General features: G+C 70.1%; 413 protein-coding genes, 15 tRNA genes, 1 other RNA gene and 6 pseudogenes (2 of these 435 only partly in view). 137 read left to right on the forward strand and 298 right to left on the reverse strand.

Features of this window, described 5'->3' with window-relative positions; genetic code table 11:
- Positions 1-564, forward strand: the 3' portion of a protein-coding gene (lnt, locus tag QNO26_RS06910) for an apolipoprotein N-acyltransferase (RefSeq protein WP_257638372.1). 1,014 nt of this gene lie to the left of the window's left edge; only the last 564 of its 1,578 coding nucleotides appear in the window; the start codon falls outside the window, past its left edge; its stop codon occupies positions 562-564.
- A 4-nt stretch (positions 565-568) separates the two neighbouring features.
- On the opposite strand, the gene QNO26_RS06915 is transcribed toward lnt, so the two are convergent.
- The 4 genes from QNO26_RS06915 to QNO26_RS06930 form a co-directional block, all read right to left on the reverse strand.
- Positions 569-949, reverse strand: a complete 381-nt coding sequence (locus tag QNO26_RS06915) for an RNA polymerase-binding protein RbpA (RefSeq protein WP_257531102.1) — start codon at positions 947-949, stop codon at positions 569-571.
- A gap of 138 nt (positions 950-1,087) precedes the next feature.
- Positions 1,088-1,867 (reverse strand): glycerophosphodiester phosphodiesterase family protein, encoded by a 780-nt coding sequence (locus QNO26_RS06920; protein WP_257531101.1) that lies wholly within the window; start codon positions 1,865-1,867, stop codon positions 1,088-1,090.
- The gene (locus QNO26_RS06925) at positions 1,864-2,823 is read right to left on the reverse strand and encodes an SPFH domain-containing protein (protein WP_257531099.1); all 960 of its coding nucleotides are present in this window, start codon (positions 2,821-2,823) and stop codon (positions 1,864-1,866) included. The genes QNO26_RS06920 and QNO26_RS06925 overlap by 4 nt, the downstream gene beginning before the upstream one ends.
- Positions 2,816-3,301: an NfeD family protein gene (locus QNO26_RS06930; RefSeq protein ID WP_257531097.1), complete on the reverse strand. Its 486-nt coding sequence runs from the start codon at positions 3,299-3,301 to the stop codon at positions 2,816-2,818. Before QNO26_RS06930 ends, QNO26_RS06925 begins: the two co-directional genes overlap by 8 nt.
- Positions 3,302-3,420: 119 nt before the next feature.
- On the opposite strand from QNO26_RS06930, the gene QNO26_RS06935 reads away from it, so the two are divergent.
- Positions 3,421-4,185, forward strand: coding sequence for an SDR family oxidoreductase (locus QNO26_RS06935; protein ID WP_257531095.1), 765 nt, complete (start codon positions 3,421-3,423; stop codon positions 4,183-4,185).
- Positions 4,186-4,189: 4 nt separating this feature from the next.
- Entirely contained in the window at positions 4,190-4,339 is a 150-nt protein-coding gene (locus QNO26_RS06940) for a hypothetical protein (RefSeq protein ID WP_257638349.1), read from the forward strand.
- A gap of 50 nt (positions 4,340-4,389) precedes the next feature.
- Here the strand turns inward: QNO26_RS06940 and QNO26_RS06945 are convergent, their stop codons facing one another.
- Together QNO26_RS06945 and QNO26_RS06950 are read right to left on the reverse strand one after the other, a co-directional pair.
- Positions 4,390-4,941 (reverse strand): HdeD family acid-resistance protein, encoded by a 552-nt coding sequence (locus QNO26_RS06945; protein ID WP_257638350.1) that lies wholly within the window; start codon positions 4,939-4,941, stop codon positions 4,390-4,392.
- A 90-nt stretch (positions 4,942-5,031) separates the two neighbouring features.
- Positions 5,032-5,952 (reverse strand): AEC family transporter, encoded by a 921-nt coding sequence (locus QNO26_RS06950; RefSeq protein ID WP_257531089.1) that lies wholly within the window; start codon positions 5,950-5,952, stop codon positions 5,032-5,034.
- A gap of 83 nt (positions 5,953-6,035) precedes the next feature.
- Here QNO26_RS06950 and QNO26_RS06955 point away from each other — a divergent pair, with 83 nt between their 5' ends.
- Positions 6,036-6,194: a hypothetical protein gene (locus tag QNO26_RS06955; RefSeq protein WP_257531086.1), complete on the forward strand. Its 159-nt coding sequence runs from the start codon at positions 6,036-6,038 to the stop codon at positions 6,192-6,194.
- Between the two features lie 26 nt (positions 6,195-6,220).
- Here the strand turns inward: QNO26_RS06955 and QNO26_RS06960 are convergent, their stop codons facing one another.
- Complete coding sequence (locus tag QNO26_RS06960) at positions 6,221-6,808, reverse strand: GNAT family N-acetyltransferase (RefSeq protein ID WP_257531085.1); 588 nt, start codon at positions 6,806-6,808, stop codon at positions 6,221-6,223.
- A gap of 219 nt (positions 6,809-7,027) precedes the next feature.
- Between QNO26_RS06960 and QNO26_RS06965 the strand changes: the two genes are divergently transcribed.
- Positions 7,028-7,498, forward strand: a complete 471-nt coding sequence (locus QNO26_RS06965) for a DUF1294 domain-containing protein (protein ID WP_257531083.1) — start codon at positions 7,028-7,030, stop codon at positions 7,496-7,498.
- A gap of 196 nt (positions 7,499-7,694) precedes the next feature.
- Here the strand turns inward: QNO26_RS06965 and QNO26_RS06970 are convergent, their stop codons facing one another.
- Entirely contained in the window at positions 7,695-8,057 is a 363-nt protein-coding gene (locus QNO26_RS06970; RefSeq protein ID WP_257531081.1) for a hypothetical protein, read from the reverse strand.
- Complete coding sequence (locus tag QNO26_RS06975) at positions 8,054-8,350, reverse strand: hypothetical protein (protein ID WP_257638351.1); 297 nt, start codon at positions 8,348-8,350, stop codon at positions 8,054-8,056. The genes QNO26_RS06970 and QNO26_RS06975 overlap by 4 nt, the downstream gene beginning before the upstream one ends.
- 258 nt (positions 8,351-8,608) lie before the next feature.
- On the opposite strand from QNO26_RS06975, the gene QNO26_RS06980 reads away from it, so the two are divergent.
- Entirely contained in the window at positions 8,609-9,115 is a 507-nt protein-coding gene (locus QNO26_RS06980; protein ID WP_374679367.1) for a DoxX family protein, read from the forward strand.
- Between the two features lie 13 nt (positions 9,116-9,128).
- Here QNO26_RS06980 and QNO26_RS06985 read toward each other — a convergent pair whose 3' ends face one another.
- The 6 genes from QNO26_RS06985 to QNO26_RS07010 all read right to left on the reverse strand — a co-directional run bounded on the left by QNO26_RS06985 (position 9,129) and on the right by QNO26_RS07010 (position 15,176).
- A complete protein-coding gene (locus QNO26_RS06985; protein ID WP_257531077.1) occupies positions 9,129-9,440 on the reverse strand; it encodes a hypothetical protein in 312 nt (103 codons plus the stop codon).
- A gap of 43 nt (positions 9,441-9,483) precedes the next feature.
- Positions 9,484-9,732 carry a hypothetical protein gene (locus QNO26_RS06990; protein WP_257531075.1) on the reverse strand — a complete coding sequence of 83 codons (249 nt, stop codon included), beginning with the start codon at positions 9,730-9,732 and terminating at the stop codon, positions 9,484-9,486.
- Between the two features lie 131 nt (positions 9,733-9,863).
- Positions 9,864-10,667: an alpha/beta fold hydrolase gene (locus QNO26_RS06995; RefSeq protein WP_257531073.1), complete on the reverse strand. Its 804-nt coding sequence runs from the start codon at positions 10,665-10,667 to the stop codon at positions 9,864-9,866.
- 73 nt (positions 10,668-10,740) lie between these two features.
- Positions 10,741-12,141, reverse strand: a complete 1,401-nt coding sequence (locus QNO26_RS07000) for an HNH endonuclease signature motif containing protein (RefSeq protein ID WP_257531071.1) — start codon at positions 12,139-12,141, stop codon at positions 10,741-10,743.
- Between the two features lie 186 nt (positions 12,142-12,327).
- Entirely contained in the window at positions 12,328-13,038 is a 711-nt protein-coding gene (gene deoD, locus QNO26_RS07005; protein WP_257531069.1) for a purine-nucleoside phosphorylase, read from the reverse strand.
- A complete protein-coding gene (locus QNO26_RS07010; RefSeq protein WP_257531067.1) occupies positions 13,035-15,176 on the reverse strand; it encodes a heavy metal translocating P-type ATPase in 2,142 nt (713 codons plus the stop codon). The genes deoD and QNO26_RS07010 overlap by 4 nt, the downstream gene beginning before the upstream one ends.
- Before the next feature lie 243 nt (positions 15,177-15,419).
- Here QNO26_RS07010 and QNO26_RS07015 point away from each other — a divergent pair, with 243 nt between their 5' ends.
- The gene (locus tag QNO26_RS07015) at positions 15,420-16,523 is read left to right on the forward strand and encodes a saccharopine dehydrogenase family protein (protein WP_257638352.1); all 1,104 of its coding nucleotides are present in this window, start codon (positions 15,420-15,422) and stop codon (positions 16,521-16,523) included.
- Positions 16,524-16,604: 81 nt separating this feature from the next.
- On the opposite strand, the gene QNO26_RS07020 is transcribed toward QNO26_RS07015, so the two are convergent.
- Positions 16,605-17,348, reverse strand: a complete 744-nt coding sequence (locus tag QNO26_RS07020; protein ID WP_257531062.1) for a formylglycine-generating enzyme family protein — start codon at positions 17,346-17,348, stop codon at positions 16,605-16,607.
- A gap of 50 nt (positions 17,349-17,398) precedes the next feature.
- Entirely contained in the window at positions 17,399-17,659 is a 261-nt protein-coding gene (locus QNO26_RS07025; protein ID WP_257531060.1) for a DUF6458 family protein, read from the reverse strand.
- Between the two features lie 121 nt (positions 17,660-17,780).
- Here QNO26_RS07025 and QNO26_RS07030 point away from each other — a divergent pair, with 121 nt between their 5' ends.
- Positions 17,781-18,341 (forward strand): dihydrofolate reductase family protein, encoded by a 561-nt coding sequence (locus QNO26_RS07030; protein ID WP_257531058.1) that lies wholly within the window; start codon positions 17,781-17,783, stop codon positions 18,339-18,341.
- Here the strand turns inward: QNO26_RS07030 and QNO26_RS07035 are convergent.
- The 4 genes from QNO26_RS07035 to polA form a co-directional block, all read right to left on the reverse strand.
- The gene (locus tag QNO26_RS07035) at positions 18,323-19,093 is read right to left on the reverse strand and encodes an SGNH/GDSL hydrolase family protein (RefSeq protein ID WP_257531056.1); all 771 of its coding nucleotides are present in this window, start codon (positions 19,091-19,093) and stop codon (positions 18,323-18,325) included. The genes QNO26_RS07030 and QNO26_RS07035 overlap by 19 nt on opposite strands.
- A 33-nt stretch (positions 19,094-19,126) precedes the next feature.
- Positions 19,127-20,488: an MFS transporter gene (locus tag QNO26_RS07040; protein ID WP_257638353.1), complete on the reverse strand. Its 1,362-nt coding sequence runs from the start codon at positions 20,486-20,488 to the stop codon at positions 19,127-19,129.
- 279 nt (positions 20,489-20,767) lie between these two features.
- Complete coding sequence (locus QNO26_RS07045) at positions 20,768-22,441, reverse strand: DUF885 domain-containing protein (RefSeq protein WP_257531052.1); 1,674 nt, start codon at positions 22,439-22,441, stop codon at positions 20,768-20,770.
- Positions 22,442-22,488: 47 nt separating this feature from the next.
- Complete coding sequence (gene polA / locus QNO26_RS07050; protein WP_257531051.1) at positions 22,489-25,128, reverse strand: DNA polymerase I; 2,640 nt, start codon at positions 25,126-25,128, stop codon at positions 22,489-22,491.
- Between the two features lie 48 nt (positions 25,129-25,176).
- Between polA and QNO26_RS07055 the strand changes: the two genes are divergently transcribed.
- Positions 25,177-25,599: a hotdog fold thioesterase gene (locus QNO26_RS07055; RefSeq protein ID WP_257531050.1), complete on the forward strand. Its 423-nt coding sequence runs from the start codon at positions 25,177-25,179 to the stop codon at positions 25,597-25,599.
- Between the two features lie 123 nt (positions 25,600-25,722).
- On the opposite strand, the gene QNO26_RS07060 is transcribed toward QNO26_RS07055, so the two are convergent.
- Entirely contained in the window at positions 25,723-26,310 is a 588-nt protein-coding gene (locus QNO26_RS07060; RefSeq protein WP_257493765.1) for an ANTAR domain-containing response regulator, read from the reverse strand.
- Positions 26,311-26,398: 88 nt separating this feature from the next.
- On the opposite strand from QNO26_RS07060, the gene QNO26_RS07065 reads away from it, so the two are divergent.
- Positions 26,399-26,479, forward strand: a tRNA-Leu gene (locus QNO26_RS07065).
- 59 nt (positions 26,480-26,538) lie between these two features.
- Here the strand turns inward: QNO26_RS07065 and pyk are convergent.
- The 43 genes from pyk to QNO26_RS07280 form a co-directional block, all read right to left on the reverse strand.
- A complete protein-coding gene (gene pyk, locus QNO26_RS07070) occupies positions 26,539-27,987 on the reverse strand; it encodes a pyruvate kinase (protein WP_257531048.1) in 1,449 nt (482 codons plus the stop codon).
- A gap of 54 nt (positions 27,988-28,041) precedes the next feature.
- Positions 28,042-29,508: a glutamate synthase subunit beta gene (locus QNO26_RS07075; RefSeq protein ID WP_257531046.1), complete on the reverse strand. Its 1,467-nt coding sequence runs from the start codon at positions 29,506-29,508 to the stop codon at positions 28,042-28,044.
- Positions 29,501-34,078 (reverse strand): glutamate synthase large subunit, encoded by a 4,578-nt coding sequence (gene gltB, locus QNO26_RS07080; protein WP_257638354.1) that lies wholly within the window; start codon positions 34,076-34,078, stop codon positions 29,501-29,503. Before gltB ends, QNO26_RS07075 begins: the two co-directional genes overlap by 8 nt.
- Before the next feature lie 52 nt (positions 34,079-34,130).
- Positions 34,131-35,120, reverse strand: coding sequence for a prolipoprotein diacylglyceryl transferase (gene lgt, locus QNO26_RS07085; protein ID WP_257531043.1), 990 nt, complete (start codon positions 35,118-35,120; stop codon positions 34,131-34,133).
- A 54-nt stretch (positions 35,121-35,174) separates the two neighbouring features.
- Complete coding sequence (gene trpA, locus QNO26_RS07090; protein WP_257531041.1) at positions 35,175-35,969, reverse strand: tryptophan synthase subunit alpha; 795 nt, start codon at positions 35,967-35,969, stop codon at positions 35,175-35,177.
- Entirely contained in the window at positions 35,966-37,228 is a 1,263-nt protein-coding gene (trpB, locus tag QNO26_RS07095; protein ID WP_257638355.1) for a tryptophan synthase subunit beta, read from the reverse strand. The genes trpA and trpB overlap by 4 nt, the downstream gene beginning before the upstream one ends.
- Complete coding sequence (trpC, locus tag QNO26_RS07100) at positions 37,225-38,001, reverse strand: indole-3-glycerol phosphate synthase TrpC (RefSeq protein WP_257638356.1); 777 nt, start codon at positions 37,999-38,001, stop codon at positions 37,225-37,227. Before trpC ends, trpB begins: the two co-directional genes overlap by 4 nt.
- A gap of 2 nt (positions 38,002-38,003) precedes the next feature.
- On the reverse strand, positions 38,004-38,234 hold the full coding sequence (locus tag QNO26_RS07105; RefSeq protein WP_257531035.1) for a DUF6704 family protein: 231 nt from the start codon (positions 38,232-38,234) through the stop codon (positions 38,004-38,006).
- 54 nt (positions 38,235-38,288) lie between these two features.
- The gene (locus tag QNO26_RS07110; RefSeq protein ID WP_257531033.1) at positions 38,289-38,876 is read right to left on the reverse strand and encodes a Trp biosynthesis-associated membrane protein; all 588 of its coding nucleotides are present in this window, start codon (positions 38,874-38,876) and stop codon (positions 38,289-38,291) included.
- Positions 38,876-39,232: a phosphoribosyl-AMP cyclohydrolase gene (hisI, locus tag QNO26_RS07115; protein WP_257531031.1), complete on the reverse strand. Its 357-nt coding sequence runs from the start codon at positions 39,230-39,232 to the stop codon at positions 38,876-38,878. The genes QNO26_RS07110 and hisI overlap by 1 nt, the downstream gene beginning before the upstream one ends.
- Positions 39,229-40,008 (reverse strand): imidazole glycerol phosphate synthase subunit HisF, encoded by a 780-nt coding sequence (gene hisF / locus QNO26_RS07120; protein ID WP_257638357.1) that lies wholly within the window; start codon positions 40,006-40,008, stop codon positions 39,229-39,231. The genes hisI and hisF overlap by 4 nt, the downstream gene beginning before the upstream one ends.
- Entirely contained in the window at positions 40,008-40,850 is an 843-nt protein-coding gene (gene hisG, locus QNO26_RS07125) for an ATP phosphoribosyltransferase (RefSeq protein WP_257638358.1), read from the reverse strand. Before hisG ends, hisF begins: the two co-directional genes overlap by 1 nt.
- A 41-nt stretch (positions 40,851-40,891) precedes the next feature.
- Positions 40,892-41,155 carry a phosphoribosyl-ATP diphosphatase gene (locus tag QNO26_RS07130; protein WP_257531025.1) on the reverse strand — a complete coding sequence of 88 codons (264 nt, stop codon included), beginning with the start codon at positions 41,153-41,155 and terminating at the stop codon, positions 40,892-40,894.
- Between the two features lie 16 nt (positions 41,156-41,171).
- The gene (gene rpe, locus QNO26_RS07135) at positions 41,172-41,849 is read right to left on the reverse strand and encodes a ribulose-phosphate 3-epimerase (protein WP_257531023.1); all 678 of its coding nucleotides are present in this window, start codon (positions 41,847-41,849) and stop codon (positions 41,172-41,174) included.
- Between the two features lie 532 nt (positions 41,850-42,381).
- Positions 42,382-43,752, reverse strand: a complete 1,371-nt coding sequence (locus QNO26_RS07140; RefSeq protein ID WP_257531021.1) for an RsmB/NOP family class I SAM-dependent RNA methyltransferase — start codon at positions 43,750-43,752, stop codon at positions 42,382-42,384.
- Positions 43,749-44,678, reverse strand: coding sequence for a methionyl-tRNA formyltransferase (gene fmt / locus QNO26_RS07145; protein ID WP_257531019.1), 930 nt, complete (start codon positions 44,676-44,678; stop codon positions 43,749-43,751). The genes QNO26_RS07140 and fmt overlap by 4 nt, the downstream gene beginning before the upstream one ends.
- 8 nt (positions 44,679-44,686) lie before the next feature.
- On the reverse strand, positions 44,687-46,663 hold the full coding sequence (locus QNO26_RS07150; protein WP_257638359.1) for a primosomal protein N' family DNA-binding protein: 1,977 nt from the start codon (positions 46,661-46,663) through the stop codon (positions 44,687-44,689).
- A gap of 17 nt (positions 46,664-46,680) precedes the next feature.
- Positions 46,681-47,877, reverse strand: coding sequence for a methionine adenosyltransferase (gene metK / locus QNO26_RS07155; RefSeq protein ID WP_257531015.1), 1,197 nt, complete (start codon positions 47,875-47,877; stop codon positions 46,681-46,683).
- 102 nt (positions 47,878-47,979) lie between these two features.
- The gene (gene rpoZ / locus QNO26_RS07160) at positions 47,980-48,234 is read right to left on the reverse strand and encodes a DNA-directed RNA polymerase subunit omega (protein ID WP_257493587.1); all 255 of its coding nucleotides are present in this window, start codon (positions 48,232-48,234) and stop codon (positions 47,980-47,982) included.
- Positions 48,235-48,352: 118 nt separating this feature from the next.
- On the reverse strand, positions 48,353-49,249 hold the full coding sequence (gene gmk / locus QNO26_RS07165; RefSeq protein ID WP_257531729.1) for a guanylate kinase: 897 nt from the start codon (positions 49,247-49,249) through the stop codon (positions 48,353-48,355).
- On the reverse strand, positions 49,242-50,081 hold the full coding sequence (pyrF, locus tag QNO26_RS07170; RefSeq protein WP_257531013.1) for an orotidine-5'-phosphate decarboxylase: 840 nt from the start codon (positions 50,079-50,081) through the stop codon (positions 49,242-49,244). Before pyrF ends, gmk begins: the two co-directional genes overlap by 8 nt.
- Positions 50,078-53,386 carry a carbamoyl-phosphate synthase large subunit gene (carB, locus tag QNO26_RS07175; protein ID WP_257531011.1) on the reverse strand — a complete coding sequence of 1,103 codons (3,309 nt, stop codon included), beginning with the start codon at positions 53,384-53,386 and terminating at the stop codon, positions 50,078-50,080. Before carB ends, pyrF begins: the two co-directional genes overlap by 4 nt.
- Complete coding sequence (gene carA, locus QNO26_RS07180) at positions 53,379-54,533, reverse strand: glutamine-hydrolyzing carbamoyl-phosphate synthase small subunit (RefSeq protein ID WP_257531009.1); 1,155 nt, start codon at positions 54,531-54,533, stop codon at positions 53,379-53,381. Before carA ends, carB begins: the two co-directional genes overlap by 8 nt.
- Positions 54,530-55,051: a PH-like domain-containing protein gene (locus tag QNO26_RS07185; RefSeq protein WP_257531007.1), complete on the reverse strand. Its 522-nt coding sequence runs from the start codon at positions 55,049-55,051 to the stop codon at positions 54,530-54,532. The genes carA and QNO26_RS07185 overlap by 4 nt, the downstream gene beginning before the upstream one ends.
- Entirely contained in the window at positions 55,048-56,370 is a 1,323-nt protein-coding gene (locus QNO26_RS07190; RefSeq protein ID WP_257531005.1) for a dihydroorotase, read from the reverse strand. Before QNO26_RS07190 ends, QNO26_RS07185 begins: the two co-directional genes overlap by 4 nt.
- Positions 56,367-57,332: an aspartate carbamoyltransferase catalytic subunit gene (locus QNO26_RS07195; RefSeq protein ID WP_257531003.1), complete on the reverse strand. Its 966-nt coding sequence runs from the start codon at positions 57,330-57,332 to the stop codon at positions 56,367-56,369. The genes QNO26_RS07190 and QNO26_RS07195 overlap by 4 nt, the downstream gene beginning before the upstream one ends.
- Positions 57,329-57,859 (reverse strand): bifunctional pyr operon transcriptional regulator/uracil phosphoribosyltransferase PyrR, encoded by a 531-nt coding sequence (pyrR, locus tag QNO26_RS07200; protein WP_257531001.1) that lies wholly within the window; start codon positions 57,857-57,859, stop codon positions 57,329-57,331. The genes QNO26_RS07195 and pyrR overlap by 4 nt, the downstream gene beginning before the upstream one ends.
- Positions 57,860-57,989: 130 nt before the next feature.
- Complete coding sequence (locus tag QNO26_RS07205; RefSeq protein WP_257530999.1) at positions 57,990-59,546, reverse strand: Rieske 2Fe-2S domain-containing protein; 1,557 nt, start codon at positions 59,544-59,546, stop codon at positions 57,990-57,992.
- Between the two features lie 78 nt (positions 59,547-59,624).
- Positions 59,625-62,576: a DEAD/DEAH box helicase gene (locus tag QNO26_RS07210; RefSeq protein ID WP_257530997.1), complete on the reverse strand. Its 2,952-nt coding sequence runs from the start codon at positions 62,574-62,576 to the stop codon at positions 59,625-59,627.
- Positions 62,577-62,616: 40 nt separating this feature from the next.
- A complete protein-coding gene (gene nusB / locus QNO26_RS07215; RefSeq protein WP_257530995.1) occupies positions 62,617-63,027 on the reverse strand; it encodes a transcription antitermination factor NusB in 411 nt (136 codons plus the stop codon).
- Positions 63,028-63,039: 12 nt separating this feature from the next.
- Positions 63,040-63,600 carry an elongation factor P gene (gene efp, locus QNO26_RS07220; RefSeq protein ID WP_257530993.1) on the reverse strand — a complete coding sequence of 187 codons (561 nt, stop codon included), beginning with the start codon at positions 63,598-63,600 and terminating at the stop codon, positions 63,040-63,042.
- 88 nt (positions 63,601-63,688) lie between these two features.
- Positions 63,689-64,147: a type II 3-dehydroquinate dehydratase gene (aroQ, locus tag QNO26_RS07225; protein ID WP_257530991.1), complete on the reverse strand. Its 459-nt coding sequence runs from the start codon at positions 64,145-64,147 to the stop codon at positions 63,689-63,691.
- A 9-nt stretch (positions 64,148-64,156) separates the two neighbouring features.
- The gene (locus QNO26_RS07230; RefSeq protein ID WP_257530989.1) at positions 64,157-64,729 is read right to left on the reverse strand and encodes a GNAT family N-acetyltransferase; all 573 of its coding nucleotides are present in this window, start codon (positions 64,727-64,729) and stop codon (positions 64,157-64,159) included.
- On the reverse strand, positions 64,726-65,817 hold the full coding sequence (gene aroB, locus QNO26_RS07235; RefSeq protein WP_257530987.1) for a 3-dehydroquinate synthase: 1,092 nt from the start codon (positions 65,815-65,817) through the stop codon (positions 64,726-64,728). The genes QNO26_RS07230 and aroB overlap by 4 nt, the downstream gene beginning before the upstream one ends.
- Entirely contained in the window at positions 65,814-66,332 is a 519-nt protein-coding gene (locus tag QNO26_RS07240) for a shikimate kinase (protein WP_257530985.1), read from the reverse strand. Before QNO26_RS07240 ends, aroB begins: the two co-directional genes overlap by 4 nt.
- Complete coding sequence (gene aroC, locus QNO26_RS07245; protein ID WP_257638360.1) at positions 66,329-67,540, reverse strand: chorismate synthase; 1,212 nt, start codon at positions 67,538-67,540, stop codon at positions 66,329-66,331. Before aroC ends, QNO26_RS07240 begins: the two co-directional genes overlap by 4 nt.
- Before the next feature lie 4 nt (positions 67,541-67,544).
- The gene (locus QNO26_RS07250; protein WP_257530981.1) at positions 67,545-68,384 is read right to left on the reverse strand and encodes a shikimate dehydrogenase family protein; all 840 of its coding nucleotides are present in this window, start codon (positions 68,382-68,384) and stop codon (positions 67,545-67,547) included.
- A gap of 2 nt (positions 68,385-68,386) precedes the next feature.
- A complete protein-coding gene (gene mltG / locus QNO26_RS07255) occupies positions 68,387-70,102 on the reverse strand; it encodes an endolytic transglycosylase MltG (RefSeq protein WP_257638361.1) in 1,716 nt (571 codons plus the stop codon).
- Complete coding sequence (gene ruvX / locus QNO26_RS07260; protein WP_257530976.1) at positions 70,102-70,575, reverse strand: Holliday junction resolvase RuvX; 474 nt, start codon at positions 70,573-70,575, stop codon at positions 70,102-70,104. The genes mltG and ruvX overlap by 1 nt, the downstream gene beginning before the upstream one ends.
- Entirely contained in the window at positions 70,572-73,241 is a 2,670-nt protein-coding gene (gene alaS / locus QNO26_RS07265) for an alanine--tRNA ligase (RefSeq protein WP_257530974.1), read from the reverse strand. Before alaS ends, ruvX begins: the two co-directional genes overlap by 4 nt.
- 59 nt (positions 73,242-73,300) lie before the next feature.
- On the reverse strand, positions 73,301-73,507 hold the full coding sequence (locus QNO26_RS07270; RefSeq protein WP_257530972.1) for a hypothetical protein: 207 nt from the start codon (positions 73,505-73,507) through the stop codon (positions 73,301-73,303).
- A gap of 123 nt (positions 73,508-73,630) precedes the next feature.
- Positions 73,631-74,260, reverse strand: a complete 630-nt coding sequence (rpsD, locus tag QNO26_RS07275; RefSeq protein ID WP_257530970.1) for a 30S ribosomal protein S4 — start codon at positions 74,258-74,260, stop codon at positions 73,631-73,633.
- A gap of 612 nt (positions 74,261-74,872) precedes the next feature.
- Positions 74,873-76,195: a replication-associated recombination protein A gene (locus tag QNO26_RS07280; protein WP_257530968.1), complete on the reverse strand. Its 1,323-nt coding sequence runs from the start codon at positions 76,193-76,195 to the stop codon at positions 74,873-74,875.
- A 276-nt stretch (positions 76,196-76,471) separates the two neighbouring features.
- On the opposite strand from QNO26_RS07280, the gene QNO26_RS07285 reads away from it, so the two are divergent.
- From QNO26_RS07285 to QNO26_RS07295, 3 genes are all read left to right on the forward strand, one after another.
- A complete protein-coding gene (locus QNO26_RS07285; RefSeq protein WP_257530966.1) occupies positions 76,472-76,765 on the forward strand; it encodes a dioxygenase in 294 nt (97 codons plus the stop codon).
- A gap of 693 nt (positions 76,766-77,458) precedes the next feature.
- Entirely contained in the window at positions 77,459-78,736 is a 1,278-nt protein-coding gene (locus QNO26_RS07290; RefSeq protein WP_257531727.1) for a DUF349 domain-containing protein, read from the forward strand.
- A 93-nt stretch (positions 78,737-78,829) separates the two neighbouring features.
- Positions 78,830-79,393, forward strand: a complete 564-nt coding sequence (locus QNO26_RS07295; RefSeq protein WP_257530964.1) for a type IV toxin-antitoxin system AbiEi family antitoxin — start codon at positions 78,830-78,832, stop codon at positions 79,391-79,393.
- Here the strand turns inward: QNO26_RS07295 and QNO26_RS07300 are convergent.
- The 8 genes from QNO26_RS07300 to QNO26_RS07335 form a co-directional block, all read right to left on the reverse strand.
- The gene (locus tag QNO26_RS07300; protein WP_257530962.1) at positions 79,375-81,621 is read right to left on the reverse strand and encodes a RelA/SpoT family protein; all 2,247 of its coding nucleotides are present in this window, start codon (positions 81,619-81,621) and stop codon (positions 79,375-79,377) included. The two genes, QNO26_RS07295 and QNO26_RS07300, sit on opposite strands and share 19 nt — an antisense overlap.
- A 61-nt stretch (positions 81,622-81,682) precedes the next feature.
- The gene (gene secF, locus QNO26_RS07305) at positions 81,683-82,672 is read right to left on the reverse strand and encodes a protein translocase subunit SecF (RefSeq protein ID WP_257530960.1); all 990 of its coding nucleotides are present in this window, start codon (positions 82,670-82,672) and stop codon (positions 81,683-81,685) included.
- Complete coding sequence (gene secD / locus QNO26_RS07310; RefSeq protein ID WP_257530958.1) at positions 82,672-84,399, reverse strand: protein translocase subunit SecD; 1,728 nt, start codon at positions 84,397-84,399, stop codon at positions 82,672-82,674. The genes secF and secD overlap by 1 nt, the downstream gene beginning before the upstream one ends.
- Positions 84,400-84,442: 43 nt before the next feature.
- The gene (locus QNO26_RS07315; protein WP_257530956.1) at positions 84,443-84,889 is read right to left on the reverse strand and encodes a preprotein translocase subunit YajC; all 447 of its coding nucleotides are present in this window, start codon (positions 84,887-84,889) and stop codon (positions 84,443-84,445) included.
- An 81-nt stretch (positions 84,890-84,970) separates the two neighbouring features.
- Positions 84,971-86,032 carry a Holliday junction branch migration DNA helicase RuvB gene (gene ruvB, locus QNO26_RS07320; protein ID WP_257530954.1) on the reverse strand — a complete coding sequence of 354 codons (1,062 nt, stop codon included), beginning with the start codon at positions 86,030-86,032 and terminating at the stop codon, positions 84,971-84,973.
- Positions 86,025-86,651 carry a Holliday junction branch migration protein RuvA gene (gene ruvA, locus QNO26_RS07325; RefSeq protein ID WP_257638362.1) on the reverse strand — a complete coding sequence of 209 codons (627 nt, stop codon included), beginning with the start codon at positions 86,649-86,651 and terminating at the stop codon, positions 86,025-86,027. Before ruvA ends, ruvB begins: the two co-directional genes overlap by 8 nt.
- A gap of 56 nt (positions 86,652-86,707) precedes the next feature.
- A complete protein-coding gene (gene ruvC, locus QNO26_RS07330; protein WP_257530950.1) occupies positions 86,708-87,277 on the reverse strand; it encodes a crossover junction endodeoxyribonuclease RuvC in 570 nt (189 codons plus the stop codon).
- Positions 87,278-87,347: 70 nt separating this feature from the next.
- Positions 87,348-88,112 (reverse strand): YebC/PmpR family DNA-binding transcriptional regulator, encoded by a 765-nt coding sequence (locus QNO26_RS07335; RefSeq protein ID WP_257530948.1) that lies wholly within the window; start codon positions 88,110-88,112, stop codon positions 87,348-87,350.
- An 83-nt stretch (positions 88,113-88,195) separates the two neighbouring features.
- Between QNO26_RS07335 and QNO26_RS07340 the strand changes: the two genes are divergently transcribed.
- The gene (locus QNO26_RS07340; RefSeq protein WP_257530945.1) at positions 88,196-89,575 is read left to right on the forward strand and encodes a pyridoxal phosphate-dependent decarboxylase family protein; all 1,380 of its coding nucleotides are present in this window, start codon (positions 88,196-88,198) and stop codon (positions 89,573-89,575) included.
- Positions 89,576-89,588: 13 nt separating this feature from the next.
- On the opposite strand, the gene pdxT is transcribed toward QNO26_RS07340, so the two are convergent.
- Entirely contained in the window at positions 89,589-90,179 is a 591-nt protein-coding gene (gene pdxT, locus QNO26_RS07345) for a pyridoxal 5'-phosphate synthase glutaminase subunit PdxT (RefSeq protein WP_257530943.1), read from the reverse strand.
- Between the two features lie 2 nt (positions 90,180-90,181).
- Positions 90,182-91,114, reverse strand: coding sequence for a pyridoxal 5'-phosphate synthase lyase subunit PdxS (gene pdxS / locus QNO26_RS07350; RefSeq protein ID WP_257530941.1), 933 nt, complete (start codon positions 91,112-91,114; stop codon positions 90,182-90,184).
- Positions 91,115-91,155: 41 nt separating this feature from the next.
- On the opposite strand from pdxS, the gene QNO26_RS07355 reads away from it, so the two are divergent.
- Both QNO26_RS07355 and pdxY read left to right on the forward strand, forming a co-directional pair.
- Positions 91,156-92,493, forward strand: coding sequence for an aminotransferase class I/II-fold pyridoxal phosphate-dependent enzyme (locus QNO26_RS07355; protein WP_257530939.1), 1,338 nt, complete (start codon positions 91,156-91,158; stop codon positions 92,491-92,493).
- 16 nt (positions 92,494-92,509) lie between these two features.
- Positions 92,510-93,361 carry a pyridoxal kinase PdxY gene (gene pdxY, locus QNO26_RS07360; RefSeq protein ID WP_257530937.1) on the forward strand — a complete coding sequence of 284 codons (852 nt, stop codon included), beginning with the start codon at positions 92,510-92,512 and terminating at the stop codon, positions 93,359-93,361.
- Between the two features lie 24 nt (positions 93,362-93,385).
- Here pdxY and QNO26_RS07365 read toward each other — a convergent pair whose 3' ends face one another.
- The 3 genes from QNO26_RS07365 to thrS are packed head-to-tail and all read right to left on the reverse strand — an operon-like array spanning position 93,386 to position 96,566.
- Positions 93,386-93,994 carry a hypothetical protein gene (locus tag QNO26_RS07365; protein WP_257638363.1) on the reverse strand — a complete coding sequence of 203 codons (609 nt, stop codon included), beginning with the start codon at positions 93,992-93,994 and terminating at the stop codon, positions 93,386-93,388.
- A 23-nt stretch (positions 93,995-94,017) separates the two neighbouring features.
- Positions 94,018-94,560: an HIT family protein gene (locus QNO26_RS07370; RefSeq protein ID WP_257638364.1), complete on the reverse strand. Its 543-nt coding sequence runs from the start codon at positions 94,558-94,560 to the stop codon at positions 94,018-94,020.
- Positions 94,557-96,566, reverse strand: a complete 2,010-nt coding sequence (thrS, locus tag QNO26_RS07375) for a threonine--tRNA ligase (protein ID WP_257530931.1) — start codon at positions 96,564-96,566, stop codon at positions 94,557-94,559. Before thrS ends, QNO26_RS07370 begins: the two co-directional genes overlap by 4 nt.
- A 172-nt stretch (positions 96,567-96,738) precedes the next feature.
- Between thrS and QNO26_RS07380 the strand changes: the two genes are divergently transcribed.
- Positions 96,739-97,896 (forward strand): SLC13 family permease, encoded by a 1,158-nt coding sequence (locus tag QNO26_RS07380; RefSeq protein ID WP_257638373.1) that lies wholly within the window; start codon positions 96,739-96,741, stop codon positions 97,894-97,896.
- 22 nt (positions 97,897-97,918) lie between these two features.
- Here QNO26_RS07380 and QNO26_RS07385 read toward each other — a convergent pair whose 3' ends face one another.
- From QNO26_RS07385 to QNO26_RS07410, 6 genes are all read right to left on the reverse strand, one after another.
- The gene (locus QNO26_RS07385; RefSeq protein ID WP_257530929.1) at positions 97,919-98,098 is read right to left on the reverse strand and encodes a hypothetical protein; all 180 of its coding nucleotides are present in this window, start codon (positions 98,096-98,098) and stop codon (positions 97,919-97,921) included.
- A gap of 55 nt (positions 98,099-98,153) precedes the next feature.
- Positions 98,154-98,660: a glycine cleavage system transcriptional repressor gene (locus tag QNO26_RS07390; protein ID WP_257638365.1), complete on the reverse strand. Its 507-nt coding sequence runs from the start codon at positions 98,658-98,660 to the stop codon at positions 98,154-98,156.
- Positions 98,661-98,731: 71 nt separating this feature from the next.
- Positions 98,732-100,060: a hypothetical protein gene (locus tag QNO26_RS07395; RefSeq protein WP_257530925.1), complete on the reverse strand. Its 1,329-nt coding sequence runs from the start codon at positions 100,058-100,060 to the stop codon at positions 98,732-98,734.
- A 161-nt stretch (positions 100,061-100,221) separates the two neighbouring features.
- Positions 100,222-100,296, reverse strand: a tRNA-Val gene (locus tag QNO26_RS07400).
- A gap of 24 nt (positions 100,297-100,320) precedes the next feature.
- A tRNA-Cys gene (locus QNO26_RS07405) sits at positions 100,321-100,394 on the reverse strand.
- Between the two features lie 53 nt (positions 100,395-100,447).
- A tRNA-Gly gene (locus QNO26_RS07410) sits at positions 100,448-100,520 on the reverse strand.
- A gap of 148 nt (positions 100,521-100,668) precedes the next feature.
- On the opposite strand from QNO26_RS07410, the gene QNO26_RS07415 reads away from it, so the two are divergent.
- Positions 100,669-100,744: transfer RNA gene (locus QNO26_RS07415), tRNA-Val, on the forward strand.
- A gap of 82 nt (positions 100,745-100,826) precedes the next feature.
- On the opposite strand, the gene QNO26_RS07420 is transcribed toward QNO26_RS07415, so the two are convergent.
- From QNO26_RS07420 to QNO26_RS07435, 4 genes are all read right to left on the reverse strand, one after another.
- Positions 100,827-101,318 (reverse strand): type II toxin-antitoxin system PemK/MazF family toxin, encoded by a 492-nt coding sequence (locus QNO26_RS07420; RefSeq protein WP_257530923.1) that lies wholly within the window; start codon positions 101,316-101,318, stop codon positions 100,827-100,829.
- Positions 101,319-101,467: 149 nt separating this feature from the next.
- Positions 101,468-102,694 (reverse strand): ammonium transporter, encoded by a 1,227-nt coding sequence (locus QNO26_RS07425; protein ID WP_257530921.1) that lies wholly within the window; start codon positions 102,692-102,694, stop codon positions 101,468-101,470.
- Between the two features lie 189 nt (positions 102,695-102,883).
- Entirely contained in the window at positions 102,884-103,912 is a 1,029-nt protein-coding gene (gene zapE / locus QNO26_RS07430) for a cell division protein ZapE (protein ID WP_257530919.1), read from the reverse strand.
- Positions 103,913-103,954: 42 nt separating this feature from the next.
- Positions 103,955-105,178: an alpha/beta hydrolase family protein gene (locus QNO26_RS07435; protein ID WP_257638374.1), complete on the reverse strand. Its 1,224-nt coding sequence runs from the start codon at positions 105,176-105,178 to the stop codon at positions 103,955-103,957.
- 25 nt (positions 105,179-105,203) lie between these two features.
- On the opposite strand from QNO26_RS07435, the gene QNO26_RS07440 reads away from it, so the two are divergent.
- From QNO26_RS07440 to QNO26_RS07455, 4 genes are all read left to right on the forward strand, one after another.
- Entirely contained in the window at positions 105,204-105,794 is a 591-nt protein-coding gene (locus QNO26_RS07440; protein WP_257530915.1) for a DUF3000 domain-containing protein, read from the forward strand.
- The gene (locus QNO26_RS07445; RefSeq protein WP_257638375.1) at positions 105,787-106,983 is read left to right on the forward strand and encodes a ribonuclease D; all 1,197 of its coding nucleotides are present in this window, start codon (positions 105,787-105,789) and stop codon (positions 106,981-106,983) included. Before QNO26_RS07440 ends, QNO26_RS07445 begins: the two co-directional genes overlap by 8 nt.
- Positions 106,984-107,056: 73 nt before the next feature.
- Positions 107,057-108,262, forward strand: coding sequence for a thiolase family protein (locus QNO26_RS07450; protein WP_257530911.1), 1,206 nt, complete (start codon positions 107,057-107,059; stop codon positions 108,260-108,262).
- An 8-nt stretch (positions 108,263-108,270) separates the two neighbouring features.
- Positions 108,271-110,424, forward strand: coding sequence for a 3-hydroxyacyl-CoA dehydrogenase NAD-binding domain-containing protein (locus QNO26_RS07455; RefSeq protein ID WP_257638376.1), 2,154 nt, complete (start codon positions 108,271-108,273; stop codon positions 110,422-110,424).
- Positions 110,425-110,700: 276 nt separating this feature from the next.
- Here QNO26_RS07455 and pepN (QNO26_RS07460) read toward each other — a convergent pair whose 3' ends face one another.
- From pepN (QNO26_RS07460) to dut, 6 genes are all read right to left on the reverse strand, one after another.
- Positions 110,701-113,199, reverse strand: coding sequence for an aminopeptidase N (gene pepN, locus QNO26_RS07460; RefSeq protein ID WP_257638377.1), 2,499 nt, complete (start codon positions 113,197-113,199; stop codon positions 110,701-110,703).
- 66 nt (positions 113,200-113,265) lie between these two features.
- Positions 113,266-115,245: a 1-deoxy-D-xylulose-5-phosphate synthase gene (dxs, locus tag QNO26_RS07465; RefSeq protein ID WP_257530905.1), complete on the reverse strand. Its 1,980-nt coding sequence runs from the start codon at positions 115,243-115,245 to the stop codon at positions 113,266-113,268.
- A 107-nt stretch (positions 115,246-115,352) separates the two neighbouring features.
- Positions 115,353-118,220 carry an aconitate hydratase gene (locus QNO26_RS07470; protein WP_257530903.1) on the reverse strand — a complete coding sequence of 956 codons (2,868 nt, stop codon included), beginning with the start codon at positions 118,218-118,220 and terminating at the stop codon, positions 115,353-115,355.
- Positions 118,221-118,358: 138 nt separating this feature from the next.
- Positions 118,359-119,108: a DUF3159 domain-containing protein gene (locus QNO26_RS07475; protein ID WP_257530901.1), complete on the reverse strand. Its 750-nt coding sequence runs from the start codon at positions 119,106-119,108 to the stop codon at positions 118,359-118,361.
- Entirely contained in the window at positions 119,105-119,707 is a 603-nt protein-coding gene (locus QNO26_RS07480) for a DUF3710 domain-containing protein (RefSeq protein ID WP_257530899.1), read from the reverse strand. The genes QNO26_RS07475 and QNO26_RS07480 overlap by 4 nt, the downstream gene beginning before the upstream one ends.
- A complete protein-coding gene (gene dut / locus QNO26_RS07485; RefSeq protein ID WP_257530897.1) occupies positions 119,704-120,156 on the reverse strand; it encodes a dUTP diphosphatase in 453 nt (150 codons plus the stop codon). Before dut ends, QNO26_RS07480 begins: the two co-directional genes overlap by 4 nt.
- 12 nt (positions 120,157-120,168) lie before the next feature.
- On the opposite strand from dut, the gene QNO26_RS07490 reads away from it, so the two are divergent.
- A complete protein-coding gene (locus QNO26_RS07490) occupies positions 120,169-120,645 on the forward strand; it encodes a DUF3093 domain-containing protein (RefSeq protein WP_257530895.1) in 477 nt (158 codons plus the stop codon).
- Between the two features lie 9 nt (positions 120,646-120,654).
- Here QNO26_RS07490 and QNO26_RS07495 read toward each other — a convergent pair whose 3' ends face one another.
- Positions 120,655-120,948, reverse strand: a complete 294-nt coding sequence (locus QNO26_RS07495; RefSeq protein ID WP_257530894.1) for a DUF4193 domain-containing protein — start codon at positions 120,946-120,948, stop codon at positions 120,655-120,657.
- Positions 120,949-121,169: 221 nt separating this feature from the next.
- On the opposite strand from QNO26_RS07495, the gene sepH reads away from it, so the two are divergent.
- A complete protein-coding gene (sepH, locus tag QNO26_RS07500; RefSeq protein WP_257530891.1) occupies positions 121,170-122,210 on the forward strand; it encodes a septation protein SepH in 1,041 nt (346 codons plus the stop codon).
- Here the strand turns inward: sepH and QNO26_RS07505 are convergent.
- Positions 122,207-123,337 (reverse strand): alkaline phosphatase family protein, encoded by a 1,131-nt coding sequence (locus QNO26_RS07505; RefSeq protein WP_257530889.1) that lies wholly within the window; start codon positions 123,335-123,337, stop codon positions 122,207-122,209. The two genes, sepH and QNO26_RS07505, sit on opposite strands and share 4 nt — an antisense overlap.
- Positions 123,338-123,407: 70 nt before the next feature.
- On the opposite strand from QNO26_RS07505, the gene QNO26_RS07510 reads away from it, so the two are divergent.
- A complete protein-coding gene (locus QNO26_RS07510) occupies positions 123,408-125,876 on the forward strand; it encodes a DNA gyrase/topoisomerase IV subunit A (protein WP_257530887.1) in 2,469 nt (822 codons plus the stop codon).
- A gap of 281 nt (positions 125,877-126,157) precedes the next feature.
- Positions 126,158-126,451, forward strand: coding sequence for a GIY-YIG nuclease family protein (locus tag QNO26_RS07515; protein WP_257638378.1), 294 nt, complete (start codon positions 126,158-126,160; stop codon positions 126,449-126,451).
- 104 nt (positions 126,452-126,555) lie between these two features.
- Here the strand turns inward: QNO26_RS07515 and QNO26_RS07520 are convergent, their stop codons facing one another.
- Positions 126,556-126,942, reverse strand: a complete 387-nt coding sequence (locus QNO26_RS07520; RefSeq protein ID WP_257638379.1) for a hypothetical protein — start codon at positions 126,940-126,942, stop codon at positions 126,556-126,558.
- 302 nt (positions 126,943-127,244) lie between these two features.
- Complete coding sequence (locus QNO26_RS07525; protein WP_374679371.1) at positions 127,245-129,326, reverse strand: DNA gyrase/topoisomerase IV subunit B; 2,082 nt, start codon at positions 129,324-129,326, stop codon at positions 127,245-127,247.
- A gap of 196 nt (positions 129,327-129,522) precedes the next feature.
- On the opposite strand from QNO26_RS07525, the gene QNO26_RS07530 reads away from it, so the two are divergent.
- Positions 129,523-129,747, forward strand: a complete 225-nt coding sequence (locus tag QNO26_RS07530; protein WP_257530880.1) for a DUF7455 domain-containing protein — start codon at positions 129,523-129,525, stop codon at positions 129,745-129,747.
- A 79-nt stretch (positions 129,748-129,826) separates the two neighbouring features.
- On the forward strand, positions 129,827-130,852 hold the full coding sequence (locus QNO26_RS07535) for a sugar-transfer associated ATP-grasp domain-containing protein (RefSeq protein ID WP_257638380.1): 1,026 nt from the start codon (positions 129,827-129,829) through the stop codon (positions 130,850-130,852).
- Positions 130,853-130,915: 63 nt separating this feature from the next.
- On the opposite strand, the gene QNO26_RS07540 is transcribed toward QNO26_RS07535, so the two are convergent.
- The 3 genes from QNO26_RS07540 to QNO26_RS07550 form a co-directional block, all read right to left on the reverse strand.
- A complete protein-coding gene (locus QNO26_RS07540; RefSeq protein ID WP_257531720.1) occupies positions 130,916-131,614 on the reverse strand; it encodes a coenzyme F420-0:L-glutamate ligase in 699 nt (232 codons plus the stop codon).
- Positions 131,615-131,628: 14 nt separating this feature from the next.
- Positions 131,629-133,041, reverse strand: a complete 1,413-nt coding sequence (locus QNO26_RS07545; protein ID WP_257530876.1) for an RNA polymerase sigma factor — start codon at positions 133,039-133,041, stop codon at positions 131,629-131,631.
- Positions 133,042-133,254: 213 nt separating this feature from the next.
- Positions 133,255-134,196 (reverse strand): proteasome assembly chaperone family protein, encoded by a 942-nt coding sequence (locus QNO26_RS07550; RefSeq protein WP_257530874.1) that lies wholly within the window; start codon positions 134,194-134,196, stop codon positions 133,255-133,257.
- 83 nt (positions 134,197-134,279) lie between these two features.
- On the opposite strand from QNO26_RS07550, the gene QNO26_RS07555 reads away from it, so the two are divergent.
- The 3 genes from QNO26_RS07555 to sucB all read left to right on the forward strand — a co-directional run bounded on the left by QNO26_RS07555 (position 134,280) and on the right by sucB (position 138,911).
- A complete protein-coding gene (locus QNO26_RS07555) occupies positions 134,280-135,755 on the forward strand; it encodes a leucyl aminopeptidase (protein WP_257530871.1) in 1,476 nt (491 codons plus the stop codon).
- Positions 135,755-137,125 (forward strand): dihydrolipoyl dehydrogenase, encoded by a 1,371-nt coding sequence (gene lpdA, locus QNO26_RS07560; protein WP_257530869.1) that lies wholly within the window; start codon positions 135,755-135,757, stop codon positions 137,123-137,125. Before QNO26_RS07555 ends, lpdA begins: the two co-directional genes overlap by 1 nt.
- Positions 137,126-137,189: 64 nt before the next feature.
- Positions 137,190-138,911, forward strand: coding sequence for a 2-oxoglutarate dehydrogenase, E2 component, dihydrolipoamide succinyltransferase (gene sucB, locus QNO26_RS07565; protein WP_257530867.1), 1,722 nt, complete (start codon positions 137,190-137,192; stop codon positions 138,909-138,911).
- A 6-nt stretch (positions 138,912-138,917) separates the two neighbouring features.
- Here sucB and QNO26_RS07570 read toward each other — a convergent pair whose 3' ends face one another.
- The gene (locus QNO26_RS07570) at positions 138,918-140,384 is read right to left on the reverse strand and encodes a hypothetical protein (RefSeq protein WP_257638381.1); all 1,467 of its coding nucleotides are present in this window, start codon (positions 140,382-140,384) and stop codon (positions 138,918-138,920) included.
- A 119-nt stretch (positions 140,385-140,503) separates the two neighbouring features.
- On the opposite strand from QNO26_RS07570, the gene QNO26_RS07575 reads away from it, so the two are divergent.
- Positions 140,504-141,214, forward strand: coding sequence for a DUF4191 domain-containing protein (locus QNO26_RS07575; protein WP_257530863.1), 711 nt, complete (start codon positions 140,504-140,506; stop codon positions 141,212-141,214).
- A 15-nt stretch (positions 141,215-141,229) separates the two neighbouring features.
- Here QNO26_RS07575 and QNO26_RS07580 read toward each other — a convergent pair whose 3' ends face one another.
- Positions 141,230-141,652, reverse strand: a complete 423-nt coding sequence (locus QNO26_RS07580; protein ID WP_257530861.1) for an RDD family protein — start codon at positions 141,650-141,652, stop codon at positions 141,230-141,232.
- Between the two features lie 129 nt (positions 141,653-141,781).
- On the opposite strand from QNO26_RS07580, the gene glnA (QNO26_RS07585) reads away from it, so the two are divergent.
- Positions 141,782-143,206, forward strand: coding sequence for a type I glutamate--ammonia ligase (gene glnA / locus QNO26_RS07585; RefSeq protein ID WP_257530859.1), 1,425 nt, complete (start codon positions 141,782-141,784; stop codon positions 143,204-143,206).
- Positions 143,207-143,438: 232 nt separating this feature from the next.
- A complete protein-coding gene (locus tag QNO26_RS07590; protein ID WP_257530857.1) occupies positions 143,439-144,080 on the forward strand; it encodes a hypothetical protein in 642 nt (213 codons plus the stop codon).
- A gap of 25 nt (positions 144,081-144,105) precedes the next feature.
- On the opposite strand, the pseudogene QNO26_RS07595 reads toward QNO26_RS07590, so the two are convergent.
- Positions 144,106-145,143 (reverse strand): annotated as a pseudogene (locus QNO26_RS07595) (IS3 family transposase).
- 1,067 nt (positions 145,144-146,210) lie between these two features.
- A complete protein-coding gene (locus tag QNO26_RS07605) occupies positions 146,211-149,231 on the reverse strand; it encodes an RHS repeat domain-containing protein (protein WP_257638382.1) in 3,021 nt (1,006 codons plus the stop codon).
- A gap of 846 nt (positions 149,232-150,077) precedes the next feature.
- On the opposite strand from QNO26_RS07605, the gene QNO26_RS07610 reads away from it, so the two are divergent.
- Positions 150,078-151,315, forward strand: a protein-coding gene (locus QNO26_RS07610) for an IS3 family transposase (RefSeq protein WP_257638774.1) whose coding sequence is annotated in 2 segments (ribosomal slippage) — positions 150,078-150,363 and positions 150,363-151,315 — 1,239 coding nt in all. Because the reading frame shifts where the segments join, the coding sequence is not laid out codon by codon here.
- Positions 151,316-152,121: 806 nt separating this feature from the next.
- Here QNO26_RS07610 and QNO26_RS07615 read toward each other — a convergent pair.
- Positions 152,122-152,799, reverse strand: a complete 678-nt coding sequence (locus tag QNO26_RS07615) for a Pr6Pr family membrane protein (RefSeq protein WP_257530853.1) — start codon at positions 152,797-152,799, stop codon at positions 152,122-152,124.
- A gap of 402 nt (positions 152,800-153,201) precedes the next feature.
- Positions 153,202-153,426 (reverse strand): helix-turn-helix transcriptional regulator, encoded by a 225-nt coding sequence (locus QNO26_RS07620; protein WP_257530851.1) that lies wholly within the window; start codon positions 153,424-153,426, stop codon positions 153,202-153,204.
- Positions 153,427-153,881: 455 nt separating this feature from the next.
- On the opposite strand from QNO26_RS07620, the gene QNO26_RS07625 reads away from it, so the two are divergent.
- From QNO26_RS07625 to QNO26_RS07640, 4 genes are all read left to right on the forward strand, one after another.
- Positions 153,882-154,625 carry an alpha/beta fold hydrolase gene (locus QNO26_RS07625; protein WP_257638385.1) on the forward strand — a complete coding sequence of 248 codons (744 nt, stop codon included), beginning with the start codon at positions 153,882-153,884 and terminating at the stop codon, positions 154,623-154,625.
- 83 nt (positions 154,626-154,708) lie between these two features.
- Positions 154,709-155,194 carry an alpha/beta hydrolase gene (locus tag QNO26_RS07630; protein WP_257530847.1) on the forward strand — a complete coding sequence of 162 codons (486 nt, stop codon included), beginning with the start codon at positions 154,709-154,711 and terminating at the stop codon, positions 155,192-155,194.
- Positions 155,191-155,619, forward strand: coding sequence for an alpha/beta fold hydrolase (locus QNO26_RS07635; RefSeq protein WP_257530845.1), 429 nt, complete (start codon positions 155,191-155,193; stop codon positions 155,617-155,619). The genes QNO26_RS07630 and QNO26_RS07635 overlap by 4 nt, the downstream gene beginning before the upstream one ends.
- Before the next feature lie 71 nt (positions 155,620-155,690).
- On the forward strand, positions 155,691-156,566 hold the full coding sequence (locus tag QNO26_RS07640) for a LysR family transcriptional regulator (protein WP_257530843.1): 876 nt from the start codon (positions 155,691-155,693) through the stop codon (positions 156,564-156,566).
- A gap of 183 nt (positions 156,567-156,749) precedes the next feature.
- Here the strand turns inward: QNO26_RS07640 and QNO26_RS07645 are convergent, their stop codons facing one another.
- The 7 genes and pseudogenes from QNO26_RS07645 to QNO26_RS07675 all read right to left on the reverse strand — a co-directional run bounded on the left by QNO26_RS07645 (position 156,750) and on the right by QNO26_RS07675 (position 163,752).
- On the reverse strand, positions 156,750-157,514 hold the full coding sequence (locus QNO26_RS07645; protein WP_257638386.1) for an ABC transporter permease: 765 nt from the start codon (positions 157,512-157,514) through the stop codon (positions 156,750-156,752).
- A pseudogene (locus QNO26_RS14490) lies at positions 157,511-158,325 on the reverse strand (ABC transporter ATP-binding protein). Before QNO26_RS14490 ends, QNO26_RS07645 begins: the two are co-directional and overlap by 4 nt.
- Entirely contained in the window at positions 158,322-158,696 is a 375-nt protein-coding gene (locus QNO26_RS07655) for a DUF1048 domain-containing protein (RefSeq protein ID WP_257530839.1), read from the reverse strand. Before QNO26_RS07655 ends, QNO26_RS14490 begins: the two are co-directional and overlap by 4 nt.
- A 5-nt stretch (positions 158,697-158,701) precedes the next feature.
- Positions 158,702-159,040: a PadR family transcriptional regulator gene (locus QNO26_RS07660; protein ID WP_257530837.1), complete on the reverse strand. Its 339-nt coding sequence runs from the start codon at positions 159,038-159,040 to the stop codon at positions 158,702-158,704.
- Between the two features lie 77 nt (positions 159,041-159,117).
- Positions 159,118-162,117, reverse strand: coding sequence for a bifunctional [glutamine synthetase] adenylyltransferase/[glutamine synthetase]-adenylyl-L-tyrosine phosphorylase (locus QNO26_RS07665; protein WP_257530835.1), 3,000 nt, complete (start codon positions 162,115-162,117; stop codon positions 159,118-159,120).
- A 10-nt stretch (positions 162,118-162,127) separates the two neighbouring features.
- A complete protein-coding gene (glnA, locus tag QNO26_RS07670) occupies positions 162,128-163,465 on the reverse strand; it encodes a type I glutamate--ammonia ligase (RefSeq protein ID WP_257530833.1) in 1,338 nt (445 codons plus the stop codon).
- Positions 163,466-163,500: 35 nt separating this feature from the next.
- Complete coding sequence (locus tag QNO26_RS07675) at positions 163,501-163,752, reverse strand: SPOR domain-containing protein (RefSeq protein ID WP_257530831.1); 252 nt, start codon at positions 163,750-163,752, stop codon at positions 163,501-163,503.
- Positions 163,753-163,798: 46 nt separating this feature from the next.
- On the opposite strand from QNO26_RS07675, the gene ppgK reads away from it, so the two are divergent.
- Entirely contained in the window at positions 163,799-164,620 is an 822-nt protein-coding gene (gene ppgK, locus QNO26_RS07680; protein WP_257530829.1) for a polyphosphate--glucose phosphotransferase, read from the forward strand.
- Between the two features lie 26 nt (positions 164,621-164,646).
- Here the strand turns inward: ppgK and rnpB are convergent.
- Positions 164,647-165,007: RNase P RNA component class A (gene rnpB / locus QNO26_RS07685), an RNA gene on the reverse strand.
- Positions 165,008-165,150: 143 nt separating this feature from the next.
- Here rnpB and QNO26_RS07690 point away from each other — a divergent pair.
- Positions 165,151-165,861 carry a cell wall protein gene (locus QNO26_RS07690; protein ID WP_257530827.1) on the forward strand — a complete coding sequence of 237 codons (711 nt, stop codon included), beginning with the start codon at positions 165,151-165,153 and terminating at the stop codon, positions 165,859-165,861.
- Positions 165,858-167,627, forward strand: coding sequence for a DUF4012 domain-containing protein (locus QNO26_RS07695; protein WP_257530825.1), 1,770 nt, complete (start codon positions 165,858-165,860; stop codon positions 167,625-167,627). Before QNO26_RS07690 ends, QNO26_RS07695 begins: the two co-directional genes overlap by 4 nt.
- Before the next feature lies 1 nt (position 167,628).
- Here the strand turns inward: QNO26_RS07695 and QNO26_RS07700 are convergent, their stop codons facing one another.
- Together QNO26_RS07700 and QNO26_RS07705 are read right to left on the reverse strand one after the other, a co-directional pair.
- On the reverse strand, positions 167,629-169,293 hold the full coding sequence (locus tag QNO26_RS07700; protein WP_257531719.1) for a bifunctional 3'-5' exonuclease/DNA polymerase: 1,665 nt from the start codon (positions 169,291-169,293) through the stop codon (positions 167,629-167,631).
- Positions 169,294-169,362: 69 nt separating this feature from the next.
- Positions 169,363-170,097: a zinc ribbon domain-containing protein gene (locus QNO26_RS07705; RefSeq protein ID WP_257638387.1), complete on the reverse strand. Its 735-nt coding sequence runs from the start codon at positions 170,095-170,097 to the stop codon at positions 169,363-169,365.
- Between the two features lie 53 nt (positions 170,098-170,150).
- On the opposite strand from QNO26_RS07705, the gene QNO26_RS07710 reads away from it, so the two are divergent.
- The 7 genes from QNO26_RS07710 (at position 170,151) to QNO26_RS07740 (ending at position 177,963) form a co-directional block, all read left to right on the forward strand.
- Positions 170,151-170,222, forward strand: a tRNA-Val gene (locus tag QNO26_RS07710).
- A 156-nt stretch (positions 170,223-170,378) separates the two neighbouring features.
- The gene (gene aceE, locus QNO26_RS07715; RefSeq protein ID WP_257638388.1) at positions 170,379-173,108 is read left to right on the forward strand and encodes a pyruvate dehydrogenase (acetyl-transferring), homodimeric type; all 2,730 of its coding nucleotides are present in this window, start codon (positions 170,379-170,381) and stop codon (positions 173,106-173,108) included.
- Between the two features lie 8 nt (positions 173,109-173,116).
- Complete coding sequence (locus QNO26_RS07720; RefSeq protein WP_257530818.1) at positions 173,117-174,337, forward strand: PucR family transcriptional regulator; 1,221 nt, start codon at positions 173,117-173,119, stop codon at positions 174,335-174,337.
- An 85-nt stretch (positions 174,338-174,422) separates the two neighbouring features.
- Positions 174,423-175,334 carry an ACP S-malonyltransferase gene (locus QNO26_RS07725; protein ID WP_257530816.1) on the forward strand — a complete coding sequence of 304 codons (912 nt, stop codon included), beginning with the start codon at positions 174,423-174,425 and terminating at the stop codon, positions 175,332-175,334.
- A 2-nt stretch (positions 175,335-175,336) separates the two neighbouring features.
- Positions 175,337-176,338 (forward strand): beta-ketoacyl-ACP synthase III, encoded by a 1,002-nt coding sequence (locus tag QNO26_RS07730; RefSeq protein ID WP_257530814.1) that lies wholly within the window; start codon positions 175,337-175,339, stop codon positions 176,336-176,338.
- Between the two features lie 82 nt (positions 176,339-176,420).
- Positions 176,421-176,669, forward strand: coding sequence for an acyl carrier protein (locus QNO26_RS07735; RefSeq protein WP_257530812.1), 249 nt, complete (start codon positions 176,421-176,423; stop codon positions 176,667-176,669).
- A 55-nt stretch (positions 176,670-176,724) separates the two neighbouring features.
- Positions 176,725-177,963 carry a beta-ketoacyl-[acyl-carrier-protein] synthase family protein gene (locus QNO26_RS07740; RefSeq protein ID WP_257638389.1) on the forward strand — a complete coding sequence of 413 codons (1,239 nt, stop codon included), beginning with the start codon at positions 176,725-176,727 and terminating at the stop codon, positions 177,961-177,963.
- Between the two features lie 156 nt (positions 177,964-178,119).
- Here QNO26_RS07740 and QNO26_RS07745 read toward each other — a convergent pair whose 3' ends face one another.
- From QNO26_RS07745 to QNO26_RS07755, 3 genes are all read right to left on the reverse strand, one after another.
- The gene (locus tag QNO26_RS07745; protein ID WP_257530808.1) at positions 178,120-178,623 is read right to left on the reverse strand and encodes a DUF3145 domain-containing protein; all 504 of its coding nucleotides are present in this window, start codon (positions 178,621-178,623) and stop codon (positions 178,120-178,122) included.
- Positions 178,624-178,816: 193 nt separating this feature from the next.
- Positions 178,817-178,890 (reverse strand) — tRNA-Ile (locus tag QNO26_RS07750).
- 28 nt (positions 178,891-178,918) lie between these two features.
- Entirely contained in the window at positions 178,919-179,929 is a 1,011-nt protein-coding gene (locus QNO26_RS07755) for a DMT family transporter (protein WP_257531718.1), read from the reverse strand.
- A gap of 45 nt (positions 179,930-179,974) precedes the next feature.
- Here QNO26_RS07755 and def point away from each other — a divergent pair, with 45 nt between their 5' ends.
- The 4 genes from def (at position 179,975) to QNO26_RS07775 (ending at position 182,414) form a co-directional block, all read left to right on the forward strand.
- Positions 179,975-180,541 (forward strand): peptide deformylase, encoded by a 567-nt coding sequence (def, locus tag QNO26_RS07760; RefSeq protein WP_257530806.1) that lies wholly within the window; start codon positions 179,975-179,977, stop codon positions 180,539-180,541.
- A gap of 70 nt (positions 180,542-180,611) precedes the next feature.
- A complete protein-coding gene (locus QNO26_RS07765) occupies positions 180,612-181,097 on the forward strand; it encodes a DUF2975 domain-containing protein (protein ID WP_257530804.1) in 486 nt (161 codons plus the stop codon).
- Positions 181,097-181,360 (forward strand): helix-turn-helix domain-containing protein, encoded by a 264-nt coding sequence (locus tag QNO26_RS07770; protein ID WP_257530802.1) that lies wholly within the window; start codon positions 181,097-181,099, stop codon positions 181,358-181,360. Before QNO26_RS07765 ends, QNO26_RS07770 begins: the two co-directional genes overlap by 1 nt.
- An 88-nt stretch (positions 181,361-181,448) precedes the next feature.
- Positions 181,449-182,414, forward strand: coding sequence for an LLM class F420-dependent oxidoreductase (locus tag QNO26_RS07775; RefSeq protein WP_257530800.1), 966 nt, complete (start codon positions 181,449-181,451; stop codon positions 182,412-182,414).
- A 233-nt stretch (positions 182,415-182,647) separates the two neighbouring features.
- Here the strand turns inward: QNO26_RS07775 and QNO26_RS07780 are convergent, their stop codons facing one another.
- From QNO26_RS07780 to dusB, 6 genes are all read right to left on the reverse strand, one after another.
- A complete protein-coding gene (locus QNO26_RS07780; protein WP_257530798.1) occupies positions 182,648-183,124 on the reverse strand; it encodes a cupin domain-containing protein in 477 nt (158 codons plus the stop codon).
- 196 nt (positions 183,125-183,320) lie between these two features.
- Positions 183,321-183,396: transfer RNA gene (locus QNO26_RS07785), tRNA-Asn, on the reverse strand.
- A gap of 63 nt (positions 183,397-183,459) precedes the next feature.
- Complete coding sequence (locus tag QNO26_RS07790) at positions 183,460-184,239, reverse strand: ATP-binding cassette domain-containing protein (RefSeq protein WP_257530796.1); 780 nt, start codon at positions 184,237-184,239, stop codon at positions 183,460-183,462.
- 33 nt (positions 184,240-184,272) lie between these two features.
- On the reverse strand, positions 184,273-186,129 hold the full coding sequence (gene dnaG, locus QNO26_RS07795) for a DNA primase (protein ID WP_257530794.1): 1,857 nt from the start codon (positions 186,127-186,129) through the stop codon (positions 184,273-184,275).
- A complete protein-coding gene (locus QNO26_RS07800) occupies positions 186,129-187,502 on the reverse strand; it encodes a deoxyguanosinetriphosphate triphosphohydrolase (protein ID WP_257530792.1) in 1,374 nt (457 codons plus the stop codon). The genes dnaG and QNO26_RS07800 overlap by 1 nt, the downstream gene beginning before the upstream one ends.
- Positions 187,492-188,655 carry a tRNA dihydrouridine synthase DusB gene (gene dusB, locus QNO26_RS07805; RefSeq protein WP_257530790.1) on the reverse strand — a complete coding sequence of 388 codons (1,164 nt, stop codon included), beginning with the start codon at positions 188,653-188,655 and terminating at the stop codon, positions 187,492-187,494. The genes QNO26_RS07800 and dusB overlap by 11 nt, the downstream gene beginning before the upstream one ends.
- A gap of 62 nt (positions 188,656-188,717) precedes the next feature.
- Here dusB and QNO26_RS07810 point away from each other — a divergent pair, with 62 nt between their 5' ends.
- A complete protein-coding gene (locus tag QNO26_RS07810; protein ID WP_257530788.1) occupies positions 188,718-189,221 on the forward strand; it encodes a glutathione peroxidase in 504 nt (167 codons plus the stop codon).
- A gap of 76 nt (positions 189,222-189,297) precedes the next feature.
- Here QNO26_RS07810 and QNO26_RS07815 read toward each other — a convergent pair whose 3' ends face one another.
- Genes QNO26_RS07815 through recO form a run of 3 tightly spaced genes read right to left on the reverse strand, consistent with a single transcriptional unit; the run spans position 189,298 to position 191,586 of the window.
- Positions 189,298-189,975: a DsbA family oxidoreductase gene (locus QNO26_RS07815; protein WP_257530786.1), complete on the reverse strand. Its 678-nt coding sequence runs from the start codon at positions 189,973-189,975 to the stop codon at positions 189,298-189,300.
- A gap of 43 nt (positions 189,976-190,018) precedes the next feature.
- A complete protein-coding gene (locus tag QNO26_RS07820; RefSeq protein ID WP_257530784.1) occupies positions 190,019-190,822 on the reverse strand; it encodes an isoprenyl transferase in 804 nt (267 codons plus the stop codon).
- Entirely contained in the window at positions 190,819-191,586 is a 768-nt protein-coding gene (recO, locus tag QNO26_RS07825) for a DNA repair protein RecO (RefSeq protein WP_257530782.1), read from the reverse strand. Before recO ends, QNO26_RS07820 begins: the two co-directional genes overlap by 4 nt.
- Before the next feature lie 65 nt (positions 191,587-191,651).
- On the opposite strand from recO, the gene QNO26_RS07830 reads away from it, so the two are divergent.
- On the forward strand, positions 191,652-192,392 hold the full coding sequence (locus QNO26_RS07830) for a trimeric intracellular cation channel family protein (RefSeq protein WP_257530780.1): 741 nt from the start codon (positions 191,652-191,654) through the stop codon (positions 192,390-192,392).
- Positions 192,393-192,496: 104 nt separating this feature from the next.
- Here the strand turns inward: QNO26_RS07830 and leuA are convergent, their stop codons facing one another.
- Positions 192,497-194,257: a 2-isopropylmalate synthase gene (leuA, locus tag QNO26_RS07835; protein ID WP_257530778.1), complete on the reverse strand. Its 1,761-nt coding sequence runs from the start codon at positions 194,255-194,257 to the stop codon at positions 192,497-192,499.
- A gap of 194 nt (positions 194,258-194,451) precedes the next feature.
- Between leuA and QNO26_RS07840 the strand changes: the two genes are divergently transcribed.
- Positions 194,452-195,087, forward strand: coding sequence for a hypothetical protein (locus tag QNO26_RS07840; protein ID WP_257530776.1), 636 nt, complete (start codon positions 194,452-194,454; stop codon positions 195,085-195,087).
- Positions 195,088-195,129: 42 nt separating this feature from the next.
- Here the strand turns inward: QNO26_RS07840 and QNO26_RS07845 are convergent, their stop codons facing one another.
- The 13 genes from QNO26_RS07845 to lepA all read right to left on the reverse strand — a co-directional run bounded on the left by QNO26_RS07845 (position 195,130) and on the right by lepA (position 208,128).
- Positions 195,130-196,068 carry an NADP-dependent oxidoreductase gene (locus QNO26_RS07845; RefSeq protein ID WP_257530774.1) on the reverse strand — a complete coding sequence of 313 codons (939 nt, stop codon included), beginning with the start codon at positions 196,066-196,068 and terminating at the stop codon, positions 195,130-195,132.
- A complete protein-coding gene (gene era, locus QNO26_RS07850; RefSeq protein WP_257531715.1) occupies positions 196,068-196,967 on the reverse strand; it encodes a GTPase Era in 900 nt (299 codons plus the stop codon). The genes QNO26_RS07845 and era overlap by 1 nt, the downstream gene beginning before the upstream one ends.
- A 9-nt stretch (positions 196,968-196,976) precedes the next feature.
- Positions 196,977-197,951 (reverse strand): choloylglycine hydrolase, encoded by a 975-nt coding sequence (gene bsh / locus QNO26_RS07855; protein ID WP_257530772.1) that lies wholly within the window; start codon positions 197,949-197,951, stop codon positions 196,977-196,979.
- Positions 197,952-198,042: 91 nt separating this feature from the next.
- Positions 198,043-199,416 (reverse strand): hemolysin family protein, encoded by a 1,374-nt coding sequence (locus QNO26_RS07860; protein ID WP_257530769.1) that lies wholly within the window; start codon positions 199,414-199,416, stop codon positions 198,043-198,045.
- Complete coding sequence (ybeY, locus tag QNO26_RS07865; protein WP_257530766.1) at positions 199,413-199,883, reverse strand: rRNA maturation RNase YbeY; 471 nt, start codon at positions 199,881-199,883, stop codon at positions 199,413-199,415. The genes QNO26_RS07860 and ybeY overlap by 4 nt, the downstream gene beginning before the upstream one ends.
- Complete coding sequence (locus tag QNO26_RS07870) at positions 199,880-200,905, reverse strand: PhoH family protein (RefSeq protein ID WP_257531712.1); 1,026 nt, start codon at positions 200,903-200,905, stop codon at positions 199,880-199,882. Before QNO26_RS07870 ends, ybeY begins: the two co-directional genes overlap by 4 nt.
- Positions 200,906-200,963: 58 nt before the next feature.
- The gene (locus QNO26_RS07875; protein ID WP_257530764.1) at positions 200,964-201,311 is read right to left on the reverse strand and encodes a histidine triad nucleotide-binding protein; all 348 of its coding nucleotides are present in this window, start codon (positions 201,309-201,311) and stop codon (positions 200,964-200,966) included.
- Between the two features lie 62 nt (positions 201,312-201,373).
- Positions 201,374-202,108, reverse strand: coding sequence for a 16S rRNA (uracil(1498)-N(3))-methyltransferase (locus QNO26_RS07880; protein WP_257530762.1), 735 nt, complete (start codon positions 202,106-202,108; stop codon positions 201,374-201,376).
- 1 nt (position 202,109) lies between these two features.
- Positions 202,110-203,225: a molecular chaperone DnaJ gene (dnaJ, locus tag QNO26_RS07885; RefSeq protein WP_257530760.1), complete on the reverse strand. Its 1,116-nt coding sequence runs from the start codon at positions 203,223-203,225 to the stop codon at positions 202,110-202,112.
- 39 nt (positions 203,226-203,264) lie between these two features.
- A complete protein-coding gene (gene hrcA / locus QNO26_RS07890; RefSeq protein ID WP_257530758.1) occupies positions 203,265-204,302 on the reverse strand; it encodes a heat-inducible transcriptional repressor HrcA in 1,038 nt (345 codons plus the stop codon).
- 70 nt (positions 204,303-204,372) lie between these two features.
- On the reverse strand, positions 204,373-205,590 hold the full coding sequence (gene hemW / locus QNO26_RS07895) for a radical SAM family heme chaperone HemW (protein ID WP_257530756.1): 1,218 nt from the start codon (positions 205,588-205,590) through the stop codon (positions 204,373-204,375).
- A complete protein-coding gene (locus QNO26_RS07900; RefSeq protein ID WP_257530754.1) occupies positions 205,590-206,240 on the reverse strand; it encodes a DUF1990 domain-containing protein in 651 nt (216 codons plus the stop codon). Before QNO26_RS07900 ends, hemW begins: the two co-directional genes overlap by 1 nt.
- 43 nt (positions 206,241-206,283) lie before the next feature.
- Positions 206,284-208,128 carry a translation elongation factor 4 gene (gene lepA, locus QNO26_RS07905; RefSeq protein ID WP_257530752.1) on the reverse strand — a complete coding sequence of 615 codons (1,845 nt, stop codon included), beginning with the start codon at positions 208,126-208,128 and terminating at the stop codon, positions 206,284-206,286.
- 250 nt (positions 208,129-208,378) lie between these two features.
- On the opposite strand from lepA, the gene QNO26_RS07910 reads away from it, so the two are divergent.
- The 3 genes from QNO26_RS07910 to rpsT all read left to right on the forward strand — a co-directional run bounded on the left by QNO26_RS07910 (position 208,379) and on the right by rpsT (position 214,313).
- Entirely contained in the window at positions 208,379-213,115 is a 4,737-nt protein-coding gene (locus QNO26_RS07910) for an ExeM/NucH family extracellular endonuclease (RefSeq protein WP_257638390.1), read from the forward strand.
- A 77-nt stretch (positions 213,116-213,192) separates the two neighbouring features.
- Positions 213,193-213,936, forward strand: coding sequence for an alpha/beta fold hydrolase (locus QNO26_RS07915; protein ID WP_257530749.1), 744 nt, complete (start codon positions 213,193-213,195; stop codon positions 213,934-213,936).
- Positions 213,937-214,052: 116 nt separating this feature from the next.
- Positions 214,053-214,313: a 30S ribosomal protein S20 gene (rpsT, locus tag QNO26_RS07920; protein WP_257530747.1), complete on the forward strand. Its 261-nt coding sequence runs from the start codon at positions 214,053-214,055 to the stop codon at positions 214,311-214,313.
- Between the two features lie 296 nt (positions 214,314-214,609).
- On the opposite strand, the gene holA is transcribed toward rpsT, so the two are convergent.
- The 3 genes from holA to QNO26_RS07935 are packed head-to-tail and all read right to left on the reverse strand — an operon-like array spanning position 214,610 to position 218,646.
- Positions 214,610-215,662, reverse strand: coding sequence for a DNA polymerase III subunit delta (holA, locus tag QNO26_RS07925; protein ID WP_257530745.1), 1,053 nt, complete (start codon positions 215,660-215,662; stop codon positions 214,610-214,612).
- A gap of 9 nt (positions 215,663-215,671) precedes the next feature.
- Positions 215,672-217,987 carry a ComEC/Rec2 family competence protein gene (locus tag QNO26_RS07930; RefSeq protein ID WP_257638391.1) on the reverse strand — a complete coding sequence of 772 codons (2,316 nt, stop codon included), beginning with the start codon at positions 217,985-217,987 and terminating at the stop codon, positions 215,672-215,674.
- A gap of 35 nt (positions 217,988-218,022) precedes the next feature.
- On the reverse strand, positions 218,023-218,646 hold the full coding sequence (locus tag QNO26_RS07935) for a ComEA family DNA-binding protein (RefSeq protein ID WP_257531710.1): 624 nt from the start codon (positions 218,644-218,646) through the stop codon (positions 218,023-218,025).
- A 278-nt stretch (positions 218,647-218,924) separates the two neighbouring features.
- On the opposite strand from QNO26_RS07935, the gene QNO26_RS07940 reads away from it, so the two are divergent.
- Positions 218,925-219,638: a gamma-glutamyl-gamma-aminobutyrate hydrolase family protein gene (locus QNO26_RS07940; protein ID WP_257530740.1), complete on the forward strand. Its 714-nt coding sequence runs from the start codon at positions 218,925-218,927 to the stop codon at positions 219,636-219,638.
- A 12-nt stretch (positions 219,639-219,650) separates the two neighbouring features.
- Here QNO26_RS07940 and leuS read toward each other — a convergent pair whose 3' ends face one another.
- Both leuS and QNO26_RS07950 read right to left on the reverse strand, forming a co-directional pair.
- Complete coding sequence (gene leuS / locus QNO26_RS07945; RefSeq protein WP_257530738.1) at positions 219,651-222,227, reverse strand: leucine--tRNA ligase; 2,577 nt, start codon at positions 222,225-222,227, stop codon at positions 219,651-219,653.
- A 66-nt stretch (positions 222,228-222,293) separates the two neighbouring features.
- Positions 222,294-223,649: an anthranilate synthase component I family protein gene (locus QNO26_RS07950; protein WP_257638392.1), complete on the reverse strand. Its 1,356-nt coding sequence runs from the start codon at positions 223,647-223,649 to the stop codon at positions 222,294-222,296.
- Positions 223,650-223,691: 42 nt separating this feature from the next.
- On the opposite strand from QNO26_RS07950, the gene QNO26_RS07955 reads away from it, so the two are divergent.
- Positions 223,692-224,375, forward strand: a complete 684-nt coding sequence (locus QNO26_RS07955; protein WP_257530734.1) for a DedA family protein — start codon at positions 223,692-223,694, stop codon at positions 224,373-224,375.
- A gap of 8 nt (positions 224,376-224,383) precedes the next feature.
- Entirely contained in the window at positions 224,384-225,433 is a 1,050-nt protein-coding gene (locus QNO26_RS07960) for an App1 family protein phosphatidate phosphatase (RefSeq protein ID WP_257530732.1), read from the forward strand.
- 23 nt (positions 225,434-225,456) lie between these two features.
- Here the strand turns inward: QNO26_RS07960 and QNO26_RS07965 are convergent, their stop codons facing one another.
- A complete protein-coding gene (locus tag QNO26_RS07965) occupies positions 225,457-226,731 on the reverse strand; it encodes an alkaline phosphatase family protein (RefSeq protein ID WP_257638393.1) in 1,275 nt (424 codons plus the stop codon).
- A gap of 473 nt (positions 226,732-227,204) precedes the next feature.
- Here QNO26_RS07965 and QNO26_RS07970 point away from each other — a divergent pair, with 473 nt between their 5' ends.
- The gene (locus QNO26_RS07970; RefSeq protein ID WP_257638394.1) at positions 227,205-229,241 is read left to right on the forward strand and encodes an outer membrane protein assembly factor BamB family protein; all 2,037 of its coding nucleotides are present in this window, start codon (positions 227,205-227,207) and stop codon (positions 229,239-229,241) included.
- On the opposite strand, the gene QNO26_RS07975 is transcribed toward QNO26_RS07970, so the two are convergent.
- Positions 229,231-230,229, reverse strand: coding sequence for an Lrp/AsnC family transcriptional regulator (locus QNO26_RS07975; RefSeq protein ID WP_257638395.1), 999 nt, complete (start codon positions 230,227-230,229; stop codon positions 229,231-229,233). The genes QNO26_RS07970 and QNO26_RS07975 overlap by 11 nt on opposite strands.
- Before the next feature lie 170 nt (positions 230,230-230,399).
- Here QNO26_RS07975 and QNO26_RS07980 point away from each other — a divergent pair, with 170 nt between their 5' ends.
- The 7 genes from QNO26_RS07980 to QNO26_RS08010 all read left to right on the forward strand — a co-directional run bounded on the left by QNO26_RS07980 (position 230,400) and on the right by QNO26_RS08010 (position 239,220).
- Positions 230,400-231,779 carry an ABC transporter substrate-binding protein gene (locus QNO26_RS07980; RefSeq protein WP_257638396.1) on the forward strand — a complete coding sequence of 460 codons (1,380 nt, stop codon included), beginning with the start codon at positions 230,400-230,402 and terminating at the stop codon, positions 231,777-231,779.
- 74 nt (positions 231,780-231,853) lie between these two features.
- Complete coding sequence (locus QNO26_RS07985; protein ID WP_257530724.1) at positions 231,854-232,741, forward strand: carbohydrate ABC transporter permease; 888 nt, start codon at positions 231,854-231,856, stop codon at positions 232,739-232,741.
- A complete protein-coding gene (locus tag QNO26_RS07990; protein ID WP_257530722.1) occupies positions 232,738-233,607 on the forward strand; it encodes a carbohydrate ABC transporter permease in 870 nt (289 codons plus the stop codon). Before QNO26_RS07985 ends, QNO26_RS07990 begins: the two co-directional genes overlap by 4 nt.
- Positions 233,604-234,986 carry a Gfo/Idh/MocA family protein gene (locus QNO26_RS07995; RefSeq protein ID WP_257638397.1) on the forward strand — a complete coding sequence of 461 codons (1,383 nt, stop codon included), beginning with the start codon at positions 233,604-233,606 and terminating at the stop codon, positions 234,984-234,986. Before QNO26_RS07990 ends, QNO26_RS07995 begins: the two co-directional genes overlap by 4 nt.
- Complete coding sequence (locus QNO26_RS08000) at positions 234,983-237,166, forward strand: alpha-N-acetylglucosaminidase (protein ID WP_257638398.1); 2,184 nt, start codon at positions 234,983-234,985, stop codon at positions 237,164-237,166. The genes QNO26_RS07995 and QNO26_RS08000 overlap by 4 nt, the downstream gene beginning before the upstream one ends.
- A gap of 33 nt (positions 237,167-237,199) precedes the next feature.
- Positions 237,200-237,916, forward strand: coding sequence for an SOS response-associated peptidase (locus QNO26_RS08005; protein ID WP_257638399.1), 717 nt, complete (start codon positions 237,200-237,202; stop codon positions 237,914-237,916).
- Between the two features lie 413 nt (positions 237,917-238,329).
- The gene (locus QNO26_RS08010; RefSeq protein ID WP_257530714.1) at positions 238,330-239,220 is read left to right on the forward strand and encodes a 3-methyladenine DNA glycosylase; all 891 of its coding nucleotides are present in this window, start codon (positions 238,330-238,332) and stop codon (positions 239,218-239,220) included.
- Here the strand turns inward: QNO26_RS08010 and QNO26_RS08015 are convergent.
- From QNO26_RS08015 to QNO26_RS08030, 4 genes are all read right to left on the reverse strand, one after another.
- Entirely contained in the window at positions 239,205-240,395 is a 1,191-nt protein-coding gene (locus QNO26_RS08015; protein ID WP_257530712.1) for a glycoside hydrolase family 3 N-terminal domain-containing protein, read from the reverse strand. The two genes, QNO26_RS08010 and QNO26_RS08015, sit on opposite strands and share 16 nt — an antisense overlap.
- 47 nt (positions 240,396-240,442) lie before the next feature.
- Positions 240,443-241,060: a GyrI-like domain-containing protein gene (locus QNO26_RS08020; RefSeq protein ID WP_257530710.1), complete on the reverse strand. Its 618-nt coding sequence runs from the start codon at positions 241,058-241,060 to the stop codon at positions 240,443-240,445.
- A 67-nt stretch (positions 241,061-241,127) separates the two neighbouring features.
- Positions 241,128-241,895: a MerR family transcriptional regulator gene (locus QNO26_RS08025; RefSeq protein ID WP_257638400.1), complete on the reverse strand. Its 768-nt coding sequence runs from the start codon at positions 241,893-241,895 to the stop codon at positions 241,128-241,130.
- A gap of 183 nt (positions 241,896-242,078) precedes the next feature.
- Complete coding sequence (locus QNO26_RS08030) at positions 242,079-242,429, reverse strand: ArsR/SmtB family transcription factor (RefSeq protein ID WP_257530706.1); 351 nt, start codon at positions 242,427-242,429, stop codon at positions 242,079-242,081.
- Positions 242,430-242,517: 88 nt separating this feature from the next.
- Here QNO26_RS08030 and QNO26_RS08035 point away from each other — a divergent pair, with 88 nt between their 5' ends.
- From QNO26_RS08035 to QNO26_RS08070, 8 genes and pseudogenes are all read left to right on the forward strand, one after another.
- Positions 242,518-243,834 carry an NAD(P)-binding domain-containing protein gene (locus QNO26_RS08035; protein WP_257530704.1) on the forward strand — a complete coding sequence of 439 codons (1,317 nt, stop codon included), beginning with the start codon at positions 242,518-242,520 and terminating at the stop codon, positions 243,832-243,834.
- Between the two features lie 14 nt (positions 243,835-243,848).
- A pseudogene (locus QNO26_RS08040) lies at positions 243,849-244,343 on the forward strand (GNAT family N-acetyltransferase).
- 3 nt (positions 244,344-244,346) lie between these two features.
- Positions 244,347-244,625 (forward strand): hypothetical protein, encoded by a 279-nt coding sequence (locus QNO26_RS08045; protein ID WP_257530702.1) that lies wholly within the window; start codon positions 244,347-244,349, stop codon positions 244,623-244,625.
- Positions 244,626-244,811: 186 nt separating this feature from the next.
- Positions 244,812-244,967: pseudogene (locus tag QNO26_RS08050) on the forward strand (thioredoxin-disulfide reductase); the annotation flags it as partial.
- Between the two features lie 41 nt (positions 244,968-245,008).
- Complete coding sequence (trxA, locus tag QNO26_RS08055) at positions 245,009-245,332, forward strand: thioredoxin (protein ID WP_257638401.1); 324 nt, start codon at positions 245,009-245,011, stop codon at positions 245,330-245,332.
- Positions 245,329-246,420, forward strand: coding sequence for an ACR3 family arsenite efflux transporter (gene arsB / locus QNO26_RS08060; protein WP_257530698.1), 1,092 nt, complete (start codon positions 245,329-245,331; stop codon positions 246,418-246,420). The genes trxA and arsB overlap by 4 nt, the downstream gene beginning before the upstream one ends.
- Positions 246,417-247,409 (forward strand): metalloregulator ArsR/SmtB family transcription factor, encoded by a 993-nt coding sequence (locus QNO26_RS08065; RefSeq protein WP_257530696.1) that lies wholly within the window; start codon positions 246,417-246,419, stop codon positions 247,407-247,409. The genes arsB and QNO26_RS08065 overlap by 4 nt, the downstream gene beginning before the upstream one ends.
- Positions 247,410-247,425: 16 nt before the next feature.
- Positions 247,426-247,827 carry an arsenate reductase ArsC gene (locus QNO26_RS08070; protein ID WP_257530694.1) on the forward strand — a complete coding sequence of 134 codons (402 nt, stop codon included), beginning with the start codon at positions 247,426-247,428 and terminating at the stop codon, positions 247,825-247,827.
- Between the two features lie 40 nt (positions 247,828-247,867).
- Here the strand turns inward: QNO26_RS08070 and QNO26_RS08075 are convergent, their stop codons facing one another.
- On the reverse strand, positions 247,868-249,385 hold the full coding sequence (locus QNO26_RS08075) for a SulP family inorganic anion transporter (protein WP_257530692.1): 1,518 nt from the start codon (positions 249,383-249,385) through the stop codon (positions 247,868-247,870).
- Between the two features lie 195 nt (positions 249,386-249,580).
- Between QNO26_RS08075 and QNO26_RS08080 the strand changes: the two genes are divergently transcribed.
- From QNO26_RS08080 to QNO26_RS08095, 4 genes and pseudogenes are all read left to right on the forward strand, one after another.
- Positions 249,581-249,934, forward strand: a complete 354-nt coding sequence (locus tag QNO26_RS08080; protein WP_257531708.1) for a MerR family transcriptional regulator — start codon at positions 249,581-249,583, stop codon at positions 249,932-249,934.
- A gap of 168 nt (positions 249,935-250,102) precedes the next feature.
- Positions 250,103-250,348 (forward strand): annotated as a pseudogene (locus QNO26_RS08085) (TraM recognition domain-containing protein); the annotation flags it as partial.
- A gap of 268 nt (positions 250,349-250,616) precedes the next feature.
- Complete coding sequence (locus tag QNO26_RS08090) at positions 250,617-250,961, forward strand: PadR family transcriptional regulator (protein WP_257530690.1); 345 nt, start codon at positions 250,617-250,619, stop codon at positions 250,959-250,961.
- Entirely contained in the window at positions 250,958-251,542 is a 585-nt protein-coding gene (locus tag QNO26_RS08095; protein ID WP_257530688.1) for a hypothetical protein, read from the forward strand. The genes QNO26_RS08090 and QNO26_RS08095 overlap by 4 nt, the downstream gene beginning before the upstream one ends.
- A gap of 96 nt (positions 251,543-251,638) precedes the next feature.
- Here the strand turns inward: QNO26_RS08095 and QNO26_RS08100 are convergent, their stop codons facing one another.
- Positions 251,639-251,824, reverse strand: coding sequence for a hypothetical protein (locus QNO26_RS08100; protein ID WP_257638402.1), 186 nt, complete (start codon positions 251,822-251,824; stop codon positions 251,639-251,641).
- Between the two features lie 25 nt (positions 251,825-251,849).
- Between QNO26_RS08100 and QNO26_RS08105 the strand changes: the two genes are divergently transcribed.
- Entirely contained in the window at positions 251,850-252,404 is a 555-nt protein-coding gene (locus QNO26_RS08105; RefSeq protein WP_257638403.1) for a hypothetical protein, read from the forward strand.
- Between the two features lie 82 nt (positions 252,405-252,486).
- A complete protein-coding gene (locus QNO26_RS08110) occupies positions 252,487-252,780 on the forward strand; it encodes a helix-turn-helix domain-containing protein (protein ID WP_257530682.1) in 294 nt (97 codons plus the stop codon).
- A 626-nt stretch (positions 252,781-253,406) separates the two neighbouring features.
- Here the strand turns inward: QNO26_RS08110 and QNO26_RS08115 are convergent.
- Both QNO26_RS08115 and QNO26_RS08120 read right to left on the reverse strand, forming a co-directional pair.
- On the reverse strand, positions 253,407-253,601 hold the full coding sequence (locus QNO26_RS08115; protein WP_257530680.1) for a helix-turn-helix transcriptional regulator: 195 nt from the start codon (positions 253,599-253,601) through the stop codon (positions 253,407-253,409).
- Between the two features lie 207 nt (positions 253,602-253,808).
- Positions 253,809-253,884 (reverse strand) — tRNA-Ala (locus QNO26_RS08120).
- 218 nt (positions 253,885-254,102) lie between these two features.
- Between QNO26_RS08120 and QNO26_RS08125 the strand changes: the two genes are divergently transcribed.
- The gene (locus QNO26_RS08125; protein ID WP_257638404.1) at positions 254,103-254,435 is read left to right on the forward strand and encodes a VOC family protein; all 333 of its coding nucleotides are present in this window, start codon (positions 254,103-254,105) and stop codon (positions 254,433-254,435) included.
- A gap of 3 nt (positions 254,436-254,438) precedes the next feature.
- Here QNO26_RS08125 and rsfS read toward each other — a convergent pair whose 3' ends face one another.
- The 9 genes from rsfS to rplU form a co-directional block, all read right to left on the reverse strand.
- Positions 254,439-254,816 carry a ribosome silencing factor gene (gene rsfS / locus QNO26_RS08130; RefSeq protein WP_257638405.1) on the reverse strand — a complete coding sequence of 126 codons (378 nt, stop codon included), beginning with the start codon at positions 254,814-254,816 and terminating at the stop codon, positions 254,439-254,441.
- Positions 254,813-255,832: a hypothetical protein gene (locus QNO26_RS08135; RefSeq protein WP_257530674.1), complete on the reverse strand. Its 1,020-nt coding sequence runs from the start codon at positions 255,830-255,832 to the stop codon at positions 254,813-254,815. The genes rsfS and QNO26_RS08135 overlap by 4 nt, the downstream gene beginning before the upstream one ends.
- Positions 255,829-256,425, reverse strand: a complete 597-nt coding sequence (nadD, locus tag QNO26_RS08140; RefSeq protein WP_257530672.1) for a nicotinate-nucleotide adenylyltransferase — start codon at positions 256,423-256,425, stop codon at positions 255,829-255,831. The genes QNO26_RS08135 and nadD overlap by 4 nt, the downstream gene beginning before the upstream one ends.
- A gap of 9 nt (positions 256,426-256,434) precedes the next feature.
- Positions 256,435-256,659: a hypothetical protein gene (locus QNO26_RS08145; RefSeq protein ID WP_257530670.1), complete on the reverse strand. Its 225-nt coding sequence runs from the start codon at positions 256,657-256,659 to the stop codon at positions 256,435-256,437.
- A 50-nt stretch (positions 256,660-256,709) separates the two neighbouring features.
- A complete protein-coding gene (locus QNO26_RS08150) occupies positions 256,710-257,975 on the reverse strand; it encodes a glutamate-5-semialdehyde dehydrogenase (protein WP_257530668.1) in 1,266 nt (421 codons plus the stop codon).
- A 9-nt stretch (positions 257,976-257,984) separates the two neighbouring features.
- Positions 257,985-258,818, reverse strand: coding sequence for a glutamate 5-kinase (proB, locus tag QNO26_RS08155; protein ID WP_257530666.1), 834 nt, complete (start codon positions 258,816-258,818; stop codon positions 257,985-257,987).
- Positions 258,815-260,317, reverse strand: coding sequence for a GTPase ObgE (gene obgE / locus QNO26_RS08160; protein WP_257530664.1), 1,503 nt, complete (start codon positions 260,315-260,317; stop codon positions 258,815-258,817). Before obgE ends, proB begins: the two co-directional genes overlap by 4 nt.
- 82 nt (positions 260,318-260,399) lie before the next feature.
- Positions 260,400-260,657: a 50S ribosomal protein L27 gene (gene rpmA, locus QNO26_RS08165; protein ID WP_191717567.1), complete on the reverse strand. Its 258-nt coding sequence runs from the start codon at positions 260,655-260,657 to the stop codon at positions 260,400-260,402.
- A 19-nt stretch (positions 260,658-260,676) separates the two neighbouring features.
- Positions 260,677-260,985, reverse strand: a complete 309-nt coding sequence (gene rplU / locus QNO26_RS08170; RefSeq protein ID WP_257530660.1) for a 50S ribosomal protein L21 — start codon at positions 260,983-260,985, stop codon at positions 260,677-260,679.
- Positions 260,986-261,211: 226 nt separating this feature from the next.
- Between rplU and QNO26_RS08175 the strand changes: the two genes are divergently transcribed.
- Entirely contained in the window at positions 261,212-261,490 is a 279-nt protein-coding gene (locus QNO26_RS08175) for a DUF4031 domain-containing protein (RefSeq protein WP_257530658.1), read from the forward strand.
- Between the two features lie 14 nt (positions 261,491-261,504).
- Here the strand turns inward: QNO26_RS08175 and QNO26_RS08180 are convergent, their stop codons facing one another.
- A complete protein-coding gene (locus QNO26_RS08180; protein ID WP_257638406.1) occupies positions 261,505-263,880 on the reverse strand; it encodes an Rne/Rng family ribonuclease in 2,376 nt (791 codons plus the stop codon).
- A 293-nt stretch (positions 263,881-264,173) separates the two neighbouring features.
- Between QNO26_RS08180 and QNO26_RS08185 the strand changes: the two genes are divergently transcribed.
- Positions 264,174-264,749 (forward strand): vitamin K epoxide reductase family protein, encoded by a 576-nt coding sequence (locus QNO26_RS08185; protein ID WP_257530654.1) that lies wholly within the window; start codon positions 264,174-264,176, stop codon positions 264,747-264,749.
- A gap of 156 nt (positions 264,750-264,905) precedes the next feature.
- On the opposite strand, the gene ndk is transcribed toward QNO26_RS08185, so the two are convergent.
- From ndk to ileS, 4 genes are read right to left on the reverse strand one after another with little or no spacing between them, the layout of a single operon-like run.
- On the reverse strand, positions 264,906-265,319 hold the full coding sequence (gene ndk, locus QNO26_RS08190) for a nucleoside-diphosphate kinase (RefSeq protein WP_257530652.1): 414 nt from the start codon (positions 265,317-265,319) through the stop codon (positions 264,906-264,908).
- Positions 265,320-265,323: 4 nt separating this feature from the next.
- On the reverse strand, positions 265,324-265,734 hold the full coding sequence (locus QNO26_RS08195) for a DUF4233 domain-containing protein (RefSeq protein WP_257530650.1): 411 nt from the start codon (positions 265,732-265,734) through the stop codon (positions 265,324-265,326).
- Positions 265,731-267,083, reverse strand: coding sequence for a bifunctional folylpolyglutamate synthase/dihydrofolate synthase (locus tag QNO26_RS08200; protein ID WP_257638407.1), 1,353 nt, complete (start codon positions 267,081-267,083; stop codon positions 265,731-265,733). The genes QNO26_RS08195 and QNO26_RS08200 overlap by 4 nt, the downstream gene beginning before the upstream one ends.
- A complete protein-coding gene (ileS, locus tag QNO26_RS08205; RefSeq protein WP_257638408.1) occupies positions 267,080-270,505 on the reverse strand; it encodes an isoleucine--tRNA ligase in 3,426 nt (1,141 codons plus the stop codon). The genes QNO26_RS08200 and ileS overlap by 4 nt, the downstream gene beginning before the upstream one ends.
- A 223-nt stretch (positions 270,506-270,728) precedes the next feature.
- Between ileS and QNO26_RS08210 the strand changes: the two genes are divergently transcribed.
- Positions 270,729-271,388: a pentapeptide repeat-containing protein gene (locus tag QNO26_RS08210; RefSeq protein WP_257530644.1), complete on the forward strand. Its 660-nt coding sequence runs from the start codon at positions 270,729-270,731 to the stop codon at positions 271,386-271,388.
- Between the two features lie 21 nt (positions 271,389-271,409).
- On the opposite strand, the gene QNO26_RS08215 is transcribed toward QNO26_RS08210, so the two are convergent.
- The 5 genes from QNO26_RS08215 to QNO26_RS08235 all read right to left on the reverse strand — a co-directional run bounded on the left by QNO26_RS08215 (position 271,410) and on the right by QNO26_RS08235 (position 277,634).
- Positions 271,410-272,939, reverse strand: coding sequence for a dipeptide ABC transporter ATP-binding protein (locus QNO26_RS08215; RefSeq protein WP_257530642.1), 1,530 nt, complete (start codon positions 272,937-272,939; stop codon positions 271,410-271,412).
- Complete coding sequence (locus QNO26_RS08220) at positions 272,936-273,748, reverse strand: ABC transporter permease (RefSeq protein ID WP_257530640.1); 813 nt, start codon at positions 273,746-273,748, stop codon at positions 272,936-272,938. Before QNO26_RS08220 ends, QNO26_RS08215 begins: the two co-directional genes overlap by 4 nt.
- Positions 273,745-274,728 carry an ABC transporter permease gene (locus tag QNO26_RS08225; protein WP_257530638.1) on the reverse strand — a complete coding sequence of 328 codons (984 nt, stop codon included), beginning with the start codon at positions 274,726-274,728 and terminating at the stop codon, positions 273,745-273,747. The genes QNO26_RS08220 and QNO26_RS08225 overlap by 4 nt, the downstream gene beginning before the upstream one ends.
- 29 nt (positions 274,729-274,757) lie before the next feature.
- Positions 274,758-276,365 carry an ABC transporter substrate-binding protein gene (locus QNO26_RS08230; RefSeq protein ID WP_257638409.1) on the reverse strand — a complete coding sequence of 536 codons (1,608 nt, stop codon included), beginning with the start codon at positions 276,363-276,365 and terminating at the stop codon, positions 274,758-274,760.
- Between the two features lie 444 nt (positions 276,366-276,809).
- Positions 276,810-277,634, reverse strand: coding sequence for an endonuclease domain-containing protein (locus tag QNO26_RS08235; protein WP_257530634.1), 825 nt, complete (start codon positions 277,632-277,634; stop codon positions 276,810-276,812).
- Positions 277,635-277,989: 355 nt separating this feature from the next.
- On the opposite strand from QNO26_RS08235, the gene valS reads away from it, so the two are divergent.
- Entirely contained in the window at positions 277,990-280,563 is a 2,574-nt protein-coding gene (gene valS / locus QNO26_RS08240) for a valine--tRNA ligase (RefSeq protein WP_257530632.1), read from the forward strand.
- Between the two features lies 1 nt (position 280,564).
- Complete coding sequence (locus QNO26_RS08245) at positions 280,565-280,813, forward strand: hypothetical protein (RefSeq protein ID WP_257530631.1); 249 nt, start codon at positions 280,565-280,567, stop codon at positions 280,811-280,813.
- Positions 280,814-280,825: 12 nt separating this feature from the next.
- On the opposite strand, the gene QNO26_RS08250 is transcribed toward QNO26_RS08245, so the two are convergent.
- Together QNO26_RS08250 and QNO26_RS08255 are read right to left on the reverse strand one after the other, a co-directional pair.
- Complete coding sequence (locus QNO26_RS08250; RefSeq protein WP_257530629.1) at positions 280,826-281,077, reverse strand: hypothetical protein; 252 nt, start codon at positions 281,075-281,077, stop codon at positions 280,826-280,828.
- A gap of 143 nt (positions 281,078-281,220) precedes the next feature.
- Positions 281,221-281,937: an NADPH-dependent F420 reductase gene (locus QNO26_RS08255; protein WP_257638410.1), complete on the reverse strand. Its 717-nt coding sequence runs from the start codon at positions 281,935-281,937 to the stop codon at positions 281,221-281,223.
- A 185-nt stretch (positions 281,938-282,122) separates the two neighbouring features.
- Here QNO26_RS08255 and QNO26_RS08260 point away from each other — a divergent pair, with 185 nt between their 5' ends.
- Complete coding sequence (locus QNO26_RS08260; protein WP_257638411.1) at positions 282,123-284,177, forward strand: M3 family metallopeptidase; 2,055 nt, start codon at positions 282,123-282,125, stop codon at positions 284,175-284,177.
- A 58-nt stretch (positions 284,178-284,235) separates the two neighbouring features.
- Here the strand turns inward: QNO26_RS08260 and QNO26_RS08265 are convergent, their stop codons facing one another.
- The 6 genes from QNO26_RS08265 to QNO26_RS08290 all read right to left on the reverse strand — a co-directional run bounded on the left by QNO26_RS08265 (position 284,236) and on the right by QNO26_RS08290 (position 289,650).
- Positions 284,236-284,442, reverse strand: coding sequence for a P-loop nucleotide/nucleoside kinase family protein (locus tag QNO26_RS08265; RefSeq protein WP_257638412.1), 207 nt, complete (start codon positions 284,440-284,442; stop codon positions 284,236-284,238).
- A gap of 117 nt (positions 284,443-284,559) precedes the next feature.
- Positions 284,560-285,825: an ATP-dependent Clp protease ATP-binding subunit ClpX gene (gene clpX, locus QNO26_RS08270; protein WP_257638413.1), complete on the reverse strand. Its 1,266-nt coding sequence runs from the start codon at positions 285,823-285,825 to the stop codon at positions 284,560-284,562.
- A gap of 211 nt (positions 285,826-286,036) precedes the next feature.
- On the reverse strand, positions 286,037-286,705 hold the full coding sequence (locus tag QNO26_RS08275; protein ID WP_257530619.1) for an ATP-dependent Clp protease proteolytic subunit: 669 nt from the start codon (positions 286,703-286,705) through the stop codon (positions 286,037-286,039).
- A 23-nt stretch (positions 286,706-286,728) separates the two neighbouring features.
- Complete coding sequence (locus tag QNO26_RS08280) at positions 286,729-287,343, reverse strand: ATP-dependent Clp protease proteolytic subunit (RefSeq protein WP_257530617.1); 615 nt, start codon at positions 287,341-287,343, stop codon at positions 286,729-286,731.
- Between the two features lie 631 nt (positions 287,344-287,974).
- Positions 287,975-289,501, reverse strand: coding sequence for a trigger factor (tig, locus tag QNO26_RS08285; protein ID WP_257530615.1), 1,527 nt, complete (start codon positions 289,499-289,501; stop codon positions 287,975-287,977).
- A gap of 75 nt (positions 289,502-289,576) precedes the next feature.
- A tRNA-Pro gene (locus QNO26_RS08290) sits at positions 289,577-289,650 on the reverse strand.
- A 118-nt stretch (positions 289,651-289,768) separates the two neighbouring features.
- On the opposite strand from QNO26_RS08290, the gene QNO26_RS08295 reads away from it, so the two are divergent.
- Positions 289,769-289,842, forward strand: a tRNA-Gly gene (locus QNO26_RS08295).
- A 492-nt stretch (positions 289,843-290,334) separates the two neighbouring features.
- Here the strand turns inward: QNO26_RS08295 and QNO26_RS08300 are convergent.
- A complete protein-coding gene (locus QNO26_RS08300; protein WP_257638414.1) occupies positions 290,335-291,738 on the reverse strand; it encodes a GmrSD restriction endonuclease domain-containing protein in 1,404 nt (467 codons plus the stop codon).
- A gap of 228 nt (positions 291,739-291,966) precedes the next feature.
- Positions 291,967-292,506 (reverse strand): gamma carbonic anhydrase family protein, encoded by a 540-nt coding sequence (locus tag QNO26_RS08305; RefSeq protein ID WP_257638415.1) that lies wholly within the window; start codon positions 292,504-292,506, stop codon positions 291,967-291,969.
- A 121-nt stretch (positions 292,507-292,627) separates the two neighbouring features.
- Here QNO26_RS08305 and QNO26_RS08310 point away from each other — a divergent pair, with 121 nt between their 5' ends.
- On the forward strand, positions 292,628-293,113 hold the full coding sequence (locus tag QNO26_RS08310) for a Dps family protein (protein WP_257530609.1): 486 nt from the start codon (positions 292,628-292,630) through the stop codon (positions 293,111-293,113).
- A gap of 67 nt (positions 293,114-293,180) precedes the next feature.
- Here the strand turns inward: QNO26_RS08310 and QNO26_RS08315 are convergent, their stop codons facing one another.
- From QNO26_RS08315 to QNO26_RS08335, 5 genes are all read right to left on the reverse strand, one after another.
- Positions 293,181-294,680 (reverse strand): amidohydrolase, encoded by a 1,500-nt coding sequence (locus QNO26_RS08315; protein WP_257638416.1) that lies wholly within the window; start codon positions 294,678-294,680, stop codon positions 293,181-293,183.
- Positions 294,677-295,318 carry an FMN-binding negative transcriptional regulator gene (locus QNO26_RS08320; RefSeq protein WP_257530605.1) on the reverse strand — a complete coding sequence of 214 codons (642 nt, stop codon included), beginning with the start codon at positions 295,316-295,318 and terminating at the stop codon, positions 294,677-294,679. Before QNO26_RS08320 ends, QNO26_RS08315 begins: the two co-directional genes overlap by 4 nt.
- Before the next feature lie 61 nt (positions 295,319-295,379).
- The gene (locus QNO26_RS08325) at positions 295,380-296,372 is read right to left on the reverse strand and encodes an Fpg/Nei family DNA glycosylase (RefSeq protein ID WP_257530603.1); all 993 of its coding nucleotides are present in this window, start codon (positions 296,370-296,372) and stop codon (positions 295,380-295,382) included.
- Positions 296,372-296,917 (reverse strand): ribose-5-phosphate isomerase, encoded by a 546-nt coding sequence (locus QNO26_RS08330; protein ID WP_257638417.1) that lies wholly within the window; start codon positions 296,915-296,917, stop codon positions 296,372-296,374. Before QNO26_RS08330 ends, QNO26_RS08325 begins: the two co-directional genes overlap by 1 nt.
- A gap of 42 nt (positions 296,918-296,959) precedes the next feature.
- Positions 296,960-298,171 carry a ferrochelatase gene (locus tag QNO26_RS08335; protein WP_257530599.1) on the reverse strand — a complete coding sequence of 404 codons (1,212 nt, stop codon included), beginning with the start codon at positions 298,169-298,171 and terminating at the stop codon, positions 296,960-296,962.
- 142 nt (positions 298,172-298,313) lie between these two features.
- Between QNO26_RS08335 and pepN (QNO26_RS08340) the strand changes: the two genes are divergently transcribed.
- The 4 genes from pepN (QNO26_RS08340) (at position 298,314) to QNO26_RS08355 (ending at position 304,211) form a co-directional block, all read left to right on the forward strand.
- Entirely contained in the window at positions 298,314-300,869 is a 2,556-nt protein-coding gene (gene pepN, locus QNO26_RS08340) for an aminopeptidase N (protein ID WP_257530596.1), read from the forward strand.
- 105 nt (positions 300,870-300,974) lie between these two features.
- Positions 300,975-302,042 carry a mechanosensitive ion channel family protein gene (locus tag QNO26_RS08345; RefSeq protein WP_257530594.1) on the forward strand — a complete coding sequence of 356 codons (1,068 nt, stop codon included), beginning with the start codon at positions 300,975-300,977 and terminating at the stop codon, positions 302,040-302,042.
- Positions 302,039-302,515, forward strand: a complete 477-nt coding sequence (locus QNO26_RS08350) for a globin (protein WP_257530591.1) — start codon at positions 302,039-302,041, stop codon at positions 302,513-302,515. Before QNO26_RS08345 ends, QNO26_RS08350 begins: the two co-directional genes overlap by 4 nt.
- A 31-nt stretch (positions 302,516-302,546) precedes the next feature.
- On the forward strand, positions 302,547-304,211 hold the full coding sequence (locus tag QNO26_RS08355; protein ID WP_257530589.1) for an FAD-binding dehydrogenase: 1,665 nt from the start codon (positions 302,547-302,549) through the stop codon (positions 304,209-304,211).
- A gap of 11 nt (positions 304,212-304,222) precedes the next feature.
- On the opposite strand, the gene QNO26_RS08360 is transcribed toward QNO26_RS08355, so the two are convergent.
- On the reverse strand, positions 304,223-304,891 hold the full coding sequence (locus QNO26_RS08360; protein WP_257530587.1) for a DUF8185 domain-containing protein: 669 nt from the start codon (positions 304,889-304,891) through the stop codon (positions 304,223-304,225).
- A gap of 81 nt (positions 304,892-304,972) precedes the next feature.
- Between QNO26_RS08360 and QNO26_RS08365 the strand changes: the two genes are divergently transcribed.
- Positions 304,973-305,824 carry an acyl-CoA thioesterase gene (locus tag QNO26_RS08365; protein WP_257638434.1) on the forward strand — a complete coding sequence of 284 codons (852 nt, stop codon included), beginning with the start codon at positions 304,973-304,975 and terminating at the stop codon, positions 305,822-305,824.
- A gap of 48 nt (positions 305,825-305,872) precedes the next feature.
- Here the strand turns inward: QNO26_RS08365 and QNO26_RS08370 are convergent, their stop codons facing one another.
- From QNO26_RS08370 to ssb, 4 genes are all read right to left on the reverse strand, one after another.
- Positions 305,873-306,367 (reverse strand): acyl-CoA thioesterase, encoded by a 495-nt coding sequence (locus QNO26_RS08370; protein WP_257638418.1) that lies wholly within the window; start codon positions 306,365-306,367, stop codon positions 305,873-305,875.
- Entirely contained in the window at positions 306,360-308,039 is a 1,680-nt protein-coding gene (gene ettA / locus QNO26_RS08375; RefSeq protein WP_257530583.1) for an energy-dependent translational throttle protein EttA, read from the reverse strand. The genes QNO26_RS08370 and ettA overlap by 8 nt, the downstream gene beginning before the upstream one ends.
- A 209-nt stretch (positions 308,040-308,248) precedes the next feature.
- Positions 308,249-308,761, reverse strand: coding sequence for a DUF6993 domain-containing protein (locus QNO26_RS08380; protein ID WP_257638419.1), 513 nt, complete (start codon positions 308,759-308,761; stop codon positions 308,249-308,251).
- A gap of 32 nt (positions 308,762-308,793) precedes the next feature.
- The gene (ssb, locus tag QNO26_RS08385) at positions 308,794-309,369 is read right to left on the reverse strand and encodes a single-stranded DNA-binding protein (RefSeq protein WP_257638420.1); all 576 of its coding nucleotides are present in this window, start codon (positions 309,367-309,369) and stop codon (positions 308,794-308,796) included.
- Positions 309,370-309,596: 227 nt separating this feature from the next.
- Here ssb and QNO26_RS08390 point away from each other — a divergent pair, with 227 nt between their 5' ends.
- Positions 309,597-309,845: a hypothetical protein gene (locus QNO26_RS08390; protein WP_257638421.1), complete on the forward strand. Its 249-nt coding sequence runs from the start codon at positions 309,597-309,599 to the stop codon at positions 309,843-309,845.
- Between the two features lie 94 nt (positions 309,846-309,939).
- A complete protein-coding gene (yczE, locus tag QNO26_RS08395; protein ID WP_257638422.1) occupies positions 309,940-310,557 on the forward strand; it encodes a membrane protein YczE in 618 nt (205 codons plus the stop codon).
- A gap of 65 nt (positions 310,558-310,622) precedes the next feature.
- Here yczE and QNO26_RS08400 read toward each other — a convergent pair whose 3' ends face one another.
- Positions 310,623-310,835 carry a methyltransferase gene (locus QNO26_RS08400; protein ID WP_257530572.1) on the reverse strand — a complete coding sequence of 71 codons (213 nt, stop codon included), beginning with the start codon at positions 310,833-310,835 and terminating at the stop codon, positions 310,623-310,625.
- A 93-nt stretch (positions 310,836-310,928) separates the two neighbouring features.
- On the opposite strand from QNO26_RS08400, the gene QNO26_RS08405 reads away from it, so the two are divergent.
- From QNO26_RS08405 to QNO26_RS08430, 6 genes are all read left to right on the forward strand, one after another.
- Positions 310,929-311,001: transfer RNA gene (locus QNO26_RS08405), tRNA-Arg, on the forward strand.
- Between the two features lie 39 nt (positions 311,002-311,040).
- Complete coding sequence (gene orn, locus QNO26_RS08410) at positions 311,041-311,667, forward strand: oligoribonuclease (RefSeq protein WP_257530570.1); 627 nt, start codon at positions 311,041-311,043, stop codon at positions 311,665-311,667.
- A gap of 37 nt (positions 311,668-311,704) precedes the next feature.
- Positions 311,705-311,780, forward strand: a tRNA-His gene (locus QNO26_RS08415).
- Between the two features lie 4 nt (positions 311,781-311,784).
- Positions 311,785-312,150: a metallopeptidase family protein gene (locus QNO26_RS08420; RefSeq protein WP_257530568.1), complete on the forward strand. Its 366-nt coding sequence runs from the start codon at positions 311,785-311,787 to the stop codon at positions 312,148-312,150.
- Entirely contained in the window at positions 312,150-312,446 is a 297-nt protein-coding gene (clpS, locus tag QNO26_RS08425) for an ATP-dependent Clp protease adapter ClpS (RefSeq protein ID WP_257638423.1), read from the forward strand. The genes QNO26_RS08420 and clpS overlap by 1 nt, the downstream gene beginning before the upstream one ends.
- Positions 312,443-312,949 carry a DUF2017 domain-containing protein gene (locus QNO26_RS08430; RefSeq protein WP_257638424.1) on the forward strand — a complete coding sequence of 169 codons (507 nt, stop codon included), beginning with the start codon at positions 312,443-312,445 and terminating at the stop codon, positions 312,947-312,949. Before clpS ends, QNO26_RS08430 begins: the two co-directional genes overlap by 4 nt.
- A 28-nt stretch (positions 312,950-312,977) precedes the next feature.
- On the opposite strand, the gene QNO26_RS08435 is transcribed toward QNO26_RS08430, so the two are convergent.
- The 6 genes from QNO26_RS08435 to gatC form a co-directional block, all read right to left on the reverse strand.
- Positions 312,978-313,502 (reverse strand): nucleoside/nucleotide kinase family protein, encoded by a 525-nt coding sequence (locus tag QNO26_RS08435; RefSeq protein ID WP_257531704.1) that lies wholly within the window; start codon positions 313,500-313,502, stop codon positions 312,978-312,980.
- Between the two features lie 43 nt (positions 313,503-313,545).
- Positions 313,546-313,866: a hypothetical protein gene (locus QNO26_RS08440; protein WP_257530562.1), complete on the reverse strand. Its 321-nt coding sequence runs from the start codon at positions 313,864-313,866 to the stop codon at positions 313,546-313,548.
- Positions 313,867-313,916: 50 nt separating this feature from the next.
- Positions 313,917-315,182 carry a DNA polymerase IV gene (locus QNO26_RS08445; protein WP_257638425.1) on the reverse strand — a complete coding sequence of 422 codons (1,266 nt, stop codon included), beginning with the start codon at positions 315,180-315,182 and terminating at the stop codon, positions 313,917-313,919.
- Between the two features lie 80 nt (positions 315,183-315,262).
- Complete coding sequence (gene gatB / locus QNO26_RS08450; RefSeq protein WP_257638426.1) at positions 315,263-316,792, reverse strand: Asp-tRNA(Asn)/Glu-tRNA(Gln) amidotransferase subunit GatB; 1,530 nt, start codon at positions 316,790-316,792, stop codon at positions 315,263-315,265.
- Positions 316,792-318,303, reverse strand: a complete 1,512-nt coding sequence (gene gatA / locus QNO26_RS08455) for an Asp-tRNA(Asn)/Glu-tRNA(Gln) amidotransferase subunit GatA (RefSeq protein ID WP_257638427.1) — start codon at positions 318,301-318,303, stop codon at positions 316,792-316,794. Before gatA ends, gatB begins: the two co-directional genes overlap by 1 nt.
- Entirely contained in the window at positions 318,300-318,599 is a 300-nt protein-coding gene (gene gatC, locus QNO26_RS08460) for an Asp-tRNA(Asn)/Glu-tRNA(Gln) amidotransferase subunit GatC (RefSeq protein WP_257493326.1), read from the reverse strand. Before gatC ends, gatA begins: the two co-directional genes overlap by 4 nt.
- A gap of 78 nt (positions 318,600-318,677) precedes the next feature.
- Here gatC and QNO26_RS08465 point away from each other — a divergent pair, with 78 nt between their 5' ends.
- A complete protein-coding gene (locus QNO26_RS08465; RefSeq protein ID WP_257530554.1) occupies positions 318,678-320,378 on the forward strand; it encodes a long-chain-fatty-acid--CoA ligase in 1,701 nt (566 codons plus the stop codon).
- A 54-nt stretch (positions 320,379-320,432) separates the two neighbouring features.
- Here QNO26_RS08465 and ligA read toward each other — a convergent pair whose 3' ends face one another.
- From ligA to QNO26_RS08480, 3 genes are read right to left on the reverse strand one after another with little or no spacing between them, the layout of a single operon-like run.
- Positions 320,433-322,757, reverse strand: coding sequence for an NAD-dependent DNA ligase LigA (gene ligA / locus QNO26_RS08470; protein ID WP_257638428.1), 2,325 nt, complete (start codon positions 322,755-322,757; stop codon positions 320,433-320,435).
- Between the two features lie 28 nt (positions 322,758-322,785).
- Positions 322,786-323,883, reverse strand: a complete 1,098-nt coding sequence (gene mnmA, locus QNO26_RS08475; RefSeq protein WP_257638429.1) for a tRNA 2-thiouridine(34) synthase MnmA — start codon at positions 323,881-323,883, stop codon at positions 322,786-322,788.
- A gap of 9 nt (positions 323,884-323,892) precedes the next feature.
- Entirely contained in the window at positions 323,893-325,077 is a 1,185-nt protein-coding gene (locus tag QNO26_RS08480) for a cysteine desulfurase family protein (protein WP_257638430.1), read from the reverse strand.
- Between the two features lie 60 nt (positions 325,078-325,137).
- Here QNO26_RS08480 and glgX point away from each other — a divergent pair, with 60 nt between their 5' ends.
- The 3 genes from glgX (at position 325,138) to glgB (ending at position 331,526) form a co-directional block, all read left to right on the forward strand.
- Positions 325,138-327,225: a glycogen debranching protein GlgX gene (gene glgX, locus QNO26_RS08485; RefSeq protein WP_257638435.1), complete on the forward strand. Its 2,088-nt coding sequence runs from the start codon at positions 325,138-325,140 to the stop codon at positions 327,223-327,225.
- Between the two features lie 75 nt (positions 327,226-327,300).
- Positions 327,301-329,385, forward strand: a complete 2,085-nt coding sequence (locus QNO26_RS08490) for an alpha-1,4-glucan--maltose-1-phosphate maltosyltransferase (protein ID WP_374679373.1) — start codon at positions 327,301-327,303, stop codon at positions 329,383-329,385.
- Entirely contained in the window at positions 329,382-331,526 is a 2,145-nt protein-coding gene (gene glgB, locus QNO26_RS08495; protein WP_257638431.1) for a 1,4-alpha-glucan branching protein GlgB, read from the forward strand. The genes QNO26_RS08490 and glgB overlap by 4 nt, the downstream gene beginning before the upstream one ends.
- Before the next feature lie 52 nt (positions 331,527-331,578).
- Here glgB and QNO26_RS08500 read toward each other — a convergent pair whose 3' ends face one another.
- Positions 331,579-332,520 carry a tetratricopeptide repeat protein gene (locus QNO26_RS08500; RefSeq protein WP_257530542.1) on the reverse strand — a complete coding sequence of 314 codons (942 nt, stop codon included), beginning with the start codon at positions 332,518-332,520 and terminating at the stop codon, positions 331,579-331,581.
- On the reverse strand, positions 332,517-334,346 hold the full coding sequence (locus QNO26_RS08505; protein WP_257638432.1) for a DUF8094 domain-containing protein: 1,830 nt from the start codon (positions 334,344-334,346) through the stop codon (positions 332,517-332,519). Before QNO26_RS08505 ends, QNO26_RS08500 begins: the two co-directional genes overlap by 4 nt.
- Before the next feature lie 159 nt (positions 334,347-334,505).
- On the opposite strand from QNO26_RS08505, the gene QNO26_RS08510 reads away from it, so the two are divergent.
- On the forward strand, positions 334,506-335,579 hold the full coding sequence (locus QNO26_RS08510) for an AI-2E family transporter (protein WP_257530538.1): 1,074 nt from the start codon (positions 334,506-334,508) through the stop codon (positions 335,577-335,579).
- 10 nt (positions 335,580-335,589) lie between these two features.
- Here the strand turns inward: QNO26_RS08510 and QNO26_RS08515 are convergent, their stop codons facing one another.
- From QNO26_RS08515 to rpsB, 9 genes are all read right to left on the reverse strand, one after another.
- Complete coding sequence (locus tag QNO26_RS08515; protein ID WP_257530537.1) at positions 335,590-336,309, reverse strand: alpha/beta hydrolase; 720 nt, start codon at positions 336,307-336,309, stop codon at positions 335,590-335,592.
- A gap of 1 nt (position 336,310) precedes the next feature.
- Complete coding sequence (locus QNO26_RS08520) at positions 336,311-336,595, reverse strand: Rv1322 family protein (protein ID WP_257531699.1); 285 nt, start codon at positions 336,593-336,595, stop codon at positions 336,311-336,313.
- An 11-nt stretch (positions 336,596-336,606) separates the two neighbouring features.
- Entirely contained in the window at positions 336,607-337,317 is a 711-nt protein-coding gene (locus QNO26_RS08525; RefSeq protein WP_257530535.1) for an aggregation-promoting factor C-terminal-like domain-containing protein, read from the reverse strand.
- Positions 337,318-337,376: 59 nt separating this feature from the next.
- The gene (locus QNO26_RS08530; RefSeq protein WP_257638433.1) at positions 337,377-338,030 is read right to left on the reverse strand and encodes a DivIVA domain-containing protein; all 654 of its coding nucleotides are present in this window, start codon (positions 338,028-338,030) and stop codon (positions 337,377-337,379) included.
- Positions 338,027-339,052 carry a phosphatidate cytidylyltransferase gene (locus QNO26_RS08535; RefSeq protein ID WP_257530531.1) on the reverse strand — a complete coding sequence of 342 codons (1,026 nt, stop codon included), beginning with the start codon at positions 339,050-339,052 and terminating at the stop codon, positions 338,027-338,029. Before QNO26_RS08535 ends, QNO26_RS08530 begins: the two co-directional genes overlap by 4 nt.
- Positions 339,053-339,058: 6 nt before the next feature.
- Positions 339,059-339,613: a ribosome recycling factor gene (gene frr / locus QNO26_RS08540; protein ID WP_257531697.1), complete on the reverse strand. Its 555-nt coding sequence runs from the start codon at positions 339,611-339,613 to the stop codon at positions 339,059-339,061.
- 80 nt (positions 339,614-339,693) lie between these two features.
- Positions 339,694-340,413 (reverse strand): UMP kinase, encoded by a 720-nt coding sequence (pyrH, locus tag QNO26_RS08545; protein ID WP_257530529.1) that lies wholly within the window; start codon positions 340,411-340,413, stop codon positions 339,694-339,696.
- 81 nt (positions 340,414-340,494) lie between these two features.
- Entirely contained in the window at positions 340,495-341,322 is an 828-nt protein-coding gene (gene tsf / locus QNO26_RS08550; protein WP_257530527.1) for a translation elongation factor Ts, read from the reverse strand.
- Between the two features lie 83 nt (positions 341,323-341,405).
- Positions 341,406-342,335, reverse strand: a complete 930-nt coding sequence (rpsB, locus tag QNO26_RS08555) for a 30S ribosomal protein S2 (RefSeq protein ID WP_257638437.1) — start codon at positions 342,333-342,335, stop codon at positions 341,406-341,408.
- Positions 342,336-342,889: 554 nt separating this feature from the next.
- On the opposite strand from rpsB, the pseudogene QNO26_RS08560 reads away from it, so the two are divergent.
- A pseudogene (locus QNO26_RS08560) lies at positions 342,890-343,096 on the forward strand (peptidoglycan DD-metalloendopeptidase family protein); the annotation flags it as partial.
- Positions 343,097-343,203: 107 nt separating this feature from the next.
- On the opposite strand, the gene QNO26_RS08565 reads toward QNO26_RS08560, so the two are convergent.
- From QNO26_RS08565 to QNO26_RS08580, 4 genes are read right to left on the reverse strand one after another with little or no spacing between them, the layout of a single operon-like run.
- A complete protein-coding gene (locus QNO26_RS08565) occupies positions 343,204-343,791 on the reverse strand; it encodes a DUF3060 domain-containing protein (protein WP_257530495.1) in 588 nt (195 codons plus the stop codon).
- A 49-nt stretch (positions 343,792-343,840) separates the two neighbouring features.
- Positions 343,841-344,743, reverse strand: a complete 903-nt coding sequence (locus QNO26_RS08570) for a tyrosine-type recombinase/integrase (RefSeq protein WP_257638438.1) — start codon at positions 344,741-344,743, stop codon at positions 343,841-343,843.
- 48 nt (positions 344,744-344,791) lie between these two features.
- Positions 344,792-345,985 carry a DNA-processing protein DprA gene (gene dprA, locus QNO26_RS08575; RefSeq protein ID WP_257530491.1) on the reverse strand — a complete coding sequence of 398 codons (1,194 nt, stop codon included), beginning with the start codon at positions 345,983-345,985 and terminating at the stop codon, positions 344,792-344,794.
- Positions 345,982-346,542: a magnesium chelatase subunit ChlI family protein gene (locus QNO26_RS08580; RefSeq protein ID WP_257638439.1), complete on the reverse strand. Its 561-nt coding sequence runs from the start codon at positions 346,540-346,542 to the stop codon at positions 345,982-345,984. Before QNO26_RS08580 ends, dprA begins: the two co-directional genes overlap by 4 nt.
- Between QNO26_RS08580 and QNO26_RS08585 the strand changes: the two genes are divergently transcribed.
- The 4 genes from QNO26_RS08585 (at position 346,541) to QNO26_RS08600 (ending at position 352,167) form a co-directional block, all read left to right on the forward strand.
- On the forward strand, positions 346,541-348,022 hold the full coding sequence (locus QNO26_RS08585; RefSeq protein ID WP_257638440.1) for a tyrosine-type recombinase/integrase: 1,482 nt from the start codon (positions 346,541-346,543) through the stop codon (positions 348,020-348,022). The two genes, QNO26_RS08580 and QNO26_RS08585, sit on opposite strands and share 2 nt — an antisense overlap.
- A gap of 380 nt (positions 348,023-348,402) precedes the next feature.
- Positions 348,403-349,713: a hypothetical protein gene (locus QNO26_RS08590; protein WP_257638441.1), complete on the forward strand. Its 1,311-nt coding sequence runs from the start codon at positions 348,403-348,405 to the stop codon at positions 349,711-349,713.
- Entirely contained in the window at positions 349,710-351,821 is a 2,112-nt protein-coding gene (locus QNO26_RS08595) for a hypothetical protein (RefSeq protein WP_257638442.1), read from the forward strand. Before QNO26_RS08590 ends, QNO26_RS08595 begins: the two co-directional genes overlap by 4 nt.
- Positions 351,793-352,167 carry a hypothetical protein gene (locus tag QNO26_RS08600; protein ID WP_257638443.1) on the forward strand — a complete coding sequence of 125 codons (375 nt, stop codon included), beginning with the start codon at positions 351,793-351,795 and terminating at the stop codon, positions 352,165-352,167. Before QNO26_RS08595 ends, QNO26_RS08600 begins: the two co-directional genes overlap by 29 nt.
- A gap of 69 nt (positions 352,168-352,236) precedes the next feature.
- On the opposite strand, the gene QNO26_RS08605 is transcribed toward QNO26_RS08600, so the two are convergent.
- Complete coding sequence (locus tag QNO26_RS08605; protein WP_257638444.1) at positions 352,237-352,554, reverse strand: hypothetical protein; 318 nt, start codon at positions 352,552-352,554, stop codon at positions 352,237-352,239.
- Between the two features lie 585 nt (positions 352,555-353,139).
- Between QNO26_RS08605 and QNO26_RS08610 the strand changes: the two genes are divergently transcribed.
- Positions 353,140-353,376: a hypothetical protein gene (locus QNO26_RS08610; RefSeq protein ID WP_257638445.1), complete on the forward strand. Its 237-nt coding sequence runs from the start codon at positions 353,140-353,142 to the stop codon at positions 353,374-353,376.
- Here the strand turns inward: QNO26_RS08610 and QNO26_RS08615 are convergent.
- The 4 genes from QNO26_RS08615 to QNO26_RS08630 all read right to left on the reverse strand — a co-directional run bounded on the left by QNO26_RS08615 (position 353,354) and on the right by QNO26_RS08630 (position 356,031).
- Positions 353,354-354,247, reverse strand: coding sequence for a hypothetical protein (locus QNO26_RS08615; protein WP_257638446.1), 894 nt, complete (start codon positions 354,245-354,247; stop codon positions 353,354-353,356). The genes QNO26_RS08610 and QNO26_RS08615 overlap by 23 nt on opposite strands.
- A gap of 194 nt (positions 354,248-354,441) precedes the next feature.
- A complete protein-coding gene (locus QNO26_RS08620; RefSeq protein ID WP_257638447.1) occupies positions 354,442-355,095 on the reverse strand; it encodes a hypothetical protein in 654 nt (217 codons plus the stop codon).
- Positions 355,096-355,148: 53 nt separating this feature from the next.
- Complete coding sequence (locus tag QNO26_RS08625) at positions 355,149-355,412, reverse strand: hypothetical protein (protein ID WP_257638448.1); 264 nt, start codon at positions 355,410-355,412, stop codon at positions 355,149-355,151.
- Between the two features lie 232 nt (positions 355,413-355,644).
- Positions 355,645-356,031, reverse strand: coding sequence for a hypothetical protein (locus QNO26_RS08630; RefSeq protein WP_257638449.1), 387 nt, complete (start codon positions 356,029-356,031; stop codon positions 355,645-355,647).
- A 645-nt stretch (positions 356,032-356,676) separates the two neighbouring features.
- Here QNO26_RS08630 and QNO26_RS08635 point away from each other — a divergent pair.
- Complete coding sequence (locus QNO26_RS08635; RefSeq protein ID WP_257638450.1) at positions 356,677-356,961, forward strand: helix-turn-helix transcriptional regulator; 285 nt, start codon at positions 356,677-356,679, stop codon at positions 356,959-356,961.
- A 449-nt stretch (positions 356,962-357,410) separates the two neighbouring features.
- On the opposite strand, the gene QNO26_RS08640 is transcribed toward QNO26_RS08635, so the two are convergent.
- From QNO26_RS08640 to QNO26_RS08690, 11 genes are all read right to left on the reverse strand, one after another.
- The gene (locus QNO26_RS08640; RefSeq protein ID WP_257638451.1) at positions 357,411-361,214 is read right to left on the reverse strand and encodes an ATP-binding cassette domain-containing protein; all 3,804 of its coding nucleotides are present in this window, start codon (positions 361,212-361,214) and stop codon (positions 357,411-357,413) included.
- Complete coding sequence (locus QNO26_RS08645; RefSeq protein WP_257638452.1) at positions 361,204-364,368, reverse strand: type I restriction endonuclease subunit R; 3,165 nt, start codon at positions 364,366-364,368, stop codon at positions 361,204-361,206. The genes QNO26_RS08640 and QNO26_RS08645 overlap by 11 nt, the downstream gene beginning before the upstream one ends.
- Before the next feature lie 8 nt (positions 364,369-364,376).
- Positions 364,377-365,489, reverse strand: coding sequence for a restriction endonuclease subunit S (locus tag QNO26_RS08650; RefSeq protein ID WP_257638453.1), 1,113 nt, complete (start codon positions 365,487-365,489; stop codon positions 364,377-364,379).
- Between the two features lie 55 nt (positions 365,490-365,544).
- On the reverse strand, positions 365,545-367,146 hold the full coding sequence (locus QNO26_RS08655; protein WP_257638454.1) for a class I SAM-dependent DNA methyltransferase: 1,602 nt from the start codon (positions 367,144-367,146) through the stop codon (positions 365,545-365,547).
- A gap of 140 nt (positions 367,147-367,286) precedes the next feature.
- Positions 367,287-368,765, reverse strand: coding sequence for a YifB family Mg chelatase-like AAA ATPase (locus tag QNO26_RS08660; RefSeq protein WP_257638455.1), 1,479 nt, complete (start codon positions 368,763-368,765; stop codon positions 367,287-367,289).
- Positions 368,762-369,124, reverse strand: coding sequence for a YraN family protein (locus tag QNO26_RS08665; RefSeq protein ID WP_257530488.1), 363 nt, complete (start codon positions 369,122-369,124; stop codon positions 368,762-368,764). Before QNO26_RS08665 ends, QNO26_RS08660 begins: the two co-directional genes overlap by 4 nt.
- Positions 369,125-369,221: 97 nt before the next feature.
- On the reverse strand, positions 369,222-369,545 hold the full coding sequence (locus QNO26_RS08670) for a DUF2469 family protein (RefSeq protein ID WP_257493299.1): 324 nt from the start codon (positions 369,543-369,545) through the stop codon (positions 369,222-369,224).
- A gap of 23 nt (positions 369,546-369,568) precedes the next feature.
- Positions 369,569-370,228, reverse strand: a complete 660-nt coding sequence (rnhB, locus tag QNO26_RS08675) for a ribonuclease HII (protein WP_257530486.1) — start codon at positions 370,226-370,228, stop codon at positions 369,569-369,571.
- On the reverse strand, positions 370,225-370,983 hold the full coding sequence (gene lepB, locus QNO26_RS08680) for a signal peptidase I (RefSeq protein WP_374679374.1): 759 nt from the start codon (positions 370,981-370,983) through the stop codon (positions 370,225-370,227). Before lepB ends, rnhB begins: the two co-directional genes overlap by 4 nt.
- A gap of 140 nt (positions 370,984-371,123) precedes the next feature.
- Positions 371,124-371,471 (reverse strand): 50S ribosomal protein L19, encoded by a 348-nt coding sequence (rplS, locus tag QNO26_RS08685; protein WP_257530519.1) that lies wholly within the window; start codon positions 371,469-371,471, stop codon positions 371,124-371,126.
- Between the two features lie 158 nt (positions 371,472-371,629).
- Positions 371,630-372,121: an MFS transporter permease gene (locus QNO26_RS08690; protein ID WP_257530482.1), complete on the reverse strand. Its 492-nt coding sequence runs from the start codon at positions 372,119-372,121 to the stop codon at positions 371,630-371,632.
- Positions 372,122-372,216: 95 nt separating this feature from the next.
- On the opposite strand from QNO26_RS08690, the gene map reads away from it, so the two are divergent.
- On the forward strand, positions 372,217-372,999 hold the full coding sequence (map, locus tag QNO26_RS08695; protein ID WP_257530480.1) for a type I methionyl aminopeptidase: 783 nt from the start codon (positions 372,217-372,219) through the stop codon (positions 372,997-372,999).
- Positions 373,000-373,017: 18 nt separating this feature from the next.
- On the opposite strand, the gene QNO26_RS08700 is transcribed toward map, so the two are convergent.
- From QNO26_RS08700 to rpsP, 5 genes are read right to left on the reverse strand one after another with little or no spacing between them, the layout of a single operon-like run.
- Positions 373,018-373,413, reverse strand: coding sequence for a hypothetical protein (locus QNO26_RS08700; RefSeq protein WP_257530478.1), 396 nt, complete (start codon positions 373,411-373,413; stop codon positions 373,018-373,020).
- A gap of 35 nt (positions 373,414-373,448) precedes the next feature.
- The gene (gene trmD, locus QNO26_RS08705) at positions 373,449-374,144 is read right to left on the reverse strand and encodes a tRNA (guanosine(37)-N1)-methyltransferase TrmD (protein WP_257530476.1); all 696 of its coding nucleotides are present in this window, start codon (positions 374,142-374,144) and stop codon (positions 373,449-373,451) included.
- A 1-nt stretch (position 374,145) separates the two neighbouring features.
- The gene (gene rimM, locus QNO26_RS08710; RefSeq protein ID WP_257530474.1) at positions 374,146-374,871 is read right to left on the reverse strand and encodes a ribosome maturation factor RimM; all 726 of its coding nucleotides are present in this window, start codon (positions 374,869-374,871) and stop codon (positions 374,146-374,148) included.
- Positions 374,864-375,094: an RNA-binding protein gene (locus tag QNO26_RS08715; RefSeq protein ID WP_257530472.1), complete on the reverse strand. Its 231-nt coding sequence runs from the start codon at positions 375,092-375,094 to the stop codon at positions 374,864-374,866. The genes rimM and QNO26_RS08715 overlap by 8 nt, the downstream gene beginning before the upstream one ends.
- Positions 375,095-375,098: 4 nt before the next feature.
- Positions 375,099-375,524 carry a 30S ribosomal protein S16 gene (gene rpsP / locus QNO26_RS08720; RefSeq protein ID WP_257530470.1) on the reverse strand — a complete coding sequence of 142 codons (426 nt, stop codon included), beginning with the start codon at positions 375,522-375,524 and terminating at the stop codon, positions 375,099-375,101.
- A 180-nt stretch (positions 375,525-375,704) separates the two neighbouring features.
- Between rpsP and QNO26_RS08725 the strand changes: the two genes are divergently transcribed.
- On the forward strand, positions 375,705-376,868 hold the full coding sequence (locus QNO26_RS08725) for a glutamate--cysteine ligase (RefSeq protein WP_257530468.1): 1,164 nt from the start codon (positions 375,705-375,707) through the stop codon (positions 376,866-376,868).
- Positions 376,869-376,959: 91 nt separating this feature from the next.
- Here QNO26_RS08725 and ffh read toward each other — a convergent pair whose 3' ends face one another.
- Genes ffh through smc form a run of 5 tightly spaced genes read right to left on the reverse strand, consistent with a single transcriptional unit; the run spans position 376,960 to position 384,505 of the window.
- Positions 376,960-378,516, reverse strand: coding sequence for a signal recognition particle protein (gene ffh / locus QNO26_RS08730; protein ID WP_257530467.1), 1,557 nt, complete (start codon positions 378,514-378,516; stop codon positions 376,960-376,962).
- 45 nt (positions 378,517-378,561) lie between these two features.
- The gene (locus QNO26_RS08735; RefSeq protein WP_257638456.1) at positions 378,562-379,509 is read right to left on the reverse strand and encodes a TetR family transcriptional regulator; all 948 of its coding nucleotides are present in this window, start codon (positions 379,507-379,509) and stop codon (positions 378,562-378,564) included.
- 52 nt (positions 379,510-379,561) lie between these two features.
- Positions 379,562-380,062: a DUF2004 domain-containing protein gene (locus QNO26_RS08740; RefSeq protein ID WP_257530462.1), complete on the reverse strand. Its 501-nt coding sequence runs from the start codon at positions 380,060-380,062 to the stop codon at positions 379,562-379,564.
- Positions 380,063-380,116: 54 nt separating this feature from the next.
- Positions 380,117-380,989: a signal recognition particle-docking protein FtsY gene (ftsY, locus tag QNO26_RS08745; RefSeq protein ID WP_257638457.1), complete on the reverse strand. Its 873-nt coding sequence runs from the start codon at positions 380,987-380,989 to the stop codon at positions 380,117-380,119.
- Positions 380,990-380,998: 9 nt separating this feature from the next.
- Positions 380,999-384,505: a chromosome segregation protein SMC gene (smc, locus tag QNO26_RS08750; protein ID WP_257530457.1), complete on the reverse strand. Its 3,507-nt coding sequence runs from the start codon at positions 384,503-384,505 to the stop codon at positions 380,999-381,001.
- A 378-nt stretch (positions 384,506-384,883) separates the two neighbouring features.
- Between smc and QNO26_RS08755 the strand changes: the two genes are divergently transcribed.
- Positions 384,884-385,132, forward strand: a complete 249-nt coding sequence (locus tag QNO26_RS08755; RefSeq protein ID WP_257530455.1) for a hypothetical protein — start codon at positions 384,884-384,886, stop codon at positions 385,130-385,132.
- Positions 385,133-385,178: 46 nt separating this feature from the next.
- Entirely contained in the window at positions 385,179-386,267 is a 1,089-nt protein-coding gene (locus QNO26_RS08760) for a GNAT family N-acetyltransferase (RefSeq protein WP_257530453.1), read from the forward strand.
- 21 nt (positions 386,268-386,288) lie between these two features.
- On the opposite strand, the gene mutM is transcribed toward QNO26_RS08760, so the two are convergent.
- The 6 genes from mutM to QNO26_RS08790 are packed head-to-tail and all read right to left on the reverse strand — an operon-like array spanning position 386,289 to position 391,420.
- Positions 386,289-387,194 (reverse strand): bifunctional DNA-formamidopyrimidine glycosylase/DNA-(apurinic or apyrimidinic site) lyase, encoded by a 906-nt coding sequence (gene mutM / locus QNO26_RS08765; RefSeq protein WP_257638458.1) that lies wholly within the window; start codon positions 387,192-387,194, stop codon positions 386,289-386,291.
- Entirely contained in the window at positions 387,187-387,879 is a 693-nt protein-coding gene (gene rnc, locus QNO26_RS08770) for a ribonuclease III (RefSeq protein ID WP_257530449.1), read from the reverse strand. The genes mutM and rnc overlap by 8 nt, the downstream gene beginning before the upstream one ends.
- Before the next feature lie 19 nt (positions 387,880-387,898).
- The gene (gene rpmF / locus QNO26_RS08775; protein ID WP_013586329.1) at positions 387,899-388,108 is read right to left on the reverse strand and encodes a 50S ribosomal protein L32; all 210 of its coding nucleotides are present in this window, start codon (positions 388,106-388,108) and stop codon (positions 387,899-387,901) included.
- A 2-nt stretch (positions 388,109-388,110) separates the two neighbouring features.
- Positions 388,111-388,659 (reverse strand): YceD family protein, encoded by a 549-nt coding sequence (locus tag QNO26_RS08780; RefSeq protein ID WP_257638511.1) that lies wholly within the window; start codon positions 388,657-388,659, stop codon positions 388,111-388,113.
- A gap of 58 nt (positions 388,660-388,717) precedes the next feature.
- Complete coding sequence (coaD, locus tag QNO26_RS08785; RefSeq protein ID WP_257530447.1) at positions 388,718-389,215, reverse strand: pantetheine-phosphate adenylyltransferase; 498 nt, start codon at positions 389,213-389,215, stop codon at positions 388,718-388,720.
- 42 nt (positions 389,216-389,257) lie between these two features.
- On the reverse strand, positions 389,258-391,420 hold the full coding sequence (locus QNO26_RS08790) for an ATP-dependent DNA helicase RecG (protein WP_257530445.1): 2,163 nt from the start codon (positions 391,418-391,420) through the stop codon (positions 389,258-389,260).
- Between the two features lie 71 nt (positions 391,421-391,491).
- Here QNO26_RS08790 and QNO26_RS08795 point away from each other — a divergent pair, with 71 nt between their 5' ends.
- Both QNO26_RS08795 and rsmD read left to right on the forward strand, forming a co-directional pair.
- Positions 391,492-392,073: a 1-acyl-sn-glycerol-3-phosphate acyltransferase gene (locus tag QNO26_RS08795; RefSeq protein WP_257530443.1), complete on the forward strand. Its 582-nt coding sequence runs from the start codon at positions 391,492-391,494 to the stop codon at positions 392,071-392,073.
- Positions 392,074-392,077: 4 nt separating this feature from the next.
- The gene (gene rsmD, locus QNO26_RS08800) at positions 392,078-392,641 is read left to right on the forward strand and encodes a 16S rRNA (guanine(966)-N(2))-methyltransferase RsmD (RefSeq protein WP_257530441.1); all 564 of its coding nucleotides are present in this window, start codon (positions 392,078-392,080) and stop codon (positions 392,639-392,641) included.
- A 1-nt stretch (position 392,642) separates the two neighbouring features.
- Here the strand turns inward: rsmD and thiL are convergent, their stop codons facing one another.
- A complete protein-coding gene (gene thiL / locus QNO26_RS08805) occupies positions 392,643-393,638 on the reverse strand; it encodes a thiamine-phosphate kinase (protein WP_257638459.1) in 996 nt (331 codons plus the stop codon).
- A gap of 75 nt (positions 393,639-393,713) precedes the next feature.
- Here thiL and QNO26_RS08810 point away from each other — a divergent pair, with 75 nt between their 5' ends.
- Positions 393,714-394,190 (forward strand): DUF3515 family protein, encoded by a 477-nt coding sequence (locus QNO26_RS08810; RefSeq protein WP_257530437.1) that lies wholly within the window; start codon positions 393,714-393,716, stop codon positions 394,188-394,190.
- Here the strand turns inward: QNO26_RS08810 and QNO26_RS08815 are convergent.
- The 7 genes from QNO26_RS08815 to QNO26_RS08845 form a co-directional block, all read right to left on the reverse strand.
- Positions 394,183-395,274 carry a D-alanine--D-alanine ligase family protein gene (locus QNO26_RS08815; protein WP_257530435.1) on the reverse strand — a complete coding sequence of 364 codons (1,092 nt, stop codon included), beginning with the start codon at positions 395,272-395,274 and terminating at the stop codon, positions 394,183-394,185. The two genes, QNO26_RS08810 and QNO26_RS08815, sit on opposite strands and share 8 nt — an antisense overlap.
- Positions 395,180-396,307: an NAD(P)H-dependent glycerol-3-phosphate dehydrogenase gene (locus tag QNO26_RS08820; protein ID WP_257530433.1), complete on the reverse strand. Its 1,128-nt coding sequence runs from the start codon at positions 396,305-396,307 to the stop codon at positions 395,180-395,182. The genes QNO26_RS08815 and QNO26_RS08820 overlap by 95 nt, the downstream gene beginning before the upstream one ends.
- Positions 396,297-397,064, reverse strand: coding sequence for a lysophospholipid acyltransferase family protein (locus tag QNO26_RS08825; protein WP_257530431.1), 768 nt, complete (start codon positions 397,062-397,064; stop codon positions 396,297-396,299). The genes QNO26_RS08820 and QNO26_RS08825 overlap by 11 nt, the downstream gene beginning before the upstream one ends.
- Positions 397,061-398,443, reverse strand: coding sequence for a UDP-N-acetylglucosamine 1-carboxyvinyltransferase (gene murA / locus QNO26_RS08830; protein WP_257530429.1), 1,383 nt, complete (start codon positions 398,441-398,443; stop codon positions 397,061-397,063). The genes QNO26_RS08825 and murA overlap by 4 nt, the downstream gene beginning before the upstream one ends.
- A gap of 21 nt (positions 398,444-398,464) precedes the next feature.
- The gene (leuD, locus tag QNO26_RS08835; protein WP_257530427.1) at positions 398,465-399,061 is read right to left on the reverse strand and encodes a 3-isopropylmalate dehydratase small subunit; all 597 of its coding nucleotides are present in this window, start codon (positions 399,059-399,061) and stop codon (positions 398,465-398,467) included.
- Position 399,062: 1 nt separating this feature from the next.
- Positions 399,063-400,517, reverse strand: a complete 1,455-nt coding sequence (leuC, locus tag QNO26_RS08840) for a 3-isopropylmalate dehydratase large subunit (protein WP_257530425.1) — start codon at positions 400,515-400,517, stop codon at positions 399,063-399,065.
- A 157-nt stretch (positions 400,518-400,674) separates the two neighbouring features.
- Positions 400,675-401,784, reverse strand: coding sequence for a TerC family protein (locus QNO26_RS08845; protein WP_257530423.1), 1,110 nt, complete (start codon positions 401,782-401,784; stop codon positions 400,675-400,677).
- A 318-nt stretch (positions 401,785-402,102) separates the two neighbouring features.
- Here QNO26_RS08845 and QNO26_RS08850 point away from each other — a divergent pair, with 318 nt between their 5' ends.
- Entirely contained in the window at positions 402,103-402,561 is a 459-nt protein-coding gene (locus QNO26_RS08850) for an RNA polymerase sigma factor (RefSeq protein ID WP_257638460.1), read from the forward strand.
- Entirely contained in the window at positions 402,558-403,736 is a 1,179-nt protein-coding gene (locus tag QNO26_RS08855; RefSeq protein WP_257530419.1) for a DUF4349 domain-containing protein, read from the forward strand. Before QNO26_RS08850 ends, QNO26_RS08855 begins: the two co-directional genes overlap by 4 nt.
- 138 nt (positions 403,737-403,874) lie before the next feature.
- On the opposite strand, the gene QNO26_RS08860 is transcribed toward QNO26_RS08855, so the two are convergent.
- Positions 403,875-405,773, reverse strand: coding sequence for a heavy metal translocating P-type ATPase (locus tag QNO26_RS08860; RefSeq protein WP_257530417.1), 1,899 nt, complete (start codon positions 405,771-405,773; stop codon positions 403,875-403,877).
- Between the two features lie 130 nt (positions 405,774-405,903).
- Positions 405,904-405,976, reverse strand: a tRNA-Glu gene (locus tag QNO26_RS08865).
- Between the two features lie 98 nt (positions 405,977-406,074).
- Between QNO26_RS08865 and QNO26_RS08870 the strand changes: the two genes are divergently transcribed.
- Positions 406,075-406,713, forward strand: coding sequence for an MBL fold metallo-hydrolase (locus tag QNO26_RS08870; RefSeq protein ID WP_257530415.1), 639 nt, complete (start codon positions 406,075-406,077; stop codon positions 406,711-406,713).
- A 99-nt stretch (positions 406,714-406,812) separates the two neighbouring features.
- On the opposite strand, the gene QNO26_RS08875 is transcribed toward QNO26_RS08870, so the two are convergent.
- The 5 genes from QNO26_RS08875 to QNO26_RS14470 are packed head-to-tail and all read right to left on the reverse strand — an operon-like array spanning position 406,813 to position 411,377.
- A complete protein-coding gene (locus QNO26_RS08875; protein WP_191717675.1) occupies positions 406,813-407,082 on the reverse strand; it encodes an HPr family phosphocarrier protein in 270 nt (89 codons plus the stop codon).
- A gap of 19 nt (positions 407,083-407,101) precedes the next feature.
- Complete coding sequence (locus QNO26_RS08880) at positions 407,102-409,213, reverse strand: PTS fructose transporter subunit IIABC (RefSeq protein ID WP_257530411.1); 2,112 nt, start codon at positions 409,211-409,213, stop codon at positions 407,102-407,104.
- Positions 409,214-409,240: 27 nt separating this feature from the next.
- Entirely contained in the window at positions 409,241-410,191 is a 951-nt protein-coding gene (locus QNO26_RS08885; protein ID WP_257530409.1) for a 1-phosphofructokinase family hexose kinase, read from the reverse strand.
- Entirely contained in the window at positions 410,188-410,973 is a 786-nt protein-coding gene (locus QNO26_RS08890) for a DeoR/GlpR family DNA-binding transcription regulator (protein WP_257530408.1), read from the reverse strand. Before QNO26_RS08890 ends, QNO26_RS08885 begins: the two co-directional genes overlap by 4 nt.
- 29 nt (positions 410,974-411,002) lie before the next feature.
- A complete protein-coding gene (locus QNO26_RS14470; RefSeq protein ID WP_350310490.1) occupies positions 411,003-411,377 on the reverse strand; it encodes an OapA N-terminal domain-containing protein in 375 nt (124 codons plus the stop codon).
- Here QNO26_RS14470 and QNO26_RS08895 point away from each other — a divergent pair.
- On the forward strand, positions 411,298-412,839 hold the full coding sequence (locus tag QNO26_RS08895; protein ID WP_257530406.1) for a YhgE/Pip domain-containing protein: 1,542 nt from the start codon (positions 411,298-411,300) through the stop codon (positions 412,837-412,839). The two genes, QNO26_RS14470 and QNO26_RS08895, sit on opposite strands and share 80 nt — an antisense overlap.
- A 119-nt stretch (positions 412,840-412,958) precedes the next feature.
- Here QNO26_RS08895 and QNO26_RS08900 read toward each other — a convergent pair whose 3' ends face one another.
- The gene (locus QNO26_RS08900; RefSeq protein ID WP_257530404.1) at positions 412,959-413,648 is read right to left on the reverse strand and encodes a hypothetical protein; all 690 of its coding nucleotides are present in this window, start codon (positions 413,646-413,648) and stop codon (positions 412,959-412,961) included.
- An 86-nt stretch (positions 413,649-413,734) separates the two neighbouring features.
- On the opposite strand from QNO26_RS08900, the gene QNO26_RS08905 reads away from it, so the two are divergent.
- Complete coding sequence (locus tag QNO26_RS08905; protein WP_257530402.1) at positions 413,735-414,277, forward strand: helix-turn-helix domain-containing protein; 543 nt, start codon at positions 413,735-413,737, stop codon at positions 414,275-414,277.
- The gene (locus QNO26_RS08910; RefSeq protein WP_257530400.1) at positions 414,274-415,125 is read left to right on the forward strand and encodes a M23 family metallopeptidase; all 852 of its coding nucleotides are present in this window, start codon (positions 414,274-414,276) and stop codon (positions 415,123-415,125) included. The genes QNO26_RS08905 and QNO26_RS08910 overlap by 4 nt, the downstream gene beginning before the upstream one ends.
- 56 nt (positions 415,126-415,181) lie before the next feature.
- Here the strand turns inward: QNO26_RS08910 and QNO26_RS08915 are convergent, their stop codons facing one another.
- From QNO26_RS08915 to QNO26_RS08955, 9 genes are all read right to left on the reverse strand, one after another.
- On the reverse strand, positions 415,182-418,118 hold the full coding sequence (locus QNO26_RS08915; RefSeq protein WP_257638461.1) for a hypothetical protein: 2,937 nt from the start codon (positions 418,116-418,118) through the stop codon (positions 415,182-415,184).
- Positions 418,115-418,735, reverse strand: coding sequence for a hypothetical protein (locus QNO26_RS08920; RefSeq protein WP_257530396.1), 621 nt, complete (start codon positions 418,733-418,735; stop codon positions 418,115-418,117). Before QNO26_RS08920 ends, QNO26_RS08915 begins: the two co-directional genes overlap by 4 nt.
- Before the next feature lie 303 nt (positions 418,736-419,038).
- Positions 419,039-419,110: transfer RNA gene (locus QNO26_RS08925), tRNA-Gln, on the reverse strand.
- Positions 419,111-419,208: 98 nt separating this feature from the next.
- The gene (gene gltX / locus QNO26_RS08930) at positions 419,209-420,723 is read right to left on the reverse strand and encodes a glutamate--tRNA ligase (RefSeq protein ID WP_257638462.1); all 1,515 of its coding nucleotides are present in this window, start codon (positions 420,721-420,723) and stop codon (positions 419,209-419,211) included.
- A gap of 58 nt (positions 420,724-420,781) precedes the next feature.
- Positions 420,782-422,005 carry an MFS transporter gene (locus QNO26_RS08935; RefSeq protein WP_257638463.1) on the reverse strand — a complete coding sequence of 408 codons (1,224 nt, stop codon included), beginning with the start codon at positions 422,003-422,005 and terminating at the stop codon, positions 420,782-420,784.
- Positions 421,998-422,765: a fumarylacetoacetate hydrolase family protein gene (locus tag QNO26_RS08940; RefSeq protein WP_257530390.1), complete on the reverse strand. Its 768-nt coding sequence runs from the start codon at positions 422,763-422,765 to the stop codon at positions 421,998-422,000. Before QNO26_RS08940 ends, QNO26_RS08935 begins: the two co-directional genes overlap by 8 nt.
- Before the next feature lie 26 nt (positions 422,766-422,791).
- On the reverse strand, positions 422,792-423,892 hold the full coding sequence (locus QNO26_RS08945; protein WP_257530387.1) for a branched-chain amino acid aminotransferase: 1,101 nt from the start codon (positions 423,890-423,892) through the stop codon (positions 422,792-422,794).
- 55 nt (positions 423,893-423,947) lie between these two features.
- Positions 423,948-424,997: a 3-isopropylmalate dehydrogenase gene (locus tag QNO26_RS08950; protein ID WP_257530385.1), complete on the reverse strand. Its 1,050-nt coding sequence runs from the start codon at positions 424,995-424,997 to the stop codon at positions 423,948-423,950.
- Positions 424,998-425,030: 33 nt separating this feature from the next.
- Positions 425,031-426,584 carry an MFS transporter gene (locus tag QNO26_RS08955; protein WP_374679375.1) on the reverse strand — a complete coding sequence of 518 codons (1,554 nt, stop codon included), beginning with the start codon at positions 426,582-426,584 and terminating at the stop codon, positions 425,031-425,033.
- Positions 426,585-426,644: 60 nt separating this feature from the next.
- Here QNO26_RS08955 and QNO26_RS08960 point away from each other — a divergent pair, with 60 nt between their 5' ends.
- Positions 426,645-427,190 (forward strand): TetR/AcrR family transcriptional regulator, encoded by a 546-nt coding sequence (locus QNO26_RS08960; RefSeq protein WP_257530381.1) that lies wholly within the window; start codon positions 426,645-426,647, stop codon positions 427,188-427,190.
- Positions 427,191-427,193: 3 nt separating this feature from the next.
- Here the strand turns inward: QNO26_RS08960 and serA are convergent, their stop codons facing one another.
- The 4 genes from serA to QNO26_RS08980 form a co-directional block, all read right to left on the reverse strand.
- Positions 427,194-428,798 carry a phosphoglycerate dehydrogenase gene (serA, locus tag QNO26_RS08965; RefSeq protein ID WP_257530379.1) on the reverse strand — a complete coding sequence of 535 codons (1,605 nt, stop codon included), beginning with the start codon at positions 428,796-428,798 and terminating at the stop codon, positions 427,194-427,196.
- 157 nt (positions 428,799-428,955) lie between these two features.
- Positions 428,956-429,303, reverse strand: coding sequence for a bacitracin resistance protein (locus tag QNO26_RS08970; protein ID WP_257530377.1), 348 nt, complete (start codon positions 429,301-429,303; stop codon positions 428,956-428,958).
- Positions 429,300-429,782 (reverse strand): DNA polymerase III subunit gamma/tau, encoded by a 483-nt coding sequence (locus QNO26_RS08975; RefSeq protein WP_257530375.1) that lies wholly within the window; start codon positions 429,780-429,782, stop codon positions 429,300-429,302. The genes QNO26_RS08970 and QNO26_RS08975 overlap by 4 nt, the downstream gene beginning before the upstream one ends.
- A gap of 85 nt (positions 429,783-429,867) precedes the next feature.
- Positions 429,868-430,548: a FadR/GntR family transcriptional regulator gene (locus tag QNO26_RS08980; protein ID WP_257530373.1), complete on the reverse strand. Its 681-nt coding sequence runs from the start codon at positions 430,546-430,548 to the stop codon at positions 429,868-429,870.
- A gap of 66 nt (positions 430,549-430,614) precedes the next feature.
- Here QNO26_RS08980 and QNO26_RS08985 point away from each other — a divergent pair, with 66 nt between their 5' ends.
- Positions 430,615-431,442 carry an amidohydrolase family protein gene (locus tag QNO26_RS08985; protein WP_257530371.1) on the forward strand — a complete coding sequence of 276 codons (828 nt, stop codon included), beginning with the start codon at positions 430,615-430,617 and terminating at the stop codon, positions 431,440-431,442.
- Positions 431,443-431,446: 4 nt separating this feature from the next.
- Here the strand turns inward: QNO26_RS08985 and QNO26_RS08990 are convergent, their stop codons facing one another.
- Both QNO26_RS08990 and QNO26_RS08995 read right to left on the reverse strand, forming a co-directional pair.
- Complete coding sequence (locus QNO26_RS08990) at positions 431,447-432,199, reverse strand: SDR family NAD(P)-dependent oxidoreductase (RefSeq protein ID WP_257530369.1); 753 nt, start codon at positions 432,197-432,199, stop codon at positions 431,447-431,449.
- A complete protein-coding gene (locus QNO26_RS08995) occupies positions 432,196-433,056 on the reverse strand; it encodes a fumarylacetoacetate hydrolase family protein (RefSeq protein ID WP_257530367.1) in 861 nt (286 codons plus the stop codon). The genes QNO26_RS08990 and QNO26_RS08995 overlap by 4 nt, the downstream gene beginning before the upstream one ends.
- 129 nt (positions 433,057-433,185) lie before the next feature.
- Here QNO26_RS08995 and QNO26_RS09000 point away from each other — a divergent pair, with 129 nt between their 5' ends.
- The 3 genes from QNO26_RS09000 to QNO26_RS09010 are packed head-to-tail and all read left to right on the forward strand — an operon-like array spanning position 433,186 to position 435,881.
- Complete coding sequence (locus QNO26_RS09000; protein WP_257530365.1) at positions 433,186-434,481, forward strand: enolase C-terminal domain-like protein; 1,296 nt, start codon at positions 433,186-433,188, stop codon at positions 434,479-434,481.
- Positions 434,474-435,448: an aldo/keto reductase gene (locus tag QNO26_RS09005; protein WP_257530363.1), complete on the forward strand. Its 975-nt coding sequence runs from the start codon at positions 434,474-434,476 to the stop codon at positions 435,446-435,448. Before QNO26_RS09000 ends, QNO26_RS09005 begins: the two co-directional genes overlap by 8 nt.
- Positions 435,449-435,467: 19 nt before the next feature.
- Positions 435,468-435,881, forward strand: a complete 414-nt coding sequence (locus QNO26_RS09010) for an RbsD/FucU family protein (RefSeq protein WP_257530361.1) — start codon at positions 435,468-435,470, stop codon at positions 435,879-435,881.
- 15 nt (positions 435,882-435,896) lie between these two features.
- Here the strand turns inward: QNO26_RS09010 and QNO26_RS09015 are convergent, their stop codons facing one another.
- From QNO26_RS09015 to QNO26_RS09045, 7 genes are read right to left on the reverse strand one after another with little or no spacing between them, the layout of a single operon-like run.
- Positions 435,897-436,622 (reverse strand): copper homeostasis protein CutC, encoded by a 726-nt coding sequence (locus QNO26_RS09015; protein ID WP_257530359.1) that lies wholly within the window; start codon positions 436,620-436,622, stop codon positions 435,897-435,899.
- Positions 436,619-437,968, reverse strand: a complete 1,350-nt coding sequence (locus QNO26_RS09020) for an alpha-L-fucosidase (RefSeq protein WP_257638465.1) — start codon at positions 437,966-437,968, stop codon at positions 436,619-436,621. Before QNO26_RS09020 ends, QNO26_RS09015 begins: the two co-directional genes overlap by 4 nt.
- Positions 437,965-439,476: a M81 family metallopeptidase gene (locus QNO26_RS09025; RefSeq protein ID WP_374679380.1), complete on the reverse strand. Its 1,512-nt coding sequence runs from the start codon at positions 439,474-439,476 to the stop codon at positions 437,965-437,967. The genes QNO26_RS09020 and QNO26_RS09025 overlap by 4 nt, the downstream gene beginning before the upstream one ends.
- A gap of 49 nt (positions 439,477-439,525) precedes the next feature.
- Positions 439,526-440,491: an ROK family protein gene (locus QNO26_RS09030; protein ID WP_257638466.1), complete on the reverse strand. Its 966-nt coding sequence runs from the start codon at positions 440,489-440,491 to the stop codon at positions 439,526-439,528.
- On the reverse strand, positions 440,488-441,414 hold the full coding sequence (locus QNO26_RS09035) for a carbohydrate ABC transporter permease (protein ID WP_257530351.1): 927 nt from the start codon (positions 441,412-441,414) through the stop codon (positions 440,488-440,490). Before QNO26_RS09035 ends, QNO26_RS09030 begins: the two co-directional genes overlap by 4 nt.
- Positions 441,404-442,309: a carbohydrate ABC transporter permease gene (locus QNO26_RS09040; protein ID WP_257530349.1), complete on the reverse strand. Its 906-nt coding sequence runs from the start codon at positions 442,307-442,309 to the stop codon at positions 441,404-441,406. Before QNO26_RS09040 ends, QNO26_RS09035 begins: the two co-directional genes overlap by 11 nt.
- 45 nt (positions 442,310-442,354) lie before the next feature.
- Complete coding sequence (locus QNO26_RS09045; protein WP_257530348.1) at positions 442,355-443,617, reverse strand: ABC transporter substrate-binding protein; 1,263 nt, start codon at positions 443,615-443,617, stop codon at positions 442,355-442,357.
- A gap of 184 nt (positions 443,618-443,801) precedes the next feature.
- Between QNO26_RS09045 and QNO26_RS09050 the strand changes: the two genes are divergently transcribed.
- Positions 443,802-444,959 (forward strand): ROK family transcriptional regulator, encoded by a 1,158-nt coding sequence (locus QNO26_RS09050; protein ID WP_257530347.1) that lies wholly within the window; start codon positions 443,802-443,804, stop codon positions 444,957-444,959.
- Between the two features lie 3 nt (positions 444,960-444,962).
- Here QNO26_RS09050 and QNO26_RS09055 read toward each other — a convergent pair whose 3' ends face one another.
- The 6 genes from QNO26_RS09055 to ilvD all read right to left on the reverse strand — a co-directional run.
- Positions 444,963-446,234: an alpha-L-fucosidase gene (locus QNO26_RS09055; RefSeq protein ID WP_257530346.1), complete on the reverse strand. Its 1,272-nt coding sequence runs from the start codon at positions 446,232-446,234 to the stop codon at positions 444,963-444,965.
- Positions 446,235-446,339: 105 nt separating this feature from the next.
- The gene (gene adhE / locus QNO26_RS09060) at positions 446,340-449,072 is read right to left on the reverse strand and encodes a bifunctional acetaldehyde-CoA/alcohol dehydrogenase (RefSeq protein ID WP_257638467.1); all 2,733 of its coding nucleotides are present in this window, start codon (positions 449,070-449,072) and stop codon (positions 446,340-446,342) included.
- Positions 449,073-449,224: 152 nt separating this feature from the next.
- Positions 449,225-450,250 (reverse strand): ketol-acid reductoisomerase, encoded by a 1,026-nt coding sequence (gene ilvC / locus QNO26_RS09065; RefSeq protein WP_257638468.1) that lies wholly within the window; start codon positions 450,248-450,250, stop codon positions 449,225-449,227.
- 36 nt (positions 450,251-450,286) lie between these two features.
- Complete coding sequence (gene ilvN / locus QNO26_RS09070) at positions 450,287-450,796, reverse strand: acetolactate synthase small subunit (protein WP_257530341.1); 510 nt, start codon at positions 450,794-450,796, stop codon at positions 450,287-450,289.
- 1 nt (position 450,797) lies between these two features.
- Positions 450,798-452,594 (reverse strand): acetolactate synthase large subunit, encoded by a 1,797-nt coding sequence (locus QNO26_RS09075; RefSeq protein ID WP_257530339.1) that lies wholly within the window; start codon positions 452,592-452,594, stop codon positions 450,798-450,800.
- 36 nt (positions 452,595-452,630) lie between these two features.
- A protein-coding gene (gene ilvD, locus QNO26_RS09080) for a dihydroxy-acid dehydratase (protein WP_257530337.1) crosses the window boundary here: on the reverse strand, positions 452,631-453,889 show its 3' portion. 448 nt of this gene lie beyond the right edge of the window; only the last 1,259 of its 1,707 coding nucleotides appear in the window; the start codon falls outside the window, past its right edge — the gene reads right to left on this strand; the stop codon is at positions 452,631-452,633.

The following is a 453,889-nucleotide window of genomic DNA, read 5'->3' on the forward strand; positions in this document are numbered from 1 at the left end:
CGCTGGTTCTTCGAGGCGATCGTCCCCGATCTGATCGGTCTCATCCAGCGGGAGTACACCCCCGGCACGAACCCGCCGGTGTTCGACGTCGACGGCGTGGGCGTGGGCCTGGCCATCTGCTTCGACGTCATCTACGACGACGTCATCTGGGAGGGCGCGCGGGACGGTGCGGAGGTCTACATGCTGCAGACCAACAACGCCGACTTCCGCGACACCGACGAGAACGTGCAGCAGCTCGCCTTCGCCCGGATGCGGGCGATCGAAACCGGCCGCTCGGTCGTCAACCTCTCCACGGTGGGCACGAGCCAGGTGATCGCACCCGACGGTTCCATGATCGACGCGCTGCCTGCCGGCGAAGCGGGTGCGATGGTCACCGAGGTGCCGCTGCGGACGGGCCTCACTCCGGCGGTGGTGATCGGTGCCGCGGTGAAGCTGGTCCTCGGCTGGGGAAGCGTGCTGGCGTTCATGCTGCTGGGCGGGGCGCACCTCGCACGGCGTTGTCGTGCGGACCGCGAAACAACGACGCCGGCCCCCGCAGGGACCGGCGTCGCAGAATCAGTCTGAGTCGTCAGGCGCTCTTCTTGGCCGTTGCATCGTGGCCGTTGCCGCGGCGTTCGCGGATGAAGGCCAGCCGCTCCTCGAGCAGTTCCTCGAGCTCGGGGATCGTGCGACGCTCCAGGAGCATGTCCCAGTGCGTACGCGGCACCTTGTCGCCGCTGTGGTCGACCTCCACGGTCTTGTCGCCGACCCGCAGCACGGCCTCGGCGCCGCAGTAGCGGCACTCCCAGGTCTCAGGGGCCTCGGCGTCGACCGCAAAGGGAAGGGTGGTCTCACGGCCGCACGTGTTGCACACGTAGGTGTGAGTGGTCCGCTCATGAAAAACGACGCCGTCCTCGCTCTGTAGGCTGGACGCGCCGAGCCGGATGCCGCGCAAACTGCGGTCTGCCATTGTGTGGTCCTCTCGTCGCCTGTTCAGGTATAACGCTGCGACCTGTGCGCATACTCCGAACCACGGCGGAGCGATGGGCATTCACAGCCGATCCCCAGGCCTCGACGTCGAGGCCACGAAGCGGTGGTCGTCGACCCTTCAGCGGCGCCGCGGGGCGGTGACGCGCAGGGCGAGATCCGCCCGGTCGGTCACGATGCCGTCGACGCCCATGTCGAGCAGGCGCGTCATGTCGTCGGGGTTGTTCACGGTCCACACGTGCACTTCCGTGCCCGCGCGATGGGCGGCGTCGATCAGGCGGGGCGAGACGATCCGCACCCCGCGGTGGCGCTCCGGGACCTGCAGGGCGTCCACACCCTCGAGCGCCCGGCGCACCGCCCACGGCGACCGCGCGGCCACGGCCGCCACCACGCGACGCATCGTCGCTGTGCCTGCAGAGGTGGCAGGGCGCGTGCCGTGCGCGAAGCGATCAGCGGCTTCCAGCGCGGCGCGTCGACGGGTGTCGGAGAAGCTTGTGAGCAGCACGCGGTCGGCGTGGGATGCCACGATCCGCCCCACCGGCAACGCGGCGGCATCCGCTTTCACGTCGAGGTTGAACCGCACGTCGGGGAAGGTCTCGAGCGCCTGACGCAGCGTGATCAGCCCGCCGCGCGACGTCATGAGTCTGTCGAGCTCCCGGTGGGTGACCGCGGCGACCGCGCGGGGATCCCCGGTCACACGGCTGAGGTCCTCGTCGTGGAACAGCACCACCTCGCCGTCGGCGGTGAGGTGACAGTCCGACTCGACGTACGCCGCGCCGGCGGCATGGGCTGCGGCCACGGCGGCGAAGCTGTTCTCGGCGATGTCTTCGGCGTCAGGCGGCACGAACCCGCGGTGGGCGAGCACCCGCGGCGCGCGGGGTGCGAACCAGGGGTGGGTCACGGCGCAGTGGGACGGGTGGCGCGCGTGCGGAGCGTCTCAGCCGCAGCGGCGGCGTCCTTCGCCTGCGCGCCGAACGCGCCGCTCACGCCCTTGAGCGCCTCGGTGAATTCGCTCGGGATGATCCACATCTTGTTGGAGGTGCCGTCGGCGATCTTCGGCAGCGTCTGCAGGTACTGGTAGGCCAGCAGCTTCTCGTCGGGGTTGCCGTTGTGGATCGCCTGGAACACCGTCTCGATCGCCTCCGCCTCGCCCTGTGCGCGCAGCACGGCGGCCTGCTTGTCGCCTTCGGCGCGCAGGATCTCGCCCTGGCGGCGTCCCTCGGCTTCGAGGATCTGCGCCTGCTTGGAGCCCTCGGCGGTGAGGATCGTCGCGCGACGCTCGCGCTCGGCGCGCATCTGCTTCTCCATGGAGTCCTGGATGGACACGGGCGGGTCGATGGCCTTCAGCTCCACGCGGGAGACGCGCAGCCCCCACTTGCCCGTCGCCTCATCGAGCACGACGCGCAGCTGGCCGTTGATGTTGTCGCGGCTGGTGAGCGCCTGTTCGAGGTTGAGACCGCCGACGACGTTGCGCAGGGTGGTGGTCGTCAGCTGCTCGACGGCGCTGAGGTAGTTGGCGATCTCGTACGTGGCGGCGCGGGCGTCGGTGACCTGGAAGTAGACGACGGTGTCGATGGAGACGACGAGGTTGTCCTCGGTGATCACCGGCTGCGGCGGGAATGAGACCACCTGCTCCCGCATGTCCACCAACGGCCGCACGCGGTCGATGAAGGGGACGAGCAGGTTGAGGCCCGGGCTGAGCGTGCGCTGGTAGCGGCCCAGCCGCTCCACGACGCCGGTGTAGGCCTGCGGGATGATGCGGATCGACCGGAAGATGACCACGATCACGAAGATCGCGAGCACCACCAGCAGGACGATCACGAAGATCTGACCGATGAACGCGCCGGCATCAACCATCGTCCGACGTCCTTTCTCGTGTGGGAGCGGGGGCGACTTCTACGAGCGAACCGCGCACGGCGACCACCTGCACGCGGTCGCCGACCGCGACGTCGGGCGTTTCCGGGAGCAGCCGGGCCGTCCAGGTCTCCCCGTTGTCGAGCCGGACCGAGCCGCGATCGTCGACGAACGGCGCGACCACGCGGGCGCTCATGCCGTAAAGCGCATCGACGTTGGTGCGGGCGGGCTCCTGCCCGCGGTGCAGCGTGCGCAGCAGCAGCGGGCGGATCGTGAAGAGGAGGAGCCCGGCCACCGCGGCGGCGACGACGATCTGCAGCCACCACGGTCCGCCGAAGAGATACACGCCCAATCCGCCGATGGTCGCGCCGGCGGCGAGCATGAGGAACGTGAACTCGAGGGTGAGCAGCTCGATGATGACGAAGAGGAGGGCGAGCACCAGCCAGGCGATCCAGATGTACTGGGTCAGATCGGGCAGCATGGCGGTTCCTCCGTCGGTCCTTCAGGGAACACTAACACCGGGGGAGTGCCCCGGCGCTTGATAGGCTCGCCTTCCCGGCGACGCCCGTTCCGGGACCCCGAGAAGGAGTGCCCGCACCCATGTCCCAGACCCTGCCTTCCGGCTCGCTCAGCGGCAAGACGGCCCTCGTCACCGGCTCGTCCCGCGGCATCGGCGCCGACACCGTGCGCTACCTCGCCGAAGCCGGCGCGAACGTCGTCATCAACTTCCGCAACAAGGCCCCCCGGGCCGAGAAGCTCGCCGCCCAGCTGCGCGAGCTCGGCGTGGAGGTGCTGGTCGTCGGTGCGGACCTCACCGACCGCGACGCCGTCGCGGCGATGTTCGCGGAGGTCGAGCGCGTCTTCGGCGGACTCGACATCCTCGTGCTCAATGCCTCGGGAGGCATGGAATCGGGAATGGCCGAGGATTACGCGCTCACGCTCAACCGCGACGCCCAGGTCGGCGTTCTGGAGGCCGCGCTGCCGCTGCTGCACGCCGGTTCCCGGGTCGTCTTCGTGACCAGCCACCAGGCCCACTTCATCCGCACCACCCCGACCATGCCGGAATACGAGGTCGTGGCGCTGTCCAAGCGCGCCGGCGAGGATGCCCTGCGCGAGCGTATCGGCGAGCTCGAGGCGAAGGGCATCGAGTTCGTCGTGGTGTCCGGCGACATGATCGAAGGCACGATCACCGCAACGCTCCTCGAGCGGGCGAACCCGGGCGCCATCGCGTCGCGGCGGGAGTCGGCCGGCAAGCTCTACAACGTGTCGGAGTTCGCCGCTGAGGTGGCCCGCGCCGCCGTCGACGCGGTGCCCGCCGATCACACCCGCCTGGTGGGCGACACCAGCTCGTTCGCGGGGGAGTGACCCCGTGCGGGCGCAGGACATCGACACGCTCGTCTCGGTGGGCCGGCCCGCTCTCGCGCCGGACGGTGGGTTCGCCGTCTTCGCGACCTCGCGTTCGGATCTCGATGCCAATCGCGACGTCGCACAGCTGTGGCGCACCGACTTCGCCGGCTGATGCCGATGTGACGAGGGGCCCCGGAGACGATCCGGGACCCCTCGTGGCGGCTACTTGCCGAAGGTGAAAGCGCGGACGATCTGCACGATGCCCAGCACGACGGCCGAGATCCCCAGGAGCAGCCACAGCGTGGCCGCGCCCCAGAGCGGGGCGAACAGCAGCACGATGCCGGCGATGATCGACAGGATCGCGTAGGCGATGGTCCAGCCCCGCGAGGGCGACAGGTCCAGCAGTGAGAGGGAGACGATGCCCTCGACGATCCACATCACGCCCACGAGCACTCCGACGAACACGCCGAACCAGGCGGTGGCGGCGGGCAGGTTGATGAAGGCGACGATGCCGGCGACGATGAACAGCACACCGAGCACCATGTGACCGACGCGGGCCCATCCGCCCTTCTGAGCGCTGAAGATGCCGAGGCCGGCGTAGACGAGTCCGGCTGCGATCGCGTAGATCGCGACGATCGCCACCACGACCATCGCCGTGCGACCCGGCCACACCAGGATCAGGATGCCGACAAGGAGAGCCAGCACTCCGCTGATGCCGAGCGCTGTGCGGATGCCGTTGAGCACCGGCCGGTCGATGGGTGAGGAGAGGGTCATGGTGCGTCCTTTCTGAGAAGTTTCTGTGAGGACGCGGTCATTCTAGACCCGTGACCGGCCATTCTTCACGGGAGGCGCGCGGGGGAGCGGTCACCCGAGAACAGCCATGACGACCAGCAGCACCGGGACGCACCCCACCGTGGTGAGCAGGATGGTGTCGCGGGAGACCGCCTCGGCGACGCCGTAGTGCTGGGAGTACGTGAAGATGTTCTGCGCCGTGGGAAGTGCCGCCAGCACCGTCACGACGAGCAGATCGCCGGGGGAGAGGTGGAAGAGGAACGCCCCCACCGCCCACGCGATCATCGGCATGGCGACGAGCTTCAGCATGGTGGCCGAGGCGACCTCGGCACGCCGCAGTGGGTCATCGAGCACGCGCTGGCCGTGCAGTGACATGCCGTAGCCGATGAGCAGCACGGGCACGCACGCGTTGGCGATCAGCTGGAGGGGGTCGAGCACGATCGTCGGCAGCGGCAGTCCGGTGAGCGAGACGACGGCTCCGAGGACCGATCCGACGACGATCGGGTTGGTCGCTGTGCGCTTGAAGATGCGGCGGATGGAGCGCTGGCCCGAGGTCGCGGCATCCAGGATCGCCAGGGAGATCGGGGTGAAGACGATGAGCTGCAGCAGGATAACGGGAGCGGGGAAGGCGGCGCTGCCGAGCAGATACAGCGACAGCGGGATGCCCATGTTGTTGGAGTTGACCTGGCCCGCCGACAGGCCTGAGATCGTCGCCTCGGCCGTCGACCGCCGCCAGACGAACCGCGCCAAGAGCCACTGCACCCCGATCACGACGACCGCCGCGATGGCGGACACCGGCAGCAGCGCCGAGAACAGCGTCTGCACGTCGGCCTGCGAGAGCACCACGAACAGCAGGAATGGGGAGAGCACGAAGAACGTGAGCCGGTTGAGCACGTGCCGACCGTGCGGGCCGAGCAGGTCGATGCGGCCGATGATGTAGCCGACGAGGATCGCCACTCCGATGACGACGAATCCGGTGGCGACATCCAGCACCCTCTGAGCCTAGGGGTCCGGGCGATCATGGCGGGCCTTGCGCGCCTGGTAGCGTGCAGTCACGCAGCGATGGAGGAGCGGTCATGCCGAAGAAGACCTCTGGCGACTCGAGCTGGTGGGGCCGGTTCGTCGCACTCTTTCTCGGCGTGCCACCGATCGCGGTGCAGGCCGCCGATCAGGATGACGCTGCCGACGACGAACCGGAACTCTTCGCCCGGCGTTCGCGGAGTGCGAAGGACTGACCGCGTCCAGCGCGGGCGTCGGCGCGTCAGGCCGACGCGGCAGGGATCGTCTTGCGCATCACCGTCTTGCTCTTGCCGATGTGGCGCTCGAAGGTGAAGCCGGCCTTCTCGAACATCGCGCGCGTTCCATTGTGAAGAAACGATGACGACGTGCGCTTGCCCGGCGGAAGCTCGTTGGGGAAGGAGACGACCTCGCCGCCGCCCGCCTGGGCGATCAGGCCCAGCGCGCCGTCGAGCGCCTCGCGCGCGACGCCTCCGCGGCGATGGTCGCGGTCGACGAAGAAGCACGTGATGCGCCACGGGGCGGGGCGCGTCTCGCCGGCGTCGTACTGCTTGCGGTGGTAGATGCCCGGCAGCTCGTCCGGGCTGCCGTACTGACACCACGCGATCGCGTCGTCGCCGTCGAACACCAGCGCCGCGTGTGCGACGCCTTCTTCGATCAGCCGGCGTTTGAACGTGGGGCCGTCGTAGTCGTTCTTGACCGTCGCGTCGGTGTCGCCGTGGAAGTACGAGCACCAGCAGCCGCCCCAGACGCCGTTGTGTTTCTCGGCCAGCGCCAGCCACGCCGGGTAGGTCTCGAGGGTGAGCGGCTTGATCTCGTGCGTCGTCGCCATGGCCAGCCTCCTCGCGTGGATGGGAACATCGTGCGGCGGACGGCGTGCGCGGACAAGAGAGACATCCACGCCGCCGACACACGGCACGCCAGGCGCTGGTACCTTCGCGCCCTCCGCCCACCAGCAGAGCTCTGAAGGGCGCTCACGGATCGCTTCTGAGGTGTCACGAGGCATGCAGCGGGTGAATCACGAGTGGCTCGTCTGCCTAGACTCGAGCACGTGACCACCGGCTCAACCCGAACGAGACGACCCGACGTCGCCGGTCCGCGTGCCCGCGACATGTCCAAGCCGCTTCCTTCCTCGCTGAGCTGGACAGTCCTCTGCGTTTTCGCGACCGCGTTCACGGTTGCGTATTTTGCGGCCGACCTCCCGCTGTGGATCCCTGCGCTCTACCTCGTGATGAGCGCCTGGAGCTTCGCCGCCTACGGAGTCGATAAGTCGGCGGCGAAGGCAGGCCGTCGGCGCGTTTCGGAGCAGGCACTTCTCACGGTCGGTCTCGTCGGCGGCTGGCCGGGATCTCTGATTGCGCAGCAGGTCTTCCGGCACAAGACGCGCAAGCGTTCCTTCAGGCGTGTGTTCTGGTTCACGGTACTGATCAACGTCGCCGTACTCGCCGGCCTCGTCTACGTCGCGGTGACGGAACCCGGGACGCTTGACCTGCCGTTCCTCACGTCCGTCGCAGCGATCTGACGGATGCCGACGAGCGAAGCCCAGCGGGAGATGCCGCTCCTTCCGTAGATCACGCGGGCACCGATAATGCACATTATGTCAATTCAAGCGTGCAGGACCGCAGTGGCTCCCCTTCCGCCTCTGCCCCGCCGAGTGATGACCCCCGAGCGAATCCGAAAGCTGACAGCTGCGCTGTGCGGAAGCTTGGCTCCGCCTCTCACGCGAGTGTGGGGATCCAGGCGGCAGCAACGAACCCCGCAGCACCCACCAGCAGCATAAGAACGATCCCTGCGCCGACGAACCACAACCGCCGGTGAGGCGACAGCACGGTCGCGACGATCGCGGCGAGATACGCGAGTGCGATCACGACAGTCCACACCGTGGCAGCGACCAGCCGATCATGGGTGAAGCAGTTTCGTGGGCCGGGCAAGACCAGAGAACACACCTCCGGCCCCACCGGCACGGCGATCCACCAGATCATACCGACCGCGACAAGCGCGAGCGGCGTCATGATCAGCACTCCCGCCGTCGTGGCTACCATCGGCTGGGCCGAGGAATGCCGCTGGTCGAAACGCGTCATCCGGTGGCCGCTTCCCTATCGCTCGACGGATCGACGTTGATGGAGGAATCTGCGTCGGGATGCAGCGGGCTGGCGCTCCTCTCCCCCGGCGGCTGACTCTTCCGGCGATCGCTGCGATGGGCCAGCCAGCTCCCCGCAGTGATCAAGACGAAGAACCCCAGCATTGCGAACAGACCGGGGGCGATCTCAACGCCCTGTGCGAGGAGAACCACCCCCCACACGCCGACCCCCAACTGCCCGAGGAGCACGACCAGCGAGAACGTCTCCCAACCCGACCTCGACGACGTGCTCATGGCCAGACTCTGGACCACCTGAAACTTGCTCGTCAAGGCAGCGGCGCGCGTCCGCCGCAGCGGGCGACAAGAGAGCAGCGAGGACACTCCCCCAAACGCTGGGCGGGTCGTCAGTCGAGGCGGTGTTCGCTACGGTGACACCATGCCTCGTCGCCGTGCATCCGTTGCGTTCTTGACCCCCTGGGTTGCCGCACGACGGCGCGGGCTTTCACTGTGCGCCGCTCTCATCGTGCACCGACGAGATCATGAGGCGACGGTATGAGCGCCGCGGGTCGTGACGAGGATCGCTCCTCCTCACGCGCCGCGGACAGCTCGGCCGACACCGTCCCGCGCAGGATCGGCCGGTGGATGCTGGGCGCCTTCCTCCTGTTCACCGGCGTAGGCCATCTCACCTTCGCTCGCGCGGCGTTCGTCGCGCAGGTGCCCGCGTGGCTGCCCCTCCCGGTCGACCTCGTGGTGCTCGCATCCGGTGCCGTCGAGATCGCGCTCGGTCTCGCACTGCTGCTGTGGGCGGGGCAGCGTGTGCTGATCGGATGGCTCACCGCGGCGTTCTTCGTTGCGATCTTCCCGGGCAACATCGAACAGTTTGTCAGCGGTACGGATGCCTTCGGGCTGGACACCGATCTCTCCCGTGGCATCCGTCTGCTGTTCCAACCGCTGCTCGTCATCTGGGCGCTCTGGTCGACCGGCGCCTGGCGGGGGTGGCGCGACCGCGTCATCGCCTCCCGTGCTGATCGAGCCGGCCCGGACGCGGACGAGCGCTGAGACGCCGCGGGCGCTAGAGCGCTTCGAGCTGTCGGCGGGCGTCGTGCAGAGCAGACGCGTATTCGTCATGACTGCGCACCTTCCTGTACTGCGCGCTGCCGACGGACGGGTGGTCGTCAGGCGCTGTGGGCATCGCGGTCTCTGTGCGCCCAAGCGCCTCGACGGCGTCGAGCGTCGAGGTCACCGCTCCCCTGGTCTGCGCGTCGGCGGCGAGCGCACTGCTGGACCTTCGATAGCTGAGGACGGCGACGATCAGCGCGCCGACGCCGGTCAGTGCGCCCACGAGGGAGCCGATGCTCGAGATCCAATCCGTCACCGATGCCATGGCGCCACGATAGCGACCGCTCGTCCGCCGCGGTGCCGTCGTTCTATCGTTCGCGTGGAGGGGGCTGCAGCCACCCGGTGGTGCCGACGCCGCGTCGCGCGCGGTCTTCGCGGTCGTTCACCGTCCAGACGTAGGCGAGGAGTGCGATGACGAGCGCGGGTGCGGTGGCCCCCACCCCGAAGATCACGACGGCCTCGCCCGGCGATGACGACGCCTGTGCGGAACCCAGTCCCAGCCCGAGGAGCATGAGCGTCGTGGCGAAGAGGAGCCGGTTGCGGTGCTGATCCGTCATCGTCGATCCTTCCTCGCACGGGCTGTGAGTGGCGGGCTGCCATGTCACCGCCCCCCAACGTAGGTTGCCTTGATCGGCGATGCCACCCCTGGCATCGCGCACGCCCGGCGCGCTGCCGACGCGCACCCGGCTCAGCGGGCCTCTTCGATGAACGCACCGAGTACAGCGATCCACTCGTCGAATGCGTCGAGGTGCGCATCATGGGATCCCGAGGCGAGGTCGACCCTTGTCGCGTACCGGCCGCGTCCGACGAACTGCTGCTTCTGCGCTTCGGTGAACATCCCGTGAGCCGCGTAGACGGCGAGAGTGGGAGCGGCGACCCGCTGCCACTCCTCCCAGTGCGGTACGGCCACCGTCTCGAGGATCGCAGTCATCACGTCCGGGTCGAATCGCGGGTGCAGTCCGTCGGCACGGACATCCATGTCGGCGATCCATGCCCGGGTCAACGCGCTGTCGCCCAGAGCGGTCAACGCGGCATCGGGTGATGCGTAAGGTGTCGCCCACGATCGGAAGAACGCCCCGAGGGATGCCGCCTCGGCGTCATCACCACTCCCCTGGTTCCCTTCGAGAAGAACCAGCCTGCGTACGAGATCGGGACGAGTCGCGGCGACGAGCATCGCGGTGTGCGCGCCCATCGACTGCCCGACGAGGTCCACCGGGCCGGTGGCCTCGGCATCGATCACCTGGATCACGTCGTCCACGAAGGCGCGGCGTGAGGTGTCGACGGGAATCGTGGTGCTGCCGCCGTGCCCTCGCTGGTCGATCAGGATCACCCTGCGCCCCGCCAGTGCCAGTGCGTGTGCCGTCGGTAGGAACTCGCGGCCGCTTCCGGCCAGGCCGTGCAGGATGACCACCGTCGGGCTGTCACCACCGATCACGCAGTAGGCGATGACCGTTCCGTCGGCGACCCGCAGTTCCCTCTGACACTCCCGCACCAGGCGACCCTACTGTGCGCGCCTGCCGCGTCGCTTCGTCGGTGGCGAGCGGAGGCGGGCGGCCGATCGGCGGTCAGAACGGCGCGGCTTCGGCTGCGACCTGCAGGGCGCTGAACTCGAGTACGCGCCGCGGGATGTCGGGATAGGTCTCTCCGGTGGGACTGACCCACTGCAGGGTGCCGTCCCGGGACTGGGTGACGCTCCATGCACTGGCATGTTTGAGGGTGTGGTGTCGCGTGCACAGGTTGGCGAGATTCGTCAGGGCCGTCGGCCCGCCGCGGGCATGGTCGACCGTGTGGTCGTGGTCGCAGTGGTGGGCGGTCCTTCGACAGCCGGGGAATCGGCAGTGCTCGTCCCGTGCATCGAGATGTCTTCGCTGCGCTGTGGTCGGCCGGTAGGCATCGACCTGGTGCACCGCGCCGGTGGTCGGCGAGAGGAAGACGCGTTCCCAGATCGCCGCGCGGGCGGCGAGCCGACGAGCGGTCTCGGGGTCGATGGGTCCGTACCCGACGAGTTCGGCCGGTGCGGTCCCGGTGCCGGTGAGGGTGCTGTCGGGGATGACGATCTGCACATGCGCGGTGATCGCCTTGCCGGCCGGGATGGAGGCACATGAGGCCGATACGCCGGCGTGGCCGGTGAGCAGCAGATCGGTGAACACATCTGCCCGCACCTGGTCGGTGGTGCGGCTGTCCGGCACCCCGGAACCGCTCGGCTCAGTGGCTCCGCCACCGTCGGTGCCCGTCGGGTCGGAGGCCGCCGGGGCGTTGCCGCCAGACTCCGGGGTCACCGGCTCGCTCTCCGCGGGTGCATTCCGGACAGGCGCTATGGCCGCAGGACCGCCCTCCCCACGCTTCGCCGACGCCGCCGCGCCGCGTGCGGCGGCGACCTCGCGGGCGTGCTGGGTGAGTCGGTCGCGGATCGCGTACGCCAGCACCGCCGGGAGCACTGCCGCGAGCTCCGCCATCCCGTCATCCAGATCGCGCACCCACACCCGACGCTCCGCGACCGCCTCGGCATGACGCTTCGCCAGTGGCACGGGGTGCAGCTTCTGCGCGATCATCGCGATGATCGGCTTCGCCCGTCCGGGTGTCTCCCGCTCGCAGACCACGAGCGCGGCCTGCTCGAACCGGGCGCGCGCATCGGGGTCGGTGATGCGCGCGCCGGCATCCTGAATGATCCGCACGTGCGCCGTGTCGATCGCCCCGGAGCGCAAGGCGCCGACGGTCGCAGCGAAGCCGGTCACCAGAACGGTGGCGTCGTGCAGGCGCTGCTGCATCACGCGGTCTGACCGTCGCATCACCGCGGCGACTTCCGCCGCCATCTCGCGCAGCGGCATCTCCCGCTCCCGGCCGGCACTGGACGGCACCCGCGCGGTCTGCTCCGCGGCGATCGCGTCCGCCCGCGCCAGCAGCGTGAGCTCCTGCGCCTGCAGTGCCGCGATGCGCGCGCGGGTGCGCGACAACTCCCCCAACACCGCGCCACGCGACCGCGTATCGCGTCTTGTCGTGGCTGGCGCTCGGCTGGTCATACCCACAATTGTGACGAGGGCCACCGACATTGGGGAGGCGAAAACCCCAGGCTAACCCTGGATTGTGGAAAACTCCTCCCGGCATCCGCCTGTGGAGGAAGCGACGCCGCGAACCCTGCCGTGAGGCGCCCCTCAGCTGGTTGCGGCCCTCAGGGCGATGCGGATCATGTCGCCGAAGGTCTGCTCGCGCTCCTGGGCGGTGGTCTCCTCGCCCGTGACGAGGTGGTCCGACACTGTGCAGATGCTCAGAGCACGTCGGCCGTAGTACGCGGCGAGGGTGTACAGCCCGCTCGTCTCCATCTCGACCGCGAGAACGCCGTGGCGCACCAGCGGGTCGGTGAGCTCGGCACGGGTGGTGTAGAACTGGTCGCTCGAGAACAACGGACCCACGTGCACGGCGGAGGCCGGCGGCTCGGCCTCGCTCGCCGCGACGGCGGCCCGCAGCAGCCCGAAGTCCGCGACGGGCGCATAGTCGAGTCCGTGGAAGCGCACGCGGTTGATCGCGGAGTCGGTGCTGGCCCCGTTGGCGATGATGATGTCACGCAGGGCGACGCGCTCGGTCAACGCTCCGCAGGATCCCACGCGAACGATGGTCTGCACGCCGTAGGACTCCATGAGTTCGTTGGCGTAGATCGCCATCGACGGCTGGCCCATCCCCGACCCCTGCACCGAGATGCGATGGCCCTCCCACGTGCCGGTGAAGCCGAGCATGCCACGGGTCTGCGAGTAGAGCTCGGCGTCGGTGAGAAAGGTCTCGGCGATCCACTTCGCCCGCAGCGGGTCGCCCGGGAACAGCAGGATGGGGGCGACCTGGCCCGGCTCGGCTGCGATGTGCGTGCTCATCCGCTCACCGTAGCGAGCGGACCTGAACGGCCTGACAGGACGGCCTGCGTGCTCTTCTCCGGCGAGAGGTCGAGTCGCCGCAGCAATTGGGCGTTGAGAGCCACGACCACGGTCGACAGCGACATCAGCACTGCGCCGACCGACATCGGCAGTACGAAGCCGATGGGGGCCAGGATGCCGGCCGCCAGCGGGACCGAGATCAGGTTGTACCCCGCCGCCCACCAGAGGTTCTGCGTCATCTTGCGGTAGCTCGCCCGCGACAGCTCGATGACCGAAACCACCGAGCGAGGATCATCGCCCGCGAGGATGACGCCTGCCGACGCGATGGCGACATCCGTGCCTGCGCCGATCGCGATGCCGACGTCGGCTTGGGCCAGGGCCGGTGCGTCGTTGACCCCGTCGCCGACCATCGCGACCCTCTTGCCCTCCGCCTGCAGCGCGGCGATCGTCGCCGCCTTCTGCTCGGGACGCACGCCGGCGAAGACGCGGTCGACGCCCACCTCGTCGCCCACCGTGCGAGCGACCGCCTCGGCATCGCCCGTGATCATGATCACCTCGACGCCGAGGGCGTGCAGTGCTCTGACGGCATCGAGCGACGGAGGGCGCACTTCGTCAGCGAGCGCGAGCCCGCCGACGACGGTGCCGTCCTCCACGACATGCAGGATGATCGCTCCCGCGTCGCGCCAGGAGTGTGCGGCATCCACCTCCGCCGCCCCGATCGTCTCGAGCAGCCGCGGCCCGCCCACCCGCACCTCGCGGGCGCGCACGGTGGCGGTGACGCCCACCGCGGGCGTCGACGAGAAGGCCGTGGCAGCTGGGAGCGACAGTGCCCGCTCACGGGCCGCCCGCACGATCGCGCGGGCGAGGGGATGCTCGCTATCCGCCTCTGCCGCCGCAGCGAGCGCCAGCACGTCATCGGCGGAGCGTCCGTCCACCGGTGCGACCGCGGTGAGGACGGGCGCCCCCTCGGTGAGCGTGCCGGTCTTGTCGAACAGCACGACGTCGACCGTGCGCATGCTCTCCAGCGCGAGACGGTCCTTCACCAGCACTCCCCCGCGGGCGGCGCGCTCGGTCGCGATGGACACCACCAGCGGGATCGCCAGCCCCAGGGCATGGGGGCACGCGATCACGAGGACGGTGATCGTGCGCACCACCGCGGCGTCGGGGTCGCCGAGAAGGCTCCACACGGTCGCGGTGACCACCGCGGCGCCCAGCGCGAACCAGAACAGCCACCCGGCAGCCCGGTCGGCCAGACGCTGCGCGCGCGAGGTCGAGTTCTGCGCGTCGGCGACGAGCCGCTGGATGCCGGCGAGTGCGGTGTCGGCTCCGGTGGCGGTGACCCGCACGCGCAGCCCGGAGTCCGTGGCGACCGTGCCGGCGGTGACCGCCTGGCCGACTCCCCGGGAGACGGGACGGGATTCGCCGGTGACCATCGACTCATCCATGTCGGCGCGGCCGCTGACGATCTCGCCGTCGGCGGGCACGCTGCCGCCCGGGCGAACGACCACGACATCACCCACCCGCAACTGAGCGGGCGCGACCGAGACGATGCGATCGCCCTCGACACGCTCGGCCTCGTCCGGCAGCAACGCCGCGAGGGCGTCGAGCGCCGAGGTCGTCTGGGCGAGCGAACGCATCTCGACCCAGTGCCCCAGCAGCATGATGACGATGAGCAGGGCGAGCTCCCACCAGAACTCGAGCCGGTGATCGAGCACGCCGAGACTGGCGCCCCACGACGCGACGAAGGCGACGGTGATGGCCAGGGCGATGAGCAGCATCATCCCCGGCTTGCGGCTCTGGATCTCATCGACCGCGCCCGTGAGGAAGGGCCGGCCGCCCCACGCGTACATGACCGTGCCGACGACGGGGGCGACCAGGGCGGCCCCCGGGAACTGCGGAAGCGAGTAGCCGAGCAGCATCGCGAACATGCCGGAGAACGCGACCACCGGGACGGCGAGCACGAGATTGATCCAGAACAGCCGGCGGAACCGCCCCACGTGACCGGCATGGCCGACGTGGCCGCCGTGCGCGCCATGCCCCGCGTGCGCGTCATGCCCCGCGTGCGCGTGCGCGCTGTGGTCGCCGGCGCGCTCGTGCTGGTGATCGACGGTGTGGTGCTCCGCGTGCGGGTCGCTCATGAGGTCCTCCCCGATAGGGCGAGAGTAGATCGGGCATCTCCCTGTGAGAAGCGGCCCGGGAACTCCCTGGGTTGGCCGCATACCCCCTAGAGGTACCCAAGGCAACGACCCCCGCGCGCCTCGCATTCCTGTCCCGACGGGGAGGGACGGCCGACGGCTGGACATCGTGGCCTGCGGCAGGCACGCTCCCAGCAGGGAGTCGCGTGCACGCGGATGCCGCCCGTGCTCCCGGAGGAGGAAACGATGCCGGCCAAGATCGTGGTTCTGGGAGCGACGGGATACACCGGAGAGCTCATCGTCGAGTCGCTGGTGCGGCGCGGGCGCCAGCCGCTCCTCGCCGGCCGTGACGCCGCGAAGCTGGCGGCGGTGTCCGCCAGGCACGGGCAGCTCGGGACGCGGACGGTGGATGCCACCGTCGCCGCCGACGTGGCCGGGCTGCTCGAACCCGGCGACGTGCTGATCACGACGGTGGGTCCGTTCGAGCGCCTCGGCTGGGCGGCCGCCCAGGCGGCCGTCGATGCCGGCGCGCATTACGTCGACACCACCGGCGAAGTCGGGTTCGTCCGCGAGCTGCAGCGCCGTCACCATGAGCGGGCGCGTGCCGCCGGCGTCACGATGCTCCCGGCGTTCGGCTTCGACTACGTCCCCGGGATGCTGGCCGGCGCGCTGGCGATCGAACGGTCCGGCGCGGGGGTCACCGCGGTGCGCGTCGGCTACTTCGCGACGGGGTCGATGCGCAACGGCATCAGCAGCGGTACGCGGGCGACGATGGCCGAGGGCATCCTGCTCCCGACGGTCGTGCACCGGGACGGGCATGTGCAGGAGGTGCGCACCGGAAGTCGCACGCACCGCTTCGACGTGCGCGGCGACGAGCGCACCGGCATCCTCGTGTCGGGCACCGAAGCGCTCTTCCTCCCCGAGCATTACCCCGGGCTGAAGACGGTGGAGGACTACAACGGCTGGTTCTCCGGGATCGCACGAGTGATGCCCGTCGCATCGCGCGTGATCGGGGCCGTCGTGGCCATCCCCGGGGGCCGCTCGCTGATCGAACGCCTCGCCTCCGCGGGCGACGACACCTCGCGGGGGCCGGACGAGGCGGAACGCGCCAACACGCGCAGCTACGTCGTCGCCATCGCCGCGGATGCGAAGGGCGCCACGCTCGCGGAATCGCATCTGGAAGGGCCGAGCACGTACAACCTGACCGCCGAGCTCATGGCGAGCGGGGCGGAAGGGCTGCTCGAGGGCAAGGCACAGGCTGCGGGGGTGACGGGCCCCCTCGCCGCCTTCGGGCGCGAAGGCCTCGAGCAGATGTGCCGCGACGTGGGACTGGCGGAGCTTCCGCGCTGACGCCGGTCAGGTGTCCACCGCTGTCGCTTCCCGTGCCCCGGGGCCACGACGGGTGACACTCGAAGCTCCCGCGAGCCGCGTCTACCGTCGCGGCGTCCACCCCGACGGCAGCGGCTCGTCGATGAGCGCGCGCTCGCGGTCGGCCGCCGCGGACCAGCCCTGCGCGGCATCCACCGCGTCGAACCCGCCACGTGCGAGACGCAGCCCGACATCCTCGTGGTGCGCACGCGGGGCGCCCCCACGGCGGGTGGAGGCGCGCACGCTCCAGGCGTCGTCGGCGAACCCGCCGCCGCGGAACACCCGATAATCGCCGTATCGCGCCGGATCGAGCAGATCCCAGCACCACTCCCAGACGTTGCCGAGGGTGTCGAACAGCCCGTTGAGGTTCGGCAGCTTGCCGCCGACGTTCTGCGGCGTCGTGCAGCCGTCGGCCGCCGTCCAGGCCACCTCGGTGAGCGGTCCGTAGTGGGCCCCCGTCGAGCCCGCTCGGCACGCGAACTCCCACTCGGCCTCGGTGGGCAGCCGGTAGCCGTCGCTGTCGACGTGCCAGGTGACCTCTTCGCCCTCGAAGGTGTACGCAGGGTCCAAGCCCTCCCACTCGGATGCCGCGTTGCACAGGCGCACGGCGCGCAGCCAGCTCACATCGGTCGCCGGCCGCCGCGGGTGGGGCGCCTGCTCCCCCAGCAGCTCCGCGACCAGCTCCCGGGTGACCGGATACACGCCGATCTCGAAGGGCTCGAGAGTGACCTTCCACCGCCGCTCGCGCCGCGCGTCGTGGAGCATGACGGTGCCCCCGGCGATCCGTGCCATTTCGATGTCGCCCACAGGGGCACTCTAACGGCGGTCGCGCGGGGGCACCGGTTGTGCTGGCTGGGTCAGACGACCTCGTCGCCCGAGGTCGTCGTCGACCGGCGGGTGACGCGCTCGCCCGCGGCGGGGTCGACCGCCGTGCGCGACACGGTCTCGGTCGAGCGGCGACGCGCGAGCAGGACGACGCCGATGAGCACCACCAGCGCGCCGGCGCCCATCAGGATGTAGCCGATCATGTCGAGGCTGACGAAGTCGACCTCCACATTGACGGCGAAGACGAGGATCGCTCCGATGGCGAAGAGCGCGATTCCGGCTCCGATGCTCATGGCAGTTCCTTTCGGGTCAGGTGACTTCCGGAATACTGCCGGAGGCGCGGGCGTGGCAAGGACTACTTGACACCGGCCCCCGCGATGTGCCCTGTCGGGCGTGCGCGCTAGCGTGGCGTCCATGGCACGCGTGATCTTCTACACGGCGACGACACTCGACGGATACCTCGCCGACGCCTCCGACTCCCTCGATTGGCTCTTCGCCGTACCCGGCGGTGAGGGTGGGGATGCCGACTTCCACAGGTTCCTCGACGGCATCGGCGTGCTCGTGCAAGGTTCGGCGACCTACGAGTGGGTGCTGCGGCACGAAGATCTGCTGGAGCACCCCGAGCGCTGGCCGGCGTTCTACGGGCAGCGCCCGACCTGGGTCTTCACCACCCGCAGACTTCCCGCCGTCCCTGGTGCCGACGTGCGCTTCGCGTCGGGTCCGGTGACAGCGATCTGGCCGCAGATCCGCGACGCGGCGGGCGAGCGCGACGTCTGGGTCGTGGGAGGTGGAGACCTCGCCGGCCAGTTCGCCGACGCGGGCCTGCTCGACGAGATCCGGGTGTCGGTCGCCCCGGCGACGCTGGGCGAGGGCAAGCCACTGCTCCCCCGCCGGCTGGGCGCCGACCGGCTCACGCTCACCGGCGTGCGCCGCGCCGGCCAGTTCGCCGAGGTGACCTACGCCGTGCGCTCCTGAGTCGGGCTGATCTCGGTCCACTCCGCGTACTTCGGGTGGCGCCCGTCACCGGAGGACGTGCGCGTGAGGCGCCGGCGCACCCAGGGCGCGACGTGGGCGCGGTAGTACGCCGCCCCGCGCAGCCCGGGCGGCGGCAGGTCCGGCAGCGCCCACCACTCGGCGGGCACGTTCAGCCCCAGGGCATCGAGCACGCGCGCCGCGACGCGGTGGTGTCCTCGGTGATTCATGTGCAGGCGGTCCTCCGACCAGTACGGCGGGGTGGAGAGTTCGCGATCCGGCCAGTTCATGGCCCGCACGATGTCGGGGCGGCCGGCGACGCGCTGCTCGACGGCCGCCGACAGCAGGTCGCCGCGTCGCTGGATGACGCGGCGCAGAGGCAGCTGGCCCGACGGATTCGCTCCCGAGAGGAGGATGAGCTGCACGCCCTCCTCGTCGCAGCGGCGCAGCACCTGCGAGAACGCGTCGACCACGCGCTCGACGGAGGCGCGCGGCCGCAGGATGTCGTTGCCGCCGCCGTTGAACGACAGATGCGTCGGCTTCAGCGCGAGCGCCGGCTCGAGCTGCTCCGCGACGATCGGATCGATGAGCTTGCCCCGGATGGCGAGGTTGGCATACTCGATCGGCTCCCCCAGGGCGTTCGCCCACCCCTGTGCCGCGAGGTCTGCCCAGCCGCGTGGCCGGCCGTCGGGCAGCTCGTCGCCGACGCCTTCGGTGAATGAGTCGCCGATCGCGACGTAACGCACGGATGCCATCCGTCCAGCCTAAGCGCGGGATACCCGCTCGGGTCAGCGGTCGTCCAGTGCCTGCCCGCGCCGGTCTGCCAGTCCCCAGGCCGCCGCGGCGGCGATGGCGAAGAAGGCCGCGAACACCACGAACAGCACCGGGGCGCCTCCGAGGAGCAGCAGCGGCGGGACGGTCAGCGGCGCGAGGATCGACGCGATGCGGCCGACGCCCGCCGCCCAGCCCGAGCCGGTGGCGCGCAGCGACGTGGGGTACATCTCGGGGGTGACGGCGTACAGTGCGCCCCACGCGCCCAGGTTGAAGAACGACAGTGCCATGCCCGTGGCGATGATCGCGGCCTCCCCCGTGGCGGTGCCGAACAGCACCGCGGCTACCGCAGAGCCCAGCAGGAACACCGACAGCGTCAGGCGCCGGCCCCACACCTCGATCAGCCAGGCGGCGACCGCATAGCCGGGAAGCTGGGCGAGCGTGATCAGCAAGGTGAAGCCGAACGAGCGCACCAGGTCGTAGCCCTGCGCGACGAGGATCGTCGGGATCCAGATGAACGCCCCGTAGTACGAGAAGTTGACGCAGAACCACACCGCCCACAGGCTCGCCGTGCGCACGCGGAACTCCGGTGCCCAGAGGCCTGCCAGCCGCTCCCCCGCGCGCACGGCTGCCGGGGAGGCCGTCCGCTCGCCCGGTACCGCCGCAGCCCCAGTCGTCGTGGGCTCCGTGCCCGCGGCATCCTCGAAGGTACGGGTGATGGCGTCGGCTTCGGCGACCCTCCCCCGCCGCTCGAGCCACCGCGGCGATTCCGGCAGGCTCCAGCGCACGATGATCGCGTAGACGGCGGGGATCGCGCCCAGCAGGAACGCCCAGCGCCAGCCGTCATCCGACCCGGGAATCACGAGGTACCCGATGAGGGCTGCGGCGGTCCAGCCCACCGCCCAGAACGCCTCGAGGATCACGATGAGACGCCCGCGGATGCGCGCCGGCGCGAACTCGCTGACGTACGTGCTGGCGACCGGCAGTTCGGCGCCGAGCCCCAGGCCCACGAAGAACCGCAGCACGAGCAGCATGCCGAGTCCGCCGACCAGCGCGCTCGCCCCGGTCGCCACCCCGTAGACCAGCAGGGTGAGCGCGAACACCTGCCGCCGGCCGAACCTGTCGGCCAGCAGGCCGCCGAGGCTCGCGCCGATCGCCATGCCCACGAAGCCGATCGAGGCGATCCACGCCGTCTCCCCCGGCTCCAGCGACCACTGCACGGCGAGGGCGGCGATGATGAACGACACCAGCCCCACGTCCATCGCGTCGAGCGCCCAGCCGACTCCCGAGCCGGTGAGCACACGCAGGTGGCGGCGGGTGAACGGCAGGCGGTCCAGGCGCTCCGACGTGGTGGCGGGCATCGCGACGGCTTCGGTCATACCGTCATCGTACGGATGCCGGGGGGCGGTGGCGCGCGCGTGACACTGGCCGGTCGTTGAGCGAGGGAGCGCAGCGAGCGAGACGAAACGCGGTCCCCCGGCGGGCACGGGGCTTTTCGTCTCGCTGCGCTCGCTCAACGAACCGCGAGGTTACGGGTCGTTGAGCGAGGGAGCGCAGCGAGCGAGACGAAACGCGGTCCCCCGGCGGGCACGGGGCGTTTCGTCTCGCTGCGCTCGCTCAACGACCGGGGGGCACTGCGCTCGCTCAACGACCGGGGGTCAGGCGCGCAGAGCGGCGCGCAGGGTGTCGAGGCCGACGCCGCCGATGTCGAGGGCGCGCTTGTGGAACTGCTTGATCGAGAAGTTCTCGCCCTCGCGCTCGGCGACCTCGTCACGCAGCTGCTCCCAGATGCGCTGGCCGACCTTGTACGCCGGCGCCTGTCCCGGCCAGCCGAAGTACCGGTTGACCTCGAACTGCACGAACTCGTCGGACATGTTGACGTTGCGCCGCATGAACTCCAGCGCGTAGTCGTAGTCCCACGTGCCGGTGCCGTCCAGGCGGGGCTTCTGCAGGTGCACGCCGATGTCGAGCACGACGCGGGCGGCGCGCATGCGCTGGCCGTCGAGCATGCCGAGGCGATCGGCGGGGTCGTCGAGGTAGCCCAGCTGCTCCATGAGCCGCTCGGCGTACAGCGCCCAGCCCTCGGCGTGCCCGCTCGTGCCGGCCAGCAGTCGACGCCAGCTGTTGAGCTGCGCGCGGTTGTACACGGCCTGTGCGATCTGCAGGTGGTGGCCGGGAACGCCTTCGTGGTACACGGTGGTGAGTTCGCGCCAGGTGTCGAAGCGGTCGACGCCCTCCGGCACGGACCACCACATGCGGCCGGGGCGGGAGAAGTCGTCGGTGGGACCGGTGTAGTAGATGCCGCCTTCGTTGGTCGGCGCGATCATGCACTCCAGCCGGCGGATGGGCTCGGCGATGTCGAAGTGGGTGCGGCCGAGCTCCTCGACGGCGCGGTCGCTGGTCTCCTGCATCCACCGCTGCAGCGCCTCAGCGCCGTGCAGCTGCCGGGCGGGGTCTGCCTCCAGCAGTGCCACGGCCTCTTCGACCGTCGCTCCGGGAGAGATCTGCGCGGCGATGGACTCCTGCTCGGCGACCATGCGCGCGAGCTCTTCGATCCCCCACTCGTACGTCTCGTCGAGGTCGATCTCGGCGCCGAGGAAACGGCGCGAGTGCAGCGCATAGAGCTCACGGCCCACGGCATCCTGTTCGCTCGCCTCGGGAGCGAGCTCGGAACTCAGGAACGACGACAGCGACTCGTAGGCGACGCGGGCGGCGTTGCTGTGGTCGGTGAGCTCACGCGCGAGGGATGCCGGCAGGTGCCCCTCGGCGGGAGCGGCCTCGGCGGCGAACTCGGCGAAGAAGCCGTTGTCGTCGGTGTAACGGCCGATCTGGGTGATGACTTCGTGCACCTGACGGCGTGCGGGGACGACACCCTCGGCGATACCCTCGCGCAGGGTCTCGATGTACCCCGCGATCGCCTGCGGCAGCGCCTTCAGTCGGGCGGAGACCACGGCCCAGTCGTCGACGGTGTCAGTGGGCATGAGGTCGAATGCCTGGCGCAGGTCCTGCGCGGGCGAGGCGATGACGTTGAGGTCCCGCAGATGCGCCTTCGCCTCGTGCAGCTCCAGCTGCAGGCGCAGCTCCCGGCTGAGGTCCTCCTTGGTCACCACGTCGATGTCGTCGACCGGTTCGGCGGACTCGAGCTCGGCGAGGGTCGCCTGGGCGGCGGCCACCGAGCGCTCCGTACCCGCGGGCGACAGGTCGTCGAAGCGGTCGTTGTACTCGGTGCGGCCGATGTAGGTCGCCAGCATCGGAGACAGTTCGGCGAGCGTGTCCACCCATGCGTCCGCGATCTGGTCGATCCGGGTCGTGGGGCGTGAGGTGTCAGTCATGCTCCGAGCCTAGAACGCCGTGGCACGCAGACACGAACCGGCGCCGCTCAGTGACCTGCTTCGTCCCAGTCGGCGCCGCGGCCGATCTGCACATCCAGCGGCACCGACAGCTGCGCGGCATCCCCCATGCGGTCGCGCACGATCCGCTCGGCGGCATCCCACTCCCCCGGCGCGACCTCCACCACGAGTTCGTCGTGGATCTGCAGGAGCACGCGCGAGCGCAGGTTCTGCTCGGCGAACTCGGCATGGATGCGGAACAGCGCGATCTTCATGATGTCGGCGGCGCTGCCCTGGATGGGGGCGTTCAGCGCTGCGCGCTCGGCGTTCTCCCGCAGCACCCGGTTGGGGCTCGAGAGGTCGGGGAACGGGCGACGACGACCGAAGATCGTCTCGGTGTACCCGTCGATCTTCGCCTGCTCGACCGATGAGCGCAGGTAGTCGCGCACCGCGCCGAAGCGGGCGAAGTACTCCAGCATCAGGCCCTTGGCCTCGGACTGCTCGATGCGCAGCTGCTTGGACAGCCCGAACGCCGACAGACCGTACACGAGGCCGTACGACATGGCCTTGACCTTCGTGCGCATCGCGGGGGTGACTTCCTCCGGCGTGACGCCGAACACCCGCGCGCCGACGAAGCGGTGCAGGTCCTCGCCCGAGTTGAACGCCTCGATGAGGCCGGGATCGCCCGACAGATGCGCCATGATGCGCATCTCGATCTGCGAGTAGTCCGCCGTCAGCAGCGTCTCGTAGCCTTCGCCCACCTCGAACGCGGCACGGATGCGGCGGCTCTCGGTGGTGCGGATCGGGATGTTCTGCAGGTTGGGATCGGTACTCGACAGGCGACCGGTCTGGCTGCCGGTCTGCACGTACGTGGTGTGGATGCGCCCGTCGTCGGCGATGGCGGCGTCGAGCGATTCGATGATCTGCCGCAGCTTGGTCGCCTCACGGTGCTGCAGGAGCAGGTCGAGGAAGGGATGCGGGTTCGTCTCCTGCAGATCGGCGAGCACGGCGGCATCCGTGGAGTACCCGGTCTTCGTCTTGCGGGTCTTCGGCAGCTGGAGCTGTTCGAACAGCACCTCCTGCAGCTGCTTGGGCGATCCCAGGTTCACCTCGCGCTCGATGGTGGCGTAGGCCTGCTGCGCGATCGTGTCGGCGCGCGCGGCGAGCTCGGCGGAGAACCCGGAGAGCTTCTCGTGCGAGACGCTGACGCCGGCCAGTTCCATGTCGGCGAGGGTCAGCAGCGTCGGCAGTTCGATGTCGGAGAGGACGGATGCCACACCCGCGGGCAGCTCGTCGCGCAGCGCATCGGCCACGCGCAGGGTGAACCATGACACCTGGCCGGGCGTTGCGCCCTCCGTCTCGGGAACCAGCTGCGTGGGGTCCGCCTCGGGAAGCTTCTCACCCAGGTATCGGTCGACCAGATCGGCCAGGCTCTTGTCGGGGAAGCTCGGGCGCAGCAGCCAGCCGGCCACCAGCGCGTCGAAGACCAGGCCATCGACCACCGCGCCGGCACGGCGCAGCGCCTTCACCTGCGACTTGGCGTCGGACATCACCTTCGGCGCCGTCGAGGCCAGCCACGGCAGCAGCACGGCTGTGGTCTCGTCGGTCCACGCCACCTCGACGGCGGCATCGGCGGTCGCCAGGCCCACGCGGGCGGGCAGACCCCCTTCGACGGCGACGGTCAGGCCGACCTCACCCGCGGCATCGTCGAGCCAGGCCGCGAGTCCCGCGGCATCCGGTTCGACCGGCGTCGGCGCGGCCTTCGCGGGCGCCGCCTCGGGGCCGTCGCCGGGATCGATGACGCCCGCGGCCTCGAACACGCGCGGCAGCAGCGTGCGGAACTCCAGACGGGCGAAGATGTCGCGCACCGCCTGCGCGTCGAGGGGTTGCACCACCAGGTCCTGCGGCGTGACGGGCAGCTCGACATCGCGCAGCAGGCGGTTGAGGGTGCGGTTGCGGCGCACGTCGTCGAGGTGCTCGCGCAGGTTGCCGCCCACGACACCCTTGATCTCGTCGGCGCGCGCGAGCAGCTCGTCGAGCGAGCCGTACTGGGTGAGCCACTTCACCGCGGTCTTCTCCCCCACCTTCGGCACGCCGGGCAGGTTGTCGCTCGTCTCGCCGACGAGCGCCGCGATGTCGGGGTACATCTCCGGCGGCAGGCCGTACTTCTCCACGACCGCCGCGGGGTCGTAGCGCTTCAGCTGCGACACGCCCTGCACGCTGGGGTACAGCAGCGTGATGTCGTCGTTGACGAGCTGGATGGTGTCGCGGTCACCCGAGCAGACCAGCACGTCGAAGCCGGCCTCGGCGCCCTCGGTGGCGAGGGTGGCGAGGATGTCGTCGGCCTCGAAGTCCTCCTTCTGCAGCACCGTGATGTTCATGGCCCGCAGACAGTCCTGCAGCAGGGGGATCTGGCCCTTGAACTCGGCCGGCGACTCCGAGCGGTTCGCCTTGTATTCGGCGTACTCGCGCGTGCGGAACGACTGGCGCGAGGTGTCGAAGGCCACCGCGACGTGCGTCGGCTTCTCGGCCTTCAGCAGGTTCACGAACATCGACAGGAAACCGTAGATCCCGTTGGTGTGCTGCCCGTCCTTGGTGGTGAAGTTGTCCACCGGGAGGGCGAAGAACGCCCGATATGCCAGGGAATGGCCGTCGACGATCAGAAGGGTAGGCTTTGCGGCATCCGTCACCCACCCAGCCTAACGAGCGGGTGGGACAGCCCGAACCGAGAGCAGGACATGACCGATCAGCACGCCGCGACGCAGCACGGACTCGAGTGGGTCGCCGAGCGCGGTATGGGGGCGCTGGCGGAGAAGATGGGCATCGAGTTCACCGAGTTCACGATCGAGCGGTGCGTCGCCACCATGCCCGTGGAGGGCAACACGCAGCCCGTCGGTCTGCTGCACGGCGGCGCGTACGTCGTGCTGGGCGAATCCCTCGGTTCGATGGCCGCCAACCTGCACGCGGGTCCGGGGCGCCTGGCGGTGGGCATCGACATCAATGCCACGCACACCCGCTCGGCCACCAGCGGCATCGTCACGGCGGTGTGCACCCCCATCCATCTCGGTCGCGCGATGACCGTGCACGAGATCGCGGTGAGCGACGAGGCCGGGCGACGCTGCTCGACCATCCGCATCACGAACCTGATCAAGGACCTCTGAGCGACCGCACCGGGGCCACTCCGAGCATCCCGCTCCCCCCGCGGCATCCGCCGCCTGAGACACCGCGAAAACGGCGGAGACCCCCCGCACCGCGAGGGGTCTCCGCCGTAAAGCGGTGTCTCGTTACTTCTTGGGGGCGAGCTGCTCGATGATCGCCTTGGCGACGTCCTGCATGGTCAGCCGGCGGTCCATCGACGCCTTCTGGATCCAGCGGAAGGCCTCGGGCTCGGTCAGGCCCATCTTCTCGTTGAGCAGGCCCTTGGCGCGGTCGACGAGCTTGCGGGTCTCGAAGCGCTCGACCATGTCGGCGACCTCGGCCTCGAGCGTGATGATCTGCTCGTAGCGTGCCAGGGCGATCTCGATCGCCGGCAGCAGGTCGTTGGGGGTGAAGGGCTTGACCACGTATGCGAGCGCACCGGCCTCGGTGGCCCGCTCGACGAGCTCCTTCTGGCTGAACGCCGTCAGCAGCACGACCGGCGCGATGTGCGCCTTGCTGAGCTTCTCGGCGGCCGAGATGCCGTCGAGCACGGGCATCTTCACGTCCATGATCACCAGGTCGGGCCGCAGCTCGGTCGCAAGCTGCACAGCCGTCTCGCCGTCTCCCGCCTCGCCGACGACGTCGAAGCCGTTGTCGCGGAGGATCTCCACGATGTCCAGGCGGATCAGCGATTCGTCCTCGGCGACCACGACGCGTCGCGGTGCCGTGGCCATGGGGGTGGCGTTCTCGTCCAACTCAGTCACCTGTCCATCTTAGAGCCAGGTACGCCCCCGCCACTGCGGTATCGTCGTTCAGGCACCTGCCGGTGTGGCGGAATGGCAGACGCGACCGACTCAAACTCGGTTGTCTTCGGACGTGTGGGTTCGACTCCCACCACCGGTACGAGAAAAGCAGAAGAGGGATGCCGGCCGGCATCCCTCTTCTGCTTTCCGCCTCAGGCCTTACTGCTCGGCCTTGTAGATGGGCGCCTTGCCGTGAACGGCGTCGCCGACCTTGTGGATGCGGATGTCGTTGGTCGAGCCGATGATCCCGGGAGGGGATCCGGAGATCACGACGACCCGGTCGCCGACCTCGGCCAGCTTGTGCGAGAGCAGGTAGTCGTCGACCTGGATGAACATGAGATCGGTGTGCGCGACGTGCTCGACGATGGCCGACTGCACGCCCCACGTGATCGCCATCCGGCGGCGGATCGCCGGCTCGGGCGTGAACCCGATCATGGGGAACTTGGGCCGCAGCCGCGACATGCGGCGTGCGGTGTCGCCCGACTCGGTGAAGATGCAGACGTACTTGGCGTCGACGAAGTCCGCGACCTCCATCGCGGCGAGGGTGATGGCCCCGCCCTGCGTGCGCGGCTTGGTGTTCAGCGGCGCGATGCGCTCCATGCCGTGCTCTTCGGTGGACTCGATGATGCGGGCCATCGTCTCGACGACGACGACGGGGTAGTCCCCGACGCTGGTCTCGCCCGAGAGCATGACCGCGTCGGCGCCGTCGAGCACCGCGTTGGCGACGTCACTGGTCTCGGCGCGGGTCGGCACCGGGTTGTTGATCATCGACTCGAGCATCTGCGTGGCGACGATGACGGGCTTGGCCATGCGGCGGCAGAGCTCGACCGCGCGCTTCTGCACGATCGGCACAGCCTCGAGCGGCAGCTCGACACCCAGATCACCGCGGGCGACCATGATGCCGTCGAAGGCGTCGATGATCTCCTCGAGGTTCTCCACGGCCTGCGGCTTCTCGATCTTGGCGATGACGGGCACGCGGTGCCCCTCCTCCGCCATGATCTCGTGCACGCGCTCGACGTCCTGAGCGCTGCGCACGAAGGACAGCGCGATGAGGTCGGCACCGGCGCGCAGACCCCAGCGGAGGTCTGCCTCGTCCTTCTCGGACAGGGCGGGGACGCTCACGGCGACCCCCGGCAGGTTGATGCCCTTGTTGTTGGACACCGGGCCGCCGACGATGACCTTGGTGGTCACGACGGGACCCTCGACCTCGGTCACCTCGACGCGCACCTTGCCGTCGTCGATGAGCAGGAAGTCGCCAGGGCTGACGTCGGCGGGGAGTCCCTTGAAGGTCGTCGAGACGATCTCCTTGGTGCCCTCGATGTCCTCGGTGGTGATCTTGAAGACATCGCCGACGGCGAGCTGGTGCGGTCCGTCGGCGAACTTGCCGAGGCGGATCTTCGGGCCCTGGAGGTCAACCAGCGCGGCGACGGCGCGGCCGGCATCCTGTGCGGCCTTCCGTACGTTGGCGAAGTTGTTCTCGTGGACGGAATAGTCTCCGTGGCTCAGGTTGAATCGCGCAACGTCGACACCCGCATCGATGATCGCGCGGACCATCTCGTAGGTGGACGTGGCGGGGCCGAGAGTGGCGACGATCTTCGCGCGTCTCATCGTGGATGTGCTCCGGTCTTTCGGGGTTGTGGCCTGCGTGCTGCCGGGTCCAGCCTACGCGGGCTGCAACCCGATCGCGATGTCAGTGGGTCGCACGGGCGACGGCAGCTCGGTGGTGCCCATGAGGTGACGGTCCACTGCTGCGGCCGCGGCGCGGCCCTCGGCGATGGCCCAGACGATGAGCGACTGACCGCGCCCGGCATCCCCGGCGACGAAGACGCCCGGGTGTGTCGCCTGGTAGTCCTCGTCGCGGGCGAGGATGCCGCGCGGGGTGAACTGCGCCTGCAGCTGCTCCTCGAGGTGCTCCCGCTCGGGACCGGTGAAGCCCATCGCGATGAGGACGAGGTCCGCGGGGATCTCCCGCTCGGTGCCGCTCTTGGGCACGCGGCGGCCGTCGACGTACTCGGTCTCCGCCACCCGCAGCGCGCGCACCTCGCCCACGTCGTTCCCGAGGAACTCGACGGTGGATGCCAGATATGCCCGCTCCCCGCCCTCCTCGTGGGCAGAGGTCACCTCGAACAGCGTCGGGGTCATCGGCCACGGCTGGTGGTCGGGACGGGCGGTGGGAGGCTGCACGCCGATCGCGAGGTTGGTCACGCTCAGCGCGCCCTGCCGGTGCGCGGTGCCGATGCAGTCCGCGCCGGTGTCGCCGCCGCCGATGACGATGACGTGCTTGCCCTGCGCGGAGATCTGGTGCGGCACCTGGTCACCGGCGACGGCCTTGTTCGATTCGACGAGGTACTCCATCGCGAAGTGCACGCCGGCGAGGTCGCGTCCCGGGATGGGAAGGTCCCGCGGCACCGTGGCGCCGGTGGCCACCACGACGGCGTCGTAGCGGGCACGCAGCTGGTCCCAGGTGATGTCCCTGCCGATCTCCACGCCCGCGCGGAAGCGGGTGCCTTCGTCCTGCATCTGGCGCAGCCGCGCCTCGAGGTGGCGCTTCTCCATCTTGAAGTCCGGGATGCCGTAGCGCAGCAGCCCACCGATGCGATCGTCGCGCTCGAAGACGGCGACGGTGTGGCCGGCGCGCGTCAGCTGCTGTGCCGCGGCGAGGCCGGCGGGGCCGGAGCCGACGACGGCCACGGTCTTGCCGGTCAACCGCTCCGGCGGCTCCGGCTGGACCCAGCCGCGGGAGAACGCCTCCTCGGCGATCGACACCTCCACCTGCTTGATCGTGACGGCGGGCTGGTTGATCCCCAGCACGCATGAGCTCTCGCAGGGGGCGGGGCACAGTCGACCGGTGAACTCCGGGAAGTTGTTGGTGGCGTGCAGCCGCTCGCTCGCGCTGCGCGTCTGACCGCGCCACGTGAGGTCGTTCCACTCCGGAATGAGGTTCCCGAGCGGGCATCCCTTGTGGCAGAACGGCACGCCGCAGTCCATGCAGCGGCCCGCCTGGCGGCGGAGCACGGCGGAGTCGCCGGGCTCGTACACCTCTTTCCAATCGAGGATGCGCACCGGCACGGGGCGCCGCGGCGGCAGCTCGCGCTCGGTGACCTTCAAAAAGCCCTTCGGGTCAGCCACCCGTCACCTCCATGATGCGGTTCCAGACGACGTCGCCGTCGGGGTCCAGTCCTTCTGCCGCCGCCTGCTGGCGGGTCTGCAGCACCGCGGCGTAGTCGCGCGGCACCACCCGCACGAAGTTCGCGGCCTCGGTGTCGAAGTTCTCCAGCAGGGATGCCGCGAGAGCGGAATCCGTCTCCGCGACGTGCTGCAGCAGCAGGTCGCGGAGGATCTCGATGTCGCCGGAGCCCATCTCCAGCAGCTCCAGCTCGCCGCTGGCGAGCGACTCGCGGTTCACCAGATCGCGGTCGAGCTTGTAGATGTAGGCGTTTCCGCCCGACATGCCGGCGCCGAGGTTGCGGCCGGTGGCGCCGAGGATGACGGCGAGACCGCCGGTCATGTACTCCAGCGCGTGATCGCCGACCCCCTCCACGACCGCTGTCGCACCGGAGTTGCGGACGAAGAACCGCTCCCCCACGACGCCGCGCAGGAACATCGTTCCCTGGGTGGCGCCGTAGCCGATGACGTTGCCGGCGATGACGTTGCGGGAGGCGTCGAAGGCGGCATCCCGAGGGGGACGCACGACGATCTGTCCACCCGAGAGGCCCTTGCCGACGTAGTCGTTGGAGTCGCCCTCGAGCCGCAGGGTGATGCCCGCGGGGAGGAACGCCCCGAACGACTGCCCGGCGGAACCGGTCAGGTTGACGATGATCGACCCCGACGGCAGGCCGTTCTGACCGTGCGCGAGGGTGACGCGGTTGCCGAGCATGGTGCCGACCGCCCGCTCGGTGTTGCGGATCGGCAGGTCGATGGTGATCTGCCCGCCGTGGGCGATCACGTCCTGCGCCCGCTCGATGAGCTGCACGTCGAAGTGCTCGTCCAGCTCGTGATCCTGGCCGCGGATGTTGCGGCGCGGGGCGGTCTCGGCGAAGGCCGGTCCGCGCAGCAGGGGCGCGAGGTCGAGTCCGCTGGCCTTCCAATGCGCGATCGCGCCGTTGACGTCGAGCAGCTCGGCACGACCCACCGCCTCATCCAGCGAGCGGAAGCCGAGCTCGGCGAGGTACTCGCGCACCTCTTGGGCGATGAACTCCATGAAGTTCACGACGTGCTCGGCCTTGCCTGTGAAGCGGTCGCGCAGCACCGGGTTCTGGGTGGCGACGCCGACCGGGCAGGTGTCCAGGTGGCAGACCCGCATCATGATGCAGCCTTCCACCACCAGCGCCGTCGTGGCGAAGCCGAACTCCTCGGCGCCCAGCAGGGCGGCGACGATGACGTCACGGCCCGTCTTGAGCTGACCGTCGGCCTGCACCACGACGCGGTCGCGCATGTCGTTGAGCATGAGCGTCTGCTGTGTCTCGGCGAGCCCCAGTTCCCAGGGCGTGCCGGCGTGCTTGAGGGAGTTCATCGGGCTCGCGCCCGTTCCCCCGTCGTGCCCCGAGACGAGGATGACGTCGGCGAGGGCCTTGGCGGTACCCGCGGCGACGGCGCCGATGCCCGACTGGCTCACCAGCTTGACGTGCACCCGTGCCTTCGGGTTGGCGCGCTTGAGGTCGAAGATCAGCTGCTTGAGATCTTCGATCGAGTAGATGTCGTGATGCGGCGGCGGCGAGATGAGGCCGACGCCGGGGGTGCCGCCGCGGGTGCGGGCGATCCACGGGTACACCTTCGCCGGGGGAAGCTGACCGCCCTCGCCGGGCTTGGCACCCTGCGCGAGCTTGATCTGGATGTCCTCAGCGTGGGTGAGGTACATGCTCGTGACGCCGAAACGGCCCGAGGCCACCTGCTTGATCGCGCTGCGCCGCTGGGGGTCGAGCAGGCGTTCGACGTCTTCGCCGCCCTCACCGGTGTTCGACTTGGCGCCGATGCTGTTCATCGCGATCGCCAGCGTCTCGTGGGCTTCCTTGGAGATGGAGCCGTAGCTCATCGCCCCGGTGGAGAAGCGCTTCACGATCGCCGAGACCGGTTCGACTTCGTCGATCGGCACCGGGGGCCGCAGGCCGCTGCGCAGCGTGAACATGCCGCGCAGCGTCTTGAGCTCACGCGCCTGGTCGTCGACGAGCTTGGTGTACTCCCGGAAGATGTCGTACCGGCGGGTGCGCGTGGAGTGCTGCAGTCGGAAGATCGTGTCGGGGTTGAACAGGTGGGGCGAGCCGTCGCGACGCCACTGATACTCGCCCCCGGTCCACAGCCGCTCGTGGGCCCGTGCGGCACCGTCCTGCGGGTAGGCGAAGTCGTGCCGAGCCTGGTTCTCGAGGGCGACCTCCCGGATCCCGATGCCGCCGAGTTTGCTCTCGGTGCCGGTGAAGTAGGCGTCGATGAACTCCTGCGAGAGGCCGACCGCTTCGAAGGTCTGGGCGCCGGCATAGGAGGAGACCGTGGAGATGCCCATCTTCGACATGATCTTCAGCACACCCTTGCCCAGGGCGTAGATGACGTTGGTGACGGCCTCCTCCGGCGTGATGCCGGTGATGAACCCGGCGCGCACGAGGTACTCGACCGTCTCCATCGCCAGGTAGGGGTTCACCGCTGAGGCGCCGTAGCCGATGAGGGTCGCGACGTGGTGCACTTCGCGCACGTCGCCGGCTTCGACGACGAGGCCCACCTTCATGCGGTTCTGCTTGCGGATCAGGTGGTGGTGCACCGCGGAGACCATCAGCAGCGACGGGATCGGGACCAGGTCCTTGTTCGAGTCGCGATCCGAGAGGATGAGGAACTCCGCCCCGTCCTCGATGGCCTGCTCTGCTTCGGCGCACAGTTCGTCCAGGCGCGCCTTCATCGTGTCGGGGCCGGCGTCGAAGTGGTAGAGCCCCTTGAGGGTCACCGAGCGGCGGCCGGGCATGGTGCGTTCGATGTTCTGGATCTTCGCCAGCTCGTCGTTGTCGATGACCGGGAAGTCCAGCGTGATCTGCCTGGCGTGGTCCGGGCCGTACGACAGCAGGTTGCGCTCGGGTCCGAGCCCGGCGCGCAGGCTGGTGACGACCTCTTCGCGGATGGAGTCCAGCGGCGGGTTGGTGACCTGGGCGAACTGCTGCACGAAGTAGTCGAAGAGCAGCCGGGGCCGCTCGCTGAGCACCGCGATGGGCGTGTCCGAGCCCATCGCTCCGATCGGCTCGGCGCCGTTCTGCCCCATCGGGGTGAGGAGGATGCGCACTTCCTCCTCGGTGTACCCGAACGTGCGCTGGCGGCGGGTGATCGAGGCGATCGGGTGCACGATGTGCTCGCGCTCGGGCAGCTCAGACAGCTGCAGGCGCTGGCGCAGCCAGAGCTCCCACGGCTGCGACGCGGCCAGCTCGGCCTTGATCTCCGAGTCCTCCACGATGCGGCGCTGCGCGGTGTCGACGAGGAACATGCGGCCAGGGCTGAGCCGGCCGCGGCGCTTGATGCGCGAGGGCTCGAAATCGAGCACGCCGGTTTCGCTGCCGATGACGACCAGGCCGTCGGTGGTCTCGGTCCAGCGGCCCGGACGTAGGCCGTTGCGGTCGAGGGTCGCGCCGACGAGCGTGCCGTCGGTGAAGATGAGAGCGGCCGGGCCGTCCCACGGCTCCATCAGCATCGAGTGGTAGTCGTAGAACGCGCGCAGGTCGGGTGCGATGTCGGCCTGCTTCTCGTAGGCCTCCGGCACCATCATCATGATCGCGTGCGGCAGGCTGCGGCCGGTGAGCGTCAGCAGCTCCAGCACCTCGTCGAACGATGCGGAGTCGCTCGCGCCCTCGGTGCAGATGGGCATGAGCGGGCGCATGTCGCCGAGCATCTCGGATTCGAGCTGCGACTGGCGCGCCCGCATCCAGTTGCGGTTGCCGCTGACGGTGTTGATCTCGCCGTTGTGGGCGAGCATGCGCAGCGGCTGCGCGAGCGGCCACGACGGGAACGTGTTCGTCGAGTAGCGCGAATGCACGACGGCGAGTTCCGATGCGAAGCGGGCGTCCTGCAGGTCCGGGTAGAACGGCTCGAGCTGAAGGGTCGTGACCATGCCCTTGTAGCCGAGGGTGCGACTGGACAGGGAGACGAAATACGCGCCCAACTCATGCTGGGCGCGCTTGCGGAGCCGGTACGAACGGCGGTCGAGGTCGATGCCGGACAACGCCGGTGCACCACCGATGGCGGGGCGGGACAGGAACAGCTGCTCGAACGCGGGGCGGGCGTCGTACGCCAGCTTGCCGAGGTTGTCGTCGGCGGTCGGCACCTCGCGCCAGCCCAGAACCGTCAGGCCCTCGCGGGCCGCCAGCTCTTCGATGCCGTGCTTCAGCGCCTGTCGTGCGTCAGGGTCACGCGGCAGGAAGGCCATGCCGGCGGCATACTCCCCCACGCGAGGCAGCTCGAAGTCCACCACGGCGCGGAGGAAGGCGTCGGGCATCTGCGTGAGGATGCCGGCGCCGTCGCCCGTGCCCGCGTCGGAGCCGATGGCGCCGCGGTGCTCGAGGTTGCGCAGCGCCGTCAGCGCCAGCTCCACGATGTCGTGTCCCGCGTGGCCGCGCAGCGTCGCGACCATCGCCAGGCCGCACGCGTCCTTCTCGAAGGCCGGGTTGTACATCCCCTGACGGGGAGGGAACGCCGCGAAGGATCCGGCGTCGTGACGGGGGCTCGAAGGCATACCTGCCGTCCTCACTCTGAGACTCAAGACGGGACGACGTCGGCCCTGGCTGTTACTTGGCGGGAACTGCGCTTGTGGCTGTCTCCTCGGGGGCTTCGGACGCGGGGGGTGCGCTCACGTCGACGAAGTCCTCGCTGTTCTGCGATTGTACAGCCCCGTCGGGGTGCCACTGCCGGCCGGGAACGTAGACCGACGGCTCCCACCCGGTGTGGCGGCGCTGCTGCACGATGATGATGGCGAGCCCCACCACGATGCCGAGGATCGCCGCCCAGACGTTGGTGCGCAGCCCGAAGAAGATCTCGCTGGGATCGATGCGGATCGACTCCCAGACGACGCGTCCTGCGCAGTACCACACCAGGTACAGGCCGAAGAGGCGGCCCCACTGCAGGCGGAGCTTGCGGCCTGCCCACAGCAGCACCACGACGCCCAGCAGGTTCCACAGCACCTCGTACAGGAACGTGGGGTGGAAGAGCGTCCCCTCGGGGAGGCCGGCGGGCCAGGCGGCGTTGGGGTAATCGATCTCCAGACCCCACGGCAGGTCGGTGGGCACGCCGTAGAGCTCCTGGTTGAACCAGTTGCCGAACCGACCCAGTGCCTGTGCGAGCAGCAGGCCGGGCGCCAGGGCGTCGGCGAAGCTCCAGAATCGCAGACCGGTCCAGCGGCATCCGATCCAGGCGCCGACCGCACCGCCGATGAGCGCGCCGAAGATGGCGATGCCTCCGTCCCAGACGTTCCAGATGGCATCCTGCTCGAAGGGGTTCCACCACTGCCGACCCTCGGCGAAGTAGAAGCCGGGGTGCGTGGCCACGTGGAAGATGCGGGCTCCGACGATGCCGAGGATCACGGCGGGAAGGGACACGTCGATGACGACCCAGGGCTCCGCGCCCCGCTTGGTGAGCCTGTGGTTCGTGAGCAGGACCGCGGCGATGATGCCGGCGATGATGCACAACGCGTAGAAGTAGATGCGCAGCGGACCGAGCTCCCAGTAGCTGACCGAGGGGCTGGGAATGCTGGCGACGACGCTCGCGGCGGCGGTGATCATGGTGAACCGTGTCCTTGCGTTCGGAGTGCCGGCGCCACGCCGGCGGGGGAAAGTCTAGTTCGCGTGCGCGGCGGATCCCGAGGTGAGCGCGCGCGCCGTCGCCGCCAGGGCGTCGAGACCGCCGTCGCGCAGCGCGCGCACGAGGGCCGTGCCGACGATCGCGCCGTCGGCGTACGCGCCCACACCCGCGACCTGATCCGGCGTCGAGATGCCGATGCCGACGCATGCACGGCGGCAGCTGTGCTCGCGCAGCCGCTGCACCAGCGTGCGGGCTGCGGCGTCCAGTTCCGCGCGCTCCCCGGTGATGCCCATCGTCGAGACGGTGTAGACGAAGCCCGTGGATGCCTGGACGATGAGGTCCAGGCGTTCGTCGGTGGAGGTGGGCGCAGCCAGGAACACGCGGTCGAGGCCGGTGCGCTCGGAAGCGGCGATCCACTCGGCTGCGGCGTCGGGGGTGATGTCGGGCGTGATGAGGCCCGCTCCCCCGGCGGCGAGGAGATCGTCGGCGTAGCGGTCGACGCCGTACTGCATGACCGGGTTCCAGTAGGTCATCACCAGCACCGGCACATCGACGCGCGCGGTGATCTCACGCACCGCGGTGAAGATGTCCCGCAGGCGGAAGCCGCCGGCGAGGGCCGCCTGGGTCGCTTCCTGGATGACCGTGCCGTCCATCACCGGATCGGAGTAGGGCGGACCGAGTTCGAGGATGTCGGCGCCGTTCTCGGCGAGGGTGACAGCGGCCTCGATGCTCGTCTGCAGGTCGGGGAAGCCCAGCGGCAGATAGCCCACGAACGCCGTGCGCCCTGCGGCAGCGGCGGCGTCGATTGCGGCGGCGACGCGAGAGGTCACAGCTCGATCCCCTCTCCGGAGGCGGCTTCGTCCTCGGGCGGTGTGACGACGGGCGCCGGGGCCTCGTCGCTGTAGAGCCCGAACCAGCGGGCGGCCGTGTCCATGTCCTTGTCGCCGCGGCCCGACAGGCTCACGGCGATGACGGCATCCGGGCCGAGTTCACGGCCGAGGCGCATCGCGCCCGCGAGGGCGTGCGCGGACTCGATCGCGGGGATGATCCCCTCGGTGCGGCTGAGCAGGCGCAGTGCTTCCATCGCCTCGGCGTCGGTGGCCGGGATGTACTCGGCGCGGCCGATCGACGACAGCCAGGCGTGCGCGGGTCCGACACCGGGATAGTCGAGCCCGGCCGAGATCGAGTGCGACTCCACGGTCTGGCCGTCTTCGTCCTGCAGCACGAACGTCTTCGCACCGTGCAGCACGCCGGGACGACCGCGTTCGATGGATGCCGCGTGGCGCGGCGTGTCCACGCCGTCGCCGGCCGCCTCCACACCGTAGAGGCGCACGCCCTCGTCGTCGAGGAACGCGTCGAACATGCCGATCGCGTTGGAGCCGCCGCCCACGCAGGCGACGACGGCATCGGGCAGGCGTCCGACCTCGTCGAGCAGCTGCGCGCGGGCCTCTTCGCTGATGATCTTCTGGAAGTCGCGCACCATCGCGGGGAACGGATGCGGGCCCGCGGCGGTGCCGAAGATGTAGTTGGTCGTCTCGACGCTCGCGACCCAGTCGCGGTATGCCTCGTTGATGGCATCCTTCAGCGTGCGGGAGCCCGTCGTGACCGGGATCACCTCGGCGCCGAGCAGGCGCATGCGGGCGACGTTGAGCGCCTGTCGCTCGGTGTCGACCTCGCCCATGTAGATCGTGCAGTCGAACCCGAAGAGGGCGGCCGCGGTCGCCGTCGCCACACCGTGCTGACCCGCGCCGGTCTCGGCGATGACGCGCGTCTTGCCGAGCCGCTTGGTGAGCAGAGCCTGCCCGATGACGTTGTTGATCTTGTGGGATCCGGTGTGGTTGAGGTCCTCGCGCTTGAGGAAGACCCGTGCGCCGCCGGCATGCTCGGCGAACCGCGGCACCTCCGTGAGAGGCGATGGCCGGCCGGCGTAGGAGCGCAGCAGGCGCTGGAACTCGTCTTCGAACGTGGGGTCGGATTTGGCCGCCTCGTAGACGGCGGTCAGCTCGTCGATCGCGGCGATGAGCGACTCGGGCATGTACCGCCCGCCGAAGTCGCCGAAGTAGGGACCTGCAGCGTCGCGCAGACTCATGAGCCGGCCTCCAGGAAAGCAGTGAGGGTCGCCACGGGGTCGCCGGTGACCAGCGCCTCCCCGATGAGGACGACGTCGGCGCCGGCGCCACGGTAGTGGGCGACGTCGGCGGGGGTGAGCACGGCGGACTCGGCGATCTTCACGGCATCCGCCGGGAGGTGCTCGGCGAGGCGGCCGAAGAGGTCGCGGTCGAGTTCGAAGGTCGACAGGTCGCGGGCGTTGACGCCGACCAGGCGCGCGCCGATGTCGGCCGCGCGCTGCACCTCGACGAGGGAGTGGGTCTCGGCCAGCGGCGTCATGCCCAGTTCGAGCACCATGTCGTGCAGCCGCGCGAGCAGCGGCTGGTCGAGGGCCGCGACGATCAGCAGCACGAGGTCAGCCCCCGACGCCCTGGCTTCGAGCACCTGGTAGGGCGTCGCGATGAAGTCCTTGCGCAGCACCGGCAGCGACACGGCGGCCTTGACCGCCTCGAGGTCGGCGAGGCTGCCCTTGAAGCGGCGCCCCTCTGTCAGCACCGAGATCGCGCTCGCTCCCCCGGCCTCGTAGAGCGAGGCCTGGTAGGCGGGATCGGGGATCTCCGCCAGGTCGCCGCGCGAAGGGCTCGCACGCTTGACCTCGGCGATGATCTTGACGCGGTCCGCCGGCGCCAGAGCGCTCAGCGCGTCACGCGCGGGAGGCTGAGCGAGGGCGAGCGTCTCGACCTCGGCGAGCGGCCGCAGTCGGGCGCGCTCTTCGGCATCCTCCACCGCGCCGGCCGTCAGGCCCGCGAGCATGGTCAATGCTGCTTCGGGGCGTACTTGTCGCCGTGGGCCCCGTAGCCGGCCTTGGCCATGGCCCAGCCGACGATGGCGCCGACGACGAGCAGTCCGGCCGAGGCCCAGACGAGCGCGGGCATGTCGAGCCAGAAGAAGAGCGTGCCGAGCACGAAGGCGAGCAGCATGATGACGACGGCGGTCCACGCTGCCGGGGAGTGTCCGTGGCCGGGGTCGCCGATGTGGTTGCTCATGGGTCTCCTTCGCGTGCGAGCGGCGGGGCGGCCGCTCGGATCAGTCTAGCGGGGTCAGGCAGTCGGGTCCGCGCCGTGGGACAGGTCGTCCCACGAGTCGATCGCGTCATGGGGGCGGGATGCCGCGGGGCCGGGGACGGTCGTGTCGGCGCGGTAGCGGCGGCCGGCGCCCCGCCAGCGGTGCGCCGTGGCGAGCGTGATGATGCCGGCGGCGGTGATGAGCAGGGATCCGGCGAGGCCGGCCCACGGCCACACCGTGGCGTCGATGCGGGCGACCAGGGACGACACCGCGCCGAGCCCGCTGAGCCCGGTCGCCTCGGTCACCGTCGAGGCCACGGCCGACACCGGGGGGTTCACGGCGACGGACCAGACGAGCGCGAGGAGCATGCCGCCCGCGGCCAGCGCGATGACGCCGAAGACGTACCGCAGCACCGGGCCGACGACGGTGAGGGCCAGCCCCAGCGCCAGGGCCGTCAAACCCAGTGGAGCGAGCACCGGCACCGCCGAGGCGCCGGGCACCGCGAGGGTGTGGGCGGCGCCGTCGTCGAGGGTGACGTCGAGCCAGGTCTGGGTGGACGCGATGACCGCGACACCGCCGCCGATCACGGTGGCGAGCACCGCGAGCAGTCGGGCGCGCCGCATCACGGCGTCTCCGTCACGGGGTGCAGATCGTCGGCGTCGAAGCAGGTGCGCGTGCCGGTGTGGCATGCCGCGCCGACCTGCTCGACCTGCACGAGCACGGCGTCGCCATCGCAATCGAGCCGCGCCCCGCGCACGAGCTGGATGTGGCCCGAGGTGTCGCCCTTGCGCCAGTACTCCTGACGAGAGCGGGACCAGAAGGTCACCCGGCCGGTGGTCAGCGTGCGGCGCAGCGCCTCGGCATCCATCCACGCCAGCATGAGCACCTCACCGGTGTCCCACTGCTGGATGATCGCGGCGACCAGCCCCTGCTCGTCGAATCGCACGCGCGCGATGCGGGCGTCGAGATCGTCGGTCATGACATCACCTGCTGCGTGCGCACGACGATGCCGTCGGCGGCCAATGCGTCCTTGACCTCGCCGACGGTGAGCTGCCCGGAGTGGAACACCGACGCGGCGAGCACCGCGTCCGCGCCCGCGTGCACCGCCGGCGCGAAGTGCGTGACGTCGCCGGCGCCGCCCGAGGCGATCACCGGCACACGGGAGAGCTCGCGCATGGCGCCGATCAGCTCGAGGTCGAAGCCCTGCTTCGTGCCGTCGGCGTCGATGGAATTGACGAGCAGTTCGCCTGCGCCGCGCGCGATGGCCTCGCGGGCCCAGTCGAGCGCATCGAGCTGGGTGCGGGTGCGGCCGCCGTGGGTGGTCACGACGAAGCCCGACGCGGTATCGGGCGAGCGCGTGACATCGAGCGACAGCACGAGCACCTGGGCGCCGAAGCGGTCGGCGATCTCGTCGATGAGCGCGGGGCGCGCGATGGCGGCGGAGTTCACCCCGATCTTGTCGGCGCCCACCGCCAGCAGCCGCGCGACGTCGTCGACGGTGCGCACTCCCCCGCCGACGGTGAGCGGGATGAACACCTCTTCGGCGGTGCGGCGCACGACGTCGTAGGTCGTCGCGCGCTGGTCGACCGTGGCGGTCACGTCGAGGAAGGTGATCTCGTCGGCGCCCTGCGCGAAGTACAGTCGTGCCAGCTCGACGGGATCGCCCATGTCGCGCAGGTTCTCGAAGTTCACGCCCTTCACCACGCGCCCGGCGGCGACGTCGAGGCAGGGGATGACGCGGCAGGCCAGCGTCATCAGAGCCTCGCGTTGTGGATCGCGGTCACCAGGATCGCGCGGGCGCCGATCGCATAGAGGGCATCCATGATCTGGTTCACCCGACGACGCTCGACCATGACGCGCACTGCGACCCAGGCCGGATCGCGCAGCGGCGAGATGGTCGGGGACTCGATGCCGCCGGCGATCGCGACGGCCTCGTCGACGAGGGATGCCGGCAGGTCGTAGTCGACCATGACGTACCGGCGCGCGACCATGACGCCGCGCAGGCGCCGCAGCAGGGTCTCGGTGCCGTCCGCCTCGCGGGGAGATCCGATCAGCACCGCCTCGGACTGCAGCAGCACGGGACCGAAGATCTCGAGCCCCGCCTGGCGCAGGGTCGTGCCCGTCGAGACGACATCGGCGACGGCGTCGGCGACGCCCAGCTGCACGGCGGATTCGACCGCGCCGTCGAGCGGGACGAGGTCCACGGCCACGCCGCGCTCGTCGAGGTATGCGTCCACGAGGCCCGGGTAGGCGGTGGCGACGCGCAGCCCGTCGAGGTCGGCGAGGGCGGTGAATCGTCCGGGAGGGCCGGCAAAGCGGAACGTCGACGCGCCGAACCCGAGAGCCTCGATCTCGCGGGCACCCGGCATGCGGGCATCCAGCAGCAGGTCGCGGCCGGTGATGCCGACATCCAGCGCGCCGGAGCCGACGTAGGTCGCGATGTCCTTGGGACGCAGATAGAAGAACTCGACCTCGTTGACCGGGTCGATGACGTGCAGGTCCTTCGGGTCACGACGGCCGGTGTAGCCCGCTTCGGCGAGCATGTCGGCGGCGGTGTCGGCCAGCGAGCCCTTGTTCGGCACGGCGATTCGCAGCATGGGGAGCTTTCGGTGAGGGGAGGGCGGATCGGGAGCGGGGCTCACAGATGTCGGTAGACGTCCTGCAGGCTCAGGCCCTTGGCCAGCATCAGCACCTGCAGGTGGTACAGCAGCTGCGAGATCTCCTCAGCGGCGGCATCCTGCGACTCGTACTCCGCGGCCATCCACACCTCGGCGGCCTCTTCGACGATCTTCTTCCCGATCGCGTGGACACCGGCATCCAGCTCGGCCACGGTGCCCGATCCCTCGGGGCGCTGCTCCGCCTTGGCGGACAGCTCGGCGAACAGGGCGTCGAACGTCTTCACTCTGACAGGTTACCCGTCAGTGCCGGTGGGCGAGCGCGGCCGCGGAGCGGAGGGCCGTGATCGCGGCCTGCGGGTCGGCGGCGCCGAACACCGCGGAGCCCGCGACGAACGTGTCGGCGCCCGCTTCGGCGGCCTGTGCGATGGTCGATTCGCCGATGCCGCCGTCGACCTGCAGCCACACGGCGCTTCCGCGCCGGCGGGCCTCGTCGGCGAGCGAGCGCAGCTTGGGCATGGTCTCGGGCATGAACGACTGGCCGCCGAATCCGGGCTCCACGGTCATCACCAGGATCTGGTCGAACTCGTCGAGCACCTCGAACAGGCCCTCCACCGGGGTGCCCGGCTTGACGGCGACGCCCGCACGCGCGCCGATGGCGCGCAGGCGGCGGGCGAGGGCGACGGGATCGGTGGCGGCCTCGAGGTGGAAGGTCACCGACGCCGCGCCGAGCTCGGCGTACTCCGGCGCCCACCGGGCAGGGTCGTCGATCATCAGGTGGACGTCGAGCGGCACGGGGCTCGTCTGCTGGATGCGGCCGACCATCTGCGGGCCGAACGTGAGGTTCGGGACGAAATGGTTGTCCATGACGTCGACGTGCACGAAGTCGGCGGTGGCGATGCGGGCGAGCTCCGCCTGCATGTTCACGAAATCGGCGGCGAGGATGCTCGGATTGACGCGGACGTCGGCGGTGGCGGTCACTCCCCCATTATCCCGCCCCCGCCGCGCCCGCTGCTCCGCGCGGGTCGCTGCGCGCGGGCCGCGCCCGGCGCTCCGCGCGGGTCGCGCCCAGCGCTGCTCGGGTGTCGCGAATGGCCGCTGCCGCGGGTCCGCGCTGTGCGGACGCGACACAAGAGCGGGTCCCGCCCGCACCCCGGGCTGCTCGTGTGTCGCGAATGGCGGGTGCCCGCGTGGCTGCACTGCGCGGATGCGACACACGAGCGGCTCCTGGCCGCCGGGAGCGGCTCCCGCACCCAGCGCGGCTCGCGCGGCGCGCGGCGGGGTCAGCGACGCCGCAGGAGCGTGATCGACACCGCATCGCAGCCGTGGCGCTGCGCCGGGGCTGCTCGGGTGTCGTGAATGGTGGGTGGGGCGGGGCCGCACCGTGCGGATGTGACACTCGAGCGGCTCCCGCCCGCCGCGAGCCGCTCCCGCCCGCGGCGCGCGGCGACCGCCCGCGGCGCGCGGCGACCGCCCGCGGCGCGCGGCGGGCGGCGCGGCGCGGGCGGCGGGGTCAGCGACGCTGCAGCAGCGTGATCGACATCGCGTCGGTGCCGTGGCGGTGCGGCCACAGCTGCGCGCGGCCGGAGCCGTCGGTCTGCGGGGGCAGATCCAGCGGGGTGCGGGACGCCGACGACACGATGGCGCGCGCGTCGAGCTCCGTCACCTCGTCGCCGAACGCACGGCGCAGCTCCGCGGTGATCGCGGCCGTCTCCGCCAGATGCGGGGAGCACGTCACGTAGGCGAGGATGCCGCCGGGGCGCAGTGCCCCGACCGCGGCCGAGGCGAGCCCCAGCTGCAGGTCGGTGAGCTCGGGGATGTCCGCCGGGCTCTTGCGCCACCGTGCTTCGGGTCGGCGACGCAGCGCTCCGAGCCCCGTGCACGGCGCATCGACGAGGATGCGGTCGTACGCCCCGGGTGTCGCGGCCGCACGCTCGCGTCCGTCGGTCTCGCTGACGGGCACCTCCACGGGGATGCCCGCGACGGAGTCCCGCACGAGGCGGGCGCGCACGGCGGAGGGCTCGTTGGCCTCGAGGTGCGCGCCGCGCTCCAGCGCCTCGGCGGCGAGGATCGCCGTCTTGCCGCCGGGGCCGGCGCACAGGTCGAGCCAGCGCTCCCCCTGCCGCACCGGAGCCGCGGCGACCAGGGCGAGCGCCGCGAGCTGCGAGCCCTCGTCCTGCACGCGGATGCGGCCACCGGCGCGAGAGATCAGCGCCTCGGGGGCACCGCCGCCCGAGCGGAAGCCGAAGGGCGAATACGGGGTGCGCTGCGCGTCGGCGGGGATCTCCGCCAGTCCCGGCAGCGCCGCCATCGTGACCTGTGGCGAGGCGTTGTCGGCCGCGAGCAGGTCGTCGAGCTCGTCGGCGCGCCCCTCGGCGGCCAGTGCACGTCGCAGCGCCCTGATCACCCAGACCGGGTGCGCGTACTGCAGCCCCAGCCGCTCGTCGTCCGAGCGGGCGGCGGCGGTGATGCGCTGCATCCAGTCGCCGGGGGTCTCCCGCGACACCCGCCGCAGCACCGCGTTGACGAAACCGGCCGCGCCCTGGCCGGCGGCGTCACGCGCGAGCGCGACGGACTCATTCACCGCGGCGTGCGAGGCCACCCGTGTGGACAGCAGCTGGTGCACGCCCAGCCGCAGCGCATCGAGCACCGGCGGGTCGATGTCGTCGGGCGAGCGGTCGGCGGCGGCGGCGATGATCGCGTCGTAGGTCCCCTGGCGGCGGAGGGTGCCGTAGGTGAGCTCGGTCGCCAGCCCTGCGTCGGCCGGCGTCAGGCCCGCCGCTCGGATCTCCCGCGGCAGCAGCAGATTCGCGTACGCGTCGGATTCGTGCACGCCGCGGAGGGTTTCGAACGCCACCCGGCGCGCGAGGGTCGCGCCGCTCATGATCCGGCCACCGCATCGGTCAGCCGCGCGCCGCGCCACCAGTCGGCGGCATCCATCGCGCCCTTCCCCGCAGGCTGCACGCGCACCAGGCGCACTCCCCCATCCGTCGTCCCCACGACGACATCGCGCCCGACGAGCCCGATGCGTCCGGGAGCGAGATCGGCGACCTCGGCGGTTTCGACGACCTCGGCTCCGAGCACCTTCAGCCGCTGCCCGTCCACCGTCGTGTGAGCGCCGGGCTCGGGGGTCGTCCCGTGCACCCGATCCACGACGCGGCGCGCGGGCTGATGCCAATCGAGCGCGCCGTCGGCGAGGGTCAGCTTGCCGGCGTACGTGGGGTCCCCCACCTGCGGGACGGCGCGCGCGGTGCCGGCGGCGATGGCGTCGACGACGTCGACGAGCAGCCCGGCGCCCATGTCGGCGAGGGTCGTGAGCAGTTCTCCGGCCGTGGCACCGGCGGGCACGTCGTAGGCGACCTCGCCGTAGACATCGCCCGCGTCGAGCTCGGCCACGAGCTGGAACACGCTCGCGCCCGTGGTGCGATCGCCCGCGATGAGCGCGTGCTGCACGGGAGCGGCGCCCCGCCAGCGCGGCAGCAGGGAGAAGTGCAGATTGATCCAGCCGTGGGGCGGCAGGGACAGCAGGGGTTCGCGAACGAGCCCGCCGTAGGCGACGATCACGCCGAGTTCGGGCTGCAGGGCGCCGATGGCATCCGTCGCCGCCGCATCGAGGCGATCGGTTTTGATCGTGGGGATGCCGCGTTCGGCCGCGGCCTGCGCGACGGGCGACGGCGTCAGCACGCGCTTGCGGCCGAGCGGCGCATCGGTGCGCGTCACGACGCCGACGACGTCGTGGCCGGGCGCGGCGACGAGGGCGTGGAGGGACGGGACGGCGGGTTCGGGGGTACCCGCGAAGACGAGACGCATGAGGCTCCTTACAGATCCAGGTCGGGGACGTCGACGCGTACTCTCAGGGTCGCACGGGCCGGGCCCGGGCGTCCCTTCGCGGAGCGTCGTGCGCGCAGCGCGTCGGCGACGACCGCCGAGCGCAGGGATTCGGCGACGGCGCGGCCCAGTCCGTAGTCGAAGCGCACCACCGCGCGCGCGCCGGCTTCGGTGCTCACCGGACCCAGGATCGCCTCGTCGGTGAGGGTGGGGACGTCCGCACGCAGGGTGTCGAGGCACGTCCGCACCGCCTCGGTGGAGCCGTCGACGGTGGCCACGCGCACCACGGGGGGCATGTGCAGCGGTGCGCGTTCGGCGAGTTCGGTGCGGGCGTAGGCGGCCTGGGTCCACGTGGCCAGTGCCCGCGCGACGGCGCCCGTGACGCTCACGAGATGCACGGGGGCGCCGGGGGCGGCCAGCGCGGCCGCGTTGGACCACCACCGCAGGCACGATTCGCCGATGCGCAGGTCGTCGGCCATGAGCATGCGGTCGCCGTCGAGCAGGACGACCGCGCGGTAGCCGCCCGCTGCGATCGGCTCCGCTCCCCGGGTGGCGATCACGAGGGCGGGCTTGGCGTCGACGTGCGTCACGGGATGCACGCCGTCGGCGACGATGACACGCGTGTTCGGGAAAGCCCTCCCCAGCTCGTCGGCGGTGCGCTCGCTCCCCGCCGACGCCATGCGCAGTCGCGTGCTCTCGCAGTTCGCGCACTTCCAGGCGGGGGCGTTGCGGCCGCACACCGCGCACTCGGGCACGGCGCCGGGGCGACGCGCGCGCAGGGGGCCGGCGCAGTGGGGGCAGCGGGCAGGTGTGCGGCAGTCCGCGCAGACGAGCACGGGCGCATACCCGGGGCGCGACACCTGCACGAGGACGGGACCGGCGGCCAGTCCCTCCCGCGCGGCCGCGAAGGCGGAAGACGGCACCCGCGCGCCCTGGGCCTCTCCTTCGCGTGTGGCCGAGAGCACGACGCGCGGACTCGTGCGCCGGCGGGCGGGCACGTCCCGCACCCAGCCGATCGCGACGAGGCGCTCCGCGTCGGTGGTGCGGGTGTGCCCGGCGAAGAGCAGGGCGGCGCCGTCGAGCTCCTGGCGCACCAGGGCGGCGTCACGGGCATGCACGCCGGGACTCAGCGGCTCGGCGAGCAGCGGATCGCCGTCGTCCCAGATCGCCACCAGCCCGGGCGCGTGCACCGGCGCGTACACGGTCGAGCGATTGCCCACCACGATGCAGGGCTGGTCGGTGAGCACGCGCAGGTACGAGGCGTAGCGCTCGGGGCCCGACCGCCGCGCGTCGTCACGCACGAGTGCGCCGGCGGGAACGCGAGCGGCGAGGGCCTGTTCGAGCTGGCCCTGGTCGCGGTGGTCGGGCACGACCAGCACCGCACTGCGCCCAGCGGCCAGCGTGCGGACGGCCGCCGCGGCCAGCAGCTGAGCCCACGCTCCGACGGTCTCCCCCGATGCGAGCGTCACCGGATGCGGCGGGGCGTCGAGGGCGAGGCGCTCGCCGTCGAGGAGCGCCTCGGCGAGGCCGGGGAACGTCGCCAGCACGTCGGCGGACCAGGCGACGTCCGCGTCGGCGACGACGGGTGCGGTGACCGGGCCTGCGGCGAGCCACGTCTTCTCGGCGCGCACCATGCGCTTGGGGATCGCCAATCGCAGGATGTCCGATGCGGATCCCGCCGCACGATCGGCCGCACGGCGGGCGAGCGCATACAGCCCGGGCGGCAGCACCGCCACGGTGGAGATCACCGAATCCACCCGCGACAGCGGGCGCCCTGCGGCATCCGCTTCGTCGACCTCGATCACGTACGCGTCGACGAGACGGCCTGCCGTGCGCAGCGGCACGCGCACGCGGACACCGGGCGTCACGGCGGACACCAGTTCGTCGGGGACCTCGTAGTCGAACAGCCGGTCCAGCTGCGGCAGGGGCGAATCGATGAGCACGCGCGCCACGCGTCGGGTGGTCATCTCGGTGCCCGGGTCTGTCAGGACAGCCCGGCGGCCGCGCGCAGCTCGTCGACGCGGTCGGTGCGCTCCCACGTGAAGTCCGGCAGCTCGCGGCCGAAGTGGCCGTAGGCGGCGGTCTGCGCGTAGATGGGGCGCAGCAGGTCGAGCTGGTCGATGATCGCCTTCGGGCGCAGGTCGAACACCTCGCGGATGGCGCGGCGGATCGTCTCGTCCGAGACCTGCCCGGTGCCGAACGTCTCCACGTAGAGGCCCACGGGCTTGGCCTTGCCGATGGCATACGCCACCTGCACCTCCAGTCGCTCGGCGAGCCCGGCGGCGACGGCGTTCTTGGCGACCCAGCGCATGGCGTAGGCGGCCGAGCGGTCGACCTTCGACGGGTCCTTGCCGCTGAAGGCGCCGCCGCCGTGACGGGACGCGCCACCGTAGGTGTCGATGATGATCTTGCGGCCGGTGAGCCCGGCGTCGCCCTTGGGTCCGCCGGTGACGAACGGACCGGCGGGGTTGATGAAGTAGCGCACGTCGGGCATGGCCAGACCGGTCTCCTCCAGCACGGGGTCGATGACCTCGGCGCGGACGGCCGCGCGCAGTGCCTTCTGCGAGATGTCGGCCTGATGCTGCGTGGACAGCACCACGGACTCCACCGTCACGGGGGTGTGACCGTCGTACCCGAGGGTGACCTGCGTCTTGCCGTCGGGCCGCAGGAACGGCAGCGCCCCGGAACGGCGCACCGCGGCGAGCCTCTCGGCGATGCGATGCGCGGTCCAGATGGCCATGGGCATGAACTGCGGGGTCTCGTCGGTGGCGTAGCCGAACATGATGCCCTGGTCGCCCGCACCCTGCAGGTCGTGCGGGTCGTCGGAGCCGTCCTCGCGCCGCTCGAACGCCTTGTCGACGCCGGCGGCGATGTCGGAGGACTGCGCGCCGATCGACACGCTCACGCCGCACGAGTTGCCGTCGAAGCCGGCGTCGCTCGAGGTGTACCCGATGCGGTTGACGACCTCGCGCACGATGGCGGGGATCTCGACGTAGGCGCTCGTGGAGACCTCGCCCGCGACATGCACGAGCCCGGTGGTGACGAGCGTCTCCACCGCGACGCGGCCGTTCGGGTCCTCGGTGAGGATCGCGTCGAGGATGCTGTCGGAGATCTGGTCGCAGATCTTGTCTGGGTGACCCTCGGTGACGGACTCGGAGGTGAACAGGCGCAGATCGGTCATCGATGCTCCAGGTCGAGGGCGGTGGTGGTGGGCAAAAGTATGCGCCGTGCGGCGGACACGCTCGAAAGCGGGCCGCCGCACGGCGTCACAGGGGTCGCTGACTCAGTCGACGTGGCGAAGGCGCAGCTTGTCCTCGTGGATCTCGTGCAGCGCGATCGTGAGGGGCTTGTCCTCGACGGTCGAGTCGACGAGCGGGCCGACGTTGTCGAAGAGGTTGCCCTCGTGAAGGTCGGAGTAGTAGTCGTTGATCTGACGCGCCCGCTTGGATGCGTAGATCACGAGCTGGTACTTCGAGTCGACCTTCTCCAGCAGTGCGTCGATGGGCGGATCGATGATTCCCTGGTCGCGAGTGGCCATGCGGGACCTCCTGAGGTCATGGTCGGGGAAAAGTCTGCGCGCTCGGCGGACCGAGGCATCCATCCAGTCTACCCCGTCGCGCGGCGTCTGCCGCAGGGATGCCGGAGGGGGGGGTGGATCAGTGCGCGAGTGCGGCGACCTCTGCGGCGGCGTGGGACACCTCGTCGTTGACGACGCGGTAGTCGAACTCCCCCTGTGCAGCGAGTTCCACCTTCGCGGTGCGCAGGCGCCTGGCGCGCTCCTCCGCGTCCTCGGTGCCGCGGCCGACGAGCCGGTCGACCAGCTCGTCCCAGCTGGGCGGCAGCAGGAACACCAGCGTCGCGCTCGGTTCCGCGGCGCGCACCTGGCGCGCCCCCTGCAGGTCGATCTCGAGAAGCACCGTGCTGCCCGCGGCGAGGGCCGCCTCGATGGGCGCGCGCGGGGTGCCGTACCGGTGGCGGTTGTGCACCGTCGCGTGCTCCAGCAGCTCGCCGTCGCTGACCATGCGGTCGAACTCGGCGTCGGAGACGAAGTAGTAATGCTCCCCCTCGACCTCGCCCGGCCGCGGGGCGCGCGTGGTCGCTGACACCGACAGCACGATCTCGGGGTGATGCTCCTTGATGTAGGCCGCGACGGTGCCCTTGCCGACGGCGGTGGGGCCGGCCAGCACGAGCAGCCGACTGCGGCCGTCGCGCGGCGCCGGCTCGGGCCAGCGCTCGTCGAGGAACCGCTGCAGGGCGACGCGCTGGCGGGTGCCGAGGCCGCCCAGGCGCTTGACGGGCGAGATGCCCAGCTGCGCCAGGATGCGGTCGCGTTTGCCCTCGCCGATCGCAGGGATGGCGGTGAGGAACTCCGGTACGCGCATCGCCCCGGCCGGCGACGTCGGCGCCGCCAGGGCGCGCCGCAGCAGTTCCTGCGGCGAGATCACGCGCGTCGCTACGTCGCGCTTGAGCGAGGCTCGCTCGCGGCGGGCGGCCACGGCGCGGCGGGAGGCTGCGGCGCGGTCGACCTCGGGCGGGTGCTGGGCGTCAGCGATGATCCACCTCCGGGTACAGGGCCGCGCGCTCCGAGATGCGGGCGGCCAGTGATGCGGGTCCTGCGGACAGGATGCTGCGGCTCTCGCTGGCGATGACCGGCGAGGTGAGGGGCCCGAGGAGCGCCGCGAGGTCCTCGGGCTGCGCGCCCTGGGCGCCGAAGCCCGGAGCGAGCACGGGCACGGCCGGCGACGGCGCGGTCAGGCCCGAAGCGGTGAGGTCGACCGTGGCGCCGATGACGACGCCGATCGAGGCGGGCTCGCCCGCGACCGTCGCCTGCGCGTTGAACGCGGCGACCTCCGCCAGCACGCGCGCGGACACCGTGGCGCCGGCGAGGTCGGCCTGCTGCAGACCACGCGCCTCGGGATTGCTGGTCGCGGCGAGCACGAACGCCCCTTTGCCGTGCGCGAGCGCGTGGCGCAGGGTGCCGTCGAGAGCTCCCACCCCCAGGTACGGGCTGACCGTCAGCGCGTCGGCTTCCAGCGGTGAACCCGGGGTGAGCCAGGCCTCGGCGTAGGCGGCCATCGTGGTGCCGATGTCGCCGCGCTTGGCATCGGCGATGACGAGCAGACCGGCAGCGCGGGCGGCGGCGAGCACATCCTCGAGCGCGGCGAATCCTGCAGAGCCCCACTGCTCGAAGAACGACACCTGGGGTTTGACGATCCCGACGCGGCCGGCGGCGGCATCCACCACCCGAAGGCCGAACTCACGCACCCCTGCCGCCGACGCGGGCAGGGCCCAGTCGGCGAGCAGGTGAGGGTGCGGGTCGATCCCGACGCACAGGGGCCCCCTCGCGGAGAGGGCGTCCCGCAGGCGGGAGCCGAACGTGGTCATCGTCCTCCCCGGTCGGAGGCGAGTGCGGCGGCGCGATCGGCGGCGTACTCCTGCAGGCTCCGCACGCGGAAGCCCTCCCGCAGCACGGGCAGGGCGCTGACGGCGGCGCCGAGCACGGCCATCGTCGTGAACAGCGCCTTGTCGGCGGCGACCGCCGCGGCGCGGATCTCGTAGCCGTCGGCGCGGGAGATGCCGCCCGACGGGGTGTTGACGACCATGTCGATCTCGCCCGCGTTGATGAGGTCGACGATGTTGCGCTCATCGCCGCCGAGGGTCTCGGAGTACTTGCGCACCACGGTCACGTCGATGCCGTTGCGGGCGAGGATCTCAGCGGTGCCCTCGGTCGCGGTGATCGTGTAGCCGAGCTCCTGCAGGCGGTGCGCGGGCAGGATCACGCCGCGCTTGTCCTCGTCGGCGACCGAGATGAAGACGGTCCCCTGCAGCGGCATGCCGCCGTAGGCCGCCGCCTGGCTCTTGGCGAACGCCGTCGGGAAGTCGCGGTCGATGCCCATGACTTCGCCCGTCGAGCGCATCTCCGGGCCGAGGACCGAGTCGACCATGCGGCCGTCCTTGGTGCGGAAGCGCTTGAACGGCAGCACCGCCTCCTTGACGGCGATGGGGGCGCCCAGCGGCACACGGGACCCGTCCTGCTCGGGAAGCATCCCCTCGGCGATGAGCCCGGCGATGGGGGTGCCCGCCATGATGCGGGCGGCAGCCTTCGCCATGGGGATGCCGAGCGCCTTGGACACGAACGGCACGGTGCGGCTGGCCCGCGGGTTGGCCTCGATGACGTAGAGCACGCCCGCGCTGACGGCGAACTGCACGTTCAGCAGACCCCGCACGCCCACGCCCTCGGCGATCGCGCGCGTCGCCTCGCGCACCCGGTCGACCTCGCCGCGTCCGAGCGACATCGGCGGCAGCGTGCAGCTGGAGTCGCCCGAGTGGATGCCGGCCTCTTCGAGGTGCTCCATGACGCCGCCGATGTAGAGGTCGCTGCCGTCGTAGAGCGCGTCGACGTCGATCTCCACGGCGTCGTCGAGGAACCGGTCGACCAGCAGCGGCATGCCGGGGCCGATGATGGCCTGGTCGGCGATGCGCACGAAGTAGTCGCGCAGGCTGGCGGTGTCGTAGACGATCTCCATGCCGCGTCCGCCGAGCACGAAGCTCGGGCGCACCAGCACGGGGTAGCCGATGCCCTCGGCCACCGCGACCGCACCGTCGACATCGATCGCGGTGCCGCTGCGGGGGGCGACGAGACCGGCTTCGTCGAGCAGGCGCGAGAACAGCTCGCGCTCCTCGGCGAGATCGATCGCCTCGGGCTGGGTGCCGAGGATGGTGTAGCCCGCCGCCTCGATGCCCTTCGCGAGCCTCAACGGCGTCTGTCCGCCCATCTGGCAGATCACGCCGAGGATGGTGCCCGACTGCGCCTCGGCGTGCAGCACCTCCAGGACGTCCTCGAGCGTCAGCGGCTCGAAGTAGAGCCGGTCGCTGGTGTCGTAGTCGGTCGAGACGGTCTCAGGGTTGCAGTTGACCATGATCGTCTCGAAGCCGGCATCCGACAGCGCGAACGAGGCGTGCACACAGGAGTAGTCGAACTCCACGCCCTGACCGATGCGGTTGGGGCCGGAGCCGATGATGACGACCTTGGTGCGCTCCGACGGGGTGATCTCGGTCTCGGCGTCGTAGCTGGAGTAGTGGTACGGAGTCAGTGCGGGGAACTCCCCCGCGCAGGTGTCGACGGTCTTGTACACCGGGCGGATCGACAGCGCGTGGCGGATGCCGCGTGCCTCGGCCTCGGTGATCCCCCGCAGCTGGGCGATCTGCGCGTCGCTGAAGCCGTGCTCCTTGGCGGCGCGGAGCGTGTCGGCGTCCAGCTCACCGGCGGTGCGCACGAACTCGGCGACCTCGTTGATGAGGACGATCTGGTCGAGGAACCACGGGTCGATCTTGGTGGCCTCGAACGCCTGCTCGATGGTCGCGCCCTTGCGCATGGCCTGCTGCAGCACGACGATGCGTCCGTCGGTGGGGGTCTTCGCGACCTCCAGCAGCTCCTCGACGGAGCGCTCTTCGTCGCCCCAGTGGAAGCTGGAGCCGCGCTTCTCGAGCGAGCGCAGTGCCTTCTGCAGCGCCGTGGCGTAGTTGCGGCCGATGGCCATCGCCTCGCCGACCGACTTCATGGTGGTCGTGAGGGTGACATCAGCCGCGGGGAACTTCTCGAAGTTGAAGCGCGGCACCTTCACCACGACGTAGTCCAGGGTCGGCTCGAAGCTGGCGGGCGTGACCTTGGTGATGTCGTTGGGGATCTCGTCCAGCCGGTAGCCGATGGCGAGCTTCGCGGCGATCTTGGCGATGGGGAACCCTGTGGCCTTGGAGGCCAGCGCCGACGAGCGGGAGACGCGCGGGTTCATCTCGATGACGATGATGCGCCCGGTGGCGGGGTCGACGGCGAACTGGATGTTGCAGCCGCCGGTGTCCACGCCCACCGCGCGGATGATGTCGATGCCGATGTCGCGCATCTTCTGGTACTCGCGGTCGGTGAGCGTCAGCGCCGGCGCGACGGTGATCGAGTCGCCGGTGTGCACGCCCACGGGGTCGACGTTCTCGATGGAGCACACGACGACGGTGTTGTCGGCCGTGTCGCGCATGAGCTCGAGCTCGTACTCCTTCCAGCCCAGGATCGACTCCTCCAGCAGCACCTCGCTCGTGGGCGAGTCGTGCAGACCGGCGCCGGCGATGCGACGGAGGTCGCGCTCGTCGTAGGCGAATCCGGAGCCGAGGCCGCCCATCGTGAACGACGGGCGCACCACCAGCGGATAGCCGAGCTCGTCGGCGGCCGCGAGCACCTCGTCCATCGTGTGGGCGATGCGGGAGGCGGCGACTTCGGCGCCGGCGTCGATCACCAGCTGCTTGAAGATCTGGCGGTCCTCGCCCTTCTCGATCGCCTCGACCTTGGCACCGATGAGCTCCACGCCGTATTTGTCGAGGATGCCGGCCTTGTCCAGGGCCATCGCGGCGTTCAGCGCCGTCTGGCCGCCCAGGGTGGGCAGGATCGCGTCGGGCTTCTCCTTGGCGATGATCGTCTCGATCACCTCGGGGGTGATGGGCTCGATGTAGGTGGCGTCGGCGAAGTCCGGGTCGGTCATGATCGTCGCCGGGTTGGGGTTGACGAGGATGACGCGCACGCCCTCCTCACGCAGCACGCGGCAGGCCTGCGTGCCGGAGTAGTCGAACTCGGCGGCCTGACCGATGACGATCGGGCCGGATCCGATGACGAGGACGGAGTTGATGTCGTCGCGCTTAGGCATTCTTCGTGGTCTCCTGGGTCGCGAGCACGAGGTCGCGGAAGCGGTCGAACAGGTAGTTGGCGTCGTGGGGTCCGGCGGCGGCCTCCGGGTGGTACTGCACCGAGAAGGCGGGGATGTCCAGGGCCCGCAGGCCCTCCACCACGTTGTCGTTGAGTCCCACGTGGCTGACCTCCACGCGGCCATAGCCGGCGGGGCTGTCGGTGACGCCCTCGATGGGCGCGTCCACGGCGAATCCGTGGTTGTGCGCGGTGATCTCCACGCGGCCGGTCTGCTTGTCGAGCACCGGCTGGTTGATGCCCCGGTGGCCGAAGGGCAGCTTGTAGGTGCCGAACCCGAGGGCACGGCCCAGCAGCTGGTTGCCGAAGCAGATGCCGAAGAAGGGCAGCTTCTCATCGAGGACCGCGCGCAGCAGCTCGACGTGTCGGTCGGATGCCGCCGGGTCGCCGGGGCCGTTGGAGTAGAAAACGGCGACGGGGTCGATCGCGCGGATGTCCTCGATCGTGACGTCCTGCGGCAGCACGTGCACGTCGAAGCCGCGCGCGGCGAGGTTCGCCACGGTCGCCTGCTTGACGCCGAGGTCGAGCACGGCGACGGCGCCGATGCGCTCGCCCGTCGCGGCGGTGATCTGCGCGGCGGCGACGGAGACCTCGGAGGAGAGGTTGCGGCCGGTCATGCCGGGAGCCTCCCGCACGATGCGCAGCTGCTCCTCCGGGTCGATCGCCGCGGCGTCGCCGCTGAAGACACCGCCGCGCATGCTGCCGGCCGAGCGGATGTGGCGGGTCACGGCACGGGTGTCGATGCCGCTGATCCCGACGATGCCGTCGGCCACCAGCGCGTCGTCCAGCGACGTGTCGGCGCGCCAGTTGGACACGACCCGGGAGGGGTCGCGCACGATGTAGCCGGCGACCCAGATGCGGCGGGACTCGGGGTCTTCGTCGTTCATGCCGGTGTTGCCGATGTGCGGCGCGGTCTGCAGCACGATCTGGCCGGCGTAGGACGGGTCGGTGATGGTCTCCTGGTAGCCGGTCATGCCGGTGGCGAACACCACCTCGCCGAGGGTCGTGCCCCGGGCGCCGTAGGCCTGCCCGGTGTGGCGCGTGCCGTCTTCGAGGACGAGGACGGCGGGGTCGCGGGTGAACGATGTCACGCGGGGTCTCCTGTCGTGGGAGCGGAATCGGAGATCTGGCGCAGCGCGTCGGCGAGCGTGCGCGCAGAGGTCTCCTGGGGTCGGAAATAGGAGTCGACGACGACATCGCCGCCGTCGGTCGGGATGCGCCAGTCCAGCCGCGCCAGGCCGTCGCGCTCGACGACGCGGTCGATGGCCACGGTCGCCTGCGATGCGGCCACGATGCGGCCACGCGGGATGAACAGTCGTGCCGCTCCGACGAGGTCCAGCGCCACGCCGGCGTCGGTGACGGTGACATCGGCGCGCGAGCGGAAGCCCAGGCCGCGGATGGCCAGACGCTCCAGCGGCTCATTGTGGCGGGTGGTCGCGACGTAGAGCGCCGGGAACACGCCGATGACCGTGGCGCCGGCGGGGATCTCTCCGACGGGCGGCTCGAGTCCGGCATCCCGTCGCGTTCGTCGTCGCCAGCCCCAGGCGAGGAGGGCGAGCAGCACCAGGGCCACGCCGACGGTGATGAGCAGTGCCCCTTCGCGGGTCATGCCGAAACCTCCAGGTTCTCGCGCAGCACGCCGTCGGCGACGGTCGGGATGCCGCGGTGCAGCGTCCAGCGCACCTCGCCGGGCAGTTCGCGCCCGAGATAGGGCGAGTTGACGCTGCGGCCGTGCAGGTCACTGCGCTCGAACACGCGCGCCGGGGCCGGGTCGTACAGCGTCAGCGAGGCGGTCTCGCCGGCGGCAAGTGCGGTGCCGTGGCCGGCGAGCCGTCCGATGCGGGCGGGCGTCGTGGACATGACGCGCGCGACGTCGTCCCAGCCGAGCAGACCGGTGTCGACCATGGCCTGCTGCACCACGCGCAGCGCGCTCTCGAGTCCCACCATGCCGTTGGCTGCGGCCTGCCACTCGCACGCCTTCGCCTCGGCGGGGTGCGGGGCGTGGTCGGTCGCGACGATGTCGATGGTGCCGTCGGCGAGCCCTTCGCGCACCGCCTGCACGTCCTCCGCGCGGCGCAGCGGCGGATTGACCTTGAAGCGGGCGTCGTAGCCGCGCACGAGCTCCTCGTCCAGCAGCAGGTGGTGCGGGGTGACCTCGGCGGTCACGGCGATGCCGCGCTTCTTCGCCCAGCGGATGATGTCGACCGATCCCGCCGTGGACAGGTGGCAGACGTGCAGCCGGGAGCCGACGTGCTCGGCCAGCAGCACATCGCGGGCGATGATCGACTCCTCCGCGACGGCGGGCCAGCCGGCCAGTCCCAGCTCGGCCGACACGGTGCCCTCGTTCATCTGGGCGCCCTCGGTCAGCCGCGGGTCCTGCGCATGCTGGGCGATGACGCCGTCGAACGACTTCACGTACTCCAGCGCCCGGCGCATGATGAGCGGATCCCACACGCAGAAGCCGTCGTCGCTGAACACGCGCACACGAGCGCGCGACGAGGCCATCGCGCCCAGCTCGGCCAGCCGCTCGCCCTTCTGGCCGACCGTGACGGCGCCGATGGGCTGCACCGTGACGTATCCGGCGGCCTCGCCCAGGGCGAGCTCCTGCTCCACCACTCCCGCGGTGTCTGCCACCGGTGAGGTGTTGGGCATCGCGAAGACGGCCGTGTAGCCGCCGGCCGCGGCGGCGCGGGAGCCGGTGAGGATCGTCTCGGACGCCTCGTAGCCGGGTTCGCGCAGGTGGGTGTGGAGGTCGACGAGGCCCGGCAGGGCGATCAGCCCGTCGGCGTCGATGACCGTCGCGCCGGCCCGGCTGAGTCCGGCGCCGACCTCGGCGATGCGTCCGTCGGCGATGACGAGGTCGGCGGTGCGGTCCACGCCCGCCCCGTCGTGGATGCGTGCACCGCGGATGAGGAGGCTCTCGCTCATCGTCCGTCCTCTCCTGCTCCTGCGCGCTCCCCCGCCAGCAGCAGGTAGAGGGCGGCCATCCGCACGGACACGCCGTTCGTCACCTGTTCGAGCACGGTCGAGCGGGGCGAATCGGCGGCGTCGGCGGAGATCTCCAGACCCCGGTTCATCGGCCCGGGGTGCATGACAATGCTATCGGGCGCCAGACGCGCCACGCGCCCGGCGTCCAGACCCCACCGGCGGGAATACTCCCGTTCAGTCGGGAAATAGGCCGCTCCCATGCGTTCGAGCTGGATCCGCAGCATCATCAGCGCATCGACGCCCTCGCCCAGCGCCTCGTCCAGGTCGTAGCGCACCTGCACCGGCCACGCCGACACATCCTGCGGCACCAGCGTGGGCGGTGCCACCAGGGTCACATGTGCGCCCAGCGTCGAGAGAAGCCACACGTTGGAGCGTGCAACGCGGGAGTGGAGGATGTCCCCGACGATCACGACGCGCAGTCCTGCGAGATCCCGCCCGCGACTGTCTCCGGCGTAGAAGCGCTTGCGGATCGTGAAGGCGTCCAGCAGTGCCTGCGTGGGGTGCTCGTGGGTGCCGTCGCCGGCGTTGACCACACCGGCGGTGATCCAGCCGCTCGTGGCGAGCGTCTGCGGCGCGCCGGACGCGCCGTGGCGGATGACCACGGCATCCGCCCCCATCGCCTGCAGGGTCTGGGCGGTGTCCTGGAGCGACTCGCCCTTCGACACCGACGACCCCTTGGCGGAGAAGTTGATGACATCGGCCGACAGGCGCTTCGCAGCGGCTTCGAACGAGATGCGCGTGCGGGTGGAGTCCTCGAAGAACAGGTTCACCACCGTCTTGCCCCGAAGGGTCGGCAGCTTCTTGATCTCGCGGCGCTGCGTGTCGGCCATGTCCTCGGCCACATCGAGGATCTGCAGGGCGTCGGTGCGGGAGAGCGTGCGGGTGTCCAGCAGGTGCCTCATGAGCCGATCGTCACCTCTTCGACGCCGTCGACCTCGGAGAGGCGCACGTTGACGCGCTCGTCCCGCGCGCTGGGCAGGTTCTTGCCCACGAAGTCGGGCCGGATCGGGAGCTCACGGTGCCCCCGGTCCACGAGGATCGCCAGGCGCACCGCGGCGGGGCGTCCGATGTCCTGCAGTGCATCCAGGGCGGCCCGGATGCTGCGGCCCGAGAACAGCACGTCGTCCACGAGAACGACGGTCTTGCCGTCGATGCCGCCCTCGGGGATCTGCGTGGGCTGGGGCGCGCGCGTCGGATTGCGATGCAGGTCGTCACGGTACATCGTGACGTCCAGCGCACCGACGGGCACGCTCTGCTCCCCGAAGTCGCCGACCAGCGCGGCGATGCGCCGGGCGAGGGGAACGCCTCGTGTCGGGATGCCGAGGAGCACCAGGTCGTCGGATCCCCGGTTGGACTCGAGGATCTCATGGGCGATGCGGGTCAGCGCACGGGCGATGTCGGCCTCGTGCAGCACGGTTCGCGTGCTCATCCGCCGCTCCCTTCTCCGCCTCACGGGACGGGGTTAAAGGTTGCTGGGTATTCCCCCGATCCTACCCTGCGCGCGCCGCGCGATTCGGTACACGGACGAATGCGTGACACCTCGCGTTGCGAGGCGCGGATCAGGAGACGGTGACGGACGCGTCGGCGCGGCTCGCGCTGATGGGGTGGCCCTGCGATGTCAGGCAGCGACCGGACGCGAGGTCCCACTTCCAGTCGTGCAGGCTGCACGTGAGCACGCCGTCCTCGATCTTGCCGGTCTTGGACAGGTCTGCGCGCAGGTGGGGGCAGCGGCGCTGGATCACCCAGTCGTCCAGCTGCACCTCCTCGGTCACGTCGGTCTGCTCCGCGTACCAGTTCTCCACGTACTCGATGCGGTCACGCGACAGGCACTTGAGGAACGTGGTGAGGAACTCGTTGAACTTGCCGCTGCGGCCGACCTCGAACTGCATCGACAGGAAGATCGAGTTCGACCAGTCGATCTCGTGCTCGGCGATGTTGGTCGAGACGAGGTCGGCAGGGATGGTGTACCAGTACAGGCACTCCTCCCCCGCGTACTCGCGCACCTTCGCCTTCGGGAAGTCCACGACCATGTCGAGGTCGCCGATGCGGAACCGCACGTTGCCTCCGACGCCGTTGCGGATGGTGCGGGCGCGGCGCAGCAGCGGCTCCCACCACTCCTTCAGCGCGGCGAGCATCTCGGCGGGAGGAATCACCTCTGCGCGCGAGGCCTCCTCGGCGCGGATCTCCTCCTGCCGGGTGGCGCGCTGCTCCTCGAGGTACCCCCACTTGTCGGAGAACATCCGCTCGATCTCCGCCTCGGTGTAGAGGGTCTGCTCGACCGTCTGCTCACCGCCTTCGATCGTGACGGCCGTTCCGGGGATGAACACGTGGCCGATGTACTGGGGTGCCTCCTGCTTCATCCGGGCGAGGAACTGCGCCTGGTCGGTGAAGATCGAGTCGTCGTGCTCGCCGAGCCCGTTGTAGCGGAACAGCTCGTCCCGCAGGAACATCGGCGGACCCGCCATCGGGTACACGTGCGGCGCGTCCACCCGCTCGATGTAGAACATCGCGCGCTTGTGCTGGGCCTCGCGCTTGAGGTGGGCGAAGTTGACCTTCGCCTCGTGCGGCAGGTCGTAGACCATCGGCCACCAGATCGCGCCGGAGAACTGCGTGAAGTACGCCTCGGGCTTGCCGAAGTCCAGCAGCTTCTCGAGATCCAGCGGGTGCGAGTCGTTCTGGTTGAGGATCGATGCGGTGCCATCGTCGACCGAGAGGCTCGAGTCGCCGATGGGTCCGTCGCTGGGAGCCCGCAGCGGGGTGATCATCATCCGCAGCGGCCCGCGCTCGATGACCTCGCCGGCCCGCGTGTAGGTGATGTTGTCGAAGCCGAGCTTGCGCAGATCCTGCTCGAGGTCGTCGGTCGGATAGTCCGGCAGCAGCACCTCGATGTCCTTGCGGACGTGGTTCTGCAGCAGCCACGGGTCGAAGTGATCGCGGTGGCGGTGCGAGATGTAGAGGAAGTCGGCGTCGGTGAAGCGCTCCCAGTCGAGGGCGCGGTTGTCGGGGAAGACGAACCACGACCCGTAGAAGGACGATTTCACCACCGGATCGCAGAGGATGCTGCCACCAGCCGTCTCGATGAACATGCCGGCGTGGCCGAGCCCCGTGATGCGCATGGATTCCTCCCGTATCGAACAGATCCCGAGTCTACGTCGCCCTCGCGCAGCCCACGGGCGGCCTCGCCGTGTCAAACCTCACGCCTCGAACAGGCTCCGGATGTCGTCGGCGTCGAGCGCGCTGGCGAGCAGATCGCCGTCGTCGAGCACGGAGTGGAACAGGCGGGCCTTGCGCTCCTGCAGCGCGCGAACCTTGTGTTCGATCGTGTCCTCGGCGATCAGTCGGTACACGTTGACCGGGCGTGTCTGCCCGATGCGATGCGTGCGGTCCACGGCCTGGGCCTCGGCGGCGGGGTTCCACCACGGGTCGAGCAGGAACACGTAGTCGGCCTCGACGAGGGTGAGCCCGAATCCACCCGCTTTCAGGCTGATCAGGAAAACCGGCGCGTCGCCGTCGCGGAAGCGGGCGACGACCTCTTCGCGGCGCCGGGTGGACCCGTCGAGCCACACGTACGGGATGCCGGCGGCGTCCAGGCGCCGGGCAGCCAGCTGCAGGAAGGACGTGAACTGGCTGAAGACGAGCGCACGGTGCCCTTCTGTGGCCAACTCGCTCACATGCTCGACGAGCGCGTCGAGCTTGGCGGAGCCCAGCCGGGCGTGGCGGCCGTCGATGAGGGCGGGTGCGAGACTCAGCATCCGCAGCAGCGTCAGGGAGCGGAAGACGATGAACCGGTTGCGGTCGAGGTCGGTGAGCAGTCCCAGCACCTTCTGTCGCTCCCGCTGCAGCACGGTGTCGTAGAGCTCGCGATGCCCGTCCCCGAGACGCACCTGCAGGTCCTGCTCCTGGCGGGCGGGCAGGTCGCCTGCGACGAGGTCCTTCGTGCGCCGCAGCACGAAGGGGCGGATGCGGCGGCGCAGGCGCTGCAGGCGCACCGCGCGGGAGGGTCCGCCCTCCGCGTTCTCCGGTGTCTTGCCTCCTTCGATGGGCAGCACGTACTCCACGCGGAACCGGGCCGCCGATGGGAACAGCCCCGGCGCCGTCAGCGACAGCAGCGCGTGCAGGTCCGTGAGGCTGTTCTCCAGCGGCGTGCCGGTGATGGCGAACGTGACGTCGGCGTCGAGGTCACGCGCGGCACGGTGCACGCGGGTGGCGGGGTTCTTCACGAACTGCGCCTCGTCGAGGATGAGCCCCGCCCAGCGCACCGCGGCATACTGCGCACCGTCCAGGCGCAGCAGCGCATAGGAGGTGACGACGACGTCGGCCTCGGCGGCGACGTCCGCGATCGTCTCCGCGCGGGTGCGGGCCGTGGCGGCGATCGTCTGCACCGTGAGGTGAGGGGTGAAGTGCTCGGATTCGCTGCGCCATGTGGCCAGCACCGAGGTCGGTGCGACGACGAGGAACGGCCGGCGCTCCCCCGCCTCACGGGCGTGGGCGATGAGAGCGAGGGTCTGCAGCGTCTTGCCGAGGCCCATGTCGTCGGCCAGGATGCCGCCCAGTCGATGCCTCCAGAGGAACGTCAGCCAGTCGTAGCCGGTCTGCTGGTAGGGACGCAGCGCTGCCTGCAGTCCCGCCGGCGGCGGCGTGGCCGGCACCGCGGAGGTGCCGCGGAGCGCCGCCACGGCCGCCCGCCACGTCACGGCCGGCTCGGCCTGATCGGCGAGGTCCTCGAAGTCCGCCCAGAGCGTCGTCTGGTAGCGGCTGAGGCGCGGCCCCGTCTCCCATTCGTCCAACGCGCCGGCCTCGTCGATCAGTTCGCGCAGCCGGTCCAGCGCGGGGTGCGCGAGCGAGAAATGGTCGCCGTCGCTGAGCAGCATGCGGTGCCGGCGCAGGGTGAGCGCGCGCAGCAGCGGCGCGAGCGGGATGCGCCGGCCGTCGATCGTCACGAGCACGCCGAGGTCGAACCAGTCCGGATCGTCGGTCTCGACCGTGGTGACGGTGATCTGCGGGTCGCCGGTGAGCTCCCGGTAGGCGCGACGGGGACCGGTGACGACGGTGCGCACGTCCGCGAGTGCCGTCAGGGCAGGCAGCACCGCGTCGGAGAACTCCGCCGCGTCGGCGCCGATGAAGCGGCCGTCGGCGGTGAACGGCAGCGCCGTCGCGTTCTGCCAGGCCGCCGCGACACGGCCGCGCACGTCGTCCTCGAAAGCCCCGTCGCACCCGGCGGGGGGCACCGCGTCGTAGGGCGCGGGCGGCACGCCCGGGTGCCGCCACGTCATCGCCACCTCCACCCGGTCCCCCGGCGAGAAGCGGGCGGCGACCTCCAGGTGCGGCGGGACGATCGCGGGCCGCGGCACCCCGGGGCCCAGCTCGACCGTGGTGCGCCGGGTGAGGGCGGGCAGATGCTCGCGCACGAACTCGTCGGCATCCCCCGCCGGCACCACCACGGGCCGGCGCGCCCGCAGCATCGCGGGCAGCGGATCGGTCAGCGTCGCGGCCCCGAAGGTCAGCGCGACGACGTCGCCGTCGAGGGCGAAGCGGTACACGCCGATGTGACCGATCGGCCGCGTCATGCCGGCATCCGCTGCCGCCGCGTCGATCACGACCTGCGCCTCGAGGGCGAGGTCGGCGCCCCGGCGCACCGCCCGCAGCGTCACCGCGGCCTCGCGCGCCTGCTGCACGCGGTGGGCGGGCTTGGTCGGCCGCAAGGGGATGCCGAGGTTCGCCATGGCGGCGAGGTGAGGCCACAGCAGATGGGATTCGACGTCGTCCAGCAGAAGCCACTCCGAAGCATCCGGCATGGTCCCGAGCGTGCGCGCATCGCGGACGATGCTGTACAGCTCGACGAACCAGCGGGCCTGGTCACGGTCGTAGGGGGTGCCCGGGCGGCGCAGCGCATCCCACGACACCGATCCCTTGATCCACGCGTCGCTGCGGGTGCTGCGCACCAGCGGACGCAGGCCCAGGGCGAACTCGGCGGAGGGATCGAGTCCACCCGCGGTCGCCGTCTCGAACCTCGTCGGCCCCCACGCCGATCCGTCTCGGCGGGTGCGCCGGCGCAGCTCCATGCCCAGCGCGAGACCGCGCGGGTCCACCGCCGACGGCGGCGCAGCCAGCAGCGCGCGCCAGTCGGCGGAGTCGGGAGTGCTCACCCCACCCATTCTGGTCGCGCGGGCGACACCGGCTGGGCGCTCAGGTGGAGCGGGCGATGCGCCCGAGCACGCCGTGCACGAACGACGCGGAGTCGTCGGTGGAGAACTCCTTGGCCAGCTCCACGGCCTCATCGATCGCGACGGCGGTGGGGACCTCGTCGTTGTGCAGGATCTCCCACACCCCGACGCGCAGGATCGCCCTGTCGACCGCCGGCATCCGGGCGAGCGACCAGTCCTTCGCGACGCTGGTGATCTGCTCGTCGATCTCGCTGCGATTGTCGATGACGCCGTCGACGATCTCTCGGGCGTAGAGCCACGACGTCTCACGGGACGGCTCGCTGGCCGCCCGCTTGGCCTCGGCCGCCAGGGTCACCCCGAGGTCGTCACCGCGCACGTCGGACTGATACAGGATGTCGAGGGCGCGCTTGCGCGCCTTGCTGCGGGCACTCATCGGTCGACGGCGTCAGTTGACGCGGCCGAGGTAGTCGCCCGTGCGGGTGTCGACCTTGACCTTCGTGCCCTGCTCGACGAACAGCGGGACCTGGATCTCGTAGCCCGTCTCGAGCGTGGCGGACTTGGTGCCCGCCGACGAGCGGTCACCCTGCAGGCCCGGCTCGGTGTAGGTGATCTCGAGCACCACCGACGCGGGAAGCTCGATGTACAGCGGGTTGCCGTTGTTCATCGCGATCTGGACCTGCTGGTTCTCGAGCAGGAAGTTCTTGGCGTCTCCCACGACCGTGGCGGGAACGCTCAGCTGGTCGTAGTCCGCCACGTCCATGAACACGTAGCTGTCGCCGTCGTTGTACAGGTAGGTGAAGTCGCGGCGATCGACGTTCTCGATCTCGATCTTCGCGCCCGCGTTGTACGTGCGGTCGACCGTCTTGCCGGAGACGACGTTCTTGAGCTTGGTGCGCACGAAGGCGCCTCCCTTGCCCGGCTTGACATGCTGGAACTCGATGACGTTCCAAAGCTGGCCGTCGATGCTGAGGACGACGCCGTTCTTGATGTCTGCGGTGGATGCCATGGGAGAAGGGAGTCCGTTTCGTGTGAGGGAGTCGGGCGCCGCACGCGGGCCCGGCGTTCGATTCTACGGGATGCCGCCGTCAGCCGTCTCAGCCGTCGGCGCGACCGGTGACGATGTCCACCAGCAGGGCGGTCGCCCGGGCGTAGCCGGCGACCCCCTCACCAGCCACGTGCACCGCGGCGATGTCCGCGATGTACGAGTGCTGCCGGAAGGGCTCGCGCGTGTGCACGTCGGAGATGTGCACCTCGGCGACCGGGAGCCCCACGCCCGTCAGCGCGTCGCGCAGCGCCACCGAGGTGTGCGTGTAGCCGCCGGCGTTGATGATGATGCCGGCGCAGTCCTCGCGGGCCGCGTGGACGGCGTCGATGAGCGCGCCCTCGTGGTTGCTCTGCACGGCGCGCACCTCGAAGCCCCGAGCGGCGGCCGCGTCGGCGACGATGCGTTCGACGTCGGCCAGAGTGTCGGTGCCGTAGATCTCGGGCTCGCGGACGCCGAGCAGGTTGAGGTTCGGGCCGTTGACCAGCAGGAGGCGTCGGGGCGTGCTCACCCTCAAACCCTATCGGCGGCCAGGAGCACCAGGTGCCGCCGAGTCGCGCGGTGTCAGAGAGCGCGCCATCACGAGCTCCTCGCCGATGGCGGAGGTGAGCGTCTCCCCCGTCGGCACGAATCCGTTGCGCCGGTACGTGGCCTGGGCGCGGGCGTTGCGGGCGTGCACATCCAGGGTGAGTCGGGGCAGTCCCCGCGAGGCGGCCCAGTCCGCGGCGGCGTCGAGCAGCACGTCGATGACCCCTGAGCCGCGATGGTCGGCGCGCACGTAGACGCCGACCACGTGCGCGCGGGTGGTCCAGACCGTCCGCCCCATGTCGTCGGGCGCGCCGAGGGGATACACAAGCACCGTGACCGTGCCGATCCACTCATCGTCACTCTCGGCGATGAACTGGGCCGCGCCGTCGCCCACGGCGCTGTCCACGCAGCGCTGCCGCCAGAACGCGTCGTCGTGCGCCCGCTCCTGGTCGGGCGTCGAGAGGAACGCGATCCCGGCATCCGGGTCGCTCACCGCCTCGATGCGCAGCTGCCGCACGCGGCGCCACTCGTCCTCACGGACACGACGCACGGCGACGCCGTTCACTCGGAGAGTTCCTGGTACGCCGCGAACAGCAGCGACTCGTCGGGCGCCTGCAGCACGGTCGGACGGCCGATGTCGTCCAGCACGATGAAGCGCAGCATGCCACCGCGGGTCTTCTTGTCGCGCTGCATCGTCGCCAGCAGCTGCGGCCACGCGCCGGGCCGGTAGCTCAGCGGCAGGCCGAGGGTCTGGAGGATGTCGCGGTGCCGCTGCGCGGCGGCATCCGGCAGCCGTCCCGCGAGCCGGGACAGCTCGGCGGCGAACATCATGCCCACCGACACGGCCGCTCCATGGCGCCACTGGTAGCGCTCGGCGTGCTCGATGGCATGCCCGAGGGTGTGGCCGTAGTTGAGGATCTCCCGCAGGCCCGCTTCGCGGAAGTCCTCGCTGACCACCCGTGCCTTCATGTCGATCGCGAGCTCCATCGTGCGTCGGAACGACGCGGATGCCGGATCGACGACCGCGACAGGATCGGCTTCGATGAGGTCGAGGATCTCCGGCGCCCAGATGAAGCCGGCCTTGACGACCTCGGCGTAGCCCGCGATGCGCTCGTTCGCGCCCAGGGAGTCGAGCATCTCGAGGTCGCACAGCACGGCGTGCGGCGCCCAGAAGGCGCCCACCAGGTTCTTGCCCTCGGCGGTGTTGACGCCGGTCTTGCCGCCGACGGCGGCGTCGACCATGCCGAGCACGGTCGTCGGGACCAGCACGACCTTCACGCCGCGCAGCCACGTGGCGGCGACGAAGCCGGCCACATCGGTGACGGCGCCCCCGCCGAAGCCGATGACGACGTCGGTGCGGGTGAAATCGGCCTGACCCATGACCTGCCAGCAGAAGGCCGCGACCTCGATGCGTTTGCCCGCCTCGGCATCGGGGATCTCGGCCAGCAGCACCTGCCGTCCTGCACCGAGCGCATCGCTGAGCGACAGCCGCAGCGCCTCGGCCGCGTCGCGCAGAGTGGGCGGGTGCACGACGAGGAGCTTCCGCGTCTCGGCCGGGATGAGTTCGGGCAGGCGCGAGAGGATGCCGCGACCGACGACGATGTCGTAGGGGTCCGCCCCGGTCACCGAGATGGTCGTGGTGTCTTCGGTCATGCGTGCTCCTCGGTTGCAGCGGTGGTGTCCGCCCAGCGCGCCACGGCGTCGACGACGTCGCGCAGCGGGCCGGCGGAGGTGTCGAAGACGACGTCGGCGGTCTGCTCGTACAGCGGCCGGCGCGACTCGTAGATCGCGTGCCAGCGGGCGACGGGATCCTCCCCCTGCAGCAGCGGACGGGTGGTCGCGCGCAGCCGGGAGGCGATGGTGTCGCCGCCGACGGTGAGCAGCACGACGCGGTGCTCGAGCAGGGCGACACGGGTGACGGGCTCGAGCACGGCACCACCGCCGAGGGCGACCACGCCTCCGTTCTCGAGCGCCGCGAGCACGGCGTCGCGCTCCAGGCTGCGGAAGTGTGCCTCGCCGTGCTCGGCGAAGATGCGCTCGATCGGGCCGTGCTCGCGCACGATCGCCGCGTCGGTGTCTGTGAAAGGCACGCCGAGCGACTTCGCCACGCGGCGGCCGATACTCGTCTTGCCGGCCCCCATGGGGCCGATCAGCACGAGTGCGGTCATGCCAGCGCGGAGTCGCTGGCCGTCGTCGTGCGCAGGGACTCGGGGATGGCTGCCAGGTACGACTGCAGGTTGCGCCGGGTCTCCCCCACGCTGTCGCCGCCGAACTTCTCCAGAACCACCTCGGCGAGCACGAGGGCGGTCATCGCCTCGGCGACCACGCCTGCCGCAGGCACCGCGCACACGTCCGAGCGCTGGTGGTGGGCCGAGGCGGTGTCACCGGTGGTGACGTCGACGGTGCGCAGCGCGTGCGGCACGGTGGCGATGGGCTTCATGCCCGCCCGAACCCGCAGCACCGTGCCCGTGGACATGCCGCCCTCGGTGCCGCCGGCGCGGTCGCTGGCGCGCGTGATGCCGGCGTCGGTCGCGAACAGCTCGTCGTGCGCGGCGGAGCCGCGACGACGCGTGGTCTCGAAGCCGTCGCCGACCTCGACCCCCTTGATGGCCTGGATGCTCATGAGCGCCTGGGCCAGCTTCGCGTCCAGCCGGCGGTCCCACTGCACGTGCGAGCCGAGCCCGGGCGGCACACCGTAGGCGAGCACCTCCACGATGCCGCCGAGGGTGTCGCCGTCCTTGCGCGCGTCGTCGACCTCGGCGACCATCGCAGCACTCGTGGCCGGGTCGAAGCAGCGCAGCGGGTCGGCGTCGAGCAGGTCGACGTCGTCGGGGCCGGGCAGCGGAGAGCCGTCCGGAACCCGCACGGGACCGATCGACAGCGTGTGACTGACCAGCCGGATGCCGAGTTCGCCGAGGAACGAGCGTGCGACCGCTCCCAATGCCACCCGCGCGGCGGTTTCCCGGGCGCTGGCGCGCTCGAGGATCGGGCGGGCCTCGTCGAAGTCGTACTTCTGCATGCCGACGAGATCGGCGTGGCCGGGGCGGGGCCGGGTGAGGGGCGCGCTGCGGCCGCGGGACTTGTCCGTGATCTCGACCGGCTCCGGGCTCATCACCTCGACCCACTTGGGCCACTCGGTGTTGCCGATACGCAACGCGATCGGGCTGCCGAGGCTCGTGCCGTGGCGGACGCCGGCCGAGATGGCCAACTCGTCCCGCTCGAACTTCATGCGGGAGCCGCGACCGTAGCCGAGCTTGCGTCGGGCCAGATCGGCTTGGATCGCGTCGCGCGAGACGGGGACGCCTGCGGGCAGGCCCTCCATGATGGCGACGAGTTCTGGGCCGTGCGATTCGCCGGCTGTGAGCACGCGGAGCATTCGCCTATCCTCCCACGAGCGCCCGCCGCATCGCGGCCAGCACCTCGGTCTCGTCGGGGAGCGCCGCGTCGGCGTCGCCGCCGACGAAGACGCGCACCTGCAGCAGCGCCTGGTGCAGCAGCATCCCCTCTCCGGAGACCGCGGGGTGTCCCGCGCGCTCCCACGCCTGCGAGAGCGCGGTCGGCCAGTGGCCGTAGACGACGTCCATGAGCAGGCCGCCCGCACCGGCGAGGGCGTCGACGGTGGAAGCCGCCACCGTCGCGTCGCCCGGGAGCGTGGCGACCGTCACCGGCGCCGTGGCATACGGCTCGTCGGACAGCGGCTCGGCCTGCACGGCGATGCCCAGTCGATCGCCGAGGGTCTTCAGCGGTTCGACCGCAGCCGGCCGCCGGGCGGCGACGGCGACGTGCTCGGCGCCGAGCTCCGCGAGGGCGACGAGGGCGGAGGTGGCTGTCGCGCCCGCCCCCACGATGCGCGCCCGTCCGGGCGTGTCGATTCCGGCCTCGCGCAAGGCGCGCACGATGCCGCCCACGTCGGTGTTCACGCCGCGGGGTTTGTCGCCGGTGAGCAGCAGCGTGTTGACCGCCCCTGTCGCCGCGGCACGGTCATCGTGGGTCGCGGCGGCAGCGTAGGCGGCGCCCTTCAGGGGCATCGTCAGCGACAGCCCGCGCAGGCCGGCCGACCGCGCGTCGGCGAGGGCCGCCGCGAAGCCCGCTTCGTCGACGCGGCGCCGCCCGTACGACCACGGCAGCCCCAGCACGCGATACGCCGCGGCGTGCAGCTGCGGCGATCTGCTGTGCGCGACCGGATCGCCCCAGACCTCCAGGGCGGTGCCCTCCCCCACCGTCAGCAGCCCGAGTCGGGGTTGTCAGCGCACCACTGCTGCCACTGCTTGACCGCCTGCTCGTGTTCGGCGCCGGTGTTGGTGAAGATCGTCTCGCCGGTGTCGAGGTTCACGGTGACGAAGTACATCCACGGGCCCTCCGCGGGGTGCATCGCCGCGTCGATCGCGAGATCGCCGGGGTTGGCGATGGGTCCGACGGGCAGTCCCGGATGACGGTAGGTGTTCCACGGGTTGTCGTCTTCGAGGGCCTCGCGGGACGAGCTGACGGTGCCGTCGTGCATCTCCTGATAGCCGTATTGGGCGGTGGAGTCCATCTGCAGCAGACCGTTGGTCTCGTTGTTGTCCGGCGCCAGGCGGTTCTGGATGACGCGGGACACCTTGTAGAAGTCGTCCTCGAACCGCGCCTCGCGCTGGATGATCGACGCGATGGTGAGGATCTCCTCGCGACGCTCACCCGGCACCCCGGCGGCGTCGAGCGACTGCACGGTGCGGTCCACCAGGGTGCGGACGACATCGGTCGCGGTGACGCCGGGGTCGAACGTGTAGGTCGCCGGGAACAGCCACCCTTCGAGGGTGTCGGCGGCGACGCCGTAGTCGGCGGGGTTGGCCACCGCCGCCTCGAACTCCTCGACGGGCAGAGCCAGACCCTCGGCCAGCAGCGGCAGGGACTGCTCGACGGTCAGTCCTTCGCGCAGCTGCGCGGTGTTGGACTGCTTCTTGGCCGGGTCGAGCAGCGCGTCGAGGGCGGCGGCGGAGGTCATCTTCTGCTGCAGCAGGTACACGCCCGGCTGGAAGGGCGGGTTCTGGCGGGTGTCGATGAGGTAGTCGTAGAACGCGTCGGGGGTCTTCGTGACGCCGGCGTCGAACAGCGCCTGCGAGATCGGGCCGCCCGTGTCGCCGGAGAGGATCGTCACGAGGGCTTCGCCGGTGGCCTCGCCCTCTTCGTAGTCCTTCGGCTCCTCCCAGCCCATGAAGGCGCGGATGGGCTGTTCGTACGTGTTCCACACCCAGGCGACGCCGACACCGATGCCGCCGACGAGGGCGAGCACCACGGCCAGGGCGACCCAGGCGCCGACCCGGCGCCTGCGGCGGTCCGGCGGGGGCGGTGGTGCGCCGACCTGATCGGTCGAGACCTCTCCGGTGAACAGCGCATCGAGCGTCGCGGTGGCGGCGGGGCGAGCCGCCGGAACGGGCGCTGCCGGGCGTGCGGCCTCGCCGTCGCGGGGTGCAGGGCCGCTCGCGGCAGGCTCAGACCCTGCCGGAGCCGACTCGGACGCCGCGGGCGCCGATTCGGATGCCACTCGGGACGACACCGACCCGACGGCTGCCGAGGGCGACGACTCGGTTGCCGAGGGAGACGACTCGGACGCGACGGATGCCGAGGCGGGGCGCGGGTGCGGAGTCTCATCCGGCGGAGCGGACGCCTGCGATCGCGCGGCTGCCGCGGCTGCCCGACGCGCTTCTCGCCGCGACAGCGGGCGACCGGGGGGCGCGGGCTCGGTCTCGGGCGCCGACGATGGCGACGGTGATGTCGCCTCGGGAGCGCTCTCGCCTGCCGTGGCGGTGTCCTCGCCCTCGTCTTCGACGTGGGCTGCGGTGGCCCCTCCCGGGGCGGTTCCCTCCGGTGCACGCGCGACGCCGGCGCGCCCACGGGGGTCGGGGAGCTTGCCGAACAGGTCGGCGAACGGATCGTCGAACGGTGACGAGGGTGCGGGCATCAGGCGGGCTCCTGGGCCGGGGGCGACGGGTTTCCAGGCGGCCGACCGGTGCTCTTCTCGACATCGAGTGCATGCTGCAGCAGAACCACGGCGGCGACCTGATCGACAATGCTACGAGAATCTCGCTGTGAGCGCCCGCTTTGTCTCAAAGCAGCATGCGCCGAGACCGTGCTGAGCCGCTCGTCCACCAGCCGTACCGGGGGGTCGCCGGCTTCGGCGAGGGCTGCGGCGAACGCACGCGCGTCCGCCGTCGAGGCGGTGTCCTCGCCGCGCATGTTCAACGGCAGGCCCACGAGCAGCTCCATCGCGTTGTACTCCGCCGCGATCTCGCGCACCCGCGCCACCGCCTGCTCGTTGCGCGGCACCGTCTCGACCGGCGTGGCCAGCATGCCATCGGGATCGCACGAGGCGACGCCGACGCGCGCCTTGCCCACGTCGACGCCGATGCGGACGCCCCGTCGGAACCCGCTCACGCGGCCTGCGACTCCAAGGCCGAGGTGATCGCGTCGAACGCGGCCGGCATCGCCGCGGCATCCGTCCCGCCGCCCTGGGCGACGTCGTCGCGTCCGCCGCCACCGCCGCCGAGGGCGGCAGCAGCCGATTTGGCGAGCACGCCGGCCTTCGCACCTGCGGTGCGGGCGGTGTCGTTGGCCGCGACGATGACGACGGCACGACCGCCGACGTCGGCACCCAGCGCCACGACCGCCGCGGCATCCGCCCCGAGCCGGTCGCGCACCTGCAGGGCGAGCGAGCGCACATCGTCGGCGGAACCGGCGGTGCCCAGAGACTGCGCCACGACCTGGAAGCGGCCGATGCGCCGGGCCGAGTCGACCAGCTGCGGCAGCCGCTCCCCGAGCGCGCGCGCCTCGAACTGCGCGATCTTCTTCTCCGCAGCCTTGAGGTTCGCAGCGAGCTCCGTGATACGGGTCGTCAGCTGATCGCGCGGCGTCTTCAGCGTGGAGGTCAGCTGCGACACGATGGCGCGTTCGGCGGCGAGCTCGCGGAAGGCGTCCATGCCCACGAGGGCCTCGACGCGGCGGTTCGACGCACCCACAGACGACTCGCCCACGAGGTTGACCAGGCCGACCTCGGCGCTGGAAGACACGTGGGTACCGCCGCAGAGCTCGCGAGACCAGGGGCCGCCGATGTCGACCATGCGCACGACGTCGCCGTACTTCTCGCCGAACAGGGCCTGAGCGCCGAGCGCCTTGGCCTCGTCCAGCGGCAGCACGCGCGTCGTCACCTCGAGGTTGTCCCGCACCGCGTTGTTCGCGATCTCCTCGATCTCGCTGCGGGTCTCAGCGGAGAGCGCCTGGCCCCAGGTGAAGTCGAACCGCAGATAGCCGGCGCGGTTCAGCGAACCCGCCTGCGTGGCGGTCTTTCCCAGGGTGTCGCGCAGGGCGGCGTGCACGAGGTGGGTGGCGGAGTGCGCCTGGCGGGCGGCGCGACGGTTCGCGGCATCCACGACCGTCGTCGCCGGCTGCCCGACCCCGACCTCGCCGGTGCGCACCTTGACGGTGTGGCTGATGAGTCCGGCCACCGGGCGCTGCACATCGAGCACGTCGAGCTCGTAGCCCGGGCCGACGATGATGCCCTTGTCGGCGACCTGCCCGCCGGACTCGGCGTAGAGGGTGGTCTCGCCCAGGATCACCTCGGCGGTCTGGCCGACGGTCGCCCGATCGGTCGACACGCCGTCCACGATGACGCCGAGCACCCGAGACTCGGTCTCGAGGTCGGAGTAGCCGGTGAACACCGTCTCGCCCGCGGCCCGGAACGCGCTGTACACGCTGTTGTCCGCGAGCGCGCGCTTGCGCGACTTGGCGTCGGCCTTCGCACGGGTGCGCTGCTCCTGCATGAGCGCGTCGAACCCGGCGCGGTCGACGTCGAGTCCCGCCTCCTGGGCGATCTCGAGCGTGAGGTCGATCGGGAAGCCGTAGGTGTCGTGCAGGAGGAACGCCTCGGAGCCCGCGATGCTGTTCTTCCCGGCATCCTTCGTCTGCTCGACGGCCATGTCGAGGATCGTCGAACCCGACGCGAGGGTGCGCAGGAACGTCTCCTCCTCGGCGACGGCGTAGGCCGAGATGCGGCTGTAGTCCGTCTCGACCTCGGGGTAAGCCGCCTTCATCGCGTCGCGGGACGCCGCGAACAGCTCAGGGAAGGTCGGGGCGTCCACCCCGAGCAGGCGCATCGAGCGGATGGAGCGGCGCATGAGGCGGCGCAGGATGTAGCCGCGGCCCTCGTTGGACGGCGTCACGCCGTCGGAGAGGAGCATGAGCGAGGAGCGCACGTGATCGGCGACGATGCGGAAGCGCACGTCGTCCTCGTGCACGGCGCCGTAGCGGCGGCCGCTCAGTTCGACGGCGCGGTCGAGCACGGGACGCACCTGGTCGGTCTCGTACATGTTCTCGACGCCCTGCTTGATGAACGCGACGCGCTCCAGCCCCATGCCGGTGTCGATGTTCTTGTTGGGGAGGCTCCCGACGATGTCGAAATCCACCTTCGAGCGGACGTTCGTGATCGCGTCCTGCATGAACACGAGGTTCCAGATCTCGGTGAAGCGGCTGTCGTCCACGACGGGGCCGCCGTCGCGGCCGTACGCGGGCCCGCGGTCGAAGTAGATCTCCGAGCAGGGGCCGGCCGGGCCGGGCTGACCGGTGGTCCAGTAGTTGTCTTCGCGGCCGAGGCGCTGGATGCGCTCGGCCGGAAGGCCGGCGACTTTCTGCCACAGCATCGCGGCCTCGTCGTCGTCCTCGTAGACGGTGACCCACAGGTCGCGCTCGGCGAAGCCCATGCCACCATCGGTCTCGGGCTTCGTCAGCAGCTCCCAGGCGTAGCCGATCGCGCCTTCCTTGAAGTAGTCGCCGAACGACCAGTTGCCCAGCATCTGGAAGAACGTGCCGTGGCGGGCGGTCTTGCCCACCTCTTCGATGTCGTTGGTGCGGATGCACTTCTGCACGTCGGCCGCGCGCTTGTACGGCGCCGGCACGGTGCCGTTGAGATACGGGATGAACGGAACCATGCCGGCGATGGTGAACATCACCGACGGGTCGGGGCTGACCAGCGAGGCCGACGGCACGATGACGTGGTCGTTCTTCTCGAAGTAGTCGAGGTAGCGCTGGGCGATCTCAGCGGTCTTCATTCGGGTGTCCTCGAAGGCATGGTCCAGCACCGTGTGACGGGCCGGACGGGTGGGGCGGATCAGTCGTCGGAGGGAGTCACAGCAGCGACGACCTCGGACAGGCGCGCTTCCTGCTCGCGATAGGCGTCGCCCATGCGATCGGTGAACTCCGTGATGCGGGCGTCGAGGTCGGCGAGCACTTCGTGGCCGCGCGGGTCCTTGTCGACCAGGTGGGCAAGGATGAAGCCACCGGCGATCCCCATGACGAACCACACGAACTTCTTCACATCACCACATCCTCGATCTGATGCGCCGCAGAAGCGGCGCGGTTCAATGTTAGGTGCAAACACCGAAGGGCGCCGGGTTGCCCCGACGCCCTCCACTGGCGACCTTCGCGGCCTGACCGGGGGTCAGCGCGCGGCGTAGTACTCCACAACGAGCTGCACGTCACAGGTGACGGGCACCTCGGCACGCTTCGGGCGACGCACGAGGCGTGCCTGCAGCTTGTCGAGCTCGACCTCCAGGTAGCCCGGAACCGGGGGCAGCACCTCGGCGTGACCGCCGGCGGCTGCGACCTGGAAGGGCTCCAGGCCCTCGCTCTTGGGCTTGACGTGGATGAGCTGACCCGGCTTCACGCGGAACGACGGGCGGTCCACAGGCTGGCCGTCGACCAGGATGTGGCGGTGCACGACGAGCTGGCGGGCCTGTGCGGTGGTGCGGGCGAAGCCGGCACGCACGACGAGGGCATCCAGACGCATCTCGAGCAGCTCGACGAGGTTCTCACCCGTCAGGCCGTCCTTGCGGCGGGCCTCGTTGAACGTGTTGCGCATCTGCTTCTCGCGGATGCCGTACTGCTCGCGCAGACGCTGCTTCTCACGCAGACGGACGGCGTAGTCACTGTCCTGCTTGCGCTTGGTGCGGCCGTGCTCGCCGGGAGCGTAGGGACGCTTCTCGAGGTAGCGGGCGGCCTTCGGGGTCAGTGCGACGCCGAGGGCGCGCGACAGACGGACCTTGCGGCGGTCCTGGGACTTCGTTGCCACGAAGTATTCCTTCCGATGACGTGGCCGCGACTTTCGCGGCTCACGGACGTATCGCCTCTCCTCGCCCTGTCCGGACTGCACGCCGGGGCATGCCGGAAGGTGGTGAAGAGAAGAGTGGATGCCCGAAAACTGGGTTTCGAGCCGATCAAGCCTAACAGATCCCCTCTGCCCGCCGCCTGAGTCCTGGACCCACCCTCGCCCCGCGGCATCCCGCGCTGCCCGCGCTGCTCGCGCTGCCCGGCGCTGCTCGAGTGTCGCTTCCGCACAGTCCCCGCGGCCGGCACCCACCGAACGTGACACCGGAGCGGAGCGGCGCGGCCACAGCGCGGCTCCGCGGCCAGGCGGCCTCGCGCCGCTCGAGTGTCGCTTCCGCACAGTCCCCGCGGGTGCCACCCACCGAACGAGACACCGGAGCGGCTCGGGGTGCGGCTCCGGTGTCACGCGCGCAGGGTTCGGATGCCCCGCGCCCGCCGGAAGCGACACTCGAGCGGGCCGTGGTGCGGGTCGGGCGACCGCAGGCACGGACGCCGCAGGCACGGATGCCGCGGCACGGACGCCGCAGGCACGGACGCCGCGCGACACGGATGCCGCGGGCACGGATTCCGCAGCGGGTCACTCGCCGAGGATCTTGCGGATCTTCTCCACGCGCGCGGCGATGTCGCGTTCGTGACCGCGCGCGGTCGGCTCGTAGTAGCGGCGCCCACGCAGCTCGTCGGGCAGGTACTGCTGCGTCGCGACCCCCACGTCGAGGTCGTGCGGATAGACGTACCCCTTGCCGTGCCCGAGGCGCTTGGCACCCGGATAGTGAGCGTCCCGCAGGTGCATCGGCACGCGACCGAATCCTCCGGCGCGGACGTCGGCGATAGCAGCGTTGATCGCGTTGTAGGCGGCGTTCGACTTCGCCGTGGTGGCCAGGTACGCCGTCGCCTCCGCGAGCGGGATGCGTCCCTCCGGCATCCCGATGAAGGCCACGGCGTCGGCCGCCGCGACGGCGATCGTCAACGCTTGGGGATCGGCGAGGCCGATGTCCTCGGCCGCGGAGATCACGAGCCGGCGGGCGATGAAACGCGGGTCCTCCCCCGCCTCGATCATGCGGGCGAGGTAGTGCATCGCGGCATCCACGTCGGACCCGCGGATCGACTTGATGAACGCGCTGATGACGTCGTAGTGCTCGTCGCCCTGACGGTCGTAGCGCAGCAGCGCACGGTCGACGGCCTGCGCCACGAGGTCGGCCGTGATCACCGGCGTCTCATCGCCGTCGGTGTCGGCCATGGAGGCTGCAGCCTCGAGTGCGGTCAGCGCACGGCGGGCGTCGCCCGAGGCGAGACGGATGATCGCGGCGCGGGCGTCGTCGTCGAGGCGCACGGCGTCGGCGAGCCCCCGCGCATCGGTCACGGCGCGGTCGACCAGCATCCCGAGGTCTTCATCGGTGAGCGGCTGAAGCGTCAGCAGCAGCGAGCGGGACAGCAGGGGTGAGATCACGGAGAACGACGGGTTCTCGGTGGTCGCCGCGATGAGCACGACCCAGCCGTTCTCGACGCCCGGCAGCAGCGCGTCCTGCTGTGCCTTGGTGAAGCGGTGGATCTCGTCGAGGAACAGGATCGTCGACTGGCCGTACATGTCGCGCTGGTTGAGCGCCTCCTGCATCACCTCCCGCACGTCCTTCACGCCTGCCGTCACAGCGGACAGCTCGACGAACCGCCGCCCCGAGGAGCGGGCGACCGCCTGCGCGAGGGTGGTCTTGCCGGTGCCGGGCGGCCCCCACAGGATCACCGAGGTCGCGGCGGCGCCGCGCGTCTCGGTGGATGCCAGGGCCACCAGAGGCGATCCGGGACGCAGCAGGTGACGCTGACCGGCCACTTCGTCCAAGGAGACCGGCCGCATGCGCACGGGAAGCGGCGTCTGGCCCTGGAAGAGCGCGGCGGAGGAGGTCACTGTCCCAGGCTAATCGCGGCGGGGGACGCCGGAGCCGCGGTGCCCCCGTGCACAACGTCGCCTCGGCCCGGCGCACACTGCCCCGCCGGGGGTTCGGGGACGCTGGAGGCCCGGATCGGCGGCATTGTGCACGCCCATCGGCCGTCACCGGCCGCGCAACGGCCGCCTCGTTCCGGCCGTAGGCTGCTCCCCTGCGCCGCGCGGCGTTTTGCGGCGGGCTTCCGACGCCCCGTAGGCTCGAATCAGCCCGGACACCCGGGATCGGCAGGAGGTTCCGTGGCAGCTGGGGCGAAGGGTCGCGATGACCGCGTCGCGCGCGAGCGTGCGCGGGTCTACAACGCACGTCAGGAGTACTACCGCTCCCGCGCGCAGCGCCGCACCCGCGACAACCTGATCGCCGCGATCGCCGGCGGCGCACTCATCCTCGCGGCCATCGGCGGCCAGGTGGTGTACTTCACCTCCGGCCCCGGCGCACCCGAACCGGAGCCCACCCCCACGCCCACGTCACCGGCCCCCACCCCGGGCCCAGAGACACCCGCACCCACACCCGAGCCGACCACCACCCCCTGACCCGGGCCACCTGCCGTACTAGGCTGTGAGCCGACCACCAGCGAAGGCGGCGCAAGCCGCGACGAGGACTATTCCGTGAACGCCGCAGCAGAGCCCACCCCTGACAAGCCTGACACCGACGCGCCCGAGGGCGCCGCCGTCGTGGAACAGGACGCACAGCCCACCGCTTCGGGCGCCCCGGCCGAGGCGGTCGAGCCCGCCACGAGCGAGTCGACGACCGAGCAGGATGCCGCCGCCGTCGAGCCCGCCGCAAGCGATGCGCCCGCGACGGACGGCGAACCCACCGCCGCGGACGACGTCGAACCCTCGACGGCTGCACCCGCTGCGGACGCCGAGCCCGCCGCTGCCGACGCTGAGCCCGCTGCGGACGCCGAGGCCGCATCTGCGGACGCCGAGGCCGCATCTGCGGACGCCGAGGCCGCATCTGCGGACGCCGAGCCCGCATCTGCGGACGCCGAGCCCGCTGCGGACGCCGAGCCCGCACCTGCGGACGCCGAGGCCGCACCTGCGGACGCCGAGGCCGAGGCCGACGCCGAGCCCGCCGCCGCCGACGCTGAGCCCGCCGCTGCGGAAGCCGCAACCGAGGCCGAGCCCGCGACGACCGCCGCCGCCGACGTCGCGCCGGCAGCCGAGGCGTCCCCCGCTCCGAGCGCCGCCCCCGCCCCCGCCCCTGCTCCCGGCCCCCGCGCACCGATGCCGCGTGCACCCCGCGCTGCCGTGAAGCCGATCATCCCGGCCTCCGCGCCGACCGAGTCGTGGGGCCGTGTCGACGACGACGGCACCGTTTCGGTGCGCGAGGGCGACGGCTGGCGCGTGGTCGGCCAGTACCCCGACGGCACTCCCGCTGAGGCTCTGGCCTACTTCGAGCGGAAGTTCGGCGACCTCGCCAGCGAGGTCACCCTGCTCGAGGTGCGTCACCGCCGCGGTGGAGCCAGCGCATCCGACCTGCGCGCAGCCGCAGCCCTCGTGCGCGAGAAGCTCACCGACGCGATGGCCGTCGGCGACCTCGCCTCCCTCAACGCGCGCGTCGAGGCCCTCGACGCCGAGCTCGTCGCCGCCTCCGCCACCGAGAGCGCAGCGGCTCGCGAAGCCGTCGAGCAGGCCGTCGCCCACCGCACCTCCCTGGTCGAGCGGGCCGAGGCGATGGCCGCACGCGACCCGAAGTCGGTGCAGTGGAAGCAGGCCACCGCCGACATGACGTCGCTGTTCGACCAGTGGCAGGCACACCAGCAGAACGGGCCGCGCCTGCCGAAGTCCACGGCGCAGCAGCTGTGGAAGCGATTCCGCGACGCGCGTGCCACGGTCGACAAGCACCGGCGCGAGTTCTACGCCAGCCTGGACGAGACGCACAAGACCGCGCGTGACCGCAAGACGCGGCTCGTGGAGCGCGCGGAGGCCCTCGCTCCCCGCGGTGAGGACGGCATCGCCGCCTACCGGGATCTGCTCGACGAGTGGAAGACCTCGGGCCGCGCCGGCAAGAAGGTCGACGACGCGCTGTGGGCGCGGTTCAAGGCCGCCGGCGACGCGCTGTACGGTGCCCGCGCAGAGCGCGAGCAGGCCGACACCGAAGCCTCCAAGGAGAAGATCGACGCCCGTCGCGCCCTGCTGGTCGAGGCGGCCGCCGTCAACGACGAGAAGGACATCGCCAAGGCGCGTCAGCTGCTCACGGCCATCCAGCGTCGCTGGGACGAGATCGGGCGCATCTTCCCGCGCGAAGCCGAGCGTGCCCTCGACGACGACCTGCGTCGCATCGAGCAGGCGCTGCACACGCGGGAGCAGACCGACTGGAAGCGCAACAACCCCGAGACCAAGGCGCGCGCCAACGACATGACGCGCCAGCTCAACGACGCGATCGACAAGCTGCAGGCAGAGCTGGATGCCGCCAGAGCGGCCGGCGACAAGCGCGCTGAGGCCGAGGCGAGCGAGGCGCTTGCCGCGCGCAAGGCGTGGCTGTCGGCCCTCGGAGGCTGACCGGCTTCTCCTCCGCCCGCACGAAGGCCCCGACTGTCCACAGTCGGGGCCTTCGTCGTTCCCCGGGACCGACGGATCCGCGAGCATGGCGACGTGACGTCCCCGTTCCTCTACTTCCCCGGCGGCCCGCTCTCAGCGGCCGAACTCGCCGCCGCGCGGCTGGACGGTCATGTGGTCGAAATCGGTGAGGGCTTCATGCCGGCCGACGCCGTCGAGACCTGCGACCTGCGCGCAGGGTCGCTCGCCCCGCTCGTGCCTGCAGCCTTCGCCGCCACCCATCTGTCCGCCGCCTGGGTGCACGGCGCTGTCGATCGGCCGCCCCCGCGCCACGTCGTGCAGCGACGGTCGCCGCGCCGCCTGGCGTCGGTCATGAACGCCCGCGTGCGCTACAGCGACGTGCGCCTGGCGCCCGACGACGTCGTGATCATCTGCGGCGTCGCCGTCACCACCCCGTCGCGCACCCTCGCCGACCTCGCGCGATCGCGGGACCCGGCCGATCGCGCAGCCGCGGCGGGGTGGGCGGCGGCCTCCCCCGCGCTGCGGGCGGCGGCGCTGGCGTGGCTGGCAGGGGCGGGGCCCGTGCACGACAAGCGCGCGGCGGCCACGTTCCTCACCGGCCTCGAGGTGGCCGCACCGGATCAGGAGGTGACGCGGTAGACGTCGTACACCGCGTCGATGCGCCGTACTGCGTTGAGCACGCGGTCCAGGTGCACGGTGTCGCCCATCTCGAAGACGAATCGGCTGATCGCCAGGCGGTCGTTGGTGGTCGACACGCTCGCGGAGAGGATGTTCACGTGGTGCTCGCTGAGCACGCGCGTGACGTCGCTGAGCAGTCCGGAGCGGTCGAGCGCCTCCACCTGGATGTGGACCAGGAAGACGCTCTTGCTGGTCGGCGCCCACTCGACGTCGATGAGGCGTTCCCGGTCCTTCATCAGCGACTGCACGTTGGTGCAGTCCGACCTGTGCACGGACACGCCGCTGCCCCGCGTGACGAAGCCGACGATCTCGTCACCGGGCACCGGGGTGCAGCACTTGGCGAGTTTCACCAGGATGTCGGGAGCTCCCCGCACCAGGATGCCGGAATCGCCGTTGCGCGGCTGGCGCGACCGGCCCACCTGCGGAAGGGTGATCGGCCCGGTGGCGGTGTCGACGGCGCTGACGATGGCCGAGACCTTCTCGATCACCGACTGCGTCGAGACGTGCCCCTCGCCGACGGCGGCGTACAGCGCGGAGACGTCCTCGTAGCGCAGCTGGTGGGCGACCTCCGAGAAGGAGTCCTGACTCATGAGGCGCTGCAGCGGCAGGTTCTGACGGCGCATCGCGCGGGCGATGGCCTCCTTGCCCTGCTCGATGGCCTCCTCGCGGCGCTCCTTGGTGAACCAGCCGCGGATCTTGCTGCGGGCACGCGTGCTCTTGACGAAGCTCAGCCAGTCCTGGCTGGGGCCGGCATCCGGATTCTTCGAGGTGAACACCTCGACGACGTCACCGCTCTTGAGCTCCGACTCCAGGGGCACGAGCCGGCCGTTGACCTTCGCCCCCATGGTGCGGTGGCCGACCTCGGTGTGCACCGCGTAAGCGAAGTCCACCGGTGTCGCCCCGGCGGGAAGGCCGATGACGCGCCCCTTGGGCGTGAAGACGTAGACCTCCTTGGCGCCGATCTCGAAGCGCAGCGACTCGAGGAACTCCCCCGGGTCGGCGGTCTCGGCCTGCCAGTCGGAGATGTGGGCGAGCCAGGCCATATCGGCATCCAGCGACTTGGAGTCCGGCTTGCCCCCGGCCATCCGCTCCTTGTACTTCCAGTGCGCCGCGACGCCGTACTCGGCCTGCTGGTGCATCTCGTTGGTGCGGATCTGGATCTCCACCGTTCGCCCGCCCGGACCGATGACGGTCGTGTGCAGCGACTGGTAGAGGTTGAACTTCGGGGTCGCGATGTAGTCCTTGAACCGGCCGGGCAGCGGAGTCCAGCGCGCGTGGAGGGCGCCCAGCACCGCGTAGCAGTCGCGCACCGTGTTCACGAGCACCCGGATGCCGATGAGGTCGTAGATGTCGTCGAACTCGCGGCCGCGCACGACCATCTTCTGGTAGACGGAGTACAGCTGCTTCGGGCGGCCCATGACGCGCCCGCGGATGCGCAGCTCGCGCAGATCGGACTCGACGGCGTCGATCACCGACTGCACGTACTGCTCCCGCTGCGGGGTGCGCTGCTTGACGAGGCTGTCGATCTCGGCGTAGAGCTTCGGGTGCAGCACAGCGAAGGAGAGGTCCTCGAGCTCGGACTTCACGGCCTGGATGCCGAGACGATGAGCCAGCGGCGCGTAGATCTCGAGGGTCTCGGTGGCCTTCTTGGCGGCCTTCTCAGGGGGCACGAAGCCCCAGGTGCGCGCGTTGTGCAGGCGGTCGGCGAGTTTGATCAGCAGCACGCGGATGTCGCGGGACATCGCGACGATCATCTTGCGGACGGTCTCCGCCTGCGCAGCGTCGCCGTACTTGACCTTGTCGAGCTTCGTGACGCCGTCGACGAGCATCGCGACCTCGTCGCCGAAGTCGGCGCTCAGCTGGTCGAGGCGATAGTCGGTGTCCTCGACCGTGTCGTGCAGCAGCGCCGCGGCGATCGCGCGCGGACCGAGGCCCAGGTCGGCGAGGATCTGCGCCACGGCCAGCGGATGCGTGATGTACGGCTCGCCGCTGCGGCGCTTCTGCCCGGCGTGGGCGCGGTCGGCCGTGGCGTACGCCCGCTCGATGATCGCGAGGTCGCCCTTGGGGTGGTGGGTGCGCACCGTCCGCAGCAGATGGTCGAGATCCTCGCGCCGGGCAGCGCGGGAGAAGATGCGCGGAACGAGGCGGCGCAGCGACGAGGTCTGGGCGGCGGGTACCGTTTCGCTCATCTCATCACCTCCGCCTCTCGGACCTTTAGATTCTACGCCCGCGACGGGGCGCGCCGCCGATTCAGGCCCCGGTCAGGGCGAGTTCTCGGGAGGCGCGCACCCGCTCATCGCGGGCCTTGATCGCCGGCTCGTTCTCGCGCATCAGCGAGTAGAGCGGAGCGGCGACGAACACGGTGGAGTATGCCGCGACGATCGTGCCGACGAAGATCGACAGCGAGATGTCGGTGAGGGTCTGCGCACCGAGCCACAGCGCTCCGATGAAGAGGATCGCGCCCGTCGGGAGGATGGCGACGATCGTCGTGTTGATCGAGCGCACCAGCGTCTGGTTGACGGCGAGGTTCACCGACTCGCCGAACAGCCGCCCGGAGTTCTCCCCGTCTTCCGTGGTGTTCTCCCTGATCTTGTCGAACACCACCGTCGTGTCGTATAGGGCGTACGAGAGGATCGTGAGGAATCCGATCACCGCAGCCGGCGAGATCTCGAATCCGAACAGCGCGTAGATACCGACCGTGATGATGAGCACGTCGACGAGTCCGATGATCGCGGCGACCGACATCTTCCAGGTGCGGAAGTACAGCGCGAGGATCAGGAAGGTCAGGGCGAGGAAGATCGCCAGGCCCCAGAGGGACTGCCGGGTGACGTCCGCACCCCAGCTCGGTCCGATGAACGACGAGGTGACCTCGGCCTGGTCGACGCCGTACACATCGGCCAGAGCCGCGGTGACGGCGCGGGTCTCGGCATCCGACATCTGGTCGGTCTGCACACGGATCGCTTCGCCGCCGACGGTGGTGACCTTCGTCGTCGCACCGGGCACGACCGACTGCACGGCCTCCGTTGCGAGTGCCTGGTCGGTCTCGGCCACGTTCGACACGGTGAACTGCGAGCCGCCGGTGAACTCGATCGAGAACTGCACGGGGCGGAACAGCGGCACGAGGGCCGCGCCGATCACCAGCGCCGCGGCGATGATGAACCACAGCCGCCGCTTCGGGATGAACGGCAGCGAGAGCTTGCCGGTGTAGAGGTCGTTGCCGAAGTTGCTCATGGCGCCCATCAGCTGTCCCCCTCCTTGGTGCGGCCGGTATCGCCGCCGTGACGCGACGCAGCCAGCTCGGCTTGTTTGCGTTCGGCGATGGTCTGCCGTCGTTCGGCTTCACCCTTGGCCCGCGCTGCGCGCTTGCCGGCGCCGCTCTTGGCAGGCACGATCGGCGCGCGGAACTGCGCGCGGCCCCGGTAGACGGCGCCGAGGGCAGCCGGATCCAGACCCGAAAGCGGGTGCCCCGAGCCGAAGAACCGCGTGCGTGCCAGCAGCTGCAGCGTCGGGTGCGTGAACAGGATGAAGATCACCACGTCGATGACGGTCGTGAGTCCCAGCGTGAACGCGAAGCCCTTCACGGTGGCGTCGGCGAGGATGTACAGCACGACGGCGGCGAGCACGTTGATCGACTTGGAGATGTAGATCGTGCGCTTGGCTCGCGCCCAGCCGTCCTCGACGGCGCCGGTGATGGTCTTCCCGTCTCGCAGTTCATCGCGGATGCGTTCGAAGTAGACGATGAACGAGTCGGCGGTGAAGCCGATCGACACGATGACGCCCGCGACACCGGCGAGCGACAGGCGGAAGCCCATGCGCCACGCGAGGATGCACAGCGCGATGTAGGTGAGCACGCCCATCACCAGCAGCGACGCGATGATGATGAACCCGAGCGCGCGGTAGACGGCGACCGAGTAGAGCGCCACCAGCAGCAGGCCGATGAGGCCGGCGATCAGTCCGATCTGCAGCTGCTGGGAGCCGAGGGTCGCGGAGATCGTGCTCGAGCTCTGCACCTCGAAGCTCAGCGGCAGCGCGCCGTACTTGAGCTGGTCGGCAAGGACCTGGGCCGTCTCCTGCGTGAAGCTGCCGGTGATCTGCGGCTTGCCGTCGAGGATCACCGCGTTCATCGAGGGGGCCGACAGGACGTAGCCGTCGAGGATGAACGCGAACTGGTTCAACGGCGGGCTCTGGCCGTACAGCCGCTGGCTGATCTCACCGAACTCGCGGGTGCCCTGATCGTCGAAGACGAGGTTGACGGCCCACTGGCCGTTCTGCTGCACGATGCCGTGGCTGGCGTCGGCGATCGACGAGCCGTCGAGCTCCACCGGTCCGAGGATGTACTTGACGCTTCCCGACGGGTCGCAGGTGATCAAGGGCTGGTCGGCGGGTGCGGACGCCGGGTCGTTCTCGGGGTTCGCGCAGTCGTACGCCAGGTACGCCGCCTCGAGCGCCGGGGTGATCCACGCCAGGTCACTGCCACTGGTGGGCTCGGTTGACGGAGTGGCCTGCAGCGACGGGTCGGGCTCGGGGTACGGCGTGGCGTTGCCGTCCTCGCCGACGAACGTGTTCGCGGGGGCGCCTGTGGCCAGCACGGCGCGCAGCTGCAGCTGCGCCGAGGCCTCGATGCGCTCGCGGGTGGCCTCGTCGGCCTCGCCGGGGATCTGCACGACGACGTTGCGGCCGCCCTCGGTGGTGACGTCGGCCTCGCCGACACCCGAGGCGTCGACGCGCTGGCGGATGATCGTGACCGCCTGATCCATCTGCTCGGTGCTCGGGTTGGCACCGTCCTCGGTCTGGGCCTCGAGGATGATCTGCGTACCGCCCTGGAGGTCGAGCGCGAGCTCGGGAACCCAGGAGCTCTTACCGAAGACGTACACGCCGAGGGCGTTGATGCCGAACAGCACGGCGGTGATGACCAGCAGACCGGTCAGGGCGCGCCAGGCATGACGGACGGGAGTGGGAGTGGCCACGTGTGGTCAGCTTTCTCGGGCACCGCGTCAGCGGCGACGCGGATCAGGCCTGGGGCTTGGCGCCCGGGTCGGAATCGGTGCCCGACGCGCGCTCGCGGTCGTCATCGATGGAGATGATCTCGCCGTCTGCGACGTCGGCGACATACTCCGCCTCGTCGGCCTCGGACTCGATGAACTCGTCCTCGGTGACCGCGCCTTCGGCGGGGTCGACCACGCGCAGGATGGCCTGGCTGTGCACCTTGATCTCCACGCCCGGCGCGATCTCGACGATCGCGGGCTGGTCGAGGTTCTCGGGGTCGTACTCGACGATGGTGCCGTAAAGGCCGCCCTGCAGCAGCACCTCGGCGCCGGGGACGGTCTGGCGGGCCTTGGTCTCCTGCTCGGCCTTCTGGCGCTGCATGCGGCGACGCGAGCTCCAGAACATGAACACCAGGAGCAGACCGAGCATGAGGATGAGGCCGTACTCGGCGAAGAAGGCAGCGAATTCCATGGAGGTGAGATCACCTTTCGGTTCGGGCGTGCCGACGCGGAACGACCCAGCACAGGAGATGGCGGCGTAAGCCTTCAGTGATTATAGGTCATCGATGCGCAACGCCCCGTCACCGTGCGGGACGCGCAGGTGCGCGCAGGCCTCAGGCGTGGCGATGCGTCCTCGCGGCGTGCGCCCCATGAATCCGATGCGCACGAGGTACGGCTCGACCACCGACTCGATCGTCTCCGCTTCCTCCCCCACCGTCACCGCGAGGGTGCCGAGGCCCACGGGTCCGCCGCGGAATCGGCGCACGAGCGCATCGAGCACGGCGCGGTCCAGGCGGTCCAGCCCGATGGGGTCGACGTCATACAACTCCAGCGCGGCGTTGACGTCGGCCTGCGTGGCGGCGGGACGCGTGCCGTCACCGCCGGCGCGGCCGGGCTGGCCGTGGACGATGACGTAGTCGCGCACCCGGCGCAGAAGCCGGTTGGCGATACGCGGGGTGCCCCTCGAGCGCCGTGCGATCTCCGACCGGGCGTGTGCGGGCAGACCGAGACCGAGCACGAGGGCGGAGCGCTCGATCACCTGCTCGAGCTCGTCGGGCTCGTAGTACTCCAGGTGGGCGGTGAAGCCGAAGCGGTCGCGCAGCGGGTTGGGCAGCATGCCCGACCGGGTCGTCGCGCCGACCAGGGTGAAGGGGGCGAGCTCGAGCGGGATGCTCGTGGCACCCGCGCCCTTGCCGACCATGATGTCGATGCGGAAGTCCTCCATCGCGAGGTAGAGCATCTCCTCGGCCGAGCGGGCCATGCGGTGGATCTCGTCGATGAAGAGCACCTCGCCCGGGGTGAGACTCGACAGCAGCGCCGCGAGGTCGCCGGCGTGCTGGATCGCGGGACCCGATGACAGGCGCAGCGGCCGGTCGCTCTCGTGCGCGACGATCATTGCGAGCGTCGTCTTGCCGAGGCCCGGGGGGCCGGACAGCAGGATGTGGTCGGCCGGCCGCTGCTGGATGCGTGCGGCCTCGAGCAGCAGCTGCAGCTGGCCGCGCACCTTGTGCTGGCCGACGAACTCGGCCAGCGACGTGGGGCGCAGGGCACCCTCGACGGCCAGTTCGATCTCGTCCTGCGGCTCGGCGGGGTCTCGGACCTCCGTGTCATCCACCGGCGGGCTCCTTGCGTGCCGGCCCGAGCTGGGCGAGCGTCAGTCGCAGCAGGGCGGGCACATCGCCGCGATCGCGATCGGATGCCGCCTCGGCCACGCCGCCCACGGCCTCGGTGGCGATCCTCTCGCTCCAGCCGAGACCGACGAGCGCGGTCACGACCTGCGCGATCACCGCGGCGTCGGCGCGGGGTGCGGGCGCCGCGGCCGACCCGAGCCCGAGCGCCTGCAGCTTGCCGGCGAGCTGCACCACGATGAGCTTGGCGGTCTTGGGGCCGATGCCCGACACCCGACGGAACGGCGCGTCGTCCTCGGCGGCGACGGCCTGCGCGATCTGCGCGACGCTGAGCGAGGTGAGCACACCCAGCGCCGACTTCGGACCCACCCCGGAGACGCTGATGAGCTGGAGGAACACGGCGAGTTCGTCGCGCTCGGCGAACCCGTAGAGCGACAGGGCGTCTTCGCGCACGATGAGGTGCGTGTGCAGCACGATCTCGTCGCCCACGTGGAAGGTGCGCGACAGCTGCGGCGTCACCGCGATCGAGAAGCCGACGCCGTTGACGTCGACGATCACACTGTCGGGGTCGAGGTGCAGCACGCGGCCGCGCGCAGAGGAGATCATGCTCCGAGCCTACGGGCGCGCTCGGACATTTGTTCTATCGACACGCGCCGCCGGCGTCAGCGCCGCACTCGCTCGGCATCCGCCCATGCCCGCTGCGCCGGCGTGAGCGTTCCGGCGGCCGCGACGGTCGCGGTCGACCCTCCGCGCCAGCCGTGGCAGAGGGCGAGCGCCAGGGCGTCGGCGGCGTCCGCCGGCTGCGGCAGCTCGTCCAGGCGCAGCACACGGGCGACCATCGTCTGCACCTGCAGCTTGTCGGCCGCGCCGTAGCCTGTCACCGCGGCCTTGACCTCCGACGGGGTGTGGGTCGCCGCAGGCAGCCCGCGCTCCCCTGCCAGCAGCAGCGCGATGCCGCTCGCCTGCGCGGTCCCCATCACGGTGCTGCGGTTGTTCTGGGCGAACACCCGCTCCACGGCGACCACGTCGGGCCGATGTGCGTCGAGCACCGCGCGCAGCCCCGCGGCGATGGCCGCGAGCCGCTGCTCGATGGGCAACGTCGCCTCGGTGCGCACCACACCGACGTGCACGAGCGACGCCGATCGGTTACGGGCCACGTCGACCACGCCCACGCCGCACCGGGTCAGACCGGGGTCGACGCCGAGCACGCGGAGGATGCCGGTGGATGCCATTCCCCCACGCTAACCCGCGGCGCGCGGCGCCCGGCCCAGGCGCTCCGGGCCGCGGCCGTGCGGGGTGCGGTCAGTCCTCGGAGTCGTTCTCCAGCTCGGCCTGCACCTCGGGGGTGAGGTCGAAGTTGCTGAAGACGTTCTGCACGTCGTCGCTGTCTTCGAGGGCGTCGATGAGCCGGAAGATCTTGCGCGCGGTGTCGACGTCGATCTCGACCTTCAGGTTCGGCACGAACTCCACGTCGGCCGACTCGTAGTCGATCCCGGCATCCTGCAGCGCCGTGCGCACCTTGACGAGGTCGGACGCCTCGGTGATGACTTCGAACCCCTGTCCGTGGGGCAGGATCTCCTCGGCGCCGGCGTCGAGCACGGCGAGCATCACGTCGTCTTCGGTGGTGTTCTCCGACGACACGACGATGACACCCTTGCGTGTGAAGTTGTACGCCACGCTGCCGGGGTCGGCCAGCGTGCCGCCGTTGCGGGTGAGCGCGGTGCGCACCTCGGCCGCTGCGCGGTTCTTGTTGTCGGTCAGACACTCGATCATGAGCGCCACGCCGTTGGGGCCGTAGCCCTCGTACATGATCGAGGTGTACTCGACGGCCTCTCCCCCGATGCCCGCTCCGCGCTTGATGGCGCGGTCGATGTTGTCGTTGGGGACCGAAGTCTTCTTCGCCTTCTGCACCGCGTCGTAGAGCGTGGGGTTGCCGGAGAGGTCGGCGCCGCCGATCTTGGCGGCGACTTCGATGTTCTTGATGAGCTTGGCGAACGACTTGGCACGACGCGCGTCGATGACGGCCTTCTTGTGCTTGGTCGTCGCCCACTTGGAGTGGCCGGACATGCGGAACAGTCTAAAGGGACAGGTACCGCTCGCGCGCGACGCACCCGGTGGTGCCGAGCGCCACGTCGGAGGACACTGGCGGCATGGACGAGAGGGAACGGGCCCTCGGCGCGGCCTACCGCGCGGCGTTGGGGTTCTTCGACGACCTGGACGAACGCCCGGTCTGGCCGCGTGCTGACCTCGATGAGATGCTCTCCGCCTTCGGCCGCTCGCTGCCGGACGGGCCGAGCGATGCCGGCGCGGTGATCGCGGAGCTGGTCGACCGCGCGGAGCCCGGTCTCGTGTCGATCCCCGGCGGGCGCTTCTTCGGCTTCGTCATCGGCGGCACTGTGCCGGCTGCGCTGGCCGCCGACTGGCTGGTGTCGGCGTGGGATCAGAACTCGGGTTCGAGCACGATGACCCCCACCGTCGTCGCGCTCGAGCGCATCGCCGGCGCGTGGGTGTGCGAGCTGCTCGGCCTGGCGGCGACGGCATCGGTCGGCTTCGTCACCGGCGCCCAGATGGCGAACTTCGCCTGTCTCGCCGCCGCGCGGCACGCCATGCTGCGACGCGCGGGATGGGATCTCGTGCAGCGCGGGCTGCGCGGTGCACCGCCGCTGCGCTTCCTCGCCGGCGCCGACCGTCACGGTGCGGTCGACCGCGCGCTGCGCTTCGCCGGGGTCGGCAGCGACGAGATCACCGTCGTCGCCTCCGACGATCAGGGGCGGATGCTGCCGGAAGCGCTGTCGCAGGAGCTTGCGGCCGGCGCGGGCGCGCCGGCGATCCTGTGCCTGCAGGCCGGCGAGGTGCATTCGGGCGCCTTCGATCGGTTCGACCAGCTCATCCCTCTCGCTCGACGCCACGGCGCATGGGTGCACGTGGACGGTGCGTTCGGTCTCTGGGCTGCAGCGACCCCCATGCTGCGCCATCTCACCGCGGGCGTCGGTCAGGCCGACTCCTGGGCCACCGACGCACACAAGACGCTGAACGTCCCCTACGACTGCGGCATGGCGATCATGCGCGATCCCGCCGACTCGGTCGCCCTCTTCCATGCCGCCGGCGACTACCTCATCCATACGAGCCTCGATCCGTGGGACATCACCCCGGAGCTCTCGCGCCGCGGCCGCGGCGTGCCGGCATGGGCTGCGCTGCGTTCTCTCGGCAGAGACGGTGTGGTCGAGCTGGTCGAGCGGCTCCACCGCAACGCGCGGCAGCTCGAGGCGCGTCTGCGGGCCATCCCCGGGATCAGCGTCGTCAACGACGTCGTCTACACCCAGGTGATGTTCCGCCTCGACGATGATGACGCGACGCGGCAACTGGGGGCCGCGATCCTCGCCGATGGAACCGCCGCGCTCACCGGCGCCCAGTGGCGCGGGCGCGCCGTGCTGCGCTGCTCGATGTCGAACTGGGCGACCTCGTCCGCCGATATCGACCGCACGGCGGATGCGATCGCGCGGCTGTCGCCGACGGTGGCATCCGCCTGACGCCGGAGGTCGGTCAGCGCTCGTCCGCCAGTTGCAGCAGCAGCGCGTGGAAGCGATCGTCCCCTGTCACCTCGGGATGGAACGCGGTGCCGAGGAGCCGTTGCTGACGCACCGCGACGATGCCGCCGTCGCCCAGCGCGGCCAGCACCTCGACACCCGGCCCGACCGAGATCACTCTCGGAGCGCGGATGAACGCCGCGTGCACCGGCGGGGCGCCGAGCGCCTGCACGTCGAGGTCGGCCTCGAAAGACTCGGCCTGGGACCCGAACGCGTTGCGCTGCACCGTCGCGTCGATGCCGCCGAAGGTCTGCTGTCCTGGCGCCCCATCGATGATCCGGTCGGCGAGCAGGATGAGGCCCGCGCACGTGCCGTACACCGCCAGCCCCGCCGCGATGCGCGCGCGGAGCGGGCCGTGCAGCCCGAACGTGCGAGACAGCTTGTCGATGACGCTCGACTCGCCGCCGGGGATGACGAGGGCGTCGACGGATGCCACATCCGCGGGCGTGCGGACCGGTACCGCGTCGGCGCCCAGCCGGCTCAGCACGCGCAGGTGCTCGCGCACGTCGCCCTGCAGGGCGAGGACTCCGGCACGCCGTGCCGCCATGACTACCAGCCGCGGTCCGCGAGGCGGTGGGGAGCGGCGAGGTCGGCGACGTTGATGCCGACCATGGCCTCCCCGAGGCCGCGGGAGGCGTCCGTGACGACCCGCGGGTCGTCGAAGAACGTGACGGCCTTCACGATCGCCGCAGCGCGCGCCGCCGGGTCGCCGCTCTTGAAGATGCCCGATCCCACGAAGACCCCGTCGGCACCGAGCTGCATCATCATCGCGGCGTCCGCGGGCGTCGCCACCCCGCCCGCGACGAAGAGCACCACGGGCAGTCGCCCCTGCTCGGCGACGTCGGCCACCAGCTCGTAGGGCGCCTGCAGCTCCTTCGCCGCCACGTACAGCTCGTCCCTGCTCATGGAGCGCAACCGAGCGATCTCGGCGGAGATGGTGCGGATGTGGCGCGTCGCCTCGGACACGTCGCCGGTGCCCGCCTCGCCCTTCGAGCGGATCATCGCGGCGCCTTCGGTCATGCGGCGCAGTGCCTCGCCGAGGTTCGTCGCACCGCAGACGAAGGGGACGGTGAACGGCCACTTGTCGATGTGGTGGACGTAGTCGGCGGGCGAGAGCACCTCGGATTCGTCGATGTAGTCCACGCCGAGCTGCTGCAGCACCTGCGCCTCGACGAAGTGGCCGATGCGCGCCTTCGCCATGACGGGGATCGACACGGCGGCGATGATGTCGTCGATGAGCTGGGGATCGCTCATCCGGGCGACGCCGCCCTGCGCCCGGATGTCGGCGGGAACCCGTTCCAGCGCCATCACCGCCACCGCGCCGGCGTCCTCGGCGATGCGCGCCTGCTCGGCGGTGACGACGTCCATGATCACCCCGCCCTTGAGCATCTCGGCCAGTCCCCGCTTCACGCGGGCCGATCCGGTCGTCGCGGCCTGCAGCGGGTTCTCCGGCGCCTGCGCGGCGCGCTCAATGTTTGGCATAGGCCAGACGCTAGCATGTCCTGAGCTGTAGATTCGAGCAGATGGAGAACGCGACGGTGACCGACGGGATCACGGGGACGACCGCGGCGGAGATCGCCGACAGCGTGCGCGCCCTCGTCGACAGCGCGCATCTCGCTCCCGGTGACGCGCTCCCGCCGGTGCGCACACTGGCCGACCGCCTCGGGGTCAACCGCAACACCGTCGTCGCCGCCTACCGCCTGCTCGGCCAGGCGGGGCTCGTCGCGTCGCACGGCCGCGGCGGCACGAGGGTGGCCTCCCCCGCACCGATGCCCATCGAGGGGTTCGCGCAGGACAGCGTGCTGCGCGACGTCGGCGACGGGAACCCCGACCCGGCGCTGATCCCCGATCTCACCGGCGCGCTCGCCGCGCTCGCCGGCCGCCCTGTGCTGTACGGCGAACCCGTCATCGACCCCGATCTGGAGCGCTGGGCGCGCGGCTGGATGACCCCGGACGTCGCAGACCCGGCGGCGATGCGCATCACCGTCACCGGTGGCGCGGTCGACGCGATGGAGCGACTGCTCGCCGGGGCGCTGGTGCGCGATGACGCCGTCGCCCTCGAGGACCCCTGCTTCCTGTCCAGCATCCGCACCGTGCGTCTGGGCGGCTACCGCCCCGTCCCCGTGGCCGTCGACGACGAGGGGATGACCGTCGACGGACTCGCCCGCGCCCTGGCGGACGGCGTGCGGGCGGTGATCTGCACCCCGCGTGCGCAGAACCCGACCGGCGTGAGTCTCACCGCCCGGCGCGCCGCCGACCTGCGGGCCGTCCTGGGCGACCACCCCCATGTGCTCGTCGTGATGGACGACCACCTCTCGCTGCTGACCGATCGGCCCTATCACTCGATCGTGGGCGCGTCGCACCGCCGCTGGGCACTGGTGCGCTCGGTGTCGAAGTTCCTGGGCCCCGACATGTGCCTCGCGGTCGCGGCGACCGACGCCGAGACCGCCGGTCGCCTGGCGATGCGCCTCAGCCCCGGCACGACCTGGGTCAGTCACCTGCTGCAGCGCCTCACCGTCGCGCAGGTCACCGATCCTGCCGTGATGGCAGCGGTGCAGCGCGCCGGCGCGCACTACCTGGCCCGCAACCGTGCGTTCGCCGCACGGCTGAGCGCCCACGGCCTCACCTGCCGCGCCGGGGACGGACTCAGTCTGTGGGTGCACCTCGGTGTGCCCGCCCGCGCGGTGACCGATCAGCTGATGCGCCGCGGCTGGCTGGCCCGGCCCGGCGACGAGTTCGCCCTGGCCGACGGCGGGGCGTCCGAGCGCCTGCGCCTCACCGTCCACACCCTGTCCGACGCCGAGGCGGAGCGCCTGGCCGCCGACGTCGCCGCCGCCGTCCGCATGACGGCATCCCGATGAGAGAAGGTCCCCTGTCGTGAACATCCTGTCGATCCAGTCCGCCGTCGCCTACGGGCACGTCGGCAACTCCGCCGCGGTGTTCCCGCTGCAGCGCATCGGCGTGGAGGTGCTGCCGGTCTACACCGTGAACTTCTCCAACCACACCGGCTACGGCTCGTGGCGCGGCCCGATGATCTCGCCGGACGACGTGCGCGCGGTGATCGCCGGCATCGAGGAGCGCGGCGCGTTCCCCGAGATCGACGTCGTGCTGTCGGGCTACCAGGGCGGCGAGGGCATCGGCGACGTGATCATCGACACCGTGCGCCGGGTGAAGGAAGCCAATCCGGATGCCGTCTACGCGTGCGACCCGGTGATGGGCAACGCGAAGTCCGGCTGCTTCGTCGCACCCACGATCCCCGTGCTGCTGCGCGAGCGCGTGGTGCCGGTCGCCGACATCATCACGCCCAACCAGTTCGAGCTCGGCTACCTCACCGACACGCAGCCCGCGACGATCGACCAGACGCTGGACGCGGCCGATCTCGCTCGTGCAATGGGTCCGCAGACGGTGCTCGTGACGAGCGTGGAGCGTCCCGACCGCGCCGAGGGCACCATCGAGATGCTCGCCGTCGACGACAGCGGCGCCTGGATCGTGCAGACGCCGCTGCTGCCGATGAAGGCCAACGGCTCGGGTGACGTGACGGCGGCGCTTTTCACCGCTCACTACCGTCGCTCCGGCAGCGCGGCCGAGGCCCTCGCACGGACGACGTCGAGCGTCTACGACCTGCTGCGCACGACGTTCGAGTCCGGCCGGCGAGAACTGGCGCTGGTGGAATCGCAGGAGTACTACGCGCACCCGCTCATGCAGTTCGACGTACGCCAGGTGCGCTGACCGGTCTGCGAGGCGGTGCCGGCGTCAGTAGACGCCGTCCGTCTCGCTCCAGGCCGACTCCCACTGCGCGGCGTCGTCGGGGCAGATGAACCGCGTGCCGAACACCATCATGCTGACCGCGCCTTCGATGGCCTGCGGGTCGCCTCCGGAGACCGCGTCGATGAGCGGCGAGGAGTTCACGTGGGCGCGGAACGTCTCCACGTCGATGGCGTGCCCGTTGAGGATCGACGTCTCGCACGCGTCGAGCGGCAGGGCGAGGGTGATGCTCTCGGCGTTCGCGTCCCAGGTCGCGCCCTGCGACTCGACGTATTCACGCTGCGCGGTGACGAGCTCGATCTGGGCGGGCGTCTTCGCCACCAGCGGCGAGCCGTCGAGCGGCTGCTGCTGGTCGGCGAGGAACCTGTCGCGCTCCGCGAAGGCCGCCGCCATGCCCTCGTCCGCCGCGACATCCTCTGCACCCTCGGAAGGTTCCGGCGTCGGCGCCTCGGCCGTGGCGGACGCATCGATGCGCTGGGCGCCCTCGGTGGACGGCGCGGTCGTGCAAGCGGTGAGCGACAGGGCGAGCACCCCCGCGGCGGCTGCAGCGGTCAGCGCGCGCGGCGACGGCAGGAAGGCGAATCTTCTCGAAGGCATCCCGCCAGGCTAGCGGGGTGCCGTCACTCCTGAGGCCACGCTGTGGAAACCGCCTCGCGCACCTCGCCGAGCAACTGGGGCAGCGCCTTGGTCTTCGCGATGATCGGGAAGAAGTTCGCATCCGTCGCCCACCGCGGCACGATGTGCTGGTGCAGGTGCTCGTCGACGCCCGCCCCCGCCACCGCGCCCTGATTCATGCCGATGTTGAAGCCGTCGCACCGCGACACCTGGCGCAGCACCCGCATCGCCGTCTGGGTCAGCGCGGCGATCTCGGCGACCTCCTCCGATGTCGCCTGGTCGTACGTCGCGACGTGCCGGTAGGGGCAGACGAGGAGATGTCCGGAGTTGTAGGGGAAGAGGTTCAGCACGACGTAGGCGGTGCGTCCGCGGTGGACGATCAGCCCGTCGGCATCCGACTTCTCCGGAGCGGCGCAGAACGGGCAGGCCGCCCGCATCGCCTCCGGTCCGGCGTTGATGTACGCCATACGGTGGGGCGTCCACAGCCGCTGGAACCCGTCGGGAACGCCCGCGAGGGTCGCGGCGTCGACGAGTTCCTGCTCGCTCACGCGAGGTCCTCCGCCGTGTCGACGAGCTTCTTCTCGGCGATCGCGCGCATCACCAGGGCGATGGCGTCGTCGACGGGCACCCCGTTGGTCTGGGTGCCGTCGCGGAAGCGGAACGACACGGTGCCGGCGGAGCGGTCCTGCTCCCCCGCGATCAGCTGCAGCGGCACCTTCTGCGTCGTGTGCGTGCGGATCTTCTTCTGCATGCGGTCGTCGGAGTGATCGACCTCGGCGCGCACGCCCTGCATGCGCAGCCGGTCGACGATGCCGTCGAGGTAGGCGCCGTACTGCTCCGCCACCGGGATCGCGACGACCTGCACGGGCGCCAGCCACACCGGGAAAGCCCCCGCGTAGTGCTCGAGCAGGATGGCGAAGAAACGCTCGATCGAGCCGAACAGCGCCCGGTGGATCATGATCGGACGGTGCTTCTCGCCGTCGGGACCGGTGTACTCCAGGTCGAAGCGCTCCGGCAGGTTGACGTCGACCTGCACGGTCGACAGCTGCCAGGTGCGCCCGATGGCATCACGGGTCTTCAGGTCGATCTTCGGCCCGTAGAACGCGGCCTCGCCGGGGACCTCGGTGACCTTCAGTCCGCTGGAATGGGCGACATTGCGCAGGGCATTGGTGGAGTACTCCCAGAACTCCTCGGAGCCGATCCACTTCTCCTTCTCGTCGTCGCGCATCGACAGCTCGAGCTCGAAGTCCTCGAGACCGAAGTCGCGCAGCATCGAGAGCACGAACTCCAGCACCCGCGTGGTCTCCGCCTCGAGCTGGTCCGGCGTGACGAACAGGTGCGAGTCGTCCTGGGTGAAGCCGCGCACGCGGGTGAGGCCGTGGAGCGCCCCGGAGAGCTCGTTGCGGTAGACCGTGCCGTTCTCGGCGAGGCGCATCGGCAGATCGCGGTAGCTGCGTGCCCGCTCCTTGTAGATGAGGATGTGCATCGGGCAGTTCATGGGCTTCAGGTAGTAGTCCTGGCCCTGCTTGACGATGTTGCCCTCGGCGTCGCGCTCCTCGTCCATGCGGATGGGCGGGAACATGCCCTCGCGGTAGGTCACGAGGTGGTTGGACTGCAGGAAGAGGTCTTCCTTCGTGATGTGCGGCGTGTAGACGTAGGTGTAGCCGCCCTCGAGGTGACGGCGACGGGCGTGCTGCTCCATCTCGCCACGGACGACGCCGCCCTTGGGGTGCCACACCGACAGGCCGGAGCCGATCTCGTCGGGGAACGAGAACAGGTCCAGCTCTTTACCGAGCTTGCGGTGGTCGCGCTTGGCCGCCTCCTCGAGACGCTGCTGGTATGCCCGCAGCTCGTCCTTCGTCGGCCAGGCGGTGCCGTAGATGCGCTGCAGCTGCGGGTTCTTCTCGCTGCCGCGCCAGTAGGCGCCGGCGATGCGGGTGAGGTCCCAGCCGTTGCCGATCATGCGGGTCCCGGGAACGTGGGGGCCGCGGCAGAGGTCCTTCCACACGGTCTCGCCGTCGCGGCTCACGTTGTCGTAGATGGTGAGCTCGCCGGCGCCGACCTCGACGGAGGCGCCCTCTGCGGCATCCTTCGAGCCGCCCTTGAGGTCGATCAGCTCGAGCTTGAACGGCTCGTCGACCAGCTCCGCGCGTGCCTCCTCGTCGGTGACGACGCGGCGGACGAAGCGCTGGCCCTCACGGACGATGCGCTCCATCTCCTTCTTGATGGCCTTGATGTCCTCGGGGGTGAAGGGCTCCTCCACGCCGAAGTCGTAGTAGAAGCCGTTCTCGATGGGCGGGCCGATGCCGAGGTTCGCCTGCGGGCGGATGCGCTGCACCGCCTGCGCGAGCACGTGGGCGGTGGAGTGCCGCAGGATCGACAGACCGTCGGGGCTGTCGATCGTCACCGGGTCGACGTCGTCGGTCTCTTCGACGGTCGTGGCGAGGTCTTTCAGCTCGCCGTTCACGCGCAGCGCGATCACGCTGCGGTCGGGGAACAGGGCGAACCCGTCGGCGGGGTAGGTCACGTCTGAGGGGATCACGACGTCAGTCACAGGAACTTCTCCAGAAGGTGGCTCGGAACAATGGCTGCTCAGCTTCGGGCGCTCGGCGCCCTGCCCGCTCAGGCCTGAAGCGTTCGCGTGCCGGTGGCCGCGACGACGGTCGCAGCGGCAATCCGGCGCAGTTCCATGCGGACGATTCTAGTGGGGTGCGCGGGCGACCATGATGGATGCCGTGAAGCTCGCCGTGATCGGAGCCGTCCTCCTGCTGGCGGGCGGCGGTGCCGTGCTCGGCGGAGTGCTGCCCGCGGCGGACGCCCTGGCGATCGCCGATCGCGTCTGGCCGATCCTGCTGTTCGTCGTCGCGGTCACCGTCGTGGCGGAGCTCGCCGCCGCAGCGGGCGTCTTCGACGTCGTCGCGGCGTGGCTGGCACGGCTGGCGCGTGGCCGCACCGTCGTGCTGTGGCTCGCCGTGGTGGCGCTGGCCGTCGTCGTCACCGCTTTCCTGTCGCTGGACACCACAGCGGTGCTGCTGACGCCGGTCGTCGTCGTCGTCGCCCGAGCCAACGGCCTGAATCCTCTGCCTTTCGCCTTCACCACCGTGTGGCTGGCCAACACCGGGTCGCTGTTCCTGCCGGTGTCGAACCTGACGAACCTGCTCGCCGCCCACCGGCTCGATGACGGCACCCCATGGGGGTTCCTCGCACTGCTGGGGCCCTCCGCGGTCGTGGCGGTCGCGGTGAGCGTCGCGCTGCTGCTCGCGATCCACCGGCGGCATCTGCGGGGTCGCTACGTCCCCGCCCCGGCGCCGCGGGTCGCCGACCGCGTGCTGCTGCGCGCGGCATCGGTCGTGGTGCTCGTGCTGCTTCCGCTGCTCGTGTCGGGGGTGCCGCCGTGGCGGCCCGCCCTGGCCGCGGCGGCGGCGATGACGTGTCTGTACGCCTGGCGGCGACCCGGCCGGCTGCGGCTGGGGCTCGTGCCGTGGCACCTGGTGGTGTTCGCCTCGGGGCTCTTCCTCGCCGTCGGTGCGCTGCAGGCGGCGGGCGCGGGAGCCCTGATCGCCGCCGTAGCGGGCTCGGGCGATGACCTGGTGTCGCTGTGGCGACTGGCCGGCGCGGGACTGGTGGTCTCCAACGCGATCGACAACCTGCCGGCGTACCTCGCGCTCGAGCCGGTCGCCGACTCGCCCGTGCGGTTGGCCGCGCTGCTCATCGGGGTGAACGCGGGGCCACTGATCACCCCCTGGGCGTCGCTGGCGACACTGCTGTGGCACGATCGCCTGCGCGCGGTCGGTGTCGACGTGCCGTGGCGGCGCTACGTGCTGCTCGGCCTCGTCGCCGCTCCGCTGATCGTCGCGCTCGCCGTCCTGCCGCTCGCCCGCTGAGTCGGCCGCATCGCCACCGCCGTCAGTGGTGAGCGCGTTCGCCCGTGCCGCCGCCCGGACCGTGCACGACGAGCGCCAGCGCTGCGGAGACCGCCAGCACTCCGCCGACGAAGACCAGCGGGCTCAACCCGGAGTCGAGCAGGAACGCCAGCCCGAACAGGTAGAAGCCGAGCAGGAACAGGATCGAGTACACGATGAACATGGATGCCTCCGTCGGTCCGGTTCTCAGATGCTAGCCAAAGAGCGCGGCAAGACGGTCACCCGAGCGCGATGTCGACCTGGATCTCGCCCGCCAGCTTCTCGAGCGCGGTCGTGATGGCCGCGGCATCCACCTCCGCCGGCACCCGCACGTCGACCGTCGCCTCGAACAGTGTGCCGCCGGCCATCGGCGCCTCACGGGTGCGGCTCGCGAAGGAGTCGATGCTCGCGCCGAGGCCGGCCAGTGTCGCCGTGACGTCACGGACGATCCCCGGCCGGTCGTTGCCCAGCACGGTGAAGCCCACATGACCGGTGGCGGCCGCGGACGGCTCGCCGCCGGCGTGCGTCGTGACCCGCAGCAGTCCCGCGAGACCCTCGAGGTCCGCCTGCAGGGCGTCGACCCGGTCGTCGGGAACCGACACCAGCACGATGCCGGCGAAGGCGCCGGCGAGCTCGGCCAGTTCGCTGCGCTCCCAGTTGCCGCCGTGGGCGGCGACGGTGTCGGCGAGGGTGCGGACGAGTCCGGCGCGGTCATCGCCGACGACGGTGAGGACGAGATGTGCCATGCGGTGAGCCTAGCCGTGCCGACACGCGGGGGTGGCTGGGCCATCGCGCGCTCGAAGACAGCGGCCATGACTCAGCGGCGCAGCGGCAGCGGTTCACCCAGCCCGTACAGGTGCAGCGCACCGGGACCACCGGCGAACATCTCCGCGATGCCGTCGATGGCGGGCACCGGGACGGTGTCGAGGGTCACCTCGTCCGGCGCCGTGAACGTCGCATCCTGTGCCCCCGGTGCGTGCGGGTCGCCGCCTTGCGGTGCGGTGCGCACGCGGGCGAGCTGGGTGTGAGCGGCATGCCCGGGGGCGGCTTCGTCGAGATGATCGGCGTAGACGCAGGGCACTCCGCCGACGACGCCCTGCCTGCGCAGGTCCGAGACACCGAGGTCGCCGAGCGGGTATTGGCCGTCGCAGTTGAACGCCCACCCGCCGGCGCCGGCGGCGACCGCCGACGCATGCAGCTGCGCGCCGCACGAGGGCACCAGGTGCAGGTCGATCCGCCCGCGGGCACCGGGCCACGGGCTGCGCGCGTCGCTGCGACGCAGTCGGCGGTCGGTGTGGTCCAGACACACCTCCACCGCGGTGTGCAGCGGATCGCCCGCGGCCGGCAGCGCGAAGACGGCGTACGGATCGAAGGGCGCGCGCTTCAGGTCGCCGCCCGACAGGTCCAGCGCGGGGTACGAGGCGAGCGCCTCGGTCACGACGGCTCTGTCGGCGACGTCCCACAGCACGAAGTCCTCGTTCGAGTCGAAGTACTTCTCAACGGAGGCGACGGTCGCATGCCACGGTTCGAGCACCCCGTCGAGCGGTGTCGTGCCGAGGACGAGCGCTCGATTGCGCACCTGCACGAGTGGCGCGGCATGCGCGCTGCGGATCAGCCCGACCATCGCGCCGAAGTACGCCTCCCTCATCGACCCCGAGGTGGCCCGCCAGGCTTCTGCCAGGCGGCGGACGAGGTCGTTGCGCGTCCGGGCCTCGGGCGAGGAGAGCACGGCGTCGATGTCGGCGACCTCCGCGGTGAGCGCCGACCCCATGACCATCAGGAAGTGCGGGTAGTCGGCCGGGTCGAACTGTTCGCGCAGCAGCGCCGCGATCGTCTGCACCGGGTCGGGGTCGCCGGGCGCGGTCAGGTAGGGCCCGGCGGGCCCATGCCAGAACGACTCCGGTGCGACGAAGACATTGAGCACGCTCGGGTCGCCGAGGTCGTGCAGCTGTGCGCGCGCGAGATCCACCGCGGTCGTGAGCACTCGGCAGCGTCCCCGGATGTCGGCATCCGGATCGTGCAACCCGCGGTACGACCCGGCCATCGCACCGGGACCGCCGGAATAGCCGACCGTGACGATGTCGGCCGGCGAGGTGGGGATGGCGTAGCCCAGGAACCGGACCCGCTCGTACGGGGCAGCGATCATGCGGCATCCTCCCCGCGGCGCCGCCGTCCGGGTGCCGCTGCGTGCGCGGGACGCTACACCCGCCGGCCGGCCGCCGCCACGGGCCCGCTGCCGGCGGCGAGGCACGGGGCGCCGGCGCGCGGAGGAAAGGAAAAAGCCCCCGGTCTCCCGGGGGCTTTCAGTGGTGCGCGATACTGGGATCGAACCAGTGACCTCTTCCGTGTCAGGGAAGCGCGCTACCGCTGCGCCAATCGCGCCCGTCAGGGCTGTTGAGTTGTGAGTGGAGGTGGCGACGGGATTCGAACCCGTGTAAACGGCTTTGCAGGCCGGTGCCTAGCCGCTCGGCCACGCCACCGTGTGGTTTGACCCCACGTGCCAAGGATCCTCCGGAGAGGATCCCTACACTCGAGCGGATGACGAGACTCGAACTCGCGACCCCAACCTTGGCAAGGTTGTGCGCTACCAACTGCGCTACATCCGCATTTCGCACCGGATCGCTCCGGCACTTGAATGACTTTAGCCGACTCCGAGCCGAGTGCAAAACCAGGCGCGCCCCGCGCGTGTCTCGCCCCGATGGTGCGGAGGCGCCTTCGGCATCCGGTATGCTCGTTGAGGCCCCTCGGGGCGACGGGCGATTGGCGCAGTTGGTAGCGCGCTTCCTTCACACGGAAGAGGTCATCAGTTCGAGTCTGGTATCGCCCACCATCAGAAAGGCCCCCGGTGAACCCGGGGGCCTTTCTTGTTCCCGCCCGCCGGGGCCCCGGGGTCGCACCGCGCACAGCCACGATCAGGCCGCGGTCTTCCACCCGTACCGCCGACCCAGCTCCGCCGCGACGCGGTCGAACGCGCCCCGGTCGACGGCAGCGCCCTCGCGTCGCATGCCGGCGGCGTGCACGCTGTAGATCTGGTCGACGTCGGCCCACGACGGTCGGCCCTTCGAATCCCACTCCCCCGCGCCGATCGGGATGTAGTCGCGGTCAGCATCGCGCGGCCTGCTGGTCAGTTTGACCGCGTACACCCGATCGGCACTCTCGCGCGCGATCACCAGCACCGGGCGGTCCTTGCCGCGTCCGTCGCGCTCGGCGTACGGCACCCAGGTCCAGACGACCTCTCCCGCATCCGGCTCGTCGTCGGTCTCGGGAGCGTAGGCGATGCGCAGGGCGCCGGCCCGGGGCGGCGTCACCTCGAGGGTCGCCGTCGCGCCGGCCTGTCCGGGCGACGAGCCGACACCGGGCCGGGACGGTGCCGCGGGGCGCACAGACGCACGCAGGCGGCTCATCAGCCGCCGAATCAGACCGGGGGTACCCACGGACTCACCCTAAGCGCGGCAAGGCCTCAGCGGCCGGTTCCCCCGTCGCGATGCGGACATGCGGAAGGGGCGCCGCGGCCGTAGCCGCGACGCCCCCGATCGTGGGTGGCTTCAACCCGTCAGTCGACGAGCGCGTAGCCCTCCTCGCCGTGCACGACGGTGTCGACACCGGCGATCTCGTCCTCGTTCTTGATGCGGAAGCCGAGGGTCTTCTGGATCGCGAAGCCGAGGATGCCGGCGACGACGAAGGAGTAGACCAGCACGCCCACCGCGGCGATCACCTGGATGATCAGCTGCTCGGCGTTGCCGCCGACGAACAGGCCGGTCTCGGTGGCGAAGAAGCCGAGGTAGATGGTGCCGATGAGGCCACCGACGAGGTGGATGCCGACCACGTCGAGGGAGTCGTCGAAGCCGAGCTTCCACTTCAGCTCGACGGCCAGGGCGCAGACGGCACCGGAGACGACACCGAGGAGCAGGGCCCAGCCCGGCGTCAGGTTGGCGCAGGCGGGGGTGATGGCGACGAGACCCGCGACGGCGCCGGACGCGGCACCGATCGACGTGGCCTTGCCGTCTTTCAGCTTCTCGATGACGACCCAGCCGAGCACAGCGGCGGCGGTCGCGCCGATGGTGTTGATGCCGATGAGGCCGACCCCGGCCATGTCCTCCGAGAGCCACTCAGCGCCGGCGTTGAACCCGAACCAGCCGAACCACAGGATCGCAGCACCGAGCATCACCAGCGGCACGTTGTGCGGCTTGTGGATGCCCTTCTGGAAGCCGATGCGCTTGCCCAGCACCAGGGCGAGGGCCAGAGCCGCCGCACCGGCGTTGATGTGCACCGCGGTGCCACCGGCGTAGTCGATCACCTCGGTGCCGAAGCCCATGCTCGAGCCGAGGTTGAAGATCCAGCCACCGCCCCAGACCCACGCGGCGACCGGGAAGTAGACGATCGTCGCCCAGAGGCCCGCGAACAGCATCCAGGAGCCGAACTTGGCGCGGTCGGCGATGGCGCCGGAGATGAGCGCGACCGTGATGATCGCGAACGTGGAGCCGAATGCCACACCGATCAGCGAGGTGTTGGCGTCGTCACCGGAAGCGAGGCCGCTGAGGGCGAAGTCGCTGAACGGGTTGCCCGCGAACTCCCACGGGCTGCCGACCGCGCTCATGTTGTAGCCGTACAGGATCCACAGCACGCTGATGAGTCCGAGTGCGCCGAAGCTCATCATCATCATGCTGACGACACTCTTGGCCTTGACCAGACCGCCGTAGAAGAAGGCGACACCGGGCGTCATGAAAAGCACGAGCGCGGTGGCCATGATCCCCCAGGCGATGTTGCCGGGTGCGTCCATAGGTGTTACCTCACATTGATCAGTGACAGGGACACGTCTCGGCTGGGTACGGGTTCGCCGCGGCGTGTTCGCCCAGTCTCCTCATGCGCCGTTTCTGACACCGTGCAGGTCGTGTTTCGGGGCCGTTACGCCCGGGCATCCCCGGTAAACATCACGTTTCGGGAAGCCGCGAACGCGCTCCCGGAACCCTCAGGAGTGAGTGAGAGCGACCAGCCGCGAGATCGCGCGGAGGTACTTCTTGCGGTAGCCGCCGGCGAGCATGTCCTCGCCGAACACGCCGTCGAGGGCGACACCCGTGGCGCGGATGGGGATCTGCGCGTCGTACGCGCGGTCGACGAAGGCGACGAACCGTAGCGCCGCGGACTGGTCCTCGAGCTGCACCACATCGCGGAGGCCGACCGTGTCGACGCCCTCGATCAGCCGGATGTAGCGGGAGGGGTGCACGCTCGCGAGGTGCGCCACGACAGCGGAGAAATCGTCGTCGGACACGGTCCCGGCGGCCGCGGCATCCGTCATCGCCTGCGCATAGCCGGCGTCGTCGAGCACGACGGCGTGCCCGTCGACCGCGCGCTGACGGTAGTCGGTGCCGTCGATGCGCATCGTCTGGAAGCTCTCGGACATCGCGTGGATCTCGCGCAGGAAGTCCTGAGCGGCGAACCGTCCCTCCCCGAGCGCATTCGGCGGGGTGTTCGACGTCGCAGCGAGGCGCGTGCCGGATGCCACCAGCTCCCCCAGCAGCCGCGTCATCACCATCGTGTCGCCGGGGTCGTCGAGTTCGAACTCGTCGATGCACAGCAGTTCGGAGCCGCGGAAGAGCTCGACGGTCTTCTGGTAGCCCAGGGCGCCGACCAGTGCGGTGTACTCGATGAACGAGCCGAAGTACTTCCGGCGGGCGGGCACGGCGTGGTAGATCGCGGCCAGCAGGTGCGTCTTGCCGACGCCGAAGCCGCCGTCGAGGTAGACGCCGGGCTTGAGCTCCGGGGTCTTCTTCGCCCGGCGGAAGAACCCGCCGCGGGCTGCGGGCCCGCCACCGCCGGCGAACGCGGTGAGGGTCTCCTTCGCCTCCTGCTGCGAGGGGTAGGCCTCATCGGCGCGGTAGGTGTCGAAGGTGGCGTCGGCGAACTGCGGCGGCGGGACGAGGGAGGCGACCATCTGATCACCGGTGACCTGGGGCTGGCGTTCGCTCAGATGCACGATGCCCGTGCCGGTGGTGGTCATGGGTGTCGATCCTAGTCGCGGGGTGGACAGCGGGAGACCGGATCAGCTGTGCGCTGCAGGCTCCGCGGCGGTCAGACCATGCGCGCGCAGCCACCGGGTGATGCGGTCGTTCCAGCGCTGCTGGTCGTAGTTCCACAGCTTCGCGTGCCGCGCGACCTCGAACACCTCGAACTCCACGAGGTCGGGCCGGGCCACGAGCAGATCGTGCGATGCGTCGGAGGGGACGAAGCCGTCGTCGTCACTGTGGAGGATGAGGATGGGATGCCGCAGCTCGCCCGCCCGTGCGACGACGTCGAGCTTGTCGAACGGGATCGGCCCGCCTGCACGCGTGACCGCACCCGCCCACTCGGTGCCGAGCGCACCGAGGGCCAGCTGGGTGACGGGGCCGGGCACTTTGAGTTTCTTGGCCTGATAGTCCAGCACGATCCGCCAGTCCACGACCGGCGATTCGAGCACGACGCCCGCGATGAGGTCGCCGTGGGGAGAGTTCAGCTCGACCTGCAGGGCGATCGCGCCGCCCATCGACCACCCCATCAGCACCACGCGACGCGCGCCGTGACGGCGGGCGAAGCCGAGCGCGGCATCGATGTCACGCCATTCGGTGGCGCCCAGCGTGTAGGTGCCGGTGCGGCTGCGCGGGCCCTCGCCGTCGTTGCGGTACGCCACGATCAGCGACGTGATGCCGGCGGCGTGGAAGACGGGCACGGCGCGCAGGCATTCCGCGCGGGTCGTGCCACGGCCGTGCACCTGGACGACCCAGGTGTCACCGGGGCCGGCGGCGGGGAAGAGCCAGGCCGGGCACGGCCCGATCGGACCGCCGATGAGTTCGTCGGTGAACGGCAGCTGCAGCTGCGCCGGATCGTCGTAGTACCAACCCGAGAAGGCAGCCTGCGGCGCCAATCGCGACTCCGCCGGCACGTGCGTGAGCAGCTTGCGGGTGACGGTGCCCGCGTCTTCGCCGAGCACCGACCCCAGCTTGAGGTAGGGCGCCGTGCCGCTGGTGAACAGCCCATACCGGCCCGGCAGCTCGGTGTCGGCGGTGCGCGTGAGGGTGATCGTCTGCGCCGCGGCGTCGACGTCGACGATGGTCGTGTCGGGGACGCGACCGGCGGGGGTCACGACGCGGCGCGCCATGCGAACCGCCAGAACGCCCATCGTCGCGAGGACGCCGCTGAGCGCGGTGGCGAGGAAGACGAGAACGCCTCCGACCACGGCGGGGGCGGTGAGAGAGGCGCCGGGCGGGACGGCGCGCCTGGAAGCCATCATGGTGCGCTCACTCTAGTCTGTCGACGTGGATGATCCGCGCCCTCCGGAGGGGCCCCTCACGTTCGCCGAAGCGGTGGACCGGGTGCGTTCGCTGACGTTCCGTTCCGACTTCGTCGTGCGGGAGATTCCCGCGCCCGGCGGCCTCGCCCCCGACGCCATCGCCCTCGCCGGCGACGTGCGTCCGCAGGAGCACGGCGTGGACTCTCCCTACGGCACCGGCCGGTTCATCCTGCTGCACGACGACGCCGGCGTCGCCGCCTGGGGCGGGGCGTGGCGCATCGTCTGCTTCGCGCAGGCCCCGCTGGAGACCGAGATCGGAACCGATCCGCTGCTGGCCGACGTGGCGTGGTCCTGGCTCGTCGACGCGCTGGACGCCCGCGGCGCCCGCTACGACGCGGCATCCGGCACCGCCACCAAGACCCTCTCGAAGGGGTTCGGCACCCTGGCGGACCAGGGCGACGGCGCACAGATCGAGTTGCGCGCCTCCTGGTCGCCGGCCGGCGACGTCGCGCACCACGTGCAGGCGTGGGCAGAATTGACGTGCATGTTGGCGGGACTGCCGCCAGGGTCGGAGGAAATCGCTGTGTTCGGACCGCGCCGGAGCGCCCGTGGCTGAGTATCGGGTCATCGAGGACGCCGAAGGGCTGGCCGCCGCCTGTGCGGCGCTGACCGCGGGTCACGGGCCGGTGGCCGTCGACGTCGAGCGGGCCAGCGGTTTCCGCTACTCGCAGCGCGCCTACCTCGTTCAGGTGTTCCGGCGGGATGCCGGGGTGTTCCTTTTCGACCCGCCCGCGATCGGCGACATGACCCAGCTGCAGCGTGCGATCGGCGGCGAGGAGTGGGTGCTGCACGCCGCCAGCCAGGACCTGCCGTCGCTGCGTGAGATCGGCCTCGAGCCGCCGTCGATCTTCGACACCGAACTGGCGGCGCGCCTCCTCGGCCACGAGCGCGTGGGCCTGGGTGCCGTGGTCGAGGACACCCTGGGCATCACCCTCGACAAGGCGCATTCCGCGGCCGACTGGTCGACCCGCCCACTCCCGCAGGCCTGGCTGGAGTATGCCGCGCTCGACGTGCTGCTGCTCGTCGACGTGCGCGACGCGCTGGCGGCCGAGCTCGACGAGCAGGGCAAGACGGCGCTGGCCGCGGAAGAGTTCCAGGCGGTGCTCGACCGCGCGCCGAAGCCTCCCCGCGAGGACCCGTGGCGCCGGCTGAGCGGCTTGCACACCGTGCGCGGACGCCGTTCGCTCGCCGTCGCCCGGGCCCTGTGGACCGCGCGGGAGGAATATGCCCGGGAGCAGGACGTGTCTCCCGGCCGGCTCGTCCCCGACCGCTCCCTGGTCGCCGCCGTCCTCGCCGATCCCGCGAGCAAGCAGGAACTGTCCAAGCTGAAGGACTTCACCGGCCGCGCCAGCCGCTCGCAGCTGGACCGCTGGTGGGCGGCGATCGAGGCGGGCCGCGCGGACACCGCCCTGCCGCCGGAGCGCGTCACCGGGGACAGCATGCCGCCGCCGCGCGCGTGGGCGGACCGCAACCCGGCCGCCGACGCGCGCCTGAAGGCCGCACGCCCCGCCGTGGAGCAGGTCGCAGCAGACCTCGGGATGCCGATGGAGAACCTCCTCACACCCGACACGCTGCGCCGCGTGGCGTGGTCGCCGCCCGCGGAGGTCGACGTGGCATCCATCGGTCAGGCCCTCGCCGACCTGGGTGCCCGTCGCTGGCAGATTGAACGGACTGCACAGGTGATCACCGACGCATTTGTGCGTTCCGTGCAAGCAGCGTCGGGCGAGCCGGAAAACGCTTCGTAGGTTCAGCCCAACCGATTCCTGCCGGTTCCCGGGTCTTCCTAGGCTGGCGGAAATCCCTATTTTTGGAGGCAGAGTGGCCGAGATTTCGGACGTCTTCTTCGTCGATGGCATGCGGACCCCGTTCGGGCGCGCCGGCGAAAAAGGCATGTACTGGAACACCCGCTCCGATGACCTCGCCGTCAAGGCGACCATCGGGCTGATGGAACGAAACCCGAATGTTCCCGCGGACCGCATCGACGACGTCGCCATCGCCGCGACGAGCCAGACCGGCGACCAGGGGCTGACCCTCGGACGATCGGTGGCGATCCTGGCCGGGCTGCCGCAGACGGTCCCCGGCTTCGCGATCGACCGCATGTGCGCGGGCGCCATGACGAGCGTCACCACCATGGCCGGCTCCATCGGCTACGGCATGTACGACGTGGCCCTCGCCGGCGGCGTAGAGCACATGGGCCACCACCCCATCGGCACCAACGCCGACCCCAACCCGCGCTTCGTGGCGGAGAAGATGGTCGACCCGGGCGCCCTCAACATGGGCGTCACGGCAGAGCGCATCTTCGACCGGTTCCCGCACCTCACCAAGGAGCGCTCCGACCGCTACGGCATGCTGAGCCAGCACAAGCTGCAGGCCGCCTACGACGCCGGCAAGATCCAGCCCGACCTGGTGCCCGTCGCGATCAAGGGTGCCGACGGCGCCTGGGGCCTGGCCACGGCCGACGAAGGCCGCCGTCCGCAGACGACCATGGAGGACCTGGCGAACCTGAAGACGCCCTTCCGTCCGCACGGGCGGGTCACCGCCGGCACCTCGTCGCCGCTGACCGACGGGGCGACGATGTCGCTGCTCGCCGGCGGCCGTGCGGTGAAGGAGCTGGGACTGGCGCCCAAGATGCGCCTGGTCTCGTTCGCCTTCGCCGGCGTGCAGCCGGAGATCATGGGCATCGGCCCCATCCCCTCCACGGAGAAGGCGCTGCGCAAGGCAGGCCTCGACATCTCCGACATCGGGCTGTTCGAGCTCAACGAAGCGTTCGCGATCCAGGTGATCTCGCTGCTGGACCATTTCGGCATCGCCGACGACGACCCGCGCGTCAACCCCTGGGGCGGCGCCATCGCCGTCGGTCACCCGCTCGCGGCATCCGGCGTGCGCCTCATGATCCAGCTCGCCGCCCAGTTCGCCGAGCGCCCCGACGTGCGCTACGGACTGACCGCGATGTGCGTCGGCCTCGGCCAGGGCGGCTCGGTCATCTGGGAGAACCCCCACTACGACGGCAAGAAGAAGAAGTAGGACCCGCGATGACCGATTACGAATCGATCGACTTCTCCCCGATCCTCTCCCCCGCAGCGACCGACGGCGAGGTCGTCACGCACTCGCCCGTGCGCGACATCACGCTGCCCAGCGGCAGGGTGCTCGCCCTGATCACGCTCGACAACGGGCGCGACCACAACCGGCCCAACACCCTGGGCCCGGCCACCCTCGCGGAGCTCGGTGAGACCCTCGCCGGTCTCACGGCGCGCGCGGCCGCCGGAGAGATCCAGGCGGTGGGCATCACCGGCAAGCAGTACATCCTCGCCGCCGGCGCCGACCTGTCCGACATCTCCCGTCTCGGCTCCAAGGACGACGCGCGCCTGGTCGCGCAGTTCGGCCACAAGGTGATCGGCGCCCTGGGCGACCTCGGCGTCCCCTCGTTCGCCTTCGTGAACGGACTGGCGCTCGGCGGCGGGCTCGAGATCGCGCTGAACTCCACCTACCGCACCGTCGACGCGTCGGCCGCGGCGATCGCGCTTCCCGAGGTCTTCCTCGGGATCATCCCCGGCTGGGGCGGCGCCTACCTGCTGCCGAACCTGATCGGCATCGAGAACGCCCTCGAGGTCGTCATCTCCAACCCGCTCAAGCAGAACCGCATGCTCAAGCCGCAGCAGGCGTTCGACCTCGGCATCATGGACGCCATCTTCCCGGCGGCGAACTACCTCGAGAACTCGCTGCAGTGGGCAGACGGCGTGCTCGCCGGCTCGGTGAAGGTCACCCGCAAGAACGAGCCGGGCAAGATGGAGCGCCTCACCAAGTGGCCCATCGCGATCAAGATGGCCCGGGGCATGCTCGAGTCGAAGATCGGCACCGTCCCGCGCTCGCCGTACGTCGCACTGGACCTGCTGGACAAGGCGAAGAGCGGCACCAAGGCCGAGGGCTTCGCCCGCGAGGACGAGGCACTGGCCGAGCTCATCACCGGCGACCAGTTCGCGGCATCCATGTACGCGTTCGATCTCGTGCAGAAGCGTGCCAAGCGCCCCGTGGGCGCGCCCGACAAGCAGCTGGCCAAGAAGGTCACGAAGGTCGGCATCATCGGTGCCGGGCTCATGGCGAGCCAGTTCGCCCTGCTGTTCGTGCGTCGCCTGCAGGTGCCGGTGCTCATCACCGACCTCGACCAGGCGCGCGTGGACAAGGGTGTGGCGTACATCCACGAGGAGATCGGCAAGCTCGAGGCGAAGGGTCGACTCGACGCCGACGCGGCGAACCGGCTGCGCGCGCTCGTGCGCGGCACGACCGACAAGACCGAGTTCGCCGACTGCGACTTCGTCATCGAGGCGGTGTTCGAGGAGCTCGGTGTCAAGCAGCAGGTGTTCGGCGAGATCGAGAAGATCATCGCCGAGGACGCCATCCTCGCCACCAACACCTCCTCGCTGTCGGTGGAGGAGATCGGCGCGACCCTCGCCCACCCCGAGCGCCTGGTCGGGTTCCACTTCTTCAACCCGGTGGCGGTCATGCCGCTCATCGAGATCGTGAAGACCCCGCACACCGCCGACGCCGCACTGTCGACGGCGTTCGTCGTCGCCAAGGGACTGGGCAAGAACGCTGTGCTCACCGCCGACGCCCCCGGGTTCGTCGTGAACCGCCTGCTCGCCAAGGTGATGGGCGAGGCGGCCCGCGCCGTCTACGAGGGCACTCCCCTGATGACGGTGGAGAAGGCCTTCGCCCCGCTCGGCCTGCCGATGACACCGTTCCAGCTGATCGATCTGGTCGGCTGGAAAGTCGCGGCCCACGTGCAGGACACCATGGTCGCCGCCTTCCCCGACCGGTTCTACGCCAACGAGAACTTCCACGCTCTCGCGCAGCTGGAAGCCGTGGTGGAGAAGGACAAGGGCGGGCGCGTCTCCGGCTGGACGAAGCAGGCTGAGAAGGTGCTCAAGGGCGCCATCGGCTCCTCGCCGGCATCCCCCGACGAGATCCTCCGCCGCGTGCAGGACGGTCTGGCGCAGGAGATCCGCATCATGCTGGACGACGAAGTGGTACCGGAGGTCGAGGACATCGACCTGTGCCTCATCCTCGGCGCCGGCTGGCCGTTCATCGACGGCGGCGCCTCGCCGTACCTCGACCGCGAGGGCGCGTCGGAGCGCGTGTTCGGCGACACGTTCCACCACCCGCCGATCCGAGGCATCGCGCACCGCTGACGCGGCTGCCCGCAGGACGGCCCCGGGCTTCGGCTCGGGGCCGTCTTCGCGTGTGCGCCCCTGTCCCTGTGCTCCCTGCAGGGCGACGGGCTCGTCGCGCCGCCGCGTGCACAGCGGCGGCGGCTCCGCGGGTGCGCGTGCACAACGACGGGGATCGGCGCGGGAACACCCGCGACAGCTGCGGTCGCCAGGCGGAACCGCACGCTCTTCCGAGGTTGTGCACGCGCGGCACGCAAGGGGGCGCGCGGCCGCGTCGGCGGGGCCGTGCGCGGCCGGTCAGACCAGGTCGGCCTGCACGGAACGGACGCGGAGGTCGCGGGCGAGGTGATCGCGCTGCTCGACCACGATGCGGCGGAGCGCGCCGGGAGCGTCGCGGTGCGCGGCGAGCCAGGCGTCCACGGCATCCGTCGTCTCGCCGTCGGGGAACAGACCCCGCACGAGGCGCGCGGCGATCTCGATGCTCCGCGTGGACCAGACCTCCAGGATGCGGTCGAAGTAGCCGTCCGCGACGGACTCGAGGAGGTCGTTCCGCCCGCCCGCCCTGGCGCCGCGGATCGTCGCGCTCAGGTGATCGTTCGTGAGCGAGGCGTCGTCCCATGCGGCGTGCCACGCCGCCACGCGCACGTGCGAGGAGGGACGCGCGGCCAGCGCGGCGATCCGTGCCGTGGCGCCCGTGGCCGTGGCATCGCGGGCGTACTCGGCGACGATGTCCGGCTCCTGCGCGTGGCCCGTGGCCGACAGCGCCAGCCACCAGGACCAGCGCAGGTCCGGATCCAGCCGGAGCCCCGCCGGCGGCGGCGTCGTCCCGGCCAGCAGCGCACGCAGGTCGTCGGCGCGGGCGTCGCTGAACTCCGCCGCCGCGCCGAGCGCGCGCGCCCACGACAGCTGCGCATCAGAACCGGGCTCGGCGGCGAGCATCGCGTCCCAGCACGCCTGAAGCCATGCGGATGCCGCGGCGTCCCGCCGGTCGGCAGGGACGTAATGCGTCAGCGTGAACAGGGCGCGCGCGTGCACGTCGGCCATGAGCGCCGCGTTCGTCTCCCCCGCGGCGTGCCGGACGGCGATCCGGAGGAACCGCTCGGCGGCGAGCTCCCCGTCGCGCGTCGCGTTCCACAGCGTCGCCCAGATCACTCCCCGCGTGACCGCATCCTCGATGGTGGCGAGGCCGCGTTCGACGGCATCCACCGACCGCGCGTCCAGCCGCTCCTTCGCGTAGGAGCGATCGTCGTCGTTCGGCACGATGAGGTCGGCTTCCGAGACCTCCGATGCGGCGATGGGGGTGTGCTCCCCCACGACGTCCACCTCGGCGGCCTCCACGCGGGTGAGCCGTTCGCCCTCGAAGGCATAGAATCCCACCCGCATCCGATGCGGCCGGTCCATGTCCTGCACGACGGCCAACGGATGCCGGTCCACGCGCACCGTGGGCAGTCCGGTGGTCTGCAACCACGCCCGCGACCACGCGCGCAGGTCGCGGCCGGACGCGGCCTCGAGTTCGGTGAGCAGATCGTCGAGCGTGGTGTTTCCGAAGGCGTGCGCGGCGAAGTAGCGCCGCGCACCCTCGAAGAAGGCTTCCTCGCCCACGAACGCGACGAGCTGCTTGAGCACCGCCGCGCCCTTGGCGTAGGTGATGCCGTCGAAGTTGAGCTTGGCCGCTTCGAGGTCGGGGATATCCGCCACGATCGGGTGGGTGGTCGGCAGCTGGTCCTGCTGGTAGGCCCAGGCCTTGCGCCGCGCGGCGAACGTGACCCACGCGTCGGTGAAGCGGGTGACGGCGACGGCCGCGTGGGCGCCCATGTAATCGGCGAACGACTCCTTCAGCCACAGGTCGTCCCACCACTGCATCGTCACGAGGTCGCCGAACCACATGTGCGCCATCTCGTGCAGGATCGTGTTCGCCCTGCCCTCGCGCTGCGCGACGGTGGCGGCGCCGCGGAACACATACGCCTCGGTGAAGGTGACGAGCCCGGGGTTCTCCATGGCGCCGAGGTTGTACTCGGGCACGAAGATCTGGTCGTACTTGCCCCACGGGTAGGGGAAGGCGAACGCGTCGGTGAAGAAGTCCAGTCCCTGCCGGGTCACCTCGATGATCTCGTCCGTGTCGAGGTGCGCGGCCAGCGACCGACGGCAGAGCACACCGAGGTCGATCGTCTGGGCGTCACGCTGCCACGCGCCATCGACCCGTTGGTACGGACCGGCCGCCACGGCGGTGATGTACGACGACAGCGGCGGGGTCGGGGCGAAGCGCACGCGCTGCGCGCCGGCATCCGTCGATGACTCGACAGCAGGTTGGTTCGAGAGGACGTGCCATCCCGCGGGCGCAGTGACGACGAAGGTGTACCGCGCCTTCATGTCGGGCTGTTCGAAGCACGCCATCACGCGTCGCGAGTCGGCGGGCTCGTACTGCGTGTAGAGATAGGTCTCACCGTCGACGGGGTCGACGAACCGGTGCAGCCCCTCCCCCGACCGGCTATACGCTCCGCGCGCGACGATGCGCACCCGGTTCTGCGGTGCCAGCCCGGTGAGGCGGATGCGCGCACCGTCCCAGTCCACCGGCACGGACACGCCGTTGACCTCGACCCGCTCGACGGCTTCCCCGAGGAAGTCGACCCATGTCTCGTCGGTGCGGGCCTCGAACGTCAGCTCGCTGACGGTCGGGAAGCCCGTGCGGTCGGCATCTACGGCGCCCGTGAGGTCGAGCTCGACCCGGATGTCATGCACGGTCACCGCCGCGGAACGGGCAGCGGTCTCGTCGCGGGAGAGGTTGGCGGTGCTCATCCCTCCATGCTTTCACGCCTCGCGGACCTGGCCCGCCGGAGCGCGCGGAGTCATGCGGCGGACCGCTCAGCCGCGGTCGTCGGCCCCCGGGGGCACTCGGTCGTGCGCCGCGGCGGCCTCCGCCGACCAGGCGGTACCCGACTCGGCGTGCGGGCGCGCCACCGGCACCCGGATGCCGAGCACCTGCGACACGACGTCCTGCGCGATCTTCGCCGCGCTCAGTCCGGCGTCGGCGAGGATCTGCTCCCTGCTGGCGTGGTCGATGAACTCGTCCGGCAGGCCGAGCTCATCCACGGCGGTGTCCACGCCCGCCTCACGCAGCACCTGCCGCACGCGCGTGCCGATGCCGCCGACACGGATGCCGTCTTCGAGCGTGATCACAAGACGGTGGGCGGCGGCGAGGCTCACGACCGAGGGCTGCACGGGCACGACCCAGCGCGGGTCGATGACCGTGGCGCCGATGCCCTGCGCGCGCAGCCGCACGGCGACGTCCATCGCCAAGTGCGCCATGGGCCCGATGCCCACCAGCAGCACGTCCTCGGCGCCGTCGCGGGCGAGCACGTCCACGCCGTCCTCGAGGCGCTCGATGGCGGGGAGATCCGCCCCGACGGATCCCTTGGGGAAGCGCACGACGGTCGGTGCGTCCTCGACGGCGATGGCCTCGCGGAACTCCTCGCGCAGCCGCTCGGCGTCGCGCGGCACGGCTATGCGGATGTGCGGCACCAGCTGCAGCATCGCCAGGTCCCAGACGCCGTGATGGCTCGGGCCGTCCGGCCCCGTCACGCCGGCACGGTCGAGCACGAACGTCACCCCCGCCTTGTGCAGGGCGACATCCATCAGCACCTGGTCGAAGGCGCGGTTCATGAAGGTGGCGTAGAGGGCGACCACCGGATGCAGGCCGCCGTACGCGAGACCGGCGGCCGAGGCCACCGCGTGCTGCTCGGCGATGCCCACGTCGTAGACCCGATCCGGGAACCGTTGCGCGAAGGGCAGCAGCCCGGTGGGGCGCAGCATCGCAGCGGTCATCGCGATGATGTCCTCGCGCCGCTCCCCTGCGGCCACGAGCTCCTCGGAGAACACGTCGGTCCAGGAGCCGGATCCGGCGCCGCCGATCGCCTCGCCGGTGATCGGGTCGATGCGGCCGACCGCGTGGAACTGGTCCGCCTCGTCGCTGCGCGCAGGGGCGTAGCCGCGGCCCTTCTCCGTGATGGCGTGCACGATCACCGGTGCGCCGTACGACTTCGCCAGCTCCAGCGTCTCCAGCAGCGACTCCATGTCGTGCCCGTCGACGGGACCGAGGTACTTGATGTCGAGATTGGAGTACAGCGCGACGTTGTTGACGAAGCGCGACAAGAAGCCATGGGTTCCACCGCGGACGCCGCGATAGAACGCGCGGGCGGCGGGACCGAGGCGGCGGGACAGCGATGCCGAGCCGCGGTGCAGCGTGCGGTAGGTCTCGGCGGTGCGCACGCGGTTGAGGTAACGCGCCATGCCGCCGATCGTCGGGGCGTAGGAGCGCCCGTTGTCGTTGACGATGATGACCAGGTTGCGGTCGTTGTCGTCGGTGATGTTGTTGAGCGCCTCCCACGTCATGCCACCGGTGAGGGCGCCGTCGCCGACGACCGCGACCACGTGCCGGTCGTGCCGGCCGGTGCGGGTCAGCGCCCGGGAGATGCCGTCGGCCCAGCTCAAAGAGCTGGATGCGTGGGAGGACTCCACGACATCGTGCGGGCTCTCGCTGCGCTGCGGGTAGCCGGCCAGGCCGCCACGGGAGCGCAGCATCGAGAAGTCCTTGCGCCCCGTGAGCAGCTTGTGCACGTAGGACTGGTGGCCGGTGTCGAAGATGATCGGGTCGTCCGGCGAGCGGAACACGCGGTGGATGGCGAGGGTGAGCTCGACCACCCCGAGGTTGGGACCCAGATGACCGCCGGTGCGTGAGACGTTGTCGATGAGGAACTGGCGGATCTCCCCGGCCAGCTCGTCGAGTTCGGCGGGGGTGAGGCGGTCCAGATCGCGCGGGCCGTCCACCGAATCAAGCAACGACATCGGTCCTCTTCCTGTCTTCGGACGGGGTGCCCACTCTACCCGCGCCTGCCGGGAGAGGGATGGGAACAGGCCCGGAGCCGTGGGGCTCCGGGCCTGTTCCCGGTCAGTCAGACCAGGCTGCGCAGCACGTACTGCAGGATGCCGCCGTTGCGGTAGTAGTCCGCCTCACCGGGGGTGTCGATGCGCACGATCGCGTCGAACTCGATCGTCTGCTTGCCCTCGGGCGAGAACTCGCTCGGCTCGGCGACGACGCGCACCGTCTTGGGCGTGACGCCCTCGTTGAGCTTCTCCAGGCCGGTGATCGAGATGATCTCGGTCCCGTCCAGCCCCAGCGACTTCCAGCTCTCGCCGGCCGGGAACTGCAGCGGCACGACGCCCATGCCGATCAGGTTCGAGCGGTGGATGCGCTCGAAGCTCTCGGTGATGACGGCCTTGACGCCCAGCAGGCTCGTGCCCTTGGCCGCCCAGTCCCGCGACGATCCCGAGCCGTACTCCTTGCCGCCGAAGACGACGAGCGGGGTCTGCTGCGCCTGGTAGTTCATGCACGCGTCGAAGATGTAGGACTGCGGACCACCGGGCTGGGTGAAGTCGCGGGTGTACCCGCCCTCGACCACCTTGCCGTCGTTGACGGCGGCGACCAGCTCGTTCTTCAGGCGGATGTTCGCGAACGTGCCGCGGATCATGACCTCGTGGTTCCCGCGGCGCGAGCCGTAGGAGTTGAAGTCCTTCTGCGCCACGCCGTGATCGGCGAGGTACTGCGCCGCGGGCGTGCCCACCTTGATGTTGCCCGCAGGGCTGATGTGGTCGGTCGTGACCGAGTCTCCCAGCGCCGCCATGACGCGGGCTCCGGTGATGTCCGCGACCGGCGTCAGCTCCATCGACATGCCGTCGAAGTAGGGCGCCTTGCGCACGTAGGTCGACTCCTCGTCCCACTCGAAGATGGGGCCGGTCGGCGTGGGCAGGGTCTGCCAGCGCTCGTCGCCGTCGAAGACGGTCGCGTACTGCTTGATGAACTGCTCGCGCGAGATCGAGGAGTCGATGATCTCCTGCACCTCGTCGGTGGCGGGCCAGATGTCCTTGAGGAACACGTCGTTGCCGTCGCTGTCCTTACCGAGCGGGTCGGTCTCGAAGTCGAAGTTCATCGAGCCGGCCAGCGCGTACGCGACCACCAGGGGCGGCGAGGCGAGGTAGTTCATCTTCACGTCGGGGCTGATGCGGCCCTCGAAGTTGCGGTTGCCCGAGAGCACCGCGGTCACCGCGAGGTCGTTGTCGTTGACCGCCTGCGAGACCTCGTCGATGAGCGGGCCCGAGTTGCCGATGCAGATCGTGCAGCCGTAGCCGACGGTGTAGAAGCCGAGGCCCTCGAGGTCCTTGTCCAGACCCGACTTCTCGTAGTAGTCCGTCACGACCTTCGAGCCCGGGCCGAGCGTGGTCTTGACCCAGGGCTTCTGCTTGAGACCCTTCTCACGCGCCTTGCGGGCGAGAAGGCCGGCCGCGATCATGACGGACGGGTTCGACGTGTTGGTGCACGACGTGATGGCCGCGAGCGTCACCGCACCGTTGTCCAGCAGGTACGGCGAACCCTCCGGGGGCGTCACCTTGACCGGGTTGGATGCCGGGTGGGTGGAGCCGCTGAAGAGCAGGGCGGACTCGGCGTGCTGGTCCTCGTGCTGGTGCGAGACACCGCCGACGGACACGGTCTCGTGCTCGACGCCGGGCGCGGTGCCGGGGTCGGAGGCCGGGAACGTGCCCTCGACCTCGACGGCGTCCTCGACGGTCGTGTCGGTGTAGTTGAGGATGTCCTTCTGGAACTGGTTCTTCGCCTCGGACAGCAGGATGCGGTCCTGCGGGCGCTTGGGCCCGGCGATGGAGGGGACCACGGTGGACAGGTCGAGCTCCATGTACTCGCTGAAGCTCGGCTCGCGGTCGGCGTCGTGCCACAGCGACTGCTCCTTGGCGTACGCCTCGACCAGTGCCACGGTCTCCTCCGGGCGGCCTGTCAGGCGCAGGTAGTCCAGCGTGACGTCGTCGATCGGGAAGATCGCGGCGGTCGAGCCGAACTCGGGGCTCATGTTGCCGATGGTGGCGCGGTTGGCCAGCGGAACCGATGCGACGCCGGCGCCGTAGAACTCCACGAACTTGCCGACCACCCCGTGCTTGCGCAGCATGTCGGTGATCGTGAGCACCACGTCGGTGGCGGTCACGCCGGCGGGGATCTCCCCGGTGAGCTTGAAGCCGACCACCCGCGGGATCAGCATCGACACGGGCTGGCCGAGCATCGCGGCCTCGGCCTCGATGCCGCCGACGCCCCAGCCGAGCACGCCCAGGCCGTTGACCATCGTGGTGTGCGAGTCGGTGCCCACACAGGTGTCGGGGTAAGCGCGCAGCACGCCGTCGACCTCGCGGTCGTAGACGACCTTGGCGAGGTGCTCGATGTTGACCTGGTGCACGATGCCGGTTCCCGGCGGGACGACCTTGAAGTCGTTGAACGCGGTCTGTCCCCAGCGCAGGAACTGGTAGCGCTCGCCGTTGCGCTCGTACTCGATCTCGACGTTGCGCTCGAGCGCGTTCGGGGTGCCGAACAGGTCGGCGATGACGGAGTGGTCGATGACCATCTCAGCAGGCGACAGCGGGTTGATCTTGTTCGGGTCGCCGCCGAGCGCCGTGACGGCCTCACGCATGGTCGCGAGGTCGACGATGCAGGGCACACCGGTGAAGTCCTGCATGACCACACGGGCGGGCGTGAACTGGATCTCGGTGTCGGGCTGGGCGTCGGGGTCCCAGGAGCCGAGAGCCTGGATCTGCTCCTTGGTGACGTTCGCGCCGTCCTCGGTGCGCAGCAGGTTCTCGAGCAGCACCTTGAGGCTGAACGGGAGCTTTTCGTACCCCGGCACCGTCTCGATGCGGAAGATCTCATAGTCGGTGCTGCCGACTGTCAGGGTGCTCTTGGCACCGAAGCTGTCAACACTGGACACGCGTGTCTCCTTCGTCGGCCGCGGGAGGGGGCGTGATCACGCCCGTGCTCCATCTTCCCCCGGGGCGGAGGGCCGGGCTAGTGAGGCCCACCTAACTCTGCCGGGGTGCGAATTTATCTTGATATCAAGATAAATGTATCACTCCGGTGGGCGGCGGTAGAGAGCGCGCGCGGCGAGCCACGTCACCGCCACGAGTGGCGCGAACAGCGGCAGCCCCATGACGAGCTTGAGCGTGCCGAGGGTGGCGACATCGCCGGCGAGGTAGAGCGGGAACTGCACGGCGAGCCGCGCGTAGAAGAGCATCGCCCACGCGATCGCGAGCCAGAAGAACACGCGCCGTTTTCGGGGATCCCGCCGCCAGGCGGCGCCCTCCCCCATCAGGTACCCGGCGGCGAGGCCGATGAGCGACCAGCCGATGAGCGCGGAGACGAGCAGGGCGGTGCCGTACGCGGCGTTGGTGATGAAGCCCGGGATGAAGTTGTCCTCGCCGCGGCCGGTCAGCAGGGCAAGGCCGGCGGCGACCGCGGTCGCGATGAGCCCGCCGATGGCTGCTGATGGCGGGGTGCGCTGCACCAGCCGCACCACCGTGAACACCAGGGCGAGGCCGACGGAGAGGCCCAGACTCAGCGGCAGATTCGCTTCGCCCGTGGCCCGGTCGATGGTGAGGGTGTAGGCGACGACGAAGACCAGACCGGGCAGCACCGATTCCAGCACGCCACGCCAGCCGCCCATGGCGCGCCATACGACGTGGCCCGTGGGTCGGTCATCGGTCGGGTCCAGCCCCGCGCGACGCGCAGCCCCGCTGAGCGCCTGCCCGAGGACGTCGCTCGCGCGCGGCTCCGGAGGCTCGAGCGCGTCGTCGCGCGGATCGTCGGCCGGGGTCGTCACGCGCTGCCCGGCGTCGCCGGCATCTTCAGCGGAATCAGGTCGCGCGGGGGCATCGGTGTTCCGCCGCGCACGACGACGAGAGAGCGGAAGAGGTCCTCCACCCGCGCTGCCGCCTCGGTGTCCGAGGTCGCGGCGCCGCCGATCACGCCGCGCAGGAACCAACGCGGCCCGTCGACCCCGACGAAACGCGCCAGGCGCATGCCCGTCGCGCCGTCGGCCCCGGCGACCACCGGCACCTCGGCGAGCAGTTCCGGCCCGAGGGGACCCTCGCGCTCCTCGACCCGGCCACCCTGCTGACGCACCTGCTGACGGATCTGCTCGCGGGTCTCGTCCCACAGACCGCTCGAGCGCGGTGCCGCGAAGGGCTGCACCTGCAACGTGGAGTCGGCGTAGTCGAGTCCGACCGCGACGATGCGCTTGGTCTGCTCCTCGACCTCGAGCCGGAGGTTCAGGCCCTCGCGAGGCAGCACCTTGATACCGCCCAGGTCGATGTAAGGGCGGACGGGATTGGCCTCGGACTCGTCGAACGGCCCCATCTGCGCCCGGTCCTCCGGTCCCGCCTTGCGCGGCGGCTGCTCCTGCGGCGACTGATCGGTCATGCGTGGGTTCCTGTCTTGTGGTAGCCCGTGGAGCCGAAGCCGCCGTCCCCGCGGACGCTGTCGGGCAGCTCCGCGACGGGGATGAACCGCACCGGCGGCACCGGCATGACGATGAGCTGCGCGATGCGGTCGCCCACGGCGACGTCGTACGCCTCGCCGGCATCCGTGTTCAGCAGCGCGACCTTGATCTCGCCGCGGTAGCCCGCGTCGACGGTTCCGGGCGCATTGACGATCGTGATGCCGTGCTTGGCCGCCAGGCCGCTGCGCGGCACGACGAACGCCGCGTAGCCGTCGGGCAGCGCGATGCGCACACCGGTGCCGACGAGGGCACGGGCTCCGGGCTCGAGACGCACCGCCTCGGCGGCGACCAGGTCGGCGCCCGCGTCACCCGGGTGCGCGAACGCCGGCACCACGGATGCAACAATGGGGACGTCCACGGAATCGGTCACCCCACGAGGCTAATGCAGAAGACAGCGGCCGGCACACGCCCGGCATACGCATACCGCGAGCGGCTCACCCCCTCACTCTGGGCGCTGGTCAGCGCCGCGGTGGTGGGGCCGATGGCGGCGCTGGTGCTCACCGCCTTCAACCCGACCGTCGGCCTGATCGTCGGCGGCATCCTGGCGGTGGCGGTTGTCGCGCTCATGCTCGCGCTGTCCCCCGTGATCGAGGTGCGCGACGGCTGGCTGTACGCCGGCAAGGCGAAGATCGAGCTGCAGTTCCTCGGCGATCCCGACGTCTTCGTCGGCGAAGACGCACGCCGCGCGCGGGGGCCGGAACTGGATCCGCGTTCGTGGATGCTCGTGCGGCCCGGAATAGACGGCCTCGTGCGCGTGCCCGTCGACGATCCTCGCGATCCCGTCCCCTGCTGGGTCCTGTCAAGCAGAACGCCCGACCGCCTCAGCGCGATCATCCGCGCTGCGCGGCCGGGCGTCTGAGCGGCGTCGTTACGCCGAGCACTCCACGCAGACGGCGCCTGCGGCCGTCTCGTGATCGATCTGCGACCGGTGCTTCACCAGGAAGCAGTTCGCACAGGTGAACTCATCCTCCTGCGGCGGGAGCACGACGACGTCGAGCTCCAGGTCGGACAGATCGGCGCCCGGCAGCTCGAACCCCGACGGGTTGTCGGAGTCCTCGACGTCGACAGCGCCGGAGAGCTTGTCGGGAACACGCTCCTTGAGCGCTTCAATCGACTCGCTGTCATCCTCGGTCTTGCGCGGTGCGTCGTAATCGGTGGCCATTCTCGAGCGTCTCTACTTCCAGTTCATGCGGGCGTGATCGCCCATCGGGCGGCGACAGTTTGCATCACGGGATCCCTTTTCGCAAATGCCCCCAGGACATCCGCAGGTCTGCTCCCATCGCGATGCGTGAAACTCGCGGCGCGCCCTGGGTATTCCCGGGTGTGGGGGTCGTGCTGTGACAGCATGGGCGGCACCACGGCAGATTCGGAGGGGTGTTTCGCATGGAACAGCTCAAGGTGATCGGCACCGAAGACGGCACGCTCGTCCTCGCAACCGAGACGGGCGAGCGTTTCGCCCTTCCCGTCGACGACGTGCTGCGCGCGGAACTGCGCAAGGCTCGCCGAGACCGCGACGGTGAACGCCGCGCGCCCAAGGCCAGCCCGCGCGAGATCCAGTCGCACATCCGCTCGGGCATGTCCGCCGCCGAGGTGGCGGAACTGCTGGGCGCACGGCTCGAGGACGTGCAGCGCTACGAAGGCCCGGTGCTCGCCGAGCGCGAGCACATCGTCGGCCAGGCACTGGCGGTCCCGGTGCTCGTGGGCAGTGAGCTCGAGCCCGACGCGCAGCCGACCTTTGGAGCCGCAGTGCGCGCGAAGCTCGCCGAGGCCGGTGCCGCGGGCGAGCGTTGGACGAGCTGGCGCGAGCAGACGGGCTGGATCGTCAAGCTCGAGTTCACCGCGAACGACGTCGACCACGACGCCCGCTGGACCTTCGACCCCCGACGCAGCACGCTCGCCCCGCAGAACAGCGATGCGACGCAGCTGTCACGCCAGGGCGCGCTGCCGGAGGGGCTCATCCCGAGGCTGCGTGCACTGGACCACCCGATGGGCAAGGACGACTCCCGCTTCGACAGCGGCGCGTTCGGTCCGCGACGCCCTGCCGAGCCCGAGGCAGAGTTCGAGGTGCCGGACGTGCGCACCCCGACGGCCCCGGCTGTGCAGTCCGCGGCGATCAAGCGCGCGCCCGACGCGCCGGTAACGACGTCATCCGAGACAGCCGACCTGCTCGAGGCGCTGCGCCGCCGTCGCGGTCAGCGCGAGCCGCTCCCCGGCGCGACGCAGCCCGAGCCGTCGTCGACCTCGCCGTCGCCCATCGCCCTCTTCGACAACGCCGAGCCGTCCCGCCAGGCGCCCGCACAGGAAACCGTGGACGAGCACCCCGCTTCCGGCCCGGCATCCGAGGGGACACGCCGCCGCGGCGGACGGCCGTCGATGCCGTCGTGGGACGAGATCGTCTTCGGCGCCCGCACCGAAGAGTCCTAGGCGGCGTACGCGCCCAACCGGATGAGCGGCACGATCCGCTCCTCCGCGGTGAGCGAGCCGTGCTGCCCGACCATGCGCTGCGATCCTTTGTCCGCCACCCGGTCGTCGTAGTACGCCACGCCTGCGCGCGCCGCCACGAGGACGTCGCCGATGCGCGGGAGCACCTCGGAGTCTGTCGGTCCGAACAGGCCCGCCTGCACGGCGTCATCGCGCCCCATCACCCAGGAGCGTCCGCTCTCGGCCGCCTGCCAGGCCGCCAGCACGGCGTCGGCCCGGCCGGGTTCCGCGTACAGGTGCAGCATCCGCGGCTCGCCGGCGATGACGCGCACATCGTCGACCAGTCCGTCGCCCTCCTGCAGCAGCAGGTGACGGTGCCGGGGGACGTCGACCATGCCGTGGTCCGCGGTGACGAGCACGCCGGTCCCCGATGCCGCCCGCCGCGTCAGCAGCCGGGCCGCGGCATCCACCCGTTCGAGCCCCGCGGACCACTCGTCCGACTCCCAGCCGTGACGGTGTCCGAGCGAGTCGAGCTCGGGCGCGTAGAGGTAGACCAGCGCGCCGGGGTGATCGGCGGCAAGCTCTGCCGCGCGTTCGACACGTTCGTCGAGATCGTCGGCGCCCACGAAGCGGCCGCCGCGGAGAATGGCCTCGGTGAATCCGGTCGCGGCGTACTCGGAGCGCGTCACCACGAAGCACGGCCGGCCGGCGCGGTGCTCCCGCTCGAGGAGCGGCTCGGACCGCTGCCAGGTGAGCGGGTCGAGGCCGTGGGTCTCCCACCCCTTCAGCTGATTCGGCGCCTCGTCGGTGCCGGGGATGCGCAGCCGATACCCGACGATGCCGTGGGTGCCGGGACTCCGACCGGTCAGCAGGCTCGTCAGCGCCGCGGCCGTCGTACTCGGGAACACGGTGTGCGCGATGTCGCGCTTGGCCATCGCGCCGGCAAGGTACCGGGCGTGACCTGCGCGGGCGGCGAGGTTGGCCCGGCCGAGGCCGTCGATGACGAACACGATCGCGCTCGACGCCGGCGGCAGCCAGTCGTCTGCGCCGTCCAGCGAGGCCAGCATGTGGGGCACGACACCGGTGAGGCTTCGGGCGCTCGGCGGGTCCGCGGGTAGGCTGAGAGGCATCGCGGCCAGTCTCCCACACGGGATGCGCGGCCACTTCTCCCGCCCGTCACCCGAGGACGCATCTCCGTACATGGCTGCATCGCGCAAAGACCCCGCCCCCGCCGCCGCCCTCGTCGAACGCATCGAGGATGTGGACGTCTCCACCGAGATGCAGGGCTCGTTCCTGGAGTACGCCTACTCGGTGATCTACTCCCGCGCCCTGCCCGACGCCCGCGACGGCCTGAAGCCCGTGCAGCGACGCATCCTCTACCAGATGGCCGAGATGGGCCTGCGCCCCGACCGCGGCCACGTCAAGAGCGCCCGCGTCGTCGGCGAAGTCATGGGAAAGCTGCACCCGCACGGCGACACCGCGATCTACGACGCCCTCGTCCGCCTCGCACAGCCCTTCGCGCTGCGCGTTCCGCTCGTCGACGGCCACGGCAACTTTGGCTCCCTCGACGACGGACCGGCCGCCGCCCGATACACCGAAGCCCGCCTCGCGCCGGCCGCCCTCGCCCTCACCGAGAGCCTCGACGAGGACGTCGTCGACTTCATCCCCAACTACGACGGCCAGTTCCAGCAGCCCGAGGTGCTCGCTGCGGCGTTCCCCAACCTGCTCGTCAACGGCACCACCGGCATCGCCGTCGGCATGGCCACGAACATGGCCCCCCATAACCTCATCGAGGTGGTGGGCGCCGCCGTGCATCTGCTGGACAACCCCGATGCCACGCTCGAGGAGCTCATGGAGTTCGTGCCGGGGCCGGACCTGCCCGGCGGCGGCGTCATCGTCGGGCTCGACGGGGTGAAGGATGCCTACGCCACCGGCCGCGGCACGTTCCGCACGCGGGCCAAGGTGTCGATCGAATCGCTCGGTCCCCGCCGCACCGGCCTCGTCGTCACCGAGCTGCCGTACATGGTCGGTCCGGAGCGCGTGATCGAGAAGATCAAGGACGCCGTCACCGCCAAGAAGCTCACCGGCATCGCCGACGTCGCCGACTTCACCGACCGCAATCACGGCCTGCGGCTGGTCATCGGCATCAAGACCGGCTTCGACCCGCAGGCGGTGCTGGCCCAGCTCTACCGACTCACGCCGCTGGAGGATTCCTTCGGCATCAACAACGTCGCCCTCGTCGACGGTCAGCCACAGACCCTCGGCCTGCGCGAGCTGCTGCAGGTGTACCTGCAGCACCGCATCCGCGTCGTCACCCGCCGCAGCCGCTACCGTCTGGCCCGACGCCAGGAGCGCCTCCACCTCGTGGAGGGACTGCTGATCGCGATCCTCGACATCGACGAGGTCATCCAGGTCATCCGCGCGTCCGACGACAGCGACCAGGCTCGCACCCGCCTCATGGATGTGTTCGACCTCTCGCAGGCGCAGGCCGAGTACATCCTCGAGCTGCGACTGCGCCGCCTGACGAAGTTCTCCCGCGTCGAGCTCGAAGCCGAGCGCGACCAGCTGAAGACCGAGATCGCCCACCTCGAGGAGCTGCTGGCCAGCGACGTGCTGCTGCGCGCGCAGGTCGCCCGCGAACTCGACGCCGCGGCCGAGACGTACGGCACGCCGCGTCGCACGCTGCTGCTCAACGGCGGTCCGCCCGTGTCGGCGCGCTCGCGCGCGGCCGCCCCGGCCGACCTGCAGATCGCGGATTCGCCGTGTCGGGTGTTCCTCACGGCCACCGGCCGCATGGTGCGCGCCGACCTCACCGAGGACGCCCCCAACCGAGGCATCGTTCCTCCGGCACGACGCAGCAAGCACGATGCGATCCGTTCGAGCGTGGACACCACCACGCGCGGCGATCTCGGGGCCGTCACCAGCACCGGTCGTCTCGTGCGCTTCTCCCCCGTCGACCTGCCTTCGGTCCCGGGCAACTCCGTGCAGCCGGCGGCCGGCACGCGCGCCGACCAGTATCTGGGCCTTGCCGGCGGCGAGCACGTCGTCGCACTGGTTCCGCTGACCGATCAGCCTCCGGTGGCGCTCGGCACCGCGCAGGGCATCGTCAAGCGCGTGTCTCCAAGCGAGATCGGCACGAAGCACGACGTCGAGATCATTGCGCTGAAACCCGGCGACCGCGTCGTCGGAGCCGCACCCGCGCCCGACGACGCGACCCTGGTGTTCGTCACAACCGACGCGCAACTGTTGCGCTTCGACGCGGCCGCCGTGCGTCCGCAGGGGCGGACGGCCGGCGGCATGGCCGGCATCCGTCTCGCTGACAAGCAGCAGGTGGTCTACTTCGGGGCCGTCGCCGCGGGCAGCGAAGACGAGGCCGTCGTCATCACGATCGCCGACACGTCGCAGACCCTCACCGGCACGGATGCCGGCAGCGGCAAAGTGACCGCCTTCAGCGAGTACCCCGCGAAGGGTCGCGCGACCGGCGGTGTGCGCGCGCAGCGCTTCTTGAAGGGCGAGGACACTCTCTCGCTCGCATGGGTCGGTGTCGAGCCGCGCGCGGTCGGACCCGACGGCGCCGTCCGCGCGCTTCCCGACCCCGGCGCCAAGCGAGACGCGTCAGGTCAGCCGTTGGCCGACGTCGTGGGCGCAGTGGGCACCGTCGTCGCCTAACTTCTCCCGGTTCGTTGCGAGACCCCGCGGTGCGTTGAGCGAGCGCAGCGAGACGAAACGCCCGTGCACTACCCTCCCGCGGCCCGTTGAGCGGGCGCAGCGAGACGAAACGCCCGTGCCCACCCTCCCTCGGCCCGTTGACCGAGCGCAGCGAGACGAAACGTCGACACGTGCACTACCCCTCCCGCGGTGCGTTGAGCGAGCGCAGCGAGACGAAACGACGCCCCGAACCCTGTGGAATCCGCGTCTCGCAGCCCACCGCAACCGCGTACCGTCACGACATGCCCCACGTGTACATGCTCGAATGCGCGGACGGCACGCTCTACGTCGGAAGCACGATCGACCTCGAGCGCCGCCTCGCGCAGCATGCGGCGGGCGAGGGCGCCGCCTACACGCGGCGCAGGCTTCCGGTCACCCTCCGTTGGTATGCCGAGTTCGCCCGGATCGAAGACGCCTTCCAATGGGAGAAGAGGCTCCAAGGGTGGAGCCATGCGAAGCGCCTCGCCTTCGCGGCGGGCGGACTTGATGCCGTGCGCGGCTGGAGCGCGCGGGAGCGGCGTGAGCGAAAAGGGTGACCGCGTTTCGTCTCGCTGCGCTCGCTCAACGACCGGTGGGTGCGTCCAGCCGCTTCGTCTCGCTGCGCTCGCTCAACGACCGGGGGTGGAGTGGCCGCGACACGTCACCGGTTCAGCCGCCTGCGGTAGTCCTCCAGCGACTGGACGATCGAGTCGGTGACATCTCCGGGTTCTTCCGCCGCCTCAGCTCCCCCGGACAGGCGCGAGATCAGGTTCTCCTTCGCCGCCCGGCGGTCGACGCCCTCAGGGATCACCCAGGCGAGGACATCGAAATCCCGATGCGCGTACTCCGGCACCGTCGCCCGGACGCGTCCGAGCTGCGGATCGTCGCTCTCCAGGTGCAGATGCGCGCGCAACTCGGGATCGAAGCCGGTAGCGCCGACGTAGGCCACCTCTCCCGTGCGGGTATCGACCCAGATGTAGAGCCACGACCCGGTCGGCTGAACGCCTCCCTGGCGGATAGTGAGGATGCGGGCAGGGCTGAGGGGCATGGACACACCCTATTGACGGATGCCGGCTGGGCGCGGCGCGTTTCGGCTCGCTGCGCTCGCTCAACGACCGGAGGTCGGACACGGGCGTTTCGTCTCGCTGCGCTCGCTCAACGACCGGAGGGCGGACACGGCGCGTTTCGGCTCGCTGCGCTCGCTCAACGACCGATGGTCGGACACGGCGCGTTTCGTCTCGCTGCGCTCGCTCAACGACCGATGGTCGGACACGGGCGTTTCGTCTCGCTGCGCTCGCTCAACGACCGGTGGGCGGGCATGGCCGTTGCTCGCTCAACGACCGGAACGGGTCAGGCGTCGATGCGCTCGCGGGCGAGTCGGTCGCTGGAGTCGACGATGAACTCGCGGCGCGGGGCGACGTCGCTGCCCATCAGCAGTTGGAAGACGTTGTTCGCCGCGTCGGCGTCCTGCACGCGCACGCGACGCAGCGTGCGTCCGGCCCGGTCCATCGTGGTGGTCGCGAGCTGATCGGCATCCATCTCGCCGAGGCCCTTGTACCGCTGGATCGGCTCCTGCCAGCGCTTGCCAGACTTGGTGAGCTTGGCCAGCAGCGCGTGCAGCTCGGCCTCGCTGTACGTGTAGATGGTCTCGTTCGGCTTCGACCCGGGGTTCATCACGATGACGCGGTGCAGCGGCGGCACGGCGGCGTAGACGCGGCCCTCCTCGATCAGCGGACGCATGTATCGGAAGAACAGGGTGAGCAGCAGCGTACGGATGTGAGCGCCGTCGACGTCGGCGTCGCTCATCAGGATGATCTTGCCGTAGCGCGCCGAGGCGAGGTCGAACGAGCGACCGGAGCCGGCGCCGATCACCTGGATGATCGCCGCGCACTCGGCGTTGGAGAGCATGTCGCTCACTGACGCCTTCTGCACGTTGAGGATCTTGCCGCGGATCGGCAGCAGCGCCTGGTACTCGCTGTTGCGCGCATGCTTGGCCGTGCCGAGGGCCGAATCGCCCTCGACGATGAACAGCTCCGACTGCTCCACGTCGTTCGTGCGGCAGTCGGCGAGCTTGGCCGGGAGCGACGAGGATTCCAGCGCGTTCTTGCGCCGCTGGGTCTCCTTGTGGGTGCGCGCCGAGATACGCGCCTTCATCTCCGAGACGACCTTGTCGAGCACCAGCGCGGTCTGTGCCTTGTCATCGCGCTTGCTCGACGCGAACCGGGCGGCCAGCTCGCGGGTCACGACGTTCGCGACGATCTGGCGCACCGCGGGCGTGCCCAGGATCTCCTTGGTCTGACCCTCGAACTGCGGTTCGGCGAGCCGCACCGTGAGCACAGTAGTCAGCCCGGCGAGGATGTCGTCCTTCTCCAGCTTGTCGTTGCCGACCTTGAGGCGGCGGGAGTTCTGCTCGACCTGCGCGCGCAGCACCTTCATCAGGCCCTGCTCGAAGCCCTGCTGGTGCGTGCCACCCTTGGGGGTGGCGATGATGTTCACGAAAGAGCGCGTCACCGTGTCGTAGCCCGTGCCCCACCGCAGAGCGATGTCCACGACGCACTCCCGCTCGACGTCGGTCGGGATCATCGCGCCGGTCGGCTGCAGCACGGGCACCGTCTCGGTGAACGTGCCGGTTCCGGTCAGACGCCACACGTCGGTGACGGCCGCGTCGGGTGCCAGGAACTCCGCGAACTCGGAGATGCCCCCGTCGAAGCGGTAGCTGGTCTCGACCGGCTCCTCCCCCGCGGGCACGGCGCGCTCGTCACGGATGACGATCTCGAGGCCCGGGACGAGGAACGCCGTCTGACGGGCACGCTGCACGAGCTCGTCGAGGTTGAAGGCGGCATCCTTCGTGAAGATCTGCCGGTCCGCCCAGTACCGGATGCGCGTGCCGGTGACACCCTTCGGCGCCTTGCCGGCCACGCGCAGTTCGCTGGCGTTCTGAAACGGCGAGAAGTCGGCGTCGGGAGTCGGGCCGGAGAACACCCCGGGCTCGCCCCGGTGGAACGACATCGCCCACGTCTTGCCGCCCCGATCCACCTCGACGTCGAGGCGCTCCGACAGCGCGTTGACCACCGAGGCACCGACACCGTGGAGGCCGCCCGAAGCCGCGTACGAGCCGCCGCCGAACTTGCCGCCGGCGTGCAGCTTGGTGAGCACGACCTCGACACCCGACAGGCCCGTGCGCGGCTCGATGTCGACCGGGATGCCACGCGCCCGGTCACGCACCTCGACGCTGCCGTCGGCGTACAGGATGATCTCGATGCGGTCGCCGTGGCCTCCGAGGGCCTCGTCGACGGAGTTGTCGATGATCTCCCAGAGGCAGTGCATGAGGCCACGGGAGTCGGTCGAGCCGATGTACATGCCGGGGCGCTTACGGACGGCCTCGAGGCCCTCCAGCACCTGGAGATGATGGGCGGAGTACTCGGCGGTCACAATCCTCAAGCCTATCCGCCGCCCCTGACAGCGCCCTCGCCGACACACACGCGTCGGATGACGAAGGCACCCAATGACGACCCGCATCGTACGCGCACAGCGAAATGTGCCCGGATCTCGGCATGATCCCGGCATCCGCGTGGTTGTATGAGATGAGTCTGCAACCAGTAGCGAGACATCCCGAGGAGGCACCGAGATGAGCATCACATCGACCCCGACCGACCAGACCGCCGTCCTCGACTACCGCCTGACCGCGGCGGACCGGTGCGACTCCTGCGGAGCGCAGGCGTACATCGCCGCCGAGGTCAACGGCAGTGAACTGCTGTTCTGCGCCCACCACGGTCGCAAGTACGAAGAGAAGCTGCGCGCTGTGGCGACCAGCTGGCACGACGAGACGGCCCGTCTGGCCGACGCCCTCTGACCATCGGCCGACACGGCCGCCTGCGGTGCCCCGCCTAGACTGGCGGGGCACCGCTTTCTTCGTCCAGGGAGGACAATCCATGGCCTCTGGTGGCCTCGCGCTCCAACACCGTCTCCGCGTTCTGCTGCAGCGCGCCCGCCGCATCGACGTCTCCTCGGTGACCGATCGGGCTCGCTTCACGGCGAAGGTGCACGGACGCAGCTACCCCGTGATGCTCGCGGACATGCTCTGGTCGGCGGCACGACACCGGGTCGGGTTCAACGACTACCTGGAGTTCGACTTCGCGATCCTCACGAAGGCCGAGCGCGCGACGTGGGTCACCAGCCCCCTCGCTCTGGAACTGTCCAACCGCTACGACGACCCCGCGTACGTGCACCACTTCCACCACAAGGTGGACTTCAACAAGCGGTTCGACCGCTTCCTCGGCCGGGAGTGGCTGGAACTCGTTCCCGGCAACGCCGCCGAGCTCCAGGCGTTCGCCGAGCGGCATCCCGTGCTCATCGCCAAGGTGCCCGTGAGCAAGTCAGGTCTGGGGGTCCGCCGCTTCTACGCGTCCGAGGTGACCGATTGGGAGGCATTCCACGCCGAGCGACTCGCCGCCGGCGAGGTGCTGATCGAGGAGAAGATCGAGCAGCACCCCGACATCGCCGCGACCTGCCCCGGCACGGTGAACACCACGCGCGTCACCACGTTCGTCAAGGATGACGGAACGGTCGAGATCATCAACATGGCGCAGAAGTTCGGGCGCGGCGAGGTCAGCGACCAGGGCGGTTTCGGGGGCTTCTACACGGTGCTCGACGAGAACGGCCATGCCCTCGGCAAGGGGTACGACATCCACGGCCACCTCTACGAGACGCATCCCGAGACCGGTTACCGCATCGCCGACTTCCAGCTGCCACTGATGGACGAGGTGCGGGCACTCATCACCGAGGTCGCACTCGTGATCCCCGAGGTGCGGTACGTCGGGTGGGACATCGTCGTCGGACCGGATGCTCCACTGCTCGTGGAGGGCAACTGGGGCGCGGGCGTGTTCGAGAACAAGCCGACCGCCACCGGCATCCGCCACGGTCACCTGCCGCGCTACCGCGCCGCGATGGGCTTCTGACCCGCGACACGAAGAAGGCGGTCGCGAGAGGATTCTCGCGACCGCCTTCTTCGGTCGGCGTGGTCAGGCGTTGCGGACGATCCCCAGCGGGGTGGACTGATGCCCCTGCCCCAGCGGGTTGTCGCGCAGGATCCGCACGAGACGCGCCTCAGCGGCCTTGTCCAGCGTGGACCCGAGGATGTTGCCGCCGATGTCGTTGATGTCGACCACCGCGACGTCGGCCGTGCCGCCGAGCATCTGCTTCAGGTGTGCGGCGACCTCGCGTGGGCGCTCGGGACCCAGCACGACCGCCTTGTTGTACGGCGGGATCGTGCCGCTCGTCGGTCCGTCGATCGCGCGGGCCTTGTCGCCGGCGATGCGGTAGAAGTCGCCCTTGCGGCCGAACGCCTTGGTCACCGCGGCGACAGCCGCGGCGAACAGGATGCGCGGCGTGCCGCACTCGCGCAGCGCCATCTCCATCGTCTCGGGCATGCCCAGACCGATGCCGTACGAGGTCTTGGTGACGTACTTCGACAGGAACGTCGCGAGCTTGCGCGGCTTCACCGAATCGATGGGATACGACCGGCCCTGCGTGATCGCGACGATCTTCTCCGTGACGAACAGCAGATCGCCTGGGCGCACCACGTCGGCGGCGTACTCCCGCACGAACGTGTCGAGGTCGTCTCCGGGCATCACGACGCGCGTGCGGATCGGGATGCGTTCGAAGGTGCGGCCTTCCACCGTGACGGTGAGGGCCTTGCCGTCGTTGGGCACAGCCGACATCGGAACGTCGCCCATCACTCGAGGTAGTCCCGCAGCGACTGCGAACGCGACGGATGCCGCAGCTTCGCCATCGTCTTCGACTCGATCTGACGGATGCGCTCACGCGTGACGCCGAAGGTGTCACCGATCTGGTCGAGCGTCTTCGGCTGGCCGTCGCCGAGTCCGAAGCGCATGCGGATGACGCCCGCCTCGCGCTCCGACAGCGAGTCCAGCAGCGACTCCAGCTGACGCTGCAGCATGGTGAAGCCGACCGCGTCTGCGGGCACGACCGCCTCGGTGTCCTCGATGAGGTCACCGAACTCGCTGTCGCCGTCCTCACCGAGAGGCGTGTGGAGCGAGATGGGCTCACGACCGTACTTCTGCACCTCGACGACCTTCTCGGGCGTCATGTCCAGTTCGCGGCTGAGCTCCTCGGGCGTGGGCTCACGGCCCAGGTCCTGCAGCATCTGCCGCTGCACGCGGGCGAGCTTGTTGATGACCTCGACCATGTGCACCGGGATGCGGATGGTGCGGGCCTGGTCGGCCATGGCGCGGGTGATCGCCTGACGGATCCACCAGGTGGCGTACGTGGAGAACTTGAAGCCCTTGGTGTAGTCGAACTTCTCGACCGCACGGATCAGACCCAGGTTGCCCTCCTGGATGAGGTCCAGGAACTGCATGCCGCGACCGGTGTAACGCTTGGCCAGCGAGACGACCAGGCGCAGGTTCGCGCCGAGCAGGTGGCTCTTGGCACGCTGGCCGTCGCGGGCGACCCACTGCAGGTCCAGGCCCAGCTGCGACGACTTCTCGGATGCCGACATGTGCGACAGCTTCTCTTCGGCGAACAGTCCCGCCTCGATGCGCATCGCCAGCTCGACCTCTTCGGCCGCGTTCAGCAGCGGCACCTTGCCGATCTGCTTCAGGTAGTCCTTGACGGGATCGGCCGTGGCGCCGGTAATCTGCGTCGAGTAGACGGGGACGTCGTCCTCATCGCTCGAGGAGATGACGATCGCGCCGGTCGGAAGAGGCTCGGTGAACGCCGGCTTCTTCTTCTCGTCGTCATCGTCGTCGTCGTCATCGCTCGCCGTGTCGTCGCCGACCTTGGCCTTGGTGCGCGAGGGCGTGGCCGCGGCGTCGTCGTCCGATGCATCGGCATCCAGTTCGACGTCGACCTCGACCTCGTCGAGCTCTTCCTCGTCGACCTCGTCGCCCGCGCTCTTCGCCTTCGAGGCGGTGGCCTTCTTGGCGGGCGCCTTCGCGGCGGTCTTCTTGGCGGGTGCCTTCGCCGCGGGCGCCTTCTTGGCCGCAGGCGCCTTCTTGGCCGCGGGGGCCTTCTTCGCAGGCGTGTCGGCGGCCGCGGACGTCGTCGTCTGGTCGGTCTCAGCCTCGGCGTTCGCGGACGCCGCGGTTGCGCCGGTGCGCGTTGTGGTCTTCGTGCCTGACGTCACGTTTCGCCTTTCACCGAGGAATGAACATCGGTTGGTTCTCGGACACTAGTAAGACCCTTGTCAAGTCCGCCGGGTCTCCGCGGAGGGAGCCACGATCGGTCGACAACGGGTCAGGTCCTTCATTGTCTCATACGTTCCTGACGCACCCCGACGGCGCGCACAAGAGTCGAACGCCGCCGCGCCGCCGCGCATTCCCGCTCGGACCGGACCCGGTCAGGAGCCGAAGCCGCCGCCGGCGCTCTTGTCGTCGCCGTCGCTGCGCGGCCGCGTGGCGAGGAAGCGCTCGAGTTCGGCGGCGAGCTCGTCCGCGCTGGGAAGGTCGCCGGTGTGGATGATCGGCTGCGCGAGCGTGGAGCCGGCCATGTAGGAGTCGTACCGCTCTTCCAGCCCGTGCAGCATGCGGCTGAGCTCTTCGCTCGCCGAGACCTGCTCGGTGACCTTCTCGACGAACTCCCGGTTCTCCTCCCGCAGCTCGTCGCCGTCGAACACGAGCCCGGTCGCGACGGTGAGGCTGTCGAGGGCGGTCAGCGCAGCGGCGGGGTACTCGGTGTCGGCGAGGTAATGCGGCACCAGCAGAACGAAGCCCGCCACCTGACTGCCGGACTCGGCGAAGCGGTACTCGAGGAGATGGCCGATCGTCGCCGGCACCTGGGTGTGCGGCTTCCATACCGAGTGCGCTTCGGTCAGCTCGCTCCGGGTGCCGCTGACGGTGGTACCCAACGGGCGGGTGTGCGGCACGGGCATCGGGATGGCGTGCACCCAGGTGACGGTGGACACCTCCAGCCCTTCGGCCAGACCCAGCACGGTCTCGGTGAACGCCTCCCAGCCGAAGTCGGGCTCGTATCCGGCCAGCAGCACGAACGGCTGCCCGACGGCGTCGTGGGCAAGCGAGAGCTCCAGCCGCGGCGCGCGGTAGTCGGTGAGGTGATCGCCCTGGAAGGACACGATCGGGCGGCGCGCGCGGTAGTCCAGCAGAGCGTCGTTGGAGAACGAGATGACCGGTGCCGGGTCGAGGTCGGCGCGCATGTGCTCGATCACGCCGGCGACGGCGCCGCCGGCATCGGTGAAGCCGGTGAGCGCGATGACCATCGGCAGCCCCGCGGGCACCGGCGGCGCCGAAGCGACACGCTCATAGAGAGGTCCGGGATAGGGCATGCATCAACTTTACGAGGCGTGCGACCGGGCCCGGCCGCCGCGCCTCCCGCTGACAGCGAACACGACGAACCTAGGATGGGAGGATGCCGTTCCCCGAGCTCGCGCACAGTACCCGCCCCCTGACAGAGGCCGAGGCCGACGCCCTCGTCCTCGCCCTTCCCCCGCTGGACGCCGCCGGCGACGCCCTGCAGACGTGGCCCGGCCTTGCCGACGCCCTCACCGCGTTCGGCTTCACCGGCGCCCCCGGCGCACAGCAGCGCCTCTTCCTTCCACAGATCGCTGCGGTGCCGCTCATCGTGGTCGGCACGGGGAAAGAGCCGGATGCCGCAGCCATCCGCGACGCCGTCGGTGCCGCCGTGCGCACCGCCACCGGCTTCGACACCCTCGCCGTGGCGGCTCCGCTCGCAACCGGTGACCCGTGGCGTGCCGCCGCAGAAGGCGCGGTGCTCGGCGGGTACCGTTTCGCCGGCTACAAGAGCGACGAACCCGCATCGCAACGCGCGAAGCGCGTGGTGCTGCACACCCCCACCGCGCCCGCCGAGGCCGACGTCGCCGCCGTCGCCGCGCTGGGCGAGGCGGTCGCGCTGGTGAAGGACCTCGTCAACATCCCCGCCGAGTGGCTCTCCCCCGCCGACTTCGCCGACCGCTCCATCGATGCCGTCGCCGACCTCCCCGTCACCGTGACCGTGCTCGATGAAGAGCAGCTCCGGGAGCAGGGCTTCGGCGGCATCCTGGGCGTCGGACAGGGCTCGGACCGCCCTCCGCGGTTCGTGCAGGTCGACTACGCCCCCGCGAACGCCGAGCGCCACATCGCCGTCGTCGGCAAGGGCATCACGTTCGACACCGGCGGACTGTCACTGAAGCCCGCCGCGAGCATGGTGGGCATGAAGTACGACATGTGCGGCGCGGCCGTAGCTCTCGCGGTCGTGCGCGCGGCTGCGGCCATGCAGCTGCCGGTGCGTGTCTCGGGCTGGCTGTGCCTGTCGGACAACATGCCCTCCGGCCGGGCGACGCGCCCCGGCGACGTCCTGCGGATGCTGGACGGCACCACCGTGGAGGTGCTCAACACCGACGCGGAGGGCCGGCTGGTTCTCGCCGACGGACTCGTCGCGGCCAGCCGCGCGAAGCCGGACGTCCTCGTCGACATCGCCACCCTCACGGGGGCGATCACCGTGGCCCTCGGCACGCGCCACACCGGTGTCATGGGTGAGGATGCCGCCGTGCAGGCCTTCCTCTCCGCCGCGGAGCGCGCCGGAGAGGCCGCGTGGCCGCTGCCGCTGCCGCCGCACATGCGGGAGGAACTCGACTCCCCCATCGCCGACCTGCAGAACGCCAAGATCGGCGACCCCGCCGGCGGTTCGCTGTTCGCCGGACTGTTCCTGCAGCACTTCGTCGGACGGGTCTCGGATGAGCCTGAGGCGGAGCGCATCCCGTGGGTGCACCTGGACATCGCCGGTGCGGGCTGGAACAAGGGCTCCGGGTTCGGTGCGACCGACAAGGGCCCCACCGGCACGATGGTGCGCAGCCTCCTGGAGTTCATCGCGGCGGGAGGCCGCTGATGGCCGAGCACGCGGCCGACATCGTCATCCTCGGCGGCGGCAGCGGCGGCTACGCCGCGGCGCTGCGCGCGGCAGAGCTCGGCAAGAGTGTCGTGCTCATCGAGAAGGACAAGCTGGGCGGCACGTGCCTGCATCGCGGATGCATCCCGACCAAGGCGCTGCTGCACGCCGGCGAGGTCGCCGACAGTGCGCGGCACGCCGGCGATGTCGGCGTGCGGGCGACGTTCGGCGGTGTGGATATCGATGCCGTGCGCGCCTACCGCAAGGCGATCGTGGCGAAGAAGCACTCCGGGCTGCAGGGACTCATCTCCGCACGCGGCATCACGGTCGTCCCCGGTGCCGGGCGGCTGACGGCGGATCGTGCGGTGCAGGTCGGCGAGGATCTCTACCGGGGCGCCGACGTGGTGCTCGCGACGGGGTCGTACAGCCGCACCCTGCCCGGCCTGGACATCGGCGGCCGCATCCTCACCAGCGAGCAGGCACTCGAACTCGCCGAGGTTCCCGAGCGCGTGATCGTGCTCGGCGGCGGCGTCATCGGAGTGGAATTCGCCAGCGTCTGGCGCTCGTTCGGCTCCGAGGTGACGGTGGTCGAGGCGCTCGACCACCTGGTCCCCACCGAGGATGTCGCTCTCAGCAAGGCGCTCGAGCGCGCCTTCCGCAAGCGTGGCATCACCTCCCGGCTGGGGGTGCGGTTCGCCGGCGCTTCACAGACCGACGATGCGATCACCGTCCGTCTCGAAGACGGCACGGAGCTGGTCGCCGACTACCTGCTGGTGGCCGTGGGCCGCGGTCCCGCCACCGACGGCCTCGGCTTCGAGGAGGCCGGCGTGGGCCTGGATCGCGGATTCGTCGTCGTCGACGACGACCTGCGCACGACCGCGCCGGGCGTGTGGGCCGTGGGCGACATCGTCCCGGGCCTGCAACTGGCCCATCGCGGCTTCCAGCAGGGCATCGCCGTCGCCGAGCGGATCGCCGGTCGCACCGTGCCGAGCATCCCCGACTCGCTGATCCCCCGGGTCACCTACAGCAGCCCTGAGGTGGCATCCGTCGGACTCACCGAGGCGGCGGCGCGGGCGGCGCACGGCGACGCCGTCGTGGCCTACGAATACAACCTCGCAGGCAACGCCCGCAGCGAGATCATCGGCACGGCCGGCGTCGTGAAGGTCGTGCGGCTCGCCGACGGGCCGGTGCTGGGCGTGCACCTCGCAGGAGAACGCGTCGGCGAACTCATCACCGAGGGGCAACTCGCGGTGGGCTGGGAGGCCCATCCCGAGGACATCGCGCCTTTCATCCACGCGCATCCCACGCAGAGCGAAGCGCTCGGCGAAGCCTTCCTGGCTTTGTCGGGCAAGCCGCTGCACGCACGCTGACACCCCGTCGCGTGCCCGGACAACTAAGCTGGTTCAGAATCGCCATCAGAAGGAGACAAAGCTCATGAGCACTTCCGTGGTCCTCCCCGCGCTCGGCGAGAGCGTCACCGAGGGAACGGTCACCCGCTGGCTCAAGCAGGTCGGGGACACGGTCGAGGCAGACGAAGGTCTGCTGGAGATCTCCACCGACAAGGTCGACACCGAGATCCCGTCGCCCATCAGCGGTGTGATCGAAGAGATCCTCGTCCAGGAGGACGAGACGGTCGAGGTCGGCGCCGTGCTGGCGAAGATCGGCGACGGCTCCGGAGCCGCCGCCCCCGCTGACGAAGCGCCCGCCGCGGAGACCCCCGCACCGGCCGAGCAGCCTGCCGCTGAGCAGCCCGCCGCCGAGGCCCCTGCAGAATCGGCTCCGGCCGAGCAGCCCGCACAGCCCGCCGCCTCCGACTCGGGAGACGCCAAGGACGTGGTCCTGCCGGAACTGGGCGAAAGCGTCACCGAGGGTACCGTGACCCGCTGGCTCAAGCAGATCGGCGACGACGTCGCGGTCGATGAGCCGCTCCTCGAGATCTCGACCGACAAGGTCGACACCGAGATCCCCGCGCCGTTCGCCGGCAAGCTCGTCGAGATCCTCGTGCAGGAGGACGAGACCGTCGAGGTCGGCGCTGCGCTTGCCCGCATCGGCTCCGGCGCGCCCGCCCCCGCAGCAGAGGCTCCGGCTCCGGCCGCCGAGTCCGCGCCCGCCGAGGCTCCGGCCCCCGCCGAGGAGAAGAGCGCCCCGGCGCAGTCCGCTCCCGCCGCCGCACCGGCGCCCGCCGAGGCTCCCGCGCCGCAGAAGCAGGAGGCGGCACCCGCCGCGGCCCCGCTCTCCGTCGCCGCGGACGACGACACGCTGACCTACGTCACCCCGCTCGTGCGCCGCCTGGCTCAGCAGCAGGGTGTCGACCTCACCAAGGTCAAGGGCACCGGCGTCGGCGGACGCATCCGCAAGGAGGACGTGCTCGCTGCCGCCAAGGCGCCGGCACCCGCCGAGGCGGCTCCGGCTGCCGCTGCCCCCGCCGTCGAGGTCTCCGAGCTGCGCGGCACCACCCAGCCGATGTCGCGTCTGCGCAAGGTCCTCGCCGAGCGCGCGGTCGCCTCGATGCAGCAGACGGCGCAGCTGACCACGGTGGTCGAGGTCGACGTGACCAAGCTCTCGGCTTTCCGCGACCAGGTGAAGGGCACGTTCCTGGAGAAGACGGGCGACAAGCTGTCGTTCCTTCCCTTCTTCGCACTGGCCGCCGCTGAGGCGCTCAAGACGTACCCCGTCATCAACTCGACCGTGGACGGCGACAAGATCGTCTACCCGGCGACCGAGAACCTCTCGATCGCGGTCGACACCGAGCGCGGGCTGCTGACCCCGGTGCTGCGCGACGCGGGCGACAAGAACCTCGCAGAGATCGCACACGAGATCGCCGACCTGGCTGCCCGGACGCGCAACAACAAGCTGAAGCCCGACGAGCTCGCCGGCGGCACCTTCACGCTGACCAACACCGGCTCGCGCGGCGCGCTCTTCGACACGCCTGTGGTGTTCCTGCCGCAGACGGCCATCCTCGGCACCGGAACCGTCGTCAAGCGGCCCGGCATCGTTCAGGTCGACGGGAAGGATGCCATCTCGGTGCGCTCCTACGTCTACCTCGCCCTGTCGTATGACCACCGTGTCATCGACGGCGCCGACGCAGCGCGCTTCCTGAGCGCGATGAAGGCGCGCCTCGAGGCGGCAAACTTCGAGGGATCGCTCGGCATCTGAACCCGTTCATGGCTGATCCGCGACGTCGTAGGCGTCGCGGATCAGCCATTTCCGCTCCACCTCGACGATGACGAGCAGGCGATCCGGCTGCGCCCCCGGCACCGAGGGTGAGACCCGCAGCACCGCGACGCCACCATAGTCGTCCACCAGCGTGATCCGACGCTCCTCGGGACGCTCCGCCAGGATCCCGTCGACCACCGGCCGCCCCGGCGTCTCGCGCAGCCGGTTCAGGCAGGCTTCGTCGCCGCAGGCCGACGCCGCGTCGAGCAGCGTCCGCCCCCGCTGCTCGGGGTCTTCTGCCGCCCGCGCATCCTCAGCACCGGCGGCATCCGCGCTCCCGCTGGCAGCCTGCGCCGCGGCATCCGCATCCGGCTGCGCGCCGGGTGACTCGAGCGCCGGCGGCGGTCCGGTGGCGGTGCCCGGTGACCCCGGGGTGGGGGACGGCGACCGCCGTGCGTCGATCGTCTGCCCGGTGGGCGCAGCGGGCGGCGCGGATTGCTCCGGCCACATCATGCCCGCGGTCAGCACAGCCGCCGCGACGGCGACCCCGATGAGCGCAGGGCGTCGTCGAGGTCGTGCGGCGGCGCGCGCCGACGCAGGCGGCTCCGCACCCACCCCCGCCGCCGCCGCGGAACCCGCCCCCGGCGCATCCCGTCTCCGGCGCTGCCGGGGGCGCCGAACCCGGGGCTCGCTGCGGCGCCGCGTCCACCACACCCGCACGTCGTCGCGCGCGCGCAGCACGCGGTCGGCGACATCGGCGTCGACGTGGCGCGCGACGGCGGCCCGCAGCGCCGATCGCGACGGTGCCGCCGCGTGGTCGACCGCCGCAGCCACCGAGCGGGCTGCCGCCGGGGCGGGCACGCTCGTGATGAGCGCGGCCGGCTCCGCGGCGGCGAACAGCAGATCCTCCGCCTGCATGATCGCGGACGCGTTGCCACCGATGGCGTCGTGCGCAGCATGCAGCGCCGTGCTCAGCACCGGGTCGGCCGAGGACGCCGCCAACTCACTCAGGAGGTTGCGAGTCTCGGTCGCCGCGTTCTCATCGCCGGTCAGCGCGAGAACCGGTCGCCCGTCCTCGGCGATCCACCATTTCCCGGGCGCTTCGGCGCCCGCCTCCTCCGTGCCACGCAGCAGACTGACCGCCACCGTCACCGCCTCCCCCGCCGTCAACGGCGCCCGCACGCGGTCGCGCTGGTGCAGCAGCACGTCGAGTCGTCCGCGACACAGATCGAACACCGCCTCGTGCCCCGTCGCCGTGCGCACGACATCGGTGGGCGCCAACAGGTGCCCTCCCGTCGGGGCGCGCCACACCTCGCTGCCGGCGAGCAGCGCGGCATCCACGTGCAGCGTGCTGCGGCCGTCATCCTCCCGCACGATCACCCCGGGCCAGGGCGCACCGTCTGCGGCGACCCGCACGACGGTGCCGCCACCGAGGAGAGAGCCGGCGGAGCGCAGGCGATCAGGGGGATTCATGCCCCCGATTGTGCGCACGGGTGAGGACACGGATGCGTGGTGAATGCGGCATCCGGGGATAACCAGCGCTTCCCGTCGGCGGTGCAGGAGACGAGGCGCCGAAAGGTAGGCTGGTGGGCATGGCCGCACGCACTCCCGCACCAGAGAAGCGCCCTGGTCTGATCTCTCAGATCAAGTCGCTGTTCGTCTTCACCAAGAACGTCTACCCGTGGCTCGGGTGGCTCCTCATCGGCATCATCGTGCTGGGCATCGCCCTGGGCGTGCTCGTCGGGTTCCTCATCCCGCCCACGGCGGTGTGGAGCATCATCCTCTGGGGCGTCAGCGGTCTCATGGCCGGCGTCCTCGCCGCGATGATCACGATGACACGCCTGTCGACACGTGCGATGTACCAGAAGATCGACGGCATGCCCGGCGCGGCCGGACACATCCTCTCCACGGGGCTGGGACGCAAGTGGCAGGCGAACGAGATGCCCGTGGGCGTGAACCCGAAGTCGCAGGATGCCGTGTATCGCGTCATCGGTCGCGGCGGCGTCGTCATCGTTGCCGAGGGTGCGCGCGGCCGTCTGACGCGCCTCGTCGCCGACGAGCGCGCCAAGGTGCAGCGTGTCGCGTCCGGCGTGCCGGTGACCGTGCTCTACATCGGTCACGGCGAGGGCGATGTGCCGATCTCGAAGCTGGCATCCACCATCAAGGCACTTCCGAACAAGATCGACCGCTCGACGATGGCGGCCGTCATCAAGCGCGTCGACTCGGTGTCGAAGTCCGTGACCTCGCTGCCGATCCCGAAGGGCATCGACCCCACGAAGGTCCGCGCTCCGCGTCCCCGCTGACGCCGCTGCCCGGCCTCAGGCGCGGACGAGCACCGTGCCGGCTGCCTTGTCGTGCAGGCCGCGGCCGTCGGCATCCCAGATCGCTGCCGGGATCACCAGCACCAGCAGCAGCGTGCGCAGCACGGGACGCCACAGCCCCGGCCAGCCGCCGGTGGCGAGGTTGACCCGCATGCCGAGCAGTCGGTGACCCGGGCTCCCGCCCAGGGTCGGAATGAACACGATCTGCAGGCCGGCGAAGAGCGCCAGGATCAGCAGCGGCGGAGCCGAGTAGTCGCCGACCGTCGCGAGGGTGATCGCGATGGCGACGATGTAGGCGCTGGTGTAGTCGATGAACAGCGCGCCGACACGCCGACCGAGCGGGGCGAGACTGCCGGCACCTGTCGCCGGGAGACCCAGTCGCTCGCCGGGATACGTGTCGTCGAGGGGGGTTTCTGGCACGTCTCCAGCCTATCCGGCCTCGCGTAACATGGCTGAAACATGGGGGATACTGCCGAGCAACTCCCCCCGACTACGGTCGGAAGTGCCCGCCCGCCGGGTCCCGACACCAGCCCCACCTTTGGAGAACGCATGTTCCGTGATTCATCAGAGGTGCTGAAGTTCATCCAGGACGAGGACGTCAAGTTCCTCGACATCCGTTTCACGGATCTCCCGGGTGTCCAGCAGCACTTCAACATTCCCGCCTCCACGGTCGACGAGGAGTTCTTCACCGTCGGCCAGTTGTTCGACGGGTCCTCGATCCGCGGATTCGCGAACATCCACGAATCGGACATGCAGCTGATCCCGGATGTCTCGACGGCGTACCTCGACCCCTTCCGCGAGGCGAAGACGCTGGTGATGATCTTCGACATCTACAACCCGCGCAACGGCGAGATCTACGCCAAGGACCCGCGTCAGGTCGCCAAGAAGGCGGAGAAGTACCTCGCGTCCACCGGCATCGCCGACACCGCGTACTTCGCCCCCGAGGCGGAGTTCTACATCTTCGACGACGTGCGCTACGAGGTGAAGCAGAACTCGAGCTTCTACCACGTCGACTCTGAAGAGGGCGCCTGGAACACCGGCCGCGTGGAAGAAGGCGGAAACCTCGCCAACAAGACCCCCTTCAAGGGCGGCTACTTCCCCGTCAGCCCGGTCGACAAGCAGGCCGACCTGCGCGATGACATCAGCCTGCGTCTCATCGACGCCGGCCTGCACCTGGAGCGCGCCCACCACGAGGTGGGCACCGGCGGACAGGCGGAGATCAACTACCGCTTCGACACCATGGTGCACGCGGCAGACGACATCCTGAAGTTCAAGTACATCGTCAAGAACACCGCGCTCGAGTGGGGCAAGGTCGCGACCTTCATGCCCAAGCCCCTCTTCGGTGACAACGGTTCGGGCATGCACACCCACCAGTCGCTGTGGCGCGACGGCAAGCCGCTGTTCTACGACGAGAAGGGCTACGCCCAGCTCTCGGACACCGCACGCTGGTACATCGGCGGCATCCTGGCCCACGCGCCGGCGCTGCTGGCGTTCACCAACCCGACGTTGAACTCCTACAAGCGCCTGGTGAAGGGCTATGAGGCTCCGGTCAACCTGGTGTACTCGGCCGGCAACCGCTCCGCAGCCATCCGCATCCCGATCACGGGTTCGAACCCGAAGGCCAAGCGCGTGGAGTTCCGTGCGCCCGACGCCTCCGGCAACCCGTACCTCGCGTTCGCCGCTCAGCTCATGGCGGGCATCGACGGCATCCAGAACCGCATCGAGCCGCACGAGCCGGTCGACAAGGACCTGTACGAGCTTCCCCCCGAGGAGGCCAAGAACATCCCGCAGGTTCCGAACTCGCTGCTGGACTCGCTCGAGGCGCTGCGCGCCGACCACGACTTCCTCACGCGCGGCAACGTCTTCACGCCCGAGCTGATCGAGACGTGGATCGAGTACAAGATCGAGAACGAGATCAAGCCGATCGCGGCGCGTCCGCACCCGTTCGAGTACGAGCTGTACTTCGGCGTCTGATTCCGAGGGGTCTTAGGGACCGCACTCCCGGTTCCGAGGCCAGCAATTTACTGAGCCCCAGACAGCAGATGCTGTCTGGGGCTCAGTCTATCTCTGGACGTTTACGGACGGCTACGGGGAGTAAACGGACAGGTTCTCGGACAGTGCGGATGACCGCTTCCGCGCACGCGCAGCGACGGCAAGAGGCACAGGCGAGACGCGGCGGGCCCGCAGCGTGTGGTTCGCTGGTCGGATGGCCGCCGTGATCGCCCCATCTGACGACGACGAACCCTTCGACGAGGGCGAAGAAGAGGCGTCCGCCCACGAGGGCGACGTGCCGGCCGACGACACTTCGGGAGAGACCCCGCAGCACACGCGCATCCGTTTCACGATTCGTGGCGACGACGGCGAGCCGCTGGACCCGAAGGATCTGACCGCGTTCAAGGGGGCACTCCCCTCGGGTTCGCTGGGACGAATCTTCGACGACGACTTCATGCGGTCTGTGACCAGCCCGTTCATGCAGCAGACCGAGACGCTGAAGCTCAGCGACTCCCTGATATGGCTCCTCGGCCAGACGTCCGACCCCGGTGCCTTCGGGTCCGACGGGCTGAAGGTCACAGGCCTTACTAGCAACGCCTTCTTCTTTCCCGAAATGAATGCTTCGACATCGCAGTTGATCTCCTCGGCGATCGACCCTTCCGCGTGGGTGAAGGACTACGAGGGGCTCGCCGGCGCCGCATGGATGGAGAACATTCCGCCACTCATCGACACCGGCTGGATGAAAGACCTGCCCGGACTCACCGGTGTCGGGTCGATCACTGGCAACCTGTTCACGGACGCGCAGATGCGGGCGATACTCCCGGCGATCGTCATGCCAAATCTCGGCTTGGCGTGAGGAACGAACTGGTGACAGGTGCGGTTTAGGCCGCGAGTGTGAGCGGCTCGGTTAGCTTGGCCTCGAACTCGATGGGCGTCAACCCGCCGAGGGTGTCTTGAGCTCGTTGGCGGTGGTACTTCCGCTCGATCCAGACGACGATCGCGAGCCGCAGTTCCTGCCGAGTCGCCCACCTCTGCTGGTTGAGGACGTTCGTTTGAAGAAGCGACCAGAAGCTCTCCATCGCGGCGTTGTCTCCGGCGGCGCCGACGCGGCCCATCGATCCGACCATGTCGTGACGGCGCAGCTCGCGGGCCATCGCTCTGCTGCGAAATTGGCTGCCTCTATCGGCATGCAGAATGCACCCGGCGACGTCACCTCGTCGCGCGACGGCGTTGCGGAGCGCGTCGACGGCGAGTTTCGAGGTCATCCGGTCGGAGATCGAGTACCCGACGATCCGGTCGAATGCACGTCCTTGATCGCGCAGCAATACAACTTGCCCTCGGCCGTGCGGTGCTCCGTGATGTCGGTCAGCCACACCCGGTTCGGCGTCTCAGCACGGAACGCCGGGCCTCGTCGGCCAGGTATCGGTACCCGGACGTGGGGTCGTCGTGGTGCGCGTCATGCAACGCGTTGATCCGGTGCGCCCGGAGCACGTCAGCGTCCCGCACAGGGTCGTTACGCCACCTGTAATAGGGCTGGCGGGCGAGCTTGAGGACCCGACACGACACCGTCACGGGGATCCCCGCGTCGGCGAGCTCGGCAACGAGCGGGTATGTCATTTTGGAGAGCCACCGAGTTTCAGGTTCGCCTGCGACAGATACGCCGCAGCCCGCCTGAGAACCTCGTTCTCCTGCTCGAGCAACCGGATACGTTTCTTCAGCTCGCGCGCTTCCGCAGCATCGGCCGCAGTCTGACCGGGACGATTGCCGTCCTCGACATCGGCCTGGCGGAGCCAGTTCTGCAACGTTGCTTCGCTGATACCGAAGTCGGTGGCGATCTGCTTGATGGTGACGCCACTCTCGCGAGGCCTCTCGACCGCGACAACGTCCTCACCGAACTCCTTGGGGTACGGACCGGGCATGATGACATCCTTCCCGCCAGCGCTCCCAGCACTAACGATCAGTTGTCACCGATTCGTTCCTCACGCCCATCCTCTTCACCCCCGGCGCCTGTATGCGCTGGATGCAGCGCGAGCCGAGGAATATCGCTTTCCGATTCCGGGAAGCGACGACCTCCCTATTCGAGCTAACGCGGCCCTCCGCGGCGACGGATTACCGTCGCGGTTGCGAGTACGCTCACACCACCAAAACCTACGAGCATCATCAGCCCTGCAACCCAGGCGCTCGCGCTGGAAAGCATAAGGACCAATCCTCCAACCGCGGCGATTGCGGCGATCACAGCGAGCGCTTTCATCATTCCTCCGTCAGTAGCATGAGTCGTACACGCCCCAAGCGGACCCTACATATCCCGCGAGAGCGAGCCCCACCATAATCGAGCCGCCCAGCGTCACGGGGGCGGTGAGTATGGCGCCGACCAAGCCCGCAGTCCCCACTAGCGCAAACGTAAACGCCCACCCGCACGACATGTAGCCGGTGGGGTCGGTGTTGTTGATGGGGTCGCATCCGGCGTAGGCGTATCGGTTGGGTCTGCCGCACGGATAGGTGACGGGTTGCAGTCACGCCGCGAGGGCGACGTCGGTGTTCATGATTGCTTCGTACTCGATGGGGTCCAAACCGTGGAGCCGCTTCTGTCGACGGCGCCGGTGGTAAGTGCGTTCGATCCAGGTGACGATTGCGATACGGAGCTGGTCCCGGGTGTCACAAGATCGGCGGTTGAGGACGTTCTTCTGCAGCTTGCGCAACTGATTCCGCATGCAGCTCCCGCAGCCGCAGCCGCAGCCGCCGGCGCCTAGATCCAATCCGATTCCCATGGCGACTCCCCAGCCGGTGCGGCTCAACGCCGACGCATAGTCACGACGATTCCGACTGTCGACGCGAGGAGCAGTAATACACCCAGGACGGGCACCGACCAGCTTGACGCCCACCCGAGAGCGAGAGATCCGACGATCAAGATCGCTCCCAGGATCAATCCAGCTGAGTAGACGATTACCAGCGCGGCCTTCGTAGCGTTCTTTTGCATGGTCATTACCTAACTGAGCGCCTGCGTAACTAGTGATCCGACGAAGCCCCCAATGGCGCCCGAAACAAAGCCCGCTAGAGCACCCGATCCACAGCCAGCTAGAGCCGTCGGCCCGCCTGGTGATGTGGCTACAGCGCCGATGGCACATCCGGCTGCCGCGCTACCCACGCCGCCCGCCAGGCCAGCGACGGACGCGTCTGAGAGGCTAATGCGCCCAGTGGGGTCAACATTGTTGATGGGATCACCGGCGGCGTAGCCGTATCGGTTGGCGTTGCTGGGGTCGAGAGGGCTGTCGAGGGTGTCTTGTTGGGTCCAGCGGCCGAGGGTGGGGTTGTACCAGCGGTTTCCGAAGTGCACCCACCCGGTGGCGCGGTCCTGGATGCCACCCTGGAACAGGAACGGGTTCTGGGAGAGCCCGGTGCCGCCGCTGTTGGAGGTGACGGTCGGGAGCCCGTACGGGTCGTACTGGTAGGTGTAGCCGGTGCCGGCGAAGTCGCGGAGGATGGCGGTGGGGTTTCCTGTGCCGTCGTAGACGTACAGGCTGACGGTGCCGGTGGAGGTGCGCAGCATCAGCGGCTGCCCGGTGACCGGGTCGTTGTCGACGTACGCGGTGACCGAACCGATCTTGGCTTGCTCGATGACGGGTTGGCCGACCTGGTTGGTGCGACCGTAGACGAGGTTGTAGGTGGCGGTGGGAGTCTGCTGCTGCAGCACCTCGACCTGGCTGGTGCCGGCGTACTTGTACCCGAAGGTCCCGCTGGCGTTGGTGGCAGAGGTCATCTGCTCGGCGCCGTTGTAGGCGTAGGTGCCTGCGGTGTCGGCGGTCATGTTGCCTGCGCCGTCGAATGTGTACCCGGTGGTGGTGACCTGGTTCGCCGCGTTGAAGGTGAGGGCCTGTGAGGTCGTGGTGCCGCCAGTGGTGCCTGCGGTGAGGCGGTTTCCGCGGGCGTCGTAGGTATAGGTCCAGGTGGTGGGGTTGGTCCCGCCGGTCTGGGAGGCGCCGGTCAGTCGCCCTGCCCCGTCGTAGCTGTAGCTGGTGACCTGCCCGGTGATGTTGTTGCGTTCCCATTGCAGCTTCGCCCGGTCGCCGGATGTCTGCGCTGCGCAGGTGGGGGCAGGAGTCCCGGTGTTGTAGCAGTAGGAGATGTCGCTGATCGTGGTGACGGTGCCATCGTTGGTCATCGACTCCGCGATGGCGCGGCTGACTCGGCCGCTGGCGTCGTAGTCCTGGTGGGTGTGGCCGCGCCAGCTGGTGTTCGCGGCGTTTGCGGCCAGCCAGGAGTCGGTGCGTCTGCCCTGGTCGTCGCTGGCGAAGTTCAGCATCTTCGTCCCCGAGCTTGTCGGGTAGGCGATGCCGGTGGGGGTGCCGGAGTTGTCGAAGTGGTTGGTGACAGTGCCGCGGCTGTCGGTGACGGTGACGAGGTTGGATGACTTGTCATACCCGTAGGTGATGGTTCCGCCGGCGAAGGTGTTCGCGCGGGCGGTGAGGCGGCCGAGCTGGTCGTAGGTGTAGGTGGTGGTGCCGTTCGCGTCAACGCGCGTCTTCGGGCGGCCATTGTCGTCATACGTGTTCGTCACCGTCGCAGTCCCGCCGCTGAAAGCGGTGGACAGCAGCCGGTCCTGCTTGTCGTAGCTGTACGTGACCGTGACACCCTTGCCGTCCGTGGCGGTGCGCACCCGTCCGAAGTCGTCGTACGTGAAGTTCCGGACCCCGAGGGAGGAGCCTGTGACGGGTGTTACTCGCGTCAGCTGCGCGTTGGCGTTGTACGTGTACTTGGTGGTGTTGGACCCGTTGCCGGGGGCGGCGGCGGTCGCGACGGTCCCGTTCGTGTTGTAGGTGAGGGCCGCGGTAGCTGCGACCGCGTCGGAGGTGGTCAGCGGGTTGCCGGCACCGTTGTACGTGTACGTGGTGGCGTTCCCGGCGGAATCGGTCGAAGTCGTCGGCAGGTAGCTTGTCTCTGCGGCGGTGTTGCCGTACGCGAAGGCCTGTGTGGCGCCGGCGGGTGACTGCACGCTCGTGAGTGAGTCGCCGTTGTTGGCGCCGTAGGTGGCCATGGTCGTGGACGCTGCGTTCCCCGTCCCCGACGTTGCTGAGGCGACATCCCCGTTGGCGGTGTACGTCGCGGCGCGGCTGCGGCCCATCTCGTCTGTTGCAGAGCTGACGAGGCGATTCCCGTCGATGCGGTACTGGATGTGGGGAACGGACGCGACAGCAGTGGACTGGTTGGTGTTCGGGCGGGCCACGAGAGTTGTGCCTGCGGACGGGTACGCCAGGCGGGTGATGGAAGCGCCCGGGGAGCCTGCGGAGCTGTTTGCCCGGTTGACGGAGAGGACCTTCCTCGACCCGGACTCGTAGGTGATCGTGGTCACCCCGCCGTCCGGTGCGGTGATGGTTGTGAGGTTACCCCCGGAGTACCCGAAGGTGGTCTGCTTCCCGTTGGCGTCGGTGATCTTCACCAGGTTCGACGCAGCGTCCTTGGTGTAGACCACCGAACGGCTCGAGTACCCGGAAGCCTGCGACACGGTCAGCGTGTAGGTGGCGGCGTTGTACGCGAAGGTCGCGGTCCGCGCCTGGGTGGGCCCGGCTGTGGACACGACAGTGCTGAGACCGCTGGGCCCGTAGGTGAGGGCCGTGGTGTTGCCGTTGCGGTCCGCGATGCTCACCGGCCGGCCGTCGGCGTCGAAGGTGACGACGTTCCAAGAATCCCGGAACGTCAGCCGGTACTGCGAGCCCACTGCCGCAAGGTCAGCTCGCAACCCCGCCGGGGCGGCGAAGGTTCCCCCCGTGCCCGCGGTGAACGTCCACACCCCGCCGTCAGCGGCGACGTACACCACCGCCCCATCCGCGCCGGCTGCGAGGCTGCCCACCCCTTGCACGCCGAGGGTCCAGCGGTGCGCCGCCAGCGTGCCGGTGCTGCCATTCTGGCTACTGAACGAGTTGTAGGCCTGGCTGATAGCCACACTGCTGTTCACACCGGGCAGCTGCAGGGACGCCGTCTGCAGGCGCAGGTTGCCAGTGCCGACATCCACGAACACGGTCGCCTGATCCGAGATCGGGAACTCCAACTCCGTGGCCCCCGGACGGTCACCGGCGCGCACGGTGGAATAGGGCCCGACAGGAAGTCCGGTCGCGGAGAGGGCTGACGCGGGAGGCGCAGGAAACAGCAGAAGCAGGCCGATAGCCGCGGCCGCTGTGCCTCTCGTGAGACGTTCCCGCCAACCATCCGCGCGCGTACGTGCCGACACACAGCCCCCAACCGGTCGTCGTTCCCCAATGAACTCCCGTGTCAGCGGCCTAATCTGCGTGACGGGTGCCTGAAAGCTAGCGCATAGCAATCGGAAAGGTAAAGGGATCCGCCTATGCGAACCTGACGGTCACCCCACCACCCAGCACCGGCCGGCGAGACACCGGCAACAACCTCGCACACCTAGGACAATCCAACGCGCCCGAAAACCGGGCGCGTTCGCATTTTCAAGCCTAAAAGGTGGAGCCCACCTACCCACGCACCTCGGCGAGAGCCCGGGTACCCAGAAAACGAGAAGGGCACCGGCTCGAAGCCAGTGCCCTTCTCGTTTCTCGGCCGTTTTGCAATCAGTATTGCCAACAGCCCACCGGTCGGGATGACAGGATTTGAACCTGCGACCCCTTGGAGGATTCGGGCGATTTCCGAATCTCACCGGATGTCTTGGAAACCCTCGCGTTCCCTTGTGTTGACAGGGAACCGGACGGTTCGAATGGCCCGAGTGTATCCGGTTGGCTCGGGTCGTCCCTGGGTGATTGAGGTGGGAAAGTGATGACCTTCGGGTCCCGCGCTGGACGCGGCGAACTGAATCGGCCTGACTTTCGTTCCGTTCTTCAAGTAAGGATGGAACACGATGAACAGGAAGTATTCGCCGGAGATGCGTGAGCGGGCGCTCAGGATGCTCGCGGAGACGCGGCCGTCGCACCCGACGATGATGAGCGCCGTCCGGCATGTCGCCGGGCTGCTCGGGATGAGTCCGGAGACGCTGCGGTTGTGGCAGCGTCGCTACGAGGTCGACGCCGGGGTGAAGCCCGGCGTCACGACTGAGGCCGCGGCGGAGATCAAGCGGCTGCAGAAGGAGGTCTCGGAGTTGCGGAAGGCGAACGAGATCCTCAAGGCTGCGAGCATCTTTTTCGCGAAGGAGCTCGACCACCCCTCGACGAGATGATCCGGTTCATCAACGAACACCGGGATCGTTTCGGGGTCGAGCTCATCTGCCAGGTCCTCCGACCGGCAGTGAGAGGGTTCCTCACCTCACGCGGCTACCGTGCCGCGGTGAATCGGACTCCGTCCGCGAGACGGCTCCAGGATGATCTGCTGGTGCCCGAGGTCGCTCGGCTGCATGCGGAGAACTACGGCGTCTATGGGCGCCGGAAGATGCACGCGCTGATGCGACGGCAAGGGTGGGAGATCGGTCGGGACCAGACCGAACGGCTGATGCGGCTCGCCGGTGTTCGCGGGGTGCGCAAGTCTAAGCGAGTGTTCACGACGAAGTCTGATCCCGCCCTGCAGCGGCCGACCGATCTCGTCAACCGCCGATTCACCGCCGACGGTCCCCGCCGGCTCTGGGTCTGCGACGTGACCTATGTCGCCACCTGGTCCGGTTTCGCATACGTCGCGTTCGTCACCGACGTCTACTCCCGGCGCATCGTCGGCTGGAACGTGGCGGCGACTTTGAAGGCGGAGATCTTGCCGATGCAGGCGCTCGATATGGCGGCGTGGGACGCCGGCGATGACCTCACCGGGCTGACGCACCACTCGGACCACGGATCGAACTACATGGCGATGGTCTACACCGACCGGATCGTCGAGCTCGGCGCCGTTCCCTCGACCGGAACGGTCGGCGACAGCTTCGACAACGCGATGGCCGAAGCAGTCAACAACCTCTACAAGACCGAGCTCATCCGCCAACGCGGACCCTGGCGCACCGTCGAACAGGTCGAACTCGCGACCCTCGAGTGGGTGTGGTGGTGGAACAACCAGCGCCTCCACGGCGAGCTCGACATGCGCACCCCCGCCGAGGTCGAGCAGGCGTACTACGCTGACCTCGAATCAGCCCAGCCGGCCCCTGCCGGACAAAGCTCCCAATAGGAACGAAAGCCAGGCCGATTCAAACCCTTCCCGTCCCGGATGCTTCGGTTGGGACACGGCCCCCTCCTGAGATGTGGAAGGCGCCTCCTGGGGTGGAGACCCCCTACGTTTGTGCGTCGTCTGGTGGGAGTTCGGCGTCTAGATTCGGAGGGTGGGCGCGTTCGTTCGGTATCAGAGCATCGTTCCTAGTCGCCGCGACCGATTCCCGGGCGTGTTCGCTCTCGTGAACGCCCTGGTCCAGGACTCGCTGCTGTCCAGTGAGAACGCCGTATGGGTCCGTTCATCGAACGATCGCGCCAATGCGGCGTACCCGGATCCAACAACCGTGGTCGCGGACTGCTACGACCCGATCGTGAACCCCGGAGCCAGTTCATGGTTTAGATCGTCGGCGAGGGACTTGCTTGGCCTCACCCGTGAGTATCTCGATCTCCTGGATCGTTACGGGGTGCGATGGGTCGACCTGCGGACGGGCACCCCCGGCAGGATCACATACGAAGATGACGTCAGGTCGTTGCGGTTCCATACGCCCATCCCGATGACTGGCCGTTCGCGCGCTCACTCCCTTGACCTCCGGTCGCCTAGAGGGTGCCGTGACCCGGGTTTCCTTGCTGGCGTCTGTTCCGAGACCGTACGTTGCTCGCATGAAGCGGTCATCACGAGAACCTCGCACACGGCGACTAATACCCTGCGTATTCGCGGCACCGTGAGCGCTCCGACTGCCACAGAAGCAATGCCCCGCACAAACCGAAGTGTGACACGACGACCGAGGATCGTTCCGCCAGCAGCGTTCGCAACGTCCCGCGCAACTACCGCTCGGGATGGCTTTCTGCGGCCACGGAGTCAGACAAACTTCGACGGAGGACAATCCCCCGCGATCTGGAGCTGACCCAGACGACGGCACCTGCGGCGAGGAGGGTGAGTAGGAGTGCCGTGCTGTATCCGATTAGCGACATCACACCGCGCTCGGGGAGGAGAAACCCGTAGGGAACCCATCCGTCGGTCGCTCCACGGATAAGGACGACTCCCAGCCATGCGACCGGGTAGGGCAGGATGATCCACAATGTGCGCCACTGCAACGGGGCGCGGTCGCCGATGAGACCCCAGTCCAGTAACACGAACACCGGGAAGACCACGTGGAGGACAGCACTCACCCACGCAGGCGCGGTACCGGTGCCCGGAACGAGTCCGTTGTAGATGACAGCCACGACGAGCAGATACGCCGTCACGACCCCGCGTGCAATAACCAACCACTGCGGCGCGGGTTGATCGCGGAGTGACAGCGAGCCGGTGGCAGCCAGAACGAGAGCCGCGAGCAGGCTCGTCTGATTCGTGAAGTAACCGAAGTAGTCGAAGGGATTGTCGTCACCTACCGCGATGCGTCCCGCGAAAGTATGCAGCAGAAGGACAACCACGAAGACCGCGGCGCTGATACGCACGATACCGATGCGGAGCACCGCCCTATGGGAGCCGATGGTGCGAATCACATCAGACAGCCTAGATATGCTCCGATCAAACGATGAATGGAGTCGGCAAATGCGAGCACGGCGTTCTCTGCCCGGGGCAGTGGCATTGGCGATCCTCGTCTCGTGCGCCGGATGCTCGACGATCCCGAGTCCTCCAGCCGCGGTCGGGGAGAACTTTCCCGGCACGTGTCTCCCGGCCGAACTGTCGTGGCCAACTGATTTTCTTGAGTCGTTGCCGGACGGCAACATCGGCCGCTTCCTGCAATGCGGCCAGCGCCTCGGGTTCGGTCGCTCCGCTGCCGCTCGGACGACGCTCGCGCCCGTTACCGTCGTAGACGCGTCCTCGCGCGATGACGAGACCGCTCGGCTCAACGGTGTAGGTCACCTTGCCGAGTTCGCCAAGCGCGCGCTTCGGCCGCGCCATCAGTCGCCCGCCCTGTCCATAGGAACCACGATCCGCCCTGCGATGAACGCCTCGATATCCTCATCGCGGTAGCGGACGTTGTGCGCCGAGAGTGCGACGAACGGCAATCCGAGACCTCGGCTGCGCGCGCGCTCCGTCCGCCAGTCAGCGAGCGTCCTGATGGGGATGCCCGTATAGTCGGCAAGCTCCTGCGGAGTCCAGAGGCGAGTGCGGTCGGCGCTCATATCAAACAGGTAGGCGGTACCTCCCGTAGACCCCCAGGAAGACCCGTAGGGCGGCCAAGAATCGGCAAAACGGACAGGTTCTCGGACAGCCGCAGCAGCGACCCACCTCATGCTCAGCATCGCACTTCCCTTAGTTCGCAGGGGAGTACGTTCCTGTGGAACACCCTCCGAATCTCAGATCCTGAAGCCGAGCTGTACTTCGGGGTCTGATCCACTTACGACGGCGCCTCCCGGGCCCCCGACTCGCGTCGGGCCCGGGAGGCGCCGTCGTTGTCAGGGCGGGCGGGTGCGCCTGATCCGTCGCCTGCCCAGCGACAGGCGCGCCCGTCGAGACCGCATCACGGCGAGGCGGCGTGCGGCGCCATCTCGTGCCGCACCCATGCGCACTGCGCATAGCCCGATCCAGGACATGCATTCCACGCACGGGCGTGGCCCGCACGCCGGACGATCGCAGCATGACCTCGACAACACACAAGCCCACGATCGTCCTCGTCCACGGAGCCTGGGCCGACGGCCTCAGCTTCGCGGCGCTCACCGAGCGACTGCAGCGGCAAGGCCACACCGTGCTGCTCTCCCCGAACCCACTGCGGGGTGTCGCACACGACACCAAAGCCGTCTCGGATTTCCTCGCACAGGCGACGACGGGTGCGGTGATACTTCCGGCGCATTCCTACGGCGGGATCGTCATCAGCGGCGCCGCCCTCGGCAACCCTCTCGTCAGAGCGCTCGTCTACATCGACGCCTACGCCCCGGTCGACGGCGAGAGTGCGAGCTCTCTGAGCAATGAACGACCGGGTTCCTTACTGAACGTGCCCGACCCCACCACGGTCTTCGACTTCGTCGTCCCTGCCGCCGACGCGACGCAGGGCGAGTACGACAGCTACATCAAGCGAGATCGTTTCCACGCGATCTTCGCCGACGGCATCCCCTCCCGCGAAGCGGCCGTCCTCGCCGCGGGGCAGAGCGCCACGGCTCTCGCAGCCCTCGGCACCCCCTTCAGCGGCACGCCCGCCTGGCAGTCGATCCCCAGCTGGAGCGTGATCGGCACGGCTGACCGGGTCATCCCGCCCGCGCAGCTTCGTGCCATGGCGTCGCGCGCGGGAAGCAAGACGGTCGAGATCGACGCCCCGCACCTCTCGATGACGGCCGGCCCGCGACGCGTCGGCCACGTCATCGAGCAGGCCGCGGCATCCATCTGACCCCGAGTCCTCCGTTCCCTCTGCCCGCACGGCAGAGGACCACCGAGGGCGATAGCTCCGTCCTCCCGAGCAAAGGAAGTCCCATGAGAACAACGATCCGTCGCGATGAGCGGCGCACCGGCCCGCGTCGTCGGAGGCCGCTCCTGGCGATGCTCGCCGCGATCATCGCCACCGCTCTCCTCGCCCTCGCCGCACCGGCCGTCGTATCCGCGGCGCCCACCTCCTCTCCGTCGGCGGTCTCCGCCGCCAAACCGCGGACGACGGCAGCGAAACCGACCATCGTCCTGGTCCATGGGGCATGGGCGGGGGCATCGAGCTTCGACCCCGTCACGACGATCCTCCAGGCGCAGGGGTACACCGTGGTCAGCGCGAACGTCCCCATGCGCGCGATGGAGGACGACATCAACCAGGTGGTCTCCTACGTCTCCACACTCCACCCGGAACCGGTGGTGCTGGTCGGGCACTCGTACGGCGGTTTCGTCATCACGGGCGCCGCCTCGCGGCTTCCCAACGTGAAGGGCTCGTGTACATCGACGCATTCGCACCGAAGGCCGGAGAGAGCATCGTGAGCCTCGCTCAGGGGAGCGGCTCACTGCTGGATGTCGGCACGGACTACGCGAAGGCGTTCGACATCGTCCCCCACCCCGGTCAGGACGGAGCCGGGCCGGACTTCTATCTCCGTGTCGACCGGTTCAGGGAGATCATCGCTGCCGGCGTACCCTCCGTCGTGACCAAGGTGCTCGCTGCAGACCAGTCTCCGATCGCGGGCAGCGTTCTGGAAACGCCCTTCAACGGCCCGGCCGCGTGGGAGAGCCTCCCGAGCTGGTACTTCGTGGGCACTGACGACAAAGTGATCCCCGCCGCCGGCCAGCGCCAGATGGCCCAGCGCGCGGGAAGCACGATCGTGGAAGGCAGAGCGCCGCACCTCGCCATGTACGGCGCACCGCTGAAGGTCTCCCAGCTGATCGTGAGCGCAGCCCGGGCAGTCGGCTGACGTCCCGACACTCCGGGGAGGGGAACCGGCCGCTGCGCCGCCGGTTCCCCTCCCGTTCGCGCGGGCCTAAAGTGGGCCCCACTCCTACCCGAGCTCTTTCGATCAGCCGCGTCGCCCAGCTCGAACGCGAGCTGGACGTGCGGCTGTTCGAGCGCACCGCGCGTGGGGTCTACCTCACGGACGCTGGCCAGGCTCTCATCGGTCCGGCCCGGCGCACCCTGAACGAATCCCGCTCCATCCGCGGCAGCGTCGCCTCGATGCGCGATGGCGTGCGGGGCACACTGTCGATCGTCGCGAGTTCGGCGCAGAGCGACGGCATCCTCGGCGACTACCTCTCCGCATTCCACGCCGCTCTCCCCCACGTCGAACTCCGCGTCGCGGCGGCGGAGAGCTCTGTGGCCGCGGCCGACGCCGTCGTGGCGGGCGAGTACGACATCGCGTTGGTGGAGATGCCCGTACAGCCCGCGCTGGAGGTCCTTCCCGTCGTGGAGGAGGAGTTCTACGCGTTGTTCGCAGGCGCGGGAATCACCGACCCCACGAAGGGGATCCCCACCATGACCCGCGAGCTGCTGCAGGGGCGCACGATGCTCCATCTCCCGCTCGCGCAGTTCCCGCGCCAGAGGAGCGTCCAGCTGTGGCACCAGTTCGGCGCCGATCCGCTCCGTCACCTCGAACTGGCCGACTGTACGCTGCAGGTGTCCGTCGCCCGGTCCGGGGGTGCCGTCGCCGTCCTGCCCCGTGTCGCAGCCCTGGCCGGATGGGGCGCCGGGCTGGATATCGCCGCGCCGCCACGAGCCATTCGCCGAACCGTCGGGTTCGCGAGGCAACGCACCAACACCTCGGCTCAGGTCACCCGGTTCCTGGGTCTCGCGCGCCGGCTCCGGCCCTCCGTGAACGCCCCCATCAGCCGAGCGGCGACGGATGCCATGCCTCTCCCGCTCGCCTAGTCGCGCGTCAGCGGCGAACCGCGGCGGATGGCCGGCATGAACGGCATCACGGACCGCATCGCGCAGCAGGTTCTGCACGCGGGGTGGACGGGGTGACGTGGCGTGGCTGACCGCGGCCGCCGCGTTGCGCACGCCACGGCGACGAGCCGCGACGTGGCGGCCGCCACCAGGGCCGCCCGAGCCTCACCGCGCGCGGCGCCGGAGGATCGCCATCGCCACCGCGAACGCGACGGCCAGGATGCCGGTGCACCACCCCAGCGCGATCCAGATGTCCCCGCCCACGGGCTGCGCGGTGAGGAGCGCCCGGATCGTGTCGACGATGGGCGTCACCGGCTGGTGCTCGGCGAACCAGGCCACCGGCGCCGGCATCGTGCCGGTCGGCACGAACGCCGAGCTGATGAACGGCAGGAAGATCAGCGGATACGAGAAGGCGCTGGCGCCGTCGATCGTCTTCGCCGACAGCCCCGCGATCACCGCGAGCCACGTGAGAGCCAGGGTGAACAGCACCAGGATGCCGGAGACGGCGAGCCAGGCGCCCGGTGAGGCGTTGCTGCGGAAGCCCAGCAGCAGCGCGACGCCCACCACGATCGCCAGCGACACGATGTTCGCCGCCAGAGACGTGAGCACGTGAGCCCACAGCGGACTCGAGCGCGCGATGGGCATCGACCGGAACCGCTCGTACACGCCGTCCTGCAGATCGACGAATAGTCGGTAGGCCGTGTACGCGATCCCCGACGCGATGGTGATCAGCAGAATCCCGGGCAGCGTGTACGAGACGTACGACGTGCCCGATCCCACGTCGATGGCGCCGCCGAGCACGAAGACGAACAGCAGCATGAGCGCGATCGGGGTGACCGCGGTGGTGATGATGGTGTCGGGGCTGCGCAGCACGTGTCGCAGCGACCGCCCCGTCAGGATTCCGGTGTCGCTCAGCACATGGCCGGTCATGGCATCTCCTCCTCTTGGCATGCCGCCTCGTCGGCGGGTCCCGCTCCCGCCTCTCCGACGAGGGCGAGGAACACCTCTTCGAGGGTCGGCTGCTTCTGCACGTACTCGACCTTCGCCGTGGGCAGCAACCGCCGCAGCTGCTCGAGCGTGCCCTGCTGCACGATCGTGCCCCGGTGGAGGATCGCGATGCGGTCGGCGAGCTGCTCGGCCTCCTCGAGCTGCTGGGTCGTCAGCAGCACGGTGGTGCCGCCCCGCGCCAGCTGCCTGACGGCATCCCATACCTCCCGGCGTGCCTGCGGGTCGAGGCCGGTCGTCGGCTCGTCGAGGAAGATCACCGGCGGGTCCCCGATCAGACTCATCGCGATGTCCAGCCGCCGGCGCATGCCGCCGGAGTAGGTCCCCGCACGGCGGCTCCCTGCCTCGCTGAGCGAGAAGCGAGCGAGGAGGGCATCCGCGATGCCTCCGGGATTGCTCTGCCGCCGCAGCCGCGCGATCAACGCGAGGTTCTCACGACCGGTGAGCACCTCGTCGACGGCGGCGAACTGGCCGGTCAGGCTGATCGCCTGGCGAACTGCGGCCGGCGCTTCGACACATCCGCGCCGTTCACCGCGGCGGTGCCGGCATCGGGCTTCACGAGCGTGGAGAGGATCCGCACCAGCGTCGTCTTTCCTGCGCCGTTGGATCCGAGGAGCGCCAGCACACTCCCCCGCGGCACGTCCAGGTCGACGCCGCGCAGCACCTGCACGGCGCCGAAGGATTTGCGGATGCCGCGCACCGCGATGGCGGGGGCGGCAACCGCGGAGATGGTCATGACATCCGCTCCTCATCACTGAGGGCGGCGTCGATCGCCTGCACGAGACGGGCACGTTCCTTGTCGATCCACTCCTTCGACCGGTAGGCGCGCACGAACTCCTCCGCGAACGCCACGGGGTCGTCGCCGATGACATCGCCCAGCGGCGTGGCGTCGGCGGCGGCACGCTCCCAGAGATCCGCGAAGCCGGCGAACAGGTCCACCAGCGTCGCGCCATCGGGGATGGCGCCGTAGTACACGAAGTACCGCGTGAAGGCTCGCGCCGTGCCCGCGTACGGGTCCGGCAGCCCATCGAGACGGGCGACGATCTCCTTGTACTTCTTCTTCTGCTCCAGCGACCCGGTCAGGGCATCGATCCATCTGACGGACATGGCCATCACTCTCCTTCGATCAGCGTGCTGCGCAGCCGTTCGATGCGCTCGGCGAGAAAACTCCACGTGCTCCAGAACTCGTCCAGCTGCGTTCTCCCCCGCAAATTGAGCGAGTACACCTTGCGAGGCGGTCCCTTCTCCGACGGCACCTTCTCCACATCGACGAGCCCTCGCTGCTCGACGCGCACCAGGAGGGCGTACACGGTGCCCTCGGCGATGTCGGCGAAGCCCTGCTCACGCAGCCATGCGGTGATCTCGTAGCCGTAGGCGGGCCGGCGGGCGAGGACGGCCAGCACCGTGCCCTCCAGCACGCCCTTGAGCATCTCCGTCGCCTGCCTGCCCATCGACTCCTCCGTCTACCTAGCGTTATTGAGTACCACGAGATAGTAACGCTGGGTAGCGAGGGGAGCAAGGGCTCCGATCAGCCGTAGAAGAGCTTCTCGAACACGCGGCGCGCGCGCCGCGTGGCGCCGAGGTAGTCCTCCTCGACCTGCGTGGCCGAGCGCGGCGGATACTCCAGCAGGCGGCCGATGCCGTCGAGCCGGCGACGATCGGTGGGGAGGATGTCGCTGGTCTGGCCCGACAGCAGCGTGTTCGCCGACCGCAGCCGACTCGCCAGGCGCCACGCCTCGGCGAGCCGCTGGGCCGCCGTCTCCCCCACCAGCCCGGCCTCGACCGCCGCGCGCAAAGCGTCCATCGTCGAGGTGGTGCGCAATCCCTCGATGCGGTGGCCGTGCTGCAGCTGCAACAGTTGCACCAGCCACTCCACGTCACTGAGCGACCCCGGGCCCAGCTTCAAGTGCCGCGAGCGGTCGGTGCCCTGGGGCAGTCGTTCGTTCTCCACTCGCGCCTTGATGCGCTTGATCTCGCGGACACCCTGCGGGTCGGCGGTGGCCGGGTACCGCACCGCGTCGGCCATCTCCGTGAACGCGCGGATGAGCTTGACGCTGCCGGCCACGCCCCGTGCGCGCAGCAGCGCCTGCGCCTCCCACGCCACGGACCATCGGCGGTAGTACTCCGCATAGGCCTCGAGCGAGCGCACCAGGGGGCCGTTGCGGCCCTCGGGACGCAGATCCGCGTCGAGGTCCAGCGGCACGCGGCTGTCCTCCGAGTAGGTGCGCAGCCCCGCGACGAGCTGCAGCGCCAGCGCGTGGGCGCGCTGCGGATCCACGCCGTTCGGGCGATACACGTACAGCACATCGGCGTCGGAGCCGAAGCCGAGCTCCGCACCCCCGAAACGACCCATCGCGATCACCGAGAAGTCCAGCGCGTCGTCCTCGGCGGGCACGACCTCGCGTCGCACCGCCCGCAGCGTCGCCTGGATCGTGACCTCGGTCACCGTCGTGAGCGCGTGCGCGATGTCCTCGATCGTGAGGTCCTCGAGCATGGATGCCATCGCCAGCCGCAGCAGCTCCCGGCGCCGCAGCGCCCGCACGGCGCGCATCGCGTCGTCGATGGTGCGGTGCCGGGACTGGATGGCCCGTGCCTCCTCCTCGAGCACGACTCCGGCGCGCGGGCGCAGCTGCTCCCCCGAGTCGAGCCAGGCGACGGACTCCGGGATCCACTCCATGAGCTCGCCCACATAGCGCGAGCCGGAGAGCACATGCGTGAGCCGCTCGGCCGCTCCCGAAGAGTCGCGCAACATGCGCAGGAACCACGGGGTGTCGCCCAGGCGCTCGCTGATGCGGCGGAAGGCCAGCAGGCCGTAGTCGGGATCGACACCGTCGGCGAACCACCGCAGCATGATGGGCATGAGGTGCCGCTGGATCGCCGCTTTGCGACTGATGCCGCTGGTCAGCGCGCCGATGTGACGCAGCGCGCCCGCGGGGTCTTGGAACCCGATCGCCGCGAGACGATCGTGCGCCTGCGCGGGCGAGAGCGTCTGCTCCTCGGGCGGCAGCGCCGCCACGGCCGACAGCAGCGGCTTGTAGAACAGGCGCACGTGGATCTCGCGCACCTCGCGCTTCACCGACTCCCACAGCCGCCACACGGCGTCGCCGCTGTCGGCGAGCCGGGACGCCCGCGCCAGCTCCCGAAGCCCTTCGGGGGTGCGGGGCATGAGATGCGTGCGGCTGAGACCTCTGAGCTGCAGGCGGTGCTCCAGCACCCGCAGCACCCGGTAGTCGCGCGCGAACACCGCGGCATCCGCCCGGGCGATGTAACCCTCCGCCACCAGAGCATCGAGGGCGTCCAGGGTGCCGCGCTGACGCACGGCCTCGTCCGCGAGGCCGTGCACCAGTTGCAGGAGCTGCACGGTGAACTCGATGTCGCGGATGCCCCCGGGGCCGAGTTTGAGCTGGTAGGCCACCTCGTCCCCGGGGATGTGCTCGGTGACGCGTTCGCGCATGCGCTGCACGCTGTCGACGAAGTTCTCGCGCGCGGCGCTGGTCCACACCTTCGGCTGCACAGCCGCGACGTAGCGATCGCCGAGCTCGGCATCGCCGGCGAGAGGACGCGCTTTGAGGAGCGCCTGGAACTCCCAGCTCTTGGCCCAGCGATCGTAGTAGGCCAGATGGGAGTCGAGACTGCGCACCAGGGCACCCTGCTTGCCCTCGGGGCGCAGGTTCGCGTCGACCTCCCACAACGGCGGCTCGATCTCGACGCTGGAGATGCCGCGCATGGTGAGCACCGCGAGGCGTGTCGCGATGTCGATGATGCGGTTCTCCCCCAGCTCCTCGAGGACGTCCGGGGCTCCCCCACCGACGAAGATGACATCGACGTCGCTGACGTAGTTGAGTTCCCGCGCCCCGGCTTTGCCCATGCCGATGATCGCCAGCCGGGTGCCCGCGACGTGTTCCCGGGAGAACAGGCCGGGGCCGGTCGGGCCGCTCACCCGGGCGCGCGCGACGCTGAGGGATGCTTCGAGTGCCGCTCCCGCGGCATCGGCCAGCGCGGCCGCGACCGGTGCGAGCGCGTCGTCGGGTGATGGACTGCGCAGATCGAACACGGCGATGCGCGCCAGCATCCGCCGATAGCGCACCCGCAGCGCCACCCAATCCGCGTCGTCGCCGCCCGCGGCGAAGCCGTCGGCCGCGCCCACCGACTGCAGCAGGCTCTGCGTCAGCTCGGCGGCGGTGGGCAGAGTCCCGGGTTCGGACGGCAGGTGCGCCAGCTCCTGAGGATGCCGCAGGTAGAACTCCCCGAAACCCCGGGACGCCCCCAGCAGGGCCCACGCCGAGCGGCCCGCGCCGCCGGGCGAGAACAGCGCGCGCACCGGCTCCGGGTCACGCCGTGCGATGCGGGCGAACGCCTCCAGCGCACCGTTGGGGTCGGCGGCCACCGCGGCATCCGCGATGAGCGTCTCCCGCGGGATGCCGAGCGTTTCCACGAGTTCGGCGGCGAGCCGGTCTGCCTCGGCGAGGCCGGTGAATCCCAGACGCGCCAGAGCGGTGAGGGCCGACGACCGTTCGCTCGTGGACATACGCGGCTGCCTAGAGCATCTCCAGGTTGCTCTTCAGCTCGTAGGGAGTGACCTGTGTGCGGTACTCCTGCCACTCGCGCCGCTTGTTCAGCAGCACGTAGTTGAAGACCTGCTCACCGAGGGTCTCTGCCACGAGCTCGGAATCCTCCATGCGCTCGAGCGCGCGGTCGAGGCTGGCCGGCAGCGGCGGGTAGCCCAGCGCGCGTCGCTCGGCGTCGCTGAGAGACCACACGTTGTCTTCGGCCTCGGGCGGCAGCTCGTAGCCCTCTTCGATGCCCTTGAGCCCGGCGGCGAGCATGAGCGCATACGCGAGGTACGGGTTGGCTGCCGAGTCGAGTCCGCGGTACTCGACACGCGTGGACTGGCCCTTGTGCGGCTTGTACATCGGCACGCGCACGAGCGCGGAGCGGTTGTTGTGTCCCCAGCAGATGAAGCTGGGAGCCTCGTCGCCGCCCCACAGCCGCTTGTACGAGTTGACGAACTGGTTCGTCACGGCCGAGATCTCGGCGGCGTGCTTGAGCAGCCCGGCGATGAACTGACGGCCGGTCTTGGACAGCTGATACTGCGCGCCCTCTTCGTAGAACGCGTTGGTGTCGCCTTCGAACAGCGACATGTGCGTGTGCATGCCGCTGCCGGGCTTGCCCGAGAGGGGCTTGGGCATGAAGGTCGCGTAGACGCCCTGCTCGATCGCGACCTCTTTGACGACCGTGCGGAACGTCATGATGTTGTCGGCGGTGGCCAGCGCGTCGGCGTAGCGCAGGTCGATCTCGTTCTGCCCCGGGCCACCCTCGTGGTGGCTGTACTCGACGGAGATGCCGAGGTCCTCCAGCATGCGCACCGAGCGCCGGCGGAAGTCGTGGGCGGTCCCGCCGGGAACGTTGTCGAAGTAGCCGGCGGAGTCCACCGGCTCGGGACCATCCGGCCCGTACGACGACGACTTCAGCAGGTAGAACTCGATCTCGGGATGCGTGTAGAAGGTGAAACCGGCATCCGCCGCCTTCGCCAGAGTGCGCTTGAGCACGTGACGCGGGTCGGCGACCGCCGGCTGCCCGTCAGGCGTCGTGATGTCGCAGAACATGCGCGCCGTCGGGTCGATCTCGCCGCGCCACGGCAGCACCTGGAAGGTCGACGGGTCGGGGTGGGCGAGCAGATCGGACTCGTAGGAGCGGGTGAGCCCCTCGATGGCCGATCCGTCGAACCCGAGGCCCTCGTTGAACGCGCCCTCGACCTCGGCCGGTGCGATCGCCACCGATTTGAGGGTGCCGATCACATCGGTGAACCACAGGCGGACGAACTTGACGCCGCGCTCCTCGATCGTGCGCAGTACGAAGTCACGCTGCTTGTCCATCGCTTCCCCTCCGGCGGGTGTCGCCTTCGGCCAGCCTACTGGTCGTCGGCGGGTGCTCCGGTGCGCGACGAACCCGATCCCCAGGCATCGTCGCGTGCCTCTTCCTCGGCCCATGCCCGGGACCGCTCCGCCAGACGCTGAGGGGCGCGCGCGGCCTCTTCCTCGGTGTCGAAAGGACCCGCACGATCGACGGCCGGGGACTCGAACCCGCGCTCGACCTTGCCGGTGGTGAGGTTGTACCAGTACTTCTCGTCGCCGCTCATCATGCTCCCGTCGTCGGTGTGCACGCCCGATCCTACTGAGAGCCCCTGACAGCCTGGATAGGCTGAGGGCATGGCGACTGACACGACCCGCGCCGTCGGGGTGGACATCGGCGGCACCGGCATCAAGGGGGCACTCGTCGACCTGACCGACGGCACCCTGCTCACCGACCGCGTGAAGGTGCGCACGCCCGCCGGCGCCGAGCCGGCCGACGTGCTCGATGCGGTGCGCGAGGTGCTCGACACGCTGGGCGTGACCGACGCCGCCGTGCCGCTCGGCGTGGCCTTCCCCGCGATCGTCAAGCACGGCCGCACGCTCTCGGCCGCCAATGTCGCCGACACCTGGGTGGGTTTCGAGGCGGAAGCCTTCTTCGAGCAGGGACTCGGACGCGAGATCCACTTCGCCAACGACGCCGACGTGGCGGGCGTCGCCGAGCTGCGCTTCGGTGCCGCCCGGGGCCAGGAGGGTCTGACCATCCTCACCACGCTGGGCACCGGCATCGGCTCGGCGATGATCTACGACGGCGTCGTGATCCCCAACTCCGAGCTCGGTCATCTGAACCGCGCCGGAGCGATGGAGGATGCCGAGGTGTACGCGGCCTACTCCGCGATGGAGCGGGAGAACCTCGATTGGGGCCCGTGGGCGGAGCGGCTGCAGTGGTACTACAGCCACGTGGAGTTCCTCTTCAGCCCCGACCTGTTCGTCGTCGGCGGGGGCGTCTCGAAGCACGCGGACAAGTTCCTGCCGCTGCTGGACCTGCGCACCCCGATCGTGCCGGCCGTGCACCGCAACAACGCCGGCATCATCGGCGCCGCCGCCCTGGCGCTCGCCAGCGCCGGTGTGGATGCCACCGGCGGCGCGGCCGGGCCGCTCGCCGACGCCACGACAGCCTGACGGCGGGCGGCAGCACGGCGAGAGCGCGAATGGGCCGGCCTGTACGCCGGGTTCTGTTCGGGGGCCGAAGCCCCGTCGACGGTCATCTCTCTCGGCGACACGTTGCCGTGCCGCTCCAGCGGCCTACCCGGGGACTCGGCGGGCCGCGTCGTCATCCCCTGTCTGGCCTTGCTCCGGACGAGGTTTACCTTGCGGGTCGTGTCACCACGACCCCGGTGGTCTCTTACACCACCCTTTCACCCTTACCGGGACCTGAGTCCCGGCGGTCTGCTCTCTGTGGCACTGTCTCGCGGATCGCTCCGGGTGGGTGTTACCCACCGTCCTGCCCTGTGGAGCCCGGACGTTCCTCGGCGCGGTTTCCCGCGACGCGACCGTCCGGCCGACCCATTCGCCCCTCAACCCTACCGTCGGTGCGGCGGTGCACGCCGACGCGCCGCAGGGACGCATTGCCGACCCCTCGAGCGTGGGGTAGTCTCGCCGCATTGGGGAACGAGCGCTTGGGGGTGCTCGTCATCAGCCTTTGGGGAGGCATGATGTACTTTCGTACGTCCGTTTCGGCGATCGCGCTGGCCGCGCTCGTGCTCATCGGGGTTCCGACCGCCGCGTCAGCGGCATCGACCCCTCCACCGGGAGACGGGGCAGGCGGCAGCGATCTGCCCGTGAGCCCTGACCCGTACACGCCGGATCTGCTGATCCAGCCGAGTCTGGCGGGGTCGTTCGCCGTCGGCGAGTGCCTGAGCGGTGCGCCGTGGATCGACTACTCGCTCGTCTTGACCGATCCCGACGAACAGATCGACGAGACGGCCGCGACACTCGTGCTGACGAACGGCGTGCAGTCGACGGCGCCGATTCCGCTGGGCGACCTGGTCGACGGCCGCCTGGAGGGACGGGTGCTCTGGCCCGGTGCCGCGGTCGGCCCCAGTGGGGCGGGCGTCGGATGGCCCGGCTACGAGCTGGCCGACGGCGAGTGGGTGCGCACGGACGGCAACTTCGCGTGGACGCGTGGCGAGGTCACTGCGGTGCTCCACGTCAACCCGAGCGTCTCCGTGCCGATCTCCTACCCGCAGGCGACGCCGGCGTGCCTCACGGCGCCCTCCGGCGCGGTCGCGGCCGTTTCGGGTGGCCTGGCCATCACGGGCGGCTCCGCCGCCGCAGCCCTGCCGCTGGGGCTGGGGGCCGGTGCGCTCGTCGCCGGCGGTGCAGGCCTGCTGCTGCTCCGCCGCCGCTCGACGCGCTCGTGACCCGCCCGCCTTCAGCGCACCGGACCGATCCGGTGCGCGGGGCGGTGCTGGCCAGTGTCGTGATGCTCTGCCTGGTGGTCGCGGCGCTCGCCTGGGTCGTCGTCCGCATCGCACAGGCGGGGCTCGGGCTGTCCGATGCCGCAGCGGTGGCTCGGGAACTCCCTCCCGCGATCGCCGAGGGCGACCTCGGCGCCGCGACGGACGCCGTGCGGTCACTGTCCGCCTCCGCCGACCGCGCCGCTCAGGCGACGAGCGATCCGGCCTGGGCCGTCGCCGAGGCCCTGCCCTGGTTCGGCGACGACCTCAGCGCCGTCGCCGTGCTCGCTGGACACGGTCGCGCTCTCGCTGCGGCCGGCGTCGAGCTCACGGACGCAGCCGCGGATCTCGCTGACGCCCCCGACGATGACGCGGTCGTCGACGTCGCGGCGCTCGCCGAGATGCAGACGCCGCTCAGGACCGCAGCAGAGGCCGCCTCCGACGCCCGCACGAGCGTCCATGCCCTGGCTCCCGCCGGTCTGCTGCCGCCCATCGCCTCCGGAGTGCGTGCGCTGCGGGTGCTCCTGGACGAGGTGGAGCCGGCACTGCAGAGCGCAGCGGCGGTGATCGGCGTTCTGCCCGGCGTGCTCGGGGCGGAGGGTCCCCACACCCTGCTGGTGATGATCCAGAACAACGCGGAGCTTCGCGCCGGCGGCGGCATCACCGGGTCCTTCGCCCTGCTCGACGCCGATCAGGGGGTGCTCTCGCTGCGTGACCAGGCCGACTCGAGCGAGTTCCCACTTCTCACCGAACCGATCATGCCGGTGCCCGCCGACACCACCGCGCTGTACGGCGACGGCCTCGCGCGCTTCGTGCAGAACACGTCGATGACCGCCGACTTCGCCGTGACCGGGGCGCTGGCGTCCGCCTGGTGGCACGGGCGCACGGGAACGACGCCGGATGCCGTGCTGTCGCTGGACCCGCTGGTGGTGCGCGCGCTGCTCGCGCAGACCGGTCCCGTCACACTCGCCGACGGCACCGAACTGACCGCCGAGAACCTCGTCGACCGCGTGCTGGTGGAGCCGTACACGACCCTCGACGCCCGCGAGCAGACCGTGTTCCTGCAGAGCGTCACCGACTCCCTGTTCACGGCACTGACCGAACGTGGGATGGAACCGCTCGCGTGGATGCGCGCACTGGCGGACCCGGTGGCCACCGGGCGGGTGTCGCTGTGGAGTGCCGACCCCGTCGCGCAGGCGACGCTCGACGGAACCGCCCTCGGCGGTTCCGCGGCACGGCACCGCGCCGCCGAAGCGCTCGCGTTCGCGGTGTACTTCAACGACACGACCGGCGGAAAGATGGATGTCTTCCTCGGCACCGAGATCGACGTCGACGGCCTCTGCCGCACCGACGGTCGCCCCGAGCTGACGGTCACTCTCACACTCGACAGCCGTGCACCCGCCGAGGCCGCCGTGTTGCCGCCGAGTGTCACCGGCGGCGGGCACTGGGGCGTGCCACCGGGAGAGATCGGCACCATCGTCTCGGTCGCCGCACCCGAAGGCTGGTCGCCGGCCGGTGTCCGGCGGGACGGCGCCGCAGAGCCGTCCGTCGAAGCCGTCGAAGCGGGCTTCCCCACGGCAGCAGCGCAGCTGCGGCTCGCACCGGGTGCGTCGGGGTCCCTCGAGTTCCGTTTCGTGGGCCCGCCCGGGGCGGTGTCCGCACCGCGCATCCTCCACACACCGATGGTGCACGCGCCCGTGATCACCTCGACCGCGCCGACGTGCGGCTGAGTCAGTCCTTCAGCGCAGACTCCGAGATCCGCACGTCGAGCGGGAAGTCGATCGGGAACTCTCCGAAAAGCAGGCGCCCGGCGGATGCCGCGGCCTCGGCGACCGCGTGGGCTGCGGCATCCGCCTGCGCCGCCGGCGCGTGCACGATCACCTCGTCATGGAGGAACAGCGCCAGATGGGACCGGCGTGCGAAGGCGGGGCCTGAGCGCGGAGCCGCGTCGCTCGCAGGCACCGGCGGGAGGGCCGCGAGTCGGTTGCGCAGGTCGGCGAGCCAGCACAGCGCCCACTCCGCCGCCGTCCCCTGCACCACGAAATTGCGGGTGAACCTGCCGCGGTCCCCCGCCCAGCGGCGCGCGCGCGACTCGTCGGCCGCGGTCGCCTCCGGTCCGCCCGCCGCGGCCTGCACGGCGTGCCACTGCGCCGGGGGCGGCGGCGAGGTGCGGCCCAGCCGGGTGGCGACGACGCCGCCGTCCTCGCCGGTGCGAGCGGCGTCGTCGACGAGCGCCATCGCCCGCGGGAAGGTGCGCCGCAATGCCGGAACGAGCCGCCCACTGTCGCCCGTCGTGGCCCCGTACATGGCACCGAGCATCGCGACCTTCGCCTCGGCCCGCGTCTGCACGGCGCCGCGTTGCACCACGCCGGCGTACAGGTCGCGCCCGCGCGCGGCATCCGCCAGGACTGTGTCGCCCGCCATGGCCGCCAGCACCCTCGGCTCCAGCTGGGCCACGTCGGCGACCACGAGCACCCAGCCCGGGTCGGCACGCACCGCCGCTCGCAGCTGGCGCGGCAGCTGCAGCGCGCCACCGCCCGACGACGCCCACCGACCCGTCACCACGCCGCCCGGCACGTAGACCGGGCGGAACCGGCCATCGTGCACCCAGGCGTCGAGCCATGCCCAGCCGTTGGCACTGAGGAGGCGTGCGAGCCTCTTGTACTCCAGCAGCGGCTCGATCGCCGGATGCTCGTAGCGGGTGAGCTCCCACTTGCTCGTCGACGACGCGTCGATGCCTGCGCGGTGCAGCGCACGCAACAGCTTCGGCTGCGAGTCCAGGCTCAGCTGGGGGTCGCCCAGCGCGGCGCGCACCCGATCGGCGGCAGCCTGCAGCGCTCGCGGCACTCCCCCGCCGGCGGGACGGGGGCCGAGCACGGCGGTCAGCAGCTCGTCGTGCGCGTCAACGTCCCACGGGAGTCCCGCCGCCCGCAGCTCGGCCGCCACCAGGGCCCCGGCGGACTCCGCCGCCAGCAGCAGCCGCAGCCGTCCCGGATCGCGCGCGGAAGCGACGGCGGCATGCTGGCGCTGCAGCTCCGCGATCGCGTCGTCGAGCCCCTCCGGCAGGCCCGGCGCGGATGCCGCATCGAGCTCGAACAGCGTCGGCGCCGCATCGCTCGGGATCGCGGCAGCGGCGTCCCATCCTTCGGCGGCGCGCAGATCGGATGGGTCCGCCACGAGCACGCTGTCCCGCAGGATGGCGTGACAGAGCCTCAGGTCGCGACAGCGGGCGACCCGGATGCCGCCGGCGAGCAGACCGTCGTACCAGGTGGGGGTGTCGCCCCACACCCATCGCGGTGCGTGCGCCTCCTCCCTGGCAGCCACCCACGCCGGCAGGTCGCCGATCGGCTCCCGGCGCACTTCCGTGCCGGCATCATCGACGAACGCGGCGGCCATTCCGTCGGCGGTGCGGCCGACGACGATCCACGCCGGCGCGGGGTCAGCTGCGGACACCCGCCGTGCCGGTCACAGGCCGGACTCCTCCGTGCGCTCCAGGATGCAGCCGCATTCGGGGCAGGTCACGACGGTGTCGGCAGGGGTGTCGCGGATGGCCTGGCGGTCGGTGCCGGAAAGCACCATCCGGCATCCCTCGCAGGTGCCGCGCCGCAGCAGGGCGGCGCCGACCGCGGAACGGGCGGCGATGCGGTCGTACATCGCGACGAGTTCGGCGGGCAGCTCCCCCACGATGGCGGCGCGATCGCGGGCGGCTTCATCGAGACGTGCGGTCGCCTCGGCGACCACGGCCTTCGCCTCGTCGGAGAGCCGGGACCCCTCGGCGTTGGTCTCGGCGATGAGGGCTTCCTGGGCGGCGACCTCGGCGTCGGCACGCTCGAGCTTCTCCATCACCTCGAGCTCGGCATCCTCCAGCGCACTGCGGCGCTTGCCGAGCGACGCGATCTCGTGCTCGAGGCCCTGCGCCTCCTTGGCGTTCGCGCTGGTCGTGAGGCGCTGCGCGTCGCGGTCGCTGCGGGCCTGCACGACCGCGACGTCCGCCTCGATGCGCGCCAGCTCGGTGCGGGCGTCGTCGCGCGCTCCGAGCAGCTGAGCGAGCTGCTGGTTGTAGGTCTGTCGCTGCGCGAGCAGCTCCTTGACGCGGGCGGCCTGCGGGGGCTGGGCGCGGGTGCGCTCGGCCTGACCGATGCGTGCGTCGAGGTCGGCGATGTCGAGGAGTCGGCGCTGGTCGGCGGGGCTGGCGTTCACGTCTCCAACCTACCTCCCGTGCGCGCCCGCCACCGAGGCTTAGGATGGCGGGTGGCCGGTTGGCGCAGCGGTAGCGCAGCTCCTTTACACGGAGAAGGTCACCAGTTCGATCCTGGTACCGGCCACGACGCGCGTCGCACCCGCATTTCCCCCGGCCCACCCCGCGCCGCGCGCCGCCTGAGTGGGTAGGCTGAACGATGGCGCGTTGTGTGGTGCGAACAAAGCCCCCGCTCCCTGCGCCGCGTGTACCTGGCACGATCTGCCATAGAGAAAGGTCTTCCGTGACTGTCAACGATCAGGATCCGTACTCGCAGGAGGCCCTCGACAGCGACCCGGAGGAGACCTCCGAGTGGCAGGAGTCGCTCTCTCAGCTCGTCGATGCCAAGGGTTCCGGCCGCGGCCGCGAGATCATGCTCAGCCTGCTGCAGAAGTCGCACGAGCTGCAGCTGAACGTGCCGCAGGTGCCGACCACGGACTACATCAACACCATCGCGCCTGAGAACGAGCCCGAGTTCCCCGGCGACGAGGAGCTCGAACGCCGCTACCGCCGCTGGATCCGCTGGAACGCCGCCATCACGGTGCACCGCGCCCAGCGCCCGGGGATCGGTGTCGGCGGACACATCTCCACCTACGCCTCGTCCGCATCGCTGTACGAAGTCGGGTTCAACCACTTCTTCCGCGGGCTCGACGACCCGTCCGGCGGCGACCAGGTCTTCATCCAGGGCCACGCCTCCCCCGGCATCTACGCACGCTCGTTCCTCGAGGGACGCCTCAGCGCCGACCAGCTCGACGGGTTCCGCCAGGAGGCGTCCAAGGCGCCCAACGGCATCCCGTCCTACCCGCACCCTCGCCTCATGCCGGACTACTGGCAGTTCCCGACCGTGTCGATGGGCCTCGGGCCGATCAACGCGATCTACCAGGCGATGACGAACAAGTACCTGACGAACCGAGGGATCAAGGACGCCTCCGACTCCCACGTGTGGGCGTTCCTCGGCGACGGCGAGATGGACGAGGTCGAGAGCCGCGGACAGCTGCAGGTCGCAGCCAACGAGGGCCTCGACAACCTCACCTTCGTCGTCAACTGCAACCTGCAGCGCCTGGACGGCCCGGTCCGCGGCAACGGCAAGATCATCCAGGAGCTCGAGAGCTTCTTCCGCGGCGCCGGCTGGAACGTCATCAAGGTCGTCTGGGGCCGCGGCTGGGATGAGCTGCTGTCGCAGGACGACGAGGGCGCCCTGGTGCGTCTGATGAACACCACGCCCGACGGTGACTTCCAGACCTACCGCGCCGAGGACGGCAAGTTCATCCGCGACCACTTCTTCGGTCGCGACGAGCGCACGGCCAAGATGGTCGAGGACTGGTCCGACGACGACATCTGGGGCAAGCTCCGTCGCGGCGGGCTGGACTACCAGAAGGTCTACGCCGCCTACAAGACGGCGCTGGCGCACAAGGGCCAGCCGACGGTCATCCTGGCGAAGACCATCAAGGGCTACGGTCTGGGTCACCACTTCGAGGGACGCAATGCGACCCACCAGATGAAGAAGATGACCCTCGAAGACCTCAAGCACTTCCGCGACTCCATGCGCATCCCGATCTCGGACGCGCAACTCGAGGAGAACCCCTACCTGCCGCCGTACTACCACCCCGGCATGGAGGACGACACGATCCGCTACATGGTGGAGCGCCGCCGCAACCTGGGCGGCTTCCTGCCCGAGCGCCGCAGCACCCACGTGCCGATCAGCCTCCCCGACGAGAGCGCCTACGCGCTGCCGAAGAAGGGGTCGGGCACGCAGGAGATCGCCACGACGATGGCGTTCGTCCGCCTGCTCAAGGACCTGCTGCGCGCGAAGGACTTCGGCCACCGCATCGTCCCGATCATCCCGGACGAGGCGCGCACGTTCGGCATCGACGCGTACTTCCCGACGGCGAAGATCTACAACCCGCACGGGCAGAACTACACCTCCGTCGACCGCGAGCTGCTGCTGGCCTACAAGGAGAGCCCGCAGGGCCAGATCCTGCACGTCGGCATCAACGAGGCCGGCGCGGTGGCGGCGTTCACCAACGTGGGCACGTCGTACGCCACGCACGGCGAGCCGCTGATCCCGGTGTACGTCTTCTACTCGATGTTCGGCTTCCAGCGCACGGGCGACGCCCAGTGGGCCGCCGGCGACCAGATGGCGCGCGGATTCATCATCGGCGCGACCGCCGGCCGCACCACGCTCACCGGTGAGGGCCTGCAGCACGCGGACGGACACTCGCACATGCTGGCGGCCACCAACCCCGCCACCGTCTCGTACGACCCCGCGTTCGGCTACGAGATCGCGCACATCGTGCGCTCCGGTCTCGAGCGCATGTACGGCGGGTCGCACCCCGACCCCAACGTCATGTACTACCTCACGGTGTACAACGAGCCGCTGGTGCAGCCGGCCGAGCCCGAGGGCGTGGACGTGGACGGCATCGTCCGCGGCATCCACCGCATCTCGGTCGGCGAGGGCGACGGGCCGCGCGCACAGCTGCTCGCCTCGGGTGTCGGTGTGCCGTGGGCTCAGGAGGCGCAGCGCCTGCTGAAGGACGACTGGGGTGTGATCGCCGATGTGTGGTCGGTGACCTCGTGGACCGAGCTGCGCCGCGACGGCCTGGCCGCCGACGAGCACAACTTCCTGCACCCGACCGAGGAGCCGCGCACCGCGTACATCACCGAGAAGCTGCGCGACGCGCAGGGTCCGGTCGTCGCGGTCAGCGACTTCATGCACGCCGTGCAGGACCAGATCCGCCCCTGGGTGCCGCAGCGTTTCGCGACGCTCGGCGCCGACGGCTTCGGGTTCTCGGACACCCGCCCCGCAGCGCGTCGCTTCTTCAAGATCGACGGGCCGTCGATCGTGGTGCGCACGCTGCAGGCGCTGGCCGATGAGGGCGTCGTGGACCGCGGTCTGTCCGCTCAGGCGATCGAGAAGTACCGCCTGTACGACGTCACCGCGGGCACGAGCGGCAACGCGGGCGGGGAAAGCTGATCGAGCGCATGTCCGCCGCCCCCACCGCATCGGAGAAGGCCGAGACGCTCGCTTGGCTGCGGCGCATCTCGGGCGACCTCGCGACGGCGACCATCAAGCGACTGGAGGACACGCTCCCCTGGTACGCGGAGATGCCGCCGGCGCGACGGTCGGCGGTGGGGCTGGTGGCGCAGGCCGGCATCACGTCGTTCATCCAGTGGTACGACGACCCGACGTCCACACCCTGGATCGCGGCGGACATCTTCGCCGCGGCGCCGCGTGAACTGCTGCGCAGTGTCAGCCTGACCCAGACGTTGCAGCTGATCCGCGTGACGGTCGCCGTGACCGAGGAGCGTGTGGCCGGTCGCGACGAGGATCTGCGCGAGGCGATCCTGCTCTACTCGCGCGAGGTCGCCTTCGCCGCGGCCGACGTCTACGCCCGTGCCGCCGAGGCGCGCGGCCTGTGGGATGCGCGGCTCGAGGCACTGGTGGTGGACTCGATCCTCACCGGTGAGACCGACGAGGAACTGCCGAGTCGCATCGCCGCCCTCGGGTGGCACGGCCACGGCGAGGTCGCGGTGCTCGTGGGCACCACGCCCCCGCAGTTCGACGTCGACCAGGTGCGGCGCATGGCGCGCAAGCTCGACGTCGACGTGCTGATCGGCGTGCAGGGCTCCCGCCTCGTGCTGGTGCTCGGTCGCTCGCAGCCGCCCGGCAAGGAGGAGTCCTCCGAGCCGGAGATGCCCTTCCCCGAGATCGCGCAGCGCCTGGAGCCGTGCTTCGGCCCTGGCTATCTCGTGCTCGGCCCGGCCGTGCCCGCGCTGGTCGAAGCGAGCCAGAGCGCCCGCGCTGCCCTCGCCGGGTTCGCCGTGGCGCGCGCGTGGCGCAACGCTCCGCGGCCTGTCGAAGCCGACGATCTGCTTCCCGAGCGCGCCCTCGCCGGCGACTCGGTAGCCAAGCAGACGCTCGTCGAGCGCATCTACCGCCCGCTGCAGGCTCACAGCACCGACCTGGTGGCGACGCTGTGGAGCTATCTCGACAACGGCAGGTCGCTCGAAGCGACCGCACGCGAGCTGTTCGTGCATCCGAACACCGTGCGATACCGGCTCAAGCGCGTCTCCGATGTCATCGGCTGGGATGCCACCGGCCCCCGCGAGGCGCTCATCCTGCAGACCGCGCTCATCCTGGGTTCGATCGGCACGGACGCGGCCCGCCGTCGGCCCGCACCGCACCGCCGCCAGCACGCGTGATGTTGTACGCCGCGCACAAGGGTTTCTTTCATTCTTGTGAGGCGTTCGCCAGAACCCCCCGGGGAGTTGTTGGCAGGATGGTCAAGTGATCATCGCCGTCTTCCCCGGTCAGGGCTCGCAGACCCCCGGGTTCCTCTCCCCCTGGCTGGACGTCGACGGCGCGCGCGAGCGCCTGCAGGCCGCGTCCGACGCGGCGGGCGTCGACCTGCTCGCCGCCGGCACCGAATGGGATGCCGATCGCATCCGCGACACCGCCGTGGCCCAGCCGCTCATCGTCGCTGCGAGCCTGCTGTCCTGGGACGCGCTCGTCGCGCACGCGCCGGCGCGCCCTGCCGGCGTCGCCGGGCACTCGGTCGGCGAGATCTCTGCCCTGGTGGCGGCCGGCGTGCTCACCGAGCACGAGGGTATGCGGCTGGTCGGCATCCGCGGGCGGGCGATGGCCGATGCCGCTGCGGCAGAGCAGTCCGGCATGAGCGCGGTCATCGGCGGCGACCAGGATGCCGTCGTGGCGCGTCTGTCGGAACTCGACCTCGCGCCCGCGAACTACAACGGCGGCGGCCAGATCGTCGCCGCGGGCGCTTCGGCCGCGCTGGCTGAACTCGCCGCCACCCCCGTGGCCGGCACCCGGGTCATCCCGCTGCAGGTGGCCGGCGCGTTCCACACCCGATACATGCTTCCCGCCGTCGAGACGCTGCGCACCGCTGCGGCCGACGTGCAGCCCGCCGACCCGGCGGTGACACTGTGGACCAACCACGACGGCTCCACGGTCAGCGGCGGCCGCGAAGCGCTCGATCTGCTGGTGGCCCAGGTCGCCTCGCCTGTCCGGTGGGACCTCTGCATGGCATCCTTCGCCGAGCACGGCGTGACCGGCATCATCGAACTCTCCCCCGCCGGTACGCTGACGGGACTGGCCAAGCGGGCGCTGCGCGGCGTGCCGACGGTGGCCGTGAAGACCCCCGACGACCTGGCCGCCGCGGCGGCCATGCTGGGAGCATGAACATGAGCGTGACCCTCCGCCAGGCCTCCGGGCCCGCCCACACCCGCATCTACGCCTACGGCGCGGCCCGCGGCGAGATCGCGGTGCCCAACGACGACCTCATCGGCCCCATCGACTCGAGCGACGAGTGGATCCGCCAGCGGACCGGCATCGTCACCCGCACGCGCGCCGTGGCCGGGACGACCGCCGTCGACCTGGCTGCCGACGCCGCCGCCGAGGCCGTGGCGCGTTCCGGCGTCGACCCGGCTGCGATCGACGCCGTGATCGTGGCGACCGTCTCCAACCCGAAGCAGACCCCCTCGGTGTCGGCCATCGTCGCCGACCGCATCGGCGCCAACCCCGCCGCGGCATACGACGTCAACGCCGCCTGCGCCGGGTTCGCCTACGCCGTCGCGCAGGCCGACGCCCTCATCCGCGCGGGAGCCGCCCACTACGCCGTCGTCGTCGGCGCCGAGAAGCTCAGCGACATCGTCGACCCCACCGACCGCTCGATCTCGTTCCTGCTCGGCGACGGCGCGGGCGCCGTGGTCATCGGGCCGAGCGAGACCCCCGGCATCGGCCCCACCGTCTGGGGGTCCGACGGCTCCAAGGCCGATGCGGTCGGGATGAACCACACGCTCGTGGACTTCCGCGACGGCAAAGCGCCGTGGCCGACGCTCCGCCAGGAGGGGCCCACGGTGTTCCGCTGGGCCGTCTGGGAGATGGTGAAGGTGGCACGCCAGGCCCTGGAAGAGGCCGGCGTCACCGCTGACGATCTCGCCGCGTTCGTGCCGCACCAGGCGAACATGCGGATCATCGACGAGTTCGCCAAGCAGCTGAAGCTGCCGGAGTCGGTCGTGATCGGTCGCGACATCGAGACGACGGGCAACACCTCCGCGGCATCCATCCCCCTCGCCACCCACCGGCTGCTCGAGGAGCATCCCGAGCTGTCGGGCGGACTCGCGCTGCAGATCGGCTTCGGCGCCGGCCTGGTGTTCGGCGCGCAGGTGGTCGTGCTGCCCTGAGCGCGACGACCGCCACCCTAAACTGAACAGCGGCCCGCCGGGCCGCAGCACCTCGAAGAAACCCCCAGAACAGGAGCATCCCATGGCTTACACGAACGACGAGGTCCTTGCCGGACTTGCCGAACTGATCACCGACGAGACCGGCATCTCCGCCGACGAGGTCGCCATGGAGAAGTCGTTCACCGACGACCTCGACATCGACTCCATCTCGATGATGACGATCGTCGTCAACGCCGAGGAGAAGTTCGGCGTCACCATCCCAGACGAAGAGGTCAAGAACCTCAAGACCGTCGGCGACGCCGTCACCTACATCACGTCCAACCAGGCCTGAGTCGGCAACGGTGGGGGCTCGTCCCCCACCCCGCCGGCGTGGAGGAACCACCCGCATGAGCGCTCCCCGCATCGTCGTCACCGGAATCGGCGCCTCGTCGCCGATCGGCGGCACCGCGCCAGAAAGCTGGTCGGCCCTGCTGGCCGGCGCCTCCGGCGCGCGCACGCTCGAGTACGACTGGGTCGAGAAGTACCAGTTGCCGGTGACGTTCGCCGCGCAGGCCGCCGTGCGGCCCGACACCGTGCTCGCTCGTCCCGTCGCCAAGCGACTCGACCCGGCATCGCAGTTCGCCATGGTCGCGGCGATGGAGGCCTGGGCGGATGCCGGCGAGCCCGAGGTCGACCCCGAGCGCCTCGGCGTTGATTTCGCGACCGGCATCGGCGGGGTGTGGACGCTGCTCGACGCATGGGACACGCTGCGCGAGAAGGGGCCGCGTCGGGTCCTCCCGATGACCGTTCCCATGCTCATGCCCAACGCCGCGGCGGGCAACCTGTCCCTGCACTTCGGCGCCCGCGCCTACGCGCGCACCGTCGCCAGCGCCTGCGCCTCGAGCACCGAGTCGATCGTGAACGCCGTCGAGCACATCCGTGCCGGGTACGCCGATGTGGTGATCGCCGGCGGCACTGAGTCGGCGATCCACCCGATCACGATCGCGTCGTTCGCGTCGATGCAGGCGCTGTCGCGTCGCAACGACGACCCCGCGACGGCGTCGCGCCCGGCGAGCATCGACCGCGACGGCTTCGTCATGGGCGAGGGCGCGGGCGTGCTGATCCTCGAGACCGAGGAGCATGCCAAGGCGCGCGGCGCGAAGATCTACGCCGTCGTGGCCGGCGGCGGAGTGACGGCCGACTCGTACCACATCACCGCCAACGACCCGGAGGGCGTCGGCGCGGCGCGCGCCGTGACGATGGCACTCGCCCAGGCGGATGCTTCCCCCGATGAGGTCACGCACATCAACGCGCATGCCACCTCGACGCCGGTGGGCGACCCCAACGAGTACCAGGCGCTGCGAAAGGTGTTCGGCGACCGCGTGGGCGAGATCCCCGTCTCGGCCACCAAGGCGTCGACCGGCCACCTGCTGGGCGGCACCGGAGCCCTCGAGGCGATCTTCACGGTGCTCGCGCTGCGCGACCGCGTGGCACCGCCGACGATCAACCTCACCGAGCAGGACCCGGCCGTGCCGTTCCGGCTCTCCGGCCAGCCGACGCCCCTCGGCGACGGCGACCAGCTGGCGATCAGCAACTCGTTCGGCTTCGGCGGACACAACGCGGTCGCGGCGTTCCGTTCGGTCTGACCGCGCATCACATACGACGCCCCCGGATCCGCGACAGTGCGGCATCCGGGGGCGTCTTGTGTGTCAGGCGGTGCGGACGATGTCCCGCTCCCCGGGGAATCTCACCGAGATGCGGTACCGGCGCCTCGTACCGTCTGAGTTCGTCAGGCGGGCCGGTCAGCCCACCTTGTGCAGCCAGACGACGGGCGCGTCGTCGCTCGCATGCCGGAACGGCTCCAGCTCCTCATCCCACGCCGACCCGAGCGCCACCAGCAGCTCTCGCTGCAGTTCGACCGGATCGCCGCCGGCGACCTCCATCGCGTAGCGCACGCGGTCCTCGCCGATCACGATGTTGCCGGCGGTATCGGTCTGGGCGAAGTGGATGCCGAGGCCGGGCGTGTGCAACCACCGGCCGCCGTCGCTGCGGGGTGTGGGATCCTCGCTGACCTCGAACCGAAGATGCTCCCAGCCGCGGATCGCCGTCGCCAGCGCCGCTCCGGTGCCGGCGGGGGCTTCCCAGTAGAACTCGGCGCGGCGCGTGCCCGAGAGCACGGGCTGCTCCGCCCACTCGAAGCTCACGGCGCGGCCGAGAACCCGACCGACCGCCCACTCCAGGTGCGGGCACAACGCACGCGGCGCCGAGTGAACATAGATCACTCCGCGCGCTTGTGGTGTCGCCATGATCTCTCCTTCGTCAGGTACGTCTTCCCCTACGACCTGATGTGGAGCACGGCGGGCTATTCGCTTGTGTCGCCATTATCGCGGACGGGCGAGCGAAATCACAAGTGTGTAACTCCTGACCGCTTCGGCGCGCCGGCCGGCTCGATGTTCAGCGCTCCGGTGTGCAATGCCTGAGGGCACCGCAGGATTCTTGTAGGGCGGGTGGGACTTGAACCCACGATCGTCGGGTTATGAGCCCGCTGCCTTGACCAGCTTGGCCACCGCCCCTCGCCCAACGAGCATATCGGGCGCTCGGTCAGGCCCGCGGATCCTCGTCGGCGCCGCTGTCGGCATCCTTCGAGCTGCCGCGCAGGAACGGCAGCTCCTGGCTCTCGGAGATCACCTGGGGATGGTAGCGAGCCAGCGTCATGACACCCCAGATCGCGATGGCACCGGCCATGGCGAACATGACGAAGCCCCAGACCGGCACCGCGGCGCCTTCACCCAGCACCAGCAGGCCGATCAGCACGGCGACCATCGGGTCGACCACGGTGAGGCCGGCGATGACCAGGTCGGGCGGGCCCGACGAGTAGGCGGTCTGCACGAAGTAGGCGCCCAGAGCGGTGCCGGCGAGCAGGGCGGCGATGCACAGCACCGTGAGCCACTCGAAGTCGCCGGACTGGATGCGCTTGATGACGATCTTCGCGAGTGTCGCCACGAAGCCGTAGACGATGCCGGCGGCGAGGATGTAGAAGAGGGCCCGGATGCCGTGGCGGCGGCGCACCAGCAGCCACGACGCGACGAGCGCGGCCGCGACGACCGCGAGGATCACGAGCACGGTGATCAGCTGGCGGTTGGTCACGGTCTGCTCCACCGCGAACAGCGCCGCCACGATGACGAACCAGAAGATGCCGCCGACGCACGCGATGATCGCGAGCAGCGAGCGCCTCGTCGGTGCGTGACCGGTGTAGTGCGCGTTGAGCAGGGTCGTGATGACCAGCGCCACCGCGCCGAGGGGCTGCACGACGATGAGCGGGGCGAACGCGAGAGCGCCGAGCTGGCAGACGATCGCCAGCCCGAGCATCAGCGTGCCGACCACCCACGACGGCCTCGCGAGCAGCTGACGCAGCTGCCCGCCCGTCAGGCCCGTCGACCCGTCGGTGCCGCTCAGCCGCTCGACCTTCGCCACGCCGCGGTGCTGGTACTGGGCACCGAACGACATGAAGACCGCGCCGGCCAACGCCAGCGGGATTCCCAACAACAGACCCGGGTTCTGGAACGCGCCGACGAGCTGATCGCCGACGTCCCCGATACCCACCTCCCACATCACCCCTCGACGATAGCGCCATGGTCGGCTCGGTAGGCTCAAGGCGTGGCTGTTCTACCGATTCGCATCATGGGCGATCCCGTCCTGCACTCCCCCGCCTCTCCCGTCGAGGAGATCACCGATGACGTCCGGCGCCTCGTCGCCGACATGTTCGAGACGATGGATGCCGCGCCCGGCGTCGGACTCGCCGCCCCACAGGTCGGCGTGGCGCTGCGCATCTACACCTACAACTACGAGGACGACGAGGGCCGCCCCTGGCGCGGCGTCATCATCAACCCTGAGCTCTGGATGCGCCCCCTCGAGCCCGGCTCCCCCGACCCGGACGCCGAGTCGGAAGGGTGTCTGTCCGTCCCCGGCGAGCGGTTCCCGCTCCGTCGCTCCGATGAGGTGCTCGTCACCGGAACCGATCTCGAGGGTGAGCCTGTGCGCATCCAGGTGGACGGCTGGCGCGCCCGGATCATGCAGCACGAGTTCGACCACCTCGACGGCATCCTCTATGTCGACCGCCTCGACGACGGCGACTGGAAGACCGTGCAGAAGATCGCCCGCAAGCGCGGGTGGGGTCGCCCCGGCGTCAGCTGGATGCCGGGCGTCGACAACCTCGACGCCTGACCCCTACCCTTCCGGACGGCGCGGAGCTATCGTTACTCGATAGATTTCCATCGTTACGCGGAGGTGGATCATGGGTGCGTTCGTGATCGGAGCACTTCGAGTGGTGCTGATGCTCGCGCTTGCCGGATCGCTGTTCGTGCAGGTCGTCATGGTGCCGCTGCTCTGGCGCGATCTCGCCGGGGCGCCCGAGGCCGCGCGGATCGCGGCGGTGGTGATCGTCGTGCTCGGCATCGCGACGCTGCAGATCTGCGCCGTGTGCATCTGGCGGCTGCTGACGATGGTGCGGCGGGGGTCGGTGTTCTCCCGGCGCGCCTTCCGCTACGTCGACGCCATGATCGTGGCCATTCTCGTGGGCGCGCTCCTGATCTTCTCCCTCGCGGTGCTGCTGGCACCGGGAAGCGTGGCGCCCGGCGTCGTCGGTCTCATCTGCGGAGCCGCCCTGGTGGCGGCGGGTATGGCCCTGGTGGTCTTCGTGCTGCGGATGCTGCTGATCCAGGCCGTGGAGCGTGAGACCGAGGCGCGTCGGCTGCGCTCCGAGCTCAGCGAGGTGATCTGATGCCCATCGTGGTGGACATCGACGTCATGCTCGCGCGGCGCAAGATGCCGGTGGCGGTGCTCGCAGAGCGGGTCGGCATCACTCCGGCGAACCTCGCCGTTCTGAAGAACGGGCGCGCTAAGGCCGTGCGCTTCACGACGCTCGAGGCACTGTGCGAGGTGCTCGACTGCCAGCCGGGTGACCTGCTGCGATGGGAGCCCGATACACCGCCCCTGACCTCCCGTCCGGAGCAGCCCGCGCGAGCCGCCGCCGAGCAGCGCTGACTGCACCATCAGACGTCGCGTCGCAACCCCCGTTCGTCGGGCGGCGTCGCTCGGTAGCGTGCTGGCACACCTACGCGAGGAGGGCGCCATGACGCGCTTCGGATACACCCTGATGACGGAGCAGAGCGGGCCGCGGCAGCTGGTCGACTACGCGGTCAAGGCCGAGGCGGCCGGCTTCGACTTCGTCGTGTCCAGCGACCACTACTCGCCGTGGCTGACGGAGCAGGGGCACTCCCCCTACGCCTGGAGCGTGCTCGGGGCCGTCGCCTACGCCACGCATGACGTGGAGCTGATGACATACGTCACGTGCCCGACCATGCGGTACCACCCCGCCGTCGTGGCGCAGAAGGCGGCAACCCTTCAGCTGCTGTCCGAGGGGCGGTTCACGCTGGGGCTCGGGTCGGGCGAGAACCTCAACGAGCACGTCGTCGGCGAAGGCTGGCCGGCGGTGCAGATGCGCCAGGACATGCTCGTCGAGGCCATCGAGATCATCCGGGCGCTGCACACCGGGGATCTGGTCACCTACGACGGGCAGTACTTCCGCGTCGACTCGGCGCGCATCTGGGACTGCCCGGATGGCGGGGTGCCGATCGGCGTCGCGGTGTCGGGCGAGTCCTCGATCGAGCGGTTCGCCGGACTGGCCGACCATCTCATCGCGGTGGACCCGGAGCCGGAGCTGATCGAAGGGTGGGATGCCGCGCATCCGGCGTCGTCGCGCAAGATCGGTCAGATTCCGATCAGCTGGGATCCTGACCGCGACGCGGCCGTCGCGCGGGCGCATGAGCAGTTCCGCTGGTTCGCCGGCGGCTGGGCGGTGAACGCGGATCTGCCGACGCCGGCCGGGTTCGCCGCGGCATCCCAGTTCGTTCGTCCCGAGGACGTGGCGGAGTCCATCGCTGCCGGCCCCGACCTGGACGAGCTCGCCGAGAGCGTGCGCCCGTATCTCGACGCCGGGTTCACCGACGTAGCGATCGTGCAGGTGGGCGATGAGCAGCAGGACCGCTTCGTCACCGAGGTCGCCCAGCCGCTGCTGGAGAAGCTCCGCACCCTCTGACGCGGCTCCGTCGCGCCGAGCCCGTGAAACAGCATCTGGGCGCTGAGACGGTGGTCGTTTACCGCTGTCTCGGCCGTCAGATGCCGTCTCATCGGCAGAGCGGTGGTCGAACCCGCGCGACCGGTGGCCTAAGCTAGGAGGTGAGGATCCCGCGTCATCTGCGCGGCCCTCAACCGAAGGCCAGGGCTTCCACCCCTGGCCTTCACCTTTTGCGGCACCGGTCGCGCAGCAGGCTAGGCGTGCTCGTCCTCGGCACTCGACGGGGGCTGCACCGTCCACGACGGCGGCTCGTCGGTCCCCGCCGCCTCGTCGCGCTCGGCATCCGCGTGGGTCGCCTGCACGATGCCGGCCGCGTGGTGCGACGGCGCGTACACCGTGTAGAGGCGCAACGGCTCATCGCCGGTGTTGATCACGTCGTGCCACGTTCCGGCAGGCACCTGGATGGACCACCCGTCCGCCACGTCGTGCTCGAAATCGAGCTGGTCCTTCGCGGGCCCCATCACGACTCTGCCACTGCCGGCATCGAGACGGAGGAACTGATCGGTGTCAGGGTGGGCCTCGAGCCCGATCGACTCACCGACGGGGATGGACATCAGGGTCACCTGCAGGTGCTTCCCGGTCCACGCCACCGTGCGGTAGTTCTCGTTCTGTCGGGTCGCCGATTCGATGTCGAAGGCGTTCGGCTTCGGGCCGTTGTCGCTGACAGACATTGTCGTGTCTCCTGCTCTCCGCATGCACCGCGCCGAATGGCGCGGGAGTGCCGATCATCGCAGGACACGCCGTCCACCGGAAGGGAGCGCGCGCGTCACCGAGCGGCACGACAGCGTGGCCGGGTGGATGTTCGCCACGTCACGCCCGTCGCAAGAAGAAACTCCCTTGATGAATCAAGGGAGTTTCGGAGCCTGATGGCTCCCCGGCTTGGACTCGAACCAAGAACCTATCGGTTAACAGCCGATTGCTCTGCCAATTGAGCTACCGAGGATCATGTCCGCCTTGCGGCGGGCAACTCGTCAATCCTAGCAAACCCGAAAGGGTGCTCGTGACCTCACGACGCGACGAGATTGCGCGTGTCGTCGTCGCCCGGCGTCCACAGCAGACCCCGGGTGCCGTGGCCGGATGCCACCGTGTGACCGCCGCGCAGAACGAGCACATCCGCGTCGAGTTCATCGGCGGCTGCGGCCTCGTTGGTCACGATCACCGTTGCCATGCCGTACTCGTGCCGGCGGCGCAGCACCGCGTCGCGCGCCGCGACCCGCACCTCGACGTCCAGGTTCGCGTACGGCTCGTCGGCCACGAGCAGACGCGGGCGCAGCATGAGGGCGCGGGCCAGCGCCACACGCTGACGCATGCCGGCACTCAGCTCGTACGGGTACTTGTCGGCAGCACCGAGGGGCAGGTGCAGCTCGTCCAGGAGCGCCGCGACGCGCACCGCGAGGGCGCGGGCGTTCACCCGCCGGTCACGGCTGATCACCGGCTCCCCCACGACGTCGGCGACGGTCAGTCGGGCGGGGAGATCGGCGCCTGCGCGCTGCGGAAGATAGCCGGTGACGTAGGTGTGCACGCGGCGGCTGCGCCCCCGCTTCCCCGCCCGCACCCCCTCGACGACGGCACTGCCGCCGACGATCGTCAGCGTGCTGTCGCCGCGGCCGGCGAGCACCGCGGCGAGACTCGACTTGCCGGCTCCCGTGGGACCCATGACCGCGAGGGTGCCCGCCCGCGGCAGCGTGAAGGTGACGCCGTCGACCACGCGCTGCCCGGAGCCGCCATGGGCGATCGACAGGTCGTCGCACCGGATGGAGATGTCGTCGTCGGCGGCCGATGTCATGTGTTCATCCTGCCCTGTTCCGCGACGGCGGGGCTACTCGGCGACGAGGCGCGCACGCTCGGCATCGAGCTCCCGCAACCGCAGTCGCACCGCCCGGCCGCCGTCGGAGTCGGGAGCCACCCGCTGGATGTGCCCCAGCAGCTGGGTCTTCTCCCGCTCCACCGCGCGCAGTCGCAGTCTGCGGGCGAGGTCGGCGGTGGACGCCAGCGCGTCCGCCTCCGTGCGCGCGGGGAAATCCGCTGTGAGCAGCTCGGCCGCGAGAGTGCGGTACGGCTCCCGCACCGACTCCACCGCGGCAGCCGCCCACCCGATACGGGTGCGGTCCGGATGCTCGGCAACGGCGCGGCGCACGGCCTCCAGCGCGGGATGGTGGAACGGCAGCGCCAACGCGGGGTCGAGCACCGCGGCATCCACCGCATGCCCGTACTGCAACACCCCCATGATCGCGTCGCGCTCGAGGGCGACGTCGGCGGTGCGAGGAAGCCCGGCGAGGGTCACGCGCGGCATCGGCGCCTCGCCGTCGGCGGACGGAGCGGCAACAGGTGCCGCCGGCGTCTCCGGATGCCGCTGCGCGCCGCTGCGCGCAGCACGCTCCACCGCGGGGGCCACCTCGGAGAGGTCCAGGCCCAGCTTGCGCGCCAGCACGCGTGTGTAGCCCGGGCGCAGGGCGGGGTCGCGGATGTCGGCGACGATCGGCGCGGCCGCGCGCAGCGCGCCGACACGTCCTTCGACGGTGGCCAGGTCGTAACCCGCCAGACGCTGCTCGATGACGAACTCGAACATCGGCGCCTTGGCCTCGAGCAGCGCACGCACCGCCCCGTCGCCGCGTTGCACCCGCAGGTCGCACGGGTCCAGACCGCCGGGGGCGACCGCGACGTAGGTCTGGGCGGAGAAGCGCTTCTCCTCCGAGAAGGCGCGCAGCGCCGCCTTCTGCCCGGCGGCATCCGGGTCGAACGTGAACACGACCTCGCCCGACACGTCGCTGTCGCCCATCACCCGGCGCAGCACCGTGATGTGGTCGGAGCCGAACGCGGTGCCGCAGGTCGCGATCGCGGTGGTCACCCCGGCGAGATGGCACGCCATGACGTCGGTGTAGCCCTCGACCACGACCACGCGGTGCTGGCGTGAGATGTCGCGCTTGGCGAGGTCGAGGCCGTAGAGCACCTGCGACTTCTTGTAGATGACCGTCTCGGGGGTGTTGAGGTATTTCGGCCCTTGATCGTCGTCGTAGAGCTTGCGGGCGCCGAACCCGATCACCTGCCCGGTGACGTCGCGGATGGGCCACACCAGTCGACCGCGGAACCGGTCGTAGACGCCGCGCTGCCCCTGCGACAGCAGTCCCGCCGCGACCTGCTCCTCGTCGCTGAACCCCTTCGCCTTGAGAGCGTCACGCAGGTGCGACCACCCCTTGGGCGCGTAGCCGACACCGAAATGGGCTGCCGCGGCCGCGTCGAAGCCGCGGCCGCCCAGAAAGCTGCGGGCGGCCTCGGCCTCGGGGATGGACAGCTGCGAGCGGAACCACTCGGCCGCGGCGCTGTTGGCGGCGTAGAGGCGCGACCGGCCCGAGGTCTCGGGCGCTGCCGCGCCGTCTTCGTAGTGCAGCGGGTAGCCGAGCCGGCCGGCGAGGCGCTCGACCGCTTCGCTGAACGAGACGTGGTCCATTTGGCGCAGGAACGTATAGACGTCGCCCGACTCGCCGCAGCCGAAGCAGTGGTAGAAGCCGGCCTGCGCGCGCACGTTGAAGCTGGGGCTGCGCTCGTCGTGGAAGGGGCACAGGCCCTTGAGTGATCCGACGCCGGCAGGCTTGAGGGCGACCCGCTCGCCGATCACGTCGGCGATGTTGGTACGGGCCTTCACCTCATCGACGTCGGCCTGGCGGATCCGTGCCATCAGAGCCCCTCGAGCGGCTCGGGCAGTGCATACGCGTCGGAGGCGACCACGCGGCTCCCCGGCGCCCACACTCCGAGGCTCGCCAGGTCGACCGGCTCCACCAGCCGCGAGTACCAGGCGATCGCGAAGCGGTCGGTGAGGGTGGCGACCTGGTCGACGACCACGCGGCGGCGCGCGGCATCGGTGTCTGCCCGCTCGAAGTCCCCCGCGTGCAGCAGGTCGAGGTGGTCCGGACGCTCCCACAGCGCGGTCGCGAGGCGCTTGAGCAGGCGGCGCTGCTCCTTGTAGAGCCCCTTGCGTCCCTCGATGGAGACGACGAAGGCGCCGATGATCCCCTTGAGCACCGCCATCTCGGCCTCGATCACCCGCGGCACAATGACACGGCCGCGGTAGCGGGTGAGCACCGGCGTGTCGAAATGCTCGCGGGTCGCGGAGGTGGCGGCGCGGGCGAACCGTCCGATGAGGTCGGACGTGAGGTTCTTCAGCCGAGCCAGCGCGGCGCGCGAGCCGTCGAAGGTCGTGATCCACTCCGGCATCCTCATCAGCCGGAACAGGGCGTCGTCGAGCTCGTCGCGTGCGAAGTCATAGCCCACCCAGGTCTGGATGGCGCTGAGGATCGCCTCGTGCTCGCGGGGATCCGACAGCCGACGGGGGTCGAGGTAGCCGTTGACGATCGCGTCCTCGAAGTCGTGCACCGAGTAGGCGATGTCGTCGGAGAGGTCCATGACCTCCGCCTCGATGCACCGCACGCGGCCGGGCGCGTCCTGGCGCATCCAGCGGAAGACCGCCTCGTCCTCGGGATAGACGCCGAACTTCAACCGTCCGCCGGGATCGGGCACGGGGTGCTCCGCAGTCCACGGGTACTTGCACGTGGCGTCGAGGCTCGCCCGGGTGAGGTTCAGCCCGAAGCTCGTCCCGTCGTCGTCGACCACCTTCGGCTCGAGTCGGGACAGGATGCGCAGCGTCTGCGCGTTGCCCTCGAACCCGCCGATGTCGGCCGCCCAGTCGTTGAGCGCCCGCTCGCCGTTGTGCCCGAACGGCGGGTGACCGATGTCGTGGCTGAGGCACGCGGTGTCGACGACGTCCGGAGAGAGCTGCAGCGCGATCGCCAGCTCCCGGCCGACCTGCGCGACCTCGAGCGAGTGCGTGAGGCGGTTGCGGGCGAAGTCGTAGGGGCTGGCCGGGCTCAGCACCTGCGTCTTGGATGCCAGACGTCGCAGCGCCGCCGAGTGCAGCACGCGAGCACGGTCGCGCGCGAAGCTGTCACGCTGCGAACGATGGCGCTCAGGGTGGAACCGCGCCGCGTCGTCGTCGTCGTATCCGTCGGGGCGCCCGGTCGAGACGCCGACGCCGCTGGCCAGTTCACCCGCCACTGTTGTCGATCTCCGCTTCTGCCAGCATCGCGCCGGCCTCCGCCGCGAGGTCACGCGACGCCAGCCAGCCGTCGGGAAGGGCCGGTCGCTTGGGGGTGCCGGCGCGGCCGCGCTGGCCCTCCGCAGCGGAACCGGGATAGGCCGCGGTGCGGTCGAGCGTGGCGAGGACCTCGTCGATCTCCGCCAGGCTCCCCACCGTCGCCAGTCGCGCGCGCGTGTCGCCGCCGACCGGGTAGCCCTTGAAGTACCACGCGGCGTGCTTGCGGATGTCGCGGCAGCCGCGGTCTTCACTTTCGTAGAACTCCACGAGAAGCTGCGCGTGCCGCCGGAACGCGTCGGCCACGAAGCCGAGCGTCGCGTCGACCGCCGGCGCCGGGGCGGCGTGCGGGGCGAAGGCACGGGCGAGGTCACCGAACAGCCACGGACGCCCGAGGCAGCCGCGGCCGACCACGACGCCGTCGCAGCCGGTCTCGGCCATCATGCGCACGGCATCGTCGGCAGACCAGATGTCTCCGTTGCCGAGCACCGGCACACTCGTGACGGCCTGCTTGAGCTGCGCGATCGCGTCCCAATCGGCGTGGCCGGAGTAGAACTCCGCGGCCGTGCGCGCGTGCAGGGCGACCGCGGCCACCCCGGCATCCTCGGCGATGCGGCCCGCATCGAGGAACGTCAGGTGATCGCGATCGATGCCCTTGCGCATCTTCACGGTCAGCGGGATGTCGCCGGCGGCGCGTGCCGCACGCGTGACGATGTCGCGGAACAGCCCGAGCTTCCAGGGCAGCGCCGCTCCGCCGCCCTTGCGGGTGACCTTGGGCACAGGGCAGCCGAAGTTGAGGTCGATGTGGTCGGCGCGGTCCTCCTCGACCAGCATCCGCACGGCAGCCTCGGTGGTCGCGGGGTCCACGCCGTACAGCTGGATGGAGCGCGGCGTCTCGGACTCGTGGTGCTGGATGAGGCGCATGGTCACCGGGTTGCGCTCGACGAGGGCCCGCGTGGTGATCATCTCGCTGACGTAGAGCCCGGCGCCGTATTCACGGCACAGCCGACGGAACGCGGTGTTGGTGATTCCTGCCATCGGGGCGAGCACGACCGGCGCGTCGAGCTCGATGGGCCCGATGCGCAGCGCGGGGGCGGAGGCGACGGTGGAGGACATCCTGTCCATTCTCCCAGACGATCACCGACCCGCAGGTGTCGGGCGGACCTATCGTGGACAACATGACCGACGAACAGAGCGCGGACATCCGCGAGATCCCCTTCCGCACCGCCGACGGTGAGGAGAAGACCCTCTCAGATCTCGGCGATGGCCCCTTCCTCGTCGTCAACGTCGCGTCGAAATGCGGTCTCGCGCCGCAGTACGAACAGCTGGAGGAGCTGCAGCGCACCTATGGCGACCGCGGCCTGACGGTCGTCGGTTTCCCCAGCAACCAGTTCATGGGGCAGGAGCCCGGCTCGATGGAGGAGATCCTCGAGTACTGCTCCACCACATGGGGTGTCACCTTCCCCGTGCAGGAGAAGATCCATGTCAACGGCCGCCACGCCGCTCCGCTCTACAAGGCGCTGAAGAAGGCGCGCAACGTCGAGGGCGCCCGCGGTCCGGTGATGTGGAACTTCGAGAAGTTCCTGGTGGCCCCGAACGGCACCGTGCACCGCTTCCGCCCCCAGACCAAGCCCGACGCCCCTGAGGTCATCGCCGCCATCGAGGGCGCGCTGGCCGGCTGACCCCGACCGCGTCCGCCCGGCGTGCGAAGGGCCTCACCGCGATGATGCGGCGAGGCCCTTCGTCTGTGCGGATGCGTCAGGCGGCGGGGACGGCGTCGCCGCGCTCGGCCCACACCTGGCGGGCGATCTGCGCGAATGCCTCTGCCGGCTGCGCGCCGCTCACGCCGTACTTGCCGTCGATGACGAAGAACGGCACGCCCGTGATGCCGTACGCCTGCGCCTGCTGCTGGTCGGCGCGCACGTCGGCGAGATACTGCGAGCTCTCGAGCGCGGCGCGGGCGGCCTCCACGTCGAGACCGGCGTCGGCGGCCAGCTGCACGAGGTCGTCGATGCGACCCACGTGGCGGCCTTCGGTGAAGTACGCGGACATCAGGCGCTCGGCCATCTCGTGCTGGCGGCCGTGGGCCTTGGCGAAGTGCAGCAGCTCGTGCGCCTTCACCGTGTTGGTGTGCTTGAGCAGATCGAAGCGGTACTCCAGACCGGCTTCGGCGGCGACGCCGGTCACCCGCTGGAGCATCTCCTCGACCTGGTCGCGCGGCATTCCCTTGTGCCCCGCGAGGAACTCGATCTCGTCACCGTCGAAGTCCACGGGGGTGTCGGGCGAGAGCTCGTACGAGTGGTAGGTCACCTCGACGACGGGCGCGTCGTCGTCGGCGGATGCCGCCGCCAGCCCGTTCTCGAGGTTGCGCTTGCCGATGTAGCACCAGGGGCAGGCGATGTCACTCCACACGTCGATCTTGATGGCATCCGTCATACCGGTGGCCAACGCGACACGGATGAGGCCTATTCCCGTGCGTTCATACGTTCGGTGTGTCGACGGCTCCGCCGAACCGTCGGTCGCGGTCGAGGTAGATGCCGATCGCGCGCCAGAGGTCGGCTCGTGAGAAATCCGGCCACAGCGTGTCGAGGAACACCATTTCCGCATACGCGGCCTGCCAGAGCAGGAAGTTGGACGTGCGCTGCTCGCCGCTCGAGCGCAGGAACAGGTCGACGTCGGGCATCTCGGGCACGTACAGGTGCGAGCGGATCAGCTTCTCACTGACCGCCGACGGTTTGATGCGCTTCGCAGCGACGTCGTCGGCGATCGCGCGCACGGCATCCACGATCTCCACGCGGCCGCCGTAGTTCACGCACATGGTGAGGGTGAGCACGTCGTTGCCGGCGGTGAGCTGCTCGGCGTACTGCAGTTCCTTGATCACCGAGCTCCAGAGCCGCGGCTTGCGCCCGGCCCAGCGCACCCGCACGCCCCACTCGTTCAGCTGGTCGCGGCGGCGGTGCAGCACGTCGCGGTTGTAGCCCATGAGAAAGCGCACCTCCTCGGGCGAGCGCGCCCAGTTCTCGGTGGAGAACGCGTAGACCGAGAGGTGCTTCACCCCGGCCTGGATGGCGCCGGCGACGACGTCGAGCAGCACCTCCTCGCCGGCTTTGTGCCCCTCGATGCGGGTGAGACCGCGACGGTTCGCCCAGCGGCCGTTGCCGTCCATGACGATCGCGACATGATTCGGCACCGCGCCGGGAGGGAACGCCGGCGGGTACTGCTGCGTCCAATCGAGGGGGCGGTACGGCACCGCGTCGCGGTGGGTATAGGGCTTCGGCGTCACCGGTGGGCTCCCGCTCTCGGGGTGGACGGTCTCGGAGTGTGGTCGGACGAGACGTGTGAGAGGGAGCGGATGCCGCGCTCGAGGTGCCACTGCGCGTAGGCGGCCACAAGGCCCGAGGCGGCGCTGGCGCTGCCGGGGGCTGCGGCATCCACCACGTCCCACTCCCCCGACAGCAGAGCGCGCAGCTGCGCTCCGGTCTCCGGGTGCACGCGGGCCGACCCCGCCGGGGCGCAGGCGGCGCAGACCATGCCGCCCAGCTGGGCGACGAACCGCTCGTGGGGGCCCTCGGCACCGCACCGCGCGCAGGCGTGCAGGCTCGGCGCCCAGCCCGAGAGGGCCATCACACGCAGCAGGTAGGAGTCGAGCACGGCGCGCGACGAGTGCTCGGCGCGCGAGAGCGCACGCAGGCCGCCGACCAGCAGCAGGTACTGCTGCGGCGTCGTCTCGGCCTCGTTCAGCCGGTCGGCGGTCTCGACCATCGCGCTCGCGGCGGTGTAGCGATCATAGTCGGCGGCGATCTCGGCGCCGTACGATCCGAGCGACTCCGCCTGCTGCACGATGTCGAGGGAGCGGCCCTGGTACAGCTGCACGTCGGCGACCATGAACGGCTCCAGGCGCGCCCCGAAGCGCGACGAGGTGCGCCGCACCCCCTTCGCGACGGCGCGCAGCTTGCCGTGGCGACGACTGAGCATCGTCACGATGCGGTCGGCTTCACCCAGCTTGTGGGTGCGCAGAACCACGACCTCGTCGCGATAGGTGGGCACCCTCCCATTATCGGTCGCCTGCGCGCCGTATCGCGCGGCGGCGCGACGACCGGGAGAATGTAGCGGTGCCCGAACCCACCTTCGTCATCCCCCTCTGGGCCGATCTGCTCGCCGTGGGGCTCGGCGGCGTGCAGGGGGCGCTGTTCGCCGCCGGATTCACCGGTCGACGTCTCGATCTGCTGGGCGTGGCGATCATCGGCATCGTGATGGGCATGGGCGGCGGCCTCATCCGCGACCTGCTGCTGAACACCACGCCGGTGACGCTGCAGAGCAACTGGTATCTGCTCACGGCGATGGGGGCGGCCCTCGTGGGCATGCTGCTGTCCGGCATCTTCCAGCGGCTCAACAACGTGATCATCGCTCTGGATGCCGTCGTGATCGGGCTGTTCGGCGCCTTCGGCACGAGCAAGGCGCTGGCTCTGGGGCTCCCGATGGTGCCCGCGGTGTTCATCGGGGTCTGCTCGGCGGTGGGCGGCGGCATCCTGCGCGACGTGATCATGGGGCTGCCCGTGGCGATCATGCACGTCGGGTCCCTCTACGCCGTGGCGGCGGCCGTCGGCTGCTTCGCCCTCGCGGGTCTGGAGGCGCTCGGGGTGACGCTGACGGTGGCGGCGGTGGTGAGCGTCGTGGTCACCGCGGTCATCCGGCTGCTCGCCGTGATCTTCGACATCTCGCTGCCCGAGCAGCGGCGGCTGCATCGCCGCAAGGTCGCCGTGGAGACGAGCGCCATCCCGGTCGTCTCCCCAGAGCCGCCCCGCCGCCCGTGGCTGCGCCGGCCCCGCCCCCGCCCTCGCCCCCATCGGTGAGACGAATGCTGACGGCCGAGACGGCGGGTGATACCCACGGTCTCGGCCGTCAGTATTCGTTTCAGCGCGCGGTGCCGCCTTCGGGGGCCCGGCGGGGTTGCGGGTCAGACGGCGGCGAGCTCCGCGGAGCGGGTGCGGGTGCGGATCGCGCGGTTCACGCACGACACGATCGCCTTGAGGCTCGCGGTCGAGATGTCGCCGTCGATGCCGACGCCCCAGAGCCGCTCGCCGTCGACCTGCAGTTCGACGTAGGCAGCCGCCTGAGCGTCGCCGCCGGCGCTGAGCGTGTGCTCGACGTAGTCGTACAGCGAGATGTCGAAGCCTCGCCCGCCCAGCACCGACAGGAACGCCGCAATCGGTCCGTTGCCGGTGCCGGTGAGGTCTTCCGCGGCATCCCCGTCGCGCAGCGTCACGTCGAGTGTCACGTCGCCGGACATGTCGCTCTGCGTGCGGGTGGCGAGCAGCTCGAACCGGCCCCACTTGGCGTCGTCGGCCGCAGCGGGCAGATACTCGTCGGTGAAGATGTCCCAGATCTGATCGCTGGTCACCTCGCCGCCCTCGGCATCCGTCTTCGCCTGCACGACCCCCGAGAACTCGATCTGCAGCTTGCGCGGCAGGTCGAGGGAATGGTCCGAGCGCAGCAGATACGCGACGCCGCCCTTGCCCGACTGCGAGTTGACGCGGATGACCGCCTCGTACGAGCGGCCGAGGTCCTTCGGATCGATGGGCAGGTACGGAACGGCCCACTCGATCTCGTCGACCGAGACACCGGATGCCGCAGCGCGGGCTTCCATCGCCTCGAAGCCCTTCTTGATGGCGTCCTGGTGCGATCCGCTGAACGCGGTGAACACCAGGTCGCCGGCCCACGGGCTGCGCTCCGGAACGGGCAGCTGGTTGCAGTACTCGGCCGTGCGCTTGACCTGGTCGATGTCGCTGAAGTCGATCTGCGGATCGATGCCCTGGGTGAGCATGTTGATCCCCAGCGCGACGAGATCGACATTGCCGGTGCGCTCGCCGTTGCCGAACAGGCATCCCTCGATGCGGTCGGCGCCCGCCATGTAGCCGAGCTCGGCTGCGGCGATGGCCGTGCCCCGGTCGTTGTGCGGGTGCAGCGACAGGATCACGTTCTCGCGGTGCGCCAGCCGGCGGCTCATCCACTCGATCGAGTCGGCGTAGACGTTCGGCGTCGCCATCTCGACCGTCGCGGGAAGGTTGATGATCACCTTGCGCTCGGGCGTCGGCTCGAACACCTCGATCACCTGGTTGCAGATGTCAACGGCGAACTCGAGCTCGGTGCCGGTGTAGCTCTCGGGCGAGTACTCGTAGAACACCGCCGTCTCGGGAATGCGCTTCTCGAACTCGCGGCACAGCCGCGCCCCCTCGAGCGCGATGTCGATGATGCCCTGCTTGTCACTGCGGAAGACGACCTCGCGCTGCAGCACGCTCGTGGAGTTGTACAGGTGCACGATGGCCTGCTTCGCCCCGGCGATCGCCTCGTAGGTGCGCGCGATCAGGTGCTCGCGCGCCTGGGTCAGCACCTGGATGGTGACGTCGTCCGGGATCAGATCCTCTTCGATCAGCTGACGCACGAAGTCGAAGTCGGTCTGGCTGGCCGAGGGGAACCCGACCTCGATCTCCTTGTACCCCATGCCCACGAGCAGCTCGAACATGATGCGCTTGCGTTCGGGGCTCATCGGGTCGATGAGTGCCTGGTTGCCATCACGCAGATCGACGGCGCACCAGCGGGGCGCCGTCGTGATGCGCTTGTCGGGCCAGGTGCGGTCGGGCAGGTCCACGCGCAACTGCTCGTGGTACGGACGGTACTTGTGCACCGGCATGCCGGAGGGCTTCTGGGTGTTGTCCATGATGCTGTCGCTACTACTCTCGTCGAATGATGCGGGCCGACGACAAGCTCCGCGACGAGGGAGGCCCTAGAACGAGGTCTCGTCGCGGCGACTAAGAAGGAGAAGCCGGCCGAAGCGCATGGGCCCAATGTACACCCGTGCCGACGAGCGGGAGAACTCTGAGACGATCGCGCCGGCGGCGACACTCCACGGGCATGACCCCACGACGTCTCATCTTCGGACCCGCCATCGTCGTCTTCGCGGTGATGTCGGCCTCGGGCTGCGCCACCCCTTCGCCCTCGGCGGCTTCACCGGATGCGCCGGTCGGGCACGCGCTCGGGTCACTGTGGCCGGGGGCTCCGGAGGGCGAGGTGATCGGCCAGGGCACGGTCATGGACATCGCCGGGAGTGCCGAGCTGTGCCTCGGGGGCGTCATGGAGTCGTGGCCACCGCAATGCAACGGCATGCCTCTGAAGAGCTGGAGCTGGGAGGGCGTGGAGGGCTGGGATTCGCAGGGCGAGACCCGGTGGGGCACGTACGCGGTGCAGGGCACGTTCGACGGCGCGGAGCTGACGGTGACGCAGCCGCCGATCATGCTCGCGCTCTACGACCCGATGGCGGCGGACGACCCGACCGGCGGTCGCCCAGGCACGGCGAGCGAGGCGGAGCTCAGCGACATGCAGGAGCGCGTTGCGGAGGTCCTCGGTGAGGCGTACCTCGGGTCGTATCCCGAGAACGGACGCCTGGTGGTGGAGGTGCTGTGGGACGACGGCACGTGGCAGGATGCCGCGGACGCCGATTTCGGCCCCGACAAACTCCTCATCCGCTCCGCGTTGCAGCCGCTCGACTGACCTCCCAGCCCTGCACCAGGACCAGCGGCACCGGGCCCTCCGTCAGGGGACGAGGGCCAGCTTGCCGCCGGGGTGCCCGGACAGCAGAACCTGCAGCGCGTCGTGCAGTCGCTCTAGGGGGAAGACGCCCGCGATCGGCACCTCGAGCTCCCCCGCCCCGGCCAGGGCGATGAGCTCGGCCCGTACGCCGTCACGGTAGGCGGCGCTCGCCGGCATCCCGCCGCCGATGCGACGGATGCCGAGGCGCTCCGCCGCGTCGGTCGCGGCGATCGTCACGACGCGGGACGGATCGGCGACGACCTCGAGGGAGACCTGCAGGGCCTCGTCGGTCCCCGCTGCGTCGAGCGCGGCGACCACGGGGGCGTGGTTCGCAGCATCCCGCACCCGATCCAGCAGGCCTTCGCCGTACGCCACCGGCACCCCGCCGTAGCGACGCACCCGTTCGAACGACCCCGGTGACGCCGTCGCGATCACGCGCACGCCGAGCCGCCGCGCCAGTTGCAGCACCGCCACGCCCACGGCGCCGGACCCGCCGTGCAGCAGCACGGTCTCCCCCGGCGATGCGCCCGTCACGTGCAGCAGCTCGGATGCCGTCGTCCCCGCCAGCAGCAGGTTCGCCGCCTCCGGGTGCGTCAGCGACGCGGGCTTGGCGAACACCTTGTCGGCGGGGACCGTGAGTTCGGTCCCGTATCCGCCCGTGACGCGGAAGGCCAGCACCTCGTCGCCCACCGCGGCGGTGCCCGAGGCGATCTGCGTGCCCGGTCCGATCGCCGTCAGCACGCCGGAGACCTCGTACCCGATCGGGACGGGCAGGGACAGGCCGGGGCGCTCGACGGCCACGTGCTTCACATCGGCCGGGTTCATCCCCGCCGCCGCCATCTTGATCGTGACTTCGCCGTGGAGGGGTGCGGGGACCTCGACGTCGGCGAGCTCCCAGCCCTCCGGTCCGCCCCAGCGCGGCGCCTCCCAGCGGCGGGCCATCAGAACCCGAGGCGGCCGAGCTGCTTCGGGTCGCGCTGCCACTCCTTGGCGACGCGCACGTGCAGCTTGAGGAACACCCGTGTGCCGATCAGCGGTTCGATCTGGGCGCGAGCGCGGGCTCCGACATCGCTCAGCCGCGAACCGCGGTGCCCGATGATGATCGCCTTCTGGCTGTCCCGCTCGACCACGATGCTCGCGAAGATGTCGGTGAGGTCGCTGTCCTCGCGCGGGGCGATGTCGTCGACGGTCACGGCGATGGAGTGCGGCAGCTCGTCGCGCACACCCTCCAACGCCGCCTCGCGGATGATCTCGGCGATGCGGTCCTCGAGCGACTCGTCGGTGACGACGCCCTCCTCGTAGAGCGCGGGGCCGGTCGGCATGAGCGAGAGCAGCTCGTCGGAGAGCACGTCGAGCTGGTCGTCGGTGACGGCGGAGAGCGGGATGACGGCGTGCCAGTCCTCGCGCAGCGCGTCGACCTCGATCAGCCGCTCGGTGATCTGCTGGCGGCTGCCGGCATCGGTCTTCGTGACGATGGCGACCTTCTTGGCCCGCGGATACTTCGACAGCGACTCGGCGATGCGGCGGTCGCCCGGACCCACCTTCTCGGTGGCGGGCACGCAGAACGCGATCACGTCGACGTCGCCGAGCACCTGCTCGACGAGGTCGTTGAGACGCTCGCCGAGCAGGGTGCGCGGACGATGGATGCCGGGGGTGTCCACGATCACGAGCTGGCCGCCGGGGCGGTTCAGGATGCCGCGGATCGCGCGCCGCGTCGTCTGCGGCTTGTCACTGGTGATCGCGACCTTCTCGCCGACAAGGGCGTTGGTGAGCGTCGACTTGCCCACATTGGGGCGTCCCACGAAGGTGACGAAGCCGGAGCGCTGGACGTTCTCGTCGATGTGAAGCTCTCAATTCTGCATATGGATCTGCTGCCCCTTGATCAAGGGGTAATCCACCAGTGTAGTTGCGTCGAGATCCTCCTTGTGCATGTCGACGCCCGTGACCTGGCTGTTCTCGTAGGTCGTGTAGTAGTAGATGCCCTTGTCGGTGTTGCAGCACGACGAGTAGATCGTGATCTCGAACTTGCCCGGCTCCACCTCCACCAGGCCACGCTGCTGCGCGACGGAGCCGAGGATCTGGAAGAACTGGCTGATCGATTCCGATTCGGAATCGCCGGACTGCGAGTTCATCTTCGTGAAGACCGCCTTCACGAAGCGGGATGCCGACGACAGGTCGCCGGGCAGGCCGATCGCCCCCATCCCCCGGCTGTAGACGTCGAAGTCGAGCTCGGGAGCGAAGGTGTTCTCCGGGGGGTTCTTCGTCAGATGCATGAAGTTGTTGAGGTTGAAGGACTGGATGTCGAAGGTGGGATTGTTGGTCATGATCCCGTAGGGGTTGTCGTGCACCTTCAGCCCCTCCTTGACGCTCTCGACGGTGATCGAGCCGTCCCTGTCACTGATGATCCAGTGCAGGGGTGACGGCGGGAACTCCGCGCTGAACGCGGCATCGGTCACGACCAGGTCCGCGAGCGCGGCCCGCACCTCGGTGACGCTCTCGAACTGCCCCAGCACCCAGGGGATGAACTCGAACGACGCGACGTTCGTCTTCGCCGGGTCTTCCTGCTTGTAGTCGGCGTTTCCGGGGAAGTTGAGCCCCGCCATGCTGAGGCCCTTCTCATTCGTCGCGTCGTAATACAGCGGGTAGCCGTCGGCGATGGTCGCCATGCCGATGATCGCGTGGTGCGTCGCGAGCGTCGGCACCTTGCGGAACTCGAAGGGGAAGTTGCGGGGCGTGATCGTCACGGTCTCGTGGTACGAGAACTCCAGATCCAGATTGCGCCCGAAGTAGTGGTCCTTGGTCGTGTAGTTGGCTCCTGTGCACATGTGATGACCTCCGATGTCACGGTGTCCGGCTCGCCCGGTCCACGCAACAGTAGGGGGGCCACCCGCGATGCGCTACGGGTCCCGCTGATCGCTACGCGCGGCGGTCGTCGGTGTCGCCTCGGCGCGACACCCGCACCTCGCCGGTGCGCGCGGGGCGCGTGATCTCGCCCGTGCGCGGCGCCCGATCGGCGGTGTCCTCGGCGTCGTCGGGTGAGGCGGCGCGCTCCACGAAGACCGTCGCCAGTCCCCTGCCCCGGCCGCGGGAGGCGCCGCCGGTGAGGACGAGACCGTGGGTTTCGGCGGTGACGCCGGGCATCGGGATGCGTCCGAGCGCCTTGCCGAGGAGCCCGCCGATCGAGTCCACCTCGTCATCCTCGAGCTCCATGCCGAACAGCTCGCCCACCTCGTCGAGGCCCAGGCGGGCGCTGACCCGGAAACGCCCGTCGCCGAGATCGACGACCTCGGCGGCACGCGCGTCGTACTCGTCCGCGATCTCCCCGACCAGCTCCTCGATCAGGTCCTCCAGGGTCACCAGTCCCGAGACCCCCCCGTACTCGTCGACGACGAGGCAGACGTGCACGGCATCCCGCTTCATCTGCTGCAGAAGCGTCTCGGCCTTCATCGACTCCGGCACGAAGACCGCCTTGCGTGCGATGCGGTTGACCGGGGCGTTGCGCCACGCGCTCTCGTCCCGGAACGCGAACTGCACGAGGTCCTTCAGGTAGAGCACGCCCACCACGTCATCGGCCTCGTCGTCGACGACGGGAAGCCGGGAGACCCCGCGGTCCAGGAACAGTTTCATGGCTTCGTGCGTCGGCGTGCCGGCCTCCACCGACACCATGTCGGTGCGGGGCACCATGACGGCGCGCACGAACGTGTCGGTGAAGTCGAAGACCGAGTGGATGAGGTCGCGGTCGTCCTCTTCGATGAGGTCCTGCGACGCGGCCTCGTCGACCATGCTGAGCAGCTGCTCCTCGGAGGCGAACGACGCGTTGCGGTTGAGGCCGGGGGTGAACCGGTTCCCGAGGATCACCAGCAGGTGGGCGAGCGGACCCAGCACGATGCGGGCGCCGCGCACCAGGGGGGCGGCGCTGCGCAGCAGCCCTTCGGCGTGTTGACGACCGACGGCGCGCGGGCTCGCACCGACGAGCACGAACGACACCACCGTCATCAGCAGCGCCGCCGCCAGCAGCGCCCACCAGATGTTGTCGAACGCGAGCATGAAGGCCGCCGTCACCAGCACGGCGGCGGTGGTCTCGGCGAGGATGCGGATGAACACCACCGCGTTGTTGTGCGCGTCGGGATCGTCGGCGATGCGGCGCAGCGCCGTGCGGGAGCGGGCGGTCACGGCCAGCTCCGCCAGGCCCTGGCGCGAGGTCACCGACAGCGCCGCGTCGAGGGCGGCCATGAGACCCCCGAGTGCCACCAGCAGCGCCGCACCGACCAGCAGCAGGACCTCGGTCACGGGCGGGGTCGACGACGCTCAGCGGCGGCGAAGTCGAGGATGAGCTGCTTCTGCAGCCCGAACATCTCCCGCTCCTCCTCCGGCTCGGCGTGGTCGAAGCCCAGCAGGTGCAGCAGACCGTGCGTCGTGAGCATGATCAGCTCATCGAGGGTGGAATGCTGTGCGACGAGCGCCTGAGCCTCGGCCACCTGCGGGCACAGCACGATGTCGCCCAGCAGGCCCGCGGGGGTGGGCATGTCCTCGGTGCCGGGCCGGAGCTCGTCCATCGGGAAGCTCAGCACGTCGGTGGGGCCGGGCTCGTCCATCCACTGCACGTGCAGCGCCTCCATGGCGCCCTCATCCACGAGCAGGATCGCCACGTCGGCGTCGGGGCTGACGTGCAGCTCCGCCAGGTTGTGCTCCATGAGCCGCAGGAGCACGGTCTCGTCGACGGGGACGCCCGACTCGTTGTTGATCTCGATCGTCATGAACGTCCTCGTTTGGGCAGGTGGTCGCGGGGTCCGGCGGGGCGCGGCTTGCCGCGTCGCTCGGCCCGGTTGGCGAGTTCGGACGCCTCGTCGCGTTCACGGCGGTGGGCCAGGCGCTGCTCGTCGTACTCGCTGTAGGCGTCGACGATGCGCCCCACCAGGGTGTGGCGCACCACGTCGTCGCTGGTGAGGCGCGCGAAGTGGATGTCGTCGATGTCCTTCAGCACCCGGGTCACCAGACGCAGCCCCGACGAGCCCTGCGGCAGGTCGACCTGCGTGATGTCGCCGGTGACCACCATGCGCGTGCCGAAGCCCAAGCGGGTGAGGAACATCTTCATCTGTTCCGGGGTGGTGTTCTGCGCCTCATCGAGCACCACGAAGGAGTCGTTGAGGGTGCGACCGCGCATGTAGGCCAGCGGCGCGACCTCGATGGTGCCGCTCGCCATGAGCTTGGGCACGAGTTCGGGGTCGAGCATCTCGTTGAGGGCGTCGTAGAGCGGCCGCAGATAGGGGTCGATCTTGTCGGTCAGCGAACCGGGGAGGAACCCCAGCCGCTCCCCCGCCTCGACGGCGGGGCGGGTCAGGATGATGCGGGTGACCTCTTTGCGCTGCAGCGCCTGCACGGCCTTGGCCATCGCGAGATAGGTCTTGCCGGTGCCGGCGGGGCCGATGCCGAAGACGATCGTGTTCTCGTCGATCGCGTCGACGTAGGCCTTCTGGCCGGCGGTCTTCGGGCGGATGATCTTGCCACGGGAGGTCAGGATCGCCTCGCCGAGCACCTCGGAGGGACGCAGGCCCTCGTCGCGCATCATGCGGCTGGACGCCGTCACGTCGACCGGGTCGAGCCCTTGCCCCGCACGGGTCATCGAGATGAGCTCGTCCACGAGGGCGCGGGCCGCCGCGACCGCGTCGGCCTCGCCGGACAGGGTGATCTCGTTGCCGCGCACGTGCACGTCGACGCCGGGATGCTCCCGCTCGACCACGCGAAGAAGGCGGTCCTGCGGGCCCAGCAGCTGCACCATGGCCACGCCGTCCGCCCAGATGCGGTCGACCGTCGTGCCCTCGCGCGCCTCGGAATCGTCAGCCACCGAGACCCGCTTCCGAAAGGTCGCCGGCGAGCACATGGGCGTGCACGTGGAAGACCGTCTGCCCGGCGCTGGGACCGGTGTTGAAGACCAGGCGGAAGTCGCCGTCACCGTGCTCGGCGGCCAGGCTCGATGCCAGCCCGACGAGCTCGGCCAGCAGGGCGGGGTCACCGGCGGCGAGTTCCGCGACGTTGCGGTACTCCTCCGTCTTGGGGATGACCAGCAGGTGCACGGGCGCCTGCGGCGCGATGTCGCGGATCGCGAACGCGTTCTCGGTCTCCGCCACGATCTCGGAGGGGATCTCGCCGTTGAGGATGCGTGTGAACACGCTCGGTTCGGTCATGGTCTCCAGTCTACCGAGCCGCGGCATCCCCGCTCCGGTTGCGGCCGGGCGCGTGGGCGACGTCACCAGCGGCCGATGGTGGCGTTGACGAGGGCCAGCGCCGCCGGTCCGGCGGTCGACGTGCGCAGCACCGTGTCGCCCAGTCGCACCAGGGTCGCACCGGCGTCGGCGAGGACCCGCAGCTCCTCGGGGGCGATGCCGCCCTCCGGGCCCACGACCAGCAGCACCTCGGCGTCGTCGGCAGCAGGGCGCCATGCGGTCAGTGCGACGGATGCCGTCGGCTCCAGCACCAGCATCCGCGCGGTCGCCGCGCGAGAGGCCAGCTGCCGGGTGGTGACGAGCTCGGTGACCTCCGGCAGCCACGCGCGGTGCGCCTGCTTCGCAGCCTCCCGGGCGATCGTCCCCCAGCGCGCACGTCCCTTCTCGGCCTTGCCGGCATCCCAGCGCGACACGCTGCGCGTGGCCTGCCACGGCATCACCTCGTCGACCCCGAGCTCGGTGGCGGCCTGCACGGCGAGCTCGTCCCGGTCGCCCTTCGCGAGCGCCTGCACGAGACCCACCCTCATCGCGGGAGCGGGTACCTCGGTGCGCTCGGTCACCTCGATGACCACCTCACGCGGCGACACCGATGCGCAGGCACCCGTGAGCCAGGCGCCTCGGCCGTCGCCGAGCGTGACGATCTCCCCTACGCGCACGCGGCGCACCGCTGCGGCGTGGTGGGCCTCGGCGCCTGTCAGCGTGATGCGGTCGCCGGGTCCGGCGGCGCCGGCCGCCGCGTCGACGAAGTGCAGCGCCATGTCAGCCCCGGAAGCGGTCGCGGAGCTTCGAGAACAGACCCTGGTGGAACTCGGCCAGCCGCGGTGCGGGAGCCTTGGTGCGCTTGGCGAAGTCCTCGATGAGCGCGCGTTCCTTGGCGTCGAGCCGGGTGGGGGTGACCACCTGCACGCCGACCCTGAGGTCGCCCCGCTGCGAGCCCCGTAGCGGCGTGATGCCGCGGCCCTTGATGGTCAGCACGTCGCCGGACTGCACGCCGGGACGGACCTCCAGTTCGACCGGCCCGTCGAGGGACTCGATCGTGGTGCTGGTGCCGAGGATGGCATCCGGCATCGACACCTCGAGGGTCGCGAGCAGATCGTCGCCGTCGCGGCTGAACGCCTCGTGCGCAGCCACCGTGACCTCGATGTACAGGTCGCCGTTGGGGCCGCCGGCCGGTCCGACCTCACCGGAGCCGGGCAGCTGCAGTCGCAGGCCGGTCTCGACGCCGGCAGGGATGTCGAGCGACACCGTGCGGCGGGCGCGCACCCGCCCCTGGCCCTGGCAGGTCGTGCAGGGGAAGGGGATGGTGGTGCCGTACCCCTGGCACACGTTGCACGGCTGCGAGGTGACGACGTTGCCGAGAAGGCTCCGCACGGTGCGCTGCACATGGCCGGTGCCGTGACAGATGTCGCACGTGGCGGGCTGGGTTCCGGGCTGGCAGCACGAGCCCGAGCAGGTCTCGCACAGGACGGCCGTGTCGACCTCGATGTCGCGGTGCACGCCGAAGATGACGTCGCCGAGCTGCAGCGTGACGCGCACCAGCGCGTCCTGGCCGCGCTCGCGGCGTGAGCGGGGCCGTCCGCCCCGACCACCGCCGCCGCCCGCGGCGCCGAAGAACGTCTCGAAGATGTCGCCGAAGTTGCTGAACCCGCCGCCGGCGCCGGCGAACGCGTTGTCGCCGCCCATGTCGTAGCGGGCACGCTGGTCGGGGTCGCTCAGCACGTCATACGCATGGGTGACCAGCTTGAAGCGCTCCGAGGCGTCGGCACCCGGGTTGACGTCGGGGTGCAGCTCGCGCGCCAGGCGACGATACGCCTTCTTGATCTCGTCGGGAGTCGCGTCACGCGACACGCCGAGTACGTCGTAGTGGTCAGCCACATTCGCCTTTCGTGCCGCGCGGACGCGGCGTCGGAACCGTCAGCGGTTGCTCTCGTCTTCTTCGAGCAGCCGGTTCAGATAGTGGGCGACGGCGCGGACGGCCGCCAGGTTCGAGGAGTAGTCCATGCGGGTGGGGCCCAGCAGTCCCAGTCTCGCGCGCGAGCCGGTCACGTCGTACTCGCCGGTGATGACGGATGCCTCCGCCAGCCCGAACGGCTCGTTCTCGCGCCCGATGCTCGCGGCGAGCCCCTGGTCGTCGGCGACCATCTCGGACATGAGCTTCAGCAGCGTGACCTGCTCCTCGATCGCCTCGAGGAGCGGGTAGATGCTGCCGCGGAAGTCCTGCTCGCGACGGGCGAGTGTGGCGCTGCCCGCGAGCACCAGGCGATCCTGCCGGAACTCCTCGAGCTCTTCGGCCACCACGCCCGCGATCGCGCGCACGGCGCGGTCGAACGCGTCGGGCTGGGCGGGCGCGGCCAGCAGGTCGGCCACCGCCTGCGCGCCGTCGCGCACGCTGCTTCCGGTGAGGAGCTCCGCCAGACGCGCGCGCACCCGCGTCATGCCGTCCTCCCCCAGATCGGTGGGAACCGACGCGATGCGCTGCGACACACGCCCGATGTCGGTGACGACGATCACGATGACCCGGCCGCCGCCGAGGTCGACCAGCTCGAGATGGGAGACGTGCGCCCGCGCGAACGACGGGTACTGCACGATCGCGACCTGCCCGGTGAGCCGCGTGAGGGCGCGCACCGTGCGCGCGAGGAGGTCGTCCAGATCGCCGGCGCCGTCGAGGAAGGATCCGATCGCGGTGCGCTGGGCGGGAGTGAGGGGGCGCAGCTGGGCGAGGTGGTCGACGAAGACGCGGTACCCCTTGTCGGTCGGCACACGCCCCGACGAGGTGTGCGGCGCGACGATGAGCTCCTCATCCTCCAGCTGGGCCATGTCGTTGCGGATCGTCGCCGCGGAGACGCCGAAAGCGTGCCGGTCGACGATCGCCTTGCTGCCGACGGGTTCGTTGGTGTCCACATAGTCCTGGACGATCGCCCGCAGCACCTGCAATCCGCGTTCGCTGACCATGTCACTCCCTCCCCGTTGGCACTCTTCTCTCGCGAGTGCCAATTCTACCGCGGTGAGGTCGTTGCTCGCGTCAGGCGGTGAGGGCGCGCACGACCGCGTCGGCCAGCAGCCGACCGCGGCGGGTGAGCACGAGGGTTCCGTGCACGGCCGCGGCCCCGTCGACGAGGCCGTCCGCGATGAGCCCGGCGACCGCGCCGCGGCCGGCGGGGGTGACCTCGGCCAGCGCGAGGCCCTCACGGATGCGCGAGCGCAGCAGCACGTCCTCCAGCCGGCGGGATGCCGCGTCGGGGCGTTCCCGCCCGGCGGCGGGCGACTCTCCGGCGGCGAGGCGCTGCGCGTAGGCGGCGGGGTGCTTCACGTTCCACCAGCGCAGACCGGCGACATGACTGTGCGCGCCCGGACCGTAGCCCCACCAGTCGGTGCCGCGCCAGTAGGCGAGGTTGTGCCGCGAGCGGTGGGACTCGTCCCGCGCCCAGTTGGACACCTCGTACCACTCGAAGCCGGCAGCGGCGAGCGTCTCGTCGGCGAGCTCGTACATGTCGGCCTGCAGGTCGTCGTCGGGCGCGGGCACCTCGCCGCGACGGATCTGACGATGCAGCTTCGTCCCCTCCTCGACGATGAGGGCGTAGGCCGAGATGTGGTCGGGAGCGAGGCCGACCGCGGTCTCCAGCGATCGCTCCCAATCGGCGAGGGTCTCCCCCGGCGCGCCGTAGATGAGGTCGACGCTGACATCGAGTCCCGCCTCGCGCGCTGCGGCGACGGCGGTGGCCACGTTGTCGGGGTCGTGCGTGCGGTCCAGCGCCGCCAGCACGTGCGCGACGGCCGACTGCATGCCGATGGACAGCCGGGTGACGCCCGCCCGCGCGAGCTCTGCCACACCGGCGGGGGTCACGGTGTCGGGATTCGCCTCGACGGTGACCTCTGCCCCGTCGGCGATGCCGAACGTGTCGCGCACGCCGTCGAGCATGCGCGCCAGGTCGCCCGACGGCAGCAGCGTGGGCGTCCCACCGCCGAAGAACACCGTCTGCGCGGGGCGCAGCGGACCCGCGGCCGCGAGCACACCGCGCGACAGGGAGATCTCGTGCAGCAGCGTGTCGGCGTACTGATCCTGTCTCGCCCCGCGCAGCTCACCCGCTGTGTAGGTGTTGAAGTCGCAGTAGCCGCAGCGCACACGACAGAACGGGACGTGCAGGTAGACGCCGAAGTCGGTCCCGGCATCCGTCTGGAGGTCGGCGGGCAGAGCGCCGTCGGCCGGCGCGGGCTCACCCACGGGCAGAACGGAGGGCATCAGGATCCGGTGGTGTACAACGGCGAGATCGCGCGCAGGTAGCCGAGGAACAGCTCGCGGCGGCGGCGGCGCACGAGCGGCGGCATCAGACGGTACAGCGCGGCGGTCGGGGCATCGAAGGCGCGCACGGTGAACCAGACCTCGTCGTTCTCGCGCCACTCGACCATGAACGATTCCTCGCCGCTGACGACGGAGCCTCCGACGGTGCCCAGGGCGAACCCGACGCGGCGGGCCTCCTCGACGCAGAAGATCACGCGCAGCTCGGCGTCGGCCCGATGCCCGCGGATGCGGCCGTGCACGCGCACCGTCGTCCCCGCGCCCACGTAGGGGGTGCCGTCGGCGTCGTAGCGCTGCTCGGCCTCACGCCGGCTCGGCGCGACAGGGGTTCCCTCGGCGTCGAACGCGACACCCGCGTAGCCCGGCCCGGACGCGGGCCGCACATCGGTCAGCTGCAGGCCGGCGCCACGCTGCGCGCCCCACGACAGCAGCGCGTCGCCGGCGGAGCGGAATCGCGCTTCGCCGCTGCCGATGCGCCACGACTCATGGGCGGGGATGCTGCGCTCCGGCGGGTACTGCAACAGGTCGGACGCCTGCGTCGCCCCGACGGCGGCGTAGTCGACCGTCTCATCCCTGAAGGTCCCGCGGCGCATGTCTCCAGCCTACTTCGTGCGTGTGTGCCCGACGGCGGCCAGGCTACTTCTTGCCGTCGACGTCGCCCGACAGCGCGGCGATGAACGCCTCCTGGGGCACCTCGACGCGTCCGACCATCTTCATGCGCTTCTTGCCCTCCTTCTGCTTCTCGAGCAGCTTGCGCTTTCGGGTGATGTCGCCGCCGTAGCACTTGGCGAGCACGTCCTTGCGGATGGCGCGGATGTTCTCTCGTGCGATGATGCGCGCGCCGATGGCCGCCTGGATGGGCACCTCGAACTGCTGACGCGGGATCAGCTTGCGCAGCCGCTCGGTCATCAGTGTGCCGTAGGCGTAGGCCTTCTCACGGTGAACGATCGAGCTGAAGGCATCCACCTTCTCGCCCTGCAGCAGAATGTCGACCTTGACGAGATCGGCGGTCTGCGACCCTGCCGGCTCGTAGTCCAGGCTGGCATAGCCCTGCGTGCGGCTCTTCAGATGGTCGAAGAAGTCGAACACGATCTCGCCGAGCGGCATGTTGTACCGCAGCTCGACACGGTCCTCGCTGAGGTAGTCCATGCCCAGCAGCGTGCCGCGGCGCCCCTGGCAGAGCTCCATGACCGTTCCGACGTAATCCTTGGGCAGCAGGATGCCGACCTTGACGACGGGCTCGGACACTTCGGCGACCCGCCCGTCGGGGTACTCGCTGGGGTTGGTGACCGTGATGGTCTCACCGGTGTCGGTCAGCACCTCGTAGGTCACCGACGGGGCGGTGGTGATGAGGTCGAGCCCGAACTCGCGCGAGAGGCGCTCGGTGATGATCTCGAGGTGCAGCAGCCCGAGGAACCCGCAGCGGAAGCCGAAGCCCAGGGCGACCGACGTCTCGGGCTCGTACTGCAGGGAGGCGTCGGACAGCTTCAGCTTGTCCAGTGCTTCCCGCAGCTCGGCGTAGTCGCTGCCGTCGATCGGGTAGATGCCGGAGAACACCATCGGCTTCGGATCGGTGTAGCCCGGCAGCGCCTCGGTGGCGGGCTTGCGGTGGGTGGTGATCGTGTCGCCGACCTTCGACTGGCGCACGTCCTTCACACCCGTGATCAGGTAGCCCACCTCGCCCACACCCAGGCCCTTGGTCGGCACCGGCTCGGGGTTGGAGACGCCGATCTCGAGCAGCTCGTGCGTCGCCCTCGTCGACATCATCTGGATGCGCTCACGCGGCTCCAGCTTGCCGTCGATCATGCGCACGTACGTCACGACGCCGCGGTAGGAGTCGTAGACCGAGTCGAAGATCATCGCCCGGGCCGGCGCGTCGGGGTCGCCGACGGGCGCGGGGATGTCGCGGACGATGCGGTCGAGAAGCTCCTCGACGCCCACACCGGTCTTGCCGCTGACGCGCAGCACGTCTTCGGGGTTGCCGCCGATGAGGCCTGCGAGCTCGGCCGCGAACTTGTCGGGGTCGGCGGCAGGCAGGTCGATCTTGTTCAGCACCGGGATGATGTGCAGATCGTTCTCGAGGGCCAGGTACAGGTTCGCCAGGGTCTGCGCCTCGATGCCCTGTGCGGCATCCACGAGCAGGATCGCCCCCTCGCAGGCGGCGAGGGACCGGCTGACCTCGTAGGTGAAGTCGACGTGCCCCGGGGTGTCGATCATGTTCAGCGCGAACGTGTCGCCGCCCGCAGCCCAGGGCATGCGCACGGCCTGCGACTTGATCGTGATGCCGCGCTCGCGCTCGATGTCCATGCGGTCGAGGTACTGGGCGCGCATGTCGCGGTCCGACACCACGCCGGTGATCTGCAGCATGCGGTCGGCCAGCGTGGACTTGCCGTGGTCGATGTGGGCGATGATGCAGAAGTTGCGGATCTGCGCGGGCGGCGTGGCAGCGGGCGCGAGCGGCGTGAGGGCACGGGGTGACATGTCGCGTCGAGTCTACCGGGGTGGGTGGTGACTCGCGGGCGCGCCGCGAGCAGAGGCGCGGGCGCGGGCTCACGTCGCCTGGGCGCGCGATGGTAGGGGCTCGCGGTGGCGACACGCCAGGCGCCGTCAGATGAGAACAAGTTAACCCGGATGTCGCCGATCTGACACCGGGAATGAGCCCTTCGCTCAGTAGCGTGGCCCAGGTCTGCGCGATTCCCCCACGCGCCCGACCCATCACAGGAGATCGATCGTGACGCAACGCCCTCTTCCCGATTCCGCGCGCCGGGCGCTGCGGCGGCCGCTGGCCGCCCTCACCGTGGCCGCGACCGTCGCCGCAGGCATCGCCTTCGCGCCTGCCGCGCACGCTGCCGTGAGCGTCGACGCCCCCGTCGTCATCGCGGAGGTGTACGGCGGCGGCGGCAACTCCGGTGGCGCGTACCAGCGGGACTTCATCGAGCTCGCCAACCGTTCCGGTGCGGCGGTGGACCTCTCCGGCTACAGCGTGCAGTACGCCTCGGCCACCGGCGGCACCTGGCAGGTCACGGCCCTCACCGGACAGGTGCTTCCCGCCGGCGGCCGGCTGCTGATCGGCCAGGCCACCGGAACCGACACGACCCAGCCGGCGTTCGAAGCCGACGTCAACGGATCCATCCCCCTCAGCGGCAGCCAGGGCAAGGTCGCCCTGGTGTCCTCCCTCACCCCGCTCTCCGGCGCGAACAGCCTGGTCGATCTCCCCCAGGTCGTCGACTTCGTCGGCTGGGGCGGCGCCACGCACTTCGCCGGCAGCGCAGCCGCACCGGGAACCACGAACGCGCAGAGCGTGAGCCGCGACGAAGCGGCCACCCACACCGCGGACAACGCCGCGGACTTCGCCGCAGGTGCGCCGACCCCGCAGGGACTCGGCACCGGCGGCGGCGACCCGGAGCCCGAGCCGGAGCCGGAGCCGGAGCCCACCGTCGTCGCGATCGCAGACATCCAGGGAGCGCAGGCGGAGTCCCCGCTCGTCGGCCGCACCGTCACGACGACGGGCGTGGTCACCGCGCACTACCCGACCGGCGGTTTCGGCGGCTACGTCATCCAGACCCCGGGAACCGGCGGTGCCCTCGACCTCGCCTCCCACAGGGCATCCGACGCCGTCTTCGTCCGCGCACCCGAGGCCGTGTCGGAGGTCGCCCTCGGCGACACCGTCGACGTCACCGGCGTCGTCGGCGAGTACCAGGGCCTCACCCAGCTGAGCGTCTCCCCCGGTGACGCGGCCGTGGTGGCTCCTGCCGCCCCGCCCGTGCCCGCCACCGTCGGCTGGCCCGCCGACCCCGCCCAGCGCGAGGCGCTCGAGTCGATGCTGGTCGCCCCGCAGGGACCGTTCACGGTCACCAACACGTACTCGACCAACCAGTACGGAGAGGTGGGGCTCGCCGCCGGCGACGCCCCGCTGCGCCAGCCGACCGACGTCGCCCGCCCCGGCAGCCCCGAGGCCGCCGCCATCGCCGCCGACAACGCCGCGCGCGCCGTCACACTCGACGACGGCACGAGCATCAACTTCCTGAGCGCCGCCAACAGCGCACTGACCCCCGCCTACGTCTCGCTCGGCGAGCCGATCGTCGTGGGCGGAGGCGTGGAGTTCAGCGAGCCGGTCATCGTCGACTTCCGCAACGGCTCCTGGAAGCTCAACCCCATCGTGCCGCTGACGGCCGACGGCTCCGGGGCCGACGGGATCCTCTTCACCAGCCCTCGCACCGCGGCGCCGGAAGACGTGGGGGGCGACCTGTCGATCGCGTCGTTCAACGTGCTCAACTACTTCACCACCCTCGGCACCGACACCCCCTCGTGCGTCGCCTACACCGACCGCTTCGGCGACGGCGTGACGGTGCGCCAGGGCTGCGATCAGCGCGGCGCGTGGGACGCACAGGACCTGCAGCGCCAGCAGGACAAGATCGTCGCGGCGATCGAGCAGCTCGATGCCGACGTCGTGGGCCTCATGGAGATCGAGAACTCCGCCGCCCTCGGCGAAGAGGCCGACGAAGCCACTGCGACCCTCGTGGACGCGCTCAACGCCGCGTCGGAGCAGGAGAAGTGGGCGTACATCGCGTCCTCCGAGGACCTGCCCGACCTGTCGCAGCAGGATGTCATCACCAACGCGATCATCTACCAGCCCGCGGCCGTCTCACCCGTGGGCGCTGCGATGGCGCTGGGCGACCAGAGCGGCGCGGACCAGGCGTTCGGCAACGCCCGTGAGCCCATCGCGCAGGTGTTCGAGCCCTCCGACGGCGGCGAGCCGTTCCTGTTCGTCGTGAACCACTTCAAGTCCAAGGGCTCCCCCGGTCCGTGGCCGGGCGACGCCGACACCGGCGACGGACAGGGCGCATCGAACGAATCCCGCGTGCGCCAGGCGACCGCGCTGCGCGACTGGGTCGCCGACGTGCAGGGCGACGTGGATGCCGTCGCGCTCGTGGGCGATTTCAACTCCTACGGCGCGGAGGACCCGCTGCAGGTGCTGTACGAGGCCGGTTTCGCCGGCGCAGAGGCCGCGTTCGACGTGGCCACGCAGTCCTACAGCTTCTCCGGTCTGTCCGGCTCGCTCGATCATGTGCTGCTCAACGACGCCGCTCTCGGCCGCGCCACCGGCGCGGACATCTGGAACATCAACTCCGGCGAAGCCCTCGCCCTGGAGTACAGCCGGTTCCGCTCCCACGGCACCGAGTTCTACGCGCCCGACGTCTACCGCTCCAGCGACCACGACCCGATCAAGGTGGGTCTGAGCGCCGAGGCGGCCCCGACGGTGCTGACGCTGCTCGGGATCAACGACTTCCACGGCCGCATCGACGCCAACACGGTGAAGTTCGCCGGCACCGTCGAGCAGCTGCGCGAGGGCGCGGCCGGTGACGTGCTGTTCCTCTCGGCGGGCGACAACATCGGCGCATCGCTGTTCGCCTCCTCTGTGGCCCGCGATCAGCCGACCATCGACGTGCTGAACGCGCTCGACCTGGCATCCAGCGCCGTCGGCAACCACGAGTTCGACCGCGGTTACGACGACCTCGCCGGTCGCGTCAGCGACGCCTTCGACGCGCCGCAGCTGGGCGCGAACGTCTACCTGGTGGGCACCGACACCCCGGCCCTGCCGGAGTACTCGCTGCACGAGCTCGACGGGCTCACGGTCGGCGTCATCGGCACCGTGACCGAGGAGACCGCGGCGCTGGTCTCCCCCGCCGGCATCGCCGACCTCGAATTCGGTGACCCCGTCGAGGCGGTCAACCGCGTCGCCGCCGAGCTGAGCGACGGCGACCCCGCCAACGGCGAGGCCGACGTACTCGTGGCGCTGTACCACGAGGGTGCCGGCGCGGGCACTCCCGAGGGCGCGACCCTCGAAGAGGAACTCGCCGGCGGCGGCGCCTTCGCCTCGATCGTGAACGACACCGCCGCTGAGGTCGACGCGATCTTCACCGGTCACACGCACAAGGAGTACGCGTGGTCGGCCGCCATCCCCGGCACCGATCGCACGCGCCCCATCGTGCAGACAGGTTCGTACGGTGCACGCATCGGCGCGATCACCCTCACGGTCGACGCCGAGACCGGCGAGGTCGCTGCGCACACCGAGCGCAACGTCGAGCGGACCACCACCGACGACGCCACCCTGATCGCGCAGTACCCGCGTGTGGCGGAGGTCGCCGAGATCACCCGCGCGGCCCTGGCGGCCGCCGCCGAGATCGGCAACACGGGCGTCGGCGAGGTCGCAGCCGACATCACCACCGCGTTCTCCGGCGGATCGTTCGTCGACGGCGTGTGGACCGGCGGCACCCGCGATGACCGGGCATCGGAATCGACGCTCGGCAACACCGTCGCGAACATGCTGCGCGACTCGCTCGCCGACCTGCCGAACGGCGCCGTCATCGGCGTCACCAACCCGGGCGGGCTGCGGGCGGACCTCTGGGACACGCAGGCGGAGTTCGGTGCCGCCGCGGTTCCGGGACTGCCCGACGGCACGGTGTCGTTCTCGCAGGCCAACGCGGTGCTGCCGTTCAACAACACGCTGGGTCTGGTGACACTGACGGGCGAGCAGTTCATCACGATGCTCGAGCAGCAGTGGCAGCGCGACGCCGACAACGAGATCCCTTCGCGCCCGTACCTGCAGCTGGGTCTCTCGGACAACGTGTCGTACACCTTCGACCCCGCCCTTCCCGAAGGAGAGCGCATCACCTCGGTGACGGTCGACGGTCAGCCCATCGATCCTGCGGCCGAGTACCGCATCGGCACGTTCTCGTTCCTGGCCAGCGGCGGTGACAACTTCCGGGCCTTCACAGAGGGCACCGGCTACGTCGACACCGGCCTGCTCGACTACGAGGCGTGGGTCGACTACATCGCCGACAACTCGCCGCTCGCGCCCTCGTACGCCAAGCAGGCAGTGCAGGTCAGCGGGGTGCCCGAGACGGTCGAGCCCGGTGCTCAGGTGCAGTTCGCCGTCGCGGGGCTCAACCTCACCAGCCGCGGCGCCCCCGAGAACACCACGCTGACGGTCGCGCTCGGCGACACGGTGCTGGGCGAGGTGCCGGTCACCGCGGGAGCCGCGACGGTCGCCGTCACCCTGCCCGCGGGCCTTCCCGCAGGCGCGGCGACGCTGACCCTCACCGCGCAGCCCTCCGGCACCGTCGTGAGCGTCCCGCTGGACGTGGCACCCGCCGTCGTCCAGGCGAAGACGTCGACGCAGCTCATCCCGCTGCTGCCGGTGCACATCAACCGGTTCCTGCCCACGACGCTGCTGGCGTACGTGCAGCAGGACGGCGCGCGCGCGAACGGCGTCGTCGAGTTCCGCGAGGGCGGCGCAGACGGCGCGCTCGTGGGCACAGCCACGGTGCGCAGCGGGCTGGCGAGCCTGCGTCTGGGGAACCTCAGCCGCGGCATCCACACCTATACGGCGGTGTTCGTCCCCTCCGACGCCGCAACGGTCGCCGGCTCTGCCAGCGCTCCGGTCAAGGTGCGGGTGATCGGCTGATCTGCTGAGAAGCCGTGAGGTCGGCCGGTGGGAGGCGTTCGCGCCCCACCGGCCGACTGCTCTTCTAGGGTGGGACGATGACGGTGCAGGTGGTGCTCGTGCACGGCATCCGCACGTCCGCGACCATGTGGCGCGCGCAGGTGGCGTTCCTCGCGGAGCACGGCATTCCGGCACTCGCCCTGGATCTGCCGGGCCATGGCACGCGCATGGCGGAGACGTTCACCCTCGAGGGTGCGTTCGCCACGATCGACCGCGCGGTGCGCGATGCCGCCACACGCGGGCCGGTGCTGCTGGTGGGCCACTCCATGGGCGGGCTGCTGTGCACCGAATACGTCGGTGGTGAGCGGCGCCCGCCGGTGGCGGGCTTCATCGGGGCGTCGTGCACGTCGATCCCCCGCGGTGTCGGCCTGGCCGCGTACCGCCTCATCGCGCGCGGGTTCGACGCGCTCCCCGGGCACGGGCTGTGGTTCACCCAGCAGATGCTCGCGCGCACGCTCCCGCCGGAGACGCGCGCGGATTTCGGTGCCGGCGGTTACGCCTTCAGCGCCCAGGACGTGGCCCTGCGGAGCCTGTCGGTGCTCGACCTGCTGGCATCGCTGCGCCGGATCGACGTGCCGACCTGGTTCGTCAACGGGCAGTACGACCAGCTGCGCGTGAACGAGCGCCTCTTCACGCAGCTCGTGCCGGACGCCGAGCTCATCGTCGTGCCGCGCACCACGCATCTGGTCACGGCGATGCGGCCTGCTGTGTTCGACGCGGTGCTGCAGCTCGCTGTGGCGACACTCGAGCGGGATGCCGCCGCGTCGGGGCCAATGGGCTGAACCTGCTAGACTCTGTAGTCGGCTTGCGTGTGGGTTTCCTCCTCACACGACCGCCGGGGGCACCCCTCTACTGCCGCTCGGCACTTCCTATCACTCCGAACGAAAGATACGTCGACGTGGCGAACATCAAGTCGCAGATCAAGCGCAACAAGACCAACGAGAAGGCGCGCGAGCGCAACAAGGCCGTCAAGAGCGAGCTCCGCACCGAGGTGCGTCGCACCCGCGAGGCCATCGCAGCCGGCGACAAGGCCGCCGCTGAGAAGGCTCTCGTGAAGGCGGCCAAGAAGCTCGACAAGGCCGTCAGCAAGGGTGTCATCCACGCGAACCAGGCAGCGAACCGCAAGTCGGCCATCGCCAAGAAGGTCGCTTCGCTCTGACGCGCAGCCGAACGTCACGGCCCGTCCCCTCGTGGGGCGGGCCGTTTTCGTTTCCGGGGTGACGCCGCCGCGGTGCCGCGCCGGGCTGCGCCGGCGTATGGCTGCGGTGCCGCGTGTCGCCAGGCCCGGGCTGCTCGAGTGTCGCGAATGGCGGGTGACCGCGTCGCAAAAGCGCCATTCGCGACACCGGAGCCGCTCACCGCGCCTGCGGGGCACGCGTGCCCGTCGGCGACGCACCGCGGCGCGAACACGGGGCCTGAGCGGCGCGAGCGCGACCGGGCGGTGCGACCGGCGGGTCAGGAACCGAAGGGCTGCCGCGTCGCGATCACGGTCACGAGACGCTCCAGCGCGAACACGGGGTCGCGCGAACCGCCCTTGACCTCGGCGTCGGCGCGTGCCGCGGCCTGGATCGCCATGCCCAGCGACGACTCGTTCCAGCCCATCAGGTCGCGTCGAGCCCGGTCGACCTGCCAGTCCTTCAGGCCGAGCCGCCCCGCCAGAGCCGCGGACGGCTCGCGGTGCCCAGCGACCTTGGCCATCGTGCGCAGCTTCATCGCGATCGCCGCGACCATGGGCACCGGGTCTGAACCGGATGCCAGTGCCTGCCGCAGCGCCAGCAGCGCTTCGCCGTAGCGCCCGGCGATGGCCGTGTCGGCCACGGTGAACGCCGAGGTCTCCACGCGTCCGCCGTAGTAGCGGGTCACGATCGCCTCGGTGATGTCGTCGGGAACGTCGACGATGAGCTGCTGACAGGCGGCGGCGAGCTCCGTGAGATCGTCGGCGAAGGCGGAGACGAGAGCGCGCAGCGCAGCCGGCGCGATGCGCTTGCGCGCGGCGGAGAACTCCCCCGCCGCGAAGTCGTACCGGTCGCTGTCACGTTTGACGGCGGGGCACGCGATCTCGACGCCGCCACCCGTGCCCGCACGGATCGCGTCGAGCAGCTTCTTGCCCCGCACGCTTGAGGACGTGTGCCGCAGCACCACGGTCGCACCGTCCTGCGGGTGGTCGAGGTAGGCGATCGCCTCGGTGAGGAACGTGTCGGAGCACTTCTCCACGCCCGAGACGCGCACGAGCCGGGGCTCGCCGAACAGCGACGGCGACGTCACCCCGAGCAGGGTGCCGGCGGCGTAGTCGTCGGCGCGGATGTCGGTGACTTCGAGGCTCGGATCCTCGGCGCGCAGGTAGTCCCGCACGCCGGCGATCGCGCGCTCCGCGCAGACCTCCTCGGGACCGGAGACGAGGACGATGGGCGCCGGTTCGGGGTTGCGCCACGACAGCTGCCGGATCTTGCTCGCCGCGGCCTTGCCTGCGGGCTTGCGCGCGGTGGGTCTGCGCGCGGGGGATGCCATGGCTCCAGCCTATCCCGGGGCGTCGACACCGTCGGAGGCGTGTTCCCGCCAGACCGCGAGCTCGCCGTCCCTCACCGTCACGGTGACGATGCCATCGCGGTCGGTGCGCGCGATGACCGCTCCCCCGTGCTCGAGGAGATCCAGGATCTCGGCCCGAGGGTGCCCGTAGTCGTTGTCCCCGACGGTGACCAGCGCCAGCGCCGGCCGCAGCTGTCGGTACAGCCGCTCGGCCTGGTCGGCGCTGCCGTGGTGGGCGACCTTGACGACGTCGTACCGCGGCAGCAGGACACCGGAGGCGGCGAGGGCGTGCTGCGGCTGCTCCGACAGATCGCCGAGGAACAGCGCGGATGCCGTCTGGGGCACCGTCACCTCTATCACCACCGAGGCGTCGTTGCCGGAGGGGAAGGCGACGGAACGCGCGGGCGGCCACAGCACGCGCCACGACGCGTCGCCCAGCTCGCCGCCGACACCGACGGAACCGACGGCCACCTGGGCGCCCCCAGCGGCGAGCACCTGCAGCACCTGCGAGGCCGCGGCATCCGGCACCGGCCCGTGCACGACGGTGTCGACGCGGCCCGTCACCGCCGACACGCCCGCGACGTGATCTGCGTCGAAGTGGGTGAGCACGAGCAGGTCGACCCGGTCGACGCCGAGGCGGCGCAGACACGCCGTCAGCGGCTGCGGATCGGGTCCGGCGTCGATGAGCGCCACCGCGCCACCGGATCTCACGAGCACCGCGTCCCCCTGTCCGACGTCGCACGCGGCGATGGTCCACCCGCCCGGCGTGGTCGCGGGGGCCGCGACCCCCGCGAGCAGGGCCGAACCGATGCCGACGCCCGTGAGCCCGGCCAGCCCGACGGCCGCCACGCGTCGCCCCACCCGGGCCCGCGCGGTCGTCCCCGGCACGAGGCATACGGCCACCACCGCAGCACCCACGAGCGCCAGCGCGCCCACCCCCGCACCGCCCTCGATCCACGGCACGGCGGCACCGGGCAGACCCGAGAACGTCGACGCGGTCCCCGCGATCCACGAGGCCGGCACCCACGCGATCGCCGCGAGTCCGGCCTGCAGCACGGGCAGCGGCGCGGCCAGACACGCGGCGAGCCCCACCACCGTGGCCACGGGCGCCGCCGGTGCCGCGAGCAGATTGGCGACGACGCCGTAGAGCGGCACGGTCGGCTCCACGAGGATCAGCAGCGGTCCGCAGGCCAGCTGCGCCGCCAACGGCACCGCCAGCGCCAGGGCGAGCGGGCGCGGCATCCATCGTGCGATTCCGTCGGCCAGCGGCCCCGACAGCAGCAGCAAGGAACCCGTCGCGGCCGCCGACAGCGCGAACCCGATCTCGCCCGCCAGCCACGGGTCGGCCACGAGCAGCACGATCACCGCGAGCGACAGCACCGACATGCCCGCCCCGACACGTCCGAGCAGCACGCCGAGCATCGCGATGGCCGCCATGACCGCCGCGCGCACGACACTGGGTTCGGGTGTCACGAGCACGACGAAGCCCGCCAGGGCGCCCAGTCCGCACCCCACCCGCACGCCGCGGCGCACGCCGCACGCCGCGGCCGCCGCGAAGGCGATCCCGACCACGAGCGCGCAGTTCGCCCCGGAGACAGCGGTGAGGTGCGAGAGGGACGACGCCTTCATCGCGGCATCCAACTGCTCGCCGACCGCTGCCGTGTCTCCCACGGCCAGCCCAGGTACGAGGCCGCCGCCAGGCGGGGGCAGCCCGGATGCCACGCCCACGAGACTTCGCCGGAGATCGGCGGCGGTCTGCAGTCCCCCGCGCGGCGGATCGATCACCCGCATCCCGTCCGCCGCGCGCACCACCAGCACGGCACGCTCCCCCGCGTCGGCGCGGAAGGCGGTCCCCGTGATCTCCACGCGCGCGCCGGGAGCGAGCGCATCCCGACCCTCCACCGCCGCGCCGGTGCTGCGCACCGTGACCGGCAGCGACACGATGTGCGTGTCCCGCCCGATCATGATCCGCTCGGCGATGGCGTCGAACCCGAGGCCCGCACCGGAAGGCTCCACTTTGCCCGTCACGATGGCCACGACGCGCAGCGCCCGGCCACCGTCGACCTCGAGGTGCGCCACACCGCGCCCCGGTTGCGCCAGCGCCAGGTGCGAGAGCACGGCAGCGGCCGCCGCGCAGCTGAGAGCCGCGACACCGGCCGTGGCACGGATGCCGGATCGAGGTGACCGCGCCGCCGTCACGAGCGCCGCCAGGCACAGCGCCCACACGATGAGCGCCGACACTCCCGCAGCGGATGCCGCGGAGGCGCCGCCGAGCGCGGCCACCCACGCACCGACGGCAGCGGGCACGAGGCGAAGATCGCGGCGCCGCGCCCGCCGCAGGTTCACAGCGTCACCAGGTCGCGCAGCGCGGCGAGCATCTTCTCGCCGATCCCCGGAACGGCCAGCAGGTCCTCGATGCTCGTGAACCGACCGTTCTGCTCACGCCAGTCGAGGATGCGCTGCGCCAGCGCCGGGCCGATCCTCGGCAGGGTGTCCAGCGCCGTCAGGTCGGCGGTGTTGAGGTTGACCCGGCCGTCGCCGCCACCCGCCGGCCCGGCCGGTCCCGCAGCGCCGGCGGCTGGCGCCTCGCCGACGACAGGCACGTGCAGCTGCTCGCCGTCACCGACCGGCCGCGCGAGGTTCACCGCGGCCCGGTCGGCGTCCGCACCGAACCCGCCGGCCGCAGCCACCGCGTCGACGACGCGGGCGCCGGACTCCAGCACGTAGAGCCCCGGCGCGGCGACCGCTCCCGACACATGGACGTACACGGCCGACGCGTCCCCGAGCACCGACGGCCCGGCGTCGGCGCCCGCCGGCGTCTGCGCGATCGTCACCGTCTCGACCGGGGCGGTCGACGTGCGCAGGATGCCGATGGCCACCGTGACCGCCAGCGCGAGGATCACGACGACGGTCACCGCGCCGACGCCGAGACGTCGACGGGCGGACGGTGGGGAGCTGTCGCCGATCACCCCGCCACGCTAGGGACCACCGGATGGCGGCGATCCGCCCGTCCGGCGAGTCGTGGAGATCCCGCTCGGCCGCGCGCCGGTGCAGAAGACGAGGTGATGGATGCCGCCGCACGGATGCCCCGTCGTCGGCGGCTGCCGCCGCACAGCTCCCCGTACCGTGACTGAACGAGCACGCACCCGACCCCGTGGCCACGACATACGCGCGAAACCTCGCCGTGACCCCGACGTCGCCGCCCTCTGCGATCCTGTCAGCAACCAGACCCGGAAGGCCCCCGATGCACCACCGCCCCACCGTCCTGCTGCTGCACGTCCGCGACGCGCGACCGCACGCCCCGCAGTTCCAGCAGCAGCTGACGACGCTCAACGACGCCACCGTCGCCGCCGTCGAGGCGCTCGGTGGGACGGCCGAGCTCGTCGCCGCCGCCGATGTCGCGGAGTCGACGGTGCGAGAGCGCGCGCGGCGCGCCGACGCCGTGGTCGTGCTCGGCGGCGAGGACGTGGATCCGGCGTTCTACGACGGCCCGCGCGACTACCCCGGGTCGGGCTTCCACGAGCCGGTCGCCGACCGCGTCAGCATCGCCGTGATCCGGGATGCCGTCCAGCACGGCATCCCGCTTCTCGGCATCTGCCGCGGGCTGCAGCTCATGAACGTCGCGCTGGGCGGCACCCTCGTTCCCGATATGCACGGCCACCGCTCCCTCGACGGCGACCCGTTCGTGCAGACGCGGGTGACGGTCGAGCGCGAGGGCGCCGCGGGATCGGTCGCCGGGGCGGGACCGGTGCTGTGCACGCATCACCAGGCGATCGACCAGGTGGCTCCCGGCCTGTCGGTGCTGGTGCGCGCCGTCGACGGCGTCGTGGAGGCGGTCGCCCACGACACCGCCCCGATGCTGGGCGTGCAGTGGCATCCGGAGCACCCCGACACCGCGCTGACGCAGGTCGGGATGCTCCTTCGCGATGTGATGAGCCGGGGCTCCGCGGCGAGGTGAGGGGCGATCCGCTCAGCGGGTGCTGAAGCTGACGACCTTCGGTGCCCGCACGATGGCGCGGGTGATCTCCCGCCCGTCGAGCGAGCGGACCACACGGTCGTCGGCCCGGGCGAGCGCCTCGAGTTCGGCGGCGTCGATGCGGGCGGAGACCTCGAGCGTCGCCCGCACCTTGCCGTCGATCTGCACGGCGACCTTGACGGTGTCCTCGACCAGCAGAGTCGGGTCGGCCTGGCGCCAGGGAACGAGGCCGACCGACGGCGCGTAGCCGAGGATCTCCCACATCTCCTCCGCGGTGTGCGGGGCGAAGAGGTCCAGGATCAGCGCGGTCACCTCGGCGGCTTCGCGCACGGCGGGGTCGGCCGCGCCGGCCCCGGCGTCGATCGCCTTGCGGGTCGCGTTGACCAGCTCCATGAGGCGTGCCACCACGACGTTGAACTTCGTCTGCTCGAGCAGCCCGGGCGCATCGGCGAGCAGGCGGTGGGTGATGCGGCGCAGCGCGACGTCGCCGTCGGCCCACTTCACGTCGGGGCTGCTGGTGACATCCCGAGCCACGCGCAGCGCGCGGGCCAGGAACTTGGCGGCGCCGACGGTCGAGACGTCGGCCCAGTCCTTGTCGTCCTCGACCGGCCCCGCGAACGCGAGGCCGACGCGGAGGGCGTCGGCGCCGTGGGCGTCGAGCTCCTCCTGGAAGAGCACCAGGTTGCCCTTGCTCTTGGACATCTTGGCGCCGTCGAGGATCACCATGCCCTGGTTGATCAGGCTGGAGAACGGCTCGGTGAAGTCGACGTGCCCCATGTCGTACAGCGCCTTGGTGATGAAGCGCGCGTACAGCAGGTGCAGGATGGCGTGCTCGACGCCGCCGATGTAGAAGTCCACCGGACCCCAGCGGTCGGCCTCGCGCTGCGAGAACGGCTGGGTGGTGTCGCCCGGCGAGAGGAACCGCAGGAAGTACCACGAGCTGTCGACGAAGGTGTCCATCGTGTCGGGGTCGCGGCGGGCGGGCTCACCCGTCTCGGGATCGACAGTGGTGACCCAGTCGGTCGCGGCACCCAGGGGCGACGAACCCTTGGGCGTGAGGTCCAGTCCCTCGCGCGAGGGGAGTTCGACCGGCAGCTGCTCGTCGGGCACGGGCACGATGCGCCCGTCCTCGGTGTGGATCATCGGGATCGGCGTGCCCCAGAACCGCTGACGGGAGATCAGCCAGTCGCGCAGGCGGTAGGTCTTCGCGGCACGGCCGGTGCCGGCGGCCTCCAGCAGGTCGATCGCGCGGGCGATGGCGTTGCGCTTGCTCAGGCCGTCCAGCGGTCCGGAGTTGATCATGCGGCCTTCGCCGGTGAGCGCGACCCCGGTCTTCACCGGGTCGGTCTCGTCGGCATCCGCGCCCGGATCGATCGGCACCCCCTCGTCGTCCAGCTCGATGACGGGGATGGCTCCGGTGACCGGGGCCGAGGTGTCGACGACCACTCGCACGGGCAGGTCGAACGCGCGGGCGAAGTCCAGATCACGCTGGTCGTGAGCGGGCACGGCCATGACCGCACCGTGGCCGTAATCGGCCAGCACGTAGTCCGCGGCCCAGATGGGCAGGCGCTCGCCGTTGATCGGGTTGATCGCGTAGCGGTCGAGGAAGACACCGGTCTTGGGGCGGTCGGTGGCCTGCCGATCGATGTCGGTGGCCTTCTGCACCTTCTCCAGGTAGTCCTGGAAGCGCATGCGCACCTCGGCCGAGGCGCCGGCGGCCAGCTCCGCGGCCAGGTCGGAGTCAGGCGCCACGACGAAGAACGTCGCGCCGTGCAGCGTGTCGGGGCGCGTGGAGAAGACGGTGACCTTCTCGGCGCGACCCTCGATCTCGAAGTCGATGTCGGCGCCGATGGAGCGTCCGATCCAGTTGCGCTGCATCTGCAGCACCTTGTGGGGCCAGAAGCCCTCCAGCTGGTTCAGGTCATCCAGCAGCCGGTCGGCGTAGTCGGTGATGCGGAAGTACCACTGGGTCAGCTTCTTCTTGATCACCTCGGCGCCGCAGCGCTCGCAGTGTCCGTCGACGACCTGCTCGTTGGCCAGCACCGTCTGGTCGACGGGGCACCAGTTGACCGGACTCTCCTTGCGGTATGCCAGGCCCCGTTCGTACAGCTGCTGGAACAGCCATTGGTTCCAGCGGTAGTACTCCGGGTCGCTCGTGTGCAGCACCCGGCTCCAGTCGAAGGAGACGCCGTACTGCTTGAGGCTCGCCTTCTGCTGGTCGATGTTGGCGTAGGTCCAGGCCCGCGGGTCCGCCCCGCGCTTGATGGCCGCGTTCTCGGCGGGCAGGCCGAACGAGTCCCACCCGATGGGGTTGAGCACGTTGTAGCCGCGGTGGCGCCAGAAGCGGGCGACGATGTCGGAGTACAGGTAGTTCTCGGCGTGCCCCATGTGCAGGTCGCCGGACGGGTACGGGAACATCGCCAGCACGTACTTGCGGGGGCGCGTGTCGTCGTCGCCGCCGGCCCGGAAGGGGTCGTCCTGCTCCCAGCGGCGCTGCCACTTCTCCTGGATCGCGTGCACGTCGAACGCGCCGGCGTCGCCGGCGGTGTCGGGAGGAAGAGTCTGAGACACGAGGAAAGAGCCAATCGTGGGGGTCGGGTCGGCGCGGTGCGCGTCGACCCAGATTACCGGAACGCGCTATGACCAGCCTGGAGGCAGGGTCGCGCCCAGCGCCGCCAGCGGTGCGCGGGCCTTCAGCCCCACTTCCGCCACCTCGGCGGAGGCGTCGGACCCCCAGGTGATGCCGCCGCCCGCGCCGACGTACGCGCCGCCCGGATGAAGCACGATCGAGCGGATCACCATCGCCAGATCCAGCGCCCCGTCGGCCCCCACCCAGCCGAAGCATCCGGCGAACACCCCCCGCGGGCCGCCCTCCAGGTCGTGCAGGATCGTCATGGCCGACCGCTTCGGCGCCCCCGTCATGCTGCCGGCGGGAAAGGCCGCGGCCAGCAGGTCGCCGACCGTCGCCTCGGGCCGCAGGCGCCCCGCAACGGTGCTGACCAGCTGGTGCACCGCGGGGTACGACTCCACCTCGAGCAGCCCGTCGACCGCGACCGTCGCCGGCAGGCACACCCGCGACAGGTCGTTGCGCATCAGGTCGACGATCATCACGTTCTCGGCGCGCTCCTTCACACTCGCGCGCAGTTCGGCGGCACGTGCCTCGTCGTCAGCGGCGTTGCGCCCCCGCGGGCGCGTGCCCTTGATCGGACGCGTGCGCACGACCCCGCCGGCCGCCTCGAGGAAGCGCTCGGGGCTCGCGGAGACGAGCGCGACGTCCCCGCTGCGGATGAGACCTCCGTGGTGCGCGGATGAGGTCGAGCGCAGGCGGCGGTGCACCGCGACGGGGTCGAAGGGCGTGGATGCCGGCACGTCGAATCGGGTCGTGAGGCACAGCTGATAAGCATCGCCGGCGCGGATGGCAGCGCGGCAGCGGCCGATCAGGTCGGCATAAGCAGCGGGGTCCACCCGCGCCGACGCGGTGGCGGGCGCGGCGTCAGACAGCGGCGCAGCGGATGCCACGGCGTGCGCGGGGGCCGCCGACGCTTCGGCATCCGCCGCCCAGCCGGACGCCTGCAGGGCGAAGTCGTCGAGGTCCGATGCGGGGGCCACGGCCCACATGCGCCGTCGGGAGTGGTCCACGGCGACGAATCGGCCCGCCCGCAGCCACATGCGGTCCGGCACGGTGGCGTCGGTCACGGCGGGTGCGCCCGCACCTGCGGCGGCGCCGTCGTAGCCCAGCCAGCCGACCCATCCGCCGTGGAATGGCCCCCACTCCCCGGCGGGAGACGCTGCGGGAGTGGGCGCGCCCAGCGCCAGGGCATCGACGACCGCCGGGTCTGTCTCCGGTTCTCCCACCCCCAGCCAGCTCCACCCCTCGGTCGCGTCGGGGCCGGCGTCCAGCCAGAAGGCATGCGCGGCCCGGGACGGCCCGGCGGCGAACAACGCGGCGGGGTCGACCCACGCCAGCGGGCGGGCGGCCACGGCGGGGAGCATCTTCTCAGGCTAGGGGTGGCGGGGCGGCTCTAGGCTCAGAACGTGAACGAGATCCTCACCTGGCTGCTTGACGCGGTTCAGAGTGTCGACCCCGTGCTGCGTACCGTGCTGGCGGGTGTCGCGATCCTGCTCGAGACGAGCGTGCTGGTGGGTCTGGTGGTCCCCGGCGACACCGTCGTGATCGTTGCGGGCACCGCGGTGGGGTCGCCCGTGGAGGGCGTGCTGCTGGTGATCACGGTGATCCTCGGCGCGCTGGCCGGCGAAAGCATCGGATTCTGGCTCGGACGGGTGCTGGGGCCGCGCATCCGCTTCTCTCGCTTGGGTGCGAAGCTCGGGGAGCACAACTGGCAGCGAGCCGAACTGTACCTGCGCCGACGCGGTGGACCCGCGATCTTCCTGTCGCGATTCCTGCCGGTGCTGCACTCGCTCGTGCCGCTGACCGTCGGCATGAGCGGCTTCGCCTACCGACGCTTCATCGCGTGGACCCTGCCGGCCTGCACCCTGTGGTCCGTGCTGTACGTGGGGGTGGCCGCCGCGGCTGCGGGCACCTACCGCGAACTCGCCGATCGTCTGCACTTCGCGGGGTACATCTTCGTGGGCATCATCGTCGCCTTCTTCGTGCTGGCGTACCTCGCCAAGCGGATCATCGCGCGTCGGGAGCGCCGCCATCTGCACGTCGACGGAGCGACGGACGCTTCGCATGCCGAGGAGGGCATGCGAGACTGAACAACACGATGCCTGGCACCGACCCCGCACCCCCACGCCCGAAGACGCTCTGGATCGCACGTCTGGAGTACAGCTTCCATTCCTGGCGCGAGCGCCGAGCGCGACGTCGGGGCAACCGCGCCACCGTCGCGGCTTTCCCCGGCTACGCCGGCCCTGACTGGGTGCGCGTGCTCGGGCGGGTGCTCATCGTTCCGGCGGTGCGCACCGACACCCGCGGCGAGTATGCCGGTGTGCGCGGCTGGCGCAGCTTCGCCAGCGTGCCGGTCGGCTTCGCCCAGGTGACGGTGGAGATCGACGGTGTGGAACACGAGGTCGTCGCCGATCGCGGGGGTGTCATCGACGCGACGCTGCCCGCCACGCTCGCCGCGGGATGGCAGCCGATCAGGATGTCCGTCGAAGGCTGCGATCCCATCGAATCTCGCGTGTTCGTCGTCGCGCCCGAGGTGCGCTTCGGCGTCGTCTCCGACGTCGACGACACCGTCATGGTCACCGCCCTCCCCCGCCCTTTCGTGGCGGCGTGGAACTCGTTCGTGCTCGACGAGCACGCCCGCCAGCCCGTCCCGGGCATGGCGGTGCTGCTCGAGCGCATCATGCGCGAGAACCCCGGCTCTCCCATGATCTACCTCTCCACCGGAGCCTGGAACGTCGCCCCCACCCTCATGCGATTCCTCCGCCGCCACGTCTTTCCGCCGGGGGCGATGCTGCTCACCGACTGGGGCCCCACGCATGACCGTTGGTTCCGCAGTGGCCGCCTGCACAAGCAGCAGAACCTCGACCGCCTGGCGCGGGAGTTCCCGCACATCAAGTGGCTCCTCATCGGCGACGACGGTCAGGCCGACGACGCGATCTACACCGCCTTCGCCGCGGCGCACCCGGACCGGGTGACCGCGGTCGCGATCCGGCGGCTCTCCCCCACCGAGGCCGTGCTCGCCGGCGGCCGCACGGTGGTCGACGACCACTCGGCGGCGGGGGTGCCCTGGGTGACCGACTCCGACGGCGCCGGCCTGCTCGACCGACTCAACGACGTCGGAGTGCTCAAGCCCGAGCCGCCCGCCTGAGGACGCCTGGCCGCGACTACCCTCTACCGCGCGCGGATGGCCTCCGAGAGCACACGCCCCTCGGCACCTGCGGGCGGCGCATAGCCGAGAAGCGCCGCGATGGTCGGTGCCACGTCGATGTGCCGCGGGTCGACCGGCACGCCGTTCGGGCGCACACCGGCTCCGGCGAGCACGAGCGGCACCTCGAGGTTGCGACTCGTCCCATGGAGTCCGGAAGCATCGGCAGGAGTGGCGCCCAGCGACCATCCCTCGACAGGCTCGATGACCAGCTCGCCGTATTTCGGCGACATCTTCAGTTCTCGTTGCTCCGACTTGTCGTACACAGCGGCGATGTGGGGCAGCGCCGACACGGCGCGGTCGATCCTGCTCGCGGCGACGGGGTCGGCAGCAGCCTCACCGATCAGATGCAGCGATCCGACCCCTCCCACGACGACGACGACATCGGTCTGCGGCTGAGGTGAGCGCCCGGCAGCGAGCATCTCCACGTCGTATCCGAGCGCCGATATCGCTGCGAGCAGTTCCTGCTGCATCCCCTGCGTGAACGTGCTCATTCCGTGGTCACCGGTGATCACGAAGGCCGTTCGCCCGTAGATGCCGGCATCCTTCACCGCTTGCGCGAGTCGACCGATCTGCTCGTCGACGTCGGCGAGGGCTGCGGGCAGACCGGCGGCAGCGGAGCCGTCGGCGTGACCGAGCACGTCGAGGGTGTCGCAATACACCGCGATCAGGTCGGGGATCCCGCGGGCTCTGGTCATCTGCCCCCCACTGTCGACCGCTTCGCCCCGCAGCACGGCGACCGCATCGTCCGTTCGCTCGCTGCACGCGCCGCCGGGCTGGGTGTAGAGGCCATCCGGGTCGCCGTACGTGACGCCATAGCTCTGGAGGATGAACCATTGCGCAGACATGACCGTGCCGCCCTGTTCCCGGATCGCCTGAGCAATGGTCGGTACTGCGAGGTCGCGCTGCTGGCTGCGCGCGGTGCCCGTGTCCGCATCGAACCAGTAAGCGGTGTTGAGGTGACTGGCAGGCCATGCACCGGTCGCGATGGACGCCCAGGACGGGTTCGTGATGGAGGTCATGACCCCCGTCGACGTGGTGAGGCTGCCGCGCTTGGCGAGATGAGTCAGGTTCGGCATCTGCGCGTCCTCCAGGTACGCCGCGTCGAAGCCGTCGAGGGCGATCAGCACCACATGCTCAGCGGGCGGCGGGGGTGCCGCGCTGGCTTGGCCGCCGCTCAGTCCTGCCACGGTGACACCGGCGATGGCCAGCATCGAGAGGGAACGGGATCGGATGCGCATCGATCTGACTCCTGTACGTCTGCCGAGACACCGGGGGAACCGGATGGCCCGACCGTGACGTCCGTTGTGTCGGGGGTCAACCCGCTGCGGTCGGCGTGCAAGGAATCGCGATCGTTGCCGCGACGAGTGACGGGAAGCGCCACGCCCGACATCCACCGCACCCCATGGCGGTTCCTTGCGCAAGCACGGCCACGGGTGGCGATCCCTCTCAAAGCGTCCACCGGGCCTGGTCACCCGTGCGGCCTGGTCGGTTGGGTGCAGGAAGGCGATCGGCGACGAGGCGGAGTGTGGCGATGGTGGAACCAGCGGTCGGGACGAGCGGCGAACAGCGCGGTGTGAGCAGGCGGGGCTTCCTGGGGCTCTCAGCGGTCGGTCTGGGGGCAGGCATGGTCGCGGCCGATGCTGGCCTCTGGCCGGGTACTGCCGTCGGCGCATCACCGACCGGCGCAGGCGCCAGCCCCTTGAGGTTCGTGGTGCTGACAGACACACACGCCAACGACGAAGAAGCCGACAGGATGGCCAACCTCCGGCGGGTCTTCGCCGCCGTTGCCGCGGAGGACCCGCAGTTCGTTCTGCATTGCGGGGACATCACCGACTTCGGCGACGATTCGGGATTCGAGGCGTATCGCGCATCCATCCCGGCCGCGCTGTGGGATCGGATCCGTCATACCCCGGGGAACCACGAGATCCGCTGGGACGTCACGGCCAGGGAGCGGTTCCGCCGCTGGTTCGGGCCGACCAGCTACAGCTTCGATGTCGGCGGCGTGCACTTCCTGGCGCTCGACCCGACTCAACTCCTTCAGGAGCCCGGCCTGTTCGGCGATGACCTCGAAACGATCCGGCGCGACCTCGAGGGCGCGGGCGCGATGCCGAGCATCATGTTCCTGCACTACCCGCTGTCCGGGCGCAACCACTACGTCAACGATGCCGATGCGCTGCTGCGCACCATCGAGCCCTACCCGGTGCGTGGAATCTTCGCAGGTCACATCCATCGCAACGAAGTGGACCGCTTCAACGGGCTGACCCAGGTCGCGGCGATCAACACCCGCAGTGGTCCGTTCTACCTGCGCGTCACCGAGCGGGCCGACGGGCTGGCGCGGGTCCTGGTCGTGGAACAGGTCACCCTCGGAGCTTCGGATGCCGATGCGCCCACCGCTGATCTCCTCGCTGAGATCCCCCTGAACGCCGGACCGGGCGAGACGGCAGGACCGGTGCGCGCGGGAGCACGTATCGAGCACGACCGCGTCGCTCTCAGCGCCATCGCCGGCCCGGGAGCGGTGGACGTCTCCGCTCAGCTGTACGCGCAGGAGCTGTTCGGCGCTGTCGGCGACCGCGAATGGGTTCCCCTGAACCGCACCGGCGGGTCATGGAGCGGCGCCCTCGACGCGACCGCACTGCCGCCAGGGGTACATCGCATCAGATTCCGAGCCGCTGATGCGAGCGGCGCGTTCTGGCACGAGACGGTCACGGTGGAGCGGCGCGGACGATCGATCTCGATGCCCAAGTGGGAACTCGCACTCGGCGGACAGATCCAGGGTGCGCTCGCCGCCTTCGGCACCACCGTCGTCGCCGCGTCCACGGCGGGGAACGTCACCGCCCTGCGCATCACCGGTGCTGCCCGGCACGTGATGTGGGAGCGCAACCTCGGAGCGGTCCACCGCGCAACGGCTTTCACCACGGATGGGTCCATGGTGATCGTGCCCTCGGCGGACCACACGCTGACCGCACTGGATGCCGCCCGCGGCACCACCCGCTGGCGAACGGACCTCAGCCGTCCCGTGATGTCCACGCCGGCGGTGTTCAACGTCGGCGGCGCTGACCGCGTCGTCGTCGCAGCCGGTGATCGCCTGTTCTGCCTCGACGCCCGAGGTGCGGTGCTGTGGGAGTCCGAGGTGCCACGACTCTCTGCTGGGCGCGCCGGGTCGGACGGCAGCCGCGTGTACGTGGGAGCGGGCGATGGGCGAGGCTACGCCTACGATCTCAATACCGGGGCCCCGTTATGGTCGGTGCTCACGAACACCAGGCCAGACACCTACCGGCAACTGATCTACGGCCCGTGGGACGACTGGATCGAGGTCCTTCCGACCGGAGCCGTGCTTTTCAGCACCGTGACGAACGCGATCGCCGTGGACCCCGTCACCGGCGCGGAGCGATGGCGCCTCGACGGAAGCTACATTTACGCACCGGGTGTCGCCCTTCCCGACGGAGGCCTGCTGCTGACGACGGAATGGGGCGTCGTGGATCTCATCGACCCGGCGACGGGAGTGAGGCTCTGGAGTGCACAGGCTGTGCCTCGGGCGGTGAACGCCGGACCGGTGCGAGACGTGCGGAGCGGGCGGGTGTGGCTCGTCGGCGTCGGCGGACAGCTCACCGCCATCGACCCGGCGACCGGCGATGTCACGGTGGATCGCCAGCTCTTCACCGCGAACACCTTCTCGACGCCGGTCATCGTCGGCCGACAGCTCATCGTCGGGGCGCAGGACGGTGTGATCCGCGGCATCACGGTCTGAGCTCTGCGCGTACGTCGCCTGGCGCCGTCCTCGCCAATCCCGCACGCTTGACGGATTGCAGCGCGACCGCGACGTCGGCATGCTGCAGACCGGGCAGGCTGCCGACGGTGTCCGAGATGAACGTGTAGAGGGAGGCATCGGAGGGCAATGCGACCTCCCCGCACAGGTTGCGATCCCCCGTCGTCGCCGCCATCATCAGCACCGCAGGATGCTCCGCGAGGAGCTGTCCGGCGTGCCCGAGCTGCGTCGGGTTGACGTTGAGCGAGACGAAGGCGTTGACGGGCAGCCCGATCCGATCGGGTTCCACGACGGTGCGCATCCGCAGCGCGCCGGACGCCATCATCGTCTCGGTCCGCCGCCGCACCGTGACGGGGTTGGCGCCGCACAGCTCGGCGAGCCGCTGCCAGCCGAGTCGTCCGTCGCGCGCGAGGAACCCCGCGATTCGCTCGTCGAGGGCGTCCGTCGTGGCCGTCCGATCCGGAAGCGGATCATGCCAGGGGTCCAACCGCTGACTGCGCAGCCGTTCGACGAGCTCGTCCGCCAGGAGAGCGGGCAACCAGCTGTGAGGAGTCGCGAACCGACGAATCACCTGGTTGCTCCAGACGGCGAGGACGCCGTCGAGTGCAGGCAGCTGTTCCATGGTGATCGCGAGGAGGTGCTCGTTCGTCGCGTAGCTGATCTCTGCGATGCAGTCGACGCTGCCGCTGAGAAGCTTCACCGAGCCGCACTCCGGCCAGACGGCGAGGCTTTGCGCTGATCGGTAGGCCTCGCCCGGACGGCAACGGAGCCGGACGAACAGCGATCGGGTACGCCGGGTGGCTTCCCCGTCGAGCACGCCGACGACCCGCACCGTTCCCTCGCCGAGCAATCTCGCCACGCGGCGAGAGACCGTCGCCTCCGAGCTGTAGACCACCTCGCTCACCTGCGCGTTGCTCGCACGGGGGAACGCCAGTAGCGCTCCAACGATGCGCTTATCGAGATCATCCACGGATGCACCTTTGACTCACGGATAGGGTGAACAGGACATATATCTTGCAACGTAGTCGCAAATGTCGTCGATCGCCGTCATCCATCGCCAAGATCGGCGTAATCGTGCAGTGGCGATCTCCGCCGCTCACATCTGCTGCGGCGCCAGCGCCCGACACGAGAGTGACAGATATGACCCACACGTTCCGGCCGCGCACCGCGGCACCCCTCGCGGCCGTCGCCGCGCTTGCGCTGCTCGTCGGATGCTCCGGCGGACAGGATCAGGAACCGGCCGCCGAGCAGTCGGTCACGTTCTGGACTCCCCAGACCACGCCTGAGCGGCTCGCGGCGCAAGAGGCAGTTGCAGCCGCCTTCACGGAAGAGACCGGCATCGATGTCGATGTGGTTCCGATGGCGGGAGCTGACCAGGATCAGGCTCTGGTGACCGGCGCCGCGTCCGGGAACGTCCCCGACGTGATCCTCCACACCTCGACGCAGGCGGGCGCCTGGACGTCACAGGGCCTCCTCGATACCGGCGCGGCCTCTGCCGTCGTGGAGACGCTCGGCACAGAGACGTTCAACGAGCGCGCGATCGACGCGGTCACCCTTGAGGGCGAAATCTCCGCCGTTCCCAGCGACGGCTGGACCCACGTCATCGCCTACCGCGCCGACCTGCTCGACAGTGCCGGGGTGGAGGTCCCGACAAGCCTTTCCGAGCTGGCGGACGCCGCGACGGCGATCAAGGACAAGCTCGGCATCACGGGCCTCGCGTTCGGCACCCAGGCCGGCACCGCGTCGGCCACCGAGGGGATCCAGTCGCTGTTCCAGAGCGCCGGCTGCGAGCTGGTGGTCGACGGTGAGATCGCCATCGACTCCGCCGAGTGCACGGACGCAGCGGAAGAGTTCCTCACCCTCCGCAACTCCTCCGTCGCCGGCGACTTCGATGTCACGAGCGCCCGCGCGACCTACATGAATGGCGACGCGGCGATGCTCCTGTTCTCGACGCACATCCTCGATGAGCTCGCAGGTCTCGACTCCGCGACGCCCGCCACCTGCCCGGAGTGCGCGGCGACCCCGACGTTCCTCGCTGACAACACCGAGTTCATCACCGTGCTCGATGAAGACCAGCCCGCGCAGTACGGCGCGATGCTCGCCTACGGCATTCCGACCGGCGCGAACGTCGAGGCAGCTCAGCGGTACATCGAGTACGTCATGAGCACCGGCTATGTCGACACGCTCGGCGTCGCCACCGAGGGCCGCATCCCGCTGCGAAACGGCACCGCCGAGGACCCGACCGCATTCGTGTCCGCATGGGGCGGCCTGGGCATCGGCCCCGGTCAGGAGATGACGTCGGTGGACCTGTACGGCGAGGACTTCACCACGGCTATCGAGCAGGGCATCAACGCAGTGTCACTGTGGGGCATGGGGACCGAGGACGCCACGCTTGCGGGCCTCGTCTCCAGCCAGGGCGTGCTCGCCGCGCAGATCGATCAGCTCTACACGGGGACCCCCGCGGCGGACGTGACCGCCGCCATGCGCGCCGCCGTCGAAGAGGTCCAGGCCGGGCTGTGACCCAGGCCCCACCCGCAGTTCGTCCGACCCGGGGGCGGCAGCTCAGCCGCCCCCGGCGGGAGAACCGCAATGGATTGATCCTCACAGCGCCGACCCTGGTCGTCATCCTGTTCGCGTCGATCCTGCCGCTGCTGCTCGTCTTCGTCTTCGCGTTCAGCGAGATCAGACTCGTCGACATCCCCCGTCTCGGCACGCAGCCGATCGACTGGACGCTCGACAACTTCACCCGTGCTCTGCGCAATCCCTCGTTCTGGAATGCGCTGGGAACGACCTTGCTGTACGCGACCCTCACGATGGTCGGGTCGGTCACCGTGGGCCTGGTGCTCGCGCTGGCCATGCGCCGGCCGTTCCCCGGACGCGGGATCGTGCGCGCATTGCTGCTCGTCCCCTACGTTCTCCCGCTCATCGCTGCGGCAACCATCTGGCAGACCATGCTCAACCCGCAGTACGGGATCGTGAACGCCTTCGGGCGCGAGGTCCTCGGCTGGGACACCGCGATCGGATTCCTCAACACCGCGCGCTACGAGGTCTTCGGCGTCGAGCTTCCGCTGGCGCTGCTCGTCGTCGTGCTCTTTGAGATCTGGTCGTCTGCGCCGCTCGCGTTCCTCTTCATAACCGCACGTCTGCAGGGTGTCGCTCCCGGCATCGAGGAGGCCGCCGCGCTCGATGGCGCGAACGGCTTCCAGGTCATCACGCGGATCATCCTGCCCCAGCTCAAGGGCGTCATCCTGCTCCTCTGCCTGTTGCGCTTCATCTGGACATTCCAGAGTTTCAGTGAGATCTACCTGCTGACAGAGGGCGCAGGCGGCACCCAGGTCATGGCGCTGAAGGTCTACACCGAGCTCGTCACCCGCGCCGACATCGGCAGTGCCGCGGCCTATGGCCTGCTCATGTCGGTGGTCCTGGTGGCGCTCCTCGTCGTGTACGTGGCCCTATCGCGTAGGAAGGTGGACGTCGAATGAGCCGCCCCCGATCCCCGCTCGCTCCAAGTCGAGCCGCCATCACAGGGCGCTTCATCCTCATCGGGGTCGCGCTCGTGATATCGATCGGTCCCGTCGTCTACGGGTTCCTTCTTTCGCTGCGGCCGTACTCGGCCATCGTCCAGGCTCCGTTGGATCTGCTGCCGTCGTGGGACGAGCTGGATTTCAGCGCCTACTCGACGGCGATGCTCGATCAGTCGCAGGGCGGGTTCGGACTCGGCCGCTTCGTGCTCAACTCGCTCGTGGTCGCCGCAGCCACGGTCGTGCTCTCGATCATCGTGTCGATCCTCGGTGCCTATGCCGCCGCGCGCCTGCGCTACCGCGGACGCAACGTCGTCAACGCCATCATCCTGGGGATCTACCTGTTCCCCGGCATCGTGCTCTCCGTCCCCCTGTTCGTGCTGCTGGCAAGGGCGGGGCTGACGGGCTCGCTCGTCGGCCTCTTCTTCGTGTACGTCGCAACGACGGTGCCGGTGTCCATCTACATGATGCGCAACTACTTCCTGGCGCTGCCGGAGAGCATCGAGGAAGCCGCCACCATCGACGGCGCCACCCTGCCCCAGATGCTGCGGAGCGTCGTGCTCCCGGTCGCCCTCCCGGGCGTCGTGGCAACGGCGATCTATGTGTTCATGATCGCGTGGAACGAGTACTTCTACGCCCTGCTCTTCCTGGTGCAGGACCGTGCACTGTGGACGGCACCACTCGGCATTTCGCAACTGGCCGACTTCAACGTGCCCGTTTCGGTGCTGCTGGCCGGATCCATAGCGGTCACGGTGCCGATCGTCATCCTCTTCTTCGTCGCGCAGCGGTACCTCGTCGACGGTCTGACCTCTGGAGCGGAGAAATGAGTCCAACCCCTCAGCGGATCGTCATCATCGGAGCCGGTGGTCGCGGTCGCGACGCGTACGGCCGGTGGGTGATCGACCACCCTGAGCGCGCGCAGGTCGTCGCCGTTGCCGACACCGATGAGACGCGACGGCGCGCGCTGGCCACCGCCGCCGGCGGCGCGGTCGAGTACGGCGATTGGCGCGAGGTCATCCCCGACCTCGCCCGTCTCGAGGCGGACGGCGTGGTGATCGCCGTCCCCGACGCCATGCACGTCGATGTGGCCATCGCCGTCGCGGACGCCGGCCTGCCCTTCCTCCTCGAGAAGCCGGCAGCGCCCACGCTCGTGGAGCTGGAACGCCTGGCGATCCATGCGGGCAAAGTCTCGGCTCGTCTCGCGATCGGACATGTGCTGCGCTTCACACCGTTCTGGCGCACGATCAAGCAGATCATCGATGCCGGCACACTCGGTCAGGTGATGACGATCGAGGTGAGGGAGAACATCGGCTTCTGGCACTTCGCGCATTCCTACGTGCGCGGCAACTGGCGCAACAGCGCGACGTCCAGTGCAATGGTCCTCGCCAAGACCTCGCACGACCTCGACCTCATCCGCTGGATTGCGGGTGGTCCTCCCGAAAGCGTGTACAGCATCGGCGGGCTGTCCTGGTTCCGACCCGAGAACGCGCCGGAGGGCGCCCCGGCCTTCTGTCTCGACGGATGCCCCGTGGCGGACACCTGCCCCTTCTTCGCCCCGCGCTATTACGTCGACGCTCTTGCCGGCGTTCACGGGCATCCGGTTCATCTGCTCGGGGACGACACGTCCGTGGCCGGTCGACTCAAGGCGCTGCGCACAGGCGACTACGGCCGCTGCGTCTTCCGCAGTGACAACGATGTGGCCGACCACCAGCAGACGACGATGCTCTATCCCGGCGGGCTGACAGCCACCCTGACCGCGTCGGCCTTCACCGCTGAGAACACGCGCGTGGTGGCCATCACGGGTTCAGCCGGGCAGCTCACAGGGCACATGGAGAGCGGTGAACTCGTGGTCGACTTGTTCTCACCGCAGGCGACCTTGCCGCCGGACGTCGTGTTCGCCCACCAGGAGACCACCGTGATGAAGCCGATGGGACACACGCGCCACGCGTTGACCGTCGTCGTGCCGGGCGCGGACCTCGGGGATCATGCCGGTCACGCCGGAGGGGACGCGGGCTTCATGGCGGAGTTCGTCGACGCACTCGGGAACGGCACGGTCGGGGCGGGAGAACTGTCGTTCCACACCGCGATGGACAGCCACCTCATCGCCTTCGCGGCAGAGGAGTCTCGGGTGAGCGGTGCACCGGTCAGCTTCGCCGCCTGGGTCGATGCGCTCGGTCTCGGCCTCACCGCTTCTTCAGCAGAGTGAGTCCTCACGCGATGACGGATGCCGGCGATCTCACCGAGGCGCTGCGCGGCATCGTTCTGCGCATCGGCGGCGACGCCGAACGCGTACGCGTCGAGCGGGTCCCGGTGCGCCCCGGTGACGCGGCGACCGCGGAGTACGAGGCTGCCGGCGGCGTCCTGACCATCCGCGGCAGTGATGCGGTCGCGGCGGCAACCGCGCTGGCGCGATATCTCCAGCATCACGGTCGTCGCATCACGTGGGAGTCGCCGCGCCTGCAGCCGACGCTGGACGCCTGGCCAGATGCCCCTCTGATAACCCTGAGCACGCCGTTCCGGATCCGGTACCACCTCAACGTCGTCACCCACGCGTACTCGACCCCCTTCTGGCACTGGGACCGCTGGGAGCAGGAGCTCGACTGGATGGCGCTGCACGGCATCACCCACCCGTTCGTCCTCACGGCGTACGACGTCGTCCTCGAGGAGACGCTGGCTCGCTCGGGAGTGCCACGGGAGGAAGCGCGGGCGTGGGTGGGCAGCGCCGCCCACACGCCATGGATGTCGATGGGTGGAATGCATGACTTCGGCGGGCCGCTGCCCGCCGATTGGGCGCGGCGTCGGGTCGAGCTGGCCCGGCGGATCCTGACGCGGTGTCGTGAGTTGGGCATGACCCCCGTGCTGCCGTTGACGGGCGGACACGTGCCGCGTTCGCTTGCCGGCCCCGATGCGGACCAGATCGAGTGGCAGGGCTGGAGCACGCCGATGCTCGAGCCGTCTTCTGCGGAGTACGCCGATCTGGTCAGAACCTTCCTCGGCGTGCAGCGCGATCTGCTCGGAGATCCGGGAGCTCAGCCGGTGATCGCCGTCGACCCGTACATCGAATCGCTTCCCCCGTCAGCCGAACCCGAGGCCCTGGCCGCAGCGGGCCGGGGTGTACACCGAGCAATCTCGAACGTGTACCCCGACGGGACCTGGCTGCTCCAGGGCTGGCCGTTCCACTACCACCGTGGCTTCTGGACCCCCGAACGCGTCGAAGCGTATCTCTCCGGGGTCCCGCACGATCGTCTCCTGCTGATCGATCTCTGGGGCGAACACGCCCCCATGTGGCGGGGCGGCATGCACGGCCGGCGCTGGATCTGGACGGCCATACACAACTTCGGAGGAAGATTCGCTCTCTTCGGCGACCTCGCAGGGGTCGTTCGCGACGTGGGCGAGCTCACGCAGGAGCAGCCGGAAGGACTCGAGGGCATCGGGCTGGCGCCGGAGGCCATCGAGAACAACACGGTGTTCTACGAGCTCGTCACCGACCTCGCGTGGAACCAGGAAGGGCTCGAGCATTGGCTCGGCGCATTCGCCGTGCAGCGCTATGGCCTCGACGATGCTCGGGCCAAGGAGGCATGGCGCCTCCTGTCCGAGACGCTGTATGCCCCCGGTCGGACGCGGTCGATCCCGTCACCGGTGTTCGCGCGCCCGTGGAGCGGAGGTGCTCCGTTCGCCACGCAGCGGCTGGCCGGCGAGGCACTGCCGCCGGAGCCGTCGCGCATGTCGGCCAACATCGATGCGGAGAACGACCCTGCGGTCCTCGGTGATCTGCCGCGCGTGTCGCGGGCGGCGCGGCTGCTGATCGACCTCGCCGGGGCGTCGCCGCCTTGCCCGGATGCGCTGGAACACGACCTCGTCGAGCTGGTCGGGCACGTGATCGCGCAGCGGACGCGCGTGCACATACGCGAGATACTCGCGGCGTCCGCCCGTCATGACGCGGGCGGCATCCGCGCCCACGCCGCACGCCTGCGGAGCTCGTTGCTGGATCTGGACGCGCTGGCTGCCACCCGCGGCGAGTCGCGCGCGTCGACCTGGATCGACGCCGCGCGGTCGTGGGCGGGCACAGCGGAGGAGGCAGACGTCATGGAGCGCGATGCGCGCAGCCTGGTCTCCGTCTGGGGCCACCAGACCAGCGGGCTTCACGACTACTCCGGGCGCCACTGGTCCGGACTGATTCGCGACCTGTACCTGCCGCGGTGGGAAGCCTGGGTGCGGTGGCTGGCGGCAGCGGCTGAGAGCGGGACCGAGCCGCGCGTCGCGTCGCTGCGCGCCCAGATCGTCGGCATCGAAGAGGCGTGGCGAAACGCCGTCGGCAGCGATGACGCGTCGTCAGTATCCCCTGTCGCCGCGGCGACGGCGGCGCTCGACAGGCTGGACGACTGACTCGCGTCGGAGCCCTCGCGTACGCTGACTGTCATGTGTGGTCGCTTCGTCGTCGCCAATGTGGCATCCGAACTGGTCGGCGTCCTGCGCGTCGATGTCGAGGGCGACAGGCTGCCCCCACCCTCGTTCAACATCGCGCCCACGGCGCGGGCGGCGATCGTGCTCGACTCCGCCAAGACCGAGCCCGCCACGCGCCGGCTCGAATCCGCCCGCTGGGGCCTCGTGCCCGGGTGGGCGAAGGATCCGTCGATCGGCTCCCGTGCGTTCAATGCCAGGGCAGAAGAGCTCGAAGACAAGCCGATGTTCCGGAACGCCCTCATCAAGCGCCGAGCCGTCGTGCCGGCATCCGGCTACTACGAGTGGAAGCAGGTCGACGGCGGCAAGGTGCCGCACTACATCCACCCTGCCGATGACGAGCCGATGTTCTTCGCCGGCCTCTACGAGTGGTGGAAGGACCCGGCCAAGGCGGACGATGACCCCGAGCGGTGGCTGCTGAGCTTCACGATCCTCACGCGCGACTCCATCGGGCACCTCGGTTCGATCCACGACCGCATGCCGCTGTTCATCGACGGTGACTTCGCCGACGCCTGGCTCGACACCGACACCGACGATCACAACGTCCGCGATCTGCTGGATGCCGCCATCGATGCCGCTCCCGCCCTCGCCGACACCCTGGAAGATCATCCGGTGTCCGCGGCGGTCGGCAACGTCCGGAACGACTCCCCCGCACTCATCGAACCGGTCGACTGACCCGCGGGGCGGTGGCGAGTGGGCGCGTAAGCGCCTTCTGGCGTTGCGCGTGTTCGGGCGCTCTCGGTTACGGCCGCTCTCGCGCACCCGATTGCGGCCGCTCTCGCGCCCGAGATGCGGACATCCGCCGAAACGCGGACCGAACCAGCCGCAACCGTCCGCACCCGGGCGGATCTCCGCATCCCGGAAACGGATGCCACGCCGCACGGGCGGATCTCCGCATCCCGGAAACGGATGCCACGCCGCCTGGGCGAATCACTGCATCTCGGCAACGGATGCCACGCCGAGATGCGGACATCCGCCGAAACGCGGACCGAACCAGCCGCAACCGTCCGCACCCGGGCGGATCTCCGCATCCCCGCAACGGCCCCCGGCAACCGATGCGACCCCGCGTCCGCGCGTAGGCTCGAAGGATGACCACGCTCGCCGCGCCCACCGCAACGGTGCTGCCGCGGGCGGAATGGGAGCAGCGCGAGCGCGCGCACCAGGATCGCGCCGACGCGCTCACCGCCGGCCGCCGGGCCCGCGTCGCTCGCGGCGAGACCCACCCGGTCGACGACTTCCTCTACACGTACTACGCGTACAAGCCGGCCGTGCTGCGTCGCTGGCATCCCGGAGCCGGCGTCGAACTGGCGGATGCCGCCGACACCGAGCGGGCCGGGTGGCGCTGGTACGCCCCCGGCGCCGACGCGGGGAGCCTGCGCGTGGACGCCCGGGGGTTCGAGACGGAGAAGGCGCAATTGGCGACCCTCTGCGAGCGGATGCTGCGGCTGACCGCCGCGCGCCCAGGCCAGTTCGGATGCTTCGGGCTGCACGAGTGGGCCATGGTCTACCGCGCCCCGCACCCGCGTCACGCCGTGCCGCTGCGCCTCGGCTCGAGCGGGACCGATGCCGTCGTCGAGGCGCACGAGTTGCGGTGCACCCACATCGACGCGTTCCGGTTCTTCACCGACGACGCGGTACCCCGCAACCGCTTCACACCCACGCGCGCCGACCAGCCGCAGCGCGAGCAGCCGGGGTGCCTGCACGCAGGCATGGACGTGTACAAGTGGGCGGTGAAGCTCGGCCCGCTGGTGCCCGGCGAGTTGCTGCTGGACGCCTTCACCCTGGCCCGCGAGATCCGCGAACTGGACATGGCCGCCTCACCGTACGACCTCGCCGACTGGGGTGTGATGCCCGTCGCCATCGAGACCGCCGAGGGCAAGGCCGAGTATGTCCGGCGCCAGCGCGGGTTCGCTGAGCGCGCGAATGCGCTGCGTGCGGCGATCCTCGCGGCGTGGAAGCCGGCTCAGCCGACCGCCTGACACGACGGACAGGGAAGCAGACCGCCCGGCGCGAGCTGCAGCCGCAGCAGGGTGACGCGGGTCGCTGCTTCCTCCAGCCGCTCCGCCGCGAGCGTCCCGTTGTCGACGGCGGCCGCGATGCCGTCCACGATGCGCCCGGCTGTCCCGGCATCGGAGAGCATGACGGCCATGACCATGTCGTTGCCGGCGGCAAGGGCGGCGACGGCATTGGCGACCGGGTCGGCGTACCGCGCCTCTCCGGTGTTCTGCAGCATCCCGAGGTCGTCGGTGATCGCCACCCCGTCGAAGCCGAGGTCCTCGCGGGCGATGCGGTGCCACTCGGCCGACATCGTGGCCGGTTCGGCATCCACCGCTGTGTAGATGAGGTGCCCGAACATGAGCAGCTCGGCTCCCGCATCGATGCCGGCCCGGAACGGCACGGCATCCGCCTTCTCCCAGGCGTCACGGGAGAGATCCGTCGTCGGCAGCATGTGGTGTGAGTCCCCCGGTGCCGCACCGTGTCCGGGGAAGTGCTTGAGCGTGCTCGCCGCGCTCCCTCGCTCGCCCTGAACGGCGGCTGCGACCCGCTCGGCGCTGCTCTGGGGCGTCGTGCCCAGCGCACGGCGGAAGATGAAGCTGCCGGGGTCAGCGGTGAGATCGGCGACGACGCCGAAGTTGACGGTGGCACCCGCGCGCTGCAGCAGCGCGCCTCGTGCCGTGAACGCCTCCTCCGTCACCGGCGTCGGAGCGTCCTTCAGGGTGGCGGCTCCAGGCAGGTCGTCCCACGGGAGTCGGGTGACGTCGCCGCCTTCCTCGTCGATGCCGATGAGCGGCGGCAAGGCAGGGTCGGTGACCAAGGCGTCGGTGACCGCGCGCAGCGCGACTTCGTCGGCCGGGATGTTCGCCCCCATCAGGATGAACCCGCCCAGCCCTGTCGCCGTCATGTACTCGCGCAGCGCGGCTGCATCCGTCGTGGGGATGTGTCCCATGACCACGGATGCCGCACGCTCGCGTGTCGACATCGCCGACACCAGCCGCTGCGCGTGCGCGCTGGTCGCCGCCGCGTCCGGGGGCGCGACCCTCACGCCCGCGGACGCGGGGTCGGGATCGGGGGTGGCGGCGGCAGGCGCGGCTACCACCCCGAGTACTGCGACGGCGGCGGCCGCGATCGCCAGAAGTCTCACGGCGCGCGGCATGCGGCCAGTGTACGGGTGGCCTCCGACAGCGGGCTGGGCGGCTGCTGTCAGACGGGGACGACGGGTTGGCGCAGGATCGTACGCAGCTTCGCGGGCTCGACCCTGCGGAAGTCGCTGAGGTAGATCTCGTGGTGCCTGCCCGTCATGCGCAGGCCCTCACCGGGGATGAACTCATCGTGCATCCGCGCGAGCACGTCCCCCTCGTCGTCGAACGAACCGATGTGCAGGGTCTGCACGCACCTGCCCTCCGCGATGGTCTCCCACCGGAGCCGCTCGAGAGCGGTGGGCGCAGGCGACTTGGCGGCGACCGCCGCGACGGCATCGTCGATCATCTCGCGGTCGATCCATTCGGGCACCATCATCAACGCCGTCCACCGCCACGCCGACTTGTCGCGGCGCTCGGTGAAGGCCGCCATGTCGTCCGCCCACCACTGCGCCTCGAGCGGTGGCACGACGTAGTCCCGGTCAAGCCGCCCCTTGCTCGCGAACTTCAGCTTGTAGGCCACCGGGTAAAGGGCGGCGATGGCGTCGCCGAACCCGGCGGAGGTGTTCGGATCGCCCTCCCCGTCGATGGCGAGGTAGCGCAGGGGCGGCACGTCGACGATGCGGAAGACGCCCGCCTTCGCCCGGTAGGCATCGATCGTCTTCGTGAAGTCGACTTTCATCGTGCCCTGATCCTGGCACGCGACGGCTTCGCGCGCTCCCCTGATAGCCGCAGGCAGGCGCGGCCGATCATCCCGCGCGTTCGGTCGCGCCGCTCCTGTCCTCGGGCACGGCGAGCACTCGGCCCATGGCGAGTACGGCGCCCCGTTGCAGCACGTCCAGCTGGGCGGGGTTGTAGAGCTCCGGCACAGCCTCGCCGAGCGCCTGCGCAACCACCGCTCCCCGGCGGGTGAGCCCCGCCGAAGGCAGCTCCCTCAGCCACGGATAGTCGTGGAAGTTCTGTGTGAAGACCTCCGCGTATCGTGCGACCAGGGCGTCCCGCGCCCGCTCGTCCGCGTCGGCCGGCAGCTGCTCGAGCGCTGCGCTGAGATCGTCCGGGTCGTCCTCCACCATCTTGCGCACGTCGTCCAGCGCGTCTTCGTCGAGCAGCCGCGTGTAGAGGTGCAGGACGGACCGATCCGTCTCCGAGACGCGGGATGCCACGGATTCGAACCCCGCGGGGGCGTCTGCGGGAGCCTTGTCCCGCAGAATGGCGGCGATGCTCGCGCGCGCCTGCTCGAGCCGCTCGATGCTCGCCTGCAGCTCGGCGTCGAGCTCGCGCAGCGATTCGGTGCTGGTTTCCTCGCCCGCGCTGACGGCCGGGATCTGCGAGAGCGCAAGACCCAGTGCGACGAGCCGACGAATGCGCAGGAGCCGGACCAGGTGCTGCACGTCGTACTGCTTGTAGCCGTTGTGGGTCCGCTCGGGTTGCTCGAGCAGCCCTACGCGGTGATAGTGGCGAATGGTGTTCACCGTCGTCCCGGCGATATGGCCGAGCTCACTCGTGCTCCACGGCATCCCTACTCCCCTCCTCTTCCCTCGTCGATCACGCTACTGGCCGGCCGAGGGCGGGACGCGTCCTCGAACAGCGGCAGCCCGACGTCTCCCGGCGACAGTTGCTGCGCGGCGGCCGGACCCGACGACGACCGCAGAAAGTCCCACGCCGTCGAAAACTCCCCGTTGCGGAGGGAATCGTCCGGCTCACGAGGCGACGAGGAGCTGTGAGACGCGGTCGAGCGCGCCAGGCACCAACTTGTAGTACGCCCATGTGGCTCGCTTGCTCCGCGTGAGGAACCCGGCGGTGGTGAGAATCTTCAAATGATGCGACACGGTCGGCTGACTCAGGCCGACCGGCTCGATCAGGTCGCAGACGCATGCTTCCGAGTCTTCGGACGCGGCCACGATCGACAGGAGACGCAGGCGGGCAGGGTCAGCGAGTGCCTTCATGGTTGCAGCGAGCTGCTCAGCCTCCTCGGCTGTCAGCGGCTCCCGCATCAGGGGCGTGCAGCACGCCCCGGCGGCGATGTCGGTCACGTCGAGCGTCGAGGTCATACATCGAGGATAGTCGATATTGACAGATGTCGATAGATGCTCGAAGATTCAAAATATCGAAGTTCATCGATATCTGTTGGAGGATGTTGTGACCCTGCTCGACCTGACACCCCGCGTCACTGAGGACAGTCGACTTTTCACTCTGCCCGTGGCGATCATCGGCGGTGGGCCCATCGGGCTCGCCGCCGCGGCGAACCTGGCCGAGCGCGGCATCGACTTCCTTGTCTTCGAAGCGGGTGGTGACGTGGCGGCGAGTGTCCGCTCGTGGGGACACACCCGACTCTTCTCTCCGTGGAAGCACCTGGTGGATCCCGCCTCCCGTCGGCTGCTGGAGGAGCGCGGGTGGCAGCTGCCCGACCCGGAGCGTGCACCGACCGGTGCGGAGCTGGTGGAGAAGTACGTCGTTCCGCTCGCGGCGCTGGACGAGCTCGCCTCCCGCATCCGCCTCGGGGTTGAGGTGATCGGCGTATCTCGCGAGGGGATGGACCGCACCCGCACAGCGCGCCGGGCGGCGACCCCGTTCGCCGTACGGATCCGGACCGCAGACGACGAGGTGCAGGACATCGCCGCTCGCGCGGTGATCGACGCATCGGGCACCTACCTCTCTCCCAACTCGCTGTCTTCCAATGGCCTGGAGCTACTGGGCATGGGCGACATCACCGACCGAGTCACGCCTGCTCTCCCCGACGTGCTCGGCAGGGACCGGGCCATGTTCGCGGGCCGGCGGATCACCGTCGTGGGCGCGGGGCACTCCGCCGCGAACACACTGCTCGCCCTGGTGAAGCTCGCGCGCGAGGAAGCCGGCACCACGGTGACCTGGATGATCCGCAACGCGAAGGCAGTACGCGTCTCCTCCTCGCCGGATGACCAGCTGGTCGGACGCGCGGACCTCGGAAGCCGCGTGGACCGGGCCGTCGACCGCGGTGACATCGCACTCATCGACGGATTCGAGATCATTCGCGCGCGTCGCGGCGGCGAGGCCGTCGAACTGGTCGGTCACCGCCGCGGCGAGGTCGTCACCCACGACACCGACATCGTGGTCAACGCCACCGGGTTCCGCCCGAACCTCGAGATGCTGCGCGAGATCCGCCTCGACCTCGACGAGATCGTCGAGGCGCCCAAGCGGCTCGCTCCGCTCATCGACCCGAACGTCCACTCCTGCGGAACCGTCGAACCGCACGGGTTCCGTGAGCTCACCCACCCCGAGCAGGGCTTCTTCATCGTCGGCATGAAGTCATATGGGCGCGCGCCGACCTTCCTGCTCGCCACCGGCTACGAGCAGGTTCGCTCCGTCACGGCATGGCTCGCCGGAGACACCGCCTCAGCATCCCAGGTCGACCTTGTCATTCCCGCAACGGGTGTGTGCTCGACCGACGCCGGCAACGGGGGTGGATGCTGCTCGTGATCCGGGTCCGTGAGATGACGCCCGCGGATTGGCCGGATGTCGAGCGGATCTACGCGCAGGGCATCGAGGAGGGCGAGGCGACGTTCGAAGTCGCCTCGCCCACCTGGCAGACCTTCGACGCGGGCAGACTCGCGACCATGCGGCTGGTCGCCACCGACGAAGCGGGCCGGGTGATGGGATGGGTGGCGGCATCCCCGGTCTCCGCGCGGCCCGCCTACCGCGGCGTCGTGGAGCACTCCGCGTACATCGATCTTGCATAGCACGGATCCGGGGTGGGGCGGCAACTCCTCGGCGAGTTCATCGCCGCGGCAGAGACCGCCGGAGTGTGGACCATCCAATCGAGCATCTTCCCGGAGAACGCCGGGAGCCTGCGGCTACACGAAGGGATGGGGTTTCGCGTGATCGGGCGACGCGAGCGGGTCGCCCGATCCGAGATGGGCGCCCATGCGGGGCAGTGGCGCGACACGGTCCTGGTCGAGCGGCGCAGCGCACGAAACGGCATCGGCTAGCCGATGGACGACACGCAGATCCGCAGGCACCTCACCAGTGTGCGGCGACTCATTCTCGACATCATCGCCACCGAAGGGCCGGTCGCGCCGGAACGCATCGTGACCGCCTGGGCAGCCGCGCGCTCCACCGCGAGTCCCCGGCACCGCCAGGCGCTTCCTCGCATGGCGGCCGAGACTCTGTGGCGGCTAGAGAATCTCGAATGGGTTGCGGCGGGTCCGGACGGGTACCGCCTCACGCCCCTCGGTGACCATGCACGGAGAACCGGGAACTTCGCCCGCTGACTGACGTCGTGCGCTCACCCTGCGTTCATATCAAGAGCCTTCCCTGTGATCTCGGATAGAGATTCATGTACCTGACGCACAGCCGGGTTGGAGAAGCTATGACGCCTCCAGAGCTGCAAGTTGAACATTGGGTGACCAACGCTCGGTGAGCTTGGCTGCTGATTCGAGATCCTTCAATATAGAAGCATGTCGAAACAAGAGGCGGAGCTGGTCACCATCGGGTCTGGCCCGGCAGGACACACGGCCGCGATCTACGCTGCTCGCGCGAACCTGCCGCCCGTGGCGATCGCGGGATCGGTGGCGACGGGCGGTGCCCTGGTGACGACGACCGAGGTCGAGAACATCGAAGCTGCTTACCCGACCAATGCTCAGGAGGTCTTTGCGTGACCGCTCTCACCGTCACCGACGCTACGTTCCACGACGAGGTCCTCAACTCCGATCTGCCCGTTGTGGTGGACATCTGGGCTGTCTGGTGCGGACCGTGCCGCCAGGTCGCGGCATTGCTCGACCAGCTCGCAGCCGATTATGACGGGCGTGTGAGGATCGTCAAGGTCGACGCTGACCAGAACCCCGACACCATGATGTCCGCCGGTGTCACCTCGATCCCGACGCTCGGGTTCTATCGCAACGGGAAACGGGTCGACGTCCTCATCGGCGCGCACCCGAAGCCCGTCATCGCAGCGAAGATCGAGGAGTTGCTCGCATGACCGCCGCGCCCGTCGCCGCAGCCCGCACTGCGCCGAAGCGGCTCTCCACGCTCGACAAGTGGCTGCCGCTCTGGATCGGCCTCGCAATGGTCGGGGGGCTACTGCTCGGCCGTTTCGTCCCTGCGCTGTCGGATCTGCTCGGCCGGCTGGAGGTGGCCGGGATCTCGGTGCCGATCGGGCTCGGATTGCTGGTGATGATGTATCCGGTGCTCGCGAAGGTCCGATACGACAAGGTCGCTGCCGTCACGGGCGACAAGAAGCTGCTCGTCTCCTCTCTGATTCTGAACTGGCTCGTGGGGCCGGCGGTGATGTTCGCCCTGGCATGGATCTTCCTGGCCGATGTGCCCGAGTACCGGACGGGCCTGATCATCGTGGGTCTCGCGCGTTGCATCGCGATGGTCGTGATCTGGAACGATCTCGCCTGCGGCGACCGTGAGGCTACCGCCGTGCTCGTCGCGATCAACTCGGTCTTCCAGGTCGTGATGTTCTCCGTGCTCGGATGGTTCTACCTCACCGTCCTGCCCGGTTGGCTCGGTCTGGACGCTCAGGGGCTGGATGTGTCAGTGTGGCAGATCGCGCTCAACGTGCTGGTGTTCCTGGGCGTCCCGCTCGTCGCCGGGTTCGCGTCGCGGTGGATCGGTGAGAAGCGTCGAGGCCGCGTCTGGTACGAGGAGACTTTCCTTCCGGCGATAGGTCCGTGGGCTCTGTACGGGCTGCTGTTCACGATCGTGCTGCTCTTCGCGCTGCAGGGCGACGCAGTCCTGGCCAACCCGCTGGATGTCGCGCGGATCGCACTGCCCCTGCTGCTCTACTTCGGGTTTATGTGGTTCACCGGCTTGCTGCTCGGCAAAAGCATCGGCCTGGGGTATGCGCGCTCCACGACGCTCGCATTCACCGCCGCAGGCAACAACTTCGAGCTTGCCATCGCTGTCGCGATCGGCACCTTCGGAGCCGCCTCCGGACAAGCACTCGCCGGCGTCGTCGGACCCCTCATCGAAGTCCCCGTCCTGGTGGGCCTCGTCTACGTCTCGCTCTGGGCAGCTCGGTCCTGGTTCCACACCGACCCGTACGAAGGGAGCGCCTCATGACGGGTGTGATCGACACGGAGACGTGCTCACCGACGATCAGCCACGCCATCGGCCTGGACGCCGCAACGACCGTCGCGGGCGCCCTGAAAGCGATCGCCGACCCGCTGCGGCTGCGCATGCTCTCCGCGATCGCGACCGACCCGCGCGGTGAGGCCTGCGTGTGCGACCTCACCGAACTTGCCAACGTTTCCCAACCCACGATCTCGCACCATCTGAAGGTGCTCAAAGAGACCGGGATGCTGCTGTCCGAGCGGCGCGGCACATGGGTCTACTACCGCATCGCCCCCGCTCGCCGGGGCGCCGTCACCGCGCTGCTGGACGCGTTCGCACCGGCCGCGGCACTCGACACCGTGGAAGACGAAACCGAGCGCACCAAAACCCTGCAGACTATGGACGCGCGCGTTACACGTCTCGCCGAGGAACTCGCAGACGAGCTGCCCGACCTGAGCCGGGACCTCGTCATCGCCATCGTCCGGGAGTCCTACGCAGGCCTGGTCCGGTCGGCCAAGCTGACCCGGCACATCATCCCGCTCACCGAACGATTCGCCCGCCAGCGTCTCGCCGACCTGACCCGCGACCGAACGACCGGTCGCCCCCAGGTGCTGTTCGTGTGCGTGGCGAACGCTGGCCGCTCCCAGCTCGCCGCGGCGCTCGTGAACCGGCTCTCCGACGGCAAGGTCGTGGCACGCTCGGCAGGATCGACGCCCGCGGCGGACGTGCACCCGCACGTCCGCGCACTCCTCGCCGAGATCGAAGGAGAGCGGCCAGCCGAAGCGGCGTTCCCGAAGCCGCTCACCGACGACGCCGTCCGCGCCGCCGACGTGGTGATCACCATGGGGTGTGGCGACGTGTGCCCGATCATCCCCGGTGTCCGCTACGAGGACTGGGCCGTCGGCGACCCGGCACTGTCCTCGCCCGAAGGCGCGGCCGCCATCCGTCACGACATCGAGCGCCGCGTTCGCGCACTACTGACCACACTCACCGACTGAAAGAAACACATCGCACATGGCCGTCCACAAACCGTCCGTCCTCTTCGTCTGCGTCCACAACGCCGGCCGCTCCCAGATGGCCGCCGGCTGGCTCCGCGACCTCGCCGGGGACCGCGTCGAAGTCCGCTCCGCCGGATCCATGCCCGCCGACCGCATCAACCCGGTCGCCGTCGAGGCGATGCGAGAAGTGGGCATCGACATCACCCTCGAACAGCCCAAGATCCTCACTACCGAGGCCGTGCAGGCGTCAGATGTTGTCATCACGATGGGATGCGGTGACGCCTGCCCGTTCTTCCCGGGTAAGCGCTACGAAGACTGGAAGCTCGACGACCCGGCCGGGCAGGGTATCGATTCCGTGCGCTCGATCCGCGACGAGATTCGCGTCCGCATCGAGCAGCTGGTGTCAGAGCTGGTGTGACGGTCGCTCAGTTTTCTCTTCCCATCTGCGCTCTTCGAGGTCAGTGACCGGCGCCAAGATTCCCGGTCAATCGACCGTGAAGCGCCGCTGCGGTGTCGTTGAGGCCCTCAATAGTCACGGTCTTGCCGCGGTTCTCGTACTTGGTGACGATCGCGTCCAGTGCGGCGACGGTAGAGGCGTCCCAGACGTGCGATCGGCTCATGTCGATCACCACCGTCTCGGGGTCGTCCGCGTATTCGAACTGCGTGGTGAGGTCGTTGCTGGACGCGAAGAACAGTTCACCGTCCACGGCGTAGTGCGCTGTAGCGCCGGTGTCGTCGATGGTGCGGGTGACGGTGACGAAGTGGGCGACGCGGCGGGCGAACATGATCATCGCGGCGATGACTCCGAGAATGACCCCCACGGCCAGGTTGTGGGTCCACACGGTGGCAATGACGGTGATGAGCATGACGGCCGTCTCGCTCTTCGGCATCCGCTTGAGGGTGCTGAGACGGATGCTGTGCCAGTCGAACGTCGCGATTGACACGAGGATCATCACGGCCACGAGGGCGGCCATCGGGATGATGGCGACGACATCTCCGAGGGCGAGGATCAGCACGAGCAGGAACACGCCGGCGAGGAAGGTCGAGATGCGGGTGCGGGCACCGGAGGCTTTGACGTTGATCATCGTCTGCCCGATCATCGCGCAACCGCCCATGCCCCCGAAGGCACCGGAGAGAACGTTCGCTGCGCCCTGGCCGAGCGCTTCACGGGTCTTGCGGGAGTGAGTGTCAGTGATGTCATCGACGAGTTTCGCGGTCATCAGGGACTCGAGCAGTCCGACGACGGCCATGGCGAGGGCGTAGGGCGCGATGATCTGGAGCGTTTCGAGCGTGAGGGGCACGTTGGGGATGAACAGCTCCGGCAGGCTCTTGGGCAGTTCGCCCTGGTCGCCGACGTTCGGGACATTCCAGGCGAACACCACGACCGCGGCGGTGAGCAGAACGATCGCAACCAAAGGAGCGGGGATCACCTTCGTCAATCGCGGCATCAGGTACATGACCAGCAGCCCCACGACAACGAGCGGGTAGACGAGCCACGGGACGCCGATGAGCTGCGGGAACTGGGAGGTGAAGATAAGGATCGCGAGCGCGTTCACGAATCCGACCATCACCGAGCGGGGGATGAAGCGCATGAGCTTGGCCACGCCGAGCAGAGCGAGGATGACTTGGATGAGCCCGCCGAGAAGGACGGTGGCGATGAAGTAGTCCATGCCGTATTCGCGGGCGACAGGGGCGATGACGAGCGCGATCGCGCCGGTCGCGGCGGTGATCATCGCGGGACGGCCGCCGAGGAACGCGATTGCGACGGCCATGACGAACGAGGAGAACAGGCCGACGCGGGGGTCGACGCCGGCGATGATCGAGAATGCGATTGCTTCCGGGATCAGTGCGAGGGCGACGACAAGACCAGCGAGGACTTCGCGGGTGAGCAGGCGGGGGCTGCGCAGCGCCTGCATGACGGTGGGTTCGGTGCGATAGCGCGACGCGGCATCGCGGGTGGGGGTGACGGCAGTCATATGCCCTCCGAAGGTTGGGCTCTCTCGTGAGAGCGGGGATAACGAGTGGAGGCGCGCAACGGCACGCAGGCGTCGGTCAGTCCGACGCGGGAAGATGGGAGTTCGAGCGCGAGAGCCGCGCCGATCTCGACTCTAACGTAACGTGAGTGTTGCGAGGAATCGCCAGGAGGCTGACCTGTGACCAACGAGGAAACCATGCGGATCGGTGAGGTTACCGAGCGCACGTCTCTGTCGTTGCGCACTCTCCGGCACTGGGAGGATGCGGGACTTGTGGCGCCGTCCGCGCGCACCGAGGGCAACTTTCGGCTTTACACCGAGAAAGACGTTGAGCGGTTACTGCTCATCCGGCGGATGAAGCCACTCGGATACACCCTCGATGAGATGCGCGAGCTCCTGGACATCGTCGACGCACTCGCCATCACTCCGCACGACGCTCTACTGCGTGCCCAACTCGATGACATCCGAAAGGCTGCCGCGCTGCGACGCGAGAAGCTCACCGAGCAGCTCGCCATGGCGGACGAGTTCGTGGAGCTGCTCGACCGCCTGTGACGTGGATGAGCGGGGAAATGATGGGGTGCGAATCGAGGGTTCCCGGGGCGGAGACCTCCTAGCTGAGCCTCAATCACGAATCGGGCGCTGCCAGGGGCTCTAACCCGGCCGCGCCGGTAGGCGATGCGGGCGCAGGCCACGGCCTCGTCGGCAGGTACTGTCTTCGGGCTCGGCCCGCCACTCCTTCTGGCGCTCGATGAGATCGGCAACCTCGCGCCGCTGCCGTCTTTGCCCGTCCTGATGGCGGAAGGCGGCGGCACGGGGATCACCACGATGCGCTCGAGTCAGCGATCAACGCGCCGGGTTCCGATCATGCCGCCCGACGTCATCCGGACGCTGCCGTACGGCACCGCGCTCCTGATGCTGAGAGCCGCACCGCCGATCGTCACTCGCATGCGGGAGTGGGGCTCTCGCTAGCTATGTCACAACGGCATATGAATGCCAGCTCTTGGACGATGGCCGACGGCGACATGACGATCACCGAGATCGCCGACCTCTGCCAGATCGGCCGCTCCAGCGTCTACCGGGCATCAGAACGACACGCTGCGCGGACGGCTCGCGTGAGCGGTCCGCTCCCCTAGCTGGAGTACCTCTGGCGCCGGGGGTCGGCTCTCCATGAGCGCTTCGGTTGCATCCGCCGGTATCTTGCGTAGCAATACAGTGCACTGCTACCTTGTGCCGCATGATAGCCATCAGCGATCCGGTGCCGCAGCTTCGCCGCGGGGTCGTGGAGCCGTGCATCCTCGGCCTTCTTTCGAAGGAGCCGATGTACGGGTGGCAGCTCGCGGATCGCTTGATCACCGACGGCGGGATCATCGGCAGTATCGGGACCCTCTACCCCGTGCTCACGCGCCTGCGAGAGCGGGGCCATGTCACGACCTACGAGGTGCCTTCGGAGAACGGCCCAGCACGCCGCTACTACGAGCTGACCCCTGCCGGTGAGCAATCACTGGATCAATTCCGACAGGGCTGGGCCGCGTTCACGGCCTCAGTCGTCCGCTGTATCGAACCTGGGACGGACTCATGAACAACACCACCGTCAACGCGTACCTGCGGGAGTTGGACTCCCTCCTGGAAGACGTCGATGCTGAGACTCGCTCGAGCCTCGTCGACGGCATCCGTGAGGAGCTCGCTGGGCTCAGCCCCAGCGAAGCAGCCGATCGGATCAGGCTGATCGGCGACCCCGCCTACGTGGCGGCCAGCGCCCGGGTTTCCGAGCCTGCACGGCGGAACAGCGATCATGGCCAGGTGCCTGTCACCGAGCGCAGCTGGTACGTCGCCTTGACAGCCGTACTCATCACGATCGGGGGTTTCATCGTCCCTTGGGTCGGCTGGATCGCGGGCATCGTCATGCTGTGGATCTCGCGAGCGTGGACCACGCGGGAGAAGTGGATTGGGATGCTCGCGCTTCTCGCCACCGCAGCAGCGGTGGTCGCAACAGCGATGCCGGGCGTGGTGCCAGGGCTGGATCCGACGGGCAACGCACTCATCTGGCCGGCCATCGTGACGCTCTACGTGCTCGCGGCGCTGCTGTACTCGCTCACAGCAGCCGTGCTCATAGTGGGCCCCCTCCGGCGGCGGAGGCAGATCCGACGGTCACTGGTTTGAACCGTCGGCCACTGTGGGCAGGGCGTCATGCATGTCGCGGTCTGTCAAGCAATCATCCTTGGTAGCGACCCACAAGCCCGACTCATAGCTTCATCCTCAAGGGGCTGCCATCAGGTGCACCCATGGAGGAGGAACAATGAAGTTTCGGGACAAAATGCGCAAGGCAACCGTGGCCGGCGCTGCAGCCGCGCTCATCGTGGGGATCTGCTCGTTCGCTTCGCCAGCGTTGGCGAGCACGACCACTTCCCCGGCCGACCAGACCGCCGAGATGGAGGCGAGCATCACCACCTTCCTGACGGAGCGCGGCGTGCCCACCACCACTCAGGACGCCCTGGTCGACAAGCTGCTCAGCGGCGAGCCGCTCGACTCCATGACGGGCGCCGCGCCGGTGTCCACGAACACGACTGTCGAGTCGGGGTTCGAAGTCACCGAGAACGTCTACGCCGACGGATCGGTGAGCATCAACCGCATCGAGATCGCCAAGCCGGCACCAGCACCCGGCACGATCACACCCTTCGGCGTCAGCGGGTGCAGCACCAGCAATGGCAGCGGCGTGGTCCGCAAGACGAACTGCCTCATCGACCGCTGGGACGGTATCGTCCAACAGAACTTCCGGGCGGACTTCACCTTCGTCAACAACGGCTACGACCGGATCGACTCGATCTACAGCCAGAGCTCCGTCGTCTACGGGGCGCGATCGTGGAAGCAGGAGTCCTTCTCGATCGGAAAGAGGTACGAGAACGCTTCCGGTCCTGCGCGCGCGGAGTACCGGATCAGCGCCGACACGGTCCTCGGAACGTTCAGCTACGGTCTGGGGCTGCGCGTCGGCGCCAACATCGGCGGACAGCAGTACACCTTCTAGGTCGCTGCAACACCCCGAGGGGTGCGCCCTGCGCCGATACCGGGCGGAGCGCACCCCATCTTTATTTGGGCGTTGAGCCTGGATGAGCGCGCTCTCGGAACACGAGTACCGCGAGATCCGCATCGAAGCTGCCCAACGGCTCGCCATCCTGCTTCGGCACTTCCGTCAGGCACGCGGACTGTCCCAAGAACGCGTCGCTCAGGAAGCGGGACTTGCCCTGTACACGTACAGCTGCTTGGAGCGGGCCACGACCCCATCGGGCGGGGTCGCAAACCCGACGCTCGACACCCTCATCAGGGTGTTGCACGCGCTCGAGGTGCCGGAGGTGAGACTCGACTGGGTGATCGAGCCTGCCGATGGGATCGACGCGGCATGAGCGACACAGAAGTGCAGTCGATCCCCACGCGATCGTGTCCGTAAGGGGATCCCGAGCTCGGCATCGTCGCCACCGCGATCAGCCAGCGCAAGCGGGTCTGGCTGGAGGACGACGGCCGGCTCATGACGGACGACTAGAGCCGCAGCGCTGGCAGACCGGCGCACCGCGGTCTCGCCCGACCCCCTCCGAGCGGAGCTTCAGTAGCCGTGCTCGCATGTCCGAGGGCAGGCCCGCACCGTCTCCGCCGACCATCATCAGAGGCTGCGCTTAACCCCCCTGCGCCGCCGATGGTCTTCGTCGCGTCGGGCGTCGAGGCAGTCACGGCCGCAGCGGGGTGGCGACACGCGGCCTATCTGCGGCTCGTGGTGCTCGTCCTGGACGCCATGTCTCAGACATACACGGCGATCACCAACCGGGCTATGCATGGCCTGGCCCACAAGTCTTTGTGCGTTGCGAGTGCAGACGCGATGCCTTCTGGGCCTTCGTCAGCTCCAAATCCTCTGCCACCGCGTCGGAAGCAGCAGGCCGCGGCTTCCGGGGCGGCGGGCGCGGAAGGGCGCGGCACGGGCACACCGCAGGCGGGGCGCTGCGGCCAGGAGCGCCTGGGGCCATATTGTGGCGGGGCATCAGGCGGCGGCGGCTTCCAGCTCGAGCGTCCACGCACGCACGCGCTCCTTCGAGTAGCGCAGGTGCTTGCCCATCTTCAGCGGCGTGGGCCCGATGCCCTTCGCCTTCCACTCGTAGAGGGTGTTGACGGGAATCCGCGCCCAGATCGACAGCTCCTTGATCGTGAGGAGGTCAGGGAGTTCGTCGAGCGTCATCGAGCGCAAGAGAGTCTCGACTCGGAGAGGGACGGGGTCTGGGAGGCGTTCGTGCTCATGGGACCCACATGCACGGTATTGCGCGATCTTGGTGGTCGCATCGATTTGCCCCCCAGTCCCTCACGGTCATTACGAGGGAATAACGGGGACTTGGCATCTCATGCGGGCGCCGGAGAAACGAAAAACCCCCGGTAGACCGGGGGTTTTTGGTGGACCTGAGGGGACTCGAACCCCTGACCCCCTGCATGCCATGCAGGTGCGCTACCAGCTGCGCCACAGGCCCAGACGATGCTCGCGCTTTCGCGCGGCAACTCGTTAAGCCTACAACACGTCGGCACAGGGAACCGAATCCGCTGCGATGTCCGGGCGTGTCCGTAGAGTGACCCGCATCCGACCGGAAGAGGTGCCACATGGCAACCCTGGGCAACATCACCTTCTACGCGGACGACCCCGCGCGCTCTCCCATTTCTGGGCGGGCGTCTTCGGCTATCCGCTGCTCGAATGGGAGGACCCGATGCGGCGGCAACTGCTCGACGCCGGGCTCACCGAAGAAGATCTTGGCACGCGCGCTCTCGCCGAAGACCCGGCCGGCGTCGGCCCCAGCTCTTCTTCCACCACGCCGATGGCCCGAAGCGGGGGCGCAACCGGATTCACCTCGATGTGCAGACGGTCGCCGAAGGGCGACCCACCCGCGCGCAGCTGGATGCGGAAAAGGATCGCCTCGTCACGCTGGGCGCCGAGGTCGTCAGACTCGTCGATCAATCGTGGGGACCGTGGCCGGAACTGTATTACCAGCTACGCGATCCCGAGGGCAACGAGTTCTGCCTGCAGTGAGCCTCAGTCGGCCGATGTCGTGGCGGGGAGCTCGACCGGGATGACCGGGCAGTCCTTCCACAGCCGCTCGAGGCCGTAGAACACGCGCTCCTCCTGGTGGAAGACGTGCGCGACGAGGTCGCCGAAGTCGAGGAGGATCCACCGAGCCTGCTCGCGCCCCTCACGACGCAGGCGCTTGTGTCCCGCTTCGAGCAGCTTCTCCTCGATGCGGTCGGCGATCGCGGCGACGTTGCGCTCGCTGTTGCCCGAGACGATGAGGAACGCGTCGACGAGAGGCAACGGCTCGGAGACGTCGAGTGCGACGATGTCCTCTCCGCCGGTGGCATCGGCGGCTTGCGCGGCGATCTGGACCATGTCGATCGACTGGGCGCTGGCGGTCATGAGAAGACTCCTGTGGTGATGGCGAAGATGAAAACGCCCACGACGGTGATCAGAAGCGCGCCCGCGGTGATGGCGAGGGCCATCATGAGACGGCCGCCCCTCTCCGGGGCAGGCGGCTGGATGATCTCTCCGGCGCTCTTGGACGTGCTGATCGCCGCGCTCGCGGCGATCGGGGTGGGTGAGGATGCCGGCGGCAGTTCCCCGTCGATGAGGACGGCATCGATGTCCTTGCCGTCGGCGACGCCCGGCGCGTGACCCCGTGATCCGAGGCCCTCGGGCAACTCGAAGGTACCCGTGATCAGCACCTCGCCGGTCGCGGTGACGGGGCCGACCAGGGGGCCGGACGTGGGCGTCTGCGAGAGGATCAGCGCATTGGATGCCGTGAGCGATCCGGCGCCGGAGCCGCGACCGAGCAGGTTGTCGAAGGATGCCGGCAGCTCAACGGCATCGGCCTGGCCCTCGAGCAGCTCGGCTCCGAGCGCGCTGTTGACGACGGGGCGCTCTTCGACCACGTCGAGGGCGGGGTCCTCGGCGGCGGGCGCTGCGGTGGCGGGCGCCTCGACAACGGGCGCTTCTTGAACAGGAACCTCGACGACAGGAGCTTCCTCGACGACAGGAGCGTCCTCGACAACGGTTGCCTCATCGACCTCCGCTTCTGATGCGGCGGTGTCGGCCGCGGCGGCCTCTTCGCTCTCTTCCGCAGCTGCCTGATCCGCCTGCACGTCGGGGGCGGCCATCAGGTCGGGAGTGATGACGGGCACCGACGCCGTGCGGATGCGCTCCTGCTGCCGCGCCTGGCGGCGGGTGAGCGGGCTGGCTGCGAGGTCGACCTCGGAATCGGGCTGGGGCGCGGGAGGAACCTCGGCGGGGGGCGCCGGCTTCGGCAGCGGAGCCGCCACGACCGCAGGCTCGACAGAGGGCTCATCGCCGGTGATGATCGGTGTCGCCGCCGTGTTGCGCAAGTCACGCAGCTGCTTGCGCGTCAGCGGCGGAGTGGGCTGCTCGGGTGTGCTCATGCCTGGCTCCGATAGAGGTGGTGCTTCGCAATGTATTGGACGACGCCGTCAGGGACCAGGTACCACACCGGGTATCCCCGATGTACGCGGTCGCGGCAGTCCGTGGACGAGATCGCCAGTGCCGGCACTTCCAGCTGGCTGACGCCCTCGGCGGGCAGGTCCTCGATGTCCAGCACGTGGCCGGGACGGGATACGGCGACGAAGTGCGCGAGACTCCACAGTTCTTCGTGGTCGCGCCACGTGAAGATCTGGGCGATCGCATCGGCGCCGGTGATGAAGAAGAACTCCGCGTCGGGGCGCTGCACTTTCAGATCCCGCAAGGTGTCCGTGGTGTACGTGGGACCCCCGCGGTCGATGTCGACGCGGCTGACGGTGAACCTCGGGTTGGATGCCGTCGCGATCACCGTCATGAGATAGCGGTGCTCCGCGGCCGACACCTGGTGCTTCTGCCAGGGCTGCCCCGTAGGCACGAAGATCACTTCGTCGAGGTCGAGCGACTGGGCGACCTCGCTGGCTGCGACGAGGTGGCCGTGATGGATCGGGTCGAACGTCCCACCCATCACACCGATGCGCGGCGCACGCGGAGAAGTCATGCACCCGGCCTAGTGGTGGCCGTGCCCCGCCTGCGTGAGTTCCTCGCGGTGCGCCCGCGCGTAGGCCTCGGCCTTCGGGGCGTGCCGGTTGGCGACGTTGCGGTACGAGAGCGTGACCAGCCCGAGCAGCAGGAAGATCGCGAGGGCCACGATGCCGTAGCCGACGTTGTCGAAAAGGCCGACGTGGTGTTCCGTCTCCGCCGCGGCGAAGGCGGTGATAGAGGCGAGGTTCATAGGGGCTCCGTTCAGGATGCTTGGGGGCGCGCGCTCTCCAGCTTATTGCGTCAGGAGCGCACCTGCCCGCCGCCACGGGCGAGCCACTTGACACTGGTCAGCTCAGGAAGGCCCATCGGGCCCCGGGCGTGCAGCTTCTGGGTCGAGATGCCGACCTCAGCGCCGAACCCGAACTCTCCGCCATCCGTGAAGCGCGTCGAGGCGTTGGCCATGACGACAGCGGCGTCCACCTCGGTGAGAAAGCGCTCGGCGCGGGCCTCATCCGCCGTGATGATCGACTCGGTGTGCTGGGTGGAGTAGCGCCGGATGTGGGCGAGGGCCTCGTCGAGGTCGGGCACGACGCGCATCGAAAGGTCGAGGCTCATGTGCTCGAGCGCGTATTCGTCCTCGGTCACGGGCACCACGTCGGGCGCCAGGCTCCGCGTCGTGTCGTCCCCGTGCACGGTGACACCCGCCTGCTGCAGCGCCGTGACGACCGGCGGGATCAGCCTCTCGGCGGCGTCGGCGAGCACCAGCACGGTCTCGACGGCGTTGCAGACGCTCGGGCGCTGCGCCTTGGCGTTGACGACGATGTCGCGGGCCCAGTCGGTCGGCGCGGTGGAATCCAGCACGATGTGCACGACCCCGGCGCCGGTCTCGATCACCGGCACCGACGACTCCGTCACGACCGTCTCGATCAACTGGGCGCTGCCGCGCGGCACGAGCACGTCGACCAGGCCGCGGGCCTGCATGAGCTCCCGCGCACCCTCTCGTCCGAAGTCGTCCAGCGTCTGCACGGCCTCGGGATCGATGCCGCGGGAGGCGAGAGCACCGCGCATCGTGCGCACGAGGGCGGCGTTGGAGTGCTCAGCAGCCGTGCCGCCGCGCAGCACCACCGCGTTGCCGGCGCGCAGCGCGAGCGCGGCGATGTCGACGGTCACATTCGGTCGCGCCTCGTAGATCGAGCCGACGACGCCAAAGGGCACCGACACCTTCTGCAGGCGCACCCCGCCGCCGATCACGCGCTCATCCAGCACACGGCCCACCGGATCAGGCAGCGCCGCCACCTGGCGCACCGCCTCGGCGAGGGCGCCGATGCGCGCGGCATCCAGCCGCAGCCGGTCCTGAAGCCCCGGCGCCATCCCCGTCGCGCGGCCGCGTTCGAGGTCTTCGGCGTTGGCTGCGACGATCTCGTCGACAGCGGCGTCGAGGGCGTCGGCGATCGCGTGCAGCGCGGCGGCCTTGTCCTCGTCGCTCAGCAGGGCGACGCTGCGCGAGGCATCCTTGGCGAGCTGCATCCGCTCGCGCGCCGTCGTCGGCACGGTGAGGGTGGTCATCGGCTCAGTTTAGTCGTGGGCGGCGGTGGTCGGGACGGCGCCGGTCCTCGGCGCGGACCCGCTCGGGTCGGGTGCGAACCAGGTGCCGATGTCTTCCCCCATAAGGGCGGCACCGACGAGGTCCGCGCTGGTGACCAGCACCCCGATCCCGGATGCCGCGGCCAGCCGGGCGGCGGAGACCTTCGTCGCCGCTCCCCCGGTTCCGACGCTGTTGACGACCACCGACCCGAACTCGAATCCGCTCAGATCGTCGTCGAAGGCGACGTGCCGGATGGGCTCCGCCCCCGGCTCCGAAGGCGGACGCGTGTAGAGGCACTCGATGTCGCTGAGCAGCACCAGCGCGTCGGCACCGACCAGACTCGCCACCAGTGCCGCCAACCGGTCGTTGTCACCGAAGCGGATCTCGTGCGTCGCCACGGTGTCGTTCTCGTTGACGATCGGGAGGATCCGGAGCCCGAGCAGGCGATCCATGGCACGGCGCGCATTCGAGCGCGGCGTGGGGTTCTCGAGATCGCCCGCGGTCAGCAGCACCTGGCCGGCGACGACGCGGAATGCCCGCAGCGCCTCCTGGTAGCGGTAGATGAGGATGTTCTGGCCCACCGCCGCTGCCGCCTGCTGCGTAGCGAGGTCGGCGGGGCGTTCGTCGAGGTCGAGGAAGGGCATGCCCGTCGCGATCGCACCGGACGACACCAGCACGACTTCCACGCCGCGCGCGTGCGCGGCCGCGAGAGCCTCGACGATCCCCTGGATCTTGCCGGCGTTGTCCCCGCTGATCGACGACGAGCCGACCTTGACCACGAGCCGGCGGGCCGTGCGGATCCCGGAGCGATCCCGCGCTGTCACCGCGAGGTCTCCTCGTTTCGCTCTGCGCGGCGCTCGGCCTCGAGGTCTGCGCGGGCCTCAGCCTTGGCATCCATGCGCTCGTGATAGCGCTCGCGACGCTGCGACGTGGTGCGGCGCGGGTTGAGGTCCAGTCGCGGATCGGTGCCTCGCGGCGCTGTCATGAGCTCCGCAGCGGAGGTCATGGCCGGATGCCAGTCGAACACGATGCCGTCGCCCTCGCCGATGACGACGGTGGATCCGGCCTGCGCGCCCGCCTTGAACAGCCCGTTCTCGACGCCCAGCTTCTCCAGGCGGTCCGCGAGGAAGCCCACGGCCTCCTCGTTCTGGAAGTCCGTCTGCTGCACCCACTTGACCGGCTTCGCGCCGAGCACCCGGTAGATGTTGCCGTACGTGCCGCCTTCGACGCGGATCTCGAACTCCTTCTCGGAGCCCTTCGGGCGGATGACGATGCGCTCCGGCGCCGGGGTCGCCGCCAGGTGCGCGCGGTGCTGCGCCACCACGTCGCCGAGCGCGAAGGTGAGCTGACGCAGACCCTCGTGGCTGACGGTGGAGATCTCGAACACGCGGTAACCGCGGGCTTCGAGGTCGGGACGCACCAGATCGGCGAGCTCCTTCGCCTCGGGCACGTCGATCTTGTTCAGCGCCACCAGCTGGGGGCGCTCGAGCAGCGGGATCTGTCCCTCGGGCACCGGGTAGGCGGCGAGCTCGGCGAGGATGACGTCGAGGTCGCTCAGCGGGTCGCGACCCGGCTCGAGCGTGGCGCAGTCCAGCACGTGCACGAGAGCCGTGCACCGTTCGACGTGCCGCAGGAACTCCAGGCCCAGGCCCCGCCCCTCGCTGGCACCCTCGACGAGACCGGGCACGTCGGCGACGGTGAACCGCACCTCGCCCGCCTGCACGACACCCAGGTTCGGGTGCAGCGTCGTGAACGGATAATCGGCGATCTTCGGTCGCGCGGCGGAGACCGCGGCGATGAGGCTGGACTTGCCGGCGGACGGGAAGCCCACCAGGGCCACGTCGGCGACCGTCTTCAGCTCGAGCTGGATGTCGCCTTCCCACCCGGGCGTGCCGAGCAGGGCGAACCCGGGGGCCTTGCGCTTGGGGTTGGCCAGCGACGCGTTGCCCAGACCACCCTGACCGCCGGGGGCGACGACCACGCGGGTGCCGGGCTCGACCATGTCGACCAGCGTGTGGCCGGCGGCGTCTTTGACCACGGTGCCCACCGGGACGGGCAGCTCGAGCGATTCCCCGTTGGCGCCCGAGCGGTGGTCGCCCATGCCGAACCCGCCGTTGCCGGCGGTGCGATGGGGCGAGTGGTGGTAGGACAGCAGCGTCGTCACCTGCGGGTCGGCGACCAGCACGATGTCGCCGCCGTTGCCGCCGTTGCCGCCGTCGGGACCGGCGAGCGGCTTGAACTTCTCCCGCTTGACCGAGACGCAGCCGTTGCCGCCCTTTCCGGCGCGCAGATGGAGCGTCACTCTATCGACGAAGGTGACCATGGACTGCTCCTCAGCTGTCGGTACAAACAGGCGAGGGGCGAGCCGTAGCCCGCCCCTCGCCGAGATTCAGTGCGTCTCGCGGTTACTCCGCGGCCGCGACGATGTTGACCACCTTGCGGCGGCCCTTCGAGCCGAACTCGACAGCGCCGGCGGCGAGGGCGAACAGGGTGTCGTCCTTGCCGCGGCCGACGTTCGCGCCCGGGTGGAAGTGGGTGCCGCGCTGGCGGACGATGATCTCGCCGGCGTTCACTTCCTGGCCTCCGAAGCGCTTGACGCCGAGGCGCTGGGCGTTGGAGTCACGACCGTTACGGGTGGAGCTTGCGCCCTTTTTGTGTGCCATCTCTGCGTCTCCCCTGGCCTTACTTGATGCCGGTGACCTTGACGCGCGTGAGGTCCTGGCGGTGCCCCTGGCGCTTCTTGTAACCGGTCTTGTTCTTGAACTTCTGGATCACGATCTTCGGACCGCGCGACTCACCGAGCACCTCAGCGGTGACGGTGACCTTCGCCAGCTTGTCGGCGTCCGTCGTGACGGCATCGCCGTCGACGAGCAGGACGGCGGGAAGCTCGAGGGACTCGCCGACCTTGGCCTTCTGACGATCCAGGACGACGATCGTGCCGACCTCGACCTTCTCCTGGCGGCCACCGGCGCGCACAACTGCGTAAACCACTTCACACCTGTTTTCGTTCGGGAGCGCGAGGCTCCGGTTGTCTTTGCGAGACTCGCTCTGTGAAAGATAAGTCTGGGTGCCGACCGACGGCTGAAAGCCGACGTCGCCATGCACGTGCTGCCCGAAGGCTGGAGACGCGCCGCACCAAAGGTCGAGTTTAGCCGATGCCGGGCAACATGCGCAAAAGGACGGGATGCGTGTCGCGGGCGAGCCGTAGCATCGACGGGTGGCGATCCTGATCGACGACCCCCGCTGGCCCGCTCATGGACGGCTGTGGGCGCATCTGGTCAGCGACAGCACGCTCGATGAACTGCACGCCTTCGCCGCGGCGAACGGCGTGCCGGCTCGCAGCTTCGATCTGGATCATTACGACGTCCCCGAATCCAGCCACGCGCGCCTCGTGGCCGCCGGTGCGCAGCACGTGGACGGCCATGAGCTGGTGCGCCGGCTGATCGCCTCCGGCCTGCGCGTGCGGGCCCGAGACCGGACCCGCACGCAGCGCTGACGGCAGCGGCGGTGTTACTCGCCGTCCTTGATGTGCGGCACGGGGGTGCCGGTGAGCGCGGCCGTCGACACGCGGCGCCGGCCTCTCCCCTGTCCCGGGGCCTTCGGCTCGGGAAGGGCCTGCAGCACGGAATCCAGCAGCAGGTCCTTCTCGGTCTTCGGCGCGGACGACTCCGACTTCTTCTTGCGGGCCTTCTTCGGGCGCTCCGCGCGGTCCGGGCGGTCGCCTCGGTCCGCGCGCGGCTCCCTCGCCTCGGTCCGGTCGGCGCGGTCGATGTCGACGGCTGCGGCCGGCTCAGCGACGGGGAGGTCCAGCGACCCGGCCATGGCCTCCTCGGGCGCGTTCTGGATGGTGGATGCCGCGATCTGCGCGAGGGCCGACTTGACGCCCTCGGTGATGACGTGGGTGCCCCCGGTGGGCGCGGGCGCAGGGGGCGCCTGGCGCGGGCGGCGCGCCGACGTGTTGCCGCCGCCGTTGCCGCGGTGCTTGACGACCGGATCGTGGTGCACGATGACACCCCGGCCGGCGCAGACGTCGCACGCCTCGCTGAAGGTCTCCAGCAGCCCGAGGCCGAGCTTCTTGCGCGTCATCTGCACGAGGCCCAGTGACGTGACCTCCGCCACCTGGTGCTTGGTGCGGTCGCGGCTGAGGCACTCCACCAGGCGGCGCAGCACCAGATCGCGGTTGGACTCGAGCACCATGTCGATGAAGTCGACGACGATGATGCCGCCGATGTCGCGCAGCCGCAGCTGGCGCACGATCTCTTCGGCCGCCTCGAGGTTGTTCTTGGTCACCGTTTCTTCGAGGTTGCCCCCGGAGCCGACGAACTTGCCGGTGTTGACGTCGATGACGGTCATCGCCTCGGTGCGGTCGATGACGAGAGAGCCGCCCGAGGGCAGCCAGACCTTGCGGTCCAGCGCCTTCTCGATCTGCTCCGTGATGCGGAACTCGTCGAACGGATCGTGGTCGCCCTCGAACCGCTGCACGCGGTCGAGCAGGTCGGGCGCAACGCCGGCGAGGTAGCTGGTGATGGTGTCGTAGGCGTCGTCACCCTGGATCAGCATCTTGGTGAAGTCCTCGTTGAAGACGTCACGCACGATCTTCACCAGCAGGTCCGGCTCGGAGTGCAGCAGCGCCGGGGCGCCCACGGTCTCGACCTGCTTGCTGATGTGCTCCCACTGGTTCGTCAGACGCTGCACGTCGCGGGTCAGCTGCTCCTCGGTGGCACCCTCGGCGGCGGTGCGCACGATCACCCCGCTGGACTCGGGCAGCACCTCCTTGAGGATGCGCTTCAGCCGGGCGCGCTCGGTGTCGGGGAGCTTGCGGGAGATGCCGTTCATGGCGCCGCCCGGGACGTACACGAGGTAGCGGCCGGGAAGGGAGATCTGGCTGGTCAGGCGGGCACCCTTGTGACCGACCGGGTCCTTCGTGACCTGCACGAGCACGCGGTCACCCGACTTGAGCGCCAACTCGATGCGGCGGGGCTGGTTGCCGGTCTCGACGGCATCCCAGTCGACCTCACCGGAGTACAGCACCGCGTTGCGGCCGCGCCCGATGTCGACGAAGGCCGCCTCCATGCTGGGCAGCACGTTCTGCACGCGGCCCAGGTAGACGTTGCCGATGAGCGAGGCGTCCTGGCTGCGGGCGACGTAGTGCTCGACCAGCACGTTGTCCTCGAGCACCGCGATCTGCACGCGGCCGTTCTTGGACCGCACGATCATCTCGCGGTCCACGGCCTCGCGCCGGGCGAGGAACTCGGCCTCGGTGACGACGGTGCGGCGCCTGCCGGCCTCGCGTCCGTCGCGACGGCGCTGCTTCTTGGCCTCGAGGCGGGTGGAGCCCTTGATGCGCTGCGGCTCGGTGATGAGCTCGACGGCACGCTGGCGCGGGGCGGGTGCCGACGCTGGAGCCGAGTCGTCGTCGTCATCGCCACCACGGCGCCGTCCGCGACGACGCGACGACGAGCGGCTGGGCTGCTCGTCCTCGTCGTCCTCCGGCCGGCGACCGGGGCGCGGGGGCAGCGGTGTGATCTCCGGGGCGTAGAAGTGCAGCTCGGTCGACACCGACGAGACGAAGTTCTCCGGCAGCAGGCCGAGGCTCACCGCCGTGATGGGGCCCTTCGGTGCAGCGGGCTCCTGCGGAGTCGTGGCTTCGGCGGGAGCGTCCGTGGCCGGCTCGGCGGCGGACTCGACCGGCGCGGCATCCACCTCGGGGGCCATGTCCGTCTCGGATGCCTTCTCCGCCTCGGGTGCCGCGTCCGTCTCGGTCGAAGCCTCCCCCTCGGGTGCGGCGTCCGTGTCGGCGGGGCCGGAGGGCGCGGTGTCGCCGGAGGGCGGGGTCACCGTCTCTTCGGCATCGGTGGCAGGGGTCGTGGGGGTGTCATCGGTCATCACCGGCGTACTCCTTGCGGGCGACACCGCGCGTCGCCCGGCGAAATCTCGTGCGGGGCCGCTGTCGTCTCGTCTTTCACGATGCGGCTCGCGAACTCTCACTCGGTCTGCAGCCGGCTCGTTGGCGGCTGCGCTGGGCGTTCATCGCCCGAAGTCTTCGGTGATGCGGTCGCGGCGCGGCCGCGGGTGCATCACCGACCATTATCGCACTATCGGTGCATCTTGTGTTCGCGGAATGCCCGCCGGTCCCGTCGTGTCGTGAGGGGGCGCCGCGGCGATGGAATAATCCGGACATGGCAGAGACCCGATCGCAGCGCCCGTCCATCCTCGCCGTGTGGCTGATCATGGCGGGTCTGATCGGCTGGTGGGCGTCCTTCTCGCTCACCATGGAGCGGTTCGCGCTGCTGGCCGACCCCGAGGCGATCGCCTCGTGCGACTTCAGCCTGCTGGTGCAGTGCACGGCCAACCTGGAGTCCGCACAGGGCAGCGTCTTCGGCTTCCCCAACCCGATCCTGGGCCTGGCCGGGTGGGTCGCGCCGATCGTGGTGGGCTTCGCCCTGCTGGCGGGGGCGCGCTTCGCGCGGTGGTTCTGGTGGTGCTTCTGGGCGGGTATGGCGTTCGCGTTCGGGTTCGTGATCTGGCTCATCGCGCAGAGCGTATTCAGCCTCAACACGCTGTGCCCGTGGTGCATGGTGACCTGGGCGGTGACCATTCCGTCGTTCTACGCCGTGACGGTGCAGACGCTCCGGGAATCCGGCGTGCGGTGGGCGGCGAAGCTGGGCGCCTGGGTGCCGCTGATGACGATCGTGACCTATGCGGTGGTCGCTCTGATCGCCCAGCTGCGCCTGGACTGGATGGCGCAGCTCTGACGCCGCGTCGGTCTTCCCGAGGGTGACCGGGGAAGGCCGGTCGCGCGGACGAAGAACCGGCATCCGCCACGGATGACCCGGGAGCGGATGCCGGTTTCGGTACCGCGCGACGCCGGGCTCAGCGCGTGCGCTTGCCTGCCGACGTGTCGCGGGAGGTCAGAACCAGATCGCGAGTTCGCGCGCGGCGGACTCGGGGCTGTCGGAACCGTGGACGAGGTTCTGCTGCACGGCGACGCCCCAGTCGCGGCCGAAGTCGCCGCGGATGGTGCCCGGTGCGGCGGTCGTGGGGTCGGTCGTGCCCGCGAGGGAGCGGAACCCCTCGATCACGCGGTTGCCGGCCAGCCGGATCGCCACGGACGGGCCCGACATCATGAACTCCACCAGCGGCTCGTAGAACGGCTTGCCGGCGTGCTCGGCGTAGTGCGCCTCGAGGCGCTCGCGATCGGGCTCCACGAGCCGCAGGTCGACGAGGGAGTACCCCTTCGCCTCGATGCGGGCGAGGATCGTGCCGGTGAGGCCGCGGGCGACGCCGTCCGGCTTGACGAGGACGAGGGTTTCTTCGGTGGCCATGGTGTCAGTCTCCGTTTCGCTGTTCGGCTCCGCCGGCCAGGCGCGCGTTGCGCCGGTCCAGCGAGGCCCCCTTGATGGTGGCATACGCCCACATGCCGCCGAAAATGAGGGCGACCAGCAGCAGCGCGGGCACGAGGAGGGCGCCGAGCGCCACGACCACCTGCAGCACCCACCCGAAGGCGATCGCCCAGGGGTGGCGCACGAGGCCGGCCGTCACGACCATCAGCACGGCGACCACGCTGCCGGCCACCACGCCCCACCAATCCTCGATGCCGGCGGGGAGCACCTTCAGTCCGAAGATCACCAGCCCCGCGAGGAAGGCGATGACCGCCTCGAACACCAGCACGATCGACGCCAGGGACTCCTGTGCTCCGCGCGGCCGGCGCGGCCGCGGCGTGCGTGTCGCTGCGGTCATCCCTGCCACCCGCCCTTCCAGTCCTCGGCCGCCGCAAGCGCGATGGCCTCACCCGCCAGCAGCACGCTGCCGGCGATGACGACGGCGCGGCGATCGGATGCCGCTGCCCACGCCCGTGCCGCCTCGGTCGCCTCGGAAAGGTCGCCGTGCACGGTCACGGCGGTGCCCGCCTCCTCCACCAGGTCGGCCACGGTGTCGGCGTCGGCGGCACGCTCGGACAGCGGAGCGGTGGCGAACACGTGCGCCGCTGCCGGCGCGAGTTCGGCCACCACCCCGGCGACGTCCTTGTCCGCGAGCACGCCGAGCACGATCCCCCACTGGTCGAAGTCGAATGCCGACCCCAGCGCCCTGACGAGAGCTGTCGCGCCGTGCGGGTTGTGGGCACTGTCGACGAAGACCGTCGGCGAGATGCCGAGCAGCTGCAGGCGCCCCGGAGACGTCGCCTCGGCGAGGCCTTCGGTGATGACGTCGGGCGCGATCGGTCGGTCTCCTGCCCCGATGAGGGACTCGACCGCAGCGATCGCGAGCGCGGCGTTGTGCGCCTGATGCTCCCCGTACAGCGGCAGGTACAGCCCGTCGTAGGTTCCCGCCAGACCGCGCACCGAGATCTGCTGCCCACCGACGGCGAGGCGGTCATCGGTCAGCGCGAAGCGTTCGCCCTCGAAGGCGACGGAGGTGTCATGGGATGCCGCGGCGGCCCGCAGCACCCGCTCCGCGGCGGGATCCTGCCGCGCCGACACGACGGCCGAGCCGTCCTTGATGATCCCGGCCTTCACCTGGGCGATCTCCGCGATGGTGCCGCCGAGGCGGTCGGCGTGGTCCAGGGCGATGGGCGCGAAGACGGCGACGTCGGCGTCGGCGTTGTTCGTGGCATCCCACGAACCGCCCATGCCCACTTCGATCACCGCGACGTCGACGGGCGCATCGGCGAAGACCGCGAAGGCCAGCGCCGTCAGCAGCTCGAAGAAGGTCAGCGGCTCCTCGCCGGCGGCGGTGAGCTCGGCGTCGACGATCTCGACGAACGGGGTGATCTCGTCCCACGCGTCGGCGACGGCGCCATCGGTCGCCGGCTCGCCGTCGATCATCATCCGCTCGGTGAAGCGCTCCAGGTGGGGGCTCGTGAACAGCCCGGTGCGCAGCCCGTGGGCGCGCACCAGGCTCTCGACGATGCGACTGGTCGACGTCTTGCCGTTCGTGCCCGTCACGTGGACGACGCGGTAGGTGCGCTGCGGGTCGCCGAGGTAGTCCAGCAGCCGACCTGTGCGCTCCTTGCGCGGCTGCACCCAGCGCTCTCCCGCCCGCGAGAGAAGCGTCTCGTAGACGGCGTCTGCCCTGCTCCGGTCACTCATGCGCTCACCCGGCTCACTGCGACGAAGATCCCGCCCTCATTGGCGTAGGTGCCCGCCGGCACGTAGCCGACGTGGTCGGGCATGCCGCCGAAGACCTCCGCGTGCCACTGGTCGCTCTGCGTGTCCGCGGGCAGTGCGATGTCGCGTCCGGCGACGCGTGCGGCGAAGTCGACCGCGAGGGTCTCTCCCGCGACGTCGGCGGCATCCGCCCCGGTCTCCAGCGCGTCGGCGTCAGCGGTCGATTCCAGCAGCAGCTGCAGGCGGATGCGGTCGCTCACCTCGAACCCGGCCGCCTTGCGGGTGTCCTGCACGGCGCGAACGATGTCGCGGGCGAAGCCCTCGGCCTCGAGTTCCGGGGTCGTGGTGGTGTCCAGCAGCACGAAGCCCGCACCGGGAAGCAGCGCCAGCGCCTCGCCCTCGGGGCGCCCGCTGGTCTCGAGCACCAGGTCGTACTCACCCGGCTCGAGCGCGACACCGCCGGCGGTCACGACACCGTCGTGCTGCGACCAGTCGCCGTCCTTCGCCGCCCGGATGACCTGCTGCACCTGCTTGCCGAGGCGCGGCCCGGCAGCGCGGGCGTTGACCGACAGCCGGTGGGTGATGCCGTACTCCGCCGCCGTCTCGTCGCGCAGCGGCGCCAGCTTCACGGCCTTGACGTTCAGCTCGTCCCGCAGGATGTCGTCGAACTGCGCGAGTCCGTCGGCGTCGGCGGTGACGACGGTCAGCAGCGGCAGCGGCAGGCGCACGCGCTTGCCCTCGCGCTTGCGCAGCGCGTTGGCGACACTGGTGACCTCGCGGACCGCGTCCATCGCGGTGCGGATGTCGGATGCCGCGGGGAACGCGTCGGCATCCGGCCAGTCCTGCAGGTGCACGCTGCGTCCGCCGGTGAGACCCTGCCAGATCTGCTCGGAGATGAGCGGGATGAGCGGCGCCGCCACTCGGGTGACGGTCTCGAGCACCGTGTAGAGCGTGTCGAAGGCCTCGCGGCTGGCCGGGTCGTCGGTGACGCCCGTCCAGAACCGGTCGCGCGAGCGGCGGATGTACCAGTTGGTCAGCGCCTCGGCGAACTCCCGCAGCTTCGTCGCAGCCGTCGTGGAGTCCAGCGCATCGAGCTCCGTGGCGACATCACGCACGAGGTCGCCCGTGAGCGCAAGGATGTAGCGGTCGAGCACGTTGGTCGAGTCGGTGCGCCACGATGCCTGGTATCCCTCACCGTCCGCCCCGCCGGCGGCGTTGGCGTAGGTGGCGAAGAAGTACCACGTGTTCCACAGCGGCAGAAGGAACTCGCGCACACCCGCGCGGATGCCCTCCTCCGTGACGATGAGGTTGCCGCCGCGCAGCACGGAGCTGGCCATCAGGAACCAGCGCATCGCGTCGGAGCCGTCACGGTCGAACACCTCGGACACGTCCGGGTAGTTGCGCAGCGACTTCGACATCTTCAGCCCGTCGCTGCCGAGCACGATGCCGTGGCAGGCGACTCCGGTGAACGCGGGACGGTCGAACAGCGCGCCCGAGAGCACGTGCATGACATAGAACCAGCCGCGGGTCTGCCCGATGTACTCGACGATGAAGTCCGCCGGCGCGTGCTCGTCGAACCACTCGCGGTTCTCGAACGGGTAGTGCACCTGCGCGTACGGCATCGATCCCGAGTCGAACCACACGTCGAACACGTCCTTGATGCGCCGCATCGTGGACTGGCCGGTGGGGTCGTCGGGGTTCGGCCGCGTGAGTTCGTCGATGTACGGGCGGTGCAGGTCGACCTCGCCCTCGGCATTGCGCGGCAGGCGTCCGAAGTCGCGCTCGATCTCCTCGAGCGAGCCGTAGACGTCCACGCGCGGGTGCGCGGGGTCGTCGCTGCGCCACACCGGGATCGGCGAACCCCAATAGCGGTTGCGGCTGATCGACCAGTCGCGCGCGCCTTCGAGCCACTTGCCGAACTGGCCGTGCTTGACGTTCTCGGGCGCCCAGGTGATCTGCTCGTTCAGCTCGATGAGGCGGTCCTTGATCGCCGTGACGCGCACGAACCAGCTCGAGACGGCCTTGTAGATGAGCGGGTTGCGGCACCGCCAGCAGTGCGGGTACGAGTGCTCGTAGCTGGCCTCGCGCAGCAGTCGTCCCTCGGCCTTGAGCAGGCGGATGAGCGGGCGGTTGGCATCCATCCACAGCTCACCGGCGACGTCGGAGACCTGCGGCAGGAACCGCCCGCCGTCGTCGAGGCTCATGATCAGCGGGATGCCGGCGGCTTCGGTGATGCGCTGGTCGTCCTCACCGTAGGCCGGCGCCTGGTGCACGATGCCGGTGCCGTCGCTGGTGGTGACGTACTCGTCGACGAGGATGCGCCACGCGTTCTGCGTGCCCCAGGCCTCGGCGTCGGCGTAATAGTCGAACAGCCGGTCGTACTGCACGTCGGCGAGATCGGCGCCCCGCACGGTCTGCTGCACGGCGGCACGGGCGTCCTCGGCGCTGTCGTAGCCGAGGTCCTTCGCGTAGCCGGCCAGCAGGTCCTCGGCCAGCAGGTAGCGGTGAGACTCCCCCTCGGCACGGTCTTCGTGCACGTCGGCGGCGCCGTGGGGGCCCCCGGGGACCACGACGTAGGTGATGTCCGGCCCGACGGCGAGCGCGAGGTTGGTCGGGAGGGTCCACGGGGTGGTGGTCCAGGCGAGCGCGCGCACGGCGGTGAGTCCGAGCGTCTCGGCCTTCACGCCGACGAGCGGGAAGGTCACCGTGACCGACGGGTCCTGACGCATCTTGTAGACGTCGTCGTCCATGCGCAGCTCGTGGTTCGACAGCGGAGTCTCGTCCCGCCAGCAGTACGGCAGCACGCGGTGGCCCTCATAGGCGAGGTCCTTGTCGTAGAGGCTCTTGAAAGCCCAGAGCACCGACTCCATGAAACCGGTGTCGAGGGTCTTGTACCCGCGCTCGAAGTCGACCCAGCGGGCCTGGCGGGTGACGTAGTCCTCCCACTCGCGGGTGTAGGCGAGCACCGACGAGCGCGCCTTGTCGTTGAACGCGGCCAGACCCATCTGCTCGATCTGGCTCTTCTCGGTGATGCCGAGCTGCTTCATCGCCTCGAGCTCGGCGGGCAGTCCGTGGGTGTCCCACCCGAAGACGCGATCGACCTTCTTGCCGCGCATGGTCTGGAACCGCGGGAAGAGGTCCTTGGCGTACCCCGTCAGCAGGTGCCCGTAGTGCGGCAGGCCGTTGGCGAACGGCGGGCCGTCGTAGAACACCCACTCCGGGGCGCCCTCCCGCTGCGCGATGGAGGCGCGGAAGGTGTCGTCTTGGCGCCAGAAGTCCAGGACGTCCTTCTCGATGTCGGGGAAGCGCGGGTTGGGCACGACACCGGCGGCGGGGCCGAACGAGGCGCCGGGGGCCGACGCGGCGTCGGTCGATGCGCTCGTCGAGGGGCGAGGGTAGGTCATGTCACTCCAGCAGGTTGCGATGCGTCCTGCGAGGACGACCCGTAGGCCGCGGTACCACCCCGCGTGATCCCCGGCTGGCGCCGTGGACCCTCTCTCACTGCGGCTGTCACGGGCCTGCCCCGCTCGGTTCTACTGGCGGTTTCCCGCGTTCTTCCGAGAGCTCCCCGGTGATGGCCGGATCGATGCTGGTCGTCCGATTGTACGCGTCCGTAGGCTGGAGCGCATGCCGCCCCGCGACACCCGCCCCCGCCCGCCCCGCCAGGCGCTCCCCGATCTGCCGCCCCGGTTGACGGCCGGCACGGCGCTCGGCCGCCGCAGCGATGTGTCCCAGACGCGGTTGGAGGGTTTGACCGCAGACGTGGATGCCGCCCATGCGCGCCTCGTGGAGTGCGTCCTCGCCGCCAGCGCCGTGGGCCGCCTCGACCTCACCGGAGCGACGCTGATCGATGTGGCGATCGAAGACCTGCGGGCCACGACCGTCGCCGCCGTCAGCGGCACCTGGCGCTCGGTGGCGGTCACCGGCGGGCGCATCGGCACGCTCGATCTCTCCCGCGCGCAGGTGGATGCCGTGGAGGTGCGCGGCGCCCGCATCGACTACCTGGCGCTCGGGCAGGCGGTCGTCGCGGACGTGCTGATCGCCGACTGCGTGATCGGCTCCCTCGATCTGCCGGGCGCGTCGCTGGAACGGGTGCGGTTCGAGGACAGTCGCGCCGATGACGTCGACACCCGCGAGATGCGGGCGACGGACCTCGACCTGCGCGGGCTGCAGGCGCTGGGGTACACCGATCCGGCGGCGCTTCGCGGCGCCACGCTCTCTGCGCACCAGGCATCCGCTCTGGCGGAGTCGTTCGCCGCGGCGCTCGGCGTGCAGGTGCGCGACTGAGACCGACCGCTCACCGCCCGGTCACCGCCCGGCGGCGAGCAGCTCCCGCGTGAACGGATGCCTCGGGGCGGCGAAGACGTCGGCGACGGGCCCCTGCTCCACCACCGCGCCGTCCTGCATGACGAGCACGTCGTCGGCGACGGCGGCCACGACGTCGAGGTCGTGCGAGACGAAGACCATGGTGAGGTCGCGGTCGGCGCGCAGCCGGCGCAGCAGCGCCAGCACCCGCTCCCGCACGGTGGGATCCAGTGCCGAGACCGGCTCGTCGAGCACGAGCACGTCGGGGTCGACGGCCAGCGCCCGCGCGATCGCGGCGCGCTGACGCTGCCCGCCCGACAGCTGAGCCGGCCGTCGTCGCGCGAGGCCGGCATCCAAGCCCACCTCGGTCAGCAGCTGCGCGGCCCGGGCGGCGCGCTGTGCCCGCGGCGCTCCGCCGGCGGCGAGCGCTTCGCGCACCGACCTGCCGATGGTCCAGCGGGGGTCGAACGCACCCAGGGGGTTCTGATGCACCAGCTGCACACGGCGGCGCAGCGCCTGCTCGTCGCGCCGGGACCAGGTCGCCTCCCCGATGCGGACCGAGCCCGCGTCGGGGCTCTCGATGCCGACGATCATCCGGGCGAGCGTGGTCTTGCCCGAACCCGACTCCCCCACCACCCCCAGCGTGCGACCGCGCGCGAGATCGAAGGACACGTCACGCACCGCGGGGCGATCGAACGCCTTCGACAGCCCCCGCACGCAGACGAGCGACTCCTCATCAGCGGCGCCCGCCTGCGCGGCGGAGGGCGCGTGGTGCGTCGCAGCCACGAGTGCGCGTGTATGCGGGTGCTGGGGCGCACCGAACACCTGGGCGACGGTGCCCTGTTCCACGAAGCTGCCGGCCTGCATCACCGCGACACGATCGGCGACCCGGCGCACCGCGGCGAAGTCATGGCTGACGAAGACGACGGCCGTGCCGCGGTCGGCGATCGCGCGCAGCAGGTCGAGCACGCGGGCCTGCACGGTCGCGTCCAGCGCGGTGGTGGGTTCGTCGGCGATGAGCACGGCCGGCTCCCCCGCGAGCGCCGACGCGATCAGCGCGCGCTGCCGCAGGCCACCGGACAGCTCATGCGGGTACTGCCGCACCCGGCGCGCGGCGTCGGGCATGGCGACCTCGGTCAGGAGCGCCCTGACGCGGGCGGCGCGGGCGGCGCGTGACATTCCGGGTGCGTGGATGCGCAGCGGCTCGGCCACCTCGGCGCCGATGCGACGCAGCGGGTCGAGGGAGACCAGGGCGTCCTGCGAGACCAGGGCGATGCGCGACCCTCTCAGCCTGCGCCACCCCCGCTCGTCCAGACGCAGGGTGTCGACGCCGTCCACGGTGAGCGCGTCGGCCGTCATGCGGGCGCCGTCGGGAACGAGACCCATCAGGGAACGCGCGGTCAGCGACTTGCCGGCGCCGGACTCTCCCACGATCGCGAGGCACTCACCGGGAGCGACGGTGAAGGACACCCCGGCCACCGGAGTGGCTCGGCCGAACGAGATCCGCAGCCCGGACACCCGCAGCGCACTCATGAGAACCTCCCGTCCGCGCGGGAGCGCAGGGTACGGCCGACGACGGTGGCGGCGATCACGGTGAGGGTGATGGCCGCACCGGGGAACACCGACACCCACCACGCCTGACCGATCACGTTGCGACCGCCCGAGAGCATCAGTCCCCATTCCGGAGTGGGTTCGGTGGGGCCGAGGCCGAGGAAGCTGAGACCCGCGGCGGCGAGGATGCTGGAGCCGATGCCGATGGTGGCGAGCACGCTCAGCGACCCGACCACGCCCGGTGCGACGTGACGGACGAACGCCCGCGGCGCCGGCACCCCGAGGATGCGGGCGGCCTCCACATGCTCCGCGGTGCGCAGGGTTCGCGTCTGCGCTCGGGCCAGGCGCACGTAGACCGGCACGGCGGCGATGGTCACCGCCAGCGCCACGTTGGTCGGCCCCGGGCCCAGCACGGCCACCACCACGAGGGCGATGAGGAACTCGGGGAAGGCCAGCAGCACGTCGGTGGCCCGCATCGCAACGGCATCCACGACCCGGGGCGCGATGCCGGAGAGCGAGCCGACCAGAAGACCGACCGTGAAGGCGAGCGCGGTGGCCAGCAGCCCGATGCCCACCGAGCGGGCCGCGCCGTGGACCACGCGGGCGTACACGTCGCGGCCGCTCTGATCGGTGCCGAACGGATGCTCCGCCGAGGGCGCGAGGAGCGCCTGCCGCACATCGGTCTGCAGCGGGTCGATCGAGGTGAACAGCTGCGGGACGAACGCGGCGGCGGCCACGACCGCCAGCACCGCGACCGCGGCGGCCAGCAGCGCACGCTGCGCGGGCCTCACGCCGGCACCCCCGTACGCGGTGCCACCGGCGACGGCCGGCGGCGCAGGCGCGGGTCGATCAGCGGATAGACGAGCTCCACGATCGTGTTGACGACGACGAACACCAGCGCACTCAGCAGGATGATCCCGGTGATCACGGGTAGATCGCGGTCGGCGATGGCGGCGAGGGTCACCCGGCCGATGCCGGGACGGGCGAAGACCGTCTCGACCAGCACAGCACCGCCCAGCAGCGAGCCGACGAGGTAGGCGGCGAGCGTGAGGGCGCCCGTGGCGCCGTGGCGCAGGGTGTGATGCAGCGTCAGCCGCGTGGGGCTCGCGCCGCGTGCGCGCACCGTCGTGGCGAACGGCTGCCGTTCGGCCGCTTCGATGCCATCGCGCAGCACCTGTCCGAGGAGCGCCGCCACCGGGAGAGCCAGCGTGACGGCGGGAAGCACGAGAGTCGCCGGGTTGCGCGACCCCGACACCGGGAACCAGCCCAGCCCGAAGGCGAAGACGCTCAGCAGCACCAGGCCGATCCAGAACACCGGCGATGACAGCACGACCAGCTCCGCGCCGGCGACCACGGTGCGCGCGACCCGGCCCCGGGCGAGCAGGGCGACGGCGAACGCGATCGCGACGGCGATGAGCAGGGCCAGGGCGGTCAGCTGCAGCGTGGCGCCGAGCTGACGCCCGATGACCTCGGCCACCGGCATCCGCAGCTGGTACGACTCCCCCAGCTCGCCCCGCAGCAACTGTCCGAGGTAGCCGACGTACTGCTCGAGCGGTGGGCGGTCGAGTCCGAGTTCGGCGCGGATGCCGTCTTTCACGGCGTCGCTCACCTGCGCCTGCGGCCCGAGCATCACGTCCACCGGGTCGCCGGGGATCACCCGGAAGGCCAGGAACGCCACGGTGGCAGCGCCCCACAGCACGATGACGACGGATGCCGCGATGCCGGCGGCGCGCAGAGCGATGCCCCGGGCGCGCTGCACCGCTGGCGTCATGGTGACCTCCGCGCCCCGAGGGCGCTCGTTCACCCGACCGTGACGTCGTAGAAGAGGGGGCGTCCGTACAGATCGTAGGACAGGCCGTCCACCCGCTCGCCCACCGCCGTGATGAAGGCAGGACTGTACAGCGGCACGATGGCGACGTGCTCGGCGTTCCACTGCTGCACCTCGCGGTACAGCACCGCACGCTCGTCGGCATCGGTCTTCGCCACGGCATCCTCGAGCAGCAGGTCCATCGCCGGATCCTTCACCTGCGAGGCGTTCTGGAAACCCTCGCTGTGCAGGTGGCTGCGCAGCAGGTCGGGGTCGACGCCCGAGAAGCCCCAGTCGGTGAGGTCGAACGTCTTCGGGCCGTACTGCTCGTTGTAGGCGCCGGGTTCGAGCACCTCGCGCACGATCCCGAAGCCGACCGCTTTCAGGTCGGACTGGATCGCGTTCGCGAGCGCCGCGCGGTCGTCGGGCACCGGGGTCCACGCGATCCAGCGGGCCGAGAGTCGGTCGCCGTCCTTGGTGCGGTAGCCCTCGGCGTCGCGCTCGGTCCAGCCGGCCTCGTCGAGCAGCGCGTTCGCCACGGCCGGGTCGAACGGCCAGGTGCCCTCGAGCGACGCGTCATACCCCGGGGTCGTCGAGCCGAGGATGCTCCACGCCCGCGGGAACTGCCCGGAGTAGATCTGCTCGACGGCGGTGTCGATGTCGATGGCGCGGCTGAGCGCCTGGCGCACGCGCTCGTCGGCGAGCACGCCGTACGCCTCATTGAGGTACAGGGAGTACGGCAGCCCCGGGTACTCCAGCGAGTCGACCGTGAGGGGATCGCCGAGATCGGCGGCCAGGTTCGGGGGCAGCTGGCTGGCGAGGTCGGCCTCGCCGCTTTCGACCACCCCGACACGGACGGCGGCCTCGGGGAGGATGCTCACCCGCAGCGTCTCGAACGACGGGGCGCCCTGCCCGTCGGGACCCCAGGCGTAGTCGTCGTTGCGGGTGTAGACGATCTCCTGGTCGGGCGTGTAGTCGGTCAGCTCGAACGGGCCGGTGCCGACGGTGACGCCCGGCCCGCCGGCCTTCAGCCGATCGGCGGACTCTTCAAGCACGGCCGGCGAGTAGAAGCCGAGGTGCGCGGTGCTCGCCGCCTGCAGGAACGGCGCGTAGGCCTGGGTGAAGTCCACGCGCACCGTGTGGTCGTCGAGCACCTCGGTTCCGGCGTAGAACTCCGCTCCCATCATGCTCGCCGCCTGCGCGGAGGCGGTCTCGGGGTCGACGATGCGGTCGAAGTTCGCCTTCACCGCGGCGGCGTCGAAGGGCTCACCATCGTGGAACATCACGTCGTCACGCAGCTCGAATGTGTAGCTGGTGCCGTCGTCGGAGATCTCCCACGATTCGGCCAGCCACGGCGAGAAGGTGCCATCGGCCTCTTGGAACACCAGCGAGTCGAGCACCGCCCGCTGCACGAGCGACGACACATCGAGCTGGCTGGTCTGCGGGTCCATGTGCCCGGCGGAGAGGTTCGCCCCCTCGATCGCCCACACGACTTCGCCCCCGTCGGCGGTGTCGTCGCCGGCCCCGGCGCAGGAGCTCAGGACGAGTGCGGCCGCCACGGCGACGGCGGATGCGGACAGGAAGCGGCGAAGCGAAGGCATGGCGAAACCTCGGGTGTCAGGGGTGAGCCGTTCCACGCTACCCCGTTTCTGGACGGGGTGGATCTATTCGGCGCGCCCCCACGGAATGAGGGAATCCTCCCCGGCGAGGGGCACATCGCGGCTTCCGCCCCTCAGTTCGCCGGATCTCCTCACTTCGGCTGTTGCTCCCTTCTCCCGATCTCATCCGACCTCGCGCCCTCGCTTCGACGGAATGAGGGGGTCCTCCCGGGTGAGGGCACATTGCCGGCATCCGCCCCTCTGTTCGCCGGATCTCCTCATCTCGGAGGCGCGGGCGACTCCGGGGGCGCGGGCGACTCCGGGGGCGCGGGGACTCCCGAGGCGCGGGCGACTGAGCCGCAAGTCGGCCGCGTGCCCAGCACTGCGGCGGACTAGTGCGATCCGGCGCTGCGACCGGGTACCGCGAGGGGGCAGCTTGGTCGCGCCTCACCGGGCGCGGTGCAGCCCCTGCGCAATCGCGCGCTGGATGAGGTCCTGAACCGATGGCCAGTTATCGACGACCTGGACGTAGTCCACGCGAATGACGTGGTAGCCCCGCAGCATGAGCTCTGCGTCATGTGCGATGTCGGCTCGCCTCTGGGCGCCGACATGATGGGCGCCGTCGATCTGCAGCACCAGCCGGTCGCCGATGAGAAAGTCCACGCGGTGTCCGGCGATCCACGCCTGCGGAACGATGGGCAGCCGCAGCCACCGCAACCGTGGCGGCACGAAGCTCTCGAGTCCCGAGTCTGCGAACGGGTTCGCCGCCTCGAGCAGCCGGCGCGCCGCCCTCGTCAGCGGGAGCCGCTGCAGGGTGGCGCGCTCGACCAGACCGCGACGCAGCGCGGACTCCCACACGGCCAGCGCAGGCTCGACGGGCTGACAGGCCGCGACCATCGCGAGCACGTTCTCCAGAGGATCGACCAGGGCATCGGGATGCCGTGCGAGAACCGGCTCCGCCCAGTGCACCCGCGCCCCGGCTGCACGTATCTCCCCGGCATGCGGCCTCGCCGCCACGTGCGCCTCGGTTTCACCCAGCACCCAGAGCCCGAGCCGACGAGCCTGGGTGACGCAGGTCAGCACGACGCGGTCACGAGCGGCCGCCACGAGGTACGGGTCGGCGTCCGGCACGGCGACCCACAGCCGCTGCACCGCGACGAGATCGCCGCGCCGGACCGCCTGTGCGATGTGATGCGCGCTGAATCCCGCCGCGCGGAGGGTGGCGCGGCGCGCCACGCCACCACGGGCGATGACCGGTGCGCCGACGTCCATGGGCCCAGTGTCGCGAGGCCGGCGCACGCCCCGCGGCCTGCGACGCGGTTTCCGGGATACATCGCGTCGTCGCGAGGCTGGGGAGAAGCGGCCGCACGGGTGCGTCCCGGCGTCCCCGCTGCCCGAATGAGGGGATCCGGCCGACTGAGGAGGGCATCGCGGCATCCGCCCCTTTCTTGGTCGGATCTCCTCATTTCGGTCGCGCGGGGGTGGGAGCGGCCGACGCAGGGGGCGCGACCCACGCCGGGCGGCTCGGCCCGGACGCGAATCGCCCGCCCGCGCCGGTAAACTGTGCGGACGGTCCACACTCAGGCACGCTCACACAGTGCCGCACATATCGCTCGAGGAGTCACCCATGTCGCAGATCCCTGACAAGCCCGCACTGGAAGGCCTCGAGCAGAAGTGGGATGCCGCGTGGAGCGAGCAGGGCACCTATCTGTTCGACCGTGATGCCGCCAAGGCCAAGGGCCGTGCGGGCGTGTACTCCGTGGACACTCCCCCGCCCACGGCATCCGGAAGCCTGCACATCGGCCACGTCTTCTCGTTCACGCACACCGACGTAAAGGTGCGCTACGAGCGCATGCGCGGCAAGACGGTGTTCTACCCGATGGGCTGGGACGACAACGGCCTGCCCACCGAGCGCCGCGTGCAGAACTACTACGGCGTGCGATGCGACCCGTCGCTGCCGTACACCCCCGACTTCACTCCCCCGTTCGAAGGCGGCGACAACAAGAGCAGCAAGGCCGCCGATCAGGTGCCCATCAGCCGCCGCAACTTCATCGAGCTGTGCGAGCGGCTCACCGTCGAGGACGAGAAGCACTTCGAGGCGCTGTTCCGCCAGCTCGGCCTGAGCGTCGACTGGACCCAGACCTACCGCACCATCTCCGACGAGACGATCCGCACCAGCCAGCTGGCGTTCCTGCGCAACGTCGAGCGCGGCGAGGCCTACCAGGCGATGGCGCCCACCCTGTGGGACATCGACTTCCGCTCGGCGATCGCCCAGGCCGAGCTCGAGGACCGCGACCAGCCCGCCGCGTACCACCGGGTCGCCTTCCACCTCACCGACGGAACCGGTGACATCGAAATTGAGACCACCCGTCCCGAGCTGCTCCCCGCCTGTGTCGCCCTCGTGGCCCACCCCGACGACGAGCGGTACCAGCCGCACTTCGGCTCGACCGTGCGCACGCCTCTCTTCGACGTCGAGGTGCCCGTGCTGGCCCACCCCCTCGCGCAGAAGGACAAGGGGTCGGGCATCGCCATGATCTGCACCTTCGGCGACGTCACCGACATCATCTGGTGGCGCGAGCTGGACCTGCCCAACCGCACGATCCTCGGCAAGGACGGCCGCGTCGTGGCCGAAGCCCCCGACGTGATCGCGACCGACGCCGCGCGCACCGCCTACGCCGAACTCGCCGGCAAGACCGTCTTCAGCGCCAAGAAGCGCATCGTGGAGCTGCTGCGGGAGTCGGGCGAACTCATCGGCGACCCGAAGCCCTTCACCCACCCGGTGAAGTTCTACGAGAAGGGCGACCGGCCGCTCGAGATCGTCTCCACCCGCCAGTGGTACATCCGCAACGGCGCCCGCGACGCCAACCTGCGCGAGAAGCTCATCGCCCTGGGCGCCGGCATGGACTGGCATCCGGACTTCATGCGCGTGCGCTACGAGAACTGGACCAACGGCCTCACCGGCGACTGGCTCGTTTCGCGTCAGCGGTTCTTCGGCGTGCCGATCCCCGTCTGGTACGCCCTCGACGAAAACGGCGAGCGTGACTACAGCCGTGTGCTCACGCCCGACCTGGCGAGCCTTCCCGTCGACCCGACCGTCGACGTGCCCCCGGGCTACACCGAGGACCAGCGCGGCGTGCCCGGGGGCTTCGACGCCGAGCGCGACATCTTCGACACCTGGGCGACCTCATCGCTCACCCCGCAGCTGGCGGGCGGCTGGGAGCGCGACCCCGAACTGTGGGACCTCGTCGCCCCCTTCGACATGCGCCCGCAGGGCCAGGACATCATCCGCACCTGGCTGTTCTCGACCATGCTGCGCAGCGCCCTCGAGGACGACCGCGCGCCGTGGACGGATGCCGCGATCTCAGGCTTCATCGTGGACCCCGACCGCAAGAAGATGTCGAAGTCCAAGGGCAACGTGGTGACCCCGGCGGACATCCTCGCCCAGCACGGCACGGATGCCGTCCGCTATTGGTCCGCCTCGAGCCGCCTGGGCGCCGACGCGGCGTTCGACCCGCAGAACCCCACGCAGGTGAAGATCGGCCGGCGCCTGGCGATCAAGGTGCTCAACGCCGCCAAATTCGTGCTGTCGTTCCCGGTTCCCGAGGGCGCCGAGGTGACGCACGCCCTGGATGCCGCCATGCTCGCCACCCTCGACAACGTGGTGCGTGAGGCGACGAAGGCCTATGAGGCGTACGACCACGCGCGCGCGCTGGAAGTGACCGAGGCGTTCTTCTGGACGTTCTGCGACGACTACCTCGAGCTCGTCAAGGAGCGCGCCTACAACCAGGCCGACGTCGGCCAGCCTTCGGCGGCGCTCGCGCTGCGTCTCGCGCTGTCGACCGTGCTGCGCCTGCTGGCGCCCGTGCTGTCGTTCGCGACCGAGGAGGCATGGTCGTGGTTCGAGGAGGGTTCGGTGCACACCGCCGCGTGGCCCGAGCCTCTCGGCATCGAGGGTGACCCCGCGGTGCTCACCGCCGTCGGCGAGGCCCTCATCGGCATCCGTCGTGCGAAGACCGAGGCCAAGGCGTCGCAGAAGACCGCGGTCGAGCGCGCGACCATCGGCGCCACCCCCGCCACCGCGGCTCTGCTGCGGCTGGCCGAGGGAGATCTGAAGGCGGTCGGACGGGTCGCCGAGATCACCTACCAGGACGCCGAGTCCACTTCCGTGCTCGACATCGTGCTCGCACCGCAGGAGGCCTGACATGCAGCTCGGAACACGCTGGACCTCCGGTGACGAGCCGCCCCGCTCGGTGCCCGACAGCATCCGGGGCCAGATCCTGGCCGTCGACCGGTCCATTCCCGGCGACGAGTTGGGGCAGCCGCGGCCGCGCTGGACGCTGACCTTCCTCGAGGGGCGTCCGGTCGCGGAGCTCGAGACGGGTGTCGTGGTGTCGCTCGACGCTGACGGCAACGCGGTGGTCGGGCACGACGCCGACGACGATTTCGCCTGACGCCCGCGAGGGTCAGCGGGGCGGCATGCCCCACATGTGCATCGCGACGGCGCGCTCGCGCTGCCGGATGCCGGCGATGAGCGCGCGCTCCTGATCGAGCAGGCCGGCGATCGCGGCACGGGCGGCGAGGCGATCCGCGCGACGCTGCATACGCCGCGCCACCGCGTCCTCGGCCCGCAGCGCGAGCCGCAGCAGGGCGCGCTCGGTGGCGGTGGGCTCGATACCGGTGATGGATCGGCCGGGCGAAGCGACGTACGCACTCATGAGGGGTCTCCTTCGTCGAGGGGGAACAGGTCCGCCCGGATGGTGACGGGGCGCACATCATCGCCCTGCTGGTCGCGGTAGCGGTCGACGGTCTCGTCGATGAGGGCGCTGATGCGCTCGGACAGGTCGGCCCGGCGGACCCGCTAGAAGCGGCGCGCCGTGATGTCCACCCGGGTGGCGGCACCCAGCGCCTCGCGGATCTCCGACGCCGGGGTCGGCGCGGGCGCGGCATCCGCCATCTGGTCCTCGGGCAGCGACGGGTCGCTGAAGTAGATGCGCCCGTACACCGGGGTCTCGGGCTCGGATCGCCAGCTCTCGGCGAGGGTGCCCGCGTCGACGGTGTCGAAGCCTAGCCGGCTGATGATCTCCGCCGCCTCGGCCTTCGCCTGGGCGTCGTCGCCGGCGATGGGCAGGGCCGTGCGATCGTCCGCGTCGGCCGGGCGAGCCAGGGCCGGGATGTGCGCGGCGAGGATGTTGTTGAACGCCTTCACGTAGCGGGTGGCGCCCAGCTGACGCTGCACCAGCTCACCCGTCGTCACACTGTTGTCGCGCAGCTCCGCGATGCTGCCGTCGCGCGACGGGTAGTAGTTGCTCGTGTCGATGACGAGAGCCTCGGAGAGCAGCCCGGCAGGCAGGTCGGGCACGGCCTTGAGCGGGATGGACAGCACGACGGCGTCGCCGCGCTCGGCGGCCTCGGCGACCGTGCCGGCCTGGGCGCGCGGGCCGAGTTCGGCGACCAGGTCCTGCAGCGTCTCCGGTCCTCGGGAGTTCGCGATGATCACGTCCATGTCCGCAGCGACCGCCAGCCGCGCGACGGCCGATCCGATGTGTCCGCTTCCGATGATTCCCAGCGTCGTCATTCTGCTTTCCCTTCGGTCGGCTCCGGCGTGATGTCCGCCGCAGGGCCGCGGTGGCGACCCTTGCCGAGGGCGAACCGCCCGCGCCCGCTGAGCATTCCCCGCCGGCCCGTTCAGCCGATCGAGCACGTCCCGCCGATCGGACACGTCCCGCCGTCCGGCGACCGCCCGCGCCGTAGGCTGAGACGATGACCGACGAGACCAACCCCCTGCTGCAGCCGAGCCCCCTCCCCTACGGACTGCCGGACTACCCGGCGATCCGCGCCGAGCACTACCTGCCGGCGTTCGAGGCCGCTTTCGCCCAGCAGCGCGCGGAGGTCGACGCCATCACGGCGAACCCGGAGCCGGCGACATTCGACAACACGATGACCGCTGTGGAACTGTCCGGTGACCTGCTCGGCCGCGTCGCCCGCACGTTCTACACCGTGTCCTCGGCGGATGCCACGCCCGACATCCAGGCCGTGGAAGAGGCCCTTGCCCCGCTCATGTCCGCCCACCAGGACGCGATTCAGCTCGACAGCGCCCTCTATGCGCGCGTGCGGTCGCTGTTCGCGCGCCTGGATGAGCTCGACCTGACCCCCGAGCAGCGCTATCTCGTGCAGCGCCGGCACACCCAGATGACGCACGCGGGCGCCGGACTCTCGGATGCCGAGAAGGAGCGCCTGACCGCCCTCAACCAGCGGCTCTCGGTGCTGACGAACACCTTCGAGAAAAACCTCCTCGCCGACACCAACGACCTCGCGGTGGTGTTCGAAGACGCGGCGGAGCTCGATGGGCTGACCGAGGGCGAGCTGTCGGCCGCAGCCGAGGCGGCCGCCGACCGCGGTCTCGACGGCTCGTACGTCGTGACGCTTCCGCTGTTCACGGGGCATCCCTACCTCTCCTCGTTGACGAATCGGGAGTCGCGCCGACGCCTCATGGCCGCCTCGCGCGCACGCGGCTCCCGCGGCAACGCGTACGACAACCGCGGCGTGCTGCAGGAGATCGTGAAGCTGCGTGCGGATCGCGCCGAGCTGCTGGGCTACGCCAGCCACGCGGCGTACGTCACGTCCGATGAGACCGCCGGGTCGCCCGACGCTGTGCGCGACCTGCTGTTCCGCCTCGCCGCCCCGGCGGCCCGCAACGCCGAGCGCGAGCGAGCGGCCCTGCAGGAGATCATCGACGGGGAGGCTTCGCCGTTCCCGCTCGAAGCACACGACTGGGCGTTCTACACCGAACGCGTCCGCGAGGCGCGCTACGCCCTCGACCGCTCCGCGCTCCGCCCCTGGTTCGAAGCCGAGCGGGTGCTGCGCCACGGTGTCTTCTTCGCCGCGACAGCGCTCTACGGCATCACCTTCACCGAGCGCGAGGACCTTCCGGCCTACCATCCCGACGTGCGGGTCTTCGAGATCCACAACGCCGACGGTTCGCCGCTGGGGCTGTACGTGCTCGACCTCTACACCCGCGACACCAAGCGCGGCGGGGCGTGGATGAACTCCATCGTGCTGCAGTCGCAGCTGCGCGGCACGGATCCGGTCGTCGTGAACAACCTCAACGTCTCCCGCCCCGCTGCGGGGCAGCCGACGCTGCTCACCCTCGATGAGGTCAACACGCTCTTCCACGAGTTCGGGCACGCACTGCATGGCCTGTTCGCCACCGTCACCTACCCGAGCTTCGCGGGGACGAACGTGTACCGCGACTTCGTGGAGTTCCCCAGCCAGGTCAACGAGATGTGGATCTACTGGCCCGAGGTGCTGGCCAACTACGCCCGACACATCGAGACGGGTGAGCCCCTGCCCGACGACGTGGTCGACAAGCTCGCGGCATCCGAGACCTTCAATCAGGGCTTCGAGACCAGCGAGTACCTGGCGGCCTCGTGGATCGACCAGGCCTGGCACCGGCTGAGCGCCGCCGAGGCGGCCGAGAGCATCGACGTCGCCGGGTTCGAGGCTGCCGCCCTGGCCGAAATCGGACTGGACTCCCCCGCCGTTCCGCCCCGTTACTCGTCGACGTACTTCGCGCACATCTTCTCCGGCGGCTACAGCGCCGGCTACTACTCCTACATCTGGAGCGAGGTGCTCGACGCCGACACCGTCGAGTGGTTCCACGAGAACGGCGGACTCACGCGCGCCAACGGCGACCGCTTCCGCCAGCGTCTGCTGGGCGTCGGCGGGTCGAAGGATCCGCTGGAGGCCTACCGCGACTTCCGGGGCCGCGATGCCGACATCGCGCCACTGCTGAAGCGCCGCGGTCTGGCGGACTGAACCTCACCGCCCTGTCGTGGGTGTCGGCGCATCGCCGGCACCCACGCTGAGGCCGGCGCTACCGATCCGCGCTCGCGCGTCCGGATTCGTTCGGTCGGGTGAGCTGCGGGGCGAGCCCGGTCGGCTGGGTCCTTTCCACTCCGGCGCGCCACATCGCGGCCTCGATGGGGTCCACCGAGAGAAGCGCGCAGCGAAGTCCGCTCGCGAGTTCTGCGGCGATGGTGCTCTTGCCCACCCCCGGAAGACCCGCCATCACGATCAGCATGGGGTGATTCTGGCATCGCGAGCCCGGGCGAGGCGCGCGATTGCGAGAGCCTGCCTCCTCGGCACAGACGCGCCCGGAAGAGTCCGTGGACGACTCTTGTCCGCGCTCGCCGCGTGGCTAGGCGCTCTTGCGCTTCTGGCGCAGCAGGAGGGTCGGAGGGGCTCCCTCGACGACCGCGGGCGTGATGACCACGCGCTCGACATCTTCCGTCGACGGGATGTCGAACATGATCGGCCCGAGGACGTCTTCGAGGATCGCGCGCAGACCGCGCGCGCCGGTCTTGCGCAGCACGGCCAGGTCGGCGATGGCGCGCAGCGCGTCGTTCTCGAACTCCAGCTGCACGCCGTCGAGCTCGAACATGCGCTGGTACTGCTTCACCAGCGCGTTCCGCGGCTCGGTGAGGATCTCCATGAGGGCGTCCTGGTCGAGCGGCGCGACGGATGCCACGACGGGCAGCCGGCCGATGAACTCGGGGATCAGGCCGAACTTGTGCAGGTCTTCGGGCAGCACCTCGCTGAAAAGGTTGAGGTTCTCGCCCTTGTCGTGCAGCGGGGCGCCGAAGCCGACGCCGTGCTTGCCGACGCGGGACGAGATGATCTCCTCGAGGCCGGCGAACGCGCCCGCCACGATGAACAGCACGTTGGTCGTGTCGATCTGGATGAACTCCTGGTGCGGGTGCTTGCGCCCGCCCTGCGGCGGCACCGAGGCGACGGTGCCCTCGAGGATCTTCAGCAGCGCCTGCTGCACGCCCTCGCCGGACACGTCGCGCGTGATCGAGGGGTTCTCGGCCTTGCGCGCGATCTTGTCGACCTCGTCGATGTAGATGATGCCCGTCTCGGCGCGCTTGGTGTCGAAGTCGGCCGCCTGCAGCAGCTTGAGCAGGATGTTCTCGACGTCCTCACCGACGTAGCCGGCTTCGGTGAGGGCCGTGGCATCCGCCACGGCGAAAGGCACGTTCAGCCGCTTCGCGAGCGTCTGGGCGAGGTAGGTCTTGCCGCAGCCGGTGGGGCCCAGCAGCAGGATGTTGCTCTTGGCGATGTCGATGTCGTCGACGCGCTGCTCTGCGGGCTGCAGGGTGCCGTGGGAGCGGATGCGCTTGTAGTGGTTGTAGACCGCCACAGACAGGGCGCGCTTGGCGGGCTCCTGGCCGACGACGTATTCCTCGAGGAAGGAGAAGATCTCGCGGGGCTTGGGCAGGTCGAAGTCGGCGACCTCGTCAGCGCCCGATTCGGCCATGCGCTCTTCGATGATCTCGTTGCAGAGCTCGACGCACTCGTCGCAGATGTAGACACCGGGCCCGGCGATCAGCTGCTGGACCTGCTTCTGGCTCTTGCCGCAGAAGGAGCACTTGAACAGGTCGGCGCTTTCACCGATGCGAGCCATCAGGGCGTCTCCTCACTGCTCCCGGTCAGGAACTCTTCGAGCCTAACCGCTGCGTGCGACATCGGTCGGCATTTGGCGCGCTCCATGTCGGCCGCCGATTCTGGGCTCTGCACGGGCGCCCGCGCGGCGGCCGCGCGAGCCCCCGCACCGCGCCCCGACGACGACGCCCCGCCCTCGACTTGCGAGGACGGGGCGTGACGGCATCCGCTCGTCAGCTGGTGATCGCCGGCTGGTGACGCTTGCGCGTGGTCAGAACCTGGTCGACCAGGCCGTACTCGAGGGCGTCGTTCGCAGACAGGATCTTGTCGCGGTCGATGTCCTTGTTGACCTGCTCCTGCGTGCGGTTGGAGTGCTTGGCCAGCGTCTCCTCCAGCCACGTGCGCATGCGCAGGATCTCGGCCGCCTGGATCTCGATATCCGACGCCTGCCCGTGACCGGCCTCGCCGACGGCGGGCTGGTGGATGAGGATGCGGGCGTTGGGCAGCGCAAGACGCTTGCCGGGGGCGCCCGCCGCCAGCAGCACGGCGGCGGCGGATGCCGCCTGGCCGAGCACCACGGTGGAGATCTCCGGCGACACGTACTGCATGGTGTCGTAGATCGCCGTCATGGCGGTGAACGAGCCACCGGGCGAGTTGATGTACATGATGATGTCGCGGTCGGGGTCCTGCGACTCGAGAACCAGCAGCTGGGCCATGACGTCGTCGGCCGACGCGTCGTCGACCTGCACGCCGAGGAAGATCACGCGGTCTTCGAACAGCTTGTTGTACGGGTCCTGGCGCTTGTAGCCGTAGGCCGTGCGCTCCTCGAACTGCGGCAGGATGTAGCGGCTGTTCGGCATCTGCAGGCCCTGAGGGGCGCCGCCGAAGGTGGGGGTGTGCATCTGTTCTGTCTCCTTCGGAGGACTCAGTTGGCGGTTTCGTCGGGGATGTCGCCGTCCGTGGCGGTTCCGCCGCCACCGGTCACGCCCGCGGCGTGCTCCCGGATGTGGTCGACGAAGCCGTACTCGAGCGCCTCAGCCGCGGTGAACCAGCGGTCGCGGTCGCCGTCGGCGTTGATCTGCTCGACGGACTTGCCCGTCTGCGCCGCGGTGATCTCGGCCAGGCGGCGCTTCATCGACAGGATCAGCTGAGCCTGCGTCTGGATGTCGCTGGCGGTGCCCCCGAAGCCACCGTGCGGCTGGTGCAGCAGCACGCGGGCGTTGGGCGTGATGTACCGCTTGCCCTTGGTGCCGCTGGTCAGCAGCAGCTGGCCCATGGATGCCGCCATGCCGATGCCGACGGTGACGATGTCGTTCGGCACGAACTGCATGGTGTCGTAGATGGCCATGCCGGCCGTGATCGAGCCGCCGGGCGAGTTGATGTAGAGGTAGATGTCCTTCTCGGAGTCCTCCGCCGCCAGCAGCAGGATCTTGGCGCAGATCTCGTTGGCGTTGTCATCACGCACCTCCGACCCCAGCCAGATGATGCGGTCCTTCAGCAGCCTGTCGAAGACGCTCGTGGCGACAAGTGGTTCGGCCATGTTCACTCCTGTTTCCGTGGTCCGTCGCCATCGAATCTACCGGCGCGTCGGTGAGGACCCGGCCGTGTTCGCCCTGGGCAGATCGTGTGTCCTCCTCCGGCACCGGTTCGGGGCGCCAATCGGCCCCCGAACCCCCGGCATCCCCGGTTCGGGGCGCGAAACGGCTCCCGAACCCCCGACCTCCCCGGTTCGGGTCGCGAAACGGTTCCCGAACCCCCGACAACCGCGGTTTGGGTCGTGAATCGGTTCCCGAACCCCCGACCACCCCGGTTTGGGGCCGCGGTTTGGGTCGTGAAACGGTCCCCGAACCCCCGGCCTCCCCGGTTTGAGTCGCGAAACGGCTCCCGAACCCCCGGCTTCCCCGGTTCGGGTCGCGAAACGGCTCCCGAACCCCCGGCCTCCCCGGTTCGGGGCGCGAAACGGCTCCCGGACCCCCGGCACCCCCCGGTTCGGGTCGTGAAACGGCTCCCGAACCACCGGCCTCCCTGGTTCGGGTCGCGAAACGGCTCCCGAGGCCGCGACAACCGCGGTTCGAGGCGCGAAACGGTTCCCGAACCCGGAACACCCCGGGCACACAGAAGGGGTGGATGCCGCGGCATCCACCCCTGCTGTTCGGACTAGCCGACCTCGGTCACTCCGAGTCGGCGGCCTTCTTCGTGGTCTTCTTGGCCGCGGGCTTCTTCGCCGCGGGCTTCGCCTCGTCGGCGGCCTCCGCGTCGGCCTTCTTGGCCGGAGCCTTCTTGGCGGCGGGCTTCTTCGCGGAAGCCTTCTTGGCCGGCTTCTCGGCCTCCTCGGCAGCGATGATCTCGTCGGCCTCGGCAGCCGCGTCGGCGATCTCCTCAGCCTCCTCGACGACCTCCTCCTCGGCGGCCGGCTCGTCCTCGAGGGCGATGAAGCCCGAAAGGTCGACGGGCTTGCCGTTGGTGTCGACGACGGTGACCTTGGCCAGAGCCAGCGCGAGCGCCTTGTTGCGGGCGACCTCGCCGATCATCGCGGGCAGCTGGTTGCCCTGCTGCAGCGCGTTGACGAACTCCTGGGGAGCCATGCCGTACTGCGCGGCCGACTGGATGAGGTACTGGGTCAGCTCGTCCTGCGAGACCTGGACCTTGAACTCCTCGGCGATCTTGTCCAGCACCATCTGGGTGCGGAACTGCTTCTCGCTGGCCTCGGTCACCTCGGCGCGGTGCGCGTCGTCCTCCAGACGGCCCTCGCCTTCGAGGTGCGCGTGCACCTCGTCCTCGACGAGCTTGGCGGGGACGGGGATGTCGGCCAGCTCGATGAGCTTCTCGACGAGCTTGTCGCGGGCGGCCGTCGCCTGGGCGAAGCCGGCCTGCTCGTTCGCCCGCTCGGCGAGGCTGTCGCGCAGCTCGGCGATCGTGTCGAACTCGCTGGCCATCTGCGCGAAGTCGTCATCGGCCTCGGGGAGCTCGCGCTCCTTCACGGCGACGACAGTCACGGCCACCTCGGCCTCGGAGCCGGCGTGGTCGCCGCCGACGAGCTTGGAGCGGAACGTGGTCTCCTCGCCGGCGGTGAGGGACTCGATCGCCTCGTCGGTGCCCTCGAGCAGCTCGCCCGATCCCACTTCGTAGGAGACGCCCTCGGCACGGTCGATCTCGTTGCCGTCGATGGTCGCGACGAGGTTCAGCTCGACGAAGTCGCCCTTGGTGGCCGGACGGTCCACGGTGACGAGCGTGCCGAAGCGGCCGCGCAGGCGGTCGAGCTCGGCGTCGACGGCGGCCTCGTCGGTCTCGACCGCGTCGACCTCGATGGTGACGTCGTCATAGGCGGGGAGGTCGAACTCGGGACGCACGTCGACCTCGACGTCGACGACCAGGTCGCCGGAGAAGTCCTTCTCGTTCGGCCACTCGACGACCTCGGCCGACGGACGGCCGACGACGCGAACCTCGCTCTGGGCGACGGCGTCGCGGTAGAACCCGTCCAGCCCCTCGCTGACGGCGTGCTCGATGACGGCGCCGCGACCGACACGCTGGTCGATGATGGGCGCGGGCACCTTGCCCTTGCGGAAGCCGGGGATCTGGATGTCCTGGGCGATGTGCTCGTACGCGTGCGCGATGGCGGGCTTGAGCTCATCCGGGGTGACCGTGATGTGCAGCTTGACCCGAGTCGGGTTGAGCTTCTCGACGGTGGCGTTGACCATGCCTGTTGCTTCTCCTTGGGTGATCCGCGCAGACGCGCGGAGGCGGAAAGTCTGGATGTCTGGGAGGTCGTGACGTCGGGGCGACAGGATTTGAACCTGCGGCCTCCCGCTCCCAAAGCGGGCGCTCTACCAAGCTGAGCTACGCCCCGGGCTGTGCGCACGCACGCGTGCGCCGAAACGACCCCGGGAAGTCTAGCCGACCGGGCCGTGTCCGCGCTGTGCCGACGGTTCGACTACACTGACTGAGGCCGCGGAGCATTCCGCCGCGGGGATGTAGCTCAATGGTAGAGCCTCAGTCTTCCAAACTGATGGTGCGGGTTCGATTCCCGTCATCCCCTCCACCTCCTGATTCTTGTTCGCCGCTGTCGCGCGGACGGCGATCGTGCCGTGGCATCCGCCCGTGCGCGGCCGCGTCCGTTCACCCGGATGCGGAGATCTGCGCGGGCAAGGATCGGATGCCGCTCACACCGCCGCATCCGGGCAGATGTCCGCATCTCGGCGAAGCCCGACTCACCAACGAAGACCCGGTCGGGAATCGTTCGGTCCGGTCTTCCCGATTTCTTTCCGCGACGGCTGCCGATTCGCGTGCAGACCCGCGCCACCGCGCACGCATTCCGATTGCATCGCGACAATTCCATTCCCGACTGCGGCTTGTCTCCATTCCCGACTGCGGCTTGTCGCCCTCTGCAAGGGCGAATGGATGCTGTTCACGGCGCGCGCCGGAATGCGGCATACACGGAAAACGGACGCTCCGACGGATATCACCGCAGAGAAAGCACGACGGCCCTCCCGAGGCGGATGCCGCCAGGAGGGCCCGTCGTCACGGGGTGCCGCTATTCGCAGCCGACTCCGTCGCCATCGCGATCGAGCTTCCTCGAATACCCCGGGTCACCGGAGTGGATCGGCGCCGCCCCCGCCTCACGGACTGCCGCGCAGTTCTGGTAGAAGACGTCGGGCGCGGGTGCAGGCGCCGGAGCGGGAGCAGGAGCAGGAGCAGGAGCAGGAGCAGGAGCAGGAGCAGGAGCAGGAGCAGGAGCAGGAGCAGGAGCAGGAGCAGGAGCAGGAGCAGGAGCAGGAGCCGGTGCAGGAGCAGGTGCAGGTGCCGGAGCGGGTGCGGGCGCCGGAGCCGCTGCCGGCGGCACGGCCGCGAACGCGGACGTGAGAGCGGGCTGGTCGGGGCACTCCGCCAGGACGCGGGAGATCGCGTCACGCTCCGCCTGCGTCACCCACAGGCCGTACGTGGCCTTGACCGACACCTGACGCGCCACGTAGTCACAGCGGAACGCCTTGTTCTTCGGCAGCCAGGTGGCGGCGTCGCCGTCGCCCTTCTGGGCGTTCGCCCCACCGTCGACCGCCAGCAGGTTGAGCGGGTCGTTGGCGAACGAGGCGCGCTGGTCCGCCGTGAGCTGCTGCGCCCCCTTCTGCCACGCGTCGGACAGCGCGACGACATGATCGATCTGCACCCGCGCGGAGGTGTCCTGGCCACGGACGAACTCGATGGTCTGCCCGGTGAACGGGTCGGCGAGAAGACCACCCATGACCTTGCAGGGTCCCGAGAGCACGATGTCGGTGAGGTCGCGGGCGAGGACGTCGTTGCGCGTGTCGCAGCCGTTGCGGTCGACATCCAGCCACCGCTGGCCGAACTGATCGCGGTCGTACCCCGTCTTGGGCGCACGACCCTTCACTTCGAGAGTGGCGAGCACCGTCAGCGCCGTCCGGTCCGCCGTGGCTGCACTGTCGGCCGTGGTCGAGACCTCACCCGCGAATGCCATGTCTGTGACGTCGTCGTCGACCGGCTCGAGATCCGCCGTCGGCTCGGGGCTCGGGGTCGCCGTCGCCGTCGCGGTCGGTGCGGCTGAGGGCGTCGCAACCTCCGCGGCGACCGGTTCGATGCCGCCCGGGAAGATTGTGGACGTGATGCTCCCCGTGACCAGGAACATCACGGCGGCGGCCGCGGTGACCGCCCACGCGGCGTTGCGTGAGGGCAGCCGCAACCAGGTCGGCGAGTTCTTGACCAGCGCCACGATGCCCGTGATGAGGACCGCCAGCGAGACCAGCGCGAAGAGCGGCGAGAGCAGGATGCCGATCAGCACCCCCACCAGCCCGATCGCCACCCAGAGCCACACCGGCAGGCGCCGGGCGGCCTTCACCGGCTGCGGGGCCGGCGGCGGCGTGATCGCGGGTTCGCCCTGCTCCGCGCGCGCCGGAATTGCGGACTTTTCGCCCCAGATGCCCATGAATTCCCTTTTGTTCGATTAACGCCTTCAAGCCTAGGGAGGCCGAAAACCGCGCATGACCACGGGCGTAACGAATCCATCTCATTCGCTTTCATTGCGAAGAGGCCGATTCACCACAATGGGAAGACCGCTGAACACCCGGGAAACCCGGTCGACACACATGAGCCGGCCGACGCGACGGAGCAATTCGAGCAAAGCCGCCGGACAGCTCGCGGACTCAACGCGTGATCAGTTCCCCGATCGCGCGCTCGCGTGCGCCGCCGAGTGCCCCAGATACACGGCGGCATTGCGCAGCAGCTTCGCCCGCTCCTCCTCGGTGAGTTCCCGGCGCACCTTCGCCGGCACACCGGCCACGAGCGACCCCGGCGGCACGATGGTGCCCTCCAGCACCACCGCTCCGGCGGCCACGAGGGAACCCGCGCCGATCACCGCGCCGGACAGCACCACGCTGCCCATCCCGATGAGCGAGCCGTCCTCGACCGTGCAGCCGTGCACCACCGCGTTGTGGCCGATGGAGACGTTCTCGCCGATGACGGCGGGCGAACCGGCATCCACATGCACCGAGACGTTGTCCTGCACATTGCTCCCGGCGCCGACGGTGATCTGCGCGCTGTCGGCGCGCAGCACCGCGTTGTACCAGACGCTCGCCCCCTCCCCCAGGGTCACCGCGCCGATCAGCCGCGCTCCCGCGGCGACGAACGCGGATTCCGGCACCTGGGGCGCGAGGTCGGAGACGGACAGGACGGAGGCATCGTCGGCGATGGTCATGGCACGACTCTAGGGGCGCCGCCTGCCGTGATAAGCCCAGGCTCAGCTTGCTTGCGGAGCAGGCCTGCCTGAGTACCGTGGGAGAAGGTGGGGCGACTCCCCGCCGAGAGGAGACGACCGCATGACGAAGCACCAGACCATTCCCGCGACCGCCGCAGACCCCACCGTCGCCGCCGGAACCGCACAGTTCCTCACTCCCGTCGTCGTCGGCCTGCAGGCCCTCGTGGTCAACGGCAAGCAGGCGCACTGGAACGTGCGCGGAGCGAACTTCCAGTCCATCCACGAGCTGCTCGACACCGTCGTCGAACACGCGCAGGCCTGGTCCGACGAGGCCGCCGAGCGCATCGTCGCGCTCGGCCTGCCGATCGACGCACGGCTGACCACCGTCGCAGAGAAGGCCAAGCCCACCGCCGTGCCCGCCGGTTTCGCGCAGTGGGATGCGGTGGTTCGCAACGTGCTCACCGACATCGACGCCGTGCTCGTCGACCTGCAGTCCGCGATCGACGGACTCGACGAGGTCGACCTCACGAGCCAGGACGTCGCGATCGGCATCAAGGCCGGGCTCGAGAAGGACCGCTGGTTCCTCTTCGCCCACCTCGCCGAATAACCACACGCACGATGCCCCGGTCCATTCCGACCGGGGCATCGTCATGTCCGGCGGCGGCCGGTGCGGGCTATCCGATGTGGGTCAGGCGGCCGGCGATGAGCGTCGCCGCCACGCGGGTGCCGCGCATCGTCGCCTCGTCGGCGGTGAGGGGGTCGTGCGAAGCCACAGCCAAGTCGGCGACTCCCCCGATGCGCAGCGACGACCCGCCGGCGGTGCCGTCGGCGGTGGATGCCGCGAGAGCGGTGGCGGCATCCACGGCCTGTCCCGGCTGCCACGGTGCACGCCCGTCACGGGTGCGGTGCACGGCGGCCGCCATCGCCGCCCACGGATCGAGCGGCGACACGGGCGCATCCGAGCCGAACAGCAGGGTCGCCCCGGCATCGGCGAGGGCACGCAGCGGATACGGCTGGGCGGTCTGATTCGCCCACACACTGTCGGTGAGGTCGCGATCGTCCATGGCGTGCTCGGGCTGCACGCTGGCGCCCACACCGAGAGCGGCGAAGCGCGGCACGTCGGCATGAGCGACCAGCTGGGCGTGCTCGATCGTGCCCGTCGCCCCCGAGAGGGCGAACGCATCGAGGGCGTGCGTGTTGGCGACATCGCCGATGGCGTGGATGGCGCACGACAGCCCGGCCCCGGTCGCCCGGGTCATCAGGGAGAGCAGTTCGTCCGGTGGCACGGTGAGCATGCCGTGGTTGTACGGATCGCCGGGATAGGCGTGTGAGCAGGCGGCCGTGCGGGTGCCCAGGGATCCGTCACTGATGACCTTCAGCGACCCGACGCGGAACATGCCCCCGGGGTCGACCGCGTCACCGGTCTCGAGCCCGAGGTCGATCGCGCGCTGCAGGTCGGCGGGATAGACGCCGAAGCGCACCCGCAGCAGATCGAACCCGCCCGCGGCGCGTCGCGCCCACGCCTCGGCGTTCCAGGCCATGTCGAAGTCGACGATGCCGACGACGCCCCGGGAGGCTGCATCCGCGGCCATACGCGCGATGGCGCGGTCGACCACGTCGGCGGGCACGAGGTTGAGCCGCCGGGAGATCTCGAATGCGGGCTCCTCGCGCAGGAGACCGGACCCCGACACGGGGTGACCTTCCCGGCGCAGCGCGGCGCTGTTGAGCCACACGCTGTGCACGTCGGCGTTGATGAGGTAGGTGGGGGCGTCACCGGTCGCCGCGTCCAGCACCTCGAGCGAGGGGGCGTCGGGCCAGAGCAGGTGACGGAAGCCGGTGCCGATGCGCCGGCCGTCGTCGAGCACGGGCGCATCGCCCATCACCCGGGCGGCGTGCGCCGCGCTCTCGGCATGCCCGAGCGGCACCCGCTGCGCCGCCAGCGCCCACTGCACGGCGTGCACGTGATGGTCCCAGAGGCCCGGCACCAGCACCCCGCCCTCGGCGTCGAGCACGGCACCGGTGCGCGGCAGGGCGCCCGCGGGGGCGATGTCGGCGATCGCACCGGCGCGCAGGTGCACGTCGACGTGTTCGTCTCCGAACGGGTCGGTGCGCTGGGCTCCGCTCAGGCGGGCGTTGGCGATGACGGCGACGTGGTCGCCGACGGCGTGGGTCACGGCTGATCCCTTCGGGCGGGGCGGGCACGGCGCATCTCGTCGGCCAGGCGGGGGTCCGCGTACGGCGACGAACCGGCATCCAGTTCGGCGATGATCGTCTCCACCACATCGTCGGGGCGGTTCTGGCTGAGCTTGCGCTTCGCGACCACTTTCGCAGGGGTGAGCCGGAAGCCCACGGTCCCCTTCTCCAGCCGCTCGATGAATCCCGCGTCGTTGGGACGCTCCCACATCCGTCGGGGGTGCGGCATGCCGCTCTCGAATCGGGCGACGAGGCGGTCGAGCACCGCGAGGTTCTCCTCGGTGGTGAGCAGCTCGGGCACGCCGCTGAGGTGGGCGGAGACGAAGTTCCAGGTCGGCACGGCGGGGCCGTCACCGTACCAACCGGGCGAGATGTAGCCGTGCGGACCCTGAACGACCATGAGCAGCTCGCGGGAGCCCAGCCCGTGGATCAGGTCGTCCGGCTTGCCGACGTGGCCCACGACCGTGAGATCGTCGCGGGTGTCATCCAGCAGCACCGCGTAGTGCGAGGCGACCAGTCCGTCCGGCGTGTCGCTGACGAGCGTGACCCACGGGTTCTCCTCGATCAGGCGGCGCAGCTCGGCGGTGTCGCCGAGCACGAAGCTGGGGTTCTGGCGCATGCTCAACCTCTCCTGCGGGCGTCGCCGGGCGGGCCTGGCCGGCACACCGCGTCGACGACGGTCATGCCTGGCAGCGCGGGCACCAGTACAGCTTCCGTGCGGCCATCTCCTCGAGCACGATGGCGGTGCCGCACACGCGACAGGGCAGCCCCGCGCGGTGGTACACCCAGTGCCGGTCGTCGCGACTGGCCATGGCGCGCCGGTAATCATCGGGAGCCAGGTCGTCCATCGTCATCATCTGACCGGTCTCGACACCGATCGTCAGCAGCCGCACCCAGTCGCGCCAGAGAGCACGTACCGTCTCCTCCGGCACCTGCCGGCCCGGGGTGTGCGGGTTCAGCCGCGCCCGGAAGAGCATCTCGGCGCGGTAGACGTTGCCGATGCCGCTGACGACGTTCTGATCCATCAGCAGCAGGCCGATGGCGGTGGGCTTGCGCCGCACGACCGCCGTGAAGCGCTCCTCGCCCTCTGCCGGGTCGCCGACGAGCGGATCGGGGCCGAGCTTGGCGACGGTGGCGAGCATCTCGTCCGGTGTCTGCAGTTCGCAGGCCGTCGGACCCCGCAGGTCGGCGCAGGTGAGCTCGGTGAGCAGCCGCAGGCGCACCTGCCCCACCACCGGCGGCGGCCACTCGAGGTCGCCGGCGAGACCCGTGGTCTGCTCCGACATGCGCACGTGCACGCGGGTGCGACGGGGCGCGCCGATCGAGGACAGCGAGTTCTCCCCCGCGCCATCGAGGATGGGGTCCAGGTCCGTGCCGCGCTGGTTGGTCTGACCCATGCGCCCGTTGGCCGACGCGATGGTCGGGTCGACGAGGATCTCCCCGGCGAAGTCCCACGCGCCGTAGAGCCCCAGGTGCACCCGCAGCCACAGATCCCCTTCGAACGCGAGGAACATCTGCTTTCCGACAGCCTGCGCCTCGGTCACGACGCGGCCCTCGAGCACGGCCGCGCCCTCGGCGAACCGGCCCTGCGGGCTGGATGCCGACACCGCCCGCCCGACGAAGTTGCGGTCGAACTGGCGCGCGATGCGATGGACGGAGTGGCCCTCGGGCATCAGCCCGCTTCCGGGTCGAAGCTGCTGTCGGCGGCGGCCAGCACGTCGGGCTGCAGCCCCGGCGCGCGGGGGTCGGGCTCGAGCGTGCCGTCGGTCTCGTACGCCGCGATCTGCGCGATGCGCCGTACGTGACGCTCGTCGCCGGAGAACGGCGTCTGGATGAACCGGTCGATGAACGCGGCGGCCTCTTCGAACGTGTGCTGGCGTGCCCCGACGGCGATGACGTTGGCGTCGTTGTGCTCGCGGGCGAGTTCCGCGGTCGCGATGCTCCACACCAGAGCCGCGCGCACGCCGCGCACCTTGTTCGCAGCGATCTGCTCGCCGTTGCCCGAGCCACCGAAGACGACACCCATCGCCTCGATGCCCGCCTCCTGGTCTCGCACGACAGCCTGCGCGGCGCGCACGCAGAAGGCGGGGTAATCGTCCTGCGCGTCGTAGTCCAGCGGCCCGTGGTCGACGAGGTCGTGGCCCTCGCCGGCGAGGTGATGCTGCAGCTGGGTGGAGAACTCGAGGCCTGCGTGGTCGGTCGCGATGTGGATGCGCATGGTTGAGATCCTAGGGTCGTCGCACTGCGGGGACGGGGACGGTCAGGGGGCGATGCCGGCGGCGGCGGGCTTGAACCCGGCGCGCACGTTCTCGCAGCAGGCCGGCCGGCAGACGTCGAACCAGGGGCCGAGCGCGGTGCGGTGCGGACGGTCCGCCGCCGGGGTGCCCTCCAGCCGCTCCACGATGAGGTCGACCAGTCCCGACACGTAGGCCGGGTCGACGCCGGGGGTGGGCGTCCGCACGGCGCGCAGGCCCGCTTCCCCGGCGGCTTCCATCGCCTCGGTGTCGAGGTCCCAGAGCACCTCCATGTGGTCGCTGACGAACCCGAGCGGCACGATCGCCACGGCCGTCACCCCGGCATCCGGGAGCGTCTCGATCACGTCGCAGATGTCGGGCTCGAGCCAGGGCTGCGACGGGGGTCCCGACCGCGACTGGTACACGAGGTCCCACACCACGTCGGCCGCCTCGGGGCGCTCGGCGGCGATGTCGGCCATGATGACCTCCGCGACGGCCCGATGCTGTGCGGCATACGCCCCGCCCTCGCCCCAGTCGACGTCGCGGGGGCCCGACCGCTTCGCGTCGTCCATCGGCACGCTGTGCGTCGAGAACAGCACCCGGATCTGCGACGGCGCGACGCCGTCGTCGAGAAAGCCGGTGATCGCGTCGCGGACGCCGGCGCTGAAGGGCGCCACGAACCCCGGGTGGTCGAAGAACTGGCGCACCTTGTCGATGGTGACGGTGTCGCCCAGCCCGGTCTCGGTCAGCACGCGGGCGAAGTCCTCGCGGTACTGCCGGCAGCTGGAGAAGGAGCTGTAGGCACTGGTGGCCACCGCGATCAGCCGGGTGTCGCCGGCGTCCGCGGCATCCTGCACGGCCTGCTCGAGGTAGGGCGCCCAGTTGCGGTTGCCCCAGTAGACCGGCAGGTCGATGCCGCGGCGGGCGAGCTCGTCCTCGAGCGCCGACTTCAGCGCGCGGTTCTGGTCGTTGATGGGGCTGACGCCGCCGAAGTGACGGTAGTGGTGGGCGACCTCTTCGAGGCGCTCGTCGGGGATGCCGCGCCCCCGCGTGACGTTGCGCAGGAACGGGATCACGTCGTCCTGACCCTCCGGCCCGCCGAAGCCCGCGAGGAGGATGCCGTCGTACGCGACGGGCACCTCCACGTGCGGTGCGCCGCTGGCGGCGGCCGGGGAGGCGAAGGGGACGCGGGTGTCGTCGCGCTCGGTGACCGGGGCGATGTCGTCAGTAGCACTCACCGCTCCATCTTCCCATCGGAGCGAAGCAGGTCGGGTCGGCGGCGGGACCCCATCGTGGGCACCTCGGGCCCCACCGCGTAGGCTGGGCGATGCTCGGTGACACCGGGCAAGCCACACACCCGAAGACCTTGGGAGAACAGCCGTGCCCGGAGAGAACCTCACCCGCAGCGAAGCTCAGGAGCGCCGCGCCGTCATCGACGCCGCCGCCGGGATCAGCTACGACGTCGTCCTGGACCTCACCCGCGGGGCCGAGGTGTTCGGCTCGCGCACCACGCTGCGCTTCGCCGCCACGCCCGGCGCCAACACCTTCATCGACCTCATCGCGCGCGACGTGCGCGAGATCACCCTGAACGGCCGCAGCATCGACCCGGCGACGGCGTTCGCCGATTCGCGGATCGCCTTGACGGGTCTGGATGCCGACAACGAGCTCATCGTCGATGCCGACTGCCTCTACACCAACACCGGCGAGGGCCTGCACCGCTTCGTCGACCCCGTCGACGGCGAGGTCTACCTGTACTCGCAGTTCGAGGTGCCCGACTCCCGCCGCGTGTTCGCGGTGTTCGAGCAGCCCGACCTGAAGGCGCGCTTCACCTTCACCGTGACGGCCCCCGAGCCGTGGAAGGTCGTCTCCAACTCCCCCACGCCCGAGCCGAAGCGCCACGGCGACGGCACGGCCACCTGGTCGTTCGAGCCGACCCCGCCGATCTCGTCGTACATCACCGCGCTCATCGCCGGTCCGTACGAGGCGACCTTCTCCGAGCTCACCAGCTCGTCGGGCCGGGTCGTGCCGCTGGGCGTGTACGCCCGCAAGAGCCTCTGGCAGTTCCTCGACGCCGACTACGTGTTCGACAAGACCCGCGAGGGGTTCGCGTACTTCGAGGAGAAGTTCGACTACCCGTACCCGTTCGCCAAGTACGACCAGCTGTTCGTCCCGGAGTTCAACGCGGGCGCCATGGAGAACGCCGGTGCGGTCACTTTCACCGAGACCTACGTCTTCCGCAGCAAGGTCACCGACGCCGTCAAGGAGCGTCGCGTCGTGACGATCCTGCACGAGCTGGCCCACATGTGGTTCGGCGACCTGGTGACGATGCGCTGGTGGAACGACCTGTGGCTGAACGAGTCGTTCGCCGAATGGGCGTCGACGATCGCCACCGCCGAGGCCACCGAGTGGACCGAGGCGTGGACGACCTTCAACGCGATGGAGAAGACCTGGGCCTACCGTCAGGACCAGCTCCCCTCGACCCATCCCGTCGTGGCTCAGATCAATGACCTGGAGGACGTGCAGGTCAACTTCGACGGCATCACCTACGCCAAGGGCGGGTCGGTGCTGAAGCAGCTGGCCGCCTGGGTCGGCATCGAGCAGTTCTTCGCGGGTGTCGCCGCGTACTTCAAGAAGAACGAATGGTCCAACACCGAGCTGTCCGACCTGCTGGTCGAGCTCGAGCGCACCAGTGGACGTGAGCTGTCGAGCTGGTCGAAGAAGTGGCTCGAGACCGCCGGCGTCAACACGCTCTCGCCGGAGATCGCCACCGCCGACGACGGCACGATCACCCGCTTCGCCATCGTGCAGACCGCTCCGGCGGACTACCCCACGATCCGCCCGCACCGTCTGGGCGTCGGCTTCTACGAGCTGCAGGGCGATGCCCTCGTCCGCGTGCACCACGAGGAGCTCGACGTCGACGGCGACCTCACCGAGGTGCCGCAGCTCAAGGGCCGTCGTCGCCCCGACCTGGTGCTGCTCAACGACGCCGACCTCGCCTACGCGAAGATCCGGCTCGACGAGCAGTCGCTGCGCACTGCGATCGCCCACCTCAAGGACATCAGCGACCCGCTGGCCCGCTCCCTGGTGTGGGGCGCCGCCTGGGACCAGACGCGCGATGGTGAGACCGCCGCGAGCGACTACGTCGACCTGGTGCTGCGCAACATCGGCAGCGAGACCGAGTCGACCACGCTGCGCACCACGCTCTCGCAGCTTCTCCTGACGGCCAACAGCTACGTCGTGCCCTCCACGCGCGAGGCCACCCGCGCCCGGGTCGCCGACGCGCTGTGGACGCTCGCGCAGCAGGCGGAGCCGGGCAGCGACAGCCAGCTGCAGTTCGTCACCGCCTTCGCCGGCGCCGCCAGCACCCCCGCCCACGCGGATGCCGTGCAGGCACTGCGCAGCGGCGAGACGGTGCTGGAGGGTCTCGCCGTCGACACCGACCTGTCGTGGCAGCTGCTCGTCTCGCTGGCGGCCGCCGGCCGGGTGACCGCAGCGGAGATCGATGCGGCGCTGGCCGCCGACAACACCGCCAAGGGCGGCGAGTTCGCCGCACAGGCGCGGGCCGCCCTGCCGACGGCGGATGCCAAGCGCGCCGCGTGGGCCTCGCTGGTCGACACCGCCGACGCCCCCAACACGATCGTCCGGGCTGCCGCGGCCGGCTTCGTGCACCCGGCCGGGCGCGACCTGCTGGCGGACTTCGTGCCGGCGTACTTCGACATGCTGCTGCCGATCTGGGAGTCGCGGACCTACCAGATCGCGCAGTACCTGATCGTGGGGCTGTACCCGGCGCCGCTGGCCGATGTCGCGCTGCGCGATGCGACGCGCGCGTGGCTCGCCGAGCACCAGGACGCCCCGCCGGCGCTGCGGCGCCTTGTGGCCGAGAACCTCGCGGGCGTCGAGCGCGCCCTCGTCGTGCAGGAGCGCGACGCGGAGTAGGTCACTCTCGACTCCTCCCGATGCCCCGGTGCCCACGGCGCCGGGGCATCGTCGTTCCCACCGGCATCCAGGCCCCGCAGAGGCGCCCTCACTAGGATCGATCCGATGGACGACCCGACCTCCCCCACCTTCTGGGAAAAAGTGCTCAAGTTCCTCATCGAGGCGGGCTGGAACGCGCTCGCCGTGGTCGCGATCATCGCCGCCGCGGTGCTGACGACGTGGGTGCTGCGGCTCGTCATCCGACGCACGGTCAACCGCATCGTGTCCGGCGCGAAGTCGAAGGCGCGCGTGGATGACACGCAGGCGCTGGAGAGGTCACCGCTGGCGCAGGTGCGACTGGTGCAGCGCACGCGCACCCTCGGGACCATCCTCCAGAACATCGTCAACGTCGCGGTCGTCATCATCACCGTGCTGCTCATCGTGCAGGTCCTCGCGCCCAACGCGCTCGGCTCCTTCGCATTGCTGTCGGCCGCCATCGGCGCGGGACTCGGTTTCGGTGCCCAGAACATCGTCAAGGACGTGCTCAACGGGATCTTCATCGTGGCGGAGGACCAGATCGGCATCGGCGATGTGGTCGATCTCGGACTGGCGACCGGCGTGGTCGAGTACGTCTCGGTGCGCGTGACGCACGTGCGCGACGTGAACGGCACCCTCTGGTACGTGCGCAACGGCGAGATCCTGCGCATCGGCAACATGTCGATGGGGTGGGCCCGCGTGATCATCGATATGGCCGTGCCGGCCGACGCCGACGTCCCCGCGGTCGAGAAGCGCATGCTCGAAGCGGCCCAGAGCCTGCAGACCGACCCGAAGTGGCGCACCCGCGTGCTGGAGAACCCGGAGGTCTGGGGCCTGGAGTCCGTCAGCGGCGACGCGCTCGTGATCCGCCTCGTGATGAAGACGCGGGCCAATGCCAAGGACGACGTCGCGCGCGAGCTGCGCATGCGGCTGAAGGAGACCGTCGACGACATGGGCCTGGCCCTCCCCCACCTCAACTCGATCACCCTCACCGGGCTCGAAGGCGCGCAGCGCGTGCGCGGGGCGAACCCGCCCGTCACCCGACCCACGCAGGTGGCCACCGAAGCGCGCCCGGTGTGGAAGCCCAAGCGCACCCCGAAGTCGACACCGGCGGATGCTGCTCCCCCCGCATCCGATGATCAGGAGAAGAACACATGACCGACCCCGCGCCCCGTGCGTTCTACGACGAGGTCGGCGGTCACGACACCTTCGTGCGCCTCGCCGCCGCCTTCTACCGCGGCGTCGCCGACGACGAGGTGCTGCGGCCCATGTACCCCGAGCAGGACCTCGAGCCGGCCGCGCGACGCCTGGAGATGTTCCTCGCGCAGTACTGGGGCGGCCCGACCACCTACAGCCAGGAGCGCGGCCACCCGCGCCTGCGGATGCGCCACGCCTCTTTCCACGTCAACCCCGATGCGCGCGATCGTTGGCTCGCGCACATGCGCGTCGCCGTGGACGAACTGGGCCTGTCGCCGCTTCACGAGGCCACGCTGTGGGATTATCTCGAGAGGGCGGCACACGCGATGGTGAACACGTTCGAGCCGACCGGCATCGGCCCCGCACCTGCCGGCCGCGATCGCAGCGGACTGTCCATCGTCGCCCGGCCGCCCCAGGCGGACCCGCCCGCCTGACCTCACCCCCGGCCACGACGAAGGAGTCGCGATGCCCCCCACTTCTCTGACCACGGATGTGCTCGTCATCGGCTGGGGGCTGTCGGGCCTCGTCGCCGCGACGGAGGCGCTCGCCGCAGGGCGTCGGGTCGTGATCGTCGACCAGGAGCCGCGCGTCGACCTGGGCGGCCAGGCGTGGTGGTCCTTCGGCGGCCTGTTCTTCGTCGACTCCCCCGAGCAGCGCCGTCTCGGCATCCGCGATTCGCCTGACCTCGCGCGGCAGGACTGGTTCGGCACCGCCGGTTTCGATCGGGAGGAGGACCTCTGGCCGCGACGCTGGGCCGAGGCGTACCTGGACTTCGCCCATCACGAGAAGCGCGCCTGGCTGCGCGAGAAGGGCCTGTCGTTCTTCCCCATCGTGGGCTGGGCGGAGCGCGGCGGCTACAGCGCCACCGGGCCGGGCAACTCGGTGCCGCGGTTCCACATCACCTGGGGCACCGGCCCCGGCGTGGTGGCGCCCTTCCAGACCGCCCTGGAGCAGGCCGAGCTCCAGGGACGGGCCACGATCCTCCCCCGCCACCGCGTCACGGACCTCACCGTCGCCGACGGGGCGGTCACCGGTGCGCGCGGGGACGTGCTGGCGCCCTCAGGGTCGGCGCGCGGCACCGTCAGCTCGCGCGAGGCGGTGGGCACGTTCGAGATCACTGCGGGCGCCACGATCGTCGCGTCCGGCGGCATCGGCGGCAACCACGAGATGGTGCGGCGGCGGTGGCCCGAGCGCCTCGGCACGCCGCCGGCATCGATGGTGGCCGGGGTGCCGGCCTACGTCGACGGGAGCATGCTCGCGGTCGCAGAGGCGGCCGGGGCGCGCGAGATCAACGGCGACCGCATGTGGCACTACGTCGAAGGCATCCGCAATCACGACCCGGTGTGGCCGCAGCACGGCATCCGCATCCTGCCCGGGCCGTCATCGGTCTGGCTGGATGCCACCGGGGCGCGACTGCCGGTGCCGCTGTTCCCTGGCTTCGATACGCTCGGCACCCTCGCGCACCTGCGGCGGACCGGCCACGACCATTCCTGGTTCGTGCTGTCGCACAAGATCGTCGAGAAGGAGTTCACCCTCTCGGGCAGCGAGCAGAACCCCGACCTCACCGGCAAGGACGTGCGCCTGCTGCTGTCGTCGCGCCTCGCGAAGGGGGCATCCGGCCCCGTGCAGGCCTTCCTCGATCGCGGGGAGGACTTCGTCGTGCGCGACACGCTCGACGAGCTGATCACCGGCATGCAGGAGCTGCCCGGGGGCGATGCGCTCGATGCCGCGCGCGTGCGCTCCGAGCTGATCGCCCGCGACCGGGAGATCGCCAACGACTTCACCAAGGACGCCCAGATCGCGATGCTGCGCTCGGCGCGTGCCTTCCGCGGGGATCGCCTGGTGCGCACGGCCGCCCCGCACCGGATCCTCGATCCCGCGGCGGGGCCGCTGATCGCCGTGAAGCTGCATGTGCTCACCCGCAAGTCGCTGGGCGGCTTGCAGACCGATCTGGATTCACGGGCGCTCGGCGCCGACGGCACGCCGGTGCCGGGGCTCTACGCGGTGGGCGAGGCGGCCGGGTTCGGCGGCGGGGGCCTGCACGGCTACCGGGCATTGGAGGGGACGTTCCTCGGCGGCTGCCTGTTCTCGGGCCGTGCCGCCGGAAGGGCGGCGGCCGCCGCCGTGTGACGGCGTCCGCGTCAGCCGGCGCCCGTGGTGCGCACCGCTGTCAGACCGGTCTTCACCGGCCCTCTGACGAGCACGTGGCCACGGCGGAACGTCAGTCGGGTCCAGGGCCCTGCGACGCGCACCGCCACGGGCTCCGCACCGCCGATGAACCCGAGCCCGAAGGCGGCGAACGCCGCACCCAGCGGGAGGCCGGCCAGTGCGTCGTCGGGGGCGCCCCACACCGCGGCCCGCACGGTGCGCACGACGTCCTCGCCGGCGTCCCGCGGAACCGTCTCCGCGACCGCCGCGATACCCCACTGGGCGCGCGCAGCGACCGTCGCGGCATCCAGATCGGCGGCGGGGGACCAGCCCTCCCTCGGCGGCGCGATGCCCGCCCACGGCGCCGAGACCGCCACGTCGGGCAGGGTGAGGGCGGCCGGGTCATCGGAGGGTGCCACCGCCGCAGCGTCGACGACGACATCCGTGACCAGTTCGGCATCCACCGCCGAGGCGCGGATTCCCAGCACCGTGGGCGTGGCGTCGAGCAGGCCGCGGGGCGAAAGAGGGGCGCACGACATCAGCAGCGTGCCGGATGCCGCTTGCAGCCGCAGCGCGCCGTCGCCGAGACGCGCCGCGCGAGAGGCGAAGGTGGCGGCGTCGGCGGCCGCTCGGGCATCGGGGAATCGGAGCAGGTGCGGCATCCGCTTTAAACTACCAAGCGGCGCTGACCGCGCCGTGTGGACAGGAGACCCGTGACCGATCCGACCCCCGATCCCGTGGCGATGATGCTCTCGGTCCTCGACCTCGCCGAATCCGGTGCGCGCACCACCGAGGACATCTTCACCGGCGTCTCGCACCCGATGCCCAGCGGCCGCGTCTTCGGCGGCCAGGTGCTGGCTCAGGCGATCTCCGCCGCGGCGCGCACCCTGCCCCCCGAGCGGGTGCCGCACTCGATGCACGGCTACTTCCTTCGCCCGGGCGACGCCACCAAGGGCATCACGTTCTCGGTCGACCGCATCCACGACGGCCGCTCGTTCTCCACCCGGCGCACCCAGGCCTACCAGGAAGGCGTGCCCATCTTCTCGATGATCGCGTCGTTCGAGAACGAGGACCCCGGCATCGAGCACCAGGCACCCATGCCCGACGGCGTGCCCGACCCCGACGACCTGCAGGGACCCGACGCCCTCGCCGCGCACGTCCACCCGCTGTCGCGGCGCGCTCTGACCGACGGACCGATCGAGCTGCGCTACGTGGCCTCGCCCATCTACGACGTGGTGGAGGGCGAGCGGACCCCTCGGCAGGCGGTGTGGATGCGCAGCCGCTCCCCGCTGCCGGACGACCCCGCCGTGCACCGTGCGGTGCTGGCCTACCTCAGCGACCTCACGATTCAGGAGTCCGTGCTGCGCGCCCACGGCGTGCCGTGGGCGACGCCGGGGCTGAAGGTCGCCAGCCTCGACCACGCGATGTGGTGGCATCGTTTCGGTCGCGTGGACGAGTGGGTGCTGTACACGCAGGAGTCTCCGAGCGCCCGGGCGGGGCGTGGCCTGGCGACCGGCCGCATCCACAGCCGCGATGGGCGCTTGCTGGCCACCGTCGCGCAGGAGATCATGATCCGCGTGCCCGGGCACCGCTGAGCCACGCGGACGCCGGGGCGCCCCGGCTCGGATGCGGAGGGGAAGCTCTCAGCGCCGGTGCGCGTAGACGATGGGCTCGTCGAGGTACGGCTCCCAGGCCGCCCGCATCTCGCGCGACAGGCGGGCCGGCCGGCCGGTGGCCGTGTCGACCAGCACGATGACGGCGGTCGAGCGGGCGTAGTGCACGCGCGGGGTCTCGCCGAGCGGGCTGTACACGTCGTAGCAGACGTCGATGCTCGATCCGCCGAGGCGGCCGATCCACAGCTGCACGTCGAGCGGACGCTGCTGATACGGCACCGGGGCGAGGTACTCGATCTCCTGGCGGGCGATGAGGGTCACCGTCTCGGCCGCCGTGCTCAGCCCTGACTCCAGCACCGCGGTGGGCGGCCCCTCCATGCCGGCGTCGGGGCGCCAGAAGGCGCGCAGGCGCGCCTCTTCCAGCAGCTTGAGCATGGAGGTGTTGTTGACGTGGTTCAGCGCGTCGAGGTCGCCCCAGCGCAGGTGGATCGGCACATGGATGCGCCGCCCGCCGGGCTCAGTCACGCGTGAGCTTGCGGTACGTGGACCGGTGCGGGTTGGCCGCGTCGGGTCCGAGCCGCTCGATCTTGTTCGACTCGTAGGCCTCGAAGTTGCCCTCGAACCAGTGCCACCGGTCGGGGTGCTCCGCGGTCCCCTCGTACGCGAGGATGTGCGTCGCGATGCGATCGAGGAACCACCGGTCGTGCGTGATGACGACGGCGCAGCCGGGGAACTCCAGCAGGGCGTTCTCGAGCGACTGCAGCGTCTCGACGTCCAGGTCGTTGGTCGGCTCGTCGAGCAGCAGCAGGTTGCCGCCCTCCTTGAGGGTGAGGGCGAGGTTCAGACGGTTGCGCTCACCACCGGAGAGCACGCCGGCCTTCTTCTGCTGGTCGGGTCCCTTGAAACCGAACTTGGAGACGTACGCGCGCGACGGGATCTCGACCTTGCCGACCGTGATGTAATCGAGGCCATCCGAGACGACCTCCCACAGCGTCTTGTTGGGGTCGATGTTGGAGCGCGTCTGGTCGACGTAGCTGATCTTGACGGTCTCACCGATCTTCAGCTGGCCGCCATCGAGGGGCTCGAGCCCGACGATCGTCTTGAACAGCGTGGTCTTGCCGACGCCGTTGGGGCCGATGACGCCGACGATGCCGTTCGGCGGCAGGCTGAAGCTCAGTCCGTCGATGAGCGGGCGGCCGTCGAAGCCCTTCTTCAGGTTCTTCGCCTCGATCACGATGCTGCCCAGGCGCGGCCCCGGCGGGATCTGGATCTCCTCGAAGTCGAGCTTGCGGGTGCGGTCCGCCTCGGCGGCCATCTCCTCGTAGCGTGCGAGGCGAGCCTTCGACTTCGCCTGGCGCCCCTTCTGGTTGGAGCGGACCCAGTCGAGCTCTTCCGCGAGGCGCTTGGCGAGCTTGGCGTCCTTCTTGCCCTGGACGGCCAGGCGCTCCGCCTTCTTCTCCAGGTAGGTGGAGTAGTTGCCCTCATACGGGATGAGGCGGCCGCGGTCGACTTCGGCGATCCACTCGGCGACGTTGTCGAGGAAGTACCGGTCGTGGGTGATGGCGATGACGGCGCCGGTGTACTTCTGCAGGTGCTGCTCGAGCCAAAGCACGCTTTCGGCGTCGAGGTGGTTCGTCGGCTCATCCAGCAGCAGCAGGTCGGGCTTCTGCAGGAGGAGCTTGGCGAGCGCGACGCGGCGACGCTCACCACCGGAGAGGTTGGACACGGCGGCGTCGGCGGGCGGGGTGCGCAGCGCATCCATCGCCTGCTCGAGTTGCGAGTCGAGGTCCCATGCGTCGGCGGCGTCGATCTCCTCCTGGAGCACGCCCATCTCGGCGAGGAGAGCGTCGAAGTCGGCGTCGGGGTCGGCCATGAGCGCCGAGATCTCGTTGAACCGGTCGAGCTTGGCCTTGATGGCGACGCCGTCCTGGATGTTCTCCAGCACCGTCTTGGAGTCGTCGAGCTCCGGCTCCTGCATCAGGATGCCGACGCTGAAGCCCGGGGAGAGCTTCGCTTCGCCGTTGGACGGGGTGTCGAGCCCGGCCATGATCTTGATGATGGTCGACTTGCCCGCGCCGTTGGGGCCGACCATGCCGATCTTCGCGCCGGGGAGGAACGACATCGTGACGTCGTCGAGGATCAGCTTGTCACCCACAGCCTTGCGGGCGCGGACCATCTGGTAGATGTATTCAGCCAAGCGGATTACCACCTTTGGAGTAGAGATGAGGGCCGCGCAGGGCCAGCCATGTGCCGATTCGTGCCGAGGGCTGGTCGGGCGGAAGTCGGTCCAAGCCTACCAACCGAAGGGCCGCGCATCCGGCGAGCGCCGAACGGCATGCCTACCGCATGTCCCTCAACATCGTCCCCCGGCTCGCATCCCACGGCCGGCCAAGTGTCCGCCGGCGGTCACCAGTCGATCGGTCGGGTCTCCCCCAGCAGGCAGCCTCCACTGGCCAGCGCCGGCCCGACCGTCGTGACGACCCTCCCGGTCACGGGCCCCGCCTGACCCAGCAGGCACTCGTCGCCGAACTGCACGGAGAACTGCAGCGCTTCCGCGGCGTTGCCGATGGTCGACAGATCCTCACTCACCTGCATGTCGGACTTGTCGAACCCCGCAGCCGCGAGGGCGTCGACGTAGGCGCGACCCTCTCCGCTCTGTGGCGAACCCCACACCTGCGCGGCCACCTGGGTGAACAACGGCAGGTTGTCCGCCGCCGTGCCCCGCGGGTCGTACTTGGGGGGCCCCGGCGGCGTACTGGCGGCAGGAGTGGGCGCCGCTTCACTCACCGAGGGCGCGGGAGACGGTCCACCGTCACCGCTGCACGCCGCCAGAAGCAGGATGGTGAGGGTCACTCCCCCGACCGCCGCCACGGCGCGAGCCGGCGGAGACGTGCGCGCGAGAGGGAAGGGACGGACCACGCGGAAAGTCTAGACGGGCGATCCGCGCATGCTCAGAACGGTGTGGGCTCCCCCTCGGCCGCGCCGCCCGCTGCGGCGAGCGCAGGCTCGCGGCCGGCCTCCCGTTCGGTTCGCTCCCTGGCGGGCGCGACCTCGGCACCGCCCGATCCGGAGGCCTGGTCTCCTTCGCCGCCCGGCACCGCCCACCCGTCGGCATCCACCGCCGCACGCGAGGACTCGCCACCGGCCGCGGCGTCGTCCGCCTCTCGCGACCGCGCACTGCGCGTGAACACCGTCGTGCCCCACCGCAGATCCGGCCCGACGGCGTGGGCGTCGATGTCCGCGGTCATGCCGCTGCGTGTGTCGTTCTCCCACGAGCGCAGCCGCAGCGTGCCCGTGACGATCACCCGGTCGCCTCGGCGCAGCGACCGCAGGCAGTGCTCCGCGAGCGCCCGGAACGCCGAGACGTGGAACCAGTTCGTGTAGGCGTCCACCCAGGTGCCGGAGTCCTTGTCGAAGCGCCGCTGCGTGCTGCCGACGCGGAACGACACGACGGTGTCGCCGCCGCCGGTGGTGCGGCGTTCGGGGTCCGCGGCGAGGTTGCCGGTGACGCTGATGATTTCGCTCATGATGGATGTTCCTCTCCTGTGGCGCGGGCACCGTGCCCGCCGCTCCGGCACCCGCGTGCCCGTCGAGTGCCGGAGCACCTCCACCCTCACGAATCCACCGGCAGCGCGTGGCGGGATGACGGCGTTCCGTGGATGAATTCCGCGAACTCGTCCCTGTGGAGACGGCGCACACCGCCCGGAGGGTCGATGTCGGTGGTCGAAGCTATGTTCGACCGCGAGGAGGCATCATGATCGCGACGGACCACCCCGCGCTGCATCGACAGCGCCGTACGATGCGCCTGGTCGGCGCCGGCCCGCACCTGTGGCGTGTGACCGACGAGCGCGGCCGCATCATCGGCCACCTGCAGCGCATCGGCGGCGACGCCGAGCTCCGCTACCGCGCGCTGCGCTATCACCGCGCACAGGCACGGCTCCTGCCTGTCGGCGACTTCTGGACCCCCGACGATGCCGTGGCCTGCCTGGTGAACTCGGCCTGAACCGCGGGGGGCCGGTCGCCTCGTCTGTGTCCTTGCGCGGCAGGCGATCCCCACCCAGATCCCCGAACCCGTCGTCATGCGGTTGACTGAGCCGGTGACGAGACGCGTGATCCAACTGCTGGTCGGCCTGGTGATCTTCGGGGCCGGCTGCGCGCTGATGGTGCAGGCGCATATCGGCCTGGACCCGTGGACCGTCTTCGCCCAGGGCATCGCCTTGCAGACCGGCATCGGCATCGGCTGGGTCACGATCATCATCGGTGCCGTGGTGCTGCTGCTGTGGATCCCCCTTCGTCAGCGCCCCGGCATCGGCACGCTGGCGAACATCGTGCTGGTGGGAACGAGCATGCAGCTCACCCTCGAGGTGCTGCCCGATGTCGAGGGTTGGCTAGCCCAGGCCGGAATGTTCATCGCAGGGCTCCTGTGCGTGGCGGTCGCCTCGGGGCTCTACATCGGCGCGCGCTTCGGACCCGGGCCGCGAGACGGGCTGATGACCGGGCTGCATGAGAAGTGGGGCTGGCCCATCTGGGTGAGCCGTTTCGGCGTGGAAGCCTCGGTGCTCGTGGCGGGGTGGCTGCTGGGCGGCACCGTGGGAGTGGGCACCGTGCTGTTCGCCGTGTCGATCGGGCCGCTGGTGCAGCTGGCGCTGCGCGTCTTCGACACCCGACCCCGACTCGCGACTGCCCCCGAGGCCGGCTCGCCCCGCCTGGTCTGACGGGCGAACCGTCGGAGTCCGATCCGGCATTGCGGTGTCGCCGATCCGTCGCGGCGCGTCCCGCGTCAGTGCTCCCGGAACTCCGGCCACTCGGCGCCGGGGGCCATGTGAGCGTGCAGGGCGCCCTTGGCCGCCTCCATCGACGGGTAGGCGCCGAGCTCTTCATCCGCCCCCGCCATCGTGACCACGTATGCGCCGTCGCGCTTGCGGATCGTGCCGGCTACTCCCCCGGCCCCGTAGGCGACCCACAGCGCCGAGTGATTCTCGGTCGTGCTCATCCCGAACTCCTTCCGACACCTGCACGGTACGCCCCGCGGCACGGCTTGGCCACCGTGGGGACGCGCCGAACGGGGGCAGTAGCCTGGAGAGGACCCCCCGTAGCTCAGTGGATAGAGCAGGAGCCTTCTAATCTCTTGGTCGGGCGTTCGAATCGCCCCGGGGGGACAGAGCTCGCATGTCCGAGCCCGTCGTTAGGATGGAGTCATGGTGGGGGCTTCTGAGAACGACCGGCTCGTCTGGATCGACTGCGAGATGACGGGTCTCGACCTCGCCGTCGATGAACTGGTCGAGATCGCGATCGTCATCACCGACTTCGAGTTGCGTGCTGTCGATCCGGGCTTCCAGATCGTCATCAAGCCCGACGCATCCGCGCTGGCGAACATGAACGACTTCGTCACGAAGATGCACGAGTCGTCGGGTCTGCTCGCGGAGCTGCCCTCCGGCGTGAGCCTGGCGCAGGCGGAGCACGAGGCACTGGAGTACATCCAGCGATTCGTCCCGGTCCAGGGCAAGGCGCCGCTGGCCGGCAACACGATCGGCACCGATCGCATGTTCCTGGCCAAATACATGCCGCAGGTCGACCGGTGGCTGCACTACCGCAACGTCGACGTCTCCAGCATCAAGGAGCTGTCCCGTCGCTGGTATCCGCGTGCCTACTTCCAGGCTCCCGCGAAGGAGGGGGGCCATCGGGCGCTCGCCGACATTCGCGAATCCATCCGCGAGTTGGCGTACTACCGTGACGCGGTCTTCGTGCCCGAGCCGGGACCGACGAGCGATGAGGCACGCGCCGCCGCGGAGTCGGCCGTGTCGTCATTCGCCTCGGAGATGTGAGAGAATCGAGAGGTTGCCCGCTGAGGCGGGAGACATGGTGGGTATAGCTCAGTTGGTAGAGCACCTGGTTGTGGTCCAGGGGGCCGCGGGTTCAAGTCCCGTTACTCACCCCAAGACGTGCCGGAAGGCACCGTGATCGAGATGGATGCCGCGGAATTCGAGCGGCTGGTCGTCGATGAACTCGATCTGCTGCCCGATGACATGGTGGCCGGGTTGGACAACGTCGTGTTCGTCGTCGAGGACCGTCCGGAGGACGGCAGCCTCGACCTGTTCGGGCTGTACGACGGCCTCGCCCTCACCGAGCGCGACCGGTACGGCATGGGAGAGCTGCCTGACCGCATCATCGTGTACCGGGAGCCGCACCTGAACGCCTGCGAGACGCTCGACGCGCTGCACGACGAGGTGCACACGACGCTCGTCCACGAGATCGCCCACTTCTACGGGATCGACGACGATCGCCTGCACGAGCTGGGGTGGGGCTGATGAGCATCGCGCTGCCCGACATCGACGAAGCCACCCGCCGCGAACAGCGGCCGGCGGCTGACCGCCCCTGGCAGACGGTGGTGTGGAACGACCCCGTCAACCTCATGAGCTACGTGGTGCACGTCTTCCGGGAGTACTTCGGACACTCCCCCGAGGTCGCGACCCGGCTCATGCTCACTGTGCATCACGAGGGTAAGGCCGTCGTGGCCGAGGGCGCACGGGAGCAGATGGAGCTGCACACGCAGGCCATGCACGACTACGGCCTGTGGGCGACCGTGCAGCAGGCGCCCACATGACCGGCGCACCGCGCGTGACACTCGAGCTCACGATGATCGAAGGCGCCCACCTGGCCGACCTCGTCTCCCAGCTGCTCGAGCTGCTCGACGATGGGTTCGCCCACTCCGGCGACCTCGACGACCCGGCGCTGGCGCGGCTCGTGCCCGATGCGTACCGAGACGATCCGGATGCCGCGCGCGAGTTCCGCGAGCTGACGGCATCCGATCTGCTCGGCCGCCGACGAGACGACGCCCGGGCGGTCCTGCAGCACCTCTCCTCCGCCGGGGTGCCTCTCGACACCGACGGAGTCTCCCCCGGAGCCCTGACCGACACGGTCGGGCTGCCGCTGTCGGCGGACGGCGTGCGCGCATGGCTGCGCATCCTGAACGCGCTGCGTCTCGTGCTGGCATCCCGCCTGGGCATCGACGTCGTGGACGACCACGATGCCGACGACCCGCGCTACGCGATCTACGACTGGCTCGGGTACCGCCTCGACGTTCTCGTCACCTCGCTCGCCGACTGACGCGACACATCCCCACGGCTGTCGCCGGTCACGGGATGTCGAACACCAGCGACGCCCGCGCCTGCGGGTCGTGCCGGGCGATGTGCCGCTCCTCCTGCTCCGCCCAGCGCACCCAGTGCGGCCGGTAGGTATCACCGTCGCGGGCCAGCGCCCGGGCTTGCCGTGACGCCGTGGGCGACGTCATCCACACGCGCACATCCGCGAGCCGTGCCGTCTCCGGGGTGAGAGCGCCCGAGCCTTCGACGATCAGCGGAAGTGACGGATCGACGGCGTGCGCCTCCGCGCGTTCGTCCGTCTCCCAATCCCAGCGCTGCCAGACGCCGACCAGGCCGCGGGCGTGCGGCCGGAGAATCTGGTCGCGCGCATACTGCGCTCCTTCCAGCAGTCCATCCCACCCGGGGTAGAGGGAGTCCAGTGCGACCAACTGCACCCTGCCGCGCAGCGGCCACCGCGCGACCAGCTCACGGGCCAGCGTCGACTTGCCCGCCCCGCTGCGGCCGTCGATGAGCACGACCGGATTGGGAGCGCCGACGGCACGAACCGCGGCGACCAGGCGCGTCGCCGCCGCCTCCAGCGCAGGGGAAAGCGGAACCCGACTACTTCTTGAGCGCGCGGATGACACGGCTGAGGGCGCGCCCGGCGACCCACACGAACGGGATCGCGACCGCGAGGAAGGACACCACGTTCGGTTCGAATCGCAGGTCGTCGCCCTTGCGCACGTAGGCACCCAGCGGCACCGCGTAGCCACCGCCGCCGCCACCGCCGTTGCCGTCGACATCCGCCCCGCCGCCGAACCCGCTCCACGCGAGCGCGACGGGGACGAGCGTGATGCCGTCCAGTTCCTGCTTCTCGCCATAGGCGCTGGAGACGCCGAACGATGCGGACTGCTTGCCGAGGTCCAGTGCGATGTTGGCCATGCCCCCACCGTAGCGTCACGGACTCGTTCGGCCCAGAGGTTGTGGCCAGGTCAGTGATCGTGCGATCGCGGAGGCCGGGGATTGGTCGGGAGGGCGCCGACGTCGCGCGTGCCACCCAGCAGTGTCGCCCGCGTGACAGCGGCGCGACCGAACCGCTCGCGCGCACCGTCCAGCGCCTCCTCGACGCGGCGCCAGTCCTCATCGTCGTCCCACAGCGCGGGCGGCCCTCCGCCGGCCGGACGCAGGTTCTCGGCGCGCACGCCGATGAGCCGAACCGGCATGCGCAAGTCGATCTGCGCGAACAGATCCCACGCGGCGTCTCCGATGCGCTGGCTCACCGCGGTCGGCTCGGGAAGCGTCTGCGAGCGGGAGAGCGTCGTGAAGTCCGCGAACCGCAGCTTCAGCGCGATCGTGTGCGCCTCCCAGCCGTTCGCCCGCAGGCGCGCTCCCACGCGGTCGGCCAGGCGTCGCAGTTCGGTGCGGAGCACCGCGGGATCGGCGATGTCATCGTGGAACGTCTCCTCGTGACCGACGCTCTTCTCGATCCGCTCGGTCTGCACCTCCCGGGCGTCGATGCCGCGCGCCAGATGCCACACCCGCTCGCCCATCGCCTTGCCCAGCGCGCGATCGAGCACGCCGGGCGGGGTGGCGAGGATATCGGCGACGGTGTGGATGCCACGACCCTCCAGCGCAGCCGCCGCCTTCGGGCCCACGCCCCAGAGCGCGCCCACGGGGCGCGCAGCGAGGAACGCCTGGGTCTGGTCGGCCCGAACGATGAGCAGACCGTCGGGCTTCGAGATCGTCGACGCCATCTTCGCGACGTGCTTCGTCGCGGCGACTCCGACGCTGCAGGTGAGGCCGGTCTCGGCCAGCACGCGGGAGCGCAGCATGCGGGCGATCTCGGCCGGGCTCCCCCAGAGCCGGCGGGCGCCGTGCACGTCGAGGAACGCCTCGTCGATGGACAGCGGCTCCACCAGCGGCGTGACGGAATGGAAGATGCCCATCACCTGGCGCGACAGCGCGAGGTAGCGGTCGAAGTGCGGCGGCACGACGATCGCCTGCGGGCACAGGCGCAGCGCCTGACCGACGGGCATGGCGCTGCGCACCCCGAAACGGCGCGCCTCGTAGGACGCGCTGGAGACGACCCCCCGGCCCTCGGCGCCGCCGATGATGATCGGCCGCCCCTTCAGCGCCGGGTTGTCGAGCACCTCGACGGCGGCGTAGAAGGCATCCATGTCGACGTGGAGGATGCGCGTGCCGGTGTCGTCGGCGTCGTCGGGTGAGACGATGCGTCCCGTCCCGTCTCCACGTCCCATTCCTCTATTGTCCCTGCATCCGCCGACACACCGCCGAGTGGGCGCCCGTCACCGGGATGCCCACTCGGTGGCGCGCAGGCTCACTCCGCAGCGCGGGCGAGGATGAGTTCGCGCACGCGTGCGGCGTCGGCCTGGCCCTTCATCGCCTTCATGACCGCGCCGATCACGGCGCCGGCCGCCTGCACCTTGCCGTCGCGGATCTTCGCCAGCACGTCCGGCTGGGATGCCAGGGCCTCATCGATCGCAGCGATCAGCGCCCCGTCGTCCGAGACGACGGCGAGCCCACGGGCATCGACGACCTCCTGCGGCGTGCCTTCGCCGGCGATGACGCCCTCGAGCACCTGGCGCGCGAGCTTGTCCGTGAGCGTGCCGGCATCCACGAGCGCCTGCACGGCGGCCACGTGCGCGGGCGACACCAGCTCGCTGGGCTCCCGGCCCGCGGCGTTGGCGATGCGGGTGATCTCACCCGTCCACCACTTGCGGGCCGCCGCCGGCGACGCGCCCGCGGCGACGGTCGCCTCGACCTCGGCGAGCAGACCGCCGTTGGCGACGTCCTGGAACTCCAGGTCGGTGAAGCCCCAGTCGGCCTTCAGCCGGCGTCGACGGGCGGCCGGGGGCTCCGGCAGCGCCGCGCGCAGCTCTTCGATCAGCTCGGCGGACGGCACGACGGGAAGCAGGTCGGGTTCCGGGAAGTACCGGTAGTCGTCGGCGTCGGACTTGGGGCGCCCGGGCGACGTCGTGCCGGTGTCCTCGTGCCAGTGACGCGTCTCCTGGATGATCGTGCCGCCGTCGGCGAGGATCGCCGCCTGCCGCTGGATCTCGTACCGCACGGCACGCTCGACCGAGCGCATCGAGTTGACGTTCTTCGTCTCGGTGCGCGTGCCCAGGGGCGGCGTCGGCTCGCCGGGCGCGACGCGCGGCCGCAGCGACACATTCGCGTCGCAGCGGAGGTTGCCGCGCTCCATCTTCGCCTCGGAGATCCCGAGACCCCGCACGATGTCGCGGATCGTCGCGATGTAGGCCTTCGCGATCTCGGGCGCACGGTGGCCGGCGCCGATGATCGGCTTGGTGACGATCTCCACGAGCGGCACGCCGGCGCGGTTGTAGTCCACCAGCGAGTACTCCGCGCCCTGGATGCGGCCGGTCGAGCCACCCATGTGGGTGAGCTTTCCGGCATCCTCCTCCATGTGCGCGCGCTCGATCGGGACGGTGACGATCTCGCCGTCGGAGAGCTCGATCTCGACCTCGCCCTCGAACGCGATCGGCTCGTCGTACTGCGAGATCTGGTAGTTCTTGCCGAGGTCGGGGTAGAAGTAGTTCTTGCGGGCGAACCGGCTGGACGGCGCGATCGAGCAGCCGAGCGCCAGGCCCAGGCTGATCGACGACCGCACGGCCTGCGCGTTGACGACCGGCATCGACCCGGGAAGACCCATGTCGACGGGGGCCACCAGGGTGTTCGGGCCGGCGGCGTGGTTCTTCTCGTTGGCGGGGTTGGCCGCCGAGGAGAACATCTTCGTCTCGGTGTTGAGCTCGACGTGCACCTCGAAGCCGAGCACGGGCTCGAACAGTTCGAGGGCCTTGTCGAAGTCCATGAGCTTTGCCTTGGCCATCAGCGGTTCCCTCCCAGGATCGGTGCACGGTCCAGCAGCGGGCCGCCCCAGCGGTCGACGAGCACGGCCTCGACCGCGGCGCCGACCCGGTAAAGGCGGGCATCCTCGCGGACAGGGGCCAGGAACTGGATGCCGACAGGCAGTCCGTCCTCGGCGGCGAGCCCGGACGGTACCGAGATGCCGGGGACGCCGGCGAGGTTGGCGGGGATCGTGGTGACGTCGTTGAGATACATCTGCAGCGGGTCGTCGATCTTCTCCCCGAGGCGGAACGCGGTCGTCGGCGCGGAGGGCGTGGCGATGACGTCGACCTGGGCGAAGGCCTGGTCGAAGTCCTGCTGGATGAGGGTGCGCACCTTCTGCGCCGAGCCGTAGTAGGCGTCGTAGTACCCGGCCGACAGCGCGTAGGTGCCGAGGATCACACGTCGCTTGACCTCGGGGCCGAAGCCGGCGTCACGCGTGGCGGCCATGACGTCTTCGACGGTGCCGCCGGGGACGTCCACCCGCATCCCGAAGCGCACGGAGTCGAACTTCGCCAGGTTGCTGGATGCCTCGGCCGGAAGGATCAGGTAGTAGGCCGCAACCCCGTACTCGAAGTGGGGTGCGCTGATCTCGACGATCTCGACGCCCTGCGCCTCCATCGCCGCGAGTGCCTCACGGAACGACGCCGAGACCCCGGCCTGGAAGCCGCTGTCCGGGAGTTCGGTGATGACGCCGACGCGCAGCCCCTTGAGCACATCGCCGCGGGCGCCCTCTCTGGCAGCCTCGGCGAACGAGGGCCAGCGGTCGGTGAGCGAGGTCGCGTCGTGCGGGTCGTGCCCGCCGATGACGTCGTGCAGCAGCGCCGAGTCGAGCACGGTGCGGGATACGGGACCGACCTGATCGAGGCTGGATGCCAGGGCGATCGCGCCGTACCGGCTCACCCCGCCGTACGTGGGCTTCATGCCCACCGTGCCGGTGACGTGCGCGGGCTGGCGGATGGATCCGCCGGTGTCCGAGCCGAGCGCGATCGGCGCCTCGAACGCGGCGACCGCCGCGGCCGAGCCGCCACCGGAGCCGCCGGGGATGCGGTCGAGGTCCCACGGGTTGTGGGTTGCGCCGTAGGCGGAGTGCTCGGTGGAGGAGCCCATCGCGAACTCGTCCATGTTGGTCTTGCCCAGCGGCACGAGGCCGGCGGCGCGCGAGCGGGCGACGACCGTGGCGTCGTAGGGCGACATGAAGCCCTCGAGGATCTTCGACCCGCTGGTGGAGGGCATGTCGGTGGTGACGAGCACGTCCTTGATCGCCAGCGGCACGCCGGCGAGCGCGCCGAGCTGCTCGCCCGCGGCACGGCGGCGGTCGATGTCGGCGGCGACGTCGAGCGCGTGGTCGCTGACGTGGAGGAACGCGTGCACATCCCCGTCGACGGCGGCGATGCGGTCGAGGTGGGCCTGCGTCGCTTCGACGCTGGAGACCTCTCCGGCACCCAGCGCAGAGGCGAGGTCGGCGGCGGTCAGGCGGGTGAGATCGGTCACTGCTCTTCTCCCAGGATCGCGGTCACGCGGAAGCGCCCGTCGGCGGCGTCGGGTGCGTTCTGCAGCACCTGGTCGACGGTGAGCATGTCGCCCGGGACGTCGGGGCGGAACACGTTCTGCAGCGGAACGGGGTGACTCGTCGCGGGGACATCGGCGGTGGCGACCTGCGACACCTTCGCGATGTTGTCGACGATCACGTCGAGCTGGCCGGTGAGCTGCTCGACCTCCTCGTCGCTGAGCTGGATCCGGGCGAGCACACCGAGGTGGCGGACGAGATCGGGGGTGATTTCTGACACCCCGCAAGTCTAGTTGCGCCGTCCGGGTGAACCGTGCGGGTGACGGGAGCACACCCGGCTGCGCCGTAGGCTGAGCGGGTGATCGATGTCGACCCGCCCCGCCCCTGGATTCGCAGCTACGCCGAGGGCGTGACCGCTGAACTGCCACCGCTCACGGGTTCTCTCGTGGATCTGGTGGCCGCCTCCGCGCGCGACTTCCCCGATGCCCCGGCGCTGGAGTTCTTCGGCCGGGAGACGACGTACCGCGCCCTGCAGGACCAGATCGATCGGGCCGCCGCAGCGCTGCACGCGCGAGGCGTGCGCGCCGGCGACCCCGTCGCCATCGTGCTGCCGAACTGCCCTCAGCACATCGTCGCGTTCTACGCCGTGCTCCGCCTCGGCGCGGTCGTCGTGGAGCACAACCCGCTCTACACCGCGCGTGAGCTGCGCAAGCAGTTCGAAGATCACGGGGCCCGCCACGCAATCGCGTGGAGCAAGGTCGTCGCGACACTGCAGGACTTCCCCGACGACCTCCCCGTTCCCGACATCATCTCGGTGGACATCACCACCGCCCTGCCGGCCACCAAGCAGATCGCGCTGCGTCTGCCGGTGGCGAAGGCCCGCAACTCGCGCCGCGCCCTCACCGAGCCTGTCGTCGACGCCACCCCGTGGCAGCAGATCGTCGCGCACGAGCCGCTCCCGGCATCCCACCCCGGCCCCGGCACCGACGACCTGGCGATCATCCAGTACACCAGCGGCACGACGGGCAGCCCGAAGGGCGCTGCGCTCACGCACCGCAACCTGCTCGCCAACGCCGTGCAGGCGCGCTCATGGGTGCCCCACCTCGAGCGCGGCAAGGGCTGCGTCTTCTACGCGGTGCTGCCGATGTTCCACGCCTACGGACTGACGCTGTGCGTCACCTTCGCGATGTCGATGGGCGCCCGGCTGGTGCTCTTCCCGAAGTTCGACCCCGACCTCGTGCTGGCGGTGGTCAAGAAGCGCCCTGCCACCGTCTTCCCGCTGGTGCCGCCCATCGCCGACCGCCTGCTGGCGGCTGCGCGCGAGCGCGGTGTCTCGCTCCAGGGCATCCAGATCGCCATCTCCGGCGCGATGGCGCTGCCCCACGAACTGGTGGTGCCCTTCGAGGAGGCCACCGGCGGCTATCTCGTGGAGGGCTACGGGCTGTCCGAGTGCTCTCCCGTGCTGATGGTGAACCCCATCGCCGCGAACCGCGAGCCGGGTACCGTGGGGCTCCCCCTCCCCGGCACGGAATGCCGCGTCGTCGATCCCGACGAGCCGACCGTCGATGTCGCCCCGGGCGAACGTGGCGAACTGGTCGTGCGCGGCCCCCAGGTGTTCAGCGGCTACTACGGGCACCCGGAGGAGACCGAGCGCGCGTTCGCGGACGGCTGGTTCCGCACCGGTGACATCGTGACCATCGACGAGGGCGGCTTCGTGCGCATCGTCGACCGCATCAAGGAGCTGATCATCACGGGCGGCTTCAACGTGGCGCCCACCGAGGTCGAGATCGCCCTGCGCCAGCACCCGCAGGTGCTGGATGCCGCTGTCGTCGGCCTTCACAGCCCCCACTCCGGCGAGGAGGTCGCGGCCGCGATCGTGGTCGACGGCGCCACGGACGTCGACGTCGACGCGGTGCGCGAGTTCGTGCGTGGCATTCTCACGCCGTACAAGGTGCCCCGGCGCATCTTCGTCGTGGACGAACTGCCGCGCTCGATGCTCGGCAAGGTGCTGCGACGTCAGGTGCGCGAATCGTTGGAGAAGCTCATCGCGCACGAGTGAGCGCAGCCGCCGTGCGGCGAAGCCCGGGTCAGGCGTTCCGCGTCGGCGGCACCCTCATTCCGCGGCGGGCGGCGGCCCCAGCGCGTCCGGTCCCTGCTCGACGAGGATCTTGAACTGCGCCGCATCGATGATGCGCACGCCGAGCTGCTCGGCCTTGGCGAGCTTCGACCCCGCCCCGGGTCCCGCAGCGACGAAGTCGGTCTTCTTCGACACACTGGATGCCGCCTTGCCGCCGGCGGCCATGATCGCCTCCTGCGCCCCCTCGCGGGAGTAGCCCTCGAGCGATCCGGTGGCCACGACCGTGACGCCCTCGAGCACCCCGCCGGAGGATGCCGCGGCACCGGGGCCCGGGTGACCGGGCGTGGCCAGCTGGGCACCGGCCGCTTCCCAGCGCTCGACGATCTCGCGATGCCAGTCGACGGCGAACCAGTCGACGAGAGAGTCGGCGATGATGCCGCCCACCCCGTCGACGGCGGCGAGCTCGTCGCGGGAGGCCGCGCGGATCGCGGCGATCGAACCGAACCACTGGGCCAGGGCGCGGGCTGCGACCGGGCCGACGTGGCGGATGTTCAGGGCCACGAGGAACCGCCACAGCTCCTTGGTCTTGGCCTTCTCGAGCTCGTCGAGCAGGGTCAGCGCCTGCGCGGACGGCTGCGGGCCGGTGAGGCCCTGCTTCTTCTCGGCCGCGCTGGGGTTGCGCCGGAAGGGGGCGCGCCGCACCGGCTCGCCCGTGGTGTCGTCGACACGCGGCTCGCCGGTCTCGGCATCGCGTACCATCACCTCGATGGGCACGAGCTGCTCCAGGGTGAGGTCGAACAGTCCCGCCTCGGTCTGCAGCGGGGGCATCTCGGGCACACTGGGTTGGGTCAAGGCGGCAGCGGTCACCTCGCCCAGCGCCTCGATGTCGAGGGCGCCACGCGAGCCGATGTGCTCCACGCGCCCGCGCACCTGCGCCGGGCACGCGCGGGTGTTCGGGCAGCGCAGGTCGATGTCGCCCTCCTTCGCGGGCGCCAGCGGCGTACCGCACTCGGGACAGTCCGCAGGCATGACGAACGCGCGCTCCGAGCCGTCACGCAGCTCCACGACCGGGCCCAGCACCTCGGGGATGACGTCGCCCGCCTTGCGCAGCACCACCGTGTCGCCGATGAGCACGCCCTTCGCCTTGACGACATCCTGATTGTGCAGCGTCGCCTGGCGCACGACGCTCCCCGCCACCTGCGCCGGCGCCATGACCGCGAACGGGGTGGCCCGACCGGTGCGACCCACCGACACCACGATGTCCAGCAGCTTCGTGTTCACCTGCTCCGGCGGGTACTTGTAGGCGATCGCCCAGCGCGGCGCCCGGCTGGTGGCGCCGAGTTCGCCGTGCAGGTCGAGCTCGTCGACCTTCACCACCACGCCGTCGATCTCGTGCTCGACCGCGTGCCGGTGTTCGCCGTACTGCTCGACGAACGAGGTCACCCCAACGACGTCGTCGTACGTGCGGAAGTACGGGCTCGTCGGCAGCCCCCAGTCGGCGAGCAGTGCGTAGACCTCGCTCTGCGTGCTCACCGGCGGGTTCTCCCATGCCCCGATGCCGTGCACGAACAAGCGCAGCGACTGCAGGCGTGCCTGACCCGCCTTGAGCTCCAACCCGCTCTTCTTCTCCAGCTGCTGACGCAGGCCACCGCTAGCGGCGTTACGGGGATTGGCGAAGGCCGGGAACCGGCGCGCGGCGCTGCGCGCGGACTTCTCCTCGTCGACGCCGCGGGCCAGCGCCTCGGCGAGCACACGGTCGCGCAGGCGCGCCTGCAGGGCATTGAGCTCGTCGAACGCGGCGACCGGGATGAACACCTCGCCGCGCACCTCCACCAGCGACGGATGCCCGCTCCCCGACAGCTGCGAGGGGATGCCGGTCACGCGCAGCGCGTTGACGGTGACGTCCTCGCCCACCCGCCCGTCGCCGCGTGTGGCGGCAGAGGTGAGCACCCCGTGCTCGTAGCGCAGGCTGATCGCGAGGCCGTCGATCTTCAGCTCCGTCAGCCACTGCACGCGGCGGCCGGCCGAGGCCTGCGTCTTCATGCACCAGTCGCGCAGCTCCTCGACGCTGAAGACGTTGTCGAGGCTGAGCATGCGCTCGGCGTGCTCGACCGGCGCGAACATCGACGACTGGGCGGCGCCGACGGTCTGCGTCGGCGAATCCTGACCCTGCAGCTCGGGGTGCTCGCGCTCGAGCTGCTCGAGGCGCCGCATCCATCCGTCGTACGTCGCGTCGTCGACGATCTCGGCGTTCTCGCCGTAGTACGCGTCGCGCGCGTTCAGGATGCGCTCGGTGAGATCACCCGCCTCGGCTCGGGCTTCGTCGAGGGGCGCGGGCGTGAAGTCAGCGGCATCCGTCACCCCGCAAGTGTAGGACGAGCCGTCGACGTCACGCCGGGACGGGAGCCGCCGACACCGTCCGATCGATGGTGAACTGCCCGAGCACGCGCGTGCCGACGTACAGCACCGCGGTCTGCCCCGGAGCCACCCCGTCGAACGGGGTCTGCGGGGTCACCGTCAGCAGCCCCCCGGCGATCTCCGCGCGCGCCGGCACCGGGTCGGCGTGTGCGCGGATCTGCACGTCGCAGTCGAACGCGTGCTCGGCGGGCGGGCGACCCGCCCAGGTGAAGCGCTCCCCCGCGATCTGCGCGGTGGCGAGAGCCTCTTTGGGACCCACGACGACGGTGTTGGTGACCGGACGCACCTCGAGGACGAACCGCGGTTTGCCGTCCGGCGCCGGCACGCCCAGCTGCAGGCCGCGCCGCTGCCCCACGGTGAACGCGTGCGCGCCCTCGTGGGTGCCGACGACGGCGCCGCTGCGGTCGAGGATCTCGCCCTTCTCGGCGCCGACGCGCTCGGCCAGCCACCCGCGGGTGTCGCCGTCGGGGATGAAGCAGATGTCGTGGCTGTCGGGCTTCTGCGCGACGGTCAATCCCCGCGCTTCCGCCTCCGCGCGCACGATCGCCTTGGAGGGGGTGGTGCCCAGCGGGAAGTAGGTGTGCGCCAGCTGCTCCGCGGTGAGCACGCCCAGGACGTACGACTGGTCCTTGGCCGCGTCCGAGGCACGGTGCAGCTCCAGGCCGTCCTCTCCCTCGACGAGGGTGGCGTAGTGGCCCGTGCAGACGGCGTCGAAGCCGAGCTCCAGCGCGCGCTCGAGCAGCGCGGCGAACTTGATCTTCTCGTTGCAGCGCATGCAGGGGTTCGGGGTGCGACCGGCCTGGTACTCGGCGATGAAGTCGGCCACCACGTCGTCGCGGAAGCGCTCCGAGAAGTCCCAGACGTAGAACGGGATGCCGAGGCGATCGGCCGCGCGCCGGGCGTCGAGGGCGTCCTCCACGGTGCAGCAGCCGCGGCTGCCCGCCCGCAGTGTGCCTCCGGCCCTGGAGAGCGCCAGATGCACGCCGACCACGTCGTGTCCCGCCTCGACCGCGCGTGCCGCGGCCACGGCGGAATCGACGCCGCCACTCATCGCCGCAAGAATCCGCATCCTTCCAGTCTACGAGCGCGCCCGCGCCCTGGCATCGGCCGCGGCGGCCCGGGCATGCGCCTCGGGCAGCGCCGCCAGCAGCGCGCCGACATCGGCGGCGGTGCTCGTGCGTCCCAGGGTGATGCGCAGCACGCTGCGCGCCTCGGCCTCGGTGCGCCCGAGCGCCAGCACGACGTGGGAGGGTTCGGGCACCCCCGCCTGGCAGGCCGACCCGGTCGACACGGCGATGCCCTGCTGATCGAGCAGGAACAGCAGGGTCTCCCCCGCGACCCCGGGGAAGAGCATGTGGGCGTTGCCGGGAAGCCGCCGCTGCGGGTCGCCGAGCAGCTCGGCGTCGGGCACGACGGAGCGGATGCCGGCGACGAGCCGGTCGCGCAGGGCCGCGAGCCGCGCCGCCTCGGCCTCCCGCTCGGCCAGCGCGCTCTCGGCGGCCACGGCGAACGCGGCGGCACCCGCGGCATCCTGCGTGCCGGAACGCAGCCCGCGCTGCTGCCCGCCGCCGTGCAGCAGCGCAGCCGGCGCGGCGTGCCGGGACACCACGAGCGCCCCCACCCCGACGGGGCCGCCGAGCTTGTGGGCCGAGACACTGAGGGCGCAGAGCCCGGCCGCCGCCGGGGCATCCCCGCGCCAGCGCGCGAAGTGCACCGGGAGGTGACCGAATGCGCCCACCGCGTCGAGATGCAGCGGCACGCCTGCGGCGGCCGTGGCTGCGGCGAGCGCTGCGACGTCGTTGACGGTGCCGATCTCGTTGTTGGCCACCAGCGCCGTGGCCACCGCGGCGTCCTCCAGCGCGGCGGCGAAGGCGACGACGTCGATGGCACCGTCCGGCCGCAGCGGCACAGACCGCACCGGCGCGCCCTCGTGCGCGTGCAGCCAGCCGACGGTGTCGAGGGTGGCGTGGTGCTCTCCGTCCGGCAGGACGATCGCGTCGACGCCCGATGTCCGCGCCCACCACAATCCCTTCAGCGCCAGGTTCACCGACTCGGTGCCCCCCGAGGTGAAAACGATCTCGATGGGGTCCGCGTTCAGGGCTGCCGCGAGGCGCTCACGGGCATCCTCGAGCACCCGGCGCGCGGCCTGCCCGCCACCGTGGATCGACGACGGATTGCCGAGCGTCTCGGTCGCCTGCAGCCACGCCTCGCGGGCCTCGGGGCGCAGCGGAGTGGTGGCCGCATGATCGAGGTAGACGCTCACCCCTCCACTCTCGCCCAGGCGCGCACGCCGCGCCAGTCGGCGGCAGTTAGTGTGGTCGCCATGGACAGCCCGGGTCCGACACGCTTCCCCGCCTCCGCCGAGGGCCTCCTCCGCACAGACCTCGACGGCCTGGGCGTGACGCTGCACGCTGACGGCGGCACGCTGCGGGTGTGGTCCTCGCGCGCCACATCGATGGACCTGGTCGTGTTCGACGACGACGACCTCGACTGGGCGATCGACGTCGTCCCCCTCACCCGTGGGCCGGGGGACGTGTGGGAGGCGACCTCGGCCGCACTGCGCCCCGGTACCCGCTACGCCGTGCAGGCGGACGGACCGCGCGGGGCAGGCGACATGTTCAACGCCGCCACCCTGCTGCTGGACCCCTACGCGCGCGGCCTCGTCGAGGGCGGCATCGACGATTGGCGCGCCGTCGCGGTCGACGGCTCCTTCGACTGGCAGGGCGTCGCCAAGCCCGCCGTGCCGCTGGATCGCACCGTCCTGTACGAGGCGCACCTGAAGGGACTCACGAAGCGGCATCCCGACCTGCCCGGGGCGCTGCGCGGCACCTACGCGGGGCTGGCCCACCCCGCCATGATCGACCATTTCCACAGCCTGGGTGTGACGAGCATCGAACTGCTCCCCATCCACGCGTTCACGACCGAACCGCACCTGCGTCGCCTCGGCCTGCCGAACTACTGGGGCTACAACACGCTGGGCTTCTTCGCACCGCATGCGCCCTACGCCACGGAAGCGGCCCGGCATGCCGGCCCCGAGGCGGTGCTGTGCGAGGTGAAGACGATGGTCAGAACCCTGCACGAGGCAGGGCTGGAGGTGATCCTCGACGTCGTGTACAACCACACCTCCGAAGGTGAGATCGGCGGCCCCCGCACGAGCCTGCGCGGACTGGACAACCGCGCCTACTACCGCCAGCGCGACGACGGGCAATACCTCGACGTGACGGGCTGCGGCAACGCCGTGGACACCGCGACGGATGCCGCAGCACGCCTGGTGCTGGACTCGCTGCGGTACTGGGCGGATGAGGTGCAGATCGACGGGTTCCGCTTCGACCTCGCCGTGACCCTCGGCCGCGATGCGCGGAACGAGTTCACCGCCGACCACCCGCTGCTGCGGGCCATCGTCGCCGATCCGGTGCTCGCCGGCGTCAAGCGCATCGCGGAGCCCTGGGACATCGGCATGGGCGGATGGCAGACCGGCAACTTCGGCGAGGGCTGGCACGAGTGGAACGACCGCTACCGCGACCGGGTGCGCAACTTCTGGCTCAGCGACATCGACTACGGCCGCCGTGCCTCGGCGCCGCCGGTCGGGATCGGCGGCTTCGCCACGCGGCTGGCCGGATCCTCCAACACCTTCAGCCGCGAGCGGGGGCCGATCGCGAGCATCAACTTCGTCACCGCACACGACGGGTTCACCCTGCGCGACCTGGTGTCGTACGACGTCAAGCACAATTACGGCAACGGCGAACAGAACCGCGACGGTGCCGACACGAACCGCTCCTTCAACCACGGCGCCGAGGGTCGCACCGATGACCCGGGCATCCTCGCCACGCGCCGCAAGGCGATGCGCAACCTGCTGGGGACACTGCTGCTGTCGGCGGGCGTGCCGATGCTCACCGCCGGCGATGAGTACGCGCGCACGCAGCGCGGCAACAACAACGCCTACTGCCACGACTCGGCCCTCACCTGGGTGTCGTGGCAGCACGAGAACTGGCAGCGCGACCTCTTCGCCCACGCTCAGCGGCTGATTCGGCTGAGGCAGGCCAACCCCGCACTGCGGCCCACGCGGTTCGCGCAGGAGGATCGCACCGTCCCCGGCGCCTCGCAGATGGAGTGGTACGACGAGCGCGGCCACACCATGTCCGGCGAGCGGTGGACCGACCCCCGCCACCGCACCCTGCAATACGTCGCCTCCTCGACCCCTGAGTTCGAGGAGCCCAACCGCATCCTGCTGATCGTGCACGGCATCGAAGTCCCCGTCGAGGTGACCCTGCCGAGGATCGCCGGGGTGAGCCGGTACGTCTCGGTGTGGTCCAGCGCCGACGAGCATCCCGTCGACGACGAGGCCGTCTTCGCGCCGGGCGATGTCGTGGACGTTCCCGGCACGTCGATGAGACTGTTCCGCGTCGAGTGAGGCGCAAGTGTGGGTGCGCGTCGACCGATGCGCAAGTGCTGCGTGCCGGTTCGTGCCGAGCGGTAGGTTCGAGACGTGGCCACCCCGAAAAAGACCGCCCCGCCGCGCCCCTGGCGGAGCACCGCAGACCTGCCCATCCGTCCTGCCGCCGCGTGGCAGCCCGATCCCGACACGGCGGCGGGGCGCATCCCGCTCGCGCTGCCACGGCCGAGCACGCCGGACCCGGGCTTCAGACCCACGGCCTTCTCCGGCGAGGCGGTGCCCTTCCAGGTGACGGCGTTCCGCGAAGGTCATGACCTCATCGGCGTGCACCTGCGTCTGTTCTCCCCCTCAGGGGATGAGTCGCTGCACCGCCTGACCCCGCGCAACGACGGGTTCGACCGGTGGAGCGTGCTCGTCTCTCCGCTGGAGCAGGGCACCTGGCGCTTCCGTTTCGAGGCGTTCGGCGATGAGGTGGCGACGTGGGCGCACGCCGCGGACGTGAAGATCGCCGCCGGCGTCGACACCGCTCTGATGCGCGAGTCGGGCGCTCTGCTGTTCCAGCGCGCCGCCGCAGAGAAGTCCCGCCCCGCCGCCGAGCGCCGGCGGCTGGAAGCGGCCGCGAGCCGCCTGCGCAGCCCGGACGTCGCCGATGCCGACGCACTCGACATCGTGCGCGACGGGGAGATCGCCGCAGGGTTCGCCGCGCGTCCGCTGCAGTCGCTCATGACCGTGGGCCCCACCTACGAACTGCTCGTCGAGCGCGAGCGGGCCGGGGTGGGCGCCTGGTACGAGTTCTTCCCCCGCTCCGAGGGCGCCCGTCGCCAGGCCGACGGCACCATCGCGAGCGGCACCTTCCGCAGCGCCGCCGAGCGCCTGCCCGCCGTCGCGGCGATGGGCTTCGACGTGCTCTACCTGCCGCCCATCCACCCGATCGGCGAGATCAACCGCAAGGGCCGCAACAACACCCTCGATCCGCAGCCAGGGGACCCCGGCTCACCCTGGGCGATCGGCTCCGCGGCCGGTGGCCACGACACCGTCCACCCCGACCTCGGCACGATGGACGATTTCCGCGCGTTCGTCGCGGAAGCCGGCCGCCACGGTCTGGAGGTGGCGCTGGACCTCGCCTTGCAGGCCGCCCCCGATCACCCGTGGGTCACCGAACACCCGGAGTGGTTCACCACGCTGCCGGACGGCTCGATCGCGTACGCCGAGAACCCGCCGAAGAAGTATCAGGACATCTACCCCGTCAACTTCGACAACGACCCCGAAGGCATCCGGACCGAGGTGCTGCGCGTCGTCCGGCACTGGATCGCCCAGGGCGTGAAGATCTTCCGCGTCGACAACCCGCACACCAAGCCGCTGCAGTTCTGGGAGTGGCTCATCGCCACCGTCAACGACGAAGACCCCGACGTGGTGTTCCTCGCAGAGGCTTTCACCCGCCCGGCGCCCATGCAGCGACTGGCGATGGCGGGCTTCCAGCAGAGCTACTCGTACTTCACCTGGCGCAACACCAAGGCCGAGCTCGAGGAGTTCCTGACCTCGATCAGCGAGGAAACGGCCGATTTCATGCGCCCGAACCTCTTCGTCAACACCCCCGACATCCTCACCGAGTACCTGCAGTACGGTGGCCGCCCCGCCTACCGCGTGCGCGCCGCGATCGCCGCGACCGCGGGCGCCTCATACGGGGTCTACGCCGGCTTCGAGCTGTACGAGAACGTCGCGCGGCCGGGGTCCGAGGAGAACATCGACAACGAGAAGTACGAGTACAAGCTGCGCGATTGGGCCGACGCCGAGCGCCGCGGGGACTCGCTGGCGCCGTTCCTCACCCGCCTCAACGAGATCCGGCGCGCGCACCCGGCGCTGCGGCAGCTGCGCGACCTGCGCGTGCACTGGAGCGACGACGACGCCGTCCTCGTGTACGCCAAGCATCTGCCGGCCGCGCTGACGCCCACCGGCGAGTCCGACACCGTGATCGTGGTCGCCAACGTCGATCCGCACTCCGCCCGCCAGACCATGGTGCACCTCGACACCACCCAGTGGGGAGTCCGACCCGGTGACCCGTTCGAGGTGGTCGACCTCATCACGGGCGCCGAGTGGACATGGACCGACCACAACTTCGTGCGGCTGGACGCCTTCCAGGAGCCGGCACACATTCTGCATGTGAAGGAGAAGCGATGACCGCGCCCGATGACCGCGTGATCGACACGATCGCCACCGGGTCGTACCACGCCCCCCACGACGTGCTCGGCCTGCACGCCGACGCAGCAGGCTCCTGGGTGGTGCGCGCGCGGCGCCCCCTGGCGGCGACCGTGTCGGCCGACCTCGACGACGGTCGCTCCGTACCCATGCGGCACCTGCGCTCGGGCATCTGGGAGGGCTCTTTCGAGGCCCCGAAGGCCCCCGCGTACCTGATCAGCGCCACCTACGACGACGGCTCGGGCTACGCGGCCGAGGACCCCTACCGGTTCCTCCCCACGATCGGCGAACTCGACCTGCACCTCATCCGGGAGGGACGCCACGAGCAGCTCTGGCATGTGCTGGGCGCCCACGTGCGACGCCTCGGCGACGTCGAGGGCGTCGCCTTCACCGTGTGGGCACCGCACGCCCAGGCCGTGCGCGTCGTGGGCGACTTCAACGGCTGGGACGGTCAGGGCCACGCGATGCGGTCGCTGGGATCCAGCGGCGTGTGGGAGCTGTTCGTCCCCGACGCGGGGGTGGGCAGCGTCTACAAATTCGAGATCCTCACCCGTGCCGGCGACTGGATCCTCAAGGCAGACCCGATGGCGCGTCTGGCAGAGATCCCGCCCGCCACGGGCTCGGTCGTCACCGCGTCCGAGTACACCTGGGGCGACGGGGACTGGGTCGCGGCCCGCGCCGCCGGTGCACCGTACGCCGCGCCGATGTCCGTCTACGAGGTGCACCTCGGCTCCTGGCGCCAGGGCCTGTCGTACCGCGACGCGGCGGATGAGCTCATCGCCTACGTCACCGACCAGGGGTTCACGCACGTCGAGTTCATGCCGCTGGCCGAGCACCCCTTCGGCGGCTCGTGGGGCTATCAGGTCAGCGGCTACTACGCCCCGACCAGCCGGTTCGGCCGCCCCGACGACCTGCGCTACCTGATCGACCGCCTGCACGGCGCCGGCATCGGCGTGATCATGGACTGGGTGCCCGGCCACTTCCCCAAGGACGCCTTCGCGCTGGCCCGCTTCGACGGCGAGCCGCTGTACGAGCACGCCGACCCGCGGCGCGGCGAGCACCGCGACTGGGGCACCTACATCTTCGACTATGGCCGCAGCGAGGTGCGCAACTTCCTCGTCGCCAACGCCCTGTACTGGTTCGAGGAGTTCCACGTCGACGGCCTGCGGGTGGATGCCGTGGCATCCATGCTCTACCTCGACTACTCGCGCGAGCCGGGCGAATGGGAGCCGAACATCCACGGCGGGCGCGAGAACCTCGAGGCCATCGGCTTCCTCCAGGAGGTCAACGCCACCGCGTACAAGCGCTTCCCCGGCATCGCGATGATCGCGGAGGAATCCACGAGCTTCCCGGGCGTGACGGCCCCCACCAGCCAGGGCGGGCTCGGCTTCGGGTTCAAGTGGAACATGGGCTGGATGAACGACTCCCTCCAGTACATCAAGCGCGACCCGATGTACCGGGCGCACCACGAGGGCGAGCTGACCTTCTCGTTCGTCTACGCGTTCAGCGAGAACTACGTGCTCCCCATCAGTCACGACGAGGTCGTCCACGGCAAGGGCAGCCTCATCGCCCGCATGCCCGGCGACCACTGGCAGAAGCTCGCCAACATGCGCGCGTACCTGTCGTACATGTGGGGTCACCCCGGCAAGCAGCTGCTGTTCATGGGCCAGGAATTCGGCCAGATGTCCGAATGGTCCGAAAGCCGAAGTCTCGACTGGTGGATGCTGGATCAGCCGCCGCACCAGCAGCTGCACGCGTTCGTGGCGGCCCTGAACCGCGTGTACCGCGAGCAGCCGGCACTCTGGCAGCGCGACTCCGACGCGGGCGCGTTCGCGCGACTGGGGGCGCCGCGCTGGGACCCCAACGTGGTCGCCTTCGCCCGTCACAGCTACGAGGGCGAGACGGTGGCCGTGATCTGCAACTTCTCCGGCGTGCCGATCCACGGCTTCGAACTGGACCTGCCTGCCGCCGGAACCTGGCGCGAAATCCTCAACTCCGACGCGCAGGAGTACGGCGGATCGGGCGTCGGCAACCTCGGAGCGGTGCACGCCGCTGACGGTGGGCGCGCCACGATGGCGCTGCCGCCGCTGGGCGTGCTGTGGCTGCGCCACGAGGGCAGTTAGCCCCGGCCGCTCCCGGCCGGCGCGACGGATGTCGCGTCCGGCCGGGGGCGGATCAGAACATCAGGCTCGCCAGGGAGCGGCGCGCCTGCAGCACGCGGGGGTCGGCGTCGCCGACCAGGCCGAACAGCTCCAGCAGACGCTCACGCACGGGTGCCCGCTCGTCGGTGGGGAGCGCCTGGAACAGCTCCAGCAGACGCAGGAACGCGTCTTCCACATGGCCGCCGGCCAGGTCGAGGTCGGCCACCGCGAACTGGGCGGCGACGTCGCGCGGGGCGGCAGCGGCAGCGGCGCGGGCGGCCTGCAGGTCCAGCCCCTGCACGCGGGCGAGCAGACGCACCTGGCCGAGGCCCGCGCGGGCGTCTTCGTCGTGGGGGTCCTCCGCGAGTGCCCGCTCATAGGCGCTGACGGCGCGGGCATAGTCCCCCGCCTCGATCGCGTCGAAGGCTTCCGCGTGAAGCGGCGGGATCTGCGGCTCCTCCTCCTCGGCGGCCGGCGCGCCGGCGTCGACCGTGCCGGTCACGCCGTTCTGCGCCGCCAGCTGCAGCAGCTGGGCGAACACCTCGCGCACCTGCGCCTCGGGCACGGCGCCCGTGAACAGCGGCACCGGCTGGCCGGCGACGAGGGCGACGACCATCGGGATGGACTGGGCGCGGAAGCCCTGCGCCAGCTGCGGGTTCGCGTCGACGTCCACCTTGGCCAGCACCAGCCGGCCGCCGAGCTCGGTCACGACCTTCTCGAGCACGGGGCTGAGCTGCTTGCAGGGCCCGCACCACTCCGCCCAGAGATCCACCACGACCGGCACGGTGCGGGAGAGCTCCAGAACGGCGCCGAACGTCGCATCCGTGACATCCATGACCAGCGACGGCACCGTCGGGGCGTCCGAAGCGGCCGCACCCGAGGCTGCGGCACCGCCGGCGGGAGGCTGCGGGCGGTTGCGCAGCGAGGACAGATCGACGGCGCCGCGCAGCACCGCGCTTGTGGTGGGGTCGGTCACGGGATCACCTTCGCGTCGAGGATGTGGGAGGAGTACCCGAGCAGCTGGATGCGCTCGGAGGAGGACTTCGCAGGCACGTAGAAGAACAGCTGGTCACCGAATGTCGTGGTGAACCCGGTGGCCGACTGGGTCGCGCCGGTCAGGGTGGCGACAGTGGGGTTCGGGGAGTCGGCGTCGAGCTTGATGACCGCCTCTTCCGTGGTGGGCCTGACCGTCTCGTTCTCGTTGACCGTGACCGCCACGATCGCGCCGTTCTCCAGCGTCGCCAGCGACACGGGCGCCTGCGAGCCGGGAACCGACTCGAAGGTCAGGCTGCCCGTCTCGGCGCCGGTCTGGTTGAACGCGTCCAGGCGCGCGGCGCGGTCGTTGGCGACGCCGCTGCGGAACTGGTCCGCGGCCTCGTCGAACAGGCCGGCGTATTCGCTGGAGTCGCCCTTGTTGAGAACGTCGGCGTACGCTGCGGCGAGCTTCTCCGGTGCGATGGCCAGGAACGCGTTGTCCGGGGACACCTGTGCTGCACCGACGTAGGCCGGGGCGAGCGGCAGCTCGGTGGTGGCATCCAGCCCACCGACATAGGACAGCTTGTAGCCGCTCCAGGGGTCGTCCTGCGTGACGAACATGATGGTGTTGCCGGCCTCCTCGTCGCCGACGACCGCCATGAAGGTGCGCGGCCAGCCGTCGTAGGCCTGCGGCAGGAGGATCGACACCGGCCCGGAGGGGATCGCCGGAAGCGGCTTCTGCTCCGCGATCGCCGCGCGGAGGGTGTAGTTGGTGCGTCGCTCCGCCAGGGCGGGTCCGGTCAGCCGCTTCGCCGCGGCATTCGCGTCGAGGGCTTCATCCGCCGCCGCGACCTGCTCGGAGATGCGGGCGAGGATCTGCGCCGCCTGCGCTTCGGTCACGGCGGGGGCCTGCTGGCTCTCGGGCGCGATCACCGTGGCGGTGGGAGTCGGAGTGGGCGACGAACTGAACTGTGGCCAGGCGTCGGACGTGCAGCCTGCCAGCAGCACGCTCAGGCCGATGGCGGGCACGACGGCGAAGCGGCGGCGGCGCGTGCCGAGCGAGCGACGCGAGGGGCTTGCGGCGATCACGCCCTTCTCCTCCTCCGCGGTCGCCAGGTCGATGGGCTCGGTGACCGGCATCGGCAGGCCCTTCCGGCGCGGCCCGCGAGAGCGGCGGACGTGACGGATGCCGAGGATGTACAGCACGATGCCCACAGCGAGCAGCACGGCACCGCCGACGACGAGCGGGCCCGCCCAGGGGGTGGCGTTCACGACGGGCCAGGTCATCGTCAGCTTCGCGGGTGCGGGCGTGGCGCCGTCGGCGGCGACGAGCACGCTCATGTCCTCGGGCAGCTGGAGGGTCTCGATAAGCAGGTCCTCATCGGCGAACTCATCGAGCCAGAGGTCGGACCCGGCGGGGTTCAGCGGTGCGGGCGACGCGGCATCCTCGCCGGCTGCGTCCTCGGCCGCCGCGTCGTCTCCGGCGGGTTCCTCGGCCGCTGCCTCGGGCTCCACGATCGTCGTCGTGATCGCGCCTTCATCGTCCACCTCGACGTGGGCGTACTGCCACGGGCTCAGCCAGGCGGCGAGATCGTCGGTGCGGCCGTAGGCGGCGAAGATGGGGCCATCGCCCTGGGCGCGCAGCGTCTGCGCGCCGGGGTGGCTCGCCAGCGCGGCACCGTCCACCAGCACGTAGGGCACATCCTGGGTGACCTCGATCGACTCGCTGTACGAGGTCGGGCCCTGGAAGACCGTCCGCTGGGCAACGCCGGCGCCGATCATGAGGGCGGCCAGCACGAAGGCTGCCACGGCCCATACGAATCGCACGAAGAACACCTCTCTGCACCCGAACTCGGGACGGCCGGGCGCACCATCGACATTTCAGCCTAGCGACATCGACCTGAATATGCGTTGGGAGGGCGCGTCCGCACGCGGCAGACCCGCGCGTGCGTATCCTGACGGAACCGGTATCCACAGGAGGCGCACGTGAAGATCCAGCACCCTTTCCGCACGGCGCTGATCGCGACGCTGGGCGTGGGCGTGGGGCTCCTGATCATCTCCAGCGTCTCGACGCTGCAGACGATCCTGCTCTACGTCGGAACGGCGCTGTTCCTGTCGCTGGGCTTGGAGCCGGTGATCTCCTGGCTCGTCCGGCGCGGCTTCCGTCGCTGGGTCGCCGTGCTGACGACGATCATCGCCGTGCTGGCGGCGTTCGCGGGCATCGTCCTGATGGTGGTGCCGATCATCGTGGGGCAGGTCTCCCAGCTGGTGAAGCAGATCCAGCGGCTGATCGACCGGGGCGACCTCGACGACCCGGTGACGACCGTCAAGGACTGGATGCACGAGGTGTTCCCTCTGCTGAACGTCGACGAGGTGTTCGGGTATGTGCAGGACTGGTACGACACCCTCGACCTGGGCACGATCGGCACGACCGTCGGCGAGAGCCTCATCGCCATCGGCGGCGCGCTCATCGCCGGGTTCACCGGAGCGTTCATCGTGCTGATCCTCACGATCTACTTCACCGCCTCCACCCCGTCGCTCAAAGCGGCCGTGTACCAGCTCGTTCCGGCATCCAAGCGGGAGCGCTTCATCGACCTCTCCGAGCAGATCACCGATTCGGTGGGCTTCTACGTGATCGGGCAGGCCAGCCTCGGCGTCATCAACGGCGTGCTCAGCGCGATCTTCCTCTCGATCATCGGTGCGCCGTTCCCGGCCGTCCTGGCGGTCGTCGCCTTCTTCTTCTCGCTGATCCCCCTGGTGGGAACCCTGACCGGTTCCACGATCATCGTGCTGGTGTGCCTGATCCCCGGCCTCGGGTCCCCCGGCACCGCGCTGACGGCACTGATCTACTACGCCATCTACATGCAGCTGGAGGCGTACCTGCTCTCGCCGCGCATCATGAACCGGGCCGTGTCGATCCCCGGCGCCGTCGTGGTGATCGCCGCCCTGGCCGGCGGCTCGCTGCTGGGCCTGCTGGGCGCGCTCATCGCGATCCCGGTCGCCGCCAGCATCCTGATCATCTACCGGCAGGTCGTCATCCCACGTCAGAACGAGCGGTGACGGATGCCCCTCAGGCCGCCGGCCCGTCCCACACCGTGGGGAGAGGCAGTGCGTCGGGATTGACCGCCGCGACGATCTCGGTCAGCACCCGGCGGGTCTGGTTCTCCCCCACCCACAGGTGGCGTCCCCCGGTCACCGGGATCATGACGGCCTGCGGGATCGACGCGAAGCGCTCCGCCGCCTCGGCGGGGCGCAGGTAGTCGTCGAGCTCGGGCACGACGATCACGACGCGGCGTCCGTCACCCGCCCAGGCGGCGACCTCGTCTGCGGTCGCGCGGTGCAGGGGCGGCGAGAGCAGGATCACACCCTCGATGTCGTGATCGCGACCGTACTTCAGCGCCAGCTCGGTGCCGAACGACCACCCCAGCAACCAGGGCCGGGGCAGGCCCCGCTCATGCACGAACGCCATCGCCGCGGCCACGTCGAACTCTTCGGCCTGTCCGCCGTCGAAGGTGCCTTCGCTGGTGCCGCGCGGCGACGTGGTGCCGCGCGTGTTGAAGCGCAGCACGGCCAGGTCTGCCAGCGCCGGCAGCCGCCCGGCGGCCTTGCGCAGGATGTGCGAGTCCATGAACCCGCCGGCGGTGGGCAGCGGGTGCAGGGTGACGAGCGTCGCCACCGGGTCGTGCTCGAGCGGCGTTGCCAGCTCGCCGACCAGCGTCAGCCCGTCGAGGGTGTGCAACTCGATCTCTTCGCGATGCGCGGGAAGCTGCACCGGTCCACGGATCTCCACGTCAGCCGATCCTCCAGCAGGCGTTGTGCCAATGACGGCGGTCGGCCAGCGCCGCCGCCTCGCCCAGGATGCCGTCCGCGCGCCAGACCACGACGTGCGCCACGCCTGGATCGACCGTGCGCCCGCACCCGGGGCAGATGTACGTCTTCTGGGCCTGCGAGGCGGCCACGGGCTGCACCGTCCACTCCGCGCCGCGACGCACCTCCGTGCGCTTCCAGCCGGCGATGAGACGGTCCAGCGAATCGTCGCGTGGCCGTTCGGGTCGACGGCGTCGGGAACGGGGCATGACGGCGGAGGTCACCACCAGTGGTTGCTGAGCCAGAAGTCGTAGGCCGCCGCCCAGCTTCCGTAGCGACCGGTGGCGTAGCCGTTGCCCCAGCGGAGGTTGTCCACGGGGTCGTAGCCGTTTCCGGGCACCTTGCTGCACGGGTACGCCTGCACGAGGCCGCACGCACCCGAGGAGCGGTTGGTGGCGTTGGGGTTCCAGCCACTCTCACGGCCCACGATGTAGTCGACGTAGCCCCAGTCGCCCTCAGCGATGCCGGCAGCGGACATCCACTCGGCGGCGCTGCCACCGCCGGTGTAGAAGACGGGGCCGGCAGCAGCCGCGGACGAGCCCGTGGACTCGGCGGCAGCGGGCTCCGGCTCCGGCGTCGGGGTCGGCTTGGGCGTGACGTACACGCTGTAGCCGCTGCGCTCGAAGGTGACGGGCTCGGGCGTGGCCTGCGCGGCGTCTCCGGCGAGGGCCTGGGCGTCGCTCAGCGAATCGGCGTACAGCGACACGGGCGCCTTGTCCTCGGCCACGGCCTGCGAGAGCGACCCGCCGAGCGGGCCGATGTAGGCGCCGGCGAACCCGGCGACGGCGAGGGTGGCGAAGACCGACAGCACCCCGCGGCGACGCGACCAGCGCGGCTGCTGGGCCTCGCGCATCGAACGGCGGGTCGGTGCCGCGCCGCGCAGTGCGGGCGGCCGAGTGGCCGGGGCGGAGATCTCGTTGCCGGAAGTCACAGTGTGCGAGAGTCTACCGGCTCGGCCGACCGACGGCATACGCGGCTGGTCGGTGCCGCTCAGCCGATCGCGAGCATGACTTCGACGACGGCGTCGAGCACCGCGTCGACCTGCGCTTCACGGTAGCCGCCACGCTGCATGCGGAAGGCGACGGTGCGCACCTGATCGGTCGTCAAGGGAGCGCCGTCGGCGAGGTAGGCCGCGAGCCGGTCGGCGACGATGTCGACCTCGTCGACCCGGTAGCCGTAGCGGAGCGCGGAGACGCGATCGAACCGGCGGCCGCGCGGTCGGGCCAGACGGTCGAGCACCTCCTGTGCGAGCTCACGCGAACGGCCGACCCAGGCCCGCGCGCCGGCCCGCGACAGCGCGTACTCCCGCTCGCGAGCGGCGAAGGCGTCCTCGATGCGGCCGAGGGCGGCGTCCACGGCGGCGATGACGTACCCGTGGCGCACGAGCGGGAACCCGGCGCGGCGCACCTCGGTGCTGCCGAGCGTGGCTTCGGCGGGGTCGGATTCGAACGCCGCCCGCGCCTGCTCGAGGAACGCGTCGACCGCCTGAACGTCATAGCCCTTCTCACGCCCCCGGGTGAGGGGGAAGGGCGCCGCGGGCGCCGTCTTCTCGGTGGCCTCGTCGCCGGCGGCATCCGCGTCGATGTCGGCGCCCAGAGGCTCCGCCGACGGCGCGTCGGTCTCGTGCGCGTGAGAGAGGGTCATGCCGCCACCAGGGGGAAGAAGACGAAGTACAGAGCCAGGGCCGGCACCGTGGAGGGCAGGATGGAGTCCAGTCGATCGAGCACCCCACCGTGTCCCGGCAGCCATGAGCTCATGTCCTTGATGCCGAGGTCCCGCTTGATCATCGACTCGCCGAGGTCACCGAGGGTCGCCGTGGCCAGCACCGCGAGACCGATGACGACGCCGGCCCACCAGGGCACCTGCAGCAGGAAGATGCCGAACAGCACGCCGGCGGCCACCGCGGCCAGCACGGCACCGCCGAAGCCCTCCCACGTCTTCTTCGGGCTGATGCGCGGGGCCATGGGATGCTTGCCGAGCATGAGCCCGAATGCGTAGGCGCCGGTGTCGGCGGCCACCGCGGTGCCGATCATCGCCAGCACCCACCACTCCCCCTGGTCCTGCCGCAGGAGGATGAGCAGCAGGCTGCCGAGGAACGCGACGTACAGCTGCACGAATCCCGAGATGAGGGTGTCCGAGAGCACATCGCCGTACGTCCGGCCGTCGTTCGCCGCCATCTGCGCGACCAGGCGCCAGACGATCACGAAGGCCACCGCCGCGAAGGCGACGGCCCAGTGCGTGAAGTAGTCCAGGAAGTAGCCCGACAGCACGAGCGCGAGCGCGGCGATGAGCTGCGGCACCACGTCGACGCGTCGTCCGGCGCTCTGCAGGGCGCGGGAGAACTCGAACACACCCAGCAGCGCGACAGGGATGGCGAACACCAGGAACAGCTGCTTGAAGAACATCAGCGAGCCGATGACCACGACGCCGAGCGCCAGTCCGATCAGGGTCGCGACGATCAGGTCACGTCCGGTGCGCTGCTTGATCTTCTCGTTGGCCAGGTCGAAGTCCGCGCGGGCGCGTTCCACCTGATGCTCGAACTCGGAGCGGGCGGCCCGCAGATGGGTGCTGAACTCGACCCCGGGGTCGCCGGGGGTACGCCGACCGTCCGAGCGCCGAACGGGGGGATCGAGCGGGCGCTCCGCGTCGTCGGAGGGGTCGGTCATCGCCTGTCAGACCTCGAGCAGCTCGGTCTCTTTGCGCTTGAGGGCCTCGTCGATGGCGTCGACGTGCGACCGGGTCAGCGCGTCAAGGTCCTTCTCGGCGCGGACGAGCTCGTCCTCGCCGACATCGCTCTTGAGGGCGTCCAGGTCGTCCTTGGCCTTGCGGCGGATGCCGCGGATGTGGACCTTGTGGTCCTCACCCTTGGTGCGCACGAGCTTGACGTACTCCTTGCGGCGCTCCTGGGTCAGCTCCGGCATCGTGACCCGCACGATGCTGCCGTCGTTGGACGGGTTGACGCCGAGGTTCGGGGTGTCGCGGATGGCCTGCTCGATGGCCTTCAGCGCGGACTTGTCGTACGGCGAGATGACCAGCGTGCGGGCCTCGGCGTTGTTCAGCGAGGCCAGCTGCGCGAGCGGGGTCGGCGTGCCGTAGTAGTCCACCAGGATCTTCTGGAACAGCTGAGGGTTGGCGCGTCCGGTGCGGACGGTGGCGAAGTCATCCTTCGCGGCCTCCACAGCGCGGTCCATGCGTGCTCCGGCATCGGCCAGCACATCGGCGATCACGGTCACTCCATTCGTCGGGGCAGGTCGTTCAAGTCTAGTTGAGGGTGGTCCTCACCCAGGGGCGCTACGCCGCGTGGGCGTCAGGCGGTCACGAGGGTGCCGATGGGCTCGCCCAGCAGCGCCCGCGTCACATTCCCCGCCGGCTCCATGCCGAACACCCGCATGTCCATGCGGTTGTCCATGCAGAGGCTGAACGCGGTCGAGTCGACGACCTTCAGCCCGCGCTGCAGCGCGTCGGCGTAGGTCAGGCGGTCCAGGCGCGTCGCGGACGCGTCCAGACGCGGGTCGGCGGTGTAGACGCCGTCGACGCCGTTCTTGGCGACGAGCACCTCGCTCGCGCCGATCTCGAGCGCACGCTGGGCAGCGACGGTGTCGGTGGAGAAGTACGGCAGCCCCGCGCCGGCGCCGAAGATGACGACCCGGCCCTTCTCCATGTGGCGCTCGGCGCGGCGCGGGATGTAGGGCTCGGCGACCTGCGTCATCGAGATGGCCGACTGCACGCGGGTGGCGGCGCCCGCCTGCTCGAGGAAGTCCTGCAGCGCCAGGGCGTTCATCACCGTGCCGAGCATCCCCATGTAGTCCGCTCGCCCGCGGTCCATGCCGCGCTGGCTCAGCTCCGCGCCCCGGAAGAAGTTGCCCCCTCCGACGACGATGGAGATCTCCACGCGGTCCACAGCGGCGGCGATCTCGCGCGCCATCTGGCTGACGACGTCGGGGTTGACCCCCAGCTGGCCTGCTCCGAATGCTTCTCCGGACAGTTTCAGCAGAACGCGGCGGCGTCCCGTGGCCTCATCGATCACGTGTGGTCCTCTCGTCTTCTACAACCTAGCGTCGGGCATGGGAAAGGCCCGCACCGAAGCGATGCGGGCCTTTCTCGCGACTTACGCGCCGACCTTGAAGCGGGCGAAGTCGGTGATCATGATGCCGGCGTCCTTGGCGACCTGGGCGACGGACATCTTGTTGTCCTTCGCGTAGTCCTGGTCGAGCAGGGCGACCTGCTTGAAGAACGCGTTCACGCGTCCCTCGACGATCTTCGGAAGTGCTGCCTCGGGCTTGCCCTCGTTGCGGGAGATCTCCGTGACGATCTCGCGCTCCTTGTCCACGTCGGCCGCGGGGACGTCCTCGCGGGAGAGGTAGGTGGGGTTGGCGAACGAGATGTGCTGCGCGATGCTGCGAGCGGTCTCGGCGTCGTCACCGGAGTAGGCGACGACCACGCCGATCTGCGGGGGCAGGTCCTTGCTGGTCTTGTGCAGGTAGACCTCGAAGTTGTCGCCGGTCAGCGTGCGCACGCGGCGCAGTTCGACCTTCTCGCCGATGATGGCGGCCTCGTCGTCGATGAGCTGCGCGACGGTCTGACCGCCGGCGTCGGCGGCGAGGGCGGCCTCGACGGAGTCGGCGTCGACGGCGGCGGCCGCGTCGGCCACCTTGTCGGCCAGCGCGATGAAGCGGTCGTTCTTGGCGACGAAGTCGGTCTCGGTGTTCAGCTCGAGCAGCGTGACCTTGCCGTCACGCTCACGGGCGACGACGAGGCCTTCGCTGGTGGAGCGGTCGGCACGCTTCGCGTTGCCCTTCGCGCCCTTGAGTCGCAGGATCTCGACGGCCTTCTCGAGGTTGCCGTCGGCCTCCTCGAGCGCCTTCTTGGTGTCGACCATGCCCGTGCCGAGCTGGTCGCGCAGCGCCTTGATGTCGGCGATGGTGAAGTTTGCCATGGGTGGTGGCTCCTAGGTTCGGTGGCTTTGTCGGTGGTGCCGCGGCGGGCGCACGCGCCCGCCGCGGCGGAAACCGTGCGGAGTTACTCGGCGGCCTTGTCGGCGGCGTCGGCCTCGGCGACCGGGGCCCCCTCGGCAGCAGGAGCCTCCTCGGCCGGAGCCTCGGCGGCGATCGCGTCGTGAGCCTCAGCGCCGGCCTTGTCCGCGTCGGACTCGGTGGCGATGGTCTCGACCTCGGCGACGTCGGTGACGACGGGGGTCTCGAGCAGCTCGCGCTCCCAGTCGGCCAGCGGCTCGGCGTCGGCAGCCTCACCGGCGGGCTGGTGACGCTGGATGAGGCCCTCAGCGGCGGCGTCGGCGATCACGCGGGTCAGCAGACCCACGGCGCGGATCGCGTCGTCGTTGCCGGGGATCGGGTACTGGAACTCGTCCGGGTCGGCGTTGGTGTCGAGGATGCCGATGACGGGGATGCCGAGCTTGCGGGCCTCGTCGATGGCGAGGTGCTCGCGCTTGGCGTCGACGACCCAGATCGCCGAGGGGGTCTTCTGCAGGTTGCGGATACCGCCCAGCGACTTGTGGAGCTTGTCCAGCTCGCGCTTCTTGAGCAGCAGCTCCTTCTTGGTGAAGCCGCTGTTGGCCGGGGTCTCGTAGTCGAGCTCCTCGAGTTCCTTCATGCGGGCGAGGCGCTTGGAGATGGTGCTGAAGTTGGTCAGCAGACCACCGAGCCAGCGCTGGTTCACGTAGGGCTGGCCGACGCGGGTCGCCTGCTCGGCGATGACTTCCTGCGCCTGCTTCTTGGTGCCGACGAAGAGGATGGTGCCGCCGTGCGCGACGGTCTCCTTCACGAATTCGTAGGCCTTGTCGATGTACCCGAGCGACTGCTGCAGGTCGATGATGTGGATGCCGCTGCGCTCGGTGAGGATGAAGCGCTTGACCTTCGGGTTCCACCGGCGGGTCTGGTGTCCGAAGTGCACGCCGCTGTCGAGCAGCTGGCGAATGGTGACGACGGCCATGGCCGTTCTCCTGTTCTCGGCGCAGTGCGCCGTTGTTTCGGTTGTCCACGCCTGGTCGAATGACCGGCGAGCCTGGTGCCCGGCGCACACCCGCCACCCGCTGATGCGGGAGGACCTGGGGTGTGGATGCCGCGTCGCGCCCGCCGGAGCGGGTGCAGTGCTGTGGGCACGCGGAGTCACCCCGCCGAAGCGGAGTGCGACCTCCATGCTATCAGTCACCGCCTTCTCCCCGGTGCGGAAGCCTGCGCGCGTTGTCCACGGACCGCCGGTGTGCCGGACCGCGTGCGGGACGCGGCGTGCACCATGGCGGAATGAACCGGACCAGACGCGCGTGGGCAGCGCACGCCGTGATCCTGCTCGCCCTGCTGGTCGGGTCGGGTGTGCCCGCACCGGGCGGCGCCCGGGCGCTCGAAGCGACGGCATCGCCGGCGATCGACTCCCCCCTCGAACGCGAGCTCCCCGGCGACGTGCCGTGGCTCTGGCCGCTCCCCGGCGCGGGCGTGACCGACCCGTTCCGCGCGCCCCCTCACCGCTACGGACCGGGTCACCGCGGCATGGATCTGGCGGGCGCGGTCGGCACGGCGGTGGTCTCCCCCGCCGATGGTGTCATCGCCTTCGCCGGGCCGGTCGCCGGCCGCACCCTGCTGACCGTCGACCACGGCTCCGGTTTCGTGACGACGCTGGAGCCGGTGGCACCGGTCGTCGCCGCCGGCCAGTCGGTCGTGCGCGGCGAGGTGCTGGGCACGATCACAACCGGCGGGCACACCCGGCGGGGCGAGGTGCACATCGGAGTGCGGCGCGATGGCGAGTACGTCAATCCGATGCTGCTGTTCGGCGACGTGCCGCGGGCGGTGCTGCTGCCCTGCTGTCAGTCGTCCCGCTCGATGCGGTTGCGGTCGCCCTCGTCGGCGACGGCATCCAGCTCGCCGGCCTCGACCTCGTTGTCGTTGCCCGCGATCACCACGGAGCCGATCGCGTCGCGCACGTCGACCGTGTTGCGGTCCCCGCGCACCGCGAGGTCGTCGACGGCGGTGGCCTCCACGTCGTTGTCCTGTCCGGCGATCGTGACCGAACCGACGTCACCCGCGTCCACCTCGTGCCGGTCGCCGGCGATGAGCAGCTCCCCCACGGTGGCGGTGGTGAGGTCCAGCTCGACATCGGTGCCCTCCACCGTCACCTGCGGGCACGACCCGGTCAGCACGCGGTCGCCGCCCGCCGAGACCGTCACGGCCGATCCGCCGCAGTCGTGGCCGGGAAGGGTGGTCGACGAGGGCGACGGGATCGCGGACGGCGTCGCCGGGACGGGGGCCGCGGGCGATGAGTCCGCCGGGGAGGTCGGGCGAACCGTCACGGCAGGGCGCGCGCCGTCGGCCGGCACCGGCGAGCACCCGCTGAAGGTGATCGCCATCGCGGCGGCGGCGAGGACGACGGAGGCTGTCAGACGGTGACGGGACATGGCTCAACGGTAGGCGGCGCGGTGAGACGTCGCCACACGACCCGTCGCGTCAGGCTCGGGGGTGCGCCAGACGATAGGCCGCGGTGAGACGTTCGCTCGAGACGTGGGTGTAGATCTGCGTCGTCCCGAGGCTCGCGTGGCCGAGCATCTCCTGCACCGCGCGCAGGTCCGCTCCCCCGTCCAGCAGGTGGGTCGCCGCCGAGTGGCGCAGGGCATGAGGCCCCACGGTCTCCGCGCCCACCAGGGGCGCGATCTCCCGCGCGACGACGTCGTACACCGCCCGCGGCCCGATGCGCGCCCCGCGGAGGCCGAGGAACACCGCCGGGGGCGGGGATTCGCCGCGAGCCGCGAGCGCGGGCCGCCCCCGCACCAGGTAGGCATCGAGAGCGCGCGCAGCGGGGGCGCCGTAGGGCACCACCCGCTCTTTCGAGCCTTTGCCCAGCACCCGAACGGTGGCGGCGGAACGGTCGAGGTCGCCGACGTCGATGCCGCACAGCTCCGACACCCGCAGTCCGGCTCCGTACAGCAGCTCCAGCACCGCCGCATCGCGCAGATCCCGGGGGTCTCCGGCGGCAGCACGGGCGTGCACGCCGTCGAGCACGTCGGCGAGACCGTCGGCCGCGGCGACGCGCGGCAGTGTGCGTCCCCGCTTCGGAGCGACCAGGCGCAGACTGGGGTCGGTCGGCAGGTGGCCGTACTCGACCGCCCATCCGAACAAGCCGCGAGCGGCGGCCGTGCGCCGGGCGAGGGTGGCACGTGCGTCGCCCCGGCGGGTCGCCGCCCACAGCCATTCCCGCAGGGCCTCGAGGTCCACCTCGGTCAGCGGGAGATCGCCGACGGAGGCGGTCATGTCCGCCAGGTCGGAACGATATGCCCGCACGGTGGCCTGCGACAGGCGGCGCACATCGACGAGGTGCCGCGTGTAGACCTCGACCGCCTCGGAGATGCGCATGTGTCCAGGATGCCGTCCGCATCGATCGTTGCGCCGCCGACCCTCCGATCACCGCCGCGTCACCACGAGCCGCCACCCGGCAGGTCCGTGCTGCGCCCGCCCGTGCAGGAGCAGCAGGCCGAGGCCCCGTTCGACCTGCGTGGTGCTCTGGCCGCACCTGCGCGCGATGTCGTCCACCGGCCGCCAGGCACGGGTGCTCAGCGCATCGCGCAGGGCGGTGGCCTCGTCGATCCACTCCTCCGCCCCCGGCAGCCGGTCGTCGTGCATGCCGAGCAGCTCGCGCACATCGTCCGCATCCGTGATGCAGCGGGCGTCGTACTCGCGCAGCAGGCGGTGGCACCCGGCCGAGGAGGGACTCGTCACCGGGCCGGGAACCGCGCCGAGCCCCCGACCGAGCGACGCCGCGTGCCCGGCCGTGTTGAGCGATCCGCTGCGGTGGCCCGCTTCGACGACGACCACCGCATCCGACAGCGCGGCGATGAGACGGTTGCGCGCCAAGAACCTCCACTTCGTCGGTGCCGCGCCGCAGGGCAGTTCACTGATCACCGCACCCGATCGGGCGACGCGGCGCAGCAGATCTTCGTGGCCGGACGGATAAGGGCGGTCCACTCCCCCGGCGAGGAAGGCGTCCGTGTGCCCACCAGCGGCGAGGGCGGCGCGGTGCGCGGCGCCGTCGATGCCGTAGGCGGCGCCGGAGACGATGCGCACCCCGTCCCCGGCGAGATCCGCCGCCAGCTCCATCGCGACGTGCTCGCCGTACGAGGTCGCGGCGCGCGCGCCGACGATCGCCACGGCCAGGCCCCGCTGCTCGGGGAGTGCGCCCCGCACCCACAGCGCCAGCGGCGCGTGGGGGCCGAGGTCGTCCATTCGGGCCGGCCACCGCGCGTCGCCGGGCACGACGAGACGGGCCGTCACGCGGCGCGCGGTGTCGAAGGCGGCCCTCAGCGGGCCGGGTGCGAGTCGCGGTCGCCAGCGGTCGAGCGCATCCTGCGCGCGGGCGGGATCGATCCCTGCGGCCGCCGCGATGCCCCGGGCGTCTCCGGTGACGACGGACCCCAGCGCGGCGGCCGCACCCACCTCGCCGACCAGCAGCCCGGCGTCGCCGTCGCCCGGCTCGCACAGCGCCGACCAGACGGCGCGCGCATAGCGCTCGACGACGACGCCGTCGTCGAGCTCGCCCGGCACGAGTCCGAGCAGCGCCGCACGAGCGGCGTTCGCGGAGAGAGGGAGGGTGGAGTTCACAGTGGGGTCGCCCCTTTCTTCAGATACAGCGCCCGGCCGATGTCGTCGATCTCGAGGCGGTCGCGCCCGGCCAGGTCAGCGTGCGTCCACGCCACACGCAGCACACGGTCGTACCCGCGCAGCGTGAGCGCGCCGCGGTGCAGGGCCGCGTCCAGCGGACGGCGCACCAGCGGCGGCGGCGCGCACGGACCCTGCCGCAGCCACGCCCCCGAGACCTCCGCATTGGTGCGCCAGGGCGTGGCGCGCAGTCGACCGGCCGCGAGGTGGCGGGCCGCCGCGACCCGTGCGCGCGCCTCTGCGGTCGTGATGCCGCGCTGCCCTGCGGCCTGCGTGTGCGCGACGGAGACGCGCCTCACCGACAGCTCGATGTCGATGCGGTCGCGGATCGGTCCGGACAGCCGACCGAGGTAACGGCGGATGCCGGCCGGCGGGCAGACGCAGTCGCCCCCGGGCACCCCGTAGGAGCCGCAGGGGCACGGGTTCGTCGCGAGGTTGTATCCGTGGTTTAGTCGCTGCCCACTATCCACAAGATCGAATGTTCCGTACCTTGCACTCATGAGTCAGGAAGATGTCGAGAGCGGGCTAGATGTCTGGACGCTTCACTACGCGTCGGATCACTACGCCAGCCTCGACGCGGTCGGCTTACCTCTATTCGCCGACTGGGAGGGTTGGCGACGCGATGTCGGGATCCCGCGCGGCACGCCGTTCCTGCTGTCGCCGGAGCTGCATTACGACGTGGCGCTAAACAAGTTTTTCCATTCGACCGAGATGTTGCCGGCCGCACTGTCGACGCGACAGGGCTACGCGCGGGATCTTCGGAGCTTCCTCGACTTCCTCGAACGAGGACGCGGGCGGCGACCCTGGACCGAGGCGACGGTGGATGACCATGCCGCATATATGGCATGGCGACGTGAGAACGCGCTGGGCCCGCTCATTAGCGACTCGACGTGGAATCGGGAGGTTGCCGCTATCGACCGCTTCTACAGATGGCAGGTCGCTGAGGGCAACTGTGTCGCCTCACCTGTGCCACAACGTCAGCGGCGTTCGAGCTCGCGGCGGCACTCTGAGCACACGCAGCCTGCGACCTACGCGCACGGAGCTCGACGTGGGCGAGTCGGTTGGCTTCCCTCACGGTCCTATCGCCGCTGGAGGGACATCGGCCTACGAGGATACGAGACCTCCGGGCTCGCGTCAGAGAAGTTCAGGGGGCGCTGGTCGGATCGCAACGCGCTGTTCGCCGACCTGATGGTTCGGACGGGCCTCCGGCTTACAGAGCAGAGCTCCCTCTTGGTCCAGGAGCTTCCGGCGCTGATGACTTTGGTCGGCTACCACCGGTTCTGGCTACCCAAGTCCATCGCGAAGGGCGCCTCGGCGCGATACGTTTACGTGCCTTCCGCGATCCTTCGCGACCTTCACCACTACATTGACGTGGATCGAAGTGCGGCACTTGCGCGCGGCCGGGCTGCGGGGCGCTACGACCCGCAAGATCGGTCGAGAATCCTCATCGAGGCCCCTGCCGGCTCACCAGCGGGTCGCCGAAAGCTATCGCAGCTCGGCCCAGAGGACCGCGCTCGCGTGCTGGTGAAGGGCGATGCTGGGTGGGAGCCGGCGTCTCTTTGGCTGGGCGAAGGGGGTGACCCGCTGTCCCGCAAGACCTGGCAGGACCTCTTCAGCAAGGCGGATGCCCGATGTCGAGCTGCCGGGGTGGGGTTATCGGCTCACCCTCACCTCCTTCGACACACATACGCCGTGAACACCTTGGAGCTCATGTACCGAGGACATCTCGATGACCTGGCGAGGTTCACCTCGACCCAGAGGTTGCATTACCGGATGATCTGGGGCGAGCCGATCCGCTGGGTCCAGGCGCGGCTGGGACACAAAAGCCAAACGTCGACGGAGATCTACCTCCACACCCTCGAGCGCCTCGAGATGGAGACAAGGATGACCCTCGTCGACGAAAACTGGGACGATGCGAGAGCTCTGGTCACCCATCTGGATGACTACGGATCGATGGAAATAGGCGGTGACCGCCCGTGAGCCCCCGAGGAGACACACGCCTAGGCGTTCCCTCGCGTATGCCGAGCTCCTATTACGAACCACCTCCCAAGACTTCAGGAACGGTCATCCACTTCCGCGGGGAGGACGGCCGCACGGCGGACCTCGACGTCTCCACGCTCGCATTACCTGGATGGCATGAGGCCTTACTGCCTTGCGTGACTGCGCGAGTTGGACCGACCGGCCAACTCAGGACGTTGGCGTCAGTACAAGGCTTCTGGGGAGCGCTTGGACGGGCCCTGGCCGCGATGAGCGCACTCCTTGCACACCCCCGGACGCCTCAGGACTTGCGCCGCCACCATGTGGAGTCGTTACTACGTGTTCAGGCTGACCGAGTCGGCGAGACTCAAGCGAGACTGGAGATGAGATCGCTGGCTCTGTGTTTCGACAACGAGCCGCTCCGGTCTGTCTTGGATGGCGAGGCGGTGGCCGCCATGCGGCCGCGCGTGCGAGGTCGCTATAGCCCACGGAGCGGCTACTCCGACGGCGAGCTATCGCGCATCGTTACGGCGGCTCGAGAAGACGTCGCGAGGATGGTTCACCGCCTCGAACAAGCTGGCGACGCCACGCCGCCGCCTTCGGACATGCTGCCGACGCGGCGCGCCGAAGCGGAGCTAGTGTTCCTGACCCAGCGCGATCTGACACCGATGCTCGTTCTGTTGATTGCCAACACAGGCTGGAACGTCGAGTCGATCAAAGAGCTCCCGAGTAGTCACAGAGTCATCGAGGGTTTGGCAGTCGAGGTCGACCTCCAGAAGCGTCGACGTGGGAGCGGAAACTGGCATCACACCGAGACGTGGGAGATCGGACCACCCGGCAAGGAGCTACTCACGCCCGGGGGTACATACCTGCTCCTCCACCGCCTCATGAGCGCGGCGCGAGCCCAGATGGCGGAGCCCGCCTTCTGGGCACTATGGCACGCAACGGGTAAGGGGCCCCGATGTCGAAACCCGTTCGCGCGCTCACTCCGTGGAGGCCCACACTCGAGTCGTTGGGTCGAGCGAGCGAACATTCGTTCCGATGGTTCCCTGGACGGCGCTGACACTCTGTTGCAGCTTGACTTCAACCGGTTGAAGACCAGCGTGGATGTGCGGCGAACTCGTCAGATGGGTGGTCACATGCCGTCCTCGCCTCTTAGCAATGGCATGGAGGTTCTGTTCCGCAACTATCTTGCCGGGGACGCGTCGACCATCGACTGGTCAGGCGACGTCATGTCTGAGGCGATGAATGATCTCCTCGCCACCGCTCGGAAGAACCACCGGGACGCGCTTGCGATGCAAGGTCGTACTCAACTGAAGGTAAATCCCACCCGAGTGGCGGCGACCCAGCCGGATGAAACCGTGGACACGGCCTGGGCCGCGTGCGTCGACCACGAACACCACCCGCTCACGGGGCGGCGCTGCACTAAGTCCTTTCTGTCGTGCTTCCAATGTGCCAACTGCGTCGTGACAGGCGAGCATCTGCCACGTCTGCTGTCGCTCCTAGACGCACTTGAGCGCAGGAGGCGCGAAGTCTCCGAAGCGGACTGGTGGAGCCGGTACGGCGCCACATGGGCGACCATCCGATACGAAGTCCTCCCAAAGTTCACTGAGGCGGAGCTCGCACACGCTGACCAAGCGAAACCCGGCGACAGCTACTTGGACCTCGTTGAGCCGAGGTGGGAGCGAGGATGACCGGCCCACAGAAGCGGCGCGCGCTGGGGGCTGAGCAGAGCTTCGTGCTCCGGGAACGCCCCCTGCGTGACGGCTATGAACTGCGCGACACAGCCCGCTACGCGGATGCTGAGTGGCAGCTCGCTCCCGCATCGGTCCAGAAGCAGGCTCGCGGGCTGACACTTCGCTTCAACCGGGTTCCAGAACAGTTCCGAGGGATGCACCGATGGCTCATGTTCACCATGCTGTCGGGCGTTCTTCCCCCGGGCGAAGACCGCGCAAGCATCCCAACGATCATCGCGACCCACTACAGCTTGATCACCTTCTACCGTTGGCTCGACCTCGAGAACGGAGGTCGGCCGATGTCGACCGTCACGGGCTCAAACCTCGAGAGGTACCAACTCCACCTGCTTCTCAAGTACCCCGGAAGCTACGGACGACGGCACGCGCTTCGCGCCGCGGTGCGCTATCTGTGGCGCTATCGACAGTGCCTCGGCAGTGACGGCTTGACGAGCGACCCGATACGAGTGCGCGGTTGGGGCGAGGCGCACTCATCGTCTGGCTCGGGTGAGAACTCGACGCCTCGCATTCCCGAACTCGTGCATAGTCGGCTTCTCGTATGGGCACTGAGGTTCGTCGACGACTTCGCAGATGACATCCTGCAAGCTAGCGACCGATGGGAAGACCTACGCGTTATAAGACGGCGCAGCTACACCCCCCAGGGAGTGACTGCCAGCAAAATCGCGGCCTACCTCCAGGACCGAGTGGACGCTGGCCGACCACTTCCGGGATTCAACGGGCACGTCAACTACGCGGCCATCGCTCGATCTGTCGACTGCACTCGTCGTGCGCTGGACCTCCATGATGAAGCTATTCACAACGCCGTCGATGCTGTCGGCGTCTCCGACTTCGCGTACCTCGGCGTCAGCGTGAGGGGCAAACTCGACGGGGCAGCCTGGACTGAGGGTGTTTCGCTCGATCCCAGTCGGGATGACTCCATCGCCTCGCTAACGCAGGTACTGCAGGCCGCGTGCTACATCGTCGTCGCGTTCCTTTCCGGCATGCGGGACAGCGAGGTGAAGCACCTCCGCCGAGGCGCCTGCGAAGCGAGACTTGATGCGAACGGGGAACCCTACCGTTGGTTCGTCCGTAGCACCGCTTTCAAGGGCGAGCTGGAGGCGGAGGGCGTGCCCGCAACCTGGGTGGTCGCGCCCCCAGTGGCGACGGCGTTGGCAGTGCTGGAACGCGTCCACGACAACCGCGCCCGAGGTCGCAATGAATGGCTGTTCGGGCCCATCAAGTCAGGACCGGGCGCAGGCTCGGCGGGGCGCGGTGGGAACGTCGCAATGACGACGGCCGGAACGAATCGGCAGCTCAACAGATTCATCCAATGGGTGAACGCATACTGCACAACTCATAACCGTGCGGATCGAATCCCCGATGTCGATGGCCGACCGTGGAAGCTCAGCACCCGTCAGTTCCGAAGGACTCTCGCGTGGTACATCGCGCGTCGCCCCGGAGGGTCCATCGCGGGCGCCATACAGTACCGCCACCACAGCATCCAGATGTTCGAGGGCTACGCCGGCACAAGCGACTCAGGGTTCCGTGCCGAGGTCGAGGCCGAAGAGGCGATCTTGAGAGGCGAGACGCTTCAGGCCCTCATCGACCAACACGAACACCTCGATCTGTTCGGTCCGGCGCGAGCCGACGCAGCCTCGCGCCTGGCCGCGCTCGCGCAGGATCCGGGCTTCGCTGGGCAGGTGACGACAGATCGACGGCGACTGATCCGACTCGCATCCGCGAAGGGCGCTGAGATCTATCCAGGGAAGTACGTCACGTGCGTGTACAACCCGGACAAGGCCCTCTGTCGAGCTGGCAGACAGCCGACGACCGGTCCAGACCTCAATGCCTGCAAGCCGCTCGCTTGCAAGAACGTCGCGCTCGACAGCGCGAACATCTCGGCCTGGCTTGAGGAGCTCACGGAACTCGATGTGGCCCTCTCAGCCCCCAGCGTGCTGCCTCCCGCGCTGCTGGTCTCACTGCAGGCTCGTCGCGACCAAGTTCAACGGCTCCTCGCAAACTCACAGAACGGAGCTGGACATGACCCGGCGCGTGAACTTGCCGACTGACGAAGATGTTCGCCGCGAGCTGTCGAAGCTGCAGTTCGAGGACGCCGTCATTCCAAGCGCAAAACGACTCGCTGAGAAGCTCGGCCTGGCGAACTCGACCTTCTGGCGCTATTTTCCGGAGATCGCGCAACAAGTGGCTGACGCGCGCCGGGAGACGCGCGCCACCACCCCGCCGAAGACAGTCCAAAAAGCAAGTGAGGAACCGGCGCTTCGCGCTGAGAATGCACGGCTCCGGAAGCGCCTTGAACTTGCCATTGCGCACATTCATCGACTGTCGGTTGAGAACGAAGCCTTGCGCGAAGCGGTGGGCACTTCAGGAAATATCATCAAGTTCCCGTCGCGCTAGCAAGCCGAGACTCGTACCCGCCTCCCGTCGTCGTCGCGCGGCTACCGAACTTCCTCGGGCAGGCGGGTCTCATGGGACACGCGCAGGTACGCGATCCCGTCGTCCTTCGATGGTTCGATCTCCAGCCCGTGCTGTACGAACTTCATCCTGTGTTTGGCGTTTTCGATGATCTGCGCCCAGGTGACCGCACGAATCGGCATGTTCCCGGACTTCAGCGTGGATGCCCAGGTAGCCGTCTTCGTCCAGCTGGTTCTTCGCTTCGAGCATGATGATGTCGCCGATGATCCAGATCTCCCACGAGACGTCCACGGCCTCGAAACCCGGGTCGCGTCCGACGGCCACGGCACACTTGTTGGCCTGCAGCAACCCGTCGTCGTTGATGTGCACGATGGGTCTTCAGCTCGATGACGAGATGTTCCCGCCGGCTGGCGCTCTGCGGCACAACTGAACTCAGGATGAGGTCGACCACGACCCTCTTCCCCTCGGCATCCAAGACCTCTGCACCGGTGTCGGCCACAGTGATGTCTTCCCGGTCGAAGGGCGCCCAGGTGGTCCCGCAGCGCCTCCGTGAGGCTCTGGTCGTTCACGGTGAGCGCGTACTCCTCACGGAGGATCCAAGTCTCCTCGGCGAGGATCTTGTGCAGTTGACTTCGCTCGCGAACGACCTTCTTCGTCTGCTTTTCGAATACGAGGTGCTCGAGGCCGCGGATGAAGTCGAGGCGGTCTGCGACGGTCTTCGCCATAGAGACGATGGAACTGAGCGAGGTTCGTTCCAGCAGCGCGGTTAGGTCGCGCAACTCCTTCTCCGGCATCTCAAGGACGTCGTGGAGGATGGAGTGCTCTCTGCCAGATACCCTGCGGTGACGGAGGGGCAGCTCCCGTGCCCTATGCGCGAGGTCCCAGGGCACGTGCCGCCCATTTGTGCAACGGCGCGTTGCGGGATTGTCGGGGGGCCGTCGCTATCGTGGGTCCATGCCTCGCAGCGAGTCCGCCAGCGCGTACGACCTTGCCGTTACGGCCGCATCGACGCTCGAAGCGCTCGACGCCGCACTGGGACCGCGTGGGGCCCTGCCGCCCGAGCTGGCACACATCCCGGACCTCCTGGCCGTCGCCGTGTCCGACCTATACGCGCTGGCGGCCGCGCTCGAGAGCGGCGCCGACGCCGGAGGCGGCGACCAGGTGCGCTTCAGCCACGAGCGCGGGTCGTGACGTACTCGCGCAGCCGCGCGATAGCCTCATCGTCGTCGCCGGTGGTCGCGGTGCGCGCGATGTCGTAGGCGGCGATGAGGGGGTCGGCGACGCCGGCGCCCCAGGCTGCAGCCGTTGCCCAGATGGTCTTGTCTGCGGGTACGACGACTGCGGCGGTGTAGTCGTCCGCCGTCGCCAGGGCGAACCCGTGGCGGGCCAGGTCGATGGGCTCGGTTGAGTAGCCGATGACCTTCTCGGGCACCCGCCACGCGCTGATGGCGTCTGCGGCGTAGTCGCCGGAGAGGAGGGCGCCCACCTCCTGGAGCGTGCGCGCCTGGTCTACGAGCTGTTGGTCCGACCACCAGTAGTAGGTCTGGCCGCCCGGGCCGGGGTAGGTGGCGAGGAACTCGTCGAACAGGGCTCCTGGGTCCGGTTCGGCGGGGAGCTTGCGGAGGGCGGCGGAGACGGAGCCCTGAGTGGCGCCGGCGAGGGAGGCGAGGGTCTTCTGATCGGGGCGGTCCCGGAAATGGCGCAGGAGAGCGCGGGTCACCGCGAGCCGCGCGTAGGGCTTGGGTCCGCGGCCGGTGCTCTCCGGCTCGTGGGCGTTGCCGCCGAGCGGGTGCAGGGTCCCCTCGTGGATGAGAGCGTCGTCCAGGATGAGGGTGAGCTCCGGGTGCGCCAGGGCGAAATCTACGGCGGATGGGGATGCCCGGTGGGAGCACACCACGACGTGCTCCGCTCCTCGTAGTGCCGCGTGCAGCTCGGCAGGTGACGGGGAGCGTCGACTCTGGATGACCCGCGCGTCCTTGTCGTTCACGCGGATGCCGGGGCCGGCGATCTCCACGTTCGCACCGAGGGCGCGCAGGAGCCTAATGATTCGTCCAGCGTCCACTATCTCCCCTTAGCTCGGGCGGCACCCATTACCTCTCCGTATCAGAGTCCGCGGAATATCTGCCAACTCTAATACGCGCGGGGCTCAGGCAGCACCGACCCTCAGCAGGCGTCGCGCGAGGCCGGTGCCCCGGTCGAGGAGGGCCGGGAGCGCGGCCGCGGCGGCGCCGGTCGCCGCGATCAGCTTGTCGTCGTTCAGCCGAGGGTGCCGGTGTAGTTGTCGACGATGACGACTGCGCGGCGGGCGGGATCCTCACCGGCCCAGGCCTGGGCAGCGGCGACCGCTTCCTCCTTTGAGGAGTACACCCCGATGGGCCCGGCGATGTCGATACCCCACATTGGGGGCCAGTCGGGAGCCGGTGGCGTGTTCATGGCCATCAGCCCGACGTACACGATGGTCTTGCCCGTCGCCTGCGACTGGGCGGCGACGGATTCCGTCAGTGCCACGTAACCGGCGATGTAGCTGTCCGTACTGTTCGCCCCGGAGATGAGGTTGCCGGTGGCAGCGAAGATGGTCCGCCCTGCCGCTTCCAGCACCTCGGGCGGGGCGGGAGCGTCACCGGCGACGAACACGAAAGCCCCGTCAGGCATGGGGTAGGCCCGGTCTTCGAACATCGCGGGGCCGGCGTTGATCTTCTCCGCCACGTCCGCCGGCACGACATCCCCGGCAACCAGCTCCGCGCTGGGTGCCGCGGTGGGTGTGGGTGTGGGTGTGGGCTCCGCAGTGTAGACGGGAGGCTGCATGGGTTCCGGTGAGCTCTTCGGCGAGCATCCGGCGATGCTGAGGGCGGCGACGATGAGGAACGCTGCGGCCACCGGAGTGGCGCGGCGGGCTGCGAGTGTGGGCAAGGGAGGCCTCGGTTCGTGTCGGCGGGTGGTGATCGCGGTCTGTACTGGGTCGGCTACCAGGTGGACATGATGCCGAGCACGACGAGGGTGAGCACTCCGGTGAGCACCCCAAGCCGGGACAGCCAGATGCCTGTCTCCCCCGCGGACCGTGCGGACGTGAGCCCGAGGGCGATGGCGACGATGCCAGCGGAGAGGACGAGGAACGTCGGGGCGGGGGTCGTGCCGACTGCCAGCAGCAGCGCAATGAGGCCGGTCACGAGCGCTGCAATGCTCAGACCGCTCGTCGTGGGCGGTTTCGTGTTGGTGGTGTCGCTCATGTTCATGAACCTACTTCGTCGCTGAATGGGCGTTGTCCGCCCAGGTGAGTAGGGACGAGGAGGCGGGACGACCCACTGGCCTTCGAGGCCGCGCACCGCCCCCGGCGACGCGAACAGGGGCCCGCGACCTGCACACACATCGGGGGCTGTGCGCCAGCGCGCCCTCGGGCCAAACGATGCGAGCCCGGTCGGTACCGGTCGGCCAACCGTTGGCCCGAGGTCTCCGACTACGTCACCCGTTCACAATCTGCCGGGGAAGCGCAACTAGCTGCGTCGCCGCGCGAGCCTCCGCCGCATGCTCCCGGCACAGTGTCGTGCACCAGGCGCCGTCAAGCACGGTCCGCGCCGGCGCGCCGCACTCCTCGCAGGCGTGCAGTGAGTCGGCGCGGGCACGGAGGATCGCGGTCCTGAACGCCGCCAGGGACCCCTCGTCGAGGTCCTCGGTGAGCTTTGCGACGACGTCCATACCGCCGCCGTCCTGCTTGACCTGCCAGATCACGTAGCCCGGGGCGAGCGCTGCGAGCTCCTTGTCGAGGGCGAGCAGCAGCCCGTGCCAGCCGGGCCCGATCCCGATGCGGCCGTGCGACGGCATCCGGGCGGTGATCGGTGAGAGGTCCACGTTCCCACTATGCCGGAGCCCGGAAACTAGGGCCCTGCCCCTCATGCTGTCCGCCGCGCTTGCCGTTCGCGCGAGCGCTCCCGGAACAGAGGTCCTGTCCGCAAGCTGCGTTCCACGCCCGGACTCCAGTCCAGCCACCCTCGACGCTTCCACTGGATGGCCACAGTGAGGCGAAAGTGCTGGCGGGCCCTAGACCGCGCGGCGTTATTCATCCCCTCGGGCCAACGCGGAAGCGCACCAGCATCCTCAGGGACGACCGCGCGGAACAGTTCACTGAACGTCGGCCCTCGTCCGGTACGTCGCCGGACGCGCGCGACGTACACGGCGGCCGCTAAACCCCATTCATCGACGGCCTCGTCCCCCGTAAGGGCGACGAAAGCGTCTAGCCACGCTTCGGGCGGCCGGGATCCAGCATCCCGCCACCAAGTAGGAATCGATTCGATGGTCACGAGTTCTCAACAATCAGGGCCAACGCGTACACGGGGCTGCGTATCGACTGTCGGCCCGGGAGACGATACGCAGCAGCACACGTGCAGGCCGAGTAGCGCGGTGCGCATCTCGAGGCGTGAATGTTTCGTATGGCCATCCAAATTATGCCATACGGACTAGGCAGTACCGAAAACGCTCGCTAGCCAGGCTTGTCGAGTGACCCGGAGAGACGACCGCACCGATGCCGATTGGAGCGTCTACGCAGAACGTCTCGGGACGGAGTTGCAGCGGGCCCGCCTTCGTTCGGGACTCAGTCAGGAGCAGGTCGCCTACCGCGCCGGAATGTCGCGATACACCTATCAGAAGTACGAAAAGGGCGAGTCACGACCCGGTACGGCGGCCAACCCCACTCTGCGGTCAATGCTCGCCATTGCCCAGGTTCTCGAAATCCCACTTCACGCGATGCTGCCCGACGAAGCGCCTGATCTTCGTGTTCGCTGAGTCAGCGAACCACCGAGCTGATGCAGACAACTTCCAACCGTCCGGCCACCCCCTAGTAGGACCAGTCAGCTATTGAACCGGCCCACCGGCGATGTGTGACGGGGGCGCTCAGGATGCTCGCAGAGTCCAGGGGCCGGTCACCAAGGATGACGAGCGCGAGCCGTCACGTCGCCGGAATGGTGGGGATGGCCCCGGAGACCCTGCGGTTGCCGCAGCGCCGTTAGGTGATGGACGCCGGCGTGAAGCCCCTTGTGACGACCAAAGCGCCGCCTACGCGCAAGCGGTCGCGGTCGCAGGAGATCGTCGGGGTGCGTATGGCCAAAGGGACCTTGAGTGCTGCGAGGGCGCTTTTCGCGTAGGAGATCCGTTGGGGCGAGATCACCCGCGAGTAGCGGCGGACCAGACGGGGGCGCTGCTTGACGGTTCAGGCGTTTCCGGGTCGGCGCTCGTTAAGCGAGGACCTCCACACTGCGCCCCGATCCGATGGCCTTCTTCGTAATCTTGATTCGACCCGCCTCTTCGAGGCGCTTGAACACGGTGTCGATGGACGGAACGTTCCCGGGATAGTCGAACTTCGAGCCGGGTCCTTCGGCAAGCTTGTCGTAGGGGGTTCCGAGGGCGACGAGAATCTCGACAACGCCAGCCGGAGAGAGATCCTTTGCCGAGAGCACCAGCTGGCGCATGACAGCGCCCGCAGCCTTTGTGACGCGCGCAATCCGCTGAACCTCGTCGAGCGGCAGCTTGACTGATTCCGCACGGGCGAACTCGCCGGCGGCCCGGAGTGCCGGCGCGTCATCGTCTGGGACGTACTGCGCAAGCCCGTCCACCACCATGCCCCTCAAGCGCTTAGGCGTTGTCCCGCTGAGGAACTCGGCGACGAAGCCCTGCAGGATCGCCGGCGACATGAACTCTGAGACGTTCTTCGAAGCGTCGAAGGCCTCGGACATGGCCTTCCACCCACCAGGCGCAAAATGAGAGAAAGTCGCCAGGTCATCCACGAATAGCCCTGCTTCTAGGCCCCGAGCCAGAAGCTGATCCTGACTGGGCGCGACGGAGACCAGGTCGAAGCCGTCGGCGGGCGACACTTGAGCGGCCAACGCCACTCGGGCTTCTGCCGTCAAGTGCTCATAAGCATTCAACAGGCTGACTGCGAACCCAGCCCGCGCATCGTCGTCCAAGTCATCGACTGCCTGCAGTTCGACGGGCCCAGCAGCGCCTGGCGCCAAGAGGCCAGCAAGATGCTGATCGACGCCGTATGCACCCTCGTACGCTACTGCGTTCGCGGCAGACGGCGAGATAAGTCGCGACTCCGCCAGCATGGGCCAGCAAGATTCCGGAACATCCTGGAGGTCAGCGATCATCACGCCGACAGCGCTGCCGTCGATGACCGTCTGCAGCTGCTCGTCCGTCCAAGAGTTCACCTGCTCGTTGAGGACGTCGATGAGCACCCGCTCTGAGAGGACCAAGCTTCCGTCGGACTTGTCCGACTGCATCGCCTGGAGGTAGTCGTCGATCCGCGAGCGGCAGTGCGACCACACGTGCTCGTTCTTCCTAACCTCGTCGAGTGTTGGAGCGTTGTCGATGCGAAGCGCTAGCTTCAGGTTTGGGACGCTGATTTCGTACATGTGCGCGGTCACAATGCGCTCGCGTAGCGGCCTGGCCATCGGGCTCAGATCGGGGATGACGAGTTCGACTGCCTCGAGGATCTCGAAGACCCGCTCGGTTTGAGCTGACGCGTGCGACGCGGTGATGGCCTCCATACGTGGGTGATAGAGGTCAAGGAGCTCCGTTGCTGCCTCGCCGAGCTCGTAAGAGTCGACGGACCGCGCCCCCAAAAGAGCCACGTCGAACATCCTCAGCCGTGTCTCCACGTCTGGCATCGCGGGATGCCCAGCCAAGTGCTCGAACAGGGAGCGCCATGGGTGCGCAGCGAGGTGCCCGACGAGCGCCGAGTGCTGTGCGTCAGGCGTGTTGAAATAGGCGTCCAGGAATGCCTTCACATCCTCGTGCGTCTCGTGGGACGCCAAGTACGCCGCGACCTCCTTCGCCCCCTCGGGTCGGTGGGTCAACAGGTAGTCGACCACCTCGATATTCAGCGCGCTCACGGTGCTCGTGAAGTCGGAAGGCACTTGCTCGAGCAGATTACGTACGGCGTTCTTCGATGTGAAGTGGTAGTCGAGATACATCTCGTTCGGCTGGACGCTGTGGTTGTAGAAATAGGCCACGTCGACCCCAACAAAGCTGCCATAGAAAATCGCTGAGTACTCGGCGTAGTTCCGTGTGATGAAGCCCCGACGAACGAGATCACAAGCGAGCTTGGACTGGAGTTCGTCCGTAATCCGCTGTTCGAACCGCATCAGGTCCTTCGGAACGCGCTCGTATCCGGCGAGCTCAACAAAGTCGGCACCACGCAGCGTCGCGATGTCCTCGTCGTAGCGTCGACGGAGACGCTCGTGCTCTGCCGGATCCGGGGCGAGCCAGGTGGCGGGACTGTCAAGCTCCGGGAAGAGGCGTTCAATCTGTTCGGCGGTGGTGGTCACGGATCCGACGTGCAGCTCCTGGATCGTGATCGACTTCGTTTTGGCCACGTTAGCCCAGAACTCGACCGTGTCGACATCATCGAATACACCGCTCCATTCGCCAACGCTGAGCGTGAACGCCCGTCTCCGCTGGTTGGGAAACACGCCGTTCATGTCGCGCAGACGGCGGCCCAGGATCGCCGCTGTTTCATTCCTGCGCTTGCGTAGCTCCTCAACCCTTGCGCGGTCCCGGCGAGCAGCCTGCAATCGCTCAATCAGGGAGCGGACGTCGTCCCGATGATGCCGTTCAAGTACGTCCAAGGTGCTCGTGGACTGTGCGATGTCCTCAAAATCGGCCATATGAAAGTTCTTGTACGCAACGAGCGCGAAGAGGTGGTCGGCGGTCATGCCTGGTGCAGGCGTTCCGGTCCAGAGGAGACGCTCGACGAATACTGCGAACTCGTTGCAGATGTTGATCATCAGGCGCATGTCTGTGGTGTCGCGTGCGACCAGATCGAGCAGCGGACGGGAGACGAAGTCCTTCGGGAACCCAAGGTCGCGCAGCGCGTCAGCCAGGTGATCGCGCGCGTTCCGGTGAGAGAGGAACGGCACGATTGGGATGACTAGTTCGAAGAATTTCGTGCGGTTTGCTCGACGAACAGCCTCGGCGGCGACGTCCAGTTTTGCCTTGACCGCGGTCCTCGCAGCAGAAGTCTCCTTCCCCTCCGCCGCGTTCCGGTCTGGGCCCGTCTCGTCCAGCAAGTTCCGGGATTCGGATTTCCCTTCTTTCGGGTCCTCGTCCTCGGGCCCTGGCTCCGCGCCAAGCTGCTCGAAGAGACTGTCCTTGATCGCATAGATGAAGCGGAGCGGTTTCGCCCTGTCCTTCCAATGCGCCGAGGCGTTGATCAGTGTGTTGAGTTCACGCAGGGAGTCGAAGATCTGCGGGTCATCGAATCGGTCGAGATCCTCGAAGATCACGAAATCTGGCTCCACCGCGTCGAAAAAGGCGACGATCTCGTCGAGGAAGCTGTCGAAATAGGTCGTCGGTCCATCGCCGAGCGCAATCTTCGTGCTACCAGTGGTCACCTCGGAGACGATCCTGTCGCCGATCACCCATCGCAATCCCCACGCCCCGCAGAGAACGAAGCAGAAGAAGGCCAGCCCCAGCAAGACCTGAGCCTCGGTCGTCAGCCCATCCCCCGGCCAGCCGTTCGCAGGGCGCACTCCGAGCAGCCAGAGCAACGAAAGGCCGATGACTGTGACGCTCAACGCTTGGGCGAAGGCTCGCCACCGTGTGAGCGGCTTGGGGCGTGCGAACCTGGAGCGGCGGACCTGGCCGGGCCGGAGGCGGTAGACGAGCTGCTTGACGAGCTCCTTCTGTATTCGGTTCGTCAGGTCTTCATCATCGTCGTCCGGCCCGAGCGTACTAATGCTGATGCGGACGGTCTTGTCGCGGTGATTTCGTTCGAACTGGTCGAGCACGCTCGACTTACCGGCGCCGTAGCGGCCGGTGAGGGCGATGTTCCGGTTCCTCCTCTCCTGAACGGCATTCTCGAGGTGCCGCACGTAGACGCTGTGGTGCGCGTCTTTGTACTCGGGAGCGAGCGTCCGGAGCTTGAGGTCCTTATTGGGCGAGCCTGCACCGGGTGTTGCGTTGATGGCGGCGCCAGGTGCCTCGCCGGATGCGGCACGACCTTCCGTGCCGAAGCTCAGTTCTCTTGTGTCACTGCTCACCAGCGGTCGCCTCCGCCTGCTTGAGGATCAGTTCGGTCGCGGTGACCTCCTGGTCCGGCGGATAGCCGTGCTTGAGCAGGAGCCTCTTGATGCGCGTGCGCAGCTTAGCTCGCACGGTCTCCTTGAGGTTCCAATCCGTCTTTGCATCGTTACGCACGATCTCGGTCAGCTCGTGGGCGATCTGCTTCATGAGGCCCTCCTCCATCACGAGCTTCGCAGCTTCGTTGGAAGACAGCGCGTCGTAGAACGCGAGTTCGTCCTCGGAGAGGCCGGTGCGTTCACCGCGCTCGCGCTGCGCCTTGATCTGCTTGGCGATCTCGACGATCTCCGCAACGACCTGCGCCGCGTCGATGGCGCGGTTCTGGTAGCGGTTCAGCGCCTCGGCAAGCATTTCCGAGAACTGACGCCCCGCGACGACGTTGCGCTTGGCGATGACCTTCACTTCCTGGTTGATCAGGCGCCGAATCATCTCTAGCTGAAGGGTCTGGTTGTCAGCGGTCTCGAACTGCTTCGCGAAGGCGTCGTTGATCAGCGAGATATCGGGCTTTCCGAGTCCGGCCTCCGCGTATATATCTATGACGCCGGACCCGGCCATGTGATGGCTGACGATCTGGCGGACCGCGGTGTCGAGCGCTGCGTCGTCGTCCGCCGAGGGCCGGTCGGCGCCCTCGATCTTGGCAATCGACTGGCGGACTGCGTCGAAGAAGGCGACGTCGTCGCGGATCGCCTCGGCCTCGTCCGAGGTCGGCACCAGTGTGTAGAGCTGCTTGAGTCGGCGCATGTGCGCCATGAAACGCTGCTTGAGCGAATGCCCCTCCTCGCCTTCGAACTCGCCGGCGTCGCCGTGCGAAGCGTCGATCTGCTCGCGCTCGGACTCGAGCAGGTGGTCAACGATTGCCGCCACCGCGTGCAGGAAGGCTTTCTCGCTGCCGGAGCCCAGGATTGTCACCCAGTCGATGCCGTGGAGCATGTCGGACACGACGCTGTGCTCGGCGAGCATCTCCGGGATCGCCGAGCGGCGCACGTCGTCGCCAATCGCTCGGCCATCCTTGTCGCGCTTGGTGTAGGTCTGCAGGGCGTCGCGCAGGTTCTCCGCGATTCCGATGTAGTCGACGACCAAGCCGGCCGGCTTGTCCTTGAACGTACGGTTCACGCGGGTGATGGCCTGCATCAGCGACGCGCCGCGCATCGGCTTGTCCACGTACATTGTGTGCATAGGTGGCGAGTCGAAGCCAGTGAGCCACATGTCGCGCACGATCACAAGCTCGAGCGGGTCTTCAGCGGCACTAGCGCGGGCCTTCATCGAGTTGCGCATCTTCTTGTTGCGGATGTGCGGTTGGAACTCGGCGGGGTCGGTCGCATTGCCGGTGATGACGGTCTTAATGACGCCCTTGTCGTCGTCGTCGTCATGCCAGTCCGGGCGGATCTTCACAATCGCGTCGTACAGGTCGACCGCGATGCGCCGAGACATCGTCACGACCATGGCCTTACCCGTGAGCACGTCGCGCCTGGCCTCCCAGTGCTCGACGATGTCGGCGGCGAGCTCGGCGATCCGTTTCTCGGAGCCGACGATGGCCTCGACCTTCGCCCACTTGGACTTCAACTTCTCATCGACGCCCTCGCTAGCCTCCTCGATAATCTCTTCGAACTCCGAATCGATCTCCTCGCGGGCAGCCTCGGGCAGCTCGATCCGCGCGAGGCGGGGCTCGTAGTAGACCTTGACCGTCGCGCCGTCCTCCTGGGCGTCGGTCATGTCGTACACGTCGATGGTCGTACCGAAGATCTCCATCGTGGAGCGGTCGCGCTCGTCGATGGGAGTGCCGGTGAAGCCGATGAACGACGCGTGTGGGAGTGCGTCGCGTAGGTGCCGCGCGAAGCCGTCTATGACGTCGTAGTTCGAGCGGTGCGCCTCGTCGACCATCACCACGATGTTTTGGCGATCCGAGAGCAACGGGAACTTCCGACCAGCATCGCGGTCGGCCTTGGAGAGCCCGAACTTCTGGATCGTCGTGAATACAATGCCGCCGGACTCTCGACCAGCCAGCAACTCCTTGAGATGCGCGCGGGAGTCGGCCTGGACCGGCGCTTCCGGCAGGGGGGAACCGATCTTGGAGGAGGCGAAGGTGTCGTCAAGCAGCTGGTCGTCGAGGTCATTACGGTCGGTCAACACGATGATCGTCGGATTCTGCATACCCGGGGCGCGCATGACTTTTCCGGCGTAGTAGGCCATCTCCAGCGACTTGCCTGAGCCCTGGGTGTGCCAGACGACACCGATGCGGCCGTCACCGTCGACGGCGCGCAGCGTCTCGTCAACGGCCTTCTTAACCGCCCAGTACTGGTGGTACTTCGCGACGGCCTTGCGGGTGTGCTCGCCGTCGCCATAGGTCGCGATGTAGTTGCGGCAGAGGTCGAAGAACACCTCCGGGCGGAAGAGTCCCTTCGTCAGGACCTCGATTTCCGGCAGCTTATAGCCTGCGGGGTGTTTCGGGTCCTTCACGACACCGTCGATGGTCTTCCACGGCGCCCAGTGGTTCCACGGGGCCGAGAAGGAGCCAGCCTTGGCGAACAGACCATCTGAGACGACCGTGATCTGGTTCCACTTGAAGACATCGGGGATCTGCGCGCGGTATGTCTGCGTCTGGCGGTACGCACCCTTAACGCTGGCGTACTCCTTGCCGGGGCGCTTGAGCTCGAAAAGGGCCATGGGCAGGCCATTGACGAACAAGATCACATCCGGCCGGCGCTCGTGCTTCGGCCCCATAATCGTGAACTGACTGACCGCGATCAGATCATTGTTCTCGACGTCTTCCCAGTCGACGAGCCAAGCACGAACGGTGCGCAGGGCCCCTTCGTCGTCACGGTACTCGACCGGCACCCCCTCGAGGAGGTACTTGTAGGCCCGCCAGTTTTCAGTCTCGACGAGCGGTGACTCGGCACGCTTTATGGTGCTGACGACATCCTGGACTGCGGACCCAGCCAACTCGGGGTTCAGCCGTCTGACAGCCTCGGCGACGCGACCTTCGAGGATCGTGTCGCGGTAGTCGGAGCGCTCCGCGTGCGGCTCGCCCGGGGCGATGGCCGGACCGTGGACGGTCACCCAGCCCAACTCGCGCAGATCGCTGAGGACGATCTGCTCGAGGTCGTACTCGGTCATGCCCGCCATCACCCCACCCCAGAGCTTTCGCCGACTCGGACCTTGCCGGACATCAGGAGTGGTAGCAGCTCATCGCGCGTGCGGGTGACGTCAACGGCTTCGGAGGCAAGATCCACGCTGGCCCGCCAAAGCTCCTCCAGTTGTGCCTCCACCCGTCCGCGAAGCTCCGCAGGAGGGACCGGGGTCGGCATCGAGCCCACATGCGCCCAACTGGCGCGTGGCATGCGGGTTCCGCCGCTACCTGCCATGGCGAAGTCAGTGAACTCAGGCCGAGCCACGAGAGCATTCACCGTTGCCGCACCCCATCCTTCTTGAGGGCGGAGCACCCAGATTTCCGTCGAGCAGACCCCGTCAAACCCAGGTCGATCAAACTTGCGAAAATACGGACGCAGCTTTCCATATAGAACGTCGCCAGACTTGAACCGAGACTTGCCGCTACTGATACCCGCAGACCTTCCCGATCCAGTCAGACCCTCACCGTCAGTGCCGAAGTGCTCAAGTGCGACATACGGCGCCGCTGCGTCCAGGTCCGCAACCTTCACGGCCTCGCGACTCAGTCGAGCTACTTCCTCGAATGGGACCCACTGTGGGCTTCTGGTGGCGGCGGCGTAAAGCGCGGCCGAAAGCTCCCTGATTCTGGCGATTTCAGACCTGTTGTGATCCGCCAGCTCATCGAGTGAGCTGAGCAGATCAGCGACTCGCCGTTGCTCATCAATCTCCGGATGAGGAACTGCCAGCCGAGAAAGATCCGTTGCCCTGATGCCCGCTGCGGCAACCTGCTCGACGATGGACTCCATCAAGACGCGCCCGGGAGCCGAACGGAAGAAGTAGTAGTAGAACCGGCTGTCGGCGACGGTCGGATCGAGACGAACGCGAATGAGGTGGCTCTCGAACGTCATCGGTTCCGGGGCATCCTTGATCATCGATACTTTCCCAGCACCTGCCAGGGTCAAGGACTGGCGAGCAAAGAGCAGGTCGCCGGCTTGAAGAAGCCACAGGCCAGGGTTTCGAGCGGGCAGTGGGGCGCGCTCCATTTTCTGATCAGAGATGAGATCGAAGGCGAAGATCTCTTTCATGTTGACGAGGAGCGCGCCAGAGCCTCGCGTCTTTGCGGGAGCCATGAGGCCGTTCTTGGATGGGACGCCGTACAGATCCCCGAAAGCGACTGTGGGCCACTCAGTCATGAGCGCTGCCCAGTGAATCGAGAAGCGAGAGCACTCTTTCCTGCGATTCCTGCCGCTTCTCAAACCCAGCGCGGAGCGCAGACGCCAGCCGCACGATTTTTCGATCCAGCGGCTCGCCATCCTGTTCCCCGTCCTCAGCGCCAACGTAACGGCCGGGCGTGAGGATGTACCCGTGCTTTGAGATCTCCTCTGTGGTGGCCGAGTAGCAGAATCCGGGGATGTTCTTGTAGGGCTCACCGTTGCTTGTTTGACTACCCCGCCACGCGTGATACGCGTCGGCGATCCTGTTTAGGTCGGCCTCATCGAATGCACGTCGAGTACGGCTCTCCATGAACCCGACCTGACGGGCATCGATAAAGAGGGTCTCTCTCTCCCGCTTCCGGGTCTTCGAGCCGTTCGGGATCCCCTTCTTGTTCTTAGTCAGGAACCAGATGCACACAGGAATCTGTGTGCCGAAGAATAGCTGCGGCGGGAGCGACACGATGCACTCCACGACATCGCCGTCCACGAGCGCCTTTCGAATGTCCCCCTCGCCGTTCTGCATGCCGGACAGCGACCCGTTCGCCAGAACTGTGGCCATTGTTCCGGTCGGTGCGAGATGGTGCATCATGTGCTGGATCCAGGCGAAGTTCGCGTTCTGCACCGGAGGGACGCCGTACTGCCAACGACGGTCCTGGCGAAGCTTCTCGCCCTTCCAATTGTCGTCATTGAATGGCGGGTTCGCGATGACGAAGTCTGCGCGCAGGTCGGGGTGCTTGTCCGCATGAAACGAGTCCCCCCACTCCGGGCCGAGGTTCGCCTCGATGCCACGAAGGGCGAGATTCATCTTCGCAAGGCGCCAGGTGGTCGGGACCGACTCCTGGCCATAAACGGAGATGTCCGCGTGCGTGCCGCCGTGCGCCCGGACGAACTTGTCAGCCTGAACAAACATGCCGCCTGAGCCGCAGGCGGGGTCGTACACGCGCCCGTGGTACGGCTGGAGCATCTCGACGAGCAGCTGCACGACCGAGCGGGGCGTGTAGTACTGGCCCCCGCGCTTGCCTTCCCCACCAGCGAACTTGCCAAGGAAGTACTCGTAGACACGTCCAAGGACATCCAGGTCCTTGTGTTCCTCGGCCGTCAGATCGTTGCGCGAGAAGACGTCAATGAGACCGCCAAGCATCTCGGGAGTGAGTTCCTGGCGCGAGAACGTCTTCGGCAACACGCCCTTAAGGCTCGGGTTCTCCCGCTCGATGGCTTCCATGGCCTTATCGATCCGGCCGCCGATGTCCGCCTGCTTGGCAGCCCTCTTCAAGTCGGCCCAGCGGTGACCCTCCGGGATCCAGAAGACACCTTCGGCCGTGTACTCGTCCCGGTCCTCGAGGATTGACAGCTTCGCCGCCTCGTTGGGCATGAAGTAGTCCGAGGACTCGTCGTTGACGAGGCGCACGAGCTCGTCGTGGCGGACCATGAAGGTGTCCGAGACATACTTCAGAAAGATCAGTCCAAGAACGACGTGCTTGTACTCAGCCGCGTCCATCGACGACCGCAGCGCGGTTGCTGCCTCCCAGAGGGTCTCCTCGAGTGACTGCGTCTGCTTGTTCTTCGGGGGCACTGCGCTCCTCAGGCTTTGACGAAGCCAAAGTCGGCGTCGTACTGGTGTCCTTCACGCCGTCCGCGCCGGAAGTCCTCCAGCGCGTCGACGTATTCTCATGCTATCTAGCGGCCCAGACATCGAACCTGAATACGAGTCGACTAGCTCTCTACTTGGCCACTAATCAGGCCATTTGTATGGACGTCCGCTCGGTCGTGAAATCCACTCCGTCCAACACGAATCGGTGCCGTCATGTCTGGCCCCCAACGGGCTCGCTGCTTCGCATACTGCTGTTCGTTCAAGGCACCGAGCATGGCATGAGTCCTCACGTGGGCTGGGCTTGATGGTTCGATGATGGATCGCCCCCCAGCTTGAAGGACGACGCCGAGCCGGGTTAGGCGCCGCCGGGTCACCGTCGGCTCCTCATCGAGGAAGGCCACCGCCACAACCGCGTACCGGAGGGTGTTGGAGCGATCCAGCAGCGGCTGGTCACCGCTCACGACCGCAAGTCGACGACCCGTAGCCGACCCCGTCCTGCGGTTGCATGTGGGCGCTGTCTCTTCTGCGACGCACCAAACACTGTCCAGTCGTACACAAAGCACCACGAGCTGGAATCGTGCGGGAAAGACCGCGCTCGCACCGGCCCGCTGAATCTGGATGACCCCGTTCTCCAGCGGCTCGCGCAGTGCGTCGAGGGCGCCGCCGGCGAACTCGCCCGCCTCATCGAGGAACAGCACGCCACCGCTGGCCCGCGCGATCGCCCCGGGACGGATCACACGGCTTCCCCCGCCGACGAGGGCGGCGACGCTGGCGGTGTGGTGCGGCGCCTCAAACGGCGGTGTGCGCTCCAGCCGCACGACCCCGGCACCACTGAGCGAGCGCACCGACGCCGCCTGAAGTGCCGCAGCGTCATCGAGGTCGGGCAGGATGCCGGGTAGCCGACGCGCCAGCATGGTCTTTCCCGCGCCCGGCGGCCCGCTCATCAGCACGTGGTGGCCACCGGCGGCGGCGAGCACGATCGCGTCGACCGCATCCCGCTGCCCGATCACCTCGGCCAGCTCGAGCACCGGCGCGGGCGCGTCGGCGGGTTCGGCGGCGCCGACCGGCACGAGGTCACGGTCTTCGACGTCGAGGCCGTGCCAGCGCAGCACCTGCAGCAGGCTGACAGCGCCGAGCACCTCCATCCCCTCGACCAGCTCCGCCTCGGCGCGGTTCGCGTGCGGCACGGCCACGCGGGTGATGCCGGCGCGCGCCGCGGCGAGCACGGCCGGCAGCACCCCGGGGACCGGTCGCAGCCGTCCGTCCAGCCCCAGCTCCCCGAGGTGCACGGTGGCCCGAAGCGATCGGGGGTCGAGGCTCTGTTCGGTGGCCAGCGCCGCGACGGCGATGGCCAGGTCGAACCCGGCGCCCTGCTTGGGCAGGCTCGCCGGTGAGAGGTTCACTGTGATCCGCCGCCGCGGCAGCTGCACGCCGCTGTTCTCGCAGGCATTGTGCACGCGCTGGTGCGCCTCACCGAGCGCCTTGTCCGGGAGTCCGATGATCTTGAAGTCCGGCGTCTGGCGTGACAGGTCGGCCTCGACCTCGACGAGTGCGCCGTCGAGCCCGGTGAGGGCGACGGACCAGGTGCGCGCGACGGTCATCGCAGGTCCTGCAGATGCTCGAGCACCGCCGTGGCCGGATCGTCCCCCGTGATCGCGATCACATCGAGTCGGAGCATCCGCCCCTGCACGACATCGGGATGGGCGGCCATCCACGCGTACGCCACCTGCCAGAGGCGCCGGCGCTTGCGTTCGTCCACCGCTTCCAACGGGTGCCCGAAGGCGTCGGAGCGCCGGGTCTTCACCTCGACGAGGATCAGCTCGCCGCCTCGGGCTGCGATCAGATCCAGCTCGCCCTGCGCGCACCGCCAGTTGCGGTCGAGCACCTGCCACCCGGCATCCTGCAGGTGCCGCGCCGCTCGCGCCTCACCCGCTCGCCCACGCTCGTCCTTGGCTGCCATGCAGCGATCGTGGCGCGCTGTGGCCGGCCGCGCGGGGGCGCATCGGCGCGCCGTGGACGCTCAGGTCCGATCGGCGCCTGAGGAGAAGGCGCCGGCCTCAGGAATCGAGCGAGAGCTCCTCGGGCAGGTGGAAGTCCCGCCGCGTCAGCTCCTCGACGTTGACGTCCTTGAATGTCAGCACACGCACCGACTTCACGAACCGGTCGGCGCGGTAGATGTCCCACACCCACACGTCGGTCATCGAGATCTCGAAGTAGAAGTCGTGCTCGGTGTCACGACGCACCACGTTCACCTCGTTGGCGAGGTAGAACCGGCGCTCGGTCTCGATGACGTACGCGAACTGCGACACGACATCGCGGTACTCGCGATACAGCGCCAGCTCAAGTTCGCGGTCGTAGTCCTCGAAGCCCTCGTCATCCATGGTGACTCCATCCTAGGCCCGGGTCAGAACAGCGTCGGCGCTTCCGCGATCGCCCACGACGCTCGGTGATGGGAGCTCAGGCCGATGGCACGGATCGCCTCCCGGTGTTCCAGGCTCGCGTAGCCCTTGTTGCGCGCCCACTGATAGTCCGGCCACTCGTCGTGGAGGGTCGTCATGTGCGCGTCGCGGGCCACCTTGGCGATGACGGATGCCGCGGCGGCGCTCGCACAGTCGCGGTCGGCCTTCACCACCGGTCGCACGTTCAGTCCGGTTCCCCCGGCGGGGGTGATGTAGTCGTGGTTGCCGTCGAGCAGCACCAGCGCCTCCTCTGCGACGACGCCGTGCGCGGTCAGCTGCGTGATGGCGCGCAGTGCCGCCAGGCCCAGGGCGCGGATGATGCCGACCTGGTCGACCTCGGCGGGACTGGCCCAGCCCACGGCCGAGGCCTGCACCCAGCCGGCGGCGCGCGCGGCGACGTCGGCACGGCGCGCGGCGGGCACGAGCTTGGAATCGCGCAGCCCCTCGGGGATGCGACGGCGGGCGCGCGCCGCATCCATCGCCACGGCACCGACGGCCACAGGACCGGCGAGGGCACCTCGGCCGACCTCGTCGCACGCGATCACCAGCGGGTGCTCGCGCAGCAGACGTCGCTCGAGGGTCAGTCGGGGCTCGACGACGGTCACGGCTCGGTCGACTCCGGATCAGAGCTCGGGATGCCGGCGAACACGTCGTGCTGGCCGTCGATCAGCCCGAGCCGGTCCAGCGGCCACGTGATGAGGAACGCCCGGCCGACGACGTTCTCGATCGGAACGAAACCCTTGCCGGGCTGGTCCACGTTGTACCGCGAGTCGCGGGAGTGGTCGCGGTTGTCGCCCAGCACCCAGAGAGATCCTTCGGGCACGACGACGTCGAACTCCACCACCTTCGGGGCGTTCTCGCCGGCGAGCAGATTCAGGTAGGGCTTCTCGTCGATCGGCACGCCGTTGACGGTCAGCTGCCCGAGCACGTTGCAGCACACCACCCTGTCTCCGGGAAGCCCGACGATGCGCTTGATCAGGTGATCCTTGCTATCGGGCGCAGAGAGGCCGATGAAGCCCATGGCAGCGTCCACCGCAGCCGCCAGCGGAGCGCGCTCCGGTTCCGGCGTGACGGGGAGCCAGCCGCCCGGGTCGCGGAAGACCACGACGTCGCCGCGGTCGTAGCCGCCGAACCGTGGCGACAGCTCATCGACCAGGATGCGGTCCTCGATCTGCAGCGTCTGCTGCATCGACCCCGACGGGATGTAGAACGAGCGGACGACGAAGGTCTTCACCAGGAACGACACGACGACCGCGATCAGCACGATGACGAGCACATCGCGCAGGAACGGCCACCATCCTCGGCGGCGATGCGCCGCAGGTTCCTGTGGCGGCACCATCTGCTCAGCCGTCATCGACATTCCTCTTCCGCCGCCCGCCGACCACGGGCGTTCGCGCGCTCAAGCGTCGCACATTCCACCTGGACCCGCGGTGTACGACGCGGGCGGAGACGACGGATGCCCCGGGCACGAGACCCAGGGCATCCGTCGTGAGAGCACGATCAGCGGTCGCGCTTCTCCTTGATCTTGGCCTTCTTGCCGCGGAGGTTGCGCAGGTAGTACAGCTTCGCGCGACGCACGTCACCACGGGTGACGACCTCGATGTGGTCGATCACCGGGCTGTGCACCGGGAAGGTGCGCTCCACGCCGACCTGGAAGCTGATCTTGCGGACGGTGAAGGTCTCGCGCACACCATCTCCCGAGCGACCGAGCACGACGCCCTGGAAGATCTGGATACGCGAGCGGTTTCCCTCGGTGATGTTGACGTGCACCTTGACGGTGTCACCGGGGCCGAACTGGGGGATGTCCGAGCGCAGGGATGCTGCGTCGACAGAGTCGAGGATCTGCATGATCGTCACTTCCTGCAGCCGCCACAGGTCGACCGCGAGATAGAGGAGTAAAAGAAAGTCGGTGCCCCGGGACCGACTGCGCGGTCCGCTCCCCTGAGGCAGAGACCTTCAGGGCACGAAGATCCATTCTGCCATGCCGCGACCCCCCGGCCAAACCATCAGACGCTCGGGGGCGTGCGCTTCTCCTCGATGACGACCACCTCGGGGGCCTCGGGCTCCACGCGCTCCTCCGGAGCAGGGATGAACGCGGCGCCGCCCTGGGTGCGCATCAGCGTGATGCGGGGGCCGCTCTCGGACCACAGCTGCCACAGCAGCAGCCAGAACAGACCGACCGCGAGGGCGGCGGAGCCGAACGCCTGGGCGATCCACGCCGGGCCGTACCAGCCGAGTGAGATCACCGACAGGTGCCAGAGGCCGAAGCCGAGCACGTCCCACCACGACACCGCCCGCTCCGCGCGCACCGTCCCCCGCGCCCGCACCAGCAGCATCAGGGCCAGTTCGACGAGGAAGACCGCGGGTACGGCGATGAACAGGGCCCACACGAAGGCGAAGCCGCCGGCATCGAAGACGCCCCAGCCGACCAGCAGCCACAGCGGCAGCACGAAGGCCGCAGGCAGCAGCCAGAGAAAGAACGCCCGTCGCAGCCACATGTCTCCGATGCTACGCCTGCCCCGCATGCCGGGCACCGTATGCGCCCGCGGCGTGCGCATCATCGGCGAGAATGGAAGACGACGGAAGGAAACCGATGATCGAGCTGCGCACACCCGCCGAGATCGACGCGATGCGCCCCGCCGGCCGATTCGTGGCCGAGGTGCTCACGACCCTGCGCGACGAGACGAAGGTGGGCACGAACCTGCTCGCGATCGACCGCCGCGCCCACGACATGATCCGCCGCGCCGGCGCGGAGTCCTGCTACATCGACTACCACCCCTCGTTCGGCGCCAGTCCATTCGGCAAGGTCATCTGCACCTCGGTCAACGACGCGGTGCTGCACGGTCTCCCCCACGACTACGCGCTGCGCGACGGCGATCTCGTGACGCTGGACTTCGCCGTCGCCGTCGACGGCTGGGTCGCCGATTCGGCCGTGTCGTTCGTGGTGGGCACGCCGCGCGACGAGGACCTCGCCCTCATCGACACCACCGAGCGGGCGCTGGATGCGGCGATCGCCGCCGCCACCGTCGGCAACCGGGTGGGCGACATCTCCCACGCCGTGGCCCAGGTCGCTCACGGCGACGGATATTCCATCAACACCGACTTCGGCGGGCACGGCGTCGGGCGCACCATGCACGGCGACCCCCACGTGCCCAATGACGGCAAGCCCGGTCGCGGCTATCCGCTGCGCCCCGGGCTCGTGCTCGCGCTGGAGCCCTGGTTCCTGCAGACCACCGACGAGCTCATCACCGACCCGGACGGCTGGACGCTGCGCAGCGTCGACGGTTCCCGAGGCGCGCACTCCGAGCACACCATCGCGGTCACCGCGGAGGGTCCGATCGTGCTGACTGACCGCTCCTTCCTCGGCGTCGACTGAGAGCGGACGCGCCGCGCCTCAGGCGGCGACCGCCATCCGTCCGTAGCCGAGTGCGATCAGCAGGCTGAGCGCGGCGAGCACGGCCGCGACGGGCACCATCGTGTAGCGCTCCGGCCGGCTGCGTGAGACGCCGTTCATCACGATCCCGACCGCGAAGTACGCCGTGATGACCCACATCGCGATGGTCGAGAACGTCGAGGGCACCACGTCGATCATGTCGACGCGGTCGAAGGCGATCACGACGATGACGGCGTAGATCACGATCGCCACGATGCTTCCCATGCGCAGCCGCGCCGGCAGGACCCGGTGCTGCCCGCCCCAGGCGAAGCGCCCGATCGGCGCGCCGAGCGCGAGTGCGAGCTGGAACAGGGCCAGCGCGGCCAGCACGATCGTCAGCGCAAGGGCGAAGGGCATTTCGCCACCCTAGCGGGGCGGCGGGTCGGACCCCGTCAGGCGAGCAGGTCCGGGCGCCGTTCGCGCGTGCGCTCAACCTGCTGCTCGTGCCGCCAGGCGGCGATGGCGCCGTGGTTGCCGCTGAGCAGGATCGGCGGGACGGTGCGCCCGCGCCATTCAGAGGGCTTGGTGTACGACGGGTACTCCAGCAGCCCGTCCTCGTGGGATTCCTCCACGAGGCTCTCGGGGTTGCCCACGACGCCGGGGATGAGCCGGCCGATGGCCTCGATCATGGCCATCGCGGCGACCTCGCCGCCGTTGAGCACGTAGTCGCCCAGGCTCACCAGCCGCACCTCGCCGAGGGTCGCCGCGTAGTCGAACACCCGCTCGTCGATGCCCTCGTAGCGTCCGCACCCGAACACCAGCTGCGGCTGCTGCGCGAATTCGCGGGCGGTGGCCTGCGTGAACCGCTCGCCGGCGGGCGAGGGGAAGACGAAGACGGGACGGATGCCGGCTTCGGCGGCCTCGGCGGCGATGGCATCGAGCGCCTCGCCCCACGGCTCGGGCTTCATGACCATGCCGGCGCCGCCCCCGTAGGGTGTGTCGTCGACGGTGCGGTGACGGTCGTGCGTGTGCTCGCGCAGGTCGTGCACGCGCACGTCGAGCAGTCCCGCGCCGCGGGCCTTCCCCAGAAGGGAGACCTCGAGCACGTCGAAGAACGCCGGGAAGATCGTGACGACGTCGATGCGCACGTCAGCCCTCGGAGCGCGGCGCCTCAGGAGCGTCCGCCTCGGGCGCGGCGATGTCGGCGACCGGCGCAGCGCCGGCGGCATCTGCGGCGGCGTCGACATCGGCGGCATCCGCCTCAGCGACGGTATCCGCGTCGGCGGGCTCGGGCTGCGCCTCGGGTTCGGCGGGCAGGTCCTCGAGCAGTCCGGCCGGCGGCGTGACGATGACGCGGCCGGCAGCGAGGTCGACCTCGGGGACGATCGCCTTGACGAAGGGGACGAGGATCTCGGCGTCGTCGGAGCCCGTGGGACGCACGATCAGCAGGTCCTGCGCGGGGAGGTGGTCCACGCGGACCACGCGACCGAAGACCTGGCCGTCGCGGACGACGTCGAGGCCGACGAGCTGATGGTCGTACCAGGCGTCGGGCTCGGGAGCCTCGTCGGTGTCGTCCTGGTCGATCCAGAGGATGGCCCGCACGAGGGTCTCCGCACCCTCGCGGTCCTCGACATCGTCGAAGAACACCACGGGGTGGGAGTTCATCCACCGGAACTCACGCACGGTGACGGTCTTGCCATGCCAGGGCGACGTCTCGGGCACCTGCAGCGTGAACTGCGCGCCGGGGACGAAGCGCCGGTCCGGGTCGTCGGTGTACAGCTCCAGCTTCAGCGCACCCTTGAGGCCGTGCGCCTTGACCAGGCGCCCGACCCGCAGCTGGGCACGCGGGGTCTTCGCAGCGGACACGTCAGTCATCCGCGACGTCTACCCGCACGCGGCGCCCGTCGGCCAGTGCCGACACGACGGTGCGCAGCGCTTTGGCCGTGCGTCCGCCGCGCCCGATGACGCGCCCCCGGTCATCCGGGTGCACGCGCACCTCCAGCACATCACCACGGGGCGAGGTGGAGGAATGGATCTTCACGTCGTCCGGGTGATCGACGATCCCCTTGACGACGTGCTCGAGCGCGGCGGCCAGCAACGGATTACTCTGCGTCGGTCGAGGCGGCCTCAGCCGACTCGTCGGACGCGGCGTCGGCGGCAGGCGCGTCGGCCTTCTTCTCCGCCTTCGGCTTGACGACGGACTTCTTCGCGGCGTCGATCTCGAACGGCGCCTTCGGCTCGGCCGTCTTCACGGTCGAAACGGCGTTCTTGTCGCCCTTGAAGGTGCCCCAGTCGCCGGTCAGCTTGAGGATCGCGGCGACCTGCTCGGTGGGCTGGGCGCCCACGGAGAGCCAGTACTGCGCGCGCTCGGAGTCGACCTCGATGAACGAGGGCTCCTCGGTCGGGTGGTACTTGCCGATCTCCTCGATGACGCGACCGTCACGCTTGGTGCGCGAGTCGGCGACGACGATGCGGTAGTACGGGGCACGGATCTTGCCGAGCCGCTTGAGACGGATCTTGACAGCCACAATTCTCCTGAATGTGTCGGAAGGATGAACGTCGCCTGGAGCGTGGGGTGCACACCCGGCAAAAGCTCTGAGGGTGGATCGTGGGCTGGATAGAGGGTCGAGCACACGGTCCGACCTTCTATTTTGCCAGATGCCGGGCCATGCCGCGAACCACCCTCCTGTGCGTGCCAGACTGTGCGCATGACGGTGCCCTTCGCGACATCCGCCCGCTCGTCCGTGGGACTGGAATGGGAGCTGATGCTCGCCGACGGCGAGACCGGCGACCTCGTCCCCCGCGCCCCGGAGGTGATCGCCGCCCTCGAGGAGTCGACAGCCCATGAGCGCTTCACGGTGACGGGCGAGCTGCTGACCAACACCCTCGAAGTGACCAGCGGCATCGGCAGCACGGTCGCCGCCGCCGTCGACGACATCGCCGACGCCATCGCGGCGGTGCGCAGCGTCACCGACCCCCTCGGACTGGAGCTGCTGTGCGCGGGCAGCCACCCCTTCGCGCAGTGGTACGACCAGGGCGTGACGGACAAGACCCGCTACAACACGCTCATCGAGCGCACGCAGTGGTGGGGGCGCAACATGATGATCTGGGGCATCCACGTGCACGTCGGCGTCGACCACGTCGACAAGGTGCTGCCGATCGTCAACGCCCTCGCGACCTACCTGCCGCACCTGCAGGCGCTGTCGGCGTCGAGCCCCTTCTGGGCAGGCGAATCCACCGGCTACGCCTCCAACCGCGCGCTGGTCTTCCAGCAGCTGCCGACCGCGGGCCTCCCCTGGCCCCTGCAGAACTGGGCGGAGTACGAGGCCTACCTCGACGACATGGTCGCCACGGGCGTCATGGCGGATGCCACCGAGGTGCGCTGGGACGTGCGCCCGGCGCCGCGCTGGGGAACCGTAGAGGTGCGCGCCTGCGACGGCATGTCGACCCTGCCGGAGCTCGCCGCCGTCGCCGCGCTGGTGCAGGTGCTGGTGGAGCACTTCTCCCGGGAGCTGGATGCCGGGCGCGAGCTGCCCATCCTGCAGCCGTGGTTCGTGCGCGAGAACAAGTGGCGCGCGGCCCGGTACGGCTTGGACGCTCGTCTGATCGTCGACCGCGAGGGCACCCAGGCGCCCGTCGCCGAGCACCTGCGCGAGACGCTGGACCGCCTCGCCGACATCGCCGTCGAGCTGAAATGCGCGCGGGAGTTCGCCGAAGTCGACACGATCCTCGCCGGCGGAGCGAGCTATGCCCGGCAGCTGACGGTGGCCGAGGCGGCCGATGGCGACCTGCGCGAGGTCGTGCAGCACCTCATCCGGGAGTTCCGCAACGGTCCGACCCTGCGCGAGCACCTGCGCCAGCTGCGCACCTGACGCGACCTCCCCCGGACACCGCCGCCGACGGCGGGGCGGGGGTACGCCGGCGCGCCGAGCCGAGCGGATGCCGCCGGTCGCGTTCGAGCGATCAGGCCTTGCCGAACAGCTTCTGGATCTCGGCGAGCTCCGCCTCGGTGGGCGGGGTCTGCGGCGCGCCCAGGCCGAAGCCCGATCCCGACGCGGCCGGGGCGGCCGCCGCCAGGCCCGCGGCCTCGGCGGCACGCTTGGCGGGGTTGCCCGAGCGAGGGACGTTGCGCTTCTTCGCGGCCTTGTTCCCGCGCTTGCTCGATGCGCCGGGCTTGCCGCCGACCGCGCCCATGCCGGGGATGTTGGGGACACCGCCGCGCGCGACGGTCTTCATCATCTTCGCGGCCTGCTCGAAGCGCTGCACGAGCTGGTTGACGTCGGTGACCGTCATGCCCGAACCCCGCGCGATGCGCAGGCGGCGGGAGCCGTTGAGCAGCTTGGGGTTGCGTCGCTCAGCGGGGGTCATCGAGCGGATGATGGCCTCGGTGCGGTCGATCTCGCGCTCGTCGAAGTCGTCGAGCTGTTGCTTCATCTGCCCCATGCCCGGGAGCATCCCGAGCATCTTCTTCATCGAGCCCATCTTCTTGAGCTGCTGCATCTGCTCGAGGAAGTCTTCGAGGGTGAAGGTCTCGGTCGCGAGCTTCTGCGCGACCTTCTGGGCCTCTTCCTCGTCGAACGCCTGCTGCGCCTGCTCGATCAGGGTGAGGATGTCACCGAGGTCGAGGATGCGGCTGGCCATGCGGTCGGGGTGGAAGGCCTCGAGGTCGTCCAGACCCTCACCGGTCGACGCGTAGATGATCGGGCGGCCGGTGACCGATGCGACCGACAGCGCGGCACCACCACGCGCGTCGCCGTCGAGCTTCGACAGCACGACACCCGTGAAGTCGACACCCTCCTGGAAGGCCTTGGCCGTGTTGACGGCGTCCTGACCGATCATCGCGTCGATGACGAACAGCACCTCGTCGGGGTCGGTCGCCTTGCGGATGTCGGAGGCCTGCTTCATCAGCTCGGCATCGACGCCCAGCCGTCCGGCGGTGTCGATGATGACCACGTCGTGCTGCTGGCGGCGGGCGGTCTCCACGCCGTCCCGGGCGACCTGCACGGGGTTGCCGACGCCGTTGCCCGGTTCGGGCGCGTAGATGGCGGCACCGGCCTGCTTCGCCACGACCTGCAGCTGGTTCACGGCGTTGGGGCGCTGGAGATCGGCGGCCACCAGCAGCGGCGTGTGGCCGTCCTTCTCGAGCTGCTTCGCCAGCTTGCCGGCGAACGTCGTCTTACCGGAGCCCTGGAGCCCCGCGAGCATGATGACCGTCGGCGGGTTCTTCGCGAACTGCAGGCGACGCTGCTGCCCGCCGAGGATCGCGACGAGCTCCTCGTTGACGATCTGCACGACCTGCTGCGCCGGATTCAGCGCGCGATTGACCTCGTCGCCGAGCGCCCGCTCACGCACCTTGGCGGTGAACTCCTTGACCACGGGCAGCGCGACGTCGGCATCCAGCAGCGCCCGGCGGATCTCGCGGACGGTGCCGTCGACATCGGCGGCGGTGAGCTTGCCTTTGGTGCGGAGGTTGCGGAAGGTCTCTGTGAGACGATCTGAGAGCGTGCCGAAGGTAGCCATGATTCCCCGATTCTACGCGGACGCGCGACCCACCCGCCGACCCTGCTAGGCGGTCGGCTCCTGGAAGAGGGTCAGCTGCAGTCCGGCGGGTGCGCGCAGCCGCGCGTTGACCGAGCGCCACGGCGTCACGCGGGCGGATGCCTGCAGCTGCGCGCCGGCACGGACGAGCGCGGATGCCGCGGCGTCGGCGTCGCCGACTTCGAGTCCGATCCGCAGCGGGTCACTGGGGGCATCGCCGTCGGTCTCGACGGCGTCGATGTACCCCACCTGCGCCGGGTTGGCCAGCTCCAGCGTGGCGCGGCCGGCGTCGAGGATCGCCACGCGCGCACCGCCCTCCGCTTCGTAGGCCGCCGCCTGCGGCATTCCGAGGGCATCCCGGTAGAACTCCAGCGCCTCGTCGAACCGTTCGGCCCGCACCACGAGTCGCAGCTGCCGCACCGGGCCCGCCGCGTCGGGCACCGCCGACAGCGCTGATTCCAGCAGCGGCGCGAGCGCCGCTCCCCCCGGCCCGTCGCCCGCCCACGCCCAGACAGCCGCGAAGACCGCGCCCGCGTAGGCGCTTCCGGTCACCTCGGCCTGCAGGGGCGCCCGGCCGTCGCCGACCAGCCTGCCCGTCACGGCCGTTCCCAGGCGCAGCTGACGCACGGCGCGCTCACGGTGCAGCTCGGCAGCCAGCCCCATCGCGGCTTCGTGGATGATCGCCAGCGCGAGGTGATCGGGAGCGAAGTCGTCGCCGATCGCGGCCAGCGTCTCGCGCACCGCCGCACCCGCGCCGAGCGCTGCCGTCGCGGCATCCAGTCGTTCGTCCAGCCCCGACCAGAGCACGTCCGCCTTCGAGGCGAAGTAGTTGAAGAAGCTCGACCTGCTCACGCCGGCGCGCCTGGTGATGTCGGCGACCGACGTGGCGTCGTAACCCTGCTCCAGGAACAGCTCGCATGCCGCCTCGGCGAGAGTGTGGCGCGAGGAGGCTCTGGGTCTACCCACCCGGTTCATATGCTCAGCGTACGGATCTCTCCGCGCCGTCGCGCACGCGGTGCCGCCTGGGCTATTCGGCGCTGGTGACCGACTGCACGTGACCGTCGGATGCGAGGTTCACCAGCAGCACGTCGTCGGTGGCATCCGGATCGAGCGCGTACTCCAGCACGGCGAACGGATCGCTGCCGCCGTGCTCGTCGGCCAGGATCGTCATGCTCATCAGCTGCAGCGACCGGATGACGTCGACGTGGACGTCGCCGGAGATGTCGACGAGGTACTCCTCGATGTCCTCGCCCAGACGGTCCTGCTGCTGCAGGATGTACTCCGTCACCTCGCTGGTGCGATCGTCGAGCTCGGTGACCATCGCGTTGCGGGAGGTGAGGTCGATGCTCTCGAGCGCCGTGATCATGGCCGCGGCGATGTCGAGGGCAGCCGTCGACACGTCGTCCTGATCGGGCGCGGTGAGATCCACCGTCACGACCTGGTCGGCGAACTCCACGTTCTCGGACCAGAAGATCGACCCGTCGGGGCCGGTCTCCAGGAGTCCGAAGTAGTCGTGCTCGATGGCCATGTGTCTATGAAACCAGTCCCGCCGGTGTGGCGATAGTGCGGCGACCCATGCCCGTCAGTCGACCAGCGAAGCGGCGAAGACGTGCGGGGTGAAACCGGTGAGGTCGTTGATGCCCTCGCCCTGCCCGAGGAGCTTGACGGGGATGCCGGTGCGCTCCTGCACCGCGAGGACGAATCCGCCCTTGGCGGACCCGTCGAGCTTGGTCAGCACGAGGCCGGTGACCCCGGCATGCTGCAGGAAGGCCTCCGCCTGCATGACACCGTTCTGGCCGGTGGTGGCATCCAGCACCAGCAGCACCTCGCTGATCGGCGCCTGCTTCTCGATAACGCGGCGGATCTTGGTGAGCTCATCCATCAGTCCGCCCTTGGTGTGCAGGCGTCCGGCGGTGTCCACCAGCACGATCTCGGTGCCGGTGCGCTTGGCGTACTCGATGGTCTGGAACGCGACGGAGGCCGGGTCCTGACCCTCCTGCTGCGGGCGCACGATCGCCGCTCCCCCGCGCTCGGCCCACGTGGCCAGCTGGTCGACGGCGGCGGCGCGGAAGGTGTCGGCTGCTCCGACGACGACGCTGCGACCGTAGCGCTGCAGGAACTTGGCGAACTTGCCGATCGTGGTGGTCTTTCCCACGCCGTTCACGCCGACGACCAGAACCACGGCGGGACGCTCGGTCAGCCGCAGCGTCGTGTCGAACTTCGCGAAGTGCTCCTCGAGCGTCTCCTTCAGCATGCGCTGCAGGTCGCGCGGATCCGTCGTGCGGTAGCGCTCGACCTTCTCCTGCAGCTCCTCGACGATGCGCTCGGTGATGTCGGGACCGAAGTCGGCGGTCAGCAGCGCGGTCTCGAGGTCCTCCCACGTGTTCTCATCGATCGTGGGCTTGACGAACATGCCGCGCAGGGCGCGGGCGAGCGACCAGGAGTTCTCCGCCATGGCTCCAGCCTAGGCCGACTGCGCGCTCTCCCTGTCCCGCACGCGCTGCCCGACCACCGCGGAGACGCCGTCCTGGCGCATCGACACGCCGTAGAGCGCGTCGGCGATCTCCATCGTGCGCTTCTGGTGGGTGATGACGATGAGCTGGCTGGATTCGCGCAGCTGCTCGAACACGCCCAGCAGGCGGCCGAGGTTGGCGTCGTCCAGCGCCGCCTCCACTTCGTCGAGGATGTAGAACGGGCTGGGACGGGCCTTGAAGATTGCGGTCAGCAGCGCCACGGCTGCGAGCGAGCGCTCCCCGCCGGACAGCAGCGACAGCCGTTCGATCTTCTTGCCCACCGGCCGAACGGTCACCTCGATCCCGGTGGTGAGCGGGTGCTCCGGATCGGTGAGGGCGATGTTGCCCGTCCCGCCGGGGAAGAGGATGGGGAACACCTCGCCGAACGCGGTGCGGGTGTCCTCGAACGCGGCGAGGAAGATCGTCTGCATCCGCTCGTCGAGCTCATCGATGATGGTCATCAGATCGGCCCGGGTCTGGGAGAGGTCGGCGAGCTGCTCGGTGAGGAACCGGTGGCGCTGCTCGAGCGCGGCGTACTCCTCCAGCGCCAGCGGGTTCACGCGCCCCAGCTGTCCGAGCTTGCGCTCGGCGTCCTGCAGACGGCGGCGCTGCGCGGCGCGGTCGTACGCCTCGACGCGCGCGTCATCGTCGGCCGTCGGCGCCGGAACGGGCTGATCCGGGCCGTATTCCGAAATGAGAATGTTCTCGTCGAGTCCGAGTTCTGATGACACCCGCTCAAGCAGGCTCGTGACGTGCAGGCGCTTCTCGTGGATCTGCAGTTCGAGACCGTGCACGCTCTCGGTCAGCCCCGCGAGCCGTTCGCGCACGGTGGCCTCCTGCGCGCGCAGGTCAGCGAGTTCGGCGGTGACGGCCGTGCGCGCCGACTCGGCGGCGGCCAGCTCCACGCGGGCCTGCGACACCGAGCGGTCGACGGAGTCCAGCAGCGGCGGCAGCTGAGCGGCGACCTCGGCGGCGACGGCACGCTGCGCCCGGCGGATCACGGTGCGCCGCGCGGTCTCTTCCGCCGCCGCCCGCTCGCGCTCGCGCTGGCGCTCCAGCTGGACCACCTGCTGCTCCCCCGCCCGGATGCGCTCGCGGAGCGTCTCCACGTCCAGGCGCGCGCGCATCTCCGCCTCCCGCGCGTGCTCCAGTGCGGCGAGCATCTCCTCGCGCGCCGAGGCGTCGAGGATCGGCCGCGGCGTCTCGAGCGCCTGCTGCAGCGCTTCCTCGGCCGTGCGCACCCGCACCTCGGCTTCGGCCACGGCCGACTGCGCCGGGCGCAGACCCGCCTCGAGCCGCTCGCACTCGGCCACGGCGGCCTCGAGCCGCACCGTGGCACGGTTCACCTGCTCGGAATGGGCGGCCAGGGCCGCGTCGTGAGCGCGCAGCGTCTCGAGCGCGGTCTTGGTGCGATGACGCGCCGCCTCCAGTTCGCTCTTCGCATCGTGCAGGGCGTCGCGCAGCGAATCGGCGACCACCACGATTTCGCTGAGCCGGTCGACGGCGGCGTCTCGCTCGGCCGCGAGTTCCAGTCGCGAGCGACCGCCGCCGCTGCCGGCGCGCACTGTGTGGGCGGTGACGACTTCACCGGACCGCGTCACGACGGTGACCCCGGCGGGGATCGACGGCAGAGCCGCGGCGGCGTCGAGATCGTCGACGATGACCGCGGAGGCGAGGAGGCCGAGCACCCCCGCGGGTGCGGTGACCACCTCGGCGGCGGCGACCGTGCCGGGCAGGGAGACGGGGGTGGTCTCGGCATCCACCTCGGCGATCGCGATGTCGACCGTGCCGAGGTCGGATTCCCGCGCGACGCGCGCGACGGCGTACGCGTCACCGGCGCTGGTCGTCAGTACGCCTTCGGCCAGCGCCCCCAGCGCAGCGGCGATGGCCGCCTCGTACCCCGCGGTCACCTTGACCGCGTCGCCGACGAGGCCGACGATGCCCTCTCCCCCGCGCATGATCAGCTCCGCCGCGGCGTTGCGCACATCCAGGGCACGACCGAGGGCAGCCGTCTGCGCGGTCAGCGCCTCCACTTCCCGCTCGGCGGCGTGGAGACGTTCGCGAATGCCGGCGACAGCGGTCTCCGCATCGTGCGCGTCGCGCTGGGCGCGTTCATACAGGCCGGCGTACTCCGCCGACGAACCCTCGGGAACCAGATGGGGGTTCACGCCCTCGAGGGCCTGCGCCGCCTCCGCGCGGCGGGCCAGCGCTGCGTCGAGGGCTTTCTGCTGGCGCTCCACGGCGGCGCGGCCGGCTGCCAGACCGGAACGCGCGGCATCGGCGGCTCCCCGCAGCTTGGTCAACCGCATGTCGTGCTCGGATACCAGCGCGCTCTGCGCGGAGATGTCGGCGTCGAGGGCGTCGAGTTCGGCGCGGGCGCGGATCACGTCGCGCCCCGCGGCCGCTGCGGCATCCTGCGCCGCGCCCAGCCCTGCGGCGACCTCGTCGATCTCGGCACGGGCATCGTCGATGGTCGTCTGCGAGACCGTTGTGCGGTCGAACAGCGGCTCCTCGTCGCTCGAGAGGAGCGCCAGTCGTTGACCGGTCAGCGAATACAGTCCGCGCAGGCGCTCCTGCACCTGCTCGAGCGCGAAGGCGGTGCGGCGCGCGCGGTCGACGGACTCGGAGCGCTGCTCGGCCTCCAGCTTCTCGATGCGGGCACGCACCTGCTCGGCCTGGTCCTGCAGCACGAGACGCTCGGAGTGGCGCTCCTGCTCGCTGCGGGCGTGGTCGGCCAGCTGCGTGCGCAGGGTGACCAGGTCGTCCGCGAACAGGCGCGCCTTCGCGTCGCGCACGACCGCGGCGATGGTCGCGGCTTCGCGGGCGATCTCGGCCTGCTTGCCGAGCGGCTTCAGCTGGCGGCGCAGTTCACCGGCGAGATCCGACAGCCGGGTGAGGTTCGCCTCCATCGCGGCGAGCTTGCGCAGGGTCTTCTCTTTGCGCCGGCGGTGCTTGAGGATGCCGGCGGCCTCCTCGATGAAGCCGCGCCGTTCCTCGGGCGAGGCCTGCAGCACGGTGTCGAGACGGCCCTGCCCGACGATGACGTGCATCTCCCGCCCCAGGCCGGAATCGCTGAGCAGCTCCTGCACGTCCAGCAGGCGGCAGCTCTGGCCGTTGATGGCGTACTCGCTCGTGCCGTTGCGGAAGAGGGTGCGGCTGATCGTCACTTCGCTGTACTCGATCGGCAGGGCCCCGTCGGAGTTGTCGATGGTCAGCTGCACCTCGGCGCGGCCGAGCGGACCACGCGTGGCGGTGCCGGCGAAGATGACGTCTTCCATCTTGCCGCCGCGCAGGGTCTTCGCGCCCTGCTCCCCCATCACCCACGCGAGGGCGTCGACGACGTTGGACTTCCCCGACCCGTTGGGGCCGACGATGCAGGTGACCCCGGGTTCGAGGGCGAACGTCGTCGGCTGGGCGAACGACTTGAACCCTTTGAGCGTCAGGCTCTTCAGGTGCATGGGCACGCCCTCCGTCACGGGTTACCCCGCCCACGCTACTGTGACCCGGTCTTGACGTGCGCACCGGCACGCGCTAAGTTCCTTGATCGCGTCAGAAGTTGAGAGGAGGTTCCCACGTGTTTTACATCAGCAACCCAGCTTTGACCCCCGCGTTCACCGCGCCCGCGTCGCTGCGCTGCCCCATGGGAACCGCCGTCTCCTTCGGAGCCGGCTCCGCCGGCAGCACGCCGGCCGCCGCCTGACCTGAGCCTGCGACGACTCTGCCCTTCGGCAGATCTTTGTGCACTCCTCGGCCGCCCCATCTGCAGGGCCGCCACTCCCATCCCTCGTGCCCGGCACGATTCCGCCGTTGCCGCGGCCACCTCTCTCGGAGAAACCATGAACACCCTCACCGTCTCGCGTGCCGCCCGCGCGCTGGACACCGTACGAACGACAGATCGCCAGTCGCAACCCTCGCTGCCGGACCGCGTCGCCATGCGCGTGGCGCTGGCGCTGCTGCTGTGGAGCACCCGGCCCCGACGGTCGAAGCCCACCTTCCACGACCTCGTCCGACGCGAGCGTCTGCTCGCCGCCGCTGAGCGCGAACGCGCGTGGCTGCTGCTGAGCCACGTCACCTCCTCCCGTTGAACCTCTCTTCTCAGGCCCGTCACGACGGACCGGATCGGATCACCCCATGAGCACCCTTCTCGCCGATGTGCGGCTGCGGCCCCTCACCGTGCCGGCGTCGATGCACGCCGCGGATGCCGCAGACTTCGCCGCCATGGTCGACGTGCGCAACCGCGTGTACGAGCAGATCTCCGGACACGCGGATCACTCGATCACCGCGCCGGAGCTGCTGCCCAACTTCCAGGACACCGAGGACGAGGAGCGCTTCATGTGGCTCGTCGAGGCCGACGGTGCTCTGGTTGGCCGCGTCGGCGTCGACCTGCCCCGCGAACGGGGCTCACGCACCGCGTACTGGCTGATCGAGCTGCTGCGCGAGGCGTGGGGGCGCGGCATCGGATCGCACGCCTATGAGCTTGTCGAGCGCACCGCCCGCGAGCACGGGCGCACCGTGCTGCAGGCATGGGCCGAGCAGCCTGCGACCGGGGAGGGCGAGGTGCTCGCACCGCCCACCGGGTTCGGAGAGGTGCCGCTCGATCACATCGCACGGTTCTTCCTGCGCCACGGCTACACCCTCGAGCAGGTCGAGCGCGCGAGCGCCCTGGATCTGACGAGGCCACTGGACCGCGTCGAGCAGCTCCACGCCGAGGCGCAGGCCGCGGCGAAGGACTACCGCGTGGTGCAGTGGCACGCTCCGACACCGCCGGAGTTCGTCGAGGGCTACGCCTGGATGAAGTCGCGGATGTCCACGGATGTCCCCGCGGGCGCGTTGGAGTTCGATGAGGAGACGTGGGATGCCGCGCGCGTGGAGCGCCACGACCGTCGCTACCTCGACGGCGGCCGCGCCCTGCAGGTGACCGCCGCGCAGCACATCGCGACCGGCGAGCTGTGCGCGTTCAACGAACTGGTCATCGGTCAGGACCCCACCGCCGCGTCGCATCAGGAGGACACCCTCGTGCTGAAGGAGCACCGGGGGCACCGGCTCGGCATGCTCGTGAAGTGCGCAGGGCTGCTGTCGTGGCGGGGTCTCCACCCGCGGTCCCCGCGGGTGATGACCTACAACGCCGAGGAGAACCGTCCGATGCTCGACATCAACGAGGCGATCGGCTTCGTGCCGATCTCCTACGAAGGCGCCTGGAAGAAGACGCTGCAGGAGTGATGCCGCCCCGCGGCCGCGGACTCAGCTCCGCGGCCGCGGCGGCTTCTGGCAGCGCGGGCAGAAGTGGCTCGAGCGGTTGGTGAACGACACCCGCACGATCGCCGCACCGCACCGCGGGCACGGCTGCCCCGTGCGACCGTAGGCGTTGAGCGAGTGCGCGAAGTACCCCGCCTGGCCGTTGACGTTGACGTACTGGGCGTCGAAGCTCGTGCCCCCCTCGGCCAGCGCCTTCTCGAGCACGAAACGGATCTCGTGCAGCAGGCGGTTCGCCGTGCGCGATGACAGCGCCGTCGCGGGCGTCTCGGGGTGCACCCGCGCCGCCCACAGTGCCTCGTCGGCGTAGATGTTGCCGACGCCGCTGAGCACGGTCTGGTCCAGCAGCACCCGTTTGACCGCAGACGCCTTGCGGGCGAGCGTGCGTCGCAGCGCCGCGTCGTCGAAAGCCGGGTCCAGTGGATCGCGCGCGATGTGCGCCACCTGGGTCGGCACCTTGGCGGCATCCGTCCCCCACCCGCCGGGCGCGCCGTCCGGGGTGGGGATCAGCGGGTCGACGGCGAGGGATCCGAACGTGCGCTGGTCGGCCAAGACCACGGCCAGGTCGCCGTGCGTGGGGTGGGCGATATCGAGACGGATGCGCTCGTGCCGTTCGTGGGGCGCGCCGGGTTCGCGCAGCAGCAGCTGCCCGCTCATGCCGAGATGGGCGATCATCGCATCGGCATCACCCTCTAGCGGAAGCCAGAGGAACTTGCCCCGACGGGCCGCCGTGACGATGCGGCGTCCGAGCAGGGCGGCTTCGAACGAGGCGGCATCGCCGCGGTGGCGGGTGAGTGCACGGTCGTCGGCGACGGTGACCCCGGTGATCCGTGCACCGGTCACCGCGGGAGCCAGGCCCGCGCGGACCACCTCGACTTCTGGAAGCTCAGGCACGGGCGCTGAGCTCGCGCCACGCCGTGAGCGCGGCCGCCATCTCCGCCTGCTTCTTGCTGGTGCCGGACCCGGTCGCGCTGAGGTCTCCCACGGTGACGGTCGCCGTGAAGACGCGGTCGTGATCGGGACCGGACGCCTCGATGGCGTACACCGGCGGATCGAAGGAGTTGCGCGCGGCGAGCTCCTGAAGACTGGTCTTCGGATCCATCGCGGCGCCGTAGCGATCGGGGTCCTGCAGCAGCGGCTCGACCAGGCGCAGCACGAGGTCCGTCGCCGCTTCGGGTCCGGCGGAGATGTAGGTGGCGCCGATCACGGCTTCCATGGTGTCGGCGAGGATCGAGTCCTTGTCGCGACCGCCGGTCTGCTGCTCGCCCCGGCCCAGCAGGAGATGATCGCCGAGGCCGATGCCGCGGGCGACTTCCGCCAGAGCCACCGTCGACACCACGCTCGCCCGCCGCTTGGCGAGGGATCCCTCGTCGAGCTCGGGGTGCGCGGTGAACAGCCGCACGGTGACGGCCTGTCCCAGCACGGAGTCGCCCAGGAACTCGAGGCGCTCGTTGTGCGGGATGCCGCCGGCCTCGTACGCGTACGAGCGGTGGGTCAGTGCAAGCGACAGAAGCTCGGGGTCGATCTCGACCCCGAGCTTGTCGACGAGCGTTGCCCGCTCGCTGGTGACGTCCGTCACGTCATCCGCCGATCGCGGATCAGACGTCGGCGACCTTGCGGCCCTTGTACTCCAGGAACAGCTCGGTGCCCTGCGAGTCGGTGACGACCTTGGCCTGGTGGGGACGGCTGTAGACGACCTTGCCGTTCTCGATGGTCTTGACCAGCGCGGGGGCCTCGGCCTTCCACTGCGCACGGCGCGAGCGGGTGTTGGAACGCGAAACCTTGCGCTTCGGGGGGTTGCCTGCCATGGCTAGCTCTCTTCTGTGGTCTCGGCGCCGCGGTCATCCGCCGCGTCGTCGTGGGTAAAGGTCCTCAGGGCGGCCCAGCGCGGATCGACGGGTTCGCGAGGCTCATGCGACGCTTCCGCAGTCAGCCTCTCACCCGTGATCGGGTCGAGCCCGGGGCAGTCCGGCTGACACACCGGCTGGAACGGAAGCGACAGGACGATTGCGTCCCTGATCAGATCCTCCGTGTCGACATCGTCGCCCTGGAGCTCGAAATCAATCGCTTCCTCCCCAGGATAACCGAAGAGCTCCTGAAACTCGACTTCGACCGGCTGAGCGATGTCTCGGAGGCACCGGCCGCACACGCCGCGATAGGTGGTGTCGGCTGTGCCGGTGACGAGGATGCCCTCGTGGACGGACTCCAGGCGCACGTCCAGGTGGACGTTCTCGCCCTTCTCGACGGCGACGAGGGACTCGCCCCATCGCTGCGGTGCGGGTGCATCGACGACGAACTCGCGCATCTCCCCCGGTCGGCGCACGATGTCGCGCGCGGGGAACACGAAGGGGCCGCTCACATGCTTTTTCACCACGGTCGTCAATCGTACCCGCGTGACGGGCGGCAGGCGCGACCGGTCAGATGTCGCGGGCCCCCGTGTCGAGGAACCGCGCGACCGGTCCGGGGACGAAGGGGGCCACGTCTCCGCCGAGCGCGGCCACCTGGCGCACCAGCGAGCTGGAGACGAGGGCGTGCGCCGGGTCGGGCAGGAGGAAGACGGTCTCGATCCGCGCCAGGTGGCGGTTCACGATGGCCATCGGCGTCTCGTAGGCGACGTCGACCTGCGAGCGGATGCCCTTCACCAGCACTCCGGCGCCCACATCGGTCGCATAGTCCACGAGCAGTCCCATGCTCCAGCTGGCCACCACGACGTCGCCGGGAATCTCGGCCTCGGCGATGGACTGCTCAAGCAGGCTGAGGCGCTGCGCGATGGGGAGCATGGCTTCTTTGCCCGGGTTGTGCACCACGAGCACGTGCAGTTGGTCGTACAGCGCGGCGGCTCGCCGGATCACGTCGAGGTGACCGAGGGTGGGAGGGTCGAAGGAACCGGGAACAACGGCGATCCGAGGGTTCATGGATCCAGCGTATCGCCGCTCGGAAGCCGCTCCGTACGCCGGTCAGCTCTTGGCGAGGGCCGCGCGCTCCTGCTGCCCCAGACGGCGCTCGATCGCGGCGGCCAGGCCGGGGTGCGCCTGGAGCTGGGGATCCGCCGACAGCACCTTCTCGGCCTCCTGGCGGGCGACCGCGATGAGGTCGGCGTCGGTCACCACGCGCAGCAGGCGCAGCGACGAGCGCGCCCCCGACTGCAGGTCGCCCAGCACATCGCCCTCGCCGCGCAGCTCGAGGTCGACCTCGGCGAGTTCGAATCCGTCGGTCGTCGCGGCCACGGCCTCCACACGCTCACGCGCCGGAGTGCCGGCAGGCGCCTCGGTCACGAGCAGGCACAGGCCCGGCACCCCGCCTCGGCCGACGCGCCCGCGCAGCTGATGCAGCTGCGAGACGCCGAACCGATCGGCTTCGAGGATCACCATCGTCGAGGCGTTGGGCACGTCCACCCCCACCTCGATGACCGTCGTGGCCACCAGCACGTCGATCTCGCCGCGCGCGAAGGCCTGCATGACGGCGTCCTTCTCGTCTCCCGGCATGCGCCCGTGCAGGATCGACACCCGCAGGTCCGCGAAAGCGGGATGCCCGGCCAGCAGCTCCTGCACCTGCACGACTCCCCACCGGGTGCGCTCGGGTGCGCCGTCGGCCTCCGCCACGGGCTCGTCGGCGGTGTCGTCCTTGACGGCGGCCTCCGCGTCGATGGCGGCGCACACGACGAACGCCTGACGCCCGAGCGCGACTTCCTCGGCGATGCGCTCCCAGACCCTGGCGAACCAGCCGGGCTTCTCCGCCAGCGGTGCGACGAAAGTGGAGACGCCGGCGCGACCGGCCGGCATGGTGCGGATCGTGGAGACGTCGAGGTCGCCGAAGACGGTCATGGCCACCGTGCGCGGGATCGGGGTTGCGGTGAGCACGAGCACGTGCGGCGCCGTGCCCTTGGCCCGCAGCGTCTCGCGCTGCTCCACGCCGAAGCGGTGCTGCTCATCGACGACGACGAGTCCGAGGTCGGCGAAGGTGGTCGATGCGCTCAGCAGCGCGTGCGTGCCCACGATGATGCGCGCCTGACCGGACGCGGCGCGCAGCGCGGCCTTGCGGCGCTCGGCGGCGGGCATCTGGCCGGTGAGGAGCGTGGGCATCAGCTCCGGCGCCAGGCGGGGTCCGAGCATGCGTGCGATGGAACGCAGGTGCTGCGCCGCGAGCACCTCGGTGGGTGCGATGAGGGCGGCCTGACCGCCGGTCTCGGCGACCTGCAGCATGGCCCGCAGCGCCACCAGGGTCTTGCCCGAGCCCACTTCGCCCTGCACCAGCCGGTTCATCGGCCACGCGCCTTCGAGGTCGGCGGCGACGCGCTCCCCCACCGTCACCTGGTCGTCCGTCAGCGCGAACGGGAGCGCGGCGTCGAACTGCGCCAGCAGGCCGTCGGCGGCGGCGGGGCGCGATGTCGCCGCCAGCGCCCGCACCTCTGCGCGCTGCTGCAGGAGGGCCGCCTGCAGCACGAACGCCTCATGGGTGCGCAGCGTCTCCTGGGCCTGGCCGATCTGCTCGAAGGTCTCCGGGCAGTGGATGCGCTCCAGCGCGGTGCGGGCGTCGAGCAGGTCGCGGGCGATCCGGAACTCCTCCGGAAGCGGGTCGGGCACCTCGTCGAGCATGTCGAGCACGGTGTCGACGGTCTTCTTCACCTGCCAGCTCGCAACGGTGCCCGTCGCGGGGTAGATGGGCACCGGCTCGGTCGAGCGGGTCTGCGCGGTCACGCGGGCGACCGCTTCGTCCTCGAACAGCTGGTAGTCGGGGTGGGCGAACTGCTGCGCACCCCGGTAGATGCCCACCTTGCCGGAGAAGATCCCCCGGCGCCCCGGGGTGAGCTCGTTCAGACGCCAGGCCTGGTTGAAGAACGTCAGGGTCAGGGCGCCCTGGCCGTCGCTGATGACCACCTCGAGGATCGAGCCTCGGCGGTTGCGCATGCGCCGCTCGGTGGCGGAGCGCACCTCGGCGACGATCGTGACCTGCTCCCCCAGCGGCAGCGAGTCGATCGGGGTCAGCTCGCCGCGCTTGGCGTAGCGGCGCGGGTAGTGGACCAGCAGGTCGCCGACGGTCTGCATCCCGAACGCGCGCTCGAGCGCACCAGCGGTCTTGTCGCCGACCGCGGCGCGCAGACGCGTCTCGAGCGACACCATGAGGGAGATTCTAGGCGGCACGGCGGACACGCCCGGCGTTCGTGGAGGCGGCGCCGCCGTATCGTGGAACGGTGACCCGACGCACACTCGCCCGCATCTACTGGGCCCTCAGCCGTTGGCGCCTGGACACCGCACCGGCGCCGGAGCGTCCCGGCGTGCTCATCGGCGCCCCGCACACCTCCAACTGGGACTTCGTCATCATGCTCGCCATCGCGTGGCGCCTGGGCATCCCGGTGCGCTGGCTGGGCAAAGACAGCCTGTTCCGCGGCTGGCGCGGTCCGATCATGCGCCGGCTCGGCGGCATCCCCGTCGACCGCGACAACCCCGCCGGCCTCGTCGCGGACGTCGTCGCGCGCGTGCAGGCGGGCGAGGTCTTCGGCCTCGTCGTCACTCCGGAGGGCACGCGCGGGGCAGGAAACCACTGGAAGTCCGGGTTCTACCGGATCGCCCGCGAAGCCGGCCTGCCGGTGACCCTCGGCTACGTCGACCGCACCACCATGACCGCGGGTCTCGGCATCACGGTGGAGCTCACCGGCGACGTCCGCGCCGACATGGACCGCATTCGCGCCTTCTACGCCGACAAGTCCGGCCTGCGCCCTCATCTGCGCACCGAACCCCGACTGCGGGATGAGTCGTCGACGACGGTAGCGTGAGCGTGTGACTCGCATCATCGCCGGTGCCGCCGGCTCGCTGACGCTCGTGGTCCCCGACGCGGGCACCCGCCCGACCAGCGACCGCGTGCGCGAGGCGCTGTTCAGCTCGCTCGAAGCCGCCGATCTCGTGCGCGATGCCCGTGTGCTGGACCTGTACGCCGGTTCCGGGGCGCTGGGACTGGAGGCGCTCAGTCGCGGCGCGGGCTCGGTGGACCTCGTCGAGAAGTCGCCGCGCGCGGCGGCGACCGCCCAGCGCAACGCCGTCGCGGTGGCGAAGGCCGTGCGCGCGTCGTCTGCCGCCTGGCGGGTGCACCGCTCCTCGGCCGACGCGTTCCTGCGCACCGGCGGCGTGCCCTTCGACCTGGTGTTCCTCGACCCGCCGTACGACGTGGGCGAGGCGGAGCTCACGCAGACCCTCGCCCTGCTGGTTCCGCTGCTGGCCCCCGACGCGACCGTCGTGGTGGAGCGGGCGCGCCGCTCACCGCAGCCCACGCTCCCCGACGGGCTCGTCGCCACACGGGACAAGCGCTACGGCGACACCACGCTGTGGTGGGCGACCACCGCCTGACTCAGCCCGCCTGACGATCCCAGTCGCGATAGGGGTCCCACCCGCCGGGCGCGTCGTACGGCGCACCGTCGAGCTGCACCGCCGCCGCGCCCGCCTGCACGACACCGCCGATGACGCGGAAGCCGTCGGGAAGGGGCGCCCCGGGCGGGAAGGTCGCCAACAGCGCATGGTCTTCGCCGCCCTCCAGCGCTGCGACGGGATCCGGGCCGAGCGCGGCGGATGACAGCACCAGGGTGACCCCGGATGCCGCGGCCAGCCGCCGCGCGTCCAGAGCCAGTCCGTCGGAGACGTCCATCATCGCCGTCGCACCCGCGGCGGCGGCCTGCGGGCCGAGCGCGATCGGCGGGTGCGGGCGCAGCTGCGCGTCGAGGGCGAGGAGTTCCCCCGCCGTGAGCGCGCTTCTGTCCACCGGCAGCGCAGCGCCCGCGTCGCCGCGGAAGCGGGAGAAGAGCAGTGCCAGACCCGCCGCGGCCAGGCCTGCATGGCCGGCGAGGGCGACGACATCGCCCGGGCGGGCGCCGCCCCGGCGCACCGGCTCCACCCCGTCGAGCACGCCGACGGCGGTGACGGCGATGGTGAGGGTGTCCGAGATGGTGAGGTCGCCGCCCTCGACGGCGCACCCGGGCGCGAGCGCGTCGCACGCTTCGCGCAGACCCGCGGCGAGGTCGGTCACGAAGTCGACGGTGGTGTCTGCGGGCATCGCCAGGGCGACGAACAGCGCGGTCGGGCGCGCGCCCATCGCCGCGACGTCGGCGAGGTTCACTGCGGCCGCCTTGAAGCCGAGATCGACACCTCCCGACCACGCCAGACGGAAGTCCGGCCCCTGCACGAGCGTGTCGGTGGTCACGACCGCGCGGCCGCCGGGAACGGCGAGCACCGCGGCATCATCGCCGGGGCCGATGACTGCCGCCGACGAGCCGGCGAGCACCTTCAGCAGCGCCTGCAGCACCACGCTCTCCCCCACGTCTCCGACGGTTCCGCCTGGTGCACTGCTCACCCGTCCACCGTACGGGACGCTCCGGCGGCGTGACCCGAGGCCGGGCCCGCACGCGCGCTCGATTACGCTGGAGGGGTGTCCCGCCTCCGCCCTTCCGCCGCGCTCACGGCCGTCCTGGGGCTTCTCCTCCTCACCGGCTGCGGCACCTCGTCCGTGTCGCTCACCGCAGCCCCCGACGCGAACGACCCGCTGTGCGCGGAGGTGACCGTGCGGCTTCCCTCCACCGTCGACGGCGCCGACCGGCGCTGGACCGACGCGCAGGCGACCGCCGCGTGGGGCGATCCGACGGCTGTCATCCTCACCTGCGGCGTCACGCCGCCGGGACCCACCGAGGCCCGCTGCATCACCATCGGCGGCGTGGACTGGATCGTCGACGAGTCGCAGGCGCCGCGCTACCGCATCACGACGTACGGCCGCACTCCCGCGGTGGAGGTGTTCGTCGACAACGAGCAGGTCTCGCCGAACGAAGTGCTCTCGCGGTTCGCCCCGTACATCGTCGACACGCTCCCGCGTGAGCGGCAGTGCACCGAGACGGCCGAGCTGCTCAGCTGACCCGGTCGCCCGCCAGTTCGATCAGCTCGGTGATCAGCTCGGGATAGGTCATGCCCGACGCGATCCAGCAGCGTGGGAACATCGAGATCGGCGTGAACCCGGGCATGGTGTTCACCTCGTTCACGAAGAACTCGGTGCCGGTGTAGAAGAAGTCCACCCGCGCGAGCCCTTCCCCGCCCAGCGCCTCGAACGCGCGCGCCGCCACGCGCTGCATCTCGGCGAGCTCGCCCTCGTAGAGCTCTGCCGGGCAGACCAGGTCGACACCCGCGGCGTCGAGGTACTTCGCCTCGAAGTCGTAGAACGCGCGACCGGTGACGACGATCTCACCGGGCACGCTCACCCGCACGGGGCCACCGTCGCGCCCGGGCAGCACGCCGCATTCGACCTCGCGGCCCACCACCGCCTGCTCGATCAGGGCGGTGGAATCCTCCGCGAACGCCACCTCGAGGGCTGTGTCGAGCTCGTCCCAGCTCTCCACCTTCGACACTCCGACGCTGGAGCCGGCGCGGTTGGGCTTGACGAACACGGGAAGCCCCAGCGAGCGCACCTGAGGCATCCACCGGGAACGGTCACGGTCGTACTCGACGCGGCTCAGGTGACGCCAGGGAACGACCGGAACCCCGGCAGCCTGCAGCACGCTCTTGGTGACGTGCTTGTCCATGCCGATCGCGGACATCAGCACGCCCCCGCCGACGTAGGGAAGGCCCAGCAGCTCCAGCATCCCCTGGATCGTGCCGTCCTCGCCGAAGCGGCCGTGCAGGATCGGGAACACCACATCGACGTCGCCGAGGCTCTCCTCGGTGCCGTCCGGGCGCACCACCCGCAGCTCGCGGGACAGCGTGGAATCCGGCCACCGGATGCGGGTGCCGTTGTCGGCGACCACGGGCAGGGCGCCGTGGGTCAGGGTGAAGCGGTCGGGGTCGTCGTGCTCGAGCACGAACGCGCCGTCGTGCGTGATCCCGATCGGAATGACCCGGAAGCGGTCGCGGTCAATCGCCCGCAGCACTCCTCCCGCCGTTGCGCAGCTGATCGAGTGCTCGCTGGAGCGACCTCCAAAAAGCACCGCCACTGCCGGCTTGTCCATGCTGCGTCCTCTCGCCCTGGGGCTGATCGTCGTCGGTGGTGAGGTGGGGGGCGATGTCGCGCGGCTGCATCGTGCCGTCGAGCACCATCTTCACCTGTTCCACGATGGGCATCGGGATGCCCGCCTCGCGGGCCAGCTGCAGGACCGGCGCGACCGAGCCGAGACCCTCGGCCGTCTGATCCATCTGCCTGACCACGTCCTGGAAGCTGTACCCCTGGCCGAGCAGTCGCCCGGCGGTGTTGTTGCGGCTCAGCGGCGACTGGCACGTGGCGATGAGGTCGCCGAGCCCCGCCAGTCCCTGCAGCGTCTCGGGCTGCGCCCCCTGCGCCACCGCGAAGTCGGTCATCTCGACCAGTCCGCGCGTGATGATCGACGCCTTCGTGTTCTCGCCGTACCCCACGCCGTCGACGATGCCGATCGCCACGGCGATGAGGTTCTTCAGCACGCCGCCGAACTCGGTGCCGATGACATCGGTGTTCACGAACGTGCGGAAATAGCGGTTGCGGGCACGGCGGGCCACCGCGTCGGCGGTCTCCCGGCTGATGGAGGAGATGACGGCGGCCGTGGGCTGCTCACGGGCGATCTCGAGGGCGAGGTTGGGGCCGGATGCCACAGCGATGCGCATCGGGTCGCAGCGCAGCTCCTGCTCGATCACCTGGCTCATCCGCAGGCCCGTGCGCTTCTCGACGCCCTTCATCAGCGAAACGATCGGCACGTCGGTGCCCGCGACGAGCGGGCGCAGCGCCTTGAGGTTCGCGCGCGCCGTCTGGCTCGGGATCGACAGGTAGACCTGCGTCGCCCCGTCCAGCGCCTCGGCGAGGTGGTGCGTGGCCGACATGCTGCGGGGCAGGTTGATGCCGGGGAGGTACTGGCTGTTGCGCTTGGCCTCATCGATCTCATGCGCAAGCTCGGGCCGGCGCGCCCACATCACGACGTGGGCGCCGCCGTCGGCGAGGATCTTGCCGAAAGTGGTGCCCCAGCTGCCGGCGCCGATGACCGCGACGCGCGGCGCGGCATCCGTTCTACGACTCAAGGCGACCTGTCTCCTTCTGCCCGTGGATCGCCGGATCCCACCGTTCGGCGGGCGGGGTCTCCCCGCGCAGGCGCCCCTGGAGCTCGGCGATGTCGGACATCACGACGTCGGTCGCCTCGACGAGGGCGGTGTGCTGAGTCGCACGCCCGGCGTAGGCGCTGAGGTCGACGGGCGGGCCGACCAGGATGCGCACGCGCTTGCGCGGCGGCCAGAGGCTCAGCTTGCCGTACCGCGGCAGGATGCGCTGCACGCCCCAGGTGGCCATCGGGATCACGGGGAGCCCACCGGCCAGGGCCACCCGCACTGCGCCGGTCTTGCCGCGCATGGGCCACAGGTCGGGGTCTCGCGTGAGCGACCCCTCCGGGTACACGATCACGCCGTTGCCCTCGGAGATGAGCCGCTCGGCCGTCTCGATCGTCTGCTTGGCGGTGCTGGCGGAGCCTGCTCGCGAGACCGGGACCATACCGGTCGCGCGCAGCGCCCAGCCCAGCACCGGGACGCGGAAGAGTCCTTCCTTCACCATGAAGCGCGGCGCGCGGCCCAGTCGCCAGGTCGCGACGGCCACGACGACCGGGTCGAACTCGCTGTAGTGGTTCGGGGCGAGGACGTAGGCGCCTTCCATCGGGAGGTTCTCGCCTCCCTCGATCTCGATGCGCGCCATCAGCCCCGCGATGGGCACGACGACGCCCGCGAGCGGCCAGAAGACGCTGGGACGCGTCTTCTCCGGCGATGCGCGACGTGTACGGGCCACGGTCATCCGATGACGTCGAAGTCGGCGCCCAGCGCGCGCAGCTTGTCGAAGAGGTTCTCGTAGCCGCGCCGGATGATCCCGACGTTGTGCACGATCGACTCCCCCGAGGCGGTCAGGGCGGCGATGACGTGGCTGTAGCCCCCACGCAGATCGGGCACCACGATCTCGGCGCCGTGCAGGGGCGTCGGACCGGTGATGACCGCGGCCTGCTCCAGCGCCCGGCGCGGCACGCGACGGTACTCGCCTTCCAGCCCCTCGGGGTGCACGACGATGTCGGCGCCCATCTTCACCAGGGCGTCGGTGAACCCGAACCGGTTCTCGTACACCGTCTCGTGCACGACCGAAGTGCCCTCGGCCTGGGTGAGCGCCACGATGAGCGGCTGCTGCCAGTCGGTCATGAAGCCGGGGTGCACGTCGGTCTCGACCACGACGGGCTTGAGGGGTCCACCGCGGTAGAAGCGGATGCCCTCCTCGCCGATGTCGAACGCGCCGCCGGCCTTGCGGAAGATGTTGAGGAACGTCAGCATGTCCTGCTGCCGGGCGCCGCCGACGAAGATGTCGCCGTCGGTGGCCAGGGCGGCCGCCGCCCACGATGCGGCCTCGTTGCGGTCGAAGATGCAGCGGTGGTCGTAGCCGGTGAGCGTGTCGACGCCCTCGATGAAGATGACCCGGTTGGGCTCGTACGAGATGATGGCGCCCATCTTCTGCAGTACGCCGATGAGGTCCATGATCTCGGGCTCGATGGCGGCGTTGCGCAGCTCGGTGGTCCCCTTCGCACGCACAGCCGTCAGCAGCACCTGCTCGGTCGCGCCCACGCTCGGGTACGGCAGCTCGATGTCGGCTCCGTGCAGTCCGTCCGGAGCGGACAGGCGGATGCCGCTGGGCAGCTTCTCCACGACTGCGCCGAAGCGGCGCAGCGCGTCGAGGTGGAAGTTGATGGGACGGTCGCCGATACGGCATCCGCCGAGGTCCGGGATGAACGCCTGCCCCAGCAGGTGCAGCAGCGGCCCGCAGAAGAGGATCGGGATGCGCGAGGACCCGGCGTGCGCGTCGATCTCCTCGAAGTGCGCGGACTTCGCCGCACTCGGGTCGAGAACGAGACTGCCCGCCTCTTCGCCGTCCTCGACGCGCACCCCGTGCACCTCGAGGAGCGAGCGCACGACCTGCACATCGCTGATGTCCGGCACGTCGCGCAGGACGCTGACGCTCTCCCCGAGCAGGGCGGCGACCATCGCCTTCGTGGCGAGGTTCTTCGCCCCGGTCACGTCGACGCGTCCCACCAGCGCGCGTCCCCCGCGGATGGCGATCGTATCGCCGGTCACTGCCTGCAACTGTCCTTCCGACTCCTCTGTCGCCGACCGGTTCTCGCTGCGGAGTGACTTCATGCGGTGGACCTCACTTGGTAGCTACCGGACCGGAAGGGTCCGTGGGCGCCACGCCTCGCGGCGGGCTTCGAACTGTGCGATGGCTTCTTCGTCGCGCAGCGTCAGCCCGATGTCATCCAGACCTTCGAGCAGGCGCCATCTAGTGTAATCATCGATGTCGAACGCGAGCTCCAGGTCACCGATGGTGGCCGTTCGCGCCGTGAGATCGACGGTCATGGTCGCTCCGGGCTGCGCCTGGGCGACCGCCCAGATCGCCTCGATGCCCGCCTCGTCGATGACGCCCGTCACCAGTCCCTGCTTGCCCGCGTTGCCGCGGAAGATGTCGGCGAACCGCGGGCTGAGCACGACGCGGAACCCGTAGTCGCGCAGCGCCCAGACGGCGTGCTCGCGACTCGAACCGGTGCCGAAGTCGGGCCCGGCGACGAGGATCGATGCGCTGCGGTACGCGGGCTGGTTGAGCACGAAGTCGGGGTCCTGCCGCCAGCTGGAGAACAGCGCATCCTCGAAGCCGGTCTTCGTGACCCGCTTGAGGTAGACCGCGGGGATGATCTGGTCGGTGTCGACGGCGGAGCGCGTCAGCGGGGCGACGATACCGGTGTGGGTGGTGAACTTCTCCATGTCAGACCTCCACTGACTCGAACGCCGGCAGATCGCTGGGGCTCGCGAGGCGACCCAGCACGGCGGTGGCCGCGGCCACCAGGGGCGACACCAGGTGGGTGCGTCCGCCCTTGCCCTGCCGTCCCTCGAAGTTGCGGTTGCTGGTCGAGGCGCAGCGCTCGCCCGGAGCCAGCTGGTCGGGGTTCATGCCCAGGCACATCGAGCAGCCGGCGAAGCGCCACTCGGCGCCGAAATCGAGGAAGATCTGGTGCAGTCCCTCGGCCTCCGCTTCGAGCCGCACCCGTGCGGACCCGGGGACGACCATGACGCGCACTCCCTCGGCCTTCGTCCGGCCCTGCACGACCGAGGCGAACGCGCGCAGATCCTCGATGCGGCTGTTGGTGCAGGAGCCCATGAAGACGGCATCCACCGGCACCTCCTTGAGCGGAGTGCCGGGGACGAGGTCCATGTACTCCAGCGCACGGCGCGCGGCGGCCTGCTCGTTCGGGTCCGGGAAGTCCTCGGGCGCCGGAACGACGTCACTGAGCGACACGCCCTGACCAGGGTTGGTGCCCCAGGTCACGAACGGCTCGAGGGCATCGGCGTCGAGGAAGACCTCGGCGTCGTAGACGGCGCCCTCGTCGCTCGGGAGCGTGCGCCAGTAGGCGACCGCATCCTCCCAGTCCTGGCCGGTCGGAGCGTGCTGCCGGCCCTTCAGGTAGGCGAACGTCGTCTCGTCGGGAGCGACCATGCCGGCGCGGGCGCCCGCCTCGATCGACATGTTGCAGATCGTCATGCGGCCCTCCATGGAGAGGGAGCGGATCGCGCTGCCGCGGAACTCGAGCACGTAGCCCTGTCCCCCGTTGGTGCCGATCTTGGCGATGACGGCGAGGATGATGTCCTTCGCCGTGACGCCGGGCTTGAGCTCGCCCTCCACGGTGATCGCCATGGTCTTGAACGGCTTCAGCGGCAGCGTCTGGGTGGCCAGCACGTGCTCCACCTCGCTGGTGCCGATGCCGAACGCCATCGCGCCGAACGCGCCGTGGGTCGACGTGTGCGAGTCGCCGCAGACGACGGTGATGCCCGGCATGGTCAGCCCGAGCTGGGGACCCACCACGTGCACGATCCCCTGCTCCTTGTCGCCGAGCGGATGCAGTCGCACCCCGAACTCGGCGGCGTTGCGCCGCAGGGTCTCGATCTGGGTGCGGCTGGTGAGGTCGGCGATCGGCTTGTCGATGTCGAGCGTCGGGGTGTTGTGGTCCTCGGTGGCGATGGTGAGGTCGAGGCGGCGCACCGGGCGCCCCTCGGCGCGCAGACCGTCGAAGGCCTGCGGGCTCGTCACCTCGTGCACCAGGTGCAGGTCGATGTAGATGAGGTCGGGTCGACCGTCCTCGCCTTTGACCACGACGTGGTCGTCCCACACCTTCTCGGCCAGGGTGCGGGGGGTGTCGGGGATCGACGGGGCGGCTGTGCTCATGACTGCGCTGCTCTCCTTGCGAAGCGGATCAAGCCCACCATGGACTCCGCGACGAGGAAGGGCTCAGGACGAGGCCTCGTCGCGGCCGCTAAGGAGAAGGCGAGCGATCCGCACGGGGCCACATTAGCACCGTGCGGATCGCTCGCCGCGTCATGTGTCAGCGCTCCGTGCGCTCCGTGCGCTCGTCGGTCGTCGGGTCGGCCGGTTCCGCCGGCTCCTCGACCGTCGGCGGCGTGCGGTGCTCGGCCGCCACGGCGGCGGCGGCGTCGACGGGGGTCTCCGCCTTGCGCTCCCGCGACGACGCGATGAGGCTCGCGACGGTGGCGACGGTCATCGAGGCGACGATGACGCCCAGCGACATCCAGGTGGAGATGTCGGGCACCCACTCGATGTGCTCACCGCCGTTGATGAACGGGAGCTCGTTCTCGTGCATCGCGTGGAAGATGAGCTTGACCCCGATGAAGGCGAGGATGAACGCGATGCCGTAGTGCAGGTACTTCAAGCGGTCGAGCAGGCCGCCCAGCAGGAAGTACAGCTGGCGCAGGCCCATGAGGGCGAAGATGTTCGCGGTGAAGACGATGAACGGGTCCTGCGTGATGCCGAAGATCGCGGGGATCGAGTCCAGCGCGAAGAGCAGGTCGGTCATTCCGATCGCGACGAAGACGATGATCATGGGCGTGAAGATGCGCTTGCCGTCCACGACCGTGCGCACCTTGGCGCCGTCGTACTCGTCGCTGATGGCCACGCGCCGGCGGACCAGCCGCACGACGAAGCTCTCCTTCTTCTCCTCGTCATCGTGGTCGCCGCCCGGGAAGGCCTGCTTCCACGCGGTGTAGATGAGGAACGCGCCGAACAGGTAGAAGATCGGCAGGAACTGCTCGATGATCACCGCACCGAGCAGGATGAAGATGCCGCGCAGCACCAGCGCGATGATGATGCCGACCATCAGCACCTTCTGCTGGTACTGCCGCGGGACGGCGAACTGACCCATGATCAGCACGAAGACGAAGAGGTTGTCGATCGACAGGCTGTACTCGGTCAGCCAGCCGGCGACGAACTGCCCGGTGACATCGGGGCTTCCCGTGACGCCGAACAGGATGAATGCGAACACGATCGCCAGCGCGACGTAGAAGACGACCCAGAGGGTGGACTCCTTCGTCGAGGGGATGTGCGGCCGCTTGATGATCAGCAGCAGATCGGCGATGAGGATCGTGAGCAGCACGACGAACGCGCTGATCTCGAACCAAAGGGGGATCTCGAAGCCCATGGAAGCCTTTCGGAGGGTGCGGTGGATGCCGAAAGTCTCTCCCCCGCAGAATGCGGCGCGCACCCGGGGCCACTCGATCGGGGCCCGTGATGACGGAGGCGCGAGGACGGGATACTCCCTCTCGTTCGCACAAGGATACAGCCGTGTCGCATCCGGCATCCCCCATCTGAGACGATCGGCGCACGGCCGACACTGAACCGGTGAGAGACGAGAGGGTGCGCATGGGCGACGAACGCGACGACGCGGCGCTGGTGGCCGCCGCCGCAGGGGGGGTCGGAAGAGGCGTTCCGCGCGCTCTACCGCGCCTATGTGCGGCCGGTGTACTGGCTCGCGCACGGCCTGGTGGGCAGTGTGGCCGACGCCGAAGACGTCACGCAGGAGACCTTCCTCACGGCCTGGCGCAAGCTCCCCGAGCTGCAGCTGGCCGGCGACTCGCTGCTGCCGTGGCTCGTGACGATCTGCCGCTTCCAGTGCGCGAACCGCGTGCGACGACTGCGTCGCGACCGCGAGCGTGCCGCCGGCACGGTCGACGAGACGCTTCCGGACACGGTCGACGTCACGGAGCTGGTGATCGGCCGCGACCTCGCCGAGCGCATCGTCGGCGCGGTGGCCGGGATGTCGGCGCTCGACCGGGAGATCTTCCGGCTCTGCGCTGCCGAGGGACACGCCTACCAGGCCGCGGCGCAGCAGCTGGGCGTCGGTCACGGCGTCGTGCGCAACCGTCTCTCCCGCATTCGCATGAGACTGCGGACCGAACTGGGAACGGAGAGCGCATGACCCCCACGACACCCCCCGGGACGGATGCCGCCCCGGGCCTGCCCACCCTGGATGACGCGACGGTGGCACGCATGGAGGAGGACCTGTTCGCGCGGATCCACGGCGAACCCCGCGTAGAGGCGGGCGTTCGCCCCGCCGCAGGCGGACGCACGGCCGCGCAGCGCCGGCGAAGCTGGCTGGTCGCCGGCGGAGCCGCGGCGGCCGTCGTGATCGTGGCCGCGGTGATCGCACCGGGCGTGACCGGTCTGCTGCGGGGCGACTCGGCCGCGGACAGCGGGGCGATCGACGGCGCCTGGTCGACGACGACCGAGAGCGATGCGGTCATGCCCGCTCCCGGTGCGGTCGACGACAGCGCGGAGGTCGCGCGCGACGACGCCGCCGGCGCCGCGGGCGAGGCCGCTCAGGGGCGCGAGGTGATCGCGACTGCCTCGGCGACGCTCGAGGTCGGCTCGGGCGCGAGGGCCGCCGCCGACGCGCTCGCGGCGATCTCCGCCGGGGCCGAGGCCTCCGGCGGCTTCGTGGAATCGCTCAGCGTGGGCCGCGCCGGTTCCGTCATGGAGTCCGACGGCGGGTACGTCGACGAGTACGGCGATGTCGCACGGTACTCCGACCCGTACCTGCCGGTCGTGTCGGACACCTGGATCACGGTGCGGGTGCCTGCGGCGGAGCTGACCGCCACGATGGAGGGCCTCGACGAGCTCGGCGAGGTCACGGCATCCCGCGTGTCGCGTCAGGACGTCACGACCGAGGCGGTGGACCTGCGCGCGCGGGTGGCATCCGCCGAGGCGTCGGTGGAGCGCCTCACCGCGCTGTTGACCGAGTCGGGGTCGCTGGCGGATCTGATCGCCGCGGAGGACGCGCTCGCCGAGCGCCAGGCGGAGCTGGAGTCGCTGCGGGGCCAGCTGGAATACCTCGACGCCCAGGTCTCGCTGTCGTCGCTGACGGTCAGCATCGTGACCCCCGCCGAGCGCGTCGAAGCCGACCCGGCGGGGTTCACCGACGGCGTGCTGGCGGGGTGGAACGGCCTCGTGGCCGCGCTGAACGGCCTCGTGCTCGCGCTGGGCTTCCTGCTGCCGTGGCTGGCCGTCATCGGGGTGGCCGCCGTCGCGGTGTGGCTCATCCGTCGCGCTGTGCTCCGCCGGCGTTCCCCCACCCCACCCTCCGCCGAGCGCTGAGCGCTGAGCGCTGAGCGCCGAGCGCCGAGCGCCGAGCGCTGAGCGCTGAGCGCTGAGCGCTGAGCGCTGAGCGCTGAGACAGCATCTGGCGGACGAGACCGCGGTCATTACCCACGGTCTCATCCGCCAGATGCAGTCTCACGGTGCGCGGGGCGGGGCGGCGGTGGGCGTCGGGGCGTCGGAGGATGCCGGTATGCCGGAGGCGGGGGCGCGCAGGGCGCGGAGGGCGTAGAGGATCGTCGCGAGGTCGACCAGTTCCTGCACGAGTGCACCGACGACGGCGGGGATCACCCCCGTCATCGCGACGATCATCAGTGCGACGCTCAAGCCGATGCCGATCCAGATGGCGGTGAGCGCGACGCGCAGCGTGTGGCGGCCGATGACGACCGCCTCCGCCACGCGCGCCAGCGAGTCGACGGTGATGACCACGTCCGCGGCATCCCCCGCCGCCGTCGCGCCGCGCGCCCCCATCGCGACGCCGATGTCGGATGCCGCGAGCGCCGGGGCATCGTTGATGCCGTCGCCGACCATCATCGTCGGACGCGGGGTGAACGAGGCGACGAGGTGCACCTTCTCGGGCGGCAGCAGGTCGGCGTGCACCTCGTCGATCCCCAGCCGGTGCGCGATCGCCTCCGCGGTCGGCGCGGCGTCCCCCGTCAGCATCGCCACGCGCTCGATGCCGTGCGTGCGCAGCCACGCCACGACGTCGCGCGACTCCTCCCGTGCCGCGTCGGCGAGCAGCAGGGCGCCGGCGAACCGGCCGTCGACGGCGACGTACGCCGCCACCTGGCCGGGTTGCAGCTGCGGGCGCTCCACCGCCCCGGCGACGCCGGCCACGAACGCGGCCTTGCCCACGGCGACCTGGCGACCCGCCAGCACCGCGGACACGCCGTTGGTCGCGACCTCGCTGGCCTCCTGGGCGGGGAGCAGGGCCAGCCCGCGGGCGTCGGCGGCGGCGCGGATGCCCTCGGCGAGCACGTGCGAGGAGTACTGCTCCGCCGAAGCGGCCAGCTGCAGCACCTCGTCCGCGGTGAATCCCGGCGCCGGGAGCACGTCGACCAGCTCCGGGCGCCCCGCGGTGAGCGTGCCGGTCTTGTCGAAGCACACCGAGCGCACCCGGGCGAGCCGTTCGATCTGCGCCCCGCCCTTCACGATGATCCCGGACTTCGCGGCGCGCGACAGCCCGCCGAGGAACGCGATCGGCGCCGCCAGCAGCAGCGGGCACGGGGTCGCGAGCACCAGGACCTCTGCGAAGCGGGTCGAGTCGCCCGACAGCGCCCACGCGGTTCCCGCGAGCACCAGCGACACCGCGGTGAACGGCACGGCGAACCGGTCCGCGAGGCGCACGATGGGCGCCCGCGAGGTCTGCGCCGCCTCCACGAGCGCCACGATCTGCTGGTACTGACTGTCGGCGCTGCGCCGCACGGCCCGCAGCCGCACCGCCCGCGTGCCGTTGACGGCGCCGGAGTACACCTCCTCGCCGTCGGCACGGGTGACCGGAAGGCTCTCGCCGGTGAGCGAGGATTCGTCGAACGTGCCGGCATCCCCCACCACCACGCCGTCGACGGGGACGACCTCCGAGGGACGAACGACAAGCAGATCGCCGATCTCCACGTCGTCGACCGGGACGTCCCGTAGTTGCTCGCCATCGGTCCCGGCCGCGCCCGTGACGATGTGCGCCGTCCGCGGCGACCGGTCCAGCAGCGCCGTCAGGTCCCGCTGCGCGCGACGTGCGGCGAACTCCTCGAGCGCCTCGCCGCCGGAGAGCATCAGCACGATGATGAGCGAGGCGACGTACTCCCCCACCGCGAGGGTCGCCACCATGGCGACGACGGCGAGGATGTCCAGTCCCACGTGGCCCTGCAGCACGTCGCGCACCATGCGCACGAGGGTGAAGACGACGAAGGCGGCCACATAGACGGTCGCGACGACACGGGCCGCGCCGTCCGCGCCGCCCGCGGCCAGCGCCAGCACGACCCCGAGCGCCACGACGGAGAGCACGATCGCGCCGTACCGTCCCACCGTTCGCAACGTCATGCCGTCAGCATGCTCCGCGCGTGCACCGGCCGCCAGTGCGCACACCCGTGGAAAACCCGCGCGGGGAGGAGTCGCCTGCAGCCGGAGACGACAGAACCCCCCGGCGGTGACCGGGGGGTTCTGGGTGTTGTGACCCCAGCGGGATTCGAACCCGCGTTACCGCCGTGAGAGGGCGGCGTACTAGGCCGCTATACGATGGGGCCGTTTCGACAACCGTTAAAGTATGCCACGGACTGAATGTCCCGGCCAAATCGAGGCGCGCCCCGTTGCCCCCGGGCGTGTCGCACGGTTGACTGCCTGCATGCGAGTGACCAAGCACGAACACGCCTGCCTCCGCCTCGAGCGCGACGGGAAGACCCTCATCATCGACCCGGGCTCCTTCACGCTCCCCCTCACCGACGTGCGCGACCTCGTCGCGATCGTGCTGACGCACGAGCACCCCGACCACTGGACCCCCGACCACCTGGACCGGCTGCTGGCCGACGCTCCGGGAACGCCCATCCTGGCCCCGCAGGGGGTGGCGGCCGCCGCTCCGGGCTACGACATCACCGTCGTCTCCCCCGGCGACACCGTCACGGTCGAGCCGTTCCGCCTGACCTTCCACGGCGGCCGCCACGCGGTGATCCACGAGTCGATCCCGGTCATCGACAACGTGGGGGTGATGGTGGACGACGAGTTCTACTACCCGGGCGATTCGTACGCCGTGCCGAAGGGCGCCGACGTTCGGCTGCTGGCAGCGCCCGTCGGTGCGCCGTGGCTCAAGATCGGCGAGGCGATGGATTTCGTCCTGGCGGTGAAGCCGCACCGCGCCTTCGGCACGCACGACATGACCCTCTCCCGCATCGGTCTGCAGATGGGCCGCGCCCGACTGCAGTGGGCGACGGAGCAGGGTGGCGGCGAGTTCCTCGAGCTCGATCCAGGCGGCACCGCCGACCTGTGACAGCCACGGGCGGCTGACGCACCGCCCGTAGACGACGGATGCCGCGGGGTCTCCCCCGCGGCATCCGCATGTCCGGCGCGAGCCGGTGTCAGTGAGACATCACTGCGCGTCGAGATCCGTCTCCAGCAGCTGGACGAGCTCGTCCAGCGCCTGCTCGGCGCCGTCACCCTCTGCCTTCAGCGTCACGACGGTGCCGTGCGAGGCGCCCAGACCCATGAGCGACAGGATGCTGCCGGCGTTGAGGTCCGGTCCGCCCTCGACCGCGATGGTGACCGGGACGCTCTTCTCCTGCACCGCCTGCACGAAGAGCTTCGCGGGGCGGGCGTGCAGTCCGGAGCTGCTGGCGATCGTGGCCTGGCGTTCTGCCATGGGGTCCTCCTTGTGGGTGTCAAACGGTCGCCGGGACCCGGGCGGCAGGAGCAGCCTCGGCCTCGGCGTACTCCTTCGGCGCGACCCACTTCTTGAGGGCCACGACGATGAGCGCACTCACGACGGTACCTGCCGCCAGGGCGACCAGGAACCCCCAGATGGGGTCGATGGCGAAGAAGACGAAGATACCGCCGTGCGGGGCCCGCGACTCCACCGCGAAGAGCATGCTCAGGGCACCGGTGACGGCACCGCCGACCATCGTGGCGGGGATGACCCGCAGCGGGTCGGCCGCCGCGAACGGAATGGCTCCCTCGGAGATGAACGACGCGCCCAGCAGCCAGGCCGCCTTGCCGTTCTCCCGCTCGACCGGGGTGAACAGGTTGCGCGCCAGCACGGTCGACGCCAGCGCCATGGCCAGCGGCGGAACCATGCCCGCACACATCACGGCGGCCATGATCAGGTACGGCGTGGTGTTCGTCGCCGACGCGGTGCCGAGGCCGGCGACGGCGAACGCGTACGCCACCTTGTTCACCGGTCCGCCGAGGTCGAAGCACATCATGAGACCGACGATGACGCCCACCACCACGATGAGACCGGTGGCGGCGAGATCGTTGAGGCCGTTGGTCATCTGCTCCATCAGCCACGCGATCGGCCGGCCGAGGAACAGCACCATCAGTCCGGATGCCACGATCGAGCCGAGCAGCGGGATGATCACCACCGGCATGAGGCCGCGCAGCCAGCGCGGAGCGTCGAGACGCCCGAGCCACCACGCCACACCACCGGCGAGCAGACCGCCGACGATACCGCCGATGAAGCCCGCGTTCATGAGCACCGCCACCGCACCGGCGACGAAACCCGGCGCGATACCCGGCCGGTCGGCGATCGCGAAGGCGATGTAGCCGGCCAGCGCGGCGACGAGGAAGCTCATCGACGTGTTGCCGATCATGAAGAAGACCGAGCCCAGATACTGCCCGAGACCCCCCGCGGGAAGCTCCCACAGCGAGTTGGCGATGATCACGTTCGCCGCGTCGTTGCTGACCTCGTACCCGCCGAGGAGGAACCCGAGGGCCATCAGCAGACCGCCGCCGGCGACGAACGGGATCATGTAGCTGACGCCGGTCAGCAGCCACCGCTGGATGCTGGCGCCGGCGCCGGGGCGCTCGGCGGAGCCGCTGTCTGAGGAAGAGGAGGAGGCGGCGGCGCTCGAAACGCGGGAGGCGTTCGGATCCTTCGCCGCGGCGACGGCCTCTTCGATCATCTGCACCGGCTGCTCGATGCCGCGCTTCACGCCGGAGCGCACCACGGGCTTGCCGGCGAACCGCTGCGGCTCGCGCACGTCGACGTCGGTCGCGAAGATGACCGCGTCGGCGTTGTCGATGACGTCCTTGGGCAGTGCTTTGTAGCCGCTGGAGCCCTGCGGCTCGACGACGAGGTCGATGCCGGTCTTCTTTCCGGCGGCGCTGAGCGCGTCGGCCGCCATGAAGGTGTGGGCGATGCCTGTGGCGCACGCGGTGACCGCGACGATGCGGGCGGGCCGCCCGTCGACGGTGAGCTCGGGCGCGACACCGGAGTTCTGCGGGGCGGGGGGAACGGCGCCCTCCGCCTGGGGAGCGGTCGCCGGGGCGGCCGTCGACGACGCTGCTGCAGACGCGGCGACCGGTGTCGGCTCCTCAGCGGCCTCCTCCCCGATCGCACGACGCACGATGTGCACCACGTCCTCCGCGCTGGCGGCGGATCGCAGCGCCGAGGTGAAGTCCTCCTGCATCAGCGAACGGGCGAGCTTGGACAGCACGGCCAGGTGCGCCTCTGCCGCCCCTTCGGGCGCGGCGATGAGGAACACCAGATCGGCGGGACCGTCGGGGGCGCCGAACGGCACGCCCGGGTTCAGCCGGGCGAATGCCAGCGATGCCTGCGTCACCGCGGCGCTCTTGGCGTGCGGGATGGCGATGCCGCCGGGAAGCCCGGTCTCGTCCTTCTGCTCACGGGCCCACGCGTCGGCCGCGAGGGCGTCGGGGTCGGTCGCGCGTCCCTGCGCCGCGACACGCGCGGCGAGGGCTTGGATGACGGCGCGCTTGTCGTCGCCCAGCGGTTCGTCGAGGCTGACGAGGTCGGCGGTGATGGTATCGGTCATGATGACCTCCAAGGGTCGGAAGGTGGGTCAGTCGTCGATGGTCCGCACCGGCACCTCGCCGGTGGGAAGGTCGGAGGGCCGGGGCGCTTGCGTGCCCGGCAGGGAGGCGGCGGCGGCGCCGTAGCGGATCGAGCTGCGCAGCCGCTCGCCGGGTTCGGCGCCGCGGGAGTCGGCGATGAGATAGCCCGCCAGCGAGCTGTCGCCGGCGCCGACCGTGGAGTGCACGCGGATGCGCGGCGGCCGCCCCGCCCATGCCCCTTCGCCGGTGACGAGCACCGCACCGTCGCCGCCGAGCGTCACCAGCGCCGCGCCGACCCGCTCCGGGACCAGTCGCCGGGCGACCGGCAGCACGGCGGTGACGAGATCGGCCTCGGGGTCCAGGGCGATGCCGGCGAGGTCGGCGAGCTCGTGCTCGTTCGGCTTGATGAGATCGGGCCGACCGTGCGCCACGACCGCGGCCAGCGCCGGCCCCGAGGTGTCGACGGCGATGCGGGGTGCGGCATCAGCCCAGCGCCGCCGAACGGCGTCGATGACCTCCACGTAGAAGTCGTCGGGAACCCCGGGGGGAAGCGATCCCGCCAGCACGAGCCACTGCGCGCCCGCCGTGGCCTCGACGACCGCGTCGACCACGGCCGCGCGCTCGTCGTCACGGAGCGAGGCGCCGCGGAGGTTCACCTTGGTGGTCTCGCCCTCCGGGTCGGTGATCGTGATGTTCGCGCGGGCATGACCGACGACGGGCACCGTGACGACGGGGATCCCGGTGCCGTGGAGCGCGACCGCGAACGGGTCGTCGGCCGCCAGCGGCAGCAGCGCCAGAGTGGGCACATCGGATGCCGCGGCCACCCGCGAGACGTTGATGCCCTTGCCGCCGGCATCCTCCCGAGCGCCCCGTGCGACCTGCACGCCCCCGACCTCGAGCGGGGCGGCGAGCTCGACGGTGCGGTCCAATGAGGGATTGGCGGTGAGTGTGACGATCATGCGGTCCACACCTCCGTTCCCGCTTCCTCCAGCGCCGCGCCGAGCGCGGCGCCGGGGGTTCGGTCGGCTACGACCACGTCGATGTCGTCCAGACCGGCGAAGGCGACCAGCAGCTCGGCGTCGAACTTCTGGGCATCGCTGACGACGACCACGCGGCGCGCGCTCTGAACGATCGCCCGCTTGACGGCCGCCTCCTCGGGGTCGGGCGTGCTGAGCCCGAACCCGGCGGAGATCCCGTTGGTGCCGATGAAGGCGACATCGGGCCGCAGCCCTTCTACGGCGCGCACGGTGTGGGAACCGACAGCGGCCCCTGTCAGGCCGCGCACCCGACCGCCGATGACGGTGAGCGAGAGACGGGGTGAGCCGGCGAGCACGGCGGCGATGGTCATCGCGTGGGTGACGACCTCGGCGGTGCCGTCGGTCTCGGCCAGCCGGGTGGGCAGGAGAGCAGCCAGCGCGGCGGTGGTGGTGCCTGCGTCGAGGTAGATCGAGCCACGGAACCCGTCGCCCAGCACGTCGAGCGCGCGTTCCGCGATCTCCTGCTTCGCCGCACCTCGGACGGACGCCCGCTCGGCGAGTGACGGCTCGGCCAGGCTCATCCGCTCGCGGGCGACCGCGCCGCCGTGCACCCGCCGCAGGGCACCTGCCCGCTCGAGCTGGTCGAGGTCGCGCCGCACCGTCTCGGTGGTCACGCCGAAGCGCTCCGCGAGATCGACCACGGCGACACGGCCGTCCTGCGAGACCATTCGCTCGATGAGCTGGTGGCGTTCCATCGCGTACACGGCGGTCCTTTCGAGGGGCTGGCCACACGTTACAACACAACCACAGACAGTAACAAGAGCATCCATCTGTGTTTATGTGGGAGTTTGCTGGACATCTCTGGACGGCTCCGCACGGTCCCATCCGCGACACGCGGCGAGGTTTGTACATTTCCTCTAAGCAACTGAGTCCCGGCATCTGTGGAACTTAGTCCCAGCGTGCAGATCCTCACAGATGGAGTTCGCGTGCGACACCGCACTGCTACGTTCGGGCCACCCTTACGGGCGAACCAGTGTCGGTCGTCCTTCGTCCCGCCTGTCCTGCAGGCGCACACACCCGGAGTCTCAATGTCGAGAACCTCACAGCACACCCATGGCCTGGGGCTGCGCATCAGCGTCGCGGTCCTGGCCTTCCTCCTGGCCGCCATGACCGTGCTCTACCTCGTCACGGTCAACAAGCTCAGCGACGGCGCGATGCAGCTGGCATCCGGCGCATCGCAGGCCGACGACGGTTCGCGTCAGCTGAGCGAAGGCGCGACGACGCTTTCGCAGGGCGCGCGCACGCTGGCCGACGGCGCCTCAGAGCTCGATGCGGGTGCGGCCCGCGCCGCCGCCGGCGCGAAGTCGCTCGCCGACGGCGCGACCTCGGCGGCAGAGGGCGCCACGACCCTCGCCGACGGTGCGTCGTCGCTGTCGACCGGCGCCGCCACCGCCGCCTCCGGCGCCTCCCGAGTCGCCTCCGGTGCCGCGAACGCCGCGGCCGGGGCCGCTCGTCTGCAGGCAGGGGCCGGCGACGCCGCCGTCGGGGCGAACACCCTCGCCACGGGCGCGGACGACCTCGAGACGGGCGCCCAGCGCCTGTTCAACGGCGCGGCGGATGCCGTGGCCGGCAGCGAGGAACTGCAGGTGGGCGCGGCAGAGGCCGCAGTCGGAGCCGGAGACCTGGCAGCGAAGAGCAAGGACCTCGCCGCCGCCGTCGTCGGTGCCCAGTCCTATGCCCAGGGGATTCTGGACGTGTCGACCCCGCTCCGTGGCAACGTCGGCAGCGCGAAGACGCTCGCGAACGAGCTGGCCACGCTGCTCGCGGCCAGCCCGAGCGACCCGGCGGCCATCAACAGCACACTCACCGCCCTGCTCACCGAGATCGGGACCGCCGACGCACGAGCCACAGGCGTTGCGGGCACGGCACATCTCCTGGTCAACGGAGACTCGGCAACACGCTTCCCGGGCACGGCCGACCTCGCCCACATCGAGCGCGGTGCGCCCGCGCTGGCGACCGGCGCAGAGCGACTCTCGGTCGGCGCGGGTCGGGTCAGTGCGGGTGCGACGAAGCTGAACGCGGGAATCGACCAGCTGCACGCGGGTGCCGCCGCTCTGGCTACGGGGAGCGCGCGGGTCAGCGCCGGCGCGGACACTCTTGCGGCGGGCGTCCGCACCCTCGCCGACGGCGCCTCCGCCCTCGCTACCGGAACCGGCACCCTCGCCTCAGGCGCCGCAACGCTGGATGCCGGCACGCAGAACCTGTGGACGGGAGCCGATCGTCTGCTCGCCGGTGCAGGAAACCTTGCGACCGGCACGGACACGCTCGCCACGGGCGCAGGAAGCCTCGTCGAGGGCGTCACGACGCTTGCCGACGGTTCCACCGCGGTGGCGGACGGTGCCCAGTCGCTGGCGTCGGGCAGCGCCGAGCTCACCACCGGCGCGGGCGCACTCGCCGACGGCAACGGGCGGCTCGCCGCCGGCAGCGACGAGCTGCACGCCGGAGCCTCGGGCGCCGTGCCTGGCCTCATGCCCTGGGTGCTCGGCATCGGCCTGGCGGGCCTCGTCGCCCTCGGCTTCTGGGTCGGGCACCGCCTCACCTACCGCGGTCGCATGACCGCGACCGCGTAACCCGTCCCGGGGTGCCGGCCCGCATGCGCCGGCACCCCGGGAGGAGCTGACCGTCGACCGGCGGGTGCCCGATTCGGGGCGCCCGCCGGTCGACGTGCCGGCGGGGTCACCGCCCCCGGTCAGGGCTGCTCGAGCCACACCTCGACGGTGCCGTCCCGGGCAAGGAGGCGAGCGAACGAACCGTCGACAGATCCGTGGGCGGGGCCCGTCGGGCCTCTCCGCCCCAGCATCAGATCGACCGTCGGGTGCACCCGTCCGCGGCCGCATCCGAAGTCCACGAAGCCGTGCTCCCCGCCCACGATCAGGCACTCATCACCCCGGGAGCCGGTGAACGTGTAGACCTGCATTCCGCGATAGACCTCGTAGGCGACCAGATCCGTGCTGCGGCCGAACCCGAGGAAGTCGAGGATGCCGGTCTGCTCGATCTCCTCCGACATCTCGGCGTGCGCCCCGGGCAGGAGGACCGCGTCGGGACCCGGCGGCGTGAACTCGACCGACAGCCCGCCACCGATGAGCGCACAGCCGAGCACCGCGGCGGCTGCGATCCCTCCGCTCCGACGCGAAGGTCGCACGGAACGAGGCGCCGGCGCGCCCGCCGGCGGACCCGCCTCCTCTGCGGGCGCCTCGGCCGGGACGGGCGTCGGAGGTTCCTCCGCCCGCGGCTCACCGGGTGCGCGGGGCGGCGCCTCGAGTTCGCGCAGGCGCGCCAGGCCCGCGGCGTCTAGCGCTTCGGCGGCGGGACCATAGGCGCGCCGCTGGAGGGCGAGCAGCTCATCGGGCTCTTCGGGCAGCGTCGTCCGGGCGGGCACGTGCCCATTATGGCGGGTCGGCACCCACGGCGCAGAGGCCACGGGCACAGGTTGTACGTTTCTACGATCTCCCGTACGTTGGCAGCATGGATGACGACCCCGCGGACCTCCGCGACACGGTGACCGAGCTGATGGCGCGCGTGACGGCGCTGGAGGCGCGGCTGTCGCGACGAGACGAGCCCACCTCTCCCCCGCCCGATCCCGACAGCGCAGACGCCTTCTGGGCACTGCGCGGCGTTGAGGCCGAGCGCGCCGAGAATCCCTCTCTGGCCGACGGCATCGTCATGATCGTCGGGTCGCTGACCCTGCCCACCGGCGCCCCGGTCGCCTGGCAGCAGGGGGTCGCCACCGAAGGGCTGCTCGAGGCCGACTGGTCCGAGCATGCCGCCGCCTTGCAAGCGCTCGCGCACCCCGTGCGCCTGGAGCTGCTGCGCCGCATCCTCACCGGCACGACGACGACGGCGGAGCTCGCAGGCATCGACTCCCTCGGCACCACCGGCCAGCTGCACCACCACCTGCGTCAGCTCGTCTCCTCGGGATGGGTGCGCCAGAGCGGGCGCGGCAGCTACGAAGTGCCGGCGGCGCGCGTCGTGCCGCTGCTGTCGAGCCTGCTCGGGACCGGACGATGACCGCCGTCGGGCGTGCGCTGTATCGCGTGCGCGGACCGCTCTACTACGCCGCGGCACTGGTGCTGATCAGCGGCGTGGTGTGGGGTCTCCTCGTCGATGAGGGACCGGCCGATCGTGTGCGCCGCGCTCTCATGGGCATCGCGCTCGTGGTGGGCGTCGGGTGCGCCCTGCTGGCCTGGCTCGGCCCTCGCCTGCTGGTCGAGCAGTCCCCCCGCCGCGTGCGGGCACCCGTACGGGGCCGATGGGTCGCCGTCAACAGCCCCGCCTCCGCCGTCCCCAGCCACGGGGTGCGCGCATACGGCCAGGCGTATGCGATCGATCTCGTCTTCGACCCGCCCGAGCGGCCGCGGCCGGCATTCGGCGGCCCGCGGGCGATGCCCCCGGCATCGGACTACCCCGCCCTCGGCGAACCCGTGCACGCAATGATCGACGGGGTCGTCGTGCGGGCATCGGACTGGCGGCGCGACCACCGCGCCCGCGCGAACACCGCCGGGCTGGCGTACATGATCGCCGAAGGGATGCTGCGGGAGATCGGCGGCCCGGGATTCATCGTCGGCAACCACGTCACCATCCGAGGCGATGACGGCGTCTACGCACTCGTGGCCCACCTGCAGCAGGACTCGGTGACCGTTCGCCGGGGTGAGCGCGTGATCGCGGGGCAGCAGATCGGCCGCTGCGGAAACTCGGGCAACACGAGCGAGCCGCACGTGCACGCCCAGCTGATGGACCGCGCGTCGCTGTGGACCGCGCAAGGTGTGCCCCTCGCGTTCGCCGGCATCCACACCTCAGGCGCCTCGGAGCCGTTCGACGGTGTTCCCGCGAACGAGGAGTACCTGCTGGCGAGATGACGGCGTGAATCCGAAAGGGCGGTGCGCGACCGGCGCGCACCGCCCTTTCGGATTGTTCAGAGGGTCCACCTCCAGTCGTGCTGCCACACGCGGATCCGCTCATCGATGAACGTCTTCGATGGGAAGGGCAGCTTGAACTTCCAGATCTCGAGCTTTCCGAACACGCGCCCGGTGGCCCCGACCCCCATCTCCACGTGCAGGTCCACCATGCGGCCCGACGGCAGCATGTTGGTGTGGGTGAGCGTGCCCCGGGCGTCGGCTCGCGGCTTGAACTCCAGCTGCGGTCCGAGGTAGCCGTAGATCATCGAGCTGACCAGCACGGTGGGACCTGCGCTGAGCGACCCGCTCAGCTCAGCCGTGCCCGCAGCATCCACTCCGTCCACGATGGGCGAGAGCGTCTGCGAGCCGTGACGGGTGAGGTAGACGTACGAGTCGAGCCCCCGATAGCGGAAGCCCACTTCGTCCTGGCGCCGGAAGCCCACGTCCGTCACGTGCACGTTCGCCTGCAGGTCCACCTCCATGTCCACCGTCACGGTGATGGTGTTTTTGAAGACGACCGGCACCGGCCCGATCCACACCGTGAACTCACCGAGCGACACCTTGTCCAGCGGCTTGGCCAGCTGCAGCTTGCGCTTGACCGAGCCGTTCGCGGCGAGCTCGACGTCGACCGAGGTGTCCGCCACTGCGCTGACGGACAGCTCGCGCACGTCCACCCCCTTGGGGATGTACTTCCACTTGTACGAGACCCGGATGTCGACCACGGTGTGGATGTCGACCGTCAGGTCGAGCTCGACGTGCAGGAACGCCTCGAACAGCTGCGGGACGTTCTGCCTGATGACGCGCTCACGGACCGTGTCGATCTGCGCAGGCGTGTACTCGCCGGTCGACTGCACAACCACGTTGCCTGAGCCTGACCCGGAGCCCGCGATGATGTAGAACCCGGGGGTGGCCCGGTACCGCACCTTCTTGTCGCTCACGCCCTGCAACGGCGGGTCCTCGACCAGCACGCCGCCGCCCGAGGCGTCGTCGCGCACCTCGACGTCGAGCAGCTCGCCCGTCGCGGGGTCGGTCGCCGTCGCGGCGAGGGGCTCATCGAGCGCGGTCAGCGAGGGAGCGGTGTCCTCGGTCGCCGTCATGGGCGTGGTGGCGACGTGCTGCGCATCGAGGATGGCATCGACGATCTGCGCCGCCACGGTGGTGACGACCCACACGTCGTCGCGTCGTTCGATGCGCTGCACCTCACCCAGGAAGCCGTCCGTGAAACCGGGGGCGACCGGCGATACCAGGATGGCGCCGGGGAACACCTCCTCGGGGAGCTCGGCGAACTCGACGACGAACGGCTGCGCGGCGTTCGGGCGCGTCATGACGGGCACGCCGCTGTCGCCGGTGTTCACGATGAGCACGTCGGGGTGCACGGTGACGGTCGCGTCGCCCTCCACGATGGCGGAGATCCGCAGCGTCGCCGATGCGGCGTGCGAGGCCCCCGAGCGGTCGAAGACCGTGGCGGTGTAACGGTAGGTCCCATCCACGGGAGCACCGATCGTCGCCTCCCAGAGCAGGTCGCTCTCGCCCGCCGTAGCGGTGAGGTCGGCGTAGGTGATGAAGCCCCCGTCGGCGAGCTGGGAACGCTGCTCAGCGGTGATCGCCGGGGCATCGAGGATGTCGACCGCGATCTCGACCCGGTCGATCGCGGTGTCGCCCGGGGTGACCGTGCCGGCGAACGTGAAGAACCCGGTGGCGTTGAGGTCGACGCTCGCGTCGTCGGCGTGCGAGACGATGGCGATGGATGCCGCTTCGTCGCCCGCGGCGGGTTCGCCGAGGATCTCCCCCACCACGGTGACGGTGGCTGATGCGGCGCCGCGGCTCATGGTGAGCTGGGCCGGCGCGTCGGCGGGGATGAGCGCGAGCTGCGGGAGCGCACCGGCGCGCGGGTCGACCGCGATGCCGGCGGCTCGGCCGGAGACCCGGTCGCCGACCGAGATCGCCCCGAGCTTCGTGGCGGCCTCGGCCTGCACCAGCGCGACCGTGTAGGCCACGTCCGCACCGGGATCCACCTCCAGCGGCACGCCCACCCCGGCACGCACCGCGACCTGCTCCGACGAGCAGTCGCACACGACCTCGAGCCCGCCCGCGGTGCTGACGGAGTCATGGTCGTCGTCGGCATCCGGTACCCAGCCGAGCGCCCAGACGCCCAGCGCGGCCTCGCCGGCGGTGACGGACGCCGCCACCGAGCCGAGCAGGTCGGGGGTGGCGATCGTGGTGAACACCGACATGCCCGCCGGAAGGTCCATCGCGACGTCGTCGAACGTCAGGGTCGTCGCCTCGCTCAGACCCACGGAAACCGTCACGTACGCCGCGCGCACGTTGTCGGCGGGGATGCCGCCGATGCCGGTGAGCGTGATGTGCGCGGGGTCCCCCGGCGTGATGACGCCGCCCCCGCCGCCCGTGCTCGCGTCCGCCAGGGCGACGGGACGGTCGAGTGTGACGGTCGAACCTGGAAGCCCCGGTGTGAGCAAGGTGTCGTCCTCGTCGTACACGGCGCCACGGCCGGAGACGCCGGCGATGAGCTCCACGCGCGCATCGACGGGCGTCGTCGCCCACAGCGGCGCCTCTCCGCCCGAGACACGTACCAGTGTCGTGGTGGAGCGAACGAGGCCGGGCTCCACGGACAGCACGGGGATCGAGTCGCCGGCGCCGCCGGTGAAGACCGTCACCGGATCGGTTCCTGCGGCCACGGTGATGCGCACGAGCGCGCCGGTGTGGCCGTGCACGCCCGCACCGAGCGCGACGCGCCCGGTGTCGTCGGTCGCCAGGGCCGATCCGAGCCCCAGAGCGGGCTCGACGGCGGGAAGCGTGCCGGTGTGGGCGGAGAAGACGACGGGGCCGACGCCCGTCGTCGCCGACGCCGGTGAGGCCGCGCCGCCGATGACGAGGGCGCCGGCGGCCGCGACGGCGAGAAGCCGCCTGATCGAGCGGGTGCGGGGAGCGCTCATGCCTGCGCCTCCCCTGTGCGGGCGCGGCGGGCACGGGCGACGAGGGTCGCCGCTCCGGCCGCGATGGCGCCGGCGCCGAGCGCCAGCCAGCCCAACGGCGCCTCGCCGCCGGTGCGCGCGAGGTCGCCCGTCGCGGCCGCCGGAGCGGCGCCGGAGGACCCTCCGTCTGCCGAACCGCCCCCGGAGCCGCCGTCGGTGGAGCCGCCCCCACCTCCGCCGCCCGAACCGCCGCCGTCGGCAGGCAGCTCGTGCCGGGTCTGGCCGATCACGGCTCCGGCGGCGTCGACGAACGTGAACGCCAGCGAAGCCGAGTCGGCCTGCGTGCTCACCTGAACCCCCACGCGCGCGGAGGCCACCGGCGTGATGACGGCGGACCGCCCGTACGGGGTGACGCCAAGGCTGAGCGGCGTGAGCGCGTCGTCATCGCGCCAGCGCAGCGCCAGTGCGGAGGTGGCCGCCGGCGCACCCTCCAGATCGACGATGATGCGCTCCGTCCCGGCGGGGACGGCGTCGACGACGATCTCGTCGACCGGCGCCGCAAGCGCGGCGGCCGGGGCGGCGACCGCGAGGCCGACCCCCAGCACGAGCGCGCTCGGCAGACAGATGTTGCGAGCCACGGTTCTCCTTTGCAGCGGTGAGGGACGACTGTGCCGATGCACTGCATCCAACTTTGGACTATACCCACTTTTAGCAACCGCTGCGTGGCAGGGACTCCGAGCACCGGACGTCCGCGCCGTGCTGACCATCCGCCCCCCTCGCGGCCCGACGACGTGCGGAGGCCGCGGCCACGGCACGTTGACGTGGCGAGGTGCAACGGACGGAGGCGGAGAAGCGGAGGCGCACTCGACACGGGCGTCACGAAGGAAAGCAAGAAGCCCGGTACTCCGCTAAGACGCGGATTCCCGGGCTTCTATTTCTTGCTGGGGTACCTGGACTCGAACCAAGAACAACGGAACCAGAAACCGCCGTGTTGCCAATTACACCATACCCCATCGGTGTGAAGTCGCCCTCGCACCGAAGATCAAGCATAGCCGATTCCGGACGCTCGCACGAACCGGCGGGGCTCCGGGCGTGGCGGCGACCGTCCGGCTCAGGCGCGGCGCTCGACCAGCGCGCCCAGGCGGCGGAGGGTCTCGGTCTTGCCCAGCAGCTCCATCGACTCGAACAGCGGCGGCGAGATGCGCCGGCCGCTGAGGGCGACCCGCAGCGGGCCGTAGGCGACGCGCGGCTTGAGTCCCAGGCCTTCGATGAGCGCCTCGGCCAGGGCCTCCTGCACGGCGGCGGCCGTGAATCCCTGCTCGGGCACGAGCTCGAGCGCGCCGACCGAGGCGACGAGCACCTCGTTCGCGTTGGCGGGAAGGCCGGCGACGGCATCCTCGTCGTAAGCGACGTCATCGGTGAAGAGGAAGCCGAGCAGTCCCGGCACCTCCCCCAGCAGCTGCACGCGCTCCTGCACGAGCGGGGCCGATGCCGTGATCATCTTCTGCTGCTCGGGCGTCGGCGGGTCGGAGACGACACCGGCACCCACGAGGTACGGCACGATGCGCGCAGCGAAGTCGTCAGCATCCAGCATGCGGATGTGGTCACCGTTGATCGACTCGGCCTTCTTCTGGTCGAACCGGGCCGGGTTGGGGTTGACGTCGGCGATGTCGAAGGCGGCGATGAACTCCTCGAGGGAGAACACATCGCGGTCGTGCGACAGCGACCAGCCCAGCAGCGCCAGGTAGTTCAGCAGCCCCTCGTGGATGAAGCCCTTCTCGCGCTGCAGGAACAGGTCGGCCTTCGGGTCGCGCTTGGAGAGCTTCTTGTTGCCCACCTCTCCCAGCACGAGCGGCATGTGGCCGAACCGGGGCACGAACGTCGTGACGCCGGCGTCGATGAGTGCGGCGTAGAGCGCCAGCTGACGGGCCGTCGAGGGCATGAGGTCCTCGCCGCGGATGACGTGGGTGATGCCCATGAGCGCGTCGTCGACCGGGTTGGTGAAGGTGTACAGCGGCTGTCCACCCGCCCGCACGACGACGAAGTCGGGGAACGACCCGGCGGGGAAGGTCACCTCGCCCCGGATGAGGTCGACGTAGGTGACGTCTTCGTCGGGCACGCGCAGGCGCCACGCCGGTTCGCGACCCTCGGCGCGGAAGGCCGCCTTCTGCTCGTCGGTGAGCGTGCGGTCGTAGTTGTCGTAGCCGAGCTGCTTGGCACGCCCGTTGGCCTCGTTGCGCGCGTCGATCTCCTCGGCCGTCGAATACGACTCGTACACGGCGCCCGCGTCGATGAGCTGCTGCAGCACCCCGGCGTAGATGTCGCCGCGCTGAGACTGCCGGTAGGGCGCGTGCGGGCCACCCTTCTCGACGCCCTCGTCCCAGTCGATCTCGAGCCAGGTGAGCGCGTCGACGAGCTGACGGTAGCTCTCCTCGCTGTCGCGGGCCGCGTCGGTGTCCTCCACCCGGAAGATCATCTTTCCGCCGGTGTGACGCGCGTAGCCCCAGTTGTACAGGGCGGTGCGCACCATGCCGACGTGCGGAAGACCGGTCGGCGAGGGGCAGAAGCGGACGCGGACGTCGGCGCCGGAAGCGGTCGTGGTCAGGGGGTGCGGTGCAGAGGACATCGCTGTCCATTCTAGGTGCGCGCCCTCGCCCGCCGCGGGTCACCGGTGTCGGGCGGGCTCAGCGGCGCCCGAGGGGCGCCAGCACGACTACCACCGCGACCGCCGCCAGCGCCACGAGGGCCAGCCCGCCGTAGCCGATCGCCCCGAGCACGGCGCCGGCGCCGATCGCGCCGGCGGCGCCCACGAGGTTCATCGCGAGGTCGCTGCGGCCCTGCCGCGCTGTGCGGTGCTGCTCGTCGCTGGCCTCGGTCAGCAATGCCGCTCCGGCCACGGTCGCCGCGCTCCATCCCAGCCCCAGCAGCACGAGGGCGACGGTCACGGCCACGGCCGAGTCCTGGCCGACCGCGGCCAGCAGCAAGGCGGCGGTCAGCAGGGCCTGCCCGACGAGCACCGTCGGCACCCGACCGAGCCGATCGGCGAGGATGCCGAAGACCGGCGACAGCGCGTACATGCCGGCCACGTGCAGGCTGATCGTGAATCCCACGACCGACAGGTCGGCGCCCTGATGCAGCAGGTGCACGGGAGTCATCGCCATGACGGCGGCCATGACGCCGTGGCCGGCGGCGATGGCCGTGATCGCATAGCGGGCGGCGACGGGGCGGTCTGCGCGGGCGATGGCCCGCCCCGCCGTCGCGGGCTGCCGCGCCAGCCGCTGGGCCACCAGCAGCGGATCGGGGCGCAGCGCGACCAGATACAGCGCGATCCCCAGCGCCTGTGCCACCACGGTGAACACGTACGCACCGGTGAGCTGCGGCATCCCGAGCGCCGCGCCGACCGACTCGCCGGGACCGACCAGGTTGGGGCCGAGCACCGCACCGACGGTCGTCGCCCACACCACGAGGGACAGATCACGGCCGCGCGACGAGTCGGTGGCCAGGTCCGCGGCGGCGAAGCGCGACTGCAGGTTGGCCGCCTGGCCCGCGCCGATGAGGGCGAACGCGCACAGCAGCAGGGGGAAGAGCCCGATCGCGGCAGCGACCACCACCAGACCGACACCGACGAGGGCCACAGCCATGCCGCCCGCGAGCGCCGGCCGTCGCCCGTGCCGGTGCGCCAGCGCCGCCAGCGGCACCGCCAGAGCGGCGGCGCCGAGGGTGACCGCCGCCGTGGCGAGTCCCGACAGGGTCTCGTCACCCGACACCTCGGCCGCCAGCACGGCGCCGAGCGAGATGGTCGCGCCGAACGCGATGCCGCCGAGCACCTGGCCGGTCGCGAGCACGCCGACCGTGCGGCGCCGCAGCCGATCGAGGTCGAGGCCGCCAGGCGCCTGGGGTTCAGGCATCCCGTGCGGTGTTGCGCAGGATGCCGAGTCCCGAGATCTCCACCTCCACCACGTCGCCTGCGGCGAACGGGCCGACACCGGCCGGGGTGCCGGTGAGGACCACGTCACCGGGAAGCAGCGTGAAGGCCGCGGAGGCGTAGGCGATGACGTCGGCCACCGCGTGCACCATGTCGGCGATGGCGCCGTCCTGGCGCACCTCCCCGTTCAGGCGCGTCACCACGCGGGCGTCGCCGGTCGGGTCGAACTCGGTCTCGATCGCGGGGCCGAGCGGGCAGAACGTGTCGAAGCCTTTGGCGCGTGCCCACTGTCCGTCGGAGCGCTGCAGGTCGCGGGCGGTGACGTCGTTGGCGATCGTGTAGCCGAAGACGTAGTCCAGAGCGCGCTCGGCGGGGACGTTCTTGGCCACCCGTCCGATCACGGCGGCCAGCTCACCCTCGAAGTCGGTCTGCTGAGACTGCGCGGGACGCACGATCGTGTCGTCCGGTCCGATCACGGAGGTGTTCGGCTTGAAGAACAGCAGCGGCTCCGCCGGTGCCTCGCCGCCCATCTCTGCGGCGTGGTCGCGGTAGTTCTTGCCGACGCACACGATCTTCGAGCGCGGGATCACCGGCGCGAGCAACGTCACCTCCGCCAGCGGCACACGCTCGTCCGTGGTCTCGAAACCGACGAACAGCGGATCGCCGGCGAGCACGACGAGCTCGGGGCCGTCGACGATGCCGAAGGAGATGGTGTCCTGGTGACTGAAGCGCGCGATTCTCACGCCCTCAGCCTAGACGGGCGGCGCCGTCAGGCGTCGAGGCGCGTGAGCCACCCGTGGCGGTCGGGCGTGCGGCCGTACTGGATGTCGGTGAGCTCCTGGCGCAGCGACAGCGCGAGCTCGCCGGTGGGCTGCTCGTCGATGAAGTCCGCGCCCTTGAGCCACCCGATCGGGGCGACGACCGCTGCGGTCCCGCACGCGAACACCTCGACGATGTCGCCGGATGCCACGCCCTGACGCCATTCGTCGATCGGCACGTGACGGCCCTCGACCCGGTGGCCGCGGTCGGCCGCGAGCTGCAGCAGCGAGTCGCGCGTGATCCCCTCGAGGATCGACGGCGACTGCGGCGTGACGATCGTGCCGTCCTTGTAGACGAAGACGATGTTCATGCCGCCGAGCTCCTCGACGTTGCGGTCGGAGTCGAGGAAGACCACCTGGTCGCAGCCCTCCTCCACGGCCTGCGCCTGCGGCAGCAGGCTGGCGGCGTAGTTGCCGCCGGTCTTGGCCGCCCCGGTGCCACCCTTGCCGGCGCGCGCATAGTCCTCGCTCAGCCAGATCGACACCGGCTTCGCCCCGCCCTTGAAGTAGGAGGCCACCGGGCTCGCGATGACGTAGTAGGCGACCTTCGTGGCCGGGCGCACGCCGAGGAAGGCTTCCTTGGCGAACATGAACGGCCGCAGATACAGGCTCTGGTCATCGCCGGAGGGCACCCACGCCCCGTCGACGGCGATGAGCTCGCGCAACGACTGCAGGAAGTACTCGACCGGCAGCTCGGGCAGCGCCAGGCGCCGGGCGCTGCGCTGCAGACGCAGGGCGTTCTGCTCGGGACGGAAGGTGTGGATCGAGCCGTCGGCGTGACGGTAGGCCTTGATGCCCTCGAAGACCTCCTGGCCGTAGTGCAGCACCGCGGCAGCCGGGTCGAGCGAGATCGGGCCGTAGGGCTGCACGCGCGGCCGGTGCCAGCCGCCGCGCGCCGACCAGCAGATGTCGACCATATGGTCGGTGAAGACGGTGCCGAAGGACGGGTCCTGCAGGATCTGCTCGCGCTGGGCGGAGGTCTTGGCTGCGAGGTTGCGGGTGAGCGCGAACTCCAGGGGGGCGAGTCCGGCGTCGGGTTCGAGAAGGGTCATATCAGGTCCTGTCGCGTGGGGCGCTGCGGCGCCGGTCATCAGCGTACGCCCGACCTCAGACGAGGCGGGCGGCGATCGCGTCGCCGATCTGCGTGGTGGTGCGGGCACGGCCGTCGCGGGTGGCGATGTCGTCCTCGGCCGCGCGCACGACACGCTGCGCGGCGTCTCCCAGCCCGAGGTGGTCGAGCATCAGGGCGACGGAGAGGATCGCAGCGGTGGGGTCGGCCTTCTGCTGCCCGGCGATGTCGGGTGCCGAGCCGTGCACGGGCTCGAACATCGACGGAAAGGCCCCGTCGGGGTTGATGTTCCCCGAGGCCGCCAGGCCGATGCCGCCGGTGACGGCTCCCGCCAGATCGGTGAGGATGTCGCCGAAGAGGTTGTCGGTGACGATGACGTCGAAGCGATCAGGGTTCGTGACCAGGAAGATCGTCGCTGCGTCGACGTGAAGGTAGTCTACGTCCACCTCGGGGTGCTCCGCCGCCACCGCGTCGACGATGCGCTTCCACATGCCGCCGGCGTGCACGAGCACGTTGGTCTTGTGCACCAGGGTGAGGCGCTTGCGCCGACGCTCGGCCAGGTCGAACGCGTAGTGGACGACCCGCTCCACGCCATAGGCCGTGTTCACGCTCGTCTCGTTGGCGACCTCGTGGGCGGTGCCGGTGCGGATCGACCCGCCGTTGCCGACGTACGGACCCTCGGTGCCCTCGCGCACGACGACGAAATCGATGTCGCCCGGGTCCGCCAGGGGTCCGGCGGCGCCGGGATAGAGCTTCGAGGGGCGCAGGTTCACGTAGTGGTCCAGCGCGAAGCGCAGCTTCAGCAGCAGGCCGCGCTCGATGTTGGCATCCTTCAGTCGCGGATCGCCGGGCACTCCCCCGACCGCCCCGAGCAGGATCGCATCGTGCGCGGCGATGGCGGCGAGGTCCTCGTCGGTGAGCGTGTCACCCGTGGCGAGGTACCGGCCGGCGCCGAGCGAGAAGCGCGTCCGCTCGAACGTGACGCCGCTGCCGGCGGTGGCGGCGTCGAGCACCTTCTCCGCCTCGGCGACGACCTCCGGACCGATGCCGTCACCGGGGATGACGGCCAGGTTCACGACGCGCGACATGGCACTCCTTCACGTCAGGGCCGCGCCGGCAGGTCAGCGGTCGACGTGCTCGGGCGCGGGGCGGGATGTTCCCAGGGTAGTGGCCGCGACCACGGCGGCGACGACGACGAGCCCCGCGCCGATGAGCGAGGTCACCCCCACCCCCGCGTCGAAGGCGGCGGCCGCGGCATCGCTCAGAGCCTCGGCGACGGCAGGGCTGAGCCCCTGGGCGGCCGACACGGCGCCGGCGAGGGTCTCCCTGGCCGCGGCGGCGACGCCCTCGGACAGCCCGTCGGGCAGCACGATGCCGCCGCGGTACAGAGCGGTGAGGATGCCGCCCAGCACGGCCGTCCCGAGCACCGCGCCCAGCTCGTACGCGGTCTCCGACACGGCGCTGGCCGCACCGGCCTTGGCCGGAGGGACGCTCGCGAGGATGAGGTCGTTGGAGACCGTCTCGGCCGCGCCGATGCCGATCCCCAGCAGCACGAAGGCGAGGACGATCGGCTGCAGGGCGTCGGGGGCGGCCGTCAGGCCGACCGTGACATACCCGGCGACCGAGAACAGCAGCGCCACGCTCACCACCAGGCGGGCGTCGACTCTGCGGGCGATGGGGACGACCAGAAGTCCCGCGACGATCATGGCCGCCATGCCGGGCACCAGCGCGAGACCGGCATCCAGCGGCGACAGCCCGATGATCAGCTGCAGGTGCTGGGAGACGAAGAAGAGGAATCCGACGAGGGCGACGACGCTCAGCAGGTTCACCACCAGCGCCCCGCTGAAGGTGCCGCGGGAGAACAGCCGCATGTCGAGCATCGGCGAGGACGACCGCAGCTGCCGGCGCACGAACAGCACGCCGAACAGCACCCCGGCGAGCAGGAGCACGAGGGGCAGGACTCCCGCACCGTGCACCGCGAACTCCTTGATGGCGTAGACGATCGGCACCATCGTCGCCAGCGAGAGCGCGATGCTCAGCGGATCGATGCGGCCGGGGTGCGGGTCGCGGCTCTCGGGGACGAGCAGGGGCGCCAGCACCAGCAGCGGCACCAGCACGGGCACCGACATCAGGAAGACCGAGCCCCACCAGAAGTACTCGAGCAGGATGCCGCCGACGATCGGGCCCAGCGCCGCGCCGGCGGAGAACATCGACGCCCAGACGGCGATGGCGAAGCGCCGCTGGTTGCGGTCGGTGAAGATGCTGCGCAGGAGCGAGAGGGTCGACGGCATGAGCATGGCGCCGAAGACGCCCATGCCGGCGCGCGCTGCGATGAGCAGTCCGGCGGTGGGCGCGAAGGCGGCGATGGCCGACACCGCGGCGAACCCGGTGGCGCCGATCAGCAGCATCCGTCGCCGTCCGAATCGGTCGCCCAGCGTGCCCATGGTCACCAGCAGCCCTGCCAGGACGAGGGGATACGCGTCGATGATCCACAGCTGCTCGGCGCTGGTGGGCGCCAGGTCGCGGGCGATGTCGGGCAGCGCGAAGCTCAGCACCGTGTTGTCCACCGAGACCAGCAGCACGGGCAGCATCAGCACGACCAGCGCGGCCCAGCCGCGCCAGCCGACCCTGCGCCCCCGGCTGTCGGCGAGAGCAATCTCCTGAGTGAGTGTCATCATGTTTGTTTACCGTCCAGCCGGTATAGTAACAGGCGCCGACGGCGAGAGGACACCCGCATGAGCCGCCCACCCCGCGCCCGCGAGAGCGTGCTGGATGCATTCGAGACGCTGCTCATCGACGACGGCCCGCGCGCGGCGACCATGGAGGCGGCCGCGTCTGCGGCCGGGGTCTCCAAGGGCGGGCTGCTGTATCACTTCGCCTCGAAGGACGCCCTCGAAGCCGGTCTGCTGGAACGCATGGAGCAGCTGGCCCACGACGACGTGGCGCAGCTGGTCGCCGCACCTGAGGGCCCGGTGGCGGCGTTCCTGCGGTCGAGCATCATGGACGACTCGGCCCTCGATCGCGCGCTCATCGCCGGATCGAGGCTCGCGCAGGGCGGCTCCCCCGCCGCGACCGCCGCACTGCGGCGCGTGCGAGAGATGTGGGAGCAGGCGCTGCGCCCCCACACCCGCGACGAGACCACCCTGCAGCTCGTGCTGCTGGTCAGCGACGGCCTCTACTTCAACAATGCCCTCGGCGCCGGCGCCGTGCCCGGCCCGGTGCCGCGCGGCGACGACATGGACGCGCTCATCGCGCTCGTGGAGCGAGCCGTCGCCCCGTGACGATCAGGACTCGGTGATCTCGATCTGGCGGAACAGGTCGGCCTGGATCGCCGAGCTCACCGCGTCGAGCACGTCATCGCCGACGGGAGAGTCGACCGTCAGCACCGACAGCGCCTGACCACCGGCCGCGCGACGCGCGATCTGCATGCCGGCGATGTTGATGCCGGCCTCGCCGAACTTCTGCCCGTAGACCGCGACGATGCCGGGACGGTCGGTGTAGAGCATGACGATGTGGTGGCGCTCGATGGGCAGCTCGACGGCGTAGTCGTTGATGCCGACGAGCTTCTCGATCTGCTTGGTGCCGGTGAGTGTCCCCGAGACCGACAGCTGGGAGCCGTCGGAGAGGGCGCCGCGCAGCGTGATCACGTTGCGGTATTCGTCGGACTGGTCGTCCACGATCAGCCGCGCCTCGACCCCGCGCTGCTCGGCCAGCAGCGGGGCGTTGACGTACGACACGCTCTCGCTGACGACGTTGGTGAACACGCCCTTGAGCGCCGCGAGCTTGAGCACGCTGACGTCGTAGCCGCTGAGGTCGCCGTGCACCTCGACATCGAGGCTGGTCAGCGGCGAGTGGGCGAGGGCGCTGAAGATCTGCCCGAGCTTCTCGACCAGGGGGATGCCGGGACGCACGTACGGGTCGATGACGCCACCCGCGACGTTGACGGCGTCGGGCACGAGCTCGCCGCCCAGGGCGAGACGCACCGACTTCGCCACCGAGACGCCCGCCTTCTCCTGCGCCTCGTCGGTGGAGGCGCCCAGGTGAGGGGTCACCACCACGTTGGGCAGGTCCAGCAGGGCGTGGGCGGTTCCGCCTTCGACAGGCGGCTCGGTCGTGAAGACGTCGAGGCCGGCTCCGGCGATCTCCCCCGTCGTCAGGGCGGTGTGCAGCGCCTCCTCGTCGATCAGTCCGCCACGGGCGACGTTGACGATGTAGGCCGACGGCTTCATCAGGCGGAACTGCTCGGTGGAGATCATGCCCGTGGTCTCGGGGGTCTTGGGCATGTGGATCGTGATGAAGTCGCTCTGCTGCAGCAGGTCGTCGAGTGAGAGCAGCTGCACGCCCAGCTGCTGGGCGCGCGCACTCGTGACGTAGGGGTCGTAGGCCACCACGTTCATGCCGAACGCCTGCAGCCGCGCGGCGATGAGAGCGCCGATGCGGCCGAGGCCGATGATGCCGACGGTCTTCTCGAAGAGCTCGACGCCGGTGTAGGCGCTGCGCTTCCACTGTCCGGCCGCGAGCGAGGCGTGGGCGGCGGGGATGCGACGGGCCAGGCTCAGGATGTGCCCGATGGTGAGCTCGGCCGCGGAGACGATGTTGGAGGTCGGGGCGTTGACGACCATGACGCCGGCGGTGGTGGCGGTCTTGATGTCGACGTTGTCCAGGCCCACCCCTGCCCGGGCGATGACCTTCAGCTGCGGCGCGGCGGCGATCGCCTCGGCATCCATCTTCGTCGCCGAGCGGATGAGCACCGCGTGCGCGTCGGCGAGGGCCGGCAGCAGCTGCGCCCGGTCGGCCCCGTCGACGTGCCGCACGTCGAAGTCGGGCCCGAGGGCGTCGATCGTGGCGGGAGAGAGTTCTTCGGCGATGAGCACGACGGGCTGAGGCACGCTGGATCCTTCGGGGCGGCGGCACACGCCGAGCGCGTTCCGCGACTGAGGGGAAGCCCCGTCGCAGCCGGTGCACGGGGCCTGCTCAGCCTATCGCGCGGTCGCAGCGCGCCCTGACCGTGTGACGGCGTGCGACGGCCGGCGCGATGTGGCGACGTCAGGCGCCGTAGAGGGCGGGGGTGGCGGCGGCGTAGGCGAGCACATCGAGCCAGAAGACCGCGACGAAGGCCAGACCCGCCAGCATGACGGCGGTGAACGGCAGCGCCGGTCGGCGCCATCCCACCGCGAAGGCCGCGGCGAACACCAGCGGGGGGACGATCACGGGCAGCAGCAGCACGAACCAGCCGAGCCCGGTCAGGCCCGCCATGCCCCCTGCCTGCTGCAGCAGGAAGCCCAGCGCCGTCCAGAAGACGAAGGCGTAGAGCAGCAGGAACCCGCCGGCGATCACGGCGATGAGCCAGGTCGGCAGGGCGGTGCGCCGCGGGGCGGCCTCGGACACGGTCACAGGGTCACCCCCGCCAGCACGAAGGGCCACGGCACCAGCAGCACGGCGCCGGCGGCGAGCAGCACCATGCGCACCCACACGCGCGAGGCGCGGGTGAGGAGGAAGACGGTGCCGAACCAGATCGGCGGGGCGAGCACGGCCATCCAGAGCGTGATCTGGAAGGCGACGGGGTCGAGGAAGAGCTGGGCGACCAGTTGCAGCCGCGCACCGCCGAGGAGCCACCCGATCGACAGCAGCAGGTAGACGCCGGCGAACACCCCGACTCCGACGAGCGCCGCGTTGCTCATGCCGGGCGCGGCCGCGTCAGCGGTGTCGAGCAGACCCTCCGCGGCATCAGCGTCGGAGTCGGCGCCCACCTGCTCGCTGCCCTTGCCGACGGCGCGGTAGCCGTCGGGAAGCGCGGGGGCGGCGGGGCCGGGCGCAAGCGTCGGATCGTCGTCGCCCTCCCAGGAGAGCGCCTCGTCGTCGGTTCGGGCCATGCCCTCAGAGTAGCGTTCTTCGCCCCGCCGCTCCCCTGGTCGCCGTGCGACGCGCACCTCGATCCCTCGTGACGCGTGAGCGCGGTCAGACGCCGTCGCGGGCGCGTCGCAGCCACTGCTCGACGCCGGCGATGTGGGCGGTCGCGAGGGAGGTGGCCAGCTCGACGTCGTGGGCGGCGATCGCCGAGACGATGGCCGCGTGCTCGCGCAGCGTGCGCTCGACCGCGTCGGCCTCGGTCAACCCGCGCCAGACGCGGGCGCGGACGGTCTGGCTGGTGAGACTGTCGACGAGACTCGCGAGATAGCGGTTGCCCCCGAGCGCCACGATGGCCCCGTGGAATCGCAGATCGTGCGCGACGAGCGTCTGCACGTCGGTGTCGCTGGCGACGGTGCGCAGCTCCGCCTCGAGCGCGGCGATCTCGTCGTCGTCGGCCCGTTGCGCCGCAGCGCCGGTGGCGTGGGCTTCGAGGATGCGGCGCACCTGGAAGACCTCCAGCAGCGAATCGTCGTCGTGCATGTCCATGGCGAAGGACGTCGCCTCCAGCAGCAGCCGCGGTTCGAGGCTCGTGACATACGTCCCGTCGCCGCGTCGCACATCGAGCACCCGGATGACCTCCAGGGCCTTCACCGCCTCGCGCATCGAGTTGCGCGACAGCCCCAGCCGCTCGGCCAGCTCCTTCTCCGGCGGCAGCCGGTCACCCGGCGCCAGCTCGCCGGACACGATCATCGCCTTGATCTTCTCGATCGCCTCGTCGGTCACCGCCATGGCGCCATGCTAGGCGCAAAGACGCAGACATCCCATGTTCTGGCGCGGCTCGGCCAGAATGAAGAGGTGCGCATCCTCGACAGTCACCTGCATCTGTGGGACCCCGAACGCCTCGACTATCCCTGGCTGACGGGGCGACTGCTCGGACGTTTCGGAGTAGCGCAGTGGCAGGACGCGACGGCAGAGGCCAGCAGCGCCGAGCGCGCCGCCGTGTTCGTGCAGGCGGAGGCGGTCGCAGCGCAGAGCATCGATGAGGTCGACTGGGTCAGCGCGTCCGCCGCGGCGGCCGGTGTGCGGGGCATCGTCGCGCGGCTGACGATGGAGGATGCCGCCGCGGCCCGCCGTGAACTCGCGCTGCTGCGCGCGCGCCCGCTCGTGGTCGGCGTGCGCAGGCTCCTCCAGGGTGAGGAGGCCGGGTTCGCGACCTCGCGTGACTTCCTCGCCTCCGCCCGCGCCGTGGCCGATGCCGGGTACGTCTTCGATGCGTGCGTGCGCTCCGGGCAGCTGCGCGAGCTCGCTGCCCTGGCCGAAGCCGTGCCGTCGCTGACGATCGTCCTCGACCACCTCGGCAAGCCCGACGTGTCCGGCGCCCCCGCCCCGGCGTGGCGGGCGGATCTTCAGCGCCTGGCCGACCTGCCGCAGGTGTCGTGCAAGCTCTCGGGTCTGCCCGCCGAATCGCCGGAGGGCTGGACGTCGCTGCAGTTCACGCCGTTCCTCGACGCCGCCCTGGAGGCCTTCGGCCCGGAGCGCCTGCTCTTCGGAGGCGACTGGCCGGTGTCGTGGCCGTACGCGTCGTGGGAGCGGTTCGTGCGGGACTGGGCGACGTCCGCCGCCCCGTCCCACACCGCCGCGATCCTCTGGGACAACGCCCAGCGGACGTACCGCCTGCGCTGAGGCCTCAGGCCGGGCGCAGCCGGAGCGCCGACATGCCCCCGTCGACCTCGATGTACGTGCCCGTCGTCGAACCCGCCTGCGGGCCGACCAGGTAGCGCACCGCGGCGGCGACCTCGTCGGCGGTGACCAGCCGCCCGTGCGGCTGCCGCGCTTCGAGGGCGGCACGCTCCGCCGCAGGATCGTCGGCCGTGTCGAGCAGCCTGCCCACCCAGGGGGTGTCGGCCGTGCCGGGGTTGACGGCGTTCACCCGGATGCCCTCGCGCAGGTGGTCAGCGGCCATCGCGCGGGTCAGCGAGAGCACCGCGCCCTTCGAGGCGCTGTACAGGGCACGCTGCGGCAGTCCGGCCGTAGCGGCGATCGACGAGGTGTTGCACACCGCGGCGGCCGGCGAGCGGCGCAGCCACGGGAGCGCGGCGGAGGTGACCCGCGCGATCCCTGTGACGTTGACCGAGAGCACGCGCCCCCACTCCGCGTCGTCATTGGCGGCGATGTCGCCCTGCGCGCCGATCCCGGCGTTGTTGACCACGATGTCGATGCGACCGAAGCGCTCTCCCACCGCGCTGATCGCCGCCGTCACGCTGTCGCGGTCCGACACGTCGGCGGCGACGGCCAGGAAACGCTCGTCGGCGGCGGAGGGGTCGAGGTCGAGCACCGCCACCCGCGCGCCGCCGTCGTGCAGGTGCCGGGCGATGGCGGCACCGATCCCGGACGCGCCTCCCGTCACCACGGCCACCAACGAGTCCAGTTCGCGCGTCATCGCGTCGCCTCCCATGCCCGGAACGTCTGGCGCTGACGGCCGAGTCCCTCGATCTCCACCTCTACCACGTCTCCCGGTGCCAGATACGGGAATCGGCCGGACAGCGCCACCCCTTCCGGCGTGCCCGTGAGGACCAGATCACCGGGCTCGAGGGCGAGGTACTGCGAGAGATGCCAGATGATGTGCTCGACGGAGAAGATCATGTCGGCCGTCGTGGAGTCCTGCCGCGGCGCGCCGTTGACCCGGCTGCGCAGCCGCAGTCCGGTGTGGTCGACGTCGTCCGGGGTGACCAGCCACGGTCCCGTGGGGTTGAAGCCCGGCGCGCACTTGCCTTTGGACCACTGGCCTCCCGAGACCGCCATCTGGAAATCACGCTCGGAGACGTCGTTGGCCGTCACGAATCCCGCGATGTGGGCACGCGCCTGGGCCGGCGAGTCGAGATACGACGCACGCCGCCCGATCACGACGCCGAGCTCCACCTCCCAGTCGGTCTTGGTCGAGCCGCGCGGGATCTGCACGTCGTCGTCCGGGCCGACCACCGTGTTGGGCGTCTTCAGGAACATGATCGGGATCTCCGGCGGGGCCGAGCCGGACTCGGCCGCATGCGCGGCGTAGTTCATCCCGATGCAGACGACCGCGCTCGGTCGCGCGATCGGCGCCCCCACCCGCAGCTCCGAGACATCGCCGAGGTCGGGCAGCAGCTCCGCCGCCATCGCCTGCGCGGTGCGACCGACGGGGTCATCGGCGAGGAAGGCACCGTCGACATCGGAGGTGATCGGACGCAAGTCGAGGTGCCGATCTCCGTCGATCACGACGGGGATCTCTTGGCCGACGGGCCCGAGACGCGCGAACTTCATGTTTCTCCTGTCCTGCCGGACCGTGCAGCCCCTCGGCCGCCGCGGCATCCCGACGCGATTGACAGTATAAACATCGGATGTTTAGTGTGGGAGATCCACGACACCGTGGCGCGGAAACAAGGAGTGACAGTGACCCGCATCGTCGCGCTCGAAACGGCCGACATCCGTTTTCCCACCTCGCTGAGCCTCGACGGCTCGGATGCGATGAACCCCGACCCGGACTACTCGGCGGCGTATCTGCGAATCACGACCGACGCCGCGGACGACCTCGAGGGCCACGCGTTCGTGTTCACCATCGGGCGCGGCAACGACGTGCAGGTCGCAGCCGTCGACGCCCTCGCCGGACACCTGGTCGGCCGCGAGCTCGAACCGCTCCTCGCCGACATGGGCGCGACGAACCGCACCCTCATGGACGACTCGCAGCTGCGGTGGCTGGGGCCGGAGAAGGGCGTGATGCACATGGCGATCGGCGCCGTCATCAACGCCCTGTGGGATCTGAAGGCCAAGCGCGCGGGCCTGCCGCTCTGGCAGCTGCTGGCACGGATGACGCCCGAGGAGCTCGTCGACCTGGTCGACTTCCGCTACCTCACCAACGCCCTCACCCGCGAGGATGCGCTGGAGATCCTGCGCGCTGCGGTGCCGGGACGCGCCGCGCGGGAGGCGGAGCTGCTGGCGACGGGCTACCCCGCCTACACCACGACCCCCGGCTGGCTCGGCTACTCCGACGAGAAGCTGGCCCGTCTCTGCCGCGAGGCGCTGGCGGAGGGCTTCGGTCAGATCAAGCTCAAGGTCGGCGCCGACCTCGACGACGACATCCGGCGCATGCGCATCGCCCGCGAGGTGTGCGGTGAGGGCTTCCCCATCGCCGTCGACGCGAACCAGCGCTGGGAGGTCGCCGAGGCCATCGAATGGATGCGGGCGCTCGCCCCGTTCGACCCCGCGTGGATCGAGGAGCCGACGAGCCCCGACGACGTGCTCGGTCACGCCGAGATCGCCCGCGCGATCGCGCCGGTCCGGGTCGCGACCGGCGAGCACGCCCACAACCGGGTGATGTTCAAGCAGCTGCTGCAGGCCGAGGCCATCGCGGTGATGCAGATCGACGCCGTGCGCGTGGCCGGCGTCAACGAGAACATCGCGAACCTGCTGCTGGCGGCCCGCTTCGGCGTGCCCGTGTGCCCGCACGCCGGCGGCGTGGGTCTGTGCGAGGCCGTGCAGCACTTGTCGATGTTCGACTTCGTCGCCGTCAGCGCCACCCGGGAGGGTCGGATGATCGAATACGTCGACCACCTGCACGAGCACTTCACCGTCCCCACCGACGTGCGCGAGGGCAGCTACCGCGCCCCCCTGGCGCCCGGGGCGGGCATGGAGATGCGCGCCGAGAGCCGGGAGCTCTACGCCTGGCACGGGGAGGCCGTCGGTGTCTGACCGCGCGACGGCGGCGACGCCCGCACTCACGCCGCTCGGCTACGGCGCGGCGAACCTCGGCAACATGTTCCGCCCTCTCGGGGACGATGAGGCGTGGGAGATCCTCGAAGCGGCATGGGATGCCGGCATCCGCTACTTCGACACCGCACCGCACTACGGTCTCGGTCTCTCCGAACGTCGGCTGGGGGCGTTCCTGCGCACGAAGCCGCGGGACGAGTACGTGCTGTCGACGAAGGTCGGGCGGCTGCTGCGCCCCAATCCTGACGACGACGGCGGACTCGACACCGCCAACGACTTCCACGTGCGCACCGACCTGCACCGGGTGTGGGACTTCTCCGAGGACGGCGTGCGCGCCGGGGTCGCCGAATCCCTCGAGCGCATGGGCCTGGACCGGGTCGACGTGGTGTACCTGCACGACCCCGAACGACACGATCTCGACCTCGCCCTGGCCGAGGCCCTGCCCGCCCTCACGGCGCTCCGTGACGACGGCACCGTCACTGCTGTCGGAATCGGATCGATGGTCAGCTCCGCGCTGGCGGCGTGCGTGGGCGCCGCCGACCTCGACGTCATCATGATCGCCGGCAGGTACACGCTGCTCGAGCAGCCGGCCGTCGCCGACACCCTGCCGGCGTGCCGCGCGACCGGCACCGACGTGGTCGCCGCCTCCGTGTTCAACTCGGGATTGCTGGCCCGGCCACGTCCCGACCGCGAGGGTCGTTACGAGTACGGCCGGCTGCCGGACGCACTGTGGGAGCGCCTGCAGGCGATCATGGCGGTGTGCGATGCGCACGAGGTGCCGCTGCCGGCGGCCGCGGTGCAATTCCCGCTGCGCGAGACGACCGTGCGGTCGGTCGTCGTCGGCGGCAGCCGGCCGAGCCAGCTGCGCCAGAATGCCGAATGGATGGCGCAGGATCTGCCCGACGACTTCTGGGCGGAGCTCGCCGAGCGCGAGCTCATCGCCCCCTGATCCGAAAGGACCCCCTCTCATGCTCGAAGGGATCGATCCGCTGCTGACCGGTGAGCTGCTGTGGCATCTCGATGCGATGGGCCATTCCGACGCGGTCGTGATCGCCGACGCCCATTTCCCCGCCGCGTCGTTGAGCACGCGGCTGATCGATCTGCCCGGGGTCGGCACTCCCGCGGTGCTGGCGGCGGTGCGCAGCGTGCTGCCGCTCGACGACGCGCCGGCGCTGGAGCTCATGACCTCGGCAGACGGCACGGTGCTCGACGTGCAGCGCGAACTGATGACCGCCGCCGGCGTCGACGAGTCGGGCACCCGGTTCGTCGACCGCTTCGCCTACTACGAGCGCGCCAGAGGTGCCTTCGTCATCGTCCGCACCGGCGAGACCCGCGTCTACGCCAACGCGCTGCTGCGCAAGGGCGTGGTCGGCCGCGCCTGAGGCGCCGACCGCACGCTAGCGGACGCCGGGGCGCGCGGCGGCGACGGCGGCCGCGACGATCGATGCGTCGGTGACGTCGTGGCCACCCGCACCACCGCCGGGCCCGGCCGGGGCATCCAGACCGGCACGCGCACGCGCCGACAGGTGCACGGCGCCCACGCCCGATGCCGCGAGGACGGCGATGTCTTCGGGCCGCACTCCCCCGCCGGCCGTGATCTCCATGGCGCCGCCGACCCGGCGGACGTAGTCGGCCAGCCGGGCGGCACCATCGATGCTGCGCACGGCGCCACCCGAGGTCAGCACGCGCTCGACGCCCTCCTCCCTCAGCGCGTCGAGCACCTCGTCGCCGCGAGGGCTGGCGTCGATCGCACGGTGGAAGACCAGGGTCGCGTCGCCTGCGGCATCGCGCCACCGCCGCAGTGCCTCACGGTCGACACGGCCGTCGGGGTCGAGCGCGCCCACCACCACGCCTCCGACACCGCGGGCGACGACGGCGCGAACGTCGGCCGCGACGAGCGCGACCTCGTCGTCGTCGTAGACGAAGCCGCCGCCCCGCGGGCGGACGAGCACGTTGACGCGGTCGGCGCCCACGGCCTCGCACACCGCATCGACGAGCCCGATCGACGGCGTCAGGCCACCGACCTCGAGCGCCTCGCACAGTTCGAGCCTGTCGGCGCCGGCGCTCATCGCGATGCGGGCGCCGGCTGCGGACTGCACGGCGATCTCGACGATCACACTCACGGGTTCATCGTAATCGACACCGCCGCCGCAGCATCGCCGCGGAGCGCATCGGGGATCACGACGTCGACACCGCCGTCGGCGCGCCGCTCGAACCCAGCCAGACTGCCGTCGGCCCAGCGCGCCGTGCCTTCGGCGAGGTCGACGGGCAGGTCGAGCAGGCCGGCCGCGGGATCGAGGGCGATGACGTTCACGATGCCCGGACGGGCCGTGTAGGCGCGGGGCGCGCCGGTCTCCTCCGCCGCGCGCACCCAGGGACGGGTGCCGTAGACGGCGTCGCCGTCCCGGCGCAGCCACGCACCGAGTTCGCGCATCGCCGCCAGCTGCAGGTCGGGGATCGAGCCGTCGGCCCGGGGACCCACATTGATCAACAGGTTGCCGTTCTTGCTCACCACGTCGGCGAGCAGCCGGATGAGCGCCGCGCCCGACAGGGAGTGGGTGGCATCCTCGGCCTGGTTGTAGCCGAAGGAGTAGCCGAGACCGCGGGTGGACTCCCACGGGGTGTCGAGCACCCCCTCGACATGCGTGTACTCGCGGGTCAGGTACCCGTGCCGCGGCACGCCCCAGCGGTCGTTGATCGCCCCGTCGGGGACGGCCTCGAAGTAGCGGCGGAAGAGCGCGGCGAGGCCGTGCTCGTGCGCGCCCTTGCCGCCGTCGGGCCACTCGATGTCGTTCCACAGGACGTCGGGGCGGAAACGCGTCACGAGCTCCTCGAGCTGGGCGGCGGCGTACCGCGCGAACGCGTCGTCGTGACGACGGAAGCGGAACAGGTCGGTGTCGGACTCGATCGGCGGGAAGTCGCCCACGTGCCAGTCCAGCGCCCCCGAGTAGTACACCCCGAACCGCGCCCCTGCGCGGCGGGTGGCGTCGTGGAATTCGCCGATCAGGTCGCGACGAGGTCCGCGCCGCGCCGCGTTGAACGTGGTGGTCGCGGTGTCCCACAGGCAGAAGCCGTCGTGGTGCTTGGTGGTGGGCACGACGTACCGTGCGCCGGCCCCCACGAGCTCGCCCACGAAGGCGTCGGCGTCGAAGCCACCCGCGTCCCACCGATCGGCGAGGTCCTCGTAGCTGCACCCCGGTCCGTAGATCTCCTGGTGGCGGCGCCACGTGGGGCTGCCGGGGATGCGCACGGTGTTGGCGTACCACTCCGCATACTGGTGATGCGCATAGGCGTCTTCTGCGGGCACACCGCCCGGCGGGTGGGCGGGAGCCCAGGCGGGCACGGAGTACAGCCCCCAGTGCACGAAGAATCCGAGCTTGGCGTCGCGGTACCACTCGGGCACGGTGGCGGCCGGGTACACCGGCGCCGCGTCGCCCAGGTCCGGGCCGGTGCGGGTCTCGAAGTTCATGTGCGGGCCTCCGTGGCGGTGCGGCGGGTGATGACGGGGGCGAGATCGGGCGTCGCGCCGTCGTCGTCGAACGGATACACCCCGGGACGCAGCCGGCGATGCCCGAGCCGCAGCAGGTCCTGGTCGACGCCGCCCGGGGTGAGGGCGATGGTCCAGCCTGCGGCGAGGTCGTACAGCTCCGGCTCGAGGTAGCCGATCTTCACGATCACGATGTCCGCCGCCTCGGGGTCCAGGCCCAGCATGCGGAAGTCGTCGAGGTGGTGGAACGGCTTGCGGCGCTCGGTGACGATCGCATGCACGCCACCTGCCCGCAGCACGACCTGCGTGCCGGCGACCGGATCGCCCGGTGTCACCGACACCACCTCGCCGGTGATGCGCACGGGTCCGCGGGGCCCGGCATCCACCCGGGCTCCGACCGGCAGCGTGACCGTCTCGCCCACGCCGGCCGCCGCAGCCGCCGCGACGGCGTCGGGGTCGAACACGGAGGCGACGAGTACGGTGACCGACGGATCGGCGAGGTCCGCCCGCTCCAGCAGTCGTCCGAGCGTCCATGTGACGTCGCCGGCGCCGCCGGCGGTGGGGTTGTCGCCGGAGTCGGAGATCACATACGGGCGCGGGGCGCCGGGAGCCAGCGCGGTGTCGAGGGCGTCGTCGAGTGTCGCGGTGGGGCCGACGAAGGCGAAGTCCGCCCGCGCGTCCCAGTAGGCGCTCGCGAGACGCGCCGCTTCTTCGGCGATGGCCGACTCGTCGTCGCCCGTGACGATCACCGTGGCATGGCAGCGGGGCTCGTCGGCCCAGGCGTAGCCGACCCAGATCGCGGCATCCACGACGCCGTCGCGATCCTCGGCCTCGGGGACGAGCGCGTACACCGAGCGCGCGGGGTCGATGCGCGTGCTGGTCTTCTCCCCCGGCAGCAGCACCGGCACCCGCACCCATGCCTTCAGCGGCCGTCGTGCGAGAGGGTCGGCCCCGGAGGCGCCGCGCAGCCGGGTGAGCAGATTGTGCACCGCGCGCTGCTTGGTGTTGAGCCAGTCCTCGTGCGGAGCCATGCGGTAGCAGGTGATCAGGTCGACCGCGTCGAACAGGGCATCGGAGACGTTGCCGTGCAGGTCCATGGATGCCGACACCAGCGTGTCCGGGCCGAGGGCCTCGCGCACCGCGGCGGCGAGGTCGCCCTCGGCATCGTCCATGCCGACGACGCTCATCGCGCCGTGGATGTCGAAGAAGAATCCGTCGAACGGGCCCTCGACTCGGATCCCGGCGACGATCGCGGCCTTCATCCGCTCATAGGTCTCCCGCGCGACGGCGCCGCCGGGCAGCGACCGACCGTGGGTCAGGGGGACCCAGTCCGCGGCTTCGCCCAGATCCTCACCTGCGTCGAGGAACGGGTAGTACTCCCGCAGTGATGCGCCCGTGCGCACCGTGAACGCCTCGTCGCCGGAGATGTGCGGCGAGAAGGTGCTCGATTCGATCGAGATGCCGCCGATCCCGATGCGAGGGCGGGCGATGCCCTCGGGGTGGACGGGATCCAGCGCGCCCTTCCAGACGCGATCGGGGTCAGGACGCGTCGTCACGGCGCGGCTCGCTTTCTGCGGGGGGAACGGAAACGGGATGGGCCACCAGCGCCGCGGCGCCGAGGACGACGGCGTCGGCGCGGAGGGTGCCGGGAACGATGCGCAGCGGCACCCCGGAGACCGGCGGGTCGCTGGCGAGCGTCGCCTGCACCGCCGGAGCGAGCAGGTCCCACGCCTCGACCACCCCGCCGCCGACGACGACCAGCGGAAGGTCGACGAGCGTTGCCGCCGAGACGCAGGCCAGGGCGACCGCCTGACCGGCGTCCGCGAACACCGCCCGCGCCGCCGGGTCGCCGCCGCGCGCACGCTGCGCCACGATCCGCGCCGGCTCGAGCGGCCGGTCCGTGGCCTCCGCGTAGCGGCGGGCGATGGAGGTGCCGGATGCCAGGGTCTCGAGGTGGCCCGTGCGGCCGCACGTGCAGCGCAGCTCGCCATAGCCCGGGGTGTGGCCGATCTCTCCCGCGGCCCCGTGCGGTCCGTGGCGCAGCCGGCCGTCCATCACGAGCGCGCCGCCGACACCGGTGCCGAGCATGACGCCGAGCACGTCGGAACCGCGCGCAGCGCCCCAGGCCGTCTCGCCCAGAAGGAACGCGTTGACGTCGTTCTCTACCTGCACCGGCAGCGACAGGCGCTCGGCGAGCCGCTCCCCCAGCGGGAAGCCGGTCCATCCGACGAAGGTGGCGGATGCCGCGCGGATCGTGCCGGTGTCATGCTCCACGACACCGGCTGCGCCGACGCCCACGGCGTCGGCGCGCACGCCGGCGCGGCCGTAGAGCTCCTCCACGACCCGCGCGGCGGTCTCGGCCATCGCGGCGCCGCCGTCGCGGGCGGGGGTCTCCCGCGACGCGCGCGCCAGCACCGTGCCGTCCGCGGCGACGAGCGCCCCGGCCGTCTTGGTGCCTCCGATGTCGACACCCGCGACGACGCGGGACGAAGCGTCCGCGCTCATCGGCCGCCCAGCCCGGCCATCGCGATGCCCTTGATGAGGTGCTTCTGCAGGACGATCACGAGCAGCGTCGTGGGGATCATCGAGATGATCGCCGCGGCCATCTGCAGATCCCAGCGCGTACCGGTCAAGCCGGAGAAGCTGGCCAGACCCACCGGCAGCGTGCCGAGCGTGGCGTAGTCCACCGTGACGATCAGCGGCCACAGGTAGCTGTTCCAGAAGGAGAGGAACGTGAACACGGACAGCACGGCCACGGCGGACTTCGACAGCGGCAGGATGATCCGCAGGAAGGTGCGCACCGGCCCCGCGCCGTCCATCCGGGCCGCTTCTTCCAGCTCGAAGGGGATGCCGCGGAAGAACTGCCGCATGAGGAAGGTCCCGAACGCGCCGAACGCGAAGGGGAAGATGAGGGCAGGGTAGGTGTTGACCCAGCCGAACCACTGCATCACCTGGAACATCGGGATCACGAGCACCTCGGCGGGCACCATGAGGGTGGCCAGGAACAGCACGAACACCACGTCGCGTCCCTTCCACCGCAGGCGCCCGAAGGCGTAGCCGGCGGCGGTGGACACGATGAGGACCACGAGCGTTCCCGCCACGGCGACGAACAGCGAGTTGCCGATGTAGGTCCAGAACGGGCCGTAGGCGAACACCTCGGCGAAGTTCTGCCACTTGATCTGCGACCCGATGAGGGTCGGCGGCATCGAGAAGATCTCGATGTTGGGCTTCAGCGCCGAGAAGAACGCGTAGACCAGCGGCGACACGAACACGAGCGCGGCGAGGTAGATGAAGACATGGGCGATGACGAGGCGCATCCGCTCGCCGCGGGTCTTCGGGGCGACACGGCGGCGGCCCGAGGGGTCGGGGGTAACGGCGTCCTCGCCGAGCACGAGCGTGCGGGTCGCGGTCACGGACTCAGTGCTCATAGTGCACCCACTTGCGCTGGGCGGCGAACTGCGCGCCGGTGATGAGGATGATGATGGCGAAGAGGATCCACGCCGCCGCCGCGGCCAGACCGAGGTCGCCGAAGGTGAAGCCCTGCTCCCAGATGAACATCACGAGGGGCTTGGTGGCGTTGCCCGGTCCGCCGCCGGTGAGCAGCTGCGGCTGCGCGAACACCTGGAGCGACGTGATCATGGTCATGATCGAGGCGAAGAAGATCGCGGGCGAGATCATGGGGATCATCACGCTCCACACCAGCCGCATCCCGCGGGCTCCGTCGATGCTCGCCGCTTCGAGCACACTGTCGGGCAGCTGCTCGAGGGCGGCGGAGAAGATGAGCATGTTGTAGCCGAGCCCCTGCCAGACGCTCATGGCGACGACCATCATCATCGCCCAGAACGGGTCCGCCAGGAAGTTGGGCAGGGTGACGCCGAACCAGCTCTGCGCGATGCCGTTGAACAGGCCCTGCGGCTGCAGCATCATCTTCCACACCAGCACGTTGGCGACCATCGGCACCACGACGGGAATGAAGAAGAGCACCCGCAGCGCGCCGCGGCCGCGGATGCGCGGCCCGAGCCCGATGGCCAGGACGAGCGAGAGCGCGACGCTGAGTGGGACGTACAGCACCGTGAACACCGCGGAGTTGCGCAGCGCCGGCCAGAAGTCGGGGCTGGAGGTGAACAGCGCGGCGTAGTTGTCGAGACCGGTGAAGGTGCGGGCGCCGAACGTGGGCCAGTCGAAGACGCTCATCACGATCGACAGCCCTACGGGCACGATCGTGAACAGGGCGAGTCCCACCAGGGCCGGGCTTGCAAAGCCCAGCGCCTGGCGGGCCTCGGCCCTGGCGAGCGACCCGCGACGTTTCGTCGTGGTCGTCATTGTGTAGCTCTCTTGCTCAGGAAAGGGTGTTCCGAACGGAACCGATCAGTTGCCGAACTGGGCCTGGGCGGTCTCCAGGAGCTCCGCCATCGTCATCTGTCCGTTGTAGACGCTGACGAGGTTCGGCTGGATGTAGGCCTCGAGCTTCGCCCAGTTCTGGGTCATGTACAGCGGCACCGTGCTGGAGAACGCAGCTTCGAAGACCGTCTGGACGTGCTCGCGGTACTCCTCGTCGATCGACTCGAAGTACAGCGGCTGCGACACCGACAGGGCGGGGTACGACCGGCCGGACGACGCGATGTAGTCCTGCGCGTCCTTGCTCAGCAGCGACCCGAGCACCTTCAGCGCCTCTTCGGGGTGCTCGCAGGTGGCCGAGATGCCGTAGCCCGAGCCGAGGATCGGACCGGCGTTGCCGTGGGGTCCGGTCGGCAGCGGCGCCATGCCGGCGGCGAAGCCGGACTCGTTGTCGAGGTAGCCCACGGCGTTCCAGGTTCCGTCGACGGCCATCGCCGCGTTGCCGCCGGTGTACTGGGTCTCGCCCCAGCCGGTGTCCGAGGCCGATGCCACGGGGGCGGCCACGCCCAGGTCCGTCACGAGGCCCGAGAACCACGATGCGGCATCCACGAACTCGGGGTCATCGATGCGCAGCGAGCCGTCCTCGTCGGCCGGCTGGGTGCCGGAGAGGGCGATCGGAAGCGACATCCACTGGTACGCGCCCATGCCCATGCCGAACCCGAAGCTGCCGTCCGTGGTGGCGGCGGCGGCGGTCTGCTCGAAGTCGTCGAACGTCCAGCCGATGCCGGGAGCCTCGACGCCTGCGGCGTCGAGCTTGTCCTGGTTGTAGTACACGAGCATCGTGGCGACGTCGAACGGCAGGCCGTACAGCTCACCCTCGAAGCTCAGGATGCCCTCGGCACCGGGGTTGAAGTCGGCGAGGTCGAGTCCGGCGGTGGCGAGGTCCTCGTCGCTGAGGGCCCGGAAGCCGTCGGTGTAGCCGCCCAGCTGAGCGCCGCTCATGCCGGTCACACACGCCATGTTGCCGCTGGCCATGTTCGTGGTGAGCTTCGTGAAGAAGTCGCCCCACGGAGCTGTCTGCAGCTTGACCGTGACATCGGGGTTCTGCTCCTGGGCGATGGCGACCTGGGCCTCCAGCGCCGCGATGTCGGACTCGCTGCCCGCCCACATGTCCAGGACGATCGTGGGCTTGTCGCCGCCGGCGTCGCCTGCGTTGCCGCCTCCCGCGCAACCCGTGAGCACCATCGCGACGCCGGTGGCCGCAGCCACACCGCCGATGCGCATCTTTTTCATCGAATGCCTCCTATGGCAATGCTGTGTCCTCACCACTTATTTCGAGGGGCGAATCAAGTGTGTAAGGTTCTGTTTCAAGTCAAGATGGCAGAGATCTCGCATCCCTGCAACACGAACATCCGATGTTTATCGATCAGTGATCTCTCGTAACATTCCTGACACACACGCCGACCGAGAGCTGGCCATGGCCCCGCAGAATGCACGCACTCCCAGTGACGACGATGTCAGCCGGAGCATCCTCGACCTCGTGGCACGCGGCGAGGCACGATCGAGGGTCGACCTCGCCACGGAGCTGGGGGTCGCGGCGTCGACGGTGGGCGTGCGGGTGAAGGCCCTCACCGACAGCGGGCTGCTGCATGAGCGAGGCGACGGTCCTTCCCGCGGCGGGCGCCGTCCGCGCATCCTCGCGGTCCCCGATGACGCCGGCGTCGTGCTCTCCGCAGACCTCGGCGGGCAGCACGCGAGGATCGGCATCCATCGCCTGAGCGGAGCGCTCGTGCGCACCCGCGCGATCCCGGTGGAGCTGGCCGCGGGCCCCGAGCCCACCCTCGCGGCGATCGCCGCGGTCTTCGACGAACTCGCCGCCGGCGACACCGTGCGCGCGATCGGCATGAGCCTGCCCGGACCGGTCGACATCGCAGCCGGGACCGTGCACCAGCCGTCCCGCATGCCCGGGTGGCCGGGCTTCGGTGTGGGCGCGCACCTGCGCGATCGATACAGGGTCACCGTCGCCGTCGACAACGACGCCAACCTCGCCGCGCTCGGCGAGCACCGCGCCCGCTTCGGGGCCGCGGGGCACAGCATCACGGTCAAGGCGGGCACCGCGATCGGCAGCGGCATCATCGTCGGCGGCCAGGTGCATCGCGGCGCGACCTCAGCCGCCGGTGACATCACCCACACCCGCATCGACGGCAGCGGCGACATCCCCTGCTCCTGCGGCAACACGGGATGCCTCGAAACCGTGGCCAGCGGGGCGAGCCTCGTGCGTCAGATGCGCGAACGGGGACGCACCGACATCACGAGCACCACGGACGTCCTGGCGCTGGCGCGCGACGCCGACCCCGAGGCGACGACCCTCGTGCGCACGGCGGGGACGCACCTCGGTCAGGCGCTGTCCGGTGTCGTCAACTTCTTCAACCCTGCCGCGGTCTTCCTCACCGGCAGCATGAGCGCATCCGAGCCGTTCCTCGCCGCGGTGCGCAGCCGCGTCTACGAAGCATGCCATCCGCTGGCCACGCAGCGCCTGCGCATCGAGGCGGCGCAGACGGGCGCCGATGCCATCCTGCTCGGCGCGGCCCGGTGGGCGCTGGACAACCTCGAGCTGCCCGCGCCCACCGGCTGACGCTCAGCGGTCGCCGACGAGGGTGAGCTCGACCACGGGCAGCACGACGTCGGGACGGGTCACGGGCAGATGCACCGTGAGCGTGCCTTCCGCCTCCCCCTCGGGTGTCATCAGATCCGCCACCTGCTCGGGATCGCTCACCGACGTGCGCAGCCACGACCCGTCGTGCAGCAGGCGAGCGTACGCGACCTTGCCGGCGAGCCCGGGCAGGTGGACGAAGCCGAGCGGCCACGAGAACAGGTGGAGGTACAGCTTGTCGCCGCGGCGGGTGTAGACCCCTTCGCGAGGCGGCTCGGCGTCGGCGTGCCCGGCCCCGACGATCGCGTCGCGGTGCAGCTGCATCCATTCGCCGATCCGCTCCAGCGCCTCCGCGTCGCGGGGGGCGATCGCCCCCCGCCCGTCCGGCCCGATGTTCAGCAGCATGTTGCCGTCCATCGACACCGAGTCCACGAGCATGCGCACCAGCAGTCCCACAGACTTCTGGTCGCTGTTGTCGCGGTGGTAGCCCCAGGAGCCGTTCATGGTCTGGCAGGCCTCCCACACCAGCGGCCGGCCGTCCCGGGTCAGCGGCGATGTGGGCTGGTACTGCTCGGGGGTCACGAAGTCGGCGGGAATGCCCAAGCGATCGTTGACGAGCATCTGCGGCTGCAGCTCCCGACACATCGCCAGCAGGGCGTGCGCATCCCAGTCCTCCGGGCCCTTGCCGGGCAGTCCGTCGCGCTCGTGCGGATAGGTGAAGTCGAAGAAGAGGTAGTCGATGGGTCCGTACGCGGTGAGCAGCTCCCGCACCTGGCCGTGCAGGAACTCCCGATAGCGCTGCATGTCGCGCCCGGCGTTGAGCGCGGCGACGTCCGCGTCGCCACGGCGCGGGTGGTTCCAGTCGACGGTGAAGTCGGGGTGGTGCCAGTCGATCACGGAGTGGTAGAAACCCACGCGCAGCCCTTCGTCGCGCAGCGCTTCGACGTACTCGCGCACCAGGTCGCGGCCGCACGCCGCCACCGCGTTGAAGTCGCTGAGCGCGGTGTCCCACAGGGCGAAGCCCTCGTGATGCTTGGTCGTCAGCACGACGTACCCCATGCCTGCGCGCTTGGCCTGCCGTGCCAGCGCGCGTGCGTCGAACCGGTCGGGATCGAAGTGCTCGAAGTACTGTCGGTACTCCTCGTCGGTGAGGCGCTCGTAGTTCTGCACCCACTCATGCCGGGCGGCTCCGCTGTACAAACCGAAATGCACGAACATGCCGAATCGCGCCTCGTCGAACCACTGCTGTCGCATCATCGCCTTTCCCTCGGGTGTCGACTCCATCCTGACACAGACATCCGATGTCTAACCACACCGCGGGCCCGGCACTCGATCGAGGCCGGGCCCGCGGGGGCGATGCGATCAGCGTGCCGACTTCTTCCGCGGCGGGCCCGCGGGCGCAGCCACCGGCTCCGCCTGTTCGGACACCGGCACGACCGCCGACTCCGCCGCGGCGGCCGCCTGGGCCCGCCGGGTGCGGACCGCGTCGTACGACGTTCCGTAGTAGGCGGCTTCCATCAGCGTGCGCATGTCCGCGAGCAGCGGCATACGCGGGTTGGCCGGGGCGCACTGGTCGCCGTACGCGGCCATGGCGAGCTCCTCGAGGCGCCCGATGAAGGATTCCTCCGGCACTCCCTGAGCCTGGAACGAGTCCTCGATGCCCACCGCGGCACGCAGCCGCTCGACCGCGCGGGCGTAGGACTCGACGCCCTCGTCCGGCGTGGCGGCCGGCAGTCCCAGGTGGGCGGCGATCTGCTGGTACCGCTCGGGGGCCACGTAGCGCTCGTACTTCGGCCACCCGGTGACCTTCGCCGGGACCTGGCCGTTGTAGCGGATCACGTGGGGCAGGTAGATCGCGTTGGTCCGCCCGTGCACGAGGTGGAACTTCGACCCGGTGACGTGGGCCATCGCGTGCACGATCCCGAGGAACGCGTTGCCGAACGCCATGCCGGCGATCGACGCGGCGTTGTGCATCTTCTCCCGAGCCTCCACGTCCGCGGCGTTCTTGCTGCCCGGCTGCGCCTGAGAGCTGCGCACGATGTTCTCGAAGATGAGCTTGATCGCGTGCAGGGCCAGCCCGTCGGTGAAGTCGTTCGCGTAGACGGACACGTAGGCCTCCGTCGCGTGGGTCAGAGCGTCGAACCCGGCATCCGCGACGAGGAACGCGGGAAGCGCCGCCGTCAGCAGCGGGTCCACGATCGCCACGGAGGGGGTCAGCGCGTAGTCCGCGAGCGGGTACTTCATGCCGGTCTCGTCATCGGTGATCACCGCGAAGGGCGTCATCTCCGATCCGGTTCCCGACGTCGTCGGCACGCACACGAGCTTGGCCTTCGCGCCGAGCTCGGGGAACCGGAACGCACGCTTGCGCACGTCGAAGAACTTCTCCCGCATGTCGGAGAAGTGCACGTCCGGGTTCTCGTAGAGCAGCCACATGACCTTCGCGGCATCCATCGGCGACCCGCCGCCGAGCGCGATGATGGTGTCGGGCTGGAACTCCCGCATCTTGGCGGCGCCGCGCTGCACGCTGACGACCGTCGGCTCGGGGAGGACGTCGTCGATGATCTGCAGGTGCACACGGCGGGGACGGCGGCCGAGCACGTCGAGCACCCGGTCCACGAAGCCCATCTTGGTCATCGTCGCATCGGTGACGATCGTCACCCGTTCGATGCCCTTCATGTCGATGAGGTACCGCAGCGCGTTCGGCTCGAAGTAGGTCTTGGCCGGCACCTTGAACCACTGCAGGTTGTTGTTGCGACGCCCCACGCGCTTGATGTTGAGCAGGTGCACCGCCGAGACGTTGTCCGCGACCGAGTTGCGCCCGTACGAGCCGCACCCGAGGGTCAGCGAAGGCATGAAGGCGTTGTAGATGTCGCCGATGCCGCCGAGCGCCGCCGGAGCGTTCTCGATGATGCGCACGGCCTTCACGCGGTCGGCGAAGTCGGCGATGACGGCAGGATCGCTGCTGTGCACGGCGCCGGAGTGCCCGAGTCCGTCGAAGGCGACCATCTGCTCTGCCAGGTCGATGCCCTCCTGGGCGTCGGCCGCGTGCAGCACCGCCAGCACGGGAGCCAGCTTCTCGCGGGTCAGCGGCTCGTGGGGTCCGACCCCGCTGACCTCGGCGAGCAGGATCGACGTGTCCTCGGGCACGGTGAACCCGGCCATCTGCGCGATCTTCGCCGCGGGCTGCCCCACGACGGCGGCGTTGAGCTTGGCTTCGGCGCACGAGGCGTCCTGCGCGCTGACGCCGAAGATCAACTCCTCCAGCATGCGCTTCTCGTCGGCGTTCACGAGGTAGGCGTGCAGCCGGACGAACTCCGCCATCGCCTCCTCCGCGATGGGCGCGTCGAGGATGACCGCCTGCTCGCTGGCGCACACCATGCCGTTGTCGAACGACTTCGACAGCACGACGTCGTTGACGGCGCGGCCGACCTTGGCGCTGCGCTCGATGAGGGCCGGCACGTTGCCCGCGCCGACACCGAGGGCGGGCTTGCCGCAGGAGTAGGCGGCCCGCACCATGCCGTTGCCACCGGTGGCGAGGATGAGGGCGACCCCGGGGTGGTTCATCAGCTCACCGGATGCCGCCAGTGACGGCTCCGTGATCCATTGGATGCAGTCGGTCGGCGCCCCCGCGGCGATGGCCGCGTCGCGCACGACGGTGGCGGCAGCCACAGAGCAGCGCTGCGCCGACGGGTGGAAGGCGAAGACGATGGGGTTACGTGTCTTCAGCGCGATGAGGGCCTTGAAGATCGTCGTGGAGGTGGGGTTGGTGACCGGCGTGATGCCGCACACGACCCCGACGGGCTCGGCGATCTCGGTGATCCCGGTGATCTCGTCCACCGAGATGACGCCGACCGTGCGCTGCTTGATGATCGAGTGCGTGACGTGCTCGCAGGCGAACATGTTCTTCACGGCCTTGTCTTCGAACAGGCCGCGTCCCGTCTCTTCGACGGCCATCACCGCGAGGTCCGCGTGCCGGCTCAGTGCCGCCACCGATGCCTTGCGCACGATGTGGTCGACCTGCTCCTGCGTGTAGGGCGCGTAGGCGGTCAGCGCAGCCTGTGCGCGGGCGACCAGTGCGTCGATCTCAGGGGACATCTCTCTCCAACCCGGCACGGGCGCAGTACCCGCGCCTTTGCTCTTGGCCTCAGCATAGACCTGTGGTCAGACCACAGGAAGGGGCAAAGAGAAAACCCGGTCGCCGCTCCCCCGTTTCCGGGGGGCGACGACCGGGTCAGGGTCGGCGGGGATCAGCGCGCGGCGCTGCCCTCGACGTAGTCGCTGTCCTGCTGCTTCCACGAGAACAGGGCGCGCAGGTCCTTGCCCACGGCCTCGATCGCGTGGGCGGCGGCCTTCTCACGCAGCTCGCCGAACTCCACGGCACCGGCGTCCTGGTCGTTGATGAAGCGCTCGGCGAACGCGCCGGAGCGGATGTCGGCGAGAACGGCCTGCATGTTCTCCTTGACGTGCGGGTCGATCACACGCGGCCCCGAGACGTAGTCGCCGTACTCGGCGGTGTCCGACACCGACCAGCGCTGCTTGGCGATGCCGCCCTCCCACATGAGGTCGACGATCAGCTTCAGCTCGTGCAGCACCTCGAAGTAGGCGATCTGCGGCTGGTAGCCCGCCTCGGTGAGGGTCTCGAACCCGTACTGCACCAGCTGCGAGACGCCACCGCACAGCACGGCCTGCTCGCCGAACAGGTCGGTCTCGGTCTCTTCGGTGAAGGTCGTCTTGATGACGCCCGCGCGGGTGCCGCCGATCGCCTTGGCGTAGGCCAGCGCGACGTCCCAGGCCTGGCCCGATGCGTCGTTCTCGACGGCGATGATGTCGGGGATGCCACGGCCGGCGACGAACTCGCGCCGCACGGTGTGTCCGGGAGCCTTGGGGGCGACGAGGATGACATCGACGTCCTCGGGGGCCTGGATGTAGCCGAAGCGGATGTTGAACCCGTGCGCGAAGGCCAGGGTCTTGCCCGCCGTGAGGTGCGGCTTGATCTCGTCGTTGTAGATCGTGCGCTGGTGCTGGTCGGGAGCCAGGATCATGATGAGGTCGGCCCACTGCGCGGCTTCCGCGACGGGCTTGACCTCGAAGCCGTCCTCCTGCGCCTTCGGGATGGACTTGCTGCCCTCCTTGAGGGCGATGACGACCTCGACACCCGAGTCACGCAGGTTCTGGGCGTGGGCGTGGCCCTGCGAGCCGTAACCGACGATCGCGACCTTCTTGCCCTGGATGAGCGACAGGTCGGCGTCGGAGTCGTAGAAGATCTCGGCCATGGTGTGTGTTTCTCCTTGGGTGGGGGTTCTGTATGGTCAGCCGCGCAGGACGCGCTCGGTGATGCTCTTGCCGCCGCGACCCATCGCGACCATGCCCGACTGGGCGAGTTCCTTGATGCCGAACGGCTCGACGGCGCGCAAGAACGCGTCGACCTTGCCGCGGTCGCCGGTCACCTCGACCACGACCGCGTCGGTGGCGTAGTCCACCACCGAGGCGCGGAAGAGGTTGACGACCTCGATGACGTTCGAGCGCGTCTGGTTGTCGGCGCGCACCTTCACGAGCATGTGCTCACGCTGCACGGATGCCGCGGGGTCGAGCTCGACGATCTTGATGACGTTGATCAGCTTGTTCAGCTGCTTGGTCACCTGTTCGAGCGGCAGCTCCTCGACGTCGACGACGACCGTGATCCGCGACAGACCGGGGACCTCGGTCACCCCCACGGCGAGGGAGTCGATGTTGAACCCGCGCCGGGCGAACAGGCCCGCCACTCGGGTCAGCAGACCGGGTTTGTCCTCCACGAGGAGGCTGAGGACGTGCTTGCTCATGTCAGGCCTCCTGGTCGAACGTCGGGGCGTGCTCGCGGGCGTACTGGATGCTGCTGTTGCTGCGGCCCTGCTGCACCATCGGCCACACCATGGAATCGGCACTGACCACGAAGTCGATCACGACCGGACGGTCGTTCGTCGCCAGCGCGAGCTGCACCGCGGCATCCACGTCCTCTTCCTTCTCGACGCGGATCGCAAGGCAGCCGTACGCCTCGGCGAGCTTGACGAAGTCGGGGACGCGCATGGAGTTGTGGCCCGTGTTGAGGTCGGTGTTGGAGTAGCGACCGTTGTAGACCAGCGTCTGCCACTGCCGCACCATGCCGAGCGACGAGTTGTTGATGATCGCGACCTTGATCGGGATGTTGTTGATGACGCAGGTGGCGAGCTCCTGGTTGGTCATCTGGAAGCAGCCGTCGCCGTCGATCGCCCAGACCACGCGATCGGGCTCGGCGACCTTGGCGCCCATGGCCGCGGGCACCGCGTAGCCCATGGTGCCGGCGCCGCCGGAGTTGAGCCACGAGTTGGGACGCTCGTACTTGATGAACTGCGCGGCCCACATCTGGTGCTGTCCCACGCCTGCGGCGAAGACACCCTCGGGCCCGGTGAGCTCACCGATACGCTGGATGACGTACTGCGGCGCCATGAGCCCGTCCGTCGGCTGCGCATAGCCGAGCGGGAACTCGTCGCGCAGGCCGTCGAGGTACGACCACCATTCGGTGATGTCTGCGCGGTGCTCCGCCGCCGCGAAGGCCGCCTCGAGGTCACCCAGCACGTCCTTGAGATCACCGACGATCGGCACATCGGCCGTGCGGATCTTGGAGATCTCGGCCGGATCGATGTCGACGTGGACGACCTTGGCGTGGGGCGCGAACAACGACGCCTTGCCGGTGACGCGATCGTCGAAACGGGCGCCGAGCGACACGATGAGGTCACTCTCCTGCAGGGCGAGCACGGCGGGCACGGTGCCGTGCATGCCGGGCATGCCGAGCTGCTGGGGGTGCGAGTCGGGGAAGGCGCCGCGGGCCATGAGCGTCGTCACCACCGGCGCTCCCGTCGCCTCGGCCAGGCGCAGCAGCTCCGCCGACGCCTGCGAACGGATGACCCCGCCGCCGACGTAGAGCACGGGCTTCTCCGCCGCCGCCAGCAGCTGGGCGGCCGCCTGGATCTGCTTGCCGTGGGCCTTGGTGACCGGCCGGTAGCCGGGCAGGTCGACGCGCGGCGGCCAGACGAACGGCGCCTCCTGCTGCTGCGCATCCTTGGTGATGTCCACCAGCACCGGACCCGGGCGCCCCGTGCCGGCGATCTCGAAGGCCGCGGCGATGGCGCCGGGGATCTCCTCGGCGCGCTTGACCAGGATCGAGTGCTTGGTGATCGGCATGGTGATGCCGACGATGTCGGCTTCCTGGAACGCATCCGTGCCCATGAGGGTCGAGAAGACCTGGCCGGTGATGCAGACGATCGGGACCGAGTCCATGTAGGCGTCCGCGATCGCGGTCACGAGGTTGGTTGCGCCCGGGCCGCTCGTGGCGATCGCCACGCCGGTCTTGTTCGACGCCGACGCGTACCCCTCGGCGGCGTGGCCGGCCCCCTGCTCGTGGCGCACCAGGATGTGCCGGATCTCCGAGGTGTCCATGAGCGGGTCGTAAACGGGCAGGATCGCGCCACCGGGCAGACCGAACACGTCGGTCACCCCCAGCAGTTCGAGCGAGCGGACGACCGCCTGTGCGCCGGTGAGGACGGGGGCGGATGCCGCGCGGGCCGGAGGCCGGGGCACGGCGGAAACGGTGTCTGAGGACATGGGTGACTACCTCGAGATCAAGGGTTGCTGACGGGACTACCCCGTCACCGCGCCCTCTGCAGCAGAGCGCACGAGTTTGGAGTACTTGGCCAGAACGCCACGGGTATAGCGCGGGGGAAGGGGCTCCCAGCCGTCTCGGCGGGAACTCAGCTCTGCGTCGCCGACGAGTAGGTCGAGAGTGCGAGCCGCGATATCGACCCGTATCAGATCACCATCGCGCACGAAGGCGATGGGACCAGCGTCCACCGCTTCGGGTGCTATGTGGCCGATGCACAGGCCGGTTGTGCCGCCTGAGAATCGTCCGTCCGTCAACAGTAGTACATCTTTTCCGAGGCCGGCTCCCTTGATCGCGGCCGTGATGGCGAGCATCTCGCGCATGCCGGGGCCACCCTTGGGGCCTTCGTAGCGGATCACGATGACGTCGCCCGGGTTGATGTCGCCGGCCTCGAGAGCGTCCATCGCGGCGCGCTCGCGCTCGAACACGCGCGCGGGCCCCTCGAACACCGATGCGTCGAAGCCGGCGGTCTTCACCACGGCTCCTTCCGGGGCGAGCGAGCCGTGCAGGATCGTGATGCCGCCGGTCGCGTGGATCGGGTCGGCGAACGTGTGGATGACCTCGCCGTCGATCGGGTCGGGATCGAGGTCGCGCAGGTTCTCGGCGAGCGTCTTGCCCGTGACCGTCAGCGCGTCGCCGTGCAGCAGGCCCTCGTCGAGCATGGCCTTCATGATCACCGGGATGCCGCCGTGGCGGTCGACGTCGTTCATGACGTACTTGCCGAACGGCTTCATGTCGGCCACGTGCGGCACCTTGTCGCCGATGCGGTTGAAGTCGTGGAGTGTGAGCTCGACCTCGGCCTCGTTCGCGATGGCGAGCAGGTGGAGCACGACGTTGGTCGAGCCGCCGAGAGCCATGGCCAGGGCGATGGCGTTCTCGAACGCCTCCTTGGTGAGGATGTCGCGGGTGGTGATGCCCTGCCGCAGGAGGTTGACCACGGCCTCGCCCGAGCGGTGCGCGTAGTAGTCGCGACGACGGTCGGCCGACGGCGGGGCGGCCGATCCGGGCAGGCTCAGGCCGAGCGCCTCGGCGACGGAGGCCATCGTGTTGGCGGTGTACATGCCGCCGCAGGCGCCCTCGCCCGGGGCGATGGCGCACTCGATGCGCTTGAGGTCGGCCTCGCTCATCTTGCCCGCCAGGCACGCGCCGACCGCCTCGAACGAGTCGATGATCGTGACGTCCTTCTCCGTGCCGTCGGACAGCTTGACCCAGCCGGGTGCAATCGAGCCGGCGTAGAGGA

This window comes from Microbacterium sp. zg-Y1090 (assembly GCF_030246945.1).
GTDB lineage: Bacteria > Actinomycetota > Actinomycetes > Actinomycetales > Microbacteriaceae > Microbacterium > Microbacterium wangruii.

What these genes read in the sequence shown, in the direction of transcription:
- QNO26_RS06915 (WP_257531102.1), bottom strand. Translation starts at nt 949, where the DNA reads ATGGCAGACCGCAGTTTGCGCGGCATCCGGCTCGGCGCGTCCAGCCTA.
- QNO26_RS06925 (WP_257531099.1), bottom strand. Translation starts at nt 2,823, where the DNA reads ATGGTTGATGCCGGCGCGTTCATCGGTCAGATCTTCGTGATCGTCCTG.
- QNO26_RS06930 (WP_257531097.1), bottom strand. Translation starts at nt 3,301, where the DNA reads ATGCTGCCCGATCTGACCCAGTACATCTGGATCGCCTGGCTGGTGCTC.
- QNO26_RS06935 (WP_257531095.1), top strand. Translation starts at nt 3,421, where the DNA reads ATGTCCCAGACCCTGCCTTCCGGCTCGCTCAGCGGCAAGACGGCCCTC.
- QNO26_RS06945 (WP_257638350.1), bottom strand. Translation starts at nt 4,941, where the DNA reads ATGACCCTCTCCTCACCCATCGACCGGCCGGTGCTCAACGGCATCCGC.
- QNO26_RS06955 (WP_257531086.1), top strand. Translation starts at nt 6,036, where the DNA reads ATGCCGAAGAAGACCTCTGGCGACTCGAGCTGGTGGGGCCGGTTCGTC.
- QNO26_RS06960 (WP_257531085.1), bottom strand. Translation starts at nt 6,808, where the DNA reads ATGGCGACGACGCACGAGATCAAGCCGCTCACCCTCGAGACCTACCCG.
- QNO26_RS06970 (WP_257531081.1), bottom strand. Translation starts at nt 8,057, where the DNA reads ATGACGCGTTTCGACCAGCGGCATTCCTCGGCCCAGCCGATGGTAGCC.
- QNO26_RS06975 (WP_257638351.1), bottom strand. Translation starts at nt 8,350, where the DNA reads ATGAGCACGTCGTCGAGGTCGGGTTGGGAGACGTTCTCGCTGGTCGTG.
- QNO26_RS06980 (WP_374679367.1), top strand. Translation starts at nt 8,609, where the DNA reads ATGAGCGCCGCGGGTCGTGACGAGGATCGCTCCTCCTCACGCGCCGCG.
- QNO26_RS06985 (WP_257531077.1), bottom strand. Translation starts at nt 9,440, where the DNA reads ATGGCATCGGTGACGGATTGGATCTCGAGCATCGGCTCCCTCGTGGGC.
- QNO26_RS06990 (WP_257531075.1), bottom strand. Translation starts at nt 9,732, where the DNA reads ATGACGGATCAGCACCGCAACCGGCTCCTCTTCGCCACGACGCTCATG.
- deoD (WP_257531069.1), bottom strand. Translation starts at nt 13,038, where the DNA reads ATGAGCACGCACATCGCAGCCGAGCCGGGCCAGGTCGCCCCCATCCTG.
- QNO26_RS07010 (WP_257531067.1), bottom strand. Translation starts at nt 15,176, where the DNA reads ATGAGCGACCCGCACGCGGAGCACCACACCGTCGATCACCAGCACGAG.
- QNO26_RS07015 (WP_257638352.1), top strand. Translation starts at nt 15,420, where the DNA reads ATGCCGGCCAAGATCGTGGTTCTGGGAGCGACGGGATACACCGGAGAG.
- QNO26_RS07025 (WP_257531060.1), bottom strand. Translation starts at nt 17,659, where the DNA reads ATGAGCATCGGAGCCGGAATCGCGCTCTTCGCCATCGGAGCGATCCTC.
- QNO26_RS07030 (WP_257531058.1), top strand. Translation starts at nt 17,781, where the DNA reads ATGGCACGCGTGATCTTCTACACGGCGACGACACTCGACGGATACCTC.
- QNO26_RS07035 (WP_257531056.1), bottom strand. Translation starts at nt 19,093, where the DNA reads ATGGCATCCGTGCGTTACGTCGCGATCGGCGACTCATTCACCGAAGGC.
- QNO26_RS07040 (WP_257638353.1), bottom strand. Translation starts at nt 20,488, where the DNA reads ATGACCGAAGCCGTCGCGATGCCCGCCACCACGTCGGAGCGCCTGGAC.
- QNO26_RS07045 (WP_257531052.1), bottom strand. Translation starts at nt 22,441, where the DNA reads ATGACTGACACCTCACGCCCCACGACCCGGATCGACCAGATCGCGGAC.
- QNO26_RS07055 (WP_257531050.1), top strand. Translation starts at nt 25,177, where the DNA reads ATGACCGATCAGCACGCCGCGACGCAGCACGGACTCGAGTGGGTCGCC.
- QNO26_RS07060 (WP_257493765.1), bottom strand. Translation starts at nt 26,310, where the DNA reads ATGGCCACGGCACCGCGACGCGTCGTGGTCGCCGAGGACGAATCGCTG.
- pyk (WP_257531048.1), bottom strand. Translation starts at nt 27,987, where the DNA reads ATGAGACGCGCGAAGATCGTCGCCACTCTCGGCCCCGCCACGTCCACC.
- gltB (WP_257638354.1), bottom strand. Translation starts at nt 34,078, where the DNA reads ATGCCTTCGAGCCCCCGTCACGACGCCGGATCCTTCGCGGCGTTCCCT.
- lgt (WP_257531043.1), bottom strand. Translation starts at nt 35,120, where the DNA reads ATGATCACCGCCGCCGCGAGCGTCGTCGCCAGCATTCCCAGCCCCTCG.
- trpB (WP_257638355.1), bottom strand. Translation starts at nt 37,228, where the DNA reads ATGAGTCTGCGCGACGCTGCAGGTCCCTACTTCGGCGACTTCGGCGGG.
- trpC (WP_257638356.1), bottom strand. Translation starts at nt 38,001, where the DNA reads ATGCTCGCGGGCCTGACGGCCGGCGCGGTGGAGGATGCCGAAGAGCGC.
- QNO26_RS07105 (WP_257531035.1), bottom strand. Translation starts at nt 38,234, where the DNA reads ATGAGCAACCACATCGGCGACCCCGGCCACGGACACTCCCCGGCAGCG.
- QNO26_RS07110 (WP_257531033.1), bottom strand. Translation starts at nt 38,876, where the DNA reads ATGCGGCGCGCCCGACTGCTCGCGGTGCTCGCCACCGTGATCGGCGGC.
- hisI (WP_257531031.1), bottom strand. Translation starts at nt 39,232, where the DNA reads ATGACCGACGATCTCGACGCCCGCATCGCGCGCGTGCGATTCGACGAG.
- hisF (WP_257638357.1), bottom strand. Translation starts at nt 40,008, where the DNA reads ATGACGCTGGCCTGCCGCGTCATCCCCTGCCTCGACGTCGCCGCCGGG.
- hisG (WP_257638358.1), bottom strand. Translation starts at nt 40,850, where the DNA reads ATGCTGCGAATCGCCGTGCCGAACAAGGGCTCGCTGGCCGACACCGCC.
- QNO26_RS07140 (WP_257531021.1), bottom strand. Translation starts at nt 43,752, where the DNA reads ATGAGCGGCGCGACCCTCGCGCGCCGGGTGGCGTTCGAAACCCTCCGC.
- fmt (WP_257531019.1), bottom strand. Translation starts at nt 44,678, where the DNA reads ATGCGTCTCGTCTTCGCGGGTACCCCCGAACCCGCCGTCCCGTCCCTC.
- QNO26_RS07150 (WP_257638359.1), bottom strand. Translation starts at nt 46,663, where the DNA reads ATGACCACCCGACGCGTGGCGCGCGTGCTCATCGATTCGCCCCTGCCG.
- metK (WP_257531015.1), bottom strand. Translation starts at nt 47,877, where the DNA reads ATGACCGATCTGCGCCTGTTCACCTCCGAGTCCGTCACCGAGGGTCAC.
- rpoZ (WP_257493587.1), bottom strand. Translation starts at nt 48,234, where the DNA reads ATGGCCACTCGCGACCAGGGAATCATCGATCCGCCCATCGACGCACTG.
- pyrF (WP_257531013.1), bottom strand. Translation starts at nt 50,081, where the DNA reads ATGACCACGTTCGGCTCCCGCCTGCGGGACGCCCTCTCCGCGAGGGGG.
- carB (WP_257531011.1), bottom strand. Translation starts at nt 53,386, where the DNA reads ATGCCTAAGCGCGACGACATCAACTCCGTCCTCGTCATCGGATCCGGC.
- QNO26_RS07185 (WP_257531007.1), bottom strand. Translation starts at nt 55,051, where the DNA reads ATGACCCGCGAAGGGGCACTGCTCATCACCGTCGGCGTGGCCCTGGTG.
- QNO26_RS07190 (WP_257531005.1), bottom strand. Translation starts at nt 56,370, where the DNA reads ATGAGCGAGAGCCTCCTCATCCGCGGTGCACGCATCCACGACGGGGCG.
- QNO26_RS07195 (WP_257531003.1), bottom strand. Translation starts at nt 57,332, where the DNA reads ATGAGGCACCTGCTGGACACCCGCACGCTCTCCCGCACCGACGCCCTG.
- pyrR (WP_257531001.1), bottom strand. Translation starts at nt 57,859, where the DNA reads ATGAGCACGCGAACCGTGCTGCACGAGGCCGACATCGCCCGTGCGCTG.
- QNO26_RS07205 (WP_257530999.1), bottom strand. Translation starts at nt 59,546, where the DNA reads ATGCGCATCACGGGGCTCGGCCACGCCGGCATGTTCATCGAGACGGCT.
- nusB (WP_257530995.1), bottom strand. Translation starts at nt 63,027, where the DNA reads ATGAGTGCCCGCAGCAAGGCGCGCAAGCGCGCCCTCGACATCCTGTAT.
- efp (WP_257530993.1), bottom strand. Translation starts at nt 63,600, where the DNA reads ATGGCATCCACCGCAGACATCAAGAACGGCGTCGTCCTCAGCATCGAC.
- aroB (WP_257530987.1), bottom strand. Translation starts at nt 65,817, where the DNA reads ATGACCGAAGACACCACGACCATCTCGGTGACCGGGGCGGACCCCTAC.
- QNO26_RS07240 (WP_257530985.1), bottom strand. Translation starts at nt 66,332, where the DNA reads ATGACCGCACTCGTGCTGATCGGCCCCATGGGGGCCGGCAAGACGAGT.
- aroC (WP_257638360.1), bottom strand. Translation starts at nt 67,540, where the DNA reads ATGCTCCGCGTGCTCACAGCCGGCGAATCGCACGGCCCAGAACTCGTC.
- mltG (WP_257638361.1), bottom strand. Translation starts at nt 70,102, where the DNA reads ATGCCCGCACCCTCGTCACCGTTCGACGATCCGTTCGCCGACCTGTTC.
- alaS (WP_257530974.1), bottom strand. Translation starts at nt 73,241, where the DNA reads ATGAAGACCGCTGAGATCGCCCAGCGCTACCTCGACTACTTCGAGAAG.
- QNO26_RS07290 (WP_257531727.1), top strand. Translation starts at nt 77,459, where the DNA reads ATGCCGCGTGCACCCCGCGCTGCCGTGAAGCCGATCATCCCGGCCTCC.
- QNO26_RS07300 (WP_257530962.1), bottom strand. Translation starts at nt 81,621, where the DNA reads ATGAGCGAAACGGTACCCGCCGCCCAGACCTCGTCGCTGCGCCGCCTC.
- secF (WP_257530960.1), bottom strand. Translation starts at nt 82,672, where the DNA reads ATGGGCGCCATGAGCAACTTCGGCAACGACCTCTACACCGGCAAGCTC.
- QNO26_RS07315 (WP_257530956.1), bottom strand. Translation starts at nt 84,889, where the DNA reads ATGGAATTCGCTGCCTTCTTCGCCGAGTACGGCCTCATCCTCATGCTC.
- ruvA (WP_257638362.1), bottom strand. Translation starts at nt 86,651, where the DNA reads ATGATCTCCTCTGCGCGCGGCCGCGTGCTGCACCTCGACCCCGACAGT.
- ruvC (WP_257530950.1), bottom strand. Translation starts at nt 87,277, where the DNA reads ATGGCATCCACCGGCATCCTCCGCGTGCTCGGCGTCGACCCCGGTCTG.
- QNO26_RS07335 (WP_257530948.1), bottom strand. Translation starts at nt 88,112, where the DNA reads ATGTCCGGCCACTCCAAGTGGGCGACGACCAAGCACAAGAAGGCCGTC.
- QNO26_RS07340 (WP_257530945.1), top strand. Translation starts at nt 88,196, where the DNA reads ATGGACGAGAGGGAACGGGCCCTCGGCGCGGCCTACCGCGCGGCGTTG.
- pdxT (WP_257530943.1), bottom strand. Translation starts at nt 90,179, where the DNA reads ATGGCGGCACGGCGTGCCGGAGTCCTCGCCCTGCAGGGCGACGTGCGC.
- pdxS (WP_257530941.1), bottom strand. Translation starts at nt 91,114, where the DNA reads ATGCCAAACATTGAGCGCGCCGCGCAGGCGCCGGAGAACCCGCTGCAG.
- QNO26_RS07355 (WP_257530939.1), top strand. Translation starts at nt 91,156, where the DNA reads ATGGAGAACGCGACGGTGACCGACGGGATCACGGGGACGACCGCGGCG.
- QNO26_RS07365 (WP_257638363.1), bottom strand. Translation starts at nt 93,994, where the DNA reads ATGCCTTCGAGAAGATTCGCCTTCCTGCCGTCGCCGCGCGCGCTGACC.
- QNO26_RS07380 (WP_257638373.1), top strand. Translation starts at nt 96,739, where the DNA reads ATGGATGCCGTGAAGCTCGCCGTGATCGGAGCCGTCCTCCTGCTGGCG.
- QNO26_RS07385 (WP_257530929.1), bottom strand. Translation starts at nt 98,098, where the DNA reads ATGTTCATCGTGTACTCGATCCTGTTCCTGCTCGGCTTCTACCTGTTC.
- QNO26_RS07390 (WP_257638365.1), bottom strand. Translation starts at nt 98,660, where the DNA reads ATGGCACATCTCGTCCTCACCGTCGTCGGCGATGACCGCGCCGGACTC.
- QNO26_RS07395 (WP_257530925.1), bottom strand. Translation starts at nt 100,060, where the DNA reads ATGATCGCTGCCCCGTACGAGCGGGTCCGGTTCCTGGGCTACGCCATC.
- QNO26_RS07420 (WP_257530923.1), bottom strand. Translation starts at nt 101,318, where the DNA reads ATGAGCCGCCTGCGTGCGTCTGTGCGCCCCGCGGCACCGTCCCGGCCC.
- QNO26_RS07425 (WP_257530921.1), bottom strand. Translation starts at nt 102,694, where the DNA reads ATGGACGCACCCGGCAACATCGCCTGGGGGATCATGGCCACCGCGCTC.
- zapE (WP_257530919.1), bottom strand. Translation starts at nt 103,912, where the DNA reads ATGACCACCACCGGCACGGGCATCGTGCATCTGAGCGAACGCCAGCCC.
- QNO26_RS07435 (WP_257638374.1), bottom strand. Translation starts at nt 105,178, where the DNA reads ATGATGGCTTCCAGGCGCGCCGTCCCGCCCGGCGCCTCTCTCACCGCC.
- QNO26_RS07455 (WP_257638376.1), top strand. Translation starts at nt 108,271, where the DNA reads ATGACCGATTACGAATCGATCGACTTCTCCCCGATCCTCTCCCCCGCA.
- pepN (WP_257638377.1), bottom strand. Translation starts at nt 113,199, where the DNA reads ATGAGCACCGCCAACCTCTCCCGCGACGAGACCGCTGCCCGTTCCGCG.
- dxs (WP_257530905.1), bottom strand. Translation starts at nt 115,245, where the DNA reads ATGTCGTTGCTTGATTCGGTGGACGGCCCGCGCGATCTGGACCGCCTC.
- QNO26_RS07480 (WP_257530899.1), bottom strand. Translation starts at nt 119,707, where the DNA reads ATGACCGATCAGTCGCCGCAGGAGCAGCCGCCGCGCAAGGCGGGACCG.
- QNO26_RS07490 (WP_257530895.1), top strand. Translation starts at nt 120,169, where the DNA reads ATGCAGAAGACAGCGGCCGGCACACGCCCGGCATACGCATACCGCGAG.
- QNO26_RS07495 (WP_257530894.1), bottom strand. Translation starts at nt 120,948, where the DNA reads ATGGCCACCGATTACGACGCACCGCGCAAGACCGAGGATGACAGCGAG.
- sepH (WP_257530891.1), top strand. Translation starts at nt 121,170, where the DNA reads ATGGAACAGCTCAAGGTGATCGGCACCGAAGACGGCACGCTCGTCCTC.
- QNO26_RS07505 (WP_257530889.1), bottom strand. Translation starts at nt 123,337, where the DNA reads ATGCCTCTCAGCCTACCCGCGGACCCGCCGAGCGCCCGAAGCCTCACC.
- QNO26_RS07510 (WP_257530887.1), top strand. Translation starts at nt 123,408, where the DNA reads ATGGCTGCATCGCGCAAAGACCCCGCCCCCGCCGCCGCCCTCGTCGAA.
- QNO26_RS07515 (WP_257638378.1), top strand. Translation starts at nt 126,158, where the DNA reads ATGCCCCACGTGTACATGCTCGAATGCGCGGACGGCACGCTCTACGTC.
- QNO26_RS07520 (WP_257638379.1), bottom strand. Translation starts at nt 126,942, where the DNA reads ATGCCCCTCAGCCCTGCCCGCATCCTCACTATCCGCCAGGGAGGCGTT.
- QNO26_RS07530 (WP_257530880.1), top strand. Translation starts at nt 129,523, where the DNA reads ATGAGCATCACATCGACCCCGACCGACCAGACCGCCGTCCTCGACTAC.
- QNO26_RS07535 (WP_257638380.1), top strand. Translation starts at nt 129,827, where the DNA reads ATGGCCTCTGGTGGCCTCGCGCTCCAACACCGTCTCCGCGTTCTGCTG.
- QNO26_RS07540 (WP_257531720.1), bottom strand. Translation starts at nt 131,614, where the DNA reads ATGTCGGCTGTGCCCAACGACGGCAAGGCCCTCACCGTCACGGTGGAA.
- QNO26_RS07550 (WP_257530874.1), bottom strand. Translation starts at nt 134,196, where the DNA reads ATGCCCTATCCCGGACCTCTCTATGAGCGTGTCGCTTCGGCGCCGCCG.
- QNO26_RS07555 (WP_257530871.1), top strand. Translation starts at nt 134,280, where the DNA reads ATGCCGTTCCCCGAGCTCGCGCACAGTACCCGCCCCCTGACAGAGGCC.
- lpdA (WP_257530869.1), top strand. Translation starts at nt 135,755, where the DNA reads ATGGCCGAGCACGCGGCCGACATCGTCATCCTCGGCGGCGGCAGCGGC.
- sucB (WP_257530867.1), top strand. Translation starts at nt 137,190, where the DNA reads ATGAGCACTTCCGTGGTCCTCCCCGCGCTCGGCGAGAGCGTCACCGAG.
- QNO26_RS07570 (WP_257638381.1), bottom strand. Translation starts at nt 140,384, where the DNA reads ATGAATCCCCCTGATCGCCTGCGCTCCGCCGGCTCTCTCCTCGGTGGC.
- QNO26_RS07575 (WP_257530863.1), top strand. Translation starts at nt 140,504, where the DNA reads ATGGCCGCACGCACTCCCGCACCAGAGAAGCGCCCTGGTCTGATCTCT.
- glnA (WP_257530859.1), top strand. Translation starts at nt 141,782, where the DNA reads ATGTTCCGTGATTCATCAGAGGTGCTGAAGTTCATCCAGGACGAGGAC.
- QNO26_RS07590 (WP_257530857.1), top strand. Translation starts at nt 143,439, where the DNA reads ATGGCCGCCGTGATCGCCCCATCTGACGACGACGAACCCTTCGACGAG.
- QNO26_RS07620 (WP_257530851.1), bottom strand. Translation starts at nt 153,426, where the DNA reads ATGAGCGCCGACCGCACTCGCCTCTGGACTCCGCAGGAGCTTGCCGAC.
- QNO26_RS07625 (WP_257638385.1), top strand. Translation starts at nt 153,882, where the DNA reads ATGACCTCGACAACACACAAGCCCACGATCGTCCTCGTCCACGGAGCC.
- QNO26_RS07630 (WP_257530847.1), top strand. Translation starts at nt 154,709, where the DNA reads ATGAGAACAACGATCCGTCGCGATGAGCGGCGCACCGGCCCGCGTCGT.
- QNO26_RS07645 (WP_257638386.1), bottom strand. Translation starts at nt 157,514, where the DNA reads ATGACCGGCCATGTGCTGAGCGACACCGGAATCCTGACGGGGCGGTCG.
- QNO26_RS07655 (WP_257530839.1), bottom strand. Translation starts at nt 158,696, where the DNA reads ATGTCCGTCAGATGGATCGATGCCCTGACCGGGTCGCTGGAGCAGAAG.
- QNO26_RS07660 (WP_257530837.1), bottom strand. Translation starts at nt 159,040, where the DNA reads ATGGGCAGGCAGGCGACGGAGATGCTCAAGGGCGTGCTGGAGGGCACG.
- QNO26_RS07665 (WP_257530835.1), bottom strand. Translation starts at nt 162,117, where the DNA reads ATGTCCACGAGCGAACGGTCGTCGGCCCTCACCGCTCTGGCGCGTCTG.
- glnA (WP_257530833.1), bottom strand. Translation starts at nt 163,465, where the DNA reads ATGGACAAGCAGCGTGACTTCGTACTGCGCACGATCGAGGAGCGCGGC.
- ppgK (WP_257530829.1), top strand. Translation starts at nt 163,799, where the DNA reads ATGGCGACTGACACGACCCGCGCCGTCGGGGTGGACATCGGCGGCACC.
- QNO26_RS07690 (WP_257530827.1), top strand. Translation starts at nt 165,151, where the DNA reads ATGATGTACTTTCGTACGTCCGTTTCGGCGATCGCGCTGGCCGCGCTC.
- QNO26_RS07700 (WP_257531719.1), bottom strand. Translation starts at nt 169,293, where the DNA reads ATGGCCGCCGCGTTCGTCGATGATGCCGGCACGGAAGTGCGCCGGGAG.
- QNO26_RS07720 (WP_257530818.1), top strand. Translation starts at nt 173,117, where the DNA reads ATGTCCGCCGCCCCCACCGCATCGGAGAAGGCCGAGACGCTCGCTTGG.
- QNO26_RS07730 (WP_257530814.1), top strand. Translation starts at nt 175,337, where the DNA reads ATGAGCGTGACCCTCCGCCAGGCCTCCGGGCCCGCCCACACCCGCATC.
- QNO26_RS07735 (WP_257530812.1), top strand. Translation starts at nt 176,421, where the DNA reads ATGGCTTACACGAACGACGAGGTCCTTGCCGGACTTGCCGAACTGATC.
- QNO26_RS07740 (WP_257638389.1), top strand. Translation starts at nt 176,725, where the DNA reads ATGAGCGCTCCCCGCATCGTCGTCACCGGAATCGGCGCCTCGTCGCCG.
- QNO26_RS07745 (WP_257530808.1), bottom strand. Translation starts at nt 178,623, where the DNA reads ATGGCGACACCACAAGCGCGCGGAGTGATCTATGTTCACTCGGCGCCG.
- QNO26_RS07755 (WP_257531718.1), bottom strand. Translation starts at nt 179,929, where the DNA reads ATGTGGGAGGTGGGTATCGGGGACGTCGGCGATCAGCTCGTCGGCGCG.
- QNO26_RS07765 (WP_257530804.1), top strand. Translation starts at nt 180,612, where the DNA reads ATGGGTGCGTTCGTGATCGGAGCACTTCGAGTGGTGCTGATGCTCGCG.
- QNO26_RS07770 (WP_257530802.1), top strand. Translation starts at nt 181,097, where the DNA reads ATGCCCATCGTGGTGGACATCGACGTCATGCTCGCGCGGCGCAAGATG.
- QNO26_RS07775 (WP_257530800.1), top strand. Translation starts at nt 181,449, where the DNA reads ATGACGCGCTTCGGATACACCCTGATGACGGAGCAGAGCGGGCCGCGG.
- QNO26_RS07780 (WP_257530798.1), bottom strand. Translation starts at nt 183,124, where the DNA reads ATGTCTGTCAGCGACAACGGCCCGAAGCCGAACGCCTTCGACATCGAA.
- QNO26_RS07790 (WP_257530796.1), bottom strand. Translation starts at nt 184,239, where the DNA reads ATGACATCGGCCGCCGACGACGACATCTCCATCCGGTGCGACGACCTG.
- dnaG (WP_257530794.1), bottom strand. Translation starts at nt 186,129, where the DNA reads ATGGCACGGATCCGCCAGGCCGACGTCGATGAGGTGAAGGCCCGTACC.
- dusB (WP_257530790.1), bottom strand. Translation starts at nt 188,655, where the DNA reads ATGTCCTCCACCGTCGCCTCCGCCCCCGCGCTGCGCATCGGGCCCATC.
- QNO26_RS07810 (WP_257530788.1), top strand. Translation starts at nt 188,718, where the DNA reads ATGACCGACGAACAGAGCGCGGACATCCGCGAGATCCCCTTCCGCACC.
- QNO26_RS07815 (WP_257530786.1), bottom strand. Translation starts at nt 189,975, where the DNA reads ATGACGGATGCCATCAAGATCGACGTGTGGAGTGACATCGCCTGCCCC.
- leuA (WP_257530778.1), bottom strand. Translation starts at nt 194,257, where the DNA reads ATGGACAACACCCAGAAGCCCTCCGGCATGCCGGTGCACAAGTACCGT.
- QNO26_RS07840 (WP_257530776.1), top strand. Translation starts at nt 194,452, where the DNA reads ATGACCCCACGACGTCTCATCTTCGGACCCGCCATCGTCGTCTTCGCG.
- QNO26_RS07845 (WP_257530774.1), bottom strand. Translation starts at nt 196,068, where the DNA reads ATGGCCCGCCGCTGGGAGGCGCCGCGCTGGGGCGGACCGGAGGGCTGG.
- bsh (WP_257530772.1), bottom strand. Translation starts at nt 197,951, where the DNA reads ATGTGCACAGGAGCCAACTACACGACCAAGGACCACTACTTCGGGCGC.
- ybeY (WP_257530766.1), bottom strand. Translation starts at nt 199,883, where the DNA reads ATGACGATCGAGATCAACAACGAGTCGGGCGTCCCCGTCGACGAGACC.
- QNO26_RS07870 (WP_257531712.1), bottom strand. Translation starts at nt 200,905, where the DNA reads ATGGTGCAGCTGCTGGGCCCGCAGGACCGCCTTCTTCGCGTGGTCGAG.
- QNO26_RS07875 (WP_257530764.1), bottom strand. Translation starts at nt 201,311, where the DNA reads ATGACCGAACCGAGCGTGTTCACACGCATCCTCAACGGCGAGATCCCC.
- QNO26_RS07880 (WP_257530762.1), bottom strand. Translation starts at nt 202,108, where the DNA reads ATGGCGCTGCACTTCGTCGACGCGGCGGCCGGCGCCGCCGGACCCGGC.
- hrcA (WP_257530758.1), bottom strand. Translation starts at nt 204,302, where the DNA reads ATGGTCAGCGAACGCGGATTGCAGGTGCTGCGGGCGATCGTCCAGGAC.
- hemW (WP_257530756.1), bottom strand. Translation starts at nt 205,590, where the DNA reads ATGCCCTCCGTTCTGCCCGTGGGTGAGCCCGCGCCGGCCGACGGCGCT.
- QNO26_RS07900 (WP_257530754.1), bottom strand. Translation starts at nt 206,240, where the DNA reads ATGCGCCGCGGGACCTTCAGGGATGAGACGGTCGACTACGCCGCCGTC.
- lepA (WP_257530752.1), bottom strand. Translation starts at nt 208,128, where the DNA reads ATGTCACCCCGTGCCCTCACGCCGCTCGCGCCCGCTGCCACGCCGCCC.
- QNO26_RS07915 (WP_257530749.1), top strand. Translation starts at nt 213,193, where the DNA reads ATGACGGTGCAGGTGGTGCTCGTGCACGGCATCCGCACGTCCGCGACC.
- holA (WP_257530745.1), bottom strand. Translation starts at nt 215,662, where the DNA reads ATGGCATCCCCCGCGCGCAGACCCACCGCGCGCAAGCCCGCAGGCAAG.
- QNO26_RS07940 (WP_257530740.1), top strand. Translation starts at nt 218,925, where the DNA reads ATGCACCACCGCCCCACCGTCCTGCTGCTGCACGTCCGCGACGCGCGA.
- QNO26_RS07950 (WP_257638392.1), bottom strand. Translation starts at nt 223,649, where the DNA reads ATGCTCCCCGCCGTGGCCGCCCGCCCGCTGGCGTGGGTCGACCCCGCC.
- QNO26_RS07960 (WP_257530732.1), top strand. Translation starts at nt 224,384, where the DNA reads ATGCCTGGCACCGACCCCGCACCCCCACGCCCGAAGACGCTCTGGATC.
- QNO26_RS07965 (WP_257638393.1), bottom strand. Translation starts at nt 226,731, where the DNA reads ATGCGCATCCGATCCCGTTCCCTCTCGATGCTGGCCATCGCCGGTGTC.
- QNO26_RS07980 (WP_257638396.1), top strand. Translation starts at nt 230,400, where the DNA reads ATGACCCACACGTTCCGGCCGCGCACCGCGGCACCCCTCGCGGCCGTC.
- QNO26_RS07990 (WP_257530722.1), top strand. Translation starts at nt 232,738, where the DNA reads ATGAGCCGCCCCCGATCCCCGCTCGCTCCAAGTCGAGCCGCCATCACA.
- QNO26_RS07995 (WP_257638397.1), top strand. Translation starts at nt 233,604, where the DNA reads ATGAGTCCAACCCCTCAGCGGATCGTCATCATCGGAGCCGGTGGTCGC.
- QNO26_RS08005 (WP_257638399.1), top strand. Translation starts at nt 237,200, where the DNA reads ATGTGTGGTCGCTTCGTCGTCGCCAATGTGGCATCCGAACTGGTCGGC.
- QNO26_RS08010 (WP_257530714.1), top strand. Translation starts at nt 238,330, where the DNA reads ATGACCACGCTCGCCGCGCCCACCGCAACGGTGCTGCCGCGGGCGGAA.
- QNO26_RS08015 (WP_257530712.1), bottom strand. Translation starts at nt 240,395, where the DNA reads ATGCCGCGCGCCGTGAGACTTCTGGCGATCGCGGCCGCCGCCGTCGCA.
- QNO26_RS08020 (WP_257530710.1), bottom strand. Translation starts at nt 241,060, where the DNA reads ATGAAAGTCGACTTCACGAAGACGATCGATGCCTACCGGGCGAAGGCG.
- QNO26_RS08025 (WP_257638400.1), bottom strand. Translation starts at nt 241,895, where the DNA reads ATGCCGTGGAGCACGAGTGAGCTCGGCCATATCGCCGGGACGACGGTG.
- QNO26_RS08030 (WP_257530706.1), bottom strand. Translation starts at nt 242,429, where the DNA reads ATGACCTCGACGCTCGACGTGACCGACATCGCCGCCGGGGCGTGCTGC.
- QNO26_RS08045 (WP_257530702.1), top strand. Translation starts at nt 244,347, where the DNA reads ATGGACGACACGCAGATCCGCAGGCACCTCACCAGTGTGCGGCGACTC.
- arsB (WP_257530698.1), top strand. Translation starts at nt 245,329, where the DNA reads ATGACCGCCGCGCCCGTCGCCGCAGCCCGCACTGCGCCGAAGCGGCTC.
- QNO26_RS08065 (WP_257530696.1), top strand. Translation starts at nt 246,417, where the DNA reads ATGACGGGTGTGATCGACACGGAGACGTGCTCACCGACGATCAGCCAC.
- QNO26_RS08070 (WP_257530694.1), top strand. Translation starts at nt 247,426, where the DNA reads ATGGCCGTCCACAAACCGTCCGTCCTCTTCGTCTGCGTCCACAACGCC.
- QNO26_RS08075 (WP_257530692.1), bottom strand. Translation starts at nt 249,385, where the DNA reads ATGACTGCCGTCACCCCCACCCGCGATGCCGCGTCGCGCTATCGCACC.
- QNO26_RS08080 (WP_257531708.1), top strand. Translation starts at nt 249,581, where the DNA reads ATGCGGATCGGTGAGGTTACCGAGCGCACGTCTCTGTCGTTGCGCACT.
- QNO26_RS08090 (WP_257530690.1), top strand. Translation starts at nt 250,617, where the DNA reads ATGATAGCCATCAGCGATCCGGTGCCGCAGCTTCGCCGCGGGGTCGTG.
- QNO26_RS08095 (WP_257530688.1), top strand. Translation starts at nt 250,958, where the DNA reads ATGAACAACACCACCGTCAACGCGTACCTGCGGGAGTTGGACTCCCTC.
- QNO26_RS08100 (WP_257638402.1), bottom strand. Translation starts at nt 251,824, where the DNA reads ATGCTCGCCTCCATCTCGGCGGTCTGGTCGGCCGGGGAAGTGGTCGTG.
- QNO26_RS08110 (WP_257530682.1), top strand. Translation starts at nt 252,487, where the DNA reads ATGAGCGCGCTCTCGGAACACGAGTACCGCGAGATCCGCATCGAAGCT.
- QNO26_RS08115 (WP_257530680.1), bottom strand. Translation starts at nt 253,601, where the DNA reads ATGACGCTCGACGAACTCCCTGACCTCCTCACGATCAAGGAGCTGTCG.
- QNO26_RS08125 (WP_257638404.1), top strand. Translation starts at nt 254,103, where the DNA reads ATGGGAGGACCCGATGCGGCGGCAACTGCTCGACGCCGGGCTCACCGA.
- rsfS (WP_257638405.1), bottom strand. Translation starts at nt 254,816, where the DNA reads ATGACCGCCAGCGCCCAGTCGATCGACATGGTCCAGATCGCCGCGCAA.
- QNO26_RS08135 (WP_257530674.1), bottom strand. Translation starts at nt 255,832, where the DNA reads ATGAGCACACCCGAGCAGCCCACTCCGCCGCTGACGCGCAAGCAGCTG.
- nadD (WP_257530672.1), bottom strand. Translation starts at nt 256,425, where the DNA reads ATGACTTCTCCGCGTGCGCCGCGCATCGGTGTGATGGGTGGGACGTTC.
- QNO26_RS08145 (WP_257530670.1), bottom strand. Translation starts at nt 256,659, where the DNA reads ATGAACCTCGCCTCTATCACCGCCTTCGCCGCGGCGGAGACGGAACAC.
- QNO26_RS08150 (WP_257530668.1), bottom strand. Translation starts at nt 257,975, where the DNA reads ATGACCACCCTCACCGTGCCGACGACGGCGCGCGAGCGGATGCAGCTC.
- obgE (WP_257530664.1), bottom strand. Translation starts at nt 260,317, where the DNA reads ATGGTCACCTTCGTCGATAGAGTGACGCTCCATCTGCGCGCCGGAAAG.
- rpmA (WP_191717567.1), bottom strand. Translation starts at nt 260,657, where the DNA reads ATGGCACACAAAAAGGGCGCAAGCTCCACCCGTAACGGTCGTGACTCC.
- QNO26_RS08180 (WP_257638406.1), bottom strand. Translation starts at nt 263,880, where the DNA reads ATGACCGATGACACCCCCACGACCCCTGCCACCGATGCCGAAGAGACG.
- QNO26_RS08185 (WP_257530654.1), top strand. Translation starts at nt 264,174, where the DNA reads ATGGCAGAGACCCGATCGCAGCGCCCGTCCATCCTCGCCGTGTGGCTG.
- ndk (WP_257530652.1), bottom strand. Translation starts at nt 265,319, where the DNA reads ATGGCCACCGAAGAAACCCTCGTCCTCGTCAAGCCGGACGGCGTCGCC.
- QNO26_RS08195 (WP_257530650.1), bottom strand. Translation starts at nt 265,734, where the DNA reads ATGACCGCAGCGACACGCACGCCGCGGCCGCGCCGGCCGCGCGGAGCA.
- QNO26_RS08200 (WP_257638407.1), bottom strand. Translation starts at nt 267,083, where the DNA reads ATGAGTGACCGGAGCAGGGCAGACGCCGTCTACGAGACGCTTCTCTCG.
- ileS (WP_257638408.1), bottom strand. Translation starts at nt 270,505, where the DNA reads ATGACCTACCCTCGCCCCTCGACGAGCGCATCGACCGACGCCGCGTCG.
- QNO26_RS08210 (WP_257530644.1), top strand. Translation starts at nt 270,729, where the DNA reads ATGCCGCCCCGCGACACCCGCCCCCGCCCGCCCCGCCAGGCGCTCCCC.
- QNO26_RS08215 (WP_257530642.1), bottom strand. Translation starts at nt 272,939, where the DNA reads ATGAGTGCGCTGCGGGTGTCCGGGCTGCGGATCTCGTTCGGCCGAGCC.
- QNO26_RS08225 (WP_257530638.1), bottom strand. Translation starts at nt 274,728, where the DNA reads ATGACGCCAGCGGTGCAGCGCGCCCGGGGCATCGCTCTGCGCGCCGCC.
- QNO26_RS08230 (WP_257638409.1), bottom strand. Translation starts at nt 276,365, where the DNA reads ATGCCTTCGCTTCGCCGCTTCCTGTCCGCATCCGCCGTCGCCGTGGCG.
- QNO26_RS08235 (WP_257530634.1), bottom strand. Translation starts at nt 277,634, where the DNA reads ATGGACGTCGGCGCACCGGTCATCGCCCGTGGTGGCGTGGCGCGCCGC.
- valS (WP_257530632.1), top strand. Translation starts at nt 277,990, where the DNA reads ATGTCGCAGATCCCTGACAAGCCCGCACTGGAAGGCCTCGAGCAGAAG.
- QNO26_RS08245 (WP_257530631.1), top strand. Translation starts at nt 280,565, where the DNA reads ATGCAGCTCGGAACACGCTGGACCTCCGGTGACGAGCCGCCCCGCTCG.
- QNO26_RS08250 (WP_257530629.1), bottom strand. Translation starts at nt 281,077, where the DNA reads ATGAGTGCGTACGTCGCTTCGCCCGGCCGATCCATCACCGGTATCGAG.
- QNO26_RS08255 (WP_257638410.1), bottom strand. Translation starts at nt 281,937, where the DNA reads ATGACGACGCTGGGAATCATCGGAAGCGGACACATCGGATCGGCCGTC.
- QNO26_RS08260 (WP_257638411.1), top strand. Translation starts at nt 282,123, where the DNA reads ATGACCGACGAGACCAACCCCCTGCTGCAGCCGAGCCCCCTCCCCTAC.
- QNO26_RS08265 (WP_257638412.1), bottom strand. Translation starts at nt 284,442, where the DNA reads ATGCTGATCGTGATGGCGGGTCTTCCGGGGGTGGGCAAGAGCACCATC.
- clpX (WP_257638413.1), bottom strand. Translation starts at nt 285,825, where the DNA reads ATGGCTCGCATCGGTGAAAGCGCCGACCTGTTCAAGTGCTCCTTCTGC.
- QNO26_RS08275 (WP_257530619.1), bottom strand. Translation starts at nt 286,705, where the DNA reads ATGCACACCCCCACCTTCGGCGGCGCCCCTCAGGGCCTGCAGATGCCG.
- QNO26_RS08280 (WP_257530617.1), bottom strand. Translation starts at nt 287,343, where the DNA reads ATGGCCGAACCACTTGTCGCCACGAGCGTCTTCGACAGGCTGCTGAAG.
- tig (WP_257530615.1), bottom strand. Translation starts at nt 289,501, where the DNA reads ATGGTCAACGCCACCGTCGAGAAGCTCAACCCGACTCGGGTCAAGCTG.
- QNO26_RS08300 (WP_257638414.1), bottom strand. Translation starts at nt 291,738, where the DNA reads ATGGGCATCTGGGGCGAAAAGTCCGCAATTCCGGCGCGCGCGGAGCAG.
- QNO26_RS08305 (WP_257638415.1), bottom strand. Translation starts at nt 292,506, where the DNA reads ATGACCATCGCCGACGATGCCTCCGTCCTGTCCGTCTCCGACCTCGCG.
- QNO26_RS08310 (WP_257530609.1), top strand. Translation starts at nt 292,628, where the DNA reads ATGACGAAGCACCAGACCATTCCCGCGACCGCCGCAGACCCCACCGTC.
- QNO26_RS08320 (WP_257530605.1), bottom strand. Translation starts at nt 295,318, where the DNA reads ATGCGCCAGAACCCCAGCTTCGTGCTCGGCGACACCGCCGAGCTGCGC.
- QNO26_RS08325 (WP_257530603.1), bottom strand. Translation starts at nt 296,372, where the DNA reads ATGCCCGAGGGCCACTCCGTCCATCGCATCGCGCGCCAGTTCGACCGC.
- QNO26_RS08330 (WP_257638417.1), bottom strand. Translation starts at nt 296,917, where the DNA reads ATGCGCATCCACATCGCGACCGACCACGCAGGCCTCGAGTTCTCCACC.
- QNO26_RS08345 (WP_257530594.1), top strand. Translation starts at nt 300,975, where the DNA reads ATGGACGACCCGACCTCCCCCACCTTCTGGGAAAAAGTGCTCAAGTTC.
- QNO26_RS08350 (WP_257530591.1), top strand. Translation starts at nt 302,039, where the DNA reads ATGACCGACCCCGCGCCCCGTGCGTTCTACGACGAGGTCGGCGGTCAC.
- QNO26_RS08355 (WP_257530589.1), top strand. Translation starts at nt 302,547, where the DNA reads ATGCCCCCCACTTCTCTGACCACGGATGTGCTCGTCATCGGCTGGGGG.
- QNO26_RS08360 (WP_257530587.1), bottom strand. Translation starts at nt 304,891, where the DNA reads ATGCCGCACCTGCTCCGATTCCCCGATGCCCGAGCGGCCGCCGACGCC.
- QNO26_RS08365 (WP_257638434.1), top strand. Translation starts at nt 304,973, where the DNA reads ATGATGCTCTCGGTCCTCGACCTCGCCGAATCCGGTGCGCGCACCACC.
- ssb (WP_257638420.1), bottom strand. Translation starts at nt 309,369, where the DNA reads ATGAGCGAAATCATCAGCGTCACCGGCAACCTCGCCGCGGACCCCGAA.
- QNO26_RS08390 (WP_257638421.1), top strand. Translation starts at nt 309,597, where the DNA reads ATGATCGCGACGGACCACCCCGCGCTGCATCGACAGCGCCGTACGATG.
- QNO26_RS08400 (WP_257530572.1), bottom strand. Translation starts at nt 310,835, where the DNA reads ATGAGCACGACCGAGAATCACTCGGCGCTGTGGGTCGCCTACGGGGCC.
- orn (WP_257530570.1), top strand. Translation starts at nt 311,041, where the DNA reads ATGGTGGGGGCTTCTGAGAACGACCGGCTCGTCTGGATCGACTGCGAG.
- clpS (WP_257638423.1), top strand. Translation starts at nt 312,150, where the DNA reads ATGAGCATCGCGCTGCCCGACATCGACGAAGCCACCCGCCGCGAACAG.
- QNO26_RS08430 (WP_257638424.1), top strand. Translation starts at nt 312,443, where the DNA reads ATGACCGGCGCACCGCGCGTGACACTCGAGCTCACGATGATCGAAGGC.
- QNO26_RS08440 (WP_257530562.1), bottom strand. Translation starts at nt 313,866, where the DNA reads ATGGCCAACATCGCACTGGACCTCGGCAAGCAGTCCGCATCGTTCGGC.
- QNO26_RS08445 (WP_257638425.1), bottom strand. Translation starts at nt 315,182, where the DNA reads ATGGGACGTGGAGACGGGACGGGACGCATCGTCTCACCCGACGACGCC.
- gatB (WP_257638426.1), bottom strand. Translation starts at nt 316,792, where the DNA reads ATGGCCAAGGCAAAGCTCATGGACTTCGACAAGGCCCTCGAACTGTTC.
- mnmA (WP_257638429.1), bottom strand. Translation starts at nt 323,883, where the DNA reads ATGCGGATTCTTGCGGCGATGAGTGGCGGCGTCGATTCCGCCGTGGCC.
- glgX (WP_257638435.1), top strand. Translation starts at nt 325,138, where the DNA reads ATGGACAGCCCGGGTCCGACACGCTTCCCCGCCTCCGCCGAGGGCCTC.
- glgB (WP_257638431.1), top strand. Translation starts at nt 329,382, where the DNA reads ATGACCGCGCCCGATGACCGCGTGATCGACACGATCGCCACCGGGTCG.
- QNO26_RS08520 (WP_257531699.1), bottom strand. Translation starts at nt 336,595, where the DNA reads ATGCCCCGTTCCCGACGCCGTCGACCCGAACGGCCACGCGACGATTCG.
- QNO26_RS08530 (WP_257638433.1), bottom strand. Translation starts at nt 338,030, where the DNA reads ATGACCCTCTCTCACGCGCACGAGACCGACGCGCCGTCGGCGGAGCCT.
- QNO26_RS08535 (WP_257530531.1), bottom strand. Translation starts at nt 339,052, where the DNA reads ATGACCGACCCCTCCGACGACGCGGAGCGCCCGCTCGATCCCCCCGTT.
- tsf (WP_257530527.1), bottom strand. Translation starts at nt 341,322, where the DNA reads ATGGCAAACTTCACCATCGCCGACATCAAGGCGCTGCGCGACCAGCTC.
- rpsB (WP_257638437.1), bottom strand. Translation starts at nt 342,335, where the DNA reads ATGGCCGTCGTCACCATTCGCCAGCTGCTCGACAGCGGCGTGCACTTC.
- QNO26_RS08565 (WP_257530495.1), bottom strand. Translation starts at nt 343,791, where the DNA reads ATGTCCCGTCACCGTCTGACAGCCTCCGTCGTCCTCGCCGCCGCCGCG.
- QNO26_RS08570 (WP_257638438.1), bottom strand. Translation starts at nt 344,743, where the DNA reads ATGCGCATCTCCGAGGCGGTCGAGGTCTACACGCGGCACCTCGTCGAT.
- QNO26_RS08585 (WP_257638440.1), top strand. Translation starts at nt 346,541, where the DNA reads ATGAGTCAGGAAGATGTCGAGAGCGGGCTAGATGTCTGGACGCTTCAC.
- QNO26_RS08580 (WP_257638439.1), bottom strand. Translation starts at nt 346,542, where the DNA reads ATGAGTGCAAGGTACGGAACATTCGATCTTGTGGATAGTGGGCAGCGA.
- QNO26_RS08590 (WP_257638441.1), top strand. Translation starts at nt 348,403, where the DNA reads ATGAGATCGCTGGCTCTGTGTTTCGACAACGAGCCGCTCCGGTCTGTC.
- QNO26_RS08595 (WP_257638442.1), top strand. Translation starts at nt 349,710, where the DNA reads ATGACCGGCCCACAGAAGCGGCGCGCGCTGGGGGCTGAGCAGAGCTTC.
- QNO26_RS08600 (WP_257638443.1), top strand. Translation starts at nt 351,793, where the DNA reads ATGACCCGGCGCGTGAACTTGCCGACTGACGAAGATGTTCGCCGCGAG.
- QNO26_RS08610 (WP_257638445.1), top strand. Translation starts at nt 353,140, where the DNA reads ATGCCTCGCAGCGAGTCCGCCAGCGCGTACGACCTTGCCGTTACGGCC.
- QNO26_RS08625 (WP_257638448.1), bottom strand. Translation starts at nt 355,412, where the DNA reads ATGAGCGACACCACCAACACGAAACCGCCCACGACGAGCGGTCTGAGC.
- QNO26_RS08645 (WP_257638452.1), bottom strand. Translation starts at nt 364,368, where the DNA reads ATGACCGAGTACGACCTCGAGCAGATCGTCCTCAGCGATCTGCGCGAG.
- QNO26_RS08650 (WP_257638453.1), bottom strand. Translation starts at nt 365,489, where the DNA reads ATGGCTCCCGCAAAGACGCGAGGCTCTGGCGCGCTCCTCGTCAACATG.
- QNO26_RS08660 (WP_257638455.1), bottom strand. Translation starts at nt 368,765, where the DNA reads ATGACCGTCGCGCGCACCTGGTCCGTCGCCCTCACCGGGCTCGACGGC.
- QNO26_RS08665 (WP_257530488.1), bottom strand. Translation starts at nt 369,124, where the DNA reads ATGGCAGCCAAGGACGAGCGTGGGCGAGCGGGTGAGGCGCGAGCGGCG.
- QNO26_RS08670 (WP_257493299.1), bottom strand. Translation starts at nt 369,545, where the DNA reads ATGGATGACGAGGGCTTCGAGGACTACGACCGCGAACTTGAGCTGGCG.
- lepB (WP_374679374.1), bottom strand. Translation starts at nt 370,983, where the DNA reads ATGTCGATGACGGCTGAGCAGATGGTGCCGCCACAGGAACCTGCGGCG.
- rplS (WP_257530519.1), bottom strand. Translation starts at nt 371,471, where the DNA reads ATGCAGATCCTCGACTCTGTCGACGCAGCATCCCTGCGCTCGGACATC.
- QNO26_RS08690 (WP_257530482.1), bottom strand. Translation starts at nt 372,121, where the DNA reads ATGTGGCTGCGACGGGCGTTCTTTCTCTGGCTGCTGCCTGCGGCCTTC.
- map (WP_257530480.1), top strand. Translation starts at nt 372,217, where the DNA reads ATGATCGAGCTGCGCACACCCGCCGAGATCGACGCGATGCGCCCCGCC.
- QNO26_RS08700 (WP_257530478.1), bottom strand. Translation starts at nt 373,413, where the DNA reads ATGCCCTTCGCCCTTGCGCTGACGATCGTGCTGGCCGCGCTGGCCCTG.
- rimM (WP_257530474.1), bottom strand. Translation starts at nt 374,871, where the DNA reads ATGACTGACGTGTCCGCTGCGAAGACCCCGCGTGCCCAGCTGCGGGTC.
- QNO26_RS08725 (WP_257530468.1), top strand. Translation starts at nt 375,705, where the DNA reads ATGACGGTGCCCTTCGCGACATCCGCCCGCTCGTCCGTGGGACTGGAA.
- ffh (WP_257530467.1), bottom strand. Translation starts at nt 378,516, where the DNA reads ATGGCTACCTTCGGCACGCTCTCAGATCGTCTCACAGAGACCTTCCGC.
- QNO26_RS08735 (WP_257638456.1), bottom strand. Translation starts at nt 379,509, where the DNA reads ATGAACCGGGTGGGTAGACCCAGAGCCTCCTCGCGCCACACTCTCGCC.
- QNO26_RS08740 (WP_257530462.1), bottom strand. Translation starts at nt 380,062, where the DNA reads ATGGCCATCGAGCACGACTACTTCGGACTCCTGGAGACCGGCCCCGAC.
- ftsY (WP_257638457.1), bottom strand. Translation starts at nt 380,989, where the DNA reads ATGGCGGAGAACTCCTGGTCGCTCGCCCGCGCCCTGCGCGGCATGTTC.
- smc (WP_257530457.1), bottom strand. Translation starts at nt 384,505, where the DNA reads ATGCACCTGAAGAGCCTGACGCTCAAAGGGTTCAAGTCGTTCGCCCAG.
- QNO26_RS08755 (WP_257530455.1), top strand. Translation starts at nt 384,884, where the DNA reads ATGAACACCCTCACCGTCTCGCGTGCCGCCCGCGCGCTGGACACCGTA.
- QNO26_RS08760 (WP_257530453.1), top strand. Translation starts at nt 385,179, where the DNA reads ATGAGCACCCTTCTCGCCGATGTGCGGCTGCGGCCCCTCACCGTGCCG.
- rpmF (WP_013586329.1), bottom strand. Translation starts at nt 388,108, where the DNA reads ATGGCAGGCAACCCCCCGAAGCGCAAGGTTTCGCGTTCCAACACCCGC.
- coaD (WP_257530447.1), bottom strand. Translation starts at nt 389,215, where the DNA reads ATGAACCCTCGGATCGCCGTTGTTCCCGGTTCCTTCGACCCTCCCACC.
- QNO26_RS08790 (WP_257530445.1), bottom strand. Translation starts at nt 391,420, where the DNA reads ATGGTGTCGCTCGAGACGCGTCTGCGCGCCGCGGTCGGCGACAAGACC.
- QNO26_RS08815 (WP_257530435.1), bottom strand. Translation starts at nt 395,274, where the DNA reads ATGGACAAGCCGGCAGTGGCGGTGCTTTTTGGAGGTCGCTCCAGCGAG.
- QNO26_RS08825 (WP_257530431.1), bottom strand. Translation starts at nt 397,064, where the DNA reads ATGACCGTGGCCCGTACACGTCGCGCATCGCCGGAGAAGACGCGTCCC.
- murA (WP_257530429.1), bottom strand. Translation starts at nt 398,443, where the DNA reads ATGAAGTCACTCCGCAGCGAGAACCGGTCGGCGACAGAGGAGTCGGAA.
- leuD (WP_257530427.1), bottom strand. Translation starts at nt 399,061, where the DNA reads ATGGAGAAGTTCACCACCCACACCGGTATCGTCGCCCCGCTGACGCGC.
- leuC (WP_257530425.1), bottom strand. Translation starts at nt 400,517, where the DNA reads ATGAGCACAGCCGCCCCGTCGATCCCCGACACCCCCCGCACCCTGGCC.
- QNO26_RS08845 (WP_257530423.1), bottom strand. Translation starts at nt 401,784, where the DNA reads ATGGGCTTCGAGATCCCCCTTTGGTTCGAGATCAGCGCGTTCGTCGTG.
- QNO26_RS08855 (WP_257530419.1), top strand. Translation starts at nt 402,558, where the DNA reads ATGACCCCCACGACACCCCCCGGGACGGATGCCGCCCCGGGCCTGCCC.
- QNO26_RS08860 (WP_257530417.1), bottom strand. Translation starts at nt 405,773, where the DNA reads ATGACGTTGCGAACGGTGGGACGGTACGGCGCGATCGTGCTCTCCGTC.
- QNO26_RS08870 (WP_257530415.1), top strand. Translation starts at nt 406,075, where the DNA reads ATGCGAGTGACCAAGCACGAACACGCCTGCCTCCGCCTCGAGCGCGAC.
- QNO26_RS08875 (WP_191717675.1), bottom strand. Translation starts at nt 407,082, where the DNA reads ATGGCAGAACGCCAGGCCACGATCGCCAGCAGCTCCGGACTGCACGCC.
- QNO26_RS08880 (WP_257530411.1), bottom strand. Translation starts at nt 409,213, where the DNA reads ATGACCGATACCATCACCGCCGACCTCGTCAGCCTCGACGAACCGCTG.
- QNO26_RS08885 (WP_257530409.1), bottom strand. Translation starts at nt 410,191, where the DNA reads ATGATCGTCACACTCACCGCCAATCCCTCATTGGACCGCACCGTCGAG.
- QNO26_RS08895 (WP_257530406.1), top strand. Translation starts at nt 411,298, where the DNA reads ATGTCGAGAACCTCACAGCACACCCATGGCCTGGGGCTGCGCATCAGC.
- QNO26_RS14470 (WP_350310490.1), bottom strand. Translation starts at nt 411,377, where the DNA reads ATGGCGGCCAGGAGGAAGGCCAGGACCGCGACGCTGATGCGCAGCCCC.
- QNO26_RS08905 (WP_257530402.1), top strand. Translation starts at nt 413,735, where the DNA reads ATGGATGACGACCCCGCGGACCTCCGCGACACGGTGACCGAGCTGATG.
- QNO26_RS08910 (WP_257530400.1), top strand. Translation starts at nt 414,274, where the DNA reads ATGACCGCCGTCGGGCGTGCGCTGTATCGCGTGCGCGGACCGCTCTAC.
- QNO26_RS08915 (WP_257638461.1), bottom strand. Translation starts at nt 418,118, where the DNA reads ATGAGCGCTCCCCGCACCCGCTCGATCAGGCGGCTTCTCGCCGTCGCG.
- gltX (WP_257638462.1), bottom strand. Translation starts at nt 420,723, where the DNA reads ATGTCCTCTGCACCGCACCCCCTGACCACGACCGCTTCCGGCGCCGAC.
- QNO26_RS08935 (WP_257638463.1), bottom strand. Translation starts at nt 422,005, where the DNA reads ATGCCTGAACCCCAGGCGCCTGGCGGCCTCGACCTCGATCGGCTGCGG.
- QNO26_RS08945 (WP_257530387.1), bottom strand. Translation starts at nt 423,892, where the DNA reads ATGACCCTTCTCGAACCCGACGCCGGACTCGCCCCCCTGGAGTTCGCG.
- QNO26_RS08950 (WP_257530385.1), bottom strand. Translation starts at nt 424,997, where the DNA reads ATGTCGCGCGTCGTGAACCTGGCCGTCATCCCCGGTGACGGCATCGGT.
- QNO26_RS08955 (WP_374679375.1), bottom strand. Translation starts at nt 426,584, where the DNA reads ATGACACTCACTCAGGAGATTGCTCTCGCCGACAGCCGGGGGCGCAGG.
- QNO26_RS08960 (WP_257530381.1), top strand. Translation starts at nt 426,645, where the DNA reads ATGAGCCGCCCACCCCGCGCCCGCGAGAGCGTGCTGGATGCATTCGAG.
- QNO26_RS08975 (WP_257530375.1), bottom strand. Translation starts at nt 429,782, where the DNA reads ATGGCCCGAACCGACGACGAGGCGCTCTCCTGGGAGGGCGACGACGAT.
- QNO26_RS08980 (WP_257530373.1), bottom strand. Translation starts at nt 430,548, where the DNA reads ATGGCGGTGACCGACGAGGCGATCGAGAAGATCAAGGCGATGATCGTG.
- QNO26_RS08990 (WP_257530369.1), bottom strand. Translation starts at nt 432,199, where the DNA reads ATGACGCGCGAACTGGACTCGTTGGTGGCCGTGGTGACGGGAGGCGCG.
- QNO26_RS08995 (WP_257530367.1), bottom strand. Translation starts at nt 433,056, where the DNA reads ATGAAGTTCGCGCGTCTCGGGCCCGTCGGCCAAGAGATCCCCGTCGTG.
- QNO26_RS09010 (WP_257530361.1), top strand. Translation starts at nt 435,468, where the DNA reads ATGCTCGAAGGGATCGATCCGCTGCTGACCGGTGAGCTGCTGTGGCAT.
- QNO26_RS09020 (WP_257638465.1), bottom strand. Translation starts at nt 437,968, where the DNA reads ATGAACTTCGAGACCCGCACCGGCCCGGACCTGGGCGACGCGGCGCCG.
- QNO26_RS09030 (WP_257638466.1), bottom strand. Translation starts at nt 440,491, where the DNA reads ATGAGCGCGGACGCTTCGTCCCGCGTCGTCGCGGGTGTCGACATCGGA.
- QNO26_RS09035 (WP_257530351.1), bottom strand. Translation starts at nt 441,414, where the DNA reads ATGAGCACTGAGTCCGTGACCGCGACCCGCACGCTCGTGCTCGGCGAG.
- QNO26_RS09040 (WP_257530349.1), bottom strand. Translation starts at nt 442,309, where the DNA reads ATGACGACCACGACGAAACGTCGCGGGTCGCTCGCCAGGGCCGAGGCC.
- QNO26_RS09045 (WP_257530348.1), bottom strand. Translation starts at nt 443,617, where the DNA reads ATGAAAAAGATGCGCATCGGCGGTGTGGCTGCGGCCACCGGCGTCGCG.
- QNO26_RS09050 (WP_257530347.1), top strand. Translation starts at nt 443,802, where the DNA reads ATGGCCCCGCAGAATGCACGCACTCCCAGTGACGACGATGTCAGCCGG.
- QNO26_RS09055 (WP_257530346.1), bottom strand. Translation starts at nt 446,234, where the DNA reads ATGATGCGACAGCAGTGGTTCGACGAGGCGCGATTCGGCATGTTCGTG.
- adhE (WP_257638467.1), bottom strand. Translation starts at nt 449,072, where the DNA reads ATGTCCCCTGAGATCGACGCACTGGTCGCCCGCGCACAGGCTGCGCTG.
- ilvC (WP_257638468.1), bottom strand. Translation starts at nt 450,250, where the DNA reads ATGGCCGAGATCTTCTACGACTCCGACGCCGACCTGTCGCTCATCCAG.
- ilvN (WP_257530341.1), bottom strand. Translation starts at nt 450,796, where the DNA reads ATGAGCAAGCACGTCCTCAGCCTCCTCGTGGAGGACAAACCCGGTCTG.
- QNO26_RS09075 (WP_257530339.1), bottom strand. Translation starts at nt 452,594, where the DNA reads ATGTCCTCAGACACCGTTTCCGCCGTGCCCCGGCCTCCGGCCCGCGCG.